426 protein-coding genes, 7 tRNA genes and 1 CRISPR repeat array (2 of these 434 only partly in view) are annotated in these 461373 nt (G+C 53.0%); of the genes, 253 read left to right on the top strand and 180 right to left on the bottom strand.

Annotated elements, in window-relative coordinates; genetic code table 11:
- The 8 genes from DTHIO_RS09110 to DTHIO_RS09075 all read right to left on the bottom strand — a co-directional run.
- On the bottom strand, positions 1-701 hold the 5' portion of the coding sequence (locus tag DTHIO_RS09110; protein WP_008870018.1) for a hypothetical protein. The gene continues 559 nt to the left of window position 1, outside the view; only the first 701 of its 1260 coding nucleotides appear in the window; it begins with the start codon at positions 699-701; its stop codon lies beyond the left edge, outside the window.
- Between the two features lie 186 nt (positions 702-887).
- Positions 888-3101, bottom strand: a complete 2214-nt coding sequence (locus tag DTHIO_RS09105) for an MFS transporter (RefSeq protein WP_008870017.1) — start codon at positions 3099-3101, stop codon at positions 888-890.
- A gap of 195 nt (positions 3102-3296) precedes the next feature.
- The gene (locus DTHIO_RS09100; RefSeq protein WP_008870016.1) at positions 3297-4376 is read right to left on the bottom strand and encodes a hypothetical protein; all 1080 of its coding nucleotides are present in this window, start codon (positions 4374-4376) and stop codon (positions 3297-3299) included.
- 7 nt (positions 4377-4383) lie between these two features.
- Positions 4384-6393, bottom strand: coding sequence for a SpoIIE family protein phosphatase (locus tag DTHIO_RS09095; RefSeq protein WP_008870015.1), 2010 nt, complete (start codon positions 6391-6393; stop codon positions 4384-4386).
- A gap of 43 nt (positions 6394-6436) precedes the next feature.
- Complete coding sequence (locus DTHIO_RS09090) at positions 6437-6973, bottom strand: cob(I)yrinic acid a,c-diamide adenosyltransferase (protein WP_008870014.1); 537 nt, start codon at positions 6971-6973, stop codon at positions 6437-6439.
- On the bottom strand, positions 6943-8199 hold the full coding sequence (locus DTHIO_RS09085; RefSeq protein WP_008870013.1) for an amidohydrolase: 1257 nt from the start codon (positions 8197-8199) through the stop codon (positions 6943-6945). Before DTHIO_RS09085 ends, DTHIO_RS09090 begins: the two co-directional genes overlap by 31 nt.
- Positions 8200-8223: 24 nt before the next feature.
- Positions 8224-8463, bottom strand: a complete 240-nt coding sequence (locus DTHIO_RS09080; RefSeq protein WP_008870012.1) for an FmdB family zinc ribbon protein — start codon at positions 8461-8463, stop codon at positions 8224-8226.
- Between the two features lie 327 nt (positions 8464-8790).
- A complete protein-coding gene (locus DTHIO_RS09075) occupies positions 8791-9408 on the bottom strand; it encodes a D-sedoheptulose 7-phosphate isomerase (protein WP_008870011.1) in 618 nt (205 codons plus the stop codon).
- 219 nt (positions 9409-9627) lie between these two features.
- Between DTHIO_RS09075 and thrB the strand changes: the two genes are divergently transcribed.
- The 5 genes from thrB to DTHIO_RS09050 all read left to right on the top strand — a co-directional run bounded on the left by thrB (position 9628) and on the right by DTHIO_RS09050 (position 14644).
- Positions 9628-10167, top strand: a complete 540-nt coding sequence (gene thrB / locus DTHIO_RS09070) for a homoserine kinase (protein WP_008870010.1) — start codon at positions 9628-9630, stop codon at positions 10165-10167.
- Complete coding sequence (locus DTHIO_RS09065) at positions 10167-10748, top strand: hypothetical protein (protein ID WP_008870009.1); 582 nt, start codon at positions 10167-10169, stop codon at positions 10746-10748. The genes thrB and DTHIO_RS09065 overlap by 1 nt, the downstream gene beginning before the upstream one ends.
- 235 nt (positions 10749-10983) lie before the next feature.
- Positions 10984-11433, top strand: a complete 450-nt coding sequence (locus DTHIO_RS09060; RefSeq protein ID WP_144311496.1) for a hypothetical protein — start codon at positions 10984-10986, stop codon at positions 11431-11433.
- 79 nt (positions 11434-11512) lie between these two features.
- The gene (locus DTHIO_RS09055) at positions 11513-13033 is read left to right on the top strand and encodes an ATP-binding protein (protein WP_008870007.1); all 1521 of its coding nucleotides are present in this window, start codon (positions 11513-11515) and stop codon (positions 13031-13033) included.
- Between the two features lie 69 nt (positions 13034-13102).
- Positions 13103-14644: a DUF4139 domain-containing protein gene (locus tag DTHIO_RS09050; protein WP_008870006.1), complete on the top strand. Its 1542-nt coding sequence runs from the start codon at positions 13103-13105 to the stop codon at positions 14642-14644.
- A gap of 12 nt (positions 14645-14656) precedes the next feature.
- Here the strand turns inward: DTHIO_RS09050 and DTHIO_RS09045 are convergent, their stop codons facing one another.
- Together DTHIO_RS09045 and DTHIO_RS09040 are read right to left on the bottom strand one after the other, a co-directional pair.
- Positions 14657-15388, bottom strand: a complete 732-nt coding sequence (locus DTHIO_RS09045; protein WP_008870005.1) for an RsmE family RNA methyltransferase — start codon at positions 15386-15388, stop codon at positions 14657-14659.
- Between the two features lie 19 nt (positions 15389-15407).
- The gene (locus DTHIO_RS09040) at positions 15408-16061 is read right to left on the bottom strand and encodes an adenylyl-sulfate kinase (protein WP_008870004.1); all 654 of its coding nucleotides are present in this window, start codon (positions 16059-16061) and stop codon (positions 15408-15410) included.
- A 493-nt stretch (positions 16062-16554) separates the two neighbouring features.
- Here DTHIO_RS09040 and DTHIO_RS09035 point away from each other — a divergent pair, with 493 nt between their 5' ends.
- From DTHIO_RS09035 to metK, 3 genes are all read left to right on the top strand, one after another.
- Positions 16555-17502, top strand: a complete 948-nt coding sequence (locus DTHIO_RS09035; RefSeq protein ID WP_008870003.1) for an ArsR/SmtB family transcription factor — start codon at positions 16555-16557, stop codon at positions 17500-17502.
- Between the two features lie 45 nt (positions 17503-17547).
- On the top strand, positions 17548-18810 hold the full coding sequence (gene ahcY / locus DTHIO_RS09030; RefSeq protein ID WP_008870002.1) for an adenosylhomocysteinase: 1263 nt from the start codon (positions 17548-17550) through the stop codon (positions 18808-18810).
- Positions 18811-19050: 240 nt separating this feature from the next.
- Positions 19051-20220, top strand: coding sequence for a methionine adenosyltransferase (metK, locus tag DTHIO_RS09025; protein WP_008870001.1), 1170 nt, complete (start codon positions 19051-19053; stop codon positions 20218-20220).
- Positions 20221-20286: 66 nt separating this feature from the next.
- On the opposite strand, the gene DTHIO_RS09020 is transcribed toward metK, so the two are convergent.
- From DTHIO_RS09020 to DTHIO_RS08995, 5 genes are all read right to left on the bottom strand, one after another.
- Positions 20287-22011 carry a hypothetical protein gene (locus tag DTHIO_RS09020; protein ID WP_008870000.1) on the bottom strand — a complete coding sequence of 575 codons (1725 nt, stop codon included), beginning with the start codon at positions 22009-22011 and terminating at the stop codon, positions 20287-20289.
- Between the two features lie 244 nt (positions 22012-22255).
- On the bottom strand, positions 22256-22813 hold the full coding sequence (locus DTHIO_RS09015) for a hypothetical protein (RefSeq protein WP_040418227.1): 558 nt from the start codon (positions 22811-22813) through the stop codon (positions 22256-22258).
- A gap of 443 nt (positions 22814-23256) precedes the next feature.
- The gene (locus DTHIO_RS09005; protein WP_008869997.1) at positions 23257-23589 is read right to left on the bottom strand and encodes an Lpp/OprI family alanine-zipper lipoprotein; all 333 of its coding nucleotides are present in this window, start codon (positions 23587-23589) and stop codon (positions 23257-23259) included.
- Positions 23571-24428, bottom strand: coding sequence for a L,D-transpeptidase family protein (locus tag DTHIO_RS09000; RefSeq protein ID WP_161598655.1), 858 nt, complete (start codon positions 24426-24428; stop codon positions 23571-23573). Before DTHIO_RS09000 ends, DTHIO_RS09005 begins: the two co-directional genes overlap by 19 nt.
- Positions 24429-24901: 473 nt before the next feature.
- Positions 24902-25549 (bottom strand): diacylglycerol/polyprenol kinase family protein, encoded by a 648-nt coding sequence (locus DTHIO_RS08995; RefSeq protein WP_008869995.1) that lies wholly within the window; start codon positions 25547-25549, stop codon positions 24902-24904.
- A gap of 62 nt (positions 25550-25611) precedes the next feature.
- Here DTHIO_RS08995 and DTHIO_RS08990 point away from each other — a divergent pair, with 62 nt between their 5' ends.
- Entirely contained in the window at positions 25612-26256 is a 645-nt protein-coding gene (locus DTHIO_RS08990; protein ID WP_008869994.1) for a class I SAM-dependent methyltransferase, read from the top strand.
- Here DTHIO_RS08990 and DTHIO_RS08985 read toward each other — a convergent pair.
- Positions 26253-28061, bottom strand: a complete 1809-nt coding sequence (locus DTHIO_RS08985) for a glycerophosphodiester phosphodiesterase family protein (RefSeq protein ID WP_008869993.1) — start codon at positions 28059-28061, stop codon at positions 26253-26255. The two genes, DTHIO_RS08990 and DTHIO_RS08985, sit on opposite strands and share 4 nt — an antisense overlap.
- A 251-nt stretch (positions 28062-28312) precedes the next feature.
- Here DTHIO_RS08985 and DTHIO_RS08980 point away from each other — a divergent pair.
- Positions 28313-28399, top strand: a tRNA-Leu gene (locus DTHIO_RS08980).
- 354 nt (positions 28400-28753) lie between these two features.
- Here DTHIO_RS08980 and sfsA read toward each other — a convergent pair.
- Positions 28754-29467, bottom strand: a complete 714-nt coding sequence (gene sfsA, locus DTHIO_RS08975) for a DNA/RNA nuclease SfsA (protein WP_008869992.1) — start codon at positions 29465-29467, stop codon at positions 28754-28756.
- Positions 29468-29721: 254 nt separating this feature from the next.
- On the opposite strand from sfsA, the gene DTHIO_RS08970 reads away from it, so the two are divergent.
- From DTHIO_RS08970 to amrB, 3 genes are all read left to right on the top strand, one after another.
- Positions 29722-30744: a sigma-54 interaction domain-containing protein gene (locus DTHIO_RS08970; RefSeq protein WP_008869991.1), complete on the top strand. Its 1023-nt coding sequence runs from the start codon at positions 29722-29724 to the stop codon at positions 30742-30744.
- A gap of 275 nt (positions 30745-31019) precedes the next feature.
- A complete protein-coding gene (locus tag DTHIO_RS08965) occupies positions 31020-33644 on the top strand; it encodes a tetratricopeptide repeat protein (protein ID WP_008869990.1) in 2625 nt (874 codons plus the stop codon).
- 45 nt (positions 33645-33689) lie between these two features.
- Positions 33690-34490, top strand: coding sequence for an AmmeMemoRadiSam system protein B (gene amrB / locus DTHIO_RS08960; protein WP_008869989.1), 801 nt, complete (start codon positions 33690-33692; stop codon positions 34488-34490).
- Positions 34491-34549: 59 nt separating this feature from the next.
- On the opposite strand, the gene DTHIO_RS08955 is transcribed toward amrB, so the two are convergent.
- Positions 34550-34774 (bottom strand): hypothetical protein, encoded by a 225-nt coding sequence (locus DTHIO_RS08955; RefSeq protein WP_040418226.1) that lies wholly within the window; start codon positions 34772-34774, stop codon positions 34550-34552.
- 117 nt (positions 34775-34891) lie between these two features.
- On the opposite strand from DTHIO_RS08955, the gene DTHIO_RS08950 reads away from it, so the two are divergent.
- The 8 genes from DTHIO_RS08950 to DTHIO_RS08915 are packed head-to-tail and all read left to right on the top strand — an operon-like array spanning position 34892 to position 42011.
- A complete protein-coding gene (locus DTHIO_RS08950) occupies positions 34892-35170 on the top strand; it encodes an MrpF/PhaF family protein (RefSeq protein WP_008869988.1) in 279 nt (92 codons plus the stop codon).
- Positions 35167-35460: a cation:proton antiporter gene (locus DTHIO_RS08945; RefSeq protein WP_008869987.1), complete on the top strand. Its 294-nt coding sequence runs from the start codon at positions 35167-35169 to the stop codon at positions 35458-35460. The genes DTHIO_RS08950 and DTHIO_RS08945 overlap by 4 nt, the downstream gene beginning before the upstream one ends.
- A complete protein-coding gene (locus tag DTHIO_RS08940; RefSeq protein WP_008869986.1) occupies positions 35461-36411 on the top strand; it encodes a hydrogenase subunit MbhD domain-containing protein in 951 nt (316 codons plus the stop codon).
- Positions 36412-36468: 57 nt separating this feature from the next.
- Positions 36469-36792, top strand: coding sequence for a sodium:proton antiporter (locus DTHIO_RS08935; RefSeq protein WP_008869985.1), 324 nt, complete (start codon positions 36469-36471; stop codon positions 36790-36792).
- Positions 36792-38252 (top strand): complex I subunit 5 family protein, encoded by a 1461-nt coding sequence (locus DTHIO_RS08930; RefSeq protein WP_008869984.1) that lies wholly within the window; start codon positions 36792-36794, stop codon positions 38250-38252. Before DTHIO_RS08935 ends, DTHIO_RS08930 begins: the two co-directional genes overlap by 1 nt.
- The gene (locus tag DTHIO_RS08925; RefSeq protein WP_008869983.1) at positions 38249-39748 is read left to right on the top strand and encodes a complex I subunit 5 family protein; all 1500 of its coding nucleotides are present in this window, start codon (positions 38249-38251) and stop codon (positions 39746-39748) included. The genes DTHIO_RS08930 and DTHIO_RS08925 overlap by 4 nt, the downstream gene beginning before the upstream one ends.
- Positions 39745-41472: a complex I subunit 5 family protein gene (locus DTHIO_RS08920; protein ID WP_008869982.1), complete on the top strand. Its 1728-nt coding sequence runs from the start codon at positions 39745-39747 to the stop codon at positions 41470-41472. The genes DTHIO_RS08925 and DTHIO_RS08920 overlap by 4 nt, the downstream gene beginning before the upstream one ends.
- The gene (locus DTHIO_RS08915; protein WP_083803964.1) at positions 41472-42011 is read left to right on the top strand and encodes a Na+/H+ antiporter subunit E; all 540 of its coding nucleotides are present in this window, start codon (positions 41472-41474) and stop codon (positions 42009-42011) included. The genes DTHIO_RS08920 and DTHIO_RS08915 overlap by 1 nt, the downstream gene beginning before the upstream one ends.
- 15 nt (positions 42012-42026) lie before the next feature.
- On the opposite strand, the gene DTHIO_RS08910 is transcribed toward DTHIO_RS08915, so the two are convergent.
- Both DTHIO_RS08910 and DTHIO_RS08905 read right to left on the bottom strand, forming a co-directional pair.
- Entirely contained in the window at positions 42027-42233 is a 207-nt protein-coding gene (locus DTHIO_RS08910; protein WP_008869980.1) for a hypothetical protein, read from the bottom strand.
- An 18-nt stretch (positions 42234-42251) separates the two neighbouring features.
- Positions 42252-42788, bottom strand: coding sequence for a macro domain-containing protein (locus DTHIO_RS08905; protein ID WP_008869979.1), 537 nt, complete (start codon positions 42786-42788; stop codon positions 42252-42254).
- 466 nt (positions 42789-43254) lie between these two features.
- Here DTHIO_RS08905 and greA point away from each other — a divergent pair, with 466 nt between their 5' ends.
- From greA to DTHIO_RS08885, 4 genes are all read left to right on the top strand, one after another.
- On the top strand, positions 43255-43752 hold the full coding sequence (gene greA / locus DTHIO_RS08900) for a transcription elongation factor GreA (RefSeq protein ID WP_008869978.1): 498 nt from the start codon (positions 43255-43257) through the stop codon (positions 43750-43752).
- A 9-nt stretch (positions 43753-43761) separates the two neighbouring features.
- Positions 43762-45546, top strand: a complete 1785-nt coding sequence (pabB, locus tag DTHIO_RS08895) for an aminodeoxychorismate synthase component I (protein ID WP_008869977.1) — start codon at positions 43762-43764, stop codon at positions 45544-45546.
- Between the two features lie 642 nt (positions 45547-46188).
- Positions 46189-47757 (top strand): methyl-accepting chemotaxis protein, encoded by a 1569-nt coding sequence (locus DTHIO_RS08890; RefSeq protein ID WP_008869976.1) that lies wholly within the window; start codon positions 46189-46191, stop codon positions 47755-47757.
- A 33-nt stretch (positions 47758-47790) separates the two neighbouring features.
- Entirely contained in the window at positions 47791-48321 is a 531-nt protein-coding gene (locus tag DTHIO_RS08885; protein WP_008869975.1) for a hypothetical protein, read from the top strand.
- Positions 48322-48393: 72 nt separating this feature from the next.
- On the opposite strand, the gene DTHIO_RS19765 is transcribed toward DTHIO_RS08885, so the two are convergent.
- From DTHIO_RS19765 to DTHIO_RS08845, 8 genes are all read right to left on the bottom strand, one after another.
- On the bottom strand, positions 48394-50814 hold the full coding sequence (locus DTHIO_RS19765) for an ATP-binding protein (RefSeq protein WP_008869974.1): 2421 nt from the start codon (positions 50812-50814) through the stop codon (positions 48394-48396).
- A gap of 16 nt (positions 50815-50830) precedes the next feature.
- Positions 50831-51604: a tetratricopeptide repeat protein gene (locus DTHIO_RS08875; protein WP_008869973.1), complete on the bottom strand. Its 774-nt coding sequence runs from the start codon at positions 51602-51604 to the stop codon at positions 50831-50833.
- Between the two features lie 830 nt (positions 51605-52434).
- Positions 52435-53520, bottom strand: a complete 1086-nt coding sequence (locus DTHIO_RS08870) for an RNA ligase (RefSeq protein WP_008869972.1) — start codon at positions 53518-53520, stop codon at positions 52435-52437.
- Entirely contained in the window at positions 53495-54109 is a 615-nt protein-coding gene (locus DTHIO_RS08865; protein WP_008869971.1) for an RNA ligase partner protein, read from the bottom strand. The genes DTHIO_RS08870 and DTHIO_RS08865 overlap by 26 nt, the downstream gene beginning before the upstream one ends.
- 289 nt (positions 54110-54398) lie before the next feature.
- A tRNA-Leu gene (locus DTHIO_RS08860) sits at positions 54399-54484 on the bottom strand.
- Positions 54485-54511: 27 nt separating this feature from the next.
- Positions 54512-54865, bottom strand: coding sequence for a preprotein translocase subunit SecG (secG, locus tag DTHIO_RS08855; protein ID WP_008869970.1), 354 nt, complete (start codon positions 54863-54865; stop codon positions 54512-54514).
- Between the two features lie 18 nt (positions 54866-54883).
- On the bottom strand, positions 54884-55639 hold the full coding sequence (tpiA, locus tag DTHIO_RS08850) for a triose-phosphate isomerase (protein WP_008869969.1): 756 nt from the start codon (positions 55637-55639) through the stop codon (positions 54884-54886).
- A gap of 12 nt (positions 55640-55651) precedes the next feature.
- Complete coding sequence (locus DTHIO_RS08845; RefSeq protein ID WP_008869968.1) at positions 55652-56836, bottom strand: phosphoglycerate kinase; 1185 nt, start codon at positions 56834-56836, stop codon at positions 55652-55654.
- Positions 56837-57621: 785 nt separating this feature from the next.
- On the opposite strand from DTHIO_RS08845, the gene DTHIO_RS19760 reads away from it, so the two are divergent.
- Complete coding sequence (locus tag DTHIO_RS19760) at positions 57622-59133, top strand: sensor histidine kinase (RefSeq protein ID WP_008869966.1); 1512 nt, start codon at positions 57622-57624, stop codon at positions 59131-59133.
- A 253-nt stretch (positions 59134-59386) separates the two neighbouring features.
- On the opposite strand, the gene DTHIO_RS08835 is transcribed toward DTHIO_RS19760, so the two are convergent.
- Together DTHIO_RS08835 and DTHIO_RS21665 are read right to left on the bottom strand one after the other, a co-directional pair.
- Positions 59387-60592 (bottom strand): class I SAM-dependent methyltransferase, encoded by a 1206-nt coding sequence (locus DTHIO_RS08835; RefSeq protein WP_008869965.1) that lies wholly within the window; start codon positions 60590-60592, stop codon positions 59387-59389.
- A gap of 186 nt (positions 60593-60778) precedes the next feature.
- Positions 60779-60970 carry a hypothetical protein gene (locus tag DTHIO_RS21665; RefSeq protein ID WP_040418225.1) on the bottom strand — a complete coding sequence of 64 codons (192 nt, stop codon included), beginning with the start codon at positions 60968-60970 and terminating at the stop codon, positions 60779-60781.
- Here DTHIO_RS21665 and DTHIO_RS08825 point away from each other — a divergent pair.
- Positions 60969-61487 carry an NUDIX hydrolase gene (locus DTHIO_RS08825; RefSeq protein WP_008869964.1) on the top strand — a complete coding sequence of 173 codons (519 nt, stop codon included), beginning with the start codon at positions 60969-60971 and terminating at the stop codon, positions 61485-61487. The two genes, DTHIO_RS21665 and DTHIO_RS08825, sit on opposite strands and share 2 nt — an antisense overlap.
- Before the next feature lie 187 nt (positions 61488-61674).
- On the opposite strand, the gene DTHIO_RS08820 is transcribed toward DTHIO_RS08825, so the two are convergent.
- From DTHIO_RS08820 to DTHIO_RS08800, 5 genes are all read right to left on the bottom strand, one after another.
- The gene (locus tag DTHIO_RS08820) at positions 61675-62700 is read right to left on the bottom strand and encodes a rod shape-determining protein (RefSeq protein WP_008869963.1); all 1026 of its coding nucleotides are present in this window, start codon (positions 62698-62700) and stop codon (positions 61675-61677) included.
- A gap of 26 nt (positions 62701-62726) precedes the next feature.
- On the bottom strand, positions 62727-63683 hold the full coding sequence (locus DTHIO_RS08815) for a GAF domain-containing protein (protein WP_040418392.1): 957 nt from the start codon (positions 63681-63683) through the stop codon (positions 62727-62729).
- Between the two features lie 417 nt (positions 63684-64100).
- Positions 64101-65390 carry a phosphopyruvate hydratase gene (gene eno / locus DTHIO_RS08810; protein WP_008869961.1) on the bottom strand — a complete coding sequence of 430 codons (1290 nt, stop codon included), beginning with the start codon at positions 65388-65390 and terminating at the stop codon, positions 64101-64103.
- A gap of 16 nt (positions 65391-65406) precedes the next feature.
- On the bottom strand, positions 65407-66195 hold the full coding sequence (locus DTHIO_RS08805) for a type III pantothenate kinase (protein WP_008869960.1): 789 nt from the start codon (positions 66193-66195) through the stop codon (positions 65407-65409).
- Between the two features lie 157 nt (positions 66196-66352).
- Positions 66353-67480: a (Fe-S)-binding protein gene (locus tag DTHIO_RS08800; protein WP_008869959.1), complete on the bottom strand. Its 1128-nt coding sequence runs from the start codon at positions 67478-67480 to the stop codon at positions 66353-66355.
- A gap of 166 nt (positions 67481-67646) precedes the next feature.
- Here DTHIO_RS08800 and ileS point away from each other — a divergent pair, with 166 nt between their 5' ends.
- From ileS to DTHIO_RS08730, 14 genes are all read left to right on the top strand, one after another.
- Positions 67647-70460, top strand: a complete 2814-nt coding sequence (gene ileS, locus DTHIO_RS08795) for an isoleucine--tRNA ligase (protein WP_008869958.1) — start codon at positions 67647-67649, stop codon at positions 70458-70460.
- Positions 70461-70618: 158 nt separating this feature from the next.
- Entirely contained in the window at positions 70619-71113 is a 495-nt protein-coding gene (gene lspA, locus DTHIO_RS08790; RefSeq protein WP_008869957.1) for a signal peptidase II, read from the top strand.
- On the top strand, positions 71094-71840 hold the full coding sequence (locus DTHIO_RS08785; RefSeq protein WP_008869956.1) for a prolipoprotein diacylglyceryl transferase: 747 nt from the start codon (positions 71094-71096) through the stop codon (positions 71838-71840). The genes lspA and DTHIO_RS08785 overlap by 20 nt, the downstream gene beginning before the upstream one ends.
- Before the next feature lie 238 nt (positions 71841-72078).
- Positions 72079-72306 (top strand): PLD nuclease N-terminal domain-containing protein, encoded by a 228-nt coding sequence (locus tag DTHIO_RS08780; RefSeq protein ID WP_008869955.1) that lies wholly within the window; start codon positions 72079-72081, stop codon positions 72304-72306.
- Positions 72300-73178: a tol-pal system protein YbgF gene (gene ybgF / locus DTHIO_RS08775; protein WP_008869954.1), complete on the top strand. Its 879-nt coding sequence runs from the start codon at positions 72300-72302 to the stop codon at positions 73176-73178. The genes DTHIO_RS08780 and ybgF overlap by 7 nt, the downstream gene beginning before the upstream one ends.
- 19 nt (positions 73179-73197) lie before the next feature.
- Entirely contained in the window at positions 73198-73632 is a 435-nt protein-coding gene (locus tag DTHIO_RS08770; RefSeq protein ID WP_008869953.1) for an NIL domain-containing protein, read from the top strand.
- Positions 73633-73652: 20 nt separating this feature from the next.
- Positions 73653-74195: a PilZ domain-containing protein gene (locus DTHIO_RS08765; protein ID WP_008869952.1), complete on the top strand. Its 543-nt coding sequence runs from the start codon at positions 73653-73655 to the stop codon at positions 74193-74195.
- Positions 74182-74910 carry an ATP-binding protein gene (locus DTHIO_RS08760; protein WP_040418224.1) on the top strand — a complete coding sequence of 243 codons (729 nt, stop codon included), beginning with the start codon at positions 74182-74184 and terminating at the stop codon, positions 74908-74910. The genes DTHIO_RS08765 and DTHIO_RS08760 overlap by 14 nt, the downstream gene beginning before the upstream one ends.
- Before the next feature lie 194 nt (positions 74911-75104).
- The gene (locus DTHIO_RS19755; protein WP_008869950.1) at positions 75105-76184 is read left to right on the top strand and encodes an OmpA family protein; all 1080 of its coding nucleotides are present in this window, start codon (positions 75105-75107) and stop codon (positions 76182-76184) included.
- 292 nt (positions 76185-76476) lie between these two features.
- On the top strand, positions 76477-76911 hold the full coding sequence (locus tag DTHIO_RS08750; RefSeq protein WP_008869949.1) for a hypothetical protein: 435 nt from the start codon (positions 76477-76479) through the stop codon (positions 76909-76911).
- A gap of 63 nt (positions 76912-76974) precedes the next feature.
- Positions 76975-77970 carry an NAD(P)H-dependent glycerol-3-phosphate dehydrogenase gene (locus tag DTHIO_RS08745; protein ID WP_008869948.1) on the top strand — a complete coding sequence of 332 codons (996 nt, stop codon included), beginning with the start codon at positions 76975-76977 and terminating at the stop codon, positions 77968-77970.
- A gap of 391 nt (positions 77971-78361) precedes the next feature.
- Positions 78362-80086: an ABC transporter substrate-binding protein gene (locus tag DTHIO_RS08740; protein WP_161598652.1), complete on the top strand. Its 1725-nt coding sequence runs from the start codon at positions 78362-78364 to the stop codon at positions 80084-80086.
- Positions 80086-81057 carry an ABC transporter permease gene (locus DTHIO_RS08735; protein WP_008869946.1) on the top strand — a complete coding sequence of 324 codons (972 nt, stop codon included), beginning with the start codon at positions 80086-80088 and terminating at the stop codon, positions 81055-81057. The genes DTHIO_RS08740 and DTHIO_RS08735 overlap by 1 nt, the downstream gene beginning before the upstream one ends.
- A gap of 4 nt (positions 81058-81061) precedes the next feature.
- Positions 81062-82114 carry an ABC transporter permease gene (locus DTHIO_RS08730; protein WP_008869945.1) on the top strand — a complete coding sequence of 351 codons (1053 nt, stop codon included), beginning with the start codon at positions 81062-81064 and terminating at the stop codon, positions 82112-82114.
- A 134-nt stretch (positions 82115-82248) separates the two neighbouring features.
- On the opposite strand, the gene DTHIO_RS08725 is transcribed toward DTHIO_RS08730, so the two are convergent.
- The 8 genes from DTHIO_RS08725 to DTHIO_RS08690 all read right to left on the bottom strand — a co-directional run bounded on the left by DTHIO_RS08725 (position 82249) and on the right by DTHIO_RS08690 (position 89194).
- A complete protein-coding gene (locus DTHIO_RS08725) occupies positions 82249-83010 on the bottom strand; it encodes an ABC transporter ATP-binding protein (RefSeq protein ID WP_008869944.1) in 762 nt (253 codons plus the stop codon).
- Between the two features lie 122 nt (positions 83011-83132).
- Positions 83133-83903 carry an ABC transporter permease gene (locus DTHIO_RS08720; RefSeq protein WP_008869943.1) on the bottom strand — a complete coding sequence of 257 codons (771 nt, stop codon included), beginning with the start codon at positions 83901-83903 and terminating at the stop codon, positions 83133-83135.
- Between the two features lie 126 nt (positions 83904-84029).
- Positions 84030-84983 carry an NrtA/SsuA/CpmA family ABC transporter substrate-binding protein gene (locus DTHIO_RS08715; RefSeq protein ID WP_008869942.1) on the bottom strand — a complete coding sequence of 318 codons (954 nt, stop codon included), beginning with the start codon at positions 84981-84983 and terminating at the stop codon, positions 84030-84032.
- Between the two features lie 26 nt (positions 84984-85009).
- A complete protein-coding gene (locus DTHIO_RS08710) occupies positions 85010-86083 on the bottom strand; it encodes a biotin synthase BioB (RefSeq protein WP_008869941.1) in 1074 nt (357 codons plus the stop codon).
- A gap of 309 nt (positions 86084-86392) precedes the next feature.
- Positions 86393-86785, bottom strand: coding sequence for a type II toxin-antitoxin system VapC family toxin (locus tag DTHIO_RS08705; RefSeq protein ID WP_008869940.1), 393 nt, complete (start codon positions 86783-86785; stop codon positions 86393-86395).
- Complete coding sequence (locus DTHIO_RS08700) at positions 86785-87036, bottom strand: type II toxin-antitoxin system VapB family antitoxin (protein WP_008869939.1); 252 nt, start codon at positions 87034-87036, stop codon at positions 86785-86787. The genes DTHIO_RS08705 and DTHIO_RS08700 overlap by 1 nt, the downstream gene beginning before the upstream one ends.
- A gap of 209 nt (positions 87037-87245) precedes the next feature.
- Positions 87246-88556 carry a BPG-independent phosphoglycerate mutase family protein gene (locus tag DTHIO_RS08695; protein WP_008869938.1) on the bottom strand — a complete coding sequence of 437 codons (1311 nt, stop codon included), beginning with the start codon at positions 88554-88556 and terminating at the stop codon, positions 87246-87248.
- Between the two features lie 50 nt (positions 88557-88606).
- Complete coding sequence (locus tag DTHIO_RS08690) at positions 88607-89194, bottom strand: B-box zinc finger protein (RefSeq protein WP_050775170.1); 588 nt, start codon at positions 89192-89194, stop codon at positions 88607-88609.
- Between the two features lie 312 nt (positions 89195-89506).
- Between DTHIO_RS08690 and DTHIO_RS08685 the strand changes: the two genes are divergently transcribed.
- From DTHIO_RS08685 to DTHIO_RS08650, 8 genes are all read left to right on the top strand, one after another.
- Positions 89507-90379: a deoxyribonuclease IV gene (locus DTHIO_RS08685; protein ID WP_008869936.1), complete on the top strand. Its 873-nt coding sequence runs from the start codon at positions 89507-89509 to the stop codon at positions 90377-90379.
- Between the two features lie 434 nt (positions 90380-90813).
- Positions 90814-92268, top strand: a complete 1455-nt coding sequence (locus DTHIO_RS08680) for a catalase (protein ID WP_008869935.1) — start codon at positions 90814-90816, stop codon at positions 92266-92268.
- Positions 92269-92386: 118 nt separating this feature from the next.
- The gene (locus DTHIO_RS08675) at positions 92387-93412 is read left to right on the top strand and encodes a J domain-containing protein (RefSeq protein WP_008869934.1); all 1026 of its coding nucleotides are present in this window, start codon (positions 92387-92389) and stop codon (positions 93410-93412) included.
- A gap of 40 nt (positions 93413-93452) precedes the next feature.
- Entirely contained in the window at positions 93453-93968 is a 516-nt protein-coding gene (locus DTHIO_RS08670) for a YeeE/YedE thiosulfate transporter family protein (protein WP_008869933.1), read from the top strand.
- Positions 93965-94492: a DUF6691 family protein gene (locus tag DTHIO_RS08665; protein ID WP_008869932.1), complete on the top strand. Its 528-nt coding sequence runs from the start codon at positions 93965-93967 to the stop codon at positions 94490-94492. The genes DTHIO_RS08670 and DTHIO_RS08665 overlap by 4 nt, the downstream gene beginning before the upstream one ends.
- Before the next feature lie 32 nt (positions 94493-94524).
- A complete protein-coding gene (locus DTHIO_RS08660; protein WP_008869931.1) occupies positions 94525-95133 on the top strand; it encodes a nitroreductase family protein in 609 nt (202 codons plus the stop codon).
- Between the two features lie 204 nt (positions 95134-95337).
- Positions 95338-95571 (top strand): ribbon-helix-helix protein, CopG family, encoded by a 234-nt coding sequence (locus DTHIO_RS08655; RefSeq protein ID WP_008869930.1) that lies wholly within the window; start codon positions 95338-95340, stop codon positions 95569-95571.
- A complete protein-coding gene (locus DTHIO_RS08650; protein WP_008869929.1) occupies positions 95571-95999 on the top strand; it encodes a putative toxin-antitoxin system toxin component, PIN family in 429 nt (142 codons plus the stop codon). The genes DTHIO_RS08655 and DTHIO_RS08650 overlap by 1 nt, the downstream gene beginning before the upstream one ends.
- Before the next feature lie 93 nt (positions 96000-96092).
- On the opposite strand, the gene DTHIO_RS08645 is transcribed toward DTHIO_RS08650, so the two are convergent.
- Complete coding sequence (locus tag DTHIO_RS08645; RefSeq protein WP_050775169.1) at positions 96093-96605, bottom strand: GNAT family N-acetyltransferase; 513 nt, start codon at positions 96603-96605, stop codon at positions 96093-96095.
- Positions 96606-97353: 748 nt separating this feature from the next.
- On the opposite strand from DTHIO_RS08645, the gene DTHIO_RS08640 reads away from it, so the two are divergent.
- From DTHIO_RS08640 to DTHIO_RS08605, 8 genes are all read left to right on the top strand, one after another.
- Positions 97354-98610, top strand: coding sequence for an ammonium transporter (locus DTHIO_RS08640; RefSeq protein ID WP_008869927.1), 1257 nt, complete (start codon positions 97354-97356; stop codon positions 98608-98610).
- Between the two features lie 143 nt (positions 98611-98753).
- Positions 98754-99092, top strand: coding sequence for a P-II family nitrogen regulator (locus DTHIO_RS08635; protein WP_008869926.1), 339 nt, complete (start codon positions 98754-98756; stop codon positions 99090-99092).
- 403 nt (positions 99093-99495) lie between these two features.
- On the top strand, positions 99496-100191 hold the full coding sequence (locus DTHIO_RS08630; protein WP_008869925.1) for a DUF1538 domain-containing protein: 696 nt from the start codon (positions 99496-99498) through the stop codon (positions 100189-100191).
- Entirely contained in the window at positions 100188-100919 is a 732-nt protein-coding gene (locus tag DTHIO_RS08625) for a DUF1538 domain-containing protein (protein WP_008869924.1), read from the top strand. Before DTHIO_RS08630 ends, DTHIO_RS08625 begins: the two co-directional genes overlap by 4 nt.
- A 5-nt stretch (positions 100920-100924) precedes the next feature.
- Positions 100925-101272, top strand: coding sequence for a P-II family nitrogen regulator (locus DTHIO_RS08620; RefSeq protein WP_008869923.1), 348 nt, complete (start codon positions 100925-100927; stop codon positions 101270-101272).
- Between the two features lie 399 nt (positions 101273-101671).
- Positions 101672-103015, top strand: a complete 1344-nt coding sequence (locus DTHIO_RS08615) for a glutamine synthetase family protein (protein WP_008869922.1) — start codon at positions 101672-101674, stop codon at positions 103013-103015.
- Between the two features lie 211 nt (positions 103016-103226).
- Entirely contained in the window at positions 103227-103595 is a 369-nt protein-coding gene (locus DTHIO_RS08610) for a hypothetical protein (RefSeq protein ID WP_008869921.1), read from the top strand.
- Positions 103596-103599: 4 nt separating this feature from the next.
- Entirely contained in the window at positions 103600-103956 is a 357-nt protein-coding gene (locus DTHIO_RS08605) for a gamma-glutamylcyclotransferase family protein (protein WP_008869920.1), read from the top strand.
- A 4-nt stretch (positions 103957-103960) separates the two neighbouring features.
- On the opposite strand, the gene DTHIO_RS08600 is transcribed toward DTHIO_RS08605, so the two are convergent.
- Positions 103961-105058, bottom strand: a complete 1098-nt coding sequence (locus DTHIO_RS08600; protein WP_008869919.1) for a GGDEF domain-containing protein — start codon at positions 105056-105058, stop codon at positions 103961-103963.
- A gap of 480 nt (positions 105059-105538) precedes the next feature.
- Between DTHIO_RS08600 and DTHIO_RS08595 the strand changes: the two genes are divergently transcribed.
- Genes DTHIO_RS08595 through DTHIO_RS08585 form a run of 3 tightly spaced genes read left to right on the top strand, consistent with a single transcriptional unit; the run spans position 105539 to position 111595 of the window.
- The gene (locus DTHIO_RS08595; RefSeq protein ID WP_008869918.1) at positions 105539-107236 is read left to right on the top strand and encodes a B12-binding domain-containing radical SAM protein; all 1698 of its coding nucleotides are present in this window, start codon (positions 105539-105541) and stop codon (positions 107234-107236) included.
- Positions 107237-107254: 18 nt separating this feature from the next.
- Positions 107255-108382 (top strand): efflux RND transporter periplasmic adaptor subunit, encoded by a 1128-nt coding sequence (locus tag DTHIO_RS08590; RefSeq protein WP_008869917.1) that lies wholly within the window; start codon positions 107255-107257, stop codon positions 108380-108382.
- Between the two features lie 12 nt (positions 108383-108394).
- A complete protein-coding gene (locus tag DTHIO_RS08585) occupies positions 108395-111595 on the top strand; it encodes an efflux RND transporter permease subunit (RefSeq protein WP_008869916.1) in 3201 nt (1066 codons plus the stop codon).
- 189 nt (positions 111596-111784) lie between these two features.
- Here DTHIO_RS08585 and DTHIO_RS08580 read toward each other — a convergent pair whose 3' ends face one another.
- The 3 genes from DTHIO_RS08580 to DTHIO_RS08570 form a co-directional block, all read right to left on the bottom strand.
- Complete coding sequence (locus tag DTHIO_RS08580; protein WP_008869915.1) at positions 111785-112099, bottom strand: hypothetical protein; 315 nt, start codon at positions 112097-112099, stop codon at positions 111785-111787.
- 139 nt (positions 112100-112238) lie between these two features.
- Positions 112239-112550, bottom strand: coding sequence for an AzlD family protein (locus DTHIO_RS08575; RefSeq protein ID WP_008869914.1), 312 nt, complete (start codon positions 112548-112550; stop codon positions 112239-112241).
- On the bottom strand, positions 112543-113268 hold the full coding sequence (locus DTHIO_RS08570; RefSeq protein WP_008869913.1) for an AzlC family ABC transporter permease: 726 nt from the start codon (positions 113266-113268) through the stop codon (positions 112543-112545). The genes DTHIO_RS08575 and DTHIO_RS08570 overlap by 8 nt, the downstream gene beginning before the upstream one ends.
- Before the next feature lie 393 nt (positions 113269-113661).
- Between DTHIO_RS08570 and DTHIO_RS08560 the strand changes: the two genes are divergently transcribed.
- The gene (locus DTHIO_RS08560) at positions 113662-114135 is read left to right on the top strand and encodes an RT0821/Lpp0805 family surface protein (RefSeq protein WP_008869912.1); all 474 of its coding nucleotides are present in this window, start codon (positions 113662-113664) and stop codon (positions 114133-114135) included.
- Between the two features lie 40 nt (positions 114136-114175).
- Here the strand turns inward: DTHIO_RS08560 and DTHIO_RS08555 are convergent, their stop codons facing one another.
- From DTHIO_RS08555 to DTHIO_RS08530, 6 genes are all read right to left on the bottom strand, one after another.
- Complete coding sequence (locus DTHIO_RS08555) at positions 114176-115594, bottom strand: NAD(P)/FAD-dependent oxidoreductase (RefSeq protein ID WP_008869911.1); 1419 nt, start codon at positions 115592-115594, stop codon at positions 114176-114178.
- A gap of 386 nt (positions 115595-115980) precedes the next feature.
- Positions 115981-116259, bottom strand: coding sequence for a GIY-YIG nuclease family protein (locus DTHIO_RS08550; RefSeq protein ID WP_008869910.1), 279 nt, complete (start codon positions 116257-116259; stop codon positions 115981-115983).
- 198 nt (positions 116260-116457) lie between these two features.
- Positions 116458-116533 (bottom strand) — tRNA-Asn (locus DTHIO_RS08545).
- Between the two features lie 303 nt (positions 116534-116836).
- Entirely contained in the window at positions 116837-117688 is an 852-nt protein-coding gene (locus DTHIO_RS08540) for a glycine betaine ABC transporter substrate-binding protein (protein WP_008869908.1), read from the bottom strand.
- Between the two features lie 120 nt (positions 117689-117808).
- The gene (locus DTHIO_RS08535; protein ID WP_008869907.1) at positions 117809-118645 is read right to left on the bottom strand and encodes an ABC transporter permease; all 837 of its coding nucleotides are present in this window, start codon (positions 118643-118645) and stop codon (positions 117809-117811) included.
- Positions 118642-119835, bottom strand: a complete 1194-nt coding sequence (locus DTHIO_RS08530; protein WP_008869906.1) for a quaternary amine ABC transporter ATP-binding protein — start codon at positions 119833-119835, stop codon at positions 118642-118644. The genes DTHIO_RS08535 and DTHIO_RS08530 overlap by 4 nt, the downstream gene beginning before the upstream one ends.
- Before the next feature lie 466 nt (positions 119836-120301).
- On the opposite strand from DTHIO_RS08530, the gene lysS reads away from it, so the two are divergent.
- From lysS to DTHIO_RS08485, 9 genes are read left to right on the top strand one after another with little or no spacing between them, the layout of a single operon-like run.
- A complete protein-coding gene (gene lysS / locus DTHIO_RS08525; RefSeq protein WP_008869905.1) occupies positions 120302-121828 on the top strand; it encodes a lysine--tRNA ligase in 1527 nt (508 codons plus the stop codon).
- Complete coding sequence (locus tag DTHIO_RS08520) at positions 121828-123057, top strand: lipoprotein-releasing ABC transporter permease subunit (RefSeq protein ID WP_008869904.1); 1230 nt, start codon at positions 121828-121830, stop codon at positions 123055-123057. Before lysS ends, DTHIO_RS08520 begins: the two co-directional genes overlap by 1 nt.
- Positions 123050-123736 carry an ABC transporter ATP-binding protein gene (locus tag DTHIO_RS08515; RefSeq protein ID WP_008869903.1) on the top strand — a complete coding sequence of 229 codons (687 nt, stop codon included), beginning with the start codon at positions 123050-123052 and terminating at the stop codon, positions 123734-123736. Before DTHIO_RS08520 ends, DTHIO_RS08515 begins: the two co-directional genes overlap by 8 nt.
- Positions 123720-126392 (top strand): outer membrane protein assembly factor BamA, encoded by a 2673-nt coding sequence (gene bamA / locus DTHIO_RS08510; protein WP_008869902.1) that lies wholly within the window; start codon positions 123720-123722, stop codon positions 126390-126392. Before DTHIO_RS08515 ends, bamA begins: the two co-directional genes overlap by 17 nt.
- A gap of 27 nt (positions 126393-126419) precedes the next feature.
- On the top strand, positions 126420-126938 hold the full coding sequence (locus DTHIO_RS08505) for an OmpH/Skp family outer membrane protein (protein WP_008869901.1): 519 nt from the start codon (positions 126420-126422) through the stop codon (positions 126936-126938).
- Between the two features lie 13 nt (positions 126939-126951).
- Entirely contained in the window at positions 126952-127983 is a 1032-nt protein-coding gene (gene lpxD / locus DTHIO_RS08500; RefSeq protein WP_008869900.1) for a UDP-3-O-(3-hydroxymyristoyl)glucosamine N-acyltransferase, read from the top strand.
- 20 nt (positions 127984-128003) lie between these two features.
- Positions 128004-128447, top strand: coding sequence for a 3-hydroxyacyl-ACP dehydratase FabZ (gene fabZ / locus DTHIO_RS08495; RefSeq protein WP_040418377.1), 444 nt, complete (start codon positions 128004-128006; stop codon positions 128445-128447).
- Positions 128444-129256, top strand: a complete 813-nt coding sequence (gene lpxA, locus DTHIO_RS08490) for an acyl-ACP--UDP-N-acetylglucosamine O-acyltransferase (protein WP_008869898.1) — start codon at positions 128444-128446, stop codon at positions 129254-129256. The genes fabZ and lpxA overlap by 4 nt, the downstream gene beginning before the upstream one ends.
- Entirely contained in the window at positions 129243-130082 is an 840-nt protein-coding gene (locus DTHIO_RS08485) for an LpxI family protein (protein WP_008869897.1), read from the top strand. Before lpxA ends, DTHIO_RS08485 begins: the two co-directional genes overlap by 14 nt.
- Here the strand turns inward: DTHIO_RS08485 and DTHIO_RS19750 are convergent.
- Together DTHIO_RS19750 and DTHIO_RS08475 are read right to left on the bottom strand one after the other, a co-directional pair.
- On the bottom strand, positions 130079-130780 hold the full coding sequence (locus DTHIO_RS19750) for a MerR family transcriptional regulator (protein WP_008869896.1): 702 nt from the start codon (positions 130778-130780) through the stop codon (positions 130079-130081). The two genes, DTHIO_RS08485 and DTHIO_RS19750, sit on opposite strands and share 4 nt — an antisense overlap.
- On the bottom strand, positions 130777-131850 hold the full coding sequence (locus DTHIO_RS08475; RefSeq protein WP_008869895.1) for a radical SAM protein: 1074 nt from the start codon (positions 131848-131850) through the stop codon (positions 130777-130779). The genes DTHIO_RS19750 and DTHIO_RS08475 overlap by 4 nt, the downstream gene beginning before the upstream one ends.
- Before the next feature lie 246 nt (positions 131851-132096).
- Here DTHIO_RS08475 and DTHIO_RS08470 point away from each other — a divergent pair, with 246 nt between their 5' ends.
- The 5 genes from DTHIO_RS08470 to DTHIO_RS08450 all read left to right on the top strand — a co-directional run bounded on the left by DTHIO_RS08470 (position 132097) and on the right by DTHIO_RS08450 (position 137906).
- A complete protein-coding gene (locus tag DTHIO_RS08470; protein WP_008869894.1) occupies positions 132097-132321 on the top strand; it encodes a MoaD/ThiS family protein in 225 nt (74 codons plus the stop codon).
- Positions 132322-132324: 3 nt separating this feature from the next.
- Positions 132325-133164 (top strand): HesA/MoeB/ThiF family protein, encoded by an 840-nt coding sequence (locus DTHIO_RS08465; protein WP_008869893.1) that lies wholly within the window; start codon positions 132325-132327, stop codon positions 133162-133164.
- 497 nt (positions 133165-133661) lie between these two features.
- Entirely contained in the window at positions 133662-134297 is a 636-nt protein-coding gene (locus DTHIO_RS08460) for an XTP/dITP diphosphatase (RefSeq protein ID WP_008869892.1), read from the top strand.
- Positions 134298-134301: 4 nt separating this feature from the next.
- Entirely contained in the window at positions 134302-136125 is a 1824-nt protein-coding gene (gene glmS / locus DTHIO_RS08455) for a glutamine--fructose-6-phosphate transaminase (isomerizing) (protein WP_008869891.1), read from the top strand.
- Between the two features lie 2 nt (positions 136126-136127).
- Complete coding sequence (locus DTHIO_RS08450) at positions 136128-137906, top strand: N-acetylmuramoyl-L-alanine amidase (RefSeq protein ID WP_040418216.1); 1779 nt, start codon at positions 136128-136130, stop codon at positions 137904-137906.
- A 10-nt stretch (positions 137907-137916) separates the two neighbouring features.
- Here DTHIO_RS08450 and DTHIO_RS08445 read toward each other — a convergent pair whose 3' ends face one another.
- Positions 137917-138882 (bottom strand): cation diffusion facilitator family transporter, encoded by a 966-nt coding sequence (locus tag DTHIO_RS08445; protein ID WP_008869889.1) that lies wholly within the window; start codon positions 138880-138882, stop codon positions 137917-137919.
- Positions 138883-139031: 149 nt separating this feature from the next.
- Here DTHIO_RS08445 and DTHIO_RS08440 point away from each other — a divergent pair, with 149 nt between their 5' ends.
- Positions 139032-139742 (top strand): hypothetical protein, encoded by a 711-nt coding sequence (locus tag DTHIO_RS08440; protein ID WP_008869888.1) that lies wholly within the window; start codon positions 139032-139034, stop codon positions 139740-139742.
- Positions 139743-139807: 65 nt separating this feature from the next.
- Positions 139808-140299 carry a LysM peptidoglycan-binding domain-containing protein gene (locus tag DTHIO_RS08435; RefSeq protein WP_008869887.1) on the top strand — a complete coding sequence of 164 codons (492 nt, stop codon included), beginning with the start codon at positions 139808-139810 and terminating at the stop codon, positions 140297-140299.
- Between the two features lie 3 nt (positions 140300-140302).
- Here the strand turns inward: DTHIO_RS08435 and DTHIO_RS21410 are convergent, their stop codons facing one another.
- Positions 140303-140449, bottom strand: a complete 147-nt coding sequence (locus DTHIO_RS21410; RefSeq protein ID WP_153305066.1) for a hypothetical protein — start codon at positions 140447-140449, stop codon at positions 140303-140305.
- A gap of 192 nt (positions 140450-140641) precedes the next feature.
- On the opposite strand from DTHIO_RS21410, the gene DTHIO_RS08430 reads away from it, so the two are divergent.
- From DTHIO_RS08430 to DTHIO_RS08395, 8 genes are all read left to right on the top strand, one after another.
- Positions 140642-142474 (top strand): triose-phosphate isomerase, encoded by a 1833-nt coding sequence (locus DTHIO_RS08430; RefSeq protein ID WP_008869886.1) that lies wholly within the window; start codon positions 140642-140644, stop codon positions 142472-142474.
- 346 nt (positions 142475-142820) lie between these two features.
- A complete protein-coding gene (locus tag DTHIO_RS19745) occupies positions 142821-143261 on the top strand; it encodes a hypothetical protein (RefSeq protein ID WP_008869885.1) in 441 nt (146 codons plus the stop codon).
- Positions 143262-143307: 46 nt separating this feature from the next.
- Complete coding sequence (gene coaBC / locus DTHIO_RS08420) at positions 143308-144510, top strand: bifunctional phosphopantothenoylcysteine decarboxylase/phosphopantothenate--cysteine ligase CoaBC (RefSeq protein ID WP_008869884.1); 1203 nt, start codon at positions 143308-143310, stop codon at positions 144508-144510.
- A gap of 293 nt (positions 144511-144803) precedes the next feature.
- Positions 144804-145103, top strand: a complete 300-nt coding sequence (locus DTHIO_RS21105; RefSeq protein ID WP_144311495.1) for a hypothetical protein — start codon at positions 144804-144806, stop codon at positions 145101-145103.
- A 34-nt stretch (positions 145104-145137) separates the two neighbouring features.
- Positions 145138-146433, top strand: coding sequence for an NfeD family protein (locus tag DTHIO_RS08410; RefSeq protein ID WP_008869882.1), 1296 nt, complete (start codon positions 145138-145140; stop codon positions 146431-146433).
- A gap of 18 nt (positions 146434-146451) precedes the next feature.
- Positions 146452-147288, top strand: a complete 837-nt coding sequence (locus DTHIO_RS08405; protein WP_008869881.1) for a slipin family protein — start codon at positions 146452-146454, stop codon at positions 147286-147288.
- Positions 147289-147317: 29 nt separating this feature from the next.
- On the top strand, positions 147318-147599 hold the full coding sequence (locus tag DTHIO_RS08400) for a GAK system XXXCH domain-containing protein (protein ID WP_008869880.1): 282 nt from the start codon (positions 147318-147320) through the stop codon (positions 147597-147599).
- Between the two features lie 363 nt (positions 147600-147962).
- Complete coding sequence (locus DTHIO_RS08395; RefSeq protein WP_008869879.1) at positions 147963-148727, top strand: ParA family protein; 765 nt, start codon at positions 147963-147965, stop codon at positions 148725-148727.
- A 243-nt stretch (positions 148728-148970) separates the two neighbouring features.
- On the opposite strand, the gene DTHIO_RS08390 is transcribed toward DTHIO_RS08395, so the two are convergent.
- The gene (locus DTHIO_RS08390; protein ID WP_008869878.1) at positions 148971-149378 is read right to left on the bottom strand and encodes a hypothetical protein; all 408 of its coding nucleotides are present in this window, start codon (positions 149376-149378) and stop codon (positions 148971-148973) included.
- 49 nt (positions 149379-149427) lie between these two features.
- Between DTHIO_RS08390 and DTHIO_RS08385 the strand changes: the two genes are divergently transcribed.
- Positions 149428-150288, top strand: coding sequence for a ParB/RepB/Spo0J family partition protein (locus DTHIO_RS08385; RefSeq protein ID WP_008869877.1), 861 nt, complete (start codon positions 149428-149430; stop codon positions 150286-150288).
- 19 nt (positions 150289-150307) lie between these two features.
- The gene (locus DTHIO_RS08380) at positions 150308-151291 is read left to right on the top strand and encodes a bifunctional heptose 7-phosphate kinase/heptose 1-phosphate adenyltransferase (protein WP_008869876.1); all 984 of its coding nucleotides are present in this window, start codon (positions 150308-150310) and stop codon (positions 151289-151291) included.
- Here DTHIO_RS08380 and DTHIO_RS08375 read toward each other — a convergent pair.
- From DTHIO_RS08375 to DTHIO_RS08365, 3 genes are all read right to left on the bottom strand, one after another.
- The gene (locus DTHIO_RS08375) at positions 151260-151832 is read right to left on the bottom strand and encodes a type I restriction enzyme HsdR N-terminal domain-containing protein (RefSeq protein WP_008869875.1); all 573 of its coding nucleotides are present in this window, start codon (positions 151830-151832) and stop codon (positions 151260-151262) included. The two genes, DTHIO_RS08380 and DTHIO_RS08375, sit on opposite strands and share 32 nt — an antisense overlap.
- A gap of 63 nt (positions 151833-151895) precedes the next feature.
- Positions 151896-152678: an ATP-dependent sacrificial sulfur transferase LarE gene (gene larE, locus DTHIO_RS19740; RefSeq protein WP_008869874.1), complete on the bottom strand. Its 783-nt coding sequence runs from the start codon at positions 152676-152678 to the stop codon at positions 151896-151898.
- On the bottom strand, positions 152665-153837 hold the full coding sequence (locus DTHIO_RS08365) for a homocysteine biosynthesis protein (protein ID WP_008869873.1): 1173 nt from the start codon (positions 153835-153837) through the stop codon (positions 152665-152667). The genes larE and DTHIO_RS08365 overlap by 14 nt, the downstream gene beginning before the upstream one ends.
- Positions 153838-154555: 718 nt before the next feature.
- Here DTHIO_RS08365 and dnaN point away from each other — a divergent pair.
- Genes dnaN through DTHIO_RS08345 form a run of 4 tightly spaced genes read left to right on the top strand, consistent with a single transcriptional unit; the run spans position 154556 to position 161417 of the window.
- On the top strand, positions 154556-155716 hold the full coding sequence (gene dnaN, locus DTHIO_RS08360; protein ID WP_008869871.1) for a DNA polymerase III subunit beta: 1161 nt from the start codon (positions 154556-154558) through the stop codon (positions 155714-155716).
- A gap of 5 nt (positions 155717-155721) precedes the next feature.
- Entirely contained in the window at positions 155722-158124 is a 2403-nt protein-coding gene (gene gyrB / locus DTHIO_RS08355; protein WP_008869870.1) for a DNA topoisomerase (ATP-hydrolyzing) subunit B, read from the top strand.
- A gap of 46 nt (positions 158125-158170) precedes the next feature.
- Entirely contained in the window at positions 158171-160612 is a 2442-nt protein-coding gene (gene gyrA / locus DTHIO_RS08350; RefSeq protein ID WP_008869869.1) for a DNA gyrase subunit A, read from the top strand.
- A gap of 13 nt (positions 160613-160625) precedes the next feature.
- Entirely contained in the window at positions 160626-161417 is a 792-nt protein-coding gene (locus DTHIO_RS08345; RefSeq protein WP_008869868.1) for a tetratricopeptide repeat protein, read from the top strand.
- Here DTHIO_RS08345 and DTHIO_RS08340 read toward each other — a convergent pair.
- From DTHIO_RS08340 to DTHIO_RS08320, 5 genes are read right to left on the bottom strand one after another with little or no spacing between them, the layout of a single operon-like run.
- The gene (locus DTHIO_RS08340) at positions 161414-162283 is read right to left on the bottom strand and encodes a LapA family protein (protein ID WP_008869867.1); all 870 of its coding nucleotides are present in this window, start codon (positions 162281-162283) and stop codon (positions 161414-161416) included. The two genes, DTHIO_RS08345 and DTHIO_RS08340, sit on opposite strands and share 4 nt — an antisense overlap.
- A gap of 43 nt (positions 162284-162326) precedes the next feature.
- Positions 162327-163853, bottom strand: coding sequence for a 4-alpha-glucanotransferase (gene malQ, locus DTHIO_RS08335; protein WP_008869866.1), 1527 nt, complete (start codon positions 163851-163853; stop codon positions 162327-162329).
- Entirely contained in the window at positions 163853-165736 is a 1884-nt protein-coding gene (glgB, locus tag DTHIO_RS08330; protein ID WP_008869865.1) for a 1,4-alpha-glucan branching protein GlgB, read from the bottom strand. Before glgB ends, malQ begins: the two co-directional genes overlap by 1 nt.
- A 60-nt stretch (positions 165737-165796) precedes the next feature.
- Positions 165797-166624, bottom strand: coding sequence for a DNA polymerase III delta subunit-related protein (locus DTHIO_RS19735; protein WP_161598649.1), 828 nt, complete (start codon positions 166622-166624; stop codon positions 165797-165799).
- A gap of 27 nt (positions 166625-166651) precedes the next feature.
- The gene (locus DTHIO_RS08320) at positions 166652-167926 is read right to left on the bottom strand and encodes an adenylosuccinate synthase (RefSeq protein ID WP_008869863.1); all 1275 of its coding nucleotides are present in this window, start codon (positions 167924-167926) and stop codon (positions 166652-166654) included.
- Positions 167927-168173: 247 nt separating this feature from the next.
- Here DTHIO_RS08320 and DTHIO_RS19730 point away from each other — a divergent pair, with 247 nt between their 5' ends.
- Entirely contained in the window at positions 168174-169622 is a 1449-nt protein-coding gene (locus tag DTHIO_RS19730; protein ID WP_008869862.1) for an MltF family protein, read from the top strand.
- Here DTHIO_RS19730 and DTHIO_RS08310 read toward each other — a convergent pair.
- Positions 169551-169859: a hypothetical protein gene (locus DTHIO_RS08310; protein ID WP_008869861.1), complete on the bottom strand. Its 309-nt coding sequence runs from the start codon at positions 169857-169859 to the stop codon at positions 169551-169553. The genes DTHIO_RS19730 and DTHIO_RS08310 overlap by 72 nt on opposite strands.
- 213 nt (positions 169860-170072) lie before the next feature.
- Here DTHIO_RS08310 and DTHIO_RS08300 point away from each other — a divergent pair, with 213 nt between their 5' ends.
- The 7 genes from DTHIO_RS08300 to DTHIO_RS08270 all read left to right on the top strand — a co-directional run bounded on the left by DTHIO_RS08300 (position 170073) and on the right by DTHIO_RS08270 (position 179981).
- On the top strand, positions 170073-171347 hold the full coding sequence (locus tag DTHIO_RS08300) for an IMP cyclohydrolase (RefSeq protein WP_008869860.1): 1275 nt from the start codon (positions 170073-170075) through the stop codon (positions 171345-171347).
- Positions 171348-171358: 11 nt separating this feature from the next.
- Positions 171359-173407, top strand: coding sequence for a ribonuclease catalytic domain-containing protein (locus DTHIO_RS08295; RefSeq protein ID WP_008869859.1), 2049 nt, complete (start codon positions 171359-171361; stop codon positions 173405-173407).
- Between the two features lie 129 nt (positions 173408-173536).
- Positions 173537-176053 carry a preprotein translocase subunit SecA gene (secA, locus tag DTHIO_RS08290; protein WP_008869858.1) on the top strand — a complete coding sequence of 839 codons (2517 nt, stop codon included), beginning with the start codon at positions 173537-173539 and terminating at the stop codon, positions 176051-176053.
- A 131-nt stretch (positions 176054-176184) separates the two neighbouring features.
- Complete coding sequence (gene argJ, locus DTHIO_RS08285) at positions 176185-177369, top strand: bifunctional glutamate N-acetyltransferase/amino-acid acetyltransferase ArgJ (protein WP_008869857.1); 1185 nt, start codon at positions 176185-176187, stop codon at positions 177367-177369.
- 101 nt (positions 177370-177470) lie between these two features.
- Complete coding sequence (locus DTHIO_RS08280; RefSeq protein ID WP_008869856.1) at positions 177471-178067, top strand: HD domain-containing protein; 597 nt, start codon at positions 177471-177473, stop codon at positions 178065-178067.
- A 3-nt stretch (positions 178068-178070) separates the two neighbouring features.
- A complete protein-coding gene (gene smpB, locus DTHIO_RS08275) occupies positions 178071-178538 on the top strand; it encodes an SsrA-binding protein SmpB (RefSeq protein WP_008869855.1) in 468 nt (155 codons plus the stop codon).
- A 75-nt stretch (positions 178539-178613) separates the two neighbouring features.
- Positions 178614-179981, top strand: a complete 1368-nt coding sequence (locus DTHIO_RS08270) for an FAD-binding oxidoreductase (RefSeq protein ID WP_008869854.1) — start codon at positions 178614-178616, stop codon at positions 179979-179981.
- A 402-nt stretch (positions 179982-180383) separates the two neighbouring features.
- Here DTHIO_RS08270 and DTHIO_RS19725 read toward each other — a convergent pair whose 3' ends face one another.
- Positions 180384-181874, bottom strand: coding sequence for an adenylate/guanylate cyclase domain-containing protein (locus tag DTHIO_RS19725; RefSeq protein ID WP_008869853.1), 1491 nt, complete (start codon positions 181872-181874; stop codon positions 180384-180386).
- Positions 181875-182292: 418 nt separating this feature from the next.
- Here DTHIO_RS19725 and DTHIO_RS08260 point away from each other — a divergent pair.
- Positions 182293-182368 (top strand) — tRNA-Ala (locus DTHIO_RS08260).
- On the opposite strand, the gene DTHIO_RS22370 is transcribed toward DTHIO_RS08260, so the two are convergent.
- The 18 genes from DTHIO_RS22370 to DTHIO_RS08170 form a co-directional block, all read right to left on the bottom strand.
- Positions 182331-182714, bottom strand: coding sequence for an addiction module protein (locus DTHIO_RS22370; protein WP_244156363.1), 384 nt, complete (start codon positions 182712-182714; stop codon positions 182331-182333). The genes DTHIO_RS08260 and DTHIO_RS22370 overlap by 38 nt on opposite strands.
- Positions 182715-182738: 24 nt before the next feature.
- The gene (locus tag DTHIO_RS21845) at positions 182739-182909 is read right to left on the bottom strand and encodes a hypothetical protein (protein WP_008869852.1); all 171 of its coding nucleotides are present in this window, start codon (positions 182907-182909) and stop codon (positions 182739-182741) included.
- A gap of 3 nt (positions 182910-182912) precedes the next feature.
- Positions 182913-184373 (bottom strand): RNA/DNA-binding domain-containing protein, encoded by a 1461-nt coding sequence (locus tag DTHIO_RS08250; protein WP_008869851.1) that lies wholly within the window; start codon positions 184371-184373, stop codon positions 182913-182915.
- Positions 184374-184824: 451 nt separating this feature from the next.
- Positions 184825-187875: a type I restriction endonuclease subunit R gene (locus DTHIO_RS08240; protein ID WP_008869849.1), complete on the bottom strand. Its 3051-nt coding sequence runs from the start codon at positions 187873-187875 to the stop codon at positions 184825-184827.
- Positions 187875-188912, bottom strand: a complete 1038-nt coding sequence (locus tag DTHIO_RS08235) for a PDDEXK nuclease domain-containing protein (protein ID WP_008869848.1) — start codon at positions 188910-188912, stop codon at positions 187875-187877. The genes DTHIO_RS08240 and DTHIO_RS08235 overlap by 1 nt, the downstream gene beginning before the upstream one ends.
- Positions 188905-189276, bottom strand: a complete 372-nt coding sequence (locus DTHIO_RS08230; protein ID WP_008869847.1) for a four helix bundle protein — start codon at positions 189274-189276, stop codon at positions 188905-188907. Before DTHIO_RS08230 ends, DTHIO_RS08235 begins: the two co-directional genes overlap by 8 nt.
- Positions 189266-190648, bottom strand: coding sequence for a restriction endonuclease subunit S (locus DTHIO_RS08225; RefSeq protein ID WP_008869846.1), 1383 nt, complete (start codon positions 190646-190648; stop codon positions 189266-189268). The genes DTHIO_RS08230 and DTHIO_RS08225 overlap by 11 nt, the downstream gene beginning before the upstream one ends.
- Complete coding sequence (locus DTHIO_RS08220) at positions 190645-193005, bottom strand: type I restriction-modification system subunit M (protein ID WP_008869845.1); 2361 nt, start codon at positions 193003-193005, stop codon at positions 190645-190647. The genes DTHIO_RS08225 and DTHIO_RS08220 overlap by 4 nt, the downstream gene beginning before the upstream one ends.
- A 99-nt stretch (positions 193006-193104) precedes the next feature.
- Positions 193105-193395 carry a hypothetical protein gene (locus tag DTHIO_RS08215; RefSeq protein ID WP_008869844.1) on the bottom strand — a complete coding sequence of 97 codons (291 nt, stop codon included), beginning with the start codon at positions 193393-193395 and terminating at the stop codon, positions 193105-193107.
- Positions 193392-193616, bottom strand: coding sequence for an addiction module protein (locus tag DTHIO_RS08210; protein WP_008869843.1), 225 nt, complete (start codon positions 193614-193616; stop codon positions 193392-193394). Before DTHIO_RS08210 ends, DTHIO_RS08215 begins: the two co-directional genes overlap by 4 nt.
- A gap of 138 nt (positions 193617-193754) precedes the next feature.
- On the bottom strand, positions 193755-194060 hold the full coding sequence (locus tag DTHIO_RS08205; RefSeq protein WP_040418205.1) for an ATP-binding protein: 306 nt from the start codon (positions 194058-194060) through the stop codon (positions 193755-193757).
- Between the two features lie 340 nt (positions 194061-194400).
- The gene (locus DTHIO_RS08200) at positions 194401-195030 is read right to left on the bottom strand and encodes a four helix bundle suffix domain-containing protein (RefSeq protein ID WP_244156342.1); all 630 of its coding nucleotides are present in this window, start codon (positions 195028-195030) and stop codon (positions 194401-194403) included.
- Between the two features lie 86 nt (positions 195031-195116).
- Positions 195117-195296 (bottom strand): type I restriction enzyme endonuclease domain-containing protein, encoded by a 180-nt coding sequence (locus DTHIO_RS08195; protein ID WP_161598648.1) that lies wholly within the window; start codon positions 195294-195296, stop codon positions 195117-195119.
- A 756-nt stretch (positions 195297-196052) separates the two neighbouring features.
- Positions 196053-197609: an IS66 family transposase gene (tnpC, locus tag DTHIO_RS08190; protein WP_008868370.1), complete on the bottom strand. Its 1557-nt coding sequence runs from the start codon at positions 197607-197609 to the stop codon at positions 196053-196055.
- Between the two features lie 59 nt (positions 197610-197668).
- Positions 197669-198019 carry an IS66 family insertion sequence element accessory protein TnpB gene (gene tnpB / locus DTHIO_RS08185; protein ID WP_008869841.1) on the bottom strand — a complete coding sequence of 117 codons (351 nt, stop codon included), beginning with the start codon at positions 198017-198019 and terminating at the stop codon, positions 197669-197671.
- Positions 198016-198357: an IS66 family insertion sequence element accessory protein TnpA gene (tnpA, locus tag DTHIO_RS08180; protein ID WP_008869840.1), complete on the bottom strand. Its 342-nt coding sequence runs from the start codon at positions 198355-198357 to the stop codon at positions 198016-198018. Before tnpA (DTHIO_RS08180) ends, tnpB (DTHIO_RS08185) begins: the two co-directional genes overlap by 4 nt.
- A 622-nt stretch (positions 198358-198979) precedes the next feature.
- Positions 198980-199303, bottom strand: a complete 324-nt coding sequence (locus tag DTHIO_RS08175; protein WP_008869839.1) for a HigA family addiction module antitoxin — start codon at positions 199301-199303, stop codon at positions 198980-198982.
- A 17-nt stretch (positions 199304-199320) separates the two neighbouring features.
- Positions 199321-199614 (bottom strand): type II toxin-antitoxin system RelE/ParE family toxin, encoded by a 294-nt coding sequence (locus DTHIO_RS08170; RefSeq protein ID WP_008869838.1) that lies wholly within the window; start codon positions 199612-199614, stop codon positions 199321-199323.
- 641 nt (positions 199615-200255) lie between these two features.
- On the opposite strand from DTHIO_RS08170, the gene DTHIO_RS08165 reads away from it, so the two are divergent.
- From DTHIO_RS08165 to DTHIO_RS08155, 4 genes are all read left to right on the top strand, one after another.
- Complete coding sequence (locus DTHIO_RS08165; RefSeq protein ID WP_008869837.1) at positions 200256-201044, top strand: polysaccharide deacetylase family protein; 789 nt, start codon at positions 200256-200258, stop codon at positions 201042-201044.
- A gap of 428 nt (positions 201045-201472) precedes the next feature.
- Positions 201473-201769, top strand: a complete 297-nt coding sequence (locus tag DTHIO_RS08160) for a type II toxin-antitoxin system RelE/ParE family toxin (protein ID WP_208596392.1) — start codon at positions 201473-201475, stop codon at positions 201767-201769.
- Entirely contained in the window at positions 201720-201839 is a 120-nt protein-coding gene (locus DTHIO_RS22955) for a type II toxin-antitoxin system RelE/ParE family toxin (RefSeq protein ID WP_353740054.1), read from the top strand. The genes DTHIO_RS08160 and DTHIO_RS22955 overlap by 50 nt, the downstream gene beginning before the upstream one ends.
- Complete coding sequence (locus DTHIO_RS08155; protein WP_008869836.1) at positions 201832-202107, top strand: helix-turn-helix domain-containing protein; 276 nt, start codon at positions 201832-201834, stop codon at positions 202105-202107. The genes DTHIO_RS22955 and DTHIO_RS08155 overlap by 8 nt, the downstream gene beginning before the upstream one ends.
- A gap of 231 nt (positions 202108-202338) precedes the next feature.
- Here the strand turns inward: DTHIO_RS08155 and DTHIO_RS08150 are convergent, their stop codons facing one another.
- From DTHIO_RS08150 to DTHIO_RS08135, 4 genes are all read right to left on the bottom strand, one after another.
- Positions 202339-203016 carry a transposase gene (locus tag DTHIO_RS08150; protein WP_050775165.1) on the bottom strand — a complete coding sequence of 226 codons (678 nt, stop codon included), beginning with the start codon at positions 203014-203016 and terminating at the stop codon, positions 202339-202341.
- A gap of 125 nt (positions 203017-203141) precedes the next feature.
- On the bottom strand, positions 203142-203903 hold the full coding sequence (gene istB / locus DTHIO_RS08145) for an IS21-like element helper ATPase IstB (protein WP_008869835.1): 762 nt from the start codon (positions 203901-203903) through the stop codon (positions 203142-203144).
- Positions 203900-205375 (bottom strand): IS21 family transposase, encoded by a 1476-nt coding sequence (gene istA, locus DTHIO_RS08140; protein ID WP_008869834.1) that lies wholly within the window; start codon positions 205373-205375, stop codon positions 203900-203902. Before istA ends, istB begins: the two co-directional genes overlap by 4 nt.
- A complete protein-coding gene (locus DTHIO_RS08135; RefSeq protein WP_008868686.1) occupies positions 205372-205761 on the bottom strand; it encodes a helix-turn-helix domain-containing protein in 390 nt (129 codons plus the stop codon). Before DTHIO_RS08135 ends, istA begins: the two co-directional genes overlap by 4 nt.
- Before the next feature lie 250 nt (positions 205762-206011).
- Here DTHIO_RS08135 and DTHIO_RS21400 point away from each other — a divergent pair, with 250 nt between their 5' ends.
- Positions 206012-206353: a hypothetical protein gene (locus tag DTHIO_RS21400; RefSeq protein WP_153305065.1), complete on the top strand. Its 342-nt coding sequence runs from the start codon at positions 206012-206014 to the stop codon at positions 206351-206353.
- A gap of 663 nt (positions 206354-207016) precedes the next feature.
- Here DTHIO_RS21400 and DTHIO_RS21085 read toward each other — a convergent pair.
- Positions 207017-207337 carry a MerR family transcriptional regulator gene (locus tag DTHIO_RS21085; protein WP_144311490.1) on the bottom strand — a complete coding sequence of 107 codons (321 nt, stop codon included), beginning with the start codon at positions 207335-207337 and terminating at the stop codon, positions 207017-207019.
- On the opposite strand from DTHIO_RS21085, the gene DTHIO_RS08120 reads away from it, so the two are divergent.
- The 3 genes from DTHIO_RS08120 to DTHIO_RS08115 all read left to right on the top strand — a co-directional run bounded on the left by DTHIO_RS08120 (position 207319) and on the right by DTHIO_RS08115 (position 208803).
- Positions 207319-207813: a magnesium chelatase subunit ChlI family protein gene (locus tag DTHIO_RS08120; protein ID WP_244156340.1), complete on the top strand. Its 495-nt coding sequence runs from the start codon at positions 207319-207321 to the stop codon at positions 207811-207813. The genes DTHIO_RS21085 and DTHIO_RS08120 overlap by 19 nt on opposite strands.
- Entirely contained in the window at positions 207770-207943 is a 174-nt protein-coding gene (locus tag DTHIO_RS21395) for a hypothetical protein (RefSeq protein WP_153305064.1), read from the top strand. Before DTHIO_RS08120 ends, DTHIO_RS21395 begins: the two co-directional genes overlap by 44 nt.
- Positions 207944-208440: 497 nt before the next feature.
- A complete protein-coding gene (locus tag DTHIO_RS08115) occupies positions 208441-208803 on the top strand; it encodes a DUF4143 domain-containing protein (RefSeq protein WP_144311489.1) in 363 nt (120 codons plus the stop codon).
- Between the two features lie 327 nt (positions 208804-209130).
- Here the strand turns inward: DTHIO_RS08115 and DTHIO_RS08110 are convergent, their stop codons facing one another.
- Entirely contained in the window at positions 209131-209787 is a 657-nt protein-coding gene (locus DTHIO_RS08110) for a GntR family transcriptional regulator (RefSeq protein WP_008869833.1), read from the bottom strand.
- A 313-nt stretch (positions 209788-210100) separates the two neighbouring features.
- Between DTHIO_RS08110 and hisD the strand changes: the two genes are divergently transcribed.
- The 17 genes from hisD (at position 210101) to DTHIO_RS08025 (ending at position 235473) form a co-directional block, all read left to right on the top strand.
- A complete protein-coding gene (gene hisD, locus DTHIO_RS08105; protein ID WP_008869832.1) occupies positions 210101-211411 on the top strand; it encodes a histidinol dehydrogenase in 1311 nt (436 codons plus the stop codon).
- A 47-nt stretch (positions 211412-211458) separates the two neighbouring features.
- Positions 211459-212625 carry an iron-containing alcohol dehydrogenase gene (locus DTHIO_RS08100; RefSeq protein ID WP_008869831.1) on the top strand — a complete coding sequence of 389 codons (1167 nt, stop codon included), beginning with the start codon at positions 211459-211461 and terminating at the stop codon, positions 212623-212625.
- Positions 212626-213008: 383 nt separating this feature from the next.
- The gene (locus DTHIO_RS08095) at positions 213009-213908 is read left to right on the top strand and encodes a TRAP transporter substrate-binding protein (RefSeq protein WP_208596390.1); all 900 of its coding nucleotides are present in this window, start codon (positions 213009-213011) and stop codon (positions 213906-213908) included.
- Between the two features lie 359 nt (positions 213909-214267).
- Entirely contained in the window at positions 214268-214810 is a 543-nt protein-coding gene (locus DTHIO_RS08090) for a TRAP transporter small permease (protein ID WP_008869829.1), read from the top strand.
- Between the two features lie 12 nt (positions 214811-214822).
- Complete coding sequence (locus DTHIO_RS08085) at positions 214823-216106, top strand: TRAP transporter large permease (RefSeq protein ID WP_008869828.1); 1284 nt, start codon at positions 214823-214825, stop codon at positions 216104-216106.
- Positions 216107-216149: 43 nt separating this feature from the next.
- A complete protein-coding gene (locus DTHIO_RS08080) occupies positions 216150-216530 on the top strand; it encodes a RidA family protein (RefSeq protein ID WP_008869827.1) in 381 nt (126 codons plus the stop codon).
- A gap of 125 nt (positions 216531-216655) precedes the next feature.
- Complete coding sequence (gene cuyA / locus DTHIO_RS08075; protein WP_008869826.1) at positions 216656-217663, top strand: D-cysteate sulfo-lyase; 1008 nt, start codon at positions 216656-216658, stop codon at positions 217661-217663.
- 140 nt (positions 217664-217803) lie between these two features.
- Entirely contained in the window at positions 217804-219681 is a 1878-nt protein-coding gene (locus tag DTHIO_RS08070) for an aldehyde ferredoxin oxidoreductase family protein (protein ID WP_008869825.1), read from the top strand.
- 127 nt (positions 219682-219808) lie between these two features.
- A complete protein-coding gene (gene cuyB, locus DTHIO_RS08065) occupies positions 219809-220555 on the top strand; it encodes a cysteate racemase (RefSeq protein ID WP_008869824.1) in 747 nt (248 codons plus the stop codon).
- A gap of 248 nt (positions 220556-220803) precedes the next feature.
- The gene (locus DTHIO_RS08060; RefSeq protein ID WP_008869823.1) at positions 220804-221088 is read left to right on the top strand and encodes a MoaD/ThiS family protein; all 285 of its coding nucleotides are present in this window, start codon (positions 220804-220806) and stop codon (positions 221086-221088) included.
- A gap of 154 nt (positions 221089-221242) precedes the next feature.
- On the top strand, positions 221243-222031 hold the full coding sequence (locus DTHIO_RS08055; RefSeq protein ID WP_050775164.1) for a HesA/MoeB/ThiF family protein: 789 nt from the start codon (positions 221243-221245) through the stop codon (positions 222029-222031).
- Between the two features lie 1079 nt (positions 222032-223110).
- Positions 223111-226575, top strand: coding sequence for a response regulator (locus tag DTHIO_RS19720; protein ID WP_008869821.1), 3465 nt, complete (start codon positions 223111-223113; stop codon positions 226573-226575).
- A gap of 86 nt (positions 226576-226661) precedes the next feature.
- Positions 226662-231305 carry a PAS domain S-box protein gene (locus DTHIO_RS19715; RefSeq protein ID WP_008869820.1) on the top strand — a complete coding sequence of 1548 codons (4644 nt, stop codon included), beginning with the start codon at positions 226662-226664 and terminating at the stop codon, positions 231303-231305.
- A gap of 21 nt (positions 231306-231326) precedes the next feature.
- Positions 231327-231452 (top strand): hypothetical protein, encoded by a 126-nt coding sequence (locus tag DTHIO_RS22690; protein ID WP_279614620.1) that lies wholly within the window; start codon positions 231327-231329, stop codon positions 231450-231452.
- A 736-nt stretch (positions 231453-232188) separates the two neighbouring features.
- Entirely contained in the window at positions 232189-233580 is a 1392-nt protein-coding gene (locus DTHIO_RS08035; protein WP_008869818.1) for an ATP-binding protein, read from the top strand.
- A gap of 193 nt (positions 233581-233773) precedes the next feature.
- Positions 233774-234694: an ABC transporter ATP-binding protein gene (locus DTHIO_RS08030; RefSeq protein ID WP_008869817.1), complete on the top strand. Its 921-nt coding sequence runs from the start codon at positions 233774-233776 to the stop codon at positions 234692-234694.
- Positions 234691-235473 carry an ABC transporter permease gene (locus DTHIO_RS08025; RefSeq protein WP_008869816.1) on the top strand — a complete coding sequence of 261 codons (783 nt, stop codon included), beginning with the start codon at positions 234691-234693 and terminating at the stop codon, positions 235471-235473. The genes DTHIO_RS08030 and DTHIO_RS08025 overlap by 4 nt, the downstream gene beginning before the upstream one ends.
- A gap of 716 nt (positions 235474-236189) precedes the next feature.
- Here the strand turns inward: DTHIO_RS08025 and DTHIO_RS08020 are convergent.
- The 4 genes from DTHIO_RS08020 to DTHIO_RS08005 all read right to left on the bottom strand — a co-directional run bounded on the left by DTHIO_RS08020 (position 236190) and on the right by DTHIO_RS08005 (position 241632).
- The gene (locus tag DTHIO_RS08020) at positions 236190-237383 is read right to left on the bottom strand and encodes an efflux RND transporter periplasmic adaptor subunit (RefSeq protein ID WP_008869815.1); all 1194 of its coding nucleotides are present in this window, start codon (positions 237381-237383) and stop codon (positions 236190-236192) included.
- Positions 237384-237442: 59 nt separating this feature from the next.
- The gene (locus DTHIO_RS08015; protein WP_008869814.1) at positions 237443-239806 is read right to left on the bottom strand and encodes an ABC transporter permease; all 2364 of its coding nucleotides are present in this window, start codon (positions 239804-239806) and stop codon (positions 237443-237445) included.
- The gene (locus tag DTHIO_RS08010) at positions 239800-240525 is read right to left on the bottom strand and encodes an ABC transporter ATP-binding protein (RefSeq protein WP_008869813.1); all 726 of its coding nucleotides are present in this window, start codon (positions 240523-240525) and stop codon (positions 239800-239802) included. Before DTHIO_RS08010 ends, DTHIO_RS08015 begins: the two co-directional genes overlap by 7 nt.
- A 159-nt stretch (positions 240526-240684) precedes the next feature.
- Positions 240685-241632 (bottom strand): sulfite exporter TauE/SafE family protein, encoded by a 948-nt coding sequence (locus DTHIO_RS08005; protein WP_008869812.1) that lies wholly within the window; start codon positions 241630-241632, stop codon positions 240685-240687.
- Positions 241633-242779: 1147 nt separating this feature from the next.
- Between DTHIO_RS08005 and DTHIO_RS08000 the strand changes: the two genes are divergently transcribed.
- Together DTHIO_RS08000 and DTHIO_RS07995 are read left to right on the top strand one after the other, a co-directional pair.
- Positions 242780-245044 carry an IS4 family transposase gene (locus DTHIO_RS08000; RefSeq protein ID WP_008869811.1) on the top strand — a complete coding sequence of 755 codons (2265 nt, stop codon included), beginning with the start codon at positions 242780-242782 and terminating at the stop codon, positions 245042-245044.
- Positions 245045-245395: 351 nt separating this feature from the next.
- Positions 245396-247099 carry a potassium channel family protein gene (locus DTHIO_RS07995; RefSeq protein ID WP_008869810.1) on the top strand — a complete coding sequence of 568 codons (1704 nt, stop codon included), beginning with the start codon at positions 245396-245398 and terminating at the stop codon, positions 247097-247099.
- A gap of 121 nt (positions 247100-247220) precedes the next feature.
- On the opposite strand, the gene ppcA is transcribed toward DTHIO_RS07995, so the two are convergent.
- A complete protein-coding gene (gene ppcA / locus DTHIO_RS07990) occupies positions 247221-248678 on the bottom strand; it encodes a phosphoenolpyruvate carboxylase (RefSeq protein ID WP_008869809.1) in 1458 nt (485 codons plus the stop codon).
- 567 nt (positions 248679-249245) lie between these two features.
- Between ppcA and DTHIO_RS07980 the strand changes: the two genes are divergently transcribed.
- The 6 genes from DTHIO_RS07980 to DTHIO_RS07960 all read left to right on the top strand — a co-directional run bounded on the left by DTHIO_RS07980 (position 249246) and on the right by DTHIO_RS07960 (position 256812).
- Entirely contained in the window at positions 249246-249425 is a 180-nt protein-coding gene (locus DTHIO_RS07980; RefSeq protein WP_040418187.1) for a hypothetical protein, read from the top strand.
- Positions 249422-249562: a hypothetical protein gene (locus tag DTHIO_RS21660; RefSeq protein WP_161598647.1), complete on the top strand. Its 141-nt coding sequence runs from the start codon at positions 249422-249424 to the stop codon at positions 249560-249562. The genes DTHIO_RS07980 and DTHIO_RS21660 overlap by 4 nt, the downstream gene beginning before the upstream one ends.
- Positions 249563-249615: 53 nt before the next feature.
- Positions 249616-250995, top strand: a complete 1380-nt coding sequence (mgtE, locus tag DTHIO_RS07975) for a magnesium transporter (protein WP_008869808.1) — start codon at positions 249616-249618, stop codon at positions 250993-250995.
- 124 nt (positions 250996-251119) lie between these two features.
- Complete coding sequence (locus DTHIO_RS07970; protein ID WP_008869807.1) at positions 251120-251851, top strand: TraR/DksA C4-type zinc finger protein; 732 nt, start codon at positions 251120-251122, stop codon at positions 251849-251851.
- A 17-nt stretch (positions 251852-251868) separates the two neighbouring features.
- Complete coding sequence (locus tag DTHIO_RS07965; protein ID WP_008869806.1) at positions 251869-252351, top strand: flavodoxin family protein; 483 nt, start codon at positions 251869-251871, stop codon at positions 252349-252351.
- A 252-nt stretch (positions 252352-252603) separates the two neighbouring features.
- The gene (locus tag DTHIO_RS07960; RefSeq protein ID WP_008869805.1) at positions 252604-256812 is read left to right on the top strand and encodes an acyl-CoA dehydratase activase; all 4209 of its coding nucleotides are present in this window, start codon (positions 252604-252606) and stop codon (positions 256810-256812) included.
- Positions 256813-256886: 74 nt separating this feature from the next.
- Here the strand turns inward: DTHIO_RS07960 and mltF are convergent, their stop codons facing one another.
- The 3 genes from mltF to msrB all read right to left on the bottom strand — a co-directional run bounded on the left by mltF (position 256887) and on the right by msrB (position 260655).
- Entirely contained in the window at positions 256887-258254 is a 1368-nt protein-coding gene (gene mltF / locus DTHIO_RS07955) for a membrane-bound lytic murein transglycosylase MltF (protein ID WP_008869804.1), read from the bottom strand.
- Positions 258255-258487: 233 nt separating this feature from the next.
- Positions 258488-259648 carry a class I SAM-dependent RNA methyltransferase gene (locus DTHIO_RS22685; RefSeq protein ID WP_008869803.1) on the bottom strand — a complete coding sequence of 387 codons (1161 nt, stop codon included), beginning with the start codon at positions 259646-259648 and terminating at the stop codon, positions 258488-258490.
- 11 nt (positions 259649-259659) lie between these two features.
- Entirely contained in the window at positions 259660-260655 is a 996-nt protein-coding gene (gene msrB, locus DTHIO_RS07945) for a peptide-methionine (R)-S-oxide reductase MsrB (protein ID WP_008869802.1), read from the bottom strand.
- A gap of 682 nt (positions 260656-261337) precedes the next feature.
- Between msrB and moaA the strand changes: the two genes are divergently transcribed.
- The 3 genes from moaA to DTHIO_RS07930 are packed head-to-tail and all read left to right on the top strand — an operon-like array spanning position 261338 to position 264334.
- Positions 261338-262333: a GTP 3',8-cyclase MoaA gene (moaA, locus tag DTHIO_RS07940; RefSeq protein ID WP_008869801.1), complete on the top strand. Its 996-nt coding sequence runs from the start codon at positions 261338-261340 to the stop codon at positions 262331-262333.
- A 15-nt stretch (positions 262334-262348) separates the two neighbouring features.
- Positions 262349-263464 carry an alanine racemase gene (gene alr, locus DTHIO_RS07935; protein ID WP_008869800.1) on the top strand — a complete coding sequence of 372 codons (1116 nt, stop codon included), beginning with the start codon at positions 262349-262351 and terminating at the stop codon, positions 263462-263464.
- A 9-nt stretch (positions 263465-263473) separates the two neighbouring features.
- On the top strand, positions 263474-264334 hold the full coding sequence (locus DTHIO_RS07930; protein WP_008869799.1) for an EamA family transporter: 861 nt from the start codon (positions 263474-263476) through the stop codon (positions 264332-264334).
- Between the two features lie 3 nt (positions 264335-264337).
- On the opposite strand, the gene DTHIO_RS07925 is transcribed toward DTHIO_RS07930, so the two are convergent.
- On the bottom strand, positions 264338-267109 hold the full coding sequence (locus DTHIO_RS07925; protein WP_008869798.1) for a cation-transporting P-type ATPase: 2772 nt from the start codon (positions 267107-267109) through the stop codon (positions 264338-264340).
- A gap of 694 nt (positions 267110-267803) precedes the next feature.
- On the opposite strand from DTHIO_RS07925, the gene dnaA reads away from it, so the two are divergent.
- Positions 267804-269153: a chromosomal replication initiator protein DnaA gene (gene dnaA, locus DTHIO_RS07920; RefSeq protein ID WP_008869797.1), complete on the top strand. Its 1350-nt coding sequence runs from the start codon at positions 267804-267806 to the stop codon at positions 269151-269153.
- Positions 269154-269178: 25 nt separating this feature from the next.
- Here dnaA and DTHIO_RS07915 read toward each other — a convergent pair whose 3' ends face one another.
- Complete coding sequence (locus tag DTHIO_RS07915; protein ID WP_008869796.1) at positions 269179-269913, bottom strand: UPF0280 family protein; 735 nt, start codon at positions 269911-269913, stop codon at positions 269179-269181.
- A gap of 56 nt (positions 269914-269969) precedes the next feature.
- On the opposite strand from DTHIO_RS07915, the gene DTHIO_RS07910 reads away from it, so the two are divergent.
- Complete coding sequence (locus tag DTHIO_RS07910) at positions 269970-270812, top strand: glycosyltransferase family 2 protein (protein WP_008869795.1); 843 nt, start codon at positions 269970-269972, stop codon at positions 270810-270812.
- Between the two features lie 3 nt (positions 270813-270815).
- A complete protein-coding gene (locus DTHIO_RS07905) occupies positions 270816-273401 on the top strand; it encodes a tetratricopeptide repeat protein (protein WP_008869794.1) in 2586 nt (861 codons plus the stop codon).
- A gap of 47 nt (positions 273402-273448) precedes the next feature.
- On the opposite strand, the gene DTHIO_RS07900 is transcribed toward DTHIO_RS07905, so the two are convergent.
- The 6 genes from DTHIO_RS07900 to DTHIO_RS07875 form a co-directional block, all read right to left on the bottom strand.
- The gene (locus DTHIO_RS07900) at positions 273449-273766 is read right to left on the bottom strand and encodes a TusE/DsrC/DsvC family sulfur relay protein (RefSeq protein ID WP_008869793.1); all 318 of its coding nucleotides are present in this window, start codon (positions 273764-273766) and stop codon (positions 273449-273451) included.
- Between the two features lie 183 nt (positions 273767-273949).
- Positions 273950-275677: a YcaO-like family protein gene (locus DTHIO_RS07895; RefSeq protein ID WP_008869792.1), complete on the bottom strand. Its 1728-nt coding sequence runs from the start codon at positions 275675-275677 to the stop codon at positions 273950-273952.
- On the bottom strand, positions 275674-276405 hold the full coding sequence (locus tag DTHIO_RS07890) for a class I SAM-dependent methyltransferase (protein WP_008869791.1): 732 nt from the start codon (positions 276403-276405) through the stop codon (positions 275674-275676). The genes DTHIO_RS07895 and DTHIO_RS07890 overlap by 4 nt, the downstream gene beginning before the upstream one ends.
- 187 nt (positions 276406-276592) lie before the next feature.
- A tRNA-Cys gene (locus tag DTHIO_RS07885) sits at positions 276593-276667 on the bottom strand.
- A gap of 23 nt (positions 276668-276690) precedes the next feature.
- A tRNA-Gly gene (locus DTHIO_RS07880) sits at positions 276691-276765 on the bottom strand.
- A 106-nt stretch (positions 276766-276871) separates the two neighbouring features.
- Entirely contained in the window at positions 276872-277618 is a 747-nt protein-coding gene (locus DTHIO_RS07875; RefSeq protein ID WP_008869790.1) for a Rossmann-like domain-containing protein, read from the bottom strand.
- A gap of 310 nt (positions 277619-277928) precedes the next feature.
- On the opposite strand from DTHIO_RS07875, the gene dksA reads away from it, so the two are divergent.
- The 3 genes from dksA (at position 277929) to DTHIO_RS07860 (ending at position 280393) form a co-directional block, all read left to right on the top strand.
- Positions 277929-278291: an RNA polymerase-binding protein DksA gene (gene dksA / locus DTHIO_RS07870; RefSeq protein WP_008869789.1), complete on the top strand. Its 363-nt coding sequence runs from the start codon at positions 277929-277931 to the stop codon at positions 278289-278291.
- Between the two features lie 150 nt (positions 278292-278441).
- Complete coding sequence (locus tag DTHIO_RS19710) at positions 278442-279938, top strand: NFACT RNA binding domain-containing protein (protein WP_008869788.1); 1497 nt, start codon at positions 278442-278444, stop codon at positions 279936-279938.
- Positions 279939-279973: 35 nt separating this feature from the next.
- Complete coding sequence (locus DTHIO_RS07860) at positions 279974-280393, top strand: iron-sulfur cluster assembly scaffold protein (RefSeq protein ID WP_008869787.1); 420 nt, start codon at positions 279974-279976, stop codon at positions 280391-280393.
- Between the two features lie 190 nt (positions 280394-280583).
- Here the strand turns inward: DTHIO_RS07860 and clpX are convergent, their stop codons facing one another.
- Together clpX and clpP are read right to left on the bottom strand one after the other, a co-directional pair.
- Complete coding sequence (clpX, locus tag DTHIO_RS07855; protein WP_008869786.1) at positions 280584-281837, bottom strand: ATP-dependent Clp protease ATP-binding subunit ClpX; 1254 nt, start codon at positions 281835-281837, stop codon at positions 280584-280586.
- A 39-nt stretch (positions 281838-281876) separates the two neighbouring features.
- Positions 281877-282485 (bottom strand): ATP-dependent Clp endopeptidase proteolytic subunit ClpP, encoded by a 609-nt coding sequence (clpP, locus tag DTHIO_RS07850; RefSeq protein ID WP_008869785.1) that lies wholly within the window; start codon positions 282483-282485, stop codon positions 281877-281879.
- 164 nt (positions 282486-282649) lie between these two features.
- Between clpP and DTHIO_RS22680 the strand changes: the two genes are divergently transcribed.
- Positions 282650-282775 carry a hypothetical protein gene (locus DTHIO_RS22680; protein ID WP_279614619.1) on the top strand — a complete coding sequence of 42 codons (126 nt, stop codon included), beginning with the start codon at positions 282650-282652 and terminating at the stop codon, positions 282773-282775.
- Positions 282776-282866: 91 nt separating this feature from the next.
- Here DTHIO_RS22680 and tig read toward each other — a convergent pair whose 3' ends face one another.
- The 4 genes from tig to DTHIO_RS07830 all read right to left on the bottom strand — a co-directional run bounded on the left by tig (position 282867) and on the right by DTHIO_RS07830 (position 286497).
- Positions 282867-284195, bottom strand: a complete 1329-nt coding sequence (gene tig / locus DTHIO_RS07845; RefSeq protein WP_008869784.1) for a trigger factor — start codon at positions 284193-284195, stop codon at positions 282867-282869.
- 85 nt (positions 284196-284280) lie between these two features.
- Positions 284281-284364: transfer RNA gene (locus tag DTHIO_RS07840), tRNA-Leu, on the bottom strand.
- 65 nt (positions 284365-284429) lie between these two features.
- Positions 284430-285560, bottom strand: coding sequence for an SPL family radical SAM protein (locus DTHIO_RS07835; RefSeq protein ID WP_008869783.1), 1131 nt, complete (start codon positions 285558-285560; stop codon positions 284430-284432).
- Complete coding sequence (locus DTHIO_RS07830; RefSeq protein ID WP_008869782.1) at positions 285553-286497, bottom strand: ParB N-terminal domain-containing protein; 945 nt, start codon at positions 286495-286497, stop codon at positions 285553-285555. The genes DTHIO_RS07835 and DTHIO_RS07830 overlap by 8 nt, the downstream gene beginning before the upstream one ends.
- A 287-nt stretch (positions 286498-286784) precedes the next feature.
- On the opposite strand from DTHIO_RS07830, the gene fusA reads away from it, so the two are divergent.
- Both fusA and DTHIO_RS07820 read left to right on the top strand, forming a co-directional pair.
- Positions 286785-288845, top strand: coding sequence for an elongation factor G (gene fusA / locus DTHIO_RS07825; protein ID WP_008869781.1), 2061 nt, complete (start codon positions 286785-286787; stop codon positions 288843-288845).
- Between the two features lie 337 nt (positions 288846-289182).
- The gene (locus DTHIO_RS07820) at positions 289183-290841 is read left to right on the top strand and encodes a ribonuclease J (RefSeq protein WP_008869780.1); all 1659 of its coding nucleotides are present in this window, start codon (positions 289183-289185) and stop codon (positions 290839-290841) included.
- Positions 290842-290863: 22 nt separating this feature from the next.
- Here the strand turns inward: DTHIO_RS07820 and DTHIO_RS07815 are convergent, their stop codons facing one another.
- The gene (locus DTHIO_RS07815) at positions 290864-291685 is read right to left on the bottom strand and encodes an alpha/beta hydrolase (protein ID WP_008869779.1); all 822 of its coding nucleotides are present in this window, start codon (positions 291683-291685) and stop codon (positions 290864-290866) included.
- Positions 291686-291711: 26 nt separating this feature from the next.
- Positions 291712-292671 carry a zinc metalloprotease HtpX gene (locus tag DTHIO_RS07810; protein WP_008869778.1) on the bottom strand — a complete coding sequence of 320 codons (960 nt, stop codon included), beginning with the start codon at positions 292669-292671 and terminating at the stop codon, positions 291712-291714.
- A 51-nt stretch (positions 292672-292722) separates the two neighbouring features.
- On the opposite strand from DTHIO_RS07810, the gene DTHIO_RS07805 reads away from it, so the two are divergent.
- The 8 genes from DTHIO_RS07805 (at position 292723) to alaS (ending at position 302524) form a co-directional block, all read left to right on the top strand.
- On the top strand, positions 292723-294960 hold the full coding sequence (locus DTHIO_RS07805) for a vitamin B12-dependent ribonucleotide reductase (protein WP_008869777.1): 2238 nt from the start codon (positions 292723-292725) through the stop codon (positions 294958-294960).
- On the top strand, positions 294960-295637 hold the full coding sequence (locus tag DTHIO_RS07800; RefSeq protein WP_008869776.1) for a cell division ATP-binding protein FtsE: 678 nt from the start codon (positions 294960-294962) through the stop codon (positions 295635-295637). Before DTHIO_RS07805 ends, DTHIO_RS07800 begins: the two co-directional genes overlap by 1 nt.
- 2 nt (positions 295638-295639) lie before the next feature.
- The gene (locus DTHIO_RS07795; RefSeq protein WP_008869775.1) at positions 295640-296518 is read left to right on the top strand and encodes a cell division protein FtsX; all 879 of its coding nucleotides are present in this window, start codon (positions 295640-295642) and stop codon (positions 296516-296518) included.
- 2 nt (positions 296519-296520) lie between these two features.
- Positions 296521-297174, top strand: a complete 654-nt coding sequence (locus DTHIO_RS07790; RefSeq protein ID WP_008869774.1) for a class I SAM-dependent methyltransferase — start codon at positions 296521-296523, stop codon at positions 297172-297174.
- A 358-nt stretch (positions 297175-297532) separates the two neighbouring features.
- The gene (gene nikR, locus DTHIO_RS07785; protein ID WP_008869773.1) at positions 297533-297952 is read left to right on the top strand and encodes a nickel-responsive transcriptional regulator NikR; all 420 of its coding nucleotides are present in this window, start codon (positions 297533-297535) and stop codon (positions 297950-297952) included.
- Complete coding sequence (gene folE2, locus DTHIO_RS07780; RefSeq protein ID WP_008869772.1) at positions 297952-298728, top strand: GTP cyclohydrolase FolE2; 777 nt, start codon at positions 297952-297954, stop codon at positions 298726-298728. The genes nikR and folE2 overlap by 1 nt, the downstream gene beginning before the upstream one ends.
- A gap of 79 nt (positions 298729-298807) precedes the next feature.
- Positions 298808-299872: a recombinase RecA gene (gene recA, locus DTHIO_RS07775; protein ID WP_008869771.1), complete on the top strand. Its 1065-nt coding sequence runs from the start codon at positions 298808-298810 to the stop codon at positions 299870-299872.
- A gap of 3 nt (positions 299873-299875) precedes the next feature.
- The gene (alaS, locus tag DTHIO_RS07770; RefSeq protein ID WP_008869770.1) at positions 299876-302524 is read left to right on the top strand and encodes an alanine--tRNA ligase; all 2649 of its coding nucleotides are present in this window, start codon (positions 299876-299878) and stop codon (positions 302522-302524) included.
- A 109-nt stretch (positions 302525-302633) separates the two neighbouring features.
- Here alaS and DTHIO_RS07765 read toward each other — a convergent pair whose 3' ends face one another.
- Positions 302634-303017 (bottom strand): hypothetical protein, encoded by a 384-nt coding sequence (locus tag DTHIO_RS07765; protein WP_008869769.1) that lies wholly within the window; start codon positions 303015-303017, stop codon positions 302634-302636.
- 125 nt (positions 303018-303142) lie between these two features.
- On the opposite strand from DTHIO_RS07765, the gene DTHIO_RS07760 reads away from it, so the two are divergent.
- From DTHIO_RS07760 to DTHIO_RS07740, 5 genes are all read left to right on the top strand, one after another.
- Complete coding sequence (locus DTHIO_RS07760; protein ID WP_008869768.1) at positions 303143-303979, top strand: sulfide/dihydroorotate dehydrogenase-like FAD/NAD-binding protein; 837 nt, start codon at positions 303143-303145, stop codon at positions 303977-303979.
- A 2-nt stretch (positions 303980-303981) separates the two neighbouring features.
- Complete coding sequence (gene gltA, locus DTHIO_RS07755) at positions 303982-305406, top strand: NADPH-dependent glutamate synthase (RefSeq protein ID WP_008869767.1); 1425 nt, start codon at positions 303982-303984, stop codon at positions 305404-305406.
- Between the two features lie 5 nt (positions 305407-305411).
- On the top strand, positions 305412-306242 hold the full coding sequence (locus DTHIO_RS07750) for a PSP1 domain-containing protein (protein ID WP_008869766.1): 831 nt from the start codon (positions 305412-305414) through the stop codon (positions 306240-306242).
- Between the two features lie 64 nt (positions 306243-306306).
- A complete protein-coding gene (metG, locus tag DTHIO_RS07745) occupies positions 306307-308247 on the top strand; it encodes a methionine--tRNA ligase (RefSeq protein ID WP_337833165.1) in 1941 nt (646 codons plus the stop codon).
- 13 nt (positions 308248-308260) lie between these two features.
- The gene (locus DTHIO_RS07740; RefSeq protein WP_008869764.1) at positions 308261-309112 is read left to right on the top strand and encodes a hypothetical protein; all 852 of its coding nucleotides are present in this window, start codon (positions 308261-308263) and stop codon (positions 309110-309112) included.
- Between the two features lie 12 nt (positions 309113-309124).
- Here DTHIO_RS07740 and DTHIO_RS07735 read toward each other — a convergent pair whose 3' ends face one another.
- The 3 genes from DTHIO_RS07735 to DTHIO_RS07725 form a co-directional block, all read right to left on the bottom strand.
- Positions 309125-310477, bottom strand: a complete 1353-nt coding sequence (locus tag DTHIO_RS07735; RefSeq protein ID WP_008869763.1) for a CoA activase — start codon at positions 310475-310477, stop codon at positions 309125-309127.
- Between the two features lie 35 nt (positions 310478-310512).
- Entirely contained in the window at positions 310513-313578 is a 3066-nt protein-coding gene (locus DTHIO_RS07730) for an acyl-CoA dehydratase activase (protein ID WP_008869762.1), read from the bottom strand.
- Between the two features lie 204 nt (positions 313579-313782).
- Entirely contained in the window at positions 313783-314556 is a 774-nt protein-coding gene (locus tag DTHIO_RS07725) for an acyl-[acyl-carrier-protein] thioesterase (protein ID WP_008869761.1), read from the bottom strand.
- Between the two features lie 35 nt (positions 314557-314591).
- On the opposite strand from DTHIO_RS07725, the gene DTHIO_RS07720 reads away from it, so the two are divergent.
- The 3 genes from DTHIO_RS07720 (at position 314592) to hflC (ending at position 317358) form a co-directional block, all read left to right on the top strand.
- On the top strand, positions 314592-314933 hold the full coding sequence (locus DTHIO_RS07720) for an Mth938-like domain-containing protein (RefSeq protein WP_008869760.1): 342 nt from the start codon (positions 314592-314594) through the stop codon (positions 314931-314933).
- Between the two features lie 219 nt (positions 314934-315152).
- Positions 315153-316187, top strand: a complete 1035-nt coding sequence (gene hflK / locus DTHIO_RS07715; RefSeq protein WP_008869759.1) for an FtsH protease activity modulator HflK — start codon at positions 315153-315155, stop codon at positions 316185-316187.
- Positions 316188-316224: 37 nt separating this feature from the next.
- Positions 316225-317358 carry a protease modulator HflC gene (hflC, locus tag DTHIO_RS19705; protein WP_008869758.1) on the top strand — a complete coding sequence of 378 codons (1134 nt, stop codon included), beginning with the start codon at positions 316225-316227 and terminating at the stop codon, positions 317356-317358.
- 220 nt (positions 317359-317578) lie between these two features.
- On the opposite strand, the gene DTHIO_RS19700 is transcribed toward hflC, so the two are convergent.
- The gene (locus DTHIO_RS19700) at positions 317579-319150 is read right to left on the bottom strand and encodes a VgrG-related protein (protein ID WP_008869757.1); all 1572 of its coding nucleotides are present in this window, start codon (positions 319148-319150) and stop codon (positions 317579-317581) included.
- Between the two features lie 363 nt (positions 319151-319513).
- On the opposite strand from DTHIO_RS19700, the gene DTHIO_RS07700 reads away from it, so the two are divergent.
- The 5 genes from DTHIO_RS07700 to DTHIO_RS07680 all read left to right on the top strand — a co-directional run bounded on the left by DTHIO_RS07700 (position 319514) and on the right by DTHIO_RS07680 (position 325465).
- Positions 319514-320617: a DEAD/DEAH box helicase gene (locus tag DTHIO_RS07700; protein ID WP_008869756.1), complete on the top strand. Its 1104-nt coding sequence runs from the start codon at positions 319514-319516 to the stop codon at positions 320615-320617.
- Positions 320618-320665: 48 nt separating this feature from the next.
- Complete coding sequence (locus DTHIO_RS07695) at positions 320666-321499, top strand: MBL fold metallo-hydrolase (protein ID WP_008869755.1); 834 nt, start codon at positions 320666-320668, stop codon at positions 321497-321499.
- Between the two features lie 136 nt (positions 321500-321635).
- On the top strand, positions 321636-323819 hold the full coding sequence (locus DTHIO_RS07690) for a malate synthase G (RefSeq protein ID WP_008869754.1): 2184 nt from the start codon (positions 321636-321638) through the stop codon (positions 323817-323819).
- 27 nt (positions 323820-323846) lie between these two features.
- Positions 323847-324707: an ATP-grasp domain-containing protein gene (locus DTHIO_RS07685; protein ID WP_008869753.1), complete on the top strand. Its 861-nt coding sequence runs from the start codon at positions 323847-323849 to the stop codon at positions 324705-324707.
- Between the two features lie 194 nt (positions 324708-324901).
- The gene (locus tag DTHIO_RS07680; RefSeq protein ID WP_008869752.1) at positions 324902-325465 is read left to right on the top strand and encodes an arylesterase; all 564 of its coding nucleotides are present in this window, start codon (positions 324902-324904) and stop codon (positions 325463-325465) included.
- A gap of 36 nt (positions 325466-325501) precedes the next feature.
- Here the strand turns inward: DTHIO_RS07680 and DTHIO_RS07675 are convergent, their stop codons facing one another.
- From DTHIO_RS07675 to DTHIO_RS07670, 3 genes are all read right to left on the bottom strand, one after another.
- Positions 325502-326776, bottom strand: a complete 1275-nt coding sequence (locus DTHIO_RS07675; RefSeq protein WP_244156339.1) for an SDR family oxidoreductase — start codon at positions 326774-326776, stop codon at positions 325502-325504.
- A complete protein-coding gene (locus DTHIO_RS22350) occupies positions 326658-327017 on the bottom strand; it encodes an SDR family oxidoreductase (RefSeq protein ID WP_244156338.1) in 360 nt (119 codons plus the stop codon). Before DTHIO_RS22350 ends, DTHIO_RS07675 begins: the two co-directional genes overlap by 119 nt.
- Positions 327018-327084: 67 nt before the next feature.
- On the bottom strand, positions 327085-328581 hold the full coding sequence (locus DTHIO_RS07670) for an SDR family oxidoreductase (RefSeq protein ID WP_008869751.1): 1497 nt from the start codon (positions 328579-328581) through the stop codon (positions 327085-327087).
- Between the two features lie 231 nt (positions 328582-328812).
- On the opposite strand from DTHIO_RS07670, the gene DTHIO_RS07660 reads away from it, so the two are divergent.
- Positions 328813-330333 (top strand): NAD-dependent epimerase/dehydratase family protein, encoded by a 1521-nt coding sequence (locus DTHIO_RS07660; RefSeq protein ID WP_008869750.1) that lies wholly within the window; start codon positions 328813-328815, stop codon positions 330331-330333.
- Between the two features lie 2 nt (positions 330334-330335).
- Here the strand turns inward: DTHIO_RS07660 and DTHIO_RS07655 are convergent, their stop codons facing one another.
- The gene (locus DTHIO_RS07655) at positions 330336-330533 is read right to left on the bottom strand and encodes a hypothetical protein (RefSeq protein WP_008869749.1); all 198 of its coding nucleotides are present in this window, start codon (positions 330531-330533) and stop codon (positions 330336-330338) included.
- A 326-nt stretch (positions 330534-330859) separates the two neighbouring features.
- On the opposite strand from DTHIO_RS07655, the gene argC reads away from it, so the two are divergent.
- The 14 genes from argC (at position 330860) to DTHIO_RS22950 (ending at position 339193) form a co-directional block, all read left to right on the top strand.
- Positions 330860-331912, top strand: a complete 1053-nt coding sequence (gene argC, locus DTHIO_RS07650) for an N-acetyl-gamma-glutamyl-phosphate reductase (RefSeq protein WP_008869748.1) — start codon at positions 330860-330862, stop codon at positions 331910-331912.
- Between the two features lie 131 nt (positions 331913-332043).
- Entirely contained in the window at positions 332044-332373 is a 330-nt protein-coding gene (locus DTHIO_RS07645) for an STAS domain-containing protein (protein ID WP_008869747.1), read from the top strand.
- Entirely contained in the window at positions 332360-332842 is a 483-nt protein-coding gene (locus DTHIO_RS07640) for an ATP-binding protein (protein ID WP_008869746.1), read from the top strand. The genes DTHIO_RS07645 and DTHIO_RS07640 overlap by 14 nt, the downstream gene beginning before the upstream one ends.
- Positions 332843-332868: 26 nt before the next feature.
- Positions 332869-333180 (top strand): hypothetical protein, encoded by a 312-nt coding sequence (locus DTHIO_RS07635; protein WP_008869745.1) that lies wholly within the window; start codon positions 332869-332871, stop codon positions 333178-333180.
- A 116-nt stretch (positions 333181-333296) separates the two neighbouring features.
- Complete coding sequence (locus DTHIO_RS21390; RefSeq protein WP_008869744.1) at positions 333297-333449, top strand: hypothetical protein; 153 nt, start codon at positions 333297-333299, stop codon at positions 333447-333449.
- Positions 333450-334085, top strand: coding sequence for a cyclase family protein (locus DTHIO_RS07630; RefSeq protein ID WP_008869743.1), 636 nt, complete (start codon positions 333450-333452; stop codon positions 334083-334085). It begins immediately after the preceding gene.
- Positions 334036-334275, top strand: a complete 240-nt coding sequence (locus tag DTHIO_RS22675; RefSeq protein WP_050775160.1) for a DUF4160 domain-containing protein — start codon at positions 334036-334038, stop codon at positions 334273-334275. The genes DTHIO_RS07630 and DTHIO_RS22675 overlap by 50 nt, the downstream gene beginning before the upstream one ends.
- A 13-nt stretch (positions 334276-334288) precedes the next feature.
- On the top strand, positions 334289-334603 hold the full coding sequence (locus DTHIO_RS07620; RefSeq protein WP_008869741.1) for a DUF2442 domain-containing protein: 315 nt from the start codon (positions 334289-334291) through the stop codon (positions 334601-334603).
- A 337-nt stretch (positions 334604-334940) separates the two neighbouring features.
- The gene (locus DTHIO_RS07615; RefSeq protein ID WP_040418179.1) at positions 334941-335123 is read left to right on the top strand and encodes a hypothetical protein; all 183 of its coding nucleotides are present in this window, start codon (positions 334941-334943) and stop codon (positions 335121-335123) included.
- A 65-nt stretch (positions 335124-335188) separates the two neighbouring features.
- Complete coding sequence (locus tag DTHIO_RS07610; protein WP_008869739.1) at positions 335189-337606, top strand: TOTE conflict system archaeo-eukaryotic primase domain-containing protein; 2418 nt, start codon at positions 335189-335191, stop codon at positions 337604-337606.
- Positions 337607-337957: 351 nt separating this feature from the next.
- Entirely contained in the window at positions 337958-338224 is a 267-nt protein-coding gene (locus DTHIO_RS07605; RefSeq protein WP_008869738.1) for a BrnT family toxin, read from the top strand.
- The gene (gene brnA, locus DTHIO_RS07600) at positions 338211-338480 is read left to right on the top strand and encodes a type II toxin-antitoxin system BrnA family antitoxin (protein WP_008869737.1); all 270 of its coding nucleotides are present in this window, start codon (positions 338211-338213) and stop codon (positions 338478-338480) included. The genes DTHIO_RS07605 and brnA overlap by 14 nt, the downstream gene beginning before the upstream one ends.
- Positions 338481-338693: 213 nt before the next feature.
- On the top strand, positions 338694-338981 hold the full coding sequence (locus DTHIO_RS07595; RefSeq protein WP_008869736.1) for a BrnT family toxin: 288 nt from the start codon (positions 338694-338696) through the stop codon (positions 338979-338981).
- Complete coding sequence (locus DTHIO_RS22950) at positions 338978-339193, top strand: BrnA antitoxin family protein (protein WP_008869735.1); 216 nt, start codon at positions 338978-338980, stop codon at positions 339191-339193. Before DTHIO_RS07595 ends, DTHIO_RS22950 begins: the two co-directional genes overlap by 4 nt.
- Positions 339194-339220: 27 nt before the next feature.
- On the opposite strand, the gene DTHIO_RS07585 is transcribed toward DTHIO_RS22950, so the two are convergent.
- Complete coding sequence (locus tag DTHIO_RS07585; protein ID WP_008869376.1) at positions 339221-340357, bottom strand: IS630 family transposase; 1137 nt, start codon at positions 340355-340357, stop codon at positions 339221-339223.
- Between the two features lie 849 nt (positions 340358-341206).
- Between DTHIO_RS07585 and DTHIO_RS07575 the strand changes: the two genes are divergently transcribed.
- From DTHIO_RS07575 to DTHIO_RS22335, 18 genes are all read left to right on the top strand, one after another.
- Positions 341207-341518, top strand: coding sequence for a type II toxin-antitoxin system RelE/ParE family toxin (locus DTHIO_RS07575; protein ID WP_008869733.1), 312 nt, complete (start codon positions 341207-341209; stop codon positions 341516-341518).
- Complete coding sequence (locus DTHIO_RS07570; RefSeq protein WP_008869732.1) at positions 341511-341798, top strand: helix-turn-helix domain-containing protein; 288 nt, start codon at positions 341511-341513, stop codon at positions 341796-341798. The genes DTHIO_RS07575 and DTHIO_RS07570 overlap by 8 nt, the downstream gene beginning before the upstream one ends.
- Positions 341799-342035: 237 nt before the next feature.
- Positions 342036-342584: a hypothetical protein gene (locus DTHIO_RS07565; protein WP_008869731.1), complete on the top strand. Its 549-nt coding sequence runs from the start codon at positions 342036-342038 to the stop codon at positions 342582-342584.
- Between the two features lie 318 nt (positions 342585-342902).
- The gene (locus DTHIO_RS07560; protein ID WP_008869730.1) at positions 342903-343190 is read left to right on the top strand and encodes a type II toxin-antitoxin system RelE/ParE family toxin; all 288 of its coding nucleotides are present in this window, start codon (positions 342903-342905) and stop codon (positions 343188-343190) included.
- A 9-nt stretch (positions 343191-343199) separates the two neighbouring features.
- Positions 343200-343568: an addiction module antidote protein gene (locus tag DTHIO_RS07555; protein ID WP_008869729.1), complete on the top strand. Its 369-nt coding sequence runs from the start codon at positions 343200-343202 to the stop codon at positions 343566-343568.
- 978 nt (positions 343569-344546) lie between these two features.
- Complete coding sequence (locus DTHIO_RS20440) at positions 344547-344705, top strand: topoisomerase DNA-binding C4 zinc finger domain-containing protein (protein ID WP_083803954.1); 159 nt, start codon at positions 344547-344549, stop codon at positions 344703-344705.
- 693 nt (positions 344706-345398) lie between these two features.
- Positions 345399-345590, top strand: a complete 192-nt coding sequence (locus tag DTHIO_RS22945; protein WP_008869726.1) for a type II toxin-antitoxin system HicA family toxin — start codon at positions 345399-345401, stop codon at positions 345588-345590.
- Positions 345591-345606: 16 nt separating this feature from the next.
- Positions 345607-345852: a type II toxin-antitoxin system HicB family antitoxin gene (locus tag DTHIO_RS07540; protein ID WP_008869725.1), complete on the top strand. Its 246-nt coding sequence runs from the start codon at positions 345607-345609 to the stop codon at positions 345850-345852.
- An 84-nt stretch (positions 345853-345936) separates the two neighbouring features.
- Positions 345937-346149: a topoisomerase DNA-binding C4 zinc finger domain-containing protein gene (locus tag DTHIO_RS07535; protein ID WP_040418172.1), complete on the top strand. Its 213-nt coding sequence runs from the start codon at positions 345937-345939 to the stop codon at positions 346147-346149.
- 205 nt (positions 346150-346354) lie between these two features.
- Positions 346355-348304: an McrB family protein gene (locus DTHIO_RS19695; protein ID WP_008869724.1), complete on the top strand. Its 1950-nt coding sequence runs from the start codon at positions 346355-346357 to the stop codon at positions 348302-348304.
- Positions 348297-349571 carry an McrC family protein gene (locus tag DTHIO_RS07525; protein ID WP_008869723.1) on the top strand — a complete coding sequence of 425 codons (1275 nt, stop codon included), beginning with the start codon at positions 348297-348299 and terminating at the stop codon, positions 349569-349571. The genes DTHIO_RS19695 and DTHIO_RS07525 overlap by 8 nt, the downstream gene beginning before the upstream one ends.
- Before the next feature lie 312 nt (positions 349572-349883).
- Positions 349884-350258 carry an ORF6N domain-containing protein gene (locus DTHIO_RS07520; protein ID WP_008869722.1) on the top strand — a complete coding sequence of 125 codons (375 nt, stop codon included), beginning with the start codon at positions 349884-349886 and terminating at the stop codon, positions 350256-350258.
- A gap of 74 nt (positions 350259-350332) precedes the next feature.
- Entirely contained in the window at positions 350333-350674 is a 342-nt protein-coding gene (gene tnpA / locus DTHIO_RS07515) for an IS66 family insertion sequence element accessory protein TnpA (protein ID WP_008868404.1), read from the top strand.
- Positions 350671-351021, top strand: coding sequence for an IS66 family insertion sequence element accessory protein TnpB (gene tnpB, locus DTHIO_RS07510; protein ID WP_008868369.1), 351 nt, complete (start codon positions 350671-350673; stop codon positions 351019-351021). Before tnpA (DTHIO_RS07515) ends, tnpB (DTHIO_RS07510) begins: the two co-directional genes overlap by 4 nt.
- 59 nt (positions 351022-351080) lie before the next feature.
- A complete protein-coding gene (gene tnpC / locus DTHIO_RS07505; RefSeq protein ID WP_008868370.1) occupies positions 351081-352637 on the top strand; it encodes an IS66 family transposase in 1557 nt (518 codons plus the stop codon).
- 88 nt (positions 352638-352725) lie between these two features.
- Positions 352726-353004 carry a hypothetical protein gene (locus tag DTHIO_RS22345; RefSeq protein ID WP_144311485.1) on the top strand — a complete coding sequence of 93 codons (279 nt, stop codon included), beginning with the start codon at positions 352726-352728 and terminating at the stop codon, positions 353002-353004.
- A gap of 46 nt (positions 353005-353050) precedes the next feature.
- A complete protein-coding gene (locus DTHIO_RS22340; protein ID WP_244156337.1) occupies positions 353051-353488 on the top strand; it encodes a transposase in 438 nt (145 codons plus the stop codon).
- Positions 353481-353912: a hypothetical protein gene (locus DTHIO_RS22335; RefSeq protein ID WP_050775157.1), complete on the top strand. Its 432-nt coding sequence runs from the start codon at positions 353481-353483 to the stop codon at positions 353910-353912. The genes DTHIO_RS22340 and DTHIO_RS22335 overlap by 8 nt, the downstream gene beginning before the upstream one ends.
- 97 nt (positions 353913-354009) lie before the next feature.
- Positions 354010-356497: direct repeats of the CRISPR family, unit length 28 nt; unit sequence TTTCTTAGCCACCTATGCGGTGGATCAC.
- Between the two features lie 112 nt (positions 356498-356609).
- Here the strand turns inward: DTHIO_RS22335 and cas1f are convergent.
- The 5 genes from cas1f to DTHIO_RS07470 form a co-directional block, all read right to left on the bottom strand.
- A complete protein-coding gene (cas1f, locus tag DTHIO_RS07490; protein ID WP_008869721.1) occupies positions 356610-357551 on the bottom strand; it encodes a type I-F CRISPR-associated endonuclease Cas1f in 942 nt (313 codons plus the stop codon).
- A 62-nt stretch (positions 357552-357613) separates the two neighbouring features.
- Positions 357614-358207, bottom strand: coding sequence for a type I-F CRISPR-associated endoribonuclease Cas6/Csy4 (cas6f, locus tag DTHIO_RS07485; protein ID WP_008869720.1), 594 nt, complete (start codon positions 358205-358207; stop codon positions 357614-357616).
- A gap of 42 nt (positions 358208-358249) precedes the next feature.
- A complete protein-coding gene (gene csy3 / locus DTHIO_RS07480; protein WP_008869719.1) occupies positions 358250-359314 on the bottom strand; it encodes a type I-F CRISPR-associated protein Csy3 in 1065 nt (354 codons plus the stop codon).
- 18 nt (positions 359315-359332) lie between these two features.
- A complete protein-coding gene (locus DTHIO_RS07475; protein WP_008869718.1) occupies positions 359333-360169 on the bottom strand; it encodes a type I-F CRISPR-associated protein Csy2 in 837 nt (278 codons plus the stop codon).
- Positions 360166-361890, bottom strand: a complete 1725-nt coding sequence (locus DTHIO_RS07470) for a hypothetical protein (RefSeq protein WP_144311484.1) — start codon at positions 361888-361890, stop codon at positions 360166-360168. Before DTHIO_RS07470 ends, DTHIO_RS07475 begins: the two co-directional genes overlap by 4 nt.
- Positions 361891-362046: 156 nt before the next feature.
- Between DTHIO_RS07470 and DTHIO_RS07465 the strand changes: the two genes are divergently transcribed.
- The 18 genes from DTHIO_RS07465 (at position 362047) to DTHIO_RS07390 (ending at position 377852) form a co-directional block, all read left to right on the top strand.
- Positions 362047-362895: a hypothetical protein gene (locus DTHIO_RS07465; protein WP_008869716.1), complete on the top strand. Its 849-nt coding sequence runs from the start codon at positions 362047-362049 to the stop codon at positions 362893-362895.
- Complete coding sequence (locus tag DTHIO_RS07460; protein WP_008869715.1) at positions 362895-366182, top strand: P-loop NTPase family protein; 3288 nt, start codon at positions 362895-362897, stop codon at positions 366180-366182. The genes DTHIO_RS07465 and DTHIO_RS07460 overlap by 1 nt, the downstream gene beginning before the upstream one ends.
- Positions 366183-366421: 239 nt before the next feature.
- Positions 366422-366544, top strand: a complete 123-nt coding sequence (locus DTHIO_RS22670) for a hypothetical protein (protein WP_279614618.1) — start codon at positions 366422-366424, stop codon at positions 366542-366544.
- Between the two features lie 367 nt (positions 366545-366911).
- Positions 366912-367313: a hypothetical protein gene (locus DTHIO_RS07455; protein WP_008869714.1), complete on the top strand. Its 402-nt coding sequence runs from the start codon at positions 366912-366914 to the stop codon at positions 367311-367313.
- Positions 367310-367672, top strand: a complete 363-nt coding sequence (tnpB, locus tag DTHIO_RS07450) for an IS66 family insertion sequence element accessory protein TnpB (protein ID WP_008869371.1) — start codon at positions 367310-367312, stop codon at positions 367670-367672. The genes DTHIO_RS07455 and tnpB (DTHIO_RS07450) overlap by 4 nt, the downstream gene beginning before the upstream one ends.
- Positions 367673-367717: 45 nt before the next feature.
- Complete coding sequence (locus tag DTHIO_RS07445; RefSeq protein WP_008869370.1) at positions 367718-368596, top strand: Druantia anti-phage system protein DruA; 879 nt, start codon at positions 367718-367720, stop codon at positions 368594-368596.
- A complete protein-coding gene (tnpC, locus tag DTHIO_RS07440) occupies positions 368593-370185 on the top strand; it encodes an IS66 family transposase (protein WP_008869713.1) in 1593 nt (530 codons plus the stop codon). Before DTHIO_RS07445 ends, tnpC (DTHIO_RS07440) begins: the two co-directional genes overlap by 4 nt.
- A 146-nt stretch (positions 370186-370331) precedes the next feature.
- Entirely contained in the window at positions 370332-370604 is a 273-nt protein-coding gene (locus DTHIO_RS21075) for a DUF4143 domain-containing protein (RefSeq protein WP_208596388.1), read from the top strand.
- Between the two features lie 360 nt (positions 370605-370964).
- Entirely contained in the window at positions 370965-371180 is a 216-nt protein-coding gene (locus DTHIO_RS07430) for a hypothetical protein (protein WP_008869712.1), read from the top strand.
- Between the two features lie 2 nt (positions 371181-371182).
- Positions 371183-371566, top strand: coding sequence for a DUF2335 domain-containing protein (locus DTHIO_RS22010; protein ID WP_008869711.1), 384 nt, complete (start codon positions 371183-371185; stop codon positions 371564-371566).
- Positions 371567-371848: 282 nt separating this feature from the next.
- Positions 371849-372241 (top strand): hypothetical protein, encoded by a 393-nt coding sequence (locus tag DTHIO_RS07420; protein WP_144311483.1) that lies wholly within the window; start codon positions 371849-371851, stop codon positions 372239-372241.
- A 75-nt stretch (positions 372242-372316) separates the two neighbouring features.
- Positions 372317-372658: a calcium-binding protein gene (locus DTHIO_RS07415; RefSeq protein WP_161598646.1), complete on the top strand. Its 342-nt coding sequence runs from the start codon at positions 372317-372319 to the stop codon at positions 372656-372658.
- A 13-nt stretch (positions 372659-372671) separates the two neighbouring features.
- Positions 372672-372890 carry a hypothetical protein gene (locus DTHIO_RS07410; RefSeq protein ID WP_040418165.1) on the top strand — a complete coding sequence of 73 codons (219 nt, stop codon included), beginning with the start codon at positions 372672-372674 and terminating at the stop codon, positions 372888-372890.
- Positions 372891-372955: 65 nt separating this feature from the next.
- Complete coding sequence (locus DTHIO_RS22665) at positions 372956-373087, top strand: hypothetical protein (protein ID WP_008869706.1); 132 nt, start codon at positions 372956-372958, stop codon at positions 373085-373087.
- A gap of 260 nt (positions 373088-373347) precedes the next feature.
- Positions 373348-373650, top strand: coding sequence for a nucleotidyltransferase family protein (locus tag DTHIO_RS07405; RefSeq protein ID WP_008869704.1), 303 nt, complete (start codon positions 373348-373350; stop codon positions 373648-373650).
- On the top strand, positions 373640-373978 hold the full coding sequence (locus tag DTHIO_RS07400) for a HepT-like ribonuclease domain-containing protein (protein WP_008869703.1): 339 nt from the start codon (positions 373640-373642) through the stop codon (positions 373976-373978). The genes DTHIO_RS07405 and DTHIO_RS07400 overlap by 11 nt, the downstream gene beginning before the upstream one ends.
- 347 nt (positions 373979-374325) lie before the next feature.
- Positions 374326-375594: an ATP-binding protein gene (locus tag DTHIO_RS07395; protein WP_337833161.1), complete on the top strand. Its 1269-nt coding sequence runs from the start codon at positions 374326-374328 to the stop codon at positions 375592-375594.
- Between the two features lie 224 nt (positions 375595-375818).
- Positions 375819-377852 (top strand): phospholipase D family protein, encoded by a 2034-nt coding sequence (locus DTHIO_RS07390; protein WP_008869701.1) that lies wholly within the window; start codon positions 375819-375821, stop codon positions 377850-377852.
- A 104-nt stretch (positions 377853-377956) separates the two neighbouring features.
- Here DTHIO_RS07390 and DTHIO_RS20430 read toward each other — a convergent pair whose 3' ends face one another.
- On the bottom strand, positions 377957-379789 hold the full coding sequence (locus DTHIO_RS20430; RefSeq protein WP_008869700.1) for a VTT domain-containing protein: 1833 nt from the start codon (positions 379787-379789) through the stop codon (positions 377957-377959).
- Positions 379790-380211: 422 nt separating this feature from the next.
- On the opposite strand from DTHIO_RS20430, the gene DTHIO_RS19675 reads away from it, so the two are divergent.
- The 3 genes from DTHIO_RS19675 to DTHIO_RS07360 all read left to right on the top strand — a co-directional run bounded on the left by DTHIO_RS19675 (position 380212) and on the right by DTHIO_RS07360 (position 383085).
- Positions 380212-380661: a rhodanese-like domain-containing protein gene (locus tag DTHIO_RS19675; RefSeq protein ID WP_008869699.1), complete on the top strand. Its 450-nt coding sequence runs from the start codon at positions 380212-380214 to the stop codon at positions 380659-380661.
- 147 nt (positions 380662-380808) lie between these two features.
- Positions 380809-381321 (top strand): hypothetical protein, encoded by a 513-nt coding sequence (locus DTHIO_RS07370; protein WP_008869698.1) that lies wholly within the window; start codon positions 380809-380811, stop codon positions 381319-381321.
- 648 nt (positions 381322-381969) lie between these two features.
- Positions 381970-383085: an ATP-binding protein gene (locus DTHIO_RS07360; RefSeq protein WP_040418161.1), complete on the top strand. Its 1116-nt coding sequence runs from the start codon at positions 381970-381972 to the stop codon at positions 383083-383085.
- A gap of 356 nt (positions 383086-383441) precedes the next feature.
- Here the strand turns inward: DTHIO_RS07360 and DTHIO_RS07355 are convergent, their stop codons facing one another.
- Positions 383442-385040, bottom strand: a complete 1599-nt coding sequence (locus DTHIO_RS07355) for a P-loop NTPase family protein (protein WP_008869696.1) — start codon at positions 385038-385040, stop codon at positions 383442-383444.
- A gap of 542 nt (positions 385041-385582) precedes the next feature.
- Here DTHIO_RS07355 and DTHIO_RS07350 point away from each other — a divergent pair.
- The 7 genes from DTHIO_RS07350 to DTHIO_RS07320 all read left to right on the top strand — a co-directional run bounded on the left by DTHIO_RS07350 (position 385583) and on the right by DTHIO_RS07320 (position 392616).
- Positions 385583-387595 carry a CoB--CoM heterodisulfide reductase iron-sulfur subunit A family protein gene (locus DTHIO_RS07350; RefSeq protein WP_008869695.1) on the top strand — a complete coding sequence of 671 codons (2013 nt, stop codon included), beginning with the start codon at positions 385583-385585 and terminating at the stop codon, positions 387593-387595.
- 10 nt (positions 387596-387605) lie between these two features.
- Positions 387606-388121 (top strand): 4Fe-4S dicluster domain-containing protein, encoded by a 516-nt coding sequence (locus DTHIO_RS07345; protein WP_008869694.1) that lies wholly within the window; start codon positions 387606-387608, stop codon positions 388119-388121.
- 12 nt (positions 388122-388133) lie between these two features.
- A complete protein-coding gene (locus DTHIO_RS07340; RefSeq protein WP_008869693.1) occupies positions 388134-389045 on the top strand; it encodes a CoB--CoM heterodisulfide reductase iron-sulfur subunit B family protein in 912 nt (303 codons plus the stop codon).
- Positions 389046-389064: 19 nt separating this feature from the next.
- A complete protein-coding gene (locus DTHIO_RS07335) occupies positions 389065-389478 on the top strand; it encodes a hydrogenase iron-sulfur subunit (RefSeq protein ID WP_008869692.1) in 414 nt (137 codons plus the stop codon).
- Position 389479: 1 nt separating this feature from the next.
- Positions 389480-390466: an NADH-quinone oxidoreductase subunit B family protein gene (locus tag DTHIO_RS07330; protein ID WP_008869691.1), complete on the top strand. Its 987-nt coding sequence runs from the start codon at positions 389480-389482 to the stop codon at positions 390464-390466.
- A gap of 86 nt (positions 390467-390552) precedes the next feature.
- Positions 390553-392019, top strand: a complete 1467-nt coding sequence (locus DTHIO_RS07325) for a Ni/Fe hydrogenase subunit alpha (protein ID WP_008869690.1) — start codon at positions 390553-390555, stop codon at positions 392017-392019.
- 96 nt (positions 392020-392115) lie between these two features.
- Positions 392116-392616 carry a hydrogenase maturation protease gene (locus DTHIO_RS07320; RefSeq protein ID WP_008869689.1) on the top strand — a complete coding sequence of 167 codons (501 nt, stop codon included), beginning with the start codon at positions 392116-392118 and terminating at the stop codon, positions 392614-392616.
- A 111-nt stretch (positions 392617-392727) separates the two neighbouring features.
- Here the strand turns inward: DTHIO_RS07320 and DTHIO_RS07315 are convergent, their stop codons facing one another.
- From DTHIO_RS07315 to DTHIO_RS07305, 3 genes are read right to left on the bottom strand one after another with little or no spacing between them, the layout of a single operon-like run.
- On the bottom strand, positions 392728-393453 hold the full coding sequence (locus DTHIO_RS07315) for a 4Fe-4S dicluster domain-containing protein (protein WP_008869688.1): 726 nt from the start codon (positions 393451-393453) through the stop codon (positions 392728-392730).
- Positions 393454-393466: 13 nt separating this feature from the next.
- Positions 393467-396505 (bottom strand): formate dehydrogenase-N subunit alpha, encoded by a 3039-nt coding sequence (gene fdnG, locus DTHIO_RS07310; protein ID WP_008869687.1) that lies wholly within the window; start codon positions 396503-396505, stop codon positions 393467-393469.
- A 45-nt stretch (positions 396506-396550) separates the two neighbouring features.
- Positions 396551-396754, bottom strand: a complete 204-nt coding sequence (locus DTHIO_RS07305; RefSeq protein ID WP_161598645.1) for a hypothetical protein — start codon at positions 396752-396754, stop codon at positions 396551-396553.
- Positions 396755-397243: 489 nt separating this feature from the next.
- On the opposite strand from DTHIO_RS07305, the gene DTHIO_RS07300 reads away from it, so the two are divergent.
- The 9 genes from DTHIO_RS07300 to DTHIO_RS07260 all read left to right on the top strand — a co-directional run bounded on the left by DTHIO_RS07300 (position 397244) and on the right by DTHIO_RS07260 (position 405210).
- A complete protein-coding gene (locus tag DTHIO_RS07300) occupies positions 397244-398146 on the top strand; it encodes a selenium metabolism-associated LysR family transcriptional regulator (RefSeq protein ID WP_008869685.1) in 903 nt (300 codons plus the stop codon).
- Between the two features lie 1115 nt (positions 398147-399261).
- Positions 399262-400188, top strand: a complete 927-nt coding sequence (locus tag DTHIO_RS07295; RefSeq protein WP_008869684.1) for a rhodanese-like domain-containing protein — start codon at positions 399262-399264, stop codon at positions 400186-400188.
- A 607-nt stretch (positions 400189-400795) separates the two neighbouring features.
- Positions 400796-401053 (top strand): sulfurtransferase TusA family protein, encoded by a 258-nt coding sequence (locus DTHIO_RS07290; protein ID WP_008869683.1) that lies wholly within the window; start codon positions 400796-400798, stop codon positions 401051-401053.
- A 3-nt stretch (positions 401054-401056) separates the two neighbouring features.
- Complete coding sequence (locus tag DTHIO_RS07285) at positions 401057-401422, top strand: DsrE family protein (RefSeq protein WP_008869682.1); 366 nt, start codon at positions 401057-401059, stop codon at positions 401420-401422.
- Between the two features lie 64 nt (positions 401423-401486).
- The gene (locus tag DTHIO_RS07280; protein WP_008869681.1) at positions 401487-402257 is read left to right on the top strand and encodes an OsmC family protein; all 771 of its coding nucleotides are present in this window, start codon (positions 401487-401489) and stop codon (positions 402255-402257) included.
- Between the two features lie 2 nt (positions 402258-402259).
- Positions 402260-403435 (top strand): cobalamin-independent methionine synthase II family protein, encoded by a 1176-nt coding sequence (locus DTHIO_RS22330; protein ID WP_008869680.1) that lies wholly within the window; start codon positions 402260-402262, stop codon positions 403433-403435.
- A 386-nt stretch (positions 403436-403821) separates the two neighbouring features.
- The gene (gene yedF, locus DTHIO_RS07270) at positions 403822-404439 is read left to right on the top strand and encodes a sulfurtransferase-like selenium metabolism protein YedF (protein ID WP_008869679.1); all 618 of its coding nucleotides are present in this window, start codon (positions 403822-403824) and stop codon (positions 404437-404439) included.
- 180 nt (positions 404440-404619) lie between these two features.
- Positions 404620-404883: a ribbon-helix-helix domain-containing protein gene (locus DTHIO_RS07265; protein WP_008869678.1), complete on the top strand. Its 264-nt coding sequence runs from the start codon at positions 404620-404622 to the stop codon at positions 404881-404883.
- A 6-nt stretch (positions 404884-404889) separates the two neighbouring features.
- Positions 404890-405210: a type II toxin-antitoxin system RelE/ParE family toxin gene (locus DTHIO_RS07260; RefSeq protein WP_008869677.1), complete on the top strand. Its 321-nt coding sequence runs from the start codon at positions 404890-404892 to the stop codon at positions 405208-405210.
- Positions 405211-405657: 447 nt separating this feature from the next.
- Here DTHIO_RS07260 and DTHIO_RS07255 read toward each other — a convergent pair whose 3' ends face one another.
- The 9 genes from DTHIO_RS07255 to DTHIO_RS07215 all read right to left on the bottom strand — a co-directional run bounded on the left by DTHIO_RS07255 (position 405658) and on the right by DTHIO_RS07215 (position 412198).
- Positions 405658-406830 carry an ATP-binding protein gene (locus DTHIO_RS07255; RefSeq protein WP_008869676.1) on the bottom strand — a complete coding sequence of 391 codons (1173 nt, stop codon included), beginning with the start codon at positions 406828-406830 and terminating at the stop codon, positions 405658-405660.
- A gap of 143 nt (positions 406831-406973) precedes the next feature.
- Positions 406974-407444, bottom strand: a complete 471-nt coding sequence (locus DTHIO_RS07250; protein ID WP_008869675.1) for an HAD family hydrolase — start codon at positions 407442-407444, stop codon at positions 406974-406976.
- A gap of 31 nt (positions 407445-407475) precedes the next feature.
- Positions 407476-408054: a nucleotidyl transferase family protein gene (locus DTHIO_RS07245; RefSeq protein ID WP_008869674.1), complete on the bottom strand. Its 579-nt coding sequence runs from the start codon at positions 408052-408054 to the stop codon at positions 407476-407478.
- Positions 408041-408862 (bottom strand): sugar phosphate isomerase/epimerase family protein, encoded by an 822-nt coding sequence (locus DTHIO_RS07240; protein ID WP_040418159.1) that lies wholly within the window; start codon positions 408860-408862, stop codon positions 408041-408043. The genes DTHIO_RS07245 and DTHIO_RS07240 overlap by 14 nt, the downstream gene beginning before the upstream one ends.
- 371 nt (positions 408863-409233) lie before the next feature.
- On the bottom strand, positions 409234-410088 hold the full coding sequence (locus tag DTHIO_RS07235; protein ID WP_008869672.1) for an NAD(P)H-hydrate dehydratase: 855 nt from the start codon (positions 410086-410088) through the stop codon (positions 409234-409236).
- Positions 410076-410621 (bottom strand): putative Se/S carrier protein, encoded by a 546-nt coding sequence (locus DTHIO_RS07230; protein WP_008869671.1) that lies wholly within the window; start codon positions 410619-410621, stop codon positions 410076-410078. Before DTHIO_RS07230 ends, DTHIO_RS07235 begins: the two co-directional genes overlap by 13 nt.
- Positions 410618-410836, bottom strand: a complete 219-nt coding sequence (locus DTHIO_RS07225; RefSeq protein ID WP_008869670.1) for a sulfurtransferase TusA family protein — start codon at positions 410834-410836, stop codon at positions 410618-410620. Before DTHIO_RS07225 ends, DTHIO_RS07230 begins: the two co-directional genes overlap by 4 nt.
- 17 nt (positions 410837-410853) lie before the next feature.
- Positions 410854-411942, bottom strand: coding sequence for a YedE family putative selenium transporter (gene yedE, locus DTHIO_RS07220; RefSeq protein ID WP_008869669.1), 1089 nt, complete (start codon positions 411940-411942; stop codon positions 410854-410856).
- Positions 411932-412198, bottom strand: a complete 267-nt coding sequence (locus tag DTHIO_RS07215; RefSeq protein ID WP_008869668.1) for a hypothetical protein — start codon at positions 412196-412198, stop codon at positions 411932-411934. The genes yedE and DTHIO_RS07215 overlap by 11 nt, the downstream gene beginning before the upstream one ends.
- 244 nt (positions 412199-412442) lie before the next feature.
- Here DTHIO_RS07215 and DTHIO_RS07210 point away from each other — a divergent pair, with 244 nt between their 5' ends.
- The gene (locus DTHIO_RS07210) at positions 412443-412679 is read left to right on the top strand and encodes an AbrB/MazE/SpoVT family DNA-binding domain-containing protein (protein WP_008869667.1); all 237 of its coding nucleotides are present in this window, start codon (positions 412443-412445) and stop codon (positions 412677-412679) included.
- On the top strand, positions 412672-413070 hold the full coding sequence (locus DTHIO_RS07205; RefSeq protein ID WP_008869666.1) for a type II toxin-antitoxin system VapC family toxin: 399 nt from the start codon (positions 412672-412674) through the stop codon (positions 413068-413070). The genes DTHIO_RS07210 and DTHIO_RS07205 overlap by 8 nt, the downstream gene beginning before the upstream one ends.
- Positions 413071-413141: 71 nt before the next feature.
- Here the strand turns inward: DTHIO_RS07205 and DTHIO_RS22940 are convergent, their stop codons facing one another.
- Together DTHIO_RS22940 and DTHIO_RS07195 are read right to left on the bottom strand one after the other, a co-directional pair.
- Complete coding sequence (locus tag DTHIO_RS22940) at positions 413142-413372, bottom strand: type II toxin-antitoxin system HicA family toxin (protein WP_008869665.1); 231 nt, start codon at positions 413370-413372, stop codon at positions 413142-413144.
- On the bottom strand, positions 413372-413647 hold the full coding sequence (locus DTHIO_RS07195) for a type II toxin-antitoxin system HicB family antitoxin (protein ID WP_008869664.1): 276 nt from the start codon (positions 413645-413647) through the stop codon (positions 413372-413374). The genes DTHIO_RS22940 and DTHIO_RS07195 overlap by 1 nt, the downstream gene beginning before the upstream one ends.
- A gap of 393 nt (positions 413648-414040) precedes the next feature.
- Between DTHIO_RS07195 and DTHIO_RS07190 the strand changes: the two genes are divergently transcribed.
- The 3 genes from DTHIO_RS07190 to DTHIO_RS07180 are packed head-to-tail and all read left to right on the top strand — an operon-like array spanning position 414041 to position 417803.
- A complete protein-coding gene (locus DTHIO_RS07190; RefSeq protein WP_008869663.1) occupies positions 414041-416119 on the top strand; it encodes a M1 family metallopeptidase in 2079 nt (692 codons plus the stop codon).
- A 21-nt stretch (positions 416120-416140) separates the two neighbouring features.
- The gene (locus tag DTHIO_RS07185) at positions 416141-416755 is read left to right on the top strand and encodes an FmdE family protein (protein ID WP_008869662.1); all 615 of its coding nucleotides are present in this window, start codon (positions 416141-416143) and stop codon (positions 416753-416755) included.
- Positions 416727-417803, top strand: a complete 1077-nt coding sequence (locus tag DTHIO_RS07180; protein ID WP_008869661.1) for a glycosyltransferase family 4 protein — start codon at positions 416727-416729, stop codon at positions 417801-417803. Before DTHIO_RS07185 ends, DTHIO_RS07180 begins: the two co-directional genes overlap by 29 nt.
- Before the next feature lie 86 nt (positions 417804-417889).
- Here DTHIO_RS07180 and DTHIO_RS07175 read toward each other — a convergent pair whose 3' ends face one another.
- The 3 genes from DTHIO_RS07175 to DTHIO_RS07165 form a co-directional block, all read right to left on the bottom strand.
- On the bottom strand, positions 417890-419149 hold the full coding sequence (locus tag DTHIO_RS07175) for a TRAP transporter large permease (RefSeq protein ID WP_008869660.1): 1260 nt from the start codon (positions 419147-419149) through the stop codon (positions 417890-417892).
- Complete coding sequence (locus DTHIO_RS07170; RefSeq protein WP_008869659.1) at positions 419140-419706, bottom strand: TRAP transporter small permease; 567 nt, start codon at positions 419704-419706, stop codon at positions 419140-419142. The genes DTHIO_RS07175 and DTHIO_RS07170 overlap by 10 nt, the downstream gene beginning before the upstream one ends.
- 64 nt (positions 419707-419770) lie before the next feature.
- Entirely contained in the window at positions 419771-420766 is a 996-nt protein-coding gene (locus DTHIO_RS07165) for a TRAP transporter substrate-binding protein (protein ID WP_008869658.1), read from the bottom strand.
- A gap of 218 nt (positions 420767-420984) precedes the next feature.
- Between DTHIO_RS07165 and DTHIO_RS07160 the strand changes: the two genes are divergently transcribed.
- Positions 420985-421488 (top strand): HPP family protein, encoded by a 504-nt coding sequence (locus tag DTHIO_RS07160; RefSeq protein WP_008869657.1) that lies wholly within the window; start codon positions 420985-420987, stop codon positions 421486-421488.
- 109 nt (positions 421489-421597) lie between these two features.
- Here DTHIO_RS07160 and DTHIO_RS07155 read toward each other — a convergent pair whose 3' ends face one another.
- From DTHIO_RS07155 to DTHIO_RS21840, 4 genes are all read right to left on the bottom strand, one after another.
- Positions 421598-421795 carry a hypothetical protein gene (locus DTHIO_RS07155; RefSeq protein ID WP_008869656.1) on the bottom strand — a complete coding sequence of 66 codons (198 nt, stop codon included), beginning with the start codon at positions 421793-421795 and terminating at the stop codon, positions 421598-421600.
- Between the two features lie 35 nt (positions 421796-421830).
- On the bottom strand, positions 421831-422052 hold the full coding sequence (locus DTHIO_RS07150) for a hypothetical protein (protein WP_008869655.1): 222 nt from the start codon (positions 422050-422052) through the stop codon (positions 421831-421833).
- 13 nt (positions 422053-422065) lie between these two features.
- Complete coding sequence (locus tag DTHIO_RS19670) at positions 422066-422524, bottom strand: DUF4168 domain-containing protein (protein ID WP_008869654.1); 459 nt, start codon at positions 422522-422524, stop codon at positions 422066-422068.
- A 692-nt stretch (positions 422525-423216) separates the two neighbouring features.
- The gene (locus DTHIO_RS21840; RefSeq protein WP_083803953.1) at positions 423217-423669 is read right to left on the bottom strand and encodes a hypothetical protein; all 453 of its coding nucleotides are present in this window, start codon (positions 423667-423669) and stop codon (positions 423217-423219) included.
- Between the two features lie 218 nt (positions 423670-423887).
- Here DTHIO_RS21840 and DTHIO_RS21070 point away from each other — a divergent pair, with 218 nt between their 5' ends.
- Positions 423888-424103: a hypothetical protein gene (locus DTHIO_RS21070; protein ID WP_144311482.1), complete on the top strand. Its 216-nt coding sequence runs from the start codon at positions 423888-423890 to the stop codon at positions 424101-424103.
- Between the two features lie 20 nt (positions 424104-424123).
- The gene (locus tag DTHIO_RS07130) at positions 424124-426196 is read left to right on the top strand and encodes a S9 family peptidase (RefSeq protein WP_008869652.1); all 2073 of its coding nucleotides are present in this window, start codon (positions 424124-424126) and stop codon (positions 426194-426196) included.
- Positions 426197-426313: 117 nt separating this feature from the next.
- Here the strand turns inward: DTHIO_RS07130 and DTHIO_RS07125 are convergent, their stop codons facing one another.
- Positions 426314-426796 (bottom strand): cytochrome c3 family protein, encoded by a 483-nt coding sequence (locus DTHIO_RS07125; protein ID WP_008869651.1) that lies wholly within the window; start codon positions 426794-426796, stop codon positions 426314-426316.
- 877 nt (positions 426797-427673) lie between these two features.
- Here DTHIO_RS07125 and DTHIO_RS07120 point away from each other — a divergent pair.
- A complete protein-coding gene (locus DTHIO_RS07120) occupies positions 427674-428132 on the top strand; it encodes a hypothetical protein (protein ID WP_008869650.1) in 459 nt (152 codons plus the stop codon).
- A 205-nt stretch (positions 428133-428337) separates the two neighbouring features.
- On the opposite strand, the gene trpS is transcribed toward DTHIO_RS07120, so the two are convergent.
- The 4 genes from trpS to DTHIO_RS07100 form a co-directional block, all read right to left on the bottom strand.
- The gene (gene trpS / locus DTHIO_RS07115; protein ID WP_008869649.1) at positions 428338-429336 is read right to left on the bottom strand and encodes a tryptophan--tRNA ligase; all 999 of its coding nucleotides are present in this window, start codon (positions 429334-429336) and stop codon (positions 428338-428340) included.
- A 279-nt stretch (positions 429337-429615) separates the two neighbouring features.
- Entirely contained in the window at positions 429616-430272 is a 657-nt protein-coding gene (locus DTHIO_RS07110) for a site-2 protease family protein (protein WP_008869648.1), read from the bottom strand.
- 226 nt (positions 430273-430498) lie between these two features.
- Complete coding sequence (locus DTHIO_RS07105; protein ID WP_008869647.1) at positions 430499-430687, bottom strand: hypothetical protein; 189 nt, start codon at positions 430685-430687, stop codon at positions 430499-430501.
- Between the two features lie 25 nt (positions 430688-430712).
- Complete coding sequence (locus DTHIO_RS07100; protein ID WP_008869646.1) at positions 430713-431123, bottom strand: PaaI family thioesterase; 411 nt, start codon at positions 431121-431123, stop codon at positions 430713-430715.
- Positions 431124-431190: 67 nt separating this feature from the next.
- On the opposite strand from DTHIO_RS07100, the gene DTHIO_RS07095 reads away from it, so the two are divergent.
- From DTHIO_RS07095 to DTHIO_RS19665, 4 genes are all read left to right on the top strand, one after another.
- Entirely contained in the window at positions 431191-431553 is a 363-nt protein-coding gene (locus DTHIO_RS07095) for a winged helix-turn-helix domain-containing protein (protein WP_008869645.1), read from the top strand.
- Positions 431554-431785: 232 nt separating this feature from the next.
- Positions 431786-432640 carry an ABC transporter substrate-binding protein gene (locus tag DTHIO_RS07090; protein WP_008869644.1) on the top strand — a complete coding sequence of 285 codons (855 nt, stop codon included), beginning with the start codon at positions 431786-431788 and terminating at the stop codon, positions 432638-432640.
- Between the two features lie 372 nt (positions 432641-433012).
- Positions 433013-433717, top strand: a complete 705-nt coding sequence (locus DTHIO_RS07085) for an ABC transporter permease (protein WP_008869643.1) — start codon at positions 433013-433015, stop codon at positions 433715-433717.
- Positions 433714-434727, top strand: a complete 1014-nt coding sequence (locus DTHIO_RS19665; RefSeq protein WP_008869642.1) for an ABC transporter ATP-binding protein — start codon at positions 433714-433716, stop codon at positions 434725-434727. The genes DTHIO_RS07085 and DTHIO_RS19665 overlap by 4 nt, the downstream gene beginning before the upstream one ends.
- 84 nt (positions 434728-434811) lie before the next feature.
- Here the strand turns inward: DTHIO_RS19665 and DTHIO_RS19660 are convergent, their stop codons facing one another.
- The 18 genes from DTHIO_RS19660 to rpmH form a co-directional block, all read right to left on the bottom strand.
- The gene (locus tag DTHIO_RS19660; RefSeq protein ID WP_008869641.1) at positions 434812-436956 is read right to left on the bottom strand and encodes an ATP-binding protein; all 2145 of its coding nucleotides are present in this window, start codon (positions 436954-436956) and stop codon (positions 434812-434814) included.
- Entirely contained in the window at positions 436949-438205 is a 1257-nt protein-coding gene (locus tag DTHIO_RS07070; RefSeq protein ID WP_008869640.1) for an HDOD domain-containing protein, read from the bottom strand. The genes DTHIO_RS19660 and DTHIO_RS07070 overlap by 8 nt, the downstream gene beginning before the upstream one ends.
- A 269-nt stretch (positions 438206-438474) precedes the next feature.
- Positions 438475-438789: a hypothetical protein gene (locus DTHIO_RS07065; protein WP_008869639.1), complete on the bottom strand. Its 315-nt coding sequence runs from the start codon at positions 438787-438789 to the stop codon at positions 438475-438477.
- Positions 438790-439168: 379 nt separating this feature from the next.
- Positions 439169-439891, bottom strand: coding sequence for a 4Fe-4S dicluster domain-containing protein (locus DTHIO_RS07060; RefSeq protein WP_008869638.1), 723 nt, complete (start codon positions 439889-439891; stop codon positions 439169-439171).
- Between the two features lie 13 nt (positions 439892-439904).
- The gene (gene fdnG, locus DTHIO_RS07055; RefSeq protein ID WP_008869637.1) at positions 439905-442904 is read right to left on the bottom strand and encodes a formate dehydrogenase-N subunit alpha; all 3000 of its coding nucleotides are present in this window, start codon (positions 442902-442904) and stop codon (positions 439905-439907) included.
- A 25-nt stretch (positions 442905-442929) separates the two neighbouring features.
- The gene (locus DTHIO_RS21065) at positions 442930-443115 is read right to left on the bottom strand and encodes a hypothetical protein (RefSeq protein WP_144311481.1); all 186 of its coding nucleotides are present in this window, start codon (positions 443113-443115) and stop codon (positions 442930-442932) included.
- 291 nt (positions 443116-443406) lie between these two features.
- On the bottom strand, positions 443407-443739 hold the full coding sequence (locus tag DTHIO_RS07045; protein ID WP_008869635.1) for a hypothetical protein: 333 nt from the start codon (positions 443737-443739) through the stop codon (positions 443407-443409).
- A gap of 86 nt (positions 443740-443825) precedes the next feature.
- Positions 443826-444782: a membrane protein gene (locus DTHIO_RS07040; RefSeq protein WP_008869634.1), complete on the bottom strand. Its 957-nt coding sequence runs from the start codon at positions 444780-444782 to the stop codon at positions 443826-443828.
- A gap of 15 nt (positions 444783-444797) precedes the next feature.
- The gene (locus DTHIO_RS07035) at positions 444798-445043 is read right to left on the bottom strand and encodes a hypothetical protein (RefSeq protein ID WP_144311480.1); all 246 of its coding nucleotides are present in this window, start codon (positions 445041-445043) and stop codon (positions 444798-444800) included.
- A gap of 10 nt (positions 445044-445053) precedes the next feature.
- Positions 445054-446280: a DegT/DnrJ/EryC1/StrS family aminotransferase gene (locus DTHIO_RS07030; protein WP_144311479.1), complete on the bottom strand. Its 1227-nt coding sequence runs from the start codon at positions 446278-446280 to the stop codon at positions 445054-445056.
- 304 nt (positions 446281-446584) lie between these two features.
- Entirely contained in the window at positions 446585-447571 is a 987-nt protein-coding gene (locus tag DTHIO_RS07025) for a Gfo/Idh/MocA family oxidoreductase (RefSeq protein WP_008869631.1), read from the bottom strand.
- 334 nt (positions 447572-447905) lie between these two features.
- Positions 447906-449024, bottom strand: a complete 1119-nt coding sequence (gene lpxB, locus DTHIO_RS07020) for a lipid-A-disaccharide synthase (protein ID WP_008869630.1) — start codon at positions 449022-449024, stop codon at positions 447906-447908.
- Between the two features lie 4 nt (positions 449025-449028).
- Positions 449029-450429, bottom strand: a complete 1401-nt coding sequence (gene mnmE / locus DTHIO_RS07015) for a tRNA uridine-5-carboxymethylaminomethyl(34) synthesis GTPase MnmE (RefSeq protein WP_008869629.1) — start codon at positions 450427-450429, stop codon at positions 449029-449031.
- 1 nt (position 450430) lies between these two features.
- Positions 450431-451291, bottom strand: coding sequence for an RNA-binding cell elongation regulator Jag/EloR (jag, locus tag DTHIO_RS07010; RefSeq protein WP_008869628.1), 861 nt, complete (start codon positions 451289-451291; stop codon positions 450431-450433).
- A gap of 414 nt (positions 451292-451705) precedes the next feature.
- Positions 451706-453502 (bottom strand): membrane protein insertase YidC, encoded by a 1797-nt coding sequence (yidC, locus tag DTHIO_RS07005; RefSeq protein ID WP_008869627.1) that lies wholly within the window; start codon positions 453500-453502, stop codon positions 451706-451708.
- The gene (gene yidD, locus DTHIO_RS07000) at positions 453489-453752 is read right to left on the bottom strand and encodes a membrane protein insertion efficiency factor YidD (RefSeq protein ID WP_008869626.1); all 264 of its coding nucleotides are present in this window, start codon (positions 453750-453752) and stop codon (positions 453489-453491) included. Before yidD ends, yidC begins: the two co-directional genes overlap by 14 nt.
- A 15-nt stretch (positions 453753-453767) precedes the next feature.
- The gene (gene rnpA, locus DTHIO_RS06995) at positions 453768-454154 is read right to left on the bottom strand and encodes a ribonuclease P protein component (protein ID WP_008869625.1); all 387 of its coding nucleotides are present in this window, start codon (positions 454152-454154) and stop codon (positions 453768-453770) included.
- Complete coding sequence (gene rpmH / locus DTHIO_RS20425) at positions 454142-454276, bottom strand: 50S ribosomal protein L34 (RefSeq protein ID WP_008869624.1); 135 nt, start codon at positions 454274-454276, stop codon at positions 454142-454144. Before rpmH ends, rnpA begins: the two co-directional genes overlap by 13 nt.
- Before the next feature lie 218 nt (positions 454277-454494).
- Between rpmH and pilB the strand changes: the two genes are divergently transcribed.
- The 4 genes from pilB (at position 454495) to DTHIO_RS06975 (ending at position 459678) form a co-directional block, all read left to right on the top strand.
- A complete protein-coding gene (pilB, locus tag DTHIO_RS06990) occupies positions 454495-456174 on the top strand; it encodes a type IV-A pilus assembly ATPase PilB (protein ID WP_008869623.1) in 1680 nt (559 codons plus the stop codon).
- An 11-nt stretch (positions 456175-456185) separates the two neighbouring features.
- Positions 456186-457391 carry a type II secretion system F family protein gene (locus tag DTHIO_RS06985; protein ID WP_008869622.1) on the top strand — a complete coding sequence of 402 codons (1206 nt, stop codon included), beginning with the start codon at positions 456186-456188 and terminating at the stop codon, positions 457389-457391.
- A 101-nt stretch (positions 457392-457492) separates the two neighbouring features.
- A complete protein-coding gene (locus tag DTHIO_RS06980; protein WP_008869621.1) occupies positions 457493-458518 on the top strand; it encodes an aspartate-semialdehyde dehydrogenase in 1026 nt (341 codons plus the stop codon).
- Between the two features lie 218 nt (positions 458519-458736).
- On the top strand, positions 458737-459678 hold the full coding sequence (locus DTHIO_RS06975) for an aminotransferase class IV (RefSeq protein WP_008869620.1): 942 nt from the start codon (positions 458737-458739) through the stop codon (positions 459676-459678).
- Positions 459679-459690: 12 nt separating this feature from the next.
- Here DTHIO_RS06975 and selD read toward each other — a convergent pair whose 3' ends face one another.
- Positions 459691-460749 (bottom strand): selenide, water dikinase SelD, encoded by a 1059-nt coding sequence (gene selD, locus DTHIO_RS06970; protein ID WP_083803952.1) that lies wholly within the window; start codon positions 460747-460749, stop codon positions 459691-459693.
- 146 nt (positions 460750-460895) lie between these two features.
- On the bottom strand, positions 460896-461373 hold the 3' end of the coding sequence (lon, locus tag DTHIO_RS06965) for an endopeptidase La (protein ID WP_008869618.1). The gene runs 1970 nt beyond the window's last position; 478 of the gene's 2448 nt are visible here — the last part of the coding sequence; the start codon falls outside the window, past its right edge; its stop codon occupies positions 460896-460898.

Below are 461373 nucleotides of genomic sequence, written 5' to 3'. Positions count from 1 at the left end.
GCATCAAAACGGGTTTTGAAGTAGTTGTCGGACATGAGCCCGTGAAAGGCATGGGCCCGGATAAAGTTGCAGTCATAGGCGCTTACGTCTTTGTCGTAACCGAAATATCTGACCCCGTGATCCCTGGTGCGCTGCAGGAAAAAGCGCATTCCGGACTGGACTGAGGCGTTGTCCAGGAGGTGGTGCACCAGGGGCTGATCATCCAGGTGTTTCTTCAGGTCCCTGGCGAACTGCCCGGCCATGGACCCGGGAAAAACGGGTTTTCCTTTAAAATCCTGGCTGAAATGCTCATAAAAAGAGTAGAGCTGCTCGCACTGGCACCACAAAGACCCCGGGCTCTGAATTTCCGAGATTTTTCCAGGCACAACTTCATCGGTGCGAAAAAAAGCGGGCTGCAGTGAAATCTCCATTTCCCGGGCCCGCTCGTGAAGTTCTCTGTGCCAGTTCCAGCCAAAGCTTTGAGGCAGTTCATTGATAATAAGCCCGGCAATGGCAGGGTCGGCTTCTTGAGCCAGGGAGGCCAGGAAAAGATCAGAAGTTATGTCCTGAAACTTTTGGATAAGCTCATGGCGTTTCTGGTATCCCTGCATTACTTCGGGCTGCAGGGGATAAATATCCGCTGCCGGGCAGGTGCTGAAGCCTATGTCCACACGCAAAAGATCGTTTATCTGATTGTCCAGAAAAGAAAAGTATTTGTCCATAAATCCTCAGGCAGAAGTTTCAGGTATTCATAATCTGGTTGTATCTGTTTAGCGCTTTGCATGTGGCATGGGGACTGGCTCTCCCCGCACTTATTTTTAAGTAATAATCTTCACATCAGCTACAAATAAGTGCGGGGGTGCCTGTCCCCATGCTTTTCTTAACAGCGCTAAACAGATACATCTGATTCAAGGGCTGAGCCAGTTTCTGCGGATAAGAAAGCCCAGATACAGGATACTGCTGATCAGGGTCAGTATTCCGAAAAGCACCACAGAGCTTTCATAGCCCACCCTGGCGATGAGAAAGCCCATTACCAGCGGTCCGGCCACGTTGCCGGCCCTTTCCCAGAAGCGGTATATCCCCATGCCTGCCCCCGGGCCAAGCTTTTTTACGATATCAGTTTCAGAGATCACCGAGGCCTGAGAGGATACGGAAAAACTGTGGGCTATGCCCAGCATTATGACCATGACCAGGATGGGTATGAAACCGCTGAAAAGGGCGAAAGAAAGCATTGCCCCGGCAGTTATAAGCCCGCCCAGGAGTATGAAGTATTTGCGTAGATATACCTGGGGAAAAAGATGCGATATAAGCGGGCCTGCAAAAACGAGGCATATGCCGTAGCACATGATCACCCGGCCTATATTGGACTGCAGAGCGTCAATGCTGCTCAGGTAAAGGGGGACAAAGAAAAACAGAAACCCCACCAGGACCAGCTTGGCCGGGATGGCCTGCAGCCAGAGCACGGCAGCGAACTCCCTGTCCCGGAAGACCTGGAAAAGCTGGGAGGCTTTGAAGGGAAGGCCGAAGCCCCCCGACGATTGTGGTTTTGCCGGCCTGAACTCCCCCCTGAAGACCAGAACTGCGAAAATCAGGGCCAGGCAGGTGAACAGGGCGCTTACATAGAACACGTTTGCATAACCGATTCTTTCCGCCAGCATGGCCCCTATGACCGTGCCGCAGATATCCCCGCTGAAAAAGGCGGCCAGGAATCCGGCCATGCCCATGGACCTGGACTTGAGGCTGGTATTGTCAATCACGAAGCGCTGGCAGCACATGAAAACCATGCCCAGGCCCACAGCGGCCAGGCAGCGAAATACTATAAGCCACAGAATATCCTGGGCCATGGCTGTGAGAAAATGCCCTGCAGCATTCAGTAAAAGCCCGATTATCAGGGGTCTGAACCAGCCCCTGGAATCGGTCATGGATCCGGCCAGGGGCATGGATACGGCCATGGTAAGCATAAAAGCGGCAATGGGCAGGCCTATTATCATCTCCCGTGACAGGCCCATAATTGGCTCATAAAGGGAGTCAACATACATGGGGAAAAAGGACAGGCTGAATCCGTCGGCCATGATGAAAAGAAAGATAAGAGGCCTGATGAGGGAGTAGGGGACAGACCCGGAAGCTTCATCCCGGTCTGCTGCAGGTGCCCGGGTCCTGCTGCCGCCTTCCATGCTTATGGCCAGGTCACTCCAGTAGGTGTTGACCTTTTGCAGGCAGGCCCTGATTTTCTGCAGGGCAGCCTGGGGTGCTTGAGCACGGCTGGATTCAGGTCCGTCAAGTTCCTGAACCAGGCCGGATATTTTTTCTGTCTGCTGCCGGGGCGGTGCAGAAAGCCCCTGGGACAGATCCGGAAGAAAGCCCCGCAGACCTGTGGCAAATCTCTGGGCCTGGTTTTTTATTATGGAGTTATAATAATCCGCCAGCACGCTTATCTCGCCCAGGGAAGCGTACTTGTCGCTGTCCACGGACATAAGCCGCGGATAGCTGCGGGAGATGTCCCGGCGCAGTACGCTTAATGGGTGGCTTATATAGTAGATGACGAAAAAGGTGAGAAATTCAAAGGTCAGCAGAAGAGAGGTGAACATGACTGTGAGCATGTCCCACATGATCTGCCTGGACTGGGCGTGGATGACGCTTCCGGAAATGTGCATGTTGATTTGTCCCTGGAGCTGCCCCTGCGCCTTCAGGGGCAGGGATATGTCCGTGTCTTCAGGAGTCAGGCCCTTGCGGGACAGCTCAGAGACGTAGGGCTTGTGGACAAAATCGGACTTGCGGGTGCCGGGCTCAATGTCCAGGGCCTGGTCATGGTCGGCAAAAAAAAGTGTATAGTCCCTGGTGTCGGTGATCTCCATGAACTCTACCTCAGGCAGGTCGGCGAGGATATTTTCCAGGTTGTCCTCAAGCCTGGCTATCCTCTCGAGAGAGATGCCCATGTCCAGGACATATTCCAGGTCATTTTTCAGGTTCTGGCCGGCGCTCTGGGCCTTTTCCCTGATGGTGCTCACGTGGCTGGACTGAAAAGCATTTATATTGAAATAAGAATACGCAGCCTGCCCCAGTATGATCACCGCCACAGCCACCAGGAACACATTTACTTTCAGGCTCAGGTCCGGTTTCATAAGCCGCCTCCCCTGCCTGATGTATCAGCTGAAGGCTCTTTGAAGCCTGATGCGTACCTGTAGCCTTGTAACCATCCAGGGGGGCAAGTACCGGCCAGGGGGACAGTCCCGCACTTATTTTTTTTTGATGAACAACTAACAGATGTGAGCGTTAGAAAAATAAGTGCGGGACAGTCCCCCCTGGCCTTGTTGTCATTAGTCACTACCGAGGACCCCCTGAATGGTTACGTCGTCTGTAGCCCTGCCAAGGGCTTGGACTGCCTGCCGGCTGTCCCTGATGATCTGTTCCAGTTCAAGTCTAAGATCATGGGGTATTTCTTCGTTTTCCAGGTGTTCGGCAAGCTCTTTGGTGCACATTTCCAGGCCGTGTGCAATTTCTTTCAAAGAGCGCCCTGGAAATTCTGCGGCCTCTTTGCCTCTGGACTCAAGCTCCAGGGCTATCTCCTGAAGGTAGCTGCCAAGGCTCAAAATATCGTTGCGGATTATCCTGGAATCAGGAAATTTCTGGGTCAGGGGCGTCCGGCCGGATCCGGGCGCAGCAGGCCCGGCCTTATGGGTTTTTGCGTCTTTTGAAACCGGGCTGAGCCGGCTATCCGCTTCTTCATGGGGCACGTCCTGTGTGCCGGCTGTTTTGTGTTCCCGGGTAAAGGGCAAAAGGGCCTGCCTGATTCTTTCCAGGTCCTTTCTGATGGGGCGGACCACGAAAAGACCCAGAAGGCCCACCAGAACAAGGGCGGTGCCCCCCAGGGACCAGCCCAGGCGGTTCAGGGCACCCTTAATCATCTGAGTGATGCGCTCCAGTATCACTGCCTGGGAAAAGGAGAGGAACAACCCTCCGTGGGTCTGTTGTTCAGCCCTGTGGACTATGGGCAGGTATAAAATGTATCTGTCCCGGTCAAAAACGGCGTGGGGCTCCTCTTGCCCCTCAAATTCCTGCGCATGCCGGGCAAGAAGACTGGAACCATTTTCTTCTGCCCCCTTGAAATAGATTATTTCCCCGGGTTCCATGCTCACGGCCACGTTTTCCACCCTGGGGTTGGAATCCAGGAACTGAGCCAGCATATCGTCCATGCCTTCAAAGGCGTCCAGGGGCTTGCCCAGCAGGATTCCGCGCTCAATGTCCTGCTTGAGGTTTACCGCCCTGGATTCCATGATGGATACAAGGGACCTGGAGTATATCTTCTCAAAGGAGGAGATGCTCAAAACGGAATTGAGAACCAGGGTAAAAAGAAGGATGGCCAGGGTGGCCGTGAATATCTTCAGTCTGAAGTGCATGTGATCCTTACCTGTCCGGTTTTAAGGAAGCGCCGGGACCGTAGTATCTCAGAACAAACATGGTGATGTCGTCGGACTGGGGCACATCTGCCGAGAATGTCCTGATCTCTTTGCGGATGTCATGCAAAAGCTTTTGCAGTTCCTGGTTTTTGGCCTGCATGGCCGTCTGCAGCAGCCTTTCATCGGAAAAGAGTTCCTGTTTCTGGTTCATGGCTTCGGTAACGCCGTCGGTATACAGAAAAAGGCTTTCACCAGGGTTCAAGGTTACCAGAAGCTCCCTGTAGGGCAGGTCTTCCATGGCCCCGGCCACAGGGCCGCTTATGCCCTTGACAAAAGAAAGCCCGCCCTGGGCATCCATGTGTATGGGCAGATTGTGACCGGCATTGGCGTATCTGATCTCGCCGGTGGACATGTCCAGGATGCCGATAATGAGGGTGACAAACATGCTCTTGGGGTTGTCCCTGCTCAGGTCGTTATTCACCCGGGCCATTATCCCTGCCGGGGACTTTTCCTTGGCGGCATGGCTCTGGATGAGGGTCCTGGTAATGGCCATATACAGGGCCGCTGGCATGCCCTTGTCTGATACGTCTCCCACTGTAAAACACAAATGCTGCTCATCCAGCAGGAAAAAGTCATACAGGTCGCCACCCACCTCCCTGGCAGGCTCAAGAATGGCGAAAAGATCAAACTCCCTGATGTCCGGGAAGGCCGGAAACTTCCTGGGCACTATGCTCATCTGAATGTCTCTGGCCAGGGAGAGTTCGCTTTCGTATCTCTCCTTGGCTGCAGTGGTTTCCAGGAGCTTGCGGACATTTTTTTTGAGCTCTTCCTGCATGTATACAAATGAGCCGGCCAGCTCGCCCACTTCGTCATGATGCTTCCTGGTCAGGGCAATGATCTTTTCCGACTCAAAATCGTCCGAAGCCAGGTCTTTGCCCGCCAGATCCCGGGTGTGCCCGGCCAGCAGGGACAAGGGCCTGGATATGTGGCGCACGAAAAATACGGCTGCCAAAGCCCCCAAAAGGAAAATGCCGGCAATGAGCCACGACTGTCTCTGGACCATGCCCTGGGCAGGGGCCCTGATTTCGGCCTCGGGGATCATGGCGCTCAAGTACCAGTCCAGAGGCCTGAAGTACCTGGTCAGGACAATCATGTATCCCTGACCGGTATCCAGGGTGCTGCGGCCGGTTTCGCTCTGGAGACTTTGCCGGGCCAGACCGGGCAGGTGAGGGGCAAGCTCCTCTTCATGTGCAGGTTCGTGGGGCGGGACCACCATCTCCCCGTCCTCCCGGAAAATAAAAAGTGATCCGCTTTCAGCCAGGCTGACCTGCCTGAACTGATCCTGCAGCTCCTGAATCAGTTCCTGCATGCGGTCCTTTTCAGCCTCTTCAATGGAGGATATGTCCACGAATGCCCCCAGGACCCATTCCAGCCCGGGAAAACTGCTCAGGTAGGCCAGGTTCTGGTCCTTTTCAGTCTCCTTTGATTCCGGGGAAAAGACAATGTATTGCCTGCGGGGGCTTTCTTCCCTGTTCACGGCATCTGAAATGGGTTCTCCCCTTAAGTCCTGCATCTGGTCCAGGTTTCGTCCCTTAAGGCCTTCCCGGGAGGAAAAAATAATGTCTTGGCCTGGATCAGCGACAAAAAATTCAGTGTCGCCTTGCCCAAGGGCCTGCAGCCACTCTAAGAGTTCATCCTTGCCGGATTTCTCGAATTCCCGGGCCGGGGTCTCTACCGGTGCCTCAGGCAGGTCCAGGCCTGAGAGGATCATGCGTACTTCGCGGTGCAGTCGGTCTTTGGCCCGGTCAATACTGCTGACCCGGTCGAAGATAAGTCCCCTGTAGACTCCCTGGATATTGAGAAAGACGGAGTTGAGGATGTTTTCGGCATTGTTCTGTTCCAGCCTGGTCACTTCCCTGCCTACATCACGGTGCGTGAAATAGATGATGACTGCAGCAGTAAGCAGCAGGATAAGAGCAATAATGGCAACAAGCCTGGAGCGCATGGTTTTGAACATAATAAATGCTTGCGGGGTTGCTGCCTTACATTTGCGAAGCGTTTTAAAACTCTATCCCTTTGCGGGCGGGGATGTTCTGCTCGAAGTGATGTTTGATCAGGTGGATTTCCGAAACCAGGTCTGCTCTGTCTTTGAGCCAGTCCGGCAGGTCCCTGCCGGTGAGTACCAGAGTGGTGCCGCTGTTTGCAGCCCCGTCCAGGATAAATTCCAGCTCCCGGCGGTCGATCAGTCCCCGGTTCAGGGCGTACAGAGCCTCGTCCAGAACCAGCATTTGAGCTTTTCCCTGTATTTTTTCCCCGGCCCAGTCCACCAGGTCCAGGGCCTTGGCCCGATGGCGCTCATGATCGTGCCCGTCACGGTAAAAGCCTTCTCCGGAAGCCAGAAACATGCCCGCGGGCAGCAGCTTTTTCAGAATTTTCTGCTCTCCGGACTGGGAATCACGCTTGAAGAACTGCCCGAAACCAACGCTCAGTCCGGCGCCCAGAGCGCGCAGTGCCTGGCCCACGGCGGCCGAGGTCTTGCCCTTGCCCTCCCCGGTGTAGACCAGGATCAGGGCCTGTTTTTCAGATTTTCCTCCCACTCTTTGATCTCCTGGATGATTTGCTCTTCCCCGGGCACTTTTCGGCCCTGCATGAGGACGCGCCCGTTGCAGATGGTGGTGTCAATGCATTCGCTGGAAGCGGAATAGACCAGGTTGGATATGAGATCGTGTCTGGGTATCAGGGTGTGATGGTCAAGGTCCACCAGGATGCAGTCGGCCAACTGCCCCACGGCTATAGTCCCGGCTTCCAGGCCGAAAATCTCCCCCCCGTTTATAGTGGCGCATTCCCAGGCTTCCTGGGCCGGGAATACGGTTGGCTCCCCGGTGGAACTCTTGCCCAGCAATGCCCCGGTCTTTATCTCCTGGAGCATGTCCAGGTTGTTATTGGAGGAGCAGCCGTCAGTGCCCAGACCTATGCAGATATTTCTCTTACGCATATCCTGATATGGAAAGAGTCCTGAAGCCAGTTTCATGTTGGAGACGGGATTGTGCACCACCTTGACCCCGTGCCGGGCCAGCATGTCCATTTCCTTTTCAGTCAGCCATATGCTGTGACAGGCGATTACGTTGGGTCCCAGAAAACCTATGCTTTCCAGATATTCTACCGGCCTTAGACCGTTTTCCTGCAGGCAGTCTTCAACTTCTTTCCGGGTTTCAGAGACATGGATGTGTATGAGCAGGTCATGTTCTCTGGCGAACTCGGATACCCAGACCAGGGAGTCCCTGGACACGGTATAGATTCCGTGCGGCCCCAGACAGAAAATAATTCTTTCATGTCTGTCGTTTTCTCTGAAGAACTTCCTGGTGCGGGAGCGGAACTGCTTGGCCTTGGCCGGGTCGCCGAAATCAATGAAAACAGAGGACAGGGCCGCACGGATGCCCATCTCCTCCACCGCTTTCAGGGTGGCCGGCATATGCCAGTACATGTCGCAAAAAAAGGTGGTTCCTGTCTTGATCATCTCCAGACAGGCCAGCTTGGCCCCGATATAAACGTCGTTAAAAGTCAGCTGGTGTTCAAAGGGCCAGATATGCTGGGTCAGCCAAGTATGCAGGTCCAGGTCGTCGGCGTAGCCGCGAAGCAGAGTCATGGCGGCGTGTGTGTGTGAATTGATAAACGAGGGCAGTATGGCCTTGTCCCTTCCGTCCAACACCTGAGCCTCTGGTTCTTCCAGGCCGGGGGCGATATCCTGGAATCGCCCGTTTCGGATCAGGACGTCAACGATACGGTCTTTCAACAGGACGTCTTTTATAAGCAGTGAAGACATGCCGTTCTCCTGAAAAATCCGGGGTTAACAGCTGGAACAGTTTCCGCCGGCACACCCGCCGCATCCGGAACTTCTGGAGGTTATGGCATTGGCCGAAGGGCTGCCCTGGACCACCGGCCCGCCAGTCCTGAACTTGCAGGCGGATATGAGTTTCTGGGCATTGGATCCCCTGCATCCGGGGCAGGTTACTGTTTCGTCCTCCTTGAGGATAAGTTCTTCAAATTCTTGTCCACAATCCACACATACAAACTCATGTAAAGGCATTTATGTTTCCTCCATTTTTAGCGCTACTGCGAAACTTTTCAAGCTTTGCTGTTTACAGTCATCGGGGACAGGCACCCCCGCACTTATTTTTGTGTCGGAATCGGTATCGGAATCGAAAATACCGGACAGCGTCGCACTTGACTGTGCCTAACGGATTTGATTCCGACCTCGACCCCGATACCGATACCGACCCCGATGATAAGCGTAAGCACAGATGCTTAAGTGCTCAGGGGCAATTTTTTCGCTTGGGTTGCGGGCATGGGCCACATTAAAAAGTAAGTGCGGAACAGTCCCCTGGCCTGCTCTAAATCCCAGAATCCCGGCATTTCAGCATCCCTGACCCTTTTTCGATTCCTGTGGTTTTTCAAAAAGGTAGTGATCCACAAGCATGCAGAGGATGTGCCCGGCGGCAATGTGCACCTCCTGGATGATGGGGGTTGATTCCTCGTCCACCACGAGCAGGTGAGAGCAGCATGCCTGCATGGGCTCCCGGCCCTTTTTACCCGTGAGCCCCACTGTGACCATATCCAATTCCAGGGCCTGATGCAGGGCCTTGTTGATATTGTCGCTGCCCCCGGAGGTGGATATGCCCACCAGGATATCCCCGGAGCGACCCAGGGCCTTGACCTGCTTTACGAATACCTCGTGGAAATGATAATCATTGCTTATGGCTGTAAGTATAGAGGTATCCGTGGTCAGGGCAATGGCCGGCAAAGGTGGCCTTTCCAGAAGAAAGCGGTTTACGAATTCAGCCGCCAGGTGCTGGGCATCGGCCGCGCTGCCGCCATTTCCGCAGAAAAGCACCTTGCCCCCGGCCACCATGCTTGCGGCGATTGTTCTGCTGATGGCTGCAAGTTCTAAAGCGTTTTTCTCGAAAAAAGCGTCCCTGGCCCTGGACCCGTCCCGGGCGTGGGCATGAATAATATCCAGGCTTTTGTCCTGCATGAATTCTCCTGGAAAGAAATTGGCGGTCTGCGCACGGGCTATTGCCCGGGCGTTCTTGATCCCGGGTTATCGGCCCCGGGGTGTTTATAGGCGGTACAAAGACTTTGGTCAATTCCCATGCCTGTTCAAATTTGGATGGAGTTGGCCCTTTTCTTTTGCCGCTGATTCAATTATTCAATATTGACAGCTTCATGGCTAAGTGATGCCAGGGTCTATCAAGTGTCGCAGAACAAAGAAAAAAAGATACTGCAGCAATCCACCTGTCTGATTTTAATCGGTATGCCGGGTTCGGGCAAGTCCACCCTGGGCAGGATTTTATGCGCAGACAGAAGGTGCGCCTGGGTTGATACGGATTATCTGATTCAGGCCTGGTGGGGAATGCCCCTGCAGGCTGTTTTAGACCACCTGGGCCTGGAGGGATTTCTTGATGCCGAGGCGGAACTGGTAAGTTCCATAAATCTGCATCAGGCGGTCATTTCCACTGGAGGAAGCGTGGTTTATCGCCCCCGGGCCATGCAGCACCTGGGAAGCCTTGGCCGCATAGTTTATCTCAGGGCCGGACTGGAGGTCATTTCTAAGCGTATCAGCGATGCCCGGGACAGGGGCATGGCGGTGCAGAAGGGTTTCAGCCTGGAGCAGGTATACCGCCAGCGCAGGCCTTTGTATGAAAAATATGCCCAACTGGTCCTGGATACGGATAAAAAAAGCCCGGAGCAGTGTGTAGAGGTTTTAAGACAGTGGCAAAAATTAAAAAATTGATGCCCAGGGTGGTTTTCAATAAGCTTGAGAAGCTGTACCAGGAGATGCAGAACAGTTATGATCAGGTAGCAGCCGAAACCGGGTTTACCTGCGATGGGTGCCCGGACAACTGCTGCAACAGTTTTTTCAGGCATCATACCAGGGTGGAATGGGCCTATTTCTGGAAAGGCCTGGAGCAGTGCCGCCCGGAAATACGCCGGGAGATCGTGGAGCGGGCCGGGGAATACGTGGAACAGATGAACACCGACCTGTCCCAGGGCAGAGATCCCTTGATCATGTGCCCGGTAAACTTTGATGGCTGGTGTGTTTTGTACCATCACAGGCTTATGATCTGCCGCCTGCACGGGGTGCCCAGCACCCACACCGCTCCCGGGGGGCGCTCCCGGGAATTTCCGGGGTGCTTCAGGTGCCGGGAAAAGACAGAGCATCTAAGCCATGTCCCCAGGCTGGACCGGACCAGGTTTTATCATCAGTTGGCCTGGCTGGAGCAAAGCTATGTTGGTCCAAAGATAGTAAAAATGGACAGGGTTAATATGACTTTGGCGGAGATGATTATGCATGGACCGCCTTTTAAGCAGTAATTGATGGATTTAGAATTAAGGAATTAAGGAATTAAGGGATTTATGGATTGGGGGATTGGGGAATTGAGGAATTCAGGAAGATTATTGGTTATGTAGCAGGGGTTGTCAGCAGGGGGTGACGGGCGGAGGTCCTGTTGCCGGGAAAAGCAAACCAACGGGGGCTACAATGGATAAAAGCATGCCCAGATACATTCTGCTTTTGTGTATTATAATGATGTTGGCCGGATGTTCGTATATGAGCGTGAAGCATCTGAGTTCCAATCCACTGAGCTTCGACCAGGAGGAGGAACTGCAGATGCGCTACTGGGACTTTGCCTACGTAAATAAGGTGAAGAATGATCACTACCATATCCAGGGCACTGCTTATCCCAGGCAGGAAAACCTTCCCGGGTGGGGCAAATGGATGCACAACCTGTGGATTACCGCCTATCTAAGTGATGATGATGGCCGGGTACTGGCTAGAGATCTCAGGGTGTATCCTACCCAGGAGCTGGATCCGCAAAACGGGGTACCCATGGATTTCAGGCTCAAACCGGACAAAATGCCTGGATCAGAGGACATATATATCACTTTCGGGTATCGGATGCAGTTGACCGAGGACCGGTATGTTGACCCGTCCTCGCAAAGACCTCTAACCGGGGAAAAGAGCGTGTTTTTTGCAAGCGAAAAGGCTCTGGCCAGGTGATGCCTGCTTTAAGCGGCCGGACCGGGCTTTACGGCAATTGATATTGATCTAATTTTCAATATGTTCCAAGAGGCAAGCAATGTCCCAGGAAGAAGATTTTTTGCACCAGGAGCAGCTGTGCATACTGGAAGAAGTGGAGAAAGGCTTCAATATAGGCATCATCGGTACGGGTACCGGGTTTGAATCCATCCTGCAGCTGACCCGCAACCCTGACCTGGAAGAGTTTTTTCCCAGGCTCAATCTTGTCGCCCTGTCCCAGCCCTACTCCAGGGACAGGCGCCTGCGAAAAGCCCTGGAAATGGGGGTGAAGCTCTATGAATCCCACCATGATATGCTCAAAGCCCACCCGGAAATAAATCTGGTCATAGAGCTGACAGACAAGCAGCACATGGTCAAAAAGCTGCGCAAGAGCCTGCCGGCGAATATCTCCATGGTGGATCACAATGCTGCCACCTTTCTTTGCGGGATGCTCATCATGGCCGAGGTGAGCAACAAGTGCAGGCTGAATCTAAAACAGCAGAGGGCGCTTTTTGAAGCGGTTACAGACCAGATCCAGGACGATATACTGCTTCTTAATACCAGCGGGGTCATCCAGGATGTGAACATGGGCGTCGTCAAAAGGATGGATAGAAAAAAGGAGGACATTATAGGCAAACACTGCTGGGAACTGTTCGCCTGCAGCGATGCCTCCTCCGGACCGGGTTTCAACGGCACCGAATGTCCTTTCCGCACGACCATGGAAGAGCACCGGCCTGCAGAAGCCATGCAGACCTGGGTGGATGAGCAGGGACGAGCCCATTATTTCAGGATCTATACTTATCCTGTGTTTGATGCGGCAGGGCAGCTTTCCAGGGTGGTGGAGATGCGCCGGGACATCACCGTACGTACAGAGATGGAAAAGCGTCTGCAGCAGTCGGAAAAGCTTGCAGCCATAGGTGAACTGTCCACCTATATCGCTCATGAAATCAGAAACCCTCTTTTTGCCATTGGAGGTTTTGCCAATGCAGTGCTCAGAAATCCTGATCTGGACGCGGTTTCCAGGGACAAGGTCAACATAATTCTGCAGGAATCAAAGCGCCTGGACAGGATTCTCAAGAGCATAATCAACTTTGCCCGCCCAACTGAGCCTGTTCAGCAGGAAGTAGATGTAAACGGGGTGGTCCAGGAGGTCATGCAGCTTTTTAACTTAACCTGCAAGGAGCAGGATGTAAGCATTGAAATGGAAATGCCCCCGAATATGGCCAAAGCCAGGGGAGACCCGGAACTGCTCAAGCAGTGCATTATTAATCTGGTGAAGAATGCCCTGGAAGCCATGCCCGAGGGAGGTACATTAGGCCTGGAGACTTTTGTGGAGTGGGAGTTCGTGGTGATTGAGGTGAGCGATACCGGTAAGGGCATTTCCAAGGAAATACGGGACAAGATTTTTAACCCCTTCTATTCCACCAAAGAGAATTCAGGAGCAGGTCTGGGCCTGGCCATGACCAAGAAAATTCTGGATGACATGGGCGGAAAGATAGATGTGCTCAGCCTGGAAGGACAGGGAACAAGCATAACCATTCGTCTGCCCCTGTTCCCGGCCATGCCCGAGGATGAGAAATAGTCTGTCCTGTGAAGTGTTCCTGCCCGGCAGTTGCCGGAACATGTCTGATTATAGTCCAAGGAGTCGGCAATGTCTGCTAAGTTAAAAAAGTTTATGCTTTGTCTGACGGCACTGGTGGGAATAAGTCTTGTGGCATCCTTCAAGGCCCAGGCATCTCCCAGGGAGGTTCTGATCTTTCCCGATTCCGCCCGGGTCTGGGATGCCGGGAAGTTTGAAGTGCAGGAAAGAGAAGGCCGGACAGCAGTGAGGCTGGAGCTCCCGGCCCAGGCTGATCCTTCCACTCTGCTGGTGCGCCCTGAAGCTCCGGAAGATCTTTCAGTGGCAGATGTGCAGTGGTCCAGGACAGACCCGGAAGATTCCAGGCGGGTCCGGGAGCTTAGACAAAAGCTCCAGGAGCATGAAAGCAGCAGACAGAAGCAGGAAGCTGTCCTGAAGGCTTACCAAGCCCGGACAGCCTTCTGGGAATCCCGCAGGGATCACCATGAGGAAGCAGACCGGATGGACCAGGCGGCTGCCAAAATCTTTGAAGCTTTGAAGCTTGCTTATCTGGAGAAGTCCGAGGCTGGGAATGAACTGGAGGAGATTGAAAAAAGAATCCAGGAGCTGCAGGACAGACTGAGGGAAATTACGGGTCCCGAGCACAAGACCTGGGAAGTGCTGGTGTTTCTGGAAGGTGCAGACAGCTTGGAAGCTGCAGGTATAGCCTTTGATTATATTCTGTCCGGGTGCGGATGGGAGCCTGAATACCGGCTGCAGGCGGATTCCGCCGAGGGCGGGGTGCAATTTACCTGGAATGCCAGGGTCTGGCAGAGCAGCGGCCATGACTGGCAGGATACCCGCATCAGTCTGGCCACCCTGGAGCCGCAGACTGACCTGGACCCTCCCCGGATTCCGGACTGGATTGTCCGCCCAATACCGGAAGCAGGCCTGCCCGGACCCAGGGACGTCAGGATGTCTGTAATGGAGGCTGCCGCGGATAAAGCACCGGTCCAGGAGCGCCGGGGACAGTTTTCCGTCTGGCATCTGGGAGAGCAGGATCTGGCAGCCGGGGAAAGGCCCAGGATAAAGATCCACGAGGAGACCTGGCCTGCAGAGTTTGTACGTCTGCTGCGCCCCAGCAGAAGCAACAATGCTTTTTTGCGGGCACAGTTGGATCTGGATAAGGTTCAGAACATTCCGCCAGGCGAGGCCGTGTTTTTTCATGACCAGGCCATGGTGGGCCGCCGGGATTTTAGTTTTACTGGAGCGGAGAAAGAGATTTATTTCGGCGAGGATCCCTTTGTTACTGCAGAGACCATCACCAAAGCCAGTGCCTCAGGTACCAGGGGGATTATCCGGGAGCGCCAGACCTACAGGTGGCATTTCCTGGTGAATGTGCACAACCATCACGACCATCCCGTGCGCATCAGGCTGGAGGAACCAAGACCGGTTCTCGGTGACGACAATATGCAGGCATCATTCGACCTGACCCCTGAACCGTCGGAAGAAACAGAGTCCTTGTTCATCTGGGAAATGGATCTGGGCGGGGGAGAAAAGGGCGAGGTGGATCTGCAGATGCAGATTCAGGCACCCGGGGATATGGATGTGGACTGGGGCTGGAGAAGCAGGTAGCTGTTTTCGGTCTCAATGTTTACCTTCTTCCCTGTGCCTGAAGAACATGTCCAGGCATAAAACGCTAAGGGCCGCCGTTTCCCAGCGAAGCACACGGGGGCCAAGGGAAGCGGGCTTGAAGCCGGCCTGCATGAGCACCTGCAGTTCTTCCTGTGTAAGTCCTCCTTCAGGTCCGATGGCCACCACCCTGTCCGGTTCTGGGCCTGCCTGGTAAAGACTCACTAGGTCGTCCTGGCATTCCTGCTCCCACAGGGCGATTCTTACAGGTATATTACGGGCGTATTGCACCAGTTCCTGCACATTCCCGGAAAGAAACACAGGCTCAGGGAACCAGGGGTTGCGGCTTTGTTTGGCCGCCGTGACTATTTTTTTATGCCAGTTTTGGTAACTGGCATTGTCCATCCTGCCCTGGCTGTTTTTGCCGGTCCAGAAAACAAGCCTCCATACTCCAAGCTCCACCGCCTTTTCCAGAAGCCAGGAGCGGCGGGAACTTTTGTTCCAGCCCAGAGCCAGGTGCAACCTGGTCTGCGGTTTTGGCACCCTCCAGATATTTTCCGGAAACAAACCGGCTTCTTTCCTGCTGCTGGTACGGACCTCGAAAATACCCAGTCTGCCCCGCCCATCCAGGACACGGATCTTTTCACCGGCACTAATGCGCAGCACCCGGCTTAAATGGTGTGCTTCATCAGACTCCAGGCAATAAGGCTCCTGCCACTTTTCCGGGGGTAGATAAAAGGTGTGCATTGACAGTAGGGCTTGGTTGTTACTTGCAAAGAATGTTTTCCAGGATGAAGTTACTCACCTTCTGTCCGGCTTCCTGCAGGCTCAGGTGGTCGTTTTCCAGGGTCATTTCGGCTTCCGGGTCCACCTCGAACTCCTGGTCCACACCGATGACCATACCCAGTCCGGGAAAATCCCGGCCGGTTTTTTTCCTCTCCAGGGCTTTGTCATAAAGCTCGGCCATGACCTGCCCACCGGGCCTGGAGCGCTCCCTGTGCATGGCTGTGTCCAGGGTGCAGTAGATATGAATTTCAGCAAAAACAGGGACCCGGTCTCGAACTCTTTTGCGCATTTCAAGCCTGGGGGCGGTGGCGTCCATAAGCACCAGGCGGCCCTGCCGGGCGTACTCTACTGCTTCCCTGGCAAAAAGCCCGTAAGCCTTTTCCCGTTCCTCCCTGGTGTATTCGGGCCTTGGAAAATATTGCTTGCGCCGGTCATCCATGCGAAGCAGAACCGGGTCAAAGCCTTTGTCCCGGAGCATGGACAAAACGAAATCGCAGATGCTGCTTTTGCCACATCCGGGCAGCCCGGTAAACCAGATGACTGTTCCGGGTTGTTGCGGATCTCTGCCTGTATTTCCATTCAGCCAGGATGCTGCACAAAAAAGGCCTGTTGCGACAGCGGCAAGTGTCTGCATGAGCCTGAACCCCCCCTTGGCTTTTGAAAAGTTTCAGATGCATTTATGTTGTTCAGCTTATCAGGGCCTGCCCTGCAGGGCAACTTTATTTCCCGGCCTGTGGTCCTGGACATTACGTAACCATTCAGGGGATGCCGGAAACACGCCTCTGGCATGACTGGGGACAGTCCCCGCGACACCTTTTCTCCTCACAAATACAAAAATTACAGACGCGAGTTTTTGTGAACCTGCACATTTAGTACTTAGCGAGGGACAGTCCCCACTCACGCCAGAGGCGTGAGTGCCAGTAATCAACACCCATGATCCCCTGAATGGTTACGACATTGCAGAGGAATTGTATGCTGCCAGGATGTCAGAGGAAGTTTATTTTTAATTATAACAATATGTTGGATGAAAATCGATATTTTTTTGAAAATTATCCTTGACAGGGGTTGCCGTATTCACTTAGTTATCTCGCAACGCACATATCAAAATATCTTTATATGGAAATAAGTTGGATATCGTTAGACTGTTTAAATCCCTGGGCGATGAAACCAGGCTGCGTCTGCTGCACCTGCTGCTGCACCATGAGCTGAATGTGAACGAGCTGGTTCGCATCATGGACATGGGTCAGTCCCGCATTTCCAGGCACCTGAAGATCCTGGCGGACTCCGGGCTTCTGCAGTCCAGGCGAGACGGCAGCTACATATATTACACAAGGGCCGGGGGTGCGGATCTTGCTCATCTCACTGACTTTATAATTCAGGCCGGCGGATCACGGCAGGATTTTGCTGCTGACCTGGAAAAGACTCAGGAACTGCTGGATGAGCGCAAGCACAGGGTCAAGACTTTTTTCAACAGCCTTGTGGATGACTGGGATCTTTTAAAGCAGGAAGTGCTCGGGGACTTCAGCTTAAAGCGCATCGTAGCCCGGGAGGCCCAGGGAGCAAATACGGCAGCGGATCTCGGGTGCGGCACCGGGGAAATGCTTTTGGAGCTGGGCAGGCATGCCCAGCGGGTCATTGGAGTAGACAGTTCCGCCGGAATGCTGGAAAAGTCCAGGCAAAGGCTTTCCGGGTCAGGGGTAAATGCAGACCTGCGGCTGGGGGAACTGGAGCACCTGCCTATCAGAAACGGAGAAACCGACCTGGTGGTCATGGAGATGGTCCTGCGTCATGTAGCAGTTCCCTTAGAAGGGATAAAAGAGGTCAGCAGGGTCCTGGAACCGGGAGGGCGGTTTATCATGGCCGACTTTGACCGGCACGACCAAGAAGAGATCCGCTACAGGTATGGCGGGGTCTGGGCAGGCTTCGACAGGGAGCAGCTCAGGCAGTGGCTGCAGCAGGCCGGGCTGGACCTTCTGCAGCTGGAACAGCACTGGGTGCAGCAGGGACTAGGCGTTAATGTATGCCTGGCTGTCAAGCCGCAAGGTCCTTCCGGGAAAGAAGTTTTTACAGGGTAAACAAAAAATTACATAACACCAAACCTAAACAAGGAGAAAACAAAAATGGACAAAGGAAATCATTACGAAGTCAAAGACATGTCTCTGGCATCCCAGGGCCATAAGAACCTGGAACTTGCCGAACTCAACATGGGAGCCCTGCTCAAGGTCAGGGAGCGCTTTGCCAAGGAAAAGCCCCTGAAAGATATCCGCATAGGACTGGCCCTGCACGTGACCAAGGAAACCGCCATTCTGGTGCGCACCCTCATCGCCGGCGGCGCAGATGTGGCCATCACCGGCTGCAACCCCTTGTCCACCCAGGATGACGTGGCTGCTGCCCTGGCTGATGAAGGGGTCAAGGTCTGGGCCTACAAGGGCGAAACCAAGGAAGACTATTACCGCTATATCAACAAGATTATCGAGTTCAAGCCGCATATCACCATTGATGACGGCTGCGACCTGGTTTCCGAAATACATAAGAACCATGCCCATCTGATCCCGGATATCATCTGCGGCTGCGAAGAAACCACTACCGGCATTATCCGGCTCAAGGCCATGGAAAAGGACAACGCCCTGAAGTATCCCATGATTGCGGTCAATGACAACATGACCAAGCACCTGGTGGACAATTACTACGGCACAGGCCAGTCCACTGTGGACGGAATCCTGCGGGCCACCAACGTACTGCTGGCAGGCAAGAACTTCGTGGTTGCCGGCTATGGCAGCTGCGGCAAGGGCGTGGCCAAAAGAGCCCAGGCCATGGGAGCCAACGTCATCGTCACGGAAGTGGATCAGTTCTGCGCCCTGCAGGCTGCTTACGACGGTTACAAGGTAATGAGGATGGAGGATGCAGCCAAGATTGGAGATATCTACTGCACAGTCACCGGCAACAAGCATGTCATCCGCATGGAGCATGTAAAGAATATGAAAAACGGTTCCATCCTTTGCAATTCCGGACATTTCGACAACGAAATCGATATTCCGGCACTGGAAAAGGGAGCCGAGTCCAAAAGAGAGGTGCGTACCTCCATGGATGAGTATATCGTTGGCGGCAAAAAGATCTTTGTTCTGGGTGAAGGCCGTCTGGTCAACCTTGCTGCTGCCGAAGGCCATCCCAGCGAAGTAATGTCCACCTCCTTCTGCGGACAGGCCCTGGCCTGCGAATACGGTGTACAGAACAGGGGCAAAATGGAAAACAAGGTACTGCAGCTGCCGGTGGAGCTCGATGACGACATTTCCGGGCTGCAGCTTACTGCCATGGGCATTGAGATTGATGAATTGACTCAGGAACAGAAAGACTACCTGGATTCCTGGGAAGAAGGCACGTAAGCAGAGGTCGGAAGTCAGAGATCAGAGGTCAGGGGACCTCGTCCAGCACTTGACTTGAGCGAGTGGTTTAGTCCTCGGGGCGCAGGCCCCTCTGGGCCGCAGGCCGAGTTTGGCAGGACCGGCAGCTCAAGTTGAGTGACAAGTTCGCTTGAGTCGCTAAAGGAAGACAGTCCCCCGGCCGCATGCAAAAACACTGAACAGATACCTCGAATAAGTTTTTAACAGCAAGGAGAAGATGCCATGATAGGATCACAAGGCAAGTATTTTTTCACCTCGGAGTCAGTATCCGAGGGACATCCGGACAAGGTATCCGACTATATATCGGATGCGGTCCTGGACGCCCTTCTGGAGAATGACTCCGAATCCAGGGTGGCCTGCGAGACCCTGGTCACCACCGGCATGGTCTTCATCGCCGGGGAGATCACCTCCCAGGGCTACGCCGATCTGCCAGGCATTGTCCGGGAGACGGTCAAGGACATCGGCTACAACAGCTCGGACATGGGTTTTGACTGGGAGACCTGCGCGGTTATCTCATCCATAGACAAGCAGTCCCCGGACATCGCCCAGGGCGTGGAGAGAAAATCCCCCGAGGAGCAGGGGGCGGGAGACCAGGGCATGATGTTTGGCTATGCCTGCACCGAAACCGACGCTCTCATGCCTGCGCCCATTCACTACGCTCACAAACTGAGCCGCAGGCTGGCCTTTGTGCGCAAGAAAAAAGTCCTGGACTTTCTGCGTCCCGACGGCAAGACCCAGGTGGGCCTGGAGTATGAAAACGGCAGGCCCAAGCGCATCGACAACGTGGTGGTCTCAGCCCAGCATGACCCCAACATCGCCTACCAGGACCTGTCCGATGCCATCAAGAAGGAAGTGATTTTTCACACCCTGCCCCCGGAGCTTATGGATGAGAAGACCAAGATATACATCAATACCACCGGGCGCTTCGTGGTGGGAGGTCCCATGGGGGACTGCGGCCTTTGCGGACGCAAGATAATAAACGACACCTACGGCGGCATGGCCGCACACGGCGGGGGAGCTTTTTCGGGCAAGGATCCTTCCAAGGTGGACCGTTCCGGGGCCTACATGGCCCGCTACGTGGCCAAGAATGTGGTGGCCGCCGGCCTGGCCGAGCGCTGCCAGGTGCAGATAGCCTACTGCATCGGCCTGGCCGAGCCTGTCTCGGTACTGGCCACCTCCATGGGCACCGGGCAGGTGGATGACGAGACCCTGACAAAGGCGGTGCGCGAGGTATTCGACCTGCGCCCCTACTTCATCAGCAAGCGACTGGACCTTAAGCGTCCCATCTACCAGATGACCACCAACTATGGTCATTTCGGCCGGGAAAAGCCGGAATTCACCTGGGAAAAAACAGATGCGGCAGCGGATCTCAAAACCGCCTGCAAGTTGTAGAATTCACGTTCCCCCGGCACAGCCATGGCTGTGCCGGGGGATTTTTATTCATTTTGCGGATGAAAACTAATTGTAGGAAATCGGCTCGCGTTTGACCCTGCGGATGGTTTTGAGTTCATTGAGAAGAAAGTTCATGCGGAAGTATCTTTCCCTTACCTCCTGCCCATACTGGGTAAGACTGTTTTCCTCCCTGTTCACGTAATTGCGCAGCAGATAGCGGTCATTGGCTATCTTTTCCACTGTGGCTATGGCCCGGGTAATGATGTCCGGGAAATAGTTTCCCGTCTCGAATTTCAGTTCTTCCAGCACGCTGTTGCTGTGCTCCAGCATCTGCAGGTAATTGATTTTTTTGTCCTCATACCTTCTTTCAAGAATATCCTGCAGGATGCGTATTTTTCTGGCCTGCCTGATGTAGCTGTATTTCTGCCATACCTCCTGGTACAGGTCGTTCAGGGCCTGAAAATCCTCGAAAAGCTCAGGGTTCAGCAGATAGTTGTCCAGGACTTTGGTCACTCCGGCATAAAATTCGTCGGAATATCCGATGATCCTTCGCTGGTGCTTGCTGAGCCAGGCGTACAAAAACTTGAGCCTTTTTTCGTGAGTGTCGGTGTTTTCAATGATCTCGCGCTTGTATTTGATTCTGCCGGAAAACTCACCCTTGACTATATCGTTTAGTTTCAAGGTCATGAAAAAGGTGTCTTTTATGATATTCAGTTGAGAACAGACTTCACCGGTGCGGGGATGGATCACCTCCTGCCTGAGCACGGACAGGGCCCTTTCCTCCCGGATATTGTCCGGATCATACTGGTGCTGCTTGTACCTGACCCTCAAAATGACCGCCTTTTTCTCCTCGTCCAGAAAGTATCCGTTTTCCTTGAGAAATTTCAAGACATCCTTTTTTTTGGTTTCCACCCTGGCCAGGGCCACCTTTTCCAGGGCTGGATAGAATTTGCAGTCCCCTGTATTATAAAGAGTGGTAATGGTACGGTCGGTCTGACCCAGGGCCCGTATGAGAAACCTCTCACCCATCTTGAACAGCCGCCTGGAAAACAGGGCTGCCGAAGTCCTGCGTTCGGACACCACCGGGTAGCCGTAAAGCTCCATAAGAAACTGGTAGACAAAATTGCGGTTCAGTTCGTAACGCAGGTTGTCGTTGGGCTTGAACTTCTTGATCTGCAGACCGAAGCGTTTGAGTTCAGGGTCCAGGTAGGACGGGAAAGACGCATAGACCCCCGAAAGATAAAATTCGTTTCTGGTGTCCATGCTCATTACGTGCCCCCGGTCCATGTTCAGGATAAAATTCAGCACCCGGGGATAATTGTACAGTTCGGCAATATCAGTTCCGCCCAGTTCGTCCTTGAAGCGCTCCTGGATATTTTTGGGAAGACGGCTCTGAAATGTGGAGACATTGGTATGGCTGATGGTGTCCGGCACAGGACAGGCCTCGCCATGGGTGGTGATGATTTTTGCCCACCTGCTGTGCAGGATGTCGAACTGAAATATTTCGTTGAAGTATTCCAGGGGGCGGGCCAGGGCCACCAGGCTGAATCCCGGCAGGTCTTCATACTCGTAGAGGTCCGACTCGAAGGAGGGAAGAAGTTCCCTGGCTTCCACCAGGGGATAATTATCAGTTTTCAGGAAGGGCCGGATAAGGCACTGGCGGATATGTATCAGGTCCAGGTATTTTTTCAGACTAAGCAGGCTGTTCAGTCTGAACCTGGGCACAGGGATCTTCTGGTCGGACCAGTCGTAGGCATCGGCTTCAAGGAAGTAGTCGTACCATTTTTGCATCAATAAGTCCCTTTGCCCTGAGAGGCGCCTGGCCAGGCACTCAGCAGATCCGCCTGTAACCGTACTGAGATTTAATGGGCCAGTAAAATTAAAGAATTTGCTGCTTTATTCTCCAGCCCGGAAATGACCGGGAGGGTTTCATCGGGTCCATCCAGCGCCGTGCACTTGCTTGCGCTGGAAAACAAGCCCGGCCATTTAACCTGAATGGTTTAAGCCTATAATAAGCCCCGCCAGTGACCATGATTTACAAGTCTGTGCGCCGGGTTATGATGTCCAACCTGTCAGCAGCTGTAAAATATCCGTGCAGACAGGGTGTTCCAGGGGTTTTATGCTCCGGACGGTGATGTTTTTTGCAGTAAGACTTCAGGAAGAATCTCTGACAGGAACCCCCGGGATTTTCGCAGTATCTCCTGGAAGTATCCACGCATGTGTATGCATCGGGGACAGGTTCAGAAAAATTGAGCAGATTGGAGGATCTAAACGCTGATAATTTTTCAAAGGCATGAAACGTGGAAAGGTCTTCAAGGCTCGTCAGTTCCTCAAGGTTTCTTTCCAGGTATGTAACAACGTGGTTTTTCAGCCGTTTCCAGCGGTCAGAATCTTCAAACGGCACAAGCTCCGGCATCCCCTCCCATGATGCACCTGCAAAAAGTTGAAAAATGGGATTCGGCATTTTGACTTGACTTAATAACTCTTTGATTCTGCTGCCGTCTGTCCCGTGCATGGCTTGACCGGACCAGCTCCCGGCAGGCTTATCCCCCGCTGCAGCATCAAGTTTTTCCATTTCCTGAGGCCAGGACATTGTCCATGCACAAGCAAGACGGCAAGCCCCGGTTCATTTTAAGGGGGTGTAGCAGCAAGGCTTTCATAAGTAAAAGTGTTCTGTCCTGGATGCCCTGCCTTAAAAAAACGAAGTGTTCCATGGATGACCCGGGCTTGAAAAATTATTTTGTCACCTACACTTTCAAACCATTTTTTATTTTATAATTATGCTGTATGATTTACAATGTCAACATTAATTGTACTGCTTATTTCATGCTGCAGCATAACACTACAGCGAAACTTATAAAATTTTTCAACCTGTCTAAAGTCATAAGTTTCGCTGTAGTGATAATGTCTGTTTGTAAGCATGCTTACTCAACGGGCAGGAAATAACCCGGGCCGGGATTGTCAAATGTGAGGCAGGTTGAGAACATGGTCTCAGCAACCTGCCGGCACCCAGGAGATGCCGGCAGGTGTTCCGGTTTATTTTTGCAGCATCTTGTCAAAAATCCTCTCGGATTTTTCAGCTGCCTGTTCAGCCCTTTCCGCCGCGTCCTTTACTTCCTGGAGCATGGCATCAAGGTCCTTGCAGCACTCCTCGGCAATTCCAACAGCCTCTCCGGCTTTCACCTCTGCCTCATCAGCCTTGTTCCAGGCTTCGTCCGCCCGGGTGTGAGCCTCATCCGCCCTGGTTTCGGCCTGCTCGGCCTGTGTCCTGACTTCTTCCAGCTGACTCTTGGTTGCGCAACCGCCCATAAAGGTCAGACCAACGAGACAAAGCATACAAAAAAGCGGGATCAAAAATTTTCTGAACATATACAACCTCCTTTTATCTGTATTGTTGAAGAAAGTATTAAACACCATTCATCACCAGGAATAAAGCCCGGCATATCGCTGTTGGTAACAACTGCAGGCACCCCCTTTTTTTCCTCGAGCACCCGTCCCGCCTCGCTCAGATCCACCCAGGGGGCGAGTCCGCTGGCCTGAAGCAGATCCCAGACATGGGAATGCATATCCGCTATTTTGCCGTATACATCGGGGTGCACCTCCAGAAAGATATCACCTCCTCTAAGGCCCAACTTGACCGGTTCATAAATGATCTCCACCTTTGCCCCAGCCTCAACATCGTAAAAAAACTGCTGGATATGTTCCGGATACAATCGGATGCATCCCCGGCTGACCTTTCGTCCCACCCCCCAGGGAAAGTTGGTCCCGTGGATGCCCAGGCTGTCCCTGGAAAGTCCTATCCAGTACCCACCCAGGGGGTTGTCCGGTCCCGGCGGAACCACCACTCTGCTAAAGCCCTCCCTGGCAGAAGGCGGCACTGTCCAGGAGGGGTCTTCAACTCGTTTTTGTACCCTGGCATCCCCGGGCGGAGTCTCAAATCCATCCCGGCCTATGCCCACCGGGTAAGTTCTGACCATGTCGATATCCCTGTAAAACCGGTATAGGCGCATTTCTGGAAGGTTGATCACGATTTCCCCATGCCTGGTGGGAGGAAGAATCCATGTGGTGGGAATATCGATTTTCAGGCCTTCCTCCGGCACCCAGGGATCCAGTTCTGGATGCTTCAGGGAAATTTCATTATAACCCAGGCCGTATTTTCTGGCAATATCCAGCAGAGTTTCTCCCTGTTCTATTCTGTGAGACTGCATGAACCCTATTACAGGGGAAAGACTGGATTGCCCGCCGGATTGATCCAGCGGTCTGTATGGATACGCAGCGCCATACACACCATCCTGGTTAATATTAAAGCCTGACCCCGCTACAAGCAAGATCATCAGCCACAAGAAAATTTTCATTGCTGACGCCGTGCATATTAAATATTGCAGAAAATAAAGCCCCAAAGTCATAGAAAGCTCTGTGAAAAATTCAGCTTTGAAATAATTATAACCTTAATGAGCTTTCAAATGCAAGCTTGAACAGGAGAAGTTTCCTGGTTAAAATTTCGGCGGATGTATCTTTTTTGCTTTGGTTGTTGGCATGGGAAGTTGATCTCCGTGCATTTATTTTTTAACATGTCAATCATCCTTGAGAAAAATAAGTACGGGGATGCCTGATACCCTGCTTTACTTAAAAGCGCTGAACAGATACCGGCGGACCAGGTGATTACAGAGCGGGGTGTTGTTTACAAATGCTGTACAGCCAGCATTGTCAGGGCCGCAACCAGGGGGACCCGCAGGTTGTCGTCCAGGGGAAGTGGTGCGGCTTCAGCAATGCAGGCGGCCAGGGAAGAAGCTGCGCCATGCCAGAAGTATATTCCCGGAAACACCAGTGAGATGAGCAGGGCGGTCGCCAGAAAGGCCAGGGATCCTTCCAGAGTCTTGGGGCTTTTGCCCAGGCGGATGCGGCCCATACGGCGTCCGGCCAGGGCGGCGGCAGCGTCTCCCAGCATGAATATGGTAAAGGCGAATGCCGCCACCTGTACGGGAAAAAAGAGGACCAGAAGAAAGGCCGAGAGCATGGCCCAGGTTGCACCGTTGACAACCACCCTGCCCTGCGGCAGTTCTTTTTCCCTGGGGCGCATAAGAGAGCCGAAAAAATTCACAATCCAGTAGTTCAAGGGGGCTTTGCCGGCCCTGATTATATCAAGTACAATACCCAGAAAAGCAAGGCCTCCGAATATCACTATAGAAGGCGGCTTGCCCAGCAGGAGCATGGCGGCCGGAATTACAAGTGCCAGAACATGCAGGGACTTGCGCATCAGTTCGCGCCTTAAGGGTAGAAATCCTGAGTCATGCCGGCCGTGCATGTCGTGTTTTTGTGGGTCAGGCATATGTGTATATTTTCCTGGTAGCAATTTCAGGTACTGGTCACAGAAACGGGGAGCAAAGTCAAATGGGTACTCATTGCCGGGTCTGCCTTGGAAAAGAACTGGACTTTTTTTATCGGCAGGAAGATCTTGTATACTGGAGCTGTTCCAGTTGTCAGGCGGTCCTGCTTGATGAAAAAAAGCTGCCGGATGCGCACGAGGAATTAAAGCGCTACCAGGAGCACAACAATTACCCGGTCGATGCCGGTTACAGGAATTTTTTGAACAGGCTGGCAAGTCCCCTGCTGCAGAAGATTCCCGGCCGGAGCCTTGGTCTGGACTACGGGTGCGGCCCCGGACCGGCCCTGTCCGTGATACTCAAAAAAGCCGGGCACCGCGTGGAGCTTTACGACCCATTTTTTTACCCGGACAAAATAGTCCTGGAGCAGAAATACAGCTTTATCACCTGCAGCGAGGTGGTCGAGCATTTTCACCGCCCTTATGAGGAATTTGTCCGCCTGGATAAAATGCTCTGCCCCGGCGGATGGCTGGGGATCATGACCTGTTTTTTTCTGCCCGGACATGATTTCGGGCAGTGGCATTACCGCCGGGACCCCACCCATGTGGTCTTTTACCAGCCGCAGACATTTCACCTCCTGGCCGGGATGTTCGGCTGGAGCTGCGAGATACCTGTCCCCAACGTGGTCCTGATGCAAAAAAACCGGTTTTAGTCCCTGAGCCAGTGGCGCAGCTTCACCAGAAGAAGTTCGGCATTGGACAGTTCTGCCCGCTCCCGGAGCAGTTCGGCCAGGACCTCTGGTCGGTCGGTAATGATATTGTCCACGCCCATGTCTATGAACCTGGACATCTCCCGCCTGTCGTTCACTGTCCAGACGTGCAGTTCATGGCCGTGCCGGTGGGCCCTCTGGATATCCTCCACCGTGGTAATGGCCGCGCGCAGACCCAGGGCGTCCAGGAGGCTGCGATCCGGCTCGCCAATGGCTGTATGTACAAAAAGGGAAGTTCTAAGCTCAGGCTCGAGATTTCTGGCTTCTTTCAGGACCTCGGGATCCATTGCCCCCAGAAGGACCTGGTCTACGTAGTCCTTTTCCTGCAAAAGCTCCACCACGATACGGGTCAGATCCGGGGTGTGCCGGCTGGGCTTTATTTCCAGGTAGATTCTGGCCCGGTCCCCCACTACCTCGATGACTTCCTCCAGGGTGGGGATGCCCACCCCTGCAAACCTGGGATGAAACCAGGAGCCGGCGTCCAGGCGCTGTACTTCTTTGAGGTCCAGCTCCCAGATAGGGACCGGTTTGCCCGCCACCCGGCGTAAATCACGGTCGTGCAGAAGTACGGGCACTTTGTCAGCAGTAAGGCGGACATCAATTTCCACATAATCCGCACCGTCCACAATTGCCCTTTCAATGGCCGGGATGGTGTTTTCCGGGGCCAGCATGGAGCTGCCCCTGTGGGCGCTTATGTAGACGTGGTCCTGGAAATCGAAAAAAGAGTGCACTATGAAGCCGGCCTGGACCAGTGCAAATACCAGGAGGACGAGTTCAGCGCTCCAGGCCAGTATTCTGCTTCGTCTCGGAGCAAAGACGCTTTCCCGGAAAGGTTCAAAACCGGTTGTATCTTTGTAGACGTTGAATACGAGCAGGCTGTTGGCCGCTGTGCCGGCAAAACTGAGCATTACGGCCAGGACGATGTAAAAGCTGGTGAAAAAGAGTACTGCAGGCACCAGAACAGTGAAATTTTCCGGCAGAAGCCCCAGGAAGAGCCCGCCCAGAGTATCAAAAAGGACAGCTATAATGCCTGGCAGGGTCAAAATCAAAAGGGCCAGGCCAAGCACAAGAACCGCCACAGGTTTGATCCAGCCCCTGGCCAGTCCGGAGCTTCGCCGCAAGGCATTCCAGGGGCCGGCTCCTTCCAGCAGAACTATTGGCAGGGCCATGAACCAGCGAAGATAAAGAATGCCGTTGCAGACAAGCATGCCAAGGGCTACTGGAGTACATACAGCGCAATATATCCAGAAAATGGGCGGCTTCTGGGAGATAAGGAAGTACGGGTCATAGTCCCCCAGCAAAATGAGCCAGGCCAGGCCCATGACGATTATGAATGGGGCCGCAATGAGCAGGTGTGCCGCCACCTGGATGAGTGCCAGGGCCAATAGTGAGGGCAGATTGCGCCCCACCCGGACAAGGGCCGAGGATGCCAGGCGGTAGCGACCGCTGCAGGACCTGGAGGAGATGTAGATCATCCCGGCATGGTGTATGAAGACTATAAGCACTGTCAGAGTGCCCCCGGCCAGCACCCAGGCCAGTCCTGCAGGGGACAGGAAAAAATCCAGCATCTCCTGGTGGCTGATCATGGGGTGGCCGGTGGTTGTCAGGACTTTGGTAGTGATCCAGGCCGAGGCGGGTGCCAGCAGCATGACAGCCAGAATGCTGAAAAAAATGTGATATATAAAAAGGGGCCGGAAGCAGCGCCCAAGGTCTGATATGATGTTCGAGGCCTGTTTTTTTATCTGCAAGCGGGACAGCTCCTTTATGCTTTAATTTGCTTCCATCCGGAAAGTCTTTCTTTCCGGATGTTGAAGCTGTTTGTTTTCTTTAGGGAAAAGAACCGTTTCCGGATGAAAACTAATCCAGCCTGTCTGCATGGTGAAATCTTTTAAAACGGCAGTCAAGATGCGGCCGGCCCTGCTTTTTACTTCTTTTGAAAAATTCCATGAAAAAGGGGGTTGTCAAAGGAGGGGGAATAAATTATATTTCAAAAAGACATGCCGAGGTGGTGGAATTGGTAGACACGCTAGGTTCAGGGTCTAGTGGGGAACACCCCGTGGGAGTTCGAGTCTCCCCCTCGGCACCATCCTTATAATAATCAAGGCTTCGATTCTTATTGATCGAAGCTTTTTTTGTGCCCTTTTCCTGTCTGGCTGGTTTCAAATCGAAAGCTGCTTATTACAATTTGTACTCAAGATGATCTTAATGTTTATCACTACAAACCCTTTGGCAATGCTTTTCTTATCTGCGGAGATCTGCGCAATCAGCGGCCAAGATTCTTTGCCTTTGATGTTATCAGTTGCATGAAGAAGAAAGATGTTAGCCGCTGATCTCGCCCCAGTGAAATAATAAGAGATTTCACGGGGTAAACTGATCTACGCTGATTAAAATCATTTTGATAGCAATCTAGAATTAGAACCAAATCAGTAAAAAAATCACATCAAAATTTCAGAGGCAATGGCCTGTAGAGGGTGATTCCCTCCGGGTCGATTATTGTATCGTAGGCCAGGACCATAAGGCCCTGCCGGACTGCCTGTCTAAAAACATCCGCAAACTCCGGGTCGATAAAGTCGGCCGGGCCGAAGCAGCGGCAATCGGGCCTTTGCACTAAGTAAAAACAGGCTGTCTGATAACCCGCCTCAGCCATGAGCATAAGCTCCTGCATGTGCTTTGATGCTCTCTTGCTCACCGCATCCGGAAAATATGCCTTTTCTTCCTCCATGAGAGTCACATTCTTGGCTTCAATCCACAGTCGCCCACCGGTTCCGTGCAGGACTGCATCCAGACGGCTGTCCCCGATCACGGCTTCGGAGCGGAAATGTTCAAAGCCCTTGAGTTCAGGGATCAGGCTGTTCTGCCAGGCCAGCCTGAGCATACGGTTGGGAGTGTGTGTATTGACCCCCACCCAGAATTGGCCAGTGTGCACCATTTCCAGCGTGTAGGGCAGCTTGCGGGCCGGATTTGCTGCAGGGGAGAGCAGGATATCCCGGCCCGGCCGCAAAAGGCCCATCATGGAACCGGAGTTGTTGGTGTGTGCGGCAACAGCAGCGCCGTTTATAAGTCCATGGACGGTGAAGCGTTTTTCCCTGGATTGAAAAACCGCCTGCACACAACTCGTGTCAAGAAAAACGGTATTATGCTTACTTCTCTGCATGGAACTGCTCATCTTTGCGGTCTGGATTTCCTGGCTGAACTGACGCCTTTGGTAGCCGGGATACGGCGTACAGGAAACAAAAAAGCATCCAGACGTTGGATTCAAGCCGGCCGGACTGCCTGTGCCGACCGCGTTTATCCATTGTAGGCAGGAAGCTCTAAAAAATACAGTTTTTTAATTTCCATGCCAATATGTATTGACTTTCCGTCATAGTTTTGACAGTACAGGGTAAAAATAGAATCGCGAGGGTTGCCATGAGCGTTGATACTTCAGATATTATCGGGAAGAGCAGGGTGTTGAGGGATGTGTTTAATATGCTGGCCAAGGTTGCGCCTACTGAGACAACGGTTCTGGTTGCCGGGGAGTCGGGCACAGGCAAGGAGTTATTGGTACGCGCCCTGCACAGGAATAGTCAGCGCCGGGATAAACCCATGGTTCCGGTTAATTGCGGGGCTATTCCCAAGGAGCTTCTGGAGTCCGAGCTTTTCGGGCATGAAAAGGGGGCATTCACGCATGCAGTGCGCTCAAGGGCGGGACGTTTTGAAATGGCAGAAGGCGGGACTCTTTTCCTGGACGAAATAGGCGAACTGGATATGAGCCTGCAGGTCAAGATATTGCGTTTTCTGCAGGAAAAGGAGTTTGAAAGGGTAGGCGGTTCCAAAAGCATCAAGGCTGACGTTCGTGTGATAGCCGCCACCAACAGGAATCTGGAGGAAGAGGTAAAATCCGGGTGTTTTCGAGAGGACCTGTTCTACCGTTTGAACGTGATTCCCATAGAACTGCCTCCCCTGCGCAGGCGGGGCGACGATGTCCTGCTTCTGGCTGAACACTTTCTGGACAAATACAGCCGCGGAAGCAAGCCCCTGGGCATTTCCTCCGGGGCAAGGGATCTGCTGCTCAACTATCCCTGGCCGGGCAATGTGCGGGAACTGGAAAATTTCATGGAGCGCATGAGTATTCTGTGTGACAACAATGAAATAAAGCCTGCAGATCTGCCGGAGAAAGTGCTCCAGGCCGGGGGAATAGAACCGGAGTTCAGGCCGGACCAAGGGGATGGTTTTAAGTGGCCCAGCCTGAAAGATATGCAGGAAAGCGGTCTGGATCTCAAGGATTTTCTGGAGAATATCGAGGACAGGCTGCTTCTGGAGGCCCTGGAAAATTCTGAATGGGTGAAGAACCAGGCTGCCGAGGTCCTGGGCATCAAGAGGACCACTCTGATTGAAAAACTTAAAAAAAAGGATCTTGCGCCAGGATCGTCCACCCAGATAGATAAATGATAATGCCTGGCTTTATGATGGTTAATCTTTTGAGGCGGGAGAGACGATTAGGAATTATGAAGTTGATGTTTATCACTACAGCGAAACCTGTGATTAACCTCCGGGGACAGTCCCGTATCTGCCTGGGGTCAATTTCCTGAAATTACTGGAACTTGCCTGGCAACCAAGCAGATGCGGGACTGTCCCCGGTTGAGGCACAATATTATATTTTATAAGCTTTGCTGTAGGGTTGTTCTGTAAATTTTTTATCAGGGTCTGGTTGCAGCGGCCACCATATGAAGTTTAAATATCTGACAGCTATCCTCCTGTTTCTGGTCCAGCTTTGCCTTATGCACGGCCTGGCCGGGGCCATGGAATATTATTGGGGCAGTCATCCGGACCACGAGAGGATTGTCTTCGAGTTCCAGGAGGAGATGCCCGACTACAGTGCCTTCAGAAGCGCCAGAGAGAGGATAGATGTTGTACTGCCGGAGGATATCCGGCAACACATCCGGATTCCTGAGGAAGTGGATTTCTCCGCAGCGGACCTTATCCAGAATGTGCAGTTTCTTGATCACCGGATCCAGATCTACACCGGTTCTGCAGAATTTGGTTTCATTTCATTTACCATACCCGAAGAAAATAAGATAGTCCTGGACATCTTTGAAGACCGCCTTGGAGATAAATGGGAAGCTCCTGTGGAGTTTCCCGAACTGGCTGATGAAGCCCGCCGACAGCCCGAGGAGCCGGAAGAACCACCTGCCCCTGAAGAGGATGCACTGGATGATCCCGGTCTTGAGCCGGAACCGGGACACCGTATGAGACAGCAGGTGCAGAGGGTGGGTCCGGAAGAAGCGGGTCTTGTCCTTCACGAGGCCGATGCAGACAGGGTGGAAGCCCCGCAGGAGACTGAAGAACTGTTTGATCCCCCGGAGGTGCCGGACAGGGAGCCGGATGACCCCGGGGTGACCCCTGCGGAACTGCAGGAGGAGCCGCCTCCTGCTGAAATGGACAGGTACGAGGAAATGATTGCGGCCGGCCAGATGGCCATGTCCGGGGCCGAGTACGCCATTGCAGCGGATATCTTTGAGGAACTCAAAAATGATCCCCAACTGCCGGAAGAACATACCGAAGAAGTACTCTACTCATACGCCCAGGCGAATTTCCAGGAGCACAGCCATGATATTCCGGGCAACTTCCAGGATGTCTTAAGGCCCTTTGAACGGGCTGTAAGCGCCAATCCCGGCTCTGACAGGCTGCCGGAAGCCCTTTTGAATATGGGCTATATCCATCTGCAGGTGGGTAATGAGCCCGAAGCCAGAGGATACTTTGATCTTTTGAGGGACAGGTTTCCGGAGCATGAGGCTGTACCGGCCACCCATTACTACATGGGCGAGCATTACAAGGACCGGGAACGATACGAGGAAGCAGCCGACGAGTTCGAAGAGGTTGTGCAGGAATACCCCCAGGATGACCTGGTCAAGCCCGCGGCGGTGGCCCTGACCAGGGTGCTCAATGAGCTGAACCTTGATGAGCAGGCCGGGGATATGCTGGAGTATATCGACAACCGCTGGCCGAGATATCACCTGGATGACCCGGACTTCCTGGTCCTTGCCGGCAATATCCTCTACCGCAATGAAGATTACCAGGACGCCAGGGAAAAATTCATGCACTACATCAACCTGCTTCCGGACGGAGACCAGGTGGACGTTTCCATGGCCAGGGTGGGAGACATTCTTTATCAGCAGGGGCATGAGGATTCGGCCCGGGAGATGTATGAACAGACTGCAAGGCAATATTCTGATGACGAAGGAGGATTGATAGCCCAGATGCGCCTTGCAGACAGATTCGGGGACGAGACCATCAGGCCCAGGCTTTTATATGAGCGTATCAGCGAAGAGTTTCCGGACAGCCCTCTTGCTCCAGTGGCCCTTTTGCGCCTGGCTGACTGGAATCTGGACAACGGGTTATATGATGAGGCCATGGATAATGTGGAAGATTTTTATGACAGGTATTCTCACCGGGAGATGTGGCCAAGGGCCCTGCAGACCGGGGTGGACGCCTTTGAGAGCCTGGTGGCGGAAAATTTTCCAGATCAGGAATACGACGACATAATTGATGCCTGGGAGAGGCATGATTATTTGAATGAAAATAAGGATATGCTGGATCGCGAGGCCCTTCTGGCCCTGGCCTCGGCCTACTGGGACATGGAAAATATGCAGGAGTCCCTGCGCCTGGCTGAACCTTTTCTGGACATGGACAAAATAGATGAGCACAATATAGCTGCCCTGTCTTTGATGTTGACCATTGCTCTGGATACCAGGGACTGGGAACGAATACTGGACCTGGCGGACCAGGTGGAAGGCTGGGACCTGCCGGAAAACAAGGAGCTGCAGCTCAAGTATGCAACCGCCCTGGCCAAGCAGAACCAGGGCCTGGAAGACGAAGCCCGGCCTCTGTGGAGAGAGCTTGCCGTGGAAACTGATCTGCCGGACAGGCAAAGGGCCTTTGCCCTGTTTTTCATGGCCGAACACTCCATTCAGAGGGAGGAGTATGAAAATGCGTATGTATTTGCCCAGGAATCCCTTGCCCTTTTCCGGGACCAGGATGATCCGGATGTGTCCAGGATCAGGTCCAACCTGGAGTTTCTCATGGATGCCACTGCATACACAGGCAGGCACAGGGAGGCCCTGGGCTGGGCCCTGGAGTTCGAGGACTATATAGAAGAGGATGATCCGGACTGGCCTGCGTATCGTTACCGCCTGGCGAACCTGTATCGCCTCAATGGAGAGCACCAGCGCTGGGAGAGGATTTTACAGGAACTGGCAGAGGACTATCCCCAGGATCTGCACGGACGCATGGCTGAACTGGACTTAAACGCCCAGAGACTGGACAGGGAAGTGGACCGCTTCAGGCAGTAATAAGTGAGTGTTAAATTGATGAAAAGAAATTAGATGGAGGTGTTTATGGACAGAGAACCGGTTGTTGCAGGACAGTTTTATCCAGGTTCGGCAGCAGCCCTGGATGAAAAGTTGAGCAGGTACTTGCAGGGAGAACAGGCCAGCGCCAGAACCCTGCTGGCCATGGTACCCCATGCCGGGTATCCTTTTTCCGGGCCTGTGGCGGGCAAGGTGCTGGCCCGCTCCAATCTGGCCTCAAGGATCATTCTTCTTGGACCCAACCACACCGGACAGGGACAGAGAATAGCGGTCTGGGGAGATGGAAGCTGGAGGCTTCCGGGTGGTGAGGTCATGGTAGACGAGGATACAGCTTCGGTCATAGGCAAGCTGCCTGGTTACTCTTTTGATTACCAGGCCCACCTGAGGGAGCATTCCCTGGAAGTGATCCTGCCTTTTCTGGCCAGGGCTGTTCCAGGATGTAAAATAGTCCCCATATCCGTAGCTGAGCCGGATCTCCAGGTGCTGATGCGGGCCGGCGAGGACCTGGCCCGGACCATCAGGGACCTGGCCCTGGATGTTTCCCTGGTGGTAAGTACGGACATGAGCCACTTTGTACCCCAGGAACAAGCCAGGAGGCTGGATCACATGGCCATTGAAAGAATCCTGGACCTGGATCCTCAGGGACTGCACCAGGTGGTAAAGCAGAACAGAATTTCCATGTGCGGAGTCATGCCCACGACCCTGGGGCTGGCCTGTGTCAGGGAAATGGGGGCCAGGAGCACTGAATTCATTGACTATGCCACATCAGGAGACGCAATAGGGGATTATTCCCAGGTGGTGGGGTATGCCGGAGTGGTTGTGAGTTAGGCCCTCAGCACTAATTTTGGAACAACATGCTGGCAACCAGATTTCTCACACCCTGCCTCTCACCCCTTTAGCGTATAGCCAGGGTTAACCAGGTCTACTTCCATCTGCCGCCCGTCATTGCCGGTCCCGGGCAGGGCCGGCCTGTGCTCCTTGAATCCGTTCAGGAAAGACTTCAGAACATCTTCTGCGTAAACCTGCCTCCGGCAACATTCAGCCCCGTGTTGACTATCCCTGAAAACCTGTACTAAAGAACCAGAGTAGACCACTGTCCAGTCCAAGTCCAAAGGCAGGGGGCATGCTCCTGAAAAAGTATGCCCCGGCCGTGCGGTGTACTGCTGTCAATATTTTTGTACAGCCCAGTGCTTTGACCTGTCACAAAACATGCCGGCTGGAGGAGCCTGATGCAGATATTTTACCTGGCCCTGGCCTCTTTTCTTATCTTGAACATACTGGCTGGACTGTGGAGGGTCATTCAGGGTCCGACCCCGGCTGACCGCATGGTATCGGCGCAGCTCTTCGGCACCACCGGGGTGGCCATACTGCTGGTCCTGGCCCAGGCCCTTGAAGCACCCTATATCCGCAATGCAGCCCTGCTTTTTGCCCTGCTCATGATCATGGCCGTTTTATCCTTTGTGCGCAAAACAGCCCCGCAGCAAAGCCAGACAGGAGATGAAAAATGATATTCGATATTTTCAGCATTATCCTGTGCCTGGCCGGGGCCTTCTTTTTTCTGGGGGGCACTGTGGGGCTCCTGCGCTTTCCGGACACCTACAGCCGCCTGCATGCCCTGACCAAAGCGGACAACCTGGGCCTGGGATTCATCGTACTGGGGCTTATGTTTGCCAGTGCCTCCCTGCCTGAAATAATCAAGCTGGGGCTCATCTGGCTTCTGGCCCTGGTGGGCAGTTCCAGTGCCTGTTACTTCATCGGCAATTATATTTATCATATGCCCTCGCAGGAGGAGGAGTAATTGGCTCTGTTTCTGGACGTTCTGGTGGCCTTCGCCCTGGTGGCCACCGCCTGGAGGATAATGCGCGCTCCGGGCCACTTCCAGGCAGTGGTGCTCTTTATCACCTTCGGGCTTCTTTTGTCCCTGGCCTGGGCCAGGCTGAATTCTCCGGACATCGCCCTGGCCGAGGCCGCCGTGGGTGCGGGTCTGGCCGGGGTGCTGCTTTTAGATACCCTGCGGGCCGTGGCCCAGCCGGGCAAAGTCAAAACCGGGGCGCATTTTTCCTGGCTGCTTTTGCCCTGCCTGCTTCTTGCTGGTCTTCTTTCCCTGTCCATCATACACATTGAGCCTGACTCCCAGGGGCTGATCCGGGCGGTGGAGGCAGGCATGCAGGCCACCAGCCTGGAATACCCGGTCACGGCTGTACTTCTGGATTTCAGGGGCTACGATACCTGGCTGGAACTGGGGGTATTGCTGGCAGCGGTCATGGGGCTTCTGTGCGTACGCCGTAAAGAAAGTATCCGCTCCCCCCTGCTGCCTGCCCCGGCCGAACCGGTGGGGCGCTGGCTCATAAGTATCCTCTTGCCTCTTATCCTCCTGGTGGGAGGTTTTCTCCTCTGGCTGGGGGCTTTTGCCCCGGGAGGGGCATTTCAGGCCGGAGTTGTCTGGGCTGCGGGCGGAGTGCTTCTCTGGCAGGCCGGGCACCCATCCCTGGGAGCTTTGCCGGTAAGCCTGTGGCGCATAAGCGCGGTGCTGGGCTTTGCCCTTTTCTGGCTTCTGGCGGCAGCGGCCCTGTTTCGAAATGAACCAATGCTCACCCACCCCCAGGCCAAGGCCTGGATCCTGGCTGTAGAATATGCTGCAGCCCTGTCCATTGCGGTATGCCTGACCAGCCTGACTATTGGTGGACAGAAGTCAGGGGACAAGGGTCAGGGGGCAGGAGTCAGGGGGCAGAAATCAGAAGTCAGATAACAAATAACAAATAACAAATAACTGATAACCGATAACATAGTACAAGCGGATAAAGTCATGCATGGTTTTTACATATACGCAGTAACGGCAATGCTTCTGTTCTGCCTGGGGCTGTGGGGGCTTGCTTCTCACAAAAACCTTTTGCGCAAGATCGTGGCCTTAAACGTCATGGCCGGGGGCGTGTTTCTTTTATTCATAAGCATTGCCAATCCGGACCAGTCCGGCCAAGTGGACCCCGTGCCCCAGGCCATGGTTTTAACCGGTATCGTGGTGGCCATCAGCCTCACCGCCTTTGCCCTCTTCCTTACCCGGCGTATTCATGAAAAAACCGGGCATGCCGAGCTGGACACCTCCTGCAGCATAGAGGATGAGGAAGGGTAATGGAAAGCCTGCTGGTCCTGGTACCCCTGGCCGCAGCCATGGGCTCTTTCCTGGCTCCGGGCCGGGGTATCGCATCCTGGGGATTTCTCACATCCCTTGTTATTCCCGCCCTGGCCACAGGCCTTGCCCTGGACGTCTACCACCACGGGGCCAGGCGTGTTTCCCTGGGGGGCTGGGCGGAACCCCTGGGTATCCACCTGCATATGGACGGACTGAGTGTGATTTTTCTGCTCATGACCGCCCTTGTAGGAGCCCTTGTCAGTATTTACAGCACCTTTTTCTTTGACAGGGAAAGCGCCCGCCACTTCTGGCCCTTATGGCTTCTCATGTGGGCCGGGCTCAACAGTCTGTTCATGGTCTCTGACGTCTTCAACGCCTATGTGGTGCTGGAGCTGGTCACCATCTGCGCCGCAGCTCTGGCCGTGCTCTCGGGTAAGACAGAATCTTTGCAGGCGGGCCTGCGCTATCTCCTGGTGGCCATGGCCGGCTCCCTGGCTTTTCTCATGGGAGTAGGCTTTTTGTACGCCGAGACCGGCATGCTGGACATGTTCATGCAGTCCGGTGGTCTGCAGGGCGGACCTGTTACAGCAGCAGCCTTCGGGCTCATGACTGCGGGGCTTATCATGAAATCAGCCCTGCTGCCCTTTCACTTCTGGCTGCCCCCGGCCCACGGCGAGGCTCCTGCTCCTGTCAGCGCTCTTCTCTCAGCCCTGGTCATCAAGGGTTCTTTTTTTCTTCTCCTGCGCCTGTGGGTGGGAGTTTTTGAACCAGCCGGGCTCACATATCACGGGGCCTACGTTCTGGGCTGCCTGGGCGTGCTGGCGGTGCTCTGGGGCTCCTATCAGGCCCTGATTCAGGCCAGGCTCAAGCTTATCATCGCCTATTCCAGCGTGGCCCAGGTGGGCTATCTTTTTCTCATGTTCCCCCTTCTGTGCACAGTGCCCGAGGCCCCCTGGGCTGAAAAGGCCTGGGCCGGAGGCACTTACCAGGCCATCTCCCACGGCCTGGCCAAGGCCGCCCTTTTCCTGGCCGCGGGCAACCTGATTCTGTCCACAGGCACCGACAGGATCCATTACATGAAAAACATCGCCTCGCGCCTGCCCATGACCACCTTTACCCTGGGCCTGGCCGGCATAAGCCTCATGGGCCTGCCTCCCAGCGGGGGCTTCGTGGCCAAGTGGATGTTCATGCAGGCCATCCTGGAAAGCGGGCAGTGGTGGTGGGCGGTTGCCCCGGTCCTGGGGGGGCTGCTCACCGCCGGGTATGTCTTCAGGATTCTTGGGCATGCCTTTCTGCTGGCGGAAAAAGAGGCGCGCATGCTTCCTGTGCCCTTTGTCCTGGAAAAAATTCCTCTGATCCTGGCCCTGGCTTCCATCCTCATAGGTTTCCGGGCCGAGGAAGTCATTTTTATGCTGCAGGAGCACATGCTCTGGACGGTTGAGTGGGAGGACGGACCATGAACCTGAACGTCTGGCTGCCCCTGCTGGTCCTGGCCAGCTCTTTGTTTGCCGGGCTTATAATCTTCATGCTTGATGAAAGCCGCAGCAGGCTGCGCACAGCCCTGAACCTCTTTGCCGCGGCCTTCAAGGTGGTGGCGGTGCACTACATGGCCTACAGGCTGCTGGTGCATGGGGAAGTGCATGAGGTGGGATTCAGCATGGGGCTTGGCTTTGAGTTCCTGCTCAAGGTGGATTTTCTGTCCCTCATGTTTCTGGCCCTGTCCAGCAACCTGTGGCTGGTGACCACCCTGTACGCCGTGGGCTACCTGGAGGGCTCGCCCAACCGCAGCCGTTTTTTTGGTTTTTTCAGCCTGTGCGTCACCGCCAGTACCGGCATCGCCATGGCCGGCAACCTGATCACCTTCTTTATCTTTTATGAATTTCTGACCCTGACCACCTACCCCCTGGTGGTGCACCGCGAAACCAGGCAGGCCCTGGAAGCCGGGCGCAACTACCTGTGGTACACCATCGGCGGCGGTTCAGTATTGTTTGTGGGTATTGTCTGGCTGCATGTCCTGGCCGGACCCTTCGATTTCACCGACACCGGGGTGCTTGAGGCTCTGGACCCGGCTCATTACAGCACCCTGATAATAATATTCGCCCTGCTCATCGCCGGGCTGGGAGTCAAGGCGGCTCTGGTGCCTCTGCACGGCTGGCTTCCGGTGGCCATGATAGCCCCGGCCCCGGTTTCGGCTTTGCTGCACGCTGTAGCCGTGGTCAAGGCCGGAGCCTTCGGCATAGTCCGGGTGGTATTTGACGTGTATGACAGGGAGTTTGCAGCAGGCCTGGGACTTCTGGAGCCCCTGGCCTTAGTGGCTGCAGTGACCATAGTTTTCGGGTCGGTGCGGGCCCTGATGCAGACGGATCTCAAGAAGCGACTGGCTTATTCAACCGTGAGCCAGGTTTCCTACATTACTCTCGGGGTGGCCATCCTGGCTCCCTTTTCCACTGTGGCGGCCATCGTGCACCTGGTACACCAGGGCATCATGAAGATCACCCTGTTCTTCTGCGCCGGCAACATCGCCGAGACCCTGGGACTGCACAGCATCAAAGACCTGGGCGGGGTGGGCCGGCGTATGCCGGTTACCGCCATCTGTTTTACTGTTGCGGCCTTCGGCATGATTGGAGTGCCTCCAGTGGCCGGGTTCGTGAGCAAATGGTACCTGGGACTCGGGGGCATGGACGCCGGCCGGGAATGGGTGGTGGGGATCATGGTCCTTAGCAGCATGCTCAATGCGGCCTATTTTCTGCCAGTTGTCAAAACCATCTGGTTCAAGACTCCGCAGAAAAAATGGAAGATACAGCGCGTAAGCCGTTTTGAAGCCCCCCTGACCCTGCTGCTGCCCGCCCTGGCAACAGCCTCCATGTCGCTGTTGGCCGGACTCTGGGCCGGGTGGACCTGGAGTCCCCTGGGTATTGCAAAACAGATAGCCACTGGAATGGGGGCCCTGCCATGATATGGGTTCTGGCTGTTTTTTTCCCCCTGCTTCTGGCGGGCCTGTGCCTGATCTCAAAAATTCAGGACAAATACTGGGGCCGGCTTGCAGTCCTGGGACCTCTTCCGGCTCTGGGTCTGGCTGTTTTTGGATCCGATACGGCCCCTCTGGAGATGCCCAGTTTTTTACTCGGCATGCATCTGGGTTTCGGGGAATACGGCAGGTATTTCCTGCTTCTCATGGCCATGGTCTGGACCGGGGCAGGCTTTTTTTCCGCCTGCAGCATGCACAATGACCCCGACCGGCGCTCCTATACCATCTTGTTTCTGCTGGCCATGTGCGGCACACTGGGTCTGGCAGTGGCCAAGGACGTAGTCACCTTTTACGCTTTCTTCTCGCTTATGACCTTTACCGCCTACAGCCTGGTCATCCACAACGACACCCCCTCAGCCTGGAAGGCCGGGCATGTATACATGGTCACTGCTGTGCTGGGGGAGGGGATGCTTACCGCCGGGCTGATGATTTCGGTGCACGTAGCCGACAGCGTCATGTTTATGGATATTTCCCGGGCCGCTGCAGGACTCTCCCCGGCTCATCCCATGTTTTTTCTGCTGTTTGCAGGCTTCGGCATCAAAGCCGGGATCCTGGGCCTGCACTACTGGCTGCCCCTGGCTCATCCGGCCGCTCCCACCCCGGCCAGCGCAGTACTGAGCGGAGCCATGATCAAGGCCGGACTTCTGGGCTGGCTTTACTTTTTTCCGGTGGAGTCAGCCTCCATGCCCTCCTGGGGAGCATTTTTCATGTGCCTGGGACTTCTGGGGGCTTTTTTCGGAGTTCTGGCCGGACTTCTGGAAAAGGACCCCAAAACCGTCCTGGCCTATTCCAGCATCAGCCAGATGGGACTCATGGCCTTTCTCCTGGGGCTGGCCCTTTTTGATGCCGCACTGGCAAAAACGGCCCTGCCAGGAATCCTGATGTTTGTCATGCACCACGGACTGGCCAAGGCAGCCCTGTTCATCGGGGTGGGAGCCACCAAATACGCCAGGGGGCAGGGGGCCGGCACTTTTCTTCTGCTGGCGGCCCTGGCCCTGCCGGCCCTGGCCCTGGCCGGAGCTCCGCTTACCTCCGGGATACAGGTCAAGTACCTCATGAAGGACCTGGCTTCCATGGGCCCCATGTACTCTGTTACAGGGCTTCTTCTGCCCCTTTCCTCCCTGGGCACAACCCTGCTCATGGCGCATTTTCTCTACCGGATTTTTCAGGCCATGAAACCTGCGGACAAGGCGTACCCCCGGGATCAGGCCCTGGTCTGGCTGGTCATGGTGGCTGCAAGCACCGGCCTGCCCTTTGTATCCGTGCATACATTCGAAATGCTCCCGGCGGCCTGGCAGGCGGATACGGGTTTTATCTGGGGGGGACTGTGGCCGGTAATGCTTGGTGTGCTTATTTATCCGGCAATCAAATTCTGGGTCCCCTTGCAGGCCGCTTTGCATTCCTGGCCGGACACCGTGGAATTAACGGAAAGAATCTGGCGTCTTTCTTATGCCAGGTGGCGCAGCAGCCCGCTTTGCGACCCCACCTGCGGACAGATAAATTTTGTATACATGCTGGACAGATATATTTACGGCCGCAAAAGCATGGAAACCCCCTGCAGCATTGAATTCAGGCTCAGGCAGTGGCCTGTGGCCGGATTTTTATTTGTAGTTCTGACCCTGCTTCTGGCAGGCTTGGGGATGATGATCTGATGAAAGAAAGGCGGAATCTACACATGGTAAATGAGCCGGGAAATCAGGCAAAAAGAAGTCCACGGCCGGGAGTTATTGCCGGGGCAAGGTGCTTTGCCTTTCGCCTGGCCCTTTTCGGGGTTATCTGGTGGGGCCTGGCCGGAGGCAGTTTGCAGGACTGGCCTCTGGGGCTGTTCTTCGTCCTTGCAGCGGCGGTGAGCAGCATGTTCCTTGTGCCCGGGCAGAACCTCCGGCTGCCGGGTCTTCCGGGTTTTATCCCTTTCTTTTTGCACCTGTCCCTGCTGGGGGGTCTTGATGTCACCTCCAGGGCCTTCAGGCCGTCAATGCCCCTTAAGACCGGCATAATCATGCACAGGGTCCAGCTTGAACATCCCACTGCCAGGGTGCTTTTTGTCTGGGTAGTCAGCCTGCTTCCCGGTACCGCCTCGGTGCAGCTTGTGGACCAGAGCCTGCGCATTCATGTCCTGGATGCTGCACAGCCCCACCAGGACAGGCTGAAGGACCTGGAAAAAAGAATCCAGGCCCTGTTCAGGACTTGACCCCGGCTGAAAAAATCAGCCCAGCCAGGGATCGTCATCATCCACCCCGGCAGCCCCGGCCCGGCCTTTTTCCCGCTCTTTGGCCAGATCCAGGGCCGACTGAGTGGTATTGATTGATTTTTGAATCCTGTTGCGCAATTCCGGGTCTGCGGACTGCTGCTCTCTCAGGGCAGCGTAAAGGTTGTCCATGGCCTTTTGTAGGTATGTTTTTTCCTGTGGCATTTAAGTCCTCACTGGGTTTTACGTGCTTTCGATGCTGCTCAGGGCCTGTTCAAACACCTGCTTCTGTTCCTGGCTGAAAAGGACGAACCTGATCTTTTTTACCTGGCGCAGTCCAGTGGCCGCGTCAGCAATTGTTTTTAATGCCACCTGCGCCGCCTTGTCCAGGGGAAAACCAAAGGCCCCCGAAGAAATGGCCGGAAAGGCTATGGAGTCCACATGGTGCTCTTCAGCCAGGCTCAAGGCTCTTTTGTAGCACCTGGCCAGTAGTTCGTCCTCGGGCCGGTCCACACCGTAAACAGGCCCCAGGCAATGAATAACGTACCTGTTGGGCAGGTTGTGTCCCCCGGTAAGCACCGCCTCTCCAGGCCTTATGGGCGCCAGGGGGCGGCATTCTTCTTCCAGTCCGGGACCGGCCTTCTGGTGCAGGGCCCCGGCCACGCCTCCGCCGGGCCTCAGCTGCGAGTTTGCCGCATTTACCACTGCGGTTATGTCTTCCTGGGAGGCTATGTCGCCCTGGACGCATTCCACCCTGACCCTGGAAATTACCTTGTGCATATCCCGGCACCTCCTGTTTTCCGGTTTACATGCTCTGCCGACCTGCATTCCCGGACAGCTGGAGCACAAATCATTATGGTTAATTCTTACGTCTATATTAACAATAATCCCCGGATTTTCCAAACCAAAAAACCGGCCTGAAAACTTCTGGCGGAGGCTTGACCAGACCCTGAGGATGACCTATGATGCATAAATCAGATTGTTTGCCATGTACGGGAAACCACCGGACAAAAAGTCCGGCAGGATATTAAGGATATTAATCTTTAGATAATCCCGCACACGCTTTCTCAAGTCTTGCTGAATCACTCTCTGGTCAAGGTTCTGGCCTCAGTTGCCTGTACCGGCCTGAGATGTGGGTTCAGCCCTTTACCCCTGCATGCCCGGGATCAGACGCAAAGGTAAAGGCTTGATTAAAACGTGTGCGGGATTAAGTTGTTTCTAACCCAAAACACGAGAGAATTCAGGTATGAGCGACAGCATCCCCATTTCAGAGGAAGGTTTTGCAAGACTTAAACAAGAACTGGAAAAACTCCAGGCCGAACGCCCCGAGGTGATCCAGGCCATCAAGGAAGCCCGCGAGGAAGGCGATCTCAAAGAAAACGCCGGCTACGACGCGGCCAGGGAACGCCAGGGCCTTCTGGAGGCCAAGATTGCCCAGATAACTTCACGTATGCCCATGTTCAACATCATCGACCTGGACACCATGGATGGCAACAAGGTATGCTATGGGGCCACAGTGGAAATAGAAAACGTGGACACCGGCGAAGTTAAAAAATATACTCTGCTCGGCCCTGATGAGACCGATTTTGTTCCAGATTCTCTGTCCGTTTTTTCTCCCCTGGCCCGGGCCCTCATGGGCAGAGAGGTGGGCGATGAAACAGTGGTAAACGCCCCCAAAGGCAAGATCGAGTACGAAATCCTGGATATCAAGTTTTACGGCTCCTCCATCTTCAAAGATGGCTAAGGCAGGATCATGGATCCTGGATCCGCACTTTCGCAACCTGAATCTTCAGGCATAAAGACCCCCCGGGCCTTAGTCCGACAGGCCCGCTCAGGAAAACTGCTTTCATTTGACGGCCTTGAGGGCATAATCAAGGCTCATACTGCCGAAGAGGTCCTGCCCGCACTGCAGCAGGTGGAACAGCAGGTTGAAGGCCACAGCCTTTTCGCTGCCGGGTTTGTCTCCTACGAGGCCTCTTTGGCCTTTGATCCTTATTTAAAAGTCCGCCCGGACGATTCAGGTTTTCCCCTTCTGTGGTTCGGACTTTTTTCCGGTATGCGGGAAACAGAACTGCCCCGCCCGGACTCCCGGGTTTCTCTGGAGGGCCTGAACTGGTCGCCCTCCATTACCCCCGGGGAATACTCCAGTTCCCTGGACCGCATCCGGGAATATATCCGGGCCGGAGATACCTATCAGGTCAATTTTACCTACAGGTTAAGAGCTGAATGCTCCCTTGATCCCCTGGACATCTTCTGCACCATCTACCGCTCTCAGGATCCTCCATACGCAGCCTTCATTGATACCGGAGAGTTCGCCCTGTGCAGCTTTTCCCCGGAGATGTTTTTCACCCTCAAGGGACAGACCCTGAGGTCCAGGCCCATGAAAGGCACCGCTGCCAGGGGCCTGGACAACATCCAGGACCGGCATGCGGCCCGGGAGCTTGAAAAATCGGAAAAAGACAGGGCCGAAAACGTCATGATAGTGGACATGGTCCGAAACGACATGGGCCGCATAGCCCATCCGGGAAGCGTGCATGTTCCGCAGCTGTTTTCCGTGGAAAAGTATTTCGATGTCTGGCAGATGACTTCTCTGGTAGAGAGTTCTACATCCGCTCCCCTGGACGCGATTTTTTCATCTCTTTTCCCACCTGCCTCCATTACCGGAGCCCCCAAGATCAGAACCACGGAAATCATCGCTGAACTGGAAACCGCACCCAGGCGCATCTACACCGGGGCCATGGGCTATGTAGCTCCGGGCAGGCAGGCCCAGTTCAACGTGGCCATCCGCACCCTCCTTCTGGACCAGACAAAAAGCCTGGCCGAATACGGCATCGGCGGAGGCATAGTCTGGGACTCCAGAACGGACATGGAAATGAACGAGTCCAGGGTCAAGGCCAGGGTCCTGGCCACTCCAGGCCCTGGCTTCGATCTTTTGGAAAGCATTTTGTGGCAGCCTTCAAAAGGCTTTCCCTATTTGAGCATGCACCTCGAGCGCCTGCAGGAATCTGCTGAATACTTTGACTTTCCCCTGGACCTGCAGCGAGTGCACAGTGAGTTGCAGGATCTGGGTGCTGCCCTGCCCCAGGAGCCGCACAAAATACGCCTGCTGGTATCCAGGAAGGGTGCGGTGAAGGTGCAGGCAGTGAAGCTTGATACGCAGAATCCCGGTTTTTCCCGTCTGCCCCTGGCCGCCTCAGCGGTGGATCCAGACAACAGGTTCTTATACCACAAAACCACCAACAGGGAAGTGTACAATCAGGCCCTGGCTGCCAGGCCCGGCTGCCGGGACGTGCTTCTATACAATCATCGCGGCCAGGCTACCGAATCCACCATTGCCAACCTGGCAGTAGAAAAAAACGGGGAACTGCTCACCCCCCCGGTAAGCTGCGGCCTGCTGCCCGGAGTGTACCGTTCTCTTATGCTGGAGCAGGGCGTCATCCGCGAAAGTGTGCTGAGCATCCAGGACGTACTGGACAGCCCAAGGGTCTTTCTCATGAACAGTGTCCGCGGCATGCACCAGGTGGACATTATTTCCTGACATCAAAAAAAGTTGCGCCCGGGCCGGATTATCAGTATTGATCCCGGCAGACGGATCACCTGCCGACAACACCTGTAGTTATATTCCCGGGCCTGTTAGCACATACATTTTGTAACCATTCAGGGGATTTCTCGGTGGTGATTACTGGCACCAGGCCCTGGGGACTGTCACGCACTCATTTTTCTAAGGCGGGCTATGCCCGCAACCCAATAAATAAAAGAGTTTTTTGACAGGATTAACAGGATTAAGAGATTGATTAAGAGAAAAACATTTTTGTCCTGGCCGGAAGCCAGGCCAAAAGGTTATCACTCGCCTATGGCGATGGCTAATGCAATCTGCGGCTTCCGGCTTGCCCTGTGAAATTCCGAAGGACAGCGCAGCTGATTTCACCGGGGCCGCTGATTGCTTATCCTGTCAATCCTGTTAATCCTGTCTAAGTTTCTTGTTTTTTATGACGGGGTTTCAGGGGTAAGTCACTGACGCTCACATCTGTAAATTGTTCATCAGAAAAAAATAAGTGCGGGGACTGTCCCCGGGCCGATTGAGGCACCCCCTGAATGGTTACTACATTTTCTGTCAGGCGGTAAAGCCCGGCAGGAGAAAAGACGATACAGAACAAAGCTATTCAACAGGAGAGGGCATATGCAAAGATTACTTGGTTCCCTGGAAAGCTTCAGGACGGCTGTACTGGCCCTGGTGGCAGTCTATGCAGCCCTTATGGTTTTAATGGTGTATTTCAGGGCCCCGGAAGGCCTGCTCCTGGCCGCCATCTGCGCAGGAGGCGCGCTGATTATCCTGGCAGTCATCACTTTCACCAGCCTCGTCTCCCGCACCCTGCAGGACAACATCACCCAGGCCAAAAGTATAGCTTCCGGACACTACACCAGCACATTCAGACAGCTCCCGGACCAGGGTCTCATGGGCCAGTCCCAGGAGGCCCTGCGGGAAATGCTTGAGCACCTCAAATACGAACTGAGCCTCTCCCGTGGGATCATGCACAGCATGGCCACTCCCTGCGCGGTTACCGACACTGAGGAAAACTTCATCTTCGGCAACCAGAAACTGGTGGACATGCTGGAACACGAGGGCAGGCCCGAAGACTTTTACGGCCAGAACGTGGCTGTCTTTTTCTATGGTGAAAAAAGGCAGACCGTACTGGGTACAGCCATGCAGGAAAACCGCTGGATCAGCAAGGAGGTGGAATTCACCGGACGTAAAGGGGGCAAGCGCAGCATCCATATTGATGCCTCGCCCCTGTACGATATCGAGGGCAAGCTCATGGGTTCGCTTTGCATATACACTGATCTAAGCGAAATTCGGGCCTCGGAGGCGCGTATCAAGGAACAGAACCGCATAATCTCCAGCTATGCCAGTCAGGCCACCAGCATTTCCGAATCCCTGGCCTCATCCTCCAGGGACCTGGCCGCCCAGGTGGAACAGGCCAGCCGGGGGGCCGAATCCCAGACTTCCCTGGCCGGGCAGACGGCCACCTCCATGGAGGAAATGAACAGCACCGTTATGGAAGTGGCCCGAAACGCCTCTGCTGCGGCCCAGGAGGCTGATCAGGCCCGGGATATGGCCCGGGAGGGCTCAAAAGTCGTGGAAGACTCTGTGGCGGCAATAAACAAGGTGCACGGAAAATCCAGGGAACTGCAGTCCAGCATGGACAGCCTGGGCAAACAGGCACAGGAGATAGGCAACATCATGAATGTTATTGATGATATTGCGGACCAGACCAATCTTCTGGCCCTCAATGCAGCCATCGAGGCGGCCAGGGCCGGGGATGCAGGGCGAGGGTTCGCCGTAGTGGCCGATGAAGTGCGCAAACTGGCCGAAAAGACCATGAAGGCCACCAGGGAAGTGGGGCAGGCTGTTTCATCCATTCAGGAGGGGGCCAATAGCAATATACAGGGCATGGACCAGGCTTCGGCGCTTATCGATGAGGCCAACAGCCTGGCCAACCGCTCCGGGGAGGCCCTGGAGGACATTGTCAGGCGGGTCCAGAAAGCAACAGAACAGGTCCAGGCCATTGCCACCGCAACCGAAGAGCAGTCCACCGCCAGTGAAGAGGTCAACCGCAACATAGAGGAAGTAAACCGCATTTCCAGAGAAACAAGCGAGGTCATGACCCAGTCCTCCGGTTCAATTGCAGAACTCTCCCGTCAGGCCCAGGAATTAAAGGACCTGGTACAGCAGCTTAGTCAAAAGTAAAGCTGGAAAGTTAAAAAGTGACAGGGTAAATCCGTGAGCACAGATTCTCAAAAGGTCATTTACTGGCTGGACAGAAAAAGAAGCATAATTGAAGTCGGAGGGGCCTGGGACCGCTTCGCCCTGGAAAATGACGCCTCCAAGGCGTTTTCAAGGCAGGTCAAGGGAAGCTCGGTATGGAAATATATCCGGGACGACTCCACCAGGATGTGGCTGGACACCCTCCTGCAGCTGGCTGAAATCACCGGGGATGCTGTTGAGCGCCCTTACCGCTGTGACTCACCGGATACCAGAAGATACATGCAGATGAAGATAATCCCCGAAAAGCCCGGGGTGCTCAGAGTAGAACACAGGGTCGTCTCCACCGAGAAGCGAAACCGCACTGTATATTTTAAGACTTCGGATCAGATGTCCCGGAATATGGTCAGCAGGTGCAGCATCTGCGGCCGGGTAAAGAGCAAAGACCAGTGGCAGGAACCGGATCAGGGCACACAGGAAAAACCCCTGAATCTGACCGTGGTTTATACCGTATGTCCAACATGCTCCAGCAGCCTGTCATCCCGCTAAAACCTGAACTACCGGCAACACAAGAGTTGAATTACTGCTGTCGGCAGGGGTGAATGCTGGAAGTTCTCTGCATCAGCCCAAGAGCTTTTTTAGAACGTTTTCAATGTCCTGCATCTGTACCGGCTTGCCCAGGTATTCATCCATGCCGGACTCCAGAAATTTTTCCCGGTCCCCGTTTAATGTATAAGCGGTCAGGGCTATAATGGGGACTTTTGGGGCTATGCCTGAATCCTGCATGCTTCTGATTTTCCTGGTGGCCTGCACCCCGTCCATAACCGGCATATGAATGTCCATGAAAATACAGTCAAAGTGGCTGTGGGCAAAGGCTTCCACGGCCTGACTGCCGTTCTGGGCCGTCTGCACATGATGACCTGATTTTTGCAGAAGCTTCTGCATGGCGAAGCGGTTGGCCGGATCATCTTCCACCAGAAGGATCCGGAGCCCGCTTAGAGCTTTTTCACTGTCCTGACTGTCTTCCTGCCTGGAAACGTCACTGTCCTCTGCAGCTTTCAAAGGAAGGTCCACGTAGAACGTGCTGCCCTGCCCGGGCACGCTCTTAACGCTTATGTTTCCGTGCATGAGCTCCACAAGTCTCTTGACTATGGACAGTCCCAGTCCTGCACCCTGATACTTGCGTGTATAGGAGTTTTCAGCCTGGACAAATGGCTTGAAGAGCTCCTGAAGCACCTCCTGCTCCATGCCTATCCCGGTGTCCTGGACAGTTATGCGCACCTGCTGTTCAGTATCGTCCCCGGCGTACAAAGACCAGGACACCTGCACCCCGCCTTTTTCGGTGAATTTCAGGGCATTGCCCACCAGGTTGAAGAGTATCTGCTGGATCCTGGCCTCGTCTCCAACAAGCCTGGAAGGAAAACCCTCCTGGAAGATACATTCCAGGGACAGATGTTTGTTTCTGGTGGTGACGGCAAAAAGTTCGTTTACCGAACTGCAAAGCTCCAGCGGGTCGAATTCTTCCTGGTGGATGGTCATGTGCCCGGCCTCGATGCGCGAGAGGTCCAGGATGTCCGATAAAAGCCTGGTCAGCCGGTGAGAGGATTTTATGCCCAGATCCACATACTCCTTTTGTTCCATGTCCAGGCTGGTCTCTTTTAACAGCTGCAGCATACCGGCGATGCCGTTTAGAGGTGTTCTTATCTCGTGGCTCATATTGGCCAGAAACTCGGTCTTGACCCTGCTTGCCGCCTCTGCTTCCTGCCTGGCTTTGACCAGTTCCTGCTCTGTCTTTTTCCAGGCGGTAAGGTCTTCGCGGATTAAAATGCCTCCGGTGATTTTGTCACCTTCCTTTAGAGGCACACCGCGCAGGGAAACCCAGCCGCAACCGCCGCCTATGAACTCTGGAAAAAATATTTCCGGAACATCAAGGTGTTCACCATTTAGTATCTGGCTTACCTGTTCATTGATGCCAGCCTTTTCCAGGCCTGGCAGTTCCTGAATATGCATGCCCAAAAGTTTCTGTTTGTCCACCGCGTTGCCTGCAAAGTGCTGCATGTGCCACTCATTGACAAAGATAAGGCGGCCCTGGCTGTCAAACTGCATTATGGATATGGGGCACTGCTCAGCAAGCCTTTTGAAGGACTCCTGACTTCTGACAAGGTCTTCCCGGGCCTGCCTGCGGTCTTCCTCAGCACTCAGGGCGGAGGCGATAATGCCTATCACCTTTTTATCATCTTCTGTAGGAACTCTATTTTCCTGGTAGACCACGCATAATGTGCCTACAAAGTCTTCACCGCACTTCACCGGGTGCCCCAGATAGGTCTTCAGGTTGTACCGCCGGACATTGGGGTCTGTACGGGCATACTCAGTCTGGTCCAGATCGGTGACCACCATTGTCTCGTTTTGGCCCTGCTTTATGGCATCGTAGCATATGTGCCCCTGGGGATGGTCCCTGGGATCGTAGTCTTCCGGAGCCTGCCACTGCCCCATGGAACACAGAAGGCCTGATTCCAGGCGATTGTACAAGGCGCACGCAGCTCCCAGCAGGTCTCCGCAAAGAGCCGTCAGCCGCTGTACATTGGTCTCAAAGTCCTGGCCCAGACCAAGCAGGCAATGATTGATCTCTGAGAGGCGTCTGGCGTTTTTGTGGATCTCTTCTTCGTCTAACTTTTTCTGGGTAACATCCTCGACTATCCCCATGCATCCCTGGATTCTGCCGTTATCTGCAAAGATGGGAGCGAAATGCACCTTGACCGGTGTGGCCTTATCCACTGAAACCGAATGGTAAACATCTTCATAAAATCCTGCTTCTCCGGACAAAGACTTCTTGAACTCCGTTACAAGCTTTGTGTCGGGCAGGGAATGTATATTCAGGCCTATAAGGGCCTGGCGGGACGAACCTATGATCTTTACGAAATTGTCGTTGCAGTCGACAATGATGCCTTTGTCATCGGCTTGAAAAATGCCAAGGGGGGAATTCTCGAAGAGTTTGCGATAACGCTCTTCGCTGGAGCACAGGTTGTCAGCGTACTTATTCATTCCTTCAATCACTGCATCAGGCCTTGAGATGATAGGTGGGCATTTTTTTAACGATATAGGATTTGAACTCCAGTGCCTGGGACATTTGCGGATTGATTTCCAGTGCTTTCTGGACAAATTTTACCGCCATTGAAGTCTTGCCGTATTCATAATAGGTCCTGGCCATGTTGAAATAAAGATTTTCATCACGCTGGCTGTATTGCATGGCCCGGGAGTAATATTTGATGGCCTGCACAAACATCTTGTTTTTGCGAAGCTGGATGCCGAACTCGTTGAACATGTGCTTGTGCTCAGGCTCAAAGGCATTTTTAAGAGAAACCAGTCTCTTAAAGACGGTTTTGCCGTTGTCGGTCTCACCTCTTCTGAGGTAGGACAGACCAAGGCCGAATGTGGCCCGGATATTTTCCTCATCCACCCGCAGGGCCTTCTTGAATTCCATCTCGGCGCTGTAATTCTCGCTGTTGCGCAGGTGCCTCTCACCCCTGGCCACAGTCTTGGAGAGTTCACGGATAACCGGATAGACCTTGTTCATATACAGCTCCGGCTCCGGAAGGTAGTTGGTCATGAGGTTGTCCTTGCTGATGACCCTGGAGGCTCCGGTGGGCACATACTTTTCATTGAGGGTCTGGATGTTGATGTTGCCGTCTTCCCTTTCAGTGGCGTAGATGAGTATGTACTGGGTGGTTTTCTTTTTGGTATGCCCATATCCAACCGTTATTTTGGAAGTAGAGGAAAAAACCCCGTTTATCTGGGGAGACCGGACTTCTGCAGTGGACTGCTGGTGTGTCATTGGAGGAAACGCCTGGATTGTGGTGCAAAAATTAAGCTCGCCAGCGGTTTAAGCTATGATAGAAATATGGCATATTACCTGCAACCGCTGTTAAACTCAAACCTGATAAGAACAGTTGGGCTTGCATGTACAGAAAAACATTATCCTGCTGGGCAAGCCTCGCATGATATCCCCGTAAAAAATCCATTTCTGCCGCCAGCTCAGAATAGTCCGCTTAAGGATCATGGAAAAGTAAACACATAGAAACCGATTAATACTGTGGCCAAGTTTACTTTGACTACACTTGGCTCTGGACTTTTTTGCAGCAACATTCTCAGGGTATCATGGCCGGCAATTCGACCTTGATAATAACTTTAGCTGTAAACAAAAAGCATTGTCAACCATGGAGAAAAAACATACAAATCAAGGTGTTACATGGTGTGCAAGCTGCAGTCTTTTATTTGCCCTCTCTTGAGCCGGATGTCCTTTTTACTGAATCAACAAAGATTCGTCCTTTGGTAACCATTCAGGGGGTCCACGGTGGTGACTCATGGCATTAGGCCAGGGGACTGTCCCCGCTGAGTAGTGACTATGCAGCTTCACTTAATTTCGCGCCTGTACTTTTTGTATTGGTGAAGGAAAAGTGTCGCGGGGACTGTCCCACTGGCCGGTACCTGCCCCCTGAATGGTTACGTCCTTTGTATCCTGCCGGTCCGGGCTTCCGGCTTCAATCAGACGTAACAGTTCAGCCCCCTTTTTAAGGAAAGCAGGGGACAGTCCCCCAGCACTGATTTTTTAACTCTACCAACGCACAGACTAATGCCACCTTGCTTCTGTCCTCTATGAACTTATCAATCCTGGTGCAGCACACCCTTGATCATCCTCTGATAACGTTTGCCGCTTCTGGTATAAATCCTGGCAAAGCGCACCTTGAGCATTTCCCTGCCCCGGACATGCTGCCAGGATGTTTCCAGCGTCCTGATTTTGATCTGGCTTATGAGCATGCTGAGCAAGGACTGCCAGGTGTTACGGCTGGACAGATATACGGTGTATTCTTCCCTGGCACCCTGGTAATTCTCTGATACTGGAATGCCGTCCATAAATGCCCGCCCCAGCTTCCGGGAGTATTCGTCCTTATCCAGGCCGAGCTCCTGAACAAAATAAACAACCCGCATGTATCGGCTCTGAAAAAAACCCATATCCAGATCAAACCCGACCTCGAGGCCGTCCTTGATATCCTGGATATCGCATTCCGGAGTGACAAACTTCATCCGCCTGGAGGAATCGGGTGACTTGAGCACTACGCCCTCCTTGCCCCGGGAGTTGAGGTCGCGAAGAAGAGCATAAAGTTCTTCACCCTGCAACGCATTAAAGGTGCCCAGTTCTTTCACTGCCGGCAGTCCATATTCACGCAGCAGTTCTTCTTTGGTGGATACAGGCAAAAAGGTGCCGTCGGGCTTGCAGACCTCAAATACAAAGAAATGGGCTCCCGGAGACAGATCAACGCCGCGCTGGCGGTTGTAAGGGTTATCCCCTAGAACCTCCCCGCACAGATAGTGCCCGGGATAATCTCTGAAAAAACCATCCAGATCGTATTCTTCAGCCCATATACCGGCCCATTCGGTGCTGAAAGGGCAGATAAAGCCTCCCCTGGTGGCGGCCAGAAGTCGTCCTGCATGGCTGAATACACGCAGATTGTATCCGTCCAGCTTTTCTTCGGCCTTAAAGGAATCGTTTTTGAAAAGCCTTTTGATTCCGGCATGCAGGTGGTAAGTCCTTTTGATGTGCGGAAACCCTGTTATGCTTCTGCCTGGACGGCTCTGATCCTCATTATATAGATGTACCGTGCCCCGGGGGAAGGAACTGTCCTTTCTCTGCCTGGAATAAACCAGTCCGTTGTATTCATTGTGTTCAATTCCTTGATCCTGGTCGAGCAAAGTCATCCTCCTTCATGACGCCCTGACAGTAGTGGACAAAATCCAGAGCGTTGAAAACCTCCAGACCCAGATCTGAAGCCATACTGCAGATACCCTGGTCTTCGGTGAGAACCAGTCCCTGAACTTCCCTGGCCATAAGCACTACCTCCAGGTCTTCTGTACTGTCCAGAATTCCGCTGCGCAGGGCTTCACGGTAATGCTGCCGAACCCAGCGGATGTTTTCCGGGAGGTTATCCCTTTCAATGGCCTTTTCCGCTACCTGCAGGCCCTTGTTCACCCTTTGGCGCAGCTTGTGGATAAAGGCATGGAATATGGCCGCCGGGACCTGAAGATTGTACAGGTCGGGATTGCGGACAACGGCAAGAATACGCAGTCCTGTCAATTCCTTTGCCGGCACAAAGTTGGAGAGCTCTTTGAAAACCGAAGAAGGAATATAAAGCTCAAAACCGCATTCCTGGACCAGAAAACATATCTTTTTAATGGCTGAGGGCAGATCTTCTCCGAAATACTGCCTGGATTCAGGATTGGTCAGTATGCTTGTGTCCAGAACAACCCTGCTCCGGCTGGATTTTATGTCCTTTTCTGTCATGTTCTGTTTCATCCTCAAAAAATAAAATGACCATGCCGGGTGTCAAGAAGGGCTTACAAAAGGCCAGTAATCAACACCGAGGACCCCCTGAATGGTTACAATCTGCCAGGGCGGGAAAGGTCAGCATGACAGACTGCTCCAGGCTCAAAACTTCTGCACGGCTTTGATGCAGGTTTGACTAAGGCCAGAGCCGGCAGCACCCAAAAAATAAGCCCGGACAGGATGCCCGGGCTTAAGCTCTGAATTTATTGACTTTATTAATTCAGTCTGACTCGACTGGACTTGTTGATGGTGCCGAAGGGGGGATTCGAACCCCCACGGGCGGTGCCCACTACCCCCTCAAGATAGCGTGTCTACCTGTTCCACCACTTCGGCGTGTATCGATTTAAAAAGCTGCAGGGATCACTGACTGGAAACCGGGCCTGATGTCTCCCTTCCGTCTTCACTGTCCGGTCTCATGCTCTGCAGAGGAAAATCCCGGGAACTTTCCTCCTCATGTTGCTGCACAATTTCACTGGGTTGAGTCTCATGCTGCTTGGCGGTCATATATGTAAAAGTAAGGGATGTGCAAAAAAATATGATGGCCACCGCTACCGTCAGCTTGGCCAGGATTCCGCCTGCGCCGCCGCTTCCGAAGAGACTTCCGCCGCCTCCCCCGAATATGACTCCCATGCCCTGCTGCCCGGACTGCAGCAGAACCAGGACCACCAGGACCACGCAGGATATAAGATGCAGAGTTACAATCAATGTCTGCAAGGAACTACCTCCATATGCTTACGCAAGTACTATTTGCGAAAATTTATCAGCGTTTAAGCTTGCACCACCTACCAGAACCCCTTCTACATTGTCAAGGGATATTATGGAAGCGGTATTTTCCGGCTTGACGCTGCCGCCGTAGAGAATGCGGATTGCCTCCCCCTGCTTGAGAATACCTTTGAGCTTTTCCCGGACCAGGTCGTGGGCTTCCTGTATCTCCGGGGGGCCGGCGGTTTCACCGGTGCCTATGGCCCAGACAGGTTCGTAAGCCACTGCCAGGTGCTCTGCCGAAATACCCGTGGAAATATGCTTGAGCCCATGTTCCAGTTGGGCATGAAGCACCTCCTGTACCTGTCCATGCTTGCGCTCCTGCAGAGTCTCGCCTATGCACAGGATGACCTTCAGTCCCTTCTGAAGGCCGAAGGCCACTTTTGAAGCGAGGAAGTCATCTTTTTCCCCGAGTACATGCCTGCGCTCCGAGTGCCCGACAAGGGCATAGCTGCAGCCGGCATCCAGGAGCTGGTCCGGGTTTATTTCGCCGGTAAAGGCTCCCTGCTCAGCTGGATAAAAATCCTGCCCGCCCAGATAAAAGCCTTCCTGCTGCATGAGCATCTCGCTGACCCCCCGCAGAGCGGTAAATGGCGGGCAGAGCAAGACTTCCCGGTCATCGGGCAGGTCGTTTCTGACGGCTACCACCAGCTCCCTGGCGGTCTGCCTGGCTTCCTCCCAGGTTTTGAACATCTTCCAGTTGGCGGCCATGAGTTTTTTGGGCATACCTTACTCCTTCTATTTGCTGCTGCACTCTTCCAGGGCCTTGAAGCCGGGGAGAGTCTTGCCTTCGAGAAATTCCATGAAAGATCCGCCCCCGGTGGAGATAAAGCTGAATTTGTCCTGCAGCATCAGTTCGTGGATCAGGGAGTCGGTATCCCCGCCACCGACCATGGTGGTGGCCTTCAGCCCGGAGACCAGCTCCGCGATATTTCTGGAACCCTGGGAAAAGGGGCGGTTTTCAAATGCGCCCATGGGGCCGTTCCAGATAACAGTGCTGGCCTTGTGCAGGACTTCGGAGAAAAGGGTGCATGTGGCAGGTCCTATATCCAGGGCCATGAGATGCCCAGGTATTCCCTGGAAAGGGCAGACCCCCTCTGCTGATTCAGCATCAGGACCCTCACCCAGCATGAAATCCACGGGCAGGTAAAACTGCACCTTGTTCTCTATGGCTTTCTGCATGATTTCCCGGGCCTTGTCCAGGAGATCATCCTCCACTTTTGAAGTGCCCACTGAATAACCCTGAGCCTTGATAAAAGTGTTGGCCATGGCCCCGCCGATGAGCATGGTATCCACTTTGTGCATGAGGTTTTCCAGGACCCCCAGCTTGGAGGATACCTTGGCTCCCCCGGCTATAAGCACGAATGGCCTGGCCGGATCGCCAACCTTGGAAAGATATTCCCATTCTTTTTTTAGAAGCAGTCCCCCTGAGCAGGAAGGTGCGTGCCGGGTTACCCCCACCACCGAAGCATGAGCCCTGTGACTCACACCAAAGGCGTCATTGACGTAAATATCACCCATCCTGGCCAGTTCTCGGCTGAATTCATCGTCGTTTTTTTCTTCGCCGGGGTGAAAGCGCAGGTTCTCCAGCATGAGTATCTGCCCCGGTTCAAGGGAGCGCACCATTTCCAGAGCCTTTTCCCCGATGCAGTCCGGAGCCAGGGCAACGTCTCTGCCCAGGATGGCACTTAGCCTCTCTGCAGCAGGTGCCAGGGACAGCTCTGACCTGACCTGGCCCTTGGGCTTGCCCAGGTGGGAGCAGAGCACAATCCTGGCATTCTGGCGCAAAGCATATTCAATGGTGGGAATAGAAGCCTGGATCCTGGAATCGTCCTGAACCCGGCCGTCTTTTAAAGGAACATTGTAGTCCACCCGCATAAGGATTGTTTTCCCGGAAACATCCAGATCGTCAATAAATTGCATTTTCCACTCCTTGGCTTTATTCATCAACTGTCAATCTAATCAGCGTTTATTTTAAAAAAATAAAACATTCTGCCGCAGAATTCAACATGCAGAAATGACAAAAGTCTTAAAACTACAGCGCAACCTGTTTTTTTAAAATCCGGGGACTGCCCCGCATCGTAACCCTTCAGGGTAGCAGGAAGCATGCAAAGCATCCTGAGTGACAGGCAGGAAAATCTTTCCAGAACTCTTTATGCTTAAAAACCGTGTGTGCGGAGCACCCGCCTGCCCGCTAAAATTCCGCAGGACAGCAAAGCGCATTTTAGTCGGGTGTGAAGCTGAAGGCTTCCCGTGCCGGAGAAGATTTTTTTGGCACGGGCAACTTCGTTGCACATCCCAGTGAAACCAGCTACGCTGAAACTACGTTTGTTTCACGGGACAGGCGGGCGGCTTTGCCCCTCACGGTTGCGGAGTACGCATCAAGTCTATCCTCTGTGGCGATTGCAGACACCCACCCCCGAATGGTTACCCGCACCTGCCATACCCCCGGATGCAGGAATTGATTTTTTCCTTGTATTCTGGCAGACGGTCTTTTTGGCGGTTTTAAAAAGTATAAATAAAAGCTGGAGTCAGGCAGGTTCAAAGACCTGCATCAGCTCATGAGCGCTCAACTCCACCAGTCTGTACCCGGGTTTAAAATCAGGGCAGGCGTGCCCGGAAAAAACGGCAACGCCCCTGCAGGCTGATATGTAAACGAATTATCCAGACCATGGCTTGAGCATGGCTGGGCAGTTCTCGGAGAAAAAATGCACCAGCACAACCCCGGTTCCCTGAGCCAGGATCAGCAGGATCTGATCAGGTTTTACCAGGACACCATTGAACAGGCTCCCATAGGAATTTTCACCGTCACTCCTGATGGACGCTATCTTACAGCCAATACCACCCTGGCCAGGATGCACGGCTTCAACACCTCTGAAGAGCTCATCACTGAGGTAAATGATATCGCCTCCCAAGTTTACGTCTATCCTGAAGAAAGGGAAGAATTCAAGCGGGTCCTGGAGAGCCGCGGAGAGGTCAAAAATTACGAGTCCCTTTTCAGACGCCCTGATGGCAGCATGTTCTGGGTATCCAGGAATGTGCGCGCAGTCAGGGATGAAAAGGGTGATGTCATCTATTATCAGGGCTTTGTCACGGACATTACCGCTAAAAAAGATGCTGAGGTCAGGCTACAGGAAAGGGTCAAGGAGCAGCAGTGTCTTTATCAAATTTCCAGTGCCTTTAAAAAGGATACCACCCTGGATACGTTCCTGCAGCAGGCAGTGGAAGCCATACCCCCGGGATGGCAGTACCCCGAAGACACTGCCGCCCGCATAACTTTCGGGGGGAAAGTATTTTCTACTCCAGGCTTCCAGGAAACCCCGTGGCAGATGAGCGTTGAATTCACCACTGGGGCTCAGACCCTGGGGGATATAACCGTGGCCTACCTGCAGGAAAAACCCCGCGCTGACCACGGACCTTTTCTCCAGGAAGAGTGGAGGCTTTTGCATGCAATAGCCAGGCACCTGGGGGGAATAACTGGCAGAGTGCTGGCTGAGCAGGAAATAAACCGTAAAAATGAACAATTGCAGCAGTTGCTGGATGAAAAGGACAGGTTCTTTTCCATAATTGCCCATGACCTAAGGTCTCCTCTCACAGGAGTTATGGGGTTTACCCGCATGCTGGCTGAAGAAGTGGATCAGTTCTCCCAGCAGGATCTAAGGGAAGTGGCTGAAGAGATGCACAAGGCCACAGAAAATCTGCAGGACCTTCTGGAAAACCTGCTGCAATGGGCCAGCATACAGAAAGGGGCCATTGAATGTGAACCTGAAGATGTCTCCCTTGCCGGTGCAGCGGATAAAAGCATACGCATGGTCAAGACACCCGCCGGGAACAAGGATATCAGCATTGAGTCCGAAGTTGATTCCGGTTTGATGGTTTACGCAGACAGGCGTATGCTGGACACGGTAATTAGAAACCTTCTGTCCAATGCAGTCAAATTCACCCCTGCCGGGGGACGAATCAGGATCTCGGCAGAAATAGAAAACTCCGAGTGCAGTGTACACGTAGAAGACACCGGCACTGGAATGGACGAACAGACCCTGTCCGGGCTGTTTGTCCTGGACAGAACCACTTCCAGAAAAGGCACCGGGGGAGAAAAGGGAACCGGCCTGGGACTTTTGCTCTGTAAGGAATTTGTTGAAATGCAGGGCGGAAAAATCCGGGTAAACAGTACACCCGGTAAGGGCAGCACCTTTAGCTTTACAGTGCCCCTGGCTTGACCCTGATAAAAGACCAGCTGTTTTTCTGCATATCAACCATGAAGAGCATCCCGATGAAATCCAGCTGAGCTGGACCCAGCACTCACTTTCCCATTATTTTGCTTATGCTGAGACCAAAATCTTTAAAGTGAGTGCTGGGTATTTCATGGGACAGGTGAAGGGCATGTAGTTCAAGACCCGAAGGTTTTTTCCCTGAGATCTTCATGCCCTTCTTGGTGCAACCTTTCAACCTGGGTTGCGGACATGGCCCGCCTTAGATCTTTCGTCCCTTGACCACATAAACCGGGTCGCTGACCCAGGTCTGCCCGGTGTGGGGGTCATCCTCCGGACGCCACCAGTTGCGGATACTTATGCTTTCCAGGTCCTTGAAACTATTGGTCTGCAGCAAAAGATCCAGGACGAATCCGCTTCTTTCAAATTCGTGCAGTTCCTGCCACAGGCGGACAACCTTGGGAGGAAACCATCGGTTGGAAAAGCCCGCCATGAATATCCCCCCGGACCTCAAGACCCTGGCCACCTCCCGGGCAACGGCCCAGGGACTGGTCAGATACTCCACGGACAGGCTGCACAGGACAGCATCATACGATTCATCGTTAAATGGTAGTTCCTGGTACCGGTTCAGGTCGTGAACCACGTGAGAATCCAGAACCGGGTTGGCCTGCATTTCCTCCGGATTCAGGCCCAGGCCGGTCACCTGGAGCTGCATGTCCTGCGGCACGTGGGAGGTTACACTGCTCATGAGATCCAGGACCTTCATATCCGGCTCAAGTTCCCGGGCATACTCTCCGGCCAGAAAACCACGGGCCCGGGCATCTATATGGTCAATAAAGCGCGGGGAAGAATAAAACCGGGCATCGTCCATGGAGTCGTTTCTCTCAAATCCATGGGCATGGGCGAATTGCGTGGGGGCATTCCCCGTCCTGGCCTGCATTCCAGGGCCGCTGCCCAGGATTTCTTCCATCCAGTGATTCATCCTCCCCCCGATCTCGCATTCCTTGGTGGCCAGGTCTTCCAGCCTGGCCCTTACTTCCACATTGTAGTCGCTTAAGGGATGTGCGCAGTCAACTCTTAATTCTTTTTCGTCCAGGGCAGTTATGCGGCAGGGCCGCATATCCGTACTGAAAAAACCAGCTCCGGCAAGCATACCCCTGGGGTAAAACCGGCCCCTGGCCGGCTCTACATACCGGCCAAGGAACTCGCGGCGCATAAAATTCTGCGGCCTGGTGGACAGAATATCCTGTCCGGAGCGGGCGGGCACAGCCTCTCCAGGCCGGCACGAAACAACCGCCTCGCCCCCCGCTGGCTGCCCCATGAGAGCCTCTTTCAAGTCTGCCGGGAAAATATCGCGCCACATGTTAGCCTTCCTGGCCATGAAATGCTCACGATGCACGGCCTCGGGGCTGCTCCACCTGATTTCAAAGTTGATTGCCGCCAGACAGTCCATATCCAGTCTTTTCATTCTCTCCTTCTTTGCTCACCCTGAATTGGGTTCAGAGGTTAAACATTTTGCTACCTGCAAACCATTTCACTATTGATAATTAATACAATCAGCACCTGCGTCAATATCACTTTCAAAAAGATAATGGATCATCCCGGATCAGCATCCTTCTGAACCGGGCCAAAAACCTCAATGCACCTGTTGTCTTTAGTTTTGACCAATAGCTGCCTGCACAAAAAAACACCCGAGCTCCTCACTGTCCTCTGTCATCTCCAGGAAGGCTGCGGTCAAAAGCCGGGTGACAGTTGTGCACGACAGGTGTACTATCAGGTATAGCTCTTCCTGAAAAGGGATGGATCCTGTGGTCTGATGCAAACAGAAAACAGAAAGGACCAGCATGCTTTCTACGACAACAAGCCGGAATATTCTGGAAGTGGTGGATGGAAAAAATCGCCCCCTGGGTGTTTTCCCGGAAAGCCAGGTGCACTTTCACGGTCTGCACCACCGGTCCGTAGCCGTGGCCCTCTATGACCGGCAAGGCCTGATATACCTTCAAAAACGAACTGAGTCCGAACCACCCTACTGTGGCAGGTGGGATCTGCCGGCCTCAGGGCATGTACTGGCAGGGGAAGCGGTGCAGGAAGCAGCCAGCAGGGAACTAAGGGAGAGAACCGGTCTCAGGCTGGCTGGCTTCAGGCTGGTATCCCTTGTAGACGGCCGCAGGGAAACAAACTACGAGTTTGTATATGTCTTCAACGCTGGAAGGATCCGTAAGTTAAGGGTCTTAAGCCTTAAAAAAAACCGGGATGGCCTGCTCCTGGACTCCCGGGAGCTTTCCATGCTTATCCAGGAGAACCCGGAGACCGTGACCCCCTGGCTGGTCTACCTCTGGAGACTTGGACTTTTTTTCAGGTAAGCTCTGAATACATCACGACAAACAGGTTAACACTACAGCGAAACTTATTTATTGACCTCCGGGGACTATCCCGCACCTACTTGGGAATGATTTCATGAAATCACTAAATCTTGTTGAGAAATCAAGTAGGTGCGGGACTGTCCCCAGTTTAGACAGGTTGAAAAATTTTATAAGTTTCGCTGTAGTGCTAATTAATAAAAACGTAAGAATACTTTTTTTCCTGGGTCAGGGCCTTTCCCGTGCCCCTGAGTACAGTGGTCAGGGGCTCCTCGTCCACCTGCACCCTTACCTGGACCTCTTTGCTTATGAGCTGGTCCAGCCCCTTGAGCAGGGCGCCGCCTCCAGCCAGAAGAATGCCATTGTCAGCAATATCGGAAACCAGTTCCGGCGGAGTCTTCTCCATGGCCTGATGCACGGCGTGGACAATGGCCCGCACAGGCTCCTGTATAGCCTCGCGTACCTGTGCGTCGTTTATCTCCACTGCAGCCGGGTTGCCGTCCACGATTCTCTTGCCCTGCACCCTGAAGGTCATGGGTTCCGGCGGGGGATAAGCCGTGCCTATGTTCATTTTGATATTTTCCGCCATGTTCTCCCCCACCAGGAGCTGAAACTCTTCCTGGATAAAACGCTGAATGGCCTCGTTCATCTCGTCTCCGGCCACCCGGACAGACTCGGAATAAGCCACTGCAGACAGGGAAATCACTGCCACTTCTGTGGTCCCGCCTCCTATGTCCACAACCAGGTTGCCCAGGGGCTCCTCGATGCTCATGCCTGCTCCGATGGCCGCCGCCATGGGCTCTTCCACCAACCTCACCTCCCGGGCCCCGGACTGCAGCCCGGACTCGATGACCGCCCTTTTCTCCACCTGAGTTATACCGGTGGGAACGCAGATGACCATTTTGGGTTTGACCAGGTTGAACCCGTGGATAACCTTCTTGATGAAAAAGGAGATCATGGCATTGGTGACTTCGAAATCAGCGATGACCCCGTCCTTCATGGGTCTTATAGCCACTATTCTCTGGGGAGTGCGTCCCAGAAACTCCTTGGCTTCGCGACCTACGGCAAGCACTTTGCCGTCCCTGGAATCCAGGGCCACCACAGAAGGTTCATTGAGGACAATACCGTCCCTGGGTGTATACATCAAAGTATTGGCTGTACCCAGGTCCATGGCCAGGCTCTTGCCGAAGAGGGAAAACAGCTTGGAAATAAACATCAACAGGCCTCACTAAGGATTAATGTTCAGCTTATGCGGCTTTTGAGATACAGGTTTTCCAGGAACAGACCCAGGTAATCGCCAACCATGTATACAAATCCCTTTAGCTCTTCATCTATGGGCAGGGCCCCGGTATCAGCCAGTACCAGAAGTCCCCTGGTCTTTCTGTGCACCACCAGGGGCAGGCAGATAACCGACTTGAACTGCTTGGCAGGGACTTCCTTGCCGAAAAGAGGCAGGCCCGCCGGTCCTTCATGCAGGCCGGAAAAAACCGGTGAACCGTGCTTAAAGGCCCACCCCAGCAGCCCGGAATCGATATTGAACTTGTGTTCCTTCAGGTTGACCCTGGGCAGTATCTCCTGCTGCAGGCCCTCAATGAAGTAGCCTTCCCCCCGTTCATCCCTGGCCGCCATGAAACAGTGGGAAAAACCGGTGGATTGACTGAGCAGTTCCAGGAGCTGCTGCAGAAAGGATCTCCACTTAGGCACCCTTTGCCTCAGTTCCTGGATAAGGGCCAGGTATCTGTAATATTCCCGGCTCTTAAGGCTGTGATCCGCCTGCATCAAGCCCTGGCGGATATCCTGGACAAGCTGGGCGAACTGATAAAGGATTTTTTGATCCTTGTCACTGAAAGAATAGGTTTTTTTGCTGTCCACGCAGAGCACTCCCGCCTCCTGGGGCAGGGGACAACCCATGAATGCCTTGATCTTGGACTCGCTCTCCCTCGGGTAATAACCAAGACAGCCCTCGTCCCGGTCGAAGTTGTTTATCAGCAGGGGCTTGTCGTTTTTGGCGATCCACCCCACCAGGCCGGTCCCTGTTTTGATCTCGTACCCGGTACTTATGGAATCGCCCAGGCTGAAGCTTGCAGCTATCCGGCAAATATCCCGGCCCGGATCACGCAGAAAAAGGACAGTGGAATAGCCGTCAAAAACACTGCATACCAGTCCCAGTATCCTGCTTAGCCATTTATCATTGTTCATCGGGGGATATTTTCCATTTTGAGCTTTGCATTCAGGCATAAACACGCCTTTTTCTCTTTTGACAGGCAGTGCAAGGGGAAAAAGGCAGAAAGAGCAAGCGCAGCGCTATTTAGAAAAGCTGTGAGGCCCAGGCAGTTGTTGTCTGGTGTTGAGGTCCATTATACTCAGTACCTTTCAGGAAAGCCTGTCTTTATGCGGCACCATGCGGCATGCACCACGCTGAAATAATGCGCCTGGTTCTGTAGAGAAGGCCCATGGGTTCTGCATCCGGAAAGAACAGTCTTGCGGATGCAGGGTGGCAGCTGCAAAGAGACGTAAACAAGCACCAGGCCTTAATGCCTGAATTTCAGTACTGTCTGCTTGCAGCCTGCCACTCTAAACGCCACTCGTGCCGCACGCCCGCAAGTCACTGTCTGGTTATTCCTTGCCGAACCACTGCAGGGCGATGGCCGGGCCGAAGTAAATGGCCTGCTCTTCCAGTTCCTCCTCGATGCGCAGTAGCTGGTTGTACTTGGCCAGGCGGTCGCTTCTGCTGGCGGAGCCGGTTTTGATCTGACCGGCGTTCACTGCAACCGCCAAATCGGCAATGAAAGAATCCTCTGTCTCCCCGGAGCGGTGGGAAATGACCGTGGAATAGGCGGATGACTTGGCCATCTCTATGGTGTCCATGGTTTCGGTCAGTGTCCCTATCTGGTTGAGCTTGATGAGAATGGAGTTGCCCACCCCGGTGGTGATGCCTTCGGCCAGAATGGAGGGGTTGGTGACAAAGATGTCGTCTCCTACTATCTGCAGGGTGTCCTCGGCCATGGAGGTGAACTTGCGCCAGCCTTCCCAGTCGCTTTCAGCCAGCCCGTCTTCTATGCTTATAAGGGGGAACTTCTTGGCCAGCTCCTGATAGTAATCGATTATTTCATCCGAGGTGAGAATTTTGTTTTCCCCGGTGAGATGATATTTGCCGTCCCGGTAGAATTCCGAGGCTGCAGCGTCTATGGCCAGCGCGATTTCCGATCCAGGCTGATATCCGGCTTCCTCAATGGCCTTTATTATGTATTCAAAGGCCTGGGCATTGCTTTTGAAATTGGGGGCGAAACCTCCCTCATCCCCCACTGTGGTGGATAAGCCATCCCTGGATAGAAGCTTTTTCAGGGTATGAAAGGTCTCGGCACCCATGCGCAGGGCATCGGAGAATGTGCTGGCACCCAGGGGCATGACCATGAACTCCTGAATGTCCAGATTGTTGGCTGCGTGGGCACCGCCGTTTATAATGTTCATCTGGGGCACCGGGAGGACCTTGGAATTGATCCCGCCGATATACTGATACAGGGGCAGGCCTGTGTAGGTGGCCGCGGCCCGGGCAACGGCCATGGAGACCCCCAGGATGGCGTTGGCCCCAAGCTTGGACTTGTTTTCAGAGCCGTCCAGGTCGATCATGAACTCATCGATCTCCACCTGGCGCAGGGCATCCATGCCAATGAGATCGCCGGCAATGTCCTCGGTTACGTGTTTTACGGCCAGGGATACGCCCTTGCCCCCATAGGCCTTTTCGCCGTCTCTTAGTTCCAGGGCTTCGCGGGAGCCGGTGGAAGCACCCGAGGGAACTGCCGCCCGTCCGATGATGCCGGATTCCAGAACCACCTCAACTTCTATGGTGGGGTTGCCCCTTGAATCAAGTATCTGCCTGGCCAGGATATCAGAAATTACGCTCATGTCTTTACTCCTTGGGTTATAAAATTTTACTGTCTATTGCTGTAAACATCAGTCCCTGAAGCAACAGGGCCGGATGTATTTTGTCCACGCTTGTGCAAAAAGGGGTCACGGCGGCTGCTCCTCCGCCTGTGGCCACTGCCATGGTATCTGCGGGCATGAGCTCTTTGAGTCCTGAGATGAGCCCGTCGGTCATGGCGGCTAAACCGAAAACCGTCCCCTGGGCCAGCCCCCGGGTGGTGCTTCGGCATATTTCCAGGGTATCTCCGGCCTCTTCCGTGGAGAACCAGGGCAGCCTGGCCGTTAGTGTGCTGAGGGACTGCACCGAAGAAAAAATACCGGGACAGATAAGTCCTCCACTATAGTCTTTTTTTATGATGCAGTCAAAAGTTGTGGCGGTTCCGAAATCCACCACGATTATCCCTTCACCCGGATATATCCTGCGGGCGGCAAAAGCGCTCACTAAGCGGTCCGCGCCCAGTTCTCCCGGGTTTTGGTAGCGGTTGTTTATGTCCGGATGCAGGTCTCCGGGTACCTGGTACACCTCTGAGCTGCAGATTTTTTTTCCTGCGCGCTTTATTACCGGATTCAGGCGCGGCACTACAGATGCTGCAAGCCAGGCATGAATATCCTGAGGTTTTACCTGCTCCTGCTCAAAAAAGGCAAGGATTTTCAGTCCCAGAGAGTCCGAGGTCTCCCGTATGTCTGTGGGCAGCTCAAAAGAGGGCCCAAGGCCTTTTTTTCCGGCCAGGGCCAGTTTGATGCTGGAATTGCCCGCATCCACCAGCAGGCACTTGTATAAGGACAAGACCCAGTTTCCTCCGGGGTTGAAGTTTGTAGAAAAAAGCCGGTCCGTTTAAAGCCGGAACAGGGGATCAGGCCGGCCCAAGTGGACCAGTGCTGCAGCAAAAGTATATTTAGGCTGAATATAAACTGACCGGGATTTAGTCAAATGCTTTAGTGGCTCACTTCTGGAAAAGATCCAGCCAGTGGGCCGTTTTCGTCCCCCGGGGAGCGGTGGAGGCCAGCTGCATCATGCAGCCCGCGCATTCGGTAAGACACAGGTCTGATGCCTGGGGGGACAGATGCTCCCACAGGTCATGGGCCACCTGCAGGCTAAGCCTGGGCGACTGCAGGCGAAAGGCTCCACCCAGGCCGCAGCACTGCCCAGCCGGGACTTTTAGTCCATGATTTTCTGCCCCGAGGATTTCCTGCAGGGCCGGGGCTGTTGCCTGTGCACCGTGGCAGGGCTCGTGCCAGATAAATTGCTGCGGGCCTGCATGGGACAAAGGCTCGATGCTTAAATCCGGCAGAATGCTGGACAGGGAAAATGTGTGCCGGGCAAGCATGCGCATGGCAGCAGAAAGCTGTTCAGGGGAATCGTCTGAGGTCAGTCCGGCCCGGCAGGTGGCGCAGAAGGTGTACACCCGGGGCCTGCCCAGCTCCTGCCACATTTTTATGTTGGCCTGCATGCAGGCCTGCTTTTCCTGGAGAAATCCCGCCTGACCCAAAGGGAAGCCGCAGCATTTCCAGGCCGGGGTGGGCAGAATTTCCATGCCGGTGCTGCCGAGGATATGGACGGCCTTTTCTGTCAGATTCCGGCGCAGGTAACGTCCAAAGCATCCAGGAAAAATCACGGCCCGGCCCGAGTGCTTCCTGGAGACCCTGGTCTTGAAAAGCGGGGTTATGGAACTGCGGGGCGGGCTGAAAACCTTGGCGCTGCCGCCTTGGGGAAGCAGACGTCCACCAAGGTTTATCAGGGGCAGAAAAAAAGCACCGTTGGTAAGCATCCGGGAGAAAAGCCAGTTTTTCCAGCCCGGGTGCCTGCTCTTGAGACTGGAGATGAGCCGGGGCAGGTCAATGCCCTGGGGGCAGACCGTGGTGCACCTGTTGCAGCCGGCGCAAAGTCCGGCCAGCTTTGATGCCTCTTTCAGGCTGATATCCTTGGAGGAAAAGTGCTGCACCAGGAAGGCCTTGCCCCTGGGGCTCATTTCCTCGTGGGCAGTGACCTTGAAAAGGGGGCAGACTTCCAGGCACCTGCCGCAAAGAATACAGGACGGGTGGTCTTTTTCCGGGCTTACTGGTATGTTCATAGTATGTGCAGGACCATATATAAAATCTTGACTTCAGCCCTGCAATGGTACAAAATTTTCGTTTATTTATCCTGAGATCAGGGTTATTTAAAAAATGTCCTTTTCATGCTGTATCAAATCTAATCCAACTGATACCTGGAAGCAAATAAAAAATAAAGGCAGACCCATGACCAACTACAAAAAGACTTTGAACCTCCCCCAGACAACTTTTCCCATGCGGGCCAACCTGACCCAGAATGAGCCCGGAACCCTGAAGTTCTGGGAAGAAACAGACGCTTACAAACAGATGATCCAAGCGGGTGGGGAAGCACCCCGTTATGTCCTGCACGACGGTCCCCCATACGCCAACGGCAATATCCACATGGGCACGGCCATGAACAAAATCCTCAAGGATATAATCGTCAAATCCAAAAACTTTAACGGTTACCTGGCCGAATACGTCCCGGGATGGGACTGTCACGGCCTGCCCATAGAACACAAGGTGGACCAGCAGCTCCGGGCCAAGGGCAAGGAAGTCCCGCCCCTGACGGTGCGCCGGCTGTGCCGCGAATATGCAACAAAGTACCTGGGGATTCAGCGCAAGGAATTCAAACGCCTGGGTGTCTTGGGAGTCTGGGATGATCCCTACCAGACCATGCATCCCCAATACGAGGCAGCCACAGCCAGGGAGCTTGGGCGTTTCATCCAGAACGGCCAGGTCATACGCGGCAAGAAGCCCATTTACTGGTGCATTGACTGCCGCACCGCACTGGCCGAGGCCGAGGTGGAATACGACCAGCATACCTCCCCCTCCATCTATGTGGCCTTTCCGGTAAAGGACACAGGCCTGCAGAAGATTTTTCCCCAGGTTGATCCGGATAAGACATACGCCCTCATCTGGACCACCACCCCCTGGACCCTGCCCGGCAACAAGGCCATAGCCGCCCATCCGGACCTGGAGTACTCCCTGGTGCAGGTGGACGGGGCATTTTATATCCTGGCCGGCGAACTGGTGGAAACCGCGGCCGGCATTTTCGGGTGGCAGGATTATACCGACATGGGCCGGGTCAGGGGAAGCGAGCTGGAGGGCCTGCAGGCCCGGCATCCTTTCCTGGAGCGCAGTTCTCCCTTTGTCCTGGCCGGGTACGTAAGCCTGGAAAGCGGTACAGGGCTTGTACACACTGCTCCAGGGCACGGGCGCGAGGACTATGAAACAGGCCTTAAATACGGCCTGGAAGTGCTGTCCCCCCTGGATGACCATGGCCGTTTCGATGATTCCGTGCCCTTTCTTGCCGGCAAAAATGTTCATGAAGCCAATCCACTGGTTGTGTCCAGGCTTGAGGAACAGGGACTTCTTCCGGCACAAAAAAAGATGACCCATTCCTACCCCCACTGCTGGCGCTGCAAGCAGCCGGTAATTTTCCGGGCCACCACCCAGTGGTTTATCACCATGGAGGCCAATTCTCTGCGGCACAAGGCCCTGGAAGCCATCAAGGAGCAGGTGCAGTGGATTCCGGCCTGGGGACGGGAAAGAATCTACTCCATGATTGAGCACCGCCCGGACTGGTGCATCTCCAGGCAGAGGAACTGGGGGGTGCCCATTGTGGCCCTGATCTGCGGCAAATGCGATCATGCCTATACAGACCCGGAGTGGTTCTTTTCCATAGTGGAGCGCTTTGAAAAGCATGAGCGGGGCTGCGATTACTGGTTCGAGGCGGAACTGGAGGAAGTGGTTCCCCAGGGGCTCAGCTGCCCTGAATGCGGCTCGCAGGAGTGGCAGAAAGAGGATGATATCCTGGATGTGTGGTTTGATTCCGGGACCAGCTTTGCTGCAGTACTGGAAAAGCGCCCGGAATGCTCTTTTCCTGCGGATATGTATCTGGAGGGAACGGATCAGCACCGGGGATGGTTTCACAGTTCACTGCTGGCCTCCATGGGAACCAGGGGCAGTCCTCCGTATAAAACTGTTCTCACCCACGGTTACGTGGTGGACGGGGAAGGGCGCAAGATGTCCAAGTCCATCGGCAACGTCATCGCCCCCCAGGAGATTATCGACAAGTACGGGGCCGAGATCCTGCGTATCTGGGTATCGGCCGTGGACTACCAGGAAGACGTGCGCATTTCCCAGGAGATCCTCACCCGGCTGGTGGATGCCTACCGCAGAATCAGAAACACCTGCCGCTATGTACTGAGCAATCTGTATGATTTTGACCCTCAAAAGGACATGGTGGATTTCGGGCGGATGCATCCCCTGGATCGCTATACCCTGCACCTGGTCATGGAAAAGGACCAGGCCATGCACAGGGCTTATGAGCGCTTTGAGTTTCACAAGGTTTATCACAACCTGCACAACCTTTGTGTGCTGGAGCTGTCGTCATTTTACCTGGATATCATCAAAGACAGGCTGTACGTCCCCGCACCGGAAAGCCTGGAGAGAAAATCGGCCCAGAGTGTTCTGTATCACGTACTGCAGGTGCTTCTTAAAAACATGCTGCCCATACTCAGCTTTACCGCTGAAGAGATATACCGCCACCTGCCGGAAAAGCTGCAGGGAGATTCGGATACAGTGTTCGGCTGGAGGCCCGCCCTTGATGGTGTGGGCCCCATTGAGCCGGAGGAAAAGGAACTCTGGGACATGGTGGGCCGCGTACGCCAGGAAGTGACCAGGGCCATAGAGCCTTTAAGGAAATCCAAGGAACTGGGGCATTCCCTGGACAGTCACGTGATACTCTACCTGGAAAAAGACAAGCTCAAACTACTTGGGCAGGTGCAGGAGCATTTAAGGGATGTGTTCATAGTGTCCAAGGCCGGGATCAGGCCTCTGGAAGAGGCCGGCCAGGACAGTATTGCCGCCCAGGAAGAGGAAGGCCTGCGCATAGAGGTCCGCAGAGCCCCGGGCAACAAATGTCCCCGCTGCTGGGTCTACAGCGAGGATCTGGGACCGGATGCGGATGCTGATGCAGTGTGCCCCAGGTGCAGCCAGGTAGTGGGCGGTGAATAATTGAGCTCAGACAGGCGCTCGACCCTTTCGGCCCTAAGGCACAGGGGGACTGTCCCCCGCTATGTACTGATTTTGACAAATGCAACCCGCTTGCGTTTGTATATGATTTGACTCAAGCAGGTAGCAGCTTGCGGGGACTGACCCCAAGGAGGTAGCAAGTGCCGGACAGATACAAGCTGGTTATAATTTTGTCTGCCGCCATCCTGGTGCTGGATCAGATGACCAAGATATGGGTCGAGAGCAGCCTGGCTCTGGGAGAGACAAGAACTGTCATTCCGGGTTTTTTCAACTTAGTTTTTGTCCTCAACCCTGGTGCAGCCTTTGGATTTCTGGCGGACCTGGAAGGCAGCCTGAGGACCTATTTTTTCCTGGGGGCCACCGGTCTGGCTGTGGTGCTCATAATTCATCTACTTAGAACGGTACAGCGCCAGGATTATTATCTGTTCACAGCCCTGGGCCTTATCCTGGGCGGGGCCCTGGGGAACATGATTGACCGCATCCGGCTGGGTATGGTCATTGATTTTCTGGATTTTCACTTAGGCAGCCATCACTGGCCGGCTTTCAACGTTGCAGATATTGCAATCTCTGTTGGAGCGGTTCTGCTTATAGTCTCTTTTTACAAGAAAAAGCGCCATGAAGCCGATTCTGATTGATATAGGGGGCTTAAGCATCTATGCTTTCGGTGTTTTCATGGCCGCCGCCTATCTGCTGGCCATGGCCTGGGGCATGCGCGAGGCCGGGCGCAAAGGACTGGACCGGGGGATGGTCCTTGAATTCGGCTTTTATGTGCTCATAGCCGGGCTGGCCGGTTCCAGGCTTTTTTATTTTCTATTGTATCCAGGCGAGTTTGAAGGCTCCCTGATCAGGGTACTTACCTTCTGGGACGGAGGTCTGGTGCTCATAGGCGGCGGGATAACCGGGGCCGTAGCCCTCATGTTTTACCTGAGTCTTAAAAAGCAGGATATCAGGGCCTGGCTTGATGCCCTGGCCCCTGCCACCGCTCTGGGGCTGGTAGTGGGCTGGATGGGCTGCATGTTCGCCGGCTGCGGCTACGGCCGCCCCAGCCAAGTTCCCTGGGCGGTAACCTATACCCATCCCGATTCCCTTGGCCCGCTTTTTGTCAGTCTGCATCCGGCTCAACTGTACCATGCCCTGGCCTCCCTGGTAATCTTTATTGTACTTCTCGGCCTGCGGGGCAGACTGAAATCAAAAGGACAGGTTGCAGGACTTTTTCTGATGCTGTATGCTGTAAGCACCATGGCGGTGGATTTTTTCCGTTATGAATATGAAGCCATGCTGTGGATTTTCAGCCCTGTCCAGGCTGTGAGTATGGTCTTGCTGGTTGTGGGTCTGGCCCTTTTTGTGCATAAGAAAGCTTAACCATAACTGTTCAGGGCTTACAAGTAACTTCAAGCGTAGGTGTAATTTATTCAGCATGTTGCTGTCATACAAGTTTGTTATTTTATGTGTACAACAAGGACCGTTCCCCTCCTTGGTTAAGGAGGGGCTGGGGGTGGTTCGTTCTAAGGGATCACTTCCTTATTCAGGCTGCTCACAGGTTTGATTCCGGGCGTGCCCGGGTGAGACGCTTTTAACTCTCAAGTTACCAGGAATACTCATGTTTGAAATACCAGTAGTCGAGATTTTCAGGGCCAGCCCCTGGGCTTTATTGATACTTATTGTTCCCATTCTGCCCAATTTATGGGCCATCCTGCACATATTCCGCTGCGATTTCGATACAGCCCAGGAAAAACTGGCCTGGCTGGGCCTGTCCGTATTCATTCCCTTTATCGGGGGGCTTTTGTACCTTTTTGTGGGGCGAAGAAGAGGGACTAAAGTATGCTGATTGTCAAAACCTTTTTGCTCGCGGTGGCCGTCTTTGTTCTTAGTGCCTGCGTAACCGGGCAGTCAGGGGTTGACCGCATGCAGATGCAGATAAGAAACCTGGAGCGCCAGCAGCACGAGGACCGCCAGGAAATGGAACAGGAACTTGAGAGACACCAGGAAGAACTGGCTGCCGCCACAAAAGCCCTGGAAGAAAAGGTGGCCGAGGCCGGAGGCCCGGTACAGGCAAGCCAGGCCCACCTGTGGGCCGAGCTGGAATCCCTCCGGGTTCAAGTAGCCACCATGAGCGGCAACCTGGATGCACTGGAGAGGAAGGTATTCCGGATGGGAGAGGACCAGGATATTCCAGAAGAGGTCAAGGCCCTGCAGCAAAGGACACAAAAACTGGACAGGCACCTGCAGACCATGGCCAGCCAGCTGGGCGTGGATCTTCAGGACGAGGTGGAAACAGCGGCCATTTCCGATGATCCCGATCTTGAACCTGTCGGTGACCCCCAGACCGCCAGGGCCCTTTATCAGCGGGCTCTGGACTCGTTTTATGACCGGGAGTACGAGCGTGCCCAGTCATTGTGGGAAGAATTCGCTGAAAATTATCCCGAACATGACCTGATTTCCAATGCCTATTTCTGGCAGGGGGAGTCGTTTTATCAGATGCAGGAGTACGCCGAGGCCGCCCTGGCCTACCAGGAAGTCATTTCCAATTATCCTGACAGCAACAAGATTACCGCCAGCATGCTCAAACAGGGCATGTCCTTTATTGAGCTGGGCAGGGAGGAAGCCGGGCAGCTGGTGCTCAATGAGCTCCTGGAAGAGTACCCGGACAGCGCAGAAGCCAGAAGGGCCAGGGCTTTTATATCTGAAGAAGACCTGTAACCTGCAAAGAGTGTTGAATATGCAGACAGCTGAAGAATTTTCCAAGATAATTTCCCTGCACTTTTCGCCAGAAGTGGTGCGCAAGCCCATGATGTACAACCTGGCCAAGAAGTTTGACCTGACCTTTAATATCCTCAAGGCCAAAATCAGCCCCAGGGAAGAGGGGCATATGATCCTGGAGCTTTCCGGCGACCTTGAGGATTACAAAAAAGGGGTTTCATATCTGCAGGAGCACGGAATAAGTATCAGGGACGTGGCTCAGTCCATGACCCGGGACGAAAGCCTGTGCACTCACTGCGGGGTATGCACGGCCCTTTGTTTCAACAGGGCCCTCAGGTTAGATAAGGCTACCAGGAAGATACTCTTCGACGAAGACAAGTGTACCGCCTGCAGCAACTGCACCCGCATATGCCCGGTGGGGGCGATGCAGGTGGAGTCCAACGGGGATTTCTGAGAAAGGGAGGATAATTATCCATGAAAACTCAGGACAGGAAGTATTCCCGGGTGAATACCAGGATCAAGGCCTATATGCGCCGCACGGTCTTTGACGACTCTCTTCCCCTTTTCAGCAGTACCCTGGTTGGAGACACGGATGATCATGCGGTAAAAAATCTCTACGGTTCGCATCTGCCCAGGGAGCTTATCAATTTTCTGCAGCAGATGGATGAAAAGGTGAACATGATCTTAAGCCTCATCAACCGGGAGACCATCCAGGCTGACTTTCCCCTGCAGGGTGAGGTCCTGGAAATAAGCGGGGCCGGACTCAAATTTACTTCCCAGGAAGACTTTGAAGAAGGCGAGAATATGGAAATGGTACTGCTTCTGTCCCAGGTCCCCCTGCGGATCGTAGGAATGGTGGGGCGTATCCACCGGTGTGAAAAAGTCCAGGGTGTGCCTGTATGGGCGGTGCAGTATGCCAGCATTCGTGATGTGGACAGGGAAAAGATCGTCCAGTTCGTATTCCAGGAACAAAGAGAGCATATCCGGGGCAGAAAAAATGAGAATGAGCCAGGATAAATATCCGGCACTGGCTGAAAAGTACATGCTGGCAGGTGTGGGGGAGATGTTTTCCGGAATGCTGCACAACCTGAACAACCATGTGCAGATCCTGGAAATGCAGCACTCCATGCTCAAGAGCAGGCTGGAATCAGGCCCCCAGACTCCCATCCAGGAGTATGCACAGAAAATTGAACATTTTTCCAGGGAGATCACGGGCCTGGCTGAGAATGTGCATACAAACGCTGAGCATGTTTACTATACCAGAAAGGACCAGGCGCAGGTCAACATGGGCCAGTACGTGGACTGGCTGATGAATTTCTGGCGTAACAACCCGTACTTCAAGCACAGGGTAAACTGTACTGTACAGGTGCAGAGCCGGGATATCAATCTGGAGCTTCCACCTTTCTGCTTGACTCTTTGCCTGGAACAGGGAATAAGAAATGCAGTAGAGGATTATACACTGCTTTATCCGGATCAGGAGCGTTCTCTGGCCCTGCATGCAGAATCTTCTGGTGATAAAGGGGCTTTTTTCCGGATAGTTTCGCAGTCAGAACTGCGTGAGCCGGAACCCTGGAAAGAGGGCTCCAGCAGCAAGCCGGATCACCTGGGCATGGGACTGCCTGTGGTGGAGTACATATGCAACTGTATGGGCTGGGAGGTGGAGCTCAGGAACAAACAGGATGAAACCTGGTTTGAACTTAAGATTCCTTTCAAAAAGTCCAGTTGGAATTGAACTGCTTTTTTGCTTTTTGTAGCTTGCATTTCAAAATATTATGCTTACTATTTCAGACTGGCGCTTTCATGAAATGACGGGGGCGGACTCCCTGTGGGCTGTAAGCCTCCGGGCCGCAGCCCCGGCATATGCAAGGCGCTTTACTGATAAATTTTGCTGATGTTTAACCGTCTAACTTCAAGGAGGCTTGGACTATGTTTAAATCGGTGAGGGGATCTTTCCTGATTATGTTTGTTGCTGCAGTTCTTATGGGAGCTCAGCATGCCATGGCAGAGACCAGGACCATTCTCGAGCCCAGGGCTGACAACTTTATTTTTTATGTGGACAATTCCGGATCCATGATGTTTGACTACGAGGAGCTGGGAAAAGATAAAAGCGTGGTGGCCAGGGACACTCTTTTGCAGCTGAACCAGGAAATACCTGAGCTGGATGTCAATTTCGGGGTGTATACCTATGGTCCGTACAACGAATTTCTAAGCCCTTCCTCCTACAATGAGTCCGCAGTAGCCGAAGCCTTTGAGTCCATTCCCGTGGAATTCGAAATTTTCGGACGCCGTACTCCCATGGGCCGTGATCTCATCCAGGTTTCGGATGAGCTGGCAGAGCTGCAGGGTGATATTGCCGTGATAGCTGTTACTGACGGGGAGTCCAATATAGGACCCAGACCCGGCCGGGTAATGGAAGAGATGTACCAGGAATACGGGGACAGGATCTGCTTTCATTTCATCAGCCTTGCCCAGAGTGATGCTGAAAGAAGTAATGTGCAGGATTGGGCCGGAATCAACCCCTGTTCAGTAAAAATCGATGCTGACGAACTGCAGAAGGAGTTTGTGCGCGCCGACTTTATACGCGAAGTTTTCTACACTGAACGTGAGGAAACCGTCACTCCCGCTCCTGAACCGGAGCCTGAACCTGCTCCTGAAGTTGAGCCCGAGGAAGAGGTTATTGTTTTCTCCAACATCCAGTTTGACTTTGACAGCGCAGCCATCAAGGATGAATACGCCGAGATCCTGAATGAAGCCGCCAGGCAGATCCAGGACCGCACCGACCCCCACGTGGTGGTCGAAGGCCATACCTGCAACATCGGCCCGGAAGATTACAACATGGAACTGTCCCAGAGACGGGCTGACTCTGTGGCGGATTATCTTGTGGAACAGGGCGTTGACGAAGATGCCATCGATACCGAGGCCCATGGCTTGACCAGGCCTGAGTTTGACAACGATACCAGGGAAGGACGCCAGCTCAACCGGCGTGTTGAAATGCGTCTGGAATAAGCAGTAACGGCCCGGCAGCCCATGGTTGACCGGGCCTTTTTCTTATAAGCAGCGGCGTTACTGATAGTAACCATTCAGGGGATGCCTGAATCACGCCTCTGGCGTGACCAGGGGACAGTCCCCGCGACACCTTTTACGCACAATTACAAAAATTACAGACGCGAAGTTTTGTGTACAAACACAGCCGATACTTAGCGGGGGACAGTCCCCAGGCCTCGTGCCAGTAATCACCACCGAGAACCCCCTGAATGGTTACTACTGATATATGCTGTAAAAAACAGGATGTCATGTCATGAGAAGATTACTTTTATGCCTGCTTATGGCCGTACCGGGCATGATGCTGGAGTATCCCCACATAGTAAAAGCCGAACCTGCTGCCACTCTGAATTCTGATCATTACCTGCACAGCCATTTCAACAAATTCGCCAAAAGCCGGGTGGACATGCTCAATCGCAATTATGCCGGTACAAAAGAATCTCCGCGCCTGAAGCATACGGAAAACGGAGTAGTTGGCAAATACAGCAAGGCCAAAAAGGATTCCTTGACAGTGCAGGTACGCCGGACACAGTCAGAGCTTTCCCCCTTTATCGGTGTCATGAAATACACTGAAGTGAGGTATAAAGGCAGTGGAGACTGCAGTAACAGCATTACAAGTGAATCTTTTGAGAGGGTACGTACCAGAAGCGTGACCGAAATATTCAGGTTTGTACAGGATGATTGGCAGTAAAGTCGGGCTTGTGCGTTTTTGTTTTATTGTGCACCGCAAAAATCGTCTAACCATGGAGAATAAATGACCAGGATTGCTGTGCTGGGCGGAGGGAGCTGGGGGACCACCCTGGCCGGTATGCTGAGCGAAAAGGGTCTGGACGTGCGTCTTTGGATCCGGGAAAAAGAACTGGTGGACGAGATCAGAAAAACCGGGGAAAATTCCCTTTTTCTGCCTGGAATCAAGCTTGATTCCAGGCTCAATGTCAGCCAGGATCAGTTTGAAGTCATGCAGGGTGCGGATTATTTCCTGGTGGCCATACCCACCCAGTTCATGCGGAAGGCCCTGGAGGGCGTAAAAGACCTTTTCCCTGAAAATCCGGTAATAATCTGTGCCAGCAAAGGGGTGGAACTGGCCACCTTAAAGCCCATGTCCGCAGTGGTGCAGGAAAGCCTGCAGGAAAAAAAGCCGCGGTATGCCATTATATCCGGACCGTCATTTGCCGGCGAAGTAAGCCGGAAACTGCCCACGGCCGTGAGCCTTGGCTGCCGGGACCAGGAACTGGGACGCAGGGTACGGGATGTCCTGAGCACGGATTTTTTCCGGGTTTACGACAATCCTGACTATAAGGGAGTGGAACTGGGCGGGGCCCTTAAGAATATCATGGCCATAGCCGCAGGGATCTCCGACGGGCTGGAGTTCGGCCATGACGCCAGGGCAGCCCTGATAACCCGGGGTCTTGTGGAGATGGCCCGCCTGGGCGTGGCCCTTGGCGGCAGGGAAAGGACCTTTATGGGCCTGTCAGGCATGGGGGACCTGGTGCTTACTTGTACCGGGGATCTAAGCCGCAACCGTCAGGTTGGACTGAAGCTTGGCCGGGGCATGACTCTGGATGAAATTGTGGAGGGCTCCAGGATGGTTGCGGAAGGGGTCAAGACCACGGAGTCGGTCTGGCACCTGGCCAGGAAAATGAGGGTGGACATGCCCATTACCGAACAGGTGTACCAGGTGCTGTTCCAGGGCAAGGACCCCAGGACTGGAGTACAGGATCTCATGACCCGGGATCTTAAAATGGAGTAGGGGCTTGCCTTCCTGTAAGATTCACCAGGGTCCGGAAACTTTGCAAACAGGACGTAAAAACTCACTCCAAGGAAGCGTAAATCAAAACCTATACACGAATTTTTATCCCAGAATAACTTATATAACATGCTTTAAATCAAGTTCGGTGTTTTACGGTTTTGATTAACGCTTCCTACGTCGTTCAGACAGTTTACGCCCTGTATGCAAAGCCCCCGGACCCTGGATATCAGCGGTGCGCTAAGATTGACCAATTATACCAGATGGTGAATATTTACCCCGTCCTTGTTTTGATTTTTGCAGTTACATCTTTTTTGAGGAAATCTTGTTTTTAAAAGTTGTTTCATACCCATACCTTACCCCCTTATTCACCGCTTTTTTCCTTATTTTTACCTTGGCTTCCTGTAAGGGTGATATACCGCCTCTGGACCGGGAAGAGCATGACCTGCCCCGGGACGCTGAGGTAAGCCGGGCAGAGCCAGGAAATTACGGCGGAGTGCTGGTGACTGCAGAGTCGCAGCAGCCCAGGACCTTCAACCCACTGGTGGCGGAGGACGCCTATTCCAGTGAGGCTATCGGCCGTTTTTTAAACGGGCTTACCACCTACCATCCCATCAAGGAAAAAGTCGTCCCGGAACTGGCCCGTTCCTGGGAGATCTCCGAAGACAAGCGCACCATAACCATGGAATTGAGGCGAGGGGTGCGCTGGAGCGATGGGGAACCCTTCACCGCTGATGATGTCATCTTTACCTTCAAGGCACTTTTTGACGAGCGCTACCCCAACCGTTACCAGGGACAGTATACCATCGCCGGGGAACCTATAGAGTTTGAAAAGCTGGACAGGTACACAGTGCGCTTCAAAACAGCCAGGCCTTATTCGCCTTTTTTATATGTAATCGGCTTTATCGGCATCCTCCCCCGGCACGTACATTTTGATGCTTTTGAGAGAGGAGAGCTTTTGCAGCAGTGGAGCGTGCGCACAGCCATGCATGAGCCCCGGGAACTGGTGGGCACTGGGCCTTTCCGGGTACGTTCCTTCCGGCCGGGGCAGAGAATTATTTATGAGCCCAACCCGCATTACTGGCGGGTGGACAGCCAGGGGCAGAGGCTTCCCTACGTGGATTACCTTATTACCAGGTATGTCCAGGACCGAAATACTGAAACGGTTCTTTTTGCCTCGGGGCAGATTGATGTAGCATCCATAACTCCGGGGGACGTTGTGGGAGTGCGCAAAAACGCTTCCCTGCACGACTACACTGTGCATCACCGGGGACCGGCTACGGGCATCAGGTTTTTGTGGTTCAATCAGAAGCCCGGTGAGAGCGAGGCAGGCAAACCTTACGTGGAACCGCACAAGCTTGAGTGGTTCACCAGCAGGAAGTTCAGGCAGGCCATCCTGCACGGCTTCAACCGGGAAGGACTTATCCAGAGCGTCTATTTCGGCCGGGCCGAGCTTTTGCACTCCATAATCAGCCCGGCCAACGAGCGCTGGCACAACCCGGATGTGCCTAAGTATCATTATGATCCGGACCGGGCCCTGGAACTTCTGCAGGAAGAGGGGTTTGAACCGGATGAGGACGGAAATTTAGTGGACAGCCAGGGCAACCAGGTTTCATTCCAGGTCTATGCCTCGGAGGGTGACGACATAACTCCTCAGATTCTCTCCACATTCAGGGAAAATATGCGCGACCTGGGCATCAGTGTGCGCATCAGGTACCTGGATTTCGGGACCCTGGTGGCCCGGGTGAGCCGTCATTTCGAGTACGAAGGGGCCATGATGGGTTTTACCGGAGGGGCTGATCCTTCCGGTGGACGGGCTATATATCTAAGCTCCGGACGCCTGCACCTGTGGAACCCGGAACAGGAAGAGCCTCAGACAGACTGGGAAGCCAGAATAGATGAGCTTGTGTATGCCTCGGAGGAGACCTTTGACCTGGATGAGCGGGTGGACTACGTGCACCGGATGCAGGAGGTATTTTCAGAAGAACTGCCCCTTCTGTACCTGGTGACGCCCCATGCCTACGTCGGGCTCAAAGACAGGTGGCAAAACGTGCGCATTCCGTCAATGGGCTCGGCAATCTGGAACATTGACGAACTTTATCTGGACCCGGAGAAGTGATGCTCTTTTTTATCATCAGGCGCTTTGTGACCATGATCCCTCTTCTGCTGGGCATATCCGTACTGGTCTTCGTCCTCATGGCCATCGCCCCCGGGGATTTTCTGGACGTGGCCAGGACTCAGGAGGATATTCCTGCTGAATACATCGAGCGCATGGAAGAGGAGTTCGCCCTGGGCGAGCCCTGGCATACCAGGTATTTCATCTGGCTTGGCAACGTGGTCCAGGGCAACCTGGGCGAGTCCTGGATTTACCGGGTGCCGGTGACTGAGCTTCTGTGGCAGCGCATACCGGCCACCCTGGTCCTGTCCGCCCTGTCCATCATGTTCGCCCTTTGCGTGGCCATTCCCATGGGGGTGCTGGCGGCAATATACAAGGACTCCATATTCGACCGGGTAAGCTCCATGTTTGCCTACGCGGCTCTGTCCATACCGGAGTTTTTCCTGGCCCTGCTGGCGGTGATGTTTGCGGCCCAGACGGGCTGGTTCCCCACCGGGGGACTGAGCTCTGTGGAGCATGAGTTCATGTCTTTCTGGGGACGTATGGCCGACTACGCCCATCACCTGGTGCTGCCTACAATAGTCCTGGGCATGGGCAGTGTGGCCAGCTACATGCGCATAATGCGGGCCAACTTCCTGGACTACATCCGCTCCGACTTTGTGACCACGGCCAGGGCCAAGGGCCTGGGAGAAGGCCGGGTCATGTTTGTGCATGTTCTGCGAAACGCCATCAACCCACTGGTGAGCGCATCCGGTTTTATCCTGGCCACCCTTCTGTCCGGGTCCATTCTGGTGGAAAACGTCATGAACTATCCAGGACTTGGCCAGCTCATCTTCGAGGCCCTCATGCGCCAGGACGAATTCGTGGTGGTGGCCGCGGTGATGATGGGCTGCGTCATGCTCATGCTGGGAAATCTTATAGCCGACCTGCTCCTGGCCTGGTCAGACCCCAGGATAAGGCTGGAAAAGAACTAAGGCTATGCTCAAGCACCTGTTTAAAGAGATTACCAGACGCCCCATGGGAGTGGCCTGCCTGGCCATACTGGCGGCTTTGTACCTGGGCACCGTTTTTTCCCAGTTTCTGGCCCCATACCTGCCCACGGACCAGGATCTGACCAGTGCCTATCACCCTCCCACCAGGATCGTTCTTGAGGACTGGAGACCGCATGTGCAGGTCTACGAGCAGGTGGATCCTGCAGCTGCCAGGTACGAGCCGGTAGAGGGGGAAACAGCCCCAATAAAGTTTTTCGCCGCAGGGGATGAATACCGTTTCTGGGGGCTTATACCGGCCCAGATGCGCCTTTTTCAGGTGGAAGAGCCGCACCGGATATATCTTCTGGGCAGCGACGGCACGGGCAGGGATGTCTTTTCCAGGCTTCTCTACGGAGCCCAGGTGTCGCTCAGTATCGGGTTTATCGGGATCTGCATCACCATGACCCTGGGTTTTCTGGTGGGGGGTATTGCCGGTTATTTCGGAGGCAGAACCGATTTTCTGGCCATGCGCCTGGTGGAATTCATCATCGCCGTACCCTCGCTGTATCTGCTCATAGCCCTGCGCGGTGCTCTGGCGGAGCACTTTGAGCCGGAACAGATGTATCTGGTCATTGTCATCATACTGTCTCTTATCGGCTGGGCCGGGGCGGCGCGTATCATCAGGGGGATGGCTTTGTCCCTGCGGCAGCGCCCCTTTGTCCTGGCCGCGGAGGTCATGGGGCAGAGCAGCCTGCGCATACTTTTCCGGCATTTTCTACCCAACCTGGCCAGCTATCTCCTGGTGGCGGCAACGCTTAGCATCCCGGCCTATATCCTGGCCGAAGCGGCCCTTAGTTTCCTGGGGCTGGGCATACAGGAGCCGGGCACCTCCTGGGGGCTCATGCTGCAGCAGGCCCAGGAACTGAAGGTCTTCACCCTGAACCTGTGGTGGCTTCTGACCCCCGGGGCAGCCATATTCATAACCGTGATCACCTTCAACATGCTGGGGGACGTGTTGCGCGATATTGTCGACCCCCGGCAGCAGATGGTCAAGCGATGAGTACGTGCAAGGAGTAAACTCCCTTCCTTTATGCCTGCTTCAGGCCGGGAGTGAGATATAGAAACTGTGGACCTCCCCCGCTAAACCGCATCCTGCTCAAAAGGCGGCTGGGCAAAAAAGGATAAAAAGACCTTTTATCCTGTATAAGCCTGCTTCAAGGCGGCCCGCAGAATGCGCAGGTCTTCCATGAACTGATCAGTGTCGGGCTTTCTGGGTCTAAGCGCGCTAATATCCACTGTACTTAAGACCTTTCTGCCCCCCATAACCAGGACCCGGTCAGCCAGGGTCACAGCCTCGATTACGTCGTGAGTGACAAAAATTATGGTCTGAGAAAATTCAGCATGCAGGGACAGAAGAAGTCCGTGCATTTCCTCCCTGGTGAGGGCGTCTAAGGCGGCAAAGGGCTCATCCATGAGCATAAGCATCGGCGAAAGGGCCAGCACCCTGGCCAGAGCCACGCGCTGACGCATCCCACCCGACAACTGCGCAGGCAGCATGGCCTGTTTGTCTTCCAGTCCTACCAGGCCAAGCATTTTAAGGGCCGTATCCCTTTGCTCCTTTCTTGTCCTGCCCTGAAACTTCAGGCCGAACTCCACGTTTTCCATTACACTGAGCCAGGGAAACAGAGCATCCTCCTGGAACACCACCGCCTTGTGCGGACCGGGCACTGTACTGAGTCTGCCCTGGACATACACCGAGCCGGCATCCGGGGACACAAATCCGGCCAGGATATTTAACAGCGTTGTCTTTCCGCAACCGCTGGCCCCCAGCAGGGCCAGGATTTCCCCCTGATGCACTTCTAAGGAGATATCCTGCAGCACCTGCTGCCTCTGATCCCCAACACCAAAGTGTTTTTCTAAGCCCTGGACCTGCAGGCAGGCTGTCTCTTTTTTCATATTACCAGATGCACCTGCAAAAAGTCGGATAATTAATAATTCAGGCAGGACTCAACAACCTACATAACTCTTTGTTTTTACTGATCCCTGACCTCTGGCCTCTGACCTCTGACCTCTGTCTCTTACTGTCTTCTGGCTGATCTGGATACTACCTGCATGGCAAGCACCAGGAGCCGGTCGCATATCAGCCCGGTTACGGCGATGAGCACTATCCCGGAAATAATCAGGTCCACCCTGCCCATCATCCTGGCATCCATGATCAGGGCTCCCAGGCCATTGGGCACGCCGGTCATCTCCCCCAGCACTAAGTAGGCAAAAGATATGCCCAGGCCCAGACGAAGACCGGACATAATGTGCCCCATGCTTGCTGGCAGGACCACGTGGCGCAGCAGGCCCAGCCGGCCCAGACCCAGCATCATGCCCGCCCGGATGTAGGTTGAAGGCACAGTAGCCACCCCGGCCATTGAATTTATGTAGATGGGAAAAAAGGCCGCCAGGAAGATAAGGAAAACAGTGGTCTTAAACCCGATGCCGAACCAGACCAGGGCCAGGGGAAGCCAGCAGATGCCGGGCACGGCCCGGATGGCATCCACAAAATCCTTGAGCAGTACTCGCACCAGCCTGCTTCGACCAGACATAACCCCCAGGGGAAGCCCCAGAAGAACAGCCAGAAAAAAACCAGATCCCACACGGCTCAGGCTGGCCAGCAGGTCCTGGGAGAACTGCCCGGCATACATGCCCGGCTCAAGCCCGGTGACGTATATCCACATGGTTCTGGCCACCTGGTCCGGAGGGGGCAGCATATAAGGGGCCAGCATCCCGGAATAGGTCAAAATGCTCCATGCTGAAAGAACCACAGCCGGCAAAAGCAGGGAAAGCAGGCGCAGGGTCATATGCCCTGTCCTGGGCTGGCCATAAAGCCAGAAGACAGACGGCGCAAGACAGAGAACAGAAACAGCAGACAGTCAGGCCCGGCAGTATGATGAATTAAACCTTTTTCTGGTCCTGGTGCTCTTAAATCATTCATGGCCATTTTGGCGTCTGGCATTTTCAACAAATGTGGTGTTCAGGAGCTTTTCATAATCCGGCTGCTCATCGATCATTCCCAGCTCCTGCATTCTGGCTCCCAGCTTCTGCACCCTGCGCACAAAGGTCTCGTCCATGTCCCAGGCCAGTTCCATATTGTCCGCAGCCGTCTGCAACACCTCTATGGGAGTGCCGAAGTCCCCTGCCGCCTGCAGCCACTGATCCTTGTGCCTGGTGAGATGTTCTGTAGCCTGCATATGGGCGTTGACCATGCTCTGGACCAATTCCGGGCGCTCTTTAACTGTCTTGCTGGTGACCAGAAGACCGGCATTTATGTGCCCTATAGAGTCGTCAAAATAGGGGTAAGTAAGGATCCGTCCGTAGCCCTGGTGTACTGCCAGAGAGGGAAAGGGCTCGCCCGAGAGAAAAGCGTCAATGTCTCCCCTGGCCAGGGCCGTGCCCATGTCAAAAAAATCCACCCGTCTCAGGTTTACGTCCCTTTCAGGATCAACTCCGTGCTGCTCCAGGGTCTCACGCAGCAAGACTTCGTGCATTGTCCCTGGAACGTAGCCGATGCTCATTTCCTTCAGGTCTGCTACATCCTGGACCTGGCTGTTTTTGTGCACCACTAAGGCTGAACTCTTGTTGCAAAGGGCCGCCACCAGAACAACGGGCTCGCCCCTGGAAGCAGCAGCTATGGCGTGGACCAGGGTAGTTCCGGTCATGTCCAGGCTGCCTGCCAGCAGGGCTGAGCGCTGATCAGCCGGATTGGTAAAGGGAAAGACCTGTACCCGGGCTGATCCGGAAAAGTCCTCGTAGAAAAAAGGCTGGATGGTCTGAGCGGTTTTCCAGGTGCCTATGCGCCATGTTTCAGCATGCAGGCCCTGAACCCCGGTAAAAAGACTCAAAAGAAGAAACACAAAAGCAGAAAAAAGGTATTTATTCATGCGCTTGCCTAAGCCTGGCCCCGGCTTTAATTTTGGGCCGTTATGCCCGTAAGGTTGCCGCAGACATTTGCCCGCTCTGATAACGGCAAAGCATCAGGTTGGAAACAATTGGACTCCAGCCAGGGATCAAGGCCCATTTCCTGGTAGATCAGGGCGCAATCTTGCAGGCTTCTGCCCCGGCCCTTGCCGGAATCGTCCTCCAGGTCTCTTGGGCTTGAGCCCACTTCTGGAAAAAACAGGTTGGCCCCGGCCATGAGTGAGGCCGTATGTGGCTCATGCGTGCAGTGGGCACGCGGCACATCACCCATGGCCAGCCTGGTTGCAGCCACCATGCGGGCCAGTTCGCGCTCATTGATCATGCCGTGCTTCTGCATGGGTGACCCCGGGAAATTGATCCTGCGCATGACCCCGGAGTAGGTGGCCCCCATTCTGCGGGCCAGAAGTATCAGATCGGCCATCTCCCGGGGGCTGTGTTCCGGGCCCACAGGTTCAATACAGTTCATCCAGCGCAGGCCTACGTCTTTTATCACCTGTATGGTCTGCCTGCGCCTGTCCGGAGAAAAAGGCGTATCCCTGCCCTCGCCCAGGCGAATGGCATGGTAGCATCCTGAAAAGCCGGCTTCCAGCAGGGCCTTGCCCTCCTGATGGGTGATATCCCTGGTGTTGGCCACCAGGGGGACGTTTACTCCTTCGCTTTTAAGCAGTCGTCCCAGCTCCAGAAGTTTTTCAAAGGGATAAAAACCCGTGGTCATGAGGTTCAGGGCATCTGCTCCCTGAGCCTGGCCCAGCCTGGCCCAGTCCAGGAGTTGCTCAGTACTGAACTCCACTGATTCGGTGAATATCCCGGCCTTGCCGGTCAAAGAGCAAAAAAGGCAGTCAAATCGGCAGGGCTCCACATTGAGCCCGATATGCATATGCCTCTCACCTTTGAGGCCGAAGGTACGCCGGGACATCATGGCGGCGGCGTGCATCAGGGCATACACATCCGGGGAGTCCAGCTGCAGCCGAAGCAGATACACGATCTCCTCAGGGCTTAATTCTTCAAAATTTTCCGCCTTTCGTAAAACTTCAGAGGTTGCTGGCTGTATAAAGCAGGTCATAATGGTTCCATCAGGTTTGGTTTATAAAAGCCGAAAAAGTAACAAGGGCAGCAGCAGCAAGTCCAATAGAAAATTGCAATCACAAAAAGCATTCTGTATCAAGAATATAAATATGTAAACAGCCCGCTGTCCCGCACGCTGCCCCCGGCCAGGGTTTTGCCCATGACAGAAGCCGTTCAACCGTATTTTACCCATTTCATGCCTGGTATGAAATGGGTAAAATACGCTCTTAATTTCTCAAAACATGCCTGGCTTGAAATGGGTAAACTGTAAACGAAACAGTGGACGAGAAGCGTTCGAAAGCGGGATTCAGTAGGCAGCCACGAGGATGTCGGTTTTGCTGAAGTCATGTCCCTTGAACAAAAGAGGTGCCCCTGTGCTTTTGGCCAGGGCATAAGCACAGCAGTCGCCGATATTCAGTCCAGCCGGATGGCGGCCCTTACCGAATCTGCGCCAGGCCTCCCGGGCAATCCGAACCTGCTCCGAGTCCAGGGGCATCACCCTGACCCGCGCCCGTTGCAGAAAAAGATCAAGCTCCCGTCCACCGGCTTCTCCCTTCCTGGCCTCCAGGACGATACCCGTTTCAAGAACTGAAAATGAACTCATCATGACATCCGGGGATTCAGCAATGACTCTGGTCAGGACATCTGCCTCGGGCTCTCCGGTAAGTATTGCGATGATGGCCGAAGTGTCGCTTACCATTAACAGGCCCCGTGTTCATCATAGCCCAGGATTTCCTCCTCCGAGCGCTGATCAAGATCGGGCAGGGCCTGGCAGCGACCGGCTATTGCCTGTAATTCCTCCAGCCTGGCAGCTGCCTGCTGTTGGTGGCCAAGACGCTGCAGCCGTTCCTCCAGGGAATGGATAATTGCCTGGGTAATGTTTTCACCGCTGCGGGCCGCCACCTCCCGGGCCAGCCTCTCGGCTTCGGGGTTGCGGATACTGAGGGCCATACACTTATCTCCTGTTGCTGTATTGAAAATATTGTTTTTTATATACGCCCGATGAATAAAAAGTCAACACTTACCCATTTCAGGCCATGCTTGAAATGGGTAAAATAAGCTCTTAATTTCTCAAAACATGCCTGGCTTGAAATGGGCAATACAGTGTAGGGCTTGAGGAGGGTACAGACTCAGGATCAACTCAGGTTACTTTATCTTCTTCACTCCAGGATAAAGGGCCTGCCTGCACCCGGCCAGTAGGGCCGGTCCACCGGGGCGTCCATGAGCCCGGCCAGTCTGGAGCGCTCAAGATAGTTGAGCACTAAGTACATGAACTCCTTTCCCCGTACAGGGCCAAGTCCCCCGCAGGCAGCAGAGATCTCGTCAAACTTATGCACATTGTCCACTCTCACCCCTGGGCCGGTAATGACCAGGGGTACCGGCTCCCCCGAATGCACCAGGGGGCCTCCCGAGGGGGTGGAATGATCCGCGGTCACAGCCAGGATCACTTCGTCATTTTCCAGAAGTCCAGGCAAAGAGGCGCTCAGTCCTTGATCCAGGCTTTCAATGACCTTTTTTTTAAGAAGAGGGTCCTTTTTGTGCGCGGCTTCATCCGGGGCCTTGGTGTGGACATGGATAAAGTCATATTGATCCACATGCCGCCTGGCCGCATTTACCCTGGCCTGAATCTCCTGCCCCGGATCATCCTTCTCTGCTCCAGGGATAACGTCCATCCCCAGGTAGCACCCCAGGCCCTGGTAGACCACTCCCGAGGAAATGCTTACGCCCTTGATGCCGTTTCTGACATGAAAGGGTTCCCTGTCCCTCAGCCGGCCGGCTCTCTGGGTGACCAGGGCGTTCAGGGGGAATTTGCCGGCATTTTCCCGGGCCAGGTTGAACGGGGCATCCTTCAGCCTGCCATAACTCCAGGACAGGTAGCTGGTCAGGGCTGCGGCAGTATTTATGCACTTTTCATCACCGGCTTTTTTCTCAAAGGGCATGACAGCTGAAAGAAACCTGCCGTCCAGGATGGGGTTGGAATCGGTGATGAACGGAGATACCGCTCCAGTCAGGACAAGGACCCCGAAAAGCCCCTTGGCCGGGACCAGACGGATGTGCACTCCATGTGCTGAATACCGGGCTACCCGGTCAAAGGCCTGGCCGGCATCTTCCTGGCTGGCCTCCACTTTGTCCCTGATAAGCCTTAGCTTGCCCTCTTCTTCCCGGACGCAGACAAAATGCGCCAGCACGGCCACCTGGTCCCTGTCCAGGCTTATACCGGCTCCCAGGGCCTCCAGAGCCCCCCGTCCGGGAAAATCGGCAGGGTCATACCCAAACATGGCGAAATGGGCGTTTTCGCTGGGCAGGGCCTGGCCCGGAAAACCTGCATGATAAAGTCCGTTGCAGCCTCTTGCAGCCAGGTGATCCAGGAAAGGAGTGTGCGCAGCCTGCAAGGGGGTCTGGCGGTCCAGCTCGGCAAAGCTTTTGTCCCCCAGACCGTCCAGCAGGACGAGGATGAATTTTTTGCTCATAAAGTAATCCTGAATCCGGCGACAGGGTTAAAAATCAAGAGAAGCTTCTGCTATGAACCATCATAACCGCACACGCCGCACCTGGGGGAGTTCATTACCGGAAGCAGCATTTCTTTTCCACACTTGTGCTTTTCAAGACAGCGGGAGCATAAATAGGCCCCACCATCCTTCATCCCGCATTCATGACAGATAGACTCAGCTGTCTCACTCTGGCACACATCGCAGAGGATCTGGGGATCTTCATTTCGAGACAGAATAGTGATTTTGTCATTTTTCCTGAGTTTGCCGGGATATTCTCCAACACAGTCGATGGCCAGGGTTGTCGAGGAGCCGAAATCATAGATATAGGACAGCCTGTGCTTCGGGTCCAGGTGCCGATCTATCCGGCTGTTCATGCTCAGTTCCTCTGTTCCAAAGGGGGAACCGGCAAAGAATGCACTCATATGTCCGCAACATTCCAGCCAGATCTTTCTGAGAAATGAGTCCAGAGTGCTCAGCTTGATATCACGGTTCACCGCCAGATGCAGCCAGTATATAGAACCGCTGTAACCCTCATGGACTTTCAGATGCAGTATACCAGGTCCTTCTTTTTTATCATCTGCTATCCGGTACAGATTTTTTTTAAGACAAGAACTCAAGTGACGTCCAATACCACGGGCAGTCAAGCCCTTTTGACAAAGACCGCAAATTGCTTCAGAGTTGTCGTTAGGCATACGTTCCTCCGTTGTTGCTGCTTGATACCTGCCCTGACTTTATCCCTTGCTCCTGCAAATTAAATCAGGGGAATGCATCCAGGAAACCAGTATAAAGATACGGCCAGACCCACACGGCCAGCCCCACTTTTTCCTTGTGCCCTTTACAAGATATGTTATATTTTATGCATCAGTAAGGTCAACTTTATAATGCCACCTTCTATAGTTAAAACTTAAATAATTCATTCTCAAAACATTATGAACGCAGCACGTTATCTGGGAGCACACTGCTCCGTGTCCGGAGGGCTTTACCGGGCTGTAGAACGTATAGAGGGGCTTTCTGGTACAGCCCTGCAGATATTCACCCGCAACCAGCGGCAGTGGAAAACCTCGCCAGTCAAGGAGCAGGAGGCTGAACAGTTCAGGCAGGCCCTGCAGCAGTGGGGTGATTATCCTGTTTTTTCCCACGACAGCTACCTTATAAATCTGGCTTCTCCGGACAGGGAAATCCTTAAAAAGTCGGTACAGGCCTTTGCCGGCGAACTTAAGCGTTGCGCCCTGCTGGGCATTCCCGGGCTGGTCACACACCCCGGGGCGCACAAGGGACAGGGCCTGGATAAGGGACTGCAGGCATATGTCCGGGCCCTGGATGAGGCCCTGGACCTGGCCCTGCAGCAATGTCCGGAAAGTGCAGATGTTGAGGTTCTCCTGGAAACTACCTCCGGGCAGGGTACAGTCCTTGGTAGTACCTTCCAGGAGCTTGATTTCATTATCAGCACCAGCAAAAACTCCGACAGGCTGGGAGTCTGCTTCGACACCTGCCACGTGTTTGCGGCTGGTTATGATATGCGCACCCGGGAAAGCTACAATGCCACCATGCAGACCCTGGACAGTACTGTCGGGCTGCAGCGGGTCCAGGCTGTTCACCTGAATGACAGCAGTTATGGGCTGGGCAGCCGGGGCGACCGCCACGAGCATATCGGCAAAGGTGAAATGGGGCTGGAGCCATTCAGGCTGGTCCTTAACGATCCCCGGTTCTATGATGTACCCATGGTCATAGAAACCCCCAAGGACAAGGCCGGAAAATGGGACCTGGCAAACTTGAACCTCCTGCGGGGACTGGTTAGATAAGGTTTACTCGTGTTTTTAAAGCTTTCATAAATAAACGCAAATAGTAATGATTATCTATTGACAAAAAGCTCTGAAAAAAATATGCATATACAAGAGTCTGGCATTTGACATGCATCTGAAAAAATCATTTTTACACGCGCTCAGTACGTGTACAAATGACAAAATCCTGAGTTCAGGCTGCCCTCTCTGTGGCGAGCCATTTAGTGCTGGACAAAACCAAACCTTAGAGAATCTGAATAAGAAAGTGGATATTTGAACGAACCCCCGGCCTTAAGATGTATGAAAGAAAAGCGTTGGTGAGCAGATAAGACCGTGATGTACGTAGAAAAATGAAAATTTCAAGTTAAAGCAACATGTCGAAATGATTGAATTATATACAAACATAGTTATTTATGCTGGATTATAAACCATAAAAACGAAAAAGGAGAAACATCATGGCAGACAATCAGGGAAAACCCACAACCAATGACGCCGGAATGCCGGTATCCAGCGATGAGTTTTCATTGACTGTAGGCCCGGACGGCCCCATCCTGCTTCAGGACCATTATCTGCTGGAGCAGATGGCCAATTTCAACCGGGAAATGATCCCGGATCGCCAGCCCCATGCCAAGGGTTCCGGGGCCTTCGGGCACTTTGAGGTCACCAGTGACGTGAGCGCCTATACCAAGGCGTCATTATTCCAGCCAGGGGCCAAGACAGAGGTCCTGGCCCGCTTTTCCACCGTTGCCGGAGAGTCCGGCAGCCCGGATACCTGGCGGGACGTGCGCGGTTTTGCTGTCAAATTCTACACCCCGGAAGGCAACTACGACATGGTGGGCAACAACACTCCGGTGTTTTTTATTCGCGACCCCATGAAATTCCAGCACTTCATCCACTCCCAGAAACGCCGGGCTGACACCGGCCTGCGCTGTCACGACATGCAGTGGGACTTCTGGACCCTGTCTCCGGAATCCGCTCACCAGGTAACCATTCTCATGAGCGATCGCGGGGTGCCCAGAACCTACCGGCATATGAACGGCTACACCAGTCACACCTATATGTGGGTCAACGCCAAAGGCGAGAAGTTCTGGGTCAAATACCACTTCAAGACGGACCAGGGCATTGAGTTTCTAACAGATGAAGAAGCAGATAGAATCGCCGGCCAGGACGCCGACTACCACCGCCGGGACCTGGCCGAGGCCATTAAGCGCGGTGAAAATCCCAGCTGGACCCTCAAGGTGCAGATCATGCCCTTTGAAGACGCCAAAACCTACCGTTACAACCCCTTTGATCTGACCAAGGTCTGGCCTCACAGCGACTACCCCCTGCACGAGGTGGGACGGCTGACTTTGAACCGCAATCCGGCCGACTTTCATGCCGAGATTGAGCAGGCCGCCTTTGAGCCCAACAGCTTTGTGCCCGGCATCGGCCCCAGCCCGGATCGCATGCTTCAGGCCCGGCTTTTTTCCTATGCCGATGCTCACAGGGCCAGACTCGGGGTCAATTACAAACAGATCCCGGTCAACCGGCCCAAGGCACCGGTACACAGCTACAGCAAAGGCGGGGCCATGCGCATTGAAAACGTCTCCGATCCTGTATACGCCCCCAACTCCAAGGGCGGACCCAGCGCCGACCCAAAGCGTTATCCCGAAGAAGCCGTCTGGGAGGCCTCTGGAGAATTTATGCGCACCGCCTATACCCTGCGCAAGGATGACGACGATTTCGGCCAGCCCGGTACCCTGGTGCGCGAGGTCATGGATGAGGCCCAGCGTGAAAGGCTGGTGTCCAATGTTGTGGGACATCTCAAAAAAGGCGTCAGCGGCCCCATTCTGGAGCGGGCTCTGGAGTACTGGCGCAATATTGACAAGGATATCGGCGAGCGCATCGCCAAAGGGGTGAAAGGAAGCTGATGTCAAAGCGCCTGCGCTTTTTTCAGGCAACCCCTGACCGCTTGATGTAAAAATACGTATTGCAGCCCGCCTCAAGGGGCGAACCCACGGGGCGGGCCGCAACCAGAAGGAATATTTCGTGTATCTGGCCTGGAAAGAGCAGAACAAAAAAAGATATTACGTTATCCGCCAGTCTGTGCTCAGTCAGGGGGTGTATGTATCCAGGGATCTAATGGACCTTGGCCACGACCCGTCTGTTTTTCTTGAGTACCCCGGGGGCAGGAGCTTTTATATACACGAGCAGGTGGAGGAGCAGCTAAACGCCTCCGGCACTGCCTGGGATTACGGGGACCTGGAGGATGTATTCTGGCCTTTTGTGAGTCCGGACATAAAAAGATCCCTGCAGGGCTTCAAGTCCAGGGACGCAAGAAATGCCAGGATTCCGGAGCTTACCCACCAGGAAGACGAATTCATCCGCAACCGGCTGCACATTATTGACAAGCGCCGCTACAACTACCTGCGCCTGGGGGAACTGGACCAGTCAAAACTCACCCGTATACCCACAAAGTTCTACCGGCCACTGGCCTTCAAATCCAGGGATGAACTGGAGCATCTGTTCATAAACATGGAAGGCAGCCTCAATCCCTCTGAATACTCCCTGTATGTATATTCATTTTTCTATCTGCGCCGCTTCTTTGATGAAATCATAGCCGGGAAGATGCCCCAGGGCCTGGACCAGCACAGACTGGACCGCTTGTTTTTACAGGAAGTCTGCCGGCTGGACCGGGACGTTTCCTTCTGGAAGGGCCATGCAAGGAAAAAGGGCCTGCATAAGTATCTCAGGCGCTATGTGATCATGTATTTCGATTATCCCTTTTCTACGGGCAATATCCTGCAGGAACATATCCGGGACTTCATGGCCCGCAACCGGGCCGGGTTTGAGCAGCCCCGACCGGCCAAGAAGGAGCCGGGCATGGAGGAGGTGGGTACCATCCTGGGCATGTCCGTGCAGAAACTGAAAAAAATGTCTATGAGGGAACTCACCAGGATCTACCGCCGCCGGGCCCTGAAAATGCACCCGGACAAGGGAGGGGATCATGAGGAATTCATCAGGTTGAATGAAGCCTATCAGACCCTGCTGAAAAAGATTCGGCCAGGAACATGACCTTTTCAATTATCAAACTTTATTCAAGGAAGGAGGTAATATGCCCAAGAGTACAGCATGGAGCCCATATCTGGCCGGCGCTCTGAGCGGACTGGTGGTGATCCTGTCCGTATGGATAGCCGGTCAGTATTTCGGAGCATCCACAAGTTTTGTCAGAGCAGCAGGCATGATTGAAGGCCTCATCGCACCGGAGAGGCTGGAGCAGCTGGAATATTATGTCCAGGTGGCTCCCCAGGTTGACTGGCAGTGGATGTTTGTCACCGGAATTCTGGTGGGTTCTTTTATCGCCGCCAGAACCTCCGGCTCCTTCAAGGTGCAGTGGGTCCCGGACATGTGGCAGCAGAACTTCGGGTTCACCCCGGTCAAGCGCGGCCTCATGGCTTTTGCCGGAGGTGCCGTGGCCATGTTCGGAGCCAGAATGGCCGATGGCTGACCCAGCGGACACGGGTTGAGCGGTACGCTTCAACTTTCCGTCAGCGGCCTCATCTCCCTGATATTTTTCCTGGGTGCCGGAATCATCATGGCCAGGATTATCTATGGAGGTGCTAAATCATGAAACTTATAATAATCGGCTTAATTACCGGCATTCTGTTTGGCTTTCTGCTGCAGAAAGCCCGGGTGGTGCGCTACGACAAGCAGCTGGGCGCCCTGCGTCTTTTGGACATGACCATTATCAAATTCATGTTCAGTACCGTCCTGGTAAGCATGGTGGGAATATATCTTCTCTATGACCTGGGACAGGTGGATCTGTCCATTAAGACCACCATCATGGGAGCCAACATAATCGGGGCCATCCTTTTCGGACTGGGCTGGGGCATGCTTGGATACTGTCCAGGGACCTCTCTCGGGGCTCTTGGCGAAGGCCGTCTGGACGCTTTGTGGGGAATCCTGGGCATGATAGCCGGAGCAGCCGTATTCGCCCAAGCCTATCCAGTGCTTAAAAACACGGTCTATGCCTGGGGGGACTACGGCAAAATCACCCTGCCCCAGGTGTTGAACATCAGTCACTGGCCGGTTATCCTTGCCTTTATCATTATCGGACTTCTTCTCTTTGTCTGGTTTGAAAGAAAGGGTCTGTAATTTTGCAGACCTGAAAACAGGAGGACAAGCCTATGCAGGTACACGAGGCCATTGAAAAAAGACGCAGCATCAGAAAGTTTGCAGACGATCCCGTCTCCAGGGATGAAATCATGAAGCTTCTGGAGGCGGCCAGGCTGGCCCCTTCAGCCATGAACGCCCAGCCCTGGAGATTCAAAATCGTAGACGGCAGGGAAGACATCCAGTGGCTGTCGGGTTCCCCAACCCGGGGCCAGAAATGGGTGGCCGGAGCAGGTGCGGTGCTCATCTGCTGCGCAGACATCACCCGGTTTCTGGAGGATGCCAGGGCAGCGGTGCGTTTTCTGCGCGACAGCGCGGTTCTGCCCCCGGAAATGCAGGCCGGAGTGGAAGACTACGTGGAAAAGGCTCAAAACGCCCCCACCGAGGTGCTGCGCGGGGCAGTGGGCATGAACTGCTCCATCGCCCTGACCCATATCATGCTCCGGGCCACTGAGATGGACCTGGGCACATGTTGGATCGGCATGTACGATGAAGAGGCCCTGCGCCAGCGCTTCAACCTGCCGCAGCAGGCCGCAGTGATGGCCTTGCTGGCGGTGGGCCGGCCGGCTGAATCCCCAGAGCCCAGACCCAGAAAAGCCATGGAGGAAATCATCCTGGACTGATCATGAACAAGGCTTAATTGATAATGCTTTGTTATTGTCAAATATTACAGGTTCCGGGATTCGGTGCGATCCCGGAACTTTTTTAGTGGATTCAGAGTTTAAAAATATATTGCTGTGCTCATGTTTTTTACAATCAGTTACATCATTGACACCTTGGTGCTCTGGTGATTATATGGAAGAAAACATGCTCACCTGGAGGTAAAAATGAGCCGTTTAACCATTACCCTTGATGACGAGTTGCACCGCGCCCTAAAGGAAACATCGGCCAGGCAGGGACGCAGCATAAACAAGATAATTGAAGAAAGCCTGCATATGCGCGGTATAAAGTCCATGGATGATGCCCGGCAACTGGTGGCTCACGCACGCTCACAGGCGAACTGCAGTGAAGAAGAGGCAATGGCCCTGAGTACGGCAGAAACCCGTGCCTTTAGAAATTAATGATCAGAAGGATCTTTGTCGTTGATACCAACGTCCTGGTTGCCGGGGTCATTACTTCCAGACCTGACGCACCTACCGCCAGGCTCGTGGATGCCATGCTGGAGGGACGAATAGTTTATCTGCTGTCCCCTGAACTTCTACGGGAGTATGAACAGGTACTTATGCGCCCTGCAATAGCGCGACTGCATGGCTTAAGCAGCCCTGATATTGAAACAATACTGACTGAAATCACCGCCAACGCAATCTGGCGTGAACCGCTTGCGGATACGAAGCACTCGGCCCCGGATGCCAAGGATTCTCATATTTGGGCTCTCCTGGCCAACGAAGCTCAAGCCATTCTTATTACCGGCGACAAGCCACTCATTGACAACCCACGGCCAGGGAGTTCCGTTATTACCCCAGCCTCCTGGGTGGATCATTTTGACTAACCTCCCTGATCCCGCTTAAAAGCCATTGAGGAACTGACAGCAGGCTCCTACTATTCAATTGCAATGCAGTTATTCAGAGAAGTTTGCTTTACATCATCCTCGACTGAGACTTTTGACCATTTTGTAATCATCCATAACAAAGCCGCCGCCTATGTCCTGCACCACGGTCTCGGCGGCGGTAAACCCTTCCTGCCGGTAGAAGGCGATTGCTGCGTGGTTGTGCCTGTTCACGGTAAGCCATAAATCCTTGACCCCCATATCCCGGCAAAGCATCTCGGCAAATTCCAGAGTCTTTCTGCCCAGCCCGCAACGCCTTTTATCCTTTAGCACATATATTTTGCTCAGCTTGGCCGATGCCATTTCAGGATCGGGCTCCAGGGCCAGGTATCCGGAGTCCTCACCAGCGCTTACCACAAGGTAGTACACTGCCCCGTTTTGCAATTGGTCACTTATGGCCTCTGGACTCTGAAAATTTTTTAGCATGTACTCCACCTGCTCTATGCCTATGATGGGCGTGTAATGCTCCTGCCATATTTTTCGGGCCAACAAGGAAGTCCTTTTTATCTGTGCCTGGCTCTGTACCTTTTCAAAATTCTCAACCATCATACAACCTTTCACTTATTACGTGCACCATTCACCTGCTTCACCCTGGCAATCCAAACGTCTTGTAACATATGCATAACTGCATTGTGGTTTTCAAACCATAAAAACCTTCCCATCCAACCAGGCAGTCATAATTATGCCAAAAGCCTGCCGCCTGCAACCAGCCTTTAATAAAAATCCTGCCGGGATCACGCCGCACACAATCCTTTTTTTACAAAAAAGTATTATAGATATCACAGTGCCAGCACCTCACCTGCCTGCCCGCGAGCTGCACCCTTACCCATTTAAAGCCCTGTAAATACTGATTTTAATGAACCTGCCCCCATCAAAGCATCTCTGTTCCACCCTTTCTGCCAACTATTTTGCCTTACTTTAACTGCATTTTTTATACATCAAGGTCAACCGACAAACACCCATGCCTTGCCATGTTTACATTTTTGTACAGCAATCTTGTCACCTTTTTCTCCTTCAATCAATAAAGTCCTGAATATACAAATACTTATCCAAAACGGCACTCATATTGCTTTTAATCAACATCAGCAGTTCTTTCTTTTATTTTTATACACAAAATTATCAACCAAGGGAGGAGGTCTATGCACACCCCGAGCCGGACAGGCAAAAAGATGTACTGACTCAGGCATCACTAAGTGACAGGAAGGCTTGCCCAGATTGAGTTTCGGGCAGAACTCGATCTATTTTACAAATTTGTTTTCATGTATTGACTGCCCAGCAATCAAAGGAGGATTAGCAAGTGGAAGGTTTATTGGAACTCAGTTATGCTCTGGATACGTTTTACTTTTTGCTGTCAGGGCTGTTGGTCATGTGGATGGCTGCCGGATTTACCATGCTTGAATCCGGCCTGGTCAGATCCAAGAACACCGTTGAGATACTGACCAAGAATGTCGCCCTGTACTCCATTGCCTGCATCATGTACATGCTGGTGGGCTACAATATTATGTACGGCGATGGCAGTTCGGTGATTCCGGGCATCAGCTTTCTTATAGGCGGTGACAACACCGTGGCCCAGGTGGTGGGCGGTGGAGACGATGCTCCCTACTACTCGGATATATCCGACTTTTTCTTTCAGGTGGTCTTTGTGGCCACGGCCATGTCCATCATATCCGGTGCTGTTGCAGAACGTATGAAGCTGTGGGCTTTTCTGCTCTTTGCAGTCATACTCACAGGCGTACTGTACCCGGTTCACGGCTACTGGACCTGGGGTGGCGGATTTCTGGATGAACTGGGTTACGCTGACTACGCCGGCTCAGGCATTGTGCACATGGCCGGTGCCGCTGCAGCCCTGGCCGGTGTTATTCTTCTCGGTGCCAGAAAGGGCAAATACGGCCCCGGCGGAAAGGTAAACGCCATACCCGGTGCCAACATGCCCCTGGCAACCCTGGGAACCTTTATTCTCTGGATGGGCTGGTTCGGCTTCAACGGCGGTTCCGAGCTCAAGGTATCGGATGTTGAGTCAGCCAACGCCGTGGCCATGGTTTTCGCCAATACCAATATCGCCGCAGCCTCAGGCTTAGTGGTGGCCCTCATTGTATCCAAACTCTGGTTCGGCAAGGCTGATCTGACCATGGCCCTAAACGGTGCCCTGGCCGGACTGGTGGCCATCACTGCCGAGCCCAGCCTGCCTCCCATGATCCTGGCTTCCTTTATCGGTGCTGTGGGTGGGGCAATAGTTGTTGGCTCAATCGTGGCTTTGGACAAGTTCCTCAAGATAGACGACCCTGTGGGTGCTATATCCGTGCACGGTGTAGTAGGTGTCTGGGGCATTCTGGCAGTGCTTCTCTCCAACCCTGACGCCACCATTGGCGGGCAGCTGGCTGGAATCGGAGTTATTTTCGCATGGATGTTCGGCACAGCCTTTATAGTCTGGTATGCCATCAAGGCCATAATGGGTATCAGAGTAAGTGAGGAAGAAGAGTACGAGGGCCTGGATATGGCTGACTGCGGAATGACTGCCTACCCGGAATTCGTTGGCTCCAAGGGGACCAAATAGTACTGGCAGGGCACAAGCAGTGCTGATAAGCGGCACCCCGGGCGAGCTGGCGGGTGCCGCTACCCAGAGGACCTGAAAAAAACAATAGATAGAAGTTACCCACAATTATAAACCCTTAATACCGGCCTACAGGAGGAATACAAATGAAAAAACTGGAAATTATTACCCGGCCGTTCAAGGTTGAAGCAGTCAAAGAAGCACTGGCGGGTATGGGCATAAAAGGCATGACCCTCACCGACGTCAAGGGCTTCGGACGACAGATGGGGCACAAGGAGATATACCGCGGAGCGGAATACGACGTGGACTTTCTGCCCAAGGTGAAAATTGAAGTCATCCTGGATGATGCCAATGTGGACCAGGCCGTGGAGGCCGCCATAAAGGCGGCCAGGACCGACAAGGTGGGCGACGGCAAGATATTCGTCTACAGTGTGGAAAACGCCATCCGCATCAGGACCGGAGAGTCCGGAGACGAAGCCATCTGATTCAACCCTCAAGAACCCAAAGGCCCGGGCACTCGCTTATTTCGGTACTTCCCGGGCCTTCTGCCCGCCCCGGAAAATTTACAGGCCTTTTCCAGGTTGCAAAAAAAATGGATCCGGCCCCTCCTTAAATGACAATAAAGGAAAAGGCCTGTAAACCCTCACCATCTACTGTTCACCCCCCGGTCTCTTCAAATCGCCCTCTCGCTCCCTCTCTTCTTCCCTTCTTCTCCAGATACCGGTGCAAAACGTCCCTGAATAGCACTTCAGCGAAACTTACAAAATAGAATATCGTATCTCAATTGGGGACAGGCACCCCGCACCCCCATGCCCCATGCCCCATGCCTTCTTCCCTGTCCTGTATATTCCAGTTGAAAATATCCCTTCTTTAATGTAAAAAGAACCCATGACCAGTGAATTCAAGGAAGGACTTATTGAGGTAGTTCAGGCGGTGCTGCCCATAACCGCAGTGGTAATCCTGCTGCAGGTGCTGCTTATCTCCATGCCCTGGGAAGAATTCGCCCGTTTTCTCATCGGGGTCCTTTTCGTCATGTCCGGCCTGCTGCTCTTTCTGCAGGGAGTCAAGATAGGTCTTCTGCCCATGGGCGAAGCCATCGGCGCAGAGCTGCCCAAGCACGGCTCGCTTATCTTTCTTCTCTTTTTCGCCTTCATTCTGGGCTATGCCGTAACCATGGCCGAACCCGATGTATGGGTCCTGGCCGGATATGTGGACACGGTCTCCGAAGGAATGGTCAGCCGGTACATCCTGGTGCTTTTCGTGGCTCTGGGAGTGGCCATTTTCGTCACCCTGGCCATGCTGCGTATTGTTTTAAACATACCCATCGCCTATATCTTCGCCGGTGGATACACTCTGATCCTGATTCTGTCCTACTTCACCCCTACTGATTTTGTGCCCATTTCCTTCGATGCCGGAGGGGTGACCACAGGACCGGTTACAGTGCCTTTTATCCTGGCTCTGGGCCTGGGTGTTACGGCTGTTCTTGGAGGAAAATCCTCCTTTAATGACGGTTTCGGACTAATCGGCCTGGCCTCCATTGGACCTGTTTTAAGCGTTATGATTCTGGGGATAATTTACTCATGACCTCGCTTATCCTTGAATTTCTGGACGTAAGTCATGTCCTGGTCAATGTGCTCATGGCTGTTGGCCCGCTTCTGGCTTTTTTTATATTTTTTCAGTTCGCCTATCTCCAACTGGACCGCCAGTATGTCATCAACCTGTTCAAAGGTGTTGTGCTGGCCATTGCCGGACTGACCCTTTTTCTTCAGGGTGTGGAGGTCGGCTTTATGCCGGTGGGCGCTGAGATGGGCGAGATAATGAACAACTTTGAAAACCTCTGGATCCTGATCCCCATCGGATTTGTCCTGGGCCTGGTAGCCACTATTGCCGAGCCAGCAGTCCGTATCCTGTGCTACAATGTCGAAAGGGCCTCCGCCGGCAGTCTGGGCCAGATGTTTATGCTCATAACCCTTTCCCTGGGAGTGGGTGTCTTTGTGGCCATGGGCATGGGTAAAATCATTTTCGGGTTTTCCATCTACTACATCCTGCTGCCCGGCTATATTCTGGCCCTTTTAATGATGAAGCTGAGCGAGCAGTCCTTTATATCCATTGCCTTTGACGCCGGGGGCGTGGCCACCGGTCCCATGACGGTGACTTTTGTAATGGCCATCGCTCTGGGTCTTGCCGAAGCCATGGAAGGCAGAAGCGCCATACACGATGGTTTCGGCCTCATTGCCCTGGTGGCTCTGGCCCCCATCTTATCAGTAATGACCGTGGGAGTATTTCTAAACCTAAAGACCAGGAGGAAATGACCGGCATGGATAATTTTGATCTCATAGTCACTATTGTAAACAAAAATACAAGCGAACCCCTGATCAAGGCCTCCAAAAAAGCCGGGGCAGAAGGCGGCACCATTATCTACGGCCGCGGTACAGGTATCCGGGAAACCAAGACATTGCTGGGCATACCCATCCAGCCGGAAAAAGAAATCATTCTGACCATAGTTTCCCAGGACATCTCAGAAAAAGTGCATCAGGCTATCATGGACGCCGGCCACTTAGACAAGCCCGGGGCAGGCATATCCTTTGTTGTGGAGCTCAAAAAAGTATCCGGAATATGTCACCTGTGCACTCTGGACCAGGCCCCGGACAAGCAGGAGGACTGAGCCGGGTTCGCCGGCAGCACTTTTCCCGGGCAATGCTTTTGTTTGCCCACAAGAGTACTGTGCCGCGGGCAGGGCATTTCTTGCATGGCCTGCCTCCCTGGTGTGCTACGCAGCACATTCATGTTCAAACCTTTTTCCAGCCCTCCCCCTTTTTGAGAAAAAACTCTGTCTCCTGTTTGCAAAAACCTTCAACTCCTCTTTTTTGACAAAATTGCAAACCAGCCCCTGCAATACACCCCCGCACCTTACAAAACTGTAAACACCTGTACCCCCAGCCTGGGCACCTCTGCCCCCTTCCACACATAACACTTCGAAATAAAAGAACAAAAATTACTTGGCCCGAATAATGTAATATCACGGGGAAAGCTTAATGCAAAACACTATTTAAGGAGGCACAAAATGGATGTACCAGTTTTTAATTGCAAAAATCCCGATGATGTTATCAAGGCGGTCAAGGAGTATGATGTAAGCTTTATCCAGTTCTGGTTTGTGGATGTTCTGGGGACACTCAAGAGTTTTCAGGTCACCCCCAGCGAGCTGGATGCAGCATTTGACGAGGGCATGGGCTTTGACGGATCATCTATCGAGGGCTTTTCCAGGATACACGAAAGCGACATGGTAGCCATCCCGGATCCCTGCACCTTTCAGATGGTCTCCTGGCGTCCCGCGGAAAAGCCCGTGGCCCGGATGTTCTGCGACATCAAAAACCCGGACCTTACTCCTTATGAGGGAGACAGCCGCTATGTCCTGAAAAGAGTTCTCAAGAGAGCTGCAGAAAAGGGTTACGACTTTTTTGTCGGTCCCGAGCTCGAGTTTTTCCTTTTCGAGGACTCCACCGCTCCCAAGGGGATAGATGTGGGCGGATACTTCGACGCACCTCCCCTGGACCGGGCCAACGACATCCGCAGGGATATCATATTCGCCCTGAACAAGATGGGTATCCAGGTGGAATACAGCCATCACGAGGTGGCCCCCAGTCAGCACGAAATCGACCTGCGCTACCAGGAGGCCCTGAAGATGGCTGATCAGGCCATAACCTACCGGGTTATCGTCAAGGAGATCGCCCGCAAGCACGGCTGCTACGCCACTTTCATGCCCAAGCCCCTGTTCGGGGAAAACGGAAGCGGCATGCATGTGCACCAGTCGCTTTTCAAAAACGGCAAAAACGCCTTTTATGATCCCAAAGGTGAGTTCAACCTGAGCTCCGACGGCAAGAGCTATATTGCCGGCCTGTTAACCCACGCCAAGGAACTTACAGCCGTGTGCAACCAGTGGGTCAACTCCTACAAAAGGCTGGTTCCCGGATATGAGGCCCCGGTATACGTGGCCTGGGCCAGGCGCAACCGTTCCTCCCTGGTAAGGGTGCCCATGTACAAGCCGGGCAAGGAAGAGGCCACCCGCGTAGAGCTTCGCTCCCCGGACCCGGCCTGCAACCTGTACCTGGCTTTCGCCTCCATGCTGGCCGCCGGACTGGAAGGCATGGAAGCAGGCTACTCCCTGCCCGCGCCGGTGGAAGAGGACATCTTTGAAATGAACGTCCAGGAGAGGGCCAAACACGGCATCGACAGCCTGCCCGGCAGCCTGCACGAAGCTGTAAACGAGCTGTCCAAGAGTTCAGTCATCCGCGAGGCCCTGGGTGATCATATCTTCAACAAGTTTGTTGAAAACAAGATCATCGAATGGGACAATTACCGCATTCAGATCACCGAGTACGAGTTGAATAAATATCTGCCGGTATTGTAAATCTGCATAAATACCTCTGCAACCTCCAAACCCCTGTACACCCTGTGGGCCGCAGCATCCCGTCCCACCTCACCAGGCAAACACCCCGGCCCACAGGGATACAGGACACGTTGCAGCCGAAAGACAACAGAAGACCACGCTGGTCATGCTGTAAAGCCTGGCAGGAAATGGTGGCAAAAAGAAAAATCACACAGTCTTTAGGGAGGCAGACATGCCATACAACTGGGGACCCAATTTCATTGTACCTACAGATGTCCTGGAGAGCTATTCAGGCAAGGTTCTTCTACGCGAAGACCTGGACAAGGAACTCTTGCGCCAGGAGTTATCGGAACTGGGCATTCAGGGCTCAGTGGTCCAGATAGCCAACCCCTGGTACTTTCGCAAGAAGGGGCACAACTCCTGGATAAAGATAGGCGAATCCAGAGACGAAGCCGGCAATTTTCCGGTCCGCTGGGACACAACCCACCTGGAAAACGGACGCTACGAGGTCATGGGCTTTATGCATGTCTATGTGGAGAAGGAAGGAATACAGACAGTGATAGCCCGGAGCAATACAGTGGAAATCAGCATAGAGAACTGAGTTTATGGAATACGTATTCGTATACGGCACGTTAAGGAAGGGCTGCTCCAACCATCACCTGCTTAAAGACGCCAGGGATATTGGGCCGGCCAGAACCAGTGAAGACTATGCCCTTTACGTTCACGATTACCCTTATACAGTCAAAAGCGAAGCGGTAGGCCCCATCCGAGGAGAGGTCTACCTGGTGGACGGTCGCGGCCTGGACAGGCTGGACAGGCTGGAAAACCATCCCCACTGGTATGTACGCGAAAAAAAGCCTGTGCAACTGGATGAAGGCCGGGAGGTACAGGCCTGGATCTACTTCTTCCCGGAACCCAGGGGACACTTGGTAAAAAGCGGGGACTTCGTGTATATGTCCTGAGGGGTTAAGCTTCGGCCACAATCAGATTACGCCCGGATGATTTTGCTTTGTAAAGCAGGTTGTCGGCCCTGGAAAGGACAGTATCGACACTGTCCTTCTCCCTTAGTTCCGTTACCCCGAAAGACATGGTAAGATTAATGCCGGCCACCTGTCTTGAAGCAATCGCACAGCGACAGCGCTCAGCCAGTTCCTTTGCTTCCTGCATATCAATCTCCGGGGCGACTATGAGAAACTCCTCTCCCCCCCAACGGGCCACCAGATCCGTCTCCCGCAAAGAGTTTCGAAGTATCCGGCCCAGTTCCACAAGCACCATGTCCCCTCTGCTATGTCCATATTTGTCATTGACCTGCTTGAATAAGTCCACATCGGCCATAATTACCGAGACTTTCCTGCCATATCGCCTGTTAGCGTAGGCCTGCTTTTCCAGAAAATCTTCCGCCGCCCTGCGGTTGGCCAGGCCTGTAAGCATGTCGGTAGAGGCCAGTTCCTGCAGGGAGTTGTTCCAGATCAGAGCGTCACGGTACTTGTCGCGCAAAGTTGTTGCTGCGGCCGCCAGCCCCAGCAGCAGTCCCAGAAAAAGATGTATCCTGGCCAAGTATATGAGCGCCTGCCCGGAAACTTCCTGATCCTGCAGTTCCCCGGCTATACCAGTTGCGGCAATGCTTATGGAGGCAAGAATAACCAGTGTGCCGGCAATAATTCCTTTCTTGTGGTCCAGCATAACGAATCCGCCCACGATGAGAACGCCCACGGACCAGTAGTGCCCTCCAGCCAGCATCAGCAGGTGATCGTCCAGCTCGCCCCCCAAATGAAAGTGCCAGGCCAGACGGCCCAAAATCATTGCTGACACGGCTGTGAACATGACCGCTTCCAGCTGCTGCAGGGGAAAGCTCCGCCGCCAGACAAAAAAAAGCATCAAAGCCAGCACCAGCGCGAAAAATGGGTACAGCACCAGGATAAAAAGGTCGTCAGGCTCCCGGATAATCCAGCTCAGCAGAAAAATGAGCACGCCACAGGCCAGGGCCACCATATAGGCCAGCCGCTTTCTTTTTTCCAGGCGCTCCATCTCCCTCTGGGCCTGGTTTTTTACTTCCTCCGGCATGTTATCCTTCCGGCGGTTGTTGGACAATTTGCAGTAACATCTTCAAGTGTATAACTTGGGCAACGCTGGTTGACAAGCCCATATATCTTGGTACTATATCGTGATAAAATACAGGGATAACACTACAGCGAAACTTATTTTATTGAACTCCGGGGACAGTACCGCACTTATTTTTCCAACGCCAACAGCTGAAAATTGTTCATCAGAAAAAATAAGTGCGGTACTGTCCCCGGGCCGATTGAGGCATCCCCTGAATGGTTACAAGTAACAAAATTTGACTGGGATAAAGGCAGCTCACCTAAGAACGTTGAGTAACCATTAGAGCATGACCATAATCATAGCTCGTCAGGATGGCCAACCTTCTATCCTGCCTTCATGGATAATTTTTTTTCGTGAAAGCTGATCACTTGCTCTGCACGCAAAGTTTAGCTGTAGTGTTATGTATTTCGGATTTTGGATTAAGGGATCAGGACTGCCTTTATGAAAATTATGCTCATATATCCCCGCTGCCTGGAGCCCAGGTCCCATGAGCTCTTTAGCGAAGACGCCGGCGTGACCCCCATCGGGCTTTATTATCTCGGAGCGCTTTTGAAATCCCGGGGGCACCAGGTGGAAATCCTCAACTGGTACCAGCTGGAGCAGACTGACCGGGATATCCGGGACATGCTTCTGGAAAAAAATCCGGACCTGGTGGGATTTTCCATTGTAAATGCCAACCGCCTGGGAGCAACAGACACAGCCGCCCTGGTCAAGGAGATCCTTCCCGGAACCGTAACCGTTCTGGGAGGCATAGGGGCCACTTTTCTATGGGAGCATCTGCTTAAGCATTACCCCCAGATAGATTACGTCCTCCTGGGAGAAGGCGAATTTTCCCTGCTCCAGCTGGTATCCAGGCTGGAAAGCAGGGACCATAGCAACCTGGAAGACCTCAAGGGCCTGGCTTTCAGGCGGGGAGAAGAGACCGTGTGCACCGGTTTTCCGGAACCCATCCAGGACCTGGACCAGCTGCCCTCTCCAGCCAGGTATTTCACCTTCCAGCACCTGGTCTCCTCCCGGGGCTGTCCCTCCAACTGCTCCTTCTGCGGGTCCCCGGAGTTCTGGGGACGCAAGGTCAGGTTTCACTCCCCGGCATACTTCGTGGACATGCTCCAGGAGCTTTACAAAAAAGGCGTAACCTTTTTCTTTTTCTCCGACGACACCTTCACCCTGAAACCGGAGCGGGTCATTGAGATCTGCCGGCTGATAATAAACCGGGGGCTTAAAATTTCCTGGTTCGCCATTTCCCGGGTGAACTGCGTGGATGAAGAAATGCTCACCTGGATGCGCAGGGCCGGATGCATCCAGATAAGCTACGGCATCGAAAGCGGTTCTCCGAAAATCAGAAAAGCTCTGAACAAAAAAACAGGCAATCAGGAGATTCAGACTGCCTTTGAGCAGACTGTGGCCTGCGGCATCCTGGCCCGGGCCTACTTCATCTACGGCTCCCCGGGTGAGACCCGTGAAACCATCCGGGAAAGCATGGACTTAATGGAGCGTATAAAGCCCTTGAGCGCTGTTTTTTATATCTTAGAGATGTTTCCGGGCACTGCCCTGTACCGGGAGCTTCAGCAAAAAAGCACACTGACCGATGATTTCTGGCTGGAAAAAGTGGAGCACATCAAATATTTTGAAACCGATCCCTACATGACCCCGGAAATGGTCCTGGAGTTCGGGCGGATGCTTCGCACCTGCTACTACCAGACCCTGCCCCGGGCCGCCCGGGAGATAAAGCTAAAAGACGAGCCCGGGCTTTATCCCCTGCATGCGGATTTTCTGTCCAGGCTGGGCATGACCTTCAGCCATGGTGACTATTCAGCTATCCAGGAAATCCCGGACAAAGAAAAGACAGCCGAACTTCTGTTTGAAAAATCCCTTGCCTGGTACCCCAATGAAAGGGCATATCTGGGACTTAGCATAATCAGACAGAAACAGGGCAGACACAGGCAGGCCTACCAGTGCCTCGGCCAGGGCCTGAAACATTTCCCCGGCAGTGAAAACCTGGCAGCCTGCCAGTGCATAAGCTGCATGAACCTGGGCCTGTTCCAGGAAGCCCTGGAACATACAGACAGATTCCCGGACTCCTCCCAGATGCAGCAGTTCCGGCAGGCCTGCGTCCAGGCCCTGGCGGGCAGAACATAGGCATACAGGAACACCTGCATGAAAACAGTTCCAGGATTACGGAAAAAGAACTCTTTTGTGAGCCTGGCCTTCCTGGCAGCCCTGACTCTTTTGTCCTGGCCTGGCCTGGACCTGAATACGCCCGCCGCCCAGGAGCCGGACGTCTTTGAGGCCAAAAAATTCCAGGTGACCAACTACTACCAGGCAGCAGGGACCATCCGCCCCTGGCAGGAACCGGTTCTAAGCGCCCAGGTGCAGGCCAGGGTCAAAGAAGTCCTGGTGGCTCCCGGGGATATGGTAGAGTCCGGGGACCTCTTGATACGCTTAGAACAGGATGAATTCAAAAGCAGGCTGGAGCAGGCCCGCCTGGATCTCGAGGGTGCACAAGCCTCCATCCAGCGCATCCGCCGGGAGATAGACGAGGCCGGAGCCCTTCTGGAGGAGACCGGGCCGCAGTTTGAGCGCATGAAACGCCTGCACGGACAGGACGTGGCCACCCAGCAGGAGCTGGACCAGGCCGCATCAAAGTATTTCCAGGCCAGGGCCGGGCATGAGCAGGCTTTGATGGCTCTTCAGGAGGCCGCATATTCCAGGGACGCCCTGCAGGAAAAAATAAGTGAACTCCAGGTGGTCCTGGACTACACCAGCATCCGGGCCCCGGCCCGGGCCCAGGTGGTGCGCAAAATGGTCGATGCAGGCGACCTGGCCGCCCCGGACAAACCTTTGCTAAAACTTCAGACCAGGCACCTCCTGCGCCTGGAGGCCCATGTGCCGGAACGGCTGATTTCCCGGGTCAGCCTGGGGGACGTATTCGATATCCGGGTGGATGCCCTGGATAAAAAAATCTCCGGCCGGGCCGCCGAGATTGATCCGGCTGCCGATGCGGATTCACGCAGCTTTCTGGTCAAGCTGGGCATCGAGGCCGGCCCGGACCTTTACCCCGGCATGTTTGCCCGCATGCTTATCCCTGTGGAGACTGAAGAGATGTTGATGGTGCCTGAAAGCGCCGTACGCATGATCGGCCAGCTGGCAACCGTGCAGGTGGTTGAAAACCAGCAGAAGCAGACCAGGCACGTGCGCCTGGGACGCACTGTGAATCAACGGGTGGAAGTGCTTTCCGGGTTGTCCGCCGGGGAAAAAGTCAAGCTGCAGCACCTGAGTCCATAACCCTGGAAATTTATGCCCAGTCCTCCGGATAATTCCAGAATCGCCTCCTTTGTAGGGCCGTTTTTATCCTCCTATCCGGCTCCTATCCTTCTTTTCCTGGCCCTGGCCCTGGGCGCTTTGGCCATCACCGTCACTCCGCGCGAAGAAGAGCCCCAGATAGTGGTTCCCATGGCCGACGTCATCGTGGATGTCCCGGGTGCCGGCCCCGGAGAGGTGGAAAAACTGGTGGCTACCCGCCTGGAAGAGCTTTTATGGCAGGTGCAGGGAGTAGAATACGTCTACTCCACTTCCAGGAGGGACCAGGCCGTGGTCACGGTACGTTTTTTCGTGGGCCAGGACCTGGAAGACGCCCTGGTCAGACTGCACAACCAGATCATCATGCACCAGGACCAGGTCCCGTCCATGGTCCAGGATTGGATTGTAAAGCCGGTAAGCATTGATGATGTTCCCATTTTGAACCTGACCCTGTTTTCTAATGAGAGAAGTGACTATGAACTAAGGCGCATCGGCAGCGAACTCCTGGCCAGACTCTCTGAGGTGGAAAACGTCTCCCGTTCGCAGATTTTCGGCGGGCGTCCAAGGCAGGTGCAGGTGGAGATGGACCCCCAGGCCATGTCCGGGCGGGGGATCTCGCCTGTGCACATCCAGAAGGCCCTGGAAGAGGCCGACTTTGCCCGGACCCTGGGGGACTTTTCCCGGGATAATCTGCAATTCCAGGTCCTGGGGGATGCGCATCTAAGGACCGCTCAGCAGGTGCAGAGGCTGGTGGTGGGCATGCATGAGGACCGCCCGGTTTACTTAGAGGACGTGGCCCGGGTGCGCGACGGACCGGCCGAGCCTGAGAGCTACACCAGACTGGGCATGTCCGGGAGCTACATGCAGGAAAAGGGCCTGGTCGGACCTTTTTCCATGCCTGCCGTGACCCTGGCCCTGGCCAAAAAGCAGGGCACCAATGCCGTGCAGGTGGCTGACAGTATCCTGGAGCGGATGCAAAAACTTGAAGGGCTTATCCTGCCGGAAGACGTAGAGGTGGAAGTCACCCGCAACTACGGCCGCACCGCCCAGGAAAAGGTCAGCGAACTCTTCAGGTCCCTTTTCTTCGCCGTGGCCACTGTGGTCCTGGTGCTCACCCTGACCCTGGGCTGGAGACCGGCCCTGGTGGTGGGCCTGGCCATCCCGGTGAGCTTTTCCCTGGCCCTTTTCGGCAGTTATCTTCTGGGATACACCATCAACAGAGTCACCCTGTTCGCCCTTATCCTGTCCCTGGGGCTGGTGGTGGATGATCCCATCACCAACGTGGACAATGTCAAGCGCCACATGGGCCTGGGGGGCAAAAGCCCCGGAAATGCCGTCCTGGCCGGGGTCAGCGAGGTGGTGGTGCCGGTGGTCATGTCCACCCTGGCCATAATCGCCTGCTTTCTGCCCCTGTTCTTCATTACCGGCATGATGGGTCCCTACATGGCTCCCATGGCCGCCAATGTCCCCATGACTGTGATTTTCTCCACCCTGTGCGCCGTGACCATAGTGCCCTGGCTCTGTCACCGTTTCCTGAGCCGCCCGGGGATTAAAAAAGGCGGTACTGGTCAGCAGGGGGTGCCGCACTGGATAATGAAAGGCTACCGCGGCCTCATGACACCCTTTTTGCAATCCAGGTGGATGCGCCGGGGGCTTTTTTTGCTGGTCACAGTCCTGATCCTGGCGGCCCTGGCCCTGGTCCTGCTGCGCATGGTGCCTTTGAAGATGCTCCCCTTCGACAACAAGGATGAATTCCAGGTGGTTATAAATATGCCCGAGGGGACCACGCTGGAACATACCGATGCCGTGGTCCGCGACTTTGAGGACTATCTCTCCCGGGTGCCGGAAATCACTACCTATACCACCTACACCGGCAAGGCCTCACCCATGGACTTCAATGCCATGGTCAGGGGATATTATGCCCGACAGGACCCTCACCAGGCGGATATCCGCATCAATCTCAAGCCCAGGCAGAAGCGCGACAAGTCAAGTCACACCCTGGTTCTCTCCCTGCGCCGGGACCTGGAGGACCTGGCCCGCAAACACGGGGCCGCCATGGAACTGGTGGAAGTCCCGCCGGGACCACCGGTCATGGCCACCATAGCGGCGGAAGTCTATCCGGACCCGGACCGGACCTATGCCGAGACCATAGATGCGGCCCGGCATGTCCAAAACATCATGATCCAGGAAGAATTTGTCCGGGACGTGGACATAAGCGCACAGGCCAGGCATAAGAGACTGGATTTCGTTCTGGACCGGGAAAAGGCCTCCCTGCACGGCCTTGATGCCCGGGACGTGCTTGGAGCCCTGGGGCTTTACATCGGCGGGTCAAAGCCTGCTGCCCTGCACAGCCCCTATGAACGCGAGACCGTGCACATCCGCATGAAGCTTCCCTTAGAAAAACGCTCCGGCATCAACAACCTGCAGCAGCTGCACGTCATTGCCGGAAACGGCAGCGCAGTTGCCCTGAAGGAATTAGGCAGGTTTGAAAAAAAACCGGTGGAGCAGCCCATCCTGCACAAAAACCTGCGCCGTGTGGTTTATGTAACCGCTGAGATGGCCGGGCAGCCTCCGGGGGAGGCGGTTTTGGACATGAAATCCAGGCTCAGTGAAGACCCGCTGCCCCAGGGGTTCAGCGTACAATGGAGGGGCGAAGGCGAATGGAAGATCACCATAGACGTGTTCCGGGACCTGGGCCTGGCCTTCGGATTCGCCCTGCTGGCCATTTATGTCCTGCTGATATTGCAGACCGGGTCCCTGAGCCTGCCCCTTTTGATCATGTCCGCCATCCCCCTGACCTTGACCGGGATCATGCCCGGCTTCTTTCTGCTCAACCTCATCACCGGCAAGGAGGTGGACGGATTTGCCGACCCGGTCTTTTTTACAGCCACGGCCATGATCGGTATGATCGCCCTGGGGGGGATAGTTATCCGCAACTCCCTGGTCCTGATAGACTTTATCCGCTCCGCCCTGAATCGGGGGGAGGACCTCAAAGAGGCCATCCTGCAAAGCGGTGCCGTAAGGCTGAGACCCATCGTGCTCACGGCCCTGACCACGGCCATAGGGGTCTGGCCCATCACCCTGGACCCGGTCTTTTCCGGGCTGGCCTGGGCCCTTATCTTCGGGCTCATATCCTCCACGGTGTTCACCCTGGTCCTGGTCCCGGTGACCTTTTACCTGCTTTACCGGGAAAAATAGCTCAGGATTGTAAGCATTCAGGGGGTACTCAGTTGTAGTTCATTGTACTCACGCCTTTGGCGTGACTGGGGACTGTCCCCGCTAAGTACTATCTAAGCAGGCTCACACAACTTTGTGCTTTGTCATATTTTATTCGTGCAGGAAAGGTGTCGCGGGGACTGTCCCCTGGCCGGCTCCCTGAATGGTTACTCAGGATTTATTTTCCAGGTTTTCCAGGCGCTTCATGAGATCCTGCACCACAGGCACATCTTCCAGGTTGACATTATTGAAAAACTCGCCTGATCCCTTGCAGTTTTTGCACTTCATCTCCCGGGGCTCGTAGCGTCCGAAACTCAGAAGGCCCTTTTCAATCAAAAGCTGGTTGTAGTCCTGCTTGCTCAGGTTCTTGAGGTAGTCCTCCCCTACTTCTTCAATAAGTTCCGTCCAGAGGGGATTTTCAACTTTACCGTGTCCATGGCACTTGTCACAGGTGGCGATCTTTTGAATCAGGTAGCGCTCGTTCATGTCTAACTCTCCCTTTTGATTTTATTGAGTTCAGCCTTATTCCCTGGCCAGAAAGCCTGTGGCGGGGACAAATTTCTATAATAACCTCCGGAAGTCAAATCAAATCTGCAGCAGATCAAAAGTTAAGTGAGAAACGCCCTTAGAATACAAAGGCTCTAAGCGCGGATACGCATAAAAGCCCGGCCAGAAGAGAGAGCAGGAGATTGCGGGTGCAGGCTGCGGCAGCCACGGTGACAGCTGCGGAAATAAACTCGGCCGGACCCTTGTCCGCCAGGCTGGGGACGATTATGGCCACCAGGATGGAGGCCGGGACATGATTTAAAAAGGCCCTGACCCGCGGGGTCGGTGTAATCCTGCTGACTACGAAAAGCCCGCCGGCCCGGGTAAAATAGGTGACCAGGGTCATGAGCAAAATGGTGACGGCAAAAAGCAGATCAAAGTTTTCAAGCATCCCTCAATGCTCCCACAATCCCTCCGGCCAGACCTCCCAGAATAATATACCATTTTCCCGGGAAGAGCATGAAGGCAATCCAGGCGACTGCTCCGGCCACCAGCCATACCGGAATCTGGGATCTGCCCCTCCAGAAGAAGATGAGCAGGGCGATGAATACCGCGGTAAAGGCAAAATCCAGGCCCAGTACTGCCGGATCTGCAAAATATCTGTCCACAAGGGAGGACATGGTGGCCCCGACCCCGGTGGAAGCGTTCCAGAACATATAGATGCAAAGTCCCGCCCCCAGGAGAAAGCCGGCGTCTTTTTTGCCTTCGGCCATTTCCCTGACCGACAGGGCCCAGGATTCATCTGTCATGAAAAAAACGCTAAGATAAGATCTGGACGGGGGCAGACGCACCAGCCAGTCCCGCATGGCCGCCCCCATGAGCAGGTGCCTGAGATTGACGGCCAGGGTCGTGGCTGTAATGGCCAGGACAGGCAGGTGGGCAGACCAGAGCTCCAGGGCCATGAGCTGGGAGGCCCCGGCAAAAACAGTCAGGCTCATGATCTGGGCCTGCAGTGGAGACATGCCCGCCTGCACCGCCAGCACTCCAAAGACCAGGCCGTAGGCAAAAACCCCCAACCCCAGTGGAATACACTTCATGAACCCCCGGGCCATGCCCCTGCGGGTGAGTACAACCGGTTCTTTATATGTTGTCTGGTCAGAGTCGTGCATCAGCTGTCCTGAAGGATTGCAAAAGAAAACTCTATCGCCCCAGGGAGGCGATAGAGTAACTGCTGTTTATCTTTGCCCAGGCAGGCGGCAATGTCAATGCACCCATTGTCAGGCAGGCATTATCTGTCCCTGCCAGTCCTGACCTGCAGCGCCTGATCCACATCATTCTGTCCGGCATGATTTTTATCTTTTCAGCAAAAAAGCTAATCACCCCGGGAATTATTAGCAATCTCCAGAACAACAGGCCACATTGGCACATGTAGCGCTTTTGCCCGCATACCCATGACCCGGCTTCCTGGATGGTGCCTGTTTACATGGCCTTCAGACGTATTATTTTTTTGTGGCGTGGATAATGCATGCATTTAATTCAAAAAAATATTCTGGAGGAAAGCTATGCGCACCATAATTTACTTGGCAGTCGTTCTGGCAGCTCTGGCCTTGATCGCCGGCTGCGGAGGACAGAAGCACACTGTGGGCGGAGCCGGCCTGGGAGGCATAGGAGGCGGCGTAATCGGCTCACAGATAGGCAGCGGCACCGGGCAGACTGCTGCAATCATCGGCGGTACCCTTGCAGGCGCGGCCCTGGGCGGATATGTAGGGAGCTACCTGGACCGCATGGACGAAATGGACCAGCAGAAAATGGGTCAGACCCTGGAAACCAAGCCTGACGGAGAAACATCCCAGTGGGAAAACCCCAATACCGACATATCCCACGAAGTAACCCCCAAGGAAACCTATAAAGGCGACGAGGGACAGTACTGCCGGGAATTCACCACTGAAGCCGACATAGGCGGCGAAGAAAAAACATTGTATGGTACCGCCTGCAGGCAGCCCGATGGAACCTGGGAAATCGTGCAGATGGACTGATCAGCCCATAGCGATCCTTTCGGACAACCCCGGCCGGAGATCAGCTATCACCTGCCCCGGTTGCATGCCTCCAGGCGATTTCCTTGGCCGGGATCAGTCCTGTAGCTGAGGCGGAAACTATATTGCCAGCGACTCCGGGGCCGTCTCCGGCCACGAAAAGCCCTTTGACCGCAGTCTCCAGGACATTGCTGGACTGAACCTGGGTGGCGAAAAACTTGATCTCGGGTGCGTAAAGCAGGGTCCCCTCGCTGGCCACACCTGGTATCACCTTATTCAACTTTTCCAGCCCCTCGACAATGTTTCGCAGGATTCGCTCCGGCAGGGCCATGGCGATATCTCCGCAGGTTACATTCTTCATGGTGGGCTCAACAAAGCTGTTGCGCACACGGTTCCATGTGGAGCGTCTTCCGCGCCTGAGGTCACCAAAGCGCTGCAGTATAGGCCTGTGCCCGCCGATGATTGTGGCCAGCCGGCCTATGGATTCACCGTACGCCTGGTTGCTGGTTACAGGATCTTCCAGGACAACCTTGGAAAGAAAAGCAAAGTTGGTGTTGTCCGACTTTTTGTCCATATAGGCGTGGCCGTTGACACAGACAAAGTCCTGGTAGTTTTCCAGGGCCACGAAGCCGCCCTGGTTGGTACAAAAGGTGCGGACCTGGTCATCGTAGGTATTGGTGCGGATAAAAAAGGTCGGATCATAAATCACGTCGCATAGATCGCTCATGATATCCCGGCTTACTTCCACCCGCACTCCCACCTCGATACCTCTTTGAGATATATTCAGACCGTGCCGCCGGGCCAGATCCCCCATCCACTCCGCTCCTACCCTGCCCGGAGCCAGGATCACGCTTGGGGCCCTGTACTCTCTGCGGCTGGTTGCCACTCCCTGCACCCGCCCCTGCTCCACCAGAATATCTTTGACCTCTTCAGAGGTATGGATGTTTACACCCTTGCCCCGGACGTATTCAGCCATAGCGGAAATATGTCCGGGCAGCTTGTCGCTTCCCAGGTGCTTTTGCCGGATGAGCAAAAGGTCAATGCCGTTTTTCAGAGCATCTTTGCGGATTTTTCTGGCTTTTTCCCAGTCCGTGGGGTAAACTTTTCCATCCATGTTGAAACGGTTGTAAATCTCTTCAGTGTCGCGGATGAGCTCACTGGCTTTTGAAACAGGCATAAACTGGGTCAGATCCGTCTTGCCCAGCTTGTGGATGTAATTGAGCTTGCCGTCGGAAAAAAGGCCTGCTCCACCAACACCGGACATTATATTGCAGGGCCTGCAGCGCATGCACTCCTTTTCCCCATTTATTGGACAGAGCCTTTTCCGGGAAGACTTGCCCTTTTCAAGGACCAAGACATTGAGGTCCGTATGCTCGCCCAGATAATAAGCAGCAAAGAGTCCAGCCGGACCACATCCCACGATTATCACATCATATTCTTTAACTGAGTCCTTTTCTGCCATAATTTATCCCATTTTGAATCTCTGTTTTGAGTGTTCGCCCGTCAAAAGCATCAGGTCAGCTCATCACTTCCTTTGCTTTACCTGAAAAGACTGCACTTGTTTATATATGCTTATAGGCTGCTGCACAAGCTTTCAAAATACCTGCAAAACCTGGTGGTTCTACAAAAAATGGACAGTAAAAGACACATTTGAACCTGTGCCTCATGGCTCAGGCACTTTCCTGCCGGCTTCAGGTAATATAACCGTATCTCAATAACTGGACCGCCAGACAATAAAAAAGGGGCTGAACTTATATCGAAGTTCAGCCCCTTTGAAAATTGGCTCCCCGGGACGGACTTGAATCACGCCTCCAGCGTGACAGGCCGCCAGTCACGCCACAGGCGTGATTAATCAGCCCTGTGCTGAAACTGGCTCTTACCAGTATCTGCCAAGTACCGTCCTATGCCACGCTTCTTTATCCTGCGCTCCAAGCGTAGTGCTTCCTGGCGGGTTTCGAGCTCCTGGCTCCATATCAGATCCCATGGACCACGGTGCCTTTTTGTCGTCAGCGTAAGCATCTGGGATGGATCATTATGCTGGGCCAGGCGTTTGGTCAGGTCGTCAGTCTGGCCACAGTAGTAACGGCCGGTACTGCTGCTTTGAAGGATGTAGACAAAATATGGCATGGGAATAAAAAAAGGCCCCTGAATTGCTCCAGAGGCCTTGAAAATTGGCTCCCCGGGACGGACTTGAATCACGCCTCCGGCGTGACAGGCCGCCAATCACGCCACAGGCGTGATTAACAGCCACCTAACGAAAAACAGCAAAACATTTGCTAAAATCCAAAATAAAGGCCTCTGAATTGCTCCAGAGGCCTTGAAAATTGGCTCCCCGGGACGGACTTGAACCGCCAACCTAGTGGTTAACAGCCACCCGCTCTGCCGATTGAGCTACCGGGGAACATAGAGAGTAATCTTATTTTTGAACCGCCAATCACGCCCCAGCGTGATTACAGCCACCCGCTCTGTTACGCCAGAGGCGTAATTGAGCTACCGGGGAACATAGAGAGTAATCTTATTTTTGAACCGCCAATCACGCCCCAGCGTGATTACAGCCACCCGCTCTGTTACGCCGGAGGCGTAATTGAGCTGCCGGGGAACATTGAGAAAAATTTGTCTTGGAAAAAATATGTCTTTGCAGGGCTTTATTTCGCCCTGCAAAGACATATGATTAACTCAAATGAAATGACACGTCAAGGTTTTTTTATCTTCCCAGCCACTGGTCTACAAGATCAGGATGCTCCTCAATGAAGCGTACGGCGTTTTCATAGGAATCACCGCCGTCTTCGTTCCATTCCATGAGCACAGCCATCTCTTCCTGGGTCCAGGAAAAGTTCTTGAGGAACTCGTATGCTTCGGGAGCATCGTCGGCAAGGCCTTGGCGGGCCATTTTGCTGATATGCTCGGCTTCACCGTATACCTCTTTGGGGTCTTCAAGATACTTGAGATCCCAGCGTCCAAATTTCCAGTGAGGAGACCATCCGGTCACAACAATCCACTCATCGCGGCGGGTGGCGTCTCTCAGGGCGGCACTCATGGTAGCGTCGCTTCCTTCCTGCAGTTCGAATTCAGTAAGTCCGTATTCATCCAGGGCCTCTTCAGTCCTGGACATGATGCCCGCTCCGGGGTCAATCCCTGTAATCCTGCCATTAAATTCATCAGCATAGTCATTAAGATCTTCAATGCTGTCAATGTCTACGTACTCAGGTACAACAAGACCGATCTTTGCACCATCTGTAAGCTTCCCAAGGTCTTCAAGCTGTCCCTCTGTGGCATCCATATAATCGCCGTGGGTAACAGGCAGCCATGCAGCCACATGGGCATCCACATCTCCCGAGGCTACGCCCTGCCACATGGCGGCTGCGCTGACGGACATGCTCTCGACATTGTACCCGAGTTCCTCCTGGAGAACCGCTTTAGCTACATCAGTGCTGGCCACTGCGCAGTCCCATTCCACGTAAGCCAGGGTCAGCCTGTCCTGGGCCCCGGCATTACTGGAAGCAAAACCCATAAGCAACGCCAGCACAGACAATACTGCCAAACCTTTTTTAATCATTGTAAACCTCCTTACATTCTTTTAAGGGTTGAAGGGCTATGGGACCAGTATGCTTAAACCCGGCCATTCAATTTCACAGCCCTCATTTTATTTGACCGGACCTCCAAAGTATCATGAAGATTAATCTTTAGAAGCCAGGCTTTGCAACAACCTGTCTAATATAATTGCCAGAATTACAATTCCGATACCCGCCTCAAATCCGGCACCAGGCTGCAGGCGTTGAATGGCCCGCCATACTTCGCCACCGAGCCCGCCGGCCCCGATCATGGCCGCGATAACCACCATTGACAGAGCCAGCATCACAGTCTGGTTGACTCCCCCCATAATAGTTGTCTTGGCCAGGGGCAGCTGGATCTTGAACAGCTTCTGCCAGCGGTCGGCACCAAAGGCATCTGCACACTCGGTGAGCTCCTTGGGTACCTGCCTGATGCCAAGGTTGGTGAACCTGATGGCCGGCGGCATGGAAAAGACCACAGTGGCAAAAATAGCGGCCACTTTGCCCAGCCCGAAAAAAGGGATGGCCGGGATAAGGTAAACAAAAGCCGGCAGCGTCTGCATAAAATCAAGTATGGGCCGGACAATTCGATAAACCCAGTCACTTAGTCCGGCAATGATCCCCAAGGGGATGCCTATGGCAATGGCGATCAGGGTAGCCACCACCACCAGGCTCAAAGTACTGGCGGTGGCTGTCCATAAACCCATGTTCCATATAAGTCCAAGACCCAGGAATGTAAAGACGGTCACCCCACGCTTTCTGGTCATGAAAAAAACGAGAGCTGTAACAATGACAATTACTATCACAGGATGTACGCCCAGAAGCGATGTTTCGATGAAACGCAGACCCTGGTCAGCCACTGCAGAAAAAGCCCTCGTGGCCAGGGCCAGATGATCAACCAGGAAGTCAAGGGCAGCTTCTATGCCATCGCCCAGAGGAATCCTCGGCAATTCAAAACTCATACGTCACCTCCCCGTTCGGCAATGGCGGAAAAGAGCAGGCCCTTGACTATGATCCCCAGAAGCTTGTTTTCATCGTCCACAACTGCCACGGGGTAGGACATGTCCTGCATAATGGGAAAAAGTTCCTGGGCCGGGGTATCCCGGCTGACCATCTTTATATCTTTGTGCATAGCTTTTTCCAGATCGCTTTCTCCCTCATCCACCAGCCTGCGCACCTCGCCGGCGAAAACAATGCCGGCCAGAGTGCGGTCTTTATTCAAAACAAAAAGCGAGGCAATGGCGTTCTTTTTCATTTTGCGCATTGCTGCATTGGGGCCGTCTGATCCCAGGTAGGCCACATCCTCGCACTTTTTCATAACCGACTCAGCAGTGAGAACCTTGGTGATATCCACCTCTTCCACGAACTTACGTACATACTCCGTGGCCGGTCTGGTCAGAATCTCTTCCGGGGTGCCTATCTGGACCACTGCCCCGTCCTTTAATATCACCAGGCGATCCCCGATTTTGAGGGCCTCATCCAGGTCGTGGCTGATAAAGACAATAGTCTTCTGCATTTTCTGCTGCAGGTTGATGAGTTCGTCCTGCATATCCCTGCGGATAAGGGGGTCCAGAGCACTGAAGGCCTCGTCCATGAGCAGGATATCCGGGTCCAGGGCCAGAGCCCTGGCCAGACCGACCCTTTGCTGCATACCCCCGGAAAGTTCACTGGGATATTTCTCTCCCCAGCCCTTGAGCCCGACCATTTCCAGAGCAGTTTCAGCCTTCTGCCTCATTTCTCCCTTGTCTGCTCCCTGCACTTCCAGGCCGAACTCAACGTTATTGATCACGGACCGATGCGGGAAAAGAGCAAAGTTCTGAAAAACCATGCCGAACTTGCGCCTGCGAAAATCCCGCAACTCCTTGGTGTCCAGCTTGCAGACATCCTGCCCGTCTACATATATCTCTCCGGCCGTGGGCTCGAAAAGACGGTTGATGCAGCGCACCAGGGTGGACTTGCCGCTGCCGGAGAGCCCCATGACCACAACGATCTCCCCTTCGTTCACGGTAAAGGAGACATCAGCCACCCCTACCACGTTGCCGGTCTTGTCCAGGATCTGGGAAATGGGCTCACCCTGGCGCAGAAGCTCCAGGGCTTTTTTCGGGTGATCTCCGAAAATCTTGACCACGTTGTTAATAACAATTTTTTCCATAAAAAACCTGCGGTTAAAGGTAACACCACTTTAGTCTACATCTGATCACTTAAATCAACTATCATATGTCAATCGTCTGTCAAGCATTTTCTGTCGACCCTGCCCCCAGTATTTCAGAGTGATTCCATATTGATGCATCACTGCACTTCCGTGAATGCCGCAACAAAAAGGGGGCGGGAGAACAATGCATGGCCAGGGGCATATCCGAACGGAGTAATCAAGCAGTCAGCCCCCCGACAGCAACAACAATACATTTAGTTGCATGCTGCTTTAGCGCCTTTAAAAAAATGCCCGCAGCAGACATTTTTCAGCTCGCGGAGAGTGCGTGTTTCTTGACGGAACCATTATTTTAAAATAAATTATAAAGTTTACATCTGGATTGGAGCTCTGCTCCTGGACTTGAGCTCCGGTCCAAAATCTTTTGAGCAGGCCCCTGGAAGGACCAGCCGCAACCAAATACAAGCACATGAAAAAAAACAGTCAGACACCTGAAAACACACCTGATCAAAGCGAAAGCCAGCTTCTGAAAAACCGCAGGCAGAAAATAAAGGACCTGCAGGAACAGCAGGTAGAACTCTTTTCCAACAGCTTTCGCAAGGACACGGACATAAGCCGCATCCTTCAGGAGGCGGGAAGCCTTGATGCCGCAGAGCTTGAAGCTGATACACGCTGTTACAGGGTAGCAGGCAGGATCATGGCCCTGCGCTCCTTCGGCAAGGTCATTTTTGCTCACATCCTGGACCACAGCGACCGGATACAGATCTTTGTCCAGAGGGACATGCTGGGCGAAAATGAATTCAAGGTCTTCAAGAAGCTTGATGTTGGCGATATAATCGGAGTCCACGGTGCACTGTTCCGCACCAGGACCGGCGAATTGACCATCAAGGCGGAAGAAATCCAGCTTTTAACCAAGGCTGTACGCCCCCTGCCCGAGAAGTACCACGGTCTTAAGGACGTCGAGACCCGCTATCGCCAGAGGTATGTGGATCTTATTGTCAACCCTTCCTCCAAACAGATTTTTCTGGCCAGAAACCGCATCATAAGGTATATCAGGGATTTTCTCGATGCCAGGGACTTCATCGAGGTGGAAACCCCCATGATGCAGGCCATTCCCGGGGGAGCTACAGCAAGGCCATTCAACACCCACCACAATGCTTTGGACATGAAGCTCTACCTCCGGGTTGCACCTGAACTTTATCTTAAAAGACTGCTCGTGGGTGGCTTTGAAAAAGTTTACGAGATAAACCGCAATTTCAGAAATGAAGGCATCTCCACCCAGCACAACCCGGAATTCACCATGCTTGAATTTTACCGGGCATACGTGGATTACTGGGACCTCATGGATTTTACCGAAGAAATGATAAGCGGGCTGTGCAGGCACATGACCGGCGGCACACAGATTACCTACCAGGGCAACACCATTGATTTTACTCCTCCCTGGACCAGAATACCTTTTTTCAAGTCCCTGGAAGAGATCGGGGGGCTGGCTCCGGAGGATTACCAGGATCCGGAAAAGGCAAAAGCCCTGGTGAAACGCCTCGGTGAAAATGTGGTCCCGGGAGAAAAACAGGCCAAGGTGCAGGCCAAGCTTTTTGACCTTCTGGTGGAACCCAGGTTGCAGCAGCCTCATTTTATATATCATTATCCCACAGAGATTTCTCCTCTTTCCAGGAGAAACGATAAGGACCCCGCCATTACGGATCGTTTCGAGCTTTTTATCGCCGGCCGGGAAATAGCCAACGCCTTTTCTGAGCTAAATGATCCCCAGGATCAGAAAGGCCGGTTCCAGGAGCAGGTGCAGGATAAGGAGGCCGGTGACGTGGAGGCCCATTACATGGACGAGGACTACATCCGGGCCCTGGAATACGGCATGCCCCCGGCAGGCGGGGAAGGCATAGGGATTGACCGCCTGGTCATGCTCTTCACAAATTCTGCTTCAATCCGGGAAGTTATTCTCTTTCCGCTTCTACGCCCAGAGGCTGGTACGTCCTGATGCGTTTTGAATTTTTAGTGGCTTTGCGCTATCTCCGGGCCAAGAGGGAGCAGGCCTTTATATCGGTCATTTCTCTCTTGTCCGTTTTGGGTGTGGCCCTGGGTGTTGCAGCTCTCATTATTGTCCTGGGGGTCATGAACGGTTTCAGCGAGAACCTGCGGGACAAGATCCTGGGTCTGAACGCTCATATTGTAGTGGGCAGCCACACCGGCACCATAGCCGATTACCAGGATATGGCCGGAGACCTGGAAGAAATAGCCGGGGTCAGGGGCGCAACCCCTTTCATTTATTCCGAAGTCATGCTCAGCACCCCCTCGGGGGTTAAGGGGGTGGTGCTGAGAGGTATAGACCCCCAGGGCGCAAAACAAGTTCTGGGGCTGGACCAGGAAATGGTCCAGGGTGGCGTTCTGGACCTGGAGATAGAAAAGGACTTCCCCGGCCTGATTATCGGACAGGAACTTGCCGCCAATCTCCGTGCAGGCACAGGGGACACAGTGAATGTCATGGCCCCTTCCGGGGAAGGCACTTCAGCCGGTTTCACGCCCAGCATAACCACATTTGATGTCCGGGGCGTCTTCAGGACAGGCATGTATGAGTACGACACCTCTTTTGCCTACACCACAATCAATGACGCCCAGGAACTCATGGGATTTACCCGCGACGTGGTTTCCGGCATGGAGCTGCGGGTCCACGACGCTGACCGCGCCCGGGAGCTGTCCGAGAGGGTGTCTGAAAAACTGGGGGGGTACCCCTACTACGTGCGCAACTGGAAGGAGATGAATGAAAATCTCTTTGCCGCACTGGAACTGGAAAAAATCGCCATGGGCGTTATCCTGGCCATGATTGTCCTGGTGGGGTCCTTCAGCATCATCACCGCCCTGGTTATGCTGGTCATGGAAAAGACCCGGGATATAGCCATACTCATGTCCATGGGCACCACCAGGCGGATGATCCGCAATATATTCGTCCTGCTGGGACTGATGATAGGGGGGCTTGGCACCGCTCTGGGCTTTGCAGTGGGCCTGGGAGGCTGCTATATTCTTGAGAACTACAAGTTTATCCGTTTGCCGGCGGATGTCTATTTCATGGAGTACCTGCCGGTGCTCTTACACACTTCAGACCTGATAATAATAGCTGTAGCCGCCATGGTCCTTTGCTTTCTGGCCACCATATATCCGGCCCGCAAAGCATCGGGGCTCAACCCCTCCGAGGCTCTTAGGCATGAATGAACCCCTTTACAAACTGGAAAATCTGAGCAAGTCTTTCACTTCCGGCCCGGAAACCATCACTGTCCTGGACAGGGTGGATCTGTGCATCGAGAAAAAAGAGACCGTGGCGGTCCAGGGAGCCTCGGGATGCGGCAAGAGTACTCTGCTGCACATTCTGGGCACCCTGGACGACCCCACTGAAGGAAAGGTCTTTTTCAACGGACAGGATCTGTCCACTCTTACTCCTGTACAAAAGGCCGCACTGCGAAGAACAGAGATGGGGTTCATTTTCCAGTTTCACCATTTGCTCCCCGAGTTCAACACCCTGGAAAACGTGGCCATGCCTGCCGTAATAAACGGCATCAACAGAAAAAAGGCCCATGAGGCCGCCCTTGAGGCCTTAGACCAGGTAGGGCTGAAGCACAAGGCCGGCCAGAGCGTTACCACACTGTCCGGTGGAGAAAGCCAGCGTGCGGCAATCGCCAGGGCTATTCTGCCCCGGCCTGGAGTGCTCCTGGCGGATGAACCCACAGGCAACCTGGACGAGGCCAAAGGACGGGAAGTGGGGGATCTGCTTCTGCATTTAAACCGTGAACTGGGCATGACCTTAGTGGTGGTGACCCACAATCTGGACTTGGCTTCGCGCATGAATATAAATTACGAACTAAAATCAGGTGGCATGTATGTCCTTAATCAATAACTCACTGTTGCAACGGGTACTTGTCTTTCTGCCCTTTTTTCTTCTGATGCTGGCTGCCGGCACCTCACATGCCGGACAAAAGCAGATACTGGTTCTGCCCTTTGAAATAAACGCCCCTGAAGAGCTTGAATATTTACAGACCGGTCTGCCTTCCATGCTTACCAGTTCCCTGCGGGACAAGGGCCTGGATGTTGTTGAGCCGGAACTGGGGCAGACCCTTATCACACGGGAAGAAGTAAGCTATCTGGACGTAGAGAAGGCCCGGAGACTGGCCCTTCTGGGAGACGGCCGCTTTGCCCTCTATGGCACCTTCAATGCAGTGGACGAATACATAAGCCTGGATGCAAGACTTGTGGACGGCTATGGTGAAAGGGAAACCGTGCCTTTCTACATAGTCAAGGAAGGCGTGATAAACATCCTGCCGGCAGTGGAGGAACTGGCGGAAAAGGTTTATCAGGAAATGCTCCGCGAGGAGCGCATCGCCTCCATCGACATTGAAGGCGTTGATATCCTGGATCCGGACGTGGTCCTGCTTCGCCTCCAGGTCCAGGAAGGTGACATGTATGACCCGGAAAAACTAAACCGGGAACTGCGCAATATCTTCGACCTGGGATATTTCGACGACGTGCAGTTCCATGTCGAGGACACACCCCAGGGTAAGGAAGTCACCATCGTGGTGGAGGAAAAGCCCCTGATTCAAAATATCAACATATCCGGAGCCGATGATATCAGCGAAAGCGATGTCCGGGAAGTGCTCACCACCAGAACAGGATCGGTGGTAAACCCCCAGATCATCAGTGAAGACCTGGGCAGGATCCGGGAGTTGTACCGGGGCAAGGGATATTACAACGCCACAGTTGATTACAGCATTAGTGAAATCGACGAGCGTGAAGCCAACCTGAACATCAATATTGACGAGGGCAACCGCCTGTTCATCCGCGGCATCGAGATCCGTGGGGCGGAGGAAATAAGCGAGCGCACCCTGCGCGGGGAAATGGAGCTTAAAAGACGCGGCATCTTTTCCTGGCTTACCGGCAGAGGAGTTTTAAGAGAAGAGCTTCTGGACCGGGATGTGGCCGCCCTGGAAGCCTTCTACGCGGACAAGGGATATATTGATGCCCGGGTGGGACAGCCGGACGTGGACTACGAAGAGGACGGCATCTACCTGACCTTCCACGTGGAGGAAGGCCACCGCTACAAAATGGGTGAGGTATCATTCCAGGGGGACCTCCTGGTAAGCGAAGATGAACTGAAAAAGCTGACCATCCTGGACGACCTGGGAGAAGAAGGCGAGTACTTCAGCCGCTCTTCCATGCAAAAAGATACCCAGAACCTGGCCGATTTTTACACCGACTACGGCTATGCCTTTGCCGAAGCCGATGTGAACATGCAGGTGGACGAGGATGAAAAAAAGGTCGATGTCATCTACAACCTGAGCAAGGGCGAGAAGATCTACATCGGTCGGGTACTCATCGAGGGCAATACCAGGACCAGGGATAACGTCATCCGCAGGGAAATGCGCCTCACCGACGGAGATCTTTTCCGGGGCAGCGACCTTCGAAGATCCACGGAAAGACTGCAGCGCCTGGACTATTTTGAGCAGGTGGATATTCAGCCTGTACCCACTGAAGACGACAACGTGCTGGACCTGGTAACCCAGGTGGAGGAAAAGCCCACCGGCATGCTTTCCGCCGGGGCAGGCTACTCATCTTATGACCGGGTGTTTTTCACCGGAATGATCCAGCAGAGAAACCTCTTTGGCAAGGGGTACCAATTGAGCTTCAGCGGAAGTTTCGGAGCCCGGACCACCCGCTTTGACCTGGATTTCTGGAACCCCCGGGTCCGGGACAGCAACCTGGGCATGGGAGCCGACCTGTACTGGATAGATGAAGAATATTTCACTTACGACCGGGACACCCGGGGGGGCAGGGCCAAGTTCGCCTACACCATCGGGGAATACACCAGACTGCACTGGAATTACCGCCTTGAAAACTACGAGATCACCAATGTGGACGACGATGCCCACCGGGACATCAAGGACCTGGAAGGAGAAAACTGGTCCAGCGGTGCCTATGTGGCGGCCATTCGCGACACCCGCAACCGGCGCATAAACCCCTCCAGGGGAACCAGAAACCTGCTCTCAGTTGAATATGCCGGTGGTCTTCTGCAGGGTGATGATAACTTCATCAAGTACATTGCCAGCTCAGACTACTATCGACCAGTTTTAAACAGAAGTATATTCCACTGGAAAGGACAGGCAGGTTACGTCATGCGCAACACGGATGAAGACATCCCCAACTTTGAACTCTTCCGCCTGGGCGGGATCAACAGCGTGCGCGGCTATGCGGCGCGCAAGCTGGCCCCGAGGTTCGACGACGGGGAAGTCAAGGGCGGCGACAAGCACTTCTTCACCAATTTTGAGCTGCTGCATCCCTTGAACGAAGAGATCGGCCTCATGGGCCTGGTCTTTTTCGATGCCGGCAATGTCTGGGATAAAGGGGAAAGCGTGGATTTCGACTTGTACAAGAGTATCGGGGCCGGTGTACGCTGGTATTCTCCCATGGGCCCCATCCGGGTTGAATACGGTTATGCCCTGGACGATCTGGAGGACAGCAGCCGCAGCCAGATCGAGTTCTCCATGGGGCATGAATTTTAAACAAAAAGATCCAAGGAGTGATATAAAATGAAAAAAACAGTTCTTTTACTTATTATCTGCCTGCTGGTTCCGAGTATGGCCCTGGCGGAAAACAAAATCGGCATAGTGGAAGTGCAGCGCATCCTGGAGTCATCGGAACCAGGCAAGCAGGCCCTGGGCCAGCTGACCCTGCGGTTCGAGGAGATGCGTGATGACCTGGAGGAAGAAAGGGCCGAGGTGGAAAGACTGCGGGAAGAACTGCAGAAGCAGAGTATGGTCCTGAGTCAGGAGGCCCAGCAGGACATGGAGGCGGAACTGCGCCAGAAGATGCAGCAGTTCCAGCAGAAATACCAGTCCTACCAGGCCAGGATGCAGCAGGAGGAACAGGAACTCTCGGATCCCATCATCGACCTGCTTTTCGAGGTCATAGATGATTTTGCCGAGAAAAACGGGTTCGACATGATCCTGGATGCGCAAGGAAGCGGAATAATCTACGCAAAGGATGCCATGAACGTCACCGACGAACTCATGGATGAAGTGAACCAGGCCTGGGAAGCCCGGAATTAAGGGGCAGGGTACCATGCTTCTCTCTGAAATCGCAGCCCGCCTCAAACTTGAATACACAGGTGAAGACCTGGACATAACCGGGGTAAACACCCTGGAGCAGGCCGGACCGGACGAGCTGTCCTTTCTGTCTGATTCCAGGTACCTGCCCCGGCTTGAAACCACCTCGGCCGGGGCGGTAATTGTTCCCCCGGAAAAGGCGGAGATGGTGTCCAGGGCCATAAAAAGCCCAAACCCCTACCTGGATTTTGCCCGGGTCATGCAGCTTTTTCATGAACCTCAGGGCATGCAGGAGAGTTTTCCAGGGCAGGAAGGCATCCACTCCACGGCCACCATTGACCCTACAGCTATTATTCACCCCATGGTCTTTATCGGGGCCAATGCCCGCATAGGACCTGGATGCCGCATCTTTCCCCACTGCTATATCGGGGAGAATGTGGTTCTTGGCCGGGACTGCCTGGTTTACCCCCAGGTGAGCATTATGGCCGGCTGCCGCATAAATGACCGGGTCATTATTCACCCGGGTGCGGTCATAGGCAGCGACGGCTTCGGCTTTATCCAGGACGGTGAAGAGCGTGTTAAGATTCCCCAGGTGGGCAGGGTGGTCATCGAGGACGATGTGGAGATAGGCTCCTGCACCACCATTGACCGGGCCACCCTGGGCGAAACCAGGATAGGAAAGGGGACCAAGATAGACAACCTGGTCCAGATCGCCCACAATGTGCAGACTGGGGAAAACTGCGTGCTCATATCCCAGGTGGGGATATCCGGAAGCGTACGTCTGGGCAGCAATGTCATCCTGGGGGGCCAGGTGGGTGTTGCCGGACATCTGGAAATCGAAGACAACTGCCGGGTGGCGGCCAAGTCCGGGGTGGGAAAATCTTTGCCCGCCAACACCGATGCCGGCGGCATCCCGGCCATGGATCACACTACTTTCCTGCGCAACGCGGTTCTTCTGCCCAGGCTCTCCCAGATGAACAAAAGGATCAAGCAGCTTGAAAAGCAGATACAGTCCAGTAACAGACCGAACCAAGGAGAAGACAAGTGAACCAGGTCCCGGGAACTGAAATGTCCATTCAGGACATCTTGAACTTTCTGCCCCATCGCTATCCATTTCTGCTGGTGGACCGGGTGGTGCAGCTGGAGCCCTTTAAAAGCCTCAAGGCCCTGAAAAACGTCACCATAAACGAGCCTTTTTTCCAGGGGCATTTCCCGGATTACCCGGTTATGCCCGGTGTGCTCATTCTGGAGTCCCTGGCCCAGGCCGGAGGGCTTCTGGTGGCTGGAAGCGTTCCGGACCAGATGCAGGGCAAGATTTTTCTTTTTACCGGTGTGGACAAGGTGCGCTTTCGAAAGCCCGTCTTTCCAGGGGACAGCCTGTATATGCATATAACTTACGACCGGCACCGCATGAACCTGTGGCGTATGCACGGCCAGGCCGTGGTCCAGGACAGGGTGGCGGCCGAAGGCATGTTTTCAGCAACCATCGTAGACAGGGAAGACCAGGCGTGAAAACACAAATCCATCCAACCTCCATAGTCCACCCTGAAGCCGAGCTGGGGCCTGGAGTGGTCATCGGGCCTTATGTCATCATCGAGGAGAGTACCAGCCTGGGCGAGGGAACCAGGGTGGACGCTTTTGCCCAGATCAAGAAGTTCACCAGCCTGGGACGAAACAACCACGTCTACTCCTACGCCTGCATCGGTGAAGGCCCGCAGGATATCAAGTACCAGGGCGAGGAAACCTGGCTCAGGCTGGGGGACGACAACAAGATCCGGGAGTACACGACCCTGAACAGGGGTACTCCTGACGGCAGGGGTGTCACCAGCATCGGTTCCGGGTGTTTTCTCATGGCTTACACCCACGTGGCCCACGACTGCATCCTGGAAGACGGGGTGATTATGGCCAACGGGGCCACCCTGGGCGGGCACGTACACCTGGGACAAAAAGCGGTCATTGGCGGCCTCTGCGCTGTGCACCAGTTCGTGCGCATAGGCGAGTACGCCTTTATCGGGGGCAAAAGCGGCATAGCCCAGGATGTCCCTCCGTATATGCTGGCTGTAGGAGAAAGGGCCAGGCTGGTGGGACCCAATCTCATCGGACTGCGCCGGGCCGGATTCCCCAGGGAGGAAATCTCGGCTCTGAAAAAGGCATTCAATCTTATCTGGAAGTCGGACTTAAGCCATGTTCAGGCCCTGGAAAAAGCGGGGCAGGATTTTTCCGGCTTAAGGCTGACAGACAACCTGGTCTCCTTTCTCAAGTCCAGCAGCAGGGGAGTGGTGTCCCTGGAGCGAAACCCGGAGCGAAATGGCCGGCAGTAAAAAACTGGGGATAATAGCCGGAGGAGGCAGCTTTCCCCTCCTGGTGGCTCAAAACGCCCGCAAACAGGGCTACCGCGTGGCGGCAGCAGCTTTTGAAAAGGAAACCCTCCCGGAAATCCAGGCCTATACCGACCAGCTTGTATGGCTCAAACTCGGCCAGCTGGGCAGACTCATCAGGTTTCTGCACCAGGCCGGGGTTTCCCATGTGGTTTTTGCAGGCCCAATAAATAAGCCCAGGGCCTTTGATCTACGCCCCGACTTCAGGGCCATCAAGCTGCTGGTAAACCTGCGCAGCCGCAACGACAATGCTCTTTTAAGCTCTGTGGCCGATGAACTGCACCGGGAAGGCCTGGAGGTGATATCCGCCATAGAGTTTGTCCCGGAACTCATATCTCCTGCGGGCCTTCAGTCCAGACGAGCCCCTTCATTTGCCGAAAAAAAAGATATCCTGTTTGCCTGGCCCATCATAAAACAGATAGGCAGCTTAGACATAGGCCAGTGCATCGTGGTCAAGGAAAGGGCGGTGGTGGCGGTAGAAGCCATAGAAGGCACCGACAGGGCCATTTTGAGAGCAGGCGAGCTATCCGGGTCCAGCCTTACAGTGGTCAAGATCTTCAAGCCGGGCCAGGACCAGCGCATTGATCTGCCGGCACTGGGCAGCCAGACGGTAAGAACCATGATTCAGGCCGGTGCCACCTGCCTGGCTTACGAATCCGGAACCAGCCTGTTCTTTGACCGCGCAGAAGCCGTAAGCCTGGCGGATGAGCACAAAATCTGCCTGGTGGGCATTGACCCGGACAACCCCGAAGCTGTGCAGAAGCTCTAAGTGCCCGTTTGAGATTCATCCCCTTTATCAGGTTCAGTCTTTTCCCGGGCAGACTGCATAAGCAGCCTTTTGGTCCAGAACTGACATTTCTGCAGTTCCTCACGCATGGACTTTAGTTCTGATTCAAGCTTTTCTTCCAGCTCAGTCTGCCGTGTCTCCAAAGACTCCACTTCCTCCCTGAGCTTTTCTACCTCCCCGGGCTGGTGCCCGTCTCGGTCCCGGGACAGACTTTTCTGGTAACCTTTCCACAAGAGGTATACGGCCCTTTTGAGCCTGTCCTGCCTGGACTGCATCTGCTGCAGGTCCGCAAAAAGGCCCCGTTCAAGCTGCATGGCCCGGGAAAGCTTGTCCAGGGCGCGGGACTGGGTCACAAGTGCTTCCTGCAGATAAGTAGCATCGCTTCCACTCTGTGCGTAAGCCGCGGGACTCAAGCTATCCTGCTGCCAGGTCACCTGGCTTGGATTCTGGGAAAAACGGGCGGCAAGAACCTCTTCGATCTCCTGGGTGGATCTGCTTTGGCCAAGCTCTTCCACTATGCACCTGAAAACTTCCACGGCCTCGGGCTTGTACCTTTTTTTTCGCCCATGGCCCACACTGGGCAGAAACCGGTCAAACCTGTCCCGGTAATAGCGGATGTTGCTTTCAGGCAGATCAAGTCTCCTGGCTATTTCCTTGATGGTCAAAAGCTCCTGGTTCATGCCGGTCCTGTGTAATCCACCCGTATGGGTTCGGGGTCTTCATGGGTCAGGTCGTCTATGAAACGCTTGGTGCAGGTGGCGCACTCCTCCGGGCACTCCCCGGCGCTGAACCTGCCCCTGAACTTGCGGTACTGCCTGCTTTTCCAGATGCTTTTCAGGGAATCATCCGGGACATGCCCGAAATCAATGGGGTATACCGGGTGCGGCCGGCCCTGGAAATACCTGTAAACCCTGTCTTCTGCACTCACGTCAGTGTATACGCAGGGCAGCACCCTGCCGTCCACGTCAACATAGCAGGCGCGATGGATATTTTCCGAACAGGGGCCGTCAGGCAGGTACGGATTGTAGACATGGAAAAACACTTTTTCCTGCCCGTCAACCTGTGATTTCATATCCAGAAGCTCGGCCTTGAATTCCTCGAAATCATCTTTGTCCCTGGCCGGATACATTTCTTTGTCCATTTCCTGATCCAGGGCCAGGGTCAAAGTGCTCACCACCACCTGGTCCGGGGCCAGGGCATTGAAAAATCCAGGCATCCGCCGGATATCCCCGCGTCTGGAACCAAGCAGCATATAGGCCAGGTGCAGGGCGGGAGTGGAACTGCCCATAAGGGTCCGGATGCGGTGCACATTTTCCACGGCCTGACGTACCTTCTTTATGGGGCTGCCCGGCCTGATGCGGTCATTGGCCTCGTCCACTCCGGCCACGGACAGTCCAAGGACGTCCAGTCCCTGGTCCACCAGGCGTCTGATGCGCTCGTCTGTCAGCAGGCTGGCATTGCTGGTCACCCCGGCCTTTGTCCCCTTGTCCTTGACCATTTTGAGCATGAACATAAATTCCGGGTGCATCATGGGTTCTCCCCATCCCTGGAGATACACCAGGCCGGCCCTGGGAAAGGCCCTGGACAGTCCGGTAAAGGTCTGCATGGACATGTGTCTTCCGGGATCCTTTTTCCTGAATACCGGACTCGGGCAGTAAATACACTCTGCATTGCACCTGGTGGTTATTCCCACCTGTATCCAGTCCAGAGCAGGATAACCCCAGGACCCCAGGATCCGCATCAGACCCATTTGTCTCCTCCCTTGAAATTGGGCACCAAAGCGAAACTAAAGCGACACCTTTGCCGATTTACAGCTGATGAGCATACTCTGTCTCTGCTCTTTTCCTGAAAATCAGGTCCAGGCGGGTACCGGTTCCGGCATTGCCATGGATTTTCTTTACATTCTATTATGCTCTTTGCTAAAAGGCAAACCATACTTATACGGCAGGTAAAGTATACATTGCCTGACGCCACCTTAAAAACAGCAGAGGAAGTTATGCAGATTCAGGTAACATGTTATGCAACCCTTTCTCCATACACCCCCGGTGAAGGCCTGGTGAACATGGATCCCGGTTCCACTCCAGGGGACCTGATCAAGCACCTGGGCATCCCCATGGATGAAGTAAAAATCATCTTTGTCAACGGCAAGAGTGCGGATCCCTCAGCCCCCCTGAATGACCAGGACCGGGTGGGTATATTTCCCGCTGTCGGGGGAGGCTGATCCATGCATACAAAAGGCCTCGTCCAGGACCTGGCTGGGCACAGCCATGCCCTGGATAATTATCCCTTTGCCTGCATCCTTGATGCACCGCTTCTGGACCTGGCCGGCAAATACAATATTCAGCCCTGGCAAGCCCAGGTCGTGGCCCTGGAAAACCAGGTCTGCCCCGAGAGATATATCCGTAATTTCAAAACCATGAGCCTGGACATGCAGCTGGACCTGGCCCGTTCTAAGGTGCTTGTAGTGGGTGCCGGCGGCCTGGGGGGATACGTTATTGAACTTTTGGTTCGAAGCGGGGCAGGGCGGCTTTTTGTTGCCGACGGAGACGTATTCGAACTGAGCAACCTCAACCGCCAGCTCCTGGGCACCACGCATCTCACCGGCCGGCCCAAAGTGGAGGCGGCCCTCCAGAGGGCAAGAGATATAAACCCCTTTGCCCGGGTGGAGACTTTCGGTACATACCTGCAGCCGGATGATCTGCCCGGGCTGTTGCCTGAAACCGACCTGGTCCTGGACTGCCTGGGGGGAGTGGAATTCAGGCAGGAACTGCTTCAAGCAGCCCAGGGCCATCACTGTCCCCTGGTAACCGGATTCGTGGCCGGCAATACCGGGCTGGCCAGCACAGTATTTCCAGGGGACAAAAGCCCAGCCGCCTTCTGGCAGGCAGACAATGACCAGGGAGCAGAGATCACCCTGGGCAACGTATCTTACACTGTGAGTATGATAGCCACCCTGCAGGCCAGGGAAGCCATACATATCCTGACCGGGCAGGCCCCCTGTCTTAGAAACAGGGTGTTTCTGGCGGATATGCACACATGCAGCTTCCAGTCCCTGGAACTTTAAACTTTGCCATTATTTTCCACCGAATTTACAAACAAATCAAGTTATTGGACTTGCTATCTGCTTGAGAATTATATTAAAGAAAATAGACAGTATAAATCATGCCGGTCCCGGAATCTTGCTAAAGGCCTGAACATACGTGCCAAGACGTTCAAAATTAGTAACTAATCAGCATCTGCGGACGAAAAGCCAGGGGCCGGGGGTTCGGCAAACTGTGTCCCGCACTTACTTTCTTAAGTCTGACCAACTTTCAAGGCAAGATTTACCAGAAAGTAAGTGCGGGATCTGAGCGACGTAGGAAGCGTTAATCAAAACCGTTAAACACCCAACTTAATTCAAAGCATAATATAATTGAAGCTTTACTGGTTGAAAAAACTTGAAGAGGTTTTGATTTACGCTTCCTTGGAGCGAGTTTTTACGTCCTGTTTGCCGAATTTCCGGACCACTGGAGGTCATATCATTAAGGTGAACAATTACCAAATTTATAACAGGAAACTTTTATGACCAGAGAAAAACTCACTGTGGTCCTTGCCACCCGCAACTCAGGCAAGGTCGCTGAACTCGAAGAAATCCTGGCCGCCGTGCGTCCCGACCTGGTGGTCAAAGGACTTGACAGCTATCCCGGGCTCGCCGATATCCCGGAAACAGGCTCTACCTTCGAGGAAAACGCATTGATAAAGGCAAGGGCAGTGGCCGGGCATACAGGGCATCTATCCGTGGCTGACGATTCCGGCCTGGTGGTCCCGGCCTTAGACAATGAACCGGGAGTTTATTCAGCCAGGTATGCCGGGGAAAAAGCCAGTGACCTGGAAAACAACCAGAAGCTTCTCAAAAGAATGAACCACCTTTCGGGAGACTCCAGGCAGGCCAGGTTTGTATGCGTTCTCTGCGCGTGCACCCCCCGGGAAGAAACCTTAGTGGTCCACGGGGAATGGCCCGGGATTATCCTGGATGAACCCCGTGGACAGGGCGGTTTTGGTTATGACCCGCTTTTTTTTGATCCTCAGGCCGGATTGAGTGCAGCAGAAATGGAGTCAGGGCAGAAAAACAGCCGCAGCCACAGGGGACGCGCCCTGCAGAATCTCATGCAGCAGTGGGAAGAGTTCATGTCCAGGATAAACAAGCAAGGAGCCTGATCTCATGTGCGGAATTATCGCCTATACCGGGCACAGACCTGCTGTTCCCGTTATCATCCAGGGGTTGAAAAGCCTGGAGTACCGCGGCTACGATTCGGCCGGACTCTGTTTCGGCCATTCCGGGAGACTGCACCTGTTCCGCGCCGCAGGCAAACTGAACGCCCTGGAGCAGAAGCTCGAAGGCGGCCGGGTGCTGCACGCCACCTCGGGCATAGGACACACAAGGTGGGCCACACACGGACTGCCCAACGAGACCAATGCCCACCCGCACCTGGATGTGCACTACAACCTGGCCCTGGTGCACAACGGCATCATAGAAAATTACCAGGAGCTCAAGTCCATGCTCCAGGACTGCGGCTGCACCTTTCGCTCCCAGACTGATACCGAGGTACTGGTCTGCCTCATTTCCCACGCCCTGGAGCAGCACGATTCCATTCTCAATGCCCTGGCATGGAGCATGTCCCAGGTGCGCGGCTCCTATGCCTTTGCCCTTTTAAGTAAGGACCACGAGGGCCGCATATGGGCGGCCAGGAAGGCCAGCCCCCTGATTCTGGGCGCTGGAACCGGAGAAAATTTCGTGGCCTCGGATATCCCTGCATTTCTGCCCTTTACCAGGGACGTGGTCTTCCTGGAAGACGACGAACTGGTGGAGATGGATGCCGGTCAATGGTCTGTTTACCATGCCCGCACCTTAAACCCGGTTTCCAAAAAGATCCAGCGCATCAACTGGGATGTTCAGGCCGCCCAGAAGGGCGGCTACAGGCATTTCATGCTCAAGGAAATATTTGAGCAGCCCCAGGTGATTACCGACTGCCTGGCCGGACGTATGGACCGCAAACACAACAGGGTGACCCTTACAGAGCTGGAGGCTCTGCCCACTCCTTCCAGGCTGCACATAATGGCCTGCGGCACATCCTATCATGCCGGACTGTGGGGCAAATACGTCCTGGAAAGCCTGGCGCGCATACCAGTAAATGTAGAAATCGCATCCGAGTTCAGATACAAGGAGCTGGTGGAAGAACCGGGCACACTTTACTTGAGCATAAGCCAGTCCGGGGAAACCGCAGACACCCTGGCCGGGCAGCGTATGGTCCGCCAGAAAGGACTTCCTGTATTGGGACTTTGCAATGTGGTCGGCTCCAGCGTGGCCCGGGAGGCGGACAGTGTTCTCTACACCCAGGCCGGGCCGGAAATAAGCGTGGCCTCCACCAAGGCCATGTGCAGCCAGCTGGTTATGCTCTACCTCCTGGGCCTGTACTGGGGACAGAACAGGGGCACCCTGTCAGCCCGGGAAATGTCCCAGAACCTGTTGACCCTGGAAACTCTGCCCCAGACGCTGACTTCGCAGCTGCCGGACATGCAGAAGAGGGCCAGACAGCTCTGCCCTGAATATTCCAGGGCCCGGAGCTTCTTTTTTCTGGGACGGGGCATCTATTATCCCCTGGCCCTGGAAGGAGCACTCAAGCTCAAGGAGATCTCCTACATCCACGCCCAGGGGTATCCAGCCGGCGAACTCAAGCACGGACCCATCGCCCTTATCGAGCAGGAACTGCCCACTTTTGCCCTGGCCATGCAAAACCATCTCCTGGATAAAATCGGGTCAAATCTAATGGAAGTCCGGGCACGCAACGGAAAAATTATTGCCTTGACCAATCCCGGTGTTGAATTAGATATAGATGAAAAGTGGGAAATACCGCAGCTCGGAGATCCATTAAACAGTTTCCTGGCCTTGCCGGCCCTGCAGCTTTTCGCCTATGAAATGGCTGTATATCTGGGCAAGGACGTGGACCAGCCCCGCAACCTGGCCAAAAGTGTAACCGTGGAATGACCATGAGCATAAAAAAAACTTTTTTCTGCCTGCTGGCAGCGTTACTGCTGGCTCTTTGCACTCCGGGCCTGCTGCCCGCCGGAATGCAGAGTGCAGTGCAGGACCTGGAAAATCTTATAGCCGATGACAATCGAAACCAGTTCCGTTCACACTGGCTTGACCTGGCCGGCAGGTTCCAGCAGGAACTCGATGAGAGCCAGGACGGAAATGACAAAGCCCGGGCCCTTTATTATCTTGGCCGCACCTACCAGGAACTGGGCAAAAAATCCTTTCTGCCTTCCGATTTTGAAAAGGCTGAAGAATTCTATACCCGTGCAGTCAGAGAGCACCCCGACACCGATTTTGCCGGTCGCTCCCAGTACCGCAAGGCCGAGATCCACCTCAACCATCACCGGGATTCAGCCCAGGCTTACCTGGAGTATCTGCGCGTGGTTTACAACCATTCTTCCAGCTCCAAAAAAGATGCCGCCCAGGAAGTTCTCAAGGAACTGGACCGCAAAAACCTGGAAATGATAAACGGTAAGCGCGCCTCTCTGGACCTGGAAAAGGTCTCTGAACCTCAGAAGAGCCCACAGGTTTCCCTGGAGGAAAGGCCCCTTGCAGATTCCCGCATAGAAGAAGAACCAGGGCAGGAGCAGTCGAAAACTGATTCCAGAACAGCCCGGCTGGTGGACATACGTCACTGGAGTTCTGATGAATACACCCGCATAGTACTGGATCTGGATTCGCAGGTGGATTATTATCACAAGCTTTTGAAGCCCGATGAGGAACTGGGAACTCCGCACAGATTGTTTATCGACTTAGAGAAAACTCGTCAGGCAGAAGAAGTAACCCAGGAAGAAAACGTGGCCGACGGTATCTTAAGCCGTATCAGGTCAGCTCAGCATACCACTGATAAGTCAAGGGTGGTCCTGGATATCGACGAACTGGACGATTTCAGGGTCTTTGCCCTGGAAAATCCCTTTCGCATTGTTGTGGACGTTTACTCTCCCGATGAACGCCAGGTTCTGCAGACGGTGGAAGGCGAACCGGACATCTCCCTGGATCCCGAGCGGGCCGAGCTGTCTTCCGGCAGCCTTCTTGAGCAGCTGGGGCTCAAGGTTCAGACCATCATGATAGACCCTGGTCACGGCGGCAAGGACCCGGGAGCTGTGGTAGGCAATTTCAAGGAAAAGGACATTGCCCTCAGGATGTCCAAAGTCCTGGGCCGCAAGCTGGAGCAGGAAGGTTTCGATGTTCTCTACACCCGGACTGAGGATGTCTTTGTTCCCCTGGAGGAGCGAACCGCCATGGCCAATTCCCAAAAGGCGGACCTCTTTATTTCTGTGCATGCCAATGCCCATAGAAATCAAAATGTCAGAGGCTTTGAAGTCTATTACCTGAACTTTGCCCAGGATGAAGACGCCAAGCGTGTGGCGGCCAGGGAAAATGCAGTCTCAACCCAGAAGATCTCAGATTTGCAGTATATTTTGACAGACCTGATGCTAAGCTCCAAAATAAGCGAATCCCGGGATCTGGCCAAGAAGGTCCACGAGGTCACCCTGGACAACACAAGAGGCATGTTTTCCGATATGGACACCAACGGTGTGCGCCAGGCCCCTTTTTATGTGCTCATGGGGGCCCAGATGCCGGCCATTTTGCTGGAAATGGGCTACATGACCAACCAAAAGGACATGCGTCTTCTGCAGAACGACGACTTTATGCAGTACATGGCCAGGGGACTGACCAAGGGGGTCACCTCCTACCGGGATAAGATAGAACAGTTTGCCAGGCTGGATTAGCAGCCAGTATTTAGCGGATTTCGCCCGGGTTTTGCTCCTTGCTTTCGTTCCCCGGCTCACAATGCCTGGACTCAGAACTGCTTTTTCTTCCTCCCACCTGGTCCCCGTCCCAGGAAGCCCGGTCTTCTTCCGGCTCCACGTGTATAGTTACCTGGGATTTGGGCAACTCCTGCTCGATACCCTCTTCAATCCTGCAGCAGATATCGTGGCCTTCGCGGATGGTTCTATCTCCCGGCAGAAGCAGATGAAAGTCGATAAAACGCCTGGACCCGGACTTTCGCGAGCGCAGGCCGTGATACGCCGCCTTTTCCCCGGCGTGCCTGCGGATGTGTTTTTCCACCAGGTCCACTTCCTCCCTGGGCAGGGAGACATCCATAAGCCCGTGCATGGATCTCTTTATGAGGCTTATACCGGACCTGGTGATATTCAGGGCGATTATTACGGCGATTATGGAATCCAGGATCACCAGTTGCGGGTAGAACATTATGATCCCCAGCCCCAGAACCACCCCTGTGGTTGTCCAGACGTCGGCCATGAGGTGTCTGGCATCCCCTTCCAGGGTAATGGAGTCGAAATGCCTGGCAGCTCTTAGCATAATTCTGGCCACCACAAGATTAATCAGGGCAGCAACTACGGAGATCCCTATGCCCAGAAGAAGATTTTCCAGGGCCTGGGGCTGCATGAGCCTCCCCACGGCAGAGTAGATGATCCCAGCCGCAGCCACCAGTATAAGACCTCCCTCGAGGCCTCCGGCAAAATACTCTGCCTTGTCGTGGCCGTAGTTGAACTTCCTGTTGGCCGGCTTGAAGGCTACAGTCAGGGCGATTACGGCTACAATGCTTGCTGTCAGGTTGACCAGGGTCTCCACTGCATCAGACAAAAGGCCAACTGAACCTGTGACCCAGAATGCTCCAAATTTGAGTCCAAGGGTCAGCAGGGATGCCAGTACAGAGAGCAGGGCGATATTTCTGGGCATTTTTTAATTAAGCTTTTAAATATGTTGACAAGTCGTTGAGCCGGTGAATACATTGCCGGAAGGCACAGATCAGGGCCTTTTTTTGGACCAGGGATCATCAAGAAATCCGAGGCTGCAATTCTTTTTAAACCCGCAACTTAGATGGGCTTATGCATAAATCCTGGATTGACGCCAAGCTTCCCGAATTCGTCAGGGATGTCCTGCGGGACTTCTGTCAGGTCAGCAAGGAACTTTTTAACCAATTTGACTCGCATGATCAATCAGGCCATGTGAGCTTCACTTTTTTCAAGGAGTTGCTGGGCGAGGAGATGAGCAAGGGTCAGCTATGGCGTCTCAAGGATACCGCCCACATACTTTTCCGCAACGACCAGAGGGCCGGAAAGATCGGTCCTTACTTAGACTGGTGCATAGGTTACATATTCCACGAGTGCATGAAACTAAGAGAGGATGCTTACCAGCAGGAGAATTACCGGCCCTGGTTCGAGGCCCGCTATTCAAATCCTGAAATAACCCCGGAAGAACAGCTCATCAGCCAGGAACTCATAAACGTCCTGGATCAGACCGGGGAGAGCATCAACCGGGAGATATCCAGGATCAAATTTATTCTGTTTCACTGCCGCAGGCTTTTTATTCTTTATCTTCCGGCACATGCAGACAATCCACTGCTTGCCCGCTACCTGTTCGCCCAGGAAGACCTGGTGCGCGAGGTGTTCAAATCTTCATACCCGGATCTCATCACAGCCATATACGGAGAAAAACCGGTCAAACTTTACGAACTGGCAGCCAGCAGCCTTGAACGCGGAGGCTGGAAAGCAGAAGCTGAAGCCGCCAGGAGCAGGGTTTCTCTTGACTTTACCTGAAACTTGAGTAAATATAGACATGTAAAGCCATAAACTGCCCTTAAACCCTGTCCACGGAGGAAGAAATGAAACGTTACCTTATTTTCTCAATTTTGCTGCTTGCGCTTCTGGCAGCTGGTTGCGCCAAAAAGCCCGTCGATCCTGCAGAGCCGGAACCGCCTGAACCTGAAGTAGCTCAGCCCGAGCCAGAAATACCTGAACCTGCAGAAGAAGAAAAGCCCGAACCCATGGACAAAAGAGCCCTATATGAAGAAGTCTACAACGCACTTCCTACATCGCATACCGTGGAAAAAGGCGAATGCCTGTGGTGGATAGCCGAGTATAATGAGATTTACAATGATCCTTTCATGTGGCCTTTGATATACAAGGACAACAGGGACCAAATCGACAACCCGGATCTTATCTATCCCGACCAGGTCTTCAGCATCCCCAGGGATTTTGAGAAGAATGAACTTACTGAAAGCAGGCGTGAAGCCGGAGCACCCCAACCGTACCTTCCTGATGAGGGTGCAAGGCTTCCTGCAGAATTAAGGGAGGATCTTGGCTGGAGCTTTTAACCGTCAACTCGATTTTATTCCAAAGCCCCGGTTCTGCCGGGGTTTTTTTTGTCCAAGATTTTTCCAGAATGCCTTTACTACTTCTTTTTCAACCTTAATTTGTAACCATTCATCACCTTCACCTGAAAACAGATATTCAATTATGGCCAAATCTACCCATATATTCTTTTAAGCTCCAGGCTTTTTTTGTGATCCTGTGCGTGAAAAGAGCCCTTTTCGAGGGCAACATCCCGAATCTGCTGATGCCGCTGAATAGAATTCTGCACCCAGGCTTTAAAAGTTTCTTGCTACGCTTGACTTTCTCTGCTAACTATCAAAGAAATATGAAAAAGTGGAGGATATATGTTCGATTTTTTATACCATAAAAATACCGCCAAACAGCGCTACGACCTGCAGGATGTCCAGAGTCCTCAGCTTTTAAGGGATCTCTATCCCTATAACCATGTCCCCCGCATAGCCTTTGACGACTCATTTATTCTGCCCCGGCCACCGGAGGAAATATTTATTACCGATACCACCTTCAGAGATGGCCAGCAGGCAAGGCCTCCCTTCACTGTAGAACAGATTGCAGATATATACGAATATCTGCACCGCCTTGGAGGTCATTCCGGGCTTATCCGCCAGAGTGAATTTTTTCTGTATTCGGACAAGGATAAAAAAGCAGTTGAGGCCTGTCTGGAGAAAGGGCACAGGTATCCCGAGATCACCGGCTGGATCAGGGCCAACAAAGAAGATCTCAAGCTGGTCAAGGATATGGGGCTCAAGGAGACGGGCATGCTCACCTCTGTTTCTGATTACCATATATTTCTGAAACTGGGCAAAACCCGTCAGCAGGCCATGGACGACTACTTAGAACTTGTAGAGGCGGCCCTGGACTGGGATATCATCCCCAGGTGCCACTTCGAGGACATAACCAGGGCGGACATTTATGGTTTCTGCATCCCTTATGCCCAGAAGCTTATGGAGCTTTCCCAGCAGAAAGGACTGCCGGTGAAAATCCGCCTTTGCGACACCATGGGTTACGGTGTACCTTACCCTGGATCTGCCCTGCCCAGAAGTGTGGCCAAAATTGTCCGGGCTTTCACCCACGAGGCCAAGGTGCCTCCGGAGGCTCTGGAATGGCATGGTCACAATGATTTTCACAAGGCCTTTATAAACGGCACAACCGCCTGGCTGTACGGCTGCAGCGCAGTCAATTCCACTCTTTTTGGAATAGGCGAGCGTACCGGCAACGCCCCCCTGGAAGCCCTGGTCATTGAATACATCTCACTGACCAGCGATGATGACGCTGCGTACACACCGGTAATTACTGAACTGGCCAGGTATTTCCACAAAAACCTCGGCGCTGAAATACCCGCCAATTATCCTTTTGCCGGCAGGGACTTCAATGCCACCAGTGCTGGAATTCATGTAGACGGACTGATGAAGAACGAGGAGATATACAATATCTTCGACACTGAGCAGATTCTTCACAGGTCCATACCCATTATTATTACCGATAAAACCGGTAAAGCCGGCGTGGCCTACTGGATCAACCATTACCTGGATTTATCTGATGACCAGAAAGTGGACAAAAGGCATCCGGCTGTCGGGAAAATATACGAGAAAATCAGAAAATCATACAATCAGGGCCGTACCACCAACTTTTCACACGAAGAGATGGACCAGCTGGTACGGCGCTACCTGCCCGAACTGTTCTCTTCATCCTTTGATCAGTTGAAGGAACTTGCTCACAGGGTGCTCAAGAAAATCATTCAGGATCTGGCAGCTGAGCCTGAAATGGCCTCGCTTGACATTGACAGCATCAACAGCAAGATGCAGGAATTTTTAAAGGAGTACCCCTTTATTCAGTATATGTACCTTACCGATATCAACGGTTGCCTTATGACCTGGAATGTAAGCGATATAGGCGATCTTTCCAAGTACAGGCAGGTCGAACCAGGCATCAACCTCTCAGACAGAGAGTGGTTTATTCGCCCTGTTAAAACCGGAAAAATGCATATAACCGACTTTTACAAGTCTCATTTCACGGGAAAGCTTTGTTTGACTGCATCTATCCCCGTATTCAGTGAAACAGATGAAATCCTGGCCGTACTCGGTGCAGATATCCGCTTTGACGAACTGGTCAAAATCCAGGAAGATTTTGCTTTTGAACAGAACCTGTTGTCCAGATAAATAAGCACCACGTATCTGTTCAGCGCTTTGCATGCAGCATGGCTTTCAGCCCGGAGGCATACAGCCCGGAGGGGGGACTGGCTCATCCGTCACGCCTGAGGCGTGATGTCCCAGAAAATGAAATATTTTAAGCACAAAATGATGCTCAAGTGGGTCCCGGAGTGCCTGTCCCCTGCTTTCCTTAAAAGAGCTGAGCAGATACAGCACCACAAAGGCGTTGCCAGCCTGCCAGATAGGCAAACTTGACTGGTTCCGCCCGTCTGAGTGGATACTTGGTTCTTTATGCAGGGCCAGCCCTGTTTGTAAATGTTTATTTAAGCCTAATTATTATTACAGGAGAAAAAGCATGTGGAAAACATTATCAGTGGCTCTTATGCTCCTAATTTTATCCGGCTGCTGGGCCACCAGGGAACCTGAACCGGAAAGTTTTGAGCCTGTAACCGAATCCCAAGAGCCTGAACAAAGAGAAACTGCTGCCCATGGCTACTATGATTTTGATGATATACCTATTCCCAAGGAAATGAACATCGACAGGGATGAATCCATTCTTTTCGAATCCCAGGGAGTAAAGGCCGGCATGCTTACCTACTCCGGCAGGGTAGACAGCAATTCCCTTTTTAACTACTTTCTATCGGCATTGCCGAACGAAGGCTGGGAAAAATTAAGCTATATCAAATATGGTACCCAGATCCAGACTTTTGCCAAGGACGACAGGCTCTGCATCATCCGTATCATTGACGGCAGATTAAGAACCGAGCTTCAGATCTGGATCTCCCCAAAAATATAATGCCTGTGGGTAATATAAATTTTGGCATATGCTTTCCTGCCCATATATGATTTTTGACCAGTACCAGGGTCAGCGGGTACACTTGGGCATCACCGGCAGTGTTGCTGCCTACAGAACCCTTGACCTTGTGCGCCTGTTGCAGAAATCATCTTTATCCGTCAGCGCAACCATCACCAGCTCCGGCTGTGCTTTTATAGGTCCTCTCACTTTGAGTGCCCTGGGAGCTGACCCTGTATATACTCCTGACTATTCTCCAGTGGAGCAGCCCTTTGCTCACCTGAGTTCGCAGTTTTCTCCCCATGTCTTCATGGTAGCTCCTGCAACGGCCAATATATTGGCCAAAGCATCCTCAGGAATTGCAGATGATCTTTTATCCACGCAGATCTTGTCCTACCCGGGAAGAGTTCTCTTTGCACCGGCCATGAACCCCAACATGTGGAACAATGCCGCCACCAGGCATAATATCCGACAGCTCAGGGATTTCGGCCACGAGATTATTGAGCCTGACAGTGGAAAGGTAGCCTGTGGTGAACAGGGACAGGGCAGATTTCCTGACATTGCAAGCTTATATTACATATGCCTCAGGGAACTGACCTCTAAGGACATGGTATCCACGAAGGTGCTCATAACAGCCGGTCCCACGCACGAATATTTCGACCTGGTGCGCTACTGGAGCAATCCTTCCAGCGGCAGGATGGGCCTGGCCATTGCATTGGCCCTGTGGCTGAGAGGAGCTGAAATCCATTTTGTCCACGGTCCCATGCAGCCTTTGCTGCCTCTGCCCGGGTTTCATATATACCCTGTTACAACTGCCCGGGACATGTATGACAAGTGCAGCGCACTGTGGCCTGATTGTACCCTGGGAGTATTTAGTGCCGCAGTTGCTGATTTTGCTCCGGAAAAGGCCACGGACTTGAAGTTCAAGAAACAGGGACGTTCGGCTTTGCAGGTAAAAATGAACCCGACACTGGATATTCTGGCGGAAATGAGCGCATCCAGAGCCAGGGATCAAAAAATTGTCGGCTTTGCCGCAGAAGCTGAAAATCTAGAGGCTAACGCTTCAGCCAAGTTGAGTACAAAATCCCTGGACATGATAGTAGCCAACCAGGTCACTTCTGATTGCACTCCCTTCGGCTCTGATGAGAACCAGGTCTTGATCATGGATAAAACCGGCAGAATGGAATATCTTCCCAAGCTTTCCAAGCAGAAAATCGCCTGGAGGATGGCGGATTGGATACTCGAATTGTAGACTCACATCCTGCAGCTGCCAGGCTGGAAACGCTCGGTATCAGATATCTTTTCAAGCCGGAATCCAGTGCCTTACAGCCCCAGCAGGAACCAGTGCCCGGAGCAGATACCCGGCCGCCCTCTTGCTATGTTCATCCCCATAGTAATGATGCCACCGGATTCCAAACCGACCCGTTGCTGGAGCCTTTATACCGGCCGTCTTACTCGGTATGGACCTACCTGGAACTCTATGAAGACCTCTTCTGTGGTTTCAATACCCCAAGAGCCAGGCTGCTAACAGCCATACAAAACAGTATGGGATGGGATGCCTGTTCTTTTACTTACTGGCCGGTAACCAGAAATTTTTCGGATAAAACTGTTCCTGACAAGGATTTTTTTTATTCAGCTATGGACAGAATCAATCCAGTTTATATATTTTGTTTTGGAGCAGCAGCTTTTAACATATTGTTTCCCCGGGAAAGGTTTGCATACGGCAAGTGGGTTACAGGCCATTTTTCCATCATGGCTCTGCCTTCAATAGATGCTTTAATGCCTGATAATCGTTTGCTTAAAAATTTTACGTGGCGGATGATCAACAGTTTATCACTTTCATGACACCTGAACATAAATATTAACCACCGAGAATATCATGAAGATTTTTAAAATATGTTTTCTGGCCTCGATTATACTTTTGGCCTTCAGCCTTGTATTTGCCGACAGGGATCCCGCGTCTCACCAGATACTCAAAGTTGATATTGATGGACCCATTACTCCGGCCACAGAAGAGCTGCTTCAGGATTCCCTGAGGCGTGCTCACGATGAGGATTTTATTGCCCTTATGATCCGCCTGGATACACCCGGAGGTCTGGTAGAATCAATGCGCAACATGGTAAAGGATATACTGGCTTCTGATCTGCCGGTAATTGTCTGGGTTGACCCACCGGGTGCAAGGGCTACCTCAGCAGGAGTATTTCTTGTGGCTGCTTCGGACCATGCGGTTATGAGTCCTCAGACCACCATAGGTTCAGCTTCTCCTGTGACCATGGGCGGCGAGGAACAGGATGAAACCATGCAGAGCAAAATTATCAATGAGATGCTTTCTCTTGTGCGAACCGTAGCTAAAGACAAGGGCCGAAACGTTGAATGGTACGAAAAGGCGGTTACAGAAGCAGCAAACATTGACTCTGAAGAAGCGTTGCAGTTAAGGGTTATTGATCATATAGCCACTTCTACGGATGACCTTTTAAGTCAACTGGGAAAAAAAGGCCTTTCGGTTTATGGAGAGGAAATAACCTTTGAAAGCGATGAAATAAGTATTGTCCAGTTCGAACCGGGCTTCAAGTATAAAATACTTTCCTGGCTGCTGCACCCCCAGATAGCTTATCTATTATTTCTTGCGGGAATGGCCGGACTTTTTTTCGAACTGTCCAATCCGGGTGCTATCTTCCCCGGAGTTCTCGGATCCATGTGTCTGATTATGGGTCTATATTCCCTGGCGGTTCTACCTACTAATATTGCAGGAATTTTGTTGCTAATTCTGGGATTTATATTTATAATTCTGGAAATCAACATGCCGACTTTCGGCCTGTTGACCATGGCTGCACTGGCAAGCTTTTTCTTTGGATCACTTTTTCTGTTTGATGCAGAACATCCTTATTTTCAGATACCTACTATGACAATTATTCCTGTTATACTCATACTTACGGTAGTTTTGCTGGCTCTGGCATATCTAATCGGCAAATCTCAGATGGCACCCAAGACTCACCAGACCGGAATTCCTGACCAATCAGCTAAAGTCGTCAGCTGGTCCGGCACACAGGGACAGGTCAAGGTGAGGGGTGAAATATGGAGAGCACAGTCTCAGGAGATGCTGTCCCTGCAGCCTGGCCAGGAGGTTCAGGTGGATAAAGTTGAGGGACTCACCCTACATATAAAACCAGTTTAATCTCAGCAGGAGGAACCAATGCTAACCTATGTTCTACCGGTACTCATACTTGTTGTTCTCTTCCTGATGAATGCCATCAGGATCCTTAACGAGTATGAGCGTGGTGTAATTTTTCGACTGGGACGATTCCTGAAAGTTAAGGGTCCTGGCATCATCATTCTGATTCCAGTATTGGATAAGATGGTCCGCACCAGCCTGAGGATTGTTACCCTTGACGTACCTCACCAGGAAGTCATCACCCAGGATAACGTCACCATCAAGGTAAACGCGGTTCTGTACTACAGAATCATGTCCCCACAACACGCAGTGCTGGAAATTGAGGATTACCATTTTGCCACTTCCCAGCTCTCGCAAACCACTATCAGAACAGTTTGCGGCGCATCAGAACTGGATGAAATTCTCGGGCAGAGAGAAAAGCTCAATACCAGAATCCAGTCAATCCTTGACGAGCAGACTGATGCCTGGGGTGTAAAGGTCACCACTGTGGAACTTAAGCACATTGATCTGCCCCAGGAAATGCAAAGAGCCATGGCTGCGCAGGCAGAGGCCGAGCGTGAGAGAAGGGCTAAGGTTATCGGTGCTGAAGGAGAATTCCAGGCAGCCAAGAGACTTACTCAGGCAGCCCAGATTATTTCTGAGTACCCGCAGGCCCTTCAACTGCGTTACTTGCAGACCATGCGGGAGATGACCTCTGAAGGCAGAAATGCCACGGTTATACCAATACCCATTGATCTGTTCAGGGGGCTGAACCCGATAATGTCTGAGCACGCTCAGGGAGCTACCAAGATTGACCCTGATAACCTGCCTGAACCTGATGTCCCACCAGACCCTTTAAGCTCTGAACAAAAAAGCTGAGCAATACACCAGATACTAAGGGTGCTTAAATGAAGACCGCTACATTAAATACCCGGATAGAAGCTTTTATTCAGGACATATTGAATTCACAGAACGATAACCAAATGCCCAGCCTAAACGAAGTCCAGGAATTTGTCCGAGCAGCCAGAGCTTTGCCTATGAAGGCTGACGAATCCTGGCTGGCTGAAGCAGAGGACTTCAGCCATCTCGCTGACCAGCTTCTGCTGGCAGTTAAAAACAGCCAGTTTGAAGAGGCAGTCCAATTGATGGACTCCATCAGAGAAGCCTGGACTTTTATAGCTGAAAATTGATTTTCAAGTTCCAACCATTTAATTCTGAACAAGCCTGATTGATGAAATTCAGTCAGGCTTGTTTTTTTTTGGCATACTTGGTAAAGCCGAAATCAGAACATGATTGTGCTTTAACCTTTGATTATTTTCGACACCAACTTACAGAATTTTCATCAAAGTTAACACTACAGCCAAACTTATATATTGACCTCGGTGGACAGTCCCGCACCTACCTGGGAATGATTTCATGAAATCGCTGGAACTTGCTGAGAAATCAAGTAGGTGCGGGACTGTCCCCAATCGCGACAGGTGATAAAATTTTAGAAGTTTCTCTGTAGTGTTAATGTTTCACGTGAAACATTAACTTTGGCAAGGAGAAAAGCATTGCAGTGGAACATTGTGGTTGCCAATCAAAAAGGTGGCGTGGGCAAGACTACTACAGCGGTAAATCTGGCGGCATCTTTGGCGGTAATGGAAAAAAAGGTGCTCCTGGTGGACTGTGACGCCCAGGCCAACGCCAGCAGCGGTCTTGGTCTGGACATAGACTCCCTGGAATATTCTCTGTATCATGGACTGACAGGGGAGGCTGAACCGGAGAAACTCATCAGACCTACGGAAATGAAATACTTAGATATAATTCCCTCTAACAAGGATCTGGTTGCTGTAGAACTGGAACTGAATGACAGGCAGGACAGGGAATATTATCTGTACAAACTTCTCAAGAACGTCAGTAAGCCGTACGAATACATAATACTGGACTGCCCGCCCTCGCTGGGCATGATTACAATCAATGCCATGTGCGCATCCAATCGTTTATTAGTTCCCATGCAATGCGAGTATTATGCCCTGGAGGGAATTGCCAGACTGTTCGAAACATATGAACTAATACGGAAGCGGCTGAATAATGATCTGGAATTGCTTGGGGTGGCCCTGACCATGTTTGATAAAAGGAACAAACTCTGTCACCAGGTTATCAAGGAAATCAGAAGGCATTTTCAGGCTCAAACCATGGACAGCATTATTCCAAGAAATGTCCGTCTCTCTGAAGCTCCAAGTCACGGCAGGCCGGTACTGGCATATGATATAAGGTCTACTGGGTCGCATGCATATCTGAGGCTGGCCAGAGAGGTTGTGGGAAGGCTGCAATAACAGCAGGCTGAATCAAAAGGCTTATTGTTCCCGCGCTCACCCGCCCTGGCGGCTGGGAGCGCGGGAACAATAAGCAGTGAAGAATATAGAGTTTAAAACAGGGAAGGAAAAGTTATTTTATATCCTGTCATCATGATCTTCATGGTTAAATGATTTTTCAGTGAAAACAGGTTACTTTGGCTACACGCTAAGATTCCCTGTAGTGGTAATCAAGAGTAAAATAATCCATGTTCTGTTCTGGCTCTACTTTACCTTGCAGGTAAATTCTGAGCATTCATAAAGGATATGATCCTTGAAATGCTTTTTTGTAACCCTGGACTGGCATCCAAGGCATAAAAAAGCAACAAGACCACCGAGGCTTGCGCTTCTTAAATAAAACTTCTTGGGGTCATCCTGGGTCCAGTCGCTGGTCAGGGCACCACAACCCTTGCATTCAACCTTTTTTTCCACAGGATAGTTAAAGTCCCAGTACATTAAAAAGTTTGTCCATTCGTTTAATGGTTCTGCAGGAAGAGCGGACTTTTTTTCACTCTTCAGGAGTATGCTTTCCAGATCATCCTGGTGCTTGAGCCACTCTTCTGCAGGTATCCAGACCCCGGTGAGCTGACCGGTCTCATTGTAGAAAGGTTGTACAGGCATTTTGCTATTCATAAAGCCTCCTTAACTGAAGTTTAAAGTAATATAAAACAGGAAAACAGAAATGCAAAAAAAAGAAAAAGGACTGGGCAAAGGGTTGGATGCCCTGATCAAACCTTCATTCTATGAGGAAAAGAACACGGACAGCGTTCAACTAAGTGTTCAAAAAGTCAAGCCAAATCCATATCAGCCCAGGAAAAACTTTGCAGAAGAAAGTATCAGCGAGCTGGCTGCCTCAATCCAGGAAAACGGAGTACTCCAGCCCATCCTGGTGCGCAAAAATGAAAACCAGGAGTACGAGATCATAGCTGGAGAAAGACGATGGCGGGCCAGCATTGAAGCTGGTCTCAACACCATCCCGGCACTGGTGAGAGATTATGACAATAACCAGGTTCTGGCAATAGCGCTTATTGAAAATCTTCAGCGTGAGGATTTAAATCCCATGGAGCAGGCTTACGCTCTGCAGAGGCTGCAGTCAGAGCTGGGCATCAACCAGGAGGAGCTGGCTGATAGAATAGGCAAGAGCAGATCACAGCTAACCAATACCCTCAGGCTGATAAAACTTCCAGAGAAAATCAGGGACATGGTGGAAGACAGGTCTTTAAGTCCAGGTCATGCCAGATGTCTACTGGGAATCAAGGATGAAGAGCTCATGCTGGAGGCAGCAGGTAAAATCGTCTCCAGAAACCTGTCAGTGCGGCAGACCGAAGAGCTGGTTAAAAAATTAACCCAGGAAAAGAAAAAAGAAAGCAGAAGAAACAAGAGTGACTTTGCCGGTTCACTGGAAAGCCGGATAAAAGAGAAGATCGAGAACAAACTAAGTGTTCAGACGCAGGGAGACGAAAAAAAGGGTAAGGTTGTTCTGCAATACAGAAACGAGAACGAACTTGATGCTCTTTTAAAATGCCTTGGCATAGATAACTAACAATTTGGAACTGCCTGAAATGGAAACCAGACAAAAATTAATACAGAACCTGGACAGAATTCGGGGAAAACGCCTGTTAGTCATCGGCGATATCATGCTGGATCATTATCAATGGGGGGAAGTCTCCAGAATCTCCCCCGAGGCACCTGTGCCGGTGGTATACGTGGAGAAGGAAACATACAGCCTGGGCGGGGCGGGAAATGTAGCCAGAAACATAAAAAGCCTGGGCGGTGAACCGGTATTGATAAGTGTCGCCGGAGATGATGATCACTGCAGAGAAATAAAAAAAATGCTGGATAGAGAAGGCATTGAACATACAATAGTAAGTTCACGCAAGAGAAAAACCACCGTTAAAACCAGGGTTATCGGCAACAGTCAGCAGATTGTCAGGGTGGACCAGGAAAACTGCAATGATCTGGAACCAGGACTTATGGCTGAAATAACCAGTCTGATAGAGAAAAAGGGATTTGGCGAATATGTACTGGTATCGGATTACGGAAAAGGAATGGTCAATAGAAAGACTCTGTCGGCTTTACAGGACTACAAGGTGGTGCTGGATCCCAAAACAAAAAATTTCAGGGTATATAAGGATCTGTTTCTCATGACCCCAAACCAGAAAGAGGCCGAGGAGGGCAGCAACACAAAAATCAACTCAAATAAAGACATTATCAGCACAGGAAAAAAAATAATGAAAACCAAAAACCTGGAAAACCTGCTGATAACTGTTGGCCCCATGGGCATGGTCCTGTTTAGAAGCAACAAAGAGATACTGCATTTTCCCACAAGCGCCAGAAAAGTCTATGATGTAACCGGGGCAGGGGATACAGTTATTGCCACCATGGGAATCTGCCTGCAGGCACAATACTCACTGCCGGATGCCTGTATGACGGCCAATTTTGCTGCAGGCCTGGTTGTGGGCCAGGTTGGTACTGCAGCTGCAGACAGGGAGAACCTTGTTCAGTCCATTGAATCTATGAGTCAGCCTGAGATTTATCACTGGTAATTTCACAACTTGAGGAACAGTACCCATCGCTCAGGGCGAACATGGCATGAGCCACTCTTTTCTCCTTTAGCTGTCTCTCCGTGGTGAAAGTGCAGGGCGGGCATTCCTTGAATATTTCCTGCAGATGCTGCCAGGTTGGAATGCAATGATAACCCCTGCAGATCTCTTTTTTATCTTTGACCCGGACCAGAGCGGCATCAGTTGAATCGGTGACCAGGACAAAAGGTACGGGGCCTCCGGGAAAAATTCTGGCTGCGCTTACATACTGGGTAATATATGTAGAAACCGCTCCAGGACAAAAACCCAGGATCATAGCAGGCTGTTCATCTATGGTGACCAGAAAATCCAGATTTATAGTGTAATCAATATCATCAAGCCCGAGCGGCAATTTATATCTGGGCTTTATATTCTGCACGGGATAACCTTTTTCCTCGACCAGGATGCGGGCAAGGGCCTGGCGGATATCCTCGTAAGTGGTCATCTGGAGATCCTTGCCGGTGAGATAGTCCTGGATCACCTGATCAAATTTTACTTCATGCATGTCTAACCCTCTTAAATTCTTAAAATGTATTCAGACAGTAAAACGCAGGATGAAAAGACCTGGTCAGCTTCGATCAAAATAACCGCTTATCATACTGAATTCCATGTACTGCACCCGGTAAGGATAAAAAAACAACTCCTGCATTAAAGATTGAAAACCAGGCTCAATATTTAAAAAACCGACTTTCTCAGAGGCATCAACCTGCACCAGGACCGTTTCGTCCAAAAGAACCCTCGTCCTGAAGCCCGAAAGGCCGGCCCTGAGTAGATAATCCTCTGCTCTGCCGAGCCTTTGAACCAGGTCGGAATCCAGTTGGTATCCATACTGGAAACGGGTCAGAAGACAGGACCTGGAAAACCTGGGAATATTTAAGCCCAATTCCTGGGCCAGATCTTCAACCATCATACGGTGAAAACCCAGGCTGGCAAAAGGAGTCATGACTCCCTGCTCTTTTAAGGCTTTTTGACCCGGCCGATACTTTGAAAGATCTGAAGCATTGGAACCGTCGATAATGGTCCTGCCGGGCTCTACACATCTTTTAAGCCTGAAATAAAGATCATTTTTGCAGTAATAACAACGTTCCCTGGAGTTGGCGGCGATTTTTGGATCTTTGAGAGGCTGGCACGGGATAAATAAATGCGGTATAGAATTTTCAGTGACCACTTTCTGGACATGCTCTGCCTCAAATGATGTTAAGTGATCCCCGCAGAAAGTATACGCAGTAAATTCAATATGGTTTTCAAGACAGAAAAAAGTAAGTGTTGAGCTGTCCACCCCCCCGGACAGGGCTATAGCCAGGGGAGAAAGAGACAAAAGGTGCTTACGGAGCCTGTCAGTTGGATTCAATTTTATCCTGTGCCTGGGTCAGAAAAAATTCACCTGACTGGATCCAGTCCTTTAACTGGTCTGCAATCTCCAGGGACATGGAGTAACTGGTCAGGGGTACTGTAGTCACCTTTTTGTCGTTTATCTCCACACTTCCTGATAGGAGTTGCTCATACGTGACATAAGCCAGTATTTTGGCCTTGCCTGCTCCATATTCGTACCCGTAATCAATAACCGGCATGTGGATTTCAGAATCGTCAACTCCTGCATACCAGGCTATATCCTCGTTTAACACCGGAATGGGGATGCCAAGTCCAACAGCCATGGAGCATCCATAACCGGCAAAACTGATTCCACGGATATATCTATGGTTCATCTGTTTCAAATCCCCTTTGACCATCAGGGTCCCTGCGGGCATCTTGGGGATGCCGCGCTCATTTCGTGGTGGATCAGGATTGTGCTGGGTACCTTCACCAATAACATATCCTGTGCCACCGCCCAGAAAAATTCTGGTGCCAAGCCCTGTGGTCAGAAAATAAGGATCATTGAACAAAGGGCTCAGGGAACCTGCGGTAGCGAAGTTGAGATTACCCATATTAGCCCTTAGCGGACCCATGTAAGTATATTTGATCCTGTTGGTGAGGTTCACAGCACAGTTGTAATTCTGGTAGGCATTTCTGGGGTTGAAAAGTACAGCACTTTTGAGTTCGCCAAGGGTTATATCCTTTTCCAGAAGTTTTCGGGGATAACAGTCTGTACCATATCCCTGGACACGCAAGTGTACGGAATTTCCCCGGACGAGGTTTTCAATCACATGTCCACCACCGTAGGTAAAAGTACCTGGATAAACCTTGTTCAGGGGATCGTTTTCCGTTGTTTCCGTAACACCGATAAATGAATCAGCAGCTGCCAGTCCTCCATAGCAGGGGACGTTATCCAGCCATATCTTGTGGCCCTTGATCATGGGTGGTTTTTGGGCAAAGTTAAAAATCATGCCCGAGGAACACATTGGAGAAAAAGTACCGGTGGTTACCACATCAACTTCCCTGGCTGCCTCCACCTTGCCCTTATCCCGGACCAGGGAAGCCATCTGCCGTGCATTGACTACCACTGCTTTACCAGACTTGATTTTCTGATTTATCTCGTCAATGGTTCTGTTTACCTGTTTATTAAAAGCCATTTATCATTCCTGCCGGGTGTTGCGGCTATGTTTGGATTAGGGACTGCAGTCCTGGAAAATGGAAAATATCAAGCTCAAAAAAAATAACCATTCAGGGGGCAGATACCGTCCAGGGGTACAGTCCCCGCGACACTTTTACTGCACCACTGAAAAGTACAGACACGAAGTTCTGTGAAGCATCATTATCATCACTTAGCGGGGACAGGCCCCTGGCCTTGTGCCATCAGCCAACACCGAGGTCCCCCTGAATGGTTACAAAAAAAGAGTCTCAAGTTTCAATCAATTATGAATAATTTCTGATTTTTAAATTAAAAAAAGGATTCATGCAAGTCAAAGAGATGGCTGATGAACAAGAAATACTTTATAAAAACTCAAAAAAAATCGGTTAGTTTATTAAAAAAATATAAAAATTACAAGATGATACATAATAAAAAGTATTTTACAAAATACAAAATCAATGGTATAAGGATTTGTTTTTGCATAAACAAAGAGACTCTGTCCTATATTTAAGGATATCAGTTGGTTATTTGATTTATAAACTCAATAACAACAGTTATGAAAAAATTGACAATTCTGCTTCAGGAAAATGATTTTTTGAACACCCGGTTCACGGAAATGAAAAGAAACAACAAACATTACAAGACAAAAAAATAAATAAATAAAGATAGTTAAATGAAAAATATACATTTAAACATACCCTATTAAGGATTCTAAATCTATGAAAATTATAATATATAAAGAGGATTTCGTGGAAGGGATCAGTAAGGCTTCAAACCTTATTCCAACTAAAACAGGGGCTGCATATCTTCGAACCATCTGGTTCAAAACGGATATGGACAGCGTCAGGATTATGAGTACGGACAGCAATGTGGAATTTACAGGTGAATACCGGGCTGAAATCGTTGAAGAAGGCCTTATCGGCACGCCGGGGAGAAAAATATCCGACCTCATAAGGAAATTGAAATCCGGACCCATCACCATGTATTCTGATGAAAAAAATGATATTCTATATGTTCAACAGGAAAAAAGGCATTTCAAGCTGCCCCTCAGTGAAAGCTCCTGGTTTCCCGAACTTGATGAATTCCCGGAAGAAAATGCTCTGGCCGGCATTCCCGGGATAAAATTCAAGGATATTCTGGAAAAAAGTCTTTTCTGCATAAGTGATGACGATACCATGCAGGGAATGACCTGCCTGAAGATTGCCCCCGGAGATGAGAACCAGGTGGAATTCTGTGCTTTTAACGGGCATCAGCTGAGCCTGTACATCCATGAAAGCAGTGGCTTAAGAGAGATCCTGCCCGAAAAGGGAATAATGATCGCCAAGAAATACCTCATGGATCTTCGCAAATGGGTTCCTGAGTCGGATATTCAGATAACCATCACCGATTCAAAGATATTTTTCAGGACACTGGACAAAAAAGAATGCTTTAGTCTGCCCCTGAACATGCATCAGTTTCCCAATTACCGCGATTTTATAAACAACTACTCGGAAAAGCTTGGTGGGCCTCTGGTAACCACAAAAAATGATCTCATGGATTCCTTAGAGAGAATTCTAATATTCAACACTGATTCTCAGATGTCCACCCTCATGAGGCTTGGACAGGAAGAGATCTATATGACCAGTACTGCCGTGGATTCAGGAGAAGCTGAAGAGGTTGTCGGCTGCAGTTACCAGGGTAATCTAAAGGAGGTGGTTTTCAACACCAAAAGCCTCCTGGAAATCCTGGGCCATATCGATGACGATAACGTGGTCATGAAGTTTTCAGGTCCCATAGAACCGTGCAGGATAAACGGAGAAAACGACCAAAAGTACTACGTCATGACCATGCCGGTACAGATCGAAGAAGAGACCTATTACACCGAAGAAGAAATGGATTAAAAAAAATGGACAACAAAGACAGACAGGAAAATTCAGGAGAATACACAGCCCAGAGCATCCAGGTTCTGGAAGGGCTGACCGCGGTGAGAAAACGCCCGGCAATGTACATCGGCTCAACTGATGTGCGGGGTCTTCAGCACCTGGTTTATGAAGTTCTGGACAACAGCATAGACGAGGCCATGGCCGGTTATTGCGACAATGTGCGCATAACTGTTCACATGGACAACAGCGTAACCATCTCGGACAACGGCCGGGGTATTCCTGTGGACTGGCATGAAAAGGAAAACAGGCCGGCCCTGGAGGTGGTCATGACCGTTCTTCATGCCGGGGGAAAATTCGACAACGCCAGCTACAAAGTATCCGGGGGACTGCACGGAGTAGGGGTTTCGGTTGTTAATGCCCTTTCCGAATACCTGGAAGTAACCGTTCGCAGGGAAGGAGAAAAGTATTTCCAGAAGTTTGAAAGAGGCATACCGGTTACCAAGCTTCGCCATGAGGGACCCTCGTCCAGCCGTGGTACCACCATAAAGTTCAGACCCGATGAAGAGATTTTTTCCACTCTTGATTTTGACTACGATACACTGTCCAAGCGATTTGAAGAGCTTGCATACTTAAACAGCGGCCTGAGGATAGAGTTTCAGGACGAGCGCTACCAGAAAAGCGATGTGTTTCAGTTCGACGGGGGGCTTTTGTCCTTTATTAAAAATGTGAACAAGGACAGCGGCCTGCACAAGGTGATCTACGCCAGCGGCGAAGTTCACAACGTATCCATGGAGCTGACCCTGCAGTACAAGACAGGCTACAAGGAACATATTTACTCTTTTGCCAACAATATCCGTACCGTAGAAGGCGGAACCCACTTAAACGGCCTGCGTTCTGCACTGACCAGGGCCATAAATACATATATCCAGCATGCCCAGGATCTGCCCAGAAAACTCAAACAGAAACTCACCGGTGATGACGTACGTGAAGGTCTTACCAGTATAATCAGCGTCAAGGTCCCGGATCCACAGTTTGAAGGCCAGACCAAGACCAAGCTGGGCAACAGCGAAATTTCGGGCTATGTGTCAGGGATAGCCTACGAAAAGATCACCACTTTTTTAAATGAGAATCCCAAGGATGCCCGCATCATAGTGGAGAAAGTTGTAGATGCTGCCCGGGCCAGGGAGGCCGCGCGCAAGGCCAAGGAACTGGTGCGCAGAAAAGGGGCTCTTTCTGACTATTCCCTGCCGGGTAAGCTTGCTGACTGCCAGAGCAAAAACCCGTCGGAATCAGAGATCTTTATTGTCGAGGGTGATTCAGCCGGAGGGTCGGCCAAGCAGGGCCGAAATCCAAAGCACCAGGCCATTTTACCCTTGCGGGGGAAAATTCTCAACGTAGAGAAGACAAGATTTGAAAAAATTCTCGAAAATAATGAGATAAAAGCACTTATAACAGCCATGGGTGCAGGCATAGGCGATAAGGAGCTTGATCTTTCCAAGCTCAGGTATCACAAGATAGTGATCATGACCGACGCGGACGTGGACGGTGCGCATATCAGGACCCTTCTTTTGACTTTTTTCTTCAGGCAGTTCAGCCAGCTCATTGAGAACGGATACCTGTATATAGCCCAGCCTCCCCTTTACCGGGTGCACAAAGGCAATTTTGAACAGTTCATAAGCGATGAAAAAACCATGCACGATTTTCTGCTCAATCGTGTTTACGATGAAATTTCCATTAAAACGGAAAATGGGCTGGAATACACTAAGGATGAGATGGTTGAACTCATCAAAAATCTTATATCACTTAAAGACAGTTTTGAAGATGCCGGCAATATGGGCATCAAGGAAGAACTTTTTCAAAGTCTTCTTGAGTATGGACCAAGACTTCACCCTGTCCATTTTGTATATGAAGACAGTTCAGAGTTCATAAGCTTCATGTCCGGCAGGGGGTTTGAAACCACCCTGGAAAAAGAGGAAAGCGAGATTGAAAAGAGATATTTCCTGGTTTTTACAGACCGAAACGAGCACAGTACACGCATAGGAATAGAATTTTTCAACTCCGGTCTGTACAAAAAGGCGCACCAGGTGCAACAGCAGATCCTGCACAACAACCCGGGCCTTGGTTTTGAAATCCTGAGTCAGAAGGACACCATCCAGGTGAAGGGTATTTTTCCTCTCCTGGACAAGGTTTTTGAGCTTGCTCACAAGGGGATCAACATCCAGCGATACAAGGGCCTGGGGGAGATGAATCCAGAGCAGCTGTGGTCCACCACTATGGATCCGGACAAAAGGACCATGCTCCAGGTCAACGTAGAAGACGCAGAACTTGCAGACGATCTTTTTTCCAGGCTCATGGGCGACAAGGTGGAACCCAGGCGGGAATTCATCGAGAAAAACGCCCTGGAAGTAGCAGACCTGGATATTTAAGCTGATTATAAAAAAATAAATTAAAACAAATTCCCGGAGCCTGCAATTGAGCAATATCAGCATTGAACAGGAAATAAAAAAATCCTACCTGGAATATTCGCTAAGCGTAATAATCGGCCGGGCCATCCCTGATGTCCGTGACGGTCTGAAACCCGTTCACCGGCGTATACTCTATGCCATGCACGAGCTTGGCAACACCTACAACCGCCCCTATAAAAAATCGGCCAGGGTGGTTGGTGACGTCATCGGTAAATACCATCCCCACGGTGATTCAGCAGTGTATGATGCCCTGGTGCGCATGGCCCAGGATTTCAATATGCGTGACCCACTCGTGGACGGACAGGGCAACTTCGGTTCCATCGACGGGGACGCCCCGGCAGCCATGCGGTATACAGAAGCCCGCATGTCCAGGCTTGCCGGGGAGTTTCTGGCTGATATCGAAAAAAACACGGTCAATTTCAGGGCCAACTACGACAATACCCTCACCGAACCCGAGGTCCTGCCGGCCAGAGTTCCCAATATCCTGGTCAACGGCAGCTCGGGCATTGCCGTTGGCATGGCCACGAATATTCCCCCGCACAACCTGGGGGAGGTGATAGACGCCCTTCTGCAGCTTCTGGACAACCCGGAGACAAACATCTCCCAGCTCATGCAGCACATCAAGGCCCCGGACCTGCCTACCGGGGCATATATTTACAACCTCAAGGGCGTACTCGAGGCTTACCGGACAGGCAGGGGAAGTTTTAAAATCCGTTCCAGGCTGGACGTGGAGACCAGGTCCAGGGGACATGAATCAATTGTCATCAACGAAGTTCCCTATGCCCTGAACAAGGCCAACCTGGTGGAAAAAATAGCCGGGCTGGTCAATGATAAGAAAATCGAAGGCATTTCCGATCTGCGGGACGAATCAGACCGCAATGGAATCAGGATAGTCATAGACCTGAAAAAGGGAGCCATCTCCGATGTAATCATCAACAAACTGTATAAGCTTACCGCCCTGGAGACCAGCTTCGGCATCAATATGATGGCCGTGGTCAATAACCGTCCGCAGCTGTTAAACCTCAAACAGGTCCTGGAGTATTTCCTGGAGCACAGAAAGGAGGTCATACTCAGGCGCTCCAGGCATGACCTGGAAAAGGCGGAGCACAGGGCGCACATCCTGGAGGGGCTGCAGATAGCCCTGGACAACATCGACGAGGTGGTCCGGCTCATCAGGTCGTCATCCACCGGGGCCGAAGCCAGAGAAAAGCTCATTTCAAACTTTTCCCTGAGTCAGGTTCAGGCCCAGGCCATCCTGGATATGCGCCTGCAAAGGCTGACCAATATGGAGCGCGAAAAACTGATGCAGGAGTACAGGGAGCTTTTGCAGCAGATTGAATTTCTAAAAAGCATCCTGGAAAATATTGATATCCTCAAGGGTGAAATAAAAAAAGAACTCCAAGAGATAAAGAAAACCTATTCCACTCCCCGCAGAACACAGATCCTGGAACAGGACCCCGACAGTATAGAGATGCTGGACCTGATCCCGGATCATGACGTGGTGGTCACCTTGTCCAGAAATGGATATATCAAGAGAACGCTTCTTGAATATTACCACCAGCAGAAAAGAGGAGGCAAGGGAATAGCCGGGGCCAATGTCGGGGACAAGGACTTTATTACTACTCTTTTTACCACCAGCAATCATAAGGATATTTATCTCTTTTCCAACACCGGCAAGTCTTATCTGCTCAAGGCCTACGAAATCCCGGAAGGATCACGCACGGCCAGGGGAGTGCACATTAAAAACCTGCTTCCCCTGGATAACGAGGAATACATTGCCACAGCACTTTCCGAGCGCAATTTTCACCAGAGACACTATTTTCTTTTTGTGACCAAAAAAGGCATGGTCAAAAAGACATCTATCGAGATGTTCAAGAACATGCGCTCCCTGGGTCTGATTGCAGTCAATCTCAAACCCGGAGATGAACTCATCGGGGTCAAAGTGGTCAAAGATGAATCCGAGGTAATTATAACTACACATGATGGCCTGGCCATTCGCTTTGCCTGCAGGGAACTCCGGGCGATGGGCAGAAACGCCGCCGGGGTCAAGGGAATTTCCCTGCGCCAGGGCGACGAGGTGGTTTCCGGGGCTGTACTGGATCCGGGCGAAGCAAGGGAGCTTTTTACCATTTCGGAAAAAGGTTTCGGAAAAAAGACCAGCCTGGACATGTACAAGTTACAGGCAAGGGGGGGAAAGGGTCTTATCAATATGAAGGTAACCTCCAAAACGGGCAAGGTGGTGAGTTCAATGCCTGTATCAGACCAGGAAGAGCTGATTATTTTCACCTCAGCCAACAAGATAATCAGGCTGGGCACCAGCGATATCCGGTCTGTTGGACGCTCAACCCAGGGAGTAAAAATGGTTGACCTGGAAAATGATCAGAAGGTGATCTGCGCAGACCTGATCATCCCGGAACAGCACCTGCTTGGTGATAAAGAAGAGCAGTAGAATAGTTGCATGTATGAAAAGGCTGCTTTACATCATTTTTCCGGTTCTCATATTTTTTATGCTTCCTGGATGCCTGGAACAAAAAGAGGATACGGATGATTTCGACCAGGCTGAATATTATTTTTCCACGGGTCAGTTCAACCAGGCCAGAAATTTATACCAGCAGTATATAGACGAAAATGAGCACGGACGAAAAAGATACCAGGCCTGGAACCGGCTTTTAAGCATCAGTGTGGATATATATAATGACATTGAGGGAGGGCTTGATATATTAAAGGCCATGCAGATGGAGTACGACGGGGAACTGGACACAATCCTGGATATCAATGCCAGGATTGCAGGTAAATATGATAGACTGGGACAGCCACGGGAAAGTCGCCGGCTCTGGAAAAAGAACAAGGAACTGGCACAGTCCGGTAAGGAAAGGAAAAAAGCAGCTCTTTTCCTTTCCAAAACAGGTATTCAGCTGCGCGAATTTGAGAGGGTCCGGGAGGACCTGGAAAAATTTTCTGACTGTTCAGGCGAAACAGATGCCGAGCTGTGCTCCATGATTCATTATACCCGGGGGAAATCCTATTACCTGGAAAATGATCTTACCAGGGCCGGGGAGGTTTTATCCAGGGCTTACAGCTTGGATGCCGGGAATGAATACAGGTCCAGGGCTGGACTTCTCCTGACAGAGGTCCTCCTTGACCAGGATAAAGTCGATCAGGCTGTAGATCTCTTAAAAGAAATCCTGGACATACATCCCAACCCCAAAGCCATTGAGGCCCGCATTGAACATCTGTCATCTATCCGGGATTAATCAGATTTTTCCCGGTAATGCTCCAGAGCCTTGCGGACTTCTTCTGCAGCCTCCTGCAGGCGTTTTCTGTCTTCTTCTGTATCAGCCTCCTTCTTCAGGTAACCCAGGGTCTGCAGGTATTGCTCAAGATGCATGACAGTCAGGTAATCACGGGTCTTAACCGGTATGAGCTTTAGTTCGCTTATTTCCCCGGAGTGCTTTTGAAGCTTTTCCTGCATGTTTTCTGTGGCGTCTTGAAGCTTTGCGGTCTCCTCCCTGAATTCACGGTCCAGCTCTCCCAGTTTTTTATCCGCATCCCTGAAATCATGCTCCAGGCTGTCCAGGCTGCTTTGGGTATCTTCAATCATGCCGGTGGTTTTTTCCATATTGGCTTTAGTCTGCTCGTGCACTTTTTCAAATTCTGTGTGGCCGTAGTAGTAAAGAGCCACCAGGATGAAGAAAAGAACTACGCATCCGGCCATGGCCGCCTTGCCCCAGGCCCTGGATGAGGCTGAACTGACAATTTCTTCCTTAAAGGCTTCTTCGTCAGGGCTTATTTTTTCCTGGCGCTTCATGATCTGTCTGGCCCGTTCCATTTCGGCCGTCTTAAAATCTTCCTGCAAGAGCCTCAATTTTTTGCGCAGGACTTTCAATTTTTCCCTGGCCTCCCTGTTGGCCGGGAAAAAAGTGATTATACCAAAAATTATGCCCAGCAGAAAGCAGAAGAAGATGAATACATACATGGCCACCTGGGGCAAAGAAAGCTCAATGAACCACAGATCAAGTTCCAGAGGCGCCTTTAATCCCAGTGTTTCAGTGTTTTGACTGAGGCCGAGCATTACTGCGGCAAAAACCAGCAACAGAAAAATCAGTCTAAATGCGTTCATTTTTGCATCCCCCTCAGGTTTCCGGGCTTATTCATCTCCGGCTTTATGTATGGTTCGTACCGGCATCAAAGTGATTGTCTCTACCGTAGATGGTGGTAAAGTAGAGCAAAAATTCCTTGATATCAATGCCAATTTCTGCACTTTTTACACGCCACTCCCAGTTTCCTCGGGCAACAGACGGTGTATTCATGCGGAAACGCCCGTCTAAGCCGAGTACATCCTGCATGGGTAAAACACATAATCTGGCCGGTGAGGACATGGCCATGCGGATAATTTCCCTGCAAATATTTTCTGCATCGAGCCTTCGCCCGGTATACTCGCTGAGCCTTTTTTTGGCTATGGAATCCAGTTCATTTTCAAACCATCCTCTCACCGTGTTGTTGTCGTGAGTTCCCGGATAGATCACGCAATTGGGTATATGATTGTGAGGTATATAAGGGTTGGTGGGCATATCCTCGCCAAAGGCGAACTGGAGGATCTTCATTCCCGGCAGGCCGTAACTGTCCCTTAGCTCCAGTACATCTTCAGTAATGTATCCCAGGTCCTCGGCCACAAAATGAGCCGGGGATATTTCACTGGTCAGGGCGGACCAGAAACGGTGCCCGGGGCCTTCCTCCCATTTACCGTCAACTGCGGTTTGGGCACCGGCAGGTATGCTCCAGTAGGAGGCAAACCCCCGGAAATGATCAAATCTTAAAAGATCGAACATAACCAGGTTCTGCCTTATGCGCTTGATCCACCACTGGTAATTCTCCCTGGCGCATTCTTCCCAGTCATAAATGGGATTGCCCCACAACTGCCCTGTTTCACTGAAATAATCCGGCGGAGCTCCTGCCACCCTGGTGGGGTTTTTCTCCTGGTCCAGCAAAAAGAGGTGCGGGTTGGACCATACGTCGCAGCTGTCCAGGCTGACATAGATGGGCAGATCCCCGAATATGAGCACGTTGTGGTTATTGGCGTAGGTTTTAAGTTTCTGCCACTGACTGAAAAATAAGTACTGACAGAATTTTTCCCGCAATATTTCATTTGACAGTCTGTTTTTAAATTCCTCCACGGCTTCAAGGTGGCGAAGCCTGATCTTTCTTGGCCACCTGTACCATGGTGCTCCGCTGAAATGTTCCTTGAGGGCGCTGAACAGAGCGAAGTCATCAAGCCAGAAGGAATGGTTGCGGCAGAAAAGCTCGAACTTTGAACCGTTTTCCAGGCTTTCCCTGTTGCGCTTGAAGGCCTTTTGCAGCAAGGATTTTTTAAAGTCGCCGGCCAGTTCATAATCCGTGCGGTGTTCTGGAAAGCCGGGCAGATCTCTTGTATCCTGCGGATCAAGAAGACCCTTGTCCTGCAGCGCTTCCGGATCAATAAAAAGCGGATTGCCGGCAAATGCGCTGTAGCTGGAATAGGGTGAATTGCCGGTCCCGGGTGTGGTGGGGTTAAGGGGCAGTATCTGCCAGATCTTCTGCCTGCTGCCGGCCAGAAAATCAACAAAGCGGTAGGCATGTGGACCCATGTCGCCTGATCCGTAGGGTCCAGGCAGTGATGATATGTGCAGGAGTATGCCGTTTAACCTCTTCATCAGCTCTGCTCCATGAACAATATGCCCAGGGGGGGAAGTGTCAGGCTCAGGCGGTGGGAATATCCATGGGCCTGGATTTCCTGAGCGTGATAGACATCCGGGTTGACCAGGTGAGAACCTCCGAACCGGGCATCGTCGCTGTTGAGTATCTCCCTGTAGGGTCCAGGTCCCGGTACCCCCAGGATATAATCATGCCTGGGCACAGGCGTGAAATTGGCGGCCATAATCAGCGGCTTCTTCTCTTTGTCCCGGCGGATAAAGGATAATACGCTGTTGTCCGAGTCGGTACAGTCGATCCAGGAGAATCCCCCTGGTTCGAAATCCAGCTCGTAAAGCTGGGGGCGGTTGCGGTACAGGTTATTCACCTCACGCAGCCAGTCCTGAACCTGCCTGTGCCGGTCGTATTGCAGAAGATGCCAGTCCAGGCTCTTGTCATGGTTCCATTCAGTCCACTGGGCCATTTCAGCCCCCATGAACAAAAGCTTTTTGCCGGGATGCGCATACATGTAGCCCAAAAGAAGCCGCAGGTTGGCCAGCTTCTGCCAGTCGTCACCGGGCATTTTTGTGACCAGTGATCCTTTGAGGTGCACCACCTCGTCATGGGACAGGGGCAGGACGAAATTTTCGGTAAAGGCGTACCAGATGCTGAAGGTCATCTGGTTGTGGTGATACTTGCGAAATACCGGCTCTCTGCTCATGTAGCTCAGGGTGTCGTTCATCCAGCCCATGTTCCACTTGTATCCGAATCCCAGGCCCCCTACGTATGTAGGCCTGGAAACCATGGGCCAGGAAGTGGATTCCTCGGCAAAGGTCTGGACATCCGGATAAGAGCGGTACACCTCACTGTTGAGGTGCTTGAGAAAGCTTATGGCGTCCAGGTTTTCATTGCCCCCGAATTCGTTGGGCTCCCAGTCACCGTCCTCACGGGCGTAATCCAGGTAGAGCATGGAAGCCACAGCGTCCAGGCGAAGCCCGTCTATGTGGTAGTAGTCCAGCCAGAAAAGGGCGTTGCTTATAAGAAAGCTGACCACCTCATTGCGGCCGTAATTGAAAATGTAGCTTTTCCATTCCGGGTGAAACCCCTTGCGACTGTCCATATGCTCATACAGGTGGGTGCCGTCGAAAAATCCCAGTCCCACCTCGTCGGTGGGGAAATGGGAAGGCACCCAGTCCAGGATGACCCCTATGCCGTGCTGGTGCAGGACATCTATGAGATACATGAAGTCCTGGGGAGTCCCGTAGCGGCTGGTGGGGGCAAAAAATCCCAGGATCTGGTAACCCCAGGATCCGTAAAAAGGATGTTCGGCCACGGGCATAAATTCTACGTGGGTAAAGCCCATGTCCACAAGATACCCCGGCAGCCTGTCAGCCAGTTCCCGGTAACTCAGGAGCCTCTCGGGATTATCCGGATCCCGCATCCATGAACCCAGGTGCATTTCGTAGATGCTCAAGGGCTTGTCCTGGCGGTTTTTTTCCCGGCGGTTCTGCATCCATTCTTCATCTCCCCACTGGTAGTCCATCTGCCAGATAATGGAAGCTGTGCTGGGAGCTGTTTCCCAGTAGAATCCGAAGGGATCGCCCTTGTCCACACTGTAGCCCTGAAATCTGGAGCGGATATGGTACTTGTACTTATGACCGGGCATGGCCTCGGGCACAAATCCTTCCCAGATGCCGGAACCGTCGCCGCGGACATTGAGCTGATGGGTAGTGTTGTCCCAGTAGTTGAAATCTCCAATGACGCTGACCTGTTCCGCGTTGGGGGCCCATACCCCGAAGTAGGTTCCGCGTACACCGCCATGCATGACCACCTGGGCTCCGAGGTGCTTGTACAGGCGAAAGTGTCTTCCCTGCTTGTAAAGATAAATATCCTGTTCGGTAAACATAAGATTATTAAGTTCTCCTTTGCCCGGCGGGCAGAAAAAAATTGAGCAGTATACAGGTGCTTACTGTTTTTTATTGAAAATTTTCCACATGGTCAGGGCCAGCCACTGCATTACAAGGTCGGTGCGCGCCTTGAATGCCAGTGCCTGCTCCGCCTTTTGCAGGGTTAGAAGCATTTTGTTTGCTTTTACAGGCTCAATGTTCTTAAAAAGGCTTTTTTCCCCCCGCATGCCCCGGGCCAGGTCCAGGCGGATTCTCACCAGGAACTGCCTGGCTCCGGTCAGGTCGAAATTCTCCTTTTTGGAGCATTTGTGCATAAAACCTTTTCCATGAAGGACAAAAGTGCTGAAGTCCGAATACAGTTCTTCCTGCCCGGATTCAAGGCCTGTCCCTGGTGTTCTACCCAGGGTGAGCACAAAACTCCTGGAAACGATGGTGGGCAGGATGGACTGCCTTTCATTGGACAGGAATACAAAAATATTCCGGCTTACAGGCTCTTCCACGGATTTGAGGAGAGCATTGGCGCAAGACGCGTTCATTTCACCGGCCTCCTCCACCACCACCATCCGCCAGCCGTGATGCGGGCTCTGGGAAAGAGCGGGCCTAATTTCCCTGACTTCATCGACAGACAGGCCCTCCAGGGGGGTAAGCCGGAAGAGGTCCCTGAAAGCATCAGCCTCAATCTTGACACACATATCGCATTTAAGACACGGACCATCTCCAGGGTTTCTGCAGTGCAGGGCTTTGAGCAGGTATCCGGCAAGGGCGCTTCTCTGTGTCTGACTGCCGCCTTCGAGAACCAAGCTGCAGGGCGGGTTGTCGACCAGCCTGAGGAGAAGCCCGGCTGCGTTGCTCTGTTCCTGGATGGCTGTTGAAGGTGCAGAAGACATGGTCATTAAAACTCTAGCCCCTGCAGGCTACCTGATGGTCTGTTCCCGGTCCGGACCCACAGATATTATTCTGGCCGGAGTTTTCAGGGCATCTTCAATGTGCTCGATATACATGCGCGCATTCCGCGGCAGGTCAAGGCGGGTTCTGCACTGGCTTATATCTTGGCTCCAGCCGGGGAGTTCCTGGTATACGGGTGTGACCAGGGACATGGCGTTTTCTTCCTGAGGAGGATAAAGGATCTGCTGTCCTTTATACTCATAGGCGGTGCAGACCCTGATGGTATCCAGGCCGCTCATGACATCCAGCTTGGTAATGGCCAGCGCAGTTGGTCCGCACAGTCTCACCGCCTCTCTGAGAATAACCAAGTCAAGCCATCCGCAGCGTCTTTTGCGTCCTGTGGTGGAACCGTACTCAGCTCCCTGAACCTGCATATGTTCTCCCACGTCGTTGTCCTGCTGGGTGGGGAAAGGGCCCTGACCAACCCGGGTGGTATAGGCCTTGACCACGCCTATGGCCTCGTCCATGCTGTAATAACTCCCGGTGCCTGCAGAGGCGTTGGCAGTGATGGTATTGGACGAGGTTACAAAGGGGTAGGTTCCGTGATCTATATCCAGCTGCACCCCCTGGGCGCCCTCGAACATCACTGTGCGCCCGGCTTCCCTGGCTTCCTGGATCTTTAGGGATACATCGGTCAAATAGGGCACCAACCTGTCTGCATAAGGGGCTATGGACTGCAGGACATTTTCTGCCTCTAGGGGGGTGTTCTGGTACAGGCTCTGCAGCAGGGCGTTTTTTTCCGGCAGGGCCTTTTTGATTTTGGCCAGCATAAGTTCGCTGTCCTGCATGTCCCCGGCCCTGATGCCCACGCGGGACATCTTGTCCTCGTAGCACGGCCCGATGCCCCTGCCGGTAGTGCCTATCCTGTCCTTACCGGACTTGGCCTGCTCCCTGGCCCTGTCCAGCTCCTTGTGGTAAGGCATTATAAGATGGGTCTTTCTGCTTATTCCAAGGCTGTCAGGTGTGATTTCAATTCCCCCCTGATGCAGGTCATCCATTTCCCTGCACAAAACTTCCGGGTCCAGAACCACCCCGTTGCCGATGAGGCAAAGTTTGTCCGGATGCAGGATGCCCGAGGGGATCAGATGCAGGATGAACTTCTTGTCCCTGGTGACCAGGGTATGCCCGGCATTGTTGCCTCCCTGGAACCTGACAATTACCTCGGCGCGCTCGGTAAGAAGGTCGACTATTTTTCCCTTTCCTTCGTCACCCCACTGGGTCCCGAATACAACGATATTGGACATGAATCAGCCTCCGTAATCTCTGCGGTAATTATGTCTTGCAGTGCGCTTCGCCCCGGGCTCGGATGGGGGGTGTGTGCCTGAATTTTTGCAAATAGCCTGTTTTTTTAAAATAGCAAACAGGCAAAGTCAATGCGGGCCTTGATGAGCAAATTTGCCATTTACCCGGAAATAAAGTAAAGTAATAAATTGGAGTACTTTGTCATACAGCATTTGCTCAGCATTAACTGGTCAAGGAGTCTGTTCAGGCATGTCCTATCGTTTAAATTACTGTATATCCTCAAAAGAAATCGCTGCAATAATTTGTCTGCTGCTGGTGCAGGGGGTTTTAGTCTTCTGGTATGAGTACTCCTACCGCATGGAACTTCGCCAGTGGACCGAAGACACCATCAGAATCGGCTTCAAGCCCTCTCAAAGAGTTGATGCAAATCTAAGCCCTTATGGTCCCGGCCTGGACCGTGAGCTTGTGGAGCTTTTCTGCAGCCGCAACGGACTGACCCCGGTCTGGGTGGAGTTGCAGGATTTTAGACAGGGCATGGAAAAACTTATCAACCATGATCTGCAGCTTCTCCTGCCGGTACCGGGCATGCAGACCCCGGATAAAAAAAGTCTTCAAAGAGGGCCGGTCTACCTGGAGGGCCGGTTTCTCGTCCTGCACAACCAGTGGCGTTATCCTTTGAGAAGCCTGGAGGACCTTTGCGCAACCGACGTGGTTGTCCCCGGCAGGTCGGCTTTCGACAAAATTCTGCAGGATGTGCGTGAAGTTCTGCAGTGTGAATTGGAGCCTTCCAAAAGGCCTGAGCCTGGAAAGGATTTTTTTGACGCCCTTGCTGAACGCAGGTTTCGCTTCGGTATCAAGGATGAAAAGAACTACACCTTCTGGAAGGGGTTTTATCCGGAGGTGCGCAGAACGGAAGAACTGGATGAGACTTACTCCCTGAACTGGCTCTGGAGCAGTCATTATATGAATCTGGACCGCAATCTGGAACGGTTCTGGGAAGATATCAAGAATTCCGGACTGCTGGATGAACTGTTGGAGAGGTATCTGGGATTTTATCCTAAAGAACAGGATCCATATGAACTAAGACAGTTTCAGCATGCCCTGCAAAATGAGATGCCTAAGTATGCACAGACAATCAGGGATGTTTCCAGGAGGTACAGTCTGGACCCTTTACTGCTGGTGGCGATCATTTACCAGGAGTCGCGCTTTGATCCAGGGGCAACAAGCCGCACCGGGGTAAGGGGTCTAATGCAGATCACCTCGCATACGGCTGAATTTCTGGGTATAGAAGACCACCTGGACCCTCACCAGAGCATCGCCGGTGGAGCCAGGTACCTGCAGATGCTCGGGGAGCGCATGGATAGAATAGGCATTGAGTCCTGGGACAAGTGGTTTATGGCCCTGGCCGCATACAATCAGGGCCTGGGGCATGTTTATGATGCCAGGACGCTGGCTGAGCGTCAGGGCTATAACCCTGATTCCTGGAACGGGCTTAAAAAAACTTATCCCCTCTTAAGCTACAAAGAATATTACGAAACTGTGCCCCGGGGCTATACACGGGGATATGAAGCGGTTAATTTCGTGGAAAGTGTGCGCTATTACTACAGCCTCCTATACGGACATGCCTTACTCTCGAGGTTTGAAGCTGAGCACCTTGGCGGATTTCTTGACCTTGTCCCTTCTGACTGGCCGCAGTGAGTCCTTTTTTTCTTCGTGCTTTGAAGGGATCCCTGACTGCTGGCTCAGGCACTGGTTGAAAAGCTGGTTTTTCCAGCGCACGGACTGGATCATGGACAGAATAAGTATATCTTCCTCCCATTCACGGCTGGGGGAGAAATTCTGCACCCGTTCATAGTACTTGTCCCACAGGCTGATGAGGGACGCTTCGTCCAGGCTGTTGAGTTCGTCTGCCAGCTTCTTGAGAACCTTTTCCATAACTGCGTGCCGTCCTTGAAAATCAATATTTTTTAGTAAATGTCAGCAGCTTGTCTCTGCTTTGCTTTGGCAATTCGGTGAATAATCACAATTTTTATGGCCAGTCCATTCGGGTTGCAGGTTTGAAAAAGTTTGCCCCTGCAACAGGCCTGTGTTATGAAAAAAAAGTCTCTTGAGCAACCCCGAAAAAGCACATTTAGGAGGATGTAAAACATGCAGGATTTGAGAAAGATGTACAAGGACATTAAAGAAGACCCTTTTCCCAGAGAAATGAGTATCAGGCTCGGGGATCAGGAAATCAGGATGCGCAAAAGGACCTGGGTGGTACAGGACCAGGAGAAGGGGCTTCGCTACGGGGAGAATCCGGACCAGGCGGCGGCCATGTACGAGCCTGTTGGCGGCGGTCTGGAGCTTGGCGGGGTAAAGTTCAAGGGTGCGGGCCAGGGTCTGGTTTCGGCCATTACGGAGGATGACATGCTCCAGGCGGGCAAACATCCAGGCAAAATCAATCTTACCGACGTGGACAACGGTATCAATGTCCTGCAGTATCTGCACAAAAAACCTGCGGCGGTTATCCTCAAACACAACAATCCCTGCGGGGCGGCCTGGTCCAGTGAGGGGGTCCTGGATATACTGCAGAAGGCCTACTACTCGGACCGCATTGCTGCCTTCGGCGGGGCGGTGGTGCTCAACAGGCCCATAGACCTGGCCGGGGCCGAGTTTCTTGCGGATAATTACCTGGAGGTGGTGGCAGCTCCCGATTTCGAGCCTGGAGCCCTGGACAGGCTCAAGACCAGAAAAAATCTGCGTATCATCAAAATGGCCGGTCTGGGCAGGCTGCAGGAATTTGCCGACTATCCTTTTCTGGATATCAAGTCCATGCAGGACGGCGGTGTCATAGTCCAGTTTTCCTTTACCAGCCGTATGCGCGAGCCAGAAGATTTTATCCCGGCCCAGGCCCAGGGCAAAGACCAGGTTGTAAGTGCCAGGCATCCTGACCAGCGTGAGACAGAAGATCTTCTTTTCGCCTGGGCGGTGGAGGCAGGAGTTACTTCCAATTCCGTGCTTTTCGCCCGGGATGGCCGCACACTGTCCATAGGCACCGGGGAGCAGGACCGGGTGGGCTGCGTGGACCTGACAATTCACAAGGCCTATACCAAGTACATGGACATGGAGATTTTCAAACAGACCGGACAGTCCATATACCAGGCCAGGGAAAAGGCCAGGACGGACCCTGAGGCCAAAGATCTGCTTTCATCAGTGGAAGAAAAGGCCCTCAAGGAACGGGCGGATCTTCCCGGGGCGGTCATGGTATCCGACGGCTTCTTCCCCTTCAGGGACGGGGTGGACCTGGCCCTGGAACAGGGGATCACCGCCATTGCTCAGCCGGGGGGTTCCATGCGCGATCACGAGGTCATCCAGGCCCTGAACGAGGCACAACCCCAGGCAGCCATGGTATTTACCGGACAGCGGTCATTTAAACACTAAAGGCGAGGCCTTTGAACGATTACAAGCACCACAGAGCTGAACTGCGCCCCGGGCAGGTGGTGGAATACCTGCAGAACAACCAGCCTCTTGTATCCTGGATCCAGGAGGTCCAGTCTCCAAGGGTCCGGGTGCTGAACATAAACCAGCGCGAAGTCAAACTGCCGATTGCAAGAGTCATGCCCTGGACAGGTCCGGTGTACTCTCCGGACCTGTCCAGGCAGGACGTGCTGCAGCTTTTGCAGGAGCATCACCACAGGCGCAACAGTATCCAGGAGGACCTGGACGTAATGGACGTATGGTCCATGGCCCAGGGAGAGATCGTCCAGGCCTCCATTTTCTGGTTCGCAGGCCTTATCTGGGATGAGCCGGATGCGGACCGGACAGCCGCACTGGGCAGGGCCATGCTCCAGGCCAGGACTCATTTCAAGTTTTCACCTCCCGATTTTGAGGTTTTTTCCCGGGAAACAGCCGAAAAAAAGATGGAGGAGGAACGCCTGCACCGGGAAAGAGAACGTCTGGTGAGTATCGGCAAAGATTTTTTCAGGAAGCTGCATTCAGGTGAATATTCCCCCGGGGACCAACCGGAGCCGGAAGACCCGGAACTGGCCGGACAGCTTAAAAATATTCTGGTCCAGCGCATTAAAAACCCTGAAGATCCCCATACTCAGGACCTTTGGAGCAAGCTTTCCGCGGGTCTGCCCCAGGATCCGCACCTGCCTTTTATCCTGGCCAGGGCCTGGGGCATTTATCCGGAGCACTACAACTACATGCTGGAGCAGGCGGCTTATGCCTGGGAAGACTCATGGTCAAAAACGCATGACCCGGAGATTCAGGCCCTTTCCCGGAAGCTGGAGCAGGAAAGCGGCGAGCCGGCAGTTGACGGGCTGATAAGCATCGACTCCGCCTCTACCCGGGATATTGACGACGCTTTTTATATCCGGGAGCATGCAGACGGCTATTCGCTGACCCTGGCCCTGGCCGGTCCGGGCCTTTACTGGACTTTCGGATCAGAACTGGACCGGGATGTAGCCCACAGAGTTTCCAGTCTATATCTGCCCGAGGGAAAAAGCGATATGCTGCCCCGGATTCTGGCCGAGGAGATGTTCAGCCTGAACCAGGGTCAGAGACGCCCGGCAATGGTCCTGGATATTGATCTGGATTTTCAGGGTATAGTGTACAGGTTGCAGCCTCGCCTGGAATGGGTCCGGGTACAGGCCAACCGGACCTATGCCGAAGTGGAGGACGAGCTGGCCATGGACCCGGCATCCCGCCTGGGCTCGGCCCTGAGGCTGGCCAGGACCCTGCGGGCAAAAAGGCTGGAGCAGGGTGCGGTAATCATAGAGCAAAACGAACCAATCATCAGGCTGGAGCATACACCCAGACAGACCCTGGTCAGCCTGATGCCCGGGGTGACCCATCCCGGGGCTCATCTCATCGTGTCCGAGTTCATGCTGCTTTGCAACACCGTCCTGGCCAGCTGGGCAAGGGAGAAAGATATCCCACTTTTATACCGCACCCAGGATATAGTCCTGCCCAAAGATTACAGCGGGGTATGGCGAAAGCCCGAGGAGATTTACCGGGTGATACGCTCCATGGGGGCGACCCTCACCGAGACCCGGCCGCGTCCCCACAGGTCCATCGGAGCCGGGGCATACGCCTCGGTTACCTCGCCCCTGCGCAGATACGTGGACCTGGTGAATCAGGCCCAGATAGCTGCGGCTCTTTCCGGGCACCCGGTGAGGGACAGGACCTGGCTGGAGAAAATGCTGCCCTTTATGAACACCCGCATGGGACAGGTGAGCAGGATCCAGAAATTTCGCCCCAGGTACTGGAAGCTGCTCTATTTCAAACAGCAGGCCAGGCACACTACCTGGACCGGGGTGGTGGTGGACAACAGCGGCCCGGTGGTATTATCCCTGCCCCGGGAGCAGGTGCTCATCAGAGCTCCGCACGAGGTCTTCGGAGGCAAGACCATGATCGGACAGGCCTTCAGGCTGCGTCTGGGCAGGATTGATCCCTTGAACAACGAGATCCATGTCCTGGAGGCCTGGGAAGAGTAGAGTGTGCCTTAGAGCCGGTGAAAGAGTTTAACAGCACAAGGTGCTGGACGAAATGGTGAATCCTTGCTCAGTTTGTAAATAAATGCTCAAAAAGTGCTGGTCCAGGCACTTTCGGGCTAGAGGAATTTGATGTTTAATATAGTCAAAAAAATATTCGGAAGTAAAAACGAAAGGTACCTCAAAAGTTTAAGGCCCCTGGTGGAACGTATCAACTCCCTGGAAGAGGAAATAAGTTCTCTAAGTGACGAGCAGCTTCAGTCCAGGGTCCAGGCCTGGAAAGAGGAGGCCGCTGCCGGGGCTTCCCTGGATGATCTTCTGCCCCACGTGTTTGCCGTGGTCCGGGAAGCCTCGCACAGGGTCCTGGGCATGCGCCATTTCGACGTCCAGCTCATAGGCGGGATAGTTCTGCACCAGGGCCGCATTGCCGAGATGAAGACCGGTGAAGGTAAAACAGTGGTGGCCACCCTGCCGGTTGTGCTCAATGCCCTGACCGGCAGAGGAGTGCACATTGTCACTGTCAACGACTACCTGGCCCGGCGCGATGCCGAGTGGATGGGCCGGCTCTACAATTTCCTGGGACTGGATGTGGGCGTGGTGGTGCACGGTATGAGCGACGAGGATCGAAGGCAGGCCTACGCCGCGGACATAACCTACGGAACCAACAACGAGTTTGGTTTCGACTATCTGCGCGATCACATGAAGTTTTACGCCTACCAGCTGGTGCAGCGCGACCTGCAGTTCGCCATTGTGGACGAGGTGGACTGCATACTCATCGACGAGGCCCGTACCCCGCTTATTATTTCCGGGCCAGCGGACATATCCGTTGACCTGTATGCCCGGATGAATTCCATGGTACCCAAACTCAAAAAAGACGAACACTTCAACATAGACGAAAAGGCCAAGACCGTTACCCTCACCGAGGAAGGCGTGCACAGGGTGGAAAATATACTGGGCCTGGAAAACCTCTATGATCCGGAAAACATAACTTACCAGCACCATGTACTGCAGGCCCTCAAGGCCCACCATCTGTTCGGCCGGGACTCGGAATACATAGTCAAGGACGGCCAGGTGATCATCGTGGACGAGTTTACCGGCAGGCTGATGCCGGGCCGGCGTTTCGGGGACGGCCTGCACCAGGCCCTGGAGGCCAAGGAAGGGGTCAAGGTGGAAGCAGAGAACCAGACCCTGGCCTCCATCACTTTTCAGAACTACTTCCGGCTGTATGACAAGCTGGCCGGTATGACCGGTACCGCAGACACCGAGGCGGTTGAATTCAAAGAAATTTACAACCTGGATGTGTCGGTGATCCCCACGCACAAACCCATGATCCGTGAGGACCTGCCTGATGTGGTCTACAAGACACAGCAGGAAAAATTCAACGCCATCGCCGACGACCTGCTGGAGCTGCATTCCAGGGGACAGCCGGTGCTTGTGGGGACCACATCCATAGAAAAATCCGAGCACCTGTCTAAACTTTTGAACAAAAGAGAAGTTCCCCACGAGGTCTTAAACGCCAAGCACCACGAGCGTGAGGCGGAGATCGTGGCCCGGGCCGGAGAAATGGGACGCGTGACCCTGGCTACCAACATGGCCGGAAGGGGTACGGACATAGTCCTGGGGGAAGGAGTTCGCGAACTCGGAGGCCTGCACATCCTGGGCACTGAGCGCCACGAAAGCCGGCGCATAGACAACCAGCTCCGGGGCAGGGCCGGTCGTCAGGGCGATCCCGGTTCATCCAGGTTCTACCTGGCCTTAGACGACAGCCTGCTCAGGCTTTTTGGTTCCGAGCGCATAACCGGGATGATGGACAAGCTGGGCATGGAGGACGGCCAGCCCATTGAAAACAATATGATCTCCCGGGCCATTGAAAACGCCCAGACCAAGGTGGAAGCGCACAATTTCAATATCCGCAAGCAGCTTCTGGACTTTGACGACGTCATGAACCAGCAGAGAACCGTCATCTATACCCAGCGCAGGGAGCTGATGCACGCGGAAAAACTCGAGGATTACGTCCTGGACATGATCCAGGATGTCCTGGATGATGTCTACTCCCCGGTGGGCGAGAGCACTCCGGACAGCCTGGAGGATGAAGAAGAACGCTCCATGCTCATGGGACGACTGGAAGAAATTTTCAATATCAAGCGCCTGCTCCCGGAAGTGGAGTCCCCGGAAAAGGAAAAGACCCTGAACGCCGTCCATGCCCACCTGGAACAGCTCAAGGCGGACGCCGGGGATCAGTACGAGGAGGTGCTGCGGTTTTTCCTTCTGGAAAGCCTGGACCGCAACTGGAAAGAGCATCTTCTGCAGATGGATCACTTAAAGCAGGGCATCGGCCTGCGCGGTTACGGCCAGCGCGATCCCAAAAGGGAATACAAGCGCGAGGGGTATGAACTCTTTGAAGAACTGCTTTTCCGCATAAAGGAAAACGTGGTCCGGGCCCTGTGCCGCCTGCGGATCCGCAAGAAGGAAGAGGTTGAAGGATTCAGGCACAAGGAACAGGAAGACCTGCGCTACGGTGCCCCGCAGAAGGGCGAGGAAAAAAAAGAGGCCAAAAAGGAGCCCCAGCGAAGGGCTGAGCCCAAAGTAGGCCGCAACGACCCCTGCACCTGCGGCAGCGGCAAGAAATACAAGAAATGCTGTGGTTAGGGCGTGGCGCGTGGCGCGTGGCGCATGGGGCATGGGGCAAAGCGTATTGGGCATAGGGCATGGGGAAGAATGTATGCGAGTACGCAGCAGTAGAATTTTGCATTGAATGGCTACAAAAAAGGATACAGGACATGCAGGATCTACCCCTGGGGTTTGATCTGGCTGCGGTCCGGGCTGGATTCAAGTACAAAGACCGCCCGGACCTGGCCCTGATATTCAGCCGGACTCCGGCCAGGGCTGCCGGTGTTTTCACCACCAACGCATTCCAGGCTGCCCCGGTGCTGGTGGCCAGGGAAAACTTAGACCGCAGCGATCTCATGCGCGCTGTGCTGGTCAATGCCGGCCAGGCCAATGCCTGCACCGGTGAAGAAGGCCTGGCCGACTGCCGCAGGACCCTGGACCTGCTGGCCGGACACCTGGATATTTCTGCCGGGGAAATACTGCCTGCCTCCACCGGGGTCATCGGCGTGAGGATGCCCATGCCCACCTGGGAAAAAAGCCTGCCCGGTCTGGTGGAAAACCTGGGAAAATGCACCGGGGAACAGGCGGCCATGGCCATTATGACCACGGACACCTTTCCCAAGACCGCAGCCAGGGAGATAGAGCTGGACCAGGGCCGGGTGCGCTTCTGGGGCATGACCAAGGGAGCGGGCATGATCTGCCCGGATATGGCCACCATGCTGGCCTTTGTTCTGACGGATCTGCAGGTGGACGGGGCCCTGTGGCAGGAGATGCTGGCCGGGGCCATGGAGCAGAGCTTCAATGCCATAACCGTGGACGGAGATACCAGTACCAACGACTGCGTTCTGGCCCTGGCAGGAGGTGGATCCAGGGCAGGATTACACTCCAGCAGGGACCGGGACATAGCAGCAAAAGCCCTGGAGGATGTATGCCGGGATCTGGCCTACCAGATCGTCAAGGATGCCGAGGGCGGCACCAAGGTCATGCATATCCGGGTAACCGGGGCGGCAGACAGCCTGGACGCGCGCAAGGCGGCCAGGGCGGTGGGCAATTCCAGTCTGGTCAAGACGGCCATGTTCGGGTGCGATCCCAACTGGGGCCGCATTGTGGCCGCCCTGGGCAGAAGCGGGGCCGTTTTTGACCCAGACAAAGTCAGGCTCAGCCTGGCGGGCCTGGAGATCTTTTCTAAGGGCAGACCTGTGGATATGGATATAGACGAGGTTTTCGCCCCTCTGCTATCCTCCAGGGATATCCAGGTGGATATTGACCTGGGAAGGGGACAGGGCGAATATTTTCTCATGGCCTCGGATCTAACCGACGAATATATCCGCATCAATTCCGATTACCGCAGCTGAGCAGTCAAAGCGCAGCAGCGCAACTATTAACTCAGAGCTTATCCAGGCCTGGTGTGGCACAGCCAGGGCTGAAGCATTCTATATTACAGGAAGCGCAATATATGACCGCAAAACTGAACCTGCCCCGTGTGGCCGATTTCCTGCACGAGGTGGGCATGCTCAAGAGAACGCCGCGTACAGGCTACCAGTTTCTGGGTACGGGCTCGGAAAATGTGGCCGAGCACAGTTTCCGCACCGCGGTAATAGGCTATATCCTGGCCAGGATGGCCGGGGCGGACCGGGAAAAGACCGTGTACATGTGCCTTTTTCACGATATTCACGAATCCAGGGTAGGGGACATGAATTATGTCAACCGGCTGTATAACAAGACCAATGACCGGTCAGCCCTGGAGGATGCCCTGCGGGGCACAGGTCTGGAAGAAGAAGTGATTCCTCTTCACGAGGAACTGGACCAGAACAGCACCCTGGAGGCCGGCCTGGCCGAGGATGCGGATCAGCTGGATCTTATCCTGAATCTCAAGGAGCAGGAGGATCTGGGCAACAGGTACGCAACTAAGTGGCTGGAATACGCCTGGGAGCGGGTAAAGACGGAGCACGGCCGCAAACTGGCCGGGGCGATTTTTGAAAGCGATCACACCGCCTGGTGGTTTGAAAGCCAGGACAAGCGCTGGTGGATTGAGCGCAAGCACAAGAAGTAGGCTATGTCACAAGGCAAAAGCGGCATAAAGATAATTGCGGTCAACCGCAAGGTGCGCCATTATTTCGAAATAATGGAAACCATGGAGGCTGGTATGGCCCTGACAGGCTCCGAGGTCAAGTCTTTGCGGGCGGGCAAAGTCAGTTTCAAGGAGGGTTACGTGCGCTTTGACCGGGGTGAGGCCTACCTGGTGGACGTGCATATAGCCCCCTATGAAAACGCCGGTTATGCCCAGCATGACCCGGTACGTCCGCGCAGGCTTCTTATGCACAAAAGCGAGATTAAACGGCTCATGGGCAAGGTGGAGCAAAAGGGTCTGACTGTTATACCCACCCGGATGTATTTCAAGCAGGGCAGAGCCAAGGTGGAAATTGCCCTGGCCCGCGGCCTTAGACTCCATGACCGCCGCGAAACCCTAAAGCGCAGGGCCGTGGAACGCGATACCGCCCGGGAAATGGCCAAATATAAGTAGGCATGGGGCGCAGGGCATGGAGCACAGGGAACAGGGAATTTTCACCGGGCCGGCTGCTTAGGGCATGGGGGGGAGATGTCTCTGAAAAAATCCCAGGTCAGAGATCTGGGCAAGATCCTGCCCAATGACGGACTTCTTTTTAATCCTGCAGAAAAACTTATCTACGGCACTGATGCCGGGCGGCGCTTTGCCATGCCCTGGGCGGTGGTATTGCCGGAAACGGTAGAGCAGGTCAGGCAGATTATGCACTGGGCCGGGCAGGAAAAAGTGCCGGTCATCCCCAGGGCCAGGGGGACCAATGTTGTCTCCGCCTGCGTGCCCCAGGCAGGCGGGATTGTCCTGTCCTGCCTGAAGCTTGGCCGCATACTTTCCCTCAGCAGCCGGGACTTTACGGCCCATGTCCAGCCCGGAGTGATTACTCATGAACTGCAGCAGGCGGCTGCGGCAAAAGGGCTTTTTTACCCCCCGGACCCGGCAAGCGTGCGCATCTGCAGCATCGGGGGCAATATAGCCACCAATGCCGGGGGCATGCGGGCTGTAAAATACGGTGTCACCCGGGACTATGTCCTGGGCCTGGAGGTGGTGCTTCCCGGGGGCGAGCTCATCAGCACCGGGGGAAAGGTGCACAAGAACGTAGTGGGCCTGGACCTGAACTCTTTAATGGTGGGTTCGGAAGGCTGTCTCGGTGTGGTTGTGGGGGCCTGGATCAAGCTTTTGCCCCGCCCGGCGTATGCTTCGACCATAATGGCCTGCTTTGAAAGCGAGGAACAGGCCCTGGAGAGTGTGGACCAGATTTTCGGGGCCGGTCTTCTGCCCTGCGCCCTGGAGTTTTTGCCCCGGGAGGTGCTGCAGTGCCTGTCTGCCTATTCCGGCATGCCCTGGCCGGATAACGCAGGCGCCGCCCTCATGGTGCAGTGTGACGGGTTGAAAGGCAGTGTGCGACAGGAGATGGCAGAGGCGCGCAAAAGGCTCAAAGAGCCGGTTTACGTTGATGAGGCCGAAAACAGTGACCAGGAGCGTATCTGGGAGCTGCGACGGCTCATCAATCCGGCCTCTTTCAGGCTGGGCTCAGGCAAAGCCAGTGATGACGTGAGCATCCCCCGGGGAAGTCTTCTAAAGGCCATGCAGGGCATTCGCCGCATCGCCGGAAACCACTCTTTGCAGGTACTGGCCTTCGGCCACGTTGGCGATGGCAACCTGCATGTAAATTTCATGTACGACGACAAGCAGCAAGTTGTGCAAAAAGAGGTCCAGAAGGCCCGGGCAGAGCTTCTTGAGCTGGTGCTGGACCTGGGAGGGAGCATGTCCGGGGAACACGGGGTGGGTCTTTCCAAAAGAGGTTTTTTAAACAGGCAGCCCGGCCTCGCGGCACTGGAAATCATGCGCGGGATAAAAAAGGTCTTTGACCCGGACGGGATTCTAAACCCGGGCAAGGCTATTTAGTTGTCCCCGGCCGGTAAGAACGGCTTATTTTTTTGCCTTTCTAACGCGGACGTTGCCCGCAACCCAATAAAGAAAAGAGCTTTTTTGACAGGATTAACAGGATTAAGAGATTGATTAAGAGAAAAACATTTTTGTCCTGGCCGGGAGCCAGGCCAAAAGGTAATCACTCGCCTCTGGCGATGGCTAATGCAATCTGCGGCTTCCGGCCGCTGATTGCTTATCCTGTCAATCCTGTTAATCCTGTCTAAGTTTCTTGTTTTTATGACAGGGTTTCAGGAGTAAGTCACTAAAATGTACCTGCAAAAAGTCGGAAAATGAATAAGTTAGGAATCAATGATCTATATAACACTTTGTTTTTACTGTCCTCTGCCCTCTGACTTCTGATCTCTGACCTCTGAACTCTTATAACTCACTATCCCTGCCTCGTGTGCCCACCGGGTCACTGTTCTCCAGCAGGTAGATGTCCAGAGTTTCCCGTCTGCCCTCCAGGCTGATATTTTTCTGAGAACGCAGCTGCCCGGGCAACGGAGAGATTTTTGCGGCGACATGGGAGCTTATGATCAACCTGGTGTGCATTTCACGGGTTTTTGCCTCCAGCCTGGCGGCGATATTCACAGCATCACCGACCACAGTGTATTCCATTCGCTGAGGTGAACCGATGTTGCCCGCCAGGACATGACCGGTATGAATGCCTATGCTGTTTTCCAGGATCAGATCCGAGGTCAGGGCCAGGGTGGAGTTCAGGCGGTCGCAGGCCGAGAGCATGTCTACACCGGCCTGCAGGGCTTTGGCTTCTGCCTTTTCATCAGTTATCGGGTGACCGAAGACGGCCATAAGTTTGTCCCCGATAAATTTGTCCACCAGACCGCCTTGTTTCTCCACTGCCTGGACCATGGCGGAAAAGTAGTCGTTGAGCAGTCCCACCAGGATCTTTGGCGGCAGTTTTTCACTGATGCTGGTAAATCCGCGCAGATCGCAGAAAAGGATGCATGCCTCTGCGGTCTCCCCGCCCAGTTTGGGATCATCCGACAGCAGCCTGCTGACTACTTCCCTGGGCATGACTTTGCCCAGGCTGGACTGTAGAAGCTGTTTTTCTCTTAGTTCGCCCACCATCTGGTTGAAGTGCCGGGAAAGGTCCCCCAGTTCGTCACGGCCATGCTCCGGGACCACGGCATCAAGGTCTCCGGCGCTGACCCGGCTCAGACCCTGGTGCAGGGACTTGATGGGGCCAGTAATATGTCTGGTCAGGAGCAGGGTCACTCCCAGGGCCAGAAGTCCGGCCACGCCAAGGGAGATCAGTCCGGCTTGTCTGATGGCGGCCAGCTTGGCCTCCATGTGTTCAGCACACATGTCTATGCCCAGAAGTCCCACATTGCGTCCCCGAAAGTCCTTGATGGGAGCGTACCCGGATATGGTCCAGCCCCATTGGTCCTGGTAAATACGTTGATCCACACTGGGGCGGACAAAGCCTTTGAGCAGGGATGATGGAGGATCGGGGTAAACAGCACCCACGGGCTCAGGCATTTCGTCCGGGGATATCCGGCCGTCACCGGTATCATCGCTGGGGGGTGAGTCCACCACGAACAGGACCTCATCGTCCTGGATGCGCATGGTATAGGCAAATAGGAAGTCCTCGTTGGTCAGAGCAATCTGGTGCAGGATACGCTGGATCCTGGGGTAAGCACTGGAATGCATGTCTTCAGGAGAATTGAGGGCTTCCAGGTCATCTCCGGAAATGAGCCCGGAAAAGGATTTGGCCGCAGTAAGCAACTGACTCTGGATGGATTCCAGCAAGGATTGCCTGGCCTGATAATAGAAATAGGATCCCGTGGCTCCGGAAATGGTGAATGCGGCCACAAACAGAAGTAGAAAGATTTTCAGCCCCAAGCGCATATAAAAGCCTCCCTGCGCAGGAGTATCAGCCCGCCTGCAAAGCGACCTGGCCGGCAGCATTATCGCTCTGTGCCTTAACATTACAGCGAAACTTATGACTAACCTCCGGGGGCTAGCTCTGCCCGCACTTATTTTTTCCAATAAAATCAGGATCATTTAATAAAAATAAGTGCGGGGTGCCTGTCCCCAAATTGAGATATGATATTCTATTTTATAAGTATCGCTAAAGTGTTAAGCAGTTCAGCCATAAGGGCGGGTATCTCCTGCCATTGGGGTTGGTAAAATATGTTTCAGTCGAGCACAGGTCTGCATTGATTTCAGCATAGCTTTAGTCGGCCGGCAGGGCAAGAAAGTTTTCAAAGACCGGACAATTCTCTTGACAAGACCGTTGATGAAATATATTCATGATTGTTCACGAGGGGCTGTAGCTCAGTTGGGAGAGCGCCTGAATGGCATTCAGGAGGCCAGGAGTTCAATTCTCCTCAGCTCCACCAGAAATTTCCAGGGGTTAGGCTTAAAAGGCTTAACCCCTTTTTTTTGATCTATATCCCCTGGGGGGTAGACTCTTGCTTTTGCTTGCTGATTCCACCGGGCCACCGCTGTGGCATTCAGGTCCTTCCATTCGGCCAGATTGCGGTAGATCCACAGGCGCTTGCTGGCCACCACCACTGCATACACACCGGAACGAAACTCCTTCAATCGCTCCTGCGCTACCGAAACCCATTTTTTATCGATCCTGGATTGGGGAGGGTTGAGACTGCGCAGAAGCGAATCGACTACTAACGCACGCTCTTCCACTGGGAGAGCCTCTGCCGCTTCAATCAGGTCTTTAATCTTCATAAATCACCTCTCACATAAATTCTGCTACTGCCGAACGAGCATGCTCAGCGGCATCGGCTGCAAGGCCGGTTGTCTCTCACTCTGATGCCAGTCGCCCAGGTAGCGATAACCCAGCCCGCCTTCCGCCTCGGAACGGGTGAACAGGTCGACCACGCGGTTTTGGGTCAGTCGCTCGGGGCGGGCTCTGCTCACCATGCGCTACTCCCTCTTTTCCTGTCCGGCCTTCAGCAGCGCCTGGCCCAAGGCTGTCAGGCGATATTTCTGGCGGCTGCTGCGCGGTTTGTCCGGAATCGTCATTTCGATAACGCCGGCGTCCAGGGCGGGCCGCAGATAGCTCTCCCGAAAGTGGTCTTCATGTTTCAATCCCAGGGCCGCCTGTATCTCGGAGCGCTTCATCTCGCCCTGCATGGCTTCGGCTAACCGTTTCACTTCCCCGGTAACTCCCCCGGTAACTTCCCCGGTAACTTCCCCGGTAACTTGCGGGGCGGCAGTGTCAACCGACCATTCCGCTTTTGCACGCCAGATCACGGCGCTGAACTGGTTGCCCGCGGGATCATCCACCAAGTCGATCTGCGGCCAGGCTTCCAGGGCACGGGGAATGCCGCTGCCCATGCCACGATACGGCAGGATATGACTGGCGTGCTCGGTGAGTGTGGGGTTGCGGCGGATGGTCTTGCCCTGGCGGATATCCTCCGGACTCAGGCTGTCCGGAAGGTGACCGGGGCTGACGATTTCCACCCGGTCGACAAACACCATGACACGGACCGAGGCGCTGGTGAAATAGTCCCGGTGGATCAGGGCGTTCACCAGCAGTTCTTCCAGCGCTATTTCGGGGATTTCCAGTTCCCCCGGAGTGTTGAAACCGCGCCCGCGCTGCACATGATGCAGATTGCGCTTGATAAAAGCGAAGGCACCCCGGAACTGCTCCAGCAGGGCGTCCTTGATGTCCTCGCTGTCCAGGTAGCGGGTGTCGTGCAGCACCTTGCCGGGAAAGGCCACAGCCTTCACTTCAAAGGCCGGACGCCAGCGCTGTGGATTGCGGCCAAACAACATTAATCCGGTCAGATTCAGCTCCCGACCATCGCCCAGCCCCAGGTTCTGCAACAGCTGCTCCCGAGTCAGGCCGGAAAATTCGCCGCTCGCGCCATAGCGCCGGTCAAAGTAGGCACTGAATGCCTTGTCATCGATATCTTCCACCGAGGTGCCTGCCACCGGCACTACATCGGCGTAGAGCAGCGCGGCGCGCTGGAACATCCGTTGCATTTCCTCGCGAGAGGTCACATGGCGCTTGTCCGCACCCTGCTTGACCCAGATACGCCCCTGATTGTCCAGGTAGGGCTTGGCCAACCCGTCGGGCACTTCCACCACCATGACGATGCCCTGGTCTGTCTGCACGTTCTCAGACAGCGGGTGCAACGGCGGACGCACATGCTGGGAGGCAGAATTGCCCAATAGCTGGTTTAACCGGCGAATATCAGCGGCGTTCAGCCCCGCAATACTGCCATCGTCATTCACGCCCAAAAACAGCCAGCCCCCACCACTGTTGGCGAAGGCGGCAAGCTCAGCAGCAAGGCCGTCGGCATTGGTTGCATTGCGCTTGAACTGGTGGCGGCTGTCTTCGCCGCGGGCGAGGAGGCTGGTGAGTTCTGAAGGGGTCATGTCGGTGCCGTTCTCCCCGCACACTTTGCGTCCTGCAGTCCGGCGCCCCTGACGATTAGTCGAAGGTTGAAGAGCAAAGCCATGATCATTTTCTGGATGTAGCGTTCGCAGCGAACACGCTCAGGCATGATACACCTCAGCAGCAGGTCTTTTTTTGAAATCTTCCCTCCACGTTCTGAGCGACTCAATATCCCGCCTAAGCTCATCCTCTTCCGGAATAAATACTGGCGTTTCGGAGGACTGGCTATGCTCGTAGCAAGAATATTTCGTCATCAAATCGTCCCCATGTATCTGGATAGTTGTCACTTCGGAGAATAGATGTTTAGAACTGCTTTTTCCACATCAAAATGGTGGTTCTAAGACTCAAAATCAAGCAAAAAACAATCTCTTGTTGAATATTTTCAGTATGTTGTCTGGGTCCGAGCCGAACAAACTGTTTTTCATTTCCCTGCTATACAGTCTCATCATAGGTCACCCCGAAGATCGTGTCCGCCAGCCACTTCTTGAAGCCGGGGTTGTCGCTGAACTGCTTGAACAACTCCGTATGGTCGGACAGCATCTCGATGACCACCTTCTCAAGTGCCCTGTCGTGCTCCAGCCGCGCCGCCGATTTGCTGCTGTTCTTCATAGCGTTCTGGTACGCCTGATCTTCCTTCACCTTGGCCGGTATATCTTCGGTAATCACCTTGCGGATGCGATCCGCATCTTCCCACTCGATGTTGCCGAACCGATCGTTGAATGCCTTGAGAATATTGCTCAGTGCGTCCAGCTCGGGCTCCGGCTTTCGTCCGCCGCCACTCGTTGGGACGGGCCCGATCTCAGCGTCTTCATCCGGAAGCGCGAGCTGCATCATCTGCTTAACCTCGGCGCGGTAGCTGTCCATATCGATGGCTTCGAGGATGCCTTTGGACAGGTCCTGCTCGACGGGTGCCGGGAGCTTGGGAATCAGGAAGTTCAGGAAGATGGACAACTTCTCCCACTCGGCATTGGTATAGGGCAGCACCGACGCCAGGAACTGGTACGTGCGCGTGAACGCCTTCGCCTTGCCCTTGAAGTCCACCTGCCCATCTTCGTCCAGCTCGTCGTTGTAGACGCCCACGCATACGTCCAGAATCGGGTCCAGGTTGTCCCGGTCTTCGCCGTCGAGGAACAGTCGGACCAACTGGTCGACCTGCTCATAGGAATACACCTGATAGCCATCCAGGGCCGCCTTCAGGTCGTGCAGCTTGTTGGGATCGGTCTCTTCGCTGAGCACCGTCGTGCGGTAGTAATCTGAGAACGCAGCCTTGATTGTGTCGGCGTCGTTCATGAAGTCCAGCACGAACGTGTCGGTTTTCTGCGGGTGCGCCCGGTTCAGCCGCGATAGCGTCTGCACCGCTTTGATGCCGGAGAGCACCTTGTCCACATACATCGTGTGCAGAAGCGGCTCGTCGTAACCGGTCTGGAACTTGTCGGCCACGATCAGGAAGCGATACGGGTCTTTGCCCGAGATGTCCTTGATCTCGCCCGCCTTGAAGTACTCCTCTATCTTGCTGCTCGGGAACCCGTTCAGGGATGCCTCGGTGATCTTCTTGCCGTCCTGCTCGAAGTCGGAGAACGCCACTATGGCGTGGTACGGGCTCTTGCGCTCCCTGAGGTAGGCCGAGACGGCCTCGTAGTACTGGATCGCCCGCTTGATGCTGCTGCAGATGATCATAGCCCGTGCCCGGCCGCCGATCTTCCTCCGGGCAACCACTTGCTCGTGGAAGTGGACCACCATGATCTCGGCCTTCGTCCGGATGGCGTGATCGTGCGACTCGACGTAACGCCGCAGCTTCTTCAGTGCCTTCTTCGTGTCGAATTCGGGGTCGTCTTCCACTTCCTTGGCCAGACGACTCCAAGTGTTGACGGGCGTGTAGTGCGCCAGAACGTCCAGGATGAACCCCTCCTGGATCGCCTGCTTCATCGTGTAGCTGTGGAAAGGCCGGTAGGGAACCTTACCGTCCACCGGCTTGCCCGGAATCCCGAAGATCTCCAGCGTCTTGTTCTTGGGCGTGGCTGTGAAGGCGAAGTAGCTGGCGTTGGCCAGCATCTTCCGCGACTCCATGATCCTGTTGATCTTGTCTTCAGCATCAAGCTCTTCCCAGGATGTTTTGTATTCACCAAGATCTTCAAGCGCCATGTGCATCTTCGCCGAGGTCTTCCCGCCCTGGCTGGAATGGGCCTCGTCGATGATGATAGCAAACCGCTTCCCGCGATGTTCGTCCCCGATCGCATCCAGGATGAACGGGAACGTCTGCACCGTCGATATGATGATCTTCTTCCCCGCCTTCAGGAATCCGCTGAGCTGCTGCGTTTTGCTCCCGGATTCTCCCGTCACCGCCCCGACCACCGACGACACCTGGGCGAACTGCCTGATCGTGTTGCGAATCTGCTTGTCCAGCACCCGCCGGTCCGTAATGACCACGACGGAATCGAAGACAGACCTGCCGCCTGCCTGCGCCGACCTGACTGCCGTGCCAGCTGCACAGGCAGAGGCTTCGGCAGGCAGGCCATCTTCCAGGCTGATCAACTGGTGGGCCAGCCAGGCGATGGAGTTACTCTTGCCGCTGCCCGCCGAGTGCTGGATGAGGTACTTCTCACCCGCACCCTTGACGGCAGCATCGGCCAGCAATTTGCGGACCGCGTCAAGCTGGTGATAGCGGGGAAATATCTGCTTCGGATGCTTCTTTCGTCCGCGCTCGTCCTTCTCCTCGACGATCTCGGCGTAGTTTTCCAGGATGTCGGTCAGGCCTAGCTTGGTGAGAATCCGCTTCCAGAGGTAGTCGGTCTTGAGCCCGTCAGGGTTGGGCGGGTTCCCGGCTCCGTCGTTCCAGCCCTGGTTAAACGGCAGGAACCACGAGTCCTTGCCCTTGAGGTGGGTGCACATTTGCACCTCGTTGTCGTCCACCGCGAAATGCACCATGCAGCGGCCGAACTTGAACAGCGGCTCATTCGGGCTGCGGTCCCGCTTGTATTGCCGCACCGCGTCGTTGACTGTCTGCTTGGTCAGCGAGTTCTTCAACTCGAACGTCGCCACCGGCAGACCGTTGATGAAGATGCCCAGATCCAGGGCGAGCTGTGTCTCGTCCTGGCTGTAGCGAAGCTGCCGCGTCGCGCTGAAGATATTGGCCGCGTGCAACTGGGCCGCCTTGGTGTTGCCCGGCGTAGGCGTGCCGTAGAACAGGTCCAGGCTTACCGGCCCATGCTTGACGCCTTTGCGCAGCACGTCGATGACGCCTCGCTTGGCGATCTCCGCGTCCAGGCGATGCAGAAACTGCGTCCGCTTGGGGCAGTCCTGATCCAGGGCCAGGGTTTCGACCGTTTCAGGCTGCGTAGCCTCCAGAAACTCGCGCAGCTTCGCCAGGTCCATGACATGCTCGCGGCTGTAGTCATCGTTGCTGCCCTGGACGTAGCCCGCCTCGTTGACGAGCGACTCGACAATCAGTGTTTCCAGCCCTTTTTCGCTTGTATCGGTCGGCATCAGAGATCCTCCAGCAATTGAGCGATGTCCTCCGGCGACGGCAGTTCGCCTTCCAGCGATTGCGGCAATGTCCTGGTGATTTCATAGGTCGCCACACCGATCGGTTTTCGGGCGTCGTGCAAGGCATATTCGACAACCGTGCGATTCTTCTCCTTGCATAGAATGATGCCGATGGCAGGATTTTCGTCTTCCTGGCGTACCTGCTTGTCCAGGGCGGTCAGGTAGAACTGCATCTTGCCGACGTACTCCGGCTTGAATTTGCCGATCTTCAGATCAATTGCGACCAGACAGCGCAAGCGGCGGTGGAACAGCAGTAAATCGATTAAGTATTCTTCGCCGTCAACGTTCAGGCGGTACTGGCTGCCCATAAAGGCGAACATGCCGCCCATGGCCCGAAGGAAACCCTCGATGCGGCCAATCAGCGCCCGCTCCAACTCACGTTCGCTGTGCTCCTCGCCCAGCTCCAGAAAATCAAAAGTGTACTCGTCCTTCACCGCCAATTTGGCCTGTGCGCGCAATTCCGGCGTCAGCGCCTGGTCGAAATTGGTCTGCCCCAGCAGCGATTTCTCGTAACTCTGGTTCTCGATCTGATGAATGAGCACGTTCTTGGACCAGCCGAACTTGCGGGTCATGCGAAGGTAGAATTCGCGCTTCAGGGGGTCCTTGCAACGTTGGAGAATGGCTAGATTGTGGGTCCAGCCGATTTGTGCAACCAGTGGTTGCACTCGCTCGTCGTCACGGTACAGCAGGTAGAACTCCCGCATATAGAAGATGTTGCGACGGGAAAACCCGCCAATCCCCGGGAATTCGGCCCGAAGATCCTTGGATAGCTGATCCGCGATGGCCGAACCGTGCTTGGCGTCCGCCTGCCGCTCCACGATCATCCGCCCGATATCCCAATACAGCCCGACCAACTCAGTGTTGACTGCCTTGAGGGCCTCGTACTGGGCGGCGCGGACACGTTCCTTGATCTCCGCCAGCAGGTCGGGGTAGAAATTTGAAGTGTGAGGGGTGAAGGGTGAATTTTGTTCAGCCATTCCGTTTCTCCTTGAGCCGTTTGGCTATAGTAGTCAAGATGGCTACAAGTTCATCACATTCCTTTGTCATTGCCGAGAGGCGGTTTGCCGGCAGCATTTCTGACGCGGCGAGCAATTTCAACCAATACAGGGTTTCCCGTGCTTCCTTACACGCAATGGAGCATTTGGTTAGATAATCCGCTTCGGACTGAGAGCCTCTGCCTTCCTCGAGAATGGCGCCGATGGAAGTTCCTGCACGCAGCAGTTGTTTTGCCAGCGTTCTGGACACGCCCGGCTTTTCGTCCAGGTGCTGACACAATGTGACAATCCGTATCGCGAATTGAAAAGCGCGTTCTGTAATTTCTGGCGGACGCTTATTTGTCATCTTCAGATTCCTCCAGCAAGTCGACCGCTTTTTCTACCTCCTCAATATCTTCAAATTCTTCTTCATTCACACTTCTCCCTTCACACTTCACATTTCTGACGTCCACCTTGCCGGTGACCACGTCGGCGATCAGGCGGGTGCGATACTCTTGGATGAGGCTGACTTCTCGATTGGCTTTATCGATAGCCGCCTGAAGTGAGGCTGTTTGCTTACCGGTGTCTGATAGGATCTCCAATTGTTCAGCATGCGTCGGTGGGTAGACGATCAAGAGATTTCCGATGAAGTCCCAATCGGCCCGGGGCATCTTCGCCCCGAATGTTGCGCTGTTGATGATGTCGATAAACAGCTTAGATCGCAGTTCTTGTTCAAGAAACTCTGGAAGCAGAGCCTCGTTCTTGCGGCGCAAGACAAGGAACTCCCCGACACAGACTCCCTTCACGCTGGGGCGAGTAACCTTCGCCAAGTACGGGCGTAGCTTGCCGAAGAGCACGTCACCCACATGGAACCGTTTTACTTGACTGCCAAATTCAATGTCTTCGCTCGGCAGCGTAATTCGCCCTGTCCACCCCTCGACATGTTCAAGTGCAACGTAGACTTCGTCAGGTTGCCGCGTCGACGTCTGCTCGTTTACGTTACGAACCAGGAACTTCAGCCGATTTTTCTCCCAGTGCTTTGGGATATTGCCAAGCCAGTCGACGCCGGAGGGTTTGAGGGGCACGTTGGGGTCGAGGCCACGAGTCACGGCGCGATTGATAATGGCCTGCTTCTGCTCGTTCAACACCTTGATCAGCCGCCGCCGATTTCGGATGAACGCATTGACCTTGCGGTCGATGTCACGGATAAAGCGCGTGATGGCCTTACCTTCCTCGACCGACGGCACCAGGATTGGTGCTCTCAGGAAAGCGTCGTCAGTCAACTGAAGACGAGAAATCCACACGCCTTTGGATCGTGTGCGGAGCTCCCAGTGATACACCTTTGATCGAACAAGGTGGTGGATGAAGGGAGCATACTCGTCAAACTCTGGTCTCAGCCGGTAAACCCCGTATGCGCTGCTTACAAGGCCGTGGTGCCTCGCCACGCCAAGCCCGCGTCCCCATGCCCAAAGGCTGTTGATGACCAAATCGTCGGGCCAGCAGCGCTTATGTCCGATGTACGACTTGGCCTCGAACATGGTCACCTTCATCGAACTGCGGGGCACCACTCCGCGCTCTGCGGATACGGTCAATCTCTCCTCGGTGCCGGTCTTCGACCTGACGTCGATGCAACGAAAGAGGTTCTTGGCGCGTCTGACCTTCCAATGCGTGGGAATCTTGCTTGCCCAAGGCAGGCCGCTGTCCTTGTATTCGGCGTATGGCTTCAATTCATCAATCATGCCTTCTGCCCCCCGACAATTTCTTCAAGCAGGCCTTCGCCTTCTTCCTGCAGGGCGAGCAGGTCGACCTTGATCTCTTCCAGCGGCCGCAGCTCCGGCGGCTTGTAGAAGTGGCGGGTGAAGGAAATCTCGTAGCCAATCTTCGTGGCCGACTCGTCGATCCAGGCCCCTGGGACATGGGGCAGGACCTCGCGGCGGAAGAACGCCTCGATGCCACCTTCTTCCAGTAACGGAACCTGCTCGCTGTCGCGCAGTTCGCTGTCTGGTTCGTATTCCAGAACCAGCCCGGGGTCGCCTTCAGGGTTGGCATACAATCCGTGGAGCGGGTCGACTTCGGCCTTGCCCGGCTTGTGGGCCTTCTTGATGACCGGGGGCGCATCCTCAACGCGCCAACTCATAGCGTTGAAGATAATCTTCTGCTCACCGGCAGACAGCTTGATGCCCAGCTTCTTCAGCCCATCGGCCACGGCGTCACGGAAGATGTTGTGGTTGGTGAACACATCCTCGCCAAGTTCATCCCGCAGAGCGCGGGCTGCATCGTAGAGCTTTTTGTCCCGCTTCCAGGTGTCGGCTTTGAGCAGCTTCTTGCGCTTCTTCTCCGGGATGACTGTTCGCTTGGGCGTGTCACTGTCTTCATCTCCGTCGGAGTCCTCATCTCCATTGCCGCCCCAGTCGTGGAGGGTCTGCTCGACCTGCTTGCGCACGGACGAGAAGTTCTCAAAGATGGTGTCGCCGAACTCTTCGTGCAGGGCCTGGCGGATGTCCTCGTCGCCGGAGGCGTAGCGCAGACCCTGGATTGCCTTGCGGGTCAGTTGACTGTGCAGGCGCAGCGGACGTTCAACACGAATCTTCCAGTATCCGAAGGCGGCATTGGGGAAGATCTTCGACTGCTCGGTTTCCTCGAAGGCGAGGAACATCTCGCATATCTGCTTGATCTGCTCCTCGGACAGCTCGCAGTTCTTCGCACCCATGTTCTTGCGCAGGGGCTGGTAGATGTCGGTGGCGTCGATAAGCTGGACCTTGCCCTTGCGCTCCTCGGGCTTGGCATTGGTCAGCACCCAGATATAGGTGGCAATGCCGGTATTGTAGAACATGTTCAGCGGCAACGCGATGATGGCTTCCAGCCAGTCGTTCTCGATTATCCAACGGCGGATGTTGGACTCGCCCGAGCCCGCGTCTCCGGTGAACAGGGACGAGCCGTTGTGGACTTCGGCAATGCGGCTGCCCAGCGGACTGCGCTCGGTGGGTTCGACCATCTTGGTCAGCTTGTTGACGAGAAACAGGAGCTGGCCGTCACTGGAACGGGTGATGAGCGACAACTCGTCGCCGTCGTGCTGGACCACGAAGCGATGGTCGGACATGTCCTTCTTGCCGCCCATGCGGTCGAGGTCCATCTTCCAGCTCTTGCCGTAGGGCGGATTGGAGAGCATGAAGTCGAACTCGCCGGAGGGGAAGGCGTCACGGGAGAGCGTCGAGCCGAACTTCATGTTCTCCGCGCCCTGGCCTTCGCCCTTGAGCAGCAGGTCGGCCTTGCTGATGGCGTAGGTCTCGGGGTTGACCTCCTGACCGAACAGATGGATGGAGACGTTCTTCCCTCGGCTGGAGGCAAGCCCTTGGAGGGTGTCCTCGGCGACGGTCAGCATGCCGCCGGTGCCGCACGCGCCGTCATAGACGCGATAGGTGGCCGACCGGATGTCATCCGCGATGGGCCAGAAGATCAGGTTGGCCATCAGCTTGACGACGTCGCGGGGCGTGAAGTGCTCACCCGCTTCCTCGTTGTTCTCCTCGTTAAAGCGGCGGATCAGTTCCTCGAAAATCGTGCCCATGGCGTGGTTGTCCAGGCCGGGCAGGCGGACGTTGCCCTCGACGTCGCGGACCGGGTGCGGGCAGAGGTTGATATCCGGGTTGAGGAACTTCTCGATGAGCGGGCCGAGGGCGTCGGCATCGACCAGCGTGGGTATCTGGTTGCGGAACTTGAACTTCTCCAGAATCTCCTGGACATTCGGGCTGAAGCCGTCGAGGTAGGTCTCGAAATCGGCCTTGAGTTGCTGCGCTTTTCCCCGTGACTGGAGATCGCGGAGGGTAAAGGGCGAATCGTTGTAGAAGGCGTGGTTGGCGTCCGCACCGGCAGCCCTTGATAGAGCGCCGACCTTATTGGCCACGCCCGCCTTGTCCAGCTGCTCGCTCATCTTCAGGACGTCCTGCTTGGTGGGCTCCAGGCAGGCGTCAAGACGGCGGATGACCGTCATGGGCAGGATCACGTCGCGGTACTTACCCCGCACATAAACATCGCGCAACACATCGTCGGCGATATTCCAGATGAAGTTGGCGATCCAGTTCAGTTGTCCGTTTTCCATTCAATCTCCTATCGTGCGCGACTTCTTGTCTTATTGGCCTAAACGCTGCTAATCAGCCGCGCGAGGCACGAGCGTCGGCAAAAAGACTTTGTTCGACATTCAAAATCGGCCCTTCCAGTAGCCCGGCTCTCGATGAAGGTTCATCACGGCAATGATCAGGAGAACTCCCTGTTCCTCGGAGTAAAGCACTCCATACGGAAACCTCCGTACTAAGGCCCTCCGAATATCACCGTCAAGCACTGGCCAAGCCTTTGGATACATTACAGCCCTCTGAACTGCGGCATACACTTCCACAGAAAGATCGTATCCGAGGCCAGGCTCTATATCTTCATAGTAGGCGACAGCCTCACGAAGTTCGCGCTCAGCTTCAGGGTGAAAGCGGAAGCTCATGGAGATTGCTCGCCCCAGATTTTCGCAAACACCTCTTCTCCGGGGACGGTCTCCACATCACCGGAACGAAACTCCTTCAATCGCTCCTGCGCTACCGAAACCCATTTTTCATCGATCCTGGATTGGGGAGGGTTGAGACTGCGCAGAAGCGAATCGACTACTAACGCACGCTCTTCCACTGGGAGAGCCTCTGCCGCTTCAATCAGGTCTTTAATCTTCATAAATCACCTCTCACATAAATTCTGCTACTGCCGAACGAGCATACTCAGCCGCGCCAGAGATGCGCAGCGGTCGCGGCATCGGCTGCAAGGCCGGTTATTCTCCCGCTGATGCCAGTCGCCCAGGTAGCGACAACCGTTTCACTTCCCCGGTAACTTCCCCGTAACTTGCGGGGCGGCAGTGTCAACCGACCATTCCGCTTCTGCACGCCAGACCACGGCGCTGAACTGGTTGCCCGCGGGATCATCCACCAAGTCGATCTGCGGCCAGGCTTCCAGGGCACGGGGAATGCCGCTGCCCATGCCACGATACGGCAGGATATGACTGGCGTGCTCGGTGAGTGTGGGGTTGCGGCGGATGGTCTTGCCCTGGCGGATATCCTCCGGACTCAGGCTGTCCGGCAGGTGGCCGGGGCTGACGATTTCCACCCGGTCGACAAACACCATGACACGGACCGCCCCATGTGTCAGGATAGTTGTTGCCCTGGAGAATTGAACTTTAGAACTACTTTTTCCATATCAAAATGGCGGTTCTAAGAGTCAAAATCAAGCAAAAATCGAGCTCTTTTTAAATATTTTCAATATATTGGCTGGGTTCGACCCGAGCAAATCGACCCGAGCAAACCTGTTTTCGGTAAACCGTTGCTGTGAACAGACATCCTTCTCGGTCGTCGACAAAATCAATTTGCGGCCATGCAGCCATCGATTAATCCGCCAGTTGGATGTCGTTCTCTCTGCACCAGTCCTGAAGAGCCTTGTATATAGCTTTGTTCTCGAATTCATAGATTTATTTTCGTCTTCTGGCGGTACGCACACTGTACAGTCGTTCTGTAAACCCGCCTTCTTTTTCAAAGGACTCAGCCAGGGCCTGGATCTGCCGGTCCAGGAGATAACCGGCTACAGTGGCCAGTGTCAGAGCTGCATTGGCCGAGATTTCAGGATAAAAAGAGGACGCAGTAAACGTAGAAGACTCAATATCCTTGTCTGATTCCCCAAGTCTACTTTGTTCACTGTGTCCTCTCTCCCAGGCTATTTTTTTAGCCGCATTCATCACCCACTCGGCCACGTCATCAACGCTTCGGCATTGTGCATCAACCAGATCTTGACGCAGGGGGTGATTTCGGTCCCAGCAAGGCAGGTCATGCTGACGCAGGAAGTCCTCGTAGTCCAGCTTCAGTTCTTCAAGACTGGCCCGGGCTACCTGGGTAAGCTTCAGCTCCATTTTCTTGGATGTGGCAGAAACTTCTGATCCTTCCGCGATGTTCTGCACCCCGCTGCGGGCGGCCTGAACCATCTGATCATGAGTGCGGCTGCGCTTATCTATATACCGCCCACAGAAACGCACGGTCAGATCATATACAAGCTGGGCCAGTTGAAAGCTCTTGAGCTTCCGGTAGCCGCCGTGCTTGGGAATCAAGGTTTCAGATTCTGTCAGAAGCAACTCCTTTATTCCGCTGTAAGCGATTCAAATTTTATAAGCACAGCTCAACCCCTGACCCTGCTTTAATACTTCTTGAAGTTCTCGGCCTGCTCAAAGATCTCCTTGTACACTTCATCCCTGTCCACCGGGGGATAGCCGTGATCGGCCAGAAGGATGATCAGATCAGCCTTCAGTTCTCTGAGCCAGGTCTCTGTGAGCCAGGTCTCTGAGACCAGCAACATGCTGTTATCATTATATTTCATCTCAAAAAAACCCAATTTTTGGGTCTTACAGACAACTTTTACCATCAAGAATGTATGGATCTATATGTAAACATTTAAAATCATTACCGTTCAATTTGCAATCTCTCTATGATCAAAAACATCCCAGTTATAACCAATGGAATCTTATCCACCCTGCTCCCTGGTTATTATCAGAAAAGCCCTTTAAAAGTCTCGTCTTATCAAATTTCGGTCAAGTAACCATTATTTCAAGTGGATTACAAGGAAAAACTTGTAGTTTTGGGTCTGGTTCAGGGCACAGGCATTAGTCTTGAGTTAGTTGGCAACAAATGTTGACAGCCCCTTATACAAGATATAGATTTTGTTTATGAAAATGGACTGGGAATGCCCGGTCGGCGTCTGGCCTTGGTGAATACCAGGGCCTTTCGCTTTTTATGGGAACACTTTTAGTCCCCAGCCGTTTACATTGCCCTTAGGTAATTTGAATCTACTGATTCAAGTCTGTGATCGCCACTTTCATCCACAAAAACAATGTAATCATCAAAGTTAGCCATAGTGTTCTTCCCATTCTGTTTTGGGGTAGATCCCGAGCCAATGTAAGAATCTGGGTGGCCAGGTCTTGTGAAATCTAACCAGTGATCACCCGTCCACTCACCTGTTGAGATATGAGAACAAGCGTAAGCGTCCAAACGGGTACACCTATCCATGGGCGGGTATCGTTGGTAGTATTCCCTGGCCCACTGGATATGCAGCAGGCCAGGGGTATGATGGTTGGGATCAGCAGGCAGTGGGGGAAGGCAGGACTTCCGGATCTATGTACTGAGGCATAAGGGCCTTCAGATCCTGCTCGGTCTTGGCCAGGGGCAAGTTTTCAAACAGGTGGCGTAAGTATGCGTAAGGCTCCAGGCCGTTCTTTTTGGCTGTCTCCACCAGGGAGAAGTACATAGCGCCTGCCTTGGCTCCATTGGGATGTCCGGCAAAAAGCCAGTTCTTGCGTCCCAGGGCGAAGGGTCTGATGGCGTTTTCCACCAGATTATTGTCAGGCCGCAGCCGGCCATCCAGTGTATAGCGCACCACTCTGTCCCACTGGTTCAGGGCATAATTTATGGCCGTGCCCAGTTTGCTTTTGTCCGGGGTGGTTTTACTTCTTTCGTCCAGCAGAGTTTTTATCTGGTTTAGTATGGGTATACTTTTTTCCTGACGTTCTTCCTGTATCCGGTCGGGCTTTAGCTTTCTGGTTTCAAAGGACTGTTCCAGGATATATAGCTTGGCGATAAGGTTCAGGATTTCCTGGGCGGTTCCGCCCTTGTGCTTTTGTTTCTTGGAGAGTTTGACCACATCCATAAACTTGCGCCGGACATGGGCCAGGCATCCTACATGGAATATGCCCGGCTTGTCGCCCAGGTCGTTGTAGACTGCATAGCCGTCACTTTGAATATAACCTTGATAGTCCTGGAGGAAATCCAGGGCCAGACCGCTTCGCGTGGGATGATAATCATAAAGGACAGTGGGATTTTCAGGATGGCCGCCAAGGAAAACCCACATATATGACTTGGAAGTGTTGGACCGGCCCGGTTCATCAAGTACCTGTACCGGGGTCTCGTCTATGCCCACCTGGAATCCGAGCATGATCTCCTTTTTGAACAGATCCAGGAAAGGCTCGCAGACCCTGGCCGCATGCATGGCCCAGGAGACCATGGTGGAACGGGAGATATCAATGCCCAGCCTTAAAAGCTGCTTGCACTGGCGATAAAAGGGTAGGCCGTCCACAAACTTGGCTGTGATGATATGAGCCATAAGACCTGGAGTCACTATGCCCTGGGGGATCAGCTGTTCCGGCATGGGAGCTATTTTGACTGCACCCTGATCATCTTCGGCTCCCTCGCAGTTTTTGCAGGCGTATTTGAGACGGATGTAGCGATTAACAATCAGCCTGGCAGGGATATAATCCAGTTTTTCGCTTACTTCCTGACCTATCGGGCTTAGCTCGACTCCGCAGGGGCATATCTTTTCCTCCCCAGAGAGGTCATGGATTATATCCTTTCTGGGAAGATCCTTGGGGATGGGCTTGCGGCCACGTTTCTTACGGGAATGTTCAGGTATGGTGATGGTTTTTTCCTGGGGCGTTTCCACCTCGGTTTCCATCTCAACAAGGCCAGGCATCATGGGCCAGGTCTCTTTAGAGCCGCATTTGGGTTTTTTATCGGATTTGGACCCATAGATGGCTTTTTGCAGGAAGTTCAGTTTCTCCTGCAGGTAGATAAGTTGCTGGTGGTAGTCAGCAACGATATCTTTGAGCGCATCTTTATCATCTGGCAAGTTGTTGATGTCCATAACTGAGTATTCATATACACACAAACATTTGGAATTGCAAGCTTTTTTTGCAAAAAAATCTAAAATAATGTGGAAAATTTTAACTCTTTGTGCCCCCTGACCTGCACAGGGTCCAGACCGTCTAAAAGCCAGACAAGCTGCCTCGCATCAAGCTCCATAACTTCCTGCTTTGATGCAGGCCACTTGAAGCTTTGCTTCTCCAGGCGCTTTTGCCACAAGCAAAAACCGCTTGTGTCCCAGTACAGGATCTTGATGATGGTCCGCTGCCTGTTGCAGAAGACAAACAGATGCCCGGAAAAGGGGTCATGCTCCAGCTGAGCCTGGACCATGATGGATAACCCGTCTATAGCCTTGCGCATGTCGGTATGTCCGGTGACCAGATACACCCTGGCCTGACTAACCGCGATCACGTGATCTCCTCCAGAGTACGGACCAGCTTGGCCAGTACTTCCTGCTGGAAATCACCCGGGATATCCACCTGGTAGCTATTGACCATCAGACGCAGAGGCGTATGGGTTTTCTCCTGGACAACCTTCAGGGGCACCGGCACGACGGCATTTTCCTCCAGGGTTTTCCTGGAATAGGTGTGCCCAAGCTTTTTGCACCAGTAATAGAAGGCATGCTTGGACAGTTCTGCCCTGCGGCAGTATTCGGCCTTGGTCAGGCTGCCCTGCCTCCACTTGTTGATATGCGCGGACCAGAACCCGGCCCGCTCCTCAGGCGTGTACTTCTGTGACTTGGTTTGCATAACGGTCCCTCCTTGGTATTTGGGAGACCATTAGCACATCAGGCGGAGAAAAAAAGATGGGGTTAAATGGACGCTTACCTCACCTGTTGAGATATGAGAACAAGCTCAGTCAATGATCAAAAATTCGACCCAAGCCAGCAATAACACGTAATGGGACTGCTAAGAGCAATACTCGGAAAGAGGCCAAAAGCCCTCTGAACCTTTGAAACCCCTTGAGGTTTCAGCAGGGCAGGCCAGGAAAAGTGCAGAAAACCGGACACTCGGGCAGCAATAGCTGAAAAACCCTGGCCGGCAGGGCGATAATAACCCATGAATGGAATTTTGAGTAGATCAATAGCCCGGATTTACAAACATTTCAAGACATAAGAGCAGGTTTGAATCAAAATTGAGGCAGAAAATAAAGATATGGCTTCAGAGCACGTTTTCCCAGGTTATCACCGCGTTTCCAGGGAAGATGTTATCTATGTAGCAGAATCGCCCGCTTGACCACTGAAAACCATGAATATCTGCTGGTGCCCCCGCTGGCTTGGCAATAGTTGTTTGAAATTCAGTTTCCCCCTCGATTTGTCAAAATTCCACCTGCCCTGGCTGTCACCCGGGCTGAATGGTACGGCAGCCTTTTTTACATATGGGCTGTGTGTTCAGAAGACGTATAGGGCTTTATCATACGCAATTCTCTTTCTTCTGATTTTTTAGCACGATACAGGTCCCAACGAAGCTGCATATTCATCCAAAAATCCTCTGACATATCAAAAAATTTTGCCAGGCGTAATGCTGTACTGGGTGTAATACCGCGCCGCCCATTTACAATCTCGTTAATTCGCTGGTAAGGAACATGAATCGCCTTAGACAAATCTCGTTGCGTTATTGACAGTGGAGCCAAAAAATCCTCCATCAACATTTGTCCCGGGTGCGTCGGCTCCCTGTATTTCGGAATTCTGATCATGATATTCTCCTGAACTTTCAATGATAATCGACTATTTCAACATTATCTGCATTGCCATTATCCCATTTAAAACATACCCGATACTGATCATTGATTCGAATGCTGTACTGCCCATAACGATCCCCTGACAGGGCTTCCAGGCGATTTCCCGGCGGAACTTTTAAGTCGTCAAGGTTTGTTGCGGAGTCAACCTGCTCCAGTTTTCTCGCAGCTAAAATCCAAAGATGTTGCGGGCATAATTTTCGGGCAGCCTTGCTGTTTTTCCCATCGAAAATATCTTCTGTACCCTGATCTTTAAATGATCGTATCATGAAATCACGGTAACACGGTATTCATGCTAAGTCAATCCTTTATAGCCGAACGTTGGAGCTTTGCGGCGAGTGAAGCGAGTCCGCAACAGTGACTGGTTAACCACCAATTATTTCATTTAAACCATCCAAAGCGGGTCCCATGTGTCAAAATAGTTGTCGCCTCGAGAATAGAAGTTTAGCACTGCTTTTACCACATAAATATGGCGGTTATAAGACTTAAAAGCAAGCAAAAAACGAGATCATTTTATATATTTATAATATATTTGCTCGGTCCGACCCGAACAAACATAATGTGAAGAACCTCATGGCAACAAACCGCTTGACAATTAGAACTGGTCTGGTCAGGCTATATTTAGTTCAAGTCCCCGCCTTGACTGTTTGCAGTTAAATCTTCTCAGGACAGATGAATCTGCAAAAAGTCGAGAAATCAATAATTCAGAAATCAATCACGCGTCTTCGCGTGATATAAATCTTTGTTTTTACTGCCTGCCCCGTGAAATAACTCCTTGGAGTTCCCGAAGTTTACCCGGTTAAACCCTCTTTTGTTTAACTGGGGGATTTCACTGGGGACCTCTGACGTCTGAGCTCTGACATCTGTGACTGCAAAAATGAATTTTTGCAGTCACATCAGGACATGGAATATGACAAACTTGAGCAGACTTATTTTCTGCATCATCATCTGCCTGGCTGTCTTGCTGCTGACTGCCCTGCCGGCCTGGACAGAAGAAATGCCGGAAGATGTGCTGGATGGATTCAAAAGAGCACATCCGGATATGGCTCCAGAAGTTTCACCGGAAATTGAGCAGAAAAGCCCGGAAGTACTAAAGAGAATTGAGAGCGACCTGTCAAAAGTGGCTTTAACCTTCGATGCCTGCAGTACCTGGCAGAAAACGGGCTACGATCCGGATGTCATCAAAATACTTAAAAAGACAGAAACTCCAGCCACCCTTTTTCTGGGGGGACTATGGATGCTCAACTATTCGCAGGAGACAGAGGCTCTGCATGATAATAATCTGTTTGAGCTTGGCAACCACTCTTACTCCCACCCTGATCTTACCCGGCACGATCCCTCTGTAATCAGGCAGGAGCTTGGCTATACCCAGCTAATAGCCAGAAAGCTTACCGGAGAGATGCCGAGACTGTTTCGCCCCCCCTATGTCAAAAAAAACAACGATGTGGTGGATATTGCCGGCGAGCTGGGTATGCTGACGGTTCAGTATGATATCGCCAGCGGAGACGCTGATGAAAATGCATCCCCGAAGGAAATAGCTGATTATGTAATTGATTCCGTCAGACCGGGAAGCATTGTAATCCTGCACATGAACAATCCTGATCTGCCGACAGCCGAGGCTTTGCCCCGGATCATCGCTGGCCTGGAGCTTCGAGGACTCAAGCCGGTTACCGTGAGCGAGCTGAAAAAACAGCAGTAGTCACCGCCAGTGAACTTAAACGAACCGCGCCCCACATGTGTGGGGTGAAGATATTCTGAATATCATACCCCCATATGCCCTTGCTTCCATACTTGTAATCCCGGGACAGTCCCCAGAGCAATAAGTTATTCAAGCCCGCAACGACAATTAGAAAATAGGTGACTTGGTGCACGAAATAAGTTGCGTTTCAGGGTTGAATTATGCATCCCTGACGCGGACCATGCTATGGTCTATTGGTTTCTATGGGGGTCGGACCTAACCAAGTCATTGAACTAATTGAGTAAAAGTCCTCTATAAGGCCTTAAAAATTGCCTTAGGATGCCTTTTTTTGGGCCAAAAACATAGATGTAAGAGTGAGCTTTTCGTTCGCTGCCTACAAAACAATAAATCTCCTTGACAATGTTAACATATATGTGTACTTTAAATTAATGAAAAGCATTGAATTCTATCGTTCAGTGTCTGGGAATTGCCCAGTTGAAGATCATCTGGATAACCTGACAGATGCGCAAGTTATGAAAGTGACCTGGGTATTGAAATTAATCCAAGAAATTGACCGTGTTCCATCTAAGTATTTTAAAAAACTGGTAAATACGGATGATATCTGGGAAGTTCGTATTGATGTTGGAAAAAACACTTTTCGTTTGCTTGGCTTCTTCTTTGGAAACGAGTTGATAATTGATAATTTTGACAAACTCATTCCAAAAGAAAAGCCAAAAAACGCCTAAAAAGGAAATTGAATTAGCAGAAAAGCGTAAGAAAGAATATTTTAGCAGGAGGGGGAAGGCTAATGGATGATTTAGATAAATATATTGAGAAAAGAAAAAAGAAAAGCCCCAGTTTTGGAGAGAACTTTGATAAAGGATATGAGCAATTTAAGATTGGTGTCCTCTTGAAGCAGGCACGTCTTGAAGCAGGACTCACTCAAGAACAGGTTGCCTCTATATTAAATACCAAAAAATCAGCTATTTCTAGAATTGAAAATCATGCTGAGGATATCCGGCTTTCAACTTTAGTGAATTATGCTCAAGCAGTAGGGAAAAATCTTCATCTAAAAGTAGCCTGACCACAGCGGACCAGGCGCTCAACCAGACCGGCAAGGCCGGCTGGTTAGCTTGTCGTTAGAGCGCCACGAGAAGCGATATGGACGCGAGAACAAAATACTTTTCGAGTTACTTTGAGCGCTCGATCATTCGTTGCGCGAACTGCGCGGCGGATGAATTCGGTTATGCCCGGCCCCCGGCAGAGTTCTTTGATAACTTCGATCGTTCTTTGGGGTCGGACCTAACCATCATCCTTAAATATCAGGATAAATATCCCAAAATAGCCTATTTTCGGAGCTTAGAAGCCCCATTTTACCCTCAAAAACATCATTGTAAGCCGATACAGGTTCTTTCAGTGCGTACATCCCTGACTTGCCTACTTCATGGACCCTGCGGCCGCAAGCTCTGCCGCAAAGCATTTCCTTGACCTTTTCGACAAAATCTTTGCAGCCCACTGCAACACCTTCAGTCCAGTCGGCTTGCCTTGGAGTTCTCTCATCCAATGCTGTCTGAACCCACCCAGAGTAAATCCCTGATAAACCATCATCGATATCCAGAAGTTTTTGCAAGAGATCCCTATTGATAATCCGGTATCTTTGTTGTGGCTCGACTATTTCAGGGTATCCCCCGTGACTCCACTCATTGGGATGCTTAACCACTCTGGACCTGACCATATTCAAGTCTATATAGACCAGACATCGAACAAGGTGTTCATCAACATCCACTGCTGTAGCGTGATACCTGTCTTCCCAGAAAGCCCCCTTACGCTTCTTCCTTTGATTGTATTCCTGGCCTGTCCTGCCAGCTATCAATTGTAGCGATCTGGGTATAGCATCTTTGTCTTCATGTCCGTGTACCAGCAAGTGAATATGATTCGAGGTAACCGTATAGTTCAATACCTGTAGCCCATACCTTTTTTTGGCTTCAAACAACCATTTTACCCATGTGTGTTAGCGCCGGCTTGAAGATGCCATAAAACGCCGGTTTAAAAATGTTGTTTTGGAGCAACCGCCAGCTCCAGACATAAAGGTTGATGCCGGCGGTTGCCTATGCGGAGCTATTGTTCCTGAACCTGGTCTTTCATCCGATAGCTTTTGCCTTCAATGAGGATAGTTTCGGCATGGTGCAGAAGTCTGTCCAACATGGCTGAGGTCAGGGTGCTGTCGTTGTTGAACACCTCGGGCCATTTCTTGAAGGCTCTGTTGGTGGTCAGGATGGTTGATTTTTGTTCGTAGCGCTGGCTTATGACCTGGAAGAGCAGGTCTGCACCTTGCTTGTCTATGGGCAGGTAGCCAAGCTCATCCAGAATGAGCAGTTCAGGACTTACATATTTCTTGAGCTCTGTTTTGAGCTTGTGTGCAGCCTGTGCGGCCGAGAGGGTGTTTATGACATCTATGGTGGTGGCAAACAGCACCGAATGCTTTTCCAGGCATGCACTGTAACCCAGGGCTGTGGCTATGTGTGATTTGCCCAGGCCTACTCCTCCGAGGATTATTATGTTGGCCTTGTCCTTCATAAATCCAAGGCGAAAGAGGTTTTGGATGGCCGGGCGGTTGATCTTGGTCGGCCATGTCCAGTCGAAGTTCTCCATGGTTTTTATGCCTGGGAAACGGGCCATCCTGATACGGCGTTGGATGGAGCGATCATGCCTGGCATCTGCTTCTGCCTGGACCAGCCTGGCCAGATAGCCCAGATGATCCCAGTTCTGCCTGGCAGCCTTGTCAGCCGCCGGCCTGTACTGCTCTTTTATACAGGTTAGCTTGAGCAGCTGGAGATTTTCTTCCAGCCTGTGCACCTCACTTTGGTGTTTGTTGGTCATGGGTTTTTCTCCTTGGGTTTGTCGTAAATGCTTAGATCAGGGTCTTTGACTTCAATATCCAGCAGATCCTCTCGCCTGGTCAGATGCAGGGCTCCTGGTGCGGGCATGGTCCTGGCTCTTTGCTCCAGGATGTTGGCTACATACTCACAGGAGAAGGCACTGTAGGTGAATGCGTCGTCCATGGCCCTGGACACGGCTTCAGAGCCATAGATTTCGCTTAAGGCTACAATCTTCTGGACATGGTGTTTGATGTTCAAGTGCTTTTTCTCCAACTCAAAAAAGTAATCCTTTGCTCTTGGGGACAAAGCCAGGAACCGGGAAAACAATTGCTGATCCCTGGCTGCCCGGCGCTGGACAATAAACTCCTGGACATGATCGGGGTCTTCAATGTCCCTTTTTTTATCAAAGCTGCGGACATGCCTGGCCACAAGATTGTTGCCGTCATAGATGCATAAGCGATCAGGATAAGTCTTCAAGGTCAGGCGTTTGCCTGCGTACCTGGCTGGCACGGAATAGCGGTTGGACTCCAGGGTGATCCGGAACTGCGACGAGGCCCGGACCTGGGTTAAGACTCCGATATCATAGGTGTTAACAGGCAGGGGCAAAAGGTGCTCTCTTTCTTCTTCAAGCATGTCCACCGGCTTCTTGCCGGTCTGGGCATGGATACGCACATTGGCTGTTGCCCTGCACCAGTGGCGGGCGTAATGGTTGATGGCCCGGTAATCCGGCAGTTCAAGGCCGGCCAGCAAGTTCTTTTTGACATAACCTATGGCATTCTCCACCCGGCCTTTTTCATGGGGCTTTCTGACTCCGCAGGCACTGATCTCAAAACCCCAGTGCTTTGCAAAGTCAAGATATTTGGGATTTAGAACCGGTTTTTGGCCATAGGGGTGCTTGAGCACTGCACATTTCAGGTTGTCCACCATGATTTTTCTGGGGACCGCCCCGAATGCGTCAAAGGCGTTTTGATGACAGGCCAGGAAGTGCTCCATGCTTTGGGAGACAGTGAACTCAAGATACATCATCCTGCTGTAGCAAAGGACCATGACAAAGAAGCTGAGATTGCGCCTGCTGTCTCCCACCTGGATGGAGCCGTGATTTCCCCAGTCAACCTGGGCGCACTCTCCTGGGGCAAAGGCCAGACTTAAAAAGGCCCTGGACCTTTTGGGCCTGACTTTGCTTATGTATTCCTTGAGAATGGAGGAGCCTCCTGTATAGCCCTGCTCCTTGATGCTGCGCAAAACCTGGACGGCTGTGTAGGGGTGCTCCTCCAGCATCCTGACGATGGTATCCTTGAAGGGATCAAGCTTGCTTGGTCTTGTTACTGACTTTCTTTGATGAAACTGCTTTGCTTCGAGCCATTTGCCCACTGTACGCGGATCCAGCTGCAGTTCTTTTGCTATCTGGGCCGGGGTAAGTCCTTTTTGTTCATGGTAGTGCTTTATTCTGGCATAAAGCTCATAATCAATCATGTGTTACCCCCGGCAAGTTTTTTGAGAACGTCTGAGAAGTGCACAGGCCCGGCCTGTGCTGTCCTGGCCTGATTTACGGGTGGGACCTGGATGGATAGAACCTGATAAAGCGGTTTCTTCCAGGCAATGAGGTCAGCCTGGATCAGATTGAAGCGCGCCTGCTGCAAAGTGACTTCATCCATGCCCAGGCGCTGCATGACAATGGGGTCGGAGTAGTAGCTAAGCCCCTGCTGATCGCCCACGGTCACCAGGAACAGGTACAAGGCTGCTGCAGCATGGCTTAACCTCTCAATATGACCGTCACGAACCAGCCTGTGGTCCACCCAGCTGAACTGTCTGGGAACCTTGCGCAGTCTCTGGGGATGAATCGGATACTTTTGGTACATGAAATCCTCCTTTGGGGTTGTTGATGACGTCACAGCCCAGGGTGTACATCTGCCGGGCGGCCCTGACGATGTCATCTTGTAACGCACTCCCGCATAAGGAGGAGATTAGTCCTATAATAACAGATGGTTGCGTGATCCAGTGATCTTGTAACGTTTCCTCAACACGTTGATTTTCAACGCTTTTTTGGAGGCAGTGATCTTGTAACGTTTTCCTGGGAGCAGTGGTCTTGCGCCTGGCATATCCGGGATTTTGCTTTCTCCAGTTCCGGACCCTGTCCACATGGGCCGGCCCCCGGAAATAATCCCTGTTTTCAGGCTTATCCAGCCAGGCCTTTTGACTGGCTTTCTTACTGGCTGCCCGACAAGGCACTTTGGAGCAGTATTTTTGCTTGCCCCTGTTTCGATAGTCGGGACAAAAGGCTTCGCCACAGTGCAGGCAGACAACTTGTTGGCTTTGTTTACGGCCCAAGAACTTAGCCTCCTTTGCCTCAGACAGGCAAAGAAGGCAGTAACGGCAAGACAGAAGAAGAGGAAGAAAAAGAAGGACAGAAAAGAAGACAAAATAAAAAATATTTTTTCTTTTCTCTTTTAGAAGAAGATACAAGAATAAGATATAAACAATTTCAAACCGGCATAATTAAGACATATTCAGGTTGGCGCTCACACATGTGCTACGGTCCTTGGCGAATTTAAGCAAGAATTCCTTTTTATGGCATCTATGGGTAATATGCCATACATGATCAGGCAAAAAATATCTGTTGGCTCTGGGCATATTTGCTTACAACTGGTTTTTGAGCATCGAAATGGGCGTTCTAAGGCCAATTTTAGACTATATAGAGGATATTTATACAATCAACTCAATAACTTGATTAGGTCCGACCCCAAACCTGCCTTTTACACGACCTGCAAGGTCTTTTCAATCCATTGTTCAAGAAGCCCGTCGCGTTGGCACGGTTTTTTTGCTATAGGGTAAAGCCTTTTCGGTCTGACAGGGGGAAGCCTCAGGGCAATTAACAATGATCCGCTTATTGAGGATTATTACCAGTATTTTTTTACTTCAACGGCTGATGACCTTTATCTATGTTTTAAAGGTGCTAACTACGGTCTCCAGCAAATCAAAGGAATCCTTCTTCAGTTCTTCGATGGCCTTATTGATTATTTAGATGATCTATTAGCCCAGGTGCCAAATGATGTTTAGTTGACAATCTACTTCTCTGCTCAAAAGGGTTTTGGCTTATCTTATATGTCCATTATTCTACTTTGTTACCCTTAGATCAAATCCCAGCCCGATCCTTTCCTTAATCTCAGCCATCCTCAGCACCTCCCTGGCCGTAAACCTCCTATGCCCTTTCCCCTTGTAAAGTTTCGGCTCAGGATATATACTAGCCAGTAAGCGTTTACGCATGACATCAATGTGATCACCCAGGGCTTTTGCAACCTCGCTTGGGGTGTAGGTTGCCTTTTTGGGGAGTCCGAGTGATTTCAGGATCGGTTTGGGCAGGTGCCAGAAGGGTGGTTTTATAACTATTTCAAGGTGTTTTGGTGATGATGAATTGTTTGCAAGAGTTGAACCCATGCCCATGTGGGTATCTTACTCATGATCAGCATCCCTGCACCTGCACACCCACCCAGATCCAGCGTTACCGCTACCGCATCTCCGGTCCTCTTCTGGACCGCATTGATCTGCATATAGAAGTGCCTTCCGTGCCTTATGAAGAGTTGAAAAAGGCCAGAAGTTCCATGGATTCAGGGGAGATGAAGGCCAGCATCAACAGGGCCAGGCAGATTCAGGAGAAAAGATACCAGGACCTGCCTTTTCTGACCAACAGCCAGCTTTCGGGCAAATGGCTGTCTGAATTCTGCAGCCTGGGCCAGGAAGAGCATGCATTTCTGGAGGTGGCTGTTCAGCGTCTGGCCCTGTCCGCCAGGGCACATACCAGGATTCTGCGTCTGGCCAGGACCGTTGCCGATCTGGAAGGCCAGGAGCATATCAGTACAGCCCACCTGAGTGAAGCCATCAACTACCGCAGCCTGGACCGCCAGGATTATTGAAGAGCAGTCCTCTACCAGCGAGGAACTGAACAAGAGCATGGTAGATGTGAATCGCATTTCCAGGGAAAACACTGATGCCATGAATTCGTCGGCTCAGGCGATGTCTGACCCGGCAAAACAGTGCGGGTAGCTGCAAAAGATTATTGAAGATCTGAAGAAGGCATAATCAGAGATAAACCCGAAGCCGGATTCGGTTTCTGGTCCTGAAGCTGGACATACAGTGCTCCGCCCTGCCGGGGCAGGGCCAGGGGCTCAAGCCTGAAGCACCGGTTTTTTGCACCTGCATCATGGCAGCCATTTGGCAATGAAGCGCACGTAACCATTCAGGGGGCAGATACCGGCCAAGGGGACAGTCCCCGCGACACTTTTACTGCACAACGGAAAAGTACAGACGCGAAATTTTGTGATGCATCATAATCATCACTTAGCGGGGACAGTCCCCTGGCCTTGTGCCATCAGCCAACACCGAGGTCCCCCTGAATGGTTACGAAATAACGAATGTCAATGGATCAGCTGAAAATGTCAGGAGATACACAGCCCGGGGAGGTGATCTCTTTGCCGATATTTACAGAAATTGAATGTAAAATTGCCGTTGACGTCGTAAATTTTACAGCTTAATATACGAGCATGCAAATAAATTCACTTCGCTTTCGTTTTTTAAAACAAGCCCTGCCTGAAGCGTCCAGAAAGCGGATCGCAGTGCTCACCGGGGCCAGGCAAACCGGCAAGACTACCTTAGTCAGAAATCTCTATCGAACCCGCTCCGGGAGGGAACTGGATTTATTAATAGAGACCCCTGCCGGTATAACCGGAGTAGAGATCAAGTCCCGGGATAAAGTCTATGCAAAAGACTTTCGGACCATGCAGGATGTGGCTTTAAAACTGGGCAATAGATGGCGTGGAGGACTGGTTGTCTACCGGGGCAGGGAAGTCAGGAAAGCTGCTGACCCAGGTATCTGGATTGTTCCCTCCAGAAGACTCTTTGGTTGAACGAGATTTGCAGCAGTTGACGCAAAAGCACCTGTGAGAGTGGGACATGGGGGACAGGTAAGAGCTTCCCGTCTCCGTAACCATTCAGGGGGCATGGTGTTGGCTAATGGCACAAGCCCAGGGGACTGTCCCCGCGTAACCCTTTTATAGCTATTGAATGCTGTCCTTCACGATCATCTGCAAGTTTGTGCAGCCTGTTCCCAGGCGGGACTTTAAGGTCATCGAGAGAACTGGCCAGATTACATATTCCAGCTTCCTTGAGTACCTTCTGTAAATATTTTAAGGCAGTTTTTTCGACTTCCGGGTTTCATATTTGAAGCCCAAACACTAATGGTGCATATAAGGACCATAAGCCTTTTTGATCAGCCTCAACCCATGCTTGATATTGTGCTTCAAACTCTTTTTGAGCATGGTTTCATCCTTATTTTTGAGAGCATCAATAATCTGATTGTGCTGAGCCTGCATCTGGATTAAATACTTGCTGCCGCGAGGACGATTGATAAGGAAAATGTCTACGGACTCCATCAGCTTGTCCACTACGAGGCAAAGATGGGGTAACCTTGAATATCCGTAAAGCTGGGAATGGAAATAGCGATCCAGATGGTATAACTCATGGAGATTCAGTTCTGGATCCATTTCAGACAGTATGGATTCCAGATTGGCAATGTCTTGCTCATCCACATTTTCCATGGCCTCTAAGGCGAGGGTCGTTTCCAGCTTGGCCCGCATTTCATATATGGCTTCAATTTCCCGCATTCGCGGAGCCTCTGCCACCACAGCACCCTTATAAGGAATATTCCGCACAAGACCGGAACGATCCAAACGCATTAAGGCTTCCCTGATCGGCCCTTTGCCTATTCCCAGTTCATCCTCCAGATCAGAGATAACAAGGCGCGTTCCGGGGAATTTTTCCCTGGAAATGATCATATCTCTGATCCTTTGATATGCCACCAGTGACTTCATTTCACAGTTATTATCTTCCATTTTTTTCACCACCCGAAAGCACATTTGGGTTGCACAAACACTCTCCAGCCTATCGGTCAGTACGACTTGTTAAGGATAAACAGATTTGCTTTAATGCAGATATGACAAGGGTATTTACATCAAAAAGATTGCAAAGTTAAGAAAAATTTAACCTTAAAAAAATAAAAAATTTTAAAAAAAATTTTATAAAATATTGACAACAATTTTTTCAGCCGCTAAGTGATACTCAAGGCATTAACAATACTGGATGGGACCTGATTGTATTTTAGAAAAACTGAACTCATGCAGGTTGAACAGCTGGAAGCATCGCCCGATGGAACTAGTTAAAAAAGCAAAAAAGTCATTAGCATACGGTAACTCCAGGATCAGGGAGGCAGTCACCTTTCTGCTGGATGACATCAGAACACGGGGCGAGCCCGCTGTCCGTGAGATGGCTGCAAAATACGATGGCTGGTCGACAGACTTCGTGCTTCAGGAGGAAAAGAAGGAGCGGTTGATTGCCATGGTTCCGGAACAGGTCAAGACCGACATCCGTTTTGCTCATGACCAGGTATTCAATTTTGCCCGGATGCAACGCCAAAGCATTCAAGATTTCGAGGTCCGTCCTCATCCAGGTGTACGTCTGGGGCAACGGGTTCTGCCGGTGGATGTCGCCGGGTGCTACGTACCTGGAGGCCGATTCGCGCATGCCTGTTCGGCCATAATGAGCGTGGCTACCGCTAAGGCTGCTGGAGTACCTTTTGTTGTTGCCTGCTCTCCTCCCAGAGAGGAGAGTATCGCCCCGGCTGTGGCTTTTGCCATGGATCTTGCCGGAGCGGATGTGATTCTTGAACTCGGTGGTGTACAGGGAGTTGCGGCCATGGCCTATGGTTATTTTACAAACAGGCCGGCTGACATTCTGGTTGGTCCAGGCAATGCTTACGTGGCCGAGGCCAAGGCTCTGCTGGCAGGAGATGGAACATGCGGGATCGATGTGTATGCAGGTCCAACTGAGTCAGCGATTATCGCTGACCGCAGTGCGGACCCCATGACCATTGCCATCGACCTTGTTTCTCAAGCTGAACATGGCCCGGATTCACCTGTCTGGCTGTTCACTGATTGCCGGGATCTAGCATATCAGGTGTTGAACCTGGTGCCAAGGGTAATAGCGGACATGCCGGATCCCCATGTGCCAAAAACCGCCTGGGCTGACTTCGGTGAAATCATACTCTGCAACAACCGGGACGAGATATGTCGAGTTTGCGATACCTATGCCCCTGAACATGTCCAGATTCTAGCCGCAGATCCGGATTGGTGGCTGGAGAGCCTCCGATCCTACGGCTCTCTCTTTCTTGGAGAAGGTAGTTCGGTTGCTCACGGTGATAAGTGCTCTGGAACAAACCATATTTTACCCACAAGAAAGGCCGCGCAACACAGCGGAGGTCTGAGTGTACACAAATTTTTGAAAATCAGTACATATCAGGAGATCGACACAGAGGCCAGCAAGCGCTTCAGTGCTGTCGCCTCACGTCTTTCCAGGGTTGAGGGCATGGAAGGTCATGCCCGGTCATGTGATTGGAGACTCACAAAATTCTTCCCGAGGGAGAACTGGGATTTTCAAGTCTTCAAAAATCATATTAGTTAATGATGTGCGCGATCACTAAACCACATTGCACGAAAAAGGAGTGTGTCATGAGTCTAGAAAAACCGTTTGATCTTTATTGTCCCACTAAAATCAAGTTTGGTGCCGGGATTACGGCTGAAGCAGGCGTAGAGGTCAAGGCGCTCAATTGCAGTAAAGTCCTTGTTGTTGCCGATCCAGGAGTGGCTAAGGCAGGATTGCTGGAGGGAGTGCTGGAGTCTTTGAAGAAGGAAAATCTGCCGTATGTTGTCTTCGATCAGGTGGAAGTGAATGCCACGCTGAGTTCAGTGATGAAAGCTTCAGAACTGCAAAAAAGCGAACAATGCGACATTATGCTTTTGGTCGGTGGTGGAAGTACCATGGACACGGGAAAAGGCGTTGGTTGCCTGGCCACAAACGAGGGCCCACTGCCTGCCTATGAGGGTCCTGAAAAGTACTGCAACCCGCCACTGCCGTCGATAGCCGTTCCCACTACGGCAGGAACCGGCAGCGAGCTCAGCTTTGGCGCGGTTCTCTACGATGAGGAGCGTAACTACAAATTCTCCTTTCGCAGCTGCATGCAAATTCCCAAAGTCGCTCTACTTGATCCGCACCTGCTCCAAAGCCTCCCCTCCAATGTAGCTGCGGCAAGCGGCATGGATGCGCTTTCTCACTGTGCTGAAGCATTTGTTTCCAAGTGGTCAACGCACATCACTGATGCGTATTGCCGGCAAAACTTTTACCTCGTGGGCAAGTATCTGCGCCGATTTGTCGCCGATCCCTCCAATACCGAAGCCGCTGGAGCCATGCTCCAGGCGAGTGCAATGGGTTCCATGTCATTCAATACCGCCAGGCTCGGCCTGGTCCATGCAATGGCCTCCCCGCTGGGGGCCCATTTTCACCTGCCGCACGGTACGGCATGTGCTGTGCTGATGCCTGCGGTTATGCGATTTAATCTGCTGGCATGTCCGGAAAAGTACAGGGAGATGGCTCTGCTTTTGGAGGGTGCTGCTCCTGGAAGCAGGATGATGGAGCAGGCGGAATCTGCTGTATTCGCGATAGAGCGGCTCCTTGATGACCTTTCTATGAATTTCACTGTAGATAGATCGGCTGTAAATGAGGAAAAGCTGGCCCAAATGGCGGATGAAACATTGTCGTCAGGAATGCAGCTTACTAATCCACGTAATGTCACAAAGACCGACGTTATAAATGTATATAGAGATTATTTCAGAATTTAAAATTAGACAACTGAAAAAATCAATCTTGTACAAATTTACAGTTCTAAACTGATACTCATCGCATGCAAGTCAGCTTACTGCGGTGTACAAAAAAGTTTCAGGCTAGTATTCTTTTTTCATAGTAAATCTAAATTCATAGATTTTTTACGATATTTGATTGCCCATAGTTATTTAACATTAACTGAAAAATAGAGGAGGTGAAATACTTCAAGCGATGGTATCATCTCTGAATTCATCTTTTGACGGAGATGAGACAAGTAAACCATTAACGTTGTGGAGGTATTGGAATGTTTAAAAGAATTATTTTGATGGCTGTATGTTTATGTGTATTTTTTGGTATGATGGCAAGCAGCGCTTCGGCTCAGCAGGTTATGAGGCTCGGTATGGGAGATCCCATTGATTCGGACCAGGGCGCATTCGCACAGCGTTTCAAGGAAGTCGTTGAAGAGTTGTCCAATGGTGAAATCAGGGTTGAACTCTTTCCTGGCGGCGTCCTCGGTCAGGAACCGGAGATGCTCCAAAACGTCCGCATGGGGCAACTGGAAGTAGCCATCGTGGCCGTGGGCAACGTGGCGCCTTTTATACCCCAGTACGCAGCTCTGAGTTATCCCTACCTTATTGAAACCCACTACGATGCTGTCAAGGCTACCACCGGCTATCTGGGTAACTACTGGAACGAGATCAGTAAAGAAAAAGGCGGATTTGAGATCCTTGGCTGGACCTACTCCAACTTCCGCTATGTGACCAATTCCCGCCGCCCGGTCTGCAATCTGGAGGATATCAAGGGTATGAAAATCCGTGTTCCTCAGAACAGGGTCATCATAGCGGCCTTTGATGCCTGGGGTGCCAACCCGGTCCCCATGGCCTGGGGAGAAACCTTCACCGCATTGCAGCAGGGAGTTGTGGACGGACAGGAAAACCCCTACATAGTCAACCACACCATGAAGTTTCACGAGGTGCAGGACTACATCAGTGAAACCCACTACCAGTATTCCCTGCAACCCATGATTATCGGCGTAAACACCCTGGCGAACATGGACGATGAGACCAGGGAAATCATTACCAGAGCCGGGATCGAGGCCCAGCAGTACGGCTTGCTTTTTCAGGTTTTAGAAGCCGAAAAAGCCAAGGAGGCTATGCAGGCCGAAGGCGTTGAGGTGTGCGAACTGGAAGACGAGGATAAATGGCGGGAAATAGCCATGGAAAAAGTCTGGCCTGAGTATTACGACTTTGTCGGCGGGAAAGAAGTCATCGACACCATGCGCGAGCACCTTGGCAAGTAGCCTCTGTCCTTGACCTCTCCAGGGAAGCAGAACCTTGGAGGGGTCATTTCTCCATATTTTCAGAGTTGTTTTTCATTGTCGTGCAAACATCCATACATATGACAGGCTGTCTTGCTGATACTGCAGCGACACCTTCTCCTAAACAGCAAGTGTTGGAGCTATGACCCTCTGTGTTCATTTAACCGCCTTGTATCTGTTTAGCGCTTTTAAGGAAAGCAAGGGACAGGCACTCCGGGCCCCACTTGAGCATCATTTTGTGCTTAAAATATCTCATTTTTTGGGACAAGTGGGTCCCGGAAGAGCCAGTCCCCATGCCACATGCAAAGCGCTAAACAGATACACCGCCTGGAGAAATCCTTATGGCCAAAAAAATATTGCACATTCTCGACAACCTGGAACGATACATCTGTGTGGTCCTGCTGTCTTTTTTCGTCATCGTTTTGTTCTTCCAGATATTCCTGCGCGCAGCATTCAGTATTGTCCTGCCCTGGAGCGAAGAACTTTCCCGTTTTTGTTTTGTATGGTTCGTTTTCTTTGGGGCGTCCTATGCTGCCAGACTGTATGCCCACAATAGAGTTACAATGCAGTTTAAACTGTTTCGTCCGGCGATTGGCAAATTTTCACAAATCTTCACTGATTTCATCTGGATCGGCTTCAATGTGACCATGATACATGAAAGCATCAAGGTCATCAACAATATGCAGTTATTTGCCTTTCATTCCCCGGCACTGGGCTGGAACATGGCCTATCTCTATTATATCTTTCCCATCAGCTTCACCTTGATGAGCTTACGCATCATACAGGTTAATTACATTATGCATGTCAAAAAAGAGGCAATGGGCGATGTTGACAAGGTTGACGCTGAGGCCATGACAAAACTGGCCGAGAAGTCGGGTAACTAAAAGGAGCTCATCATGTCACCAGCAACCGTCCTCTTCGGGTATTTCGTCATCCTGCTGCTAATGGGAAGTCCCATTGCCGTAGCGCTGGGCGTTTCAGCCATGATCACCTTCATTTATGTGGGAACAGATCTCTCCAGTATTGTCCAGATCGCCTTCAATTCGGTCAACTCATTTCCCATCATGGCTCTGCCTGCCTTTGTCCTGGCCGGAGCACTGATGGATTGCGCCGGTATTTCCAAACGGCTGGTACACATCGCGGAGACCATGGTAGGCAAGATCAGCGGCGGTCTGGCCATCACCACAACCTTGTCCTGCGTATTCTTTGGAGCCATTTCCGGATCCGGCCCGGCCACTACCGCAGCCGTGGGCATGCTGATGATTCCGGCAATGATCAAGAAGGGCTACAACAAGGGCTATGCCGGCGCAGCCACGGCCAGTGCCGGGGGAATCGGTATCATTATCCCCCCCAGCATTCCCATGGTCATCTATGGTGTAACCTCCCAGCAGTCCATCACCAAAATGTTTCTGGCAGGGGTCATCCCAGGCCTCATGATCGCCATGGGGTTGATCATAGTCCATTTTCTGCTCTGTCGGGGAACCAATTACAGTGAAGACATGGAGGAATTTTCCCTGCGTCGTTTCCTGCTGGCTGTAAAGGGTGGTTTCTGGGCCATTCTGGCACCGGTGATCATTCTGGGCGGGATATATTCCGGAATTTTTACACCCACGGAAGCAGCCATAGTAGCTATTTTTTATACCTTATTCGTGGGCATCTTCATCTACAGGGAGATCACCTTTGCAGGCCTGGAAAAATCCCTGACCACCACTTCCTGGCTGACCGGGCGCGTGCTGATCATTATGTTCACGGCCTTCGCCTTCGGCAGAATCCTGGTAGAGAACCGGATCCCGGATCTCATCGCCCAGCAGTTGCTGAGCATAACCTCGGACGTCCATCTTCTTCTAATTCTGGTTGTCGTGTTTTTGCTGTTTCTGGGCATGTTCATGGAAACCCTGGCCCTTATCTTGATTGTCACTCCAGTCCTGCTTCCGGTTATGACCATTCTGGGAGTAGACCCTATTCACTTCGGCGTCATTCTGGTCGCTTGCTGCGGTGTGGGTTTTTCCACACCTCCTCTGGGGGAAAATATGTTCATTGCCTCAGGTATCGCCAATGTCACTCTTGAAGAAATATCCTGGAAGGCCCTGCCATTTTGTGCTGTTACCATAGGTATGATCATCTTAATGGTCTTTTTTCCTCAAACCGTGCTGTGGCTGCCAACTATCCTGGGGTACTGAACCTCAACTTGATAATTTAACTTAACCATCATTGGAGAATCGCATGTCAAAAACCGTTATTCACACCAGCAAGGCTCCTCAAGCAGTAGGACCCTATTCCCAGGCAGTAGCTTTAGGATCGTTGCTCTTTACCTCAGGCCAGTTGCCCCTGGATCCGGAAACAGGAGATATGCTCCAGGGTTCCATCCAGGTCCGGGCTGAACAATGCCTGCGAAATCTTCAAAACATTGCCGAGGCCGGTGGCACGAGCCTGGATCGGGCGATCAAGGTTACGGTGTTTCTGACCAACATGGCCGATTTTCAGGCCGTAAATCAGGTTTACGCCCAGTTTTTCAAGGAGCCCTATCCCGCAAGGACGGCCTTTCAGGTAGCGGCCCTTCCACTGGGCGCGGATATTGAGATTGAGGCAGTTTTCGAGTGTTGAACTGCCAAAACAGATGACAGGGAACAGAAAAGTCAAAGAGTTATCTGTAGCTCGAATAAATCTTACGGTCCACGCGACTGATTGTAACTGCAACCTTAAACATTTGCAAAACAGGAGAGACTATCATGAATTTTACCAGATATCCCCGTCGTGCTTACCTGGAGGAAGCAACACCCATCGAGTTTATGGAAAACCTGAGCACTTTCCTGGGGATGGAGGTCAATCTGTTTGTCAAGCGCGATGATCTGCTTCCAGGGGCTGGAGGGGGAAACAAGACCCGCAAACTGGAATTCTGCCTGGCCGATGCTTTGGAGCAGGGAGCGGATACGATAATTACCTGCGGGGCGGTCCAGTCCAACCACTGCAGGCTGACGGCCTCCTGGTGCTGCAAGGAAAATCTGGATTGTCACCTGATACTGGAAGAGAGGGTTAAGGGAACTTATCATCCTGAAAACAATGGAAACAATTTTTTGTTCCATCTGCTGGATGTGAATAGCATCTCGGTTGTTCCCGGCGGTTCGGACATGATGGCCGAAATGCGCAAAAAAGGGGATGAATTGAAGTCCCATGGCAAAAAACCCTATATCGTCCCCGGAGGAGCGTCCAATCCCATAGGCGCCCTAGGCTATGTGGCTTGCGCAGAAGAGATCATGAACCAGTTGAATGCAGGGCACCAGGACATCGACCACATCGTCGTGCCCTCAGGCAGCGCAGGTACGCATGCCGGCATGGTTGCAGGCATGATCGGCACGAATGCAAATATTCCGGTCAGCGGAATCAACGTCTCCAGACCCAAGGATGTCCAGGAAGGCATTGTTTACAACCTTGCTGAGGAGACTGCACAAAAGCTGGAAATGAAGATGTCCATCCCAAGGGAGGCGGTCGTCTGCTACGACCAGTATGTCGGCCCCGGCTACTCCCTTCCCACGGACTCCATGGTCGAGGCGGTTCGCCTCTTTGCTAAGCATGAAGCTATCTTACTTGACCCGGTCTACTCGGGTAAAGCAGCTGCCGGACTCCTGGATCTGGTCCGTTCCGGACATTTTCCACGGGGCAGCAATGTCCTGTTCCTGCATACCGGTGGCTCCCCCGCGCTGTATGCCTATATGCCGACATTCAGGAAAGATAATTAATGCAGGTAGAAGGTTAATAATTTCCCAGACTGCGAGGCTGGAGGCCCTGACTGCCATTTCAAGCCAGCCATTTTATTATTGCTAAAAACCTTAAAACTATGACTTTTCTTAATTGACAAAACCATTAAAGGAGTCTTCAAATGCCCTTTGGTTACAACGGAAAAATACTGGTCGTGGATCTGACCAACCAGACCTGGTCCGTGGATGAGCGTGATGAGGCCTGGTACCGCACCTACTGGGGCGGCGGGTCCCTTGCATCCTGGTATATGCTCAAGGAAATTCCGCCGAAGGCTGATCCCTTGGGGCCGGACAATGTTCTGGTATTTGCGGCATCGGTACTTTGCGGCAGCGGAATATCCGGCTTCAACCGCTATACAGTTGCAGCCATGAATCCTTTAACCGGCGGCTTTGGAGAGTCCGAGGCGGCTGGTTATTTGGGACCGGCACTCAAGCATGCCGGCTTTGATGCGGTGGTATTAAAGGGAAAATCTCCCCAGCCTGTATACCTGTGGATCAATAATGGTCAGGTTGAACTGCGCGACGCCGCTCATATCTGGGGCAAGGAAAACGCCCCCACACTGGACACAATAAAGAATGAGCTGGGGGAAAAGAAAATCCGTATTGCCTCCATCGGTCCGGCCGGCGAGAACATGGTCCGGCTGGCCTGTATAATCAATGAACTGGCTCATGCCAACGGAAGATGCGGCATGGGAGCGGTCATGGGATCTAAAAATCTAAAAGCAGTGGCCGTGCGTGGAGACTCGGCAAACATGTCCCTGGCTGACCCGGATAAGCTGGACGAGATCAGCAAATGGCATCGCAAAAGGATTGCAGAGCATATGCCAAGCATTAACATGCGCAAGTTCGGAACGGTGCAGCATCTAATGGCCCAGCAGAATTCGGGTATCCTGCCTACCCGTAACTGGAGGGACTGCCAGTTTGAGGATGCTTCCAGCCTGGGTTGGGAAGGATATGAGAAAGTCAGCAAAGGCACTCATACCTGTTATAAATGCGCTGTTGCCTGCAAACGCAGGGTGAACAACACAGAAGAAAAACGGTATGGGGGACCGGAATATGAAACCCTGGCCGCACTGGGCTCCATGTGCGGGGTGGGAGACCTGAATGCGGTCTGCAAGGGACATGAGCGCTGCAATGCACTGGGCCTGGATACAGTGGGTACCGGGGCTGTGGTGTCTTTCGCCATGGAACTGGCGGAAAAGGGCATTTTGTCCGCCGGTGATCTGGGAGGTACAGAGCTTAAGTTCGATGACGCACAAGGCATGCTGGATCTCATTGAAAAGATCGGTGCCCGGGAGGGCATCGGCGACATTTTGTCCCAGGGTGTAAAAAGGGCTGCTGCAGCCATTGGCAGAGGTGCTGAAGAGTATGCTTTTCATGTCAAGGGACAGGAGCCGGCCTTTCATGATCCAAGGGGAAAGACAGGCGTCGGTCTGGGCTTTGCCCTGTCGCCGACAGGTGCTGATCATATCGAGGCCCCTCACGAGGTTCCCTTTCAGGGCGAAGGGGTGAAGCTGGTTAATCCGCTGGGCATCTTCGTTGCGCCTCAGGCCCTGGACACCGGTCCGGAAAAGGTGCGCTACTTTATTGCCGGGGAAAAGACCTGGGCCATGAACAATACCCTGGGGCTGTGCAACTTTGTTGTGGCTCCCTTGTTTTCCATGACCTATGACAAATTATGTGAAGCCGTGGAAGCCATAACCGGCTGGCAAACCAGTGTGCATGAACTGATGCTTGTGGCCGAGCGCTCCATAGTCCTGGCCAGGATGTTCAATGTCCGCCAGGGAATGGACAGCAAGGACGATAAGCTCTTCCGGCGGATGTTCGAACCCCTGCCCGACGGTGTACTCAAGGGTGAGGCCATTTCTCCGGATTCCTTTCAACAGGCCGTGGACCTGTACTATGCTATGATGGGCTGGGATGAGAAAGGTGTGCCCAGCAAGGGAACGCTGTATAGATTGAGTTTGGATTGGCTGGCTAACGGTGGAATGAAGCATTGATGAGTCGATACCTGAGTTCGAAGATGATCAAGGCGTTGCCGTTCAGGAAGGCGTCAATTGTGATTTCTGGCAATATCGCCGCAGACCCGTATCCGGCACCCCTCTGAATGGTTATCTTAACAATAATATGCAAGATGTAAACCAGGAAAAGATCGTCGGCATCATCGGCGGAATGGGACCAGAAGCCACTGTGGACCTGATGTCCCGTGTGATCCGTTTGACTCCGGCTTTGGACGATGCTGATCATATCCGCTGTATTGTGGACAACAATCCCAAAGTTCCTTCGCGGATCAAGGCGCTTATCGATGGTGCAGGGGAGAGTCCTGTGCCGGAATTGCAGGACATGGCCAGATGTTTGGAAGCCTGGGGCGCTGACTTTCTAGCCATGCCCTGCAATACCTCCCATTACTACTTTCAGGATATCCAGGGTGCAGTGTCCATTCCGATGCTCAACCTGATTGAAATTACAGTACAGGAAGTTCTGCGACAACAGCCTGGGATAGACAAGGTGGGCATTCTGGGTTCCACTGCACTGATCCTTACAGGCCTATACCAACAGGCTTTTGCTGCGTCCGGGGTGAGGGTGGTCTACCCTGAGACGGCCTGCCAGGACAGGGTTATGGTTCTTATCAAGGATATCAAAAAAGGGGCAATGGACCTGGCCTTTCCTGTGTTTGAAAGTTCCGTATCCAGCCTGGAAACGCAAGGTGCGCAGGCTTTGGTCATCGCGTGTACAGAATTGAGTCTTCTGCCTGATGCTTCGCTTTCATCTGCTCACCAGCCCTTGCCCCGGTATGACTCGTCAGATATTCTTGCTCGAGATATAATTCGTACCTGCAAGGTGAAGAATTTAAAAAGCATTGGGCCTCCCTAATATCATGACAGCGATATTTTTTGTATAACATCCTACACAATTGAATAAGAACTAGCAAGATGTAACTGCAAATAGCCAATAAATATTGTTAAACATTTAAGATTGTCATTGTAACTTTTTAACTTTTATAAATTATTTATTTAGACTGCTGTCTTTTAAGCTTGACAAACTGACTTTTTGCAAGCCATTACTCTAAAAAGACATCCGACCAAAAGAATTCTGCAAGACCTTATTCTGGACTAGGTTATATGAAAAAAAACAAGTCAAATAATGCAATTTACGAACCCTGCTTTCATGCAAAATCCATCACTATAAAATTGAACCTGGAATCAATTCTGGAAAAATATGCACCAGATAATCCTGAATACTTTCAAGTGTCCAGTGATTCCACCCTGGCAGATCTTTTGAAGTACTTAGGGCTTAGTGAGGATCAGGTCATGCTCGCTTTTGTTAACGGTAAACTAGCTAACTTGAAAACCAGGCTTTCGGACAGGGATTCAGTATCTTTGTGTCCTTATATTTGTGGTGGATGAAAAAATGGACATAAGAAATATTTTTACAACTATACTTATTTATAAATCAAAGTAAACAGATCTTCAAACAGTCAATTGAATCTACAAATAAGCTGTAAATTTTGTATATTATATTCAATAGAAATTCACGAATACAATGAGTTATGTAAGTAATATGATCCAGCAGCCAATACAAACTTATATTTCAGACCGGGAAATATTCAACCGTGCACACAAATCAGGTAACATAGTCCAGGAAGAGGTTCTGCTGGCCATGGAGGCAGGGGAAATCCCGTTGCGCTATCAGAGGAACAACCACGCCCTGAGTTTAACGGATCAGATCAGCCTGGCCAGATCGGCAGTACTTTTAGTCGGGTGCGGAGGGCTGGGTGGCAATCTCTGTGAATACCTGGTGCGCATGGGAGTGGGTAAAATTGTAGCCTGCGATCCGGATGTATTTGAAGAGAGCAACTGCAACCGGCAGATTCTGGCCACATCCGAAACCCTGGGACAATCCAAGGCCCTGGCGGCCAGGCAAAGAGCCCTCGCCATCAATCCGTTGGTGGAAGTTGTGGCTGTTGAGGATTTCGTCAGGTTTGATCTGCTGGATTCTGTTCAGGCCGTAGCAGACTGCCTGGGTGGTGCAGATTACCGCCAGGAACTGTTGGAAATGGCCAGAATTGCTGACTTGCCCCTGGTCTCAGCTGGAATTGCCGGGTGGCACGCTCTGGTATGCACCACATGGCCGGGTGAATCTGGGATTGGAGAGTTCATGGGTAAGGCAGCCAACTCTGTGGAGGATGAACAAGGAGTTTTGGCCCCTGTGGCTTCATTTGCTGCATCCCTTCAGGCCGGCGAACTCGTCAGGATTATGACCGGCGTAAGTCCTATCCTGCGAGGGAACCTGCTCATGGCTGACACTGCCCGGATGCGGTTTTCCACTGTTGACCTGGACATATTTTAAGAGACTGGGGTGCTCAGACTGGCACTTATTATATACATATAGGGAATAGGGAATACTGAACATAATTCATGGGGGACAGTCAAGATCATCCTCTTTATACAAAGATAACGTATCCATTCAGGGGATGCCAGCAATCGCCATCGAGAATAGACTTGAAGCGTACTCCCCAACCGTGAGCGGCAGAGCCGCCCGCTCGCCCCGTGAAACACCCAGCACTCACTTTAATAATTTCGGTTTCATCACAAGCAAACAAATGGAAAAGTGAGTGCTGGGTCAGCGCAGCGGGTTTCACCGGGGTGTGCAACGAAGTTGCCCGTGCCCAAAAAATCTTCTTAGGCACGGAAAATCTTCAGGCGGACACCCGAATAAAATGCGCTTAGCTGTCCTGCGAAGTTTTAGCGGGCAGGCAGGTGCTTCGCACACACGGTTTTGAAGAATATAGATCCCCACAGGGCATTACCCGCCTGGCAGACAGGCAAATTGGCATACCTCCCCCCTGAAGGGTTACAAAATAATGATCGCTTCCGGCGGCGTGACTGCATCTCACCTGGTCCCGGCCGGAAATGCAGGGTATCCCTCCAAAAAAGCCCCGGAGATGGTCTTTTTGCAGGTAAAAATTGACATGCCAGGGCCGGCTGTCATTTTTGAAGGCTGTACCTGGGCAACATAAGATGGTTTTTTGCTCCAGCCCCGGAATACCGTTGGGGGTCGGACCTAATCAACTTATTGAACTAATTAATTAAATGACCTCTACAGGGCCAAAATATTGCCTTAGAATGCCTTTTTTGGGGCCAAAAACATAGCTTGAGAGTTCAAAGTTCCTGGTTCTTCGTTCTTTTTGGAACGCAGCCCTCGGACGCTCCAGCGTCCCTGAATGGGAATGCAAGGCAAAGAAGAGAGTTGACCGGCCAGGCCGGAGAACCCTTGTGACTTGGCGGCCTGGCGGAATAGGTGCAAGAATTCAATGTACCATGTAACAAGATTGTCAAATGTTTTTGAACTGACCTCGGATCACCATGTAGGAATCATGAAATGGAAAAGACTGATAACAATCTGACTTTACCTTGCGGAGCACGGGCATGATGACACAATCTGAGCGGCACCCCCCGGCATTTGAGCCCGGAAGCTCTCCGGCAAGGCCATTGTCTCGTGGCCCTCGGGCCAATGGGCGGTTCGTAACACTTATCCTGGCCGTGGTCTGGCTGCTGGTTCTGGGCGGTTCCCTGGCCTGGAACTGGCGGCATGTGGGCGTGTCCCTGACGGATCTGGCGGAAACTGAAGCCCATTCGGCTTTCATGAAGGACGTGACGTATCGGCTCTGGGCGTCCATGCATGGCGGAGTCTATGTCCCGCCCACGGAGGCCACGCCCCCTAACCCGTATCTCAGCCATCTCCCGCACCGGGACGTGGTTACCGCGGACGGCCGGGAGCTGACCCTGGTCAATCCGGCCTACATGACCCGGCAGGTTCACGAGTTGGGGCGGCAGGAATACGGACTGGTCGGCCACATTACCAGCCTGCAGCCTCTGCGTCCGGCTAATGCGGCTGACCCCTGGGAAACCGAAGCTCTGCAAACCTTTCTGGACGGGGCGGACCGGGCGGTGACCGTGGAGCAGATGGACGGGCAGCCCGTGTTTCGGCTGATGCGGCCCCTGGTGGCCCTGCCCTCCTGCCTGACCTGCCATTCGGAACAAGGATATCAGGAAGGCGACCCCATGGGCGGAATCAGCGTATCCGTGCCCTTGCGCCCCTACCTGGACGCCGCGGGCCAACAACGTCTGTTCCTGCTCGTCGCTCACGGACTGATCGGCGGCCTGGGGCTTTCCGGGCTGGTTTGGGCCGGGCGCTCCCTGCGACGTTCCGGAGCGGAGCTGCTGCGCAGCGAGACCAGGTTCAAGACCATGTTTCACGACTCTCCAGTGGCCATCTACATCAACGATGCGCAATCCGGAACCATCCTCGACGCCAATCAGGCAGCCTGCAACCTTTGTGAGTACGCCAGCCTTGAGGAACTGCAAACCGGCAATATCTGGCTGGACCCACAGTACTCCTTTGCCGAGGCCCAGGAATGGATCCGAAAGGCCGTGGAACAGGGGCCGCAGGTTTTTGAGTGGCATATGCGTTCCAGAAGCGGCCGTTCTTTTTGGGTACAGATTCATTTGCGGTGCATCGAGGTCAACGCCGCCCCTTGCGTCCTGGCCACGGCCATCGACATCACCGAGCGCAGGCAGGCCGAGGAGAAGCTGCACGAGACCGCCCGGCAGATGGAACGTAAGACTGTCGAGCTGGACGCGGCCCTGACCAGGGCCGATGCGGCAAGCAAGGCCAAAAGCGAATTCCTGGCCAATATGAGCCATGAAATCCGGACCCCGATGAACGGCGTCATCGGCATGACCGGCCTGCTCCTGGAAACGGACCTGAACGAGACCCAGCGCCGCTATGCCGAAACCGTGCGCTCCAGCGGCCAGGCCCTGCTGGCGCTGCTCAACGACATCCTGGACTTTTCCAAGATCGAGTCCGGCAAGCTGGAACTGGAGGCCCTGAATTTCGACCTGCGGGACACGCTGGACAACTTTGCCTCCATGATGGCCTTCAAGGCCGAGGAAAAAGGCCTGGAATTCATCTGTAGCGCGGACCCGGACGTCCCGGACAACCTCATCGGCGATCCCGGCCGCATCCGCCAGATCCTGACCAACCTGGTCGGCAACGCGGTGAAGTTCACGGAACGGGGCGAGGTGGTGGTGAGAGTCAGTATTCAGGAGTCAGGAGTCAGGAGACAGGAGACAGGAGACAAGAGTCAGGAGACAGGAGACAAGAGTCAGGAGACAGGAGACAAGAGTCAGGAGTCAGAAGAGTTCTGTATGCTTCGCTTTTCTGTGAGGGACACGGGGATCGGCATCCCGGAAGACAAGATCGGCCTGCTTTTCCAGAGCTTTTCCCAGGTGGACGCGTCCGTTACCCGTAAATTCGGCGGCACAGGCCTGGGCCTGGCCATATCCAGACAGCTGGCCGAATTGATGGGCGGAGAAGTGGGAGTGGAAAGCATCGAAGGGCAGGGAACCACGTTCTGGTTCACTGTTCCTTTGTCTCTGGCTGAGACTTGTGACCAAATTCCGTCTATGTCGGCGGACCTGCGGGGCCTGCGCGCCCTGGTGGTGGATGACAATGCCACGAACAGGGAAATCCTGCTTACCCGTTTCCTGGATTGGGGCCTGCGTCCGGACGAGGCCAAGGACGGTCCTACCGCCCTGGGCCGGCTGTACACTGCCCTGGCCGAGGACGACCCTTATCATCTGGCCATCATTGACATGCAGATGCCCGGCATGGATGGCGAGTTTCTGGGCCGGACCATCCGGGCCGACCAGAAGCTGCAGGACGTGCGCCTGGTGATGATGTCCTCGGCCGGCATGCAAGGCGATGCCAGGCGGATGAAGGATATCTGGTTCGCAGCATTCCTGGCCAAGCCGCTTCGCCACGACGAACTGTTCGACTGCCTGTCCCTGGTCATGGCCGGTGATGAACCTCAGGACCTGGTCACCCGGCATTCAGCCCGTGAAGAAAAGAGCAGGTCTGGAAAGATTGACTTTTCAGACCGCAAGGCGCGCATCCTGTTGGCCGAAGACAATATCACCAACCAGCAGGTGGCCCTGGCCATGCTCAAAAATTTTGGCTTGTCCGCGGATGCCGTGGCCAACGGCCTCGAAGCAATTAAAGCCCTGAAAACCGTCCCCTACGACCTGGTGCTCATGGACGTGCAGATGCTGGAGATGGACGGGCTTGCAGCTACGCGGCGCATCCGCGCCGCAGAGATCAGAGGTCGGGAGTTAGAAGTCAGAGATCAGAGGCTAAAGAGCGAATCCCAAAATTCCTCAATTCCTGAATCCCTCAATCCCTTAATTCCTCAATCCCTTAATTCCAGAATCCCAGAATTCAGAATTCCAATTATCGCCCTCACCGCCCATGCCATGCAGGGCTACCGGGAGCAGTGTCTGGAGGCGGGGATGGATGACTACCTGACCAAGCCGCTGGAGCCGGTCCAGTTGGCGGAGATGCTGGATAAGTGGCTGGGGAAGGAGGAGGCGGAGTCCCGGGATCATTCCCATGGGGATGAGCCTGGTTCCGCTGGGTGGCCGGAAGGCAAAGCAGGAGAGGAAGCCGGCGGGAACACTGGCGAGGAACGGGCTGCGGCGCAGGGGGGGGGTGACCTCCCGGTGTACGACAGGGAGAAGTTGTTGGAGCAAATGAGCGGTGACCAGGAATTTATCCAGGTGATTGTGCAGATGTTTGTGGAGCAGAACACGGAACGCCTGGAAGTTCTGCTGCGGGCCATCATTGACGGTGATCTGGCCGCGGTGCGCGACCATGCCCATGCGATCAAGGGCTCGGCCTTGTCGGTCAGCGCCAATGCCCTGGCGGAAATGGCCAGCCGGTTGGAAGTTGCCGGGAGGGATGAAGACCTTGCCGCCTGCACGTCCCTGGGGCCGCGGGTGGAATGGGAATTTCAGCGGCTGCTTTCCGAACTTGGCGTCATGAAGCCGGGATGAGTTAGTTACATAACATGTTGCATTTTCATGGAGATTGGTAATGAACCAAAGGCAAACACCTGAAGAAGCGGCCCACCCCCCCCCGATTGTCCCCTGAAAAAAAATCAGGTTCGAACCAGCGCAAGGGCAGCCCGGTGGTGCTGGCCATTTCTCTGTTTGCCATGCTACTGGGGCTCTTTGTTCTGATCGGCGTCATCCTGGCCAATTTTGAATCTGATCGCCGCAAGCAGCAGGAAATTGAACTCGTACAACAGGCATTGGACGGCATGAAGGCGTCCCTGTCGTCCCGGTTGTCCGCGAACATCTACAAGGTCTCCGCGGTGAAAGCCCTGGTGGCCATGAACCCCGATCTGACCCAGGATGACTTTGCCCGGGCCATGGAGGTCCAGTTTCGCGGGGAAAACGATTTGCGGAACATCGGTCTTGCCCGGGACATGGTCATTCAGTTCATGTACCCCATCGAAGGCAACGAGGCCGCCGTCGGCCTGGACTACAGGACGCTCCCCGACCAGATCGAGGCCGTGGAGCTGGCCCGAAGGGTCAACGAGATCGTGCTTGCCGGTCCTCTGGCGCTTGTCCAGGGCGGAGAGGGACTTATTGCCCGGATTCCCATCTCCAGAAGGGACGAAAGCACAGGCCGGGAAGCATTTTGGGGCATGGCCTCGGTGGTCATGAACAGTGACGAAATTTTTGCCGGAGCAGGAATACGGGACGAGCAGGATGGTTTGCGCACCGCCATTCGGGGCAGGGACGCTCTCGGAGACGGGGGCGATGTTTTTTTCGGCGATCCCCAGGTTTTTGAAAATGCTCCGCTGACCAAGGTGATGGAACTTCCCCATGGAAGCTGGCAAATCGCGGCGATACCCTCCGGGGGATGGCATTCCTCCGCGATAATCCTCACACCGCTGATATGGCTCTATGTTCTTGGAGCCGGGACCATTCTTTCCTTTACCGCGCTCATCGTGTTCCTGCTCCGCAAAAGAGAGCGGATTGAAAACGAGCGAAAAAACCTGACCCACAGCCTTGAAGTCATCTTGAACCAGACAAGCGACTTTATCTACTATAAAGATATCAACAGCAGATTCATTTTTTGCAGTCAGACCCTGGCTGATATTACAAACCATGCGCACTGGAGGGAGATGATCGGCAAGCACGATTTTGAGGTGTTTCCTCATGATACGGCAACTATTTACAATGAAGAAGAAAAACCTGTCTTCAATGAAGGAAAGCCGATTTTGAACAGGGTCAATCCATTTTACAAGGAAACCGGCGAAACAGGATATGTCCAGACCAATAAATGGCCGGTTTTTGACGACAAACAGAAAGTGAGCGGCATTTTCGGCATCAGCAGGGACATTACCGAGCACAAGAAGGCTGTTGAAGACCTGGAAAATGAGCGGAACCTCTTTGCCGCCGGCCCCGTGTTCACCATGGAGTGGTCACCTGAGATGCAGGGGCGATGGACTGTGAAATTCGCTTCATCCAATGTTGAACAGATTCTCGGATACAGTCCTGAAGAGATGCAGCATTCAAATTTTTGGTATACAGAAATAATTCATCCTGATGATGTGGAGGGAATCGTCAATGAGCTCAGGCATAATATCGCCAATTACATTGACTCCTTTGAAACATCCTACAGGTTGCGGACCAAAGCCGGCTACTACCTCTGGACCTACGATTTCACCCTGCTGGTTCGCGATGAAGAAGGCGCCCTGACGGGCATTCGCAGCTACATGTACGACCAGAGCGCCCGGAAGCAGGCTGAAGAGGCCCTGCGCATCGCGGAGGAAAGGCTGGAGAAGACAGCCTATGATCTGACCGAGAACATCCCTGTCGGCACCTATACCATGGTGCAGCCCCCCGAGGGCGGAATGGCGCGGTTCGCGTTCATGAGCAGCCAGTTTCTGGAACTGACCGGATTGACCCGCGAAAAGGCCGCGTCTGACCCGCTGAAAGCCTTTGCCTGCGTACACCCTGACGACTTTGACGCCTGGGTGGCACTGAACGCCAAGGCCTTTGCGGAGAAAACGCCTTTCTTTGGCGAGACGAGGGTTGTCGCCCATGGCGAGGTCAGGTGGGTCACAGCTGAATCCAAGCCACGCACTCTTGCCGACGGCACCACGGTCTGGGAGGGCGTCCTGGCCGACATTACGGACCGCAAGCGTGCGGAGGAGGCGTTGAGCGAAACCCTGGGGCGCTTCAACGATCTGGTCGTCTACATGTCGGTGGGGGTGTACGTGTTCTGGATCCGGGCCGATGGCCGACAGGAATTTGAATACGTCAGCGACGGATGGTGCGCGATGAATCACCTCCGTCGTGAAGATGTGCTGGCCAATTCGGCGGTTGCCTTCAATATGATCCATCCCGAAGAGCTGGAAAATTTCATTTTGCTCAACCAGGAGGCTGCCCGGGAGAAAAAGCGTTTTCACTGGGAAGGCCGGGTTGTCATCAATGGCGAGGTCCGCTTTGCGCTGGTGGAATCGAATCCCGTCTTTTTTGACAACGGCGACTGCCGCTGGTTCGGCATTCAGCAGGACATTACCGAGAGGGTCCAGGACCAGGAGCGGTTGCGCATTGCCACAATGCAGGCCGATGCGGCCAGCAGGGCCAAAAGTGAATTCCTGGCCAATATGAGTCACGAAATCCGGACCCCGATGAACGGCGTCATCGGCATGACCGGCCTGCTCCTGGAAACGGACCTGAACGAGACCCAGCGCCGCTATGCCGAAACCGTGCGCTCCAGCGGCCAGGCCCTGCTGGCGCTGCTCAACGACATCCTGGACTTTTCCAAGATCGAGTCCGGCAAGCTGGAACTGGAGGCCCTGAATTTCGACCTGCGGGACACGCTGGACAACTTTGCCTCCATGATGGCCTTCAAGGCCGAGGAAAAAGGCCTGGAATTCATCTGTAGCGCGGACCCGGACGTCCCGGACAACCTCATCGGCGATCCCGGCCGCATCCGCCAGATCCTGACCAACCTGGTCGGCAACGCGGTGAAGTTCACGGAACGGGGCGAGGTGGTGGTGAGAGTCAGTATTCAGGAGTCAGGAGTCAGGAGTCAGGAGTCACAAGAGTTCTGTATGCTTCACTTTTCGGTGAGGGACACCGGCATCGGCATTCCCGCGGACAAGGTGGGCGATCTGTTTCAGAGTTTTTCCCAGGTGGATGCCTCCATTACCCGGAAGTTCGGCGGCACGGGACTGGGGTTGGCCATTTCCAAACAGCTGGCCGAAATGATGGGCGGCGACGTGGGCGTGGACAGCGTTGAAGGACAGGGGACCACGTTCTGGTTCACCATCCGTTTGGCCCTGGCCGGGACAGCGGAGGCCGAGGTCCCGGTGCCCGCCGATCTGCTGGATGTGCGTGCGCTGATTGTGGACGACAATGCGACGAATCGTGAAATCCTGATGACCCGCCTGCTGGGCTGGGGCATGCGTCCGGACGAGGCCAAGGACGGTCCTACCGCCCTGGGCCGGCTGTACACTGCCCTGGCCGAGGACGACCCTTATCATCTGGCCATCATTGACATGCAGATGCCCGGCATGGATGGCGAGTTTCTGGGCCGGACCATCCGGGCCGACCAGAAGCTGCAGGACGTGCGCCTGGTGATGATGTCCTCGGCCGGCATGCAAGGCGATGCCAGGCGGATGAAGGATATCTGGTTCGCAGCATTCCTGGCCAAGCCGCTTCGCCACGACGAACTGTTCGACTGCCTGTCCCTGGTCATGGCCGGTGATGAACCTCAGGACCTGGTCACCCGGCATTCAGCCCGTGAAGAAAAGAGCAGGTCTGGAAAGATTGACTTTTCAGACCGCAAGGCGCGCATCCTGTTGGCCGAAGACAATATCACCAACCAGCAGGTGGCCCTGGCCATGCTCAAAAATTTTGGCTTGTCCGCGGATGCCGTGGCCAACGGCCTCGAAGCAATTAAAGCCCTGAAAACCGTCCCCTACGACCTGGTGCTCATGGACGTGCAGATGCTGGAGATGGACGGGCTTGCAGCTACGCGGCGCATCCGCGCCGCAGAGATCAGAGGTCGGGAGTTAGAAGTCAGAGATCAGAGGCTAAAGAGCGAATCCCAAAATTCCTCAATTCCTGAATCCCTCAATCCCTTAATTCCTCAATCCCTTAATTCCAGAATCCCAGAATTCAGAATTCCAATTATCGCCATGACCGCCCACGCCATGCGCGGGGACCGGGAACGATGCATGGAAGCAGGCATGGACGACTATCTGGCCAAGCCCGTGGAGCCGGGGCGGCTGTCCCAGGTACTGGAGAAGTGGCTGCCGGTAAGAAATGATGAAAGAGGAATGATGAATGATGAAGGCGGAGGGACGCAGGCGGAAACTGAGTTCTCTTCATTACTCATCACTGAGCAGTCATCATTGGAACCGGACTCCGGGCCGCCGGTTTTCGACAAGGCGGATTTGCTGCTGAGGTTGGAAGACGAAGAGCTTGCAGCCAGCATCGTGCAGGAATTCATTCAGACAACACCCGAAAAGCTGGCCAGCCTGGCCGAGGCGATACGTGTGCAGGATTCCAAGGCTGTCCATGAAATCAGCCACGCCCTCAAGGGCTCTGCAGCCACCGTCGGGGCCAAAGCCCTGGCTGCAGTGCTGCAGGAAATTGAGGTTGCTGGAAAATCCGGCCAACTGGCCGGGCTGGAACGCCTGCTGCCCGAGGCAGAGCAGGAGTTTGAAAAACTGTCGGACATCCTTGATCAATGCTAAAGGGAACATCCAAAAATGCAGATGCAATCAAAGCAACCCAAAAAGCCATGCATTGTAGTAGTCAACGACGATTCCATCCAGATGGGCACTCTCAAAGTGATCCTTGAAAGAGGCGGATATGCGGTAAAGGCTCATTCCAGCGCTTAGCATGCACTGCAGGCCATGCACGAACAGTATCTGTTTAGCGCTTTTAAGGAAAGCAGGGGACAGGCACTCCGGGACCCACTTGAGCATCATTTTGTGCTTAAAACATCTCATTTTTTGGGACAAGTGGGTCCCGGAAGAGCCAGTCCCCATGCCACATGCAAAGCGCTAAACAGATACGCCCTGGGTCTTTTTGGTCAACAGGTGCGCTGCTGTAACCAGGGCATTTAAAGCGTTGCAGGCTTGGGGGTCAAGATGTTTGTATTCGCCAGTATGATCAAACCAGGCCAGGCTTTCCTTGTCAGGGTCATTTGTCCATGGGAAAAAAATAAAAAATTTTATAATAAAATGAATTATTATAATTGACAGGCGTAACTTTGTAAAATATAATGACTAAGGCGGGTTTTGCCCGCAACCCAATAAAGAAAAGAACTTTTTTGACAGGATTAACAGGATTAAGAGATTGATTAAGAGAAAAACATTTTTGTCCTGGCTCCCAGTTTAATGCCCTTCGGGCTTGCTCTGCGAGCAATTAAACGGGACAGGCGGAAGCCAGGCCAAAAGGTAATCACTCCAGCACTCACTTTTTTCCGGCACTCATGAATGTCGGAAGAAAGTGAGTGCTGGATGGTAAATCCAGTCAGCGGCATCAGGCCGGTGGCTGATTATCCTATCCATCCTGTTAATCCTGTCTAAGTTTCTTGTTTTTTATGACAGGGTTTCAGGAGTAAGTCACTAAATGTCATTTTTTATTGGTAGAAAGAAAGAGATTCAATTCCTTGAGGATGAGTTCGCTCAGGACAGGGCCTCGCTGGTAATCCTTTATGGTCGCAGAAGGATAGGCAAAACCACCCTGATCAAACAATTCATTCAGGAAAAAAACGCTTTTTATTTTGTGGCTACAGAGGAATCAGAACGGGAAAACAGGAGAAACTTTCAACACGCAGTCTCGGATTTCACACATAACACCTTACTAAAAAAAGATGTCCTTCTGGAATGGGATGAAATCTTTTCCGTGCTTAATGAGCACCAGCCGGAAAAAAAGAAAATCATTGCCATTGATGAATTTCAATACCTGGGCAAGGCCCGGACATCTTTTCCTTCCATTTTCCAGAGAATCTGGGATCAGATGCTGGCCGGATCCAGGTCCATGGTCATCCTCTGCGGCTCTCTCGTGGGCATGATGGTGGAGCAGGCTCTCTCCTATTCCAGTCCCCTGTATGGAAGACGGACCGGACAGATCAGGCTGGATCAGATTTCATATCAGGATTATGGACTCTTTTTCAAACACCCTGAGCGCATCAACCTCATCGAGTACTATGCTGTGACCGGAGGGGTGCCCAGATATATTGAACTGTTTACACCAGCCACGGATATCTTCCAGGCCATAGAAAGAAATATTCTGTCCAGGCAGAGCTTTTTATTTGAAGAGCCGGTTTTTTTACTGGAAAAAGAATTCGGCGAAACTGGAACTTACTTTTCCCTGGTCAAAACCATTGCAGCCGGCAACAGAAAGCTGGGCAGGATCTCCTCTGCCCTGGGCATGAATCAGTCCGGGCTGACAAAATATCTCAAAACCCTGCAGGAACTGGATCTCATTGTCAGAGAAGTTCCCATCACTGAAAAGAACCCGGAAAAAAGCAAAAAGGGCCTGTATCGAATTACAGACAACTTCATCAGTTTCTGGTTCAGATTCGTCCATCCCTATAGAAGCTACCTGGAGATTGAGAACACTGAAGTAGTTATTAAAAAGATCAAAGATCAATTCAGGTCAAGTCATGTCAGTTGTGTGTACGAAGACATATGCAGGCAGTGGCTTATGCAGAAGGGGCTTGTCAAATCGCCGCATATTCAGCTGATCCAGGCTGGCAGATGGTGGGACAAGGATGTGGAGATAGATCTTCTGGGCGTCACTGAGAACCGGGAGCATGCGGTATTCGGTGAGTGCAAGTATACTGCCGCACCTGTGGATGCGGATGTTTACCGGCAATTGATGGAAAAGGCACAAAGCGTTTCTTTGCCGGACGGCTCTGAAAAACACTATGTTTTTTTCAGCCAGTCCGGATTTACCGAAGCCATGGTGGACCTGGCCCGAAGTCAGGACAATGTGCACCTGGCGTCCATTTCCTGAAGCAGGTTCCAAGGCACGAGTTTCACACCCCCGCAGCTACCCTGAAACTCAAGAGGATACGCCTGCAAAAAGTTTTTTGTCACGCTGACCACGCTAACCACGCGAAGCGCGTGGCAGGGCGCGTGACTGAAGGCAGGACCCGGGCGGGAGTCAGGATCTTGCTTATGCTCTGTGATCCGCATAAGATGTCCCGATGAAATCGATAAACCCGGTAATTGAAGCCATTAGTCTGGGCAAGAGGTTCGGGCAGTTCACTGCCGTGGACGATGTGAGCTTTCAGGTGGAAGAAGGGGAGTTCTTCGGCCTCCTTGGTCCCAACGGCGCGGGCAAGACCTCTGTCATCAGGATGATGTACGGATTTTCTCCCTTGAGTTCTGGAAATATCAAGGTTTTCGGCCTGGACATCAAGACCGGGTGGAGGCATATCCGCTCCAGAATCGGCGTCTGCCAGCAGGAAAACACACTGGACCCGGACCTGAGCGTTGAGCAAAACCTCCTCGTCTTTGCCGGGTATTACCGCATCCCCAGGCAAAAGGCTGCAGAACGTACCCGTGAACTGCTGGACTTCTTTGCCCTGAACCACAAAAAAGATGCCCGGGTCAGCCAGCTCTCGGGAGGCATGGCCAGGCGGCTCATGCTGGCCAGGTCCCTTATCAACGAGCCCGGTCTGATCATCCTGGACGAGCCCACCACAGGTCTGGACCCCCAGTCAAGACACCAGGTCTGGGACAAGCTCAAAGAGCTGCAGACCAGGGGACTGACCCTGGTCCTGACCACCCACTACATGGAAGAGGCGGCCAGTCTCTGCCACAGGATTGTGATCATGGATCATGGCAGGATCCTGGTGCAGGGTTCCCCGGATGGCCTCATCCGTGAATTTGCCGGGACATCGGTGATAGAGGTGGAAAGTCCCGGGCAGGAGCTTCAAAGCTTTGTGGAGCAGAAAAAAATCAACCACGAGCAGCTGGCGGGCAGACTGATAATTTATACCGACGACCTGAACGGGCTGGGAAAGGTCATCAGGCAGAAATTCTGTCCGGACAAATGCCTGTTTCGCAGCGGGACTCTTGAAGACGTGTTTCTGCGTCTCACAGGAAGGGAGCTTCGGGAATGAAGAGAACCGATCTGACTTTTTTGTTCCTGCCGGTCTGGAAAAGAAATCTCATAGTCTACCGCCGCACCTGGAAGGTCAACTTCATGGTTCCCCTGTTAGAGCCCCTTTTCTATCTGGCCGCATTCGGCATAGGCCTAAGCGGGCTCATTGGAGACGTGGTCTACGCAGGAGAGAAGCTTAGCTACATACAGTTCATTGCCCCGGCTCTTCTGGCCACGGCCATAATGTTCAACGCCTTTTTTGAAAACACCTATGCTTCTTTTGTGCGCATGTACTATCAGAAGACCTTCGATGCCATGCTGGCCACGCCACTGTCCCTGGAGGAAGTAGTCACTGCGGAGATCGTCTGGGGGGCCACCAAGTCCATGATGGCTGCAGTCATAATCCTGGGGGTAATTTCAGTGCTGGGTTTTGCGGTCTATCCCTGGGCTTTGGTGGTAATCCCCCTGGCCTTTCTCGGCGGGATGGTATTCGGTTCGGTGGGCATGTTCTTTACCGGGATAACTCCAAGCATTGACATGTTCAACCTGCCCTTTTTTCTATTGGTGACCCCGCTTTTTCTTTTCAGCGGAACGTTTTTCCCGGTTGCCAGCCTGCCGGAGTGGGGCCAGCATCTGGCCCGGATTTCGCCCCTGTATCATCTGGTGGAGTTGACCAGACTCTGCACCATGGGCCGGATGGAATCAAACCTGCTGGTCAGCCTCTTTTACCTGAAAGGATTTGCAGCGGTTTTTTATTTCCTGAGCATCAGGTCCATGCGCAACAGGCTTATAAAATAGGTTTGCACAGGGAGTGCTGCCCGTCTGTTAAACATGTAGCCGGGCTTGGACGTCATATCATGTGCCTGGCAGTTGTGAATACAGAAGTCAGATGTCAGAGATCAGATTTCATTACTATTTGCATTCAAGGTGATCTTTATACCCGTTGTCATCAAATGTTTGACACCACAGAGAGCACAGAGATTCACAGAGAAAAAGGCATAAGATGACACTGCTAACTCTGTGTGCCTCTGTGTACTCTGTGGTATAATTTTTTCTGGTTTTCCGAACTTAGTGATATTCATAACTGTCTGGAGAAATCATCTTGAATGCAACTTGGAATCAGAGATCAGATGTCAGAAGTCAGTAAAAACAAAGCAGTGCCAGTTAGTAACCAGCAAAGGATCCCCTGTAATTTTTACCTGCATCAGATCTGGGAGAAGTATCAATGCCAGGGTCTATTCGCCAGGGGACCGGGAATACCTGCAGGCCGGCACTTAAGCTGATTGTACCGTAATTGTTCACCATGACAACTGGTTTTGTCGGGGTCGGTATCGGAATCGGGATCGGTATCGAAGCTGTTGGGGAAGGCCCCGCGCAACTTTGGCTTTCGGTTTTCTATCGACCCCGATACCGATACCGACCCCGACACCGATGGCCAGAACAAGAGTACACACAAAATGTGCTGAACAGTTGCATTGTACCTTACATGAAGTCTTGGCTGTATTTTAAAACTATTATTGTCCAATATCCACCCGCACCCCGTCCCGGACCTGATCTCCGGGATGAGTGATTACCTTCTCTCCGGGTTCCAGCCCCTGAACCACCTGGGTCCGGAGCCCGCTGCGCCGCCCGGTCTCCACCCGGCGTACCATGGCCCGGCCCTCCTGAAGCACAAATAGCTGCCACTTACCGTTTTCCCGGAACAGGGCGCTGGAAGGCACGGACATTACTTCCAGGCCCTCCCAAAGAATAAACCTGGCCTCCACCCGGTACTCTTTGCCCAACTGCTCCCAATCCTGCCTGGGACTGGTGATCTCCACCAGCACGGGCACCCTCTGCTCCTCCACGCCCAGAGCGGATATCTTGGTGAAACCCGCCGGTTCCACCCGGCGCACCCTGCCGGCAAGGGGTTTTTCTCCCCCCCAGCGCTCAAGCTCCACCCGCATCCCGGGCCTCACCCTGACCGCATCCATGGATAAAAGATCCACCCGCACTTCCAGTTCATCCAGGTCTCCGATTTCCAGAATCTCCACCCCGGCAGGCACAGTTCCTTCCTGGTAATGCATCCGGTTCAGCACCATCCCGGACACCGGGGACCTGATCTTAAGACCCTGTTCCCGCCCGAGGCGCGCCCCCTGGGTAATGTCCAGCACCGCCCGGGCATTTTCCTTTTCAAAGAGCGCTGCCTCCATGGCCGAACGGGCCGCTTTCTTTGCCGCAGTGGCCCGCATCTGTTCATTGTGCATCTTGTCCATGACCGAGGCCGATATTACATTATGGGCAAAAAGTTCTTCATGGCGTCTGACTTCCCTGGCCGCGTAGTCCATCTGTATCCGGGCGTTTTCATGTTCGGCCCGGGCAGATTCCAGCCTGGCCCGGGCAGCCCTCAGATTCTCCCTGGCCTGCTCCTGGGCTCGAAGGTCCAGCCCGGGGGCGGGCAGAGCCTCCATGCTGAACAAAACCTCACCGGCCTGCACTCCGTCCCCCGGCTCCAGATCCACCCGGTGCAGATACCCCTGCACCGGAGCACTCATGACGTAGGTGGTTTTAAGCCTGGTGTAGCCTTCGTCCTCCACGTACTCGGCAAAGTAGCCCTTTTCCACCTGCACCGTGCTCACCGGCACCGGGGAAGGGGTTAGGGCTGCGGCCAGAGCTCCCAGGATGGCCAGTCCGGCCAGAACCAGGATAATTTTCTTTCTTGTGCTCATCTTTGTTTCTCTGCCGTTTTGTGGATGATCTGACTTGTTTGCGCCAGCCCCGTCCCCAACTATTCCGTCTTCAGGGCTTCCACCATGTCCAGACGCAGCAGTCTGCGTAGAATCAAGAGTACGGACAAAAACGTGGCCAGCAGCACCCCGGCCGCGGAAAAGGCAAACACCCCCGGCTGCAGCACGAAGGGCAGCCGGAAGAAATCCGTACTCAGGGCCTGGTTCAACCCGTAGGCAAAACCGGCCCCCAGAAGCCAGCCCAGGGGGATGGCCGCCAGGGTGACTACCAGTATTTCGCCCACAAGAATCCAGCCCACTTCCACCCGGGTCATTCCCAGGACCCTGAGGGTGGCCAGTTCGCGGTAGCGCTCCTCGTAGGCGATACGGGCATTATTGTAGACCACGGCAAAGGCTATGGAACCGGCCATGACAAGCAAGACCGCCATGAATCCCAGGGCAGTATCCTGGATATAGCTGCGGATATTGACCTCGGCCTGTGATGTGACTCCGATCCCGGCGATAGCCGGAGTGTCCCACAAATGCTCATAAAGCTCAAAGTGCCGGGTGTGGTCAGTGAGCAGCCAGGCACCGGACACTGCCGGTCCCTCCCCCATGACCCTGTTCAGGGCCCGGCGCTCCATGTAGGCCCCCACCCCGATGGGCTCCTGCACCAGGCGGGCCACCTCCATCTCCACGTTTCGGCGGCGGCCCTCCATGATTTCCACCTGCAGCGTGTCCCCGGGCTCAACCCCCAGATGCCCGGCCAGGTAATCAGTCAGCACCAGTCCCTGGAGGGGCAGCTTCACCTGGCTGAAGTCCTGGTCCAGGATTCCGCGCAGGGCCGGTTTTTGCTCCATGCCCATAATGCTGGTCCGATAGTCCCTCTGCCCATGCTTCAAGCGCACCGGTACGCTGCGGTAGGTTTCCACGAAAAGCACACCGGGCAGGACTTCAAGCTCCCTGCTGGACTGCTCATGCACGGACTCGGTAAACACCAGGTGCACATCCATTTTCTGGACCAGCCGATACTGAGTATCCAGCATATGATCCACCGAGCCGAACTGGTAGCTTCCAAGAAGCAGCAGGGACCCGGACAGGGCAATGCCCAGCACGGACATCAAGGCCTTGAATCTCTTGCGGGCCAGGTTGCGCAGGATGATCCGCCCGGTCTGATCCAGTATCCTGTTCCAGACTGGACCCTGAAATGACCCCAGGGAAAATTTTTCAGGGGCAGGAGGACGCATGGCCTCGGCCGGAGGGCTGCTTACCGCGCCGCGTACCGCCCGGAAAATCCCCAGCAAGGCGGCAGCAAGAGCAACAAACACAGCCAGGGCCAGAATCCGGGGGCTCAGCCTGAAAATAAGCTCCGGAAAGCGGAAATATTCGCCGTACAGGGCGGCCAGTTCCCCGGCGGCCCACAGGCCCAGGCCCACCCCAAGAATACAGCCAGAAGTCACAATCAGGCCCGAAAACAGGATGTAGTGCAGGCCGATTTCTTGATTGGTGTATCCAAAGGCTTTGAGCACCGCGATCTGGCGGCGCTGGGTGCTGATGATCCGGCTCAGGAGCACGCTCAGCAGAAAAGCGGCCACCCCCAGGAAAATCAGGGGCAGGACCACGGCCATGACCCTCAACTGGTCAAGTTCATCCTGCAGGAATCTGTGCGAGACCTGATCTTCGCGCCCATAGGCCCCAACCCCGCCGTAAGGGGCAAGTATCTCATCCAGGGCATCCAGGACCGATGCTTCATGGGCACCGGACTGCAGGCTGACAAGTACGCTGTTAAAAGCTCCCTGCATATCAAAGGCCGCTTCCAGGTCACGGCGGTTCATCCAGAGTACGCCGAAGCGCTCGTAGTCCGGAATAAGATCAGCTGGGCCGAGCTGATAGACAAACTCCGGAGAGAGGGCCACTCCGCTGATGGTCAAGGTCTCCAGCCGGCCTCTGATGATGGCTCTTAGTTCATCGCCGGGCTTCAGGCTGTGGGCCTGGGCCAGGGGCTCGCTGATTACCGCCTGTCCGGGCTGATCCGGCTCAGGAAGGCTGCCCCGGCGCAAGTACAGACGGTTCAGCCGGGGCTGATCTCCGTTGGGAATGGACAAGACCCGCCCCCGCACCGGATCATCAAAGGCCGGAACCTCCAGGCGCACCGGGGCTGCTACCCTGGTCTGGACCGCGCTTACTCCGGGAATTTCTTCCAGGCGGCTGGAGACGAATTCAGGCGCGCGCTTCAGGTCGCAGAAGATATGGGCGAAATTGTGGGTCTGATAGAACCGGTCTTTGGAGAGGTTGACGGCATCCAGAATGGTCACCGCCAGGATCAGAACCATCACCCCCGCCCCCAGTACCACCGAGATGGCCGCCACCTGCCCCTTTAGCTCCCACAGATCCCGAAACAGCTTGCGATTAATGGCCCTTACCATTTCAGCTCCCCGGGCGGCAGCCTGTGGGAATTGGGCTGGACATAGGCTATGCGGCCGTCACTGATGCGGATTACGCGGTGGGCCATCCGGCCTATGACTTCGTTGTGGGTGATGACCACAGTAGTGGTTCCCAGCGTGGCGTTTATATGCTCGATGACCTCCAGAACCCGGACCCCGGTTTTGGAATCCAGGGCACCTGTGGGTTCGTCGCATAAGAGAACAAAGGGGCGCTTGGCCACGGCCCGGGCGATGGCCACCCGCTGCTGCTCCCCCCCGGAAAGCTGGGCCGGAAAGTGATCCATGCGCTTACCCAGGCCCACCAGTTCCAGGGCCTCTTCCGGCGTCATGGGGTCGCGGCTGATCTCGGTGACAATGGCCACGTTCTCCCGGGCGGTCAGGCTGGAGATGAGGTTGTAGAACTGGAAAACAAAGCCTGCGTGATTGCGGCGATAATCGGTGAGCGCCCGTTCCCCGGCATGGGTAAGGCTTCGGCCCTGATACCTGATTTCCCCGTCTCCGGCCGAGTCCAGTCCGCCCAGGATGTTGAGAAGAGTGGACTTGCCTGAGCCTGAGGCCCCCAGAAGCACCGCCAGTTCGCCCTGGTACAGGTCCAGGTCCACCCCGCGCAGGGCGTGAATGATCACTTCCCCCATGCGGTAGGTCTTGCTCAGGCCCCGGATTTCAAATACGGCCTTGTCTGAAGGCGGGGAATTGTCCATACAGCGCGCCTGTCCCGGGTTTAAACTTTGGCAAAGATTAAAGCTTTCGGCTCGATATCAACTTCCTTAGCTTTCAGTCCCAGCCCAGCAAGGGTCATAAATCCAACAGCCTCAATCTGATGATTTTTTTCAAAACTGTCTAAAAGAGTAAGTCACTGTCTAAAACAGGAAGCTGAGCATGTAGCGTCCCCCGGTAAAGATCAGGATGAAGGTCAGGAGCAACTTGATCAAGTTGGCCGGGATAAATTTCTGGGTCCTGGCTCCGGCATACATGCCCAGCATGCCTCCCACGCCCAAAAGTATTCCCAGCAGCCAGTCCGGGGCCACCGCCATTTCGGGATAGAAAGGAGCTATGGCCTGAAATACGACTGCCGCCACCACAGATGTTATAAGCGTGCCCATGAGGCAGGCCCCGGCTATAGTGTATACCGGCAGCTTGAAAACGGCCACGAAAAAGGGAGCGATTATCGCCCCTCCGCCGATGCCGTACATGCCGCCCACCACACCCACAATGGCTGACAGGGTAAATATACCCATGGTTGGAGCAGATATGTGCTCGCCATAAAACGAATATTCAATTCTTTTCAGTCCGAAATGGTGGAGCATAACCCTGGGCAGAGGGTCCCGGGACTTTTTTTCCTTTTTGTGCCACCGGCTGACCAGTTCCTGGAATCGCTTTTCCGAAGAGGCCTTGTCTGCGCCCGGTGGTGGTTTTTTAATCAGGGAACGGGCCATGACCAATCCGATGTACATCAGGACAAGCCCTGCAAACACCTTGAAGTGAGTGGGATCGGGAAGGAACTGCACCCGGAAGAAAACGCCGATGATCACCCCGGGCACTGTCCCGGCGATCACCGTGATGGTCAGGGGCCAGACCATGCGTCCTTCTCTTATGAACCGGTATACTCCGCTGGGTATGGCCACAATATTGAACAGATGGTTGGTTGCGCTCACCGCAGGGGTGGTGAACCCGAGAATACTTACCTGGAAGGGAAGAAGGAGGTTGGCTCCGGACACCCCGCCCATGCTGCAGACAAAAGCCACTGCAAAGCCGGCCAGGAAAGGGATCCACGGGGCCACTTGGATTTCTGCCACAGGGAAATACACAAAGCCTCCATTAGACGATGGCCTGGCCCCCGACACCGGTTATCAGCTTAAAAGCAGACAGAGGTGGGCTGGGGCAATTCATTCGCTTGGGTTTAGGCAACTACCTGAAAATAACGTAACAGTTTCAGGGTGGGGGGTTCTGGGCAACATGCGGAAAATTAAAAGGTCGCCGCCTACCCAGGTTTATAATTCTATTTTCCGGGATTAGCCTAAGCTTTCACCACCCAAGCAAATCCAGGGCACGGTGTAGCTCCCCTCCTTAGCCAAGGAGGGGTCGGGGGTGGTTGTATGAAATCCCTTCCTTATAAACATTCCAGAAGTCCACCACACAAGTAAATCCAGGCCACGGTACAGCTCCCCTGCTTGGCCTGGAAAGAAGCCGGGTATGGAAGGGGGCTAAGTATCGAACCACCCCCACCCCCTCCTTAGCCAAGGAGGGGAGCAGATCGAGGCGTGGCAACACTCTGTCGCATGCATCTGTAAAATACTCCTGCTGGAGCTTGATTAAGGCAACTACCTGAAAATAACGTAACAGTTTCAGGGTGGGGGGTTCTGGGCAACATGCGGAAAATTAAAAGGTCGCCGCCTACCCAGGTTTATAATTCTATTTTCCGGGATTAGCCTAAGCTTTCACCACCCAAGCAAATCCAGGGCACGGTGTAGCTCCCCTCCTTAGCCAAGGAGGGGCCGGGGGTGGTTGTATGAAATCCCTTCCTTATAAACATTCCAGAAGTCCACCACACAAGTAAATCCAGGCCACGGTCCAGCTCCCCTGCTTGGCCTGGGAAGAAGCCGGTTAAGGAAGGGAGCTAAATATCGAACCACCCCCAACCCCTCCTTAGCCAAGGAGGGGAGCAGATCGAGGCGTGGCAACACTCTGTCGCATGCATCTGAATAAATACTCCTACTGGAGCTTGATTAAGGCAACTACCTGAAAATAACGTAACAGTTTCAGGGTGGGGAGTTCTGGGCAACATGCGGAAAATTAAAAGGTCGCCGCCTACCCAAGTTTATAATTCTATTTTCCGGGAGTTGCCTAAGTTTTCACCACCCAAGTAAATCCAGGGCACGGTGTAGCTCCCCTCCTTAGCCAACTGAGCCTCGCACACGCTTGACACCGGGGCCATGAGGAGTTAAGCGTTATGGCATGTATATCAGCGGTCAATATTTCTCCAAGGATACGTTGAATTGGGTCCAGGCAACGATCAACGAGCAGCCTTCCATGTCCATGCGCGAACTCTCAAGGCTTGTTTGCCAAAAGCTGGACTGGAGAGCCGCCAATGGAAATCTTTGCCAGGTAAGCTGTCGAAAAACTCTGGCTGAACTCAACCGGAGAAACATCCTTGAGCTTCCCCAGAAAGAACAGTTTTATGATTTTCAACAAAAAAAGGCTGCCAGCAATAATTTTGAGCCTCCAAACGTAGATTGTACACTGGACCAGTTGGGTGAAGTCAATGTCTATCCGGTAGCAAGCCGGTACAGCAAAGATTCCAAGCTCTTTTTCCACCTGCTGGAACAATACCATTACCTGGGCAACGGTTCTTTGTGCGGGGCACAAATGAGATATCTTATACACAGCTCCACCTATGGCCACCTTGGTGCCCTGGCCTTTGATTCAGCTTCCTGGGCAGTCAAAGCCAGAGATAAGTATATCGGCTGGAGTGAAGCCGCCCGAAGAACAAATTTGCATCAGGTGCTTAGAAACGCCAGATTTTTAATTCTGCCTACGGTCCAGGTTTGTAATCTGGCCTCCTACGTTTTATCCATAGCCCTGGCCAGGCTGCCCCAGGACTGGGAACAACGATACAATATACGCCCCGTTCTGGTAGAGACCTTTGTTGATCCAGGCAGGTTTTCCGGCACATGTTACAAAGCTGACAACTGGACTTTACTGGACAACCAGACCGCCGGTCGCAGAGACGGAGTTCCAAAAAATATTTTTCTCAAGCCTTTGTGTTCCAACTGGCGTGAAGTTCTTTGCCGTGAACCTCAAAAGAAATTAGGCGAAATTCCTCTTCCGGAAGAACCAGAAAACTGGGCTGAATACGAGTTCGGGGCCATTCGCCTTTACGATGATCGTCTAAAGCAACGACTTTTTAACATTGCCCAGGATTTTTTTGCAGACCCTGAAGGTGATATACCAAAAGCCAGCGGTTCCAAGGCCCGGACAATGGGAGCCTACAGGTTTTTTCAAAACCCCAGGATAAATATGGATGTAATACTTGACGCTCACAAAGAGGCCACAGTTGAACGTATCAAAGAACATCCCGTGGTCCTTGCTCCTCAGGATACCACGACCTTGAACTATAGTGCGCATCCCATGACCAGTGACCTGGGGCCTATATGTACCAGTGAGGATACCCTCATCGGCCTACTCCTGCACGACACACTGGCCTTTACAGAAGAAGGCATACCCCTGGGTGTTCTGGATGCCCAGTGTTGGGCCAGAGATCCAGAGGATGAAAAGAAAAGAGAACGGCGTAAAGAACTGCCCATAGAGCAAAAAGAAAGCATTAAATGGCTTCGCAGTTTTGAAAAAGTCTGCGAAGTTCAAAAACTCTGCCCGGATACCAAGCTGGTAAGTATTGGGGACCGGGAATCGGATATATACGAACTCTTTTCCAGCGCTCTGGAAGATCCACAGGCTCCGCGGCTGCTGGTCAGAGCTGAAAAATCGCGTAATCGCCAACTGCACGATGATTCGCTGTGGGAATATGTCTTCAAACAACCTGTAAGCGGATCACTTAAAATACACGTTCCACGCAGTGGGTCGCGTAAGGCCCGTGATACCTGGATGGATATCCGCTTTACCCAGGTAACCCTCAAACCGCCCAAGCGTTTAAATAAGCATGGCCCGGCAACTGTCTGGGCTGTATATGTCCTGGAGCAGGAGCATTCCGATCCTATTGAATGGATGCTGCTGACCACCGAAGAGGTGCCGGACTTCCAGACCGCAAAAAGATGCGTAAACTGGTATGCAAACCGCTGGGGGATTGAGGTTTATCATAGAACTCTTAAAAGTGGCTGCCGTATAAAAAACCGTCAGCTGGGCACTGCTGATCGCCTGCAGGCATGCCTTGGTGTAGACATGGTGGTTGCGTGGCGTATTTATCATCTGACTATGCTTGGCAGGGAGATTCCCGATGTACCATGCACAGCTTTTTTTAGTGATGCCGAATGGAAAGCCCTTTGCTGTTATGTATACAAAACCTCCACGCCTCCAGAAGAACCACCATCACTGCAGCAATCAATATATATGGTGGCAGGAATAGGAGGACACCTTGGACGTAAAGGCGACGGTCCTCCTGGAACCCAAACCCTTTGGCGAGGCCTGCAACGCCTGGATACAGCCACAGAGATGTACACAATTATGAATCCGCAGGCTTATCCCAATATGCCCTCCGGACCCTGACCAGACCCACGGTGTCATGTGTGGGTAAAGGTCAGCCTTAGCCAAGGAGGGGTCGGGGGTGGTTGTATGAAATCCCTTCCTTAACGTTTTTCAGGGCCTCTGGGGGCTTGTGCCATCAGTCACAACCGGGGCCTTCTGAATGGTTACCCTTATTGCGTGTCAAGCGCAAGGTGTCAATTTTTTCCCGCTGAAAAATTTTTTCCCTGCCTCTTGCCTATAGAGTTACTGAGGTGTAGTAGAAGGGCGTCCTGTTTGCCGTTGAGGGAAAGTCTGTCTGATTTCGGCCTGCAGGAAAGAAGGCCTCGGTCCCCACCGACAGATGGGAATTTTTTTGTAAAGGTAATAAGACCAATGAAATTTATACCATCCATTGTCGCCTATTTTTTTGAGGACAAAACCGCCAAGAACAATATCCTGGCCCTTTTGAAGTTTCTGCTTGTCCTGGTTGGCATGATGGTCCTGTACACCCTGGCTTTTCACGGACTCATGGTTATGGAGGGGCAGGAGCATACCATCCTGGACGGTCTGTACTGGACTGCAGTGACCATGAGTACCCTGGGGTACGGAGACATTACCTTTCATACGGACCTGGGACGTATGTTTTCCGTGCTGGTTCTGCTGTCAGGGGTGATTTTCCTGCTGGTCATGCTCCCGTTTACATTCATCCGCTTTTTTTATGCCCCCTGGTTAGAGGCCCATAACAAGGCCAGAACTCCCAGGGAGCTGCAGAAAAAGACAACCGGGCATGTACTCTTGAGCAATTTTGACCCCATGATCGCCAACCTGGTGGAAAAACTGAAGCAGTACAACTATCCCTACTGCATCCTGGTTCCGGATCAGCAAAGGGCCCTGGAACTGCATGACCAGGGCTACAGGATAATGCTGGGGGAACTTGACGACCTGGATACCTACCGCAAGGCCCGCGCGGACAAGGCCGAACTGGTCCTGTTCAACAACGACGATCATACCAATACCAACGCCGTGTTCACCCTGCGCGAGCTGAGTCAGAGTACTCAGGTCATAGCCACTGCGGAAACCCTGGAGTCCTTAGACATACTTCAAATGGCCGGTGCCAGCCAGGTACACCAGTTCCCAGTTATGCTCGGCCAGGCCCTGGCCAGGCGGGTGCTTGGGGTGAGCATGCATGCCAATGTCATCGGCCGGTTCGGAGACTTGCTCATCGCAGAGACTCCGGTCATGCGCACTCCCCTGGAGGGCAAAAAAATCATAGAAAGCAGGCTTCGGGAAACCACAGGGGTCAACGTGGTGGGCATCTGGGAGAGGGGCAGCTTCAAGATCCCCCACCCGGACATGCGCATAGGCTCCAATACCGTGCTGGTGCTGGCAGGTTCCCAGGAACAGCTGGAAAAGTACGACGAGATATACGGCATCTACAACCTTTCCTTTGATCCGGTAATCGTCCTTGGCGGAGGCCGGGTGGGCAGGGCTGCGGCGGATGCACTGGCGGAGAACGATATTGATTACCGCATAGTAGAGAAAAGCTCGCGCATTGTGGCCAGCAAGGAAAAATACATTCTCGGCAATGCCGCGGATTTTCATACCCTGAAGCGTGCCGGGATAGACAAAGCTCCCTCCATTATCATCACCACCAACAACGATGACCTGAACATCTACCTGACCATCTACTGCCGCAAGCTGCGCCCCAAGATGCAGATAATATCCAGGGCCACCAGGGACAGAAGTGTTTCCAAACTGCACCAGGCCGGGGCGGACCTGGTCATGTCCTATGCCTCCATGGGCGCAAATTCGGTCATCAACTACATAAAGGGGGACAATGTGCTCATGGTGGCCGAAGGCCTGGATATATTCCGGGAGAAGGTTACCGGGAACCTGCACGACAAGAGCCTTGAACAAAGCAATATCCGCATGAAGTCCGGGTGCAGCGTCATAGCCATAGACTCCTCCGGCCGAGGGACAATCATAAACCCTGAACCGGATACCCGGCTGCAGGATGGAGACGAGCTCATACTGATAGGAACATCCGAGGCGGAGAAAAAGTTCCTGTGCACCTTTAAAAACGGCAACAAGCCATGAATATGCTTTTACCCATTTCATGCCTGGCCTGTTATGGGCAATAAAGGGTAGTTTTTACCCATTCCAAGACTGGCATGAAATGGGTAAAAAGATGAGGGCGAGCAGGAAAGATGCAGTCACATCAACCCAGAAAGCCCCGCAGAAGAGCAGCCCTGAGCATGAGATCGCCGGCCTGGGCTGAATCGCATGCATCCACTGCATTGCGCAGTCCGCGGACAATCTGGAGATGCTCCTTGCTTGCCTGGTGATCAAAACCTGAAGCCTGCAGGGCCTTGCGCAGGGATCTGCTCATGAGCGGACCTTCAAAATCAGTGCAGGCCATGGCGTATTCTATCTTGTCCCGGAAAGAGGGGTAAATCTCCAGCACAAAGTCCAGATCATTCTTGCTCAAAGACTCGAAGGCCAGCAGTTCAGGCGGCAGGCCCAGAGAATACATGGAGCATGTAAATGATATGGCTCTGGGCAGACTGACCTGTCCAATTTCCCGGGAATAGCCGAACTGACCTACGTGCAGTTTTCTGGCCCGCCTTCCGGGGACATATCTGGCCATGCGGCAGATTTGCGGAGCCAGTTCAGTGATGCGGCTGCGATAAGCCTGGCTGTAGCGCTCAATTACTTCCAGGGCTTTTTCTTCATCTATGTCCGCGGCAGGTACAATGCTGCGCGACTTGAGGTGTTCGCAGGCCGCCTGCACTTCGCTGACCGGATAGTCAAATTTGAAGGCAGACTGGATGGTGAAGGTGACTACGCTTGGGTATTCACGTCCAACCCTTTCGGCGCTGTGCGGATGCAGTCCGCCCCGGAAAGGAGCCGAGCCCATGCCCAGGATGGGATGCAAACGGACACCGGTGCGTGCAGCAACTTCATCAAACTTTTTCAGGGCAAGCTTATTGGCCAGGGCGGCCGAGGCCAGGCCATAATTCATGGCTGTGTCCGAACGGGCAAGAAACACCCTCTGGTCCTTTACGTCCTTGTCAGCCAGGTATTCATACATAATGTCCGAGACCTTGAGCATGGTGGGCACATCTTCAAAAAGCGGAATGACCTGGATAGTGGATGGAGAAAATTTGCCGATCCACTCGGCGATGGTGATATCCCCATCGCGGAACCTGGCACTCTGCCTGCCTATGATGTGATCAGTGTAGTAGCGGTATATACGGTCAATACACCTGGCAGAAGTGGTCATGGGCAGTATTACTTCGAATATGGGAACAATGTCGCGGCCGTAAACCAGACGGGCGGCATCGTATGAACGTGGGATGCTCTCCAGAGTCTCCAGTAGAATCTTGGCCTCAGCCCTTTCAACGGTGGGGTTGGGCACGCGCAGGGTCAAGCGCAGATCACGGCCCAGGACGTTTTTGCGAAAGTATTCAGGATAGTAGGAAAGCAGCTTTTTTACCACATAAGTATCAATCTCTTTGCCTTCCACGTCCCACATCTGTTCGTCGCAACCCAGATGGGAAAAGGCGTAATAGGCTTCGCGAATCTCATCTTCTCCAGCCAGGACGCAATTGGTCGAGAAAAAAGGCGCGGACGCATTGTCCGGATGCTGGGTGCTCATGCACCGGGGTATTTTCATGGTCTACCAAATCTCCTTGTTGTTTTGACGGAATTGTCCAGTGTGCTGCGTACGCTTCATGTCAGAAAACCGGTCAAAAAGCAAGGATACACTGATTTGCTGTCCGCGGTGAAAATGCGCCGGAAAAGCACTGAGTTCAACTTTTAAAAGCGCCTCAACCGGGACAGAGCCCAACCAGCGGTCAACTGAACAATAAGGCAATGACCATTTGGAAGGGATAGGTGGTTATCTGTCACTTCCGGGTCATTTCCCGGCGAATGAACAGAGTCCAGGCTTGTGAAATGAATATAAAAAACTTGACAAAAATCAGGGATGGCAGTTAAGGGCACCACTGATTTCACAGGCAACCAGGATATAAATCAACAACCATAACAGGGAGTTCTGCTCAAAATGGAAGAATCCGCCAGTAGATTATTCCTGCTGAATATGAACAGCTGCAAAAAAACAGAAAGACTGCTCTGCTCTGCAAAGGCGCAGAAAAGACCTCCAGCCGCATAGTATCCTTTCCGGCAACGGTTTTTCCTCTGCCGCCCTTTTGCGCAGGGCGGTCCGGCAAGGAGGAGAGCCGTGCAGGCCAATATTCTTTTCCACACCCCCGGTTATAATTACTGCAACACGTCCATGCTGCAGGCAGTGGTGCGTGTGCAGACGTCTGCCGGGGCTATACATCCTGAAACATTCACCCGCCGGAAATTCTATTCAGGCATTTACAGCACCATTTTGCTCATCCATATCCCGGATCCGTGACCCGGGGCCTGATCCTCAAGGCCGTGGGCCTGGTTGACTTTTTGTCTGCCGTAGAGTCGCGTCTGGACCTCTGCGGTCCTGTTGCGGGTGCAAAGGGGGTGCCCGTGGTTTGCCGGGACCTCTTGAGTGTTGCCTGATCTCTGCCACCGGGCAGCATGAGAAACAATAGATTCAAAACGGAGGAACTGATATGTCTTCTCTAATGGAAAATATCACTGCCATGCTTGAAAACAAGGAGATGAACCGCTTGAAGGAGGTTTTGAACCAGCAGGAACACTATGACCTGGTTGAGTTTTTCTCTGAGCTTGAAGCACAGGGCAAGCGCGATGAGCTGGCCATACTTTTCAGGTTGCTTAACAAGGACCTCTCTCTTGTTGTTTTTGAGGATCTTTCCTTAGAGACCCAGGAGACCCTTATTCAGCATCTGGCCGGAAACTGGGCCGTGGAAATTATAACTGAAATGGAACCTGACGACAGGGCCAGGCTCCTGGACGAAGTTCCGGCCAAGGTGGCCAAGCAGCTGCTTAACTCCATTCCTGCGGATGAGCGCAAGAAAACAGCAGATCTGCTCAACTACCCGGCAGAAACCGCCGGACGGATAATGACCCCGGAATACGTGAGTCTCAAGGCTGACATGAGCGCGGAAGAGGCCCTGGAAAGGATCAGAAGTAAGCGCAAGAGCGCAGAGACCATATATGTGCTCTACGTGACTGATGCCAAACGCAGGCTTTTGGGGGTGCTCTCCCTGGGGGACCTGGTGACCGCGGACAAGGCCTCCAGGATCAGGGACATCATGAATGAAAAGGTGATCAAGGTGCACACCGAGACAGACCAGGAAGAGGCGGCTGTTCTGCTTAAGGAACGCGATCTCCTGGCTGTGCCGGTGGTGGACCGGGAAGAGCGCCTGGTGGGGATTATCACTGTAGACGATGCCATGGACATCCTGGAGGAGGAAACCACGGAAGACATCATGAGCAAGGCCGGGCTTGGCACCCTGACCAGACAGGAAACCGGGCGCAGCCAGCGCCTCATAGAAGGCCCGGTGTGGGACGTGTGGAAAGTGCGTCTGCCTTTTCTGGTCATTACCCTCATCGGGGGCATGCTGGCCGGTGCGGTCATAGATGCTTACGAAGCCACCCTGGAAGCCATTGCCGCGGTGGCCATATTTATACCTGTAATCATGGACATGGGCGGCAATGCCGGCACCCAGTCCTCGACCATATTTACCCGGGCCTTTGTCCTGGGACATATTAGCGTCAAGAGGTTCGGCTACCACCTGACCCGGGAAGCGGGCATAGGGCTGAGCATGGGGGCAATGATGGGCCTGGTTGCCGGGATTATAGCTTCTGTCTGGCAGGGTGAGCCCAGTTTTGGACTGGCTGTGGGCATCTCCCTGGCCCTGACCATGACCCTGGCCACAGCCTTGGGTTTTCTCATCCCGTTTATCCTGGTCAGGCTGGGCATGGACCAGGCCGCAGGCTCTGACCCGTTTATTACCACTATAAAGGATATATCCGGACTGTTCATTTACTTCACCTTTGTCAGCATTTTCCTGGGACACCTGATGTAGCCAGTTATATGCGATTATAGATTTGTTGACGTTTTTGGTGCAGCTGTTTAACTTTAACTCTGGTGAAAGATGTTATGCAGTGTCGTCGGCAGGCATAAGCTGATTCTAAAACAAGGAGGAAGCGATGCTGTCAAAACATTCCAGGGCTGAATTGTATAACAAGCTCTTTACCAGGCGTATGGAGATACTTGAAAAAAGCAAAGGCCTTAAAGACCAGTGGCAGGAAGGAAATTACGCTGAAAAAGAAATGGCTTCCAGGGCCCAGATGGACAATATGTACAGAAGTATCAATGCCCTGGACAGCCAGGCCCGCAGTGAGCTCAACCACATCGACCATGCCCTGGACAGAATGATTATAGGCAATTACGGTATATGCGATTCCTGCGGTCAGGAGATTTCTGAGGCAAGACTGCAGGCCGTGCCATGGGCCAGGTACTGCCGCGTGTGTGTAAACAAGGCGGAAGAAAAGACAGGTCCTGATACTCAGGAGTGGGAGGAAAGTCCCCTGCCCGGGACAGGTTCCTGGGAATCAGTCTCTGCTGAAGAGTTTGAAGAGATGAGCGATGAGGAAATCCTGGAACTTGTGCACGAAAGGATACATGCAGATGCGCATATAGAGACCCATAATCTGGAGATATCCAGCATTGAGGGCATTGTCTATCTGAACGGGAGCATACCCAATGAACTGCAGCACAACCTCCTGATGGGCGTGTTGCAGGATATTCTGCCCCTGGAAAATATCAGGGATAATCTGCATATCGAGTCCCTGACTGGACTTGGATGGCATACCGGCGAGGAACTTCTTTACCGCCCGGATCAGATGGAAGAGGAGCTTTTTTTCAACCGGGATGAATAATAACAGGAGGTTGGCATATGCAGATACTGGTCCTTTACTATTCCAAGTCGGGAAATACGAGAAAGCTGGCCGAGGCAGTGGCCCGGGGCGTAGACTCCGTGGAAGGGGCCCAGGCGATAATCAAAAGCACCTCAGAGGTGACCAAGGACAACTTTCTTAACTGCAGCGGAGTTATCGCCGGATCACCGGTGTATTTCGGGGTGATGGCTGCTGACCTGAAAAGGGTTATAGATGAGTTCATAAGCTTGAGGAAAAAAATGGAAGGCAAGGTTGGTGCGGCTTTCGCCACTTCGGGTGATCCCACTGGCGGCAAGGAGACCACCATGTTTTCCATTATCCAGGCCCTGATGATTTACGGCATGGTCATTGTCGGCGACCCCATGAGTGCAACCGGGCATTACGGTACTGCCTGCGTGGGAGAGCCCGATGAAAAGGCCGGGGAAAACGGAGCCAAGCTGGGCGCCCGGGTGGCAGAAATCGCCCTGAAGCTTGGAGTGTAGCCGCCTTAATAAGTCCTTCCAGTCACGTGTTTACCCCGTGACTGGAAGGACTAATGCAGAAACATATTTCAGATTTAATCCAACCTGAATAACCTGCCGGGAATTGATCCTGACTGCCATAAACATCCTGCCCGCCTCTGGACCAAAATCAAGCCTTGCTATAGTATTGTGTTTTGCAGGTTGGCATTGCATTTAAGGGGTGTCGCCGGGGAGCTGGGTCAAAGATTTTAACTGTAAAAAAAAGAGGCCGGGATGTCTAAAGATAATCAAAAGCAAGGCCCGCATGTGCTGGGCCTGGATATAGGCTCGGTTTCAGCGGGCATGGTAGTCCTGGACCAGGGCGGAAACGTGGTGGAGACCTCGTACCGATTTCATCACGGCAACATCGCAGCAACAGTGCAGGGGATGCTGGACGGCCTGCACACCCGCGAGCCGGCTGCCGTGGCGGCCACGGACCAGACTCCCGGGTTTATCCGTGCAAATCATCGCTGCGACGACCGTGTGGCGGTGATTGAGGCCGCCAGACATCTGCACGGCCGGGTGGGAAGTATTCTGCATGTGGGCGGGGAAAAATTCGCCATGCTCTTTTTTGAAAACGGGCGGTACAAGGGGCTTAAGACCAACACCTCCTGTGCTGCCGGTACGGGCAGTTTTCTGGATCAGCAGGCCGGGCGTCTGAAGCTTTCCGGCATAGAAGAGCTGGCCGCCACAGCTGCATCAAGCCGGCAGGAACCGCCGCGCATCGCCTCCAGGTGCGCGGTGTTCGCCAAGACGGACCTTATCCACGCCCAGCAGGAGGGCTACAGCCTGGCGGCCATTTGTGACGGTCTCTGCCGTGGTCTGGCCGCCAATATCGCCAACACGGTATTCAAGCATGAAAAACCAGCCTCCCCTGTGATTTTCTGCGGGGGAGTGGCCAGAAACCAGGCCGTGGTGGAGCACATGGCTGCCATGCTGGGCAGCCGCCCGGTGGTGGACGACATGGCCCACCTGTACGGGGCCCTGGGGGCAGCAGTGCAGATGCTTGAGCGCAGGGTACCCGGAAATGAGCTTCTGGATGCCGGGTCGATAATCTGCACCGGAGAAGAGTCAAAACATTACGGCCATCCACCCTTAGAACTGGTCCAGTCACGATATCCCGGCTTTGCCTCCCGGGAGTCCTTTGAATTTCACCCGGAACAGACCCCGGACGGGGATATGGTGGAAGTGGATATATATCAGGCCCTGGAGAAGGACCGCACATACCAGGTCTACTTGGGACTGGACATCGGTTCCACCAGTACCAAGGCGGTATGGATGAGCCGGGATAAAAAGGTCCTGGCCGGTTTCTACACCAGGACCGCGGGCAGGCCGGTACAGGCCATGCAGGTCCTTTTGGAGGCCATGGATCACGTGGCCTGGCAAGAGGGCGTGCATCTGCAGATCCAGGCCATGGGCACCACCGGGTCAGGGCGCAAATTTGTGGGGGCCCTGGCCGGGGCGGACCTGGTTCTGGACGAGATAACCGCCCATGCCAGGGCCGCCCTGGAGCTGCACCCGGAGGTGGATACCATAATCGAGATCGGGGGCCAGGATTCCAAGTTCACTACCCTGAAAAACGGGGAAGTGACCTTCTCCATAATGAATACGGTGTGCGCCGCCGGAACAGGCAGCTTCATCGAGGAGCAGGCGGAAAAGCTGGGGATCCCCCTGCAGGAATACTCCGACAGGACCAGGGAGGTCAGCTCTCCCATTGCCAGCGATCGCTGCACTGTGTTCATGGAGCGCGATATCAATTATTACCTTGGCCGGGGCTACACCGTAAACGAGGTGCTAACCGCTGCCCTGCATGCTGTGCGGGAGAACTACCTGAACAAGGTGGCCGTGGAAAGCCTCATAGGGGAAGTGATCTGCTTTCAGGGGGCCACGGCCAAAAACCGGGCCCTGGTGGCCGCCTTTGAACAGCGCCTGGACCGCCCCATTCATGTCTCGGCCTTCTGCCACCTGACCGGAGCCCTGGGAGTGGCCCTGCACCTTCTGGACGAGGGTGTCCGGCAGAGCGGTTTCCAGGGTCTGGAGCTGTACAGGCAGGAGATACCTGTACGCTCCGAGGTGTGCGAGTACTGCACCAATCACTGCAAGATAACCGTGGCTGACATGCCGGCCGGGCCGGTGGCCTTCGGGTTTTTATGCGGCAGGGACTACGATACCAGACATTACGTGGACAACAACCTGGCCGGCCTGGACCTGGTCCGCACCCATCGCGCTACATTTCCCGCCGGAAACCGGGTAGAGGACCCCGGCGCGGTCACCGTGGGCATCCCCACAGCGGTGTACATGAGAGAAGACCTGTCAATGTGGGTGGACTTCTTCAACCGCCTGGGCATGGCCACCATCACCGGGGACAAAGCGGTTCAGGATGCCCTGAAGCGGGGCAAGGCCCTTACCGGGGCGGAATTCTGCGCCCCCATGACCGCCCTGCACGGCCAGGCCGAGGCCCTGGCCGGACAGGCCGATTATATTTTCCTGCCCTACTACCTGGAGCACCGGGACAAGGACGGGGAGAGCAGACGCCAGCTCTGCTATTATTCCCAGTATGCCCCGACCCTGGTCGCCTCCGTGGGAACTGAGATCCGGGATAAACTGGTTTCTCCAGTGCTCGAGTACCTGTATTCAAAGCTTTTCCAGCGCATGGAGCTTTTTCAGGCGGTAAGCAGCATGAACCCGGACAAGGGCTTTCTGGAGGTGGTCAGGGCCTTTGAAAATGCCAGGTCCGCCAGGGCAAAGGCCCGGCAGAAATGGCGCGGGACTTTCAACGAGCATTATTCTCAGGCCCGGGACATAAATGTCATGCTATTGGGCCGCCCCTACACCGTGCTGGACCCGGAGCTGAACAAGAAGATCCCGCAGATGTTCTCCAGGATGGGCATAAAGGCCTTTTTCCAGGACATGCTGAAACCAGGGGACAAGGAAGACTTCGACTCCAGGCCCTTTCTGGAAGAGCTGCACTGGAACTACGCCTCGGACATCATCAAGGCCACGGAAAAGGTGTGCAGCATGCAGGGGCTTTACCCGGTGCTCATGACCTCTTTTAACTGCTCCCCGGATTCCTTTATCCGGGATGTTTTTCAGGAGCTCATGGAAGGGGCGGACAAGCCTTATCTCATCCTGGAGATGGACGAGCACGGCTCCAGCGTGGGTTATGAGACCAGGATCGAGGCTGCGGTGCGCTCCTTTAAAAACCACGCCCGGCGTCAGCAGTCCCGTATTCCTGACCCAGCAAAGATAAACCCGGTCAAAGCAGACGGCATGTCCGGCAGGACCGTGCTTTTCCCCAACTGGGACCCCATTACCTGCCGGCTCCTGGTGGCCAATCTCAGGCGGGAAGGCATTGACGCGCACCTTCTGCCCGAGGGCGAAGAGGTGATAAAGCGCAGCATGCGCCTGAACAGCGGGCAATGCATCCCCATAAACGCCATAGCCCAGGAGTTTGTGGAGTATGTGCAAAGTAAGGACCTGGACCCGTCCCAGACAGTACTGTGGATGGCCCATGTAGAGATTGCCTGCAATATCCGCCTCTATCCCTACAGGCTGAAGCAGATGATAAGCTCATTCGGCCGGGACATGCACAGGGCAGGGGTTTATACAGGCAGCATCACTTTTGCAGATGTGTCCCTGAACGCGGCCATGCATGCCTATTTTGCCTTCATGTTCGGAGGCATGCTGCGCAGACTGGGGTGCAGGATCAGACCCCGGGAGAAACACCCGGGCAGCACGGACCAGGTTCTGGATAAGTCCCTGGGAATCATGGAACAGGCCATGCTGGGCAGTCTGGACAAGGAAACGGCGGTGAGGGATGTATGCCGGTTGTTTTCCGGCATTAAGACCCGGGAGAAAATAACCCGGCAGGCGGCTATCTTTGGAGACCTTTATGTCCGGGACAACCCGGTGTTCAACCAGGATCTCATCGCATGTATTGAAAGCCGCGGCGGGGAGGCCATAACCACGCCCTATACAGAATATATAAGAATGATCGCCCCGGCCTATTTCAGGAAGTGGTTTGCAGAGGGCAAGTATTTCAATCTGATTGGCAACAGGGCCATGCTGGCCACCATGTCCAGGCGGGAAAAGACCTTCTACAGCTATTTTGAAAAGGTTCTGGGCGAGCCAAGGCCCGAGTACAACGACCCGCCGGAAAAGGTCCTGCCGGCTTACGGGCTCATACCCGAGCAAAGCGGGGAATCCATGGACAACATCCTGAAGATCCACTATATCCTCAAGCACCACCCGGAGGTGTCCCTTTTCGTGCAGACCAGTCCTTCCTTCTGCTGTCCCTCCATGGTGAGCGAGGCCCTGGCTGAAAGGATCCAGGAAAAGACCGGAGTGCCCATAGTCTCCATCACCTATGACGGCACCGGGGGAGATAAAAACCGCAAGCTGATCCCTTACCTGGAGTTTGCCCCTGCGGACCGGTCGGGTTAAATCATGAGCGTGTGCTCTCGTCCACATCTTCTGCCAGCCAGGCCTTGATTAGCGACTGGTAAGGCAAATCTCGTTTAAAAAGCCCTGGCTATGATGTCGCGGTAATTGCGTATGCGGCTTACGAAGTGCACCGGCTCAAAGCCCCGGGCATAGCCGTAGCGAAGGGACGGGTAGTAGCGTTCGTCCGAGAGAAGGGGCAGAACTTCACGCATGTCATCCCAGGAGTCCGGGTCCTTGCCCAGGTTGCGGGCCAGCTGGCGGGCATCAAGGAGGTGGCCCCTGCCCACGTTGTAGCTGGCCAGGGCCAGGTAGAGACGGTCAGGGTCGGGAATGTCCTCTGGCAGCAGCCGGTAGCGTTCCTCAAGGTATCTTGCCCCGCCCTCGATGCTCTGGGCCGGGTCCAGGCGGTCCTCTACTCCCAGGTGCCTGGCTGTTCTCTGGGTGAGCATCATGATGCCCCGCACTCCTGTACGGCTTACTGCCTCCGGATCCCAGTGGGATTCCTGGTAGGCCAGGGCGGCCAGAAGATCTGCAGGCATGCCGGTTTTTTCTTCCGCCTGCAGGAAATACTCCTTATACTTGGGCAGGCGCTCCTTTATGCGCCTGTTCAGGGCGCGCAGGTCCACGAAGTCGAACTGGGTAATGTGCCCGTAATACCTGCTGTACATTTCGCTTATGGCCTCGTCCCCTTCCCGGCTGTTCATCCAGGAGAAGGCCTCTCTGGCCAGCTCTTCACAGCCCTCTGGCAGATACCAGCCAAGGTTCTGGCCCTCGGTGATATCGAAGGCTATGTACAGATGGGGCATAAAGCGCCGGTTGACCTGGACTATATTGGAATCCGCCACTGTGCACTCGATTTTTTGCTGCGAGACGTGGCCCAGAAGAACTTCAGTGCTCATCTCCACCGGAGTATAATCCACGCCCTGGTATTCCTCAGAGAGTTCATCAAGCCTTTCAGCGTAGCTGGAGTCGGCGGTAACCTTGAGGTCCACATTTTTCAAGTCTTCCGGGCTGCCGGGCATGGGATTCATCTGCCTGTGGCAGACCACCTGCTGGGTGATTTCGCTGTGAGCCGGGCCGCGTTCAAAACGCTCATTGCGCGTATCCAGGTGGGTAAGCCCCGCAGCGGCCAGGTGGGCCCCGCCTGCCTCCAGGACCTCCAGGACCTGGGCAGTGGTGGGGACCACCTTCCAGTTCACTTCCCATCCTCTGGACCGGGCGAATTCCATGGCCAGGTCGTATTCCGGACCTTTTTTTACTTCATGGCGATCCAGGTAATAGGTGGTGGAGCCGCTGCGGGTGACTACAGTTAGTACTCCGGTTTCCTGGGGGGGCTGGTCAAGCACGTACTCTGGCGGATCATCTGTGCAGGCGGCCAGGGCCAGTATCAGACAGAGGCAGGCAATGCCCCGGAAAAAAGTGTCGAATAAAAATTGCTGCATGGAAAAGTATCTGGTTTTCAGGTTCCCTTCAAAAGTACCATATACAAAAACGCTTGGGATTTAAAGTCCTGATTAACCAATTTAAGCAAACCTTCAGCACATTCAGGTTTCTTTCAAAGTAAGTATTCAGGGGGTGCCGATCACGCCAGAGGCCTGGTGCCAGTAATCACCATCAAGGACCCCCTGAATGCTTACCTTTCAAAGGATTGCGTTTCAGAGGTTTGGAGGACAACTCAGGATTTTCCCAGCACAAATACGGCCTCCATGTGCCAGGTCTGGGGGAACATATCGAACATGGCCGCCTCCCGGATACGCCAGCCGGCCTCCAGGAAAGGCTTCAGGTCGCGGCAGGTATTGACCACGTCACAGGAGATCCATGCCAGGCGCTGCAGGCTCTCCAGCCCGGCCAGGGACTGCAGGTTTCTGCCTGCACCGCTGCGGGGCGGATCCAGAATCAGGCCCTGAGGGGCGAACTTCTTCAATGTCTGCATGGCCTCCCTCCGGCGCAGGTCGCCGGTATGGATGCGCAGATTGTTCAGGCCGCCCTCTCTGGCTGCTCGCAGGGCTCCTTTGGCTGCCCGGGAGTCGGATTCCAGGGCCAGGACTTTATGTCCCCCGGCAGCACAGGGCAGGGCGAAGTTGCCGGCCCCGGCGTACAGGTCTGCCAGGCTGTCCAGGTGGGCAAGCCGGGAGAGCACATATTGCACCAGGTCCTGGTTCAGCCTCCAGTTGGCCTGAAAAAAGGATCCCGGGCGGACCTGAAGGCTGATGCCGGATTTTTCCAGAGGAAGCTTCAGCCACTCCGGACTGGTATGGGCAAGGACCTTGTGGTCCAGGGGGCTGGCCGCCATGGTGTAGCGCCCAGGTGGCAGGTCCTGGCAGATGCGGGGAAGCTCCACGGCCAGGACCGGGGCGTGCAGCAGGCATCTGGGGCAGTGCAGGGGATGGTTTCTGCCCAGGGCCTTGACATGGGGGCGGCCGTCCAGGACTTCTGTCTGGCCGCGCCAGCGATAGCCCCAGCTTTCAGGGCTGGAAAAGACCAATATTTCTTCGGGAGCATGTCCGGACCACTTGCGGCCCAGGGCGCGGCGGATTTCTGTTTGCAGCACCTGGTGTTTGATTTTAACCTGGACCTGGTAGGGCAAAACCCCGAATCGGCATCCCCCGCAAAGATCACCCAGGGGGCAGGGATGCTCTTGCCTGTGCTCTGCCGGCTCCAGGAGGCGGGTGCACCTGGCCTGGAGATGGTCTCCGGTGCTTTTGGTGACTTGCGCCAGGATGCGCTCCCCCGGGAATACACCTGGTTCCAGGATGACCACCTGCCCGGATTCCAGCCTGGCCAGGGCCCGGCCCCGCCAGATGAGGCGTTCGACTGTGAGCTCCAGTTCCTGCATGCTTGACCGGATTAATCCCTGAACAAATCCAGGAATTCAGCGTAGCCTTCCTGCTCCAGGTCTTCCGCCGGGACAAAGCGCAGGGCTGCGGAATTGATACAGAAGCGCATTCCAGTGGGCTCAGGCCCGTCGTCGAATACATGTCCCAGGTGTGAGTCTGATCCAGCGCTTCGAACTTCGGTGCGCGGGCTGGGCAGACTGTGATCCGGGCGCTGGACAATGTTTTCCTCTTTGATTGGACGGGTGAAGCTTGGCCAGCCGGTACCGGAGTCGTACTTGTCCTTAGAGCTGAACAAGGGCTCTCCGGAGATTATGTCCACGTAGAGGCCTTCTTCCTTGTGGTCCCAGTATTCGTTATCAAAGGGAGGCTCCGTGCCGTCCTGCCGGGTGACCCGGTACTGCATGGGGGTCAGCTTGACCTCGGGATGCTCGGATACACTGGTCCTGTTGTTGCCGGCATCTGGAGTCGAATGTCCCCACTGCCGTTCCAGAAAATCCTGACGTCCCGAAAGGACCCGGTAGCGGCGGTAGTGTTCCTTGTTTTTTTCGTAGTACTTCTGGTGATAGTCTTCGGCAGGATAAAACTCGTCCGCAGGAAGAATCAGGGTGGCCACCGGCCCCCGGAATTTGCCCGTGGCCTGCAGGGCTTTCCTGGATTCAGCGGCTGCAACCCGCTGTTCCTCATTGTGATAAAATATGACTGTGCGGTACTGACTTCCCCGGTCTGCGAACTGCCCGCCGGGGTCAATGGGGTCGATGGATTTCCAGAATACGTCCAGAAGCTGGTTGTAGCTTATAAGGCCCGGATCAAAGTTTACCCGTACGGCCTCGAAATGTCCGGTGAGGCCGGTAGTGACCTGCTCGTAAGTGGGGTTTTCAGTATGTCCCCCGGTATATCCGGATACGACCTCCAGCACGCCTTCAAGTTTGGCCAGGTCAGCTTCCAGACACCAGAAGCATCCCCCGGCAAAAGTGGCCTGCTGGGCGGTTTCTTTTACTGTGTTCATTTTTTTCTCCCGAATTTAATGGTTCATCCGGCACTTGCTTTTACGCCTGGCCGGCTGTGCTGGGCAGGGTAAACATTAAATAAAGCGCCTGGTAAATGGTTGAACTGATAAATCAGCTGGTAAAGCTTGTTGAGTCTTCATTTCCTGCAGGTTATCCCTACAGCGAAACTTATAAAATATAATATCGTATCTCAATTGGGGACAGGCACCCCCGCACTTATTTTTCTGAAGGATGATTAACAGGTTTTAAAAATAAGCGCGGGGAGAGCCAGTCCCCGGAGGTCAATAAATAAGTTTCGCTGTAGTGTTATGCAATAAATTTTACTTGAACAGGTTGCCGGTTGGGTTTCCGGCACTATTGATTTATAGGTTTTCCCCGGGGCAAAGGCAAGCCCGGAAACAGTCATTCTAAAAAAAACTGCGCCGCCGCGAGCCCGGCGGTTATGAAAACCGGGCAAGGTTGCCTGCCCGGCTTTCTTGGTATAAGCTGCCGGGCAGTTAAGTTTTAACCATTCAGGGGGTCCTCGGTGGTGATTACTGGCACTCACGCCAGAGGCGTGATTCCGGCATACCCCTGAAGGGTTACATTAAATCCTGTCCCGGTTTTCGTCCAGGGGCGTATAAGCCCTGCAGCCAGTAAGGGGCGGGATATTACAACCTGATTTTCCAGGAGCAATACCAGATGATCCAGGACAACTACGGCCGGGGAGTCAGCTACCTGCGCCTGAGCATAACCGACCGCTGCAATCTGAGATGCTTTTACTGCCGGCCCGGCAAGGGCTCCAGATTCATTTCCCACAAAAATATCCTGACCTACGAGGACATGCTGTATCTGCTGCACGCAGCCTCGGGCATGGATGTGCAGAAGGTCAGGCTTACCGGAGGCGAACCTTTTGTCCGCCGGGATATACTGTATTTTCTGCATCGGCTCAAAAGCGAGCTGCCGCAGATGGAGATAAGGCTGACCACCAACGCCACCCTCATTGCCGGCAAGATCCGGGCCTTGCGCGACATCGGCATCAAAGGCCTGAACATCTCCCTGGACACCCTGGACCGGGACAAGTATCAGCGTATAACCGGACAGGACAAGCTGGACAGCGTCATGGCCAGTATTGACCGTTGCCTGGAAGAGGGGATCCGGGTCAAGATAAATGCCGTGGCCCTTAAGGGGGTCAATGATGACGAGCTGGGGGATTTTATCCGCCTGGCCATGGACAAGCCTTTGGACGTACGTTTCATAGAGTTTATGCCCATTGGTGAGAAGACCCTGTGGGAACAGGATTATTACTGGTCCTCGGCGGATCTTTTGACTCAGGCTGCAGAGTTAACCGACATGGTGCCGGTGGACAACCTGACCCGCAACCATGGCCCGGCCCGCATGTACAAACCCGGGCATGGCCTGGGCCGGGTGGGGGTCATATCCCCTTTGAGCGCGCATTTCTGCGCCACCTGCAACCGCCTGCGGGTAACAGCCAATGGACGTCTGCGCACCTGCCTTTTCTCGGACAAAGAATACAACCTGCTGCCCCTTATCCGTTCCCCGAAAATCAGCCCTGAAAGGCTGCGCCTGGTCATGGAACGGGCAGGGCGCAAAAAGCCCATGGGCCATGAGCTCATGTCCGGCGGCAAAAAGGAAAAAAGCCTGTGCCGGCGGGTCATGTCTTCCATAGGCGGATAAAACCGGGATTTTGCTATGCTCAAGGTGCACATCCAGACCAGGTCCATAGAGGATAATTTTGCATTTCTAAGCCGCAGGACCACCGCCAGGGTTATGGCCGTGGTCAAGGCCGATGCCTACGGACACGGCCTGGAAGAGACGGCCCGCTGCCTGCATCAGGCCGGGGCGGATCGTTTCGGGGTGGGCAGCGTCCAGGAAGGAGCGCGCCTGAGAGACTGCCTGGACGCGCCTGAAATCTATTCCCTGCTTGGACCGGTCTCCCCTGAGGATTACCACCTTCTGGCCCGGCACAGGATCATCCCATTTATTCATTCCCGGGAGCAGTTGAAGGCGCTGCAAGAGGCCTCCTGCAGCTTCAGAGGGACAATCCCGGTGGCCATCAAGCTGGAAACCGGCATGAACCGGCTGGGGTTCAGAGGAGGGGACCTGCATGAGCTGCTGGAGACCTGGGAGAAGTGCCGGGGGCTCAAACTGCACATGCTGGCCTCGCACCTGAGCCTGGCGGATTCTGTCCAGGGCAGGCAGGAGGTGCTTCGCCAGCTTAAGACCTTTGAAGACTACTGCCGGACCATGCAGGCCAGGGGTCATGAATTTGAAAAGTCTCTGGCCAACTCGGCGGCCATCCTGGCCCACCCGGAAACACATCTGGACTGCGTTCGCCCCGGCATCTCCCTTTACGGGGACAATCCCTTTGAGCATACCCCCTGGGCCTCCAAGGGTGAGGGCCTGGCCCAGGCCATGCATGTCAGGGCCCCTGTTCTGGCGGTGCACCACCTGGAAAAAGGGGCAGGGGTCAGTTACGGGCTCTGCTTTACTGCACCCAGGGACATGCGCATCGCGGTCATTGGCTGCGGTTATGCGGACAACTATTCCCGGGGCCTTTCCAACCGGGGCTGGATGCTTTACCAGGGCCGCAGGATGCCTGTGCTGGGCCGGGTCTGCATGCAGCTGAGCGTAGTGGATGCAAGCCATGCCGGGGATATTGCCCCCGGTTGCGAGGTTTATGTTCTGGGCGGAGAAGGGCGGCAACTGTTAAGCGCCCGGGAGATGGCCGGGTGGCTGGACAGCATTTCTTACGAGATTTTCTGCAGCCTGGGCAAAAACCCAAGGACTTACAGCAGGGCCGGCTAAGTAAATCACATGTGGATCATTCTGGCCTTTATCACCGCCGTGTGCGAAGCGGCCAAGGACGGGCTGTGCAAGAAAAGCCTGCAGAGCATGGACGTATTCACCATTGCCTGGGTGTGGAAGGTCTTCAGTCTGCCCTTTATCCTGCCTCTTATCTTTTTCACTCCCATTCCGGAGTACCTGCCCCCTGAATTCTGGACGGCCCTTCTTGTGGGGGGCGGCCTGAATATCCTGGCCACGGTTCTGTATATCCGGGCCATAAGCACTTCGGATCTCTCCATCACCCTGCCCCTTTTAAGCTTTACCCCGGCCTTTCTGCTCTTTACCTCACCTTTGCTGGTGGGGGATATCCCCACGCCCCTGGGATATGTCGGGGTTTTGTTCATTGTGGGCGGCTCCTATCTGCTGGGGGTGGGCAGGGAGGCCACGCTTTTAAGTCCCTTAAGGGCCCTGGTGAGCGATCCCGGGGCCAGGCTGATGCTCATGGTGGCCCTTATCTGGAGCGTGGCCGCCAACATGGATAAAATCGGAGTCATGGCCACCAGTCCCTTTTTCTGGGCGGTGTGCATCCAGAGTTTTATCTCCCTGGGCCTGACAGTGGTTCTTTTCTGCATGCGGGGCAGGCTGCGGGGGAAAATGCAGGCCAACCTGACCCCCCTTCTGCTCATAGGCCTGGTCACCGGGGTGGGTTTCGTATGCCAGATGGCAGCCATAAAGATCGGCCTGGTACCTTACGTAATTGCCATAAAAAGGACCAGCATCGTGCTCGGGGTGCTCATAGGCGGGATTTATTTTCTGGAAAAGGATATGAAGACCAGGGTGACGGCCACCCTGGTCATGCTGGCAGGAGTCATGCTTATAGCCATGTCCTGATGTTTAATCGCCGGTTCTACTCCGGAAAAAGGCCTTTTCCAGCTCTACAGCCAGAAATACGATTATGCCGAAGAGTACTATCCTGATCCAGGACTCAAGGCAGACGGGTTCGGTCTGGAAGATGTACTGCATGAAGGGCAGGTAGGTAAAGCCAATCTGCAGTACGGCCAGGACGGCAATGGAGATAAGCACCGCCCTGCTGCCCAGAAAGCCCCGGATGCTCCAGGCCGGCTCGTGGATGAACCGGCTGTTTATCAGGTAGAAGACCTGTCCCACCACCAGGGTGTTGATGGCCGTGGTGGAGGCCAGTTCATGGGAAGCACCTCCGGACAGCATATATTGGTAGTGCCACAGAGTGCCGATGACCAGGAGCACGGATACCGAGGCCACGCGCCAGATGAGAAATCCGGAGATGAGGGGTTCATCCGGAGGTCTGGGGGGACGGCTCATGACATTTCCTTCCGGGGGCTCAAAGGCCAGGGCCAGGGCCAGGGTGACTGCGATGATCATATTGATCCACAGAATCTGGGGCGGGCTTATGGGCAGGGTGTATTCCCCGCCTTCGCCCAGAAGGCCGATGCCCAGCACAATGGAAGCCATGACCACCAGGGCCTGCCCTCCGTTGGTGGGCAGGATGAACAGGATGGCCTTTTTCAGGTTGTCGTAAATGGTCCGGCCTTCTTCCACGGCATTGGCGATGGAGGCGAAATTGTCGTCGGCCAGGACCACGTCCGAGGCTTCCCTGGCGGCCTCGGTGCCGCCTTTGCCCATGGCCACGCCCACATCGGCCCGCTTGAGGGCCGGGGCATCGTTGACTCCGTCCCCGGTCATGGCCACGATGTTGCCCCCCGCCTGCAGGGCCTGCACCAGCCTGAGCTTGTGTTCCGGGCTGGTGCGGGCGTAGACGTCCACCCCGGGGACTTTCTTTTCTAGTTCTTCATCACTCATCTTTTCCAGGTCCTTGCCCGCCAGAAAGGTACGCCCGTCCCCGATGCCCAGCTCGTCGGCAATGGATACCGCTGTCAGGGCGTGGTCCCCGGTGATCATTTTCACGTTTATTCCGGCCGACTGGCAGTCGCGCACCGAGACACACCTGCCGATGAGCTTTGCAGCAGCCTTGACCGCTTCTTCCCGGGGAGGGTCTATTATCCCGAAGAGTCCAAGGAGAGTGAAGCCTTCACTGGTATCCTCCTCATCAAGGCCCTTTTTGTCCCCCGGGACATCCTTGAAGGCCACCGCCAGCAGTCGCTGGCCCCTGGAGGCGATGGTTTCGCCGCTATTGTGCCAGAAATCCGGGTCCAGCTCTTTCTGTCCATTTGAGTTCGCCTGGTGGCTGCACCTTTCCAGGACGCGTTCCGGGGCGCCCTTGAGGATGATACGCCGGCCGCCGTCCTGGTGGTAGTCGTGCAGGGTGGCCATGAATTTCTTGTCCGAGGAAAAGGGGATAGCGTCAATCCTTGGCCGGTCTGCGTTTTCCTGCTTCTGGTCAAGCCCGGCCTTCATGGCTGCCGCTACCAGGGCTCCCTCGGTGGAGGCCCCTTCCAGGCGGTAGACGCCTTCGTTTTCCTGGTAATAGATATGGGCCTCATTGCACAGTAGAACCGCGCGCAGAGTCTCAGCCAGAAGGGAATGCTGCAGAGGGTCTATGTTCTGGTCCTGGAGCCTGAATTCCCCCATGGGGTTATAGCCTGTACCGGTTATTAAATACAGGTCTTCAGAGACCTGAACGCTTTGAACCGTCATCTGGTTCTTGGTCAGGGTGCCGGTCTTGTCCGAGCAGATGGTGGTCACCGCGCCCAGCGTTTCCAGGGCCGGGAGCTTGCGGATGATGGCGTTTCTGCGGGCCATTCTCTGCACCCCTATGGCCAGGGTGATGGTCATTATGGCCGGAAGACCGGCGGGTATGGCGGATACGGCCAGGCCCACCGCGGCCATGAACATTTCCGAGGGCATAAGCTGGCGTACCAGGATGCCGAAGGCGAAAGTGGCCAGGGCCGTCACCAGGATGGCAGCAGTGAGGAAGTGGCCGAACCTGGTTATCTTTTTTAAAAGGGGCGTGGTCAGGGTCTGCACCTGGGCCAGCATGGCGCTTATGCGGCCTATCTGGGTATGGGCCCCGGTGGCGGCCACTACTCCAGCACCCTGGCCGTAGGCCACCATGGTTCCGGAAAAGGCCATGCAGGAGCGATCCCCCAGACCTGCTTCCGGGTCTGCCTCATATATATCCTTGCCCACTGGTACCGATTCACCGGTGAGGGCGGCCTCCTCGATCTGCAGGTCCCTGGCCTGGAAAAGGCGCAGGTCAGCCGGGACCTTGTCCCCGCTTGAAAGGACTACCACGTCTCCCGGGACCAGTTCTTCCGCGGGCACGGTCTTTTTCTGACCGTCGCGCAGGACTGTGGCCACGGGGGCCAGCATGCCCTGCAGGCTTTCCATGGACTTTTCCGCCTTGCCTTCCTGGATGAATCCGATGAGGGCGTTGACCAGGCAAACAGCGAAAATCACAGCCGAATCCACCCACTGCTGCAGAAGGGCGGTGACAATGGTGGCCGCCAGCAGGACGTATATAAGTACGTTGTGAAACTGCAGCAGAAAACGCTTGAAAGGCCCCTGTTTTCTGGCCCGGGGCAGCTTGTTGGGGCCAAAGCTGTCCAGTCTTTGCCTGGCCTGGCTGGAATCCAGGCCGTTTTCAGAGGTCTGCAGGTGCTGGAAGACTTCCTGCACCGGCATGGAGTGCCAGGATGTTTCGGGTTCTATATCAGGGTCGGTTTTCATTACTTCCTCCGAATAAATTTCTTCACGGGTTCTTTGCAGGCTGCCGGCTGAGCAGTCCCTGGTGCATAATTCAACACGTTTACTTGTGACTTATTCAAGGCTTGTCAAGGCCATGCAGGGCACAAACCTTTTTTATAACGGGACTGCCAAAAAGACTGCCTGCAGGATGTCCGGCTGCTGCCCTCCAGGCCGGGATGGTGAATACCATGACTAACACTACAGCGAAACTTATAAAACTTTTCAACCTGTCTAAATTGGGGACAGGCACCCCGCACTTATTTTTATTAAATGATCTTGGTTTTATTGGAAAAAATAAGTGCGGAGAGCCAGTCCCCGGAGATAAACCATAAGTTTCGCTGTAGTGTTAAGAATACACACAGAAAAAAGTTTTGAACACAGTGTCTATATCCAGAATTTTTATTTTGAAAAATGGAGAAATTTGCAGAAAAAAATAGCTTTGGTTAAAGATAAAGTAAGTTGCTGCCAGGGAAAAGGCTTTTCAACCCTCATATATCGCTGGTCTTTCATGGGCATATAAATTCCCCTGCAAACAAGCCACAGCAATGGTCTTTGTTGAAAAAAATCAATTCATATTAATATGTTATGCTTAAAAGTGACAAGCGTACAATCCTGGTCAAAAAGGCTCGTTTTGCAGTTTGTGTCTGATGGTGATTCTGGGTTAGAAGCTTAACCCATGACGGACGCATGGGAAAGAATACAAATAATTCTCGAAAAATCCTTGAAATCTGGTATTTTCCAGCTCTGGATAAAGCCTTTGCAGGGCAGTTTCGACCCTGATGCCAAGATCCTTAGGCTTCAGGCCCCCAACGAATTCGTGGCTTCGTGGGTGCGTGAGCGTCTGCAGAGCATGATCCTGGAAGCTGGTCAGGATGTACTGGGAGTTACTCCGGAGCTGGAAATATCAGCATTCAGGGCTGACGAGGCAGCGTCCCCCCTGGGTTCTCCCGAGAAGGCGGGAGCCAGTGAGACCCGGATGCATCTGCCCATCCAGAGCAATATCCAGGTGGTTTCCAGGTTCAGGTACAGCTTTCAGGATTTTGTTGTGGGCCCAAGCAACGAACTGGCCTTTGTGGCTTCCAGGAGCTTCTGCCGGGAACAGGTGTCCTCGGACCAGCTTTTCCTGTGCTCTTCCACGGGCCTGGGCAAGACCCACCTGGTGCAGTCCATGGGCAACAACCTGGCCGGCAGCAGCAACAAGGAAGCACTGCGTGTGGCCTACCTTACCGCAGAAGAATTCGCCTGCCAGCTGATTCAGGCCATCAAGTCCAAGCAGGTGGAGCGGTTCAAGGCCAGGTACCGGGATCAGATAGATATCCTCATGCTGGAAGACATTCATTTTTTCCAGGGCAAGGAAAAAATCCAGGGGGAATTTCTGTCCACCATCAATTCCCTGCAGGGACAGGGCAAGAAAGTGGTTTTAAGCAGCTCCTTTCTGCCCAAGGAGTTAAACGACCTGGATTCCAACCTGGTCTCCAGGCTTTGCCGGGGTTTCATGGCGGTCATTGACAAGCCTGACCTGGGCACCAGGCAGGAGATACTGCGTCAGAAGGCATCCAGCCTGCAGATCAGCCTGCCCCAGGAGGTGTCCCACCTCCTGGCGGAGCGCATCCAGACGGATATACGCCAGCTTGAGAGCTGCCTGAGCAACCTGGTGTTCAAGGCCAGGATGCTCAAGGAGCGCATCACCCTGGAGATGGCCCTGGAAGTGCTCAAGAACTATGATCTAAAGGAGCAGAACCTGGACCTGGAAGAGATAATCCGGTCCGTCTGCCGGGTATTCGATCTGCCCCGGGAGAAGGTCTGCTCCAAGAGCCGCAAGAAACAGCATGTCCTGGCCAGGAATCTGGCCTTTTATCTTGCACGCAAATATACAGGGCACTCCCTGAAGGACATCGGCCGGCGCTTCAACCGCAGGCACTCCACGGTTCTAAAAGGGGTGGCCAATGTGGAAAAAGAGGTCAACACCGACACTCCCCTTGGTCGGCAGTTAAAAGATGCAGCCAGCCGGGTTATGCCCAACTGAACCACATGCTTTCCGGATCTTGAATCTATATAGCTGCAAGCTCCATATCCCCTACAACCATCATATCCTCCCCCATCTGGGCCAGCACCCCGCTTATATGCGTGCCCAGAAACTTATCAGCCGTTTTTCTCAGTCCGGACAGGCTTTTTCTGTCCCTGATGAGATTGCAGAGGGCCGTGGCTGCCGCATCAGCCACGGCTCCGTTTTTGGCTTTGATCGTGACCAGGTCTCCATGTCCCAGGCTAAGAGAATGCCCCACAGTGGCCGAAGAGGAACAGACCGCGCAGGGAAATCCCGTTTCAGGGATGACCAGCCCCAGGGACATGCTCCGGTCCGGGTGGGGCAGCAGGCCTATGGTCCGGGTACGCTTAGAATAAAGGTAGATGTCGCCGCCGTTTTCGATTATTATTTCCGGTGACCGGACTGCAAGAAAGTCGGCAATGTCCTGGGCGATGGCCCCGGCCACGGCGGCCATGGGCCCTACCTGGAAAAGCCCGCCGGCCCGGGCCATTTCCTGCACTATATCCGGGGCCTGGTTATCCACCGGGAGCGGGGACAGGGAAGTCAGAAAGTCCGGGTTGAACTGTGAATAGGCAAGTATGCGCCCCCGCACCAGCTGGAGCCGGTCCAGGGCCGGGGCGCTCAGGTCCTGGGCACTGGTGATATACAGGTCGCTTTGCTCCAGGACCACCTGGAAGGAGTTTTCTCCCGGGCCTGGAGAACAGAAGCCGCGGTAAGCGCGGTGGGTGTTTATGTGCATGATTTTTGCTCAACCGCCTCAACAGATGGCCTTTTTAACCTGACCATGTGATTTTGATGCTGGTATCGGTGATTATTCCCACGTACAACAGGGCCGGATATATCGGCAGCGCGGTACGTTCTGTACTGACCCAGAGCTTTAGGGACCTGGAGCTCATCGTGGTTGATGACGGCTCCACCGACGCTACCCGTGAAATTTTGTCCGGGTTTGATGATAAGAGATTAAAAGCGGTTTATCAAGAAAACAGCGGAGTGGCCGCGGCCCGCAACCTGGGCCTGGATCTGGCCGGGGGGAGGTATGTGGCTTTTCTGGATTCCGATGATTTCTGGCTGGAGAGAAAGCTGGAAATGCAGCTTGCTTTCATGCACAAGTCAGGCTTTTGCATTTCCCAGACCCAGGAGGCCTGGATACGCAAGGGCAAAAGGGTGAATCCCGGCCACAGGCATCAAAAATTCGCCGGCTGGATTTTTGCCCGAAGCCTCAAAATGTGCTTAGTGAGCCCTTCCTGCGTCCTGATGCACTCAGACCTTGTGCGGCAGGGCTTTTTATTCAACGAGTCCCTGCCGGCATGCGAGGACTACGACCTGTGGTTGAGGATTTCCCTCTCATATCCAGTGGGTCTTTTGTCCAGGGTGCTCACCGTGAAGCAGGGCGGACGTGGGGATCAGCTTTCAAGAAGCATTATCGGGCTTGACCTGTGGCGTATCCAGGCCCTCCTGGATATACTGAATGGAGAAAGGCTGCAGCCGGAAAAAAAGGCCCTTGTACTGCAGGCGCTGCTGGAGAAGTCCAGGGTGTATATTGCCGGATGCCAGAAAAGAGGCAGGCTGGAGGAGGCGGCCAGGATCAAGCAAAAGCTGGATTCGTGCCTGAACCAGGTAAACCTTCGGGAAAGGTAGCATATGTACAATCTGTCCCAGCTTACAGGGAAGCTCACAGAGCCTGCAAAAACTGAGATGGTGGCCCAGGGCTATGCGGCCTGGATGACCTGGTCCCAGGAACTGCCTGATTCCATCCCGGAGACTCTGCAGAGTTTCGGCGGATGGGAAGTGGCCAGGGAGGGTCAGCAAAGTCTGTGGATGTTTCCTTCCCAGGACGTTCTGCATGCCTGTGCCCAGGTGTACAGGTGGTACCTCAATGCCGGGGTTCAGGTGCATATCAGGGTCTTTACGGCCAAACTAAATTTCGGGCCGGACATGAGCTACAGCCTGGGCCTTGAGGAACGTATCCGCAGCCTGTCGGTGGAGTATCCCCGGGACCTGGAGATCTGGGTCCATGCCAAGGTAAAGGAAAATATCGAACCCAGGCCGGGAATAAAGCTGGAACAGGCTGCTTCATCCTTTTTGCCCGAGGAAAAGCAGTGGTACTATTTCCGGGCCACTGAGCAGGCCGTGTTCACCTCGTCTTTTTCCTGGCTCTTCATAGTGCGGCCTGCAGCCCTGGAATCAGAGGCTGAACAGGACGAGGCCTGGAACAGGCAAAAGACTGTTCTTCAGGAGATGTGCGCCAGGATGGGTTTTGAGACCTTTGCCGGGCACAGGGATCATTTTGTGGTCCGGGTGGATGGAATCAGGCAGCTGAAAAACTGGAGTCTTGAACTGCTGGCCATATTTTCCGGCCGGGACAAGCACCTGTCGTGTTACCTGCTGGGCCTGGACAACCCTGGAATCAACCCTGCAGAGGGGATTCCGGACAGGCTCATGCCGGACTTGAAACAGATGGAACCGGACTGCCTGTATCTGCCCCTTAAGAATATCCTGCAGATGGGGCGGGCACTGGAGATACTTCCCGATGCCAGGAGTTCACAGGATAAAAAGATATCCGACCTGTTCCGGGCCGGTCTCGGGCCGGCCTATAAGGAGGAACTCCAGGCCAGACTTCCTGTGTGCCTGCCTGCAGGTCTGACCCGGGGGGGATTTACCACCTGTTTTTATTGCGGCCAAAAAAATCATGCCCCCGGGGACTGTCCCACCAGGCAGATCTTCAATCTTGATTATGCACTGGAGCAGCTGGCCCGGGTGGATGTACACGAAATTAACCAGGCCCTGGAAAGCCTTGGCAGTGAGGTTTCTTCATCTGTTTCCTGGGATGAGCTTTTGCGGGGCTCAAGTCCCTCCAGACTGGTGATGAGGGCCATTATGGGCATCAACTATCCTGCCCAGCACAGGACGTTTCGTCTCATGAGAAGGAGCAGGGGCAGGGAGTGGCCGGACGGGCTGAAGCAGCTGACAGACCCCCAGGAGGACTCCCGGTGGGGGGTCATGGAAAACCTGCGCATGAAGCAGACCGGTTTTGTCCGCAACAGCCTCAACAGGCTCTGCCTCAAGCACCCCAAGGATTTTCGCCCCAGGACCATGCTGGGCTTTCTGGCCCTGGAAGAAAACGACTTCAAGGCCGCCCGCGGTTACTGGGAAGAGGCTGCCCGACTGGGATACACCCCCATGCAGCAGGCCTATCACCATTACTTGCTGGCCAGGCTGGCGGAAACCGGTCAGGATTTTTCCCGGGCATTCAGCCTCTATCAGCAGGCCCAGAAGAATTCCCCAGGTATGCTTGAGGCCAGGTACAGGCAGGGTGTGTGCCTGGTGAAAAACGGCGACGTGGATCAGGCCATGAGCATTTTCCTGGAGCTTTGCAGGGACACTCCCGAGATATTCAATCAGGTCCTGATAGATCCTGAGCTGGCCCAGGGACACCAGCATCTTATGATAAGCCTCTACAGTTCCTGGAGGGAACGCAGGAAAAAGGCCCGCAGCGCTGAAGAGACCCTGCAGAACCTGAACCGGAAAGCCAGGGCATGGTTTCCGGAGTGCCACCCCCTGCATGATGGTTTTCAAACCCGTATCCAGGGACTCGAAGGCCTGACTTCCAAGGAGAACTATGCAGCCTTTGTCCGGATGGAGCAGGGCGTAAAAGAGCTGCAGAGGGACCTGGAAAAGGCCGTGGGCAAAGAAGTGCAGGAGGTAAAAAAACGCTTTGCCAAGCTTGAAAGTGATCTTAAGGACATAACTTCCCGCCTGGAAGCCATTCCTTTAAAAAGCATTGCAGCAGGAAAGGTTTACAGGCTGCTTAATGAAAGCCGAAGCCTGCTGGAAAACGTACGGGGGTTGAACACAAGCACCCCTCATGGTTACAGGCAGGCCCGCGATGAACTGGACCAAGCCGGAAAATGCGCCCAGCTTATGCAAAAAAGGCTCAGGAGCCTGAGGCTTTTCCGGGACGGTGTGCTTTTTCTTTATTTTATGACCAGGAGTTTTTTCTGGATACTGCTGGGTGTTTTGCTGGCAAGCACCCTTATTGTGGGTCTGGGCACTTATGTGGGCCTGCGCCGGGAAATGGACTGGGCCTTTTCAGTGCTGGAGCAACGCCAGGCCCTTATGCAGGCAGGGGTTTTACTGGTGGCCATGCTGTCCCTGGCCCTGGCGGCAATCAGAACGACCATGGTTTTCGAGCGCCTCAAGTCCAGGTACCTGGAGGGCGGAAAATAAAAAAGCGGCCCCCCTTGGAGAGCCGCTTGAAGATAAAGCGCAATTTTTTAGACGCACCCGGTGGGCTTGGGCAGACCGGCCATTTTACATGCTCCCTTGCCTGGGCCGGAGGGAAACAGCTCATAAATGTGCTTGAGCTTGAAGCCGGTGACCTTGGAAAGAATACGAACCATGGGCGCAATACCGTTCTTTTTGTAGTAGTCCTGCAAAAAGTCGATTACCTTCTGGTGCTCATCAGTGAGTTCCTTGATGCCTTCGCTTTCCTTTACATAGTCCACCCATTCAGGTGACCAGTCCTCGAATTTCTGCAGGAAGCCGTCTTCATCTACTTCAAATGTTTTGCCCTTGAATTCAACAGTTGCCATCTTTGATACCTCCTTGATTGTTATTCAGATATGTGTACGTCCTTTATGTCCGGAGTACATCCCGTCCTGTTGAGAATATACAAAGCCTTTTACGGCCAGAATTGCTCAGTGCAATACCTTTTATAATATGCTGGAGATGAGTTTTTTGTCAATGCCTTTTCTCCGGCAAAATTGCAGCCCGGGTCAATTCTCCATTTCTTCCAGGAATCTGCGGGCCTTTTCAAGCCCGGGGTCGATTGTCAGAACCTTCTGCAGCATTTCTGCGGCGGCATTTCTGCGCCCCAGTTCTTTATAGCATACCGCCAAGTTGAACATGTCCATGACTGAACCACTGTCAAGCTGCAGGGCTTTTTGAAAATCGTCTATGGCATGCTCATAATCCTTTTGTTTAAAATAAGCAACCCCGCGCAGGTTGAAATATTCTTTAACCAGGGGGTCCAGTTCTATGGCCCTGTTCAGGTGTTCTATGGTCTCGGGCCATCTGTGCAGCCCGGACAGGGCATAGGCTGAGTAAAAGGCACTGAGACCGCGGGACTCGCTGTCCGGCTGCAATGACTCGGCCCTGGCAAAATATTTTGCGGCCTGCTGGTGTTCTTCCTGCCTCAAAAGGTTCATGCCCTGGTAAAATGGCAAAAAAGAAGCATCCGGGTATATTTTTTTGAGCTGTTCAAGTTTGCCGGCGGCGGCAATAGGATCTTCCTCTTCGGCCAGGATGCGGCCTGCAAACATCCCGATGCTGGCTCTGGGTGTTCTTTCGCGAAAAAGAAAGCCGGGAACGAAGCTGTAGTTGGCGGGAATTTCCAGGTCCGGGTGCATTGTGGAAACGGAATACAGGCTGTAGCCCATGAGTTTGAGCCCCCTGGACAGCTCCATGAGTTCCCGGCCCATGTCCGGTCTGGAGATGTCCGGGAGGCTGGAGATGTCTGTGACCGGCCCCCGGGTAAGCCAGCCGGTTTCTTTCAGGGTGGTAAACTTGGGCAGGCCTGAAGCCTCGTAGTTGCTCCCGGTATGAAAGTCTCCGGCCAGCTGGGCCACTTCGGTAAGTGCCCGGATGGCGGCCATTTCCGGGGAGGTGGCAGTACCTGCGGTAAATACTATTTCGCTTAGGCCCGGAAAGGTCCCGGGGTCGTATGCCAGGGCCCCCACCGTGGGAACCGGGTATCCCAGGCTCATGTCCTTGAGCCACACCTTTATGTTATGCCTGGAAAATCTGTCTAAAAGATCCCGCAGTACGGGGCTTTTAATGCTTTCCTGATTGATGGTGGGGATCTGAAGGTGCTCTTTGTCCACAATGGCACTAACGTGTCTTTCAACAAGTTCGCATGCTCCCTGGAGGATGGATTCCTCAAGGGTGTTGCCTGCACTGCTGCCGTTGAATTCACTTAGTTTTTTGAACCAGTCCAGGGGCACATACTCCTGTCTTGCTTCATAAACATTCAGGGCCGGGGTGAAGCGCCACTGTATAAGGTCCAGGACTTCTTCGGCCTGTTGCCGGGAAATATCTTCCTGCACTGATTTGATGATTTCCGCTGTGGGTATCAGCTGATCCCCCCATCTTGACCTGGCTTTTTTCCAGGACAGGCGGATGAAATTTTCATCACTGGAGACAAAGCTGAAAAAGGAATACCGTTCAATAAGCTCCATGAGGGCCGAGCACTGGGCCTGGGCAGGTGAGACTCCCTTGCCCATCTGCTGGCGTTTGGGCACGCCCATGTCCCTGGCCCTGACCCCGTAATAGCTGAAATAAACCGGTATGCCCAGGCGACCGGTGTCAATGCGTTTGATTTTTTTTAAAATAGCCTGGCCATGCTGGTTTAGCGCCCCGGTGACCTTTTCCACGGTCTCTTGTGGTGTAAGGGCCTTGTCTGCTTCCTGGGTGTAGCCTTTGGGGCTGGAGCCGATTTTTATCATATCTGCCGGGCCTTCATGCGGTAAATGGTTATTTTGTGGCTTTCCTGGTCTTCATAGTCATCTGCTGAACTGTCCCTGCACTCCAGGGTCTTGTGGCTGATCTGGAAATTTTCCTGGGCCTTGTTGAAAAAAGCCGGCGATTTTCTGGCATTGCTGGCGGACAGGATTATTTCGCCGTGCAGGGAAGTATCCAGATGTTTATCCAGAAACCGGATCAAGTATGGGTAGATGTTTTCCTGGTAGAGAATCTCTGCTCCCAGGATGCTGTCAAAACTCCTGGAAAGGTGGTCAGCAGTGAAATCCACTGTCTGGACAGAGGCACGTTCTTGAAGGTTGTTCTGCAGGATGTTTATCCTGGCAAAGAGCAGGGCATCGGGATGATTGTCGGTGATGAGCACCTTGTGTCCCCTGGCTGCAGCCACCAGGCCGCAGAGTCCGACTCCTGCACCCAGTTCCAGCATGTCCAGGGGCTTGTCTGCAGGAAGGGAGCACAGGTAGTAGCCAAGTATCACCGAAGCCGGCCATATTTTGGCCCAGAAGGGCAGCTCCAGTCTGTCCCCGGCTGTTTCCGCCAGTTGATCAATATAGGCTTCCATGTCGGCAATCTGCAGGATTTCAAGGGTCATGTCCTTAATGCGTACAGGCTCAAAAGTCACCTCATATCTTTCCCGGGCGCGGGCGAGAAGCTCATCCATACTCTCTGTCTGCAAAAAGTCCGTGTCCTGCACTGTGTTACCTCCAAAATAAGGGTTGCCTTTTTATATTTATTTCATACCTTGCAGGTCTGAAAAAATGACAGAATTTTTTTAGTACGAAAAAAGTAAATTTCTGGGAGCAGGGACGCGGCTGAATGTCTGGATAGTTTTGGTTTGCAGGTTGAATGCAGTCTGGTGCGGCTGCCTGGTTATACGTTTTTGGAGGCGGCATCCGGATTTGAACCGGAGAATGGCGGTTTTGCAGACCGCTGCCTTACCACTTGGCTATGCCGCCCGGTGTTTGCAAGCTGATTTAAATGGAGCGGGAGACGGGATTTGAACCCGCGACTTCAACCTTGGCAAGGTTGCACTCTACCACTGAGTTACTCCCGCCCTCAGGGAAAGAAATTGATAAAACACAGAGTGTGAGGTGTCAAGAACAATTTTGGACAGGCAGGGAAAATGCCTGCCTCCCGGCTGGAGCCGGGTCAATGGTTTTTTAGACGCCGGTCCTGCCCGTTGGCTGGATAAAGTTTTCTACTCCGGACAGGCTGCGGAAGCAAAGGCCGTTTTTAATGCCTGTAAAGACCTGCCGGGAATCAAGCACTCTTGATCCGGCCAGATAGTCGATTCCCATGCGGCCCAGGCAGCAGGCCATGGGGGTGCTTGGACCCATGAGCACCCTGATGCTGCCTGTATCACACAGGTTCAGTATCCCGGCCAGGGAACCGTTTAAAAGCGTGGTGGCGGTAATTGCCACAAGCTGAGCCCGGGGCAGAATCCTTGGCATTTCAGTGCTGGGCAGGTCAAAATCCCTGGGCCTTTTTTCCAGGACCCAGAAGTTCTTGAAGGCGTTTTTTATTTTACTGACAAAGGGAAAATGCCCTATCACCGCCACGTTTTTCCCCTGTCCAAGCTCCAGGATAAGCTCCTGGGCTTTGGCCTGAATTTCGCCGCGGCGACTGTTGAGGATACAGTTGGCAGAAGCCAGGGCAAAAGAGGCCTGCACAGTGTCCTGGTTTTGCAGCCCAGGCAGAAGCTGGTGCAGGGACTGGTTCTGGCCTGGTTCATGTCCTGAATCCAAAGGGACGTCGTCCAGGGGAACCCTGGAGCATATCCCCGCACCCTGCTCAGCCTGTACACCCACCAGGAGCTGTCCCTGCACAAGTTCTCTCACGGCACTGTCCGGGCGGGTGCGGGCCTCGTGAACGATTTCGCTTATGATCTGCTGCTGGGTGATCTGCATTTACAGCTCTCCAGACCCCAAAAAGGGGGTCCTTGCTTAAAAGAAGTTTGCGGGGCTTAGTCAGACAAGGTTCAGAATAAACAATTTTCAGGTTCAGGACAACAAAAACAATGGGTATATCTTTACATCACCGGTTTTATGAGATATAAGGCACTTTTTATTCAGGAGCAGCTTCTGAAATTAAAAGCAGCAATATGCCTGTTTTTGCATGCAGGCTTAGAACCTCCGGCCGGGACCGGAAAAAAAGACGGTTGCCATGCTGGAAAGGGGGCGTTGCCCCTTTTAAATCATCCAACAGGAGACCCACGTAATGAACCAGGCTGACATTGATTCTTTCAGAGAAATTCTCAGGAAAATGCGGCAGGACATCCTGGAACAAGGCGAAGATACCCTGGAGGACATGACCGGAGAACGGGAAATGTACGCTGATCCTGCTGACAGGGCTTCAGCCGAATCAGACCGGGCCTTTACCCTGAGACTCAGGGACCGTGACCGCAAGCTTATCAAAAAGATCGACGAGGCCCTGGAGCGCATCGAAGACGGTACATACGGAGAGTGCGAAGACTGCGGTGAAGATATCTCCAAGCCCAGGCTCAAGGCCAGGCCTGTAACCACGCTCTGCATCAAATGCAAGAGCAGGCAGGAGCAGCAGGAAGCCCTGCACGGGGATTAACAGTCCCGGGCGCAGACCTCTCTTTTTTCCACCAGGGCTTCTTTCTGACCTGTACAGAGAGAAGCGTGCCTGAAAATACAACCCGCAGTCCTCTTTTTGCCGGCTGTTCAAGCAGATGCCAGGGAATGCAGCCGGCCCGGATGATCTTTTATGGAGGCCAATTTTTTCCGGTTCGCAGTCCAGGAGCTTTTTGACAAGGTTCAGGGCGTTCGCATTGAAAAGGTATATATGCCGGGCAGGGATATCTATACCCTGGACATGGGCAAAAGGGGCAATCTGATCCTGGCCTGCTCACGCAAACAGGGTTTTTTCACCCTCTCCAGCACAAAGCCTCCCAATCCTTCAAAGCCTCCGGCGCAGGCCATGCGGCTTCGCAAACACATCAAAAACAGGCGCATCCTGGACATGATCAGTATGTGGCCTGAAAGGCGCATCTTCCTGCGCCTTTTTGCTGCTGATCCGGTTTGGCTTGAACTGGACCTGGTCAGGGGCTTGAGCGTGGTGGATGATCCCGGGGTTTCTCCGGAAGACAGTATTGCCTGGCCTGACCTGGAGTCTTTTTTTGCAGACAAAGAGATCTGGAAAACCCACCCCCAGCTTACTCCTCCCCTTAGACAGGAACTGACCCGGCGCAGCCCGGATGAGGCCGGGCGGCTTCTGCAGGATCTGGCCGCAGGCCGGCCCGAGGGATTTTTCATTTGTGAAAAAGGCCCTGACAGGCTGGGCCTTAGCTGCTTCAGGATCACGGACAGCGACACCTGCCGGGAGTTTGACTCCGCCCTTGAGGCTTGTGCAGCTTTTGCAGAACCTGGGCTGCAAAGTCTCCTTGATGCGCCCATAGAAAAGGCCCGGGAAAAAGAGGAGAAAAAAAAGAACAGAAAACTGCAGAAAAAAATGCAACAGATCCAGGAAGACCACAAGCGTCTTCTGGAGATGACAAAACTTGAGGACCAGGGAAAAATTATCCAGAACAATCTCTACCAGCTGGACCCGGAACAAAAAACCGCCGGCCTGAGATTAAAGGATCACCATGGCCTGGAGCATGAACTGGAGCTGGACCCTGGCAGAACCGTCCGGGAGAACATGCAGTGGTTTTTTAAAAGGGCCAGGAAGGGCAAAAGGGGCCTGGAGGCGGTATCCAGGAGAAAAAATGAGCTTGCCGGCCCGGAGCTGGGAAGCCATCAGGCTGATGCCTCCAGACAGGAAAAAGAGTCCAGGCAGGCGCAGTCTTCAGATTCCAGAAGCGATCTACACAGAAAGGCCCATGTATTCAGGTCCAGTGACGGGTATACCATACTCAGGGCCAAAAACAGCCGGGTGGCCGGGGACCTTCTGCGGAAGTACGCTTCATGGTTCGACTACTGGCTGCACTCCCAGGACGGACCCGGGGCGCATACAATATTGAAGCGCCGGGGCAGGGAGGAATCTGTCCCGGAAAGGACCCTGGAAGAAGCAGCTGTTCTGGCGGCTCTGGCCAGTTTTCAGAAAAATGAGGGCAGGGCCCGGATAATGTGCGCCTTAGTCAAGGATGTAAAGCCGGTTAAAGGTGCTGCGCCGGGCCGGGTCAAAGTGGACAGGGTGTATAAAAGTCTTGTGGTGGAGCCGGACCCGGACCTGGAAGCAGGGCTTAAGGTGGACAAGAGCTGAGCAGGAGGAACCTGCGTACTTTTCTGGAGCAAAAAATGGAAGAAAGCATGCACAAGGCCTTTGACGAGCTGCAGGAAAAGGTGGACTCCCAGGCCCTGCAGGACTTCGGTCCGGAGGTGTACAGGCGCTGGAAAAACCCGGATTACATGGCCAGGATGCAGAACCATGACTGCATGGCCGCAGTGACCGGGTCCTGCGGCAACAGGGTGGAAATATACCTGGTTCTGGAGCAGGAGGTTATTGCCAGGGCAACTTTTTTCAGCGAGGGATGCGGGTCAAGCGTGGTCTGTGCTTCCATGACCTGCGAACTGGCCCGGGGCAGGACCCTGGATCAGGCCCTTGCGCTCGGGGCTGGAGACGTGATGCAGGCCCTGCCCGGGATGCCCGGGTCCAAGAAACATTACGCAGCCCTGGCAGTAAAGGCCCTGCACAGGGCCATTGAAACATGCGGATAATAGAGGCAAACGCCTTTTTAATCAGGTTCGGTGCTTTACGGTTTTGATTAATCGCGCCACTGGCGCAATCATGTCCCGGTTTACCAGACCCTGGCTCTTAGCCAGGCGTTTTCCCTGTTTCTCCCCAATCCTTCATCCCTAAATCCCTCAATTCCCCAATCCCTAAATCCCTGAATCCCTGAATCTTCGATCAGGCGCTTTTGGCCTCCTGCTGGTAAAAGAGCAGGGGGTCGATGCCCTTTTCCACCACTTCCTTGTTGATAAGGCACTCCTGTACTCCCTGCAGGGACGGCAGGTTGTACATGACGTCCATCATTATGGATTCCATGACGTTGCGAAGTCCTCTTGCTCCGGTCTTTCTTTCCAGGGCCTTGGCAGCAATGGCCCGCAGGGCGTTTTGAGTGAACTTGAGGTTGATATCGTCCAGTTCGAACATCTTCTGGTACTGCTTGACCAGGGCGTTTTTGGGCTCGGTCAGGATGCGCACCAGGTCGTCTTCTGTAAGTTCTTCCAGGGAGGACACCACGGGAATGCGGCCCACAAATTCGGGTATGAGCCCGTACTTGATCAGATCAGCCGGATGGGCCATGCTGATGAGCTCATTGGGGGTGGCCCCGAACTGGCTGCCAAGCTCTGCACCGAATCCCATGCTGCCCTTCTGAACTCTTTCCCGGACTATCTTGTCCATCCCGATAAATGCGCCCCCGGCAATGAACAGGATATTGGAAGTGTCCATGCGGATGAATTCCTGCTGGGGATGCTTGCGTCCCCCTTTGGGGGGGATATTGGCCTCGGTGCCTTCGATGATTTTTAAAAGTGCCTGCTGAACTCCTTCCCCGGAAACGTCCCTGGTAATGGATGGACTGTCCGACTTGCGGGCTATCTTGTCTATTTCATCCACGTAGATAATGCCCTTGGACGCGGCCTCCAGGTCATAGTCAGCGTTCTGCATGAGCTGAACCAGGATGTTTTCCACGTCTTCGCCTACGTATCCGGCCTCGGTGAGAGTGGTGGCGTCGGCTATGGCGAAGGGCACCTTGAGCACCCGGGCCAGGGTCTGGGCCAGCAGTGTCTTGCCAGATCCGGTAGGGCCTATAAGCAGGATGTTACTCTTGTCCAGCTCCACGTCGTCTTTTTGTTTTTTTATGTAGCGTACACGCTTGTAGTGGTTGTAAACCGCCACCGCCAGGAGCTTTTTGGTCTTTTCCTGGCCCACCACGTAGTCATCCAGGGCTTTTTTCAGTTCTGAGGGCGGCAGCAGGGTATCGCCCTCTTCAGTCTCCTCGGCATGGTCCTGTGCGATGATTTCATCGCACAGGGAAACGCATTCATTGCATATATAAACATCCGGTCCGGCAATGAGCCTGTCCACCTCGTCCTGGGTCTTGCCGCAGAAAGAACAGCCAAGGTCGGAAACGTAGGGCTTCTTTTTCTTGTTGGCCATGAGTCACCTCTGATTATTCTAATTTGCTCTCATCTTAATTTATTTGCCTGTTTTGTCAATTTCGGATCTTGATGTGAGCACGCTGTCTATCAGTCCGTAATCCTGAGCCTCCTGGGCTTCAAGGTAATAATCCCGGTCAGTGTCGTGTTCGATTTTGGCCAGGTCCACTTTGGTGTGGTGGGCCAGGATGTTGTTCAGCTTGGATTTGAGACGGATTATTTCTTTAGCCTGGATATCGATATCCGTGGCCTGACCCTTGAACCCGCCCATGGGCTGGTGAATAAGGATGCGGCTGTGAGGCAGGGCGTAGCGCATACCACTCTGGCCCGCGGCCAGAAGCAGGGCACCCATGCTTGCGGCCTGTCCCAGGCACAGGGTGGCCACCGGGGCGGAAATGTACTGCATGGTATCGTAGATGGCCAGACCTGCAGTAACCGATCCCCCCGGGGAGTTGATATAAAAGTTTATCTCCCTTTCCTGGCTCTCGGATTCCAGAAAAAGGAGCTGGGCGCAGATGAGGTTGGCCACGTGGTCGTCAATGGGAGTGCCCAGAAGGATGATGCGGTCCTTCAAAAGCCTGGAGTACAGGTCATAAGCCCGCTCCCCTCTGCCGGTGCTCTCTATGACCATGGGTATGTTATAGCTCATTTGAATCTCCTTGATTAAAAATCGGGCGTACACAAAAAAACTTAAATAAGTGCAAAGATGCTGCAGATAAAGAGTCGTAAATCAGAGCCAGTTGTCAAGCCTGCATTGCAGCTTTTTGATTTTTTGCCTGCCACGCGTCCTGCCACGCGCTTCGCGCGCTTCGCGTGGTTCGCGTGGTTCGCGTGGCAGACATGACTCTTCGCTGGTTGCATCTGCGCATGGGCCAGCCTGGACTTTTCAGCGGCCGGGTTTTCATGGGTCTGCCTTTGAATATAAACCTGGCCGTGTAAGCCTGCTGTCTGCGAAAACCTGCTGTACCCGCAGGGTTCTGCCCATCCACAAAACTGCCTGCAGCCTTTTTTTGCGGGAAGCAGTTCCAGGTTACTTGGAGGCAGTTTCCTGTCCGCCCTCTTCACTTTCCTGGGGAGGGATCAGGTTGACCTGGGCATTTTCGTAGATGAAGTCCATGGCCTTGTCCGCCAGGAGGCTGTCCTTGAGGGCGAACATGAGGTTGTTGTCCTGGTAGAACTTTTTTAGCTGGGCCGGATCCTGCCCACCGGACTGGGCCTGCTTCTGGATGTATGCATCCATTTCGTCCTCGCTGACGTCAAGCCCCTCGGCCCTGGCCACCGCCAGCAGGAAAAGCTGGGACTTGGCCATGTCCTCGGCCTCGGGTCTGAACTGCTCTTCCAGTTCCTCCCGGCTCTTGCCCAGGGAGTCCAGGCTCTTGCCCTTTTTTTCCATCTGGGACTGCAGATCGGAGATCTTCTGCTGGATGCGTCCCTGGACAAGGGACTCGGGCAGCTCAAACTCCACCCGGGCCTTGAGTTCGTCCAGGGCCTTTTTCTGGGCCGAGCTCTTGTGCAGCTCTTTGCGGGTGCTCTTGTAGGACTGCTCGATCACTTCTCTTAGTTTTTCCACGGAATCGAAACCGCCGGCTTTCTGGGCCAGTTCGTCGTCTACATCCGGCAGTTTCTTCTCCTTGATGCTGTGCAGGGTGACCTGCATAAGCACCGGCCTGCCGGCCAGTTCCTCGTTTAAGAAATCATCGGGAAGAGGGATCTCTCGGCTCCCGGTCTCGCCGGGCTTGAGTTCCTTGATCAGTTCTTCAAATTCGGGCAGGGCTCCGCCCTCCCCCAGGGTCATCTGAAAGTTGTCCGCCTTGACCCCTTCGATGGGCTTGCCGTTGTCAAAGGCCTCAAAGTCTATGACCACGGCCTCGTTGTCCCTGGGCGGGCGCTCTTCATCTATTACAACAAGTTCGGCCATGTTGTTGCGGATGCGGTTGATGACCTGGTCCACTTCCTCAGCATTGACCAGGACCTCTTCCTCCTCAATGGTGATACCCTTGTAGGGAGGCAGCTCAAACTCCGGGGCAACCTCGAAGCTCACGGAATAGTTGAAATCCTTTTCCCTTTCCAGAAGCCCTGCGTCCACATCTATGCGTGACAGGGGGTTGAACTTCATTTCGCTCATGATCTGGTTGATATGGACGTTTATAAGGTCAGTGGTGGCTTCGTTGTAAATCTGCTTTTTGAACCTGCCCTCTACAACCGATGCAGGCACCTTGCCCTTGCGAAAGCCTTTGAGTTCCACGTCCCTGCTGTACATAGCTGTTGCCGCGGAAAGGGCGGCGTGCACTTCCTCGGTGGGAACCTGTATGTTGATCTTTTTTTTCACTGGGGAAATGTCTTCCACGGTGTATTCCATAATGAACTGACCTCCTTGGGATATCTTTAAAATTTCAGGCGCGGGCAACCCGGACCGGGTGTGTTATTCTATAAAAAAATTTGTCTGGTGCGAGAGGGGGGATTCGAACCCCCACGGTAAAACCGCTGGATCCTAAGTCCAGTGCGTCTGCCAGTTCCGCCACTCTCGCCTGTGATACCATGTTTGTAATAAGGTTAAACATTATATTATAGCCCAGTATCCTGCGGTAGTCAATCAAGCTTTCAGGGCGCTAAATTGATCAGCCTGAAAACTAAGTCGCAACAGGTGATTGTCCAGACCTCCCAGATCCCGGGGGGTATAGCCCAGAACATCCTGCCAGACGTGTTCTGACTCCATGCAGAAATACATATTGGTGCCCATGCCTGCATTTTTCAGTTTCCGGGCCAGAAACCTGAACTGCTTTAGTCTAAGCGGCAGAAGAAGTCTTTTTTTGCCGTCCAGGCCGGTTATGAACTCGTTGTAGATGTAGTCGGCACCGGGGTGGTTATGCATGAGAATTTTTTCCAGTTCCGGCATGAATCTAAAGGAGCCCAGGCTCATGTAGGCGATGTCCCGGGCATTTACATAGTCGAAAATGGTCTCAACGGCCAGGGCGTAACCTTTCTGCCAGCCCGGATAGTGAATGACTGGATCAAAATGCAGACAGATGCGAAAGCCCTGGCGGACACATTCCCGGGCGGCCTGCATGCGCTCCTGCAGGCCGGCTGATCCTTTTTCCTGCAAAGCAATGATTTCCGGCGTGTTGACGGACCAGGCCGGCAGCACCCGGGCCGGGTCCGAGACCCGGGACATCCAGCCAAGATCCACTATTTTGGATTTGAGTTCCAGGCAGATATTGGGATACTGTCCCAGAAAGGCCGCCAGGTCACCGGTATAGCCGGTAATGGCTTCCAGGGCCAGGGAGTCGGTGAATTCACCGGTGCCCGCCCGGAAAAGCCTGTTTTTATCTGCAAGGTGTTCCTCCAGTTCCCGGAACAGGTCCTGCTGATTGGCCCATACCTTGAGCACTCTGTCCTGGAAGTAGGCCTGCAGGATACAGTAGCTGCAGTTCAGGGGACAGTTTTCCCCGATGTGGATGATGCGGTAGCCGCAGCAGTGATACCTGCTGGTGCCGGGGCAAAAACGCATAAAGCGGCCTTTGTAGTTTTTGAGGTAAAGTATGCGCGCTCCCGGGCCATGCTTCTGCAGCTTTTCCTGATAATTCCGGCAGACGCTCCAGGGGATACCGGGCAGGCGCGAGAGAACCCGGGCTGTTATGGGTGAGTGAATGACCTCCGGGTCCACCAGTATATGCTGCGGCGGCTCCAGGTGTGCCGGCAGGCAGGGTTCTCGGGTGTCATTCATGGGGGTATACCGGCCAGGGGCTCAGATGAGTGGAGGATGCAATGCTTTTTAACTGCCTGGAAACCTCCTGCAGTTCATCCCGGTTGTGCACCCGCACCCGGAGTTCCAGGCCGGGGCTTTCAAAATTGTCTGAATGGGTGCAGTTCCAGGCTGTACCGGCAACAAGGCTGTTTATATTTTGCCGGGCTTCGTCCATAAGCCGGAAATATTCAGGGTATGCAGCTCTGCCCAGGCTGTCCAGGATTAACCGGATTTTGTCTTTGGGGCTTAGTTCCCCGGCCAGGATTTTATCCAGGGCCAGCCTGGTGACAACTTCTTCTATGGGAAGGTTTTCAGGCTGTTGAGTCCGCCGCAACAGGTCCAGGAACTTGCGGGCATTGTTCAAAGACCAGGAAAGGTCCTGAAAAAAAGGCAACAGGGTATCCAGGTCCGAGTGGCTAATGTTGGCCAGGTCGGGGGCACAGGTCAAAAGCTGCGGGGTGTGCTGCAGTGCCCCGTCCCACTCATGTGGAAGCCTTGTCCAGGCCTGAAGCTGGCGCTCCTGCCTGGATCCCCGGGATATGCCCAGGAGAAGGTAGATTTGCTGCAGGTCTTTTCCCAGAGGGGAAAAATAGCGCATGGCCCTGACCAGCATCAGAGTATCCGGGATACGGCCCAGATTGCTGGATAAATAGATAAGCCCCTTTTCCCATGGCCCGGGATCTTCAGTCTGCAGGGCGTAAATCTTTTTGCCGAGCTTTTTCAGGCCCTGAAACCTGCTGTAACCGGCTACAAGAGTATATCCGGTGCTTGATTTCTGAACCAGAACCGGCTGAAGCTGTCCCTGGCCCTGCAGGGAATCAAAAAGGGGCTTGGTGCATTCCCCGGCCCAGAAGATGCACGGATCAACATCCAGGATCCGGTCTGGGTCCAGTGTCAAAGGGGTGTATGTGAGCATTTTTTATTTACCTGTATAAGCAGTGTAGTCATCTGCCCTGTTCTTCTGCCCGGCAGCATGCAATTTGCAGCTTGACAACTTTTGATTCATCTTTCAATAGGACAGAATATTTTCCATGCAGAGGCGGATAACTATTTAACTCCCGGGCAGGCAGATGTCCAGTAAGGACCCGGGCCCGGCAGCACCGGTCCCGCGGACACCCCGGGACAAGTCTTGCGGATAATCAAGCAAACATGGCCGCCGCCTGATACCGGGGGCGGACAACAGCACACAAAGGGGGCTAACGCATGCTGGATAAGTTGGAAAAGCAAAGGACCTATGCCCTGGTGGGTCACGGAGGAACAGGCAAGACCTCCATTGCGGAAATGATCCTGTATCAGAGCAAGGCCATCAGCAGGCTGGGCAGTATTGAAGACGGGACCACCAGCCTGGATTTCGAGCCCGAGGAAATCAAGAGGCGCGGCAGCATCCAGCCCGGATTTTTTGTTTATACCTGGGAAAAGAACAGGCACTTCCTGGTGGATACCCCGGGGGACAACAATTTCATCGGGGATATAAGCTATCTTTTAAAGGCAGTGGATGGAGTTGTTTTTGTGGTGGATGCCGTGGACGGAGCAAAGCCCCTGACCAAAAAACTGTGGACCGAGGTCCAGGATGCCGGGCTGCCCGCCCTGGTCATGGTGAACAAGATGGACCGGGAGAGAGCTGATTTCAGGATGGCTTACGACAGCTTGGTCAATCTCCTGGGGATCAAGCCGGTGGTTCTGTATATGCCCATTGGAGCGGAAGCAGACTTTAAGGGGCTTGTGGATGTGCTGGAGGAAAAGGCGTACTACTTTGATCAGGAAGGCAGGCTGACCCCGGGGGACATTCCGGAGGATATGCAGGAATCCGTGGCCGAGATGCGTGAGCTGGCCATGGAGAATATCGCCGAGAGCGACGAAGAGCTCATGGAAAAATACCTTGAAGAGGGCAGCCTGGAGATGCAGGAGCTTTACAGCGGCCTGCGCAAGGGTGTGCTTTCCGGGGAAGTGGTACCGGTATGTTCCGGGGCGGCCCTGGAAAACAAGGGCGGGGCCAAGCTCTTGCAGGCGGTTCAGAGCCTGCTTCCCTCTCCCCTGGAACACCCGGACTGGGAGGGTGAAGACGGCAGACAAAGAAGGTCTCATCCTGAAGAAGAGCCGGCCGCCTTTGTCTTCAAGACCATAACCGACCCCTTTTCCGGACATCTAAGTGTAATGCGGGTGCTCTCCGGCACCATATCCTCGGATATGATCCTGGCCAATCCCGTCAGGGACGAGAAGGAAAAGCTGGGCCAGCTTCTGTTGCTGGAAGGCAAAAAGCAGACACAGTTCAAGGAAGCGGCCGGACCGGGCAGTATAGTGGCCGCAGCCAAACTCAAGAGCACTGTCACCGGGGATACCCTTTGCAGTGAAAAGGACCCCTTTGTGCTTAAAAAGCCCCAGCTGTCGCCGTGCATTCTTTCCTACGCCCTGGCAGCCCAGGAAAAGGGGGAGGAGGACAAGGTGTTCGCCGCGGTGCACAAGCTCCTGGATGAGGATATAAACCTGCAGCTCACCCGCAACGAGGAAACCAAGGACATGCTTCTGTCCGGCATGGGCCAGCTGCATATTGAAATGGCCGTGGAAAAGGCCAGGCGGCGCTACAAGGCCGCGGTGGTGCTCAAGACCCCCAAGATTCCCTACCGGGAGACCATCAAGGGCAAGACCGAGGTCCAGGGCCGCTACAAGAAGCAGACCGGCGGCCGGGGTCAGTTCGGGGACTGCTGGATCAGGCTTGAACCCCTGCAGAGAGGGGAAGGCTACGACTTTGTGGATGCCATAGTGGGCGGGGTTATCCCCAGGACATATATCCCCGCGGTGGACAAGGGCATCCAGGAGGCCGCAGCCAGGGGAGTGCTGGCAGGCTACCCGGTGGTGGACTTCAAGGTCACCCTGTATGACGGTTCATATCACAGTGTGGATTCATCGGAGATGGCCTTCAAGATCGCCGGGTCCATGGCCTTTAAAAAGGCGGTGGAGAAATGCAGCCCGGTGCTTCTGGAACCAATCATGCTGGCCACTGTGTTTGTACCTGACGAGTATATGGGCGACGTCATCGGGGATTTGTCCAGCAAACGCGGCCGGGTGCTGGGCTCGGAGTCGGACAAGGGCATAACCTCGGTGCGGGCCCACGTGCCCATGGCCGAGATGCTGCAGTACGCCCAGGATCTGCGCTCCATGACCGGAGGTCAGGGGACATTCACCATGGAGTTTGCCCATTACGAGGAATGCCCGGGTCCCATAGCGGAAAAGGTCATTGCCGAAAACAGCGCCCAGGAAGCATGAGACTCAGAAGTCAGAGGGCCGCGCTGACCACGCTGTGAGGCGTGGCAGGAAATGGTTGCAGGCAGAAAAATCAAGGAGATATGATGTTCAGCAACTGAAGATACAGTAAACCCGGAGTTACAGTTTTTATCTGCAAAAGCCCCCGGTTTTTCTTTGCTCTGAAGGGAGGGTCACTGCCCGGCTTTCAGCCTGCAAAGAAAGTCCGGGGGCTTTTTTACGTTGTCACGAACTTGTTTTTTTTTTATAAATAAGATACATTTTTTTGTTAATTTGAAGTTATTCCAAGGCCCGGGAAGCCTGCAGGGCCATGATGAAATCTGGTTTATTTGGAGTGTAAATGTCTGAAAAGGATGATTATGTTACCCTGACCCCCCTGGGAGGCCTGGGTGAGATCGGACAAAACTGCATGGTCCTGGAGACGCCCGGGACCATGGTTCTCATTGATTGCGGGCTCATGTTCCCGGATGATTTCCTGCTGGGTGTGGATGTGGTCATACCCCGCTTCGATTATGTACTCAAAAACAGGGAAAAACTTAAAGCCATTATCCTCACCCACGGCCATGAGGACCATATAGGTGCTTTGCCCTGGCTTCTGCCCTATGTGGACGCCCCTGTATACGGTTCGCGCTTTACCCTGAAGCTGGTGGAAAATAAGCTCAGGGAGTTCAACCTCCTGGAATACACCCGCCTGGAGGTGATGGACCACAAGACCCCCCTGCAGGTCGATGACCTGACCTTCAATTTTTTTCAGGTCTGTCATTCAATTATTGAGGGCTTCGGCATCGGCATTGAGACCCCGGTGGGCAGGATTGTGCATACAGGGGATTTCAAGCTGGACCCGGAGCCCCTTGACGGACACTTTACCGACCTGGAGGCATTTGCCGGTTTTTCCCGGGAGGGTGTGCTTCTGATGCTTTCCGATTCCACCAACGTGGAACGGGAGGGTTACGCCCTTACCGAGAGGGAGATCAAGGACTCCCTGGGCAAAGTGTTTGCCGAGGCCCGGGGCAGGATACTGGTTACCCTTTTTTCCAGTCATATTCAGAGGATGCAGGAGATATTCGACCTGGCCATGGAGCATGGGCGCAAGGTGGCTGTGAGCGGTAAAAGCCTGGCTTCCAACATAGAAATGGCTATGGAAGAGGGCTTCATGCGGGTCGGCTCAGGAACATACTGCACCCTGGATGAAATCTCAGGAGTGGAAGACTCGCGAACGGTGCTGCTTCTTACAGGGTCCCAGGGAGAGCCCCTTTCCGCCCTGACCCGGCTGGCCCTGGGGGAACACCGCCAACTCAAGGTCAAGCCCGGGGACACGGTGCTCATGTCTTCCAGGATAATTCCCGGCAATACCAAGGCCATCGCCAGGGTCATAAACAATCTCTACCGGCTGGGCGCGGAAGTGTTCTACGAAAAGGTACGGGCCATTCACGCCTCGGGGCATGCCCACAAGGAAGAGCTCAAGACCATGCTCAAAACAGTCAATCCCAGGTTTTTTATACCGGTGCACGGCGAGTACCGGCACCTGTTCAAGCATGCCGCTCTGGCCAGGGAATGCGGGGTGGCTCCCGAAAGAAGCCTTATCGTTGAAAACGGCCAGCCGGTGACCTTTTTTCAGGACAGTATCCGCCTGGAAGACAGAATTCCCTCGGATTCCACCCTTGTGGACGGCAAGGGAGTGGGCGATGTGGGGCATACCGTACTCAAGGAAAGGCATATCCTGGGGGGTGAAGGCCTGGTGATCGTGGTCATGGTCATAAGCGAAAGCACCGGGGAACTGGTCATGGGCCCCAGAATCCTCTCCAGGGGCTTTATTTTTGAACAGCAGTACGACCATATCCTGGAAGACGCCAAGTGCCTGCTCCTGGATGTCTTTGAAAATGTTCCTCCGGGAGAAAGCAGGAAGCTGGAAGAAAAGATCCGTTCCACCCTGCGCAAGTTTTTCCGCAAGATCCTGGGACGTGATCCCATAGTGGTCCCCCTGGCCATCAAGGTTTAGCCGGGGTTCATTTCAGGGCTGATCAAGGGCCTTTATACCTGCGGAAAAATTTTTCCAGGCAGTCCAGGTAGCTCTCCCGGCTCTCTTTGTACCCTGAGTTGTGGTCCCCCTGGATTTCCAGAAAATACCTGGGTTCCAGAGCCTCGGAGTACAGGGCCCGGCCGTGCCTGTAGGGAACGATCTCGTCCTGGGGGCTGTGGATGACCAGCACCGGGGCGGAAAAGTCCTGCAGCTTGGAGCGGGTGTCGTAGCTGTACCTGGCCAGAAGTTTTACCGGGAGAAAAGGCATGAGATCCCGGCCCAGTTCCGGGATACTCTGAAAGGTGGATTCCAGGATTACTCCGGCGGGCTTCTGGTGTACAGCCAGTTCCGCTGCCACAGCACCTCCCAGGGAGCGGCCCATGATAAAGATTTCACCCGGGTCGTAGCCTTTTTCCCGCGTAAGATGATTCCAGGCGGTCTGGACATCAGTGTAGGTGCCTTCTTCGTCCGGAGAGCCGCTGCTTTTACCGAAGCCCCGGTAGTCGAAGATAAAAACGGACATGTCCAGGGAATGCAGAAAATCCAGGGTGGTCAAACGGTGGGAAATGTTCCCGGCATTGCCATGACAAAAGAGCACCACCCCCTTTTCTTCTTTTGCCGGGACAAACCAGCCGTGAACAAGGACATCGTCCGGGGTGTCCAGGTAGACTTCCTGATAGTCAAGGCCGATATCCCCCGGGCTTGCCACCAGTTCCTGGTGGGGGACATAGACCATGCGGGACTGAAATATATAGGCGTATCCCAGAAATATCAGGTAAATAACCGCGGCTACACCCAGGGCTGTACCAAAAAATTTGAGCATAAATCCACCTTTGATGAAGTGATCTTTTAAAACCAGTTCCCAAGCAGACGTCTCAAGGGCCCGGCCCCCGCCGGAAGGCGGGCTGCTTTCAGGTCCATATACGAATGGTCCGGCGTCTGCCACGGCTGTTCATTAATATCTCCGGCCAGGCTGATCAAGCGCTGGATGCGGTCCTCGGTGCGGGGATGGGTCAAAAGAAAGGAGGGCAGGCCATACTTTTGTCCGGGCCGCATAAACCGGTCCAGCCAGGACCGGGTGGTGTACTCAAGCTTGGCCAGTGCCCGGGCCAGGCCCATGGGATCATTGGTAAGCATGGCCGCGTCCATGTCCGCATCGAATTCCCTGGTTCTGGACAGGGAAAGCTGCATGATGGTGCTCAGGGTGGGGGCAAAGATGAGCAGGAAGATTATCCACCAGGATATGTGATAATCCTGCGTAAGGATCAGGGGAAGGTTCAAAAGAAGCAGAAACTGCCCCGTGAGAGAAAGCAGCCCCGTGACCCTGTTGGCGGCTTCAGCCAGGTTCATGATCCATATATCGTTGTTGCGGACATGGCTGATCTCATGGGCCATAACTCCCAGGATTTCCCTGTAGCTGAGGCTTCTGAGCATGCCGTCTGTGAGGGCTATGGCTGCATTTTTCTTCTGGCCTACGGAAAAGGCATTCACCACCGGGCTGGGAATATAAAAAAGCGCCGGCTGAAAAGACAGTCCGGCCCTGGAGGACAGTTCCCGGGTCATGGTGTGCAGCCTGGGAGCGTGACTGTAGTCAAGCAGGCGTGCATTGTGCATTTTCAGTACTGCCTGCGGTGAGATGCGCGAAGTGATTATGACCACGGCGGTCCCGATGATAAAGGCCCAGACAATCCCAGGCCTGCCGGCTATAAGCCAGCCCAGCAGGCACAGGATAACCGCCATGCCGGTCAGGATGAGCACGGAATGCAGCAGATTTAACCATTTGTGGCTTGTGTAGGTGTTGATGTTCATTTACCCTGCCTTTGTAATTAACCTTAAAAAACAAACCATGCGAGTGGATTCATGAAGATAATGCCCATGCCCCAGGATTTGCCTGAACCGGTGCTGACCCCCAACGCCAAGACCGTACTGTCCAAGAGGTACCTGCGCAAGGGCGATGACGGACAGCCCCTGGAGGATTTCAAAACCATGTTCTGGCGAGTAGCCGCCAGCGTGGCCGGTGAGGAGGATAAATACCAGGAATCGTCTTACAACAGCCTGGACCTGGGCCGCAGTTTCTATCAATTACTGGTGGAAGGCAAGTTTTTACCCAATTCCCCCACCCTTATGAATGCCGGGACCGATCTGGGACAGCTGGCGGCCTGCTTTGTCCTGCCGGTGGGCGATTCCATGGACGAGATTTTCGACAGCATCAAGAACGCCGCCCTGATCCACAAGTCCGGGGGCGGAACCGGATTTTCCTTTTCCCGACTGCGGCCCAAGGACAGCCGGGTGGGTTCCACTGGGGGAATCGCCTCGGGGCCTTTGTCCTTTTTAAAGATTTTTAATACAGCCACGGAGCAGGTCAAGCAGGGCGGGACCCGGCGCGGGGCCAACATGGGTATTCTGCGGGTGGATCATCCGGATATCATGGATTTTATCCGGGCCAAGGAGCGCGACGGAGAGCTGAACAACTTCAACCTCTCAGTGGCCCTGACCGAAAAATTCATGCAGTCCGTGGAGTCCGGAAGCGATTATTCCCTGACAGCACCGCAGAACAACCAGGAAACAGAAAGGCTCAATGCCAGGGAGGTCTTTTCCCTGCTGGTGCACAAGGCCTGGGAGTCAGGCGATCCCGGAATAATTTTTCTGGACCGCATCAACAAAGACAATCCCACGCCGGGACTGGGGGAAATGGAAAGCACCAATCCCTGCGGGGAACAGCCCCTTCTTCCTTACGAAGCCTGCAACCTGGGCTCCATAAACCTGGACAGGTTCTACTCCCCCACGGCCGAGGGCGGCATCGACTGGGAGGGACTGCGAGAAGCCGTGCACTTGAGCGTGCGTTTTCTGGACAATGTAATAGACCTGTCCAGGTATCCGCTGGAGCGCATTACAGAGATGGTGCACAAGACAAGGAAGATCGGCCTGGGAGTAATGGGATTTGCAGATCTTTTGTTTCAGCTCAGGGTGGCTTACGACAGTCACCGGGGGCTGCAGCTGGGTGAGAAAATAATGGAGTTCGTGCAGCGCGAATCCAGGTCCGCCTCCAGGATACTGGCCCAGGAAAGGGGGCCTTTTCCCGAATACGAACATTCCATTTACGCCAGGCAGAACCTGGGACCATACCGCAATGCCACCACTACCACCATAGCACCCACAGGCACCCTGTCCATCATTGCCGGATGTTCCTCGGGCATCGAGCCCATTTTCGCCCTTAGCTTCACCCGCCAGGTGCTGGACGGGGAACGTCTCCTGGAAGTTAATCCGCACCTGGAAGAGGCCCTGAAAAATACCAGGAGCTACAGCGACAAGCTTATGGAGGATGTGGCCAAAAAGGGCAGCATCAAGCAGATGGAGCATCTGGACCAGGACCTAAGAGATGTTTTTGTAACCGCCATGGACGTGCCCGCCCAGTACCACCTGAAAATGCAGGCTGCTTTTCAGAAGTATACGGACAATGCTGTATCCAAGACGGTCAACCTGCCTTTTGATGCCACCCAGGAAGATGTATGGCAGATTTACTGGATGGCTTACGAAATGGGCTGCAAAGGGGTGACGGTCTACCGTGACGGATGCCGGGCGGAGCAGGTTCTGAGCACCCAGGACGGGGAAAAGGCCAGACAGGACCGGGCCTCGGGCAAGAAAAGCATAAGGGAAAGGCCGGAGGTGGTGTACGGGTTCACCCAGAAGGTCAAGACAGGCCTGGGCGAGCTTTATCTGACGGTCAACGAGGTGGATGGCAAGCCTTTTGAGGTCTTTGCCACCATAGGGCGCTCAGGGCGTTCCATTACGGCCAAGGCCGAGGCCATCGGCCGGCTGGTTTCCCTGGCTCTGCGCTCGGGTATAGATGTAAAGGATGTGGTCAAGCAGATCAAGGGGATAGGGGGAGAGCACCCGGTTTTTCAGAAGAAGGGGCTTTTGCTGTCCATCCCGGACGCGGTGGGCTGGGTTTTGGAGAACCGGTACCTGCAGGGCCACAGTTTTAAATCGGACATAAACGGACTTAACAAGCCCAGTTGCCCGGAATGCGCTGCAGAGCTTCTTTTTCAGGAAGGCTGCTTTGTATGCCAGGCATGCGGCTATACCAAGTGCGGGTAATGATACAGGTAAAACATCTGTCCCACTCCTTCGGCCGCTACTGGGCCCTGAAGAACATCAGCTTCTCCCTGGACAAGGGCGATTTTCTGTTTCTAACCGGGCCTTCGGGGGCGGGCAAGACAACGCTGATGCGCATACTGCACGGCAGTCTGCCGGTGCAAAGGGGCATAGCTTCCATAGCCGGGTTTGACCTTAAGTCCCTGCCGGAAAAAAGGCTTTACCAGCTGAGGAGGCAGGTGGCCATCGTCTTTCAGGACTTCAAGATCCTGCCCGACGAAACTGTCTGGGACAACGTGGCCCTGCCCCTGCAGGTCCGGGGCATGGTGCCGGGTCAGGTGCACAAAAGGGTGCGCGCGGTGCTCAGGAGCCTGCGCCTGGACAACAAGTCCTGGTGCCAGTGCAGGGAAATATCAGGTGGAGAGCAGCAGCGGGTGGCGGTGGCCAGGGCCGTGGTCATAAACCCCAAGGTCCTTCTGGCGGACGAGCCCACGGGAAACCTGGACAAAAAACTGTCCATGCAGCTTGTGGAGGTCTTCAGGCAGTTCCACCTGCATGGCACTACCGTGGTTCTGGCCACCCACAACGAGGAACTCATCAACTCCCTGCCCGGGGCCAAGATACTCTGTCTGCGCGAAGGTGCTGAAGCCGGCTGCAACTGGGAGTCCGCGGAGGATTAGACATGCGCGTTTTAGCCAGGCTTTTTATGCAGGGGCTGGCCAATCTGGGCCGAAACAGGTGGGCGCAGTTCTTCACTTTGAGTACTGTCGCCTTTACCTCGTTTATGGCCGGGATTTTTCTGCTGGCCCTCTACAACGTGCATCTGACGGCCCAGAGTACGCAGGAGGATATACAGTTTCAGGTCTACTGGGATTCAGGTCATCCCCAGCAGGAAGTTCAGGAGCAGTGGGAGGAGATAAAGTCCTGGGATATAGGCGGAATCAACACCTTTACCCCGGACGAGGCGCTGAAGTCCCTGGCTGAATCCATTTCCGGGGACATGGATGTCAGCTACCTGTCCCGGGAAAACCCTCTGCCGGCAACAGCCCTGGTGAAATTTTCCCTGGAAGGGGAAAACAGCCGGGACCGGGCTCAAAAGATGCGCAGCAGGCTTATGGACCTGCCCGGGGTGGAGAGGGTCAGCTACAACCCGGTTCAACTGGACCTGGCCAGGACCTGGGTGCGGGTCAGTTCCGGCATATTCTGGCCCCTTATAGGGCTTATGCTGCTCATTACCGGGCTGGTGGTGGCCAACACCCTGAAGCTGAACCAGATGCAGCGCAGGGAGGAAGTGGACATTCTGGCCCTGGTAGGAGCCAGCGGCAGGTATATTCAGTTTCCCCTGCTGGTGAGCGGGGCATTGCAGGGTTTTCTGGGAGGGGTTATTTCTCTGGGGTTGCTCAAGCTCCTGCATCTGACCCTGGAAGATGTGCTTTATTTTCCACCGCTTTGGATCAGGATCGAATTTCTGCCCCTGCCTTCTGCCCTGGCTATTCCGGGGGTCCTGACCCTGGTGGGCATTCTGAGCAGCTTCCTGGCGGTGAGGGGAAGGCTCAGATAAGTATGCAGGATTTATCCCAGGTGCTGAACCTGAAGCTGGCCGGGCACAGGCTGAAACTAAAAAGGCAGGCCGACCTGGAAACCCTGTGGTCCGGCCTGGAAGAGCCGTCCAGGGACATGGACCAGGAAAGAATCCCCTACTGGGCCGAGGTATGGCCCTCCAGCGTACTTCTGGCCGAACACCTGGACCGCAACCGGGAACTTATCCGGGGAAGACTCTGCCTGGAAGCGGGGTGCGGCCTGGGAGCCACGTCAATACTGGCCTCAAGGCTGGGAGCCAGAGTGGTGGCCGTGGATATGGAGCCCGATGCCCTGGTTTTTGCCAGGCAAAGCGCAAAGGCCAACAACACCCCGGAAGTACTCTGGGCGGGCATTGACTGGAAGCGAGGCGGGCTTAAGAAAAACCTGTTCGAGTTTATCTGGGCTGCTGACGTCTTGTACGAGACCGGCTTCGCCCTGCCCCTGGCGGGGTTTTTCCGGAACTGTCTCGCTCCGGGGGGCCGCATCTGGATAGCGGACCAGAACAGAAATGTGTCCGCAGATACCTGGGCCAGGCTTTTAAGCCAGGGTTTCAAAGCAAAAGAGATTGAAGAGCGAAGGGTAAGCTGGTTCGGTCAAAAGGCCGGGGTGAGGCTTTTAGAGCTTGTGCGGCGGTAAGGCAGCAGCATGAGAAAAACAAAAATGAGCAAGAAATTCAGATTGATATCAGAAAATAGTTTATAAATAGGTAACTATTCACCAAGGCCCGGGGACTTCGCAAACAGGACGTAAAAACTCACTCCTAAGAATCGTAGATCAAAACCTATACACGAGTTTTTAAGCCAGTGTAATTTGTAAAAACTGCTCTAAATCACGTTCGGTGTTTTACGGTTTTGATTAATCACGCCACAGGCGTGACCACGCGTCGTTCAGACAGTTTACGCCCAGTTTGCGAAGCCCCCGGCCCCTGGATATCAGCGGTGCGCAAAGATTGATCAATAATAGTTTCAAGACGTTATAAGCAAGGGAGCAGAAAATGGGAGAAACCATACGTTTCGGAGTATCCCTGGACCTGGATCTTTTGTCCAGGTTTGATCAGCTGTGCTCGGATAAAAGCTACCAGACCAGGTCCGAGGCCATCCGGGACCTCATCCGAAATGCCCTGGTGCAGCAGCAGTGGGAGGAGGAGTCCCAGGAGAATGTGGGCGTTCTTTCCCTGGTCTATGACCATCACCAGAGCGATCTTGTCCAGAAACTGACCCGGATCCAGCACGATGCCCTGGACCTGGTGATAACCTCGCTGCACGTGCACCTGGATCATGACAACTGCCTGGAGGTGCTGATTCTGCGGGGGCCGGGCCGGGATATCCGGCAAACGGCTCAGAAGCTCTCCTCCACCAAGGGAGTCAAGCACGGCAACCTCAACATGGCCACTACAGGTAAGGATTTGCTCTAATGCAGGATGTTCAGAGCGGTATGCCGGAGTTCCCCCTGCCTATAGACAGGGTTGGCGTCAAGAACCTAAAGCTGCCCCTGCTTGTCCAGGACCGCCTGCACGGGCAGCAGCACACAGTGGCGGATGTGGACCTTTGCGTGGATCTGCCCGGAGAGTTCAAGGGCACTCATATGAGTCGTTTCCTGGAATCCCTGAGCCACTGGTCCAAGGTTCTGACCTATGAGAGCATCAAGGAGCTCCTGGCGGAGATCATTCATCGACTGGAAGCCCAGAAGGCCCTTCTACGCTTTGATTTTCCCTATTTTTATTCCCGCAGGACCCCGGTAAGCGGGCATGAATTTTTGATGGATTATAAATCCTTTCTGGCCGGAGAGTTTTCCATGGGGGAGATCAGGATGACCCAGGGAGTGGAGGTGCCGGTAATGACGGTCTGCCCCTGTTCCCTGGCCATCAGCAAGCAGGGGGCCCACAGCCAGAGGGCCTACGTGAAGATCAAGTGCGGCTACAAGGGGCTCCTTTGGCTGGAAGAACTCATCGACACAGGCATGAGTGCCGGATCTTCACCGGTTTATCCCCTGCTCAAGCGAGAGGATGAAAAGTATGTAACTGATGAGGCCTTTGCCAATCCGACTTTTGTGGAGGACGTGGTGCGGTGTGTGGCTTTCAGCCTGAGCAGACATCCCCGGATCATCTGGTATGAAGTGGAGGTGGAAAGCTTTGAATCCATCCACAATCACAGCGCCTACGCCACCATTACCGGCAGAGGAAAGCATTAAAGTCCAGGGTTTGATTTTATCACCTGATACGTGTATTGAAAAAATCCGGTTTCTAAAGAAAATTAAATCAGGAGCATATATGGCCAAGAAAACCCAATCTGCCGAAGATGTGCGCAAGGAGGCCCTGCAGACAGCCATTACCACCATAGAGCGCAAGTATGGACAGGGCTCGGTCATGCGTCTCTCTGACGAGGCGCATCAGGCCATCCCGTCCATTCCCACCGGCTCCATAGGGCTGGATCTGGCTCTGGGTATAGGAGGCATTCCCCGGGGCCGGGTTTCGGAAATCTACGGGCCTGAATCTTCGGGCAAGACCACCCTGGCCCTGCATGTAATTGCCGAGGCCCAGAAAAAGGGAGGGGCAGCGGCATTTATTGACGCCGAGCACGCCCTGGATGTAAACTATGCCAAACGCCTCGGGGTAAAGACCGAGGAACTGCTGGTTTCCCAGCCGGACTACGGGGAACAGGCCCTGGAGATCGCCGACCTGCTGGTGCGCTCCGGGGGGCTGGACGTGATTGTTGTTGACTCTGTGGCCGCTCTTATTCCCCAGGCCGAGCTGGAGGGCAGTATGGGCGAAAGCCAGGTGGGCGGGCAGGCCAGGCTCATGTCCCACGCCATGCGCAAGCTCACCGGGACGATTCACCGCTCCAAAACCTCTCTTGTTTTCATCAACCAGATCCGCATGAAAATCGGTTCCATGGGGTACGGCAGTCCCGAAACCACCAGCGGGGGCAATGCCCTCAAGTTTTACGCCTCGGTGCGCCTGGACATCCGCAAGATCCAGACCTTGAAGGACAAGGATGAAGTGGTGGGTAACCGGGTCAAGGTGAAAACCGTCAAGAACAAGGTGGCCCCGCCCTTCCGGGAGACCCAGTTTGATATACTCTACGGCCAGGGCATCTCCAGGGCAGGGGAGCTTCTGGACATGGGAGTGGAGCACGGGGTGGTGGACAAAAGCGGGGCCTGGTTCGCCTTCGGCTCCGAGAGGCTTGGCCAGGGCCGGGAGAACGTGCGGTCTTTTCTGCAGGATAATGATGAGATCCGCAAGAATATTGAAAACCAGCTTTTGACCCAACTGGGCGTTGTGCAGCCGGAAGAGGAAGCCCAGCAGGGACAGAGCGATTCCCAGGACAGGAGTTGACTGGTGCTAAGTGCAGCAGAGATCAGGGAAAAATTTCTTAAGTTTTTTCAGGACAACCATCATACTGTGGTTCCCAGTTCTTCGCTTATACCAGCGGACGATCCCAGCCTGCTTTTTACCAATGCCGGCATGGTGCAGTTCAAAAAGGTTTTTCTGGGCCAGGAGAAAAGGGACTATACCCGGGCTGTAACCTCTCAGAAATGCCTCAGGGTGGGGGGCAAGCACAACGACCTGGAAAACGTGGGACGAACCAGGAGGCATCACACCTTTTTCGAGATGCTGGGCAACTTTTCCTTTGGTGACTATTTCAAGGAGAGAGCCATAGATCTGGCCTGGACTTTTCTGACCCGGGAGCTGGGACTGGAGAGGGACAAGCTTTTTATTACCATATTTGCAGACGATGACGACGCCCACGGTCTGTGGCAGGAAGTGGCCGGGGTTTCCCCGGACAGGATTTACCGTCTGGGGGAAAAGGACAACTTCTGGTCCATGGGGGATACAGGTCCCTGCGGGCCGTGTTCGGAGGTGCTCTATGACCAGGGAGAAGGCATGTCCTGCGGACCTGACTGCGCCATCGGAGTCTGCGACTGCGACCGCTACCTGGAGATCTGGAACCTGGTGTTCATGCAGTACGACCGGGACCAGGAAGGCAACTTAAATCCACTGCCCCGGCCCAGCATAGACACGGGCATGGGCCTGGAGCGCATCAGCGCGGTCTGTCAGGGGGTATATTCCAATTACGACACCGATCTTTTAAAAAGCCTCATAACGGATACAGCCCGCAAGTCCGGCAAGGAATACGGCCGGGACCGGGATGACGACGTGGCCCTGGCCGTAATCGCCGATCACGCCCGGTCCTCGGCCTTCATGATCGCCGACGGGATCCTGCCCTCCAACGAGGGACGCGGCTACATCCTGCGCCGGCTTATCCGCAGGGCGTTTCGCTTCGGCAGGCACCTGGGGCTGGCTGAACCTTTCCTGCACCAGACAGTGCAGGTGGTGGTCCAGGATATGTCCATGGCCTACCCGGAGCTGGAAAAAGGCCGGGATTTCATGGTCCGGGTCATCCGGCAGGAGGAGGAAAGGTTTTCCGAGACCCTGGAGAAAGGCCTGGTTCTCCTGGAAGAAGAACTAAAGAAGCTGGAATCCCTGCAGGTGAACACCGTGCCCGGGGAAACGGCCTTTAAGCTTTACGATACTTATGGATTTCCCCTGGATATAGTAAACGATATCGCTGAGAAACGCGGATTCAGCGTGGACGAAGCCGGTTTCCAGGAGTGCATGCAGGATCAGCGACAGCGGGCCAGGGCCGCCTGGAAAGGATCCGGGGACGCCGGGCTGGGAGAGGTCTTGAGCAGTCTGGAGGGGGAGTTGCCGCAAACCAGTTTCGTGGGCTACGACCGTCTCCAGGATCAAGGAGAGATAGTGCTTCTGGTGGACCAGGAAGGCCGCAGCAGGGAGGCTCTAAGCCAGGGGGAAAAGGGCTGGCTGGTGGCCTCCAGGACACCTTTTTATGCCGAATCCGGCGGTCAGGTGGGAGACCGGGGGCGCATTCAAGCCGCCCGGGGTCAGGCCATGGTCCGGGACACTCAGGACCAGGCCGCAGGTGTTGTGGCCCATGAGGTGGAGGTAAGCCGGGGAGAGGTGCACAAAGGCGATGTGGTGGATCTGACTGTTGACGAAGGACGCCGGGTGGCCACGGCCAGGAATCATACCGCTACGCATCTGCTGCACCTGGCCCTGCGCCGGGTTCTGGGTGAGCACGTGCACCAGGCCGGATCCCTGGTGGATGAAAAAAGGCTCAGGTTCGACTTTACCCATATCCAGGCCCTGACTGCGGAAGAGATGGAGCGCATCGAAGAAGAGGTCAATGCCGCCATTTTATCCGATTACCAGGTGCAGGTAAGGGTAATGGACTATTCCCAGGCGGTGCAGGAGGGGGCCATAGCCCTGTTCGGCGAAAAATACACGGACAAGGTCCGGGTGGTTTCGGTGGGCAATATATCCATGGAGCTCTGCGGGGGCACGCACCTGGATTCCACGGCCCAGGCCGGGACTTTCTGCCTGGTGAGCGAGTCAGCAGTGGGTTCGGGGATGCGCAGGATTGAAGCCCTTACCGGCTGGGATGCCCTGAACTACTGGAGGGGCATGCGCAAAAGCGTCACTTCCCTGCAGGAGACCCTGAAGGTCGCCCCGGATCAGCTTGTGGACAAGGTCCAGGCCCTACAGGAGCAGATGCGCGAGCTGGCCAGGGAAAACAAGGCCCTGTCCCAGAAGATTTCAGCTGAGCAGGGCAGGGATATCGCCTCGGAAAAGAAGATGGTGGGCCGGGTGCCGCTTGTTGCCCGCAAGGTGGATGTGGGCGACGTGGAAGGACTCAGGAGCCTTATGGATGATATCCGGTCCAAGCTGGATACCGGTGTGGCCATGCTGGGCACCAGGAACAAGGGCAAGCCCACGCTTCTTCTGTACGTGAGTAAAGACCTGCACGAGAACTTTACCGCCCCGGAGCTGATCAAGGAAGTGGCCAAGGAGATCAAGGGCGGAGGTGGCGGACGTCCGGATCTGGCCCAGGCCGGAGGCTCCGATGCCCAGGGCCTGGACAGGGCCATAGAGCGCCTGGAGGAAATACTGGCTGAGCGCATGATGTAACTGTGGTCAGGAATCAGAGATCAGAGGGCAGGAAGTTAATCTCTGCTCTTGCTGTGGTAATGGGCAAAAGAAGAATGCAGTTGCATCGGCGTACAGGGTGGAATGAGCATCAGGCATAGGCCTGCAGCATGGGCGGCCGGGGCGGAGCAAGATCCATGTTTTTCTGCTTCTGGTAGGCCCTGGAAGCGGTACCCGGATCCGAAGTGCCGGGGTTGAAGGCCTGGGGATCGTTTGAGGATAGCCTGTGTACGTCTCCTGCTTCATGCATGGCGTGTACAAACTTCTGCTCCGGGGCAAGTCCTTGGGGGGGCTTTGGCAGTTCAATTTTTTCACTTGTGTATTCAAGGGAAATGTTTTTCCACTTGAAGCCCATGGACTTCTGGGTACTTTTTACCCTGGTCATACCCTCGGTTTTTTCCGCAGGACAGGTCTTTTTGTCTACCAGGGAGTAGAAAGAGGCCGGAGGACCGGCAGCAGATGTTATTTGAGTCATTAAGCCTGCTCAAAAAATTATGCAGGGGCAGGGTTAAATACCCCTGATTTCATATATCAATTATTTTATAACTATTTATCTGTTTCAGGCAAGATTTTTTTTGCCTGAAAAAACGGACGGATTTTATGGGAAAAATAATCCAGAAGAGAGTTTTGATCCCCAAAAGAGTTACAGAGATGACCATAAAAGCACCGGTGATTGCCTCCAAGGCCAGGCCGGGCAATTTCGTGGTGCTGCGGCTGAGCATGAAAGGAGAACGTATTCCCCTGACCATTGCCGATGCAGACCCGGAAAAAGGACATATTGTCATCGTATATCTGATAATGGGCAAGACCACGGCCCTTCTGGATACCATGAAAGAGGGGGATGTGATCCTGGATCTGTGCGGCCCACTGGGCCGGCCCACCAGCATTAAAAAACAGGGTACAGTGGCCTGTGTGGGTGGCGGAACCGGAATCGCCGCCCTGCACCATATAGCCAAGGGCAATTTTCAGGCGGGAAACAAGGTTGTCTCAGTTATTGGAGCCAGGAGCAAGGATCTTTTACTTTTCAAACCGGAGCTGGAAAAGATCTCCCACGAGGTCCTGGTGTCCACCGATGACGGCAGCGTGGGTCACAAGGGCGTGGTCACCGAGGTGTTAGAAGAGTACCTGGACCGGGACCCGGATGTAAAAGAGGTCATCGGTGTGGGGCCGGTGCCCATGATGCGCTCAGTGGCCAGGGTAGCCCAGCCTTACGGCATAAGGACCCTGGTGAGTCTTAATTCCATTATGGTTGATGGAATCGGCATGTGCGGCTCCTGCCGGGTGAACGTGGGCGGGGAGATACGCTTTGCCTGCGTGGAAGGCCCGGAATTCGAAGCTTCCCAGGTGGATTTCGATGAACTCATGATGCGACTGCAGGCCTTCAAGTCCCAGGAAAAAGAATCCATGGAACTGTTCGAGAAAAAAGAGCTGTTGTGATTATGCAGAAAAAAGCCAAGACCAAGACCAAGATCAGTCCCAGGGTTTCCATGCCCATGCTGGACGCTGTGGAAAGGGGCAGGATGTTTTCCGAGGTGGCCTTGGGCTACACCCTGGAACAGGCCGTTTCCGAGGCAAAGCGCTGCCTGCAGTGCAAAAAGCCCACCTGCATCAAAGGCTGTCCCGTGGACGTGGACTGTAAAGGCTTTATCCGCATGGTGGCCGACAAAGATCTGGCAGGGGCCTTTGCCAGAATCAAGGAAACCAACAGCCTGCCGGCCATCTGCGGCCGGGTCTGCCCCCAGGAGAACCAGTGCGAAAAGACCTGCAAGCTCAGGCCCACTGGACAGCCCATAGCCATAGGCCGTCTGGAGAGATTCGTGGCGGACAACTACTATGCCCATACCTCGTGCGAGGAAGAGACCGGCGCTGATTCCTGTGTTCCCATTGATGAGAGCCTGAAAGTTGCAGCCATTGGTTCCGGGCCCAGCAGTCTGACCCTGGCCGGATACCTGGCCGCCAACGGAGTCAAGGTAAGCGTATATGAGGCCCTGCATTCACCGGGCGGGGTGCTACTTTACGGCATACCGGAATTCAGGCTGCCCAAGTCCGTGGTGCAAAGGGAAATAGATTCCCTGAAAAACCTGCAGGTGGATTTTTTGTGCAACTACGTGGGCGGAAAGAGCATGACCCTGCCCGAGCTTTTCCAGCAGGGATACAAGGCGGTGTTTCTGGGAGTGGGGGCAGGACTGCCCAGATTCATGAATCTGCCAGGAGAAAGCCTCATCGGGGTTTACTCCGCCAACGAATACCTGACACGGGTCAATCTCATGTTCGGTTACAGGTTCCCGGAATACGACACCCCTGTTCCCCCGGGCAGAAACGTGGTGGTCATCGGAGGGGGCAACGTGGCCATGGATTCGGCCAGGACCGCTCTAAGGCTGGGTGCGGAAAGGGTGCGGGTGGTATACCGGCGCACCAAGGGGGAGATGCCGGCCAGGCAGGAAGAACTGGAGCACGCCCTGGAAGAGGGCATCGAACTGGAGATTCTTTCGTCTCCTCTTTCCTTTCACGGCGATGACCAGGGGGTGCTAAACAAAATGGTCCTGCAGCGCATGGAACTGGGCAGCCCCGACGACTCCGGGCGCAGGCAGCCCGTACCCATAGAAGGCGACACTTTTTCCCTGGACACTGACCTGGCCATTATGGCCGTGGGAACCGGGGCCAACATGGTCCTGACCCAGACCACCCCTGAACTGGAGCTGAATGAACGCGGCTATGTCCGGGCTGACCCCGAAACCGGGGAAACCAGCATGAACATGGTCTTTGCCGGGGGAGACATCGTAACCGGAGCTGCCACTGTGGTGGAGGCCATGGGTGCTGGCAGGCGCTCGGCCAGGGAAATCCTGAAAAGGATCAAAGGATAATACTCATGTCGCAGATTGCGGGCGTCAAATTCAGGGACCAGGGCCAGATTTACTACTTTCAGGCCTCTCCCTTTGTGGTCAAACCCGGAGACGGGGTCATTGTCAAGACCCAGGAGGGACTGGGACTGGCCATCGTGGTCCAGGTCAGGGACACCCTGCCGGAAGGCTTTGCCCTTGAGGACCTAAAGCCCATATTCAGGCTGGCCAATGAAGAAGACTTCAAGGTCCAGGAGGAAAACAAAGAGCTTGGCCGGGAGGCCTTTGCCTACTGCAAAAAATGCCTGGCAGAGCGCGAACTGGACATGAAGCTGGTGGATGTGGAAGTCTTTTTTGACCGCAGCAAGATAATCTTTTACTTTACCGCCCCCGGCCGGGTGGATTTCAGAGACCTGGTCAAGGAACTGGTCAAGGTTTACCGTACCAGAATAGAGTTGCGTCAGATCGGGGTCAGACATGAGACCCAGATGGTGGGTGCCCTGGGCAATTGCGGCCAGGTATGCTGCTGCCGGCGGTTCATGCGTCAGTTTGCCCCGGTGACCATCAAGATGGCCAAGGATCAAAATCTCTTTTTAAATCCGGCCAAAATATCCGGGGTTTGTGGCAGGCTGTTGTGCTGTCTTAATTTTGAACAGCCCCACTACGCCCAGTTCCAGAAGAAGCTGCCCAAAATGGGCAAGAGATATAAGTGTCGGGAAGGCTACCTCCGGGTCATCCGGGCCAATCTTTTTCGGGAAAGCCTTACTGTCCTGGACGAGGAAGGCACGGAAAAGGAGGTCCCCTTGCAGGACTGGCAACAGATGCTGCAAAAGCCGGACAAAAAGAAGGAAAACAAGTAGGTTCGTACCTTCTTAAAACCATTCTGCGGGAATTGTCCGTATCAAGTCTGTGAATGAAGCAAGCATGCAGGAGGCGTGTAAATTGGAAAGCTTTTTTGTTTCCACTCCCATATACTACGTAAATGCCAGGCCGCACCTGGGCCATGCCTATACCACAATCGTGGCCGACAGCATAAACCGCCTGCACCGTCTGCGGCAGAAAGACACCTTTTTTCTGACAGGCACGGACGAGCACGGGGACAAGATAGTGGAAGCAGCTGAAAAAAACGGCCTGGCCCCGAAAGAGTATGCTGACAGAATAAGCGCCCTGTTTAAAGAGGCCTGGCCCTGGCTGGAAGTGGAAAACTCCGCCTTTATCCGCACCACTGACCCGGAACATGTAAAATGCGTGCAGCGCTTTCTTAATACCGTCTACGAGAATGGGGACATTTATTTCGGGGAGTACGGGGGGCATTACTGCTTTGGTTGCGAGTGCTTCTACATGGAAAAAGAACTCCAGGACGGACTCTGCCCGGATCACCTGGAAAAGCCCAGATACCTCAAGGAAGAAAATTATTTTTTCCGCATGACCAGGTACCTGCCCGCCCTGCGTGAACATATCCTGAACCACCCGGAATTCATCCAGCCGGAAAGGTATAGAAACGAAGTTCTGGGCATGCTGGGGGACGAACTGACAGACCTGTGCATATCCAGACCCAAATCCAGGCTGACCTGGGGTATAGAGCTGCCCTTTGACAGCAATTTTGTGACCTATGTCTGGTTCGATGCCTTGATAAACTATATCTCGGCCCTGGGCTGGCCCCACGGGGAGGCCTTTAAAAGATACTGGCCCGGAGCGTACCATCTGGTGGCCAAGGATATTTTAAAGCCCCACGCCGTTTTCTGGCCCACCATGCTCATGTCCGCCGGGGTGGACCTGTACCAGGGGCTGCGGGTGCACGGGTACTGGACGGTGCAGGAGGCCAAGATGTCCAAGAGCCTGGGCAACGTGGTCCAGCCCATGGACATGGTGGACAAATACGGCCTGGCACCCTTTCGCTATTTTCTCCTGCGGGAGATGCAGTTCGGCCTGGATGCCAGCTTTTCCGAAGAGGCCCTGGTGAACAGGCTCAATTCGGACCTGGCCAATGATCTGGGCAATCTGTGCAGCCGCACCCTGGCCATGACCAATAAGTATTTCCAGGGGCTTGTGCCGGAAAAGTCCGGGCTGTCCCAGGAGGACCAGGAGGTGGTGGATGCCGGGCTGACCGCTCTGGATGAATACGTACGCCTGTTCGGGGATTTTCAGTTTTCCAAGGGTCTCAGTGTACTCTGGGCTTTCATCGGCAGGCTGAACAAATACGTGGATGCAAGCGCCCCCTGGGTACTTTACAAAGAGGGACAGACTGAGCGGCTGCAAAATGTCATGTACGTCCTGCTGGAAGGACTGCGCAAAATAGCCCTGCACCTGTGGCCGGTGATGCCGTCCAGTTCGGAAGAGTTGCTCAGTCAGTTGGGCACCGGTTTTGACCTGCACAAAGTGGATCTGGAGCAGGAGGCCGGACACTGGTCAGGCCTTAAGCCTGGAGTCCGGGTGGCCAAGAAATCCAATTTGTTTCCCCGCCGGGAGCTCGAGCTTAAGCAGGAGACAGGCAAAGAGAAAAAAGACGGGGCAAAAGCTGCAGAGTCGCCGCAAACTAGTCAGGTCAGCTTTGAGGATTTTCTAAAGCTTAATATGGTCACCGGCAGGGTGCTGCAGGCGGACAAGGTTCAGGGAGCGGACAAGCTGCTTAAGCTCGAAGTGGATATCGGTGAAAAAAAGCCTCGTCTTATAGTGGCAGGACTGGCCCAGCACTTCGAGCCCGGGGACATGCAGGGGCGTCAGGTGGTGGTGCTGGCCAATCTGGCACCCAAGAAGATCAGAGGGGTAACCTCCCACGGCATGGTTCTGGCAGTGCGCCATGGACAAGACATGGTCCTTCTGACCACCACTGAAGGCACTGAGCCAGGCAGTCGGGTAAGTTGACCGGGTACACTTCATGCATAAGGTTTACGAGGTCATAAACGACCTTTACGATGCCCTGCACTACGTATGGGAGCATGATCGGACCCGGCAGACAATCACCACCGTGCTCATCGGGACATTCCTGGTTACCCTGACCCTGACCGAGCTGAACCGCTTCGGGATGCTCCCGGACAACCTTGGAGAAAGGCTTCCCACCAATCCCTTCTATTCAGTCAAGCTGGCCTTTACCCTTTTGCTGGTAAATGAGCTCATTTCACTAATTTTTATTCTTCCATGCTCTGTATCCCGGGCCGTGGGAAAACAGCTGGAGATCCTCTGCCTTATTTTTCTTAGAAATGCCTTCAAGGAGCTGAGTTATTTCACAGAGCCCATTGTGCTTGTGGGCCAGCTGGACGCGGTGCTGCGCATCGGGGCCAATGCCCTGGGAGCGGTGATTATATTTGTGCTTCTGCACTTTTATTACCGGCAGTATGTGAAACGAAGCGGCAAGGGTTCCCGGGGGGAAAGGGTGTACAGGTTCATATCGGTAAAGAAGCTGGTATCCATGATCCTGCTTTTAATTTTCACCATCCTGGGCATATATCATCTGAGTTTTATGTGGATGCACGGGGAGGGAATACCTTTCTTTGCCGAGATATACACCATCCTGGTCTTCAGCGATGTCCTGCTGGTGCTGGTGGTCAACCGCTTTTTCCCCGGATTCAATGATATTTTCCGCAATTCCGGTTTTGCCGTATCCACCCTGCTGATGCGGCTAAGCCTGACTGCACCGGCCTTTCTAAACGTGGTCATAGGTATAGGGGCGGCCCTGTTCGCCCTGCTTCTGGCCATGGCCTACAAGCGAAGCACCTCGGGTGATCCATAATCCTTCTTCCTGTCATTTTTCCGCCTGGTTGCGGCGGCTTTGTCTCTGCTGGGCCTGGTACATGAAGGTCCTTATGGCCAGTTCCCGGTTGGGCTGGATGGAGCCGTCATATGAGGCGTCCAGGTAGGGGACCTTTTTTTCCAGCAAAATGGGCTTTAAAATGGCCGAACAGATGGTGCTGGGCATGCAGGTAAAGGGGAATACATTGACCACCCCGTCATAGTTTTCATGCACATATTCCAGGGCCCCGCCGATGCTTATGGCCGCTTCGGTGCCGATGTCGAAGTTGAACAGACGGTCGTTATCCAGACGGCTTTCCAGGCTGGCGATGCGATGATCCTCGTGGATATCCAGGTGCTTGCGTGCCCGGGAAAATGTCTGGTCCTGACGCCAGAGCTGGTACTTGATCTCGATCTGGTAGTCCAGCCACTTGCGCGAAGCATTGAACATGCCCTGGATGTCTCCCTTTTTCCAGGACTGGGTCCATTGCCGCCGGGTATCGCGCAGGTTGGAATAGGCCACGAAATTGAACCATTCCCCCAGAGAGGCGTCCACAACTTCTCCTCCATGGGTTTCAATCTCCTTGATGAGGTGCTGGTTGGACTGAGGATGGGTGCGCAGATAGATTTCCCCGATGATTCCAATCAGGGGACGTCTGGGCTTGTCCGGATCCATGAGCTTGCTGGCGCGTTTAACTATGTCCTCCAGCAGAGTGTACAGGGCGTTGAAGTCCCGGCTTTCCCCGATGGATTCGATCTTGTCCCGCATCTCCTGCAGTGCTCCTTCCATGAAGGCATCTGTCTCGCCGGGGACCTTTTCATAGGGCCTGACCCGCCAGACCACCCGGTCCAGGACATCGGAGATGATGGTGGCCACGTAGGCCAGGCGGCGAAAAAGCTTGGATTTTTCCTCGGGCATAATCATGGACGAGGAATATGTATCCGTAGAAGACAGATAGGTAATATTTACATCTTCGAACTCGGGGAACTTGTCCAGGACCAGCCTGTGCATCTTGTTGTACATGCCGAAGCGGCAAGGGCCATCCGCCTCGGGCATGAAGTAGACGTAGTCCCCGGGAGAAAATTCTGCCCCCAGGCGTTCTTTTTCCTGCTTGAGGTAGTAAAGGATGTCTCCCAGTGTTACCTGGCAGGGGAAGCATTCCTTGCCCGAAGTGTATTCCTTGCCCAGTTCCAGGCCGTCGTAGGTGGGCATGACCTGAGCCGGGATGCCGTAGGCCCTGAAGCAGGAAGTCAGAAGCCTGGAACCGAAGGGAGACATGTCCGGCATGAGCAGGGTCTTGCCCGTGATGTCAAACTGGCCGACACTTTTGGTCAATCTTTCTTCAAAGAATTGTTGTTCTTGCATAGTGTTAAAAGGGGTTGAGGTTTTGTATGCCTGGTCTACTGCCCGACAGCCTGATCCAGAGAGGTTCTTTTTTCTTTTTTGACCAGGTTCTCCTTGAGGATGTTCTGGACTACGTTTTTATAGGCCTCGATGCGGGTGAGCACGCCGGCCACGGCGCTGTGTTCATCGAGTTCCAGGACCAGTGGCGGCTTTTGTTGCAGGATGTGACCGAAAAAATGTTCTAAAAAGGAGTCCGGTCCGCAGGAGAAATTGGTCAGGTGTACCCCGAACCAGTTGGGCTTCTGGGCGATGAGCTTGGCCGTGCGCAGTATGCGGCCTCCCAGGCCCCAGTACATTCTCGGAAAGTCTTTAAGGTTCACCTGCTCAAAGTCCACAAAATCCATGGGCAGGGCGGTTATGTCCAGCTTGGCCAGCTGACGTCCCAGGCGCAGGTTGAGCCTTTCGTCGTAGAGGTTGTAGGGCCTTCCTGTAACCACCCAAACCGGGCTTGTCTGATCCAGGCCGGAGATGATCTCCCGGCCTTTCTGCTGCATGGTCTTCTTGAACTCCATCTGCCTGACCCAGGCCAGGGACACTGCCCTCTGCACTTCCTTTTCCCGGAATTTAAGCCCGGGGGGCAAGGCCTTGTAAAGGTTCTGGGCTATGCTTTCAATTCCCTCCTTGAGGAAAAGTGTGGGACGGATAAGCCTGCTTTCATCCAGCTGCAGGGCAGCAGTAGCCATGTACTGGGAGCTTTCCACCATGGGGCAGAGCACCCCTCTTTCCCCGTCTTCATCCGGGGTAGGCACATTAATGGGGTTGGGCAGAAAAAGGTAGTCCGCCGGGCTGCGCTGCAGGTGGTTAACATGGCCGTGAAAGACCTTTACCGGAAAACAGGTCTCGGCGGTCATGGATTCCACCCCTGTGGAAGCAATGTCATGGTTGGTAGCCGGGCTGAACAGGACGTTCAGGCCCAGTTCCGAGAAAATATTGGCCCAGAGTATGCCCCATTCCAGGGAGTGCAGGGCCATAGGGATGCCCACAATCGGCTGCCCTGGCCGGGGCTTTTCCATGCTCTTCCAGTCCACCAGGGCATCCTGGGGCAGGTGCTGGTTGAAAAGTTCGCCGCGCAGCAGGAAAAAATTGTCCTTGGTCCGCCCCTGAACGGTGGAGGCCTCGTAACGCCCGCAGTCACCGCCCCAGATACTCTTGCGTCCGCCGAAGTTGTAGATTTTGAGCTTGCATTCGTTGTGGCAGTTCTTGTCCGCCCGGCATATGGATTCCTTGAAATTGACCTCGATGGCGGCCAGGTCCTTGAGGTCGCGCTCTTTGACTTTGATTTCCCCGGAATTGAACTTTTCCTGCACAGCCAGGGCTGTACCGTAAGCGCCCATGACCTCCCTGTTTTTGGGAACAATCACAGGCTTTTGCAAAACTTGCTCAAAAGCGGCGACTATGCCCTTGTTCAGAGAAGGGCCTCCCAGAAACATTATCTTGTTGCCGATGTGCCTGCTTTCCACCACCCGGTGCAGATAGTTGCGCACAATGGCGAAACAAAGCCCGGCGATGAGGTCGTCTCTTTTGGCCCCTTTCTGAGAATATCCCACCAGGTCAGATTCCATGAAAACCGTGCACCTTTCGGCCAGGTTCACCGGGGCCGGAGCAGACAGGGCTATATCCTGGAACTGGCCCACGATATTTATGTTCATCTTGTTGGCCAGTTCGTGCAGAAAGCTTCCAGTGCCGGCGGCGCAGATCTTGTTCATGACAAAGTCCACGGGATGGGAATCCTGGATGGATATATATTTGGAATCCTGGCCGCCTATTTCAAATATGGTGTCTATGCCGCTGTCCACTTTCACCGCGCCCCTGGCATGAGCGGTGATTTCATCGATAATCAGGTCAGCGTCCAGAAAATCACCCACCACGTTTCTTCCGGATCCAGTGGTGCCTACAGCCTGCAGGTCGATTTTATCCCCGACTTCCTGATCCAGGTGCTGCAACAGTTCCTGGGCAACTTCGATGGGTTTGCCTTTGGTGGCTACGTATCTCTTGTGGATGATCCTGCCCTGTTCGTCCACCAGGCTGTATTTGGTTGAAGTGGAGCCGATATCTATACCCAGAAAGGCCTTGATTGTTCCTCTGGCTGGAGACTTGACGGGCTTTAGGCTGTTGTCCGGATCAAAATGGGACAGGTTGAGCTCCAGGGTCTCGGCCCTGGGAAAGCTGTAAGCGGAAGTGGCCATGCTTTCGTCCAGGCTTTCCGGCTTAACCGTGTTTTTACGTCCCTGCTTCTGCGACTGCAGTGCAGTGCCCAGGGCACCCAGGGCTGTGTGATGTTCTGGAACCTGGAGCTGGGGAAAGTGTTTTCTAAAGGCCTGGACCAGAAGCTCATTTTCGGCCATGCCGCCTATGAAGGCAACGGGTTCGTGCAGTTCGCGGTTGGAAACAATGGTGCTCAGGTAGTTGGCGGCAGTGCCGTGGTGCAGTCCGGCAATGATGTTGCTCAGGGATTCGCCCTTATTCTGCAAATGGATCATGTCCGATTTGGTAAAGACGGTGCAACGGCAGGCAACAGGTGCCGGGTAGGTGCTTTGCAGCCCCAGGGCAATAAAGTCGCGCAGGACCTTTTGCAACTGGTTCTGGTCCATTTCAAAATCACCCCCGTACATGGCGTAGGCCAGGCGTTCAGCCTGCTGGTCTATAAATGATCCCGTGCCCGAGGCGCAGGGAGAGTTGAGGTTGAAGGCCTCCAGATACCAGTTGTTGTCCTGGTCGTATTCCAGCTGGAAAAGGGCGGCATCCTGTCCGCCTATGGCTATTAAAGAACGTACACCGGGCAATACCCGGGTGGTGCCCAGGACCTGGGCAATGGTTTCCACCTCGAAGGGGGCATCCAGCAACTGACTGACGATTTGACCCTGGCTGCCGGTAAAGGAAACGGAGTCTATCTGTGCCGGGTCAAAGCGATTGTATATATCGCTCAGAGTCTTCCTGGTTTCTTCCAGGATCAGACCGAAGTGACGTTTGTAAGGGGCTTCGAATGCTATCTCCCCATGGGAATCCACCACGCAGCAGTTTATGCTTACAGAGCCCACATCCAGGCCCACATCGTATGTCATCAAGTTCCTCCCTGAAATGCTGATACTGGTAAGTGTTGAGAGATTTGATCCCGCTGCAAACAGGCATTGCAGCCCTGAAAAAACAAAAAGTTGTATTATTAATCCTAATTTATCAAGTCTTATGCAGTCAAATTGTTCGACTTCCTACCCGGATTTATCGTTTTTGACAAGTCTTTTAGAAAATAAGACTCAAGAGTAAAGGAATCAAATGGAACATTGCCAGCAGGATATTGCTCTGGAAAATTCTCTGGAATGGTCGGCGGTCTTGAGGGAATGCAGATAAAAAGTCCCGTCTTCACTGTTGCCCAGGCTGTTAAATGCAGCACCCAGGGAAATTACTGAGCCCTGCTCCAGGGTGCACTCGCTACGGTAGACTATGTCCAGTTCCTTTAACAATCGGCCCTGTTTCAATTCATCTGGGAGGCAGGACAGAGACCATTCCCCCAGCAAGGAGTGATTGACGTGGGCGTTCAGGTCCAGGTCGTTTTCTCTTAAGAAGATTTCCTCTGAATATTCAGGATGCTCCAGAGGGCTGATTCTGGCCTGCGAAAATTCGAGACAGGGCGGCCCTGGAGCTGAGAAATCCCGGATAAATTCTGCCGGGGTCCTGATTATCCTTCTTTTTTCCAGATCGAATACCGCCCAGGATGTGGTAGCCAGGACCAGGGGGGTGCCTTTCTCGTCCTGGAGTTTAAAGTCCCTGAAAGCGAAGTAGCGGTTCAGTGCTGATGGAAAGGTGGTCAGGCGGACCGTTTGTCCCAGACAGGGGAAACTTTCGATACGGATGAGCTTGCGCATGAGCACCCAGCTCATGTTGCGGGCAAGAAGCCTGTCCGTGGAAAAAATCTCCAGGAGGTTGCTGTGGGTGTAAGCCGAGTCTTGCATCCAGTCCAGAAGAGAGGTAAGTTTGATCCTGCGGCTTCTGTCCACCTGACTGACCCTGATGGTGCCTGTCTCAGTATGGGTGGGATGTTGCATGTATCTCCTTATTAATGCGTTTGGAGGATTTTTTTATGATTGAAGCGTATTCTTTCGGCAAAATGCGAATCCAGGGAAAGGATTATACTCAGGATTTAAAAATTATCAAAGGCGGGGTTGTGCCCCGGTGGTGGCGCAAATCCGGGCACAGTGTAGAGACCGATGATGTCCGGGATATTCTGGAGGCGGCTCCGGACATCCTGATCCTGGGCAAGGGGCGTCCCGGGGTGATGCAGAGCACTCCGGAACTAAGAGCCCTTTTGCAGCAAAAGGGCATAGAACTGGTGGAAGCAGGCACGGACAAGGCATTGGAAGAGTTCAACCGGCGTTTTTCCAGTGGGGAAAACGTTGCAGCCGGGTTTCATCTCACCTGTTGAGTTTTTTCAGCCCGGGTTTTTGTTGGGTGCATCTAAAAAATAAAACCTGATAAATTCAGTTGAAGAGCAAAAAATAATGCTGTATTTAAAACCATGAACAAGGCCAGACATTTTGTTCGCCTGTCCAGGCAGACAGGCTTCGGCGGCTGCAGGGTTTTTTGACTTTAACCGATGCCCGGCTGCAAATCGTTTATGCATGCCGGTGTAAAAGAAGGTAATATGAACTGGGACTGGGAAAAACTGCAACAGCGCAACAGGCAGAGAAAGTCCGGCTGGGAGCCGGGATCCGGTGGCGGAGGACCTACACCTCCAGACTTTACCAAGATCAAGGAAGCCTTGAACAAATGGGGCGACAGCAGGCTTATTTTGATTATACTGGTGATTATCATGGTCGGTTGGCTTCTGACCGGTTTTTTTCGGGTGGAACCGGGCCAGGTGGGCGTGGTGCAGCGTTTCGGGGCTGTGGTGCATGTGACCGAGATGGGTGCCGGCCTCAACTGGCACTGGCCCAGGCCCGTGGGCCAGGCCACCAAGGTGGACACTCAGCAGATCAGAAGCTTCGAGATAGGGTTCACCCGGGTTGAAGGCAGAAAACGCGTCAACCGGGATGAAGCATTGATGCTTACCAAAGACAAAAACATTGTCCACTTCGAAATAATAGTCCACTACCAGGTGCAGAATCCTGAAGAATACCTCTTCGAGATTGAAAATCCAGAGGAAGTCATAAAGACTACCACGGAAAGCGCTCTTCGAAGTGCCGTGGGCACTCTGGAGATAGACAGGGCCATTGTGGCCGAGGGGCTCAGCCGGATAGCCAACAATACCCAGGATCTGCTGCAGGATCTGCTGGACGACTACAATTCCGGTCTTCGTGTGGTAAACGTCAGGACCGAACGGGGCGACGCCCCCCAGGAAGTGCGTCAGGCCTTTCATGACGTGGTGCGGGCCATGGAGGACAAGGAAAGGCTTATCCACAGGGCAGAGGAATACAGAGAAGATATTATACCCAGGGCCAGGGGTGCAAGGGCTCAAAGGATTCTGGAGGCCCAGGGAGAAGTCAAGAGGTTCGGCCAGCTCCTGGTGGAATACCGCAAAGCCAAAGGCGTGACACGGCAGAGGCTCTACCTGGAGACCATCGGAGATATCCTTCCGGGCGTGAACAAGATTATTATGGACAAGGATGCCGCAGAAAGAGTGATGCTTTTTCCAGACGGAAAAGGTGTGCGGTTTGAAACCATTGAGACGGAAAGATAGCCATGGCTGTCAAAGTTGATAAGTTTCGGAGGAATACATGAAAATAGCGGCTTTTTTTCCGGTGGCCCTGTTAGTGGGCATCATCGTTTTCTCCCTGTCCATATTTACAGTGGACGAAAGGGAATATGCCCTGGTTCTGCAGTTTGGTGAGCACAAGCGCACTATTAAAGAGCCGGGCCTTCACTTCAAGATCCCCCTGATCCAGTCGGCAACCCTTATAGACAAAAGGGTACAGACCAGCGATGTCGGTGCTGACGAGTTTTTGACCGTGGATATGGAAAGGCTTTTAATCGACCATGTCACCCGCTGGCATGTAAAAGACGCTCTTCTTTTCTATATGACCGTGCGCAATGTCCGGGAGGCCCAGGGCCGGATCCAGAACGTGGTTGTTGCAGAACTAAGAGACGTTGTCAGTAACCAGTCCATTCTCAATGTCATTGCCGAGGAGCGTGAAGCCCTCATGACACTGGTCAGCGAGCGGGCCAGGGAGCGCATAGAAGATTTCGGGATCATGGTCAATGATGTGCGCATGAAGCGCGTTGATTTCCCCTCGGAAGTCGAGGAGAATGTCTTTGCCCGTATGGAGGCGGAAAGAGAGAGAATAGCAGCCAGGCACCGGGCCGAGGGCGAGGAGATAGCCATGGAGGTCAGGGCCCAGGCTGATGCAGACAGGGAGAGAATCCTGGGTGAAGGTGAAGCCCTGGCCACGGAGACGTTTGCCGAGGGGTTCACCGAGGATGTGCTGATGGTCACCGACCAGGAAGGAAATGCTGTGGCCGGAGCCTTTGTCAGCATCAACGGCAGGGACGTGGGCCTCACTGATGCAGCCGGGCGCATCACCATTGCCTTTCCCAAAGTGGACGAGGTGAGGGTGCGGGCGCAGGTGGAAATAGAAGACCAACTTAGAAGGGGCACCCTGGAAGGAGATCTGGAAGACGGGTATACAATGGATGTGTCCAGGTCCGGAGATCTTCACCTGGAGTTTGAAGGAAGGCCGGCTACTTACCTGGGATACCTGGCCGACGAAGAGTTCTTCCGTTTTCAGAAGTCTCTTAGTACATATCGGAGGGTTATGCTGCCAAGCAGCACAACCATGGTCATGAGCACCGACGCGGATTTATTTGACTATCTGGGCGGTCCGGGCATGCCAGTGGAGATTGACCTGGAATAAGCCTGCCGGACAGCAAAGCCTTTTCTTCTCTGGAGATACAACGGCGCAGACGGCAGGTGTCAGGCTTTTTTCTTCATCCGGCGGTCTAAGCCTAAGTACTCTGATTCGTAAGTTCGGTGACGTATTTTTTCGTTAAGCTTTCAAACTCACATTAACATACATAGAAGTTTATGGGTACTTCTCCGGGCATAAAACGTCATCATATTTACGAATAGGAGCACTAAGCCTGTGTTTCCATGGATCCTGGAAGCATGGCCAGGGCCTGTTTCATCTCTTCCTGAAACCTGCTTTGCACCGCAGACTGAACTGCTTCGGTGGAACCGGTAAACCTCCTGCTTCTTTCCGCGTAGACAGCCTCGATCATCTCCCGGTCGGGGCTTTCTACGTTTTCATATCCTATTTCCCCCGCTACTTTCTGGAATATGTTCATGGACCCGTGCACACCATGCTGCACAGCGGTGCTCCACAGGACTTCCCTTAAGGCCGGTGAGGCCTGCTGCATATCCAGGCCGGTGCGGGACTCCACGCCTCTGGCCGCTGGCAGGTAAAAATTATGGTGAATAAATTCATGCTGCAGTTCAGAGAACAGCTCCGGGTTCTCTCTGTCAATTCTTTGCCACTCTTCAGGCATGCTTCCGGTTCTCCCCTCGGTATTCATGGGTCCGGCCTGCCTGAGCCGGGAGGCCAGTTCCGGCTCCCTGTCTTCCAGAAAATCCAGGAATTCGCCCATGGTGCCCATGTTGGATGAGAGCTGATAAATGCCGTAGCATGTACCGCCCCGCCTGTCATACCCGATGGCGTCGGACCTGTTGGCTGATTCAAACCTGGCTGCCAGACGTCCCGGGCGGTGGTCTTCTGACTCTGTTTCCCGGGTTCTGGAATTTATTTCCGGGGATTTGAAGGCGGCGTGTTCCTGGTAAGCTCTGGAAGCAGCCTTTCTTTGCTCTGGGCCAGGTTGGCCTGCTTCAGGCTGCAGGCTGCTCACAGTTGCTTCTGTCTTTTGTGTCGGCAGTTCATTTTTGAGTTCCAGGCGGGATACTTTCATGTCCGCGTCATGGGGATTTGAGCTGCTTTCCAGCCCGGCCAGGGTCACCGTGGGCTTAATGGAGGAAAAACCCTGGTCCTGTTCCAGGGTCAAGGTGGAGACCCGGACCTTTTCCTCCCCGGCTGCCTCAAGAGCGGCACTATTTACAGCCGGCCTTTGTGTTGAAGGCGGCGTATGTCCGGCTGCGCCATCATCACGGCTCAAGGGGTCTGCCTTTTCCCTGGCCAGCATGGAGTCTATGAATTCAGGCATGGCCGGACTTTTTGGTGCAGAGCTCACCACAGAGTTCTTAATGATTGCCGGGGAAACAGAGGCAATAACCTGCCGCGTTGTCTCCTGGGCTGGGTCGGCGGTTTCAATGCGTGGGCCTGGGGACTTTTGCATATGCGGATGGGTGGCCCCGAAGTCAATTTTCTGGCGCATGGTGTGGGACCCGGAAGTTGATGCATCTCCGGAAGATGTGCCGGATGCCTCCATGCCCTGGGAAGCCCCGGGGCCGGGCTTTTGCACCCGTGGGCCCGGCGGCAGGTTTTCATCCCGGCTTGAGGTCTGTTCACCGCCCTGCAGTATGCCGGATGCACCTGGAGTGGAGACGGCGGGTACCGTGGAGGGTGGAGCTGTTGACAGGTTCTTGTTCATGACCAGATCAAAGAAGCTTTCTCTGGATCTTTGGGGAGGACTGGCAGCGTTCTCCCGGATCCTGTCTTGCAGAGCAGTTAAACCGTGATCAGAATGGTTGATTATCATGCAGCTGTCCTTTGGGTCTTTACCGGTTTGTTCTAAAGATCTCTGGTAAATTTATTCAAAATACGTACCATGTCAGCTGGCTCGTCTTTTTGATCCGATGGCCGGAATAAGAGTAGCCACACAGGTTTGCTAAGCATCTGTTCGAACTTTTCAAATCAGACATTTAAAAAAAGGCTTGCATCCCCGGGAACTTGTGTATATCTTTCCTTATTGCCTCAATCGCGAGTGCCTGCATTCTTCCCCAAGCGAACCCCGCCGGGTACCCCAGCATTCAAATATATTGAGCCGTTATACATACGCCCCTGTACCGAGGGAGTGCATCGGTGCTTCAATTTAATTTTTTTATACCCAAGGACTATTTTGATGAATTTTACAGATTTTGAACTTGACCACAGGATTCAGGCCGGAATCAAGGCCTGCGGATACAAGAACCCCACTGCAATCCAGGAGCAGGCCATTCCCGTGGGCCTGCAGGGCAGGGATGTCATGGGCCTGGCCCAGACCGGCACCGGGAAAACCGCCGCTTTTGTGGTGCCTGCTTTGCAGAGATTACTGCAGGGCAAACGGGGCAAGCCCCGGGTGCTGGTGCTTTCGCCCACCAGGGAGCTGGCAGAGCAGACCCATGAATTTTTCACTGCTCTGGGACGTAAAACAGGACTCAGGTGCGTCTCAGTATACGGCGGCGTGAGCAGGTCCGGGCAGGTGCAGAAAATCCGCTCCGGTGTGGAAATCGTGGTCGCCTGTCCCGGGCGTCTTCTGGATCTGGCCAGAGACCGGGCCGTAAATCTTTCGCAGGTTGAGACCCTCATCCTGGACGAAAGCGACCGCATGCTGGATATGGGTTTTATGCCCGATATCCGGAGTATCATGAAGATGCTGCCCCCAAAGCGCCAGAACATGCTTTTTTCAGCCACCATGCCTGCAGATATCCGGACTCTGGCCGATGAGATCCTTGATGATCCGGCCCGGGTGCAGGTTAATCATGAAAGGGCCTTAGACAGCATCAGCCAGTGCCTGTATCCGGTAAAGCGCAGGCCCAAGGCGGAAATGCTCATTGAACTGCTAAGGGAGAAACAGGACGGGGCTACACTGGTTTTCACCAGGACCAAGCACATGGCCACCAGGATCGCCAAGCGCCTGAGCCAGGCCGGATTCAGGGCCAGGGATCTGCAGGGGAATATGTCCCAGAACAACCGTCAAAGGGTCATGAAAGACTTCAAGAGAGGCAGCTTCAATATCCTGGTGGCCACGGACATCGCCTCCAGGGGCATTGACGTGGCCGGAATCGGCCATGTAGTAAACTTTGACATGCCGGATACCGCTGAAAGCTATACCCACCGCATAGGGCGTACCGGCAGGGCGGATTCCTGCGGTGACGCATCGACTTTTGTGGAGCCCAAGGACTTCGGTCTTATCCGGGCCATAGAAAGGCTTCAGTCCCAGAAGCTGCAGAGAAAAAGCATTTAATCCGTAATAATAACAAACCAGCCAAGCTCTCCGGCACGGGCAAAAGCCATGCAGCTGACAGTTCTGGCAGACAACAACACCTTCATCAGCCGGTACTTTCTGGCTGAACCGGCCCTGTCCCTTTTTATTCAGGTACAGGGCCGAACAATCCTTCTGGACTGCGGCTTCAGCGATGTCTTTTTGCGCAATGCAGGCACAGCCGGACTGGATCTGCTGCAGTTGGACACAATAGCCTTTTCCCACGGACATCTGGACCATACCTGGGGCATGACAGAGCTGGTGCGCATGTATGCCCGGGCGGCTCTGGAAGGCCGACCGCACAATAGGCCACAGGTGCTGGCCCACCCCAGGACCTTTGAAAGCGTAATGGACGAGCGGGGAGTGGACCAGGGCAGTATGCTGTCTAAGGACAAGGTCGAGCAGCATTTTCCCCTGAAACTCTCTACTACCCCGGTTTATATCACCCCGGGCCTGGTCTGGCTGGGTGAAATCCCCCGCACTACCTCCTTTGAATCCCGCAAAGCACTGGGCTGGAAAACCGACGACTCCAGACCGGATTATGTCCCGGATGATACCGCCCTGGCGTACATCTCCCCTGAAGGACTGGTGATAGTCACTGGTTGCTCCCACTCCGGGATATGCAATATCGTGCACCATGCCCGTCAGGTGACCGGAGAGGACCGGGTGGTGGATATAATAGGCGGGCTGCATCTGCAGTCGCCGGATGAGGAGCAGCTGACCGGGACCATTGACTTTCTCAAGACACTTAATCTGACAGACCTGCACGCCTGCCACTGCACTGACCTTTATTCCCGAACCTCCCTGGCTGCGGACCTGCCTCTGAGAGCAACCGGCTGCGGTATGCAGCTCAACTACCCCTGACTCCCCCGGCTGCTTCATTTTTTGCTTCTTTACAGTATCCACACCCAAGTATAACATTGGCCTGCCCGGGCAGGTACTGTGCGGGCATACGCATTACTGGAAAGACCGCGGCTGCGGTAAAAAAAGGAGGTCCTGAATGGAATATGTGAGATGGGCGGGACTGCAGGTGGCTGAGCCTCTGGCGGAACTGGTGGAAAACGTGATTACTCCGGGGACCGGCATCAGTTCCCTGCAGTTCTGGAAGGCCCTGCAGGAGATTGTCCAGGACCTGGGACCGCGCAACCAGGCCCTGCTGGACAGGCGCCGGGAGCTGCAGGACTCCATAGACCAGTGGCACCTGCAAAGGCGCGACCTGGAACATCCCGGCCAGGAGTACAAAAAGTTTCTCTACGATATAGGATATCTTCTGCCTGAAGGGGAAGACTTCACCATTTCCACCACCGGGGTGGACCCTGAGATTGCATCCATTGCCGGACCGCAGCTTGTGGTGCCGGTCAATAACGCCCGCTACGCCGTCAATGCCTGCAACGCCCGCTGGGGAAGCCTGTACGATGCCCTGTACGGCACTGACGTCATTCCGGATATGCAGGGGGCACAAAGAGGGCAGGGCTACAACCCGGTGCGAGGGGAAATGGTAGTCAAATCCGCTGCCGGGTTCCTGGACCGGGCAGCACCCCTGGAGGAAGGATCCTACAGTCAGGCCGTGGGTTTTGAGCTGCAGGATTCCCCCCGGGGAAAAGCCCTCATGGTCCGCCAGCAGGACAACAGCACTTCCGGGCTTGCCAATGCGGAGCAGTTTGCCGGTTATGCCGGAGAGGACAGGCTTGAGTCCATTCTTCTGAAAAATAACGGCCTGCATATAGAGATACTTATAGACCCGGACGATCCTGTGGGAGGAAGGCACCCGGCCGGGGTGAAGGATGTGGTTCTGGAGTCTGCAGTGACCACTATCCTGGACTGCGAGGATTCAGTGGCTGCAGTGGATCCCGAGGACAAGACCCTGGTTTACAGCAATCTTCTGGGGCTTTTTAAGGGCGAGCTGGAAACGGCCTTTTATAAAAACGACCAGTTGATCAAACGCGAAATGCATCCCGACAGAAGCTACGTTTCACCTGACGGGCAGAGCTTCTGCCTGCCGGGCAGAAGCCTTATGCTGGTGCGCACAGTAGGGCATCTCATGACCACTGATGCGGTCCTGGACGGCCAGGGGGGCGAAATTTTCGAGGGCATCCTGGACACCATGATTACCGCTCTGGCCGGAATGCACGACCTGCAGGGCCAGGGGCGCTTTGGCAACAGCCGCAGCGGCAGCCTGTACATAGTCAAGCCCAAGATGCACGGCCCGGAAGAGGTGCAGTTTACCTGCGAGCTCTTTGCCAGGGTGGAGGATGCCCTGGGCCTGCCCCGAAATACCCTGAAGGTGGGGGTAATGGACGAGGAGCGCCGGACCACCCTGAATCTCAAGGAATGTATCCGGGTTGCCAGAGAAAGGATTATTTTTATCAATACCGGTTTTCTGGACCGCACCGGTGACGAGATCCATACCAGCATGGAGGCCGGGGCCATGGTGCGCAAGGGGGACATGAAAAAAGAACCCTGGATGCTGGCTTATGAGGACTGGAACGTGGATACAGGCCTGGCCTGCGGGTTTCGGGGCCGGGCTCAGATAGGCAAGGGCATGTGGCCCAAACCGGCGGAGATGCGCGAGATGGTTATGGACAAGCTATCCCATCCCATGGCCGGGGCCAATTGTGCCTGGGTGCCTTCTCCCACTGCCGCCACCCTGCACGCCACCCATTATCACCAGGTGAATGTGGATGCCCGTCAGGCTGAGCTTGAAGGCCAGCGCCGGGCAAAACTGGACGACCTGCTGAACGTCCCGGTTATAAAGGACAAAATGCCTTCGTCTGAAGAAATACGCCAGGAACTGGAGACCAACGCCCAGAGCATCCTGGGATACGTGGTGCGCTGGGTGGAGCAGGGCATAGGCTGCTCCACGGTACCGGATATAAGTGACACCGGGCTCATGGAAGACCGGGCCACCTTGCGCATATCCAGTCAGCACATGGCCAACTGGCTGCATCATGGCCTGTGCACCCGGGAGGAGGTACTGGAGGTGCTAAGGAAAATGGCCACAGTAGTGGACCGTCAGAATGCACACGACCTGATGTACAGGCCCATGAGCAGGGATTTTGACTCCAGTCCGGCCTTTCAGGCCGCCTGCGATCTGGTGTTTGAGGGGCGCAGTCAGCCCAGCGGCTATACAGAACCCATCCTGCACTCCAAAAGAAGAGAGGCCAAGTCCAGATTTGGAGTGTAAAGCTGCCAGGGCAGGTAGTAGATCAATATGATCCTTTCCTATCATCCCTGTTTTTACGGGGACAGGTTCCGGCTTTATGCAGGACGCGAACTGGATGAGAAAGACACAGCTCTCATGCGCAGGGCGTCGGCGGTGATCCTGCCTCCGGGGAGGTTGCCCGGACTATACCGGGAGGCAGTATCCTGCTGCGCAAATGTCTTTCCTGATTACAGCAGCCGCTACCGGTATCCGGGCAAGCCAGGAGATATCCGGCTTTTCAGGGAACACGGCCTGCCCCATCCAGGCACTGATCTTTTTGAACACACCCGGGACTGCCTGCCCGGCTACCTGGAGTCAATAACCTATCCGGTCATTATCAAACATTCAGCAGGGGGGGAGGGCAGTCTGGTCTACCGCGTGGACAACCCGGCTGAGGCCGCAAAGGTTCTAGGTGTCTTTAATGGCATGGAGAAAAGCGGCATCCAGAGCTTTCTGGTCCAGAAAGCCCTGGATGCCGGGAACAGGACCCTGAGGGTGGTGGTCATTCATGAGCACCTGTACAGTTACTGGCGGGTGCAGCCACAGGCGGGCAAAGTCCAGCACAACCTGGCCCAGGGCGGGTTTGTGGATTTTTATTCAGACCCGGAACTGCAAGAAAAGGGGCGATCTCTGGTGCAAAAGCTTTGTGCGGCCAGCGGCATCAACCTTGCCGGCATAGACGTCCTCTTTGATCATGCCGGGCCGGGAGAGCCTGTGCCTATGCTGCTGGAAATCAACTTTTTTTTCGGCCTGCAGGGGCTGGGAGGCCTGGAGAGGTATCATAAACTCCTTAAAGAGGGGGTCAGGGACTGGATTCTCCAGCGCGGCCTACGCCTGCCTCCCAAAGATTTCCCCGGTCCACATGTATAACAGATTAAAAGCGTCTCGCCCGGTCGGTCCGGGATGGAGGCAGCGAACAAAATGATAAAGAAGTGGTCATTTAGAACGAACCACCCCCGGCCCCTCCTTAACCAAGGAGGGGAGTAGGCCGTGCCGTACTCATAAAATGACAAACTTTTGTGACAGCAACAGCGCGCCTGTGCAAGTCACATCAAGGAGGATTCATGATTACTATTCTGGCGCTGGGAGACAGTCTTACAGCAGGTTACGGGCTGGGCCCGGGAAAGTCTTTTGCCGACCTTCTGCAAGAGGCCCTTGTCCAGGAGGGCTGGCAGGTGAAGGTGATAAACGGCGGGGTATCCGGGGATACCACCCTGGACGGTTTAAGGCGGTCAAGCGGCCTTTTAAGGCATGGCCCGGACTTAGTTATAGTGGAGCTTGGCCCCAATGATTTTTTCATGGAACTGCCCTTAAGCGAGGTGCAGCAAAATCTGGACAGGATCGTGGAGGTTTGCCTGGATTCTGGAGCCAGGGTGCTTCTGGCAGGGTTCGAGTCCCTGCAGGGCTTTTATCCCGGGTATGCCCAGGGGTTTCACACTGTATACCGTGAGATTTCTGCAGCCAGACAGGTCTCTTTTGTTCCCGACTTTCTTCCGGGTATCCCCGATAATCCAGAGCTGACCCTGCCCGACGGCGTGCATCCCAATGAAGAGGGAACCCGCAGGATAGTGGAGCATATCCTGCCCTACGTAAGAGAGGAACTTTCCCGCATAAAGGATGCGGATTAGTCGCCAAAAATAATCGGGTACTCCCGCAAAAAATTTTCAACCGGAAATAAGCCTGTCCCTGTCCACAGCATGCGGTCCTGAAAGCACCCTGCGGCCGGACCGTCTGGCCATGTTCAAAAGCATGCTCCTGAAAACCAGTCCGTGCAGGGGGTAGGTCAGATACCAGTAAACCAGGCCCGGCAGGCCGTAAGGCTTTAGCCTGGCGATCTGCAAAAGCCGCACCCTGTCCTGTTCAGTGTTTACGAGCCTGAACTCCAGCACGGCCTCTCCCGGGAGGTTCATCTCAGAAAGCAGGACAAGCACGTGGGGCGGTTCACAGCGCAGCACCCTCCAGAAATCCAGAGCGTCTCCCACAAGCAGCCGGGACTGATCCCTTCGTCCCCGGCGAAGTCCCGGCCCGCCCGCAAGACGGTCCAGATCCCCCCGGATACGCCACAAAAAATCCATTCCGTACCAGCCCCGTGATCCCCCGATTTCCTCCAGGAGAGGCCAGAGCCTGTCAGCTGTTCCTTCAAGCTCGACTGTCTGGGTGTACTCCAGTATCCTGGAGCCGGCACTGTTCTGGTCTTCCTGAATGATCCATTCCGGGGCCTGCAGCTGTCCGGCGTCCATCCAGCAGGTCTGGACCTGGTCCTGGTGTACTGTGTGCAGAGCCAGGGACATGGCCTGGCTGCAGCTTGCAAGCTCCTGGGGAATAATTTTATTTATCTCCTGATCCCGGCATACAGCTTTGTCCCGCATGCTTTCGATAAGTGTTTCCGCGAGACTGGCCGGAACAGGTGTAAGAAAATGCGCAAAGCGGGCCAGAAATTTCGAGGTGAGCCCGGGGACCCTTATGATGATGCGCCTTCTCAAACCAGCCTCCCTGGCGTATATCCTGAACAGGTCAGCATAGGTGACCACGTCCGGACCTCCAATGTCAAAGGTCCTGCCTGTGGTCTCGGGCTTCTCTAAGCAGCCCGCCAGATATTCCAGCACGTTCTGCACGGCGATGGGCTGGGAGAGGGTGTCCACCCAGCGGGGGGCGAACATTACGGGCAGGCGCTGTACCAGATGTCGGATTAGCTCGAAGGCTGCACTTCCGGAGCCCAGAATAACCGAAGAGCGCAAAATGGTGACAGGCGTCCTGCCTGCCTGCAGGATGCGACCGACTCTGGCCCGTGACTGCAGGTGCCTTGAGGCCCGGGCATGGTCATCGCCCAGATCGCTTAAATAGATGATTCTGTCCAGACCTTCCCTGCCGGCTGCCAAGGACATGCTTCTGGCTGCCTGCAGATCCAGATTTTCCTGTTGGGGAACCGCTGCTTTCATGGAGTGTACCAGGAAAAAGGCCGCACTGCACCCCCCGGGCTGCCCGCATGAGGGAGGAGCGGTCCTGCATATCCGCCACTGCGTTCTCCACTCCCGGATCACGGGCCCAGGGCCTGCATGACAGCTTGACTGGGGATCTGGCTACTGCGCGTACGCGAAAGCCCTTTTCCAGCAGGACAGGAATCAGCCTGCCTCCGATGTAGCCAGTGGCACCGGTTACGAGAATGGGTTTGTCGGTCATAAGTATCCTGAATGGAAAAAGTTGAGGCTTTAATGAAAATGCCCGGAAAATATCAGGTTATCAAAAATCATCCGGCTGTGATATCAGGGCCTTCAAGCAGGGTGCAGCCTGACTGCCGGACCATATTTATGAGCATGGACCTGATGACCAGGTTGTGGACCCTGCGGGATATATGCCAGTACAGGACACCCCCGAGCCCACGGGGCAGAAACTGCACGGTCAGCACCACTTCCAACCGGCCTCCGGGAATGTCGCGCAGATAAAACTCCAGCATGGCCTCCCCAGGGTGTTTCATCTCAGAAAGTAAAAGCAGCACTTTGGGGGGCTTTACCTCCAGGACTCTCCAGAAATCCACCAGTTCCCCGGTGATGAGTCTTTCCTGGTGGCTACGGCCATGCTGCAGTCCATATCCCCCGGCCAGGCGGTCCAGCACACCCCGGATTCTCCATAGGGCATCAGTGCCGTACCACCCCTGCAAACCTCCAATGCTTTCCACCAGTGGCCAGAAATCATAGGATCCGCCTTTCAGTACCACCCGGAATGAGGACTTGAGCTTGGAGCCTGCGGCAAAATAAATATCTCCGCAGGTGTACCATTCCGGAGGGTTGGGGCGCTCTCCACCGGTCCAGCTGGCCTGAATGCGGTCCCGGCAGAGAATCTGCATGGACCTGACCATAGCCTGGCGTACCGTAAGCAGATTCTGGGGGATGATTTCCCGTATGCGGTGATCCTTGCAGACAACCGTGTTGCGCATGCCTTCAATGAGCGGCTGGGACAGAGTTGCGGGTACAGGAGTTATTTTTTCGGCGCATCTGGCCAGAAGTCCCGGAGTGAGAAAAGGGACCTTGATGATAACCCTGCGGTTCAGGCCGGTTACCTGGGCATATATCCGGAACAGGTCCTCGTAGCTCAGGATGTCCGGGCCGCCGATGTCAAATGTGTCGCCCATGGTCTGGGGCTTTTCCAGGCATCCGGCCAGGTACTCCACCACGTTGCTTACAGCAATGGGCTGGGATCTGGTGCGGACCCATCCGGGAGTGAGCATTACCGGGAGCCTTTCGGTGAGAAAGCGGATGAGTTCAAAAGAAGCACTGCCGGACCCCAGGATCACAGCAGAACGAAATATTGTTGTGGGCACGCTGCTTTTTTTAAGAATTCTGCCTACTTCAGCCCGGGAACGCAGGTGTTTGCTCAGGCTGGGCTGGTCTTCGCCCAGTCCGCTGAGGTAAACAATTCTTTGCAGACCTGCCTGTTCGGCCATGCGGGCCATATTGGCAGCCGCCTCCCGGTCTGCGGCTGCAAAGTCCTGTACGGTGGGGCTCATGGAGTGAACAAGGTAGTAAGCAGCGCTGCACCCCGCAAGAGCTCCTGCCAGTGACGCAGGGTCCATGAGGTCTGCCTCCACAACCTCCAGGGCGGGATGGTTTATCCAGGTTTTGCAGTCAAGCCTGGGCCTGGAGCGGACCATGCCCCTGACCCGGTAGCCCTTGTACAGCAGCATGGGAATAAGCCTGCTGCCGATATATCCCGATGCGCCGGTAACAAGAATTGGCTTTTCTTTCATGCTCTTCCCCAGGGTGAAAAACCTCGTATGTGATACAAACAATAGACGGCCGGGAAACCGTTAATGATTAATTGAAAAAAAGTTAACATGCTGCACAAGTCTATCATGCCTGAACAACCAGGGATTGGCAAATGATTTGAAGAGACCATATCAACCCCGGGGCATTGCCTGCGGCAAAACAATGCGCTAAAGAATCTGCCTCAGACGTAATGAAAACTCAAGGAATCAATTATGAGCAAGGAAACAGTCAGAGACAAGACAGATCCCGGCATATCCCCTGCTCCTGACAGGGATAAGCAGAACTGCTGGGAAGTCATGCAGTGCGGAAGAGGCCCGGATCAGGGGCTGGATCAGGAGCATATCTGTCCGGCGGCCAGAGAAAAGCGCCTGGACGGTGTGCATGGAGGCCGAAACGCCGGAAGGTCCTGCTGGGTGGTGGCAGGCACCTGCTGCGGGGGCAACGTGCAGGGAGTCTTTGCCCAGACCATCACCAAGTGCCGGCACTGCATGTTTTACCAGCAGGTTGTAAGTGAGGAAAAAGAGTCTTTCCTGGATATGGTAAGCCTTTTTCAAAAACTAATAGAAGCGGGCAAAAAGCTGGGCAGGATTAAGCGGCGGGGCCTGATAGTGGGCGGTTCGGGCCTTATAGGCGGGACTTTGATGCACTACTTCAAGTCACAGCACGGTGACGCCTACGAGATCCTGGCCCCCAACAGCAAGCGCCTGAGCCTTAGGGAACCTGAAGATATAAAGTCATACCTGGAAACATACCGGCCGGATTTTATAGTCAATTGCGCTATCCCTCCTCTGGATGGAGGTCCGCAACTGGCATACGAAGTAAATTACCTGGGCAGCATCAATCTGGCCAGGGCGGCCATGGCCCTGAGGGTTCCCTTTATCCACTTCAGTTCAGCCGCTTTGCAGCCCATGGGGGAAAATGTCGCAGAGGACGAGTACCTGCCCCTGTCCACTTCCATGCCTTTTTATCCCCGTTCCAAGCTTATGGCGGAAATGACCCTCAAACATCTGCACGAAACCAGGGGACTTGACTGCACAGTAATCCGTCTGGGCGTGGTTTACGGCAAGCATGATCACAAGATCCAGGGTTTTCAGCGCCTGCTGTTTTCCATAGCCACCCAGTCCATGATGTTTTTACTGACCAGACCGGGCGTACGTCATTCTTACACGCACACGGAAAAGATTGCTCCCTTTGTTCACCATGTACTGCAGAACCGGGAAGAGTTTACAGGCCAGACCTACCACTTTGTGGACCCGGAGCCGGTGGAATTAAGCCGGCTCATGCTGGCGGTAAAAAACGCCCTGGGTGTCAAAAAGCCCAGGGCAGTGCACGTGCCTTACTCTATGGCCAGCCTGGGCGGCTACAGCCTGAAGCTCTTTCTGCGTATGCTGCGGCCCCTGGGATACGACGGACGTCTGCCCCAGGAGGTCATGTTTATGGACAAGTTTTACCAGAGCCAGATTCTCTCAGTGGACAAACTGAAAAAGTCCAGTTTTGGGGTGCCCGACCCTGAGGTAACAGTATACAGCGAGTTGCCCGGGATAGTCAGGTATTACGTGGCCAGGTGGCAGCATTACAACCTCATACCCACCGTGGACAGGGATCTATTGCAGACGGCCCCGGGCACAAAGACTTTTCAGAGCGCTCCCCAGGATCTGCTGGAAGGCCTGCACAGCGGCAGGTACGAATACCTGGCCGACTTTGAGCCCCTGCGTGATCAGGATTTTAACTGATCTCAGTTGTTATTCACCGGATCTGGTATTTCTGGCGCAGGCATAGTTTCCGGGTCAGGGTCAGCCCTTTCCGGAGTTTCGGGTGCCGGTTCTTCTGCCTGTGGCTGGGGTTCATTTTCAGTCGGATCTTCGCAGCCTGCAGTGCCGAAAAAAAGCACCAGGGCCAGTAAAAGGGCAAAAAGAAGATACAGGGATTTCACATCTGCCTCCTTGCAGGGTAGAGGAATGAACAGGGGTGATGCTGGACTGAAATTTTGCCAGGGAATGATTTTTATCCTGGCAGGACGTAATATTAACAGCATCAATTTCCATATATTGTAAATCCTGCCGGCAAGTCAATGTCTGAAAAGCCCCGGATGGAGTTTTTGTCACTCAAACACGACATTGCAGTTTTTATTTTATTGCGACCCGATATCCTGTGGCCGGCATTTATTGACATCACTTGGAGCCATTTACATAATGCTTATTTTAAACTTTGCAAAACAAAACATTAAACCGTGTTTCGGGCGGTGGGGAGACAGTTGATATGCAGAAAAAAAATGTGGCTGTGGTAGGGGTTACCGGGTATACCGGCATGGAGCTTATCCGGATTTTAAACGTCCACCCCGGCTTTGAGATCGGGGCGGTGACTTCGCGTTCCGAGGCGGGCAGGGCATTGCAGGAGCTTTTTCCCGCCATGCAGGGGACAAGGTCAGGCAGTATCGCTGTTACTTTTCCGGATCCGGAACTAGTGGCCAGGGACTGTGAAATTGTATTTCTTGCTGTTCCCCACGGGGCTGCCATGGATATGGCCGCAGCCTTTCTGGATCAAGGCTCCAGGGTGGTGGATCTAAGCGCTGATTTTCGCCTGCGAGACCCCGGGGAGTATGCAACGTGGTATGGCCTGGAGCATGGCCGGCAAGAGAGGCTTAAAGAAGCTGTGTACGGATTGCCCGAGATATACAGGGAACAGATAGCTGCAGCGAACCTGGTGGCCAATCCCGGCTGCTATCCCAGTTCTGTTATCCTGGCCCTGTACCCGGGGCTTAAAAAAGAATTGTTCCATGCAGAGGGCATTATAGCCGACAGCAAGTCCGGCACCAGCGGAGCAGGCCGGGTAGCCAAAACAGGCACACTCTTTTGCGAAGTGGCCGACAGCTTCAGGGCCTACAGCCTGGGCAGCCACAGGCATACCCCTGAAATGGAGCAGGAGCTTTCCCTGGCCTCGGGCCGGGACATGCGTCTTTCCTTCAGTCCGCACCTGGTGCCCATGAACAGGGGAATTCTCAGCACATGTTATGTTGATCTGAGAAGCAGCATTCAAACCGAGGAGATACGCAAGGCGTACAGAGAATTCTACAAAGACAGTCCCTGGGTGCGCATAATGCCCGAGGGAGTGCTGCCCGAGACCAGGTGGGTGCGCGGGACCATGTTCTGCGACCTGGGTTTTGTCCATGACCAGCGTACAGGAAGGCTGATCATAGTCTCCTGTATCGACAACCTGTGCCGCGGGGCATCGGGACAGGCAGTGGCCAATGCCAACCTCATGAGCGGATATGACCTGGACCTGGGCCTTGATGCCGCTCCATTGATGCCTTAGCTCGGAAAGCCTGTCTGTATGTCGGTATTGCCTGTGCACAGATGTTTTTCTGCCGGCAGCACAAAGTGGTGTTGCAGGTGAACCGGACAGGTCAGTGTTTAACCGTTTAATCTTTACAGGGCGGGGGAAAAATGGAAATTAATTCCAAAAAAGTTGATCAGGTTCTGGTTATCAGTGTCAGCGGCAGGCTGGATACTACCACAGCCCAGGAGTTTGAATCCAGCTGTCTGGAGCTTGTCAAGGATGAAAGCAGGATCGTGGTGGATCTGCAGGAAGTGGAGTACGTAAGCAGCGCCGGATTGAGAGGCATCCTGTCGGTGGGCAAGACAGTGCGGTCCAATGGGGGCGGCCTTGTATTCTGCTGTCTCAGGGGGATGGTCAAAGAGGTTTTTGAAATCTCCGGCTTTGCATCCATTTTCAGCATCTATGATACCCGGGAGCAGGCCCTTGAGTCAGCCTGATTCCAGGGGATTCAGCTGGATGCAGATGCCCGCCCGCAGGGAAAGCCTGCACCCCATTCAGGAGTTTGTCTTGAAAGAGGCCAGCGTCCGGGGCATGCCCGGGGATGTCCTGCAAAAGATCGAACTGGTCCTGGAAGAAGTCCTGTTGAATATTATAAACTACGCCTACCCGGAAACAGACAGCGGGGAGGTGCAGACCGGATGCAGGGAGCAGGATTCCGGAGATTTTCAAATCAGGATCATGGACCACGGAGCTCCGTTTGATCCGCTGAAACGCCCTGATCCGGATACAGGCAGGCCAGTACAGCATAGAGAGGTGGGAGGTCTGGGCATCCACCTGGTGAAAAACATGGCGGACCGGGTTGAGTACACAAGACAGGATGGAAGGAATATCCTGGACATTGTGTTCAATGCCGTATCCAGTCCGGGCCACAAGCCTGCCCATAAGGATGCCTCCACAAGTAATTGAAGAGCACTCAATTGTCAGAGGGTTGTATGACGATGTCCCAGATAACCGTTAAGCGCATAAAGGCCCACTGGGTGGACAGGGCCAGGAATTACGGGATTCTTGTTGACGGGAAAGAAGTTGCAGAAATTGGAAATGACTCCGAGGTGGCAATAGATGTAGATCCAGGCGCGCATAAGGTTCAACTGAAGATTGACTGGTGCCGGTCGCCGGTAATTGATATTGAAGTTTCACAGGGCAAAACAGTTTACCTTGAGTGCGGCCCAAGGGCGCACCCTGCCCTGGTACTTTTGTATATTACTGTCTGGAAGGATAAATATATCTGGGTGCGCAAGGCGTGACTTATCTGTTCTCTGGAACAAGTCGTTTTGTTTCCCGGATTGCTGTTTTAGAAACTGTAAAGACGTCAAGAAGATCCGCAGATATTGAATCTAAGAATCAGAAATCGGTAACTGGCATGCGAGCTCCTCTTGAAGCCCTGGGATACGAGATCACAGGGGAGCTGCCGGTTTATGGTATTTTTGACCGGGGCAAAGTAAAACAGGAAGATAATGTTGTGTCCCAGGCACAGAGGCTTGGAGCGGACCTGGCCGGGTCCTTGAGGCAATAGATGGAAATAATTGATCTCAGCCATCGTATCGAGCCCGGCATGCCGGTGTATCCGGGTACTGATGCCCCGGTGCTCGAGCGCCCGTTTGACCTGGACAAGGACGGCTTTGCGGAGACGAAGCTATCCCTTATGTCACACACCGGTACCCATATGGATGCCCCGGCCCATATCCTGGACAGGGGAAAAACTCTGGACCGCATGCCCATTTCGGCTTTTTACGGACAGGGGATATGCATTGACGCCACCCCGGAGCAAATGGAAATCGCCGCCCAGGACCTGACGCCTTACGAGGACATGATTAAAACAGCGGATTTTGTTTTGTTCAGAACCGGTTGGTCCAGGTTGTGGGGCACTGCAGGCTATTTTGAAGGATATCCGGTTTTAAGCCCCGAGGCGGCGCACCGTTTGAGCGAGTCCGGACTCAAGGGTGTCGGCTTTGATACCATATCAGCGGACGGCCCCGCAGACACTTCCTTTCTTATTCACGGGATACTCCTGGGTAAGGACATGATTATAATTGAAAACCTGGCCAATCTGGACCAGTTGCCCCGGGCAGGATTCTCCATAGCCTGTTTTCCGCTGCATTTTGTCGAGGCCGACGGTTCGCCTGTCCGGGCGGTGGCGTTTGTTGGCTGAGAGGGGGGAGTATGGTAGCGAAAAAGTGGCCATAGAAATTGAGACGTTGCGTATACTCGAAGGGCACCTGGCACCCCGGGCGTTGGGTCTTGTGATCGAATGGGCTTCACAGCACAGGGATGAATTAATTCAAAACTGGGAATTAGCGAGAAATAACCAGGCACCAAGAAAAATTGAGCCGTTAAAATAGTGAGGTAAAGGTCATGATAAAAGATGTTGTCTCTGCCATTTATAAAGGTGGGTATAAAATTGAGGTGACTTTTGAGGATGGTCTCACAGGTATCGTGGATTTTTCCAGGTATTTAAACCAGGGGGGCGTTTTTGAAAAATTTAGAGATATAGAATTTTTCAAAAATTTCAGAATAAATAAAGAACTCGGGGTGCTGACCTGGGGGGATGAAGAAGTGGATATTGCCCCGGAAAATCTTTATGCTGAAGCTACCAATACTCCTCTTCCAGAGTGGATGAATCCGCAACAGGGTTCCTCTGAGAATTTGACGTATCAGAAGAGCTCGTAAGTCAAGTGGCTGATCTTTTTTGATTCATGGGAGCAGTCTTGCTATGGTGGTCTTGGTAACAGTTCATTTTTCTGGGAACCCTACACAGGATGAACAGCAGGCAATGATTCAGGCCGCAAAGAGTTTTGCCAAAGATCCAGATAAGGTTGAGGTGGTACAGGACAATGGTGACCATTCAGGGGGTCCTCGATGTTGATTACTGGCACAAGGCCTGGGGACTGTCCCTCGCTGTGTAGGTCTGTGCAGGATCACGGAATTTTGCGCTTGTAATTTTGGTAATTGTGAAGGCAAGGTGTCGCGGGGACTGTCCCCAGGCCGATGCCAGCACCCCCTCTGAATGGTTACGGACAATGAATCCAGGAACAAGCTGACAGCTGCTTTCAGAATGAAAAACGAGGCTGCATATAAGGCTGTCGAGAAGGTGTGGCCGAGGTTCGCTAAGAGCACACCATCCAGGATCGAGATGAGTGTTCGGTTTGAACAGGAAAAGGCCTACGACCTGCGCACCAATAAGCGATAAGTACCAACATCACCAAGCAAGATGCCTGTCAACCCAACAAAAAGGCAAACTGCTCATGAGCAATTATGTCCAGCATGGACGATATAGATAAAGCAAGCCTGCTTCAGGCTCTAAAAAGCGCTGAAGCCGAGTGCTTAAGGTTGCGCGCGGAGAATGAACGCTTAAGAGCCAGGCTTGGGCTTGCCACTGAGACACTGGAAGAAGACAAATCAAAAACCCCCTCACTCTCAACTTCCTTGCAGGAGCCGCACCTACTTTCGTCAGCATCTGTATTCTGCAAATCCTCTCCGGAAGAGAAAATAGCCCTGTTTCGCCAACTGTTTCGGGGCAGGGAGGATGTCTACCCTGTCCGCTGGGAAAACAAACAGGGCCGAAGCGGCTATACCCCGGCCTGCGCCAATGAATGGAAGCGACCCTTATGCGGCAAGCCAAAGGTAAAATGCGGCCAATGCGAAAGCCGCCTTCTGAAACCAGTGACTGACCAGGTTGTTTTTGATCACCTGGCCGGCAACCAGACCATAGGAGTGTATCCACTTTTGCCGGATGACACCTGCTGGTTTCTGGCGGCTGATTTTGATAAAAAGTCCTGGCAGGAAGACGCCGCTGTATTTCTGGAAATTTGCAGGGAGATGGAGATTCCAGCATCACTTGAGCGTTCCAGGTCCGGCAACGGAGGTCACGTCTGGATTTTTTTCAATAGTCCGGTTTCGGCTCATAATGCCCGCAAGCTTGGATGCGCGGTGCTCACCAGGGCCATGGAACGCAGGCGGGAACTGGGTTTTGATTCCTATGACCGCTTTTTCCCCAATCAGGACACATTGCCCAAAGGCGGCTTTGGCAATCTTATTGCCCTGCCTCTGCAATATTATCCTCGAGCCAGGGGGCACAGTGTTTTTATTGACTCCTCTTTGCAGCCATACCCGGATCAATGGGCTTTTCTGTCCGGGGTCAACACAATGAGTCCGGCAGATGTGGAGGCTTTAGTCCATGAGGCCGGTCAAAGAGGTGCAGTAGCTGGAGTGCCGGACAGTGTTGAAGAAGACACAAGGAGACCCTGGACCCTGCCTCCTTCAGGTAAAAAGCCTCCAGAAGGTGTGTCCGGACCATTGCCCCGGGAAGCATCACTGATTCAGGGCAACCAGATTTACGTGGTAAAAGGCGGATTGCCAGCAGAAGTGCTGAACCGTTTGACCAGGATGGCCACCTTTCAGAACCCCGAGTTCTACAGGGCTCAGGCCATGCGTTTATCAACTTTTGGCAAGCCCAGGATAATTAACTGCACAGAAGAGTTTCCTGATCACCTGGCTCTGCCCCGGGGGTGTCTGGAAGAAGCCCTGGTATTTTTGAAGAGCCTGGGGGTCCAGGTTAACATCTCGGATCATCGAAATACAGGTCAAGCAATTGATATAGGTTTTAACGGTGCCTTGACCCCTGAGCAGCATCGGGCCGCCCAAGCCATGGCAGAACATGACAATGGTGTATTGTCGGCAGCCACCGCTTTCGGCAAAACAGTAGTTGCAGCCTGGCTGATTGCCGAAAGGAAGGTGAACACCTTGATCCTGGTCCATCGCAAACAATTGATGGATCAGTGGCAGGAAAGGCTTGGGACTTTTCTGGATTTGCCAGCCAATTCCATTGGCCGTTTTGGAGGGGGAAAGAACCGGGTCAGCGGCGTGGTGGACATTGCAACCCTGCAGAGTTTGAACCGGAAAGGAGAAGTCCTGGATCTGGCAGCCGATTACGGGCATATCATTGTGGATGAATGTCATCATGTGTCCGCCTTCAGCTTTGAACAGGTCCTGAGGAAGGCCAAGGCAAGGTATGTGTGCGGCCTGACCGCCACGCCCATCCGTAAGGACGGGCATCACCCCATAATATTTATGCAGTTTGAGCATGTCGTTGTGCCCAGGCGTACGGATTTTGCCCTGCCTGCCAATATGGATAACCCGGGCATTCAGGAGGTCTACTCCGCCCTGGCTGGTGATGAGGCCAGAAATGAAATGATCTTAAACGATCTGTTCAACGCCCTGGAGGATGGGTGTTCTCCAATCCTGCTGGCCAGACTGGTAAGCCATGTAGAAGAACTGGAAAAGCGGCTGCAGAATTTTGTCCGCAATGTCATAGTCCTTCGGGGCGGCATGGGCAAGAAACAGAGGCAGGCAGTATTTGAAAGGCTGGCAGCAGTTCCGGATACAGAGGAGCGGGTGCTGATAGCAACCGGCAGCTATATCGGGGAAGGGTTTGATGATGCCCGTCTGGATACCCTGTTCCTGTTGTCTCCTGTTTCCTGGCGGGGGACTCTGCAGCAGTATGCCGGGCGTCTGCACCGAATGCACAGCAACAAACGCCGGGCCCTGATCTATGACTACGTGGATGAACATGTGCCGCAACTGGCCAGGATGTTTCAGAAGCGCCTGGCCGGATACCGGGCCATGGGATATAAAACAGCTGAGGAAAGCCCGGGGGAACATGTGGGAGCATAAGTCGGGCAAGTTTTTTTACAGGCTTAAAGCGTCTTTTCATGCTGGCTGAAAGCATTCTTTGTGGTTGTGAAAATGTCAATGTCACACGTATTACGCAGCAAAACCGACGTTTTCAGGCGCATGAAAAATAGTGTTATAAGCCAGGCCTTTGTTGTTGATGTGAAATAGATATTCTGACCCCGCCGCATGATCCCCGGAGGACTGCCTGCTGGTCAGGAGCAGCCTTTTGCACACTTCAGGTCAAGCGCGAAATGTGCAGCGGAGCAATAATGGTCAGACTTCATGGCTCCATAAAACTTGATCACTCACCACTTACTTGCAAAATAATCAAAAAGGGTATAATTTATACTCATGGGTGGATTCGAGTTTGATGAAGGCAAGAGCAAGGCCAATCTGGAAAAGCATGGAATTGATTTCCAGTCCGCTCAGGAATTCTGGAAAGATCCTGATCTCCTGGAAATACAGGCCAAATCAGAAGGCGAGCCAAGATTCCTTCTCATAGGCCGGATAGGTGCAAAACATTGGTCTGCTGTCGTTACCTACAGGAATGATAGGATTCGCCTGATTTCCGTCAGGCAGTCCCGCAAGAAAGAGGTTGAGCTTTATGAAAGCCGATGAATTTGACAAGAAGTTTGACAAAGGCAATGAGGACATCGTTGAAGACCTCGATCTTTCTACGGCACGCCGGGTTAACCAGGAACAAAGGCGAATCAATGTCGATTTTCCGGCCTGGGTCGTAGAGTCTCTGGATCGCGAAGCGGCGCGGATAGGCGTCACTCGGCAGTCGATCATCAAGGTCTGGCTGGTTGAACGTCTGAAGGCTGAAGCAGCTGACAAGCCGGTGAATGGTGACGCCGCAGGCGGCGCATCTTAGCGGAGCGTTCAGCAATCGTCGAGGACAGCCTGCTGGTCATGAACAGTCTATTGCACACTTCAGGTCAAGCGCGAAATGTGCAACAGGGCGAATGGAAATGATCCCCCCGCTAACCCGCCTGAATCCATCATTGACCGTTAGTGGCGTTGAGCTAGGCATCACCAGCACATAGCGGAGGTTGACAGACCCGCAACACGTAAATACAATGTATGTATGATCGAGTTCGATTGGGATCCGCAGAAGGCGCGCGCAAACCTTGAGAAGCACGGCATTTCCTTCGAAGAGGCTAAATCCGTTTTCTTTGATGAGTATGCACGGCAGTTCTTCGATGAGGAGCATTCATCCAGTGAAGAGCGGTTCATTATGCTTGGGTTGAGCAATGTGCTGCGGGTTCTGGTCGTGTGCCACTGCGAGCGTTCCGGTGGGGGTGTCATTAGAATCATTTCCGCACGGAAGGCGACAGCCAATGAGCGTAAACATTACGAAGGTCCGCCGCTATGAAGAAAGAGTACGATTTTTCGAAAATGAAGTCGCGCCGTAACCCGTACGCTTCGAAATTAAAGCGACAGGTGACGATTCGTATGAGTGACGATGTTGTGGAGTATTTCAAGCAGCTTTCGGAAGAAACGGGGATTCCCTATCAGAGTTTGATCAATCTCTATTTGCGCGACTGTATGGCCCACGGGAGGAAACCGGATTTGTCATGGCACTAGTAGTTCGTTTCATTAAAAAGTTTACGCTTAAGAACATTCAAGATCAAATTTTTTCCAACGGAAGATTACCGGAGCAGAGTTCATCTCTGCTATGCCCTTAAGGATTCGCTCCTTGAGTTCCTCCTTGGATGAAACCCGAATGTGTCGCAAAAAAGTACGGGCCATCTTTGAAAATGCAGACTCAATCAGGTTTAACCAAGAGCCGTGCTTTGGAGTATGGACATACTCAAATCTGTTGGGCAGGGAAGCAAGGTATTTCATGGTTTCCTTTGAAATATGGGACGAATGATTATCCAAAACAAGACGGATAGTGTTCTCTTTCGGATACCTGGAGTCTATTTCCTTCAAAAGCTCAATAAATTCTCTGCTGCGATGTCGATCATGAACTTGAGCAATAATTTCTCCAGTATGCAGATCAAGGCCAGCAAGGATAGAGACTGTGCCATGCCTCTTATATTCATAATCCCGGCCAGTGCACTGATGTCGTCCAGGTGCAGGCGATAGATCCGGCGCAATGGTTTCCAAGGCTTGCACGCCCGGTTTTTCGTCCACTGAAACTGTTATTGTTTTAGAAGGCACAGCAATATCGCCTTGATCATTTTGCATGTTAACTTCTTGGTAAACAACCAGGACATCATTCATTTTTTGCTCGAAATCAGGATCTCTCTTTTCAAGATAGTACTTGATTTTATGCGGTTTTATATCGTGTTCATTGAGAATACGCCAAATGGTGGCTTTTGCAGCGTTTGCCAGGCAATGGTGTCCTTCCTTGGGAGCATGCTCACGTGTGTATCTGGCAAGCTCCTGATAGGTCCAAAGCTCAGCAGCAAAGCCGTAATCTTTGGGTTTAGTACAGGCCAGATTAACAACCCAGGCTTTTGCTGCATCATCTATAACAGGATCAAATGGCCTGTGATAATAATCCTTGAGACCAGCTTCCGGGCCTGCTGCCAAGGCTTTCTCTATGCACTTATAAATAGACGGTCTGCTCAGGCCTGCCTGCTTTTGAATATGCGTGATTGGTTTTCCGTCTGCATAAAGCAAAAGGACTTTGGCCCGTTGAACATCTCGCAATGAAGCTGCTCGCGCATTGCTTATAGTCTCAAGCTTTATGCGTTGCTCAGGCGTTAAAACGAGTTTTGGGAGTTTGGTCTTCTTACTCATGACTACCTCCTTCAATTGTTTGAAGATATGGTAGCCAAAAATAAATTACATGTAAAGCTTTTATTGAAACTTAGTACTAGCCTGGATTTCCGCCTGACGTTTATATGTAGGTCTGGCTGCTTGTAAGGCCATGCCTTCCTTACGAAGAATTCCTGGCGATCAAGGAAGCTTTGGAGGATTTGGAAGACCTGAAGGATCTCAGGGAAGCAAAAGCCGAGGCCGGCAGCGATGCGACCGTCAAGTTGTCGGATGTGCGCGGGGAACTTCTTTCTGATTGAGACAGTAATCGGCATCTGGTACTTTTGTCCTGCATCCCCCTGAGCGACATATATCCTGACACATGGGGGCAAAGACCTGTGCTTGCACTTACTCCCCCAGATACTTTCGAAGATATGGTATGCCTCGCCATTACTTCGAGTCCTCTTCACCATGCGGCATTTCCCCTCAACAATGAGTGCTTTTTGGAAGACATACTCCCGAAGCCCAGCTGAGTCAGGCTGGATAAGGTTTATACATTAAATGCAGGCCTTTTCGTGGGCCGATTCGGATCTTTGCATGCAGATGTGTTTGAACGGGTCAAAAGGCATTTCTGTGAGCATTTTGTATGTCATCTGCTCAACAGATGATCTGATTTGTCGTACTGATATCCTGCAAGCACAGGCACAACTGGTTCAACGCATGATCACCAGGGACGGGAGGCCTGCAGATACCGACCGGCATCAAATGTACGCCTGCAATATCCAGTTCGGCGTAAAACAGAGCTTGCTACTTTATCCCGGAACATACGGTGTTGGACGCCATTAAAGCAATCGTTGACTTTTATACGGCAATGCCGTACTTATATCTAACATGATATTCATTGAGACAACCATATTCACAAAATTGCTTCCTAAATATTTAAACGATGATGAATATCGGGCACTCCAATGGTATCTGCTTGTTTATCCTGACGCCGGCGATATCGTTCGTGGAAGCGGTGGAGTTCGCAAGATTAGATGGGCTCCGAAAGGCAAAGGGAAAAGCGGTGGGATAAGGTTTATGTATTATTGGAAAAAATCAGTTGAGGAAATCTGGCTGCTTACGCTCTACTCCAAGAGTGAAAGAGCAACAATTCCCGGTGATGTTTTAAAAAAGATTGCGGAGGAAATTGAAAATGAGTGATCGAAATATCGGTCAAGAAATACTGGAAGGAATAAAAGAGGTTAAGCGATTCAAAAAGGGTGACGTTGAATTAAAGGCTTGGCATTTGAATGAACCTTCTCCTGCAAAAACCATTAGAAAGAAGCTGAAATTATCACAGTCTGCTTTTGCCAGCTTAATGGGTGTTAGCCCTCGCACCATTCAAGATTGGGAGCAAGGGAGGAGAAGACCTCAAGGACCGGCAAAATCCCTCTTACGTATTGCTGAGCAACACCCTGAAATATTCATTGAAATAAGATAATTTTTTTTGAACTTGTCCGGGCTGGTTTGCTCCAAGGCCACACTGGAAAAACACAGCTGCCAGCTTTTCCGATAATACCCAGGGAACAGAGTGGGACCACCCTACATTGGCCACCGGCTTATTCTAACTGTGCCTATTTTGGGACGGTCTGTTTTGGAACTTATCCATCTGAAATTCAGTAGATTAGCCATGTCCGAACCCAAACAGGCAGCCTGTCCAGGATGAGGAGAGTTTAACATGAATTCAGTCGAGCTCATGCACAAATTCCGTTCCGCTCTGCCTGCAGTTCGGGAATGGATTGAGTATACCCTGGAACAAAACTGTTTTGCTGCAGTTTCGGTAGACACCAGTTCTTTTCCCCGGCTTAAAAATGTCTTCCCGATTGAGCTGCTTGTGCAAACAAAGGTAGTTGTCGTCCAGGGGAAGGTACCTTTTCCTCCTCTTAGCCAAATGGGTCTGCCTGAGTTTTCCCAAATGGAGAACATGTCCATGCCAGGCATTACCTATAAGGACACTTTTTTTGTCAACCATTCCCATCAGACCGAGAGTCTATATTTTCATGAGCTGGTGCACGTTGTTCAGTGGGAAAGGCTGGGCTTGGACAGGTTCCTGCTTGCTTACGGTGCAGGCCTGATGCAATTCGGATACGAAGGCAGCCCCCTGGAAAAAATGGCATATTCTTTACAGCTTGATTTTGACAAGGGAGTTTTATCTGCCAATACAGTCGAAATTATTCAGCAGCAGACTGATGCAGTCTGGAAACAAGTGTCTTTATTGCTTTCGTAGGGCAGCGTCCAGAATCCTGGGAGATTTTTGAGAGGCCGGGCTATCCAAGAGAATGTCCTTATGGGAGTAGTTGGAGCAAACCAGAATCCATCATTGACTTTTGGCAGCACGTAAGTCAGCACATAAAAACAAGCAAACATATTCCACCGAAGTGCTGGTGAAGACAGGCAGGCTGGTGGCTTTGAGTGCTTTCTTGGTGGTGGGGCCTTAGGCCATGCCTTCCATTATAGGGGGAATGGGGCCGAAAGCCCATGACCTACCCGGTGCACAATAAAGGTGGTTGACATTATGTAGCCGGCAGGCTACTAATAGGGTTTAATGGAAGTTCGCAAGACGGAGGTCTATGTCAAGTGGCTTGATGGGTTGCGCGATATTCGTGCGCGGGCCCGAGTTCTGGCGAGAGTCGAGCGCTTGGCAGCAGGGAACCCAGGAGACGCCGCGCCCGTGGGTGAGGGAGTCTCTGAGTTGCGAATCAACTATGGCCCGGGTTACCGGGTGTACTACAAACAGCAGGGACGCGAGTTAGTGATCCTGTTGGCTGGTGGTGACAAAAGCAGCCAGTCAAGAGACATCAAGACCGCTCAACGCCTTGCCCGTAATCTGTAGGATTAACCCATGAAAAAGACAGTTACGTCCCGCTACGATGTTGCTGAACATCTCCGTACGCCTGAAGAAATGGCTGCATACCTGGAAGCTTGTATGGAAGAGGCAGAAGGTGACGCCGCATTCATAGCAAAGGCTCTTGGCGATATTGCCCGTGCGCGAGGTATGTCGCAAGTAGCACGCGATGCAGGTGTGTCACGTGAAAGCCTATACAAGGCGCTTTCTGGTGAGCGAACTCCAGGGTTTGACACTGTCCTGAAGGTCATGGCAGCGCTGGGCTTGAAGCTGCATGCTGAAGTGGTGCATATCCCAAACCATGCCCAAGCCCATAAGGATAACGTGGAACAGAAAACCGAGGATGCTCACGATGCCGGCAAATAAACATGGTTGATCTCCATCCTTTGTTCAAGAAGCCCGCTTTAAGATAGTGGGGCGAACACCGTTAAGGGCTTTTTACATTTTCTCCGTATGCACGGCGGGTTTTGTGACCAATATTCTGGAGATTCTGCAAAGCAAAGCTAACCGTTGAAGAAAAAGCCGAGGTGGTCGCAATTTGCGACCACCTGGCAAACCTCAAGTATTCTCCTCACCTTCCTTACGTGACAATGTTCGGCGTCAGACCCCGATGGTATAAACAGGCGTAACCGTGGTTGTATTTGTATCGTATAATCGCCTAAACATTATTGGAGAATTTTCATGCACTTTAGCATTCCATATTTCTAAACAGTTTCCTTATGCAGTGTACTACCGCATTGAGGATGGTGTAGCGCGCGTCCGAGCCGTACTCGACTGTCGCCGGGATCCGAAATGGATATCGGAACATCTCGATTAAAAAAGGACAATATGCCTGCTGATGGAAACTTGGTTTAAAAGGGTCTTAAAGCTGTTTTCCAACCCTTGAGGGATATTTTTCATGTTAGCCGCAGGAATGAACATGGGACATTACTGCAGACTCTGCGGAAGAATAAGACCAAATGAGAGATTTTCTGGCAACGGACATCGGATTCATGTGTGCAATGATTGCGCGAAGATGCCAAAGGCGGATCGGGATGCCATTGAACAGGAAGAAGAGATATGCGGTTTTATGAGGCAGTCACACATATCGGACAAGAATATTGCCAGACTTCGAGCACTGTCGGCGTCAGATAATTCGCGGATAGCTGACTTGGCTTCTCTGGTTCTTGATGTCGCCAAAGTCAAGCCATATAAGAAACGTCGCCTCAAGGTGTTGGCGAGGGAGCGTAGAGATCTGCTCGAGGCTCTTGAGAGAACTGGCTTGATTCATGTGCATCAATAGACAGTATAGACGAGGGCAGGCTCAGTCCTTCTTTCCAGACTCACAGGGCGCATGCCAGGAATGTGCAGGAAGCGCTCAGGGAAAAACAAAACAGCATCGTCTGTTCCAGGTGCGGCAGTGAAATGGTCCTGCGCCGGTCCAAAAAGGGCGGCGACCAGGGTAGCCAGTTCTGGGGATGCTCCAGATACCCCCGGTGCAGGGGCACAGTGAACATTGCCTGAAAAACCGGCTATGTGAACAGTCTTTACGGGCAGCCGGCACTTATGAGACCGGACCTGAGCAGGCTGTTGAATTAATTACACGCCTCAAAAAAGCTTTTTTGGTAATATTCAGGAAGCAGGGTGAGGTCAGGAGACTGCGTTGGCCACTTGCAGGCTCTTAAAGTGCCCGTTTTGTGGTGTAATAGACGTTTTCAGGCAGAATAACGGCCTGTTTTGGAACGTATTATTCGATAATTCAGTAGATTAGCTCGGTCCGAGACCAAGCACCAAGCTGGTTGGGCGTCGAAAATGCTTTAAACTTGTGGCATCCGTCGCTAAGCCGCAATGAGCTAAACTCACACAGCCGTCACAACGGTACGGGCCACAAGCAAGCACTCAAATGCGTATCTATGCTGGATAGGGAACAGTAAGTGCTGCACACTTCAGGTCAAACGCGAAGTGTGCAACAGGGCGCAGGGAAATGATCCCCCCGCCTGGTCTTGAATCCATCATTGACTTTTTGCAGCGCATAAGTCAGCACGTAAAAAATGTGCACATAAGATCCACCGACGTGTAGGCAGAAGAAGAGCAGGCTGGTGGCTTTGAGTTTTCTATTGGCGGTGGGGCGTATGGCCATGCCTTACATTTTCGATATGAAATGACATAGCGCTGACGACTTGCAGATCCGTTCGGCCCTAACATTGGAGTGCAATAGTGAAATTTATTGAGCTTGTCAGATTGCTTGAGCAAAAAGGGTTCAAGATCATTATAGAAAAGGGATCAATAAGGTATTATGGCAAACCTGGATGGGATAAATTGATACGAATTGATTATCATGGCTCGAAAGAAGTGCCTACGGGCACGTGTCACCAAATCCTTAAAGCAGCAGGAATAAAGAAGCCATAAAAGGAGAACAACACAGATGATTGAATTGCCGTATTCATTGGTAATCGAAGCAACCGAGGAGCCTGATTATTTCGGATTTTATTCCCCGGACCTGGAGGGTTTTTCAGGCATAGGGCATTCTGTGGAAGATTGTTTGTTCAAGGCCAAGTGGGGTATGCAGGAACATGTCGAACTGCTTAAGCAGGAAGGTCTTCCTGTTCCTCCTAATAATTCAGATCCCAGGATCATCATTCAGAATGAAAAAAAGCTGGCAGTTGCCTGATTCTATTTATCTGTTCAACCGATGGCTGAGAATGTATCTCCACCGGATCGTCGATAAGTCTACCTCCAGCATGCTGTGAAGTAATTGCATAAGATTGACCATCCTTCTTTCAAGGCTCACAATAAGCATGCCAGGCATATGCAGGCAGCGGTCAGGGAAAAACAAAACAGCATTGCCTGTCCCATGTGCGGCAGTGAAATGGTCCTGCGCCGGTCCAAGAAGGGCGGCGACCAGAACACTCAGTTCTGGGGATGCTCCAGATACCCCCGGTGCAGGGGCACAGTCAACATCGCCTGAGAGAGACTGCGCTGGCAACCTGCAGGTTCTTACAGTGCCCATTTTAAGGGTGTAACAGACGTTCTAAGGCAGAAAAACAATCTGTTTTTGAAGGTATCGCTTGAAAATTAAGTAGAATAGCTCGGTCCGACCCAAGCAAATTTGATCCGTCCGACCCAACCAAACTTTTGATCTCCTTTTACCGATCGTTACCTGGAGGTAATCCATGATAAAGCCACCACAAAAAATGATCGATAGCTTCTTAGAATGGTACAAGAAGGATGTACATGCAGAAAACGAAGACTATTATCATGAGACGATCACTTTGGACTATCTTTCTGGGTTATCACGATCTGACTTTATTGATTTTTTTTACAACTTTGCTCATGAAGGCGGCCGTGTTCAAAGTGGTGGTTACAGGACAAGCAAACAATTCCGAGAAACAATAAATAGCCAATACGAACAGTTCCTTCCTTTCATATTGAGTCCATTTGAAGCAAAATTCGATGAGTTACAATGGCTTAATAGGATAGAAGATTTTAAATATTTCGGAAATGGCCTGGCTACAATCTATCTGAACCGTGTTGATAAGAAGCGTTTCCCTATTCTCAACAACAAGACAGCTAAAGCTCTGCAGCTGTTCGATATAAAACTTTCATCAAAAACTATTGAGCGATATCAGGATACTAAAGCTGCTCAGCAAAAGCTTATCGACTGGTTTCCAGAGCTTGAGAATTTTTTTCGAGTTGATTCGTTATGTCATTTTTTGGCTGGAGAAAAGGAAGGGAAAAAAATTGCGGACGAGCTGTTATCAAATTTAAGAAATACTCCTAATGATGATGAGAATTCCAAACATCCTGTCCAAAAGAAAGATTTCGGGACGTTACCCTCATTAAACACCATCCTTTACGGTCCACCCGGAACCGGGAAAACCTGGAAACTGCGCAAAGAATATATGGACCAATTTACCGACACCTCGGCCACGCTTTCTCAAGAGGAGTATGCAGCAAGACTGGTTTCTGATCTTGCCTGGTGGAAGGTTATCGCTATGGTAATGATGGATCTCAAGGAATCCAGGGTGAGTGAAATTATGGGCCATCCATTAATGCAGGCCCGCATAAAGAGATCCAGCAGCGCAAATCCAAGGGCAGCTATCTGGGCGCACATCCAGATGCATACAAAACAAGAATGTCAAAACGTCAAATACACCAAAAGATATGAACCCTTACTGTTCTGGAAGGGTGATAATTCAGTATGGTCAATCGACCTGGAGCTTGCTGAGGAGACTGTCCCTGATCTCAAAGAAAAACTGGAAGAGTTTAATTCATTCGAGCCGGGAAAGCCGACTAAGGTTGAACGCTATGATTTCACCACGTTTCATCAATCCTTCAGCTATGAGGATTTTGTTGAGGGCATCAAGCCGGTTATGCCTGCAGAAGATGCAACAGAAGAAATACCTGATAGTCTTACCTATGAGGTACGGCCAGGAATATTTAAAAAAATGGTCCAGTGGGCACAGGCCGATCCCGAGCATAATTATGCCCTGTTCATAGATGAAATCAACCGGGGAAATGTAGCCAGCATATTCGGCGAGCTGATTGCTTTGATCGAAGAAGATAAAAGGCAAGGGGCTGAGCATGAGTTAACCGCCACCCTGCCATATTCACAGACAAAGTTCGTGGTCCCCAAAAATCTTTACATAATAGGGGCTATGAACACGGCGGACCGCAGTGTTGAAGCCCTTGATACCGCCCTTCGCCGCCGGTTTACGTTTATCGCTGTTCAGCCTGAACCCGAAACCCTCCCAGCAGCAGGCGAGGTTGAAGGTCTAAATGTTGACCTGCGCAAGATGCTATACACAATCAATGCCAGAATACAGAAGCTGCTGGACAAGGACCACTGCATCGGACATTCCTATTTCCTGGGCGTCAGAAATTTTCAAGATCTGCAAGGGGTATTTGCCACCAAAATTCTACCCCTGCTTGAGGAATACTTCTATGGTGACCCGGCCAGAATCGGCATGGTCCTGGGAGAAAAGTTCGTATCGCGCAATTACGAGTCCATAAACTGGGCATCAGGCGATTGGGGACAGGAGGAATTTGATGAGCGCCATATCTTTGTTATCAAAGATCCCAGGAGCCTGAGCCAGGAAGATTTTCAGTCCATCTATGAATAAGCTTGTCCAGGTTTTTGAGCATTCACAGCTTCCAGTGGGTGATAAACTCAAGGAAGTTCATTTTCGCCGGCTGGTAAAGTATAACGAACGTCACGGAAACGTTTTCTTTGCAGTCGGTCACAACCGCATATATTTTCGAAATTATGTGGGCGTGATCCAGGTGGGCAGCCTGACCATTGAGATCCTGCCCAAAGCGGACAACTCTCTGAATAACGATCAAACAACCAGAGACAAATGGCAACGCGCCCTGGTTGAGATGATTCGCAGATCAGGGCTGATCAGGCTGACTTCGCTTACCGATGCAATGCTTAGCACCCATTCGGCCAGGCTGCTGGACATTTTTTTCAGATCTTTTCTTTCAGAGGTCGAACAATTAGCTCATCACGGTCTGGTTCGCAAGTACAGGAAAAACCAGGACAACCTGACCACCCTAAAAGGCAGGCTGCTGTTCCAGAAACAGATAACCCTGAACCTGGTCCGCCGTGAGAGATTCTATACCGAGCACGTCCATTATGAACGGAACAATCCATTCAATCAAATCCTTGGCACAGCCCTGGACATTCTCATCCTGACCAGTTCCAACCCTCATCTGTCAGCCCAGGCCCGAAACTTGGCCCTGTCCTTTGAAGACATCGACAGGATCAACGCTGCAGAAGTTACTTTCTCTCGGCTTAATTATACGAGGAACACTGAACGCTACCGCCGCGCAATCCAGCTGGCCAGGCTGATCATTCTGAATTACTGTCCCGATGTTCGCAGCGGCGGCGAGGATGTGCTGGCCATTCTCTTTGATATGAACAATCTTTTTGAACGTTACGTATATGCCCAGCTCAAGCGGGCTGAAGCAATGAATTCAGAACAAAACGTTTCCTTCAGAGCTCAGGTTCAGCAACCTTTCTGGAGGACTGAAAGGATTCGAAAACATATCAGACCTGACATAATTGCTGAAATAGGCCAGGGATATGACCAGAAGCGGGTGGTCATTGATACCAAATGGAAAATTCCCAGGGACGGGAAGCCTGCAGATACCGACCTGCATCAAATGTATGCCTACAACGTCCATTTTGGGGCAAAACAGAGCTTGCTGCTCTATCCCAGAACATCCAGTACCTGTGATATTCAGGGTTGTTTTGAACAACCGGTCCATTTTTCTGACATTGGAGAAAATTCCTGCGGCATGTGTTTTGTGGAACTCTTTGACCAGGATGACAAACTGCTCGGGGAAAAGACGGGGAACATGATCATTGACCGTTTGCGGCAGATCTGACCGGAATCGTGGACATTACATTAAGCTGGATTGAAAGCCAGGCTTTTTCCCTTGTAATCTTCACCAAAAAATGGTTACTTGGCCTGAATTTGGATCAAAAAGGCCTTTTTCAAAGGCTTTTCTGACAATACTCAGGGGACAGAGTGGCAGACTCCATTGACAACCTGCAGATTTTTACAGTGCCCATTTTGGGGTTTAAACAGGCGTTCTAAGGCATAATAGCAGTCTGTTGTGGAACGTATCATTCGATAATTCAGTAGATTAGCTCGATCCGACCCCAAGCAACTGTTAAAGTAGAATAACGAGGTCTTCATGGATGAAATTATTCCCGTAGAGAACATCACCAGTCTGATCTATCAGATAAGAGGCTATAAAGTTATGCTGGATAAGGATCTGGCTGAGCTTTACGGGGTTGAAACCAAGAGATTGAAAGAACAGGTAAGAAGGAATATGGAAAGATTTCCTGAAGATTTTATGTTCGAGCTGTCCCAGGATGAACACGAAAACTTGAGGTCGCAATTTGCGACCTCAAGTTGGGGTGGAACGAGATACGTACCCATGGCCTTTACAGAGCATGGTGTTCTAATGCTTTCATCTGTTCTAAAAAGTGACAAAGCAATACAAGTCAACATCCAGATTATGAGAGCGTTTACAAGACTCAGGCAGCTTGTGCTGGATAGTTCGTAAGCGTCCATTTAACCCCATCTTTTTTTCTCCGCCTGATGTGCTAATGGTCTCCCAAATACCAAGGAGGGGCCGTTATGCAAACCAAGTCACAGAAGTACACGCCTGAGGAGCGGGCCGGATTCTGGTCCGCGCATATCAACAAGTGGAGGCAGGGCAGCCTGACCAAGGCCGAATACTGCCGCAGGGCAGAACTGTCCAAGCATGCCTTCTATTACTGGTGCAAAAAGCTTGGGCACACCAATTCCAGGAAAACCCAGGAGGAAAATGCCATCGTGCCGGTGCCCCTGAAGGTTGTCCAGGAGAAAACCCATACGCCTCTGCGCCTGATGGTCAATAGTTACCAAGTGGATATCCCGGGTGATTTCCAGCAGGAAGTACTGGCCAAGCTTGTCCGTACTCTGGAGGAGATCACGTGATCGCGGTAAGTCAGGCCAAGGTGTATCTGGTCACCGGACATACCGACATGCGCAAGGCCATAGACGGGTTGTCCATCATGGTCCAGGCTCAGCTGGAGCATGACCCCTTTTCCGGTCATCTGTTTGTCTTCTGCAACAGGCAGCGAACCATCATCAAGATCCTGTACTGGGACACAAACGGTTTTTGCCTGTGGCAAAAGCGCCTGGAGAAGCAAAGCTTCAAGTGGCCTGCATCAAAGCAGGAAGTTATGGAGCTTGATGCGAGGCAGCTTGTTTGGCTTTTAGACGGTCTGGACCCTGTGCAGGTCAGGGGGCACAAAGAGTTAAAATTTTCCACATTATTTTAGATTTTTTTGCAAAAAAAGCTTGCAATTCCAAATGGTTGTGTGTATATGAATACTCAGTTATGGACATCAACAACTTGCCAGATGATAAGGATGCGCTCAAAGATATCGTTGCTGACTACCACCAGCAACTTATCTACCTGCAGGAGAAACTGAACTTCCTGCAAAAAGCCATCTATGGGTCCAAATCCGATAAAAAACCCAAATGCGGCTCCAAAGAGACCTGGCCCATGATGCCTGGCCTTGTTGAGATGGAAACCGAGGTGGAAACGCCCCAGGAAAAAACCATCACCATACCTGAACATTCCCGTAAGAAACGTGGCCGCAAGCCCATCCCCAAGGATCTTCCCAGAAAGGATATAATCCATGACCTCTCTGGGGAGGAAAAGATATGCCCCTGCGGAGTCGAGCTAAGCCCGATAGGTCAGGAAGTAAGCGAAAAACTGGATTATATCCCTGCCAGGCTGATTGTTAATCGCTACATCCGTCTCAAATACGCCTGCAAAAACTGCGAGGGAGCCGAAGATGATCAGGGTGCAGTCAAAATAGCTCCCATGCCGGAACAGCTGATCCCCCAGGGCATAGTGACTCCAGGTCTTATGGCTCATATCATCACAGCCAAGTTTGTGGACGGCCTACCCTTTTATCGCCAGTGCAAGCAGCTTTTAAGGCTGGGCATTGATATCTCCCGTTCCACCATGGTCTCCTGGGCCATGCATGCGGCCAGGGTCTGCGAGCCTTTCCTGGATCTGTTCAAAAAGGAGATCATGCTCGGATTCCAGGTGGGCATAGACGAGACCCCGGTACAGGTACTTGATGAACCGGGCCGGTCCAACACTTCCAAGTCATATATGTGGGTTTTCCTTGGCGGCCATCCTGAAAATCCCACTGTCCTTTATGATTATCATCCCACGCGAAGCGGTCTGGCCCTGGATTTCCTCCAGGACTATCAAGGTTATATTCAAAGTGACGGCTATGCAGTCTACAACGACCTGGGCGACAAGCCGGGCATATTCCATGTAGGATGCCTGGCCCATGTCCGGCGCAAGTTTATGGATGTGGTCAAACTCTCCAAGAAACAAAAGCACAAGGGCGGAACCGCCCAGGAAATCCTGAACCTTATCGCCAAGCTATATATCCTGGAACAGTCCTTTGAAACCAGAAAGCTAAAGCCCGACCGGATACAGGAAGAACGTCAGGAAAAAAGTATACCCATACTAAACCAGATAAAAACTCTGCTGGACGAAAGAAGTAAAACCACCCCGGACAAAAGCAAACTGGGCACGGCCATAAATTATGCCCTGAACCAGTGGGACAGAGTGGTGCGCTATACACTGGATGGCCGGCTGCGGCCTGACAATAATCTGGTGGAAAACGCCATCAGACCCTTCGCCCTGGGACGCAAGAACTGGCTTTTTGCCGGACATCCCAATGGAGCCAAGGCAGGCGCTATGTACTTCTCCCTGGTGGAGACAGCCAAAAAGAACGGCCTGGAGCCTTACGCATACTTACGCCACCTGTTTGAAAACTTGCCCCTGGCCAAGACCGAGCAGGATCTGAAGGCCCTTATGCCTCAGTACATAGATCCGGAAGTCCTGCCTTCCCCCACTGCCTGCTGATCCCAACCATCATACCCCTGGCCTGCTGCATATCCAGTGGGCCAGGGAATACTACCAACGATACCCGCCCATGGATAGGTGTACCCGTTTGGACGCTTACCTTTCATCTGTTCTAAAAAGTGACAAAGCAATACAAGTCAACATCCAGATTATGAGAGCGTTTACAAGACTCAGGCAGCTTGTGCTGGATAGTTCAGAACTTCGCAAAGAGATCGAAGAATTGAGAAACGAAGCAGAGAATAAATTCCAGATAATTTTCCAGGCCCTGGATCAATTGATATCAGTTGAAAAAACGCCCAAAAAGAAGATAGGCTTCACAGCCAAAGAAAAAAAAAGTTCATATGGGGAAGTTGAAAAAAGCGATTAGGCAAGAAAGCAAGACAATATCTTAGGGTGCAAACTTCAGAATCAAAATGCCACGACCGATCAGATTCTTTATCCCCGGCCATGTCTGGCATATAACTCATCGTTGCCATGGTAGAGAATTTTTTCTTGATTTCTCGACGTATCGCAAGTTTTGGGTGAAATGGCTATATGAAGGCACAAATCGCTATGAAGTTCCAGTATTGAATTTTACGGTTACATCAAACCATGTCCACGTTTTGGTTTTATCTCCAAAGGACATGAAAGCCATCCCCCTATTGATGCAGCTTGTGGCTGGGAGGGTCGGTCAAGTGTACAACAAACGCAAGAACCGAAAAGGAGCTTTCTGGGAAAGTAGATACCAGGCCACAGCGGTTCAGACCGATGAACACCTGGCCCGGTGTTTTATGTATATTGATCTTCACCCGGTGAAATGTCGCAAGGCGCCCCCTGCTCTGGCAGGATTTCACACGGGTAAATATGGTTAGAGCAAAAGTGGTCAAGCACCCGAGAAAATGGGAGCATGGCGGCTATCATGAGATTGTCAGGCCCAAGAAACGCTACCAGATAATCAAACGCAGTGAAGTTTCACGTCTATTGGGGTTAGAGGAAGATCACCTCAGTAAGTCTTATCAAAAATGGATTCGGGAAGCCCTTAGAAAAGGCATCTTATCGAGGGATTCAATATGGAGTACTGAACTTGCTGTAGGCGACAATGGATTCATAGAGACAATAAAAAAGGGTGTAGGCAGGTTTGTTTCAAAGATGACTGTGAAAGAAGCTCCCGCCCTGTATGGTCAAGCGCAATCCCGGCCGAACACCTTGGCCTGGCAGATATTTGAAGAGACTGATTTGCAGAAAATATCTATATATTATAAGCCCTTAAGTCCAGCTGAGGATGAATTTCCTTGATTTTTTTAATTCTAAGGTCGAAATACAGGTTGTTTTGAACAATAAATACAATAAAATATGTACCTTACGCGGGTCAGACCCCATGCCCGCAGAAACATTTCTTAGCCACCTATGCGGTGGATCACTAAGTTCCCTTTCCCGGACGTAGTACCAGGAATTTCTTAGCCACCTATGCGGTGGATCACGTTTTTTCTAGGTTAATAAGCGAAAAGAAAAGTTTCTTAGCCACCTATGCGGTGGATCACGGCTTGACTTATTTGATTAACCTTTAGCCATGTTTCTTAGCCACCTATGCGGTGGATCACCCAACCTAGGCTCCCTGCGCCGCACAGAGCAGTTTCTTAGCCACCTATGCGGTGGATCACCAGCAGCAAGTAGGTATTATCCCGGTCAAGGCTTTCTTAGCCACCTATGCGGTGGATCACAGGTTCGGCGGTCCGATAGTCAAAGATCACCATTTCTTAGCCACCTATGCGGTGGATCACCATCTGCGCCGTAAAACCCCTTTCTTCAGGTATTTCTTAGCCACCTATGCGGTGGATCACATTATAGAATTATGTAAACTTTACAAGTCCCTTTTCTTAGCCACCTATGCGGTGGATCACCTGATTGACTATGTTTGCCGACACCTCGGCCATTTCTTAGCCACCTATGCGGTGGATCACCTTTCAAACGACAATATGGGTCCGTCCTTTACTTTCTTAGCCACCTATGCGGTGGATCACACCTGCAGTTTTGATTGTCTGCCACAGGTGATTTTCTTAGCCACCTATGCGGTGGATCACCTTTCATGTCCCACGCTCCGGTTCCCGGCTGGTTTCTTAGCCACCTATGCGGTGGATCACCCGGACCTATACCCGTGCGTGCCACGACTGCGTTTCTTAGCCACCTATGCGGTGGATCACGACAATACTGAGGAAGGCTTGCGCGAGATCGATTTCTTAGCCACCTATGCGGTGGATCACGATCCTCTATTTCTGCCCAGCATTCTTCCTGTTTTCTTAGCCACCTATGCGGTGGATCACCGGGGATGGAGGTTCGAATCCTCCCCGCGGCTTTTCTTAGCCACCTATGCGGTGGATCACAGTCCGCCATGATATCCAAAAATTCTTGAGTATTTCTTAGCCACCTATGCGGTGGATCACCCTGTAAAGGCTTTAAAGCGCTTTTGCGTACCTTTCTTAGCCACCTATGCGGTGGATCACTCATAGTATTGTTTCCCGAAAAAAAAAAAAAATTTCTTAGCCACCTATGCGGTGGATCACTTAAAAATTGTCCTTTACAAATTTTCGGCTATTTTCTTAGCCACCTATGCGGTGGATCACTCTTTAACTATTGGAGGTCTAAAAATGGTACTTTTCTTAGCCACCTATGCGGTGGATCACGTTGAGCAAGAAAAATATAACTCAATCATTTGTTTCTTAGCCACCTATGCGGTGGATCACTGAGTTTTGCCATGCTATTATCGAATATTTAATTTCTTAGCCACCTATGCGGTGGATCACAAGGATTTTCTGGAAAATCCTTCTGTTACTTTTTTCTTAGCCACCTATGCGGTGGATCACGGAGTATGCGTAAGGGCTTTAAAGTCCTTACATTTCTTAGCCACCTATGCGGTGGATCACTGAGAAATTTTAAAACCAGGTTAAACTTGGAATTTCTTAGCCACCTATGCGGTGGATCACGCAAAGCTGTGTAATGTTCCGACTTGTTTTCTTTTCTTAGCCACCTATGCGGTGGATCACAATTGTACTCTCAATAAACCTTTAAAATCATTTTTCTTAGCCACCTATGCGGTGGATCACACTCTTCTTTAAGGGACGCTTTCAATTGGGATTTTCTTAGCCACCTATGCGGTGGATCACGTTAGTCCATAAAGATCTTGTGCTTCCTTCAATTTCTTAGCCACCTATGCGGTGGATCACTAGAACCTTTTAGCCATGCTATCCTCCAATGTTTTCTTAGCCACCTATGCGGTGGATCACTTTAGACCTCCTAGTTAAAGATTAATCCAATATTTCTTAGCCACCTATGCGGTGGATCACTACTATAGTTTATTTTTTCCGTACTGCAGTGTTTTCTTAGCCACCTATGCGGTGGATCACACTCGGACCCTCAAGAAAGACTAAAATTTTAATTTCTTAGCCACCTATGCGGTGGATCACTTTTGGCTAGACAAAACCCGAATTTACGCCAATTTCTTAGCCACCTATGCGGTGGATCACTGTGTGTGGGCAAGGTGAAAGCGCTCCCTGAATTTCTTAGCCACCTATGCGGTGGATCACATTTTCGTTTGTCCCACTAATCAACGATTAACTTTCTTAGCCACCTATGCGGTGGATCACGCAGTGCACATTGATGCTGTTGGGGGCTTGCTTTTCTTAGCCACCTATGCGGTGGATCACCAAGGCTCAGAAGCTGTACAATGAGCTGGACATTTCTTAGCCACCTATGCGGTGGATCACGGGAGGTCATACAAAACCCGACTTAATTAGTCTTTCTTAGCCACCTATGCGGTGGATCACAGAGACCAAGCACTGCCGGGAAAATCCTTTAGTTTCTTAGCCACCTATGCGGTGGATCACGCCATAAAATTGTTACAAAACCTAATTGTCACAGGCAGATACACTTCAAAAACTCTCAAATACATTGATTTTCAATTTGCAAATCAAGATTATTGCAAGTCATTGATATTTATCAATCTTTTTTGGCCAAGTCTGACAGGAACTGAAACAACATATCAAGCAAAGAACGCTCATGTGCCTGCTGAATGATTAAAGCTCTAAACTCAGAATTTTTAACCTTCCGACTGCCACAATCAAAGGCAACCGGCATCACTACCCAGTCCTTAAATAAATCAGCCACATCAAAAACTAAGGCCCCGCGCCTTGTCTTGCCGTGCAAAACAGGCAAAAAGAAAGGAATTCCCAAGCCATGAAGAGTAACCGCAGCATACCCATAAGCTATGTAATTCCCATGGTCCAGGTACGAATTGATTAACTGTGCTTTGGTTTCCCCTTTTTTCTGCCCAGGGTCCCGGGTAAACTCATCAATTTTGTAACGGGAAGCCAGGCACGCATACAGACTTTTGGCAAACTTAGCTTCAGACAGCAACAAATCATTAGCTTGCTCTGCTGAATGTATAGATTCACGCAAAATATCAGAAGCTTCACGGGGCCAGTTCAAACTTAAAGACGGCCAGTGCTTTTCTCCCCATTCTACTCGTTTTTCCAAAAATTTTTTGGCCAACGATAAGCGCTTTTCTTCATCCAACCACATCTTCATCCAGTTCTGAGCGTATTCAGTAGGCCTATATTCGTCCTGGGGCAACAGGAAAGTAAAATCCATAGCCCCGAATAAAGGTGAGCCGCCACTACCGGCAAAACCTATCAAAACATTGGATTCCGCCAGCTTTCTTGCCGCAGCATCAGTTATAGAGCTTCCTTTACCCATCAAAACAAAGGCGGTGTTTTTGTCAGGAATATTGACAAACTGCAAAACATCCCCACCACCTGTTTCAGTCAAATAAACCACCCGGTCTTTTTTCTGCATAATCCTGACATGCTCAAAATAAAACACATTAGCTCTCTTGGAGAGCATGACCGCCATTGGTCTTCTATTTGACTGCTTATTCTGCACAAAACACTCCTTCCAAGAAAAAATCAAGACCTGACCTCTCAAGCCAGGCCAAAACACAAACTCTATTCGTCATAAAACACAGGCAGGGATATGATGTTCCCCTGTCTGGACAAACCATAACCATCCGGACTCCCGTGCAGTCCATTTGTGCAGGCCCCCTTCTCCACAAACAGCTTGAACGAGCGGGCAGTGCTTTTGCTGGTTACATTTACAAAGGGCAGAGAGGCAGCAATCTTCAAGCGTTTTTGTCGTAACTGTTGTTGTTTCTGGTGTGCTTCAAGGTTCTCGCTGAACCGCTTGGAGTTCTTCTTGGACGGAATACGGAAGCGAGCATAATACTCATACCCAACCACCCTCTCATCTGGCACTGGGGCTACATCACTATTGGTTGCTATATATTCGTACTCAAAATTCGGCGCACCTCCCAGATAATCTTCCAAGCCCCAAAGATCCTCCCGAGTTTCACCGAAAACCCTTATAGAATCACCAAGCCCGGGCAGGCTCAACATACTAGGGAAAGCCACAGCAAATTTATATCCTTCCTTGATTCTAAGGTGAATCCTCGAAAATATCTTTTCGATCCTGGTATATATAGGACTGTCCGCTTCCACTTTCGGTCTTTTGATTTCAATATCCATATAATAAAGAGGTTGCATTTATACTCTCCTTGACCACCTATACGGTGGTACACGTTAAAGTTATCCGGAAAAAACTCCACCGCGGATCATGGTCGCAAGCAAAAACATAGCGTCCTTGTTCAGCTCACCATTCCCAGGCTGCATCTCGTCAATCTTCTTCATTAAAACAAAGGCAGAGCCATTTTTCTTGCGATAATAGTGGTTGTCTTTCAACGACGCGCCATTCGGTTCAACAGCAATCGGGGTCATGTCATCGCCCCTCTCATACCAGGTATCAATAACTCTCAGGGCGTTCCCTATTTTCTGATCTCTCAGGGCTGCATGTCCCATCGAGATCATGTCGGCGCGAAAAGAACTAGGGTCTGAATCTTTCAAAATATCAGACAGTTCACGACTATCGACTACGCCGACCTTATAAAGCGGACGGGCAAACCCCTTAGGCTTGCTTGAGACATAGTTCTGTGAAGGGAACACCTCAAATACGCCCTTCATCCCAAATTTAATGACTCCCTCGACATGGAATCTGGTCTTGCTTTCTCCCTTAAGACATTTACATATCTCTGCTCCCAACTTCTTTTCATCTGCAGTATAGTCATTGCGAAAACCCAGGGATGTCGCTGACTGGACGGTTACGCCATCAGCTTCAGGGAGATCTTTTGTTTCTGAACCAGGAGGGAGAAACTTCACGGTTATTTGCCTGCCGCTTTCAAGCTCGGAATTTCGATAAAACCAACGTCCGTTCAAGACATTTCTTGCGTATCTACAAGATATTTCCATCAGTTCCTCGCTACCACCAAACCGCTCCGCAAAAGCCTGGCAATGATCGCTAAACGATTTCTCTGAAGAGGAAAACAAGAGGTTTTTTAAAGGGAGGAGGCCAAACGAAAAACGGATAACCAAGCCTTCAGCGTTTGCTTCAGTCTTGGCAGACTCTGTCACCTGCACCTGGTAAAGTTTCTCTTTACTTGCGTCGCTGACATTCTGGGTTCCCCGGATGCCATGCCTTACCACGCGCACCTTGCTATAGCCGTTTTGAGGTTTTGATGTATAGTTATACATTAGTCCGTCAGAAACCGCTACACCTCTTTGAAAAGACAACAACTTCGGTAAATTTCCAATGCTCATAATTCTACTCCTTTTATTTTATTGTTTAACGACAAAAAAAGTGTCGTCTGTAAAATCAAAATGCCACATACCAACCGTGCCCCCACTATTCAGCTCCTGCTTCACACCATAAAGGGGGTCATATCTAACCAGTCCTATCATGTTATCTGCCAAGGCGATTTCTGGCTCATCAACTCGTCCATCCTCCCAAACCAGTGTCCTACCTCCTTGCCTTTGCTTAAAATCCGTTACTGCACAATAACCCAGGTTAGCCGGCACATACCATCCCTTGTCGGCTTTTTGAAAAATTGCACTCACAGGATCAAAGCCTTCATCCAGTCTTTGCTGGACTAAGTGCATTGCATCGCTAATCCAAAAACCATTACTCACCTCCGCCAGCGCACCGATCAAATCATCCTTGAGCTTCACCCGCCTCGATGAAATATAGTTTAAGGAGCCGCCGGCAATCCGCAGTCCTTGCATGGCCTCTCTTGCCGCTTCAACAGTTGGGACCCTGCCATTAACTCTAAAAATCAAAGATATTTCCAGGTGGGCGGTCATAGTTGGTTGCATTGGCAGCCCAATAGGATCTTTCGTGTTTACCTGTTTCCCACTCGGCGTCCCGCGAAACTGAATAGGGGATGTTACTATATTCACCCTATTACTTCCCTGATTCATCTGAGCCATCTGTTCGATCAAGGGTTCCGCCCTGTGGTGTACGACTCCTACACCATCAACTTCACAATCCAGCATGCACCCGAGTTTGTGTCCGGTACACACAGAGGGGAAAACAGGGACAGGTGCATAAAGATATGGAGATTGCATCATGTTTGCCCGTCTCACCATTAAATTATTAAAAATCAGATATATACTCATATCATCTCCTTAATCAGTCCCCTTATTACCTGACTGGTCCTGCTCTTATCTGTTACATTAAAAGATATGTCTTCGTGTTTATCTATCGTGTTCATCATGCTATCAACCAGCAATTCTTCAGTCTCGTTGCCTTTCATCCCTGTAATAACGAAGAGTTCAAGGTCGTTTCTGCTGTCCAGAAACTTCTTTTCCCATTGTCCATCTTGAGTCATTTCTTTCTCCTCCAGGATCCTTCTAGGACCTTCTTCAGTTATCAAACTGTTGATATTTTCCGACAGCACCCTCATGTCATACACACACTCCTCAACAATCGGCCTTAATACGGACGCTTCTGCTTTTTGCGCGAGCACGCCGGTTTCTTTTGCGAGCTTTCTGCTTGCACCAGCATCTCCTTCTCCCTGGTGCATCCCTTCCTTTCTATTGGCAGAGAGCCACTTTCCATAATTCTCTACATCACCCCACCTCACTCGAAAATGAAACGAGTCAGAGCCTCCAAGCAAGAACCGCCAGGCCCTCTTGTCTTGTCTATCAGCCTGAGGGGTGTTTGCCAGCATGGGCGAGTTTATATATCGAATGTTTTTTTTGAGGCAGACATTCTGTGCATTTGACCCGCCGTATCCCAGCAAATTATAAAGTCTGCCGGCATTAAATCTCTGTTCGCCCTGCTTCCTATTCTCTTCATAGGCATCCAGGACAATCTTATTTATACCGGGGGACACAAGAGGAACAAAGGCAATATACTGGTCATTGTCGGGGTGAGGGACGATCACCTGCTTAAGTTGCGGATCTAGTGAGTCCATATTTTTTTCAATGAAAGCCACGTCATCTTGCTCAACAACATCCACAAAGCCCTGCACAGCAGGGTCAACATTGCCGCTTTCTGTTTGCCCGGACTTGTAATCAGCATATTTCTTCAGCAAGGCTTGGTAGATTCCCGAACTGTCATTACTGGTTTGATCCAGGTCTGGTCTGTGCCCATTGTGCATCAAGCTTGCCGCACATAAATATGGGGTGCTTCGAGATGCCTTTTTCCCAAGCAGAACCCCGCCATTTTTGGCCTGAGAATGAACGAGCTTACTTTGAAAGTGGACGGCGAACTTGTTGACATGCGCCTTAAGGTCAAAATTTGTTGCTCCCGTAGTGGAAGCAATGGCTTTTTTGGCATCCTCTAGCGCAGTTCGGGGGGTTAAGGTATTATTCTCATATTGCTTCAGAAAGTCCTTTTTACCGCACCCTTTTATCTTACAGGAATTTTGGATTTCCGGATGCTCCCATAATAATTTTATGATTTCATCCTGCTTGAGTATTTCCGGGTCTGTCTTATCAACTCTCAACTTCAAAAGTGATAAAATACTGTTTAACGCTTTCTCCGATCCTTCTATGTCGCAATCATCAAGAAGCCCTCTCAAGTCTTTCTTGGTAGCTCCGACCATTTTACGATAAAAATGAACATCTGGATGTTTCTGCAGAACCTCTGTCAACAGATCCAGTTCTTCCGCCTCTGCATTCGTCTTGAGCAAGTCGTTTGTTTTCTTGTCTTCGATCAGCGCATCCATGTCTGGTTCGTCACTAACGACGAAGCATAAATCTTCAAATTTACTTAGAAAATCCTCCCAGGTTATCGCCCCCATATTTGCCCCCCTATCTTTTTTGGAATCATGTTTCCCTCCTTTTTTAGCCAATCTGCAGAACACTCTACTGCTGTTTATTTGTTTTGTCAATATTAAACTCCACATTTTTTTCTTAATTCAAATTTTTTAGGGAGAAAAAATATAAAATATAAATTAATTATATATATACTTGGTTTTATCTTGACAAATATATATTCAATATCTATTATCAAGTTTATTCAAGCAACAAAAACAAGGGAATTGGACATGACAAAAGAATATGAGAGGAAGAAGCTATATGTATTAAGAAGGGCTTGCTGGCTTGGCAGAGCCAGGAACTCTGATCTGATTGAAAGGTTTGAAGTTACCAGTGCAACCGCAAGCAAGGTTCTGCAAGAAGCCATCAACGAATGGCCTCACGTCTTGTATCAATACCGAAAAAGCGGTGTCTTTAAGAAAGAAGAGGCGGTGACACCAAAAGAGGCCAGTGCTGAAACAATGATTGAGCTGTTTGAAAAACACGCTGGCCCGGAGGATACCGGCCTGACGCATGAAGAGGCATCGGTTTTCTTCGTTCAGTACCCACCCAGGAACCGGCCATTGTCCGGCCTGGACATAATACTGGAGTATGTTTTCAAGGCCAGGCAGGCGTACATCAATCCAAAAGATATGCGTGGCCAGCATATAGTCATTGAGATACTTTATGTCGGGCTCAAAAAAAACGATCTGCCCAGGTGGCGGAAGGTGGTCTGCAACGGTCTGCAGCATAACGGACAAGTATGGCGGCTACTGGCACAGGATATAAACTCGCCAGGGTACATACAAAAGCATTATGTGATGTCGAGGATAATGGATGCTAGACCTTCCCCTACCTCAGTTCCCAAAGACTTTGAGTTTAAGGATGTCAAAGCTGAAAAGACCAAGGTGGAGGTCATTTTTAATGAGGAGCTAAACAACGAACAACGGCAGGTGCTTTCCAATGAGCTGGGGGTCAAGGATGGAAGGATCACAGTCCCCAAAAATGAGCTGTTTTACTTCAAGAGATATTATCAGGACGACAAGAAGAATATGGGCCATGTTGTCTGGCCCTTGATAACTTATAGTAAGGAGGTCTGATGTTTGTCACCATCGTTTCCCATTGCCAGGGTAAAGCAAGAAACAGGTCTTTCTCCTTAATTGACAGGTATGCCACAAGAATAGGCGATAATGTTTGGACCACTCAGATAACCATGGAAGCCTTGAAAGAGTTGTGCCGGGGGCTGAAAAGCAAGGTATCCAAATTTACGTCTGTCGCAATATACAGAAATAAAGGTTACAATTACCAAGAGCTTTACGCTTTAATAGGAAGCAAGAAAGGATATGACAGGTATGGCAGATATGCTATCGGGACAAGCACCCAAACCCAGAGATGGCCTATGTTTTTTAGGCATGCAGCTCTCCTTGCTGCAGCCAGCGGCATGTCACATGATTTTGGGAAGATGACCGAATATTTCCAGGGAAAAATCCTAGACAACTCTATCATCAAAGACCCAATAAGGCACGAACTTATATCCGCCTGGATCTTTGACTATCTTTCAAACAAGGGTTCATGGGATGATAAGACATTTATCAATGCTTGGGAAGAGTTAAAGGGTTGCCTTAACAGCTTGCAAAATGGTGTAATCAATCTGTGGCAAGGGAACGAGTCTGTTCAGGACGCCATAAAGTACAACATTATTACCCACCATAAAATGTTTGGCCCCACAATAAAAGATATGGGCAATACCCCCCAGGCAATTCCTCATCAATTTAATTATTCTACCTTTGTCAATGAAGATAAGAGAATAACCGAAAAAATGAAGCTGGACATGAACAAGATCAAAACTGCCCAGATTGCCGCCATACTTAAAAAGATAGAGAGCAAGCAAAACAGACTGGAAAATATTAAATCAAGCCCTGATTACTTGAACGGGCTTAGCTTCATATCCAGGGCCGCCCTGATCCTGGCGGACCATGAAATATCAAGCAAAGACGAGGGAGAAGTGGCAAAAAATGAGCTTATTGCCAATTCCAAAAAGAAATACAGTCAAGACGAAAAGGAGAAATTGGAAAAGGGTTTAGAAAAACAAGCAGATCAAGCAAAAAAAGATAAAAGACGAAAGAAAATCACAGATTCTAAACACAGACAGATAAAAGCAGAGATTGAGGCTCAAAAACAAGAAATTGAGGCGAAAAAACCGAAGCAGTCTTTGGACTTTCATCTGAAAGGCGTCTCCAAAAGAGCTTCTGAACTGGTTGCGCACTTCAACCCCGAGGCCAACGGGCTTCCTGCATTAGAGTATTACAGCTACGAAAATCTGCTGTTACCCGGCGATACTAATTCAAGATTTGCGTGGCAGGATAAGGCCGTGGACTTCCTGAAAGAGTACAAGAATACGCAGACCCTTGTGCTTAATGTGGCTTCCACCGGAGCCGGCAAAACCTTTATGAACGTACGAGCACTAATGGCCTTAAGGGAAGGCGAGCCAGTCAGAATCTCATCAGTATTGAATCTGCGAAGCTTAACCTTGCAGACTCATAGCGCATACAAGAAGGACCTTGGGCTCCAGAATGACGAGTGTGTCTGCACAATCGGGGATCTTACCATCCGGAAACTGCACGAAGCTGAACATCAAGACGCAGAAGGAGTGTCCGCATCAGACAAAGAAGATAGCGAAACAGACTATGAAGAAGATGTTGAAGTTACGGCAACCTCTCTTGAGGCCAACGTCCCGTCCTGGCTCAATGATTTAAGCAAGCAAAAGAAAGGTTCCACCAGGGATGTAATTGGTGCGCCACTGCTGGTTTCAACCATTGACTATCTGATAGCTGCCGGGGAGCCGCACAGGCAAGCTCACCACGCTGTCGCCCTGCTTCGAGCAGCCTCAAGCGATCTTATCATAGACGAAATCGACTCATACGATGTGAAAGCATTTGTGGCTGTTCTCAGGCTGATAACTGTTCATGCCATGCTGGGTAGAAACATAGTCATATCCAGCGCTACGCTTATGCCTGAATCGGTTCAGGCGATTGCTGATGCCTTTAATACAGGCCTGAGAATGAGAAAGTCAGCATTTAGCGACACATCCATGGCCATAGTGACGATCAGTGATACCGTTGGGCCTGAAGATATGGGTGCAGACAGCAATGTGTATAATTCATACCAGAGCTATTGCCAGCAGATCGCCCAGGCGAAAACAGGAACTACCAAAAAATTTAAAATAGCAAAGTTCAATCCGGACAAGGCAAGTCTGCACGAAGCCATAGCAAACTCAGTGTTGGACCTGCACAACGATCAGGGTTTTGCGATAAACGACAGCCAGTATGAGAAGGTATCCGTCGGTCTGGTAAGGGTGGCCAACATCAAAGCCTGCATGGAAATAGCCAGCTACATCAAAAATACTTTTTCAGGTAACAGCGAATACGAGGTAAGGGTGTGTACCTACCATGCCAGAGAGGTTCTTAGCAGAAGGTTCTACAAAGAGTCCTATCTTGACCACATCTTGAATCGTAAAGACAAGAACAATCCAAATGCGAGGATTGAGAGCTTTATTAAAGATGAGCTAAAATCTGGAAAAGACAGTGAGACCCGGAAAAATTTGATTTTGATAGTTGTGGCCACCCCGGTTGAAGAAGTGGGACGGGATCACGATTTTGATTGGGCAATAATCGAGCCTTCATCCATGCACTCCATTATACAGACCGCAGGAAGGGTGAACCGGCACCGATTACAGATTGTCAGCAATCCTAACATCATTTTGCTTCAGTATAATGTCAGGTATGTCGAAGGTGAAAAAACAGGCAGAGGGGTGTTTGTAAAGCCAGGCTTTGAAATAAGAGACAACCAAGTAAGCACCCACAATCAACAGTACGACCTAACGGAACTTTTAAAGACAAAAGACGATTTAGCGGGCATTGACTTTCAAAACACCCCCTTAGACTACTCTTATATTTTTGGAACACCGGCGAGAAGTCGTTCACTATTTGCCGAATATGATGCTGGCTCCATTGCAGGTCGAATCAACAAAATCAAGGACATTTTGTCTTTTGAGGATCGTCTCTGGGCTTCAAAATGGTTTAATGAGGCTTTTCCATTAAGGTCCAAGGAACACAAAACACAGTACCATTTCAAAGATGTCGGCAAAGGTAATCTAGGATTGTTTGAGAGGCGAGATACTGGACAAACACCCAAAATGTATATTGATAGTGTCCTTAATGACCATGAGGACCTGGATAACACATTTCTATCACCCACCCTGCAAGAGTCGTTAGTCTTTGTACACAACAAAGATAAGACCCTCAAAATTGAGCACATCACCACTTTTGATGTATACGGAAACAGTGATGAAATAAGCATAAGCTGGAAGGGGGTCGAAACGAGATGATAAACCCTCAAGAAAATATATACGACACAACATAATCTAAAAGACTCTTTTTTTATATAACATACTTGACAAAGTCGTAACTTTGTTCACTCCGGACAAACTTGGCTGGTAAAATTATGCTTGGTGGACCTGGGCCCCCGGGTCTAGCTTTTTCCTTCCTATCGCCCCATTTATCAAGGAAAGTATAAGGGGGTTCAAGGAAACAGATATTTCCTTGATAAAGTCCAAGCTGGCAACCGATGGATGATTTTGGGGCAAAGGATCTCCAAGAGCTGTTCGACCAAGCCGCAGCCAAGCTGAAAGAAGCTGGCCAGGTTGATCTAGCGAAGAAGTTGGAGAGAGTTGGAAAGCTTAGACGCTAGAGATGGGCAGAGTCCTATTTGGTCAGGCTCTTCCTTTACAAGCCCGGCCTTCCAAGATTCCTTTTCTGCTTCTAACCGCTTTTTACAGCCTATTTAGCCGCTTCCTTGGCCCGCTCTGCATCCTTTCGGGCATCCTCTGCAGCCATTTCTTCTAGAGACTTATACCCCTTTGGCCGGCGATAATACCCTGTCTTTGCTAATGCTCCTCGGCCAGCTCAAAAGCACAGTGCTGCCTATCACTGTGCTTCCTTGATCTTGCCTTTTAGTATTTTCTTGAAGTACATATTCGTGTCTTTCCGGCAAGCCTGCGTGAAAAATTTGAGGGCCTGGGGTACTATCGGTGACCAAACCATAAGGAGGACAACCGATGCTACAGCAATCAGCCCCAGCCACCCGGCCAGGCCTTGAAGAAGTCAAGAGACAGTTCGAGCACTGGCGGGAAACCAGACACACACGATCTCCGATTCCCAACCACCTATGGGCCAGTGCAGTCAGCCTTGCTCAGGATTATTCCATCTGCAAAATAGCAAAGGTCTTGCACCTCAATCACAGCCACCTCAAAAAGCGGGTCCTGGCCGAGCAGGCTCAAGAGTCCCTACAGCCAGGTCCTTCCTTTGTTGAATTTGAACTCACGTCATCTTTGCCTCGCACCGAATATCATCTGGAGACCGAAGCTCGAGATGGATCAAAGCTCAAAATGCAGCTTAAAGGTCCAGACCTACCTAATCCCCTTGAGATCCTCTCGGCTTTCTGGAGCAAAGGGGCATGATTCAGCTCACTCCCCAGATGCGCATCCTTGTAGCTGTGGAGCCTGTTGATTTCAGAAAAGGGATCGACGGGCTGACAAAAATCTGCCGGCAGAGGATCAAATCAGATCCCTTTTCAGGCTGCGTCTTTGTATTTTGCAACAAAAAGAAAACAGCCATCAAGATAATCACCTATGACGGCCAGGGCTTCTGGCTGTGCCAGAAGCGATTATCCCAAGGCACGTTTCAGTGGTGGCCTGATAAAAGCCAGAGCGGCATTTGTCCTCTGGCAGTCCATGAGCTGCAGCTTTTGATCTGGAACGGCAATCCTCAAAATGCGCAGGTTGCACCACAATGGAGAAAAATTCTCACGGAATTTTAACTTAGGGGCTTGCGTTCCTATCCGTTTTCCTCTATATTCCCTCCCATGCAAACGATACTGAGATACAGGGGCAGGGACATCACAGAAGAAGATGTCCGGTTCATCAGACAGCTCATTTTCGAGCATCCTGGAGACAGCCGGTGGGCCTTGTCCAAAAAGCTCTGCACAGCATGGAACTGGGTCCAGCAAAACGGCCAACTCAAGGACATGGTCTGCAGGGGGCTCATGCTGGCCCTGCACAGACAGGGGCACATAATTCTTCCGCCGGCACAAAAAGTAACTGCCACTGGGTACAATCGCAAAGAACCAGTCTCGGTTCAGGTGGATCAAACCCCACTTACATCTTCACTCAAGGACATCACCCCTCTTGAGTTTCGACAGGTGCGCAAGACACCTTTTGAGAGCCTGTTTTCCAGCCTCCTCAAGGAGCATCATTATCTGGGCTACACCCAGCCTGTGGGCGAGCACCTCAAGTACCTGGTCTTTGCAAACAAGCAGCCCATAGCCTGTCTTTCCTGGTCTTCAGCTCCAAGGCATATCGGCGTCCGGGACAATTTCATCGGCTGGACCCAAAAAGACAGGGAAAAGAATCTCTTTCTTATTGCCTACAACAGCAGGTTCCTCATCCTGCCCTGGATCCAGGTCTCCTGCTTGGCCTCCCATATCCTGGCCCAAATGACCAAGATTTTGCAAAGGGACTGGGAGAGCATCTACAAGCATCCGATATATTACCTGGAAACCTTTGTTGATCAAGAGCGCTTCAAAGGAACCTGTTATTTTGCAGCCAACTGGCTCTATCTCGGGCAGACCACAGGCCGGGGCAAAAACGACCACACAGGCAAAGCAAACCGTTCACTCAAGGCTGTCCTGGGCTATCCCCTGACCCGAGACTTTCGGAAGCGATTGCGGGGGCTCAACCGGTGAAAAAGAAAGTCCAATCCATCGATCTGGACCAAGAGCAGATCGACGCCCTTTTACAGCGCGCATCAAAAAACGAGCTGGAAGAGACAGATCTGGATATCATCAAAGCCTTGGTCCAAGCCATCCAGCTTTTGCATCAGGCTGTGGACGATAAAGCTGCCTCCATCAAGCGTCTCCTGCGCACGATCTTTGGCGCTTCTTCAGAGACAAAAAAGAAACTGTTCCAGGAGGATGACCAGCAAAACAAGGACCAGAAGGGTAGTCAAGATCCTTTGCAAAAGCCTCCTGATGAAAAACCACCCAAGGGACACGGCCGAAACGGAAAAGACGACTATACCGGGGCTGCAAATTGCATATACCCTCACCAAACCCTGAAGCCGGGCGATATCTGCCCCTTGTGCGGTCAAGGAAAAGTCTATCCCATAAAACCGAAGTTCCGCATTCGGATTACAGCCACAGCTCCACTTACAGCCAAGATCCATGAGCTTAAGAGCCTTCGCTGTAACTGCTGTCTCGAGGTGTTCACCGCAGATCCTCCAGAAGACATTGGAGAAAAAAAATACGACGAACCTGCCCGGAGCATGATCGCCATCTTGAAGTACGGGAGCGGGTTTCCTTTTCATCGCTTGGAAAAGCTCCAGGAATCTCTGGGCATACCCCTGCCGGCCGCAACACAATGGGATCTGGTCGAACAAACTGGAACACAGCTTCTTCCTGTGTATGATGAACTCATCCGCCAAGCGGCTCAAGGTGAGGTCGTGCATAACGACGACACCAACATGAAAATCCAGCAGCTTATCAAGGAGAACAAGGAAGCCGGGCCGAAAAGAAAAGGCATGTTCACCACCGGGATTGTCTCTGTACTTCAGGGACGCCATATTGCTCTCTTTGCCACCGGCAGACAGCATGCGGGGGAGAATCTGGAGGAGATTCTCAAAAAAAGAGACCACAACCTGCCCCCGCCAATACACATGTGTGATGCCCTGGCCCGAAACATTCCCAAGGGCTTACAGATCATTTTAGCCAATTGCCTGACCCATGGCAGACGCAACTTTGTCGATATCCTGGACAATTTCCCTGATGAGTGCCGGTATGTCATTGAACAGCTGGCTATTGTCTATAAAAATGATGACATGGCCAAAAAGCAGGAGATGTCTGCTCAAGAACGGCTTGTATGGCATCAACAGGAAAGCGCACCGGTTATGAGCGAACTCAAGTCCTGGGCCTGGGCCCAGCTGGAGGAGAAAAAAGTAGAGCCCAATTCAGGATTGGGCAAAGCCCTGGCTTACATGCAAAAACACTGGGATCCTCTGACTCTTTTTTTGAGAGAACCAGGTGCTCCCCTGGACAACAATATCTGCGAACGTGCCCTGAAAAAAGCCATCCAGCACCGGAAGAATTCTTTATTTTACCGCACCCTGCGCGGGGCCAGGATCGGCGATCTGTTCATGAGCTTCATTCATACCTGTCAGCTTAACAAAGTGAACTCCTTTGACTACCTGACCCAGCTTCAGAAAAACATAGAAGAGGCCCTCGCGGCTCCACAAAAATGGATGCCCTGGAACTATCGAGAAAACCTCCCCAACGAATAATCTCCTCCACGCCAAGCCAGCGCAATATCAGCAGACCCTCCTCCTGGACCTTGAGTCATGGAGGAGGTGTCTCAACTTGTGCTGTGATAACCGAAAATTGACCAGCCCCTGAACTGGCCCTCCAAGCAAAGCCTACGCCAGCTGCCGTGAAATTTTTTCTGCTTACGCACGTCTGCCGAAAGTACACAGTAGACATGGTTCTGGAGTCCGGAGGTAAACTGGCAGGGATTGAGGTCAAGGCGGGCTCCACAGTTAAGTCTTCCGACTTTAATGGTTTGCAAAAGCTCCAGAGAGCAGCAGAGAAACGTTTCACAGCTGGAGTGGTGCTTTATGACGGCGATTCCGTGGTTCCTTTTGGAAAGGATCTGTATGCCGTACCCATATCCTGTCTCTGGGGTGGTTCTGGTTTCGTCCATTGATACATCCTGCTTTGACTTTGAATGAGGTTCTTTCGGTTTAGGGGTACTTTTCTGTGATGACGAACGCTTCCTGATCCTGGAGACCAAGGGCCGGGATACGGAAAAGGACCAGACCAAGCGCAGGTTCCTGGACGAGTGGGTCCGGGGAGTGAATGGACAAGGCGGCTTCGGAGAGTGGTCCTGGGCGGTGTCCAGGGACCCCGGGGAAGTGAGGGATGTTTTGCAGGCGTAGGCCGGATGTGCTATAAAATCAGAAGAGAGTGCCGAAAGCGCATTTATGAGGACAATGTTTACAAATGGTGCTTGATGGATTAATTAAGCATCAATATGCCAATGGAAAAAATAAAGCGAGGTAGAGATATGTTAAGACAAGACAGGTTGAAACGGGTAGCCATTGGAGCTGGCCGGATTTTTGACTTTGCCGGCAGTTATGACCTGGATGTTTGCAATAAGTTCCTGAGGACGGATTCCGATACACTTGACCATGATGCTGTACGTTCTGATTGGGATCAGGTTGGCAATGATCTAAAGGAAGCCCTGTCCAGAGAAGCTGATACGCACCGGAAGCAAGCTTAGCCATGTCTGAAGAGTCTAAATCGCAAAATAAGAAGGACAACTCTCCATCCAGTTCTTCCCAGAAAGACGATCCGATCAGGAACGCACATGCCCAAGAAGAAGCCGATACCGACCAAGTCCTGCGTGATATTGAAAAAATGACTCCAGCTAAACGTAAGGCGGTTTTTTCGGCTATACAGTACTCAGGCCCATTACCCCCGGCGGAGCAGCTTCAGGCATACGAAGAAATTCTCCCCGGAGCTGCGGACAGGATCATCAAGATGGCCGAGGACCAGGCTTTTCACAGGAGGACCCAAGAAGAAAAAATGGGGTTTTTGTATATGGAAGCAGACAAAAAAGACAGGCATCAGAAGAAGGCAAAGACAAATCACCCCGGAAATAAATAATAAAGGCGATGTGTTAAGGCTTGGACCTTTAATCCATGCGTCCTGTCCGACCCAACTTGACAACTGGCTTTGTTCAGGCCCCTGCACATGAGCATTGAAACCAGATTCGATATACCCTTTGTGGCCCGCCTGGCCCTGCGGGAGAAGCAGATTCAGCAGAACTACCGGCCTATTATCGGGGTGCACTGGTAGGAAACGGAAAACACACATGGAATTATCCACCGGAGAGGCAAAAAGGAAAACAAAATTAAAGTTGCTCAAAAAATTATGAGAAAATCTATCATGAAAGCAGGAGATTCTGTTGTAGTTAAATCCGGTACCAAAGATCCTGACCTGGAGATTGATATTGGAGGCTGGCAAGGCAGGATTGTAGAGATTGATAAGAATCAAAAAACGTTTTTGATAGAATGGGACAGCCACACACTTAAACATATGCCAAGTGAAGTTATTGAACAATGTGAAGCAATGAACTGGGATTGGGAAAGGATGTATCTATATCAAGAGGATATAGATCCGGCTGATCCAAGAGACAATAATGAAGATCGTGAAAACATATCATCTCATCTTAACAATAAATATTCTTGGGCTGGTTTGGGAGAAGAGGGAAAACGCATCCTGAATGTTCTGGAAAAAGCAAAAAGCGGGGATGATATTGATGCGTTTGTATCTGTTTAGCGCTTTGCATGTGGCATGGGGACTGGCTCTTCCGGGACCCACTTGTCCCAAAAAATGAGATGTTTTAAGCACAAAATGATGCTCAAGTGGGTCCTGGAGTGCCTGTCCCCTGCTTTCCTTAAAAGCGCTAAACAGATACATGCGTTTGATGCCTGGGAAAGACATCTAGAAGAAGTTTTAAAGCTGCCGTTTGAAGCAGTAGTATCGGAATTTCAGGAAAAAGGACTGTTGCAGCAGGTTGACAAGGTAAAAGTTCATGGCTTTGAAGGCTGGGACAATCTATACGGGATTATAGTTTCGATCCGTGCCGGGAGACGAAAATACGCAGTTCCATTATGTGACCTGGAAGTCATTGACCGAACATCTTCAAACTATCAACCAGTAAAAGATTATGCTGTCTGGTTTGCTAATCGCTGAAATATATGGAGTTATGCAAAATCAATTTGTGCTATGTATTGAGAACAAGGATTGTGATGATTTGGAAAAGCGCAAGGTGTATCAGGTCATCCCTGACGAATCAGCAAGTCTTGATGGTTACTTGAGGGTTATTGACGAATCAGGTGATGACTATCTCTACCCTGAGTCCTTTTTTGTCTTTGTTCAGCTGCCTCAACAAGGGGCAGAGGTCTTTCAGGTTTCAGGCCAGTAAAGATACGTCAGCAAAAAGTCAGTTTTATCACGCTGACCACGCTAAGACGCGTGGCAGGGTGAGATATGGATATTGATCAAGTACTTGATGACTGTAAGAGGATTTTAAAAGAGCATTATGAACACGGCGGCTTTGGAGAGTGGTCCTGGGCGGTGTCCAGGCTCCCCGGGGAAGTGCTGGATGTTTTGCAGGTGTAGGCCGGATGTGCTATAAAATCAGAGGCTAAGGAGGGGAGTTTATGCCGTGCCCGCTATCCTATACCGAAGAGCAGTCCCGGTTGAATGTTGCCATGCACCGGGCAAAAATAAATTTCTTCCTTTGCGATCTTTGCTTGTCACGCCTTGGCCTGATTAAATGCGTAAGCACCTCGAAGAGGATTTAACTGGGCGACTTTGCGTGAGGAAAAATGGGTTGCGGGCATAGCCCGCTTTAGCAAGGCAATCACAGAGGTGAGCATATGTTTGAACTGAAAAATCATGTTTCTGCCTCCCAGATAAAGGATTTCTGTCACAGGCACCACATCAGGAAAATGTCTGTTTTCGGCTCAGCACTGCATGGTGAGCTGAAGCCCGGCAGCGATATAGATATCCTGGTGGAATTTCACAAGGAGCATGTACCAGGCCTCCTGGACCTGGCCGGTATGGAAATGGAACTTTCAGAGATGACCGGACTGAAGGTGGATCTCAGGACCCCTGCAGAACTCAGCCGTTATTTCCGTGAAGATGTCATGCAGAAGGCCAGGGTGGAATATGCAGCCTGAAGACAGGATTCGCCTGAAACATATTATTGAGGAGGCAAAAGAAGCCTGCTTATATGTTCAGGGTTTGTCATTTGAAGATTTTTTGCATGACGGTAAAACAGTCAGGGCAGTGATCCGTTCAATTGAAATTATCGGAGAGGCTGCATCAAAAATTTCCATGGAGCTTCGCGAGGATTATCCGGACATCCCATGGAAAAAAATAATAGGCATGCGCAACCGTTTGGTTCATGTCTATTTTGACATCGACCATGAAGTGATCTGGAGAACGGTTCAGGTAAACCTGCCTCCTTTGATCAGCAAGCTTGAGCAAGTGATAAATTCAGAATGACCGTTCTTGAATCAGCACGCCCAGGGACAAGAGACGGTTGTCCTGGACCTGCTGGGGGTCTGGGCGGCTGAAATTCCTGACCAAGCCTTGAAAAAAGAAGCTCAGGGGATTATCTTTGGGTCGAGATGATTTCCAGCCAATCTTTTCAACCGGAAAAGACCGTGAAGACTAAAGCACAGATAATGGAGTTAAAGGACACACCTCAATGCCGGTGTTCATCTTCATGTCAGCTGGACATGCAGGGATGAAAAATATCTGGGCTTATAGTTTCAGGTTTCAATCAGACGGCCTGTTTCTTTCAATCAGACGCCCAATTTGCTTGCAATTACACGATTGTCCGTTTACAAATGGCAAGCATGAGGCCCGATAATCTTTACCCTCGATATATTATGCCGCGTGTTCTGGAGTCTTTGACTGATACGCCGGTTGTTCTGATTCATGGTCCGCGCCAATGCGGCAAAACAACATTGGCCAGACTGGTGGGTGATGCGCGGGGGTTCACATATTTGAGCTTTGACGATGACGTGCAACGCTCTGCGGCGCAGTTCGATCCGGTAGGGTATGTCGCTGATCTGCCCGAGCAGGTAATCCTGGACGAAGTGCAGCGGGTGCCGGAATTGTTCACCTCTTTGAAAGCGGTGGTGGACGAGCGGCGAAAGCCTGGGCGGTTCATTCTGACCGGGTCGGCACATGTACTTATGGTTCCCCGGCTGGCTGATTCCTTGGCCGGGCGCATGGCCATTCTGCGACTGCACCCGCTTTCCCGGGCTGAGATTGCCGGTAAGCCGGCTGCTTTCCTGAATGCATTGTTTGGGAGGGGGTTCAGGATTGGTGTATTTGGCAGACGTCAGGGCAGGGTTTTGGCCGAACATATTACTGCCGGTGGATACCCTGCCGCGTTATCCCGGACAACAGCCCGCAGAAGAACAGCCTGGTACCGGGACTACATAGACACCCTTGTGCAGCGGGATGTGCTTGATCTGACCCGCATCAGCAGGCTGGACGTTATGCCGCGCCTGCTGGAGATGGCTGCCGGCCAGACGGCGAGACTGATAAACGTATCTGATATGGCATCTCCGTTTCAGGTAAGCCGGCCGACAATTCGGGAGTATCTGACCCTTTTGTCCAGGATTTTTCTGCTGGAGGAACTCCCACCCTGGCACAGCAACCGCCTGAGTCGTCTGATAAAGACGCCCAAGCTGCATTTGGGAGATCCCGGCCTGGCATGTGCTCTGCTTGGTGTGGATGCCGGGTCTCTATGGCAGGATCGCGCCTTGTTTGGACAGCTCCTGGAAACTTTTATCCTTCAGGAACTGCGCCGACAAGCCGGCTGGCAGGAAGATGATATTTCTTTCAGCCATTTCCGCGATAAGGATAATAATGAAGTAGATATGGTTCTGGAGTCCGGAGGTAAACTGGCAGGGATTGAGGTTAAGGCGGGCTCTACAGTTACGTCTTCCGACTTTAATGGTTTGCAAAAGCTCCAGAGAGCAGCAGAGAAAAGTTTCACAGCTGGAGTGGTGCTTTATGACGGCGATTCCGTGGTTCCTTTTGGAAAGGATCTGTATGCAGTACCCATATCCTGCCTCTGGGGTGGTTCTGGTTTCGTCCATTAATACATCCTGCTTTGACTTTGCACGAGGCTCTTCCGGTTTAAGGGTACTTTTTTCGTAAAGAAAAAAACCTCACGTCCGGCCTGAAGCAGGCCTTGAGTCACCCCGGTGAAACACCCTGGAAGAGGATCCGGTTTCACTCTTGGACGAGCCTGGTCGTTTGAATTTTCCCGGGAGGTTGTATACGATCCTCCAGCAACGTGTAACCCATAGACCCATCTCAGGCCATGACCAAAAAACAAGCCCGGCCCGGCCAGTTGCCCCGACAGGGTGCCCAGCCGCAGACTTTGTATCTGCAAAAGCCCAAGGATTTTGAAGGCTTGATTTCCGGGTACAAGGAAATCAGGGCCGTCTCCTATGTGGCTTCACCTACCCTGATGCTGTCCATATTTGAAAAATTCCAATTCGAGTACATGCAGCTTCTGGTGGGGGAGAACATCTCGGTCAAACATTACAAGAAGGACCTGGAGAACAAGCAGATCAGCCTGATCCAAAAACTTATGCACCTGGTAAAAGAGCAGAAGCTGACAGTCTTTTTTCCCAGGGGCAAGACCATACACTCCAAGTTTTACATCCTGAAAAACGAGGACATGTACAGGGTGATAGTAGGCAGCGCCAATTTCAGCGAGCCGGCTGCCAAAGCCACAAAACAGCACAACTATGTGGTATACTGGGATTTAAAGAGCCCAGATCCACTATTGGAAAAGTTTGTCCAGGACTACAAGGAGCACCTGAAAAATTCCAGGCTGTTTCTGGATGATCTGATCAAACTGGCGGAAAACAGAGATGAAGATGAGGAAAAGGTCATCAGGACCTGGCTTTCCCAGGATGTGGGGGAAGTAAAGGACCTGGCGGAATCTGAAACCTCACGTGTATTTACAGATCTGACCCGGCAGGCATTGAGCACTGTTGATAATAATGAACACTCCGAAAACCCGGATACCGGGGAACCGGACGAGGAACAGCCGGCCAGCGGGGAGATCAGAGTGATAATCCCTTCAGATGTAAAGACCCAGGAAGGCATCGAGAAAAAACTGCAGCCTTTGAAGCCAAGTATTGTCAAGTCCGAGCTCAGGTTAAGCGCCAGGGATTTTTCGGATTACGTCAAAAGAAGCTGCGGGGTTCCCCTTATGGGTACGCACAGATCCAGCCGGCAGGTTTTCCTGCACATGGGGGACTACCGGGGTGTCTTGTCCAGGCCGGTACACAGCAGGGAGGAAGTCCGGCAGGGTCTGGAATATATTGAGGAGTATGTGGAATCATACGGTTTTGGGGAATCCATAGACCATAAAAGAATTCAGGCCAATGTGTTCGAGGCGCTTTTGTATGTGCTCTCAGCTCCGTTTGCTCATGAGTTCAAGAAACTGAAGAAACAGGTGGACATGTATTCCAGGGGTCCCAGCTACCTGTATCTGTACGGGCCCTCATTCAACGGCAAGACCAATTTCCTGCGCTTTTGCCTGAAATTGATGGCCGGCAGGCATCTGGAGCCCATTGCCCAGGAATATTTCAACAAGACCAGGATCATGAGCGCCAAGATGTTCGGCACGGTTTTTCCGCTCATGTTTGATGATGTAAATATCGGCTCAGGCTCAAACATTGAAACAGTGCTCAAGAATTACTGGGAGGTATGGTGGAACCCGGGACATCCTGTGCCCCAGATAATCATGACCACAAACCGGTTTAATCCCCCGGAATGGGCCAATACCAGGATCAAGAGGATCAATTTTGATGTCAAGTTCGATCAGAAAAATATCCAGGCCAGCGAAACCCTGAACCGGATATTGAACACGGATTGTGATTTCTTCAAGCTTTTTGCCCACAGCTACCTGGAAAAACTGGATCAGCCCATAGATAATATCAAAGAAGATCTCCTGGTGGATGAGTTGAGCCTGAGCAGAAAAATCTTTGCCGATTTTTACCGGTTTGCTGAAAGGTCTGTTCCGGATTACTTTCCGCAGGTCCCGGTGGATAAGCTCTATGATATTGACAAGATGGAGTGGCAGGAACTGTTTGCGACCAAGGTCCTGACCCAGGAAGAACATGGCAATAAGATCTTTGTCCATGCGGACAAAACAGTGCACACCTATGAAGTGGAGCGTTTCATGCGGCTGCTGCCTCAGGGGGTAAAGGCCAAGCGTAAGGCCCACACTATAATCATTGAGGGACGGGACAAGTACCTGGAATGGATTAATGCCGGCAAAAGGGACCAGGGTTTCTGGAAAAATCTGATGAATAGATTTAAAAGGACAAGACTGTAGAGTAGACTGATGGTACCCATTCAGGGGGGTGGGACGCCGGAACCGGCCCGGTGCCAGTAATCACCACCGAGGCCCCCCTGAATGGTTACGAATAAAAGGCCTTTTTATCCTTTTTTGCCCAGCCGCCTTTTGAGCAGGATGCGGTTTAAGTAGGTCATGGGGGTTCTGGACACCCTGCTCTTGCCGGCCAAGGCCTTTTCAGGTTCAAAAAGTACGTCCGCCAGATGTATGGTGGGACCCTGCCTGCTGAGAAAACCGGCGCAACCGGCGCAGTAGGTGACCATCATGTCCTGCCCGGCTCTTTTTTTGCGCTTGAGGCTCCAGGTCCTGGCAAACCCGGGATTGTGAAAGCCGACAGCCCCGCCTTCACCGCAGCACAATGTCTTTTTGCCGGAGTTTTTCATTTTGCTTATTTCAATCCCCCTGGCCTTAAGAAGCCGGCGCACTGCATCCTGGATGCCGTCCTGGTAACGCAGAGGGCAGGGGTCATGTACTGCCAGCCTCCCCGGCTTTTCAACCTCTTGAAAACTGTTCTCTTCAGCCATGACTTGGTAAACTGTCTTGACTTTGAAATCCTCGGCGTAGGCATTTAGCACCTTGAAACAGTTGGGGCAGGCCACCAGGATTTCTTTGACCTCCAGGTCACGCAGCTTCCCCATGATTTCCTGTAAATTCTTGTGAAAAAAATCATCGCGCCCCAGGTCATGGGAAGGTTTGTGGCAGCAGTCCAGGACCATATCCAGACTGGGCAAGGCTTTCTTAAGTTCCTGGTAGATCCTCCAGGTGATTTCCGGTCTGGTTCCGGGCAGAGCACATCCCGGGAAAAAAACAGTGTGTGCCTTTTGCGCGGGATATCTGGACAACAGGTTGGAATGACCCAGTTTTTCAAACTTAAGCAGGGGTGAATAGCGGGACAGGTCTACAGTTTCTTCCTGCACTGCCTGACGGCGCATATCCAGAAACATATCCGCGGGAGAGAGTTTTTCCGGGCAGATGGCCCCGCACAGATCGCACAGGCTGCATTCGAAGGGGTCAGTGCTGTTTTTCCCATCCAGGATTCCCTGGGCGATATCCCCGGGCATGCCGTATTTTTTCAGAAACTCGCACTGTGAAACACAGACCTCGCACCTGCTGCATCCCTGCTGGTTGGCCTCGGCCAGGTGGATCAGAGACTCTGAAGGCATGCCCTGCGGCGCAAAAGATACCGCAGGGTTGGTTACCGGAACGGATAACTCTGAATGGTCTTCCTGGGAGCCGTACTTCTTTTTTAAAATACCCACAATTTTTTTGGCTGCCAGTGGCAGAATCCCGATAAGGGCCAGGGAGATGATCAGTCCTGGAGAGAATATGTCCTCGGTGGACTGGATGCGTCCCAGATGACTTCCGGCGTTTACAAAGACAAAGGTGCCAGGGAGCATGCCCAGCTGGGAAACCCAGAAAAAGGTCCGCAGGCGTATGGAAGTGATGCCCATGGCCAGATTGATTATGAAAAAGGGAATCACCGGAATCATGCGCATTGTAAAAAGATACAGGGCCCCCTCTTTCTGCACCCCCCTGTCCACAGCCTCAATAAACCCGGAAAACCTGCTTTTGACCCAGTCCCGGAGCAGGTAGCGCGACAGGAAGCAGGCCATGGTCGCCCCGATGGTACTGGCAAAGGAGACGATTATGGTTCCGGTTATGGCCCCGAACATAGCTCCGGCCAGAAGTCCCAGAGGAAGTGCGCCAGGCAGGCTCAGGCTTACCACTACCATGTATACCAGGAGATAAATCCCCAGCACAGTCAGGAAGCGCTCTTCCAGCAGGGTTTCAAACTCGGCCCTGGAAGCCCTGATGTTGTCCAGGGTCAGGTGGGCATGAATGTCCAGCAGAAAATAGGCGGCCACAATGGAGGCGATGACAGCCAGGATCAGCAGTTTTGTAAGGTTTTTAGACATGGAAAGTACCTCTTGTAAATTTGTCGGATGTCTGCACCCTGCATGGATAATCAAGGCAATAATTATTAAGAATTCAGCAACCGGGTAAATTTACTCTTAAAAAATCAGCAGTCAAATTGTTAATTCAAATAGTTTGACCTGTTTTGTATCAAAAAAATCTATAATATCTTGCTACGGCACGTGAAGAAATCATAGTTGGACCGAAAATACAGCAAAATCAAAGCGTATAGATAAAAGCAATACAATCTGTCTTGTATGATAGAAATTATCTATTAGACATACTCTTTTGCTGTGGATATAAACTAAAACTTAATGCTTTATGTTAAGGCTGTTGCAGGTGATTTATATGTTCTCCACAAGATATGAACAACTTGTGCAGGCAGGCAGCCGTAATTTTTTTAATTTCTGAATATGGAGGCATAATGAGAAAATGTTTATGGGCACAATTCTGTTTGGTTGTTTTTCTGGCATTTGTAGCTACAGCTTGTACTCAGGATGACAGCTACAACTATATTTCCCCGGCAGAGCTGAAGGAAAGGCTGGATGCCGGAGAGGTTGAGCAGGGTTCACTGGTGGTTTTCAGCTCTCAGACTGAAGAAGAGTGGGAGTCAGGGTATCTGCCTCAAGCCATACCCACTTTCGCCAGACCTCTGGAGTCAGATGAAGATTATGCCAAGCTGGAACCGGTCCTGGATAAGGTCAGGGGCACTGATGCAGATATCGTAGTCATTTGCCCAAGAGGCGGGAGTGGTGCCACCAGGCCCTGTGATTATCTCATGGACCATGGCATCGATGAAGATAGGCTGCTGATTCTTGAAGGCGGCCAGGAAGCTTATAATGATGAGTTTCCTGAAGACGTAGTTTTCCCGTAAGAGCAGGCACAGCAAGACCCGGGTGTGCTGACATCCGGGTCTTGCCACAAAAAATTACTTTCTGCGCGTATTCTTACAGCACTGGGGCTGTAAGGCTTAGCTTGATAAGCATAATTCTTATTGCCAAGTCCAGGCAGGGAGGCTTGCATGGCCGCCATAATCCATGATCCGGTGCAGTTTTACAAGAAAATGGACAGGATGGACAGCGAAGGGAACAAATCCGCAATAGCCGCCCGCCAGGCCCGGGAGATCATCAGCAGCCTGGCGGATAAAAACCATCTGGACCATGAGTTGCGCATCAAGCTCAGCCGGGACGGTGAGGCCAGGATTAAAAACTGCATCAAGTTTCAGCTGGTAGACGGTCACAGGATGGTTGCGGTCAAGGAAAAGGACTGGTTCATTTTTCTGTTTCTGGGTACCCACGATGAAACAGACAACTGGATTAAGAACAACATGAACATGAGGCCTGACCCGGCACGGGGCAAAGCTATACCTCCTTCAAGCCAATCTCAGAACAGCAGGGAAGAGCCTGAACAGGCCGGCCGGGCTGAAGACCAGGAACCGCCCTCAATTCATGATCTGGATGTCCCCCTGCATGAAGTCCTGGACCAGAAGACATTGAGAGAGATTTTTCCAGGCATCTGTGCACCACCCAGGTAATGAGACGATGGTCTTGTAGATGGCAAGGGTTTAAGAAACCGGCCCGGGGAACAGGCACTTCGGGACCCACCTGAGCATCATTTTACGCTCAAAAGAACTCATTTCCTGGGACAATCACGCTTCAGGTGTGACTGAAGAGCCAGTCCCCATGCCACATCCAAAGCGCTGAACAGATACTTTTGCTCTTTGCAGGGGCGTGGCTCACAAACCTTGCATAATTCGTCTTTTGCAGGAAATAATTGTCTCAGATATCCTCACCCCTCCTGATCAGGACTTCGCTGGAGCCCTTGGAGCGGCCATCTGGGGATTTAATAAAAGTTACACCACCACGCTACGCCCCACTCCTCTTTTTTGCTTCCAGATAAACATTCTCAGGTTCCTTCTGGATTTCAGCGGTTTTGATTACGGCCGTGACAACTCTGTAGTATTTCTTGATCTCGTCCACGGGTCAGCATACGTTCTTTTCTGTCCTTTAGCCATTTGTCCAGGACCTGGCAGTCGCCTATCCGAAGAAAAAAATGAGAACATTTTTCCAAGAAGACATGTATTTTGAGTTGAACTTCGGAAAATTCACAGCTCAATTGTCATATATACGGAAAATCATCGAGGTTGTGATATGCAAATAGAGCGCTTAATCGATCTAAAAAAATTGTTGGAAAAAATTCCTTCTTCCTGTTCGGTCCCAGGGCCACAGGGAAATCAACCCTGGTCGAGCGGCAATTATCCGGAGCAGCAACAATTATCGACCTTCTCGACTCACGGTTTTTTTTAAGGTTGTCCGCAGCACCACATGATCTGGAATCCATCGTTGATGCCCGGGGTCACCGGCTAATCGTTATTGACGAAATTCAGCGCATCCCGGAATTACTAAATGAAGTCCACAGGCTCATTGAAAGACGGCAGATCAGGTTTCTGTTAACGGGCAGCAGTGCCAGGAAACTCCGCAGAGGACAGGCCAATCTTCTTGCCGGACGCGTCTGGGAGGCAAAGCTGTTTCCCCTGACATGGAAAGAAGCGCCGAATTTTGATCTGGATCAGTATCTGCGTTATGGTGGGTTGCCGGCTGTCTATCTCAGCGATTTTCCGGAAGAAGAGCTTGACGCTTACGTCAATACTTACCTGAAAGAAGAAGTAATGGCCGAAGGACTGGTTCGCAACCTGCCGCCTTTTACCCGTTTTCTGCGATCGATGGCTCTGTCCAGCGGGGAAGTGATTAATTTCACCAAGCTTGCCAATGACTGTCAGGTGCCAGCGTCAACTGTCAGGGAACATGTCGGTTTTTTGGAAGACACTCTGGTAGGTTTTTTCTTGCCCGCCTGGACTGAGTCCAGAAAAAGAAAGGCAATCAAATCCGGCAAGTTTTATTTTTTTGATCCTGGGCTTGTTCACACCCTTGCAGGCACCAGGTCCCTTGATCGCAACTCGGATTTATATGGCAAAAGTTTTGAACATTTTATCGGCATGGAAATCAGGGCGTACCTGAACTACAGCAGGACAAAACTTCCTTTAACATACTGGCGCTCCACTCATGGCCATGAAGTGGATTTTCTCATTGGAGAAACTACAGCAGTTGAAGTAAAGGCAACTGAGCGGGTTACGCCCAAGGATTTCAAGGGTCTGAAAGCGCTGGCCGAGGAAGGGATATATCAGGATTTCTTTCTGATCAGCCAGGACGGGGTTGCCACCCGGCAGGGAAACATCCAGGCTATACATTGGGAGGACTTTCTGAATCGTTTGTGGCATGGAGAGATTATCACTGCCTGATAAGATGACCCTTAAACAAATTGATGCAGCAGCAAAAAAAAGGGGGATGTCAAGATCATCCTTTCTCGTTAACCTTGCACAAAACGCGATTCATTCAAATCATTCGCACCCATCAACATAGGACTCATATCGAAATAACACAACGCATCATGTGCGGCGGGTACTAAGGAAACTCCTACATGATTATCATAAACAAAACTCCGGAAATTGAACTGCACCTGAGTCAGGCTCACATCCTGATGCCTGAAAAAACAGTTACCGCCCTTAAAGGGGAGTTTTCCCCGGAATAAAGGGGATGCGCAACTGCCGAAGCCTCGCCTGTACCCCGCAGGTTTCTCAGTCACTTGTCCTCAGTGTCAGGCTCCCCAGACAGTGATGTTTCTATTTTTGTAGATTTTTTCGAGCCTGAAGATTTTATCATCCCAGGAAACATTCCTGTCCCGGTTAAAGATAATCAGGTGGGCTTCGTCCGCGCCTGCCCGGTCAGCATAATCCGTTGTCTGTTCCAGACCTGTCTGAATGGTCTTTTCCAGGTCTCCCCTCAATATCTTGAGCTCAATCACCACCCGCTGCAGAGGTCCATACATGTTCTTTTGCGGATCCAGAGGCCATTCAATGATCAGGTCTGTGCGTTTACGGCCAAGGCCGTATTCACGCAGGAGCCTGCCCCCGCCGTTAAGAATCCTTTGCAGAAAGGCCTGAAGCAGAAGCTGGGGAGCAGCTTCCCTGTAATCAAATCCCTCTTCCCATATCTCGCTGTGCTCCCGGAAAAACTGCTGAAAGGCAGATAAAAGCTTATGGATGTCCAGGCTGTTGTCCTTTTTTACATACCAGACTGTTTCCTGGTTGCTGATCATGGTCTGCACCGGCCAGGTAAGTTCTCTGGGGATGACCTCCCTGTAGATGCGGTTGGATATGTGTAGACTGGGACGAAGATTGATAAGCCCCAGGTCCTTCACATACTGCAGATCGTCATCCGGAACTTGCAATAAGGTTTCCTCACCCGCCAGCAAAGGGGCAATTACCCCGTGCACCCGGGGCTCGCGCAGCTTGTCCGCCAGCTGGTCCAGATGGGTGGCCCTGGATAGAATCAGATTTTCCCGGGCCTGCAGATAATCGTTCAGGATGATTTTTCTGGTCCGGTCCCTGGAGGCCGTGATTTTCCAGGTCACTTCATGGCCAAGAGCATTCACTAACCAGGGCTGGCCCCTGGTATCCTCCCACAGTTCTGGAAAGATATCTTCTTCAAACGCCTGGCCGGTCTCTTCTGTGTGCTGCAGCCATAGGTCCTGGTCCTCTTCCATGGTGAAATTGGCCATGCGAATAGATGCGGATTTAATATTAAAGGCACTGCCGCCAGTGATGATTTCCCCGCCTGCCTGATGGATGCGATAATCGCGCACATCCCTGACTCCGCAGAGAATTATGCTCTGGGGAAAAGCCTCGGGTCGCTGGGCATAACCGGAGCGGATCTGACGTAGAAGAGATATGAGGGTGTCTCCTACGAGGGCATCCACTTCATCCAGCAGGAGGACTACAGGCCTGGAGGAAATGATGGCCCACTGTCTAAGAACAGAAGCTAGCAGGTGTTGAGGGGAAATTTCCTGTTTATTGCTTCTATACCAGGATTTAAGGTCAGCGTGGTCGGTATAGAGCTCCACAGAGTCTGCCAGAGCATCGCAAACCGCCGGAATGCCTTTGGTCTCGTCACCTCTGGCTGCCTGGGCCCCTTCAATATTGGCATAGGCACAATGGTAGCGGCCCTTTTCATTGATAGCCTTCATCATGGCCAGCAGGGTGCTGGTCTTGCCGGTCTGCCTGGGTGCATGCAGAACAAAGTAGCGCTGCTGATCAATGTAACCGGAAATCTCCTCCCAATCCACCCGCTGCAGAGGATCAATGGTATAGTGGATTTCAGGCTTGACAGGACCGGCATTGTTAAAAAAACGGGCCATGATAAAAGTCTCCTGTGGTTGACTGGCAAATGACCTGCCATTTTCAGGTCTTAAATTAAATCCAAAACTTTGGCTTTGCAAGATCAAAGGTTGAGATGGTTACTTTCGGCAAGAAAAATTAGCTGTTTCCAATCTCTTGTATCTGTCCCGCACTTATTTTTTTGATGAAACATTTTCAGCTGTTGGCGTTGGAAAAATAAGTGCGGGACAGTCCCCTGGTCTGGTGCCAGTAATCACCACCGAGCCCCCCTGAATGGCTACCCCTGCCTCATCCTCCTTTTTCTATTGAAAACCGTAATTCATTTGTTGTGGCTGCATTAAAATTATGTATTGGACTTTTTTTCACGAAAGAAGCAAGTGTCGACTTAAAAGCTCAATGAAATTCTCGTGTTACGCAAAACAGTTTCGTAGCATAAAGGAGGTTCTGCAGCATAAAATCTTGGGCCGGGATAATCAGCTGGTCTTATTGCGGCTTAATTGTCCCTCAAGGTATTATGAACGGTTTAACCAGTGGAAGTATTATTTAATCAAGGGGGTAGACCATGGCAAAAGTTGGCGTATATGTGTGCTATTGCGGCACGAACATCGCCGGAGTCATTGACATTGAAACAGTTAGGGCCTTTGCCGAGACCCTGCCGGAAGTGTCTGTAGCCCGCAAAGACCTGTTCATGTGTTCCGATTCCGGGCAGGAACTGATCAAACAGGATATCCGGGAGGGACTGGTGGACAGGGTGGTGGTTGCCGCCTGCACGCCCAGGACCCATGAGCCCATTTTCAGGGCGGCGGTGCAATCAGCAGGGCTGAACAAGTACCTTTTTGAAATGGCCAATATCCGGGACCAGGACAGCTGGGTCCACCCAGACAACCCTGAAGAAGCCACCAACAAGGCCATGAGGCTGCTGGCCAGCGCGGTGGGCAAGGCTTCCAGGCTGAAACCCCTGGAAGAAAAGTACGTGGACGTAACCCCGGCGGCCATGGTCATCGGCGGGGGAGTGTCCGGAATCTCCTCGGCCCTGGAACTGGCCAACATGGGCTACACCACCTATCTGGTGGAAAAGGATCCGTCCATCGGCGGCATTATGGCCCAGTTAGACAAGACTTTTCCTACCAATGACTGCTCGGCCTGTATTCTCACCCCGCTTATGGTGGATGTGGCCAACCACCCCAACATCAAGCTCATGACCTACAGTGAAGTGGAAGATGTGGAGGGCTTCATCGGCAATTTTACAGTCAAGGTCCGCCGCAAGCAGTCCTATGTAGACTGGAAGAAATGCACGGGCTGCGGGGATTGTGCCACCTCTTGTCCTGTGCGGGTGCCCAATGAATTCAATCACGGCATGGATCAGCGCCCGTCCATCTATATTCATTTTCCTCAGGCTGTCCCCAAAAAGGCTGTGCTTGACGTGGAAAGCTGCATCAACTGCGCCGGACACAAGCTGGGACGCGAACCCAAGATCAGCAAAAAAACAGGCAATCCCATGATTGCTCCCTGTCAGAAAGTCTGTCCTGCGGATGCCATTGACCGCAGTCAGCAGCTTGACCCCCAGGGGAGCATTGAAGAGGTCAAGGTGGGCAGTATTGTGGTGGCCACGGGTTTTCAGGTCATGGACAAAAAGTGGTTCAAGGAAATGGCTCCGGACTCGCCCAACGTCATTACCGCACTACAGCTGGAGAGGCTCATCTCAGCCACCGGTCCAACAGGGGGCAAACTCTACATGCCCTCCACAGCCAACAAAGTCCCGGAGACCATCACTTTTGTTTCCTGTATGGGCTCCAGGGATGAAAAGTTTCATACCTACTGCTCCAGGGTCTGCTGCATGTACATGGTCAAGCAGGCCAGGCTCCTGAAGGAGAAGTACCCGGATTTAAATATCTACATGCATTTCATTGATGTCCGGGCAGCGGGAAAGGAATACGACGAATACTACACCGGTGCGCGCAAAATGGGCATAAATATACTCAAAGGCAAGGTAGGGGGACTGGAAGTCCTGCCTGAAGACAGGCTCAGGGTTTTGGCCTACGACATGGAAGGCTGCGTGCCGGTGGAGTACCAATCCGACCTGGTGGTCCTGGCCACGGCAATTGAAATACCGGAAACGGCCAAGAAACTGGCCCATGCCACGGGTCTGCAGTTCTGCGGCTCTCACTTCTACCGGGAGCTGCATCCCAAGCTGGGTCCGGTGGAAACATCCGTTGAAGGCCTTTTCCTGGCCGGTTGCTGCCAGGGACCCAAAGACATTCCCGATTCAGTATCCCAGGCCAAGGGTGCAGCCGCCACAGCTGCGGTCCCCCTGGCCCAGGGCAAGGTCAAGATTGAACCCATCATATCCGAGGTGCACACGGAAAAATGCAGCGGATGCGGCATCTGCGTGCCGCTTTGCCCTTATGACGCCATCACCATGAAAATGGTGGACGATCATCCCCGGGCGGAGATCGACATGACTGCGTGCAAGGGATGCGGCGTATGCACCACTGCCTGTCCTTCCGCAGCAATAGTACTGCATGGATACGAAGAGGAGCAGATATACGCGCAGATAGAAGCCCTAACCGTTTAGGAGGAATAAAATGTCTGAGTATATAAAACTTGAAAGTGACAAGATCTCGGAAGGGGTCAAGACCATCATGGACCTGGGAGGGCACGGTCTTCTCAGGTGCGTCCAGTGCGGGGCATGCTCCGCTGTCTGTCCGGGGGTCAAGGCCGGTTTTCCGGTACTGTGCAGGATGCTCATAAAGAAAATCCTGGACGGACAACTGGAGGAGATTATCGAGGATAGTTCATCCTGGGGCTGCCAGGCCTGCAACAGGTGTACGGAAGTCTGCCCCCAGGGGGTCAGGCCCCAGGAAGTGGTTTTCGCCTTCCGGCGTTACCAGGCCAATGACCTGGCCTTTTCCACATCGGCCATTACCAGCCAGATGAACCTGCACGCATACGGGCATGCAGTCTTTACCGATGCCCGGGAACTGAGGGCAAAGGTGGGGCTGCCCCCGGAAGCGCCTACCTCGGCATACAATGAAAAGGCTCAGAAAGAGATTCAAACCCTGCTGGATAACAGCCCCATGGGCGAGCTGGGGATATTTTAAAGGAGGCCGGCAATGCAAAAATATGGAATGTATCTGGGATGCAACATCCCCTTTAAAGCCCCGGACATCGAGCAGTCCTTCCGCAAGGTCTTTCCGGCCCTGGGCGTGGAGCTTGAAGACCTGCAGGGAGCTTCGTGCTGCCCGGCCTGGGGAACGGCTCCATCTTTTGACATGGATACCTGGTGCGCTATTTCTTCTCGCAACATTGTCCTCGCCGAAGAAAAAGAGCTGGATCTCATGACGGGCTGCAACAGCTGTTTCGGAGTCCTGAGCGAAGCCAAGCACTTTATTGAGGATAACCCGGAGAGGAAAAAACGGGTCAATGAAAAGCTGCAGGCCATTGAGCGCAGGTTCGAGGGGTCAGCGGGAGTGTATCATGTTTCTCACGTCCTGCACGAAAAGGTTGGAACTGACAGGATCAGGCAGGGCCTGACCTATTCCCTTGAGGGCCTCAAAGCTGCCATCCAGCCTGGGTGTCACGTCCTGTGGCCTTCGGACGTTTACCAGGTCAAAGAAAAAAATCCTTTCTTTCCCACCATTCTAAAAGAACTTACCCAGGCCCTGGGCGCTGAGGTCCCACATTACAGCCGGCTGGAATACTGCTGCGGAATGGGCGGGATGCGCACCACTGACGTGGAAAAGTCGCTGGGTCTTTTCACGGACAAGATTTTGTCCATAAAAGAAGAGATTGATCCCGATTTCATCGTCACCACATGCTCCTCCTGCTTTCTGCAGTTCGACATGTCTCAGCCCATACTCAAGGAGCGCGGGGTTATCGATTTTACGATCCCGGTTTTTTACTACACCCAGGTGCTGGCCCTGGCCCTGGGCTTTGATCCCTCTCATGTGGCGGCCATCAGCCAGACCCCCAGGGATGCAGTCATAGCCGAGATTCAGAGCGAGAAGAGAAAAATCCAGAAATGACAACCAGGAGGATAAATTCATGTCTTTCAGTCCAAATATTGTGGGATTTGCCTGCCAGTGGTGCACCTATGCCGGGGCGGATCTGGCCGGCAATCTGCGCTGCAAATATCCACCCACCATCAAGCTCATCAGAGTACCCTGCTCGGGCAGCGTGGAGCCGGAATACGTCCTGGAATCACTGGCCAGGGGGGCCGACGGCGTGCTCATCGGGGGTTGCCACTACGGCGACTGCCATTACAAGGAAGGCAACTACAAGACTTCACGCCGCATGACCATACTAAAGAAAATGATTGAGGACGCAGGGTTTGATCCCAAGCGTTTCAGGCTGGAATGGATTTCCGGGGCCGAGGGCAAGCGTTTTGCCGAAGTGGTGGAGGAATTCACCCGGGAACTTCAGGAGCTTGGTCCCAATCCGGTCAAGGGAGGTAAATGAAATGGCTGATAAAATTAAGTTCGGTTTTCTGCTGGCAGGAGGATGCGCCGGCTGTGAAACGGCCCTGGTTGATATTTCCGAAAGGCTGGTGGACGCCCTGGATCACCTGGAGGTGGTTTTCTGGGCCCCCACAGTGGCCGACGTAAAATACAAGGACCTGGAAGCCATGGAGGACGGGTACATTGATCTGGCCTTTGTGGACGGAATGGTCCGCAACACCGAAAACGAACACACGGTCAAGGTGCTCCGCCAGAAATCCAAGACCCTGGTGGCCTTCGGGGCGTGTGCATCTCTGGGCGGTATAGCCGCCCTGGGAGATATGCATTCCAAGAAAGAACTGTTTGACCAGGCATATAAGGACACTTTCAGCACGGACAATCCAGAAGGGATACTGCCTGAACCGCAGTGCCTCTGGGAAGGAAAGTATGATCTGACCCTGCCTGCATTCACCAAAAGGGTCAGCACCATAGATCAGCTTGTAGATGTAGACTACTATGTGGGCGGATGCCCTCCGCATCATGATTTTATTTTCCAGCTCATCCAGGCGGTTGTTTCGGGCAATCTGCCTCCCAAAGGCTCATGGCTGACCTCGGGCAAGGCTGTGTGCGATGTGTGCAAGCGCAATCCGGCCGAGCATGACCAGCAGAGACTGCCCATAGGAGAGGTTTACAGGACCGTGGAAGGCCTGCCCGATGAAGACAAGTGCCTGCTCCAGCAGGGCTATATCTGTTTCGGTCCGGTGACTCAGGGGGACTGCCAGGCCTCGTGCCTTAATGTTAATATTCCCTGCCGGGGCTGTGGCGGACCTATTCCCGGAGTCAGGGATTATGGAGCCAGGTGCGTGTCCATGGTGGCCTCCAGTCTCAAGGATGATCAGACAGCAGAAAAGCTTATCGCCAAATTCAACGATATGGCCAAGTTCTGCTACCGCTACTCTTATTCAAGTGGAATACTCAATCAAAAACTGACCCCTGGAAACAAAGCTTAGTCCCGGAGGCGTGATATGGGCGGATCAGCAGCCCTGATTAAAAGACACCGGGTCTAAACAGGGGTCAAATCAAAGGAGAAAGCAAAGTGAAAAAGATAGAGATCAATCCCATGACCCGCCTGGAGGGGCACGGCAAGATCGCCATTTTTCTGGATGAAAATGGCAATGTTGACGATGCCTTTTTCCAGACAGTGGAATTTCGCGGGTATGAAAAGTTTCTGCAGGGCATGCCCATTGAGGAGGTGCCCAGGACCGTGTCCACGGTGTGCGGAGTCTGCCGGGCGGTGCACTTCCTGTGTTCCATGAAGGCCTCGGATGATGTCTACGGCGTCGCTCCGCCCTCTACGGGCAGAAAACTGAGGGAACTCTTCTACAGCGCTCATACAGTGGAAGACCATACTGCTGTGCTTTATGCCCTTGGTTTTCCGGATTTCGTAGTGGGTCCGGACGCATCCCCGGCAGAACGCAACCTGGTGGGCCTTATCAAGGCTGTAGGTGCGGAAACAGGGAAACTTGTTCTTCAGAAACGCGGCCTGGCCGTAAAAATTTTCGAACTCCTGGGCGGCAAGCCCAATCATCCTGTTGCGGCCCTGCCAGGAGGATGGTCCAAGAGGATCAATGAAGAAGAGCGGGCCCAGATCGAAAAATGGGCTGAAGAACTGGTGGAACTGGGCAAGCTGACCCTCCAGGTCTTTGATGACGTGGTGCTCAAGAATCCCAAATACATGGAACTGGTCACAGGAGAAATGTACAGGGTCGAAGTGGGCAACATGGCAACCGTTGATGAGCAGAACCGCTTTGCTCTATATGACGGTACCCAGAAGGCCATAGACGCCCAAGGCAATGTTGTGGGTACTTTTCGCGGCAAAGAATACCTTGATTTTATTTCCGAACGGGTCCTGCCCTGGTCCTATCTCAAGTTTCCTTATAACAAAAAACTTGGAGGCTGGGACGGGATAAAGAGCGGCCCGGACACCAATATATATTGTGTGGGTCCCCTGGCCAGGATGAACGTGGTGGATTCCATGAGCACCCCGCTGGCCCAGGAGCATTTTGAGAAGTTTCACGATACTTTTGGAGCCTGGCCCGTGCATTATATCCAGGCTTACCACTGGGCCAGGGCAATCGAGGTGCTGGCAGCCGCTGAAAAATGCCTGGAGCTGTCCAGGGATCCGGAGATAACCGGCAGCGATATCTGGAACCAGCCATCGTCCTGCACCGGTGAGGGGGTAGGTATTCTCGAAGCCAACAGGGGCACCCTGGTTCATCATTATATCACTGATGACCAGGGGATTGTTCAGAATGCCAACCTTATTGTGTCCACAACCCACAACAACGCACCCATCAACCTGGCCGTAAAAACCGCGGCCCGGCATTTTATTCAGGATGGAAATGTAAGCGAGGCCCTTCTGAACCACGTGGAAATGGCCTTCAGGCCTTATGACCTTTGCCTGGCCTGCGCCACGCATACGGTTACCGGAGGACAGCAGCCGGTGGAGGTAAACATCTATAAAAACAGCGGTGAACTGTACAAGCAAATGAAGAACTTTTAAGTATGGGGTCACAAGGCGGGAAGCCTGTCTTCCCGCCTTGCACACCTGCGTCCGGGGCAGGCCACCTGCGTCAATTTATTTAATAAGGCATACAGCATGAATGATGTTAGAACTATTGTCCTGGGCATAGGCAACCCTCTGCTGCAGGACGACCGGGCCGGGCTGGAGGTGGCCCGGCGGGTCTTTGAACTGGGCCTTTCCGTTGATACCCAGGAGCTTTACACCGTGGGCTTCGAGGTCATGGACAGGCTTATGAGTTATGATCGGGCATTTATTGTTGACGCATGCAGGCTGGGAAACAAGCCGGGTACAGTTATGGAAGTAAGGATCGAGGACATCTTTTCATCCAAAAGCCTGGCCAGTTCCCACGCCATAACCCTTGGAGCGACTCTCAAGACCGCTTATCAGCTGTTTCCGGATGAAATGCCCGGGGAACTAAGGATATTTCTGATAGAAGTGGAGAGGATTGACGAGTTCACGGATATTATGAGTCCCTGTGTTGATCAGGCTGTACAGCAGGCAGTGGACATTATTTCCGCAACTATAAGCCCTGTACCCGTAAGTCATACAGGCGGAAAGAATTTAACAGCTTGTTGAACAAGTCCCTGGCTGAATATGGAAGATAGTCTTGGTCAGGCTTGGCCCTGGCTTTGCATTGCCAAACAAAAGGGGCCGGATGAGATCCGGCCCCCTTTGCATGATAGAAGTTTAAACCGGCGGTCTGCGGTTCTTGAACACCCTGGCAAAGGCCTCCTTGCGGGTGAAGCGTCTGGGTCCATGCAGGCTGGCTACGGCAGAGTGATAGAACTTGGACGGGCTGGTCTGGAAGAGGTATATCACCCGCACTGAGCGGGGGTCACCCAGAACAGCTTCGGGATAGATCTTTTTGACTTCTTCCAGCCTCTTTTCAGCCAATTCCTTCATCTCGTCCATATCCCCAAAGTGCATGGTGCCAGTGGGACAGGCTAGAACGCAGGCCGGGAGCCTGTCGTTCATAACCCGGTCAAAACACATGTCGCACTTGGAAATCAGGCCCGATTCCTGGTCAGCCCTGGGTATATCGTAGGGACAGGACCCTTTGATCTCATCGGGATAGAGATTCTTGGTCCTGGAGGTGAACAGGACTGCACCGGTACGGTCGTCATGGAGTACTGCCTGTTGGTCGTCCATATCCGCGACCATTTTACAGGGAGGTTCTATGCAGTGACGGCATTGATCCGGGAAGAAAAGCCAGTCCTTGATCTTGCCGTTTTCAACCGCTTCCTCCATGCGTACCAGCTTGTATGTGATAAATGACAGGTCTTTGGGGTTCTGGTATGAGCCCCAGTTCCTGGTATCTTCTGCCGGAAGCTTGTGCCACTGCTTGCAGGCCACCTGGCATCCCCGGCAGGCCGTACACTTGGTCAGATCTATAAAAAATCCTTTTCCATCCATGAATAATTCCTCCTTAAGCTTTGCGGATGTTGACCATGAAGGCCTTTGTTTCCGGGATTCCGGTGTTGGCGTCGCCTACGGCCGGGGTGAGCAGGTTGGCCGCGTCCCCACTGTCTTTGGGCTGCAGCCAGCCGTAGTGCCAGGGCAGGCCAACCATGTGCAGGTTCTGGCCCATGACCTTGTAGGGTGCCAGGCGATGGGAGACGATGGCCACTGCCTTCACCCGGCCGCGGGGGTTTTCCACGATAACCTTGTCGCCGTTGTTGATTTCCCGCAACTTTGCCAGCTCCGGATCGATTTCGGCAAAGAGTTCAGGCATGCATTCCAGAAGCCAGGGGGTCCAGCGGGTCATGACCCCGGACTGCCAGTGCTCGGTCACCCTGTAGGTAGTGCCCACAAAGGGGTAGCGCGGATCGCACACGGCCCGTTTTTCACCTTCGAAATGCAGGGCCACGGGGTTATGCAGCTGTTTTGAAAAAGGCTGCTCTTCAAAAGGACATTCCAGGGGTTCATAGTGTTCCGGAAATGGTCCGTCCACCAGGCCCGGCCCAAAGAGGCGGCCATAGCCTTCTGTGGTCATTATGAACGGGTGTTTCTCGCTGGGTCCCCAGCCGCCGTCGGGTACGTCACCCACCCATTGGTTGTCCTGCCACTTGATGACCGCCTTGTCCGGAGCGTATGGCCGGCCGTTCTTGTCCACAGAGGCCCGGTTGTACAGCACGCGCCTGTTCACCGGCCAGGCCCAGGACCAGTTGGGGAATAGAGCGATATTGGCCTGCATGTCCGTCTGGGTCTTGTCCCGGCGGGCCATCAAATTGCCATCCTCGGTGAAGGAACCGCAGTACAGCCAGTTGCCGCAGGCAGTGGATCCGTCGTCCTGGAGCAGAGCAAAGCTCGGCACCTGGGTGCCGGCTTTATAGGTGGTGCCATCGATGGTCTTATCCCTGAGGAAGTAGCCATTGTGCAGCCTGGCCATTTTTTCTACATCAAATTTACCGTCAGTGACTATATTGTCCAGGTTAAAATTGGCAATGGGTTCCGGGAATTCTCCGCCTTCCTCCTGGTAAAGGGCTTTGAGCCTTCTGGCCAGCATGACCATCATGTCCCCATCGCGCTTACTGCCCCCCAGGGGTTTGGGGCCTTCATAACGCCACTGGGCCCAGCGCCCGGAATTGGTAATTGAGCCTTCTTTCTCGTAGAATACCGCTGCCGGGAGCATGAAGACCTCGGTCTTTATCCTGCCTGGGTCCATGCCCGGACCATGCCAGAAGGAACCCGTCTCGTTGTGGAAGATGTTTACGTTGACCAGCCAGTCCAGTTTGCTCAGGGCCTCCCTGGTCTTGTTGGTATCAGCTCCGCTCACGGCCGGGTTCATGCCCCAGGCGAACAACCCCTTGAACTTGCCCTGGTGCATATGGTCGAACATGACCAGCCAGGAGCAGTCCTGTCCTGCGTCCAGCCTGGGCATGTAGTTATAGCTCTCAGACGGTTCCTTGTCCGGATACATGGCCTTTAAAAGGCTGGCTATGTACTTGGGCCGGTTTTGCCACCAGTTGGCACTCTTGGGATCATGGCTGACCGGGGTGTTGGCCTTGTTGTAATCCTCCAGAGTGGGCCAGGAAGCCCTGGGGGTTGGATTGTAGGCCGGGATGATATGATAGAGCAGGGCGCTGTCGGTTGATCCCTGGACGTTGGATTCTCCGCGCAGGGCGTTGACTCCGCCGCCGGCATTGCCCACGTTGCCCAGCAGCAGCTGGATCATGGCCATGGATCTGATGAGCTGGACAGCTATGGTATGCTGGGTCCAGCCCATGGCGTATGTGTTGGTCCCGGATTTGTCCGGAGCGCCGGTGGCGGCGAAGGCCTTGTAAACCTCTTCCAGCTTGTCCCTGGGTGTACCAGTGGTTTCGGAAACCCGGTCCAGGGTGTATCGTTCAACGTGTTTCTTGAGCAGCTGGAATACGCAGTTGGGATCCTGTAGGGAGGTATCCCTTTTGGGTATGCCGTCATTGTCCTTTTGAAAGCTCCAGGAGTCCCTGTCATAGGAGCCAAATACTGCGAAATTGGTCTCGCTTTTCTTTTGAAAGCCGCTGAAAAGCCCTTCTTCAGGATCAAAGTAGAAATCGGGATTCACCAGAAACGCAGCATTGGTGTAGTTGACCACGTAGTCTTTGAAATACAGATCGTTGTCCAGGATGTACTTGACCATGCCCAACAGAAAAGGGGTATCCGTGCCGGAGCGCATGGGGGCGAAAATGTCCGCCTTGCTGGAGCTCCGGTTGTAGCGGGGGTCCACGCTGATGAGGGTGGCACCGTTTTCTTTGGCTTTCATTATCCATTTGAAGGTGACCGGATGGCATTCAGCCGGGTTGCCGCCCATCATCAGGATGCAGTCGCTGTTCATGAGATCGGTATAGTGGTTGGTCATGGCCCCGCGGCCGTAGGACTCCGCCAGGGACGGTACGCTGGAGCTGTGACACAGGCGGGCCTGGTGCTCGATGTACACAAGGCCGAGACTGCGCATCAGGGCCTGCAGATACCAGCACTCTTCATTGTCCAGGGCGGCAGAGCCGACGTGGGCGATGCCGTCGGTACGGTTGACCACCTGTCCCTGGTCGTTGGTTTTGACAAAAGTTTCGTCCCGGGCTTCCTTGACCTTTCTGGCGATGCGTGTAATGGCCCAGTCCCAGGGGGCTTCCACCCATTTGTCGGTGTAAGGTGCCCTGTACAGGACCTTGGTGAGGCGGTTTTCATTTTCAGCCAGTTGATAGACCGATGCCCCCTTGGCGCAGAGGGAACCTTCACTGATGGGATGATCCGGATCGCCTTCCACATTGATGGTCCGGCCCTGGCCCTCTTTAGAAGTGTGCACCAAGAGACCGCATCCCACAGAGCAATAGCAGCAAATGCTCGTGGTTTCCCTGCCCCAGTTAATGCGCAGCAATTGAGCCTTGGCCGTGGTGGGCTTCATATTGAAACCCAGGCCAGCAAAGGCCAGAAATGACCCGGCTGCTACTGATAGTTTGATAAATCCCCTGCGATTCAAAATCATAGTGCCTCCTGTTCAGTTAAAAAATTAACACAGATATGACAGCCACTACTGTCCCCTGATCTGACGTCCCAGAAAAATCTGGAGATCATAACCTGAAACGCAGTAAACAGGGATGCAGTGGTACCACCCTTTATATATCGGAGAAAAATAGTATTTTTTATAGTCCATGCAGTATGCAAATACCGTCACGGAATTCATGTCATAACCAAGACCGAAGAAAGGCAGTCCTGTGCGGGTATTATTGAGCATGGACATAGTTATCTCATTTTCTGCTTTTTAATGGTTCAGAAGATTAGATTTTTAACTTTAAGTTTTTTACTGATTTCTGCATGCATATAGGTATTTATTATCAGTCATCCATTTTTGCGTCCAATACTTTGTTTAGATAGTTGTATGCATTTTTGATGTTAAATAATGATTTTATCTACAAACAAGATTAAATTATTTCTTCAGTATTGAGTTAAATCAATAGACTTCCAGTCTTCATAAAAATATTCATCAATAGAAAATGGCTTTTATGCCATATTTATTGTATTTGGATTGATATTGATGATGTGATTAGCTGATTAGCATTATGTATTTCAATTGGATTGTTTGCAGAGTTTTGATTATTTTTTTAAGAATCTGAAACGGTTTCCCTGAACGTAATCGTTTAAGAGATTCTTAATGGTTGTTTATGGCAGGCTGGTATCCGAGCCACATGAGGTTTAAAACAGCACTGAGGAAGGAATATCTTTTATGGACCAGCGTAAACTTCAGGCATTCTTGAGCGTGTATGAAATGAAGAGTTTCTCCAAGGCTGGTGAAGACCTTTACCTGTCCCAGTCCACCATCAGTACACATGTGCTGAGCCTTGAACAGGAGCTTGGGGTTCAGCTTTTTGACAGGATCGGCAGGAGGATTATTCCCACGCAGGCTGGACATCTCCTTCATGACAGGGTCAGAAATGTATTCAGGATTATAGAACAGACCAGGACAGACATTCATGACCTGAACAATCATGTATGCGGAAAGGTCGTTGTAGGCGGCAGTACAATACCTGCCAACTATCTTCTGCCAATGGTCATTTCAGATTTCTGCGGGCAGTATCCCCAGGTCTGCGTTGACCTGCGAATCGGGGATTCAATAGAGATCTGCCAGGAAGTTCTGGCCGGAAACCTTGATTTCGGCATTGTCGGGGGGTTTGTGGATCATTTCGATCTTGAACACAGACTGCTCTTAAAGGACAAACTGCATGTGGTGGCCAGCCAGGACCTTAAACTGGACCTGCCAGAGACAGTATTCCCTGAAAACCTCAAGGACCTGCCCTGGATACAACGCGAAAAAGGCTCCGGGACAAGAAATGCCTTTGAAAGCGCCATGATGAACTGCGGTGTCTCACTACGCGATCTGCGGATTGCAGCCCTGGTGCAGTCCACCGAGGCCATGGTCAGATGTGTGCTTGCCGGAGCAGGAGTCGGGGTAACCTCTTTTCTTGCAGTACAGGAATACCTGGAAGCTGGAGAGCTTACAATTATCGACGTACCAGGCTTGGATATTGTCAGGAGCTTTTATCTCATCCACCACAAAGCAAGAACCCTGTTCAGCTGTTCGAGAATGCTGATGAACAGTGTAGAAAAGCATATCAAGCCTGAAGCATGATGTGACTGCAAAAAGTCATTTTTGCAGTCACAGATGTCAGAGATCAGACGTCAGAGATCCCCAGTGAAATCCCTTCGGGAACTCCAAGGAGTTATTTCACGGGGCAGGCAGTAAAAAAAAAGAGTTATGTCACGCGAACCACGCCAAACGCGTGGCAGGGCGCGTGATTGATTTCTGAATTTTTCATTCCCCGACTTTTTGCAGGTGCGTCAAGCATACATCCACCATCAAAGACGCAACTGCAAGAAGCCGTAACCATTCAGGGGGTGCCGAAATCGGCCTGGGGACAGTCCCCGCGACACATTGCCTTCACAATCACCAATATTACAAGCGCAAAATTCCGTGATCCTGCACAGACCTACACAGCGAGGGACAGTCCCCAGGCCTTGTGCCAGTTATCAACATCGAGGACCCCCTGAATGGTTACAGAAGCCTCCAATCTGAGATTAATTCAAACATGCCGGCCTGATAGGCCTTTCATTTCTTTGCTTTCTGTCGCATGTATGTGCAAAAAGACTCTTTTTCTTATGCACTAATGTATCTACAGAAATAATATATTGCTTGTTTTCTTATCATTATTTTCTATTAATCAATATTTTTTAATGTAACGTCTAACATATTTCCATCATTATAATTACCAATAGTAATTTTTACTTTCTATCGTTTTTGCAAATAGATATCCATGACTATTTAATCAATTATTATATACTGTTTAAACAGTGATGCCTGCTTTTTCAAAAATTTATAACTCAGCAATTTTATCAGTACGTTCTATGAATTTATAACTTATTGAAAGATTATTGTTTTTTCTGCACACACATCGTTGGTCCAGATATTGCTTTGTCCAGGAGTAATTTTACGCTTACTTGCATTTTATCCTGGCTTCTAAAGAATTTTTCTGGATAAACACCCTGTCCTTTACGAGCAATTCTCCTCTCAGGTTTTTATCACAGTCAAGGTCAAGCGAGAAACGTCATAAAATGACGGATAGGGGCAGATAGTCCCGTAAAATTTAACAGCTTGCTAATAAGTCTGAATGCTTGAACATGCAAACTATAACGATGAACTGCTGAAAAGCCAAAGTTATTAACCATCAACCAGGGAGGCGTTTTGTAATGATTAACAAAGTATCAGGAAAATCACTGTCCATTTTGGCTTTAGTATTGTTCCTTTTTCTGGCTGGAGGATGTCTTAACAAGGAACCGGCAACCCAGGCGGGATACCAGCCGGGCCAGCCCATTCCCAGTGTGGAGGTGGAAGTTGATGTTCCCAATCCGTTTCATACTTATGTTGATGCATATTTCGTCAAGTCCATCGTCTGCGACAATCTGATCCAGGAGGAGCCCAGGGATGACGTATTGCTTATTGACTCCAGGCCTAAGCGCCCACGCTATGACCGGGGCCATATTCCAAGCGCTGTGAGCCTGCCGGACAGCGAGTTTGAGGAGAAAGCAGACCAGGTATTGCCAGATGACAAGTCCGTACTCCTGTTCTTCCACTGTCAGGATACTGCCTGCCGTTTGAGCCATGATTCAGCCTGGAAAGCTGAAGAAATGGGCTATGAAAATGTGGTTGTATATCCCGAGGGCAATGCCGACTGGGAAGATCGCGGCTTCAAGACCTGGACCATAGATGACATAACTGAGCCGGACGAAGCTGATGTTGCCGCTAAAGAGCGTGCCGAAGAACCCTCAGAGCCCTCGGATATAAAGGAAGGGGATTTTCCGGGGTCCATTGAGGAAGAGTTTTTCAAGGAGGTTCTTGCCACAGACCCTGACAGCATCCAGTTGATCGATGTCCGGGAAGAAGATGAATTTGAAAAGGGGCATATTCCAGGGGCTGTGCGCATGAATGTGGCAGAAATCCGGGAGGCCATGGATGATTTCGATACATCGGAAAAACCCATTGTTCTTATTTGCGCCACAGGTGCCCGCAGCGGAGAGGCCTACTTTACCTTTGACGACTTACGACCGGAGCTGGATGTTTACTATCTTGACGCCAGTATTTCTTACAAAGACGATGGAAGTTATGAGATAGATTAAAAAGCCTGCACCCGACGGGCATAGTGGAACAGGCCAGGGAATATCGTAGAGCAAGGTCCGGGATGCATGAAGTGTCCCGGGCCTTTTCTGCTGTGGCCCTTGATAATCAGGATAAGCGTAAGCATTCAGGGAGTCTTCAGTGGTAGCTTCTGGCACTCACGCCTCTGGCGTGACCGGGGACTGTCCCGCACTTATTTATGGTGGACATAACCAAAGATTGCATAGACAGACATAATAGTTCATCCCTTGTTAAATTGAAATTATCAATTTGATAAACACCTTTCCTCATTGTAAAGTCCCTTTGATTTTCTTTCTGTAACAGGTTTATCCTGCAATTTCTCACTGGCTATTAACAGTTTGGCCCTTTTTAAGGAAAGCAGGGGACGGGCACCTCCAAACCTTTTTCCGAAGGATGACTGGCACGTTTAAAAACAAGTGCGGGGAGGGCCAGTCCTCATGCCACATGTAACTGTTAAAGTCTGTCATTAAAAAATGATTTTTTGTCTCAATCAGGTGACGATGAGCCATTGCTTTCGGGCCGCGAAAAGATATTTTGCAGGGCTCTCAATTTAAAAAATCAAATCCATGCTGATAATTGAGCGGTATTATGAGTGAAACCTTTCCGGAACACTGGGAATTCGACGATGAGTTTGACGGCGGTGAGGAGACCTGCGGCAGGGTGATCATTAATCTATATACCTATCTCAAACCCATGCCTCCGGGCTACCGCATCCTGCTCATCTCCAAAGATCCGGCGGCACCGTATGAGTTTCCAGCCTGGTGCCGCATGACCGGCAACGCCCTTTTGGACATGTCTCATCCCTATTATCTTGTGGAATATAAACCCCAACTGAAAAAGGAGTAAACTATGGCTGAAAAATTCTGCGTGACCATCACCCATTGCAGAACCGACGGAGACAAGGCCACATTGGGCTTTGTAGTGGCCAATGCCGCCCAGGGCAGCGAAAAGGAGACCATGATTTTCCTCAGTTGCGACGGAGTATACTGCGCTGTCAAAGGCGAGGCTGAAAAGATTGACGAAGGAACCCCTTTTGCTCCTCTCAAGGAACTGGTTACCAAGTTTGTCAACGCAGGCGGCAAGATATGGGTTTGCACCCCGTGCTTGAAAAAAAGAGGCCTGACAGAAGACGATCTGGTTGAAGGGGCAACCCCGGCCGGAGGTGCGGCCCTGGTGGAGTGGCTGGCTTCAGGGTCGCCCAGTGTAGCCTATTAATCTTTAAGATCAGCCGGCATGGTATCCGCTTTTCAAAGCGGATACCATGCCCTGCGAGGTGTTTATGACCCAGGAAAAGGAAAATATAAGCGTGGATGATATCACCCCGGATCATATGTTCGATGGAGGAGACCTGGACTGTGGATCAGGGCTGAGCCTTATGATCAAGGAAAACATGCTCAAGGTGCCCGTGGGGGGTATACTGGAGTTGCGCAGCCGGGATGCCACTGTAAAAGACGATCTTCCCCCCTGGTGCCGGCTGGCCAGCCATGAATACCTGGGGCATAAGGACGATGACGGGTTTGTGCGCTACTTCGTCCGCCGGGGCCGGCCGGAGTCCGCGGGGAAAGAAGAGGTATCCGAGGAAGAAGCCTTAGAACAGGACAAACAAAAGGCCAGGGAATACGAATGGCGGGTCAGGACGCGTTCTACAGGATCCCAGAAGAGCACTGTCTATTGCCGCAATTTTTCCTGGAACATGGGCCAGCCCATAAGCTTTGAAGAAAAGGACGAACATCCCTGTTCGGTGGAAGCCCTGCTGGGAGCCTTGGGCGGAGCCCTGGCTTCAGGGTATGCCACTGAGTGCTCCAAAGAGGGCATAGAGGTGGACGACATCGAAATCACTGTGCGGGGCAGGCTGACCAATGTCCTGGCCCATGTGGGGCTGGAAGAAGGGGATCCCGGCTTTGGCGAGATCGAGGTCAAGTGCTATGCCTCCAGCATGGATGACGAGGAAAAAGTTCGAGATGCCTGGGGCAAAACAGTCAAACGCTCACCCCTGGCGGCTACCCTGGCTAAGGGAACGGAGCTTAAAATCAAACTAATGGTGGTTTAGTCATGTTTACTACTACTCAAGTGGGCAGCTGGCCCCGCTCAAAGAAAATGCTCAAGGCCCTGCGGGACCATCGTCTGGGCAGAATGTCTAAGGAAGAGTTTCACAGCATTGCCGATGACGAGGTTGCAAGAACTGTTGAGATCCAGGAAAAAGCCGGCCTGGACATCCTGGTGGACGGGGAGCACCGCAGGGATAATTTTTATTCTTTCATCACGGACAAGGTGGAAGGCACAAAACTCATGTCCCTGGCGGAAATGCTGGACGAGGTGGAGGATAAGTCAGGTTTTGAAGAAATGCTGGACAAGCTGGATGTTCCGGCCTCGGCCATCCGCAATCCCACATGCGTGGGACGCATGCAGAGACGCGAACCCTTGGCTCTGAATGATTTTTTGTTCGTCAAGACCCTGACCGACAAGCCGGTCAAGGTAACCCTGCCCGGTCCGTATCTGCTTTCCCGGTCCATGTGGGTGACCAGGTATGCCGGAAAGTTCTACAAAGACCAGTTTGAAATGGGCGACGATGTTGTCCATATCCTGCGCAGCGAGCTTGAGGAGCTTGCTCAGGCCGGGTGCGAATTCGTCCAGTTCGACGAGCCTGTTCTCACGGAAATAGTCATGTCCCAGGAGTGCGGCAGACGTACCTTTATGTGAGCCACCCTGGCCACCCGCCGTGACGTGGGTGAGGAACTGGATTACGCTGCCGAGCTTATGAACAGGATTATTGATGGTATCAGTGGGCCGCGCACAGGTATTCACATCTGCCGGGGCAACTGGAGCACCCGGGAAGACGTCCTGCTCACCGGTGATTATGAACCGCTCCTGCCGGCTTTGACCAAGATGAAGGTGCATCAGTACGTGCTGGAGTATGCCACCCCCAGGGCCGGGGAAATAAAGGTTGTTGGAGAGGCCCTCTCGGGCAGTATACCAGGGACGGATATCCCCAGAGAACTGGGGCTGGGAGTGGTCAACCCCCGCACCACCGAGGCCGAGACCCCGGAAGAAATCATGGACAAGACCAGGCTTGCCCTGCAGCATTATCGTCCGGAACAGCTTTTTTTGAACACGGATTGTGGTTTCGGATGTTTTGCCAACCGCTGCGTAAATGTGGAAGAAGTGGCCACGGCCAAGATACGCTCCATTGCTGAAGCGGCCAGGAGACTGAGGAAAGAATTTTCTTGATTTTTGGGAACCATTCACTGAAGAAATGTGCTCCAGGGTACGGGAATTCGGCAAACAGGACGTAAAAACTCACTCCAAGGAAGCGTAAATCAAAACCTATACACTGATTTGATAACCAGGGTATATTCTGTAACATGCCTTGAATCAGGTTCGGTGTTTTACGGTTTTGATTAACGCTTCCTACGTCGTTCAGATCCCGCACTTACTTTCTGGCAAATCTTGATTTGAAAATTGATCAGACATAGAAAAAGTAAGTGCGGGACCCAGTTTGCCGAACCCCCGTACCCTAGCTGTTGGGCCACAGATGATGAATAGGTACGATTTTTGAGGACTGGACCGCTATTAGCATGATCCAGCAGTAACTGAACCAAGTACAAGGAAAAGAAATGAGCAGACATGAAAAAGTGGATTGCCGGGGGCTGCCCTGCCCCCAGCCGGTACTCAAAAGCAGGGAAATTATCGACTCGATAAACCCGGATACCCTGCAGGTGCAGGTGGACAACGAACCGGCCCTGGAAAATGTATCCAGATTTTTGTCCACCCAGGGTTACGCCCTGGAAAAACCGGAAAAAAACGGCGACATCTGGACCATCCATGCCAGCAGAGGCGAAGCGCCGGCAACCGGATCCCATGAAGCTGCCGCACCCGGGCCCGGGGCAGGTGAAACCCTGCGCACCATGGTATTTGTGTCCACCAGCAGGCTGGGTACGGGTGACGATGAATTGGGATCAAAACTCATGCAGAACTTCATCAAGACCCTGCCGGAGATGGGCAGCAGTCTGTGGATGCTTGTTTTTGTCAATTCCGGGGTCAAGCTGGCTGTAAAAGACAGCCCGGTGCTGGAGACCGTGCAGAGGCTGGAAGAAAACCAGGTAAAAATCCTGGTCTGCGGCACCTGTCTGGAGTTTTTCGGACTCACCGATGCCAAGGATGCCGGTCAGACCACCAACATGCTGGACATCATCACGGCCATGAGCCACGCGGACAAGGTGATTACAGTTTGATGCCACAACTGCTCACCTTGTAAACGTCAAGCATGTCAGCTGTCAGTGGTCAGGGTGCGAGCTGCATTTTGCTAACCTGTCCATAGGTGACCCCATTTCGGCTCTTGACATGTCTTCAATATTGAATGATCATATTACACATAAAACATTGAATCATGAAAGGAGTGAAAGGAGCGTTTCATGAGCCGAGCTACAACGACGATGACTGTTCGCCTCAGCGGCGCACTCAGCGAATTCGTTACCGCGAATGTGGGTGAGCATGGCGCCTACGAGAATGTTAGCGAATATGTGCGAGACCTGATCCGAAGAGACAAGGAACGTAAGGAAGCGGACACGTTCGAGCGCCTCAAGGCCGAGCTGACTCACGCCTACGCAGCACCCGAAGCATCGTATCACCCCCTGACGGCGGCGGAGGTAATTGCACGCAACCGGAACCGGGCCTGACACGGCATGACCAAAGCCAATATTCGCATCCAGGATGCTGCGTCCTACCGTCTTGACGAGATATACCATCACACCCTCAACCGCTGGGGCATGCAGCAGGCCGACCGCTATATTACCGGCCTGTTTGATGCCTTCAACGGCATTGCGGATCACAGAACCTTATCGCGCCCCGTTCCGGCCGAGTTCGGTATCGAAGGCTACTTCTTCCGCTATGAACGTCATTTCGTTTATTGGCGCTGGCTTTCAAACGGTGACATCGGCATTGTGACAATACTGCATGAGCGGATGCACCAGATCGACCGTTTCCGGGAAGACTTCGGCGTGTAGTGTTTTGCCTCTTTATAGCCCAAAGGCTGGAATTGCCGCCTGTTTTCGTTTTGTTCCTCCAGGCGGCGTTTTGCGCAGAAAACGTGGTCTGCCCCCACTGGCTCTAAAAGCATGAGTGTAAGGCGGATTACAGGCCGCTGACAGGCTGCTTGGGCTCTTTATTCTTCAAAAGCTGTGTGTGTAAAGCACCTGCCTGCCCGATAGAATTTCGCAGGACAGCAAAGCGCATTTTAGCCGGGTGTACGCCTGAAGGCTTCCCGTGCCAGAGAAGATTGTTTTTGGCACCCCAGTTGAATGCCCTGCGGGCTAGCTCATTGAGCTATTCAATCACGCCATAGGCGTGACAGGCAGGCTGCTGTGGGCTGCAAATCCTAGTGAAACCGGCTACTTCAAAATATTTCTTTCATGTAGCTAAATTCGCCACTCTGCTTGTTACCGTCAAGCATGTCAGCTGTCAGTGGTGAGGATGCGGGCTGCATTTTGCCATCCTGTCACTTTGATTTCTTTGCGAATCATCTCAGCCTTTCCGCCATGGATCAGAACTGGTGAAAAGGCTGTCTTGCCTGCCAGCTTCAACCAGTGCTCCAGGTTTGTAAAAAAATCCCTGTTGACAGTCTGGCCTGACTTGATCTCTATGGGCATGAGGCTGCCTCCGAAGTCTGCAATAACATCTATTTCCCTGCCGTTGCTGTCCCGCCAGAAATACAGTTCCACATTCAGCAGGAAATTGAAGCAGGCTTTCTTGAGCTCCGAGACCACAAATGTCTCAAAGATTGCGCCCCGCAGGGGGTGGAAGGCCAGCTGCTGTGCATTTTGAATTCCCAGCAGCCTGCACATTAGTCCTGTATCATAAAAGTATATCTTGGGAGACTTGACCAGGCGCTTACGGAAGTTGGCGTGATGCGGATAAAGCCTGAAGAGTATGAAGCTTGTCTCCAGGACGGTTATCCATGATCTGGCGGTATTGTGCGTAATTCCGCAATCAGTGGCCAGGGCGGACAGGTTCAGGATCTGTCCGCTGCGTCCAGCACAAAGGCGTAAAAAACGCTGAAAAGCCTCCAGGTTCTGGACCTCAAGAATCTGCCTGACATCACGTTCCAAATAGGCGGTTATATATGCCGGCATCCAGATATCAGGGGTCAGGTTGCGGTCATACAGGGGCGGGTATCCGCCGGCGAAAAGGAGGTCATCGAGTTCGAGACTGGATGCAGAAGATCTTTTCACCTCTTCCAGTGAGAAGGGCAGCAGCTGCACAAAGGCTGTGCGGCCGGCCAGGGACTGGGTTACGTCAGACATCAGGCCGAAGTGTTGCGAACCTGTAAGGATAAACATTCCCATCCGACCATGTTCGTCCATATGCGTCTGAAGATAGGACAAGATATCAGGTGCCCGCTGAATCTCGTCTAGAACGGCTCCCTGAGCAGTCCTGCTCAAAAATCCCCGTGGATCATCAAGGGCGAGCTGACGCATATCAGGGTCTTCCAGGGAAAAGTACGGTTTTTGGGAGAAGATGGCTCTGGCAAGAGTGGTTTTCCCGGATTGGCGGGGTCCGGTAATGGTTACAGCAGGAAAGCCCTGCAGCAGCCTGAGAATTGTTGCTTCAGCATCGCGCCTGATCATGCAGAGATATTATCCACTTTATGCAAATTGTCAATGCTGTTTACAATCTGCATAAAAACATGTCGGACACCAGCTGTGTAAGCACATATAACCAGTGAATCACGCTGAAGCTTGTCCAGGGAATGCTGAGCCTGGACCTGGCACTACCCCCGCAGGGTGGCCTTCAGGCGCAGGGGGTGCAGCAGGAGATCCAGGGCGTGATTGATATCCCGGCAGAGTACATCAGCGGCTGACAGTGCCGCCAATGCTGCACCTTCTTCCTGGATAAGAGCTATGCCCAGGCAGGCCTGTTCCAGCATGAGCCGGTCGTTGCGGCCGTTGCCCACTGCTGCAGAATTCATGGCCCCGGTTTTTTGCAGGTAATCAGCCTTGGCCCGGGCCTGATCACCTTCTTGGATAAGATGAAACCTGCACTCCAGTCCGGCAAGCCTGTCCTTAGCCCGGCCGAAGGTATCCGCTGTAAGGACATGGATTTCAATCTTGGTGGAGAGCTTTTGCAGTCTGGACAGGACCCCGTCCAGGATCTCTCCATCCAGGGCCAGGGTGCCGTTGTAGTCCAGGAGCAGATGGGCAAGGTCGATTTTTACATATCCCGGGATATTTACCGAAAGCATGGGGGTATCCTTATCATCTTTATTTCGGGCTTTAATTTGCTTTAATACTTTCTTGCTGCATCTGCCTGAGCCTGTCCGGTATACGCCACTTTTTCAGCAGCCTGGCCGAGGCCTCCGGCACAAGGTGTTCCCAGTTCTGATCTTTGAGTATCAACTCCCTGATGTCCTGGGCGCTGATGCCTTTTTGCTCCGGATTCACTTCCCACAAGACATGGGTATTCAGGCCCAGGGACTTGAACTGCTCAAGCTTCTGCCTGCCCCAGCCGTCGTATATGGACAGCACGAACAGGGCGTCCATGGGCACATAATGCCTGAACAGCTCCGGCCTGGTGATGGGCAGAGGGGTGATGGTCATTTCCTGATGGGAAAGGCCTGCCTCCAGTAGTACTTCCCGGACCAGGACCAGGCGCTCGAAGTAGGTCAATGGGTTGGACATGACATGAGAGCGACCCGGGTCCACTTCCACGGAATTGGTCAGCACCGGATCGGGGTTGGTGATACCCACCACCAGGTGCCTGCACATGGCCTTGCCGGCCAGAAGGTATTTTAAGTGATCGTTGTGCAGGATCTGAAATCTGCCGTGTATCACTGCTGTATCATAGACGTTCATAATGTTCAGGGTCCTGTTCTGCTGGTTTGCCCGGGGCATAGTCAAGAGATGTTCCAGTCACATTGCGTCCAAGAAAACGCTCCAGGATACTGCGCGAGGACGTGGCCAGGTGCAGGTCCTGCAGTTCGATGGTCCACCACTTGCAATCTGTCTGCAAAAGGCGTGTGAGCATCTCCTGCAGAGGAGCAATGTCTTTAATGGGATGATGCCCCAGGTGGTCTTCCCTTCCGTAAACATGCACCTCATAAAGACTGGAGCCAAACAGGTCAACCATATCCGCAGGGGTAATCAGGTTGTCCCGCACCATGGAACATCCCCGGGCATGTCCTGTATCCATGGTGATCATGGCCCCGGAGGCCTTTGCCCACTCAAGTATCTTGTAGGGATCAGATCCGTGGCCCAGCCTCAGGTTTTCCAGGCAGACGGTTATGCCTTTTTTACCGGCGAATTCCACCAGCTTAGACAGGTTGTCCCGGATATGGCTTTCCCTGATGGGAACCGCCGGGCCAAGTCCTGTATGCACGGTAACCACCGGCTCTCCCAGGCCGTGCATCTTCTTTATGGTCTCTAAGTGCACTTGCAGGGCTTTTTCTGCTTCATGCCGATCTGCATGCCCCATTTCCCAGCCGAAGTACCTGGTGTGAAAGCGCACAGGTATGTCCCGGCGCAGAAAGGGCAGCACACTCCCGGGCAAAAGATCCGGTCTCAGGGGGTCCGGCGAAAATTCCAGGCCATGGGAGGCTTTTGCGGCCCGCTCAAGCCTTGAAGCAGAGTCTGAATAATCAGCAGTAAAGGCCAGTATGGGCATTGGATGAATGTTGTCCGGCATGAATAAGTCGTGTGAGTAAGTTACTAAGGCGGGCTTTGCCCGCAACCCAATAAAGAAAAGAACTTTTTTGACAGGATTAACAGGATTAAGAGATTGATGAAGAGAAAATCATCTTTGTCCTGGCCGGAAGCCAGGCCAAAAGGTTATCCTGTCAATCCTGTTAATCCTGTCCAAGTTTCTTGTTTTTTATGACAAGGTTTCAGCAGTAAGCCACTGATGTTTTTTCCAGCGTCCCTGTCCCTGCACGGAAAAAGAGGCCCCTTCGGGGCAAAACTTCCTGGTTTTCTTTGAAAATGAAACAATATGTTGTTTCGAAGTTTGTGCTAAACGCCTGAAGTTCTGGTTAGTAATCAGCCAGCTTCCTGCATAGCTCCTGCCAGATATGGCAGAAGGTGGCCTATACTGTAGGCCGGGGTGGGCCGTCCCAGTACCCCGAGATGCCTGTTGGTCAGGGCTGACTTATGGCAGGCCGCCGGGATGTCCTCACCGGCCATAAGTCTGGCAGTAACAATGCCGGTAAGGCTGTCGCCCGTACCTCCAATGGCTTCCATGGCCGCAACCGAGGGTTCGGATACAGTGTCAAGTATCACGTCATCCCGGACGATATAGTCCTTTGCTCCCTTGACCAGGAGATGCCTGGCCGCATTCTGCTCGCTGTAAGCCCTGGATATGTATTCCTCCACCTTGGATTCGTCCTCCAGGAGAAAGCCCCGGGTATAAAAGGGATGAGGTGCTGTCTCATCGGCCAGAAAGCACATCTCCCCGATGTCCGGGGTAAACAGATCGTAATCGGCTGCAAACCCGCTCATCTTGGCCACGTACATAAACCCGGCATCAGCCACCAGCATGGCTGAAGGCAGTTTTTCCTGGATGGCCCACAAGACCTGGTTGTGCCAGTAAATATCCGGCAGCAGGTAATGAAAGGTAAACCCTTCAATCTCCAGTTTGTCCACCATCTCAACCAGGTGAGCGTATAGAGCTCTGCTGCCCTGCCCGTCACCGGTATCCCCCACCAGCATGACGTGCGGCATGGAAAGGCCCATCTCCCGGGCGGCCATTGCTGTAAATGCGGCCAGGGCCGGTGTGCCCCGGGCGATTTTAACCTCCCTTTCCAGCACCCTGAGACTTTGGCTATGAACCTCCACAGGACCGTGCACCAAGGGGAAGTCTTCTTCAGGCACCGTGCCCACAATCAGCCAGGACATCTGCGCTTCATCTCCTCATAGGCCAGCTGCAGGGAGTAGCCGCACAGGGTCCGGCCGAACCTGCGGGGCTCAGGGGCCTCATGCAGAGGCCTGCCCACCAGCTGCTCAGCCAGAAAGGGCACGTCCGGGCATCCTCCGCCCGAGACATTGACTATCTTGAGGCTCTGTCTGTCCACGGTGATTTTCATATTGGCCGCTCTGACCATGAGAAAATCACCAAAGTCCCTGATGTTGTAAAGAGACACCGGTTCTAAGAGGTGGTCCTGAGCAGCTGTGACCTGAATGGGCTTTATGCGCTTTTGTTCCAGGATGTCTAAGGCCTGCAGCTGATGCATTATAGGAAACTCGATGACCATGTCACAGCCGGTCTGTATCTCAGGAGGCGGACCCATGACCCTGACGTCTAAGCCCGCCTCGCTGAGATGGGATTCAGCCTCGATAACCTCGCTGGTATGGTGAAAAACCAGGATGCCTCTTTCGGATACGCCCCTGGTCTTTTTTGCTTTGCCGAAAATGCTTTTTAAGAAGTTCATTTTTTCCTGATAACAATGCGGAAATCTTCGTCCATTTCCTCGGAAACAGCCACCTGGTAGCCCTTGCTTTCAGCAGCCCTGCCCACGTTTTCCCGGCTGGCCTGATTGTCCACCAGGATCTCTATTTCGGATTCACCTGTATTCTGAATGGCCTCGGTTGTCAAAAGAACCGGCTGAGGGCAGGCAAGGCCCCTTGCATCCACTTTGTGTGCCATGATGAAAACTCCTTTGGCTATTGTTTTTTCAGGTTGGCAAAACCTATGGCCAGACACACGGCCAGGCCGATGATGGCAGCCACTGCCCCGTTGTCCCCCAGTCCGGCTGGAGAGCTGGCCAGGCCCCAGTTGTGGGCCAGGGCAGCACCCATGATCATGCCCAGAACAAATACTGCAGCGTCACTGTTGCCCTCACCGGACATGAACAGCTGCCTGCCCGGGCATCCTCCGGCCAGGGCAAAGGCCAGTCCGGCCACCAGCATGCCGAAGAAATTCCAGAAAAAGAGGTTGTGGGCCACAGGCTGGCCTTCAAAACCGGGATTGAACTGTCCCAGGGCCAGGTTGACCACAAAGGCCACCACCAGAAGAGCCAGAAAACCGGCCATGAGATGGGTCTGCCGGAACAGGATGAGGTCTCTTATGGCCCCCATGGTGCAGAAGCGGCTGCGCTGGGCCAGAAAGCCGACAGCCAGGCCGATGGCCAGGGCAATGGCCAGGGGAGCGTATGCAGCACCCGGTCCGCTCAGGGAATAGAAAAGAACACCGCTTTTATCCTCACCTTCCAGGGGCGGGAAGATGAGCCGCAGGGCCAGAAGGCCCAGCATAATGCCCGGAAGCATCAGCCCGGTGGCTATGGACTGCTTGTAGCTGCGGCCCAGGTTGTAGCCTTTTCTAAAGAATAGGGTTCCGATGTAAACCCCTGCTGCCAGCCCCAGCAGGCCTAGAACAGCGTTGCCGTCCCCGCCGGCCAGGCGCAGGATTGCCCTCCAGGGGCAGCCCAGGAAAACCAGGGCCCCGATCATGGCCACCATGCCCAGGACAAACCTGGTCATGGGAGCTGATCCGCCGCTGGGCTTGAACTCTTTGAATATGAGCCCGGCAGCCAGAGCCCCCAGGACAAACCCCAGGATTTCCGGGCGCAGGTATTGAACCACTGCAGCCCGGTGAATGCCTATGGCCCCGGCAATGTCACGCTCAAAGCAGGCCACGCAGATACCCATATTGGCCGGATTGCCCAGGTACTGCAGAAGCGGGGCCAGGATGCCGATGATAACTCCTACGGCTACAATCCCGGCCAGGGTGGCAAAAATGTTTCTACTGCTCATCTCCCCCTCCTGTTGATTGTTTGTCTTGAGTGGACTTAAAAGGACATGGAAGCTCATCCGGACTGAAAGTATGTTCCACCAAGCAAAAGGGACACCAGGCCTCAATCCTGCCCTTGAGGCTCCTGTTGCCGGAAGAGTCGGAAACCGCTGTCAGGCCTCCATCAACTTTCCACTTAGAGGTTGTAAATGCCGTCTTCTGCTCCGGACAGACAAATATAAGTTCCATGCCCATTACCGCCTGATTGCTCCAGATCATTTCCAGTTCCAGCGCGCTATAAACACATGGCAATTTACAGAACTTTTAAAAACAGTGTCCAATACATATTATAAATAGATTCTGGTGTTTCGTATTGAAAAAAACTATAGGATTTCAAGGAGGGTTCACAAAGAGCCGGATATAAATCTCAGCTTAGAGGGTGCCGCAGGAGAGGCTTTTTGCGTTGACATGTTGTCAGCTGCGCTTTACGCTATTGGCAAAACGTTTTACGCTGGAGGTGGATATGCAGTCAATATTTCGAATATCAAGCAAGGGGCAAGTGATCATTCCTGCGGAATTACGCAAGAAGCACCAACTAGAACCCGGAGCCGAGATCCAGTTTTTAGAATACGGCGACATCATCTGCCTGGTACCTGTCAAGGGCGATCCGGTCGTCGAAGCTTATGGTTCTTTGGGCTCGGAGCCTTCCCTGGCAGAGGAACTTGCACGGGAGCGCACACAGGATTTTGCAGATGACTAAGCTGTTGTTCGACAGCTTTGCCCTGCTGCGTTTCCTGCAAAAAGAGCCGGGAGCTGATAAAGTCAGTGAGCTGCTGCAGCGGGTCGTGAGCGGGCAGACAGAAGGGTTTATCAACGCCATCAACGTCGGCGAGATTATCTACCTTACCCAGCGCCGTTTCGGCGAACAGAAAAAACTGGAAACCTTTATCCACCTGAAACGCCTGAAGCTCAAGATTCTGCCCTGTCCAAACGAGCTGATTTACCGTGCAGCTGAATTCAAGGCCCGCCATCCAATTTCTTATGCCGACGCCTTTGCCATGGCTTCCGCCCTGGAAAATGATGCTCCTCTGGTGACCGGTGATCCAGAGTTCAGGCAAGTCTCCCACCTGGTCAGGATTATCTGGGTTTAGACTGAAAAAGGAAGGATAAGAGCATGCATTTTTAGCTTGGGTTGCTGGCATAGCCAACGGCAGGTCAGAATTTATATTCTTGCCATTAGTTCAAAATATGTTTCTCTAGACATGCCCGCAGTCTGCATGTTGCTTTTTATTATATCAATATCAATCTCGTCATATTCTGGTATCACTACGGCACGTTTTGCTTTCGGGCATCTTAAAATATGATGCGAGCCTTTTTTCCTTATGTAGGTGCAACCGAAAATTTCGAATATTTTCAATTGAGTGCGCCAGCTGGTGGGATAAAGCCTGGGCATCAAACAACCTGCATCTCGAAGCTTTCAGAGCCGATCATTTTTGCCTGGGGTGTTGCTGTACCCGTGTCTTTATCAAAGTCGTATCCACACTCTTTCAGGTAGTCGTCAAGCGTGCCCATCAGCGACATTTCTTCAAACTGAATCTGCATCACTTCCATCAGGTTCTTTTCGGCTTCATCCCTTGTTGTGCCCTGGGAGATAAAATCCAGTTCAGGGCATTTTGCCAAAAACCAGTCACCCTTTTTCCAGATATGGATCGTAAACTGTAACTGCATATTGGTTTACCTTGTACTAAAAATGAGTTGTTGAGTTTAGCCAACAAAAAAAGGACTCAGATTAATATCGGTTCCGTGGAAAACAGTTTCCCCGGAAAGCGTCTCCATCGGCCTTGCTCGTAAGCAAGTCTGCAGGCTAATGTATAAGGAAAATATCATTTATAACGAACCACCCCCGGCCTCCTCCTTAACCAAGGAGGGGAGCAGACCGTGCTCTGCATAAAATGACATGCTTGTGTGAAAGCAACATTCTAAAATAAAATTGCATTTACTTGTCAGGATTAAAACCATTTGGCTGCAAAGTAAGTGAAAAAAATATGCCAGTCAACTGCTCCTTGGGCCAGGAAGCTTCCTGCCTTGCAATCCCGGCCATTTGAACTTAAAAAGACCTTTATGCAAAAAATAATATTAACCACCACTGCCGTCCTTCTGGGCTTCGTAATGATTCTGGCCGGCTCCCCTGCCATGGGTGCAGACAGGCATGTGCACCATGAGCTGGAGATAACTCTTGTGCCGCAGGAGCAAAAACTCGAAGGCAGGGCCCGGGTGAGTCTGCCTGAAGCTGAAAGAAAGCAGCGGCTGCACCTGAGTCCTCAGGCCCGGGTGGCAAGTGTGCGCCTCAACGGACAAAAGCTGGAGCACAGTTTCAGCCGGAGTGTACTTGAAGTTGAGCTTCCCCGGGAGGCTGCAGGTTCCAGGGCGACCCTGCAGATCGACTACGAAGCCGAGTTTGATGATGAGACGCCCGGCCCTGCCATGCATACCGAGGACCCAACTTACGGGGTAGCAGGAGCAATTACTACGGAGGGAACCTTTCTGTCCGGGGGCAGCGGCTGGTACCCCGATCCCCGGCAGGGACCGGCCACCTGGGATTTACGGGTCCAGGCCCCTGCTGGATACCTGGCCGTAACCGCCGGCAGGCTCAAGGAACATACCACAGGGGAGGATTACAGCCTGTCAAAATGGCAGGTGGACGTGCCCCTGCCCAGCCTGACAGTATCCGCCGGGCCTTATGAAGTAAAAACAGACGACTCCGGTGATGTCCCGGTGAGTACCTATTTTTACCCTGAAAGCCAGGACCTGGCTCACGACTATCTCCAGGCCGCCCGCAGTCATATGGACTTTTTTCAGGCCATTCTGGGTCCATACCCCTTTGAAAAGTTTGCAGTGGTGGAAAATTTCTTTCCCACCGGATACGGCCTGCCTTCATGGACACTGCTGGGCAGCCGGGTGATCCGCCTGCCATTTATCCTGGAAACCAGCCTGCCCCACGAGATCGCCCATTCCTGGTGGGGCAACGGAGTCCGGGTGGATTACAGCCAGGGCAACTGGTCCGAGGCCGTGACTACATATGTGGCCGACTACCTGCTTCTGGAGCGCGAATCCGAAGAAGAGGCCCAGCAGTACCGCGAAAGGCTCGTGCGTGGCTTTTCTTCCCTGGTCAGCCAGGACAACGACTTTCCCCTGGAAGAGTTCACGCGCCGCGACAGCCGCGAAAGCCAGGCCATAGGCTACGGCAAGGGGGCCATGGTCTTTCACATGCTGCGCTCAGAGGTGGGGGAACAGGAGTTCTGGGAGGGACTAAGGCGCATGGTCCGTGAATACATGTTTGAATCCGCCGGGTGGAGTGATTTTGCAAGGGTTTTCTCTGAGGTGGCAGACAAGGACTTAAAGCCTTTTTTTGAGCAGTGGGTGCAAAGATCCGGTGCCCCTTTTATTTCCCTGGACGACGTGGATGTCTCCGGGTTGCCCGGCAGGTGGACCATCAGCGGGACCATCAGGCAGGAAGAGCCGGTTTTTGACCTGCACCTGCCTGTACATATCGAGACCCCCACGCGCCGGCTCGTGCATAAGCTGCACCTGGACGGCAGGGAAACTACCTTTGAGTTCCAGGCCCGGTCCAGGCCTTCAAAGTTTATGGTTGACCCTTACTCCGACGTGTTTCGCCGCCTGCACCCGGAAGAAATGCCCGCCACCGTGGAAAGGATACGTGGCTCCAGAGATCTGAATGCCGTAGCCGCACAAGGTATGTCTGAACAGGAGCTGGAAGCGGCCCGGATGCTTTTGCAGACCCTGAACCGCCAGGACGTATCCGTCATTAGTGAAGACGAGGCAGGGGATAAGGACCTGCTGGGCAGGGATGTACTTTTTCTGGGCATGCCTGAAAAAGAATTGGCCCGGGAGAATTTTGAGCAGGCAGGCAAGGCCTCCATGCAGCAGGGCAGGTCCTTTTTTGAGCAGAAGTCCCTGGACGACCCGGAAAACGCCCTGTTCATGGCTGTGAACCCAGGCCAAGACCCGGAAACAGTCTGGGCGTATTTTATGTTTGGTTCAGAAGAAGCAGCCCGGGATGCTGTCCGCAGGATCGGGCATTACGGCTCTGATAGTTATCTTCTTTTCCGGGATGGTGAAAACCGGGCCAGGGGCACCTGGGAGGAGATGGATCTGCCCCTGCAGTATGATTTTGAATAAAACACAACACAGGAGTTCAGTATGAGCTGCAGCTTATCCAGTCAGCAGATCGAAGGCGTGACGTCCTTTCACGGCCACTGGTGCCCGGGACTGGCCATAGGCATCCGGGCCGGGGAGTGGGCCTTGCAGGAGATGGGCAGGTCCGGGGACGAGGAGATAGTGGCCGTGGTGGAGACGGATATGTGCGGGGTGGATGCCATCCAGTACCTGACCGGATGCACCTTCGGCAAAGGCAATCTTATTTACAGGGATCTGGGCAAAAACGCCTTCAGCTTTTATCGCCGAAGCGACGGCCGCGCCGCCCGCTTAGTGACCAGGCCTGAGGTATACGGGGATATTCGCAGGACCTTGAGCCGCCTGCACGCCAAAATGCAGGAGCACGGCCTGACCCCGGAGGAGGAAAAGGAACTGGGGGAGGCCAGGTCCATGCTCTCCAGGCGCATCATGGAATCCCCCTTAGAAGAAGTTTTTGAAATCAAAACCCCTGAACACAAGGCTCCGCGCAAGGCCAGGATATTAAACAGCCAGACCTGTGAAACCTGCGGCGAACAGGTCATGGAGACACGTACCAGGCGGCTTCAGGAACGGACCCTGTGCATACCCTGCTTTGAGCGCCTTGAAAATCCTGCAGATTAATACAGAAAAAGGCTGGCGCGGCGGGGAGAGACAGACCCTTTTCACCATGAAGGGTCTGGCCCGGGCCGGGCAGGACGTAAGACTTGTATGCCTCAGGGATTCGCCTCTGGCCAGGAGGGCCAGGGCTGAGTCCGTTGCGGTCAGTGAGGTCAAAACTCAGGCTGGGGCTTTACGTTTTCTGGCCACGCAGGGCCGGGACTTTGATATCCTGCATGCCCAGACCGGGCGTGGCCAGAGCCTGGCGGTGATGACCAGGCCCCTGCACGGCCGCAGAATCGTCTACACCAGGCGGGTGGACTTTGTCCCCCGGGGTACTCTTTCCCTTCTCAAATACCATTATACTCATCAGACAGTAGCCATCTCCCAGGCCATAAAAGATATCATGGAGGGCACCCTGCCCGGCAGGCAGGTAGAAGTCATACCCAGCTGCCTGGATACCACCGTAAGTCTTCGCTCACCCTCAGCTGAAGCCCTGAGCCTGCAAAAGAGGCTGGCCCCCAGGAAAATCATCGCCTGCGCCGCAGCCCTGGTGCCGCACAAGGATCCCCTGACCCTGGTGCGGGCCGCAGCCCGGCTGAGGGAGGAAAGAGCCCCGGATTTCGTGATTGTGCATTTCGGTCGCGGTCCTCTGGAGGCGGAGGTGCGCCGGGAAATAAGCCGCCTGGGACTTAAACGCAGCTACCTGCTCATGGGCTTTGAACAGGACCTGGAAAGCTTTTTTCCGGTATTCGACCTCTTTGTTATGAGTTCACAGGAAGAGGGCCTGGGCAGCAGCGTGCTGGATGCATTCAGATACAGGGTCCCGGTGGTTTCCACCGAGGCTGGGGGGTTAAAAGACCTGGTCTCAGGCAGGGGGCTGATCTGCCCCGTGGGTGACCCGGTCTGTCTGGCCCGCAGCATGGCCCGGGTCCTGCGCTCCCCGGAATCACTTCAGGACATGACCAGCAAGGCCCGGGCCTACGTAGTCCGGGAGCACAGCCTGGAAGAAATGACCCGCAGGTACATCCGGCTGTACCGGCAGGTGTTAAACCCTGCAGCGCTGACTTGAACATGACAATTCGTTTTCATCCGGAACCGGTTCTTTTCCCTTTGGCTGAGCCTGCCACGCGCCTCGCGTGGTCAATCTGCACAATTTTAAAAAATAACCGGAACAAACAGGGGCAGGTAGACCACGATGAACAGGACCAGGAGCAGGCCCAGGAGAAAGGGGATGACCGAGCGGGATATTCTTTCTATGGGCAGGCCGGTGATGGATGAAGCCACGTAAAGGTTTATGGCCACTGGCGGGGTGATCATGCCGATGGCCAGGCCCATGACCATGATCAGGCCGAAATGTACAAGGCAGATGTCCAGCAGCTTGACCAGGGGCAGCAGTACCGGGGTAAGTATGATCAGGGCCGAGGCGGTTTCCACGAAGATCCCGGTGGCCAGGATGAGCAGGGTGATCAGTAACAGCAGCACGTAGGGATTGGTGGATATCTCCAGCACGGACTGGGCTATCATGGCTGGTATGTTCCAGTTGGCCAGCACCCAGCTCATGACTGAAGAGGTGGCTATGATGAACATGATTACCCCGGTGGTTATGATGGAGCGGCGCATGATGCGGTAGATATCTTTAAGGCCCATGTCCCGGTAAATGAACAGGGAGGCGATGAGGGAATAATTCACCGCAATGACCGCAGCCTCGGAAGGGGTGAAAAAACCCGAGAATATGCCTCCCAGGATAATAAAGGGAGTAAGCAGGCCCCAGATGGCCCTGTAGAAGGTGCGGGCTATGTTGGCAACACTGAACGGAGACCCGGGGGGATAGTCGCGTTGGTATGCCTGGCGGATGGCAATGACGATTAATACCAGGCCCATGATGACCCCGGGGATAAATCCGTTGAGAAAAAGGCGGCTGACTGATTCCTGGGCCATTACCGCATACAGGATCATGGGCACGGACGGGGGGATAACTACACCTATGGTGCCGGAGGCGGCTATAAGGGAGGCGGAGCTGGTTTCACAGTAGCCTTTGCGTTTCAGCTCCGGGACCAGGGAAGAGCCGATGGCGGCAGTGCTGGCTGCCCCGGATCCGGATATAGCCGCAAAGAACATCCCGGCCATGACCGCCACAATGGACAGTCCACCCCTTAAAAAACCCAGCAGAGCGTCTGCAAATTCCACCAGCCTCTCGGAAATCCTGCCTCTGGCCATGATGTCCCCGGCCAGAATGAAAAGGGGGACTGCTATGAGGGAGAAATTGTCAGTGCCGGAAAACATCCTCTGGGCCACAAGCATCAAGGGCACGCCTTCCTGCATGAGAATGACCATGGAGGCCAGTGCAATGGCAATGGCCACGGGCACTCCCAGAAACAAGAGAACCAGAAAAGAGGTGAACAGGATCAGGGCCATTGTTTATTCCCGTCCCGGGGCTGGCTGTCCTGGCCCTGCCCTTCGGCTTTTTTCCCCCTGTAGCCGGGCTGATGCCCGGGAAACATTTCCAGGAGCAGGGCGTGCAGGCCGTAGAGGATCATGACGGCAAAAGAAAAAGGCATCACCGAGTAGATCAGTGGTATGGGGAGCCTTAGAGATGCTGTCACCTGTCCGGATTGAAACTCTATGTAGCTCAGTGCGTACCACATGCCTGCGGCGAAAAAGAAAATAGAGGCTGCAATGGTGGCTGTACGGATGAGGCGGCGCACTATATCCGGCAACAGTCCCACCACAAAGGTGACTGTAATGTGCAGGCCCCTGCGATAGGCCATGGTTGCGCCCAGAAAGGTCAGCCAGACCAGCATGTACCGGGAAAGCTCTTCTGACCAGGGCAGGGCCTGGAAGTATACCCGGAAAACTATCTGCATGCTGATGGCCGTTATCATGGTCAGCAGGGCGCAAAAAGCAATTATGCCTACAACGGCGTCAATGCGGCTGCAGAGTGCATCGACGCCGTTTATTATTTTGCCTGTCAAGGCTGTCAACCTTCTGTATGTGTTTTAATTGTCCAGAAAGTATCTTTTCGGGGATGCCGGGAGGTTAAAGCTCATCCAGGATGCGCTCCAGGTATTCCCCGAAATCATCCCCGTATTTATCATACACCGAGTGCACCTCGCTGCGGAAGGCTTCCAGGTCCGGCTCCTCGATGACCTGCATGCCCCTTTCCTGGAGTTCCTGCAGCTGCTCTTCCTCCATTTCAAAGTTTACCTGCCGTGCATGCTCTGAAGCTTCCTGGGCAGCCTCGACGAATATTTCCTGCTGTTCCGGGGACAGGCCCTGCCAGTTCATCTGGCCCATTACGAAAATAGCCGGGGCATAGGTATGTCTGGTCATGGAAAGGTAATCCTGCTGCTCGTCCAGCTTGAAGGCATGAATGACATTGACCGGGTTTTCCTGTCCGTCAATGGTGCCCTGGCGCATGGCAGTAAGGGCCTCGGTCCAGGCCATGGGTACAGCGTTGGCTCCCAGGGCCCTGAAGGTATCTATGTACACCGGGTTTTCCATGACCCGGATCTTCAGGCCCGAAACGTCCTCAGGAGTGTGCACCGGACGTTTGGAGTTGGTCAGGTTTCTAAAGCCCCGCTCGGCATAGGCCAGGCCTTTGAGGTTGACCCTTTTCAGATTATCCAGCAATTCGCTGCCAATGGGGCCGTCCAGTATGTCATAGGCATCCTCCCGGCTGGGAAAAAGGAAGGGCAGTTCAAGGACTGCGATTTCCTCCACAAAGTTGGCCACTGGACCGTTGGTGATGACCCCCATGTCCACAGTGCCCATGCGCATGCCTTCCAGGAGGTTTCTTTCGTCGCCAAGCTGGGCATTGGGATAAATGGAGATGGAAATCTCCCCGTCGGTGCGCTCCTCTACGATTTCTTTGAATTTCATGGCCGCAATGTGAAAACTGTCTTCTTCATTGACCACATGGGCCAGCCGGATCTCTGTGCTTGCCTGGGCCAGGTCTGGTTCCTTCAGCGTGAAACAAGCTGTTGCAACTACCATAAGCACTGCCGAAAACAAACACGCTAATACTTTTTTCATTTTACCCCTCCGTTTGAATGTTGTGCAAAAGACGGCTATCATAAATATTCAGGCCGCTTTCGAAAGTTTTTTTAACGGAACTGCCCCGGTTGTCAAGTCAGCTCAACTGGTCTAAGCATCCACTCACCAGGCTGCTTTCTAAAGGCTCAAAGCATTTCTGCTCTTTGTTTTTGTGCTGTCCGGGAAAGCAGGGTGCCCTGCAAAGTATGGGGGGATGGATGATAATTAAAAAACTGAGATTAAGGCTGACCAAATTCAGAAGGTACTGGCAGCATTACGTATTTCAGAGTCTGGCAGCTACAGTGGCCCTGTTTGCTCTCATGATGATCATCAACATACAGGAAAAGCCGGTGATTATTGCCTCCATCGGGGCAACAACCTTTATCGTGTTTACCATGCCCGGCTACCTGACGGCCAAGCCCAGAAACGTTATAGGCGGGCATATTATCGGCATGCTGTGCGGTTTTCTTGCTTCTGCAGCCATTATGATCCTGGAAAATCCGCCCACAATCCCCATGGCCATGATTCTTTCCCTGGCTGTAGGTCTGTCCATCTTTGCCATGGTGGTCCTGGATATGGAGCATCCACCCGCTTCGGGAACCGCCCTGGGAGTTGCTCTGCACGGAATTTCGGTCACAGTCACCCTGACCATTCTCGTCAGCATTCTTTTTCTGTCTCTGGTGCACAAGCTGTTCAGGCACCGCCTGAGGGATCTGACCTGATAAACTTACGAAAGCAAAAAGGCAGTAGAGAGGAGGCAAGAGTTGAGGCCCCCCGTATGGAGGGCCTCGCTGTCAGGAGGGGTTTAGCATGAGGAGAAGTGGACCTGGTTTAGAAGCCAGGTTCTTCCTCTCCGGGTTCACCATATTCATCATTTTCGGGTGGCTCATACTCTTCAGGTGCGGGTTCTTCGTACCCTTCAGGTGCACCGGGGTCCTCCATGGGATCTTCATGATCGGGTTCACACCCCATGGAAAAGCCCAGCATAAGTATTGCAGCCAGGGTCAGCAGAAAACCTTTATACCACATTATCCGTTACCTCCAAAGTTTATTGAATTCTTAAGTTAGAATGCCGGTTCCTGGCCGGGTTCAGCACCCGGTTCAGCCCCGGGTTCCTGTCCAGGTTGCTGTCCGGGTTCACCGCGCTCGGGTGCTTCATAACCTTCAGGGTCAGGCTGTTCGTATCCGCCGGGGGCACCGGCAGGTTCATGCTGCGGCCCGCAGCCCATGGAAAAAGCGAGCATAAGAACCGCGGCCAGTGTCAGAAGTATTTTCATGAGCCTCATGTCCATGCTCCTGTTAGTAGGCCTGTTCCATGTCCAGTCTGTCCAGCAGGTCGTTTCTCAGTTCTTCGTCAACCTGGGCAGCTTCCATGGCCTGGTTATAAGTTTCCACCTCAAGGCCCTGGTCCTCTACGGCCTCGACCATTTTTTCACCGGCTTCTTCCTGCATCTGCTGAGCTTGTTCAGGGTCCTCAATTCCTTCCAGGTCGGCCTGGAATTCTTCCCTTACTTCGGTAACAGCCTCATAGGCTTCGGCCACCTTGTCCAGTTCAGCATCGCTCAGGTCCACTTCAGGAGCCTCCTGCTGCATCATTTCCTGCTGCTGTTGCTGATCAGGCTGATACTCCTGCTGTTGCTGCTGCTGTTGCTGATCAGGCTGGTATTCCTGCTGGGCTCCGACCTTGAAAGCCATTCCCAGTACAAACATGATTACTACAGCCAGACCAAATACCTTAAGTCCTGTTTTCTGATACATATTTACCTCCATAGTTTAATTTAGTTGAATGCTGATCAGAAATAAGCATTAGCTTGAATCTCTCTTCAAGCAACTGCTGTGCCACTGATTTATTTTTTGGTCTTTTTGGATGCCTGGGGCGGGCTTATTGCTTTTTTATTGCAGTTCAGCATAAAATTATCTTCCAAGTGATATATGCACATATGACAAAAATGACACACTTTAAAAGTGTGCACTTGCGCAGTATGGCTGAAGCTGGTGCACCACCCATATTTGCAGCTTTACAAAATCTGCCTGTTCAGCCGGTCTTTTTAAGATAACGAGGCTGATGCACAGGTGACTGATTTTCCGTAACCATTCAGGAGGGTACCGAAATCACGCCTCTGGCGTGCCTGGGGACAGTTCCCAGGCCTGTGCCAGTAATCAACACCAAGGGGTCCTGAATGGTTACGATTTTCCAGTATTTTCAATGGACTTGGCGAGAGCACTTCCGGGGCGGAAGGGGGTTTAAGACATGCAGGGCTTTATGCAGGGAAATCGAGTATTTTTGGGCGGCTGCAGCTGTTCATGGACGCTGCAGCCGCCAGGTTGTGCTGTTTACCGGTGTTTCCGGTAATAAGGAGGAAGGAGCTGTATGAGAGCGCTCAACCTCTTTTGCCTGCTTTGCACCTGCTTGTCAGGCTGCAAACTTTTGAGGCAAAATTTGAAAGTTATCAGAATGCCGGTTCATCACCAGGTTCCTGCTCTTCCGGGGGTTCGTATCCTTCAGGAGGTTCATACCCTTCGGGAGGGTCGTAGGCGTCAGGAGCCTGGTAGCCTTCAGGAGCTTCCGGTGCGCCCGGCTGTTCTCCAGGAGTCCCAGGTTGCTCACCCGGTGCTCCGGGTTGTTCTCCAGGAGCACCAGGCTGCTCTCCAGGTGCTCCGGGTTGTTCTCCAGGAGCACCAGGCTGCTCTCCAGGTGCTCCAGGCTGTTCACCGGGAGCCCCGGGTTCCTGGGTTCCAGCGGGTGGTTCAGGTGCATCAGGAGCTCCTGGATCTTCAGCTCCTGGGTCGCCAGGGGAATCAGGCTGGTAGCCTTCCTGGGCCTGGGCTTTGAGCCCCAGGCCGAGAACCAGCATCAATACAAAAGTGATGCTTAGAATTTTGTTTGTAAACTGTGAAAACATGAGTACCTCCGGTTTTTATTTGAAAATTCGGCTCAATCTGCAGAGCAGAATGAGGGCGGCTTTGCAGCCGGCTCACAAAAATAAGATATAACAGGCTTTTGCAATAGTTAAAGCCTGTTATATATTAAGCCTTGAAGCTTCTTTAATATTTTATTAGCAACGTTCATGCCAAGAGAATTACAGCTGTTTTTATTCTTGTGTTCCAGGGGGTTGGCGGTTTGAATTCTGCAGGAGGTAAAGCTTTTATTGTCCGGCCAGGAACCTTTGTGTGCAATTCTGGCATAGCAATGGGCCATGGGGTTGCAGCAGGCATAAGGCCTGAAATAAAATCCAGGCTGCCCATGGAGGTTTTGACCTCGAAAGTAAAAAATGGGATTATGATCCTCACTATTAAAGAAAACAGGGGAAACGCCTTGCTGTCTTTTATAAAATAAGTTGCAACGGAGGAAGCTTAATGAAAAGTCTTACGGTCTTGTTATGGTTTGCAGTGTTTGCATGTCTGACGATTGCATTTCCTGTTAATGCCCTTGGAGAGTCCGGTAACAAGCTGGATTATCTTGAGGATCTGCCGCCTCTTCTGGACAGGGAGCTTTTTTTCGATGACCCGGAAATGGACAGCGCAACAATATCTCCTGATGGAGAAAAAATAGCCTTCAGGCAAAAGTTCCAGGGGGTGATGAATATCTGGGTCAAGGACCGGGAAGATTCTTTTGAAGAAGCCAGGCCCCTGACCGACGACGAGCATCCCATAAGGATGTTTTTCTGGAGCAGGGACAGTGAAAATATTCTTTATGCCCAGGATAAACAGGGGGATGAAAATTTCAACCTGTATGCCGTGGATCCTGCGGGGGAAACAGCTGAGGATGCTGATGTGCCTGAATCAAGAGCCCTGACAGACTACGAAGGGGTCCAGACCAGGGTGATAGCCAGGCCAGAGGAAAAACCGGAGTATGTCGTGGTTGCGGTGAACAACCGCGATCCTGCTTTGCACGATGTTTACAAGATTCATGTTCAAAGCGGCGAGCGCGAGCTGATATTTAAAAACGAGCACAATATTACCAGCTGGAAGGTGGATGAATACGGTCGCATCAGGTTTGCATCCAGAGAGACTCCTGATGGGGGCACAGAAATCCTGAAGCTGGAAGAAGGTGAACTGGAGCAGGTCTACCGGGTGGATTTCGGGGAAAGCGCCAGAATAGCACATCTGCCGCGGGGTTATGACAACGACCGGGTTTATCTGGTAACCAACAGGGGCGATGCAGATTTGACCAGGCTGGTTCTTTTTGATCCCCAAAGCGGTGATAAAGAACTTGTGGAAAAAGACCCCGAAGGAGAGGTTGACTTTGGAGGGGCCATATTTTCCCGGGTTACTGACGAGCTCCTGGCCACCTACTACGACGGTGATAAAGAGCGGGTTTACTTTCACGAAGATGAATTCAAGGAGGATTACGAAAGGATAAGGGCCATGCTCCCTGAAGGCGATATAACTTTTCGTTCCAGGACCCAGGATGAAGACATGTGGATCATCAGCGTCAGCCGCGACGTTGATCCCGGCTCGGTATATCTGTATGACCGGGACTCCGGAGAGGTCGATCTGCTCTATCGTTCCCGGCCGGACCTGCCTACTCAGTACCTGGCCAGCATGGAGCCTATAAGGTACGAGGCCCGGGACGGGCTGGAGATTCCGGCCTACCTTACCCTGCCCAGGGGTGTGGAGCCGGAGGACCTGGCCCTGGTGGTCATGCCCCATGGAGGTCCCTGGGTCAGGGACTACTGGGGTTATGATCCCCAGGCACAGTTTCTGGCCAACCGGGGATATGCAGTGCTGCAGCCAAATTACAGGGGCTCTTCCGGATTTGGAAAAGAGTTTTTGAATGCCGGCAACAAAGAGTGGGGCACGGGCTACATGCAGCACGACATCACCGATGGAGTGAAGCATCTCATTGAAGAGGGTGTTGTAGACTCGGATCATGTAGGTATTTACGGGGCCTCCTACGGTGGTTTTGCTACCCTGGCCGGCCTGGCCTTCACCCCGGATCTTTACGCCGCAGGGGCTTCCATGGTCGGGCCGTCGAATATCATTACCCTGATAGAATCTGTGCCGGAGTACTGGAAGCCCATACTCAAGTCCTTCAAGCTAAGGGTTGGTGATCCTGAAGATCCGGAGGACAGGCAACGCCTGAAGGAGCAGTCCCCGCTTTTTTCGGCTGAGAATATCCAGGCCCCGCTGCTGGTGGCTCAGGGGGCCAATGACCCCAGGGTGCCCAAGCGGGAGTCAGACCAGATAGTAGCCGCCCTCAGGGACCAGGGTCAGGTGGTGCAGTACCTGGTGGCCCCGGATGAAGGGCACGGTTTTGCCAGACCGCAGAACAGGCTGGCCTTTTTTGTGGAACTGGAAAGGTTTCTGGCCAGCTTTCTGGGCGGACGCGGTCAGACCGATGTGCCCACCGAGGTGGCCCAGAGGCTGGCGGAGATAATTTATGATCTTGAGGAGGTAGAGGTGGAAGCACCTGAATCGCTGGACTGATACTATCGTGCAGGGGGTCAGGGTTTAAACGATACGCCTGCAGAACTTACTTTTTGCAGGCGTATCAGCTAAGCTGGTAAAAAGGGGAGCGAGCACTCCCCTTTTTTGTTCCAGGAATTATTCGCCGCCTGTATGGCAATCATTGCATGCTACTGGACCGGTTTCTTCACCTTCCCTGGTCATGTCGCGGTGGCAGTCCATGCACTGGTCGTGATAGGCCTTTTCGAAGTACCTGATGTCTCTTTCGTCATCAGCATCTTCAGCCACTGCCATGTCGTGACAGCCCTCGCTCATGCAGCCTGTAATCTCGTTGGTTTCATCCAAGGGGTCACCCTGCTCGTCGTGATGGCATTCGCCACAGTCATAATCCCCGTGCACTGTGTGCGAGAAAGGAACAGGGTCATATTCCATCTCCCCCTCTTCTTCCACGTACTCTTCAGGGGCATAGAGCATCCATTCGTCCGCATATGAGCCGAATTCGTACTCCATGTCCTGATCCTTTTCCTCGTGCTGAGTGGTGAGCCCTGCATAAATGCTCGGAAGCACCAGGAAGCCGAAAAAAAAGGCGACCACCGTACCGATGACAACAGATTTTCTCATAACTACACCTCCTTATGTGTTTATGGCATTGTGAATTGAGGCACATGCCGGTTGAATGATAAAATATAAGTAAAAAAAATGTCAAATACGAGTTTTCGTTATAAACCTGTACTGATCACTCCTTTCGTAAAGCAATGGTTGTGCCAGATTTGACAATCATCGATAAATTTCATTTATCCTTTAGAAATTATTGTCTTATTTCCTGTGATTTAAAATAGTCAATACATGTCTGTATAACCGCTTGTGTGTCATAAAGGCACTTAATAGTCCTGTAAAAGATTAAGATTGTGTATGCAGTACAAACTGACATTGTTTTTTCATTCCACACAAAATTATAATTGTTCGTATTAAACAGATAAAAAGTAGAAATTCAAGTATTCACGATCTTATTGCTTTGAAGGGCATGGCTGTTGCTTTGATATTCATATAGAAGGCCCTGTTGGGAAAAAAATACCGGGGGGCAGGCTGGGTGAGCCCGATTGGGGTGGGCCTGGGCAGGGATTTTTTCGAGGTTTATGTAGTCATAAAAAGTGTGAGACGTTGGTTATCGTTTGCGGAATTTTTTTCTGACCCTGGACTTAGCCTCTGGGCCTTTTGTTTTTTTACGCAGAGAGCGTGACCAAGGGCAAGCCGGCAGTGCCGGGTGTACCAGTTACGCTGACCATGCAATGAGAAAGCGTTACAGCTTTTGTAACAGTTCAGCCTTTTTTAAGGAAAACTGGGGGCAGGCAGCCCAGTACTTATTTTTCTGAAGGATGGCTGAGTTTTTAAAAAATCAGTGCGGGAAGACCCGGTCCCCATGCCATATGTAGACGGCTGAGCTGTTACCAGCTTTTTAAATTTTCGGTCCCTCATCAACAAACAATGGAGGTGCTTTATGGCGGAAATCGAAGGGGGAGTAAGCCTGGGATCAATGGGGCATGACGTCCAGAAAAAAGACCAGGTCAAAAAGCCCCAAGGACCAGAAACAACAGACAAAAACAATGAATTGAACGCCCCGAAAACAGGCAGACCTGAAAAGCCTGCTCCGGAAAAGTCTCAGAATCCCATGGAGATGAAAAATAAGGAGCCGGCTAAAATGTCCCTGGAAGAAGAGGCTCAAAAAACAGTAAACAATATGCCGCTGGCAGACGGGGCGCAGCAGTCCCCTGGTATCGGCATGCCGGGTGCCACTCAGCCTCAGCCCATGGGAGGTGCAAGCCCGATGCAGGGCATGCCTGCAGGTGGATCGGCATTTGGAGCTCCGGCGGGAATGAACTCAGCAGGTGCGGGACCAGGAGCAGGACCCATGCCTGGAATGCCGGGCCAGGGGTCCATGCTGAACACCATGGTTTAACTAACAGGGCACAGGAACATGAGGGACCGAATTATTTTGAAAAATTTTGCTGTGAAGACGACGGTCATTTAAAAGATGCGACTGCAAAAAGTTTTTTTTGCAGTCGCGGGAGTCAGGAGACAGGGGTCAGGAGTCAGTAAAAACAAAGCTTAGGAGTTCGATTCATTGCTGAATTACTCATAATCCGACTTTTTGCAGGCGTATCTTAAAAATCAAAGCCCAGCTTTTCCCGGATAAGTTCCATGGTCCGGGCTGCTTCATGCCTGGCCTGGGTATTGCCGGTGTTCAGTATCTCACTTAGAAGCTCCGGGTGGTCATCCATCCGCCTTCTTCTTTCCTGTATGGGGGCCAGGAATTCTTCCAGGTGGGTCAAAAGCAGCTTTTTGCAGTCCACGCAACCCCATTTGGCCTGGGTGCAGTTTTCCCGGATTTCCCGGCAGGTCTCTTCCGGGGTCATAAGCCGGTGATAAGGGTACAGGTTGCAGACCTCGGGGTCGCCGGGATCGGCTTTGCGCATGCGGCTGGTATCAGTGAGCATGCTCATGACCTTGGGCCGGATGGTCTCCATCTCCTCTCCGAGGTAGATGCAGTTGCCGTAGCTCTTGCTCATCTTGCGCCCGTCCAGGCCGGGCAGCTTGGCGGACTCTGTCAGCTTGGCCTGGGGCTCGGGCAGGAAGTCTCCGTACAGGTGGTTGAAGCGTCTGGCGATTTCCCGGGTCAGCTCCAGGTGGGGAAGCTGGTCATGCCCCACAGGGACAAAGTCCGGGCGGTAGATGAGAATGTCTGCGGCCTGGAGCACGGGATAACCCAGAAAGCCGTGGGTGTTCAGGTCCTTGTTGATGAGCTCCTGCCTTATCTCCTTGTAGGTGGGGTTGCGCTCCAGCCAGCCCAGAGGTGTGATCATGCTCAGCAGAAGATTCAGCTCTGCATGTTCCTTGATGAGAGACTGCTGGAAGAGGACACACTTTTCCGGGTCCAGACCGGAGGCGATCCAGTCCTTGACCAGCTCGGCCACAAAGGGCTTGATTTTTCTGGGCTCAGCGTACTCGCTGGTCAGGGCGTGCCAGTCCGCAACAAAATAGTAGCAGGTATAGTTTTCCTGAAAATCCACCCAGTTCTGCAGCACTCCGAAGTAATGTCCCAGATGTAGTGGTCCTGTGGGCCGCATCCCGGACACCACCCGTTTTTCACCGCCTTGTCGCATAGATTTATTACCTGTCTGACTTGAGAGTTAAAGGTTATCAGTTAATTTTTTACAGCTGTATGATGCTCTTGCAAAAAGTCGGGAAATGAAAAATTCAGAAATCAACAATCTACATAAAGCTTTGATTTTACTGACCCCTGCTTGCCCCGTGAAACCGGGGTCCCCTTTGGGGTGTTTCACCGGGGACCTCTGATCTCTGACGTCTGTCACGCGTCTTCGCGTGACAAAAATGACTTTTTGCAGTCACATGCTGTATGCGGGCAAAAAATTACCGGCTGTTTAGAACAGCAGGCTGTTAACGAAATTTATCACGTGGCCGAAGACAGTCTGAAATACGCCCAGAAAGAGCAGCAGGATAATAATGATAAAGCCGTATTTTTCCAGCTGCATGTACTGCCCGGCCATGCGCCCGGGCAGAAACGTGGCCAGCACCTTGCTGCCGTCTAAGGGCGGGATGGGGAACAGGTTAAAAATCCCCAGGATGATATTTATGAAGATCCCGAAATAGGCCACCATCATTACCGGCTGCAGGTATCCGGAATTGCCGGGGTCAAGTACAGGCTGCATAATGGCCAGGCCTTGCAGCAGCAGGAAAAAAGCCACGGCCAGGGCAAAGTTTGCCGTGGGACCGGCCAGGGCCACCCAGAAGATGCCTTTCCTGGCATCCTGGAAATAGGAGGGGTTGAAAGGTACAGGTTTGGCCCAGCCGAACAGGAATGGGCTTTTCATGAGTATAAGCAGCAAAGGCAGAAGAACTGTGCCGAATGGATCAGCGTGACGCACGGGGTTCAGGGAAAGACGCCCGGCGTTTCTGGCTGTTGGATCGCCGAAGCGGTAGGCAGTGTAGCCGTGGGCCACTTCATGCAGGGTGACCCCCAGAAGAAGGGGGATGACCATTGGGATTACCTGGTTGACTAAGTAAGAAATATCAAACATTTTTTATCTTTGTGTATGACCTAAAGGTTATCGGTTATCTGTTATCTGTTATCTGTTAATGGCTGAAGAAAGTATCCGCTTATCGCTTCTAAAGAAGACAGGGTCAGGCACCCAGTACTGATTTTTTTGGGAGAAAGCTGCAGCTTATTATGAAAATAGTGCAGACAGGACCGGTTCCCATGCGATATGCAAAGCGATATACATATGCCTCAGGACAAAAAAGCGCCTAAAACCTGGGTTTTTCCTTTCGGGATTCCAGACGAGCCTTCAATTCATCGCGCTGCTTCTTCAACCTGCTTATTTCAAAGCTCAGATCCTGCATATCCTGGCCGGATGCTGCGGCCTGGACTTTTTCGAGCCTGGAAATTTCCTTTTCCAACCGGTATATTTCCTGGGCCAGGTGGCGAATGGACATGTCGGATTCCTGTCGGCTTTGATGCTTATGCCCCTGGAACCAGGGGGAAATCCTTTTTAAAGGCTGTACCCTGAAAGGTTGCCACGAGTTTGTCCTGGTCGTTCTTGACTTCTACGCTGTACCCGGACAAAGTTCTGTGGGAAAAAATCTCACTGGCCTGGGCTGAAAGTACAGTACCGGCCTTGGCAGGACGGATGTAGCTTATTGAGGCGTTTATTCCCACCGCGGCCTGGCCGCGGGAATTGGAAGCCGCGGCAAAAGCCAGGTCCGCCAGGGTAAACAGTGCTCCGCCGTGCACCATGTCCAGGCCGTTCAAATGCATTTCCTGGATTGTCATGCGGGCCAGGGCGCTTCCCTGGTTAACTTCCACCAGCTCGATTCCGGACATGCGGGCAAACCGGTCATGCTCGTTTATGAAGTCCTTGATGGCTGACATGCAGGCTTAATAACCCTGCAAGGCGTATTTGGCAACCTGAAAATAAAGCCCCTTAAATGGAGAGGTCATGAAAAGCAAGTATGATGTGGGTCTAAGCGTCTGGCTCCATACAGGCAGCGAGACCATTTTCTGTCAGGGCAGGGCGCTGCTCCTGGAAGGTATTGAAGAGCACGGATCCCTGCGTCAGGCGGCCAAAAGCCTGGGCATGTCCTATCGTGCGGCCTGGGGCAAATTGAAAAAGACCCAGGATATCCTGGGCATTGACCTGGTGGTTCTAAGCGGTGAGCAGCCCCGGCGTTACGAGCTTACTTCCAGGGCCAGGGAGATTTTAAACGCCTTCAATTCCTGGCGCAACAGGATGAAGACCATTGCCGGGAAAGAGGCCCGGGAACTTCAGGAATTGTTTAAAGGTGCCGGGCCTGAAAAGTGATTTTAAAAACTGCATTCATTTAGAACGAACCACCCCCAGCCCCTCCTTAACCAAGGAGGGGAGCAGTCCGTGCTGGAAGCATTTAGCCCTGCCTTATAGCCTTCCCCTGTAATCAACTTTTTTATTCAGAACACAGTGTCTTCCAGCCTATGTTTTTTTTAACATAAATTTACTATGTTCGAATGCATGCTACTATACACCACTGCAGCCTGAAACCGGACAGGAGGTCAGGATGGTCAGGATTTCACTTTTTTTACTGTTGGCCGCCTTACTGGGTGTGAGCGGGTGCCATGGCGACCAGGTCCAGGACCGGGACAGGGTGCTCACCATGAGCACCACCACCAGCACCGAGGCTTCGGGACTGCTGGACCACCTTCTTCCGGAATTCAAGGCAGATACCGGAATAACAGTGCGGGTCATGTCCAAGGGTACCGGCGCCGCCCTGCGCGATGGCATGGACGTCAATGCCGACGTGGTCATGGTCCATGATGTGGAAAGGGAAAATCAGTTTGTAGAAGATGGCTACGGCACCAAGCGCTATTATGTAATGTACAACGATTTTATTATTGTCGGGCCTGAAGAGGATCCGGCAGGCATCGAGGACGCTGCAGACATTGCTGAGGCCATGAGGCTTATTGCCGATGCCGGGGAGCCTTTTGTTTCCAGAGGAGATGACAGCGGTACCCACGGCAGGGAAAAACAGCTCTGGGAAGAAAGCGGGCTGGAGATTACCGGGTCCAGTGAGCCGGCAGACGGAGCGGGCTGGTATTTTTCCATAGGCCAGGGTATGGGCCAGGCCCTGCTATTTGCCGAGGAAAAGAACGGCTACGTTCTTGCGGACAGGGGAACCTATCTGCAGTACAAGTACGGCAGGGATGCACAATATGATCTGGAGATCGTTTATGAGGGCGGAGATATGCTGGAGAACCCTTACGGGGTGATTCCGGTTAACCCGGAGAAACATCCCCACGTGAAATATGATCTGGCTAAGGAATTCGCGGAGTGGCTGGTTTCCGAGCGTGGACAGGAGGTCATTGGGTCCTACGAACTTCTTGGCTCACAGCTTTTTATTCCAGATGCAAAGTAAGATGCAACGCATCTATCCACCATATTCTACTTAAGTGTTCACAGATCACGTAAAGAGTAGAATATCTCACGCCCGGGCCTGCCGGCCTTAGAGGCGCAGAGCTTGGGAGGGGAGAAGCAAATATTCATATCCACCGAGCCGGCGTATATGAATAACAATCTCCCCGGCAGAGGAGAGAGCCTTGTCTTAATCTTATTGTTCCCACGCTCTGCGTGGGAACATTCCCCGGACGCTCCGCGTCCACAATGACCGCAGGAGCGGTCGGGCTACGCTCCCACGCAGAGCGTGGGAGCGATAAAAAAACCTGTTCACCGGATGTTTTGGATATTCCGGTGAACAGCAATAATTGATATCAAAGGTTTATTTACTTTTATGGAAGGCTTTTTAATCAGCAGCCTGGCTGAAGCCGTGCGTATGCTCTGGTCTCTGGACCCGGAGCTGTATTTTATCGTTTACGTATCCCTGTATGTAAGCTTCTTCTCCACCCTTATAGCTGCCGTTCTGGGTATTCCCCTGGGCTTTCTGGTGGCGGTTAAAGAGTTCCGGGGAAAAAGGGCTGTAATCACCATCCTGAATACCCTGCTTGCCCTGCCCACTGTGGTTATCGGGATCTTTGTCTACGCTTTTCTGTCCAGGCGGGGCATCCTCGGCGATCTGGGCATGCTGTATACCCCCTGGGCCATAGTGGTGGGCCAGGTTATTCTCATCACGCCCTGGGTGACCACCTTCACCCTGGCAGCAGTAAGCCGGATTGACTCCCGCTACAGGCGAACCGCCATGACCCTGGGGGCGAACCTGTGGCAGACTTCCCTGTCCATAGCCAGGGAGGCCCGCTACGGGATTCTGGCCGCCATCATAGCCGCCTTCGGCCGGGCCATAGCAGAAATCGGCATTGCCATGATGCTGGGGGGAAATATCAAGGGATTCACCCGGACCATGACCACGGCCATGGCCTTAGAGCACAACAAGGGTGAATTCATACTGGCCCTGGGCCTGGGGATTGTTCTTCTATCAATCAGCCTGTTTATGAATATCTTTATGCAGCTGGTGCAGGGACGTTACGGGAGTGCCAGATGAGCCTGTATGTTTTAAGGGATGTCCAGCAGATATTCGAGGGGCGCACTGTCCTGGACCTGCCCGAGCTTGTGCTGGAGGCGGGGCAGAGCTATGCCCTGCTTGGTCCCAACGGTTCCGGCAAAACCACCCTTCTGCATATCCTGGCCATGCTCAATGCTCCGGCAAAGGGCAGGGTCTTTTACAAGGGCCAGGAGATCAACTGGAAGGCCAACTATCTGACCCCCATCCGCAGAGAGCTGGTCCTGGTGGATCAGCACCCCATCATGTTCAGTACTACTGTGGCCAAAAACGTTGAGTACGGGCTCAAGGTGCGGAGGATCAATTCCGCAAAGCGCAGACAGACAGCCATGGAAAGCCTGGAGCGTGTGGGCATGCAGGATTTTGCCCATCGACCGGCACATCAATTGTCCGGGGGGGAGACCCAGAGAGTGGCCATCGCCCGGGCTATGGCCTGCTCGCCCCAGGTAATGCTCTTTGATGAGCCTACTGCCAGCGTGGACGTGGAAAACCAGGCAGTAATAGAGAAGATCATCGAGAGCATCCGCAAAGAAAGAGAGATAACGGTTATTTTTTCCACGCATAAGCGTCTGGAAGCTTCCAGGCTGGCGGAGCACAGGGTCTTTTTGTTTGAGGGCAGGCTGACAGGACCTGGCGGGGAGAATATTGTGCCCGGATACGTTGCCATGAAAGACGGCAAAAAGGTTTGTGTTGTAAGGGAAAAACTGGAACTGCAGGTGGAGTCGAACATTGACGGGCCGTGCAGGATCCAGGTTCACCCGGAAAAAATCGGTATTTACAACAAGGACCAGGGAATTGACTCAGAGCAGGTTGTGCCGGGCAGAGTATTGCAGATGACCGACGAAGGTGGGCAGATCAGGGTTTTGCTGGATATCGGCTTTCCCATACGGTCCCTGATGAGCAGGGAAGCGATTGCCAGAAGCGGGATCCTTGTAGGCGACGAGGTTTGCGTGGGGTTCGAGGCCGGTGCTGCTGATGTTGTTTCCAGGTAACCAGGTGTTTTTTGGGCCATGAAAAAGCTGTGAATTCTTTTATCCATTTGAAAAATGAATTCTTCGTTGCACTGTTGATGCATTTCACTCATCGCCCTGGATGTCGGTCTTCTGAGCAAAAGTTTTCATTCGCTGCAGCTCTTCCTTGAGGGCCTGGCAGTCCTGTTCTATTCCGGCCCAGTTTTCCAGGCCGGCATTTTTTTCCAGGCTTTGGGCCAGGTCCCTGGCCCTCTCAGCGCAAAGTGTACTCATGGTTCCCTTGAGGGTGTGGGCCAGCCGTTTCATCCTCTGGGCGTCCCGGGCCTGAAGTACTTCATCCAGTCTGGCAATATGTGCCGGCTGCTCCTGTGTGGTGAAAAGCTGCACAAGGTGCAGCCAGAACCTGCTGTCCTCAAACATTTCCTGCACAAGGTCCATGTTCACAGGCCCGTTTTTTTGAAGGTCCTGCAAAGGGTCTTGATTTCCGGAACTCAGGGAAGACTCAGCAGCGGCTGAACCGGCCAGAGCATTTACTTTGGCCAAAAGCAGTTTTGGGTGTACTGGTTTGCTTAAGTGATCATCCATCCCGGCATCCAGGAAGTTCTGGCGGTCTGTCTGCATGGCATAGGCTGTCAGGGCGATAATGGCGGGTTTCTGCGGAGCCAGGGCATCCCTGATGCGCCGGGAGGCTTGGATGCCATCCATTCCCGGCATCTGGATGTCCATGAGCACCAGGTCCAGGGGGTTGTTTAAAGCCTCTTCCACAGCCTGAATCCCGTCATGGGCCTCGATGACCCTGTGCCCGGCCTGCTCCAGGATGTGCCTGACATACATCCGGGGCAGGTCTTGATCTTCGGCTACCAGAATGTTCAGGGGCTCGGGAGGCGTCTGTTCCTCTGCATCCGGGTCCTGGACCTCTTCTGCCTGCCCTTCCGGGGGCAGTTCAAAAGTGATGTTCAGGGTGAAGCAACTGCCCTCGCCCTCCTTGCTGTGGACACTTATGGAGCCGCCCATTAGGCGGACCAAATACCTGGTGATGGCCAGGCCCAGGCCTGTACCCCCGTATTTTTTGGAGTAGGAGCCGTCCGCCTGAGCGTAGGCCTCAAACAGCCTGGGCAGCACATCTTTTGGAATCCCAATGCCGGTATCCTGGACCCAGAAGTTGACCCCGCAACTTTTCTCATTCTTTATGAGGACTTCAGCCCCGAGCTCAACCCAGCCTTCCCGGGTGAATTTGACTGCATTGCTGAGCAGGTTGCGCAGGATCTGACCCAGCCTGTGCATATCTGCGCGGACCAGGCGGGGCAGCCCTGGATCCATTTGCAGGCGCAGGTCCAGTCCCTTTGTCCCGGCCTGGGGCCTGAAGGTATTCAAGTTTTTGGCCAGTTCGTGGTGCAGATCGAAGTTTTCAGGGATCAGTTCAATCTTGCCGGCCTCGATCTTGGCCAGGTCCAGGGAGTCGTTGATAATGCTGTGCAGGGCCTCGGCGGAATCCTTGCAGGTATTCAGGATGGACAGCTTCTGAGGGTCTTCTTCCATGGGAGCCAGAAGCTTCAGCCCGGAAATAATGGAGCTTATGGGAGTGCGCAGTTCATGGCTCATGTTGGCCAGGAATTCGCTCTTGGCCCTGGAGGCTTCCAGGGCGGCCTCTTTGGCGGTGCGCAGTTCGGCGTTGGACTGGGTCAGCTGGTTGTTCATCTGTCTTATGTTGCGGTACAGCTCGAAGCTTTCCAGGGCACCGGCCACGGACATGAAGATGATGGTGGCAAGCATCTGGATGCTGTCCATGACCTCTTTGTACTCCACGTCCAGGACTCCGAAAAAAATCCCCCGGGTGCGGCTGCTGGTCTTCATGGCGTGCAGCATGAGCTGGTCCCCGCTCAAGGCGGTAACCACCACCGGCTTATTACGACCCAGGGCCCAGGCAAAGGTCTTGTCATCCACCAGGACCTGCATTTCTGTGGAAATTGTTTCCAGGCACTCTTGAGGTTCGCAGTATCCAGGATAAAAAGAGGAGTCCTGTTCATCCACCAGGAAAAAGCACAGTGACTTGAAAGCTATGAGTTTTTTGAGCCTGTCCGCGGCTTCCCTGAGGATCATGTCCGGGGTGTCCACTTGATTGAGGCTGGTTTCAAAATTGCTCATGGAAGCGGCCAGTTCCAGGGCCTGCATGGCGGCACGCTTTTCCTGGGTGAGGTAGTTGACCTGTTCCTCAAGGAACCTGATGCGTTGCTCAAGATGATCAGTCATGCGTGCCTCCCAGAAAGATTCTTTCTATCTCGTATACCTGGCGCAGGGCCATGCTTTTGACCCAGGTAAATACGGTTTTGTTCATCTTCAGCTCCTGCCAGGCCGTGGAATTGAGCGGGGGTACGAACAGATTGCCGCTGCTGCCGAAATCCAGGGCCTGGACCAGGATGTCGGCCACATGCACGATGGATGGATCAAGGATGTTTAAGGCGCTGCAGGGCTGATGGTGAAAGCGTACAGGGTTTTCCAGGCTTATGGGGAAATGCCATTTTTTTAAAAGTTCACCGCCAAGTAAAGCGTGATCAAAACCAAGTACTCTGGATTCAGCTTGAAACAGTGGCATGCCGGCGCGGGCGGCGAATTCCAGTATCTCCCCGCAGGGTCCGGGAAGGTGGTTGAACATGACCAGGCGGCCAATGTCGTGCGTCAGCCCGGCCACGAAAAATGTCTCTTCGGAGAGGCCCTGTTGCTTGTCAGCCAGCAGTCTGGACAGGACACCGCAGGCTATGCTGTGTCTCCAGAATGACTTCATGTCCACACTGCCTTCGGGGATGCCGGAGAAGTAATGCACCACAGAGATGCCCAGGGCCAGGGTGGACAGTTCGTTGGTGCCCAGGATGGCCACGGCCCTGGGGATTGTATCGATTTTCCTGGGAAAGCCGTAGAAGGGGCTGTTGACCAGGCGCAAAAGCTTGCCCGAGAGGCTGGCGTCCTTGCCCACCACTTTGGCTATGTGCGTGGCTGAGCTGCGCGGAGACTGCAGTACTGCATTTATCTGGTGATATATATCTGGAAAGGTTGCAAGCCTGGTCTGCTCACCGATTATGTCCGCTGCTGTAACTAAAGGATGGCCGGCCAGAATCTTTTCAGGGTCCGGGGCCTGATCACCTGTATTGCAGGAGGGGGGTAAAACGAAATGCCCCTTGCCCTGTCCCGCGGCCTGGTAAAGAGCCAGCTTGAATATTTCGCGCATGGCCGGGAGGGACAGATCCGTGCAGGCAAAAAAGGGCTGCAGCTGTTGCCTGGTGTGGTCCAAAAGTTCTCTGGTAAGCGTGGGTTCCTGGTGGGAGTTGTGCTCCTGACCATCACCCTGAACATGAGCATCCACCACTCCCCAGGTCTTGAGAACAGTGATATTGCGCGGGGTAAGTTCCGTGCCTGTACCCAGGAGTAACCGGCCGTTGGGGGCAAGCACGTCCCGTTCCAGGACCATGCCCGGTTTTAGTTCGTCTACACTTAAAAGTCCCACAGAGCATCTCCTGTTTAGCCGGCCCACAGTCTTTGGTCTGTAACCATTCAGGGGATGCCTCACTCACGCCTCTGGCGTGACCAGGGGACAGTCCCCGCGACACCTTTTCTGCACAAATGCAAAAATTACAGACGCGAAGTTTTGTGAACGTGCACAGTTAGTACTTAGCGGAGGACAGTCCCCAGTCACGCCAAAGGCGTGAGTGCCAGCAATCACTAACAAGGACCCCCTGAATGGTTACTTTGGTCTTATCCGGGACAGCTGATCACTTACAGAACCTTGCGCTCAATGTTTTGGGCGGTCTGTTCCTCGAAAATACCCATATTATATACCCTGACCTTGGTGCTGCGGGGAAATTCTTTCTTGAGAAGTGTTTTCAGCAGTTTTTTCAGTTTTTTGAAGGGAACATGCTCAAAACGTTCCCGGAAAAAGCCGTTTTCGATTATCAGGAAATCATCATCGCCTTTTTTCACCAGGAGCAGGTAGCGGTTGCGCTTGTAGGTGCGCATATCCAGGTAATGACCATGGGGAAGATTTTCCAGACGCTCAAGTATGGCCGGGATGATATTGCTCTTATCTATCATAGGGTCAGCCTTGTATAGCCATAAAACAAAGCCCATGCAAGTATAGTTCTGGCCCGCAAAATCAGTGGCCTGCCCCCTGAGTAAGGCAAAGGGTGTGCATAATGCAAGACCTGACGATTCAGGGTTGAAAGTCAAAATAGGTTTAACCATGAAGGGCATTAAGGGACATGAAGGCAAGAAAAAGAAAAAAGGGAGATCCACTTAACTCTCAGGGAGCATGCAGGCATTCAGGCCTGGTTGACAAGGAAAAAGGATGGATATGGCAGGCGGTTAAAAATGTGCAAGATATTGACCCCCGAGGGCAGGAAAGCGCCGGGAGCGCTTTCTTGCCCTCGGGGGTCTGGGGCCGGAATCAAGTTCCGGCCTCTTTAGTTATGGTTTATACTCTGGGCCTGTTGTTTCTAAACAGCCTGGCAAAGGCCTCCTTGCGTGTAAAACGCTTGGGGCCGTGCAGACTGGCCACTGCAGAGTGGAAGAAGTCCGACGGCTTTCTGTGGAAGAGATAGATCACGCGCACGGAATTGGGGTCGCCCAGGACTGCGTCGGGATATATCTGCTTGACTTCCTCCAGCCTCTCTTCGGCCATGGCCTTCATGTCCTCCAGGTCGCCGAAGTGCATGCTGCCGGTGGGGCAGGCGAGCACACAGGCCGGGAGCATGCCGTTTATGACTCGGTCAAAGCACATGTCGCACTTGGAGATGACTCCTGACTCCTCGTCCTCCCTGGGGATGTCATAGGGGCAGGAATCACGGATCTCATCGGGGAACAGGTTTTTGGTCCTGCCGGTGAACATGACCGTGCCGGTCTCATATTCCTGCAGGATGGCCTGCTCGTCATCCATGTCCCCCACCATCTTACAGGGAGGCGAGATGCAGTGGCGGCACTGATCCGGGAAGAACAGCCAGTCCTTGACCTGGCCGTTTTCCACGAGTTCCTCAAAGCGTACCAGTTTGTAGGTGATAAAGGACAGATCCTCGGGGTTCTGGTAAGAGCCCCAGTTGTGAGTGTCCTCAGCAGGCAGCTTGTGCCATTGCTTGCAGGCCACCTGGCAACCCCGGCAGGCCGTACATTTGGTCAAATCTATAAAAAATCCCTTACCCATAAATCAGACCTCCTTATTTTTTGCGGATGTTGACCATAAAGGTCTTGGTCTCCGGGATAAACGTGTTGGGATCACCCACTGACGGGGTCAGCAGGTTGGCTGAATCGCCGCCGTCTTTGGGATGCACCCAGCCGAAGTGCCAGGTGGTGCCCACCTGGTGCAGTGTCTGGCCCATGATGTTCAGGGGCTGCAGACGCGGAGTGACGATGGCTATGCACTCGATCTTACCGCGCAGGTTTTCCACGATGACCTCGTCTCCGCTCTCGATTTCCCTGAGTTTGGCCAGTTCCGGATCGATCTCCGCAAAGTTCTGGGGCATGGTTTCCAGCAGCCACGGTACCCAGCGGGTCATGATTCCGGTCTGCCAGTGCTCGCATACCCTGTAGCTGGTCCCGACGAAGGGATAGCGGGGATCGCACACAGCGTGCTTTTCAAGCTCCTCCTCGAAGTACAGGGCAGTGGGGCTGTGCAGCTGATCAGAGTAGGGATGCTCCTCAAAGGGGCACTCCATGGATTCGTAATGTTCCGGAAACGGCCCGTCGGCCAGTCCCGGTCCGAACAGCTGTCCATAACCCTCGGCCCGCATGATAAAGGGATGTTTTTCAGCCGGAGGCCATCCGCCATCGGGCACATCACCTTTCCACTCGCCGTCTTCCCACTTTATTACCGCCTTGTCCGGGGCATAGGGTTGTCCGTCCTGGTCCACAGAGGCCCGGTTGTACAGGACTCTTCTGTTTACCGGCCAGGCGAAGGACCAGTTGGGGAAAAGGCCGATATTGGCCTGCATATCGGTCTGGTCCTTGTCGCGGCGGGCCATCATATTGCCGTCTTCAGTCCAGGCCCCGCTGTGCAGCCAGTTGCCGCATGCAGTGGACCCATCGTCCTTGAGCTGGGTAAAGTTGGCAACCTGCTTACCCGAGTTGACATCGTAGCCGCTCATGAGCTTGGCCACTTTCTGCACGTCAAACCTCTCGGGAAACTGTTTGCCCTCTTTGGCTATATCCTTTTCGTTGAGGTTGAGAATGGGGTCTGCAAATACTCCCCCGTTCTTTTTGTACAGATCCCGGATCCTGGTAAACAGCTCGAGCATGATGTCCCCGTCACGGGCACACTGTCCAGGAGGCTTGGGGCCCTGGTAGCGCCACTGGATCCAGCGGCCGGAGTTGGATACAGAGCCTTCCTTTTCGCAGAAGACAGCAGGAGGCAGGACAAAGACCTCGGTCTTGACCCTGCCGGGATCTACGTCCGGTCCTTTCCAGAAGGAGGCCGTCTCATTATCAAACACATTGACCGACACCAGCCAGTCCAGTTTGCCCAGGGCTTCTCTGGTTTTGGAGGAGTTGGCTCCGCTGGCTGCAGGATTCTGTCCCCAGACAAAAAAGCCCTTGAACTTGCCCTGCAGCATGTGGTCGAAAAGCACCAGCCATGAAGCGTTCTGGTCTTCATCCAGTTTGGGCAGCCATTTGTAGCTGTCTTTGGGGTCCTTATCCGGATACATGGCCTTCAAAAGGCTGGCTATGTACTTGGGGCGGTTCTGCCACCAGTTGGCGCTTTTGGGATCCTCGGTGGTCGGGGTGGTGTCATTGTAATCGTCCAGTGTGGCCAGATTGGCCCTGGGAGTGGGCATATACGCCGGGATTATGTGGAACAGCAGGGCCTGGTCCGTGGATCCCTGTACGTTGGAGGTTCCGCGCAGGGCGTTTACTCCGCCGCCGGCCACGCCCACGTTGCCCAGCAGGAGCTGGATCATGGCCATGGTGCGGATGATCTGTGCGCCCACCGTGTGCTGGGTCCAGCCCATGGCGTACATGATGGTCCCGGCCTTGTCCGGTGCGCCGGTCTCTGAATACATCTTGTAGAATTCTTCCAGCTTGTCCTTGGGTGATCCTGCTGTCTCGGAGGCCTTGTCCAGGGTGTAGCGCTCATAGTGTTTTTTCAGGAGCTGAAACACGCAGTTGGGGTCCTGCAGGGTGGGATCCTTTTTGGGGATGCCGTCGTCATCCATCTGGAAGGTCCAGGTATCCTTGTCGTAAGCTTCTTTGTCCGCGTCCCATCCGGTGAACAGGCCATTGTCGAAGCCGTAATCGGGGTTCACTAAGAACGAGGCATTGGTGTAGTTCTTGACGTATTCCTCGAAGTACAGGTTGTTGTCCAGGATGTACTTGATCATGCCGCCCAGAATGGCGATGTCTGTTCCAGAGCGCATGGGTACATACAGGTCGGCCTTGGTAGAACTCCTGGTGTAGCGGGGATCCACGCTCAGTATCTTGCCGCCCTTTTCCTTGGCCTTCATGACCCACTTGAAGGAAATGGGATGGTTTTCAGCGGGGTTTGCCCCCATCATGAGAATGCAATCACTGTTCATGAGGTCGTTGTAGTGATTGGTCATAGCGCCGCGTCCGAACGACTCTGCCAGAGCCGCAACAGTGGCGCTGTGTCAGATACGTGCCTGGTGCTCGATATACACCAGGCCCATGGCGCGCTGCATTGCCTGCAGGTACCAGTTTTCTTCGTTCTCGATTTCGGCGGAGCCCACGTGGGCTATGCCGTCGGTGCGGTTGACCACCTGGCCTTGGTCGTTTTTCTGGACAAAGGTCTCATCCCGGGCTTCCTTGACCTTCTCGGCAATGCGCTGCAGGGCCCAGCCCCAGGGGGCTTCCACAAATTTGTCGGTGTAGGGGGCACGGTACATGACCTTGGTGAGGCGGTTTTCGTTTTCCGCCACCTGGTACAGAGCAGCTCCCTTGGCGCACAGGGCGCCTTCGTTGATGGGATGGTCCGGGTCGCCTTCAATGTTGATGCACCGGCCCGAAGAGGACTTGTCGGTGTGCACCAGCACGCCGCAGCCAACAGAACAGTAGCAGCAGATGCTGGTGGTTTCCTTGGCCCAGTGGATTTTCAGCAACTGGGCTTTGGCCGTGGTCGGCTGCAGATTCATGCCGAGACCGGCAAAAGCGGTCACAGCGGTCGCAGTCGCCGAAAGTTTAATAAATTCCCTTCGACCTAGTTTCATAATCCCTCCTGCTTGATGGTTGAGATTAACTTCCGCCGGTCTCCCGGTTCAGGAGGACGAGAAGCTCGAACCCTGACGGAAGAACGTGCTGGGGGTTGAATAATGGTTCCTCAAAGACGTGCGGTCTGTGAAATGAAATGGTCCGGGCCATTCGAATGGTCCGGCCAAGATCAAATCCCAGGCCGAAAAATGGAGAGATGCTGTTTTGCATGGGCTTTTCCCCAAGTGGGTTTGTGCAATTCATAAAAGCTCCCAACAGCCGATTCAACAAGCGTTTTTTGCTTGTATAACTATCTGCTATTATGTTTTTTTTAACGTGTCAAGAGTAATTGTTAGATAATTCACGTGACCCCTGGAAAAGTTTTAATAAAAATCAGTTGATTGTTTTTTTTCATGTGGAGGCAGGTAAATCAGCGGGTCAGGCTGGAGTGTCTTGAGGGTGCGGGGGTTCGGCCGTGCAGGACTTGAGCTGGCGACGCCTGGATAATCCTTAAGTGAGCAGTCAGGGGGAGTTTTTTTCAAACTCCAGGGTTTCATTGTGGGGAAGCCTGATTGTGAAACCAGTGTCAGTCAGTTCGCCGGCAAGGGTGTCCATGGCCCGGGTCTGGAAATGAATCTCGCCGTTGGTGGTGCGCCACTTAAAGGTAATCGTGTCGATTTCAGTCTTCCATGATCCTTCTTGGTCGGGATGCAGTTTGATGACTGAAGACATGCCGGAGGTTGCCCCGTTTTTTTCCGTATATGTACCGGCCATGTCCGGCTGCTGCGTACAGGATAAAGTCAGAAGCATGGCCAGCAGGAATATGTGCTTAAGTCCTGGAACAACCAGGTGCATACCGCCCTCCTTTTTTTGCAGTCTAACATCAGAAGCAGTCACGTGCAATCCGGGATAATAACAGGACATATGTATTTGTTCCGGATTCAGGTGACCAGATAATAAAGGGCTCCAACCAGGATCAGGCTGCCCACCCGCAGGCTCTGGTTGTAGAATATGAGCTTTACGGCCAGCTTGGGGTTGAATATGCCTGCATAATAGGGAAGCTGGTGGCGAATGGCGCGCATGGGCGAGGACAGGATATTGCCAGTCAGAAGGGCCAGGACCACTTCCCGCACTCCCAGGGCCCCGCTGTCCAGCATGGCCCCGGCTGCAGCCAGTCCGGCCGACAGCTCCGCAGCCAGCTGCAAAACCACGATACTTAAGGCCTGGGGGGAGAGCCAGGCCATGAAATGCACATACTCAGCCATGCTTTCTTCCACCCAGTCGAAAAATCCGGCCTGTTGCAGGATGAAAAAAAGGGTATAGATGGGCACTGTGAAGATAATGATCTTTTTGAACCTGAATTTGAAGCGTTTCCAGACCCTGGCCAGCACCTCGGTCCAGTTGAGCTTCCCCTCGCCGGGAAGCTGGCACTCCACGCATGGTTCCGGCTTTGGACTCAGGATGAAGCGGCCCAGGACAACCACCACCAGGGTGCGCAGAAGGGCCGCAATGATGGTCAGCAAAAGATAGGGCAGGGCAGCGGCCTTGATGAGCGGGACCATGATGAAGAAAGTGGTGGGCAGGTGCAGAAAGTATGTGGGCAGGGAGTTGAACAGGTTGGACAAAACCAGTTCCCGGTAAGTGAGCTTTTCCTGGGAGTATGCCTCGGCCAGCATGGTATTGGCGGTGATGCCCGAGAAAAAGGCCATGGAGAAGCTGGCCCCGGATACGTCTCGAAGCCTGGCCATGCGGGTCAGGGGGGCGGCCAGGCGGGCCATGAACCTGGTCCAGTTCATGGACTCTATGAGGTTGCCCACAAAAACTCCCAGGGCAATGAAGACGCAGATCTTCAGGAGGGGAAATCCCAGGCCGGACCAGAGTTCGTAAAGGGTGAACATGATAACAGAAGCAGGCTAAGCCGACCTGGACGGTGTCCATGCCTCCTGGGGATTTAAGGTAAGCGGGTCGCTTTTGTCCTGCACCACCTGGTGCATGGCCAGTTCGTCAAGGGCATGTTCCAGGGCCTGCGGGGGAGCATTCCAGCGGGGCTCAATGTTTTCACGCTCCAGGGGCATATCGTGAAATTCAAGGTCGTGAAGTATCAGGTACAGGGAAACTGCTTCCACTGAAAGACCCAGAGTGAAAATTCTGTCCTGCATGGCCATTTCTCTACCTCCTGCTGCCTTCAACCACTGCCCGGGCAACTTTTTCCTGGTCGCTCTGCTTCAGGTAGGGGTGCATGGGCAGGCTGAAAATCCTTTTAGACATTTCCTCGCTCACAGGAAAATCACCGGAACTGTACCCCAGATAGCTGAAAACATCCTGCAGGTGAAGGGGCAGAGGATAATATACAGACCAGGGAACGTTGTTTTCTTTCAGGCTGTCAAATACCGTCTGGCGGTGCTCCTGGTCCCTGGCCAGCACGCTGTACTGGGCCCAGGCGCTCTGCCTGTCCGGGAAAAAGGAGGGTACAGTGATATCTTGGGCCTCCTGCAAGAAATCATTGTAGGTGCGGGCTACAATGTTTCTAAGCTCGATTTCTTCGGGGAAGATACTCATCTTGGCCAGAAGAACCGCGGCCTGCATGGTGTCCATACGGGCATTGAGGCCCAGGCGGACGTTGTCGTACCTGTTTTTGCCCTGTCCGTGTACCCTGAGGGACTCAAGGACCTGATGCAGACTGGTATCATTGGTAAAGCACATCCCGCCGTCTCCGTAGCACCCCAGAGGCTTGGCCGGGAAAAAAGAGGTACAGGCCGTATCTCCAAGAGTACACGGAGACACGTCCTTGTATGAAGATCCAAAAGACTGGGCCGCATCCACGAGAAGCCACAGGCCTTCTTCCTCCAGGATGGGATTTATGGCCTCATAATCACAGGGCAGACCAAAGAGATCCACGCTGATGAGGCCTTTGGGAATAAGATGGGCATGGGGCATGGAGCTTGGAGCATGGGGGCCTTTGCCTGGTTCGCCGGCCGCTTTTGCCTGGCTGGGCAGAGGATATACGTCGGGATCAGCGGATCTCAGGGCCTGGATGGCCAGCTTTAAGCTGTCCGGATCAATGTTGAAGGTTTCCGGATCAATATCCACGAATACCGGGGTGGCCCCCAGAAGGGCTATAACTTCGGCGGTGGCGCAGAAGGTAAAGGGTGTTGTCAGGACAGCATCTCCCGGTCCGGTGTTTTTGGCCATGAGGGCCAGAAGCAGGGCATCTGTTCCTGAAGAGCAGGCCAGGGCATGTTGTGCGCCGCAAAAGGCTGCAAGTTCTTTCTCCAGTTCAGCGATTTCCGGGCCCATGACGTAGGCGCCGTGGGCCAGGACCCGGTCCAGGCCTTCCTTTACCCGGGAATCTATCCTGGAATACTGTGATTTAAGATCTATAAATGGTATGCTCAATCTATCCTCCATGTCCTGATCTGTCCTTTCCTGCTTACGGCGTAACTATTCAGCATGGTCCGGGGACTTTGCAAACAGGACGTAAAAACTCACTCCAAGGAAGCGTAAATCAAAACCTATACACTGGTTTGATAACCAGGATATATTCTGTAAAATGCTTTGAATCAGGTTCGGTGTTGTTACGGTTTTGATTAACGCTTCCTACGTCGTTCAGACAGTTTACGCCCAGTTTGCAAAGCCCCCGGACCATGAATCCGCTACAAGACGCTTAGTTTTTCCAGATGAAGCAGATGGTGAATTTACCTTATGGCCTGGCTATCTGCTCCAGGATGTTTGCGGCTGTTTCCAGGGCCATAAGTCCCTGCTCACCCGGCACCTCGGGCTCCAGGTCATGTACCACGGCTTTTGCGAACTCCTCGAGTTCCATCTGCAGGGAGTTGACTTCAGGCGGAGAAGGCTTTTCGTATATTACGTCCCTTGCATTGTCACCCACTCCTATGCGGGAGACCACTGCAGGCTTGCAGCCGGGGTCCGGGATGGTATCCTGGTCTGTCAGCTTGAATATGTCAGCTTTTTTTTCCTGGAAATCCAGGGCGATGTACTGGTTCTGCTGGAAAAGGCGCATCCTGCGCATGGGACTTAAAGCTATGCGGCTGCTGGTTATATTGGCCACGCATCCGCTGGCGAATTTGAGCCGGACATTGGCTATGTCCTCCTCCCGGGAAACTACTGCCACTCCGCAGGCGTCCACATGGGTCACCGGGCTTTTGACCAGGTACAGGATCAGGTCCAGGTCGTGAATCATGAGGTCCAGGACCACGCTCACATCGCACCCCCTGGGGTTGAATGTGCTCAGGCGGTGGGCCTCGATGAACATGGGCTTCAGGGGATGATCCTTTATGGCCAGTATGGCCGGGTTGAAGCGCTCGATATGGCCCACCTGGATTTTCCTGTTTTTCTCCCTGGCCTTCTGCACTATGTCCCGGGCCTGATCCACGCTGGAGGCTATGGGCTTTTCCAGAAAGAGATGGCAGCCGTAATCCAGGGCCTTAAGGGCAACACTGTGGTGCTCACTGGTGGGGACTACTATGCTTACACCCTGGACCTTTTCCAGAAGGGCGTGCATGTCCCGGAAACATTCAGTGCTGCTGTCCCGGGCCGCTTTTTCCGCGCGCTCCCGGTCCAGGTCAAAGACCCCCACTAAGTTTATCTTTTCCGATTCAGCGGCCAGCCTGGCGTGAATGCTGCCCAGGTGGCCCACTCCGATAATTCCAAGGTCCAGTTTATTCATGTTGTTTTGACGGTTTTTTGAGATTAAAAGCGCTTTATCCTGGCGGTCCGGAATCTGAGCAGCGAGTAACTGGACAAGGAAGTGATCATATATATCGAACCACCCCCGCCCCTCCTTAACCAAGGAGGGGAGTAGACCGTGCTGAAGCCCTGATTTTTTGAATGTAAGCCACGAACCAGGAACCCAAAAATAGATGCTTAAAAGTTTAATGTAAAAATTTAATGCCGATCATGTTTATGTGCACGGCGTAAACTCCCCTCCTTGCCAAGGAGGGGCCGGGGGTGGTTGTATGAGCTCCCTTCCTTTCCTGTCCTGGTTGCAGGCAACGTCCTGGTCAGCTGGCGTACATGGCCTGCATTATCATTTCCGCAGTGTTGCGCGTGGCTTTTCTTTTGCCCAGCAGGTCCTTTACCTGCGCAAGTTCACGGCGGACATCAGCCAGTCTGCGGGGGTGGTCCAGCCAGCTGCCGGCGGCCTGCAGCAGTTCTTGGCTGCTGGCCCGGCTCTGTATGAATTCCGGGAAAACCCCCCTGTCCAGTATAAGATTGGGCATGCTGATGTATGGCACGTCTATGAGCATTCTCCCTGCCAGGTAGCTGGGCCAGGAGACTTTATAAGCTACAATGGCCGGAACATCAAGGATGGCGCATTCCAGGGTAATGGTCCCGGATACGGCCAGGGCCATGCTGCATGATTTAAGATAGCTGTGGCGCTCTTCCGGGGAGACGAACTCCAGGCAGGGCAGGTCCTTAGTGTGGCGCTTAATAAAATCGCGGTCTACTCCCGGTGCCTGGACTATGCCTATGGACAGATCCGGGCGTTTGAGGCTCAGCTTATAAGCTACGTCGGTAAAAACCGGCAGCAGGGAGGCGATTTCTTTTTTGCGGCTGCCAGGCAGCAGGGCTATCCTGTTTTCCTGCGGTGCAATAAGATTTAGCTCCGGCAGATGGATCAGGTCCAGCAGAGGATGTCCCACGTAGCGGGCCACTATGCCCCGGCTCAGAAAAAAATCCTGCTCAAAGGGAAAGATGCAGGCCACCCGGTGCACGAACTCCTTGAGAAATTTTATCCTGGATCTGCGCCAGGCCCACACTTGGGGGGCAATGTAGTAGATGACCGGGATGCCAAGCCTGCAGGCTTCCCGGGCCAGCCTGAAATTGAAATCCGGAGCGTCCATGAGCACCAGGACCCCGGGTCGTTCCCGGCGCAGCCTTTTTTTGATCTCGCTTAGATACCCGGCGATTCTGGGCAGGGCGGTGACCACCTCGGTAAGACCCACCAGGGACAGGTCTTCGGCCCGGTAAACCGTCTCCAGCCCCTGCCGGCGCATGGCCCGGCCGCCCATGCCCATGATGCGCATGCCCGGGCACATCTGCTGCAGCTCCTGCATGAGAAGCGCCCCGTAAGCGTCTGCCGAGGACTCGCAGACATTGATCCAGATAGATTTGCGCATGCGCTCATTTACCAATGCAGAAATTCTCGAAGATGGAATTTAAAATGTCATCAGTGACAATACGCCCGGTGATCTCGTCCAGGAAGGTACAGGCATAATCTAACCTGACCCCCAGCACATCGTACGGCATTTCCTGGCGGGCTTCATCAGCCAGAAGCAAAAGCTCCTGGCGGGCTTTATCCAGAGCTGTTTTCTGCCTCAGATTGGGGGCCAGTGAAGACGTGGCCTGGGGCCTTTTTTCCCCCAGGATCCTGGACCTGATGGCCCTGGTGAGATTTTCCAGGCCATGGCCCAGTGTAGCTGAGGTGTGCACCAGGTCCAGGCCCTTGTCTTTTAAGTCCTGTACCCAGCCGGGAGTCCCGGAAACCAGGTCCTGTTTGTTCACGGCCAGGACAAGTTTGCCGGGGCTTATCTCTTCCAGGATGTCCAGATCTTCCGGAGCAGGCTCCTGCCCGGCATCCAGGACCAGGATGCACAGATCGGAGCGGCTTATGAGCTGTCGGCCGGTTTCCAGGCCCATCATCTCGATCTTGTCCCGGGTGGGCCTGCGCCCGGCGGTGTCCACGAGGCGCACCGGAAGTCCATCCAGGTTGATGGCTTCTTCCAGGTAGTCCCTGGTGGTACCGGGAATGGAGGTGACTATGGCCCGCTCCCTGCCCAGCAGGGCGTTCATGAGGCTGGATTTGCCCGCATTGACCCGGCCGGCCAGGACCACCAGGGCACCCTCCCTGAAGACCCTGTTTTGCTCAAAGGCCTTGAGCAACTGGTCTATTTCCCGGACAGCGGAATTTGTTCTCTGGGCCAGATCTGCAAGAGGCAGGCATTCTAAGTCTTCTTCGGGGAAATCCACCGCCAGGCAGAGCTCTTGTTTCAGTTTTTCCAGACTGTCCCGCAGGGAGTCCACACGTTCTTTGAGGTGTCCCTGGAGCTTGTCCCGGGCCAGAAGTGCTCCGTCCTGGGTGGGGGCGTTTATCATTTCCAGAGCTGCTTCAGCCTGGGTAAGGTCCATGCGGTTGTTCAGGAAGGCCCGTTTGGTGAATTCTCCCGGAGCTGCGGGTTCTGCACCCAGGTGATAAAGGGCCTCCAGTACTCCTTCCAGTACTGCCGGTCCCCCGTGGCAGTTTATCTCCACCACATCCTCCCGGGTATAGGAATACGGGGCAGGCATGTAGGCCAGCAATACCTCGTCCAGTATCTGCTGATTTCTGTTTTTGATCCAACCGTAATGCAGCTTGTAGGCCTTGAAGCCCTTGAATCTCGGGCCGGGTACAAAAAGCTTTTCCGCGATGTCCAGGCTTTGGGGTCCGCTCAGGCGGACGATACCCACCCCTCCCTGGCCCATGGGTGTAGCTATGGCTGCTATGGTGGAGCCGGAAGTCCGGTGGGCTTCCCATTGAGCAGGCATGTCAGTTCTGCTGCTGCTCTTGCTGCTGTTGCTGGGATTTATTTTTCCTGCGCCCGGAGGACTTGGGCATGATCAGAACCCTCTTCATGGGGCCGTCACCTTTACTTTTGGTGCGGATTTTGTTTTCACCCTGCAGGGCCAGGTGCACAATGCGGCGGTGATAGGAACTAAGGGGCCTGGTACTCATGGTCTTGCCGGCTTTGATTGCTCTCTGGGCCAGTTGCTGGGCATTTTTTTCCAGCTTTTCAGTCTGTTTTTCCAGGAAGTTTTCCGTATCCAGCTGTATTCTGGCTGTGCCCGGATATTTTTTGGCAATGATGCGATTGGTTATATACTGCAGTGCGCTCAGGGTCTGCCCGTCCCGGCCCAGCAGGATGCCGGAATTATGTGTATCCTGAACTACTACTGTAATGGGCGAAGTGTCCTCACGGATTTTGATATCCACTTCCGGGGCCAGGGGTGTAGTGAGGCGCTGGATGAGCTCCTGGAGAAACCGGGCCGGGGGAGGTTTCAGGGCGTCGGATTCCTGGTCCTCCATATCTTCTTCCATATCCCCCTCGGGGTCATCCTCAAATATGGGCCCGACCGGAGAATCTTCTTCAGATTCTTCCTGCGCAGAAATCAAAGGCTCCTCCTGCTGCGCTGCCGCGGAAGCCTCTTCTTTTTGTTCCTGTTCCTGCTTTCTGGGCCTTCTCTTGGCCTTGATGGTGGCCTTTTTGACTCCCACCAGGCCGAAAATGCCTGAGGAACCACCGCTTACAATTTCTACTTCCAGTTGATCTCGATTGATATGAAAATATTTACATGCGCTTTGTATGGCTTCGTCAACATTCTTGCCGGAGAATTCAATATAATTGTCCATATGGTCTCCTTACGCGTAAATAACCATGTCATGGTCCGATCCGAAATCACCCCCGGCCTGGCTGAGGGTACCACCGCACTGATCAAACCTTTAGATCAGCGACTTGCCGTAGTTAAGAAGGATGTACCCGGTTAGAGAATAAAACAGCCCGTTTATTCTGGATTTGTCCGGCAGCCTGGTTGCAGGCAGCAGGCAGTAAGGTCCGGATCGGTTTTCAAAGAGCAGGTTATTTAAAAAATTGTTATTTAAGCTTCATGGGATCTCTGTCCCGCCCTGTTGTTGATAACTTCTGGTTTTCCGCTTTAGCTGGCGGTGATGCAGGGCCGGCTGACAACTCATCAGCCGGCTCCTGAAGTTATTGGTCCCTGCGGGGTCAGCTTCAATGGATGTGACTGCAAAAATAATTTTTACAAACTACTTCTTTTTTTTCTTTTTCTTGCTTGCGGCGGACTTCTGCTGAGGGGACTTCTGCTGCTGTTCGCCTGGTTTTTCCTGGCTTTCTTCCTGGGAATCCCCCTGGTCCTCTTTGTCCCTGGAACTCTTTCCGGCCTTTTCCGCGGCCTTCTGTTCCGCCTTCTGCAGAGGCACGTCAGCCGAGCGCAGCATGTACCACTGCTGCCCGATGGACAATACGTTGTTGGCCAGCCAGTAGATGACCAGCCCTGATGGGAAGGTGATAAAGATGAAGATGAACACTAAGGGCAGAAACTGCATTATCCTGGCCTGCAGGGGATCACCCGGGGCCGGGGCCATGCGCTGCTGCAGAAACATGGTGGCACCCATGAGAAGCGGAGTGATGTAGAATGGATCCCTGGCCGAAAGGTCCGCAAGCCAGACAATGTCCGTAAAGGGTATGTGGCTTATAAAGGGCGCGTGACGCAGTTCCACTGAGCCAAGCAAACCCTGGTACAGGGCGATGAACACCGGTATCTGTACCAGAATGGGCAGACATCCGCCCAGGGGGTTGACCTTGTAGGTCTTGTACAGGCGCATGATCTCCTCGTTCATGGCCTTGCGGTCATCCTTGTGCTTTTCCCGGATCTTGGTCATCATGGGTTGCAGCTTTTTCATCTGGTTCATGGACTTGTAGCTCTTGTGCGACAAAGGCCAGAAGATGATCTTGATGACCAGGGTCAGAAGCAGGATGGCCACCCCGTAATTGGCGGTGTACTGGTAAAAGAAATGCAGCACCTTCATCAGTGGCTGGGCCAGAAGATTGAACCAGCCGTAGTAGATGGACTCTTCCAGGTGGTTGGGGGCTCCCTCCAGGTATTCCCGGTCTTTGGGTCCCAGATAATAAATCTGATCCATGGTCTGGGAAGTCTCTGGCTCCAGGTACATGGACTTGCTCAGGGAAATCTGGAAAAGATCGTCCCCGTGATGGGCCTGCAGCTGCACATCGGGTGATGCAGGCACCAGGGTAAGCATGAAGTAGTGGTCCACGATTCCGGCCCACTGGATCCCGGTGTTTCTGCTGATCCCGTCGCTCAGGTTGCCCTCTCTTTCGTGGCTCAGGCCGTCCTGATCATAGTAGCCCAGACGGGTGGGGTTCAAGCGGCTGTCGGAAAAGGCCGGGCCGGCCAGGATGTTGGCAATCTCCCCCGATGCCTGGGCCTCGGTGGTGTTTACAACCTGAAGGTTTTCCTGGATCTTGTAGGTATCGGCCACAAAGGTCATTTCCCGGATGAATTTGACCCCGCCCATACGCCCGGTAAAGGTCAGCGTCTTTTCGTCGCCGGGCTCCAGGTCAAGATCTTCGCCGTTCAAGGCCCATTCACCCTCGATCCAGGTGGGCGCACGGTTCCAGGTTATGCCCATGGGGCCGCGGGCCAGGGAACGGGGCGTAACCAGGTCGACCATTGGGGCGTCGGGCTCTATATCCTGCTTGTATTCCTTGAGCACGAAGTGCTCCAGGATGCCTCCTGCACTATTGAAAGTGGCCTGGTAAAGGGGGGTGTCCACCTTGATCTGTTCGCCTTCTTCAGGCTCAAATCCGGGTATCTGTGCTTCGTGTGGATCCCAGGTGTCTTCTGCTTCTTCCCGGGGGTCCGGCTCAGGTGCCAGGTCCCTTTCTTCGGGCACGGTTTCTTCCAGTCGCTCTTCTTCCCGGACCTCTTCACGATCAGGTGTTTGCGGCGGAAAAAGAAGGTTCCAGACTACCAGAACCGCCAGGGATAAAACGACGGCAATGAGTACTCTATGTATTTCCATGTTCTTTTGTTGCTCCCAGGATGGATTTCAGAGAGAATTTTTCAGGCACGGGATCAAGTCCCGCTGCAAAGAAGGGATTGCACCTGAGCAGGCGGAAAAAGGTCAGAACTGTCCCCTTGCCGGGACCATGCATGACAATCGACTCCCTGGCGTATTCGGAGCATGAGGGTAAAAAGCGGCATGCAGGGGGAAACAGCGGAGACAGAATCCGCTGGTAAACCCTGATGAGCCCTATGAGTATATTACGCATCAGCAACTTGTAAATTTAAGCCCTTGGGTCTTGTTCCAGGTCTTTTTCCGTCCGGGGGGCGATCTGCTGAAACAGTTGCATTAATTGTTTCTGGACCATGTCCAGGTTCAACCCTGGCAGGTCTGTACGTTTTTTGCTGACCACGACATAGTCAAGGCCTGGAGGCACCAGATGCTGATTCAGCCTGAATGCTTCCCGGACCAGGCGCTTTATCCTGTTGCGAAGTACTGCCGGACCGATTTTTCTGCTGGCCGTGATGCCCAGTCGCCAGTAATCCCGGCCGTTTGGCCGGACAAAGATAATAAAGTGTTTTGTCTGATAACGCCTGCCACCCGCGTAGCAGGCCTGGAACTGGGGTCTTCTGACCAGCCTCAGGTGCCTGGGAAAATTTAGACTGCCAATCTTTTTCTGCCCTTGGCCCTTCTTCTGTTGATAATGGCCCTGCCGTTCTTGGTGCGCATGCGCACACGAAACCCGTGGGTTCTTTTGCGTTTGATTCTGCTTGGTTGATAGGTCCTTTTCATTTGTGCGGTCTCCTTGCAAAAAATTAAAAGAGATGCATAACCTCTGGCGCAGATTTAGTCAACCCTGACCCTGGGGCAAAAGGACCCAGGAAGCTCGGGCAAAAAGCGTGGAGGCTGCCCATGGAACTGATTGCCTTTGCCGCAATGTTGGGTTATCAGGGAGGGTAGTATTCAGTAAGACATATTTGCAAACAACCTTCAAGGGGCAGCCAGCAGCCATGGTCGACGAACTTATCAGCTGGGCGGGCCTGGAATCGGAACAGGTCCACAAGGCCCGGAGCGTTCAGGGCGAAAAAAGAATCGACTTCCCCCGGGCCTGCCTTGCGGCCGGGGTCATCAGCGAAGAACAGTACCGCGACTTTATGGCCGCACACCTGGGCCTGCCTGTGGTGGACCCTTCCCGTATGCAGGTCTGCCGGGAAACCCTGGGACAACTGGACAGGTCGGCCTGGGCCAGGTACCAGGCCGTGCCTTTTTTTGTGCACCAGGACAGGCTTTACCTGGCCTGTTTTGAGCCGGATAATATAACCGCCCTGGACGATATCCAGTTCATGACCGGGATGCAGGCCCTGCCGCACTTAGCCACCCTTTCCTCTATTCAGCTGGTCCTGGACAGGCTGGCGGATAAAGATTCCGGCAGGATGGACGACATCCTGGCCCAGATGGAAGCAGAGGAGGGACCGGATGCCGGGGAGGGTCCGGAAAAGGAAGAGGCTTCCACCATGGAGGCTGCCTCCCAGGCGCCTGTGGTCAAGATGGTCAACCTGATTATCCAGGAGGCCATCCGCAAGAAGGCCTCGGATATCCACATAGAGCCCTATGAAAAGGATTTCCGGGTCAGGCTGCGCCTGGACGGCATGCTCACCGAGGTCATGCGCCCGCCCATCCGCATGAAAAACGCCCTTATCTCCAGGCTCAAGATCATGTCCCACTTAAATATTGCGGAAAAACGCCTGCCCCAGGACGGCCGTATCAAGGTACGCTCTCAAGAAGGCACTCCTATTGAGTTCAGGGTCTCCATCCTGCCCACACTGTTCGGGGAAAAGGTGGTCATGCGTATCCTGGACAAGTCCATGCTCCAGGTGGATATGCATGACCTGGGTCTGGAAGACCATTCCCTGAAAGTTTTTGAAGAAGCCATCAAGAGGCCTTACGGCATGGTCCTGGTTACCGGGCCTACCGGATCGGGCAAGACCACCACCCTTTATTCGGCCATCATGGAACTCAACCAGGAAGGGGTGAACATCTCCACTGCCGAGGACCCGGTGGAATTCAGCCTGCATGGTGTAAACCAGGTGCAGGTGCAGGAGACGGTAGGGCTTAATTTTGCCTCGGTGCTGCGCTCTTTTCTGCGCCAGGACCCGGACGTCATTCTGGTGGGGGAGATCCGGGACCTGGAAACAGCAGAAATTGCAGTCAAGGCCGCCCTCACGGGACACCTGGTCCTGGCCACTCTGCACACCAATGACGCACCCAGTACCCTGACCAGGCTTTTAAACATGGGGGTGGATTCATTTCTGGTGGCTTCTTCCATAAACGCCATCATGTCCCAGCGCCTGGTGCGCAGGCTCTGCCCCTCCTGCAGGGTGCCGGAAACGGACCAGGAGCTTTTGAAGGCCATGGGCATGAGTTCACAGGAATCCGGTCAGGACGGGATTTTCCGGGCCGCGGGCTGTGAAGAGTGCAACAACACTGGATACAAAGGACGTACCGGAGTGTACGAGGTCATGCCGGTGACCCATCAGATCCAGGAAATGGTCCTGGCCGGGAAAAGCGACCTGGATCTGCGCCGGGCCGCTGTGGAAGAGGGCATGATCACCATGCGCAAGAGCGGGCTTATAAAGATGTCCCAGGGCATGACCTCGGCCCAGGAAGTCCTGCGGGTAACTGTAAACTAAAGCAGATAAGTATGCCCATATTTCTTTACAAGGCCACCAGCAAGTCCGGAAAAAAGCTCAAAGGCGACCTGGATGCCCCCAGCCTGGACATGGCCAAGGCAACCCTCAAGCGTAAAGGGCTAAAAGACATCCAGGTCAAGCCCAAGCCCAAGGATATCCTGGAGGGAACCTTTCTGGAGGGACGGGTCACTTCCAGGGACATGGTGGTTTTCAGCCGGCAGTTCGCCACCCTGATAAATGCCGGAGTGCCCATCCTGCAGGCCCTGCAGGTCATGTGCGATCAGACCGAAAACAAGATCCTGCGGCGCAAGCTCTACGAGGTCAAAAACGATATCGAGGGCGGGTCATCACTTTACGACAGCCTCAAAAAGCACCCGGACGTATTCGACGACCTGTACACCAACATGGTGGACGCCGGAGAGGCCGGGGGAGTCCTGGACCTGGTCCTGGACCGCCTGGCCCGCTACATTGAAAAGGCGGCCAGGCTCAAGGCCAGGGTCAAGAGCGCACTTATTTATCCGGGGGTGATCATCACCGTGGCCGTGGCGGTGATAGCCATCATCCTCATATTCGTCATACCCACTTTCGAGGATATGTTCGCCGACTTCGGCGGGGCCCTGCCCGCACCCACCCAGTTCGTCATCGGCCTTAGCCGGTTTGTATCCCAGAACGTATTGTGGATCCTGGGGGGGCTGATCGCGACTGTCCTGGGCATAAGGCTTATTTACCGCACGGAAAGGGGCAGGACCCTGATTGACGAATGGATTCTGCATGCCCCGGTTTTCGGGCCGCTTTTGCGCAAGGTGGCTGTGGCCAGGTTCAGCCGGACCATGAGCACCATGATTTCTTCGGGGGTGCCGATACTAAGTGCCCTGGACATTGTCTCGCGCACCGCCGGAAACAAGAGCGTGGAGCATGCGGTGCAGGAGGCCAAGCAGAGCATCACCGAGGGCCAGAGCCTGGCCGAGCCCTTGTCCGAGACAGGTATCTTTCCGCCCATGGTCACCCAGATGATCTCCATCGGGGAGACCACCGGGGCCCTGGACGGCATGCTGGAAAAGATAGCTGACTTCTACGACGACGAGGTGGATGTGGCCGTAGACACTTTGACCTCGCTTCTGGAACCCATTATGATCGTTTTTCTGGGCGTAGTGGTGGGCGGTCTGGTCATCAGCATGTACCTGCCCATTTTTCAGATTGCGGACGTGGTGGCGTGATGAGGCAGGACACATTCTGATGGGTCGGACCTGTCGGACACGTCAGACAGGTCCGACAGGTCCGACAACACAGAAGCAATAAATTACAAAAGGAGGACACAATGACTAAAGACCCGGTAGTGGCCGTAGCAGGGGCCACCGGTGCAGTTGGAAGAGAGATGCTCAGGATCCTGGCCGAGAGGGATTTTCCGGCCAAAGAGATTATTCCCCTGGCCTCGTCCAGGTCCGCCGGCAGCAAGATAGAATACAAGGACAGCAAGCTCATCGTACAGGAACTCACAGAAGATTCCTTCAAGGGAGTGGACCTGGCCATATTTTCCGCAGGTGGGGGTACCTCTGAAAAGTATGCCCCCATTGCCGCAAAGAGCGGCTGCGTGGTGGTGGACAACTCCAGCTTCTGGCGAATGGATCCCGATGTGCCCTTAGTGGTGCCCGAGGTGAATCCGGAAGACCTGGAAAAGCACCAGGGTATCATTGCCAATCCCAACTGCTCCACCATCCAGATGGTGGTGGTGTTAAAGCCTCTGCACGACGTAAGCAGGATAAAAAGGGTGGTGGTTTCCACCTACCAGGCTGTGTCCGGGTCCGGCCAGAAGGCGGTGCACGAGCTGGAAACCCAGGTCAAGCAGCTCTTCAACATGGAAGAAGTCACCCCCAGCGTCTATCCCTACCAGATAGCCTTCAACTGCATCCCGCACCTGGATGCCTTCCTGGACAACGGCTACACCAAGGAAGAGATGAAAATGGTCAATGAGACCGTGAAGATCATGGGTGATGAAAGCGTAAAGGTTACCGCCACCACGGTAAGGGTGCCGGTGTTTTTCGGGCACAGCGAATCCTTGAATGTCCAGACCGAGTCCAGGATAAGCCGGGAGGATGCCAGGGCCATTCTCACACAGGCCCCGGGGATCAGGGTCATGGACAATCCCGAGGAAAAGATATACCCCATGCCTCTTTTTGCAGCAGGCAAGGATGAGACCTTTGTGGGCCGCATCCGCGAGGACCAGAGCACCGAAAACGCCCTGGACATGTGGGTTGTGGCGGACAATATCCGCAAGGGTGCAGCCCTGAATGCAGTGCAGATTGCAGAGTTTCTGCTGGTCAAGGATCTGGTGCGGGTACCGTAACAGAGGTCAGAGATCAGAGATCAGAAGTCAGTGGTCAGAGGTCAGAAGATAGAGGCCAGAAGACAGAGTTCAGAGGATCATGCTGGCTGCGCTGACCACGCGAGGCGCGTGGCTGGTCACGCTAACCACGCGAAGTGCGTGGCAGCGCGCGTGGCAGGCACATGAGTAGCAGGTCTTTTCGTTTTATAATTTGTTGATTTCATGCAGGAGTAAACCAAGTGGCTCACGTTGCAGGCACCCGGGAATATCTGGACAAGCTTGTCTCCCTGCCCCGGCCGGGTGAGGAGAATATTTTCGCCTTCTATGATCACCGCCTGGAGATGATCTGCAAGGATCCCAGGATGATGCTCATTCCCCTGGATGATCACATGATCCACCGCGGGGACGGCGTATTTGAGACAGTAAAATACCTGGGCCGCAGGGTGTATCAGCTGGAAGCGCACCTGGAGCGCATGGAAAAGAACTGCCGGGCCATATTTATCAGGCCTCCTCTGAGCTGGGAGCACATCCGGGAGATGGTCCTGGAAACGGCCAGAGCCGGGGGGCAGGATGACGGATACCTAAGCCTGTTCATCGGCCGCGGCCCTGGCGGGTTTGCCATTGACTACCGGGAATGCCCCTGGCCCAGCCTGTATATTGTAGCCAGGAGGTTCAACTATCTGCCCGAGAGCATGTGGGAAAAGGGTGTACGGGCCTGCAAGTCCGAGCACCCGGCCAAGCCGTCCTTCATGGCCAGGATCAAGTCGGTCAACTACCTGCCCAATGTACTCATGAAAAAGGAGGCCGTGGACAAAGGCTGCGATTTTGTCCTGTGCTTTGATCAGCATGGATTTCTGGCCGAGGGCTGCATAGAAAACGTGGTGGTGGTGGATCAGAAGGGGCGCATCCTGGTGCCGGAGCTGAACAACGCCCTGCCGGGCACCACCCTCATGCGCGCCCTGGAACTCATCAAGGACGAGATGACCTTTGTATTCCGGCCCATAAGCGAGGAAGAAATCTACGAGGCCCGGGAGGTCATCCTCCTGGGCACCACCCTGGATGCCATGAGCATTGTCCGCTACAACGGCAAGCCCATACACGACGTCCGCCCCGGCCCGGTGAGCAAACGGATGCGCGAGCTCCTGGTGCGGGATTTGGAGGAGAACGGGGTAAAATTATAGCCGTCCGTATCCTTACTCTACAAGGATCTTCTCTGCGGAAGATGAGTCAACCTCGCCCATGATGGCGGCTTCACTTAGGCCCCTGGAGTGCAGGTTCCGGAGCATGTCCCGGGCCTGGTCCGGGGGGCAGCAGATGAGAAGGCCCCCGGAAGTCTGGGGGTCGAACAGGATATCGCGCTTGGCCGGAGTGATCCCGTCTGAGTATTCCACGATATTTTCCCGGAAATGCCGGTTTTTGTGCGCCCCGGCCGGGACCATGCCCATGGAGGCGAATTCTAAGGCTTCGGGCAGCACCGGGAGGCTGCCGAAATCAATTTTCAGGCTGACTTTTGAGCCGCAGAGCATTTCGGCCATGTGTCCCAGCAGGCCGAATCCGGTTATATCGGTGCAGGCATGAACATCGTATTGGCGCATAACTTCGGCTGCGGCTTTGTTGAGTTCGGCCATGAGCCTGGTGACCTTTTGGATATGTTCCTGGGAGGCTGCTCCGCCCTTGATGGCGGTGTTGACAATGCCAGTGCCCAGGGGCTTGGTCAGGATGAGCCTGTCCCCGGCCTGGAGGTTTTTCTTGGTCAGGATCTTGTCCGGATGCACAAACCCGGTTACGGAAAGACCGTATTTAAGCTCTGCATCTTCTACACTGTGTCCTCCCACCAGGACGGTACCTGCCTCGCGCATCTTGTCCAGACCTCCCATGAGGATCTGACGCAGAACTTCCAGGTCCATTTTACCCAGGGGAAAGCCTACCAGGTTCATGGCGGTTTTGGGCTCTCCGCCCATGGCATAGACGTCGCTTAAGGCATTGGCTGCGGCGATCTGGCCGAACCAGTAGGGATCGTCCACGATGGGGGTAAAAAAATCCACGGTCTGTATAAGGGCCAGGTCATCCGAGACCTTGTACACCCCGGCGTCGTCGGCCCGGTCCAGGCCCACTATGAGGTTGGAATCCTTGGGGAACTCCAGCCCCTGCAAAGCTTTGTCCAGGTCCCCTGGAGGCAGCTTGGAAGCTCAGCCGGCGCCTTTGACGGTTTCCGTGAGGCGTTTTTTTGTCTCTAAGTTTGATATGTTCATATCCTGTGTGTAACCTGAGAAGAACCCGGCAGTCCAATTTAAAATATCAATAGAAAGCCTGGATTGCTATTGAAAATATCAATACGCAGGCCTAAAAAAAAGCCCGGGAGATTCTCCCGGGCTTTTTTAGGTTTTTTGTTTTCTTTTTACTGGGCCTGTTCCTGGTATTCTTCCTTCATGAGCTTGGAGGAAATGGGAGTGATGTTTGCATCCCCGCAGAACAGGTCTTCCCTGGTGGTGCCCATGAGGGCCTCGGCCAGGACATCATCCATGTGCTGTACCGGCATGACCTCCAGGCCCTTGAGCACATTGTCCGGGACTTCCTGCAGATCTTTCTGGTTGGCTTCGGGGATGATGACCTTGTTTATATCACCGCGCCTGGCAGCCAGGAGCTTTTCCCTGAGACCGCCTATGGGCAGAACCCTGCCGCGCAGGGTGATTTCCCCGGTCATGGCCAGGTCGTTACGCACCGGCAGGTTGAGTAGCGACGAAACCAGGCTGGTGGTCAGGGTGATGCCGGCTGAAGGTCCGTCCTTGGGGGTTGCTCCTTCCGGGACATGCACGTGTACGTCTATTTCCTTGTAGAAGTCCGACTTGAGGCCGAATACGTCCGAGCGGGAGCGT

Source organism: Desulfonatronospira thiodismutans ASO3-1 (assembly GCF_000174435.1).
Lineage (GTDB): Bacteria > Desulfobacterota > Desulfovibrionia > Desulfovibrionales > Desulfonatronovibrionaceae > Desulfonatronospira > Desulfonatronospira thiodismutans.
The sequence above is the reverse complement of the archived record's forward strand: the minus strand, read 5'-3'. Positions and strand labels throughout refer to the sequence as shown.

Bases quoted from the DNA above. Each gene is read 5' to 3' on its own strand.
- DTHIO_RS08160 (WP_208596392.1), top strand. From the start codon at position 201,473: ATGAAAAGCATTGAATTCTATCGTTCAGTGTCTGGGAATTGCCCAGTT.
- DTHIO_RS08935 (WP_008869985.1), top strand. From the start codon at position 36,469: ATGCATGGTTTTTACATATACGCAGTAACGGCAATGCTTCTGTTCTGC.
- DTHIO_RS07695 (WP_008869755.1), top strand. From the start codon at position 320,666: ATGCAGCTGACAGTTCTGGCAGACAACAACACCTTCATCAGCCGGTAC.
- DTHIO_RS08580 (WP_008869915.1), bottom strand. From the start codon at position 112,099: ATGAACGAGCGCTACCTGATTCAAAAGATCGCCACCTGTGACAAGTGC.
- DTHIO_RS08435 (WP_008869887.1), top strand. From the start codon at position 139,808: ATGAAACGTTACCTTATTTTCTCAATTTTGCTGCTTGCGCTTCTGGCA.
- DTHIO_RS08720 (WP_008869943.1), bottom strand. From the start codon at position 83,903: ATGACCCTGCGCCTGCTTTCCCTGCTTTTGCCGGCTGTGGTTCTTTCA.
- DTHIO_RS08680 (WP_008869935.1), top strand. From the start codon at position 90,814: ATGGCAGACAATCAGGGAAAACCCACAACCAATGACGCCGGAATGCCG.
- DTHIO_RS08115 (WP_144311489.1), top strand. From the start codon at position 208,441: ATGCAAATAAATTCACTTCGCTTTCGTTTTTTAAAACAAGCCCTGCCT.
- DTHIO_RS08965 (WP_008869990.1), top strand. From the start codon at position 31,020: ATGAAGTTTAAATATCTGACAGCTATCCTCCTGTTTCTGGTCCAGCTT.
- ppcA (WP_008869809.1), bottom strand. From the start codon at position 248,678: ATGAAAATACCCCGGTGCATGAGCACCCAGCATCCGGACAATGCGTCC.
- DTHIO_RS07725 (WP_008869761.1), bottom strand. From the start codon at position 314,556: ATGCAACATCCCACCCATACTGAGACAGGCACCATCAGGGTCAGTCAG.
- clpX (WP_008869786.1), bottom strand. From the start codon at position 281,837: ATGGCCAACAAGAAAAAGAAGCCCTACGTTTCCGACCTTGGCTGTTCT.
- tnpA (WP_008868404.1), top strand. From the start codon at position 350,333: ATGCAAACCAAGTCACAGAAGTACACGCCTGAGGAGCGGGCCGGATTC.
- DTHIO_RS07565 (WP_008869731.1), top strand. From the start codon at position 342,036: ATGAATTCAGTCGAGCTCATGCACAAATTCCGTTCCGCTCTGCCTGCA.
- DTHIO_RS07525 (WP_008869723.1), top strand. From the start codon at position 348,297: ATGAATAAGCTTGTCCAGGTTTTTGAGCATTCACAGCTTCCAGTGGGT.
- DTHIO_RS07765 (WP_008869769.1), bottom strand. From the start codon at position 303,017: ATGACTCAAATAACATCTGCTGCCGGTCCTCCGGCCTCTTTCTACTCC.
- brnA (WP_008869737.1), top strand. From the start codon at position 338,211: ATGAAAGCCGATGAATTTGACAAGAAGTTTGACAAAGGCAATGAGGAC.
- DTHIO_RS08535 (WP_008869907.1), bottom strand. From the start codon at position 118,645: ATGAGTTTTGAATTGCCGAGGATTCCTCTGGGCGATGGCATAGAAGCT.
- DTHIO_RS08520 (WP_008869904.1), top strand. From the start codon at position 121,828: ATGCGTTTTGAATTTTTAGTGGCTTTGCGCTATCTCCGGGCCAAGAGG.
- DTHIO_RS22010 (WP_008869711.1), top strand. From the start codon at position 371,183: ATGTCTGAAGAGTCTAAATCGCAAAATAAGAAGGACAACTCTCCATCC.
- DTHIO_RS08595 (WP_008869918.1), top strand. From the start codon at position 105,539: ATGAAAATTATGCTCATATATCCCCGCTGCCTGGAGCCCAGGTCCCAT.
- DTHIO_RS07350 (WP_008869695.1), top strand. From the start codon at position 385,583: ATGGCAAAAGTTGGCGTATATGTGTGCTATTGCGGCACGAACATCGCC.
- DTHIO_RS06980 (WP_008869621.1), top strand. From the start codon at position 457,493: ATGACTAAAGACCCGGTAGTGGCCGTAGCAGGGGCCACCGGTGCAGTT.
- DTHIO_RS08605 (WP_008869920.1), top strand. From the start codon at position 103,600: ATGGAATACGTATTCGTATACGGCACGTTAAGGAAGGGCTGCTCCAAC.
- DTHIO_RS09015 (WP_040418227.1), bottom strand. From the start codon at position 22,813: ATGTCCTGGCCTCAGGAAATGGAAAAACTTGATGCTGCAGCGGGGGAT.
- fabZ (WP_040418377.1), top strand. From the start codon at position 128,004: ATGTCCATTCAGGACATCTTGAACTTTCTGCCCCATCGCTATCCATTT.
- DTHIO_RS07205 (WP_008869666.1), top strand. From the start codon at position 412,672: ATGACTAAGCTGTTGTTCGACAGCTTTGCCCTGCTGCGTTTCCTGCAA.
- fusA (WP_008869781.1), top strand. From the start codon at position 286,785: ATGCTGGATAAGTTGGAAAAGCAAAGGACCTATGCCCTGGTGGGTCAC.
- DTHIO_RS07100 (WP_008869646.1), bottom strand. From the start codon at position 431,123: ATGTCAGCCATCAAGGACTTCATAAACGAGCATGACCGGTTTGCCCGC.
- DTHIO_RS07585 (WP_008869376.1), bottom strand. From the start codon at position 340,357: ATGAGTAAGAAGACCAAACTCCCAAAACTCGTTTTAACGCCTGAGCAA.
- DTHIO_RS07345 (WP_008869694.1), top strand. From the start codon at position 387,606: ATGTCTGAGTATATAAAACTTGAAAGTGACAAGATCTCGGAAGGGGTC.
- DTHIO_RS22950 (WP_008869735.1), top strand. From the start codon at position 338,978: ATGAAGAAAGAGTACGATTTTTCGAAAATGAAGTCGCGCCGTAACCCG.
- DTHIO_RS07560 (WP_008869730.1), top strand. From the start codon at position 342,903: ATGGAAGTTCGCAAGACGGAGGTCTATGTCAAGTGGCTTGATGGGTTG.
- DTHIO_RS19660 (WP_008869641.1), bottom strand. From the start codon at position 436,956: ATGACTGATCATCTTGAGCAACGCATCAGGTTCCTTGAGGAACAGGTC.
- DTHIO_RS07670 (WP_008869751.1), bottom strand. From the start codon at position 328,581: ATGAAAGAAAAGCCAATTCTTGTTACCGGCGCATCGGGATATATCGGC.
- DTHIO_RS08760 (WP_040418224.1), top strand. From the start codon at position 74,182: ATGAGCCAGGATAAATATCCGGCACTGGCTGAAAAGTACATGCTGGCA.
- DTHIO_RS07395 (WP_337833161.1), top strand. From the start codon at position 374,326: ATGGCAAGCATGAGGCCCGATAATCTTTACCCTCGATATATTATGCCG.
- DTHIO_RS08715 (WP_008869942.1), bottom strand. From the start codon at position 84,983: ATGAATAAATACCTTTTTTCTGCTTTTGTGTTTCTTCTTTTGAGTCTT.
- DTHIO_RS09095 (WP_008870015.1), bottom strand. From the start codon at position 6,393: ATGTTCAAAACCATGCGCTCCAGGCTTGTTGCCATTATTGCTCTTATC.
- DTHIO_RS07110 (WP_008869648.1), bottom strand. From the start codon at position 430,272: ATGTTTGATATTTCTTACTTAGTCAACCAGGTAATCCCAATGGTCATC.
- DTHIO_RS08035 (WP_008869818.1), top strand. From the start codon at position 232,189: ATGTCATTTTTTATTGGTAGAAAGAAAGAGATTCAATTCCTTGAGGAT.
- DTHIO_RS22685 (WP_008869803.1), bottom strand. From the start codon at position 259,648: ATGCAGGAACTGGAGCTCACAGTCGAACGCCTCATCTGGCGGGGCCGG.
- DTHIO_RS08225 (WP_008869846.1), bottom strand. From the start codon at position 190,648: ATGATTGATGAATTGAAGCCATACGCCGAATACAAGGACAGCGGCCTG.
- DTHIO_RS08135 (WP_008868686.1), bottom strand. From the start codon at position 205,761: ATGTACCAAAAGTATCCGATTCATCCCCAGAGACTGCGCAAGGTTCCC.
- DTHIO_RS08660 (WP_008869931.1), top strand. From the start codon at position 94,525: ATGCAGGTACACGAGGCCATTGAAAAAAGACGCAGCATCAGAAAGTTT.
- DTHIO_RS07795 (WP_008869775.1), top strand. From the start codon at position 295,640: ATGCGCGTTTTAGCCAGGCTTTTTATGCAGGGGCTGGCCAATCTGGGC.
- nikR (WP_008869773.1), top strand. From the start codon at position 297,533: ATGGGAGAAACCATACGTTTCGGAGTATCCCTGGACCTGGATCTTTTG.
- DTHIO_RS21390 (WP_008869744.1), top strand. From the start codon at position 333,297: ATGCGAGCTCCTCTTGAAGCCCTGGGATACGAGATCACAGGGGAGCTG.
- DTHIO_RS07790 (WP_008869774.1), top strand. From the start codon at position 296,521: ATGCAGGATTTATCCCAGGTGCTGAACCTGAAGCTGGCCGGGCACAGG.
- DTHIO_RS08320 (WP_008869863.1), bottom strand. From the start codon at position 167,926: ATGTCCAATATCGTTGTATTCGGGACCCAGTGGGGTGACGAAGGAAAG.
- DTHIO_RS07410 (WP_040418165.1), top strand. From the start codon at position 372,672: ATGCAAAATCAATTTGTGCTATGTATTGAGAACAAGGATTGTGATGAT.
- DTHIO_RS08825 (WP_008869964.1), top strand. From the start codon at position 60,969: ATGCTTTCTACGACAACAAGCCGGAATATTCTGGAAGTGGTGGATGGA.
- tig (WP_008869784.1), bottom strand. From the start codon at position 284,195: ATGGAATACACCGTGGAAGACATTTCCCCAGTGAAAAAAAAGATCAAC.
- DTHIO_RS19675 (WP_008869699.1), top strand. From the start codon at position 380,212: ATGAGAAAATGTTTATGGGCACAATTCTGTTTGGTTGTTTTTCTGGCA.
- DTHIO_RS07120 (WP_008869650.1), top strand. From the start codon at position 427,674: ATGGCGGAAATCGAAGGGGGAGTAAGCCTGGGATCAATGGGGCATGAC.
- DTHIO_RS07995 (WP_008869810.1), top strand. From the start codon at position 245,396: ATGAAATTTATACCATCCATTGTCGCCTATTTTTTTGAGGACAAAACC.
- DTHIO_RS09060 (WP_144311496.1), top strand. From the start codon at position 10,984: ATGAGCGTGAAGCATCTGAGTTCCAATCCACTGAGCTTCGACCAGGAG.
- metK (WP_008870001.1), top strand. From the start codon at position 19,051: ATGATAGGATCACAAGGCAAGTATTTTTTCACCTCGGAGTCAGTATCC.
- DTHIO_RS19735 (WP_161598649.1), bottom strand. From the start codon at position 166,624: ATGTCTTCTGCACCTTCAACAGCCATCCAGGAACAGAGCAACGCAGCC.
- DTHIO_RS07905 (WP_008869794.1), top strand. From the start codon at position 270,816: ATGTACAATCTGTCCCAGCTTACAGGGAAGCTCACAGAGCCTGCAAAA.
- DTHIO_RS09045 (WP_008870005.1), bottom strand. From the start codon at position 15,388: ATGCACACCTTTTATCTACCCCCGGAAAAGTGGCAGGAGCCTTATTGC.
- DTHIO_RS08515 (WP_008869903.1), top strand. From the start codon at position 123,050: ATGAATGAACCCCTTTACAAACTGGAAAATCTGAGCAAGTCTTTCACT.
- DTHIO_RS07760 (WP_008869768.1), top strand. From the start codon at position 303,143: ATGGGAAAAATAATCCAGAAGAGAGTTTTGATCCCCAAAAGAGTTACA.
- DTHIO_RS19760 (WP_008869966.1), top strand. From the start codon at position 57,622: ATGCACCAGCACAACCCCGGTTCCCTGAGCCAGGATCAGCAGGATCTG.
- argC (WP_008869748.1), top strand. From the start codon at position 330,860: ATGCAGAAAAAAAATGTGGCTGTGGTAGGGGTTACCGGGTATACCGGC.
- DTHIO_RS22665 (WP_008869706.1), top strand. From the start codon at position 372,956: ATGGATATTGATCAAGTACTTGATGACTGTAAGAGGATTTTAAAAGAG.
- DTHIO_RS09050 (WP_008870006.1), top strand. From the start codon at position 13,103: ATGTCTGCTAAGTTAAAAAAGTTTATGCTTTGTCTGACGGCACTGGTG.
- DTHIO_RS08410 (WP_008869882.1), top strand. From the start codon at position 145,138: ATGAAGATTTTTAAAATATGTTTTCTGGCCTCGATTATACTTTTGGCC.
- DTHIO_RS08390 (WP_008869878.1), bottom strand. From the start codon at position 149,378: ATGAATAGCAAAATGCCTGTACAACCTTTCTACAATGAGACCGGTCAG.
- DTHIO_RS09065 (WP_008870009.1), top strand. From the start codon at position 10,167: ATGCCCAGGGTGGTTTTCAATAAGCTTGAGAAGCTGTACCAGGAGATG.
- DTHIO_RS09055 (WP_008870007.1), top strand. From the start codon at position 11,513: ATGTCCCAGGAAGAAGATTTTTTGCACCAGGAGCAGCTGTGCATACTG.
- DTHIO_RS08735 (WP_008869946.1), top strand. From the start codon at position 80,086: ATGCTCTTTTTTATCATCAGGCGCTTTGTGACCATGATCCCTCTTCTG.
- DTHIO_RS08000 (WP_008869811.1), top strand. From the start codon at position 242,780: ATGTATATCAGCGGTCAATATTTCTCCAAGGATACGTTGAATTGGGTC.
- DTHIO_RS08625 (WP_008869924.1), top strand. From the start codon at position 100,188: ATGACCTCGCTTATCCTTGAATTTCTGGACGTAAGTCATGTCCTGGTC.
- DTHIO_RS08770 (WP_008869953.1), top strand. From the start codon at position 73,198: ATGCAGACAGCTGAAGAATTTTCCAAGATAATTTCCCTGCACTTTTCG.
- ileS (WP_008869958.1), top strand. From the start codon at position 67,647: ATGACCAACTACAAAAAGACTTTGAACCTCCCCCAGACAACTTTTCCC.
- DTHIO_RS07965 (WP_008869806.1), top strand. From the start codon at position 251,869: ATGCAGATACTGGTCCTTTACTATTCCAAGTCGGGAAATACGAGAAAG.
- DTHIO_RS07605 (WP_008869738.1), top strand. From the start codon at position 337,958: ATGGGTGGATTCGAGTTTGATGAAGGCAAGAGCAAGGCCAATCTGGAA.
- DTHIO_RS08725 (WP_008869944.1), bottom strand. From the start codon at position 83,010: ATGAAAAAAGAGACAGCCTGCCTGCAGGTCCAGGGCTTAGAAAAACAC.
- DTHIO_RS08205 (WP_040418205.1), bottom strand. From the start codon at position 194,060: ATGGTGTTTGTCGACCGGGTGGAAATCGTCAGCCCCGGCCACCTGCCG.
- DTHIO_RS08310 (WP_008869861.1), bottom strand. From the start codon at position 169,859: ATGGAAAAGGTTCTCAAGAAGCTGGCAGACGAACTCAACAGCCTGGAC.
- DTHIO_RS08800 (WP_008869959.1), bottom strand. From the start codon at position 67,480: ATGAACATACCAGTAAGCCCGGAAAAAGACCACCCGTCCTGTATTCTT.
- DTHIO_RS08090 (WP_008869829.1), top strand. From the start codon at position 214,268: ATGGCCAAAAAAATATTGCACATTCTCGACAACCTGGAACGATACATC.
- DTHIO_RS07255 (WP_008869676.1), bottom strand. From the start codon at position 406,830: ATGATCAGGCGCGATGCTGAAGCAACAATTCTCAGGCTGCTGCAGGGC.
- DTHIO_RS07085 (WP_008869643.1), top strand. From the start codon at position 433,013: ATGGAAGGCTTTTTAATCAGCAGCCTGGCTGAAGCCGTGCGTATGCTC.
- DTHIO_RS07195 (WP_008869664.1), bottom strand. From the start codon at position 413,647: ATGCAGTTACAGTTTACGATCCATATCTGGAAAAAGGGTGACTGGTTT.
- DTHIO_RS08280 (WP_008869856.1), top strand. From the start codon at position 177,471: ATGACCGCAAAACTGAACCTGCCCCGTGTGGCCGATTTCCTGCACGAG.
- DTHIO_RS08555 (WP_008869911.1), bottom strand. From the start codon at position 115,594: ATGGCAGAAAAGGACTCAGTTAAAGAATATGATGTGATAATCGTGGGA.
- DTHIO_RS08990 (WP_008869994.1), top strand. From the start codon at position 25,612: ATGGGTACTCATTGCCGGGTCTGCCTTGGAAAAGAACTGGACTTTTTT.
- DTHIO_RS08890 (WP_008869976.1), top strand. From the start codon at position 46,189: ATGCAAAGATTACTTGGTTCCCTGGAAAGCTTCAGGACGGCTGTACTG.
- DTHIO_RS08945 (WP_008869987.1), top strand. From the start codon at position 35,167: ATGATATTCGATATTTTCAGCATTATCCTGTGCCTGGCCGGGGCCTTC.
- DTHIO_RS07355 (WP_008869696.1), bottom strand. From the start codon at position 385,040: ATGGCCCGTTTTTTTAACAATGCCGGTCCTGTCAAGCCTGAAATCCAC.
- DTHIO_RS22350 (WP_244156338.1), bottom strand. From the start codon at position 327,017: ATGACCGACAAACCCATTCTCGTAACCGGTGCCACTGGCTACATCGGA.
- DTHIO_RS08340 (WP_008869867.1), bottom strand. From the start codon at position 162,283: ATGAACGCATTTAGACTGATTTTTCTGTTGCTGGTTTTTGCCGCAGTA.
- DTHIO_RS07460 (WP_008869715.1), top strand. From the start codon at position 362,895: ATGTTTGTCACCATCGTTTCCCATTGCCAGGGTAAAGCAAGAAACAGG.
- hflC (WP_008869758.1), top strand. From the start codon at position 316,225: ATGAAAATAGCGGCTTTTTTTCCGGTGGCCCTGTTAGTGGGCATCATC.
- DTHIO_RS19745 (WP_008869885.1), top strand. From the start codon at position 142,821: ATGTGGAAAACATTATCAGTGGCTCTTATGCTCCTAATTTTATCCGGC.
- jag (WP_008869628.1), bottom strand. From the start codon at position 451,291: ATGGACAATTATATTGAATTCTCCGGCAAGAATGTTGACGAAGCCATA.
- DTHIO_RS08430 (WP_008869886.1), top strand. From the start codon at position 140,642: ATGTTCGATTTTTTATACCATAAAAATACCGCCAAACAGCGCTACGAC.
- DTHIO_RS07090 (WP_008869644.1), top strand. From the start codon at position 431,786: ATGGTCAGGATTTCACTTTTTTTACTGTTGGCCGCCTTACTGGGTGTG.
- DTHIO_RS07960 (WP_008869805.1), top strand. From the start codon at position 252,604: ATGTCTAAAGATAATCAAAAGCAAGGCCCGCATGTGCTGGGCCTGGAT.
- DTHIO_RS07645 (WP_008869747.1), top strand. From the start codon at position 332,044: ATGGAAATTAATTCCAAAAAAGTTGATCAGGTTCTGGTTATCAGTGTC.
- DTHIO_RS08915 (WP_083803964.1), top strand. From the start codon at position 41,472: ATGAAAGAAAGGCGGAATCTACACATGGTAAATGAGCCGGGAAATCAG.
- lysS (WP_008869905.1), top strand. From the start codon at position 120,302: ATGAAAAAAAACAGTCAGACACCTGAAAACACACCTGATCAAAGCGAA.
- DTHIO_RS08055 (WP_050775164.1), top strand. From the start codon at position 221,243: ATGATCCAGCAGCCAATACAAACTTATATTTCAGACCGGGAAATATTC.
- amrB (WP_008869989.1), top strand. From the start codon at position 33,690: ATGGACAGAGAACCGGTTGTTGCAGGACAGTTTTATCCAGGTTCGGCA.
- gyrB (WP_008869870.1), top strand. From the start codon at position 155,722: ATGGACAACAAAGACAGACAGGAAAATTCAGGAGAATACACAGCCCAG.
- DTHIO_RS08835 (WP_008869965.1), bottom strand. From the start codon at position 60,592: ATGAAAAGACTGGATATGGACTGTCTGGCGGCAATCAACTTTGAAATC.
- DTHIO_RS07040 (WP_008869634.1), bottom strand. From the start codon at position 444,782: ATGTTCACCCTTTACGAACTCTGGTCCGGCCTGGGATTTCCCCTCCTG.
- DTHIO_RS09105 (WP_008870017.1), bottom strand. From the start codon at position 3,101: ATGAAACCGGACCTGAGCCTGAAAGTAAATGTGTTCCTGGTGGCTGTG.
- DTHIO_RS08650 (WP_008869929.1), top strand. From the start codon at position 95,571: ATGATCAGAAGGATCTTTGTCGTTGATACCAACGTCCTGGTTGCCGGG.
- DTHIO_RS21840 (WP_083803953.1), bottom strand. From the start codon at position 423,669: ATGTTTTCACAGTTTACAAACAAAATTCTAAGCATCACTTTTGTATTG.
- DTHIO_RS08585 (WP_008869916.1), top strand. From the start codon at position 108,395: ATGCCCAGTCCTCCGGATAATTCCAGAATCGCCTCCTTTGTAGGGCCG.
- istA (WP_008869834.1), bottom strand. From the start codon at position 205,375: ATGATTGATTATGAGCTTTATGCCAGAATAAAGCACTACCATGAACAA.
- yedF (WP_008869679.1), top strand. From the start codon at position 403,822: ATGAGCAGACATGAAAAAGTGGATTGCCGGGGGCTGCCCTGCCCCCAG.
- DTHIO_RS07455 (WP_008869714.1), top strand. From the start codon at position 366,912: ATGCTACAGCAATCAGCCCCAGCCACCCGGCCAGGCCTTGAAGAAGTC.
- DTHIO_RS07045 (WP_008869635.1), bottom strand. From the start codon at position 443,739: ATGCACCTGGTTGTTCCAGGACTTAAGCACATATTCCTGCTGGCCATG.
- DTHIO_RS19720 (WP_008869821.1), top strand. From the start codon at position 223,111: ATGATGACACAATCTGAGCGGCACCCCCCGGCATTTGAGCCCGGAAGC.
- bamA (WP_008869902.1), top strand. From the start codon at position 123,720: ATGTCCTTAATCAATAACTCACTGTTGCAACGGGTACTTGTCTTTCTG.
- DTHIO_RS07595 (WP_008869736.1), top strand. From the start codon at position 338,694: ATGATCGAGTTCGATTGGGATCCGCAGAAGGCGCGCGCAAACCTTGAG.
- folE2 (WP_008869772.1), top strand. From the start codon at position 297,952: ATGCAGGATGTTCAGAGCGGTATGCCGGAGTTCCCCCTGCCTATAGAC.
- istB (WP_008869835.1), bottom strand. From the start codon at position 203,903: ATGACCAACAAACACCAAAGTGAGGTGCACAGGCTGGAAGAAAATCTC.
- DTHIO_RS08450 (WP_040418216.1), top strand. From the start codon at position 136,128: ATGAGCATAAAAAAAACTTTTTTCTGCCTGCTGGCAGCGTTACTGCTG.
- DTHIO_RS07700 (WP_008869756.1), top strand. From the start codon at position 319,514: ATGAATTTTACAGATTTTGAACTTGACCACAGGATTCAGGCCGGAATC.
- DTHIO_RS07735 (WP_008869763.1), bottom strand. From the start codon at position 310,477: ATGCAAGAACAACAATTCTTTGAAGAAAGATTGACCAAAAGTGTCGGC.
- DTHIO_RS07305 (WP_161598645.1), bottom strand. From the start codon at position 396,754: ATGCTCAATAATACCCGCACAGGACTGCCTTTCTTCGGTCTTGGTTAT.
- DTHIO_RS19665 (WP_008869642.1), top strand. From the start codon at position 433,714: ATGAGCCTGTATGTTTTAAGGGATGTCCAGCAGATATTCGAGGGGCGC.
- DTHIO_RS07620 (WP_008869741.1), top strand. From the start codon at position 334,289: ATGATAAAAGATGTTGTCTCTGCCATTTATAAAGGTGGGTATAAAATT.
- DTHIO_RS08030 (WP_008869817.1), top strand. From the start codon at position 233,774: ATGAAATCGATAAACCCGGTAATTGAAGCCATTAGTCTGGGCAAGAGG.
- DTHIO_RS08475 (WP_008869895.1), bottom strand. From the start codon at position 131,850: ATGGGTCTGATGCGGATCCTGGGGTCCTGGGGTTATCCTGCTCTGGAC.
- DTHIO_RS07720 (WP_008869760.1), top strand. From the start codon at position 314,592: ATGATTGAAGCGTATTCTTTCGGCAAAATGCGAATCCAGGGAAAGGAT.
- smpB (WP_008869855.1), top strand. From the start codon at position 178,071: ATGTCACAAGGCAAAAGCGGCATAAAGATAATTGCGGTCAACCGCAAG.
- rpmH (WP_008869624.1), bottom strand. From the start codon at position 454,276: ATGAAAAGGACCTATCAACCAAGCAGAATCAAACGCAAAAGAACCCAC.
- DTHIO_RS07240 (WP_040418159.1), bottom strand. From the start codon at position 408,862: ATGCCCATACTGGCCTTTACTGCTGATTATTCAGACTCTGCTTCAAGG.
- DTHIO_RS08235 (WP_008869848.1), bottom strand. From the start codon at position 188,912: ATGGCTGAACAAAATTCACCCTTCACCCCTCACACTTCAAATTTCTAC.
- DTHIO_RS07430 (WP_008869712.1), top strand. From the start codon at position 370,965: ATGTTAAGACAAGACAGGTTGAAACGGGTAGCCATTGGAGCTGGCCGG.
- metG (WP_337833165.1), top strand. From the start codon at position 306,307: ATGCAGGAGGCGTGTAAATTGGAAAGCTTTTTTGTTTCCACTCCCATA.
- DTHIO_RS07225 (WP_008869670.1), bottom strand. From the start codon at position 410,836: ATGGCACACAAAGTGGATGCAAGGGGCCTTGCCTGCCCTCAGCCGGTT.
- DTHIO_RS08575 (WP_008869914.1), bottom strand. From the start codon at position 112,550: ATGCTTGAAAACTTTGATCTGCTTTTTGCCGTCACCATTTTGCTCATG.
- DTHIO_RS22370 (WP_244156363.1), bottom strand. From the start codon at position 182,714: ATGAAGATTAAAGACCTGATTGAAGCGGCAGAGGCTCTCCCAGTGGAA.
- DTHIO_RS08610 (WP_008869921.1), top strand. From the start codon at position 103,227: ATGCCATACAACTGGGGACCCAATTTCATTGTACCTACAGATGTCCTG.
- DTHIO_RS09085 (WP_008870013.1), bottom strand. From the start codon at position 8,199: ATGTCTTCACTGCTTATAAAAGACGTCCTGTTGAAAGACCGTATCGTT.
- secA (WP_008869858.1), top strand. From the start codon at position 173,537: ATGTTTAATATAGTCAAAAAAATATTCGGAAGTAAAAACGAAAGGTAC.
- DTHIO_RS07730 (WP_008869762.1), bottom strand. From the start codon at position 313,578: ATGACATACGATGTGGGCCTGGATGTGGGCTCTGTAAGCATAAACTGC.
- DTHIO_RS08070 (WP_008869825.1), top strand. From the start codon at position 217,804: ATGCCCTTTGGTTACAACGGAAAAATACTGGTCGTGGATCTGACCAAC.
- DTHIO_RS07895 (WP_008869792.1), bottom strand. From the start codon at position 275,677: ATGATAAAAATCGGCTCCAGCCCCAAAGGCTACACCCAGGAAGCAGAC.
- DTHIO_RS07740 (WP_008869764.1), top strand. From the start codon at position 308,261: ATGCATAAGGTTTACGAGGTCATAAACGACCTTTACGATGCCCTGCAC.
- mgtE (WP_008869808.1), top strand. From the start codon at position 249,616: ATGTCTTCTCTAATGGAAAATATCACTGCCATGCTTGAAAACAAGGAG.
- DTHIO_RS08665 (WP_008869932.1), top strand. From the start codon at position 93,965: ATGAAACTTATAATAATCGGCTTAATTACCGGCATTCTGTTTGGCTTT.
- DTHIO_RS08920 (WP_008869982.1), top strand. From the start codon at position 39,745: ATGATATGGGTTCTGGCTGTTTTTTTCCCCCTGCTTCTGGCGGGCCTG.
- pabB (WP_008869977.1), top strand. From the start codon at position 43,762: ATGGATCCTGGATCCGCACTTTCGCAACCTGAATCTTCAGGCATAAAG.
- DTHIO_RS07340 (WP_008869693.1), top strand. From the start codon at position 388,134: ATGCAAAAATATGGAATGTATCTGGGATGCAACATCCCCTTTAAAGCC.
- DTHIO_RS07675 (WP_244156339.1), bottom strand. From the start codon at position 326,776: ATGAAAGCAGCGGTTCCCCAACAGGAAAATCTGGATCTGCAGGCAGCC.
- DTHIO_RS08485 (WP_008869897.1), top strand. From the start codon at position 129,243: ATGGCCGGCAGTAAAAAACTGGGGATAATAGCCGGAGGAGGCAGCTTT.
- yidD (WP_008869626.1), bottom strand. From the start codon at position 453,752: ATGCGTAATATACTCATAGGGCTCATCAGGGTTTACCAGCGGATTCTG.
- DTHIO_RS19670 (WP_008869654.1), bottom strand. From the start codon at position 422,524: ATGTATCAGAAAACAGGACTTAAGGTATTTGGTCTGGCTGTAGTAATC.
- DTHIO_RS07810 (WP_008869778.1), bottom strand. From the start codon at position 292,671: ATGAACATCAACACCTACACAAGCCACAAATGGTTAAATCTGCTGCAT.
- DTHIO_RS08550 (WP_008869910.1), bottom strand. From the start codon at position 116,259: ATGCCATATTTTGTCTACATCCTTCAAAGCAGCAGTACCGGCCGTTAC.
- mnmE (WP_008869629.1), bottom strand. From the start codon at position 450,429: ATGCCTGCTCAATGGGAAGCCCACCGGACTTCCGGCTCCACCATAGCA.
- DTHIO_RS08375 (WP_008869875.1), bottom strand. From the start codon at position 151,832: ATGCATGAAGTAAAATTTGATCAGGTGATCCAGGACTATCTCACCGGC.
- DTHIO_RS07280 (WP_008869681.1), top strand. From the start codon at position 401,487: ATGACCCAGGAAAAGGAAAATATAAGCGTGGATGATATCACCCCGGAT.
- DTHIO_RS08970 (WP_008869991.1), top strand. From the start codon at position 29,722: ATGAGCGTTGATACTTCAGATATTATCGGGAAGAGCAGGGTGTTGAGG.
- DTHIO_RS08620 (WP_008869923.1), top strand. From the start codon at position 100,925: ATGGATAATTTTGATCTCATAGTCACTATTGTAAACAAAAATACAAGC.
- pilB (WP_008869623.1), top strand. From the start codon at position 454,495: ATGGTCGACGAACTTATCAGCTGGGCGGGCCTGGAATCGGAACAGGTC.
- DTHIO_RS08590 (WP_008869917.1), top strand. From the start codon at position 107,255: ATGAAAACAGTTCCAGGATTACGGAAAAAGAACTCTTTTGTGAGCCTG.
- DTHIO_RS07260 (WP_008869677.1), top strand. From the start codon at position 404,890: ATGACCAAAGCCAATATTCGCATCCAGGATGCTGCGTCCTACCGTCTT.
- DTHIO_RS07540 (WP_008869725.1), top strand. From the start codon at position 345,607: ATGATTGAATTGCCGTATTCATTGGTAATCGAAGCAACCGAGGAGCCT.
- DTHIO_RS08765 (WP_008869952.1), top strand. From the start codon at position 73,653: ATGAAAACTCAGGACAGGAAGTATTCCCGGGTGAATACCAGGATCAAG.
- DTHIO_RS08085 (WP_008869828.1), top strand. From the start codon at position 214,823: ATGTCACCAGCAACCGTCCTCTTCGGGTATTTCGTCATCCTGCTGCTA.
- DTHIO_RS08385 (WP_008869877.1), top strand. From the start codon at position 149,428: ATGCAAAAAAAAGAAAAAGGACTGGGCAAAGGGTTGGATGCCCTGATC.
- DTHIO_RS08925 (WP_008869983.1), top strand. From the start codon at position 38,249: ATGAACCTGAACGTCTGGCTGCCCCTGCTGGTCCTGGCCAGCTCTTTG.
- DTHIO_RS08730 (WP_008869945.1), top strand. From the start codon at position 81,062: ATGCTCAAGCACCTGTTTAAAGAGATTACCAGACGCCCCATGGGAGTG.
- DTHIO_RS06985 (WP_008869622.1), top strand. From the start codon at position 456,186: ATGCCCATATTTCTTTACAAGGCCACCAGCAAGTCCGGAAAAAAGCTC.
- DTHIO_RS08440 (WP_008869888.1), top strand. From the start codon at position 139,032: ATGCATAAATCCTGGATTGACGCCAAGCTTCCCGAATTCGTCAGGGAT.
- DTHIO_RS07150 (WP_008869655.1), bottom strand. From the start codon at position 422,052: ATGAGGCTCATGAAAATACTTCTGACACTGGCCGCGGTTCTTATGCTC.
- DTHIO_RS08165 (WP_008869837.1), top strand. From the start codon at position 200,256: ATGACAAACTTGAGCAGACTTATTTTCTGCATCATCATCTGCCTGGCT.
- DTHIO_RS07835 (WP_008869783.1), bottom strand. From the start codon at position 285,560: ATGAATGACACCCGAGAACCCTGCCTGCCGGCACACCTGGAGCCGCCG.
- DTHIO_RS08905 (WP_008869979.1), bottom strand. From the start codon at position 42,788: ATGCACAAGGTAATTTCCAGGGTCAGGGTGGAATGCGTCCAGGGCGAC.
- DTHIO_RS08540 (WP_008869908.1), bottom strand. From the start codon at position 117,688: ATGATTAAAAAAGGTTTGGCAGTATTGTCTGTGCTGGCGTTGCTTATG.
- moaA (WP_008869801.1), top strand. From the start codon at position 261,338: ATGATCCAGGACAACTACGGCCGGGGAGTCAGCTACCTGCGCCTGAGC.
- DTHIO_RS07265 (WP_008869678.1), top strand. From the start codon at position 404,620: ATGAGCCGAGCTACAACGACGATGACTGTTCGCCTCAGCGGCGCACTC.
- DTHIO_RS07420 (WP_144311483.1), top strand. From the start codon at position 371,849: ATGAAAGCAGGAGATTCTGTTGTAGTTAAATCCGGTACCAAAGATCCT.
- DTHIO_RS08465 (WP_008869893.1), top strand. From the start codon at position 132,325: ATGCATACAAAAGGCCTCGTCCAGGACCTGGCTGGGCACAGCCATGCC.
- DTHIO_RS07970 (WP_008869807.1), top strand. From the start codon at position 251,120: ATGCTGTCAAAACATTCCAGGGCTGAATTGTATAACAAGCTCTTTACC.
- DTHIO_RS07915 (WP_008869796.1), bottom strand. From the start codon at position 269,913: ATGCACATAAACACCCACCGCGCTTACCGCGGCTTCTGTTCTCCAGGC.
- hisD (WP_008869832.1), top strand. From the start codon at position 210,101: ATGGAACTAGTTAAAAAAGCAAAAAAGTCATTAGCATACGGTAACTCC.
- DTHIO_RS08060 (WP_008869823.1), top strand. From the start codon at position 220,804: ATGAAAAAAAACAAGTCAAATAATGCAATTTACGAACCCTGCTTTCAT.
- DTHIO_RS09080 (WP_008870012.1), bottom strand. From the start codon at position 8,463: ATGCCTTTACATGAGTTTGTATGTGTGGATTGTGGACAAGAATTTGAA.
- fdnG (WP_008869687.1), bottom strand. From the start codon at position 396,505: ATGATTTTGAATCGCAGGGGATTTATCAAACTATCAGTAGCAGCCGGG.
- DTHIO_RS08230 (WP_008869847.1), bottom strand. From the start codon at position 189,276: ATGACAAATAAGCGTCCGCCAGAAATTACAGAACGCGCTTTTCAATTC.
- DTHIO_RS08635 (WP_008869926.1), top strand. From the start codon at position 98,754: ATGAAAAAACTGGAAATTATTACCCGGCCGTTCAAGGTTGAAGCAGTC.
- hflK (WP_008869759.1), top strand. From the start codon at position 315,153: ATGAACTGGGACTGGGAAAAACTGCAACAGCGCAACAGGCAGAGAAAG.
- DTHIO_RS08570 (WP_008869913.1), bottom strand. From the start codon at position 113,268: ATGCACGACTCTGACCAGACAACATATAAAGAACCGGTTGTACTCACC.
- DTHIO_RS08210 (WP_008869843.1), bottom strand. From the start codon at position 193,616: ATGAAGATTAAAGACCTGATTGAAGCGGCAGAGGCTCTCCCAGTGGAA.
- DTHIO_RS08875 (WP_008869973.1), bottom strand. From the start codon at position 51,604: ATGACACACCAGCAGTCCACTGCAGAAGTCCGGTCTCCCCAGATAAAC.
- DTHIO_RS07215 (WP_008869668.1), bottom strand. From the start codon at position 412,198: ATGATCTGGAGCAATCAGGCGGTAATGGGCATGGAACTTATATTTGTC.
- DTHIO_RS08460 (WP_008869892.1), top strand. From the start codon at position 133,662: ATGACCAGAGAAAAACTCACTGTGGTCCTTGCCACCCGCAACTCAGGC.
- DTHIO_RS09075 (WP_008870011.1), bottom strand. From the start codon at position 9,408: ATGCAGGACAAAAGCCTGGATATTATTCATGCCCACGCCCGGGACGGG.
- DTHIO_RS21105 (WP_144311495.1), top strand. From the start codon at position 144,804: ATGGGATGGGATGCCTGTTCTTTTACTTACTGGCCGGTAACCAGAAAT.
- DTHIO_RS08910 (WP_008869980.1), bottom strand. From the start codon at position 42,233: ATGCCACAGGAAAAAACATACCTACAAAAGGCCATGGACAACCTTTAC.
- DTHIO_RS07750 (WP_008869766.1), top strand. From the start codon at position 305,412: ATGTCGCAGATTGCGGGCGTCAAATTCAGGGACCAGGGCCAGATTTAC.
- DTHIO_RS07405 (WP_008869704.1), top strand. From the start codon at position 373,348: ATGTTTGAACTGAAAAATCATGTTTCTGCCTCCCAGATAAAGGATTTC.
- DTHIO_RS21665 (WP_040418225.1), bottom strand. From the start codon at position 60,970: ATGCTGGTCCTTTCTGTTTTCTGTTTGCATCAGACCACAGGATCCATC.
- DTHIO_RS09000 (WP_161598655.1), bottom strand. From the start codon at position 24,428: ATGCAGTCTCACAGAATAGAACAGGGAGAAACTCTGCTGGATATTGCC.
- DTHIO_RS08505 (WP_008869901.1), top strand. From the start codon at position 126,420: ATGAAAAAAACAGTTCTTTTACTTATTATCTGCCTGCTGGTTCCGAGT.
- DTHIO_RS19710 (WP_008869788.1), top strand. From the start codon at position 278,442: ATGGAGGCCAATTTTTTCCGGTTCGCAGTCCAGGAGCTTTTTGACAAG.
- DTHIO_RS22690 (WP_279614620.1), top strand. From the start codon at position 231,327: ATGCAATCAAAGCAACCCAAAAAGCCATGCATTGTAGTAGTCAACGAC.
- DTHIO_RS08700 (WP_008869939.1), bottom strand. From the start codon at position 87,036: ATGGCCCTCAGTATCCGCAACCCCGAAGCCGAGAGGCTGGCCCGGGAG.
- clpP (WP_008869785.1), bottom strand. From the start codon at position 282,485: ATGAGCTATAACATACCCATGGTCATAGAGAGCACCGGCAGAGGGGAG.
- DTHIO_RS08300 (WP_008869860.1), top strand. From the start codon at position 170,073: ATGCAGGATTTGAGAAAGATGTACAAGGACATTAAAGAAGACCCTTTT.
- DTHIO_RS21065 (WP_144311481.1), bottom strand. From the start codon at position 443,115: ATGCAAAACAGCATCTCTCCATTTTTCGGCCTGGGATTTGATCTTGGC.
- DTHIO_RS07615 (WP_040418179.1), top strand. From the start codon at position 334,941: ATGGTTACGGACAATGAATCCAGGAACAAGCTGACAGCTGCTTTCAGA.
- DTHIO_RS08170 (WP_008869838.1), bottom strand. From the start codon at position 199,614: ATGATACGATCATTTAAAGATCAGGGTACAGAAGATATTTTCGATGGG.
- DTHIO_RS08865 (WP_008869971.1), bottom strand. From the start codon at position 54,109: ATGACAGAAAAGGACATAAAATCCAGCCGGAGCAGGGTTGTTCTGGAC.
- DTHIO_RS09040 (WP_008870004.1), bottom strand. From the start codon at position 16,061: ATGCAGACACTTGCCGCTGTCGCAACAGGCCTTTTTTGTGCAGCATCC.
- DTHIO_RS07660 (WP_008869750.1), top strand. From the start codon at position 328,813: ATGAGCAAGGAAACAGTCAGAGACAAGACAGATCCCGGCATATCCCCT.
- DTHIO_RS08080 (WP_008869827.1), top strand. From the start codon at position 216,150: ATGTCAAAAACCGTTATTCACACCAGCAAGGCTCCTCAAGCAGTAGGA.
- cuyB (WP_008869824.1), top strand. From the start codon at position 219,809: ATGCAAGATGTAAACCAGGAAAAGATCGTCGGCATCATCGGCGGAATG.
- DTHIO_RS07815 (WP_008869779.1), bottom strand. From the start codon at position 291,685: ATGCTCAAATTTTTTGGTACAGCCCTGGGTGTAGCCGCGGTTATTTAC.
- DTHIO_RS08220 (WP_008869845.1), bottom strand. From the start codon at position 193,005: ATGGAAAACGGACAACTGAACTGGATCGCCAACTTCATCTGGAATATC.
- DTHIO_RS08780 (WP_008869955.1), top strand. From the start codon at position 72,079: ATGTTTGAAATACCAGTAGTCGAGATTTTCAGGGCCAGCCCCTGGGCT.
- DTHIO_RS08655 (WP_008869930.1), top strand. From the start codon at position 95,338: ATGAGCCGTTTAACCATTACCCTTGATGACGAGTTGCACCGCGCCCTA.
- ahcY (WP_008870002.1), top strand. From the start codon at position 17,548: ATGGACAAAGGAAATCATTACGAAGTCAAAGACATGTCTCTGGCATCC.
- greA (WP_008869978.1), top strand. From the start codon at position 43,255: ATGAGCGACAGCATCCCCATTTCAGAGGAAGGTTTTGCAAGACTTAAA.
- DTHIO_RS07160 (WP_008869657.1), top strand. From the start codon at position 420,985: ATGATAATTAAAAAACTGAGATTAAGGCTGACCAAATTCAGAAGGTAC.
- DTHIO_RS21845 (WP_008869852.1), bottom strand. From the start codon at position 182,909: ATGGTGAGCAGAGCCCGCCCCGAGCGACTGACCCAAAACCGCGTGGTC.
- DTHIO_RS07300 (WP_008869685.1), top strand. From the start codon at position 397,244: ATGGACCAGCGTAAACTTCAGGCATTCTTGAGCGTGTATGAAATGAAG.
- DTHIO_RS07575 (WP_008869733.1), top strand. From the start codon at position 341,207: ATGATATTCATTGAGACAACCATATTCACAAAATTGCTTCCTAAATAT.
- DTHIO_RS07065 (WP_008869639.1), bottom strand. From the start codon at position 438,789: ATGATAGATAAGAGCAATATCATCCCGGCCATACTTGAGCGTCTGGAA.
- DTHIO_RS19730 (WP_008869862.1), top strand. From the start codon at position 168,174: ATGTCCTATCGTTTAAATTACTGTATATCCTCAAAAGAAATCGCTGCA.
- DTHIO_RS07125 (WP_008869651.1), bottom strand. From the start codon at position 426,796: ATGAGAAAATCTGTTGTCATCGGTACGGTGGTCGCCTTTTTTTTCGGC.
- DTHIO_RS07635 (WP_008869745.1), top strand. From the start codon at position 332,869: ATGACGATGTCCCAGATAACCGTTAAGCGCATAAAGGCCCACTGGGTG.
- DTHIO_RS08820 (WP_008869963.1), bottom strand. From the start codon at position 62,700: ATGTTTATTTCCAAGCTGTTTTCCCTCTTCGGCAAGAGCCTGGCCATG.
- DTHIO_RS07555 (WP_008869729.1), top strand. From the start codon at position 343,200: ATGAAAAAGACAGTTACGTCCCGCTACGATGTTGCTGAACATCTCCGT.
- DTHIO_RS09005 (WP_008869997.1), bottom strand. From the start codon at position 23,589: ATGTTCAGAAAATTTTTGATCCCGCTTTTTTGTATGCTTTGTCTCGTT.
- DTHIO_RS08095 (WP_208596390.1), top strand. From the start codon at position 213,009: ATGGGAGATCCCATTGATTCGGACCAGGGCGCATTCGCACAGCGTTTC.
- tnpB (WP_008869371.1), top strand. From the start codon at position 367,310: ATGATTCAGCTCACTCCCCAGATGCGCATCCTTGTAGCTGTGGAGCCT.
- DTHIO_RS07035 (WP_144311480.1), bottom strand. From the start codon at position 445,043: ATGCAGGACAGAATTTTCACTCTGGGTCTTTCAGTGGAAGCAGTTTCC.
- DTHIO_RS07060 (WP_008869638.1), bottom strand. From the start codon at position 439,891: ATGGGTAAGGGATTTTTTATAGATTTGACCAAATGTACGGCCTGCCGG.
- DTHIO_RS08020 (WP_008869815.1), bottom strand. From the start codon at position 237,383: ATGAGCACAAGAAAGAAAATTATCCTGGTTCTGGCCGGACTGGCCATC.
- DTHIO_RS07570 (WP_008869732.1), top strand. From the start codon at position 341,511: ATGAGTGATCGAAATATCGGTCAAGAAATACTGGAAGGAATAAAAGAG.
- DTHIO_RS08685 (WP_008869936.1), top strand. From the start codon at position 89,507: ATGAACGCAGCACGTTATCTGGGAGCACACTGCTCCGTGTCCGGAGGG.
- yedE (WP_008869669.1), bottom strand. From the start codon at position 411,942: ATGAGCAGTAGAAACATTTTTGCCACCCTGGCCGGGATTGTAGCCGTA.
- DTHIO_RS07860 (WP_008869787.1), top strand. From the start codon at position 279,974: ATGGAAGAAAGCATGCACAAGGCCTTTGACGAGCTGCAGGAAAAGGTG.
- DTHIO_RS07175 (WP_008869660.1), bottom strand. From the start codon at position 419,149: ATGGCCCTGATCCTGTTCACCTCTTTTCTGGTTCTCTTGTTTCTGGGA.
- DTHIO_RS08710 (WP_008869941.1), bottom strand. From the start codon at position 86,083: ATGACCTGCTTTATACAGCCAGCAACCTCTGAAGTTTTACGAAAGGCG.
- DTHIO_RS07210 (WP_008869667.1), top strand. From the start codon at position 412,443: ATGCAGTCAATATTTCGAATATCAAGCAAGGGGCAAGTGATCATTCCT.
- DTHIO_RS07290 (WP_008869683.1), top strand. From the start codon at position 400,796: ATGAGTGAAACCTTTCCGGAACACTGGGAATTCGACGATGAGTTTGAC.
- DTHIO_RS07805 (WP_008869777.1), top strand. From the start codon at position 292,723: ATGAAGATAATGCCCATGCCCCAGGATTTGCCTGAACCGGTGCTGACC.
- DTHIO_RS07900 (WP_008869793.1), bottom strand. From the start codon at position 273,766: ATGGCAACTGTTGAATTCAAGGGCAAAACATTTGAAGTAGATGAAGAC.
- DTHIO_RS08270 (WP_008869854.1), top strand. From the start codon at position 178,614: ATGTCTCTGAAAAAATCCCAGGTCAGAGATCTGGGCAAGATCCTGCCC.
- DTHIO_RS07095 (WP_008869645.1), top strand. From the start codon at position 431,191: ATGAAAAGCAAGTATGATGTGGGTCTAAGCGTCTGGCTCCATACAGGC.
- DTHIO_RS20430 (WP_008869700.1), bottom strand. From the start codon at position 379,789: ATGTCTAAAAACCTTACAAAACTGCTGATCCTGGCTGTCATCGCCTCC.
- DTHIO_RS09020 (WP_008870000.1), bottom strand. From the start codon at position 22,011: ATGCAAAAATGGTACGACTACTTCCTTGAAGCCGATGCCTACGACTGG.
- DTHIO_RS08745 (WP_008869948.1), top strand. From the start codon at position 76,975: ATGACCAGGATTGCTGTGCTGGGCGGAGGGAGCTGGGGGACCACCCTG.
- DTHIO_RS08240 (WP_008869849.1), bottom strand. From the start codon at position 187,875: ATGCCGACCGATACAAGCGAAAAAGGGCTGGAAACACTGATTGTCGAG.
- DTHIO_RS21085 (WP_144311490.1), bottom strand. From the start codon at position 207,337: ATGGGTTCAACTCTTGCAAACAATTCATCATCACCAAAACACCTTGAA.
- lpxB (WP_008869630.1), bottom strand. From the start codon at position 449,024: ATGCGCAAATCTATCTGGATCAATGTCTGCGAGTCCTCGGCAGACGCT.
- yidC (WP_008869627.1), bottom strand. From the start codon at position 453,502: ATGGAAATACATAGAGTACTCATTGCCGTCGTTTTATCCCTGGCGGTT.
- DTHIO_RS08445 (WP_008869889.1), bottom strand. From the start codon at position 138,882: ATGCCCAGAAATATCGCCCTGCTCTCTGTACTGGCATCCCTGCTGACC.
- DTHIO_RS08365 (WP_008869873.1), bottom strand. From the start codon at position 153,837: ATGGCTTTTAATAAACAGGTAAACAGAACCATTGACGAGATAAATCAG.
- DTHIO_RS08110 (WP_008869833.1), bottom strand. From the start codon at position 209,787: ATGGAAGATAATAACTGTGAAATGAAGTCACTGGTGGCATATCAAAGG.
- DTHIO_RS07105 (WP_008869647.1), bottom strand. From the start codon at position 430,687: ATGTCCATTCGCCACCTGGCCCAGGAAATATACCGGTTGGAAAAGGAA.
- DTHIO_RS07685 (WP_008869753.1), top strand. From the start codon at position 323,847: ATGATCCTTTCCTATCATCCCTGTTTTTACGGGGACAGGTTCCGGCTT.
- DTHIO_RS07630 (WP_008869743.1), top strand. From the start codon at position 333,450: ATGGAAATAATTGATCTCAGCCATCGTATCGAGCCCGGCATGCCGGTG.
- DTHIO_RS08215 (WP_008869844.1), bottom strand. From the start codon at position 193,395: ATGAGCTTCCGCTTTCACCCTGAAGCTGAGCGCGAACTTCGTGAGGCT.
- dksA (WP_008869789.1), top strand. From the start codon at position 277,929: ATGAACCAGGCTGACATTGATTCTTTCAGAGAAATTCTCAGGAAAATG.
- DTHIO_RS07370 (WP_008869698.1), top strand. From the start codon at position 380,809: ATGGCCGCCATAATCCATGATCCGGTGCAGTTTTACAAGAAAATGGAC.
- sfsA (WP_008869992.1), bottom strand. From the start codon at position 29,467: ATGCAGAGAAGTAAGCATAATACCGTTTTTCTTGACACGAGTTGTGTG.
- tpiA (WP_008869969.1), bottom strand. From the start codon at position 55,639: ATGCCCAAAAAACTCATGGCCGCCAACTGGAAGATGTTCAAAACCTGG.
- DTHIO_RS08645 (WP_050775169.1), bottom strand. From the start codon at position 96,605: ATGATGGTTGAGAATTTTGAAAAGGTACAGAGCCAGGCACAGATAAAA.
- DTHIO_RS07930 (WP_008869799.1), top strand. From the start codon at position 263,474: ATGTGGATCATTCTGGCCTTTATCACCGCCGTGTGCGAAGCGGCCAAG.
- DTHIO_RS08560 (WP_008869912.1), top strand. From the start codon at position 113,662: ATGCGCACCATAATTTACTTGGCAGTCGTTCTGGCAGCTCTGGCCTTG.
- DTHIO_RS07610 (WP_008869739.1), top strand. From the start codon at position 335,189: ATGTCCAGCATGGACGATATAGATAAAGCAAGCCTGCTTCAGGCTCTA.
- DTHIO_RS08010 (WP_008869813.1), bottom strand. From the start codon at position 240,525: ATGGACAATTCCCCGCCTTCAGACAAGGCCGTATTTGAAATCCGGGGC.
- DTHIO_RS09100 (WP_008870016.1), bottom strand. From the start codon at position 4,376: ATGCACTTCAGACTGAAGATATTCACGGCCACCCTGGCCATCCTTCTT.
- DTHIO_RS07320 (WP_008869689.1), top strand. From the start codon at position 392,116: ATGAATGATGTTAGAACTATTGTCCTGGGCATAGGCAACCCTCTGCTG.
- DTHIO_RS07185 (WP_008869662.1), top strand. From the start codon at position 416,141: ATGAGCTGCAGCTTATCCAGTCAGCAGATCGAAGGCGTGACGTCCTTT.
- argJ (WP_008869857.1), top strand. From the start codon at position 176,185: ATGCAGGATCTACCCCTGGGGTTTGATCTGGCTGCGGTCCGGGCTGGA.
- DTHIO_RS08380 (WP_008869876.1), top strand. From the start codon at position 150,308: ATGGAAACCAGACAAAAATTAATACAGAACCTGGACAGAATTCGGGGA.
- cas6f (WP_008869720.1), bottom strand. From the start codon at position 358,207: ATGCAACCTCTTTATTATATGGATATTGAAATCAAAAGACCGAAAGTG.
- DTHIO_RS08155 (WP_008869836.1), top strand. From the start codon at position 201,832: ATGGATGATTTAGATAAATATATTGAGAAAAGAAAAAAGAAAAGCCCC.
- DTHIO_RS07230 (WP_008869671.1), bottom strand. From the start codon at position 410,621: ATGAACTTCTTAAAAAGCATTTTCGGCAAAGCAAAAAAGACCAGGGGC.
- gltA (WP_008869767.1), top strand. From the start codon at position 303,982: ATGCAGAAAAAAGCCAAGACCAAGACCAAGATCAGTCCCAGGGTTTCC.
- alr (WP_008869800.1), top strand. From the start codon at position 262,349: ATGCTCAAGGTGCACATCCAGACCAGGTCCATAGAGGATAATTTTGCA.
- DTHIO_RS08785 (WP_008869956.1), top strand. From the start codon at position 71,094: ATGAAGCCGATTCTGATTGATATAGGGGGCTTAAGCATCTATGCTTTC.
- coaBC (WP_008869884.1), top strand. From the start codon at position 143,308: ATGATTTTTGACCAGTACCAGGGTCAGCGGGTACACTTGGGCATCACC.
- DTHIO_RS07465 (WP_008869716.1), top strand. From the start codon at position 362,047: ATGACAAAAGAATATGAGAGGAAGAAGCTATATGTATTAAGAAGGGCT.
- DTHIO_RS07330 (WP_008869691.1), top strand. From the start codon at position 389,480: ATGGCTGATAAAATTAAGTTCGGTTTTCTGCTGGCAGGAGGATGCGCC.
- DTHIO_RS19750 (WP_008869896.1), bottom strand. From the start codon at position 130,780: ATGAACCAGGAGCTTTTGACCATCAAGGAAATAGCCAGGAGACTTGAT.
- DTHIO_RS08930 (WP_008869984.1), top strand. From the start codon at position 36,792: ATGGAAAGCCTGCTGGTCCTGGTACCCCTGGCCGCAGCCATGGGCTCT.
- malQ (WP_008869866.1), bottom strand. From the start codon at position 163,853: ATGAAGAGGTTAAACGGCATACTCCTGCACATATCATCACTGCCTGGA.
- recA (WP_008869771.1), top strand. From the start codon at position 298,808: ATGGCCAAGAAAACCCAATCTGCCGAAGATGTGCGCAAGGAGGCCCTG.
- DTHIO_RS07390 (WP_008869701.1), top strand. From the start codon at position 375,819: ATGACCAAAAAACAAGCCCGGCCCGGCCAGTTGCCCCGACAGGGTGCC.
- DTHIO_RS08175 (WP_008869839.1), bottom strand. From the start codon at position 199,303: ATGATCAGAATTCCGAAATACAGGGAGCCGACGCACCCGGGACAAATG.
- DTHIO_RS07335 (WP_008869692.1), top strand. From the start codon at position 389,065: ATGTCTTTCAGTCCAAATATTGTGGGATTTGCCTGCCAGTGGTGCACC.
- DTHIO_RS08015 (WP_008869814.1), bottom strand. From the start codon at position 239,806: ATGGTAAGGGCCATTAATCGCAAGCTGTTTCGGGATCTGTGGGAGCTA.
- DTHIO_RS08345 (WP_008869868.1), top strand. From the start codon at position 160,626: ATGAAAAGGCTGCTTTACATCATTTTTCCGGTTCTCATATTTTTTATG.
- lpxD (WP_008869900.1), top strand. From the start codon at position 126,952: ATGCTTCTCTCTGAAATCGCAGCCCGCCTCAAACTTGAATACACAGGT.
- DTHIO_RS07250 (WP_008869675.1), bottom strand. From the start codon at position 407,444: ATGCTTTCGGTAAATATCCCGGGATATGTAAAAATCGACCTTGCCCAT.
- DTHIO_RS07830 (WP_008869782.1), bottom strand. From the start codon at position 286,497: ATGCTCACATACACCCCTTTGACACTGGACCCAGACCGGATCCTGGAT.
- DTHIO_RS07315 (WP_008869688.1), bottom strand. From the start codon at position 393,453: ATGGATGGAAAAGGATTTTTTATAGATCTGACCAAGTGTACGGCCTGC.
- DTHIO_RS08400 (WP_008869880.1), top strand. From the start codon at position 147,318: ATGAAGACCGCTACATTAAATACCCGGATAGAAGCTTTTATTCAGGAC.
- trpS (WP_008869649.1), bottom strand. From the start codon at position 429,336: ATGCGACAAGGCGGTGAAAAACGGGTGGTGTCCGGGATGCGGCCCACA.
- DTHIO_RS07400 (WP_008869703.1), top strand. From the start codon at position 373,640: ATGCAGCCTGAAGACAGGATTCGCCTGAAACATATTATTGAGGAGGCA.
- DTHIO_RS08695 (WP_008869938.1), bottom strand. From the start codon at position 88,556: ATGAGCAAAAAATTCATCCTCGTCCTGCTGGACGGTCTGGGGGACAAA.
- DTHIO_RS07025 (WP_008869631.1), bottom strand. From the start codon at position 447,571: ATGAATAAACTGGACCTTGGAATTATCGGAGTGGGCCACCTGGGCAGC.
- DTHIO_RS07245 (WP_008869674.1), bottom strand. From the start codon at position 408,054: ATGAACGTCTATGATACAGCAGTGATACACGGCAGATTTCAGATCCTG.
- mltF (WP_008869804.1), bottom strand. From the start codon at position 258,254: ATGCAGCAATTTTTATTCGACACTTTTTTCCGGGGCATTGCCTGCCTC.
- DTHIO_RS07800 (WP_008869776.1), top strand. From the start codon at position 294,960: ATGATACAGGTAAAACATCTGTCCCACTCCTTCGGCCGCTACTGGGCC.
- eno (WP_008869961.1), bottom strand. From the start codon at position 65,390: ATGAGCGTAATTTCTGATATCCTGGCCAGGCAGATACTTGATTCAAGG.
- DTHIO_RS08470 (WP_008869894.1), top strand. From the start codon at position 132,097: ATGCAGATTCAGGTAACATGTTATGCAACCCTTTCTCCATACACCCCC.
- ybgF (WP_008869954.1), top strand. From the start codon at position 72,300: ATGCTGATTGTCAAAACCTTTTTGCTCGCGGTGGCCGTCTTTGTTCTT.
- DTHIO_RS08630 (WP_008869925.1), top strand. From the start codon at position 99,496: ATGACCAGTGAATTCAAGGAAGGACTTATTGAGGTAGTTCAGGCGGTG.
- DTHIO_RS07925 (WP_008869798.1), bottom strand. From the start codon at position 267,109: ATGAAAACCGACCCTGATATAGAACCCGAAACATCCTGGCACTCCATG.
- DTHIO_RS07820 (WP_008869780.1), top strand. From the start codon at position 289,183: ATGTCTGAAAAGGATGATTATGTTACCCTGACCCCCCTGGGAGGCCTG.
- DTHIO_RS07445 (WP_008869370.1), top strand. From the start codon at position 367,718: ATGCAAACGATACTGAGATACAGGGGCAGGGACATCACAGAAGAAGAT.
- DTHIO_RS07520 (WP_008869722.1), top strand. From the start codon at position 349,884: ATGGATGAAATTATTCCCGTAGAGAACATCACCAGTCTGATCTATCAG.
- DTHIO_RS19765 (WP_008869974.1), bottom strand. From the start codon at position 50,814: ATGAATAAGTACGCTGACAACCTGTGCTCCAGCGAAGAGCGTTATCGC.
- DTHIO_RS08815 (WP_040418392.1), bottom strand. From the start codon at position 63,683: ATGAACAATGATAAATGGCTAAGCAGGATACTGGGACTGGTATGCAGT.
- DTHIO_RS08025 (WP_008869816.1), top strand. From the start codon at position 234,691: ATGAAGAGAACCGATCTGACTTTTTTGTTCCTGCCGGTCTGGAAAAGA.
- DTHIO_RS07190 (WP_008869663.1), top strand. From the start codon at position 414,041: ATGCAAAAAATAATATTAACCACCACTGCCGTCCTTCTGGGCTTCGTA.
- DTHIO_RS07235 (WP_008869672.1), bottom strand. From the start codon at position 410,088: ATGTCCTGGCTGATTGTGGGCACGGTGCCTGAAGAAGACTTCCCCTTG.
- DTHIO_RS07910 (WP_008869795.1), top strand. From the start codon at position 269,970: ATGCTGGTATCGGTGATTATTCCCACGTACAACAGGGCCGGATATATC.
- DTHIO_RS08530 (WP_008869906.1), bottom strand. From the start codon at position 119,835: ATGGAAAAAATTGTTATTAACAACGTGGTCAAGATTTTCGGAGATCAC.
- dnaA (WP_008869797.1), top strand. From the start codon at position 267,804: ATGACGGACGCATGGGAAAGAATACAAATAATTCTCGAAAAATCCTTG.
- DTHIO_RS22940 (WP_008869665.1), bottom strand. From the start codon at position 413,372: ATGCCCAGGCTTTATCCCACCAGCTGGCGCACTCAATTGAAAATATTC.
- DTHIO_RS07415 (WP_161598646.1), top strand. From the start codon at position 372,317: ATGATGCTCAAGTGGGTCCTGGAGTGCCTGTCCCCTGCTTTCCTTAAA.
- DTHIO_RS08100 (WP_008869831.1), top strand. From the start codon at position 211,459: ATGAGTCTAGAAAAACCGTTTGATCTTTATTGTCCCACTAAAATCAAG.
- DTHIO_RS07130 (WP_008869652.1), top strand. From the start codon at position 424,124: ATGAAAAGTCTTACGGTCTTGTTATGGTTTGCAGTGTTTGCATGTCTG.
- DTHIO_RS07680 (WP_008869752.1), top strand. From the start codon at position 324,902: ATGATTACTATTCTGGCGCTGGGAGACAGTCTTACAGCAGGTTACGGG.
- DTHIO_RS19725 (WP_008869853.1), bottom strand. From the start codon at position 181,874: ATGCGCTTGGGGCTGAAAATCTTTCTACTTCTGTTTGTGGCCGCATTC.
- DTHIO_RS07285 (WP_008869682.1), top strand. From the start codon at position 401,057: ATGGCTGAAAAATTCTGCGTGACCATCACCCATTGCAGAACCGACGGA.
- DTHIO_RS08250 (WP_008869851.1), bottom strand. From the start codon at position 184,373: ATGACCCCTTCAGAACTCACCAGCCTCCTCGCCCGCGGCGAAGACAGC.
- DTHIO_RS08405 (WP_008869881.1), top strand. From the start codon at position 146,452: ATGCTAACCTATGTTCTACCGGTACTCATACTTGTTGTTCTCTTCCTG.
- dnaN (WP_008869871.1), top strand. From the start codon at position 154,556: ATGAAAATTATAATATATAAAGAGGATTTCGTGGAAGGGATCAGTAAG.
- DTHIO_RS08995 (WP_008869995.1), bottom strand. From the start codon at position 25,549: ATGCCTGACCCACAAAAACACGACATGCACGGCCGGCATGACTCAGGA.
- DTHIO_RS07690 (WP_008869754.1), top strand. From the start codon at position 321,636: ATGGAATATGTGAGATGGGCGGGACTGCAGGTGGCTGAGCCTCTGGCG.
- DTHIO_RS22670 (WP_279614618.1), top strand. From the start codon at position 366,422: ATGGATGATTTTGGGGCAAAGGATCTCCAAGAGCTGTTCGACCAAGCC.
- msrB (WP_008869802.1), bottom strand. From the start codon at position 260,655: ATGAACACAGTAAAAGAAACCGCCCAGCAGGCCACTTTTGCCGGGGGA.
- DTHIO_RS08600 (WP_008869919.1), bottom strand. From the start codon at position 105,058: ATGCCGGAGGAAGTAAAAAACCAGGCCCAGAGGGAGATGGAGCGCCTG.
- DTHIO_RS07165 (WP_008869658.1), bottom strand. From the start codon at position 420,766: ATGAAAAAAGTATTAGCGTGTTTGTTTTCGGCAGTGCTTATGGTAGTT.
- tnpA (WP_008869840.1), bottom strand. From the start codon at position 198,357: ATGCAAACCAAGTCACAGAAGTACACGCCTGAGGAGCGGGCCGGGTTC.
- DTHIO_RS08195 (WP_161598648.1), bottom strand. From the start codon at position 195,296: ATGAAATATAATGATAACAGCATGTTGCTGGTCTCAGAGACCTGGCTC.
- DTHIO_RS22340 (WP_244156337.1), top strand. From the start codon at position 353,051: ATGCCACGACCGATCAGATTCTTTATCCCCGGCCATGTCTGGCATATA.
- DTHIO_RS08950 (WP_008869988.1), top strand. From the start codon at position 34,892: ATGCAGATATTTTACCTGGCCCTGGCCTCTTTTCTTATCTTGAACATA.
- tnpC (WP_008868370.1), top strand. From the start codon at position 351,081: ATGGACATCAACAACTTGCCAGATGATAAGGATGCGCTCAAAGATATC.
- tnpC (WP_008868370.1), bottom strand. From the start codon at position 197,609: ATGGACATCAACAACTTGCCAGATGATAAAGATGCGCTCAAAGATATC.
- glmS (WP_008869891.1), top strand. From the start codon at position 134,302: ATGTGCGGAATTATCGCCTATACCGGGCACAGACCTGCTGTTCCCGTT.
- DTHIO_RS07295 (WP_008869684.1), top strand. From the start codon at position 399,262: ATGATTAACAAAGTATCAGGAAAATCACTGTCCATTTTGGCTTTAGTA.
- DTHIO_RS08705 (WP_008869940.1), bottom strand. From the start codon at position 86,785: ATGGTAAGCGACACTTCGGCCATCATCGCAATACTTACCGGAGAGCCC.
- DTHIO_RS07875 (WP_008869790.1), bottom strand. From the start codon at position 277,618: ATGCAGATCACCCAGCAGCAGATCATAAGCGAAATCGTTCACGAGGCC.
- DTHIO_RS07155 (WP_008869656.1), bottom strand. From the start codon at position 421,795: ATGTGGTATAAAGGTTTTCTGCTGACCCTGGCTGCAATACTTATGCTG.
- DTHIO_RS22335 (WP_050775157.1), top strand. From the start codon at position 353,481: ATGGTTAGAGCAAAAGTGGTCAAGCACCCGAGAAAATGGGAGCATGGC.
- csy3 (WP_008869719.1), bottom strand. From the start codon at position 359,314: ATGAGCATTGGAAATTTACCGAAGTTGTTGTCTTTTCAAAGAGGTGTA.
- DTHIO_RS19755 (WP_008869950.1), top strand. From the start codon at position 75,105: ATGTTTAAATCGGTGAGGGGATCTTTCCTGATTATGTTTGTTGCTGCA.
- glgB (WP_008869865.1), bottom strand. From the start codon at position 165,736: ATGTTTACCGAACAGGATATTTATCTTTACAAGCAGGGAAGACACTTT.
- DTHIO_RS08615 (WP_008869922.1), top strand. From the start codon at position 101,672: ATGGATGTACCAGTTTTTAATTGCAAAAATCCCGATGATGTTATCAAG.
- DTHIO_RS07475 (WP_008869718.1), bottom strand. From the start codon at position 360,169: ATGAGTATATATCTGATTTTTAATAATTTAATGGTGAGACGGGCAAAC.
- DTHIO_RS08750 (WP_008869949.1), top strand. From the start codon at position 76,477: ATGAGAAGATTACTTTTATGCCTGCTTATGGCCGTACCGGGCATGATG.
- DTHIO_RS19695 (WP_008869724.1), top strand. From the start codon at position 346,355: ATGATAAAGCCACCACAAAAAATGATCGATAGCTTCTTAGAATGGTAC.
- cuyA (WP_008869826.1), top strand. From the start codon at position 216,656: ATGAATTTTACCAGATATCCCCGTCGTGCTTACCTGGAGGAAGCAACA.
- DTHIO_RS08845 (WP_008869968.1), bottom strand. From the start codon at position 56,836: ATGCAATTTATTGACGATCTGGATGTTTCCGGGAAAACAATCCTTATG.
- DTHIO_RS19700 (WP_008869757.1), bottom strand. From the start codon at position 319,150: ATGATAATCAACCATTCTGATCACGGTTTAACTGCTCTGCAAGACAGG.